Here is a 461,373-nt window from a genome sequence, read left to right on the forward strand (position 1 = left end):
GAGCATGAGGAGGAAAAATGGCTCGAACTGTCCGGGCAGATCGAGGCGCTGGAGGCGGAAAACCCCTGACCGGGGCGGGCGCCTTGGCCCGGGCTTGGGTTTTATGCGCTTCTCGCCTATGTTGAACTGTTCCCGCGAACCTGGCTGAGGCCTCCATGCCGCCACACGATACCGCTGCAGGGGTTCAGACCATCTGGTACCGGCGGCACGCCTGGCCGGTTCGCCTCATGCACTGGGTCAACGTGCTCGCCTTTGTCGTGCTGCTGATGAGCGGGCTGCAGATATTCAACGCACACCCGGCGCTGAACTGGGGAAAGTCTTCCTATAACGGCCGTCCGCCGATTCTGCACGTGTTTGCACGCATGGATGCGCAGGGCAATCCGAAAGGCGTCACACGCATTCTTGGCCATGAATACGACACGACCGGCGTGTTGGGTGTGTCGGCCGGGATGGGCGGCCTGCCGGTCCAGCGCGGTTTTCCCGCGTGGATCACGCTTCCGGGCGGGCAATGGTTGGCAATGGCGCGGCGCTGGCACTTCTTNTTTGCCTGGGTATTGGTCATCAATGGCCTGGCCTACCTGGCCTATACGCTGGCCAGCCGTCACCTGGTGCGCGACCTCACGCCAACCCGAACCGACTGGCGTTCGATCGGGCGGTCCATCAAGGATCATCTGTTGCTGCGGCATGCGCGGGGCGAGGCCGCCCGACGCTACAACATCCTGCAGAAACTCGCGTACCTCGGCGTGATATTCGTGCTGTTTCCNCTGTTGATCCTGATGGGATGGGCCATGTCGCCGGGCTTGGATTCGCTGGTTCCGGGCTGGATCGACGTATTCGGCGGCCGCCAGTCGGCACGCACGCTCCATTTCCTGGTGGCCTGGGCGCTGGTGGCATTCGTGTTCATCCATGTGTTCGAAGTGATCGTCAGCGGTTTCTGGAACAACCTGCGCTCGATGCTGACCGGCCGCTACCGGATCGCGGCCGACGAGGACAAGCATGCCTAGTCAGGGGAACGGCCGCCGGCGATTCTTGCTGCGCACGTTGGCCGCCGGCGGTACGCTGCTGCTGTCAGGGTGCGATCGGTTGTCGCATAGCGCGTGGTTTACACGGATATTGGACAGCGCAGAGAAACTGACGTTTGGCGCACAACGCCTGTTGCTGCCGCGCAAGGCCATGGCGCAGGAGTTCACCGAGGCCGACCTGTCTCCGGATTTCCGCAGCAATGGCACGGACAACCCGGCCAACCCGATTTATCAGGCGCTTGCGGCCAATCAGTTTGTCGATTACCGGCTGAAGGTCGGCGGCCTGGTGGCACAGCCGCGCGCCTATTCGCTCGACGATTTGAAGGCCTTGCCCAGCCGGACCCAGATCACCCGCCACGATTGCGTGGAAGGCTGGAGCGCGATCGGGAAATGGAAAGGCGTGCCGTTGAGCCGGGTACTGGAACAGGTCCAGCCGCATCCATCGGCACGCTACGTGGTGTTCTATTGCGCGGATCCGATGGACGACCAGGGAACACGCTACTACGAGAGCATCGACATGGAAGACGCCTGGCATGCCCAGACTCTGCTTGCCTATGAACTGAACGATGTGCCGTTGCCCATCAAGAATGGCGCGCCGATCCGCGTGCGCGTCGAGCGCCAGCTGGGCTACAAGATGGCCAAGTACATCATGCGGATCAAACTCGTCGAACGCCTGGACGACATCGGCGGCGGCAAGGGCGGGTATTGGGAGGACCAGGGCTACGAGTGGTACGCCGGCATCTGAGCCGCGCGGCATGCAATTAGCCGGATTTTCGGTCTTCAGCCTGGAAACGCCGGTCAGGCACGGTAAAATGCCGCTTTTCCGAAAAGCCGCTGATCCCTCGTGAAACCCACCTTTCAGGACATCATCCTTACCCTGCAACGCTACTGGGGCGAGCGCGGATGCGCGCTCTGCAGCCCTACGACATGGAAGTCGGCGCCGGCACCTCGCACACCGCGACCTTCCTGCGCGCGCTCGGTCCCGAGCCCTGGAAGGCCGCCTACGTGCAGCCCTCGCGCCGGCCCAAGGACGGCCGCTATGGCGACAATCCCAACCGGCTGCAGCATTACTACCAGTTCCAGGTCGTGCTGAAGCCCGCGCCGGCCGACATCCTCGAGCTCTACCTCGGCTCGCTCGAGGCGCTCGGCTTCGACCTGAAAAAGAACGACGTCCGCTTCGTCGAGGACGACTGGGAGAACCCTACCCTTGGTGCCTGGGGTCTGGGATGGGAGGTGTGGTTGAACGGCATGGAAGTGACCCAGTTCACCTACTTCCAGCAGGTCGGCGGCATCGACTGCAAGCCGATCACCGGCGAAATCACCTACGGTCTTGAGCGCCTCGCCATGTATCTGCAGGGCGTCGAGAGCGTGTACGACCTCGTCTGGACCGAGGGGCTGACCTACCGCGACGTCTATCACCAGAACGAGGTCGAGCAGTCGACCTATAACTTCGAGCACAGCGACGTCGATTTCCTGCTCACCGCCTTCGGTGCGCACGAGAAGACGGCGCAGGAACTGATGGCGGCGCAGCTCGCGCTGCCGGCGTATGAACAGGTGCTGAAGGCCGCACACACCTTCAACCTGCTCGACGCGCGCGGTGCGATCTCGGTGACCGAGCGCGCCGCCTACATCGGCCGCATCCGCAACCTCGCGCGCAGCGTGGCGAAGAGCTATCTCGACAGCCGGGCGCGGCTCGGTTTTCCGATGGCGCCACGTGCGTGGGCTGATGAAGTTACTGCGGAAATTGCAAAGAAGGCGGCAGCATGAGCGCACAAAATTTACTGGTTGAATTATTCGTCGAGGAACTGCCGCCCAAGGCGCTGAAGAAGCTGGGCGAGGCTTTTGCTCAAACGCTCACTAAAAATTTAGAGCGGGATAATTTGCTCGATACAGGCTTCTCAGTTACTGCATACGCTACTCCCAGACGGTTGGCAGCTGTTATTACTAATGTCCGCGACAAAGCTTCGAATCGGAAGGAACATAANAAGTTAATGCCAGTCTCTGTAGGCTATGACTCTTCCGGTCAGCCTTCACCTGCCCTGACAAAACGCTTAGAAAAGGAAGGTGGTCTACAACGTGCCCTTGGCGATTCTCTGGTAAATGTCGCAGAGAATGGCACCGATTACATCTACCTTAACCGCGAGATAAGTGGCGATTCACTTCAATTGCATCTTTCCTTCTCCCTGCGTGAGGTGATTCAAAGTCTCCCAATACCTAAGGTGATGACCTATCCCGACCCGTCGGGCGAAGGCTGGGAAACGGTCAATTTCGTGCGTCCGGCACATGGCTTGATTGCGCTGCACGGCGCTGACGTTGTCCCCGTCTCGGTGCTTGGCCTTGAAGCCGGTCGCATGACGCAGGGGCATCGTTTCGAGGCGCGCGTGGACCCGGTGGCGATCACCCATGCTGACTGTTATGCCCTGCAGATGGCGGACGAGGGCGCCGTGATCGCGAGCTTTGCCGAGCGCCGTGCCGAGATCGTTCGCCAATTGCAGGCCGCCGCCACGCCGCTGGGTCTGAAGCCGATTGAGGACGATGCCCTGCTGGACGAGGTCACCGCACTGGTCGAGCGTCCCAACGTGCTGGTCGGCAAGTTCGAGGAAGCCTTCCTCGAGGTGCCGCAGGAATGTTTGATCCTCACGATGAAGGCCAACCAGAAATACTTCCCGTTGCTGGACACGGCGGGCAAGCTGACCAACCGGTTCCTCATCGTCTCCAACATCTCGCCCGCCGATGCGTCGGCCGTGATCCAGGGCAACGAGCGCGTGGTGCGCCCACGCCTTGCCGATGCCAAGTTCTTCTTTGACCAGGACCGCAAGAAAGCGCTCGATTCGCGTGTGCTTGGGCTGGCCAAGGTTGTGTATCACAACAAGCTCGGAACCCAGGGGGAGCGTGTGACGCGAGTGCAGGCTGTAGCTCGCGCCATTGGCCAGAGAATTGGTGGGGATGCGCTAGCGTTGAAGGCAGATCAGGCTGCGCTTCTGGCCAAGGCTGACCTGCTCACCGATATGGTCGGTGAGTTTCCCGAATTGCAGGGCATCATGGGGCGTTATTACGCGCAGCACGATGGCCTTTCGGACGATATCGCTTTTGCCATCGAGGACCACTACAAGCCGCGTTTTGCTGGTGATGAACTGCCGCGTAACGATGTTGGTGTGTGCGTGGCGCTAGCCGACAAGTTGGAAACCTTGGTCGGATTGTTCGGGATTGGCGANAAACCGACCGGCGACAAAGATCCCTTTGCATTGCGTCGCCATGCGTTAGGTGTCATCCGCATTCTAATTGAGCGTGATCTGCCATCGGAAATAGATAATCTNCTGGTGCTTGCGGCCACCATGTGTGGGCTCCACGAGGATGTCGCGGACCAAGTCGCAACCTTCATGTTCGATCGCCTTTCGGGAATGCTGCGTGAGCAGGGTTACTCGGCACAGGAAGTCGATGCAGTCGTCGCCCTCAAACCTCAACGCCTGGGTGATATTCCCAAGCGACTCGCTGCGGTACGGGCCTTTGCAGATTTGCCGGAAGCCCCAGCGCTCGCCGCCGCCAACAAGCGTGTCGGTAACATCCTGAAGAAAGCCGAGGGCGAAGTGGGCGACGAGCCCGATCCTGTACGCTGCGTCGAGGACGCTGAAAAAGACTTGGTGGCCAAAGTTGCAGCCATTGGACGCGATGCAGACAAGGCCTTTGCTGTGGGCGATTACACAGCCTCGCTGCAGGCGCTCGCTGCCCTCAAATCCCCGGTCGACGCCTTCTTCGACAATGTGATGGTCAACACCGACGATCCCGCCCTCAAGGCCAACCGTCTGGCGCTGCTGAACCAACTGCACCGGACCATGAACCGGGTTGCGGACTTGTCGCGTCTGGCGGCGTAATATTTCGTCCATGAAGCTCATCATTCTCGACCGCGACGGCGTCATCAATTTCGACTCCGACCAGTTCATCAAGTCTCCGGACGAATGGAAACCCATTCCCGGCAGTCTGGAGGCGATCGCGCGATTGACACGCGAGGGTTGGCGCGTGGTGGTGGCGACCAATCAGTCCGGGCTGGCGCGCGGGCTGTTCGAGATGGCGACGTTGAACGCCATCCACGCCAAGATGCACAAGGCGGTGTCGCAGGCGGGCGGGCGTATCGAGGCGGTGTTCTACTGCCCGCATGCGGCCGACATGAACTGCGGCTGCCGCAAGCCCAAGCCAGGCTTGTTCGACGAGATCGCGGCACGTTACGGGCGTGACCTGCGGGACGTTCCGGCGATAGGCGATTCGCTGCGTGATCTGCTGGCGGCCGCCAGCGTGGGGGCAAGCCCGTTGCTGGTGCGCACCGGGAAAGGCGAGCGGACCCTGGCGGCCGGCGGGCTGCCCGAGAACACGCCGGTCTACGCCGACCTGGGCGAGGCTGTCGATCACCTGCTCAAGACTGCGGCATGAGCCTGATCCGGTCGGTGATTTTCGCGGTCCTGCAGACTGCGCTGACGATTTTCTTCAGTATGGTGGCGTTCTTCAGCTTCCCTTTTCGGCGCACACGCGCTACCGCTTGATTACCGGCTACAACCATACCGTGATCTGGCTGGCAAGCTGGGTCGTGGGGATCCGCTATGTGGTGGAGGGGCGTGAGAACCTGCCCGCGCAACCCGCCGTCATCCTCGCCAAGCATCAGTCGGCCTGGGAGACCGTGGCCTTCCTGTGTCTGTTTCCGCCGGTCTCGCCGGTGATCAAGCAGGAACTGCTGAAGCTGCCGTTCTTCGGCTGGGCATTCCGCATGCTTTCGCCCATCGCCATCGACCGCAGCGCCGGGCGCGAGGCGCTGAAGCAGATCGTCAGCCAGGGCAGGGAGAAGCTGGCACAGGGGTTCTGGGTGCTGGTGTTCCCCGAAGGCACGCGCGTGGCGCCGGGTGAAAGGGCAAGTACGGCATCGGCGGCAGCTGGCTGGCGGCCGAAACCGGGGCGCCCATCGTGCCGGTGGCGCACAATGCCGGCGAAGTGTGGCCGAAGAATGCCTTCATCAAGCATCCCGGCACGGTGACCGTGCGCATCGGGCCGGCGATTCCTACCCAAGGCAAGAGCGCCGCCGAACTCACGCGCATGGTCGAGGCCTGGATCGAAACCGAAATGGGGAGGCTGCCTCCTGCTGCCGCACGCCAATAGCGGCGTCCTGCAGATCGGCGACGCCGCCGTTCCCTATCTGTTGCGACGTTCGCGCCGCCGCCGCACGCTGGGCTTGACCGTTACCGCGCACGAAGTGCGCATCCATGCCCCGAGCTGGACCCCGCGTGCCGAAATCGAAACTTATGTGCTGCAACAGCATGACTGGTTGCATCGGACCTGGGCGCGCATGCATGCACACGTTCGGCAAGCGGAATCGGCGCCTGCGAACGAACTGCGCTATCTGGGACGCAGGTTGAGGCTCGATGTCCGGTCCTCGCTGTTTCACGAGATACGCCGGCACGGCAACACCCTGCGGGTCTATGCGCCGCTGGACGCGGATGCCGGAGAACTCGTACGCGACTGGTTGATTGCCCGTGCCGAACGTTTGCTGGCCTGGCGGCTTGCGCGCATCGCACGCAGGCTGGGGCGCGGACCCAGCCGTTTCGCCTTGTCCGACGCGCGGACGCAATGGGGCAGCTGCACCCGGCGCGGCCATATCCGCCTCAACTGGCGGCTGGTGCAGGCGCCGCTCACGCTCATCGACTACGTCGCCGCGCACGAGCTGGCCCATCTCGTCCATCTCGACCATTCGCCGCGTTTCTGGGCAGTGGTTGCCGAGCTGTGCCCCGATGCATTGGCAAGGCGCGCCGAGTTGCGCACAATGGGTAACTCCCTGTTTCTTGTATAACACCAGCCAGGTGTAACCATCATGCGAATCCTTCATACCATGCTGCGAGTGGGCGATCTCGACCGCTCGATCGATTTCTACACCAACGTCCTCGGCATGCAGCTGCTGCGCCGCAAGGATTATCCCGGCGGCAAGTTCACCCTGGCCTTCGTCGGCTACGATAGCGAAGACAAGGCCGCCGTGCTTGAACTGACCTACAACTGGGGCGTCGAGAAATATGAGGTCGGCAGCGGCTACGGCCATATCGCCATTGAGGTGGACGATGCCTACGCCGCATGCGACGCCGCTGCGGCCAAGGGCGGCAAGGTGCTGCGCCCGGCCGGGCCGATGTCGCACGGCACGACGGTCATTGCCTTCATCGAGGATCCGGACGGCTACCCGATCGAGTTCATCCAGAAGGGCACGGCGGGATGGAGCGAGGGGTCAGTAGCAAGTAGCAAGTAGCAAGTAGAATTTTCTACTCACCACTCACGCCCCGCCAATCGCCTTCGTAATCAGCGGCACCAACGGCTCCGGCAATCGGAGTTGGCCGGACAACGCGAAGGCCTGCGCGTGCTTCGACATCTTGCCCCAGGTGCGGCGGATGATCTCCAGCCATTTCGCCTCGTCGTAATCGGGTTTGCTCTGGGCAAACGCCAGCATGTAGTGTTCGATGAACACGAGGTTGGCGACGTCTTCCAGCAATTGCGAGTCCGGATTGACTTTGATGCCGCGCTTGCCCACCGCTTTCTTGACGCGTTCGATCATGGCCTCGTCGTAACCGGCCTGACGCATCAGGTCGCCGGCGGTATTGGCGTGGAAGGTATAGAGGCCGGTGCGCCACGCATGGTAGCCCTCCTTGGTCATTGGGTAACTGTTGCGCGGCACCGTCCAGCGACGGATGTGCTGGGCACGTACCGCCAGCTGCGCCGCCTCTGATGCGTCCGGCGCAAAGCGGCCGATCATCTCCGACATGCGGCGGCCGTACAGCAGCTCTTTCGGCTGGCCTTCGTCCAGGTTGGGATCTTCCGCATTGGCGGCGTCGAACAAGGCCATGGCCTGATTGAAGTGTGTGGGGTGGTCGATCATAGCGGGCGCCTGGACAGGGTGCGGATTCAATTGGCGACCACCGGGAGGATCCATAATTCGACCCTGCGATTCAACTGGCGGCCGGCTTCGGTGGCGTTATCCGCGCGCGGTTCCGTTTCGCCTTTGCCGTAGGACTCCAGGCGCAGCGGATTGACGTTCTGGGTGGCGAAGTAATCCAGCACCGACTGCGCGCGCCGTTCGGACAAGGCCTGGTTGTAGGTGTGCGTGCCCACGCTGTCGGTGTGGCCGATCACGGTCACCGTCGTCTTGCCATATTGATTCAGCACATGGGCGATCTTGTTCAGCGTCGGGAGATAGCCCGGTTTCAGGACGGCGGAGTTGGTGTCGAAGCCGGTGTTGGACGTCATGCTGACCAGTAGGGCGTTGTCCCCGGNGCGTTTCTCCACGCTGATGTCGCCGCGCTGGATTTCCGGCTGCAACTGCTTCTGTAGATCCTTGGCCTGCTGGTCCATGTAGTAGCCGACGCCAGCGCCCGTGAGGCCGCCGCCGACCGCGCCGATCAACGCACCCTTGCCGCGGTTCCTGTGGTTGATGATCGCGCCGAGCGCGGCGCCGCTGACCGTGCCGATGATTGCTCCCGTCTGAGTCTTGTTCAGATCGCGCGGCTCGCCCAGGTCGTTGGTCGCGCAGGCGGAAAGCAGCAAGGCGGCCAGCAGGGGAAAGACGACGTATGGCTTGTGCATGGGGATTCCTTTCAGGCAGGTTGAAACAGGCGGTGCAATATGGCGTTTTCGTTAGGAGCGCGATGTGCAAGTTGGTTCCGGCACCAATAAGCATGGGGTCTCTGCCGGAACGCGCAAGTCTACGGGATTCGGGCCGTCATGGACCGGGGCGCTTAATCGGGCCGCTTGGCCAGGTGCAAGGCGAGGGCTTCAAAGTCGGCCACGGCCAGGGCTTCAGCGCGCAACCCCGCATCGATGCCGAGCCTAGTAAAGTCTTCCGGCTTCACCAGGCTGCCGAGGGTGTTCCTGAGCGTTTTCCGGCGTTGCGAGAACGCGGCGGCGACGACACGCGAAAACAGCGCCTCGTCGAGCGGGACGATTTCGGCCGGCGTCTTGGGGATCAGCCGGACCACGGCGGAGTCGACCTTGGGCGGCGGGTCGAAGGCGGTGGGCGGGACGTCGAGCAGCCATTCGAGGTGGAAACGGCGCTGCAGCATGATCGACAGCCGTCCGAAGTCGGGGTGGACGGCGCGGCGACCATGCGTTCGACGACTTCCTTCTGCAGCATGAAAGTCATGTCGCGGATGCGCGCGGAGAAATCCATCAGGTGGAACAGCAACGGCGTGGAAATGTTGTACGGCAGGTTGCCGACGATGCGCAGGTCGTGGCCAAGCTGCGCAAAATCGAATTTCAGCGCGTCGCAACTGTGTACGGTGAGGCGCTCGGCCGGCCATCGCTTTTGCAGGCGCGCGACGATGTCACGGTCGAGTTCGACGGCATGCAGGTGCGGCAGGCGTTCGAGCAGCGGCTGGGTGAGCGCGCCGAGGCCGGGACCGATCTCGACGACGATGTCGGTCGGTTGCGGATGGATGGCGTTGACGATGGCGTGGATGATGCCGTCGTCGATGAGGAAATTCTGGCCGAAGCGTTTGCGGGGTGTGCATTGGGTAAGCGGAGAGCGGTAAGCAGTGAGTGGTAGTTCGTGTCCGCTCACGGCTTACCGCTCGCTGTTCACCATCTCCAGTGCCATGTCGATTGCCGCAAGCAGGCTGCCCACCTCTGCGCGCCCGCTGCCGGCGAGGTCGAGCGCGGTGCCGTGGTCGACCGAGGTGCGAATGAACGGCAGCCCGAGCGTTACGTTCACGCCGGCGCCGAAGCTGGCGTACTTGAGCACCGGCAGGCCCTGGTCGTGATACATCGCCAGCACGGCGTCGCAGGGCTCGTGGCGAATGCGCGAGAAAAGCGTGTCGGCGGGCTGGGGGCCGACGAGGTCCAGGCCTTCGCTGCGGAGGTGGTCGAGCACGGGTTCGATGACGTCGATCTCCTCGCGTCCCAAGTGGCCGGATTCGCCGGCGTGGGGATTGAGGCCGGCGACGGCGATCCGCGGCCGGGCGATGCCGAATCTGCGTTGCAGATCGGCATGCAGGATGCGGATCACCTCGACGAGCAGGTCGGGCGTGATGGCGTCGGCGACGGCGCGCAAGGGCAGATGGGTAGTGGCGAGTGCGACGCGCAGGCCGCCGCCGGCGAGCATCATGACGACCCGGTGTGTGCCGCTGCGGTCGGCCAGGTATTCGGTATGGCCCGTGAAGGCGAAACCGGCATCGTTGATAATGCCCTTGTGCACCGGCGCCGTGACGACGGCGTGAAATGATCCATCGAGGCAGCCTGCGAGGGCAGCGTCGAGCAGGGCCAGCACATGGGCGCTATTGCGGGTGTCGAGCGTGCCCGCCGTAACGGGGACGGCGGCGGGAATGTGGCGCACNNGCAGCCAGCCGGGCTGGTGCGCCGGCGCAGTGTCGCCGCAGCTGAAGTCGACCGCGATGCCGAGCCGGGCCGCACGGTCGCGCAGCACGTCGACGTCGCCGAGGACCGACAGCCGGCATGGCAGGGGATGCTGCGACAGGGCGATGCACAGGTCGGGCCCGATTCCCGCGGGGTCGCCTGCCGTCAGGGCGAGGTGGGGCAAATCCACGGCTTCTTCGCGTAATCCGGGCCGGTCAGTCGATCGGGCGGATTTCGACATAGGCCGCGTCGCGGATCTGGCGCACCCAGTCCTGGAAGGCCTCATCGCCCTTGCGTTCGCGGATGGCCTGGCGCGCCAGCAGCTTCTGGCGTTCCTGCGTGACGTCCTGATTGCGTCGCTCAAGGACCTGGATCAGGTGCCAGCCGAAAGGGGTCTGGATGGGGTCGCTGATCTGGCCGGGCTTCAGCGCGTTCATGGCTTTCTCGAATTCGGGGACGGTGTCGCCCGGATTGATCCAGCCGAGGTCGCCGCCTTTGGAGGCGCTGGCATCCTCGGATTGCAGACGCGCCATGTCCTCGAATTTCGCGCCGTTTTCGATGCGTTCCTTGAGTTGCAGCAGGCGGTTGCGGGCGTCGGCTTCCGAGGTGAGTTCGTTGGTCTTGATGAGGATGTGGCGCGCGTGCGTCTGCGTCACGGTGAGCGTGGCATCGAGTCCGCGTTTGTCGATGAGCTTGAGGATGTGGAAACCATTACTGCTTCGCAGGATCGGGCTGATCTGGCCCGGCTGCATCGATTTCAGCGCATCGGCGAACAGGGTCGGAATCTTGCCGCTGGCGCGCCAGCCGAATTCACCGCCCTGCAGCGCGTTGGAGGCGTCGGAATAGCTGGCCGACATCTGGGCGAAATCGGCGCCCTTGGCAAGCTGGGCGACGATGTCCTCGGCACGCGCGTGGCGTGCCTGGATCTGCTCGGGTGAGGCGTTTTCCGGTACGGTGACCAGAATGTGGGCGAAGTTGTATTCGGTTTCCACGCCTTGCTGGGCCTGCGTCTGCAGATAGCCTTCGATTTCGGCGTCGCTGACGGAGATGCGGTTGTCGACGTCGCGTTCGCGCGCGCGGGCAATCAGGAGTTCGTTGCGGATGGTGTTGCGCATGCTGTCGAGGCTCTGGCCGTCCTTCTCAAGGGCGGCCTGCAACCCGGCCATGTCGAGCTTGTTCTGGGCGGCGATGCGCTGCAGGGCATGCTCGACCTGCGTCGGGTCGACCCGAATGCCGGTGGCGCGCGCATGCTGCTGCAGCGCAAGTTCGGTCACCATGCGCTCGAGCAGCTGTTTCTCCAGTACCTCGCGCGGCGGCAGCGGGGTGTTCTGCCGTGACAGGTTGTGCACGACCTCGTCGTAGCGCCGGGCCAGTTCCTGGCGCGTGATGACTTCGTCGTTGACGACGGCGACGATGTGATCGAGTTCCTGCACGGCGGCATGGGCCGGCGACAGGACCGACACGGCAATCAGCAGCGCCAGGACCCAGTGCGGGCGGCGCCATTCAGGGCGTTTGAATAATTTCATTGCTAGGCCTGTATCCGGGAACACTATGTTTCAAAACGTCGAGCGGATTGGAGCCGATGCGCCCCATTCCGTTCAACTCCAGCTGGAAGAACAACGCATCGGTGGACTGGTTTTCCTTGGTTGCCAGTCGTTGCAGCACCGCGCGCAACGCCCAGCATCCGCCATTGTATTCAAACCCGGCCAGGCCTTCGACCAGCTTGTTGTCCTTGAAGGAATAGTTGTAGCGGAACATGCCGTACCAGCGCTGGGCGAGCGGCCACTGCGCGGACAGGTCGACCTGTTCCGTGGTCTGATCGATGAAGCGGTAACCCAGGTTTATCACGCGGCCGGGGCTGGGCCGATAGGACGCGCCGAGGTTCTGGCGGATGGTGGCGCCGTTCTGGGTGTCGAACTGCCATGCCGTGTCGATGCGCCAGCTACGCGTGACCTGTCCGCTGATGGCGGCCAGCAGGTCGGTGGCATTGCTGGTGCGCGGCGCGATGCCGGGCAGGGTGACCTGCTGCGTGCCGAAATAATAGCGCTGGCCGAGGGTGACCTGCAGCCGTTCCAACCCGCTGGCCGCCTCGGTGAACCGGCTGGTGACGGCAACCGTCAGCTGGTTGGCGTCGTTGACGCGGTCGCCGCCGATGAACTGGTTCTCGGTGAACATCTGTGCGTAGCTGAAATCCAGCAGCGCAGTATCGAACACCGGAATATTCGATTGGTCGCGGTAGGGTGCGTAGACATAGTAGGCGCGCGGTTCCAGCGTCTGCGTGTAATCCTGGCTGGCAAAGTGGAACGGACGCTCGAAGGTCACGCCGCTGTCCAGGCTGAAGATGGGCAGGCTGCGGCTGATGTGTTGCACCGGTGCACGATTGTCCAGCGCATAGTAGGTGCTGTGCCAGCCGATCTGCGGCGTGAGGAATCCGAACGAGTTGGTGAGCGGCAGGCGTAGCGTCGGATAGGCCAGCACCCGCGTACCTTCGACCAGGGTGGGATGGGCGAAATGGGTGGCTTCGCTATCCATCTTGAATTCCAGTCCGTTCTCGAACGTTTTCGAGATGCCCAGGCNGGCCTGCGGCAGCCGTGCGTAAGGTTCGAGAATGGGTGTGGCGGAGGTGGAGTCCTGCAGGGTCTGGTAGCTTTGCGCGCGAATATCCGCGGTCCAGTTGGTGTGCTGGGTACTCAGCCAGAATTCGCGGTTGAGCTGGGTGAGCGATGTGACGGCCAGCAGGTTGGACAGGTCGCGGAAATAATCGTTGTCGGACACGCGATTGAACAGCATGCCGGCCTCGGTCGTGTCGTTCAGGCGATAGATGTTGTTCAACGCGGCGCTCCAGCGCGAACGACCTGCGACGTTGTCGTTGGGCAGGTATTCCAGCCGGTTCACGCCATGGACGTCGTTCAGCAAGTAGCGGAATTCACCGCCCAGTTGTACGCCGCGCTTGGACAGCAGGCGCGGATACAGCGTGGCGTCATAGTTGGGTGCGAGGTTGAGGTAGTAGGGCACCAGAAAGTCGACACCGCTGCGCTGGGTAGTGCCGAAGGTGGGCGCCAGCACGCCACTCTTGCGTACGTCGTTGAGCGGGAAATCCATCCAGGGCGTATACAGGATCGGCACGCCGAGGAAATGGAGCGAGGCGTTGCGTGCCGTTCCCACGTTGCGGCTCTTGTCGATGTCGAGGTCGTCCACCTCGAGAAACCAGTCGTCGTTGTCCACCGGGCAGGTCGTGTAGGTGGCCTCCTGCAGCTTGTAGTGCTCCTTGTCGATGAAGTCGATGTGACTGGCGTCGCCTCGGCCATTCTGCGCGACCAAATGGTAGACCGGCTGGTCGAGTTCGCCGCTGTAGTCGTCCAGGTCGAGTTCGAGCGCATCGCCATCCACCAACAGCGCGGGCTGTTCCAGGCGAACCCGACCGCGGGCTTCCACCCGATTCTGCGTGGTGTCGTAGCGCAGCCAGTCGGCGAAGAAATTCTGTCCGGCCTGGCGGGCCGCCACCTTGCCGCTGGCTTCGATGACATCGGGAGCGGTCGATTCGATCTTGTCCGCAGTGAGGAAGAGCGGCCCCGCCTTGCCCGCCGCCGTCGAGCCTTTCAGTTCGACGTCCTTCTTCAGAACGAGCCCGTCCGCCGCCGCGGAACCGGCAGTCAGCAACAGGACAACGAGCGTAAAGCCGGGCAAGGTGGACAAGCGATGTAAAATCCGGGCCAGGGTTATCAGAAACAGCGTTATTCGGAGCAGTGTGGCAGTGGAACGTTTGCAAGCTTTACAGGACTGGGCCACCCGACAACTGGGAGGCGGGTCGCTGGACATCGCCCCGGCGTCGGCGGACGCCAGCTTTCGCCGCTATTTTCGCGTTACTGCCAAAGGCCGCGATTATATCGTGATGGACGCCCCGCCGGCGCACGAGGATTGCCGGCCATTCATTGCCGTCGCCCGGCTGTTTGCCGATGCCGGCGTCAATGTGCCGCAGGTATTGGCACAAGACCTCGACCGGGGCTTTCTGCTGCTGACCGATCTGGGCAACACCACCTACCTGTCGGCCTTGAACGAAAGCACTGCGCGCGAGCTGTACCTGGCGTCTAACGGCGCGCTAATCCGCATCCAGCAGGCGAGCCGTCCCGGTGTGCTGCCGGACTATGATCGCGCGCTGCTGACCCGCGAACTGATGCTGTTTCCCGAGTGGTACGTGGCGAAACACCTGGGCGTCGCCATGAAGGACGAGCAGAAAGCCATCCTCGAGACCGTGTTCGGGCGCCTCCTCGCCAACAATCTGGCGCAGCCACAGGTCTACGTGCATCGCGACTGGCATTCGCGCAACCTGATGGTGAGCGAGCCCAACCCCGGTATTCTCGACTTCCAGGATGCGGTCTACGGCCCCATTACCTACGACCTCGCCTCGATCTACCGCGACGCCTACATCCAGTGGGACGAGGAGATGCAGCTCGACTGGGTGATCCGCTACTGGGAGAAGGCCCGTGCCGCCCGCCTGCCGGTGCGCGAGGACTTCGGCGACTTCTGGCGCGACTTCGAATGGATGGGTGCGCAGCGCCAGATCAAGGTGCTCGGCATCTTTGCGCGGCTCTATCACCGGGATGGCAAGGATGGTTACCTGAAGGACATGCCGCGGGTGATGCATTACCTGCGCAAGGTGTGCGAGCGGTATGACGAACTGAAGCCGCTGCTGTTCTTGCTGGATGGACTGGAGAACCGGGAAGTGAAGGTGGGGTATACGTTCTAGCGATCGAGTGCTGCCCTCAGCGCCGTTCGCCCTGAGCTCGTCGAAGGGCCTTCACAAGCCAACTGGTCGTTGGCCGGGGTTGCCCGGTGGCAAGTCACTTTTCTTGCTTGCCCAAGAAAAGTAACCAAAGAAGGGCACCCCGACATCCCCGATTTTCGGCGGGGCTGTAAGGGGAGAAAGTCGAGACCAGGGCGGCGATGACTGGGGATTTGCGATTACTATTTGGGCTTCCATTCCTGTGTGTCAAATCAGATTGGCAACTCTAACGGGCCATTCGTGTTGAATGCTGTTCACGTAAAAACCGCCATGATCCTCGCCGCCGGCCGCGGCGAGCGCATGCGCCCGCTCACCGACCACACGCCCAAGCCGTTGCTGACGGTCGGCGGCAAGCCGCTGCTCGTCTGGCATATCGAGCGCCTGCGTGCGGCTGGGTTCAACCATATCGTCATCAACCATGCCCATCTCGGCCAGCAGATCGAGGATGCGCTGGGGAACGGCGCCGCGTTCGGCGTGTCGATCGAGTATTCGCGCGAAGTCAGTGCGCTGGAAACCGCGGGCGGAATCGCCACCGCGCTTCCCTTGATCGAGAGCGAGGTATTCCCCGTGGTCAATGGCGACATTTACTGCGAATTTGATTTCAGCCGGCTTGCCGAACCGCTGGCGCGGCTCGCCGCGGGCCACGACCAGGCCCATCTGGTGCTGGTCGACAATCCGCCGCATCATCCGAACGGGGATTTCGTACTCGACGGCAGCCGGGTGAGAAACGCCGATACGCCGCTGACCCCAAACCCGGCCCGGCTCACTTTTTCCGGCATCGGCGTCTACCATCGTGCGCTGTTCGCCCACACGATGGCGGGCGAGAAAGCGCCGCTGTCACCGCTGCTGCGGCTGGCGATCGATGCCGGGCGGGCGAGTGGCGAGCATTATTCCGGGCAGTGGGTCGACGTCGGTACGCCGGCCCGCCTGACGGCCCTGGACGAGGAACTGAGACAACACCATGCAGCCTGATTCCGCCATTTATCGTGCCCGCCGCGAGCGGGTCCTGGAACAGCTGGGCGACGGCGTGATGGTCATCGCGACTGCGCCGGAGGTGGCACGCAACCGCGATACCCACTATCCCTACCGACACGACAGCTATTTCTACTGGCTGACCGGTTTCAACGAACCGGAGGCGGTGGTGGTGCTGGTCGGNGGTGCCGCATCGCGCCACATCCTGTTCTGTCGCGAGAAGAACGAGGAGCGTGAAATCTGGGACGGTTTCCGTTATGGGCCCGCGGCGGCCCGCGAGGTCTTCGCCTTCGACGACACCTTTGCGTATGACACACTGGATGCGGAACTGCCCAGGCTGCTGGAGAATCAGCCGACGCTGGCCTACCTCATCGGCCGCGACATGGCCTGGGACACGCAGGTGATGGGCTGGCTCAATACGGTGCGCAGCAAGGCGCGCAGTGGCGTGCATGCGCCCAACCGCATGGTCGACGCACGCATCTGGCTGGACGAGATGCGTCTCGTCAAGGATGGCCACGAACTGGCTCTGATGCGCCGTGCCGCCGAGATCTCCACCGGCGCGCACCGTGCTGCCATGCGCGCGACCCGGCCGGGCGGCCATGAATACGAGATCGAGGCGGAACTGCTCTCGGCCTTCCGCCGCGGCGGCGCCGAAGCGCCGGCCTACACGTCCATCGTCGCCAGCGGCGCCAACGCTTGCGTGCTGCATTACGTCTTCAACAACAAGCCGCTGCGCGACGGCGATCTGCTGCTGATCGACGCCGCCGCCGAGTTCGGCAGCTATGCGGCCGACATCACCCGCACCTTTCCGGTGAACGGCCGCTTCTCGGCGGCGCAGAAAGATGCTTACGAGCTGGTTCTGGCCGCGCAGGCAGCGGCGATCGATACGGTGCGCCCCGGCAATCACTGGAACAGCCCGCACGAGGCGGCGGTGCGCGTGCTGACGCAAGGCATGGTCGACCTCGGCCTGCTCCAGGGCGAGGTCGACGGCCTGATCGAATCGGGCAGCTACAGCCGTTTCTACATGCACCGCACTGGCCACTGGCTGGGCATGGACGTGCACGATGCCGGCGAATACAAGCTGCAGGGCGAATGGCGACCGCTGGTGCCCGGCATGACGCTGACGGTCGAGCCCGGCCTCTATATCCGTCCGGCGGACGACGTGCCCGAGGCATTCTGGAATATTGGCATCCGCATCGAGGACGACGTGGTGGTGACCGAGTCGGGCTGCGAGGTGCTGACCACACCGCCGAAAACGGTCGCGGAGATCGAGGCATGGATGAACCCGTGAGCCGTGTCCTGGTCGTCGGCGCCGGCCCGGTCGGGGCAGTGTGCGCACTGGCGCTGCGGCAGCAGGGAATCGCCGCACGTTTGCTCGAGGCGCAGCCGGCCGACGCGCGCGCCGATACCCGCACCCTGGCGCTCTCGCATGGCTCGCGACTGATCCTCGAACGCCTGGGCGTATGGGAGAAACTCGGCGGCGTCACGCCGATCACCCGCATCCATATTTCCCAGCGCGGTGCGCTCGGCGTGGCGCGGCTTGCGGCGGAAGAAATCGGCGTGCCGGCATTGGGCTACGTGCTGCCCTACACCGAACTCACCGCCGTCTTGAAGCAGATGCTGGGCGATGGGGGTATCGCGGTCGAGTATGGCGTGGCGGTGGACCGTATCGAGTCCGGCACCGAGGTTGCGATCCTGCATGCCGCAGATGGACGTACGCTGACGGCGCCGCTGGTGGTGGTCGCCGACGGCGGGCGCGGCGACCAGGCGCCTCCGCCCAGATTCGAACGCGACTACGATCAGATGGCCGTGGTGTGCGACGTCAAGACCGAATTGCCGCACGCCAACCAGGCTTTCGAGCGTTTTACCCCGAAGGACCGGCGGCCCTGCTGCCGAAGGACGATCGGTACGCATTGGTGTGGACTGCGCGCAGCGACGAGGCCCAGCGCATCGCCGCCCTGTCGGACGCGGAGTTTCTCGCCACCTTGCAGCGCCACTTCGGCGGCCGCCAGGGGCTGTTCCTCCAGGCCAGCCCGCGCAAGACCTTTCCGCTCAGGCTGGCGTATACCGGCAGCGAAGTGGCCGGGCACGTGGTGCGCATCGGCAATGCCGCGCAGACGCTGCATCCGGTTGCCGGTCAGGGTTCAACATCGGCCTGCGCGACGCCTGGGAACTGGCAAACCTGTGCGGTGACACGGCCGAGGTGGAGGCAGGCGGCACGGCTATGTTGGCGGCCTATGCCCGTGGACGCCGGACCGACGTGATGGGCGGCCTCGGTTTTACCGATTTCCTGGTGCGGGTGTTCTCCAACGACGTCGCGCCGCTGCGCCATGCGCGCGGCTTGGCCTGCTGGCGCTGGAAGCCTTGCCGCCGCTGAAAACTTTCGTCGCGCGGCGCATGATGTTCGGTGCGCGCGGATGAGCGGCGAACGCTATCAGGTCGTCATCGTCGGGGCCGGGCTGGTGGGCACGGCGGCCGCCCTGGCGCTCGGGCGACAGGGCGTGCGGGTTGCGCTGGTCGAGCGCCAGCTGCCCCAGGTCCCGACCGATACCTGGGATACGCGCATCTACGCCATCAGTCCGGCCCCGCAGCGCTTTCTCGAACGCATCGGCGCCTGGCGGCGGCTGGACGCCGATCGTATCCAGCCGGTGTATCGCATGGACGTGACGGGCGATGCCCACGGCACGATCCGTCTCGATGCCTACGAGTCGGGCGTGTCGCATCTGGCGACCATACTCGAAAGCGGACGGCTGCAGCATGCCTTGTGGCAGGCGATCGAGGCCGACGGCAACGTGGCGCTGCATTGCCCCGCCGCGATCGAATCCCTCGACAGGGATGGTGCATCCACCCGGCTGACGCTGGCCGACGGCACGACGCTGGAGGCCGATCTTGTGGTCGGCGCCGACGGCGCCGCCTCGCGTATCCGCGAATGGGCCGGCCTGACTTCGACGTTGACGCCCTATGGCCAGAGCGGGGTGGTCGCTAATTTCGAATGCGAGCGTCCGCATCGCGGCACCGCGTTCCAGTGGTTTTTCGACAGCGATATCCTGGCCTGGCTGCCGCTGGGAGGGAACCGTATGTCGATGGTCTGGTCAACCCTGACAGCGCATGCGGACGAACTGCTTGCCCTGGACGGGGTGGCCCTGGCCGATAAGGTGCGTGCGGCGGGACACGATCGGCTGGGCGACCTGCGTCTGCTCGCGCCCGCTGCGGCATTCCCGCTGCGGCTGATCCGGGTGGACGCCGTCGTCGCGCCCGGCGTGGCGCTGATCGGCGACGCGGCCCATGGCGTGCACCCGTTGGCGGGTCAGGGTGTCAATCTGGGTTTCGGCGATGCCGAAATCCTGGTCGACGTGCTGGCCCGGCGTCCAGCCCGTTCTTATTGCGGTGATATCCGTGTGTTACAACGCTATGCCCGCGAGCGCGCCGAACCGGTGCGGCGGATGCAGGCGCTCACCCATGGCCTGCATCATCTGTTTGCTGATACGCGCGCCGGCTGGCTGCGCAATGCCGGGATGCGGATCGTGGATCACCTGCCGCCGATGAAGGCGGCCCTGGTTCGCGAGGCGATGTCCTAAGGTTTTATGATGTTTTTTGGAGTCTCGAATGAAATTCACNCCCCTGGCGCTGGCCGCAACCCTGCTGTTCGCCGCGACCGCGCAGGCCAACGAAACGGTCATCCGCAAGGCGCTGCTGCAGCAGTTCCCGGGCGCCACCATCAGCTCGGTTCAGAAGACGCCCTACAGCGGGCTGTTCGAGGTCTATCTCGACGGTCAGCTGGTTTATGTGGATGCCAAGGCGCAATACGTGTTCGCCGGCGACGTGATCGACCTGAAGAACCGTACCAATCTGACCCAGGCGCGTTTGAACCAGCTGCAGGCCGTGAAATGGGACAGTTTTCCGTTCGGCAATGCGCTGAAAACCGTCAAGGGCAATGGCGCACGCAAGCTGGTCCTGTTTTCCGACGTCGATTGCCCCTATTGCCGCAAGTTCGAGGCCGAGCTCGCCAAGGTCGACAACATCACGGTGTATACCTTCCTGTATCCGATCGAGGGCCTGCATCCCCAGGCCACCCAGACCTCAAAACAGATCTGGTGCGCACCCGACCGCAACAAGGCGTGGGAAAACTACATCACGAGCGGTGCTGTGCCCAAGAATGACGGCAAGTGCAGCAACCCGGTGGAGGAGACCATCGCGCTGGGCAACAAGCTGAAGGTGTCCGGTACGCCGACCCTGTTCTTTGCCAACGGCCAGCGCGTGCCCGGCATGGTGCCGGCTGCGCAGCTCGANAAACTGCTCGCCGCCAACGCCAAGTGAGGATGGCGGGATGAGTTCGAGTTTCTGGGACGCGCGCTACGCCACCGACGACTACATCTTCGGCACCGCACCCAACCGATTCCTCGAAAGCCAGATTGCATACATCCAGCCCGGAATGCGGGCCTTGTCCATCGCGGACGGCGAAGGCCGCAACGGCGTGTGGCTGGCCGAGCAGGGCGCCAGGGTGCATGCGGTCGACGTGTCGCCGGTGGCACTTGAAAAGGCCCGCAAGCTGGCGGCCGTCCGTGGCGTGTCGCTGGATTTCGAGCAGGTCGACATTCTCGGCTGGAACTGGCCGGAAGCGGCCTACGATCTGGTGGCCGCCATCTTCATCCAGTTCGCGCCGCCTCCCGAGCGCGATCGCGTCATCGCCGGCATCCGCCGCTGCCTCAAACCGGGCGGGCTGCTGATCCTGCAGGGCTACACGCCGAAGCAGATCGAATTCGGCACCGGCGGTCCGCCCAACGCGGCCAATATGTATACCGCCGGGCTGTTGCGCGACTGGTTCGGAGACTGGGACATCCTGCATCTGGCCGAGCATGAGTCCGTCATCAGCGAGGGCAGCCATCATCATGGCATGTCGGCCCTGATCGACCTGGTGGCGCGGAAGCCGGGCGGTTGAGTCTCGCCCTGCCGAGGGGATTAGTGCATGTCGGCCACGACCACGCGGCCTGCGCGGCGTTCCAGATCGATCATCAGGATTGAACCGGCCGGCTTGTCCAAAATGTAGGTTGTCGGCGTATCGATGAAGCGCGCGTGATATGACGTGCTGCCGCTTGCGACGACCTTTCCGGCCGCATCCTTGCACCACACGATCAAGGCTCCGACCTTGTCAAGCTGCACGGTGTCAGGGCCTGCGCATTCGCTAGATTCCGCGGGCGCGTGCCGGATGCTGTGGCGCGTTTCGTTCTGCCGGTTCATGCGGTTCATGCCGGACTCGATGTCATAGGCCAGCCGGGTCGCGGCGTCGGTGAAGCAGCCTGTCAGAANAAGCACGGTGGCCGGCAGGCCCAAGCCGCGCACAAGGCGCCGCTTCATGCGGCCTACCCCGTCCGTATCACGACTGTTCCGCCTGAGCCAATTCCCGCAGGCCATCGAGCGCCCGCTTCAAGGTGGCGCTGTCGCTCTCGCTGTCGCGCGGGAACACCATATAGGCGGGCAGCTTGAACTGCGGGCTGTCCGGCACAGGCCACAGCAGGCCGTCTTCAATATAGTGGCGCACCAGGCGCTGCGGAAAATACCCGCTGCCGCCATAGGTCAGGAGCTGCTGCACGCCCAGCCAGCCGATGTTGGCGACTAGAGTAGGCGGGGGCGCATCGGGATAGTGGTCGCTGAATTGGGCATGAAATTCCGGGCCCCAGTCGATGTGGATGTAGCCTTCGTCCGGCCAGCCGCGCGCCAAGTCGTTGGTCACCAGCAGCAGGGTTTCGTCGAACAGCGGTTCCACCACCAGACCGGGGCGCGAGGTTGGGGTATACATCACGCCGATGTCCACCGTGCCTTCGATCAGGCTTTGCATGATGTCGGATTCGAATCCGATTTCCAGTCGCAATGAGACGTCCGGCGCGGCCTTGCGCATCCAGTCCACCCAGTGCGGCAGGAAGCCTTCCCACAGCGCGATGCGCCCGGACAGGGTCAGCACATCGCGAAACCCCTGCGGCAGGCCGACGTCGTGCAGCGCCTGCTCCAGCGTGCGGACCAGATGCTTGGCGTGGCGCAGGAAGCGTTTTCCCGAAGGCGTCAGTTCGGCGCCATTGCGTCCGCGATGGAAGAGACGTGCACCCAGCGTGGTTTCCAGCGTATGAATGCGCGCGCTGACGGTTGACTGCGTGATGTGGAGACGGCTTGCTGCGGCGACGAAGTTGCCGGTGGCGGCCACGGCCAGGAAAGTACGAGCGAGTTCGGTGTCCATATTTCAAGTATCGGTTTTACCGATATTAAACACCAAAATTTATCGTTGGATGGATATATAAGAGTTCTCTAAACTGGGCTCGTCTCAAGAACAAGGAGCCTGCCATGAACCGCCGAGCCGAACTGGCCAGTCTGATACCCGAGCGCGACAACGAGGGTTATTTGCTCGATCCCGCCAACTGGAGCCGGGCTGTTGCCCAATTGCTGGCGGCCGAGGACGGTCTGGCGCTGACGCCCGCTCATTGGCAGGTGATCGATTTCATCCGTGCCTGGTACGACGATACCGAAAGCGTGCCGGAAGCGCGCCGGGTGATCCAGCACCTGGCCGAAGGCGGACGGGATAAGCGTGCCGCCAAGCAGGCCCTGTACGACCTGTTTACGCATGGCTATGGCCAGCAGGCATGCCGTATCGCAGGCATGCGCAAGCCGCTGAAACTGATGCTCGACGTGTGAGCAGGAGATCCCGAACGATGAAAGCGGACTACACGTTCACGCAGCGGGTCGCTCGGAAATGGGCCGGTCTCGTACTGGGCTGGAACGCCCTGAAGATCGGTTATACGGTTTCGGAGCGCGAGCATTGGATATCGGGTGTTGGCGGACTGTTCGGTATTCTGTTGGTATGGTGGGTCAGCAGTCTCCTGGTGGGCGATCACGTTGCCGTTCTGGTCGCAAGCTCGATGGGATCCTCCGCGGTACTGCTGTTTGCCGCNCCCCACGGCGGGATGTCGCAGCCCTGGTCGGTATTCGGCGGCCATATTGTGTCGGCACTGGCCGGCGTCGCCAGCCAGCAGTGGCTGGGCCACGACCCGATGCTGGCCGCGTCGATGGCTGTCGGATTGGCCATTGCCTTGATGTACCCCTTGCGCTGCCTCCATCCGCCCGGTGGGGCCACCGCCATCACAGCCGTCGTGGGAGGCGGGTCGGTTCATGCGCTGGGTTACGGATTCGTCGTGATGCCCATCATGATCAATACCGTGATCATTCTGCTCGCGGCAGCGGCCTACAATTTCCCGTTTTCCTGGCGGCGTTATCCGCAGGCGTGGTGGCGCATGGCAGTGGTATCCGAGCCTACGGCGGACGCTGCCGGTGCAGACGAAAAATGCATGATCCCGCATAGCGACCTGGTTTACGCATTGAGCCAGATCGATACCTTCATCGACGTCAGCGAAGAGGATCTGCAGAAAATTTACGCGCTGGCGCTGGGACATCACCAGCATGCTGCCGAAGCGGCAGGGCTGACGCCCGAGCCGGTCGCCGAAGCGGCGAGATAGCGCGCAGGGCCTGACCTGATTAGCGGCCGAGGTCTTCCAGCAGGCTCGACAGATCGTCGGCGTGTTCCTCCTCCATCGCCAGGATGTCTTCCAGCATGCGGCGCGTGGTGACGTCCTTGTCGCCCAGGTAGCGGATCATCTCGCCGTAGCTCTCGATCGCGATACGCTCGGCCACCAGGTCTTCCTTGATCATGTCGACGAGCGAGTCGCCCTCGACGTATTCGGCATGCGAGCGCATCGCCAGCCCGTCCGGATTGAAGTTGGGCTCGCCTTTCAATTGCACGATGCGTGCGGCGATCAGGTCGGCATGGCCCTGTTCTTCGGTGGCATGCTGCAGGAATTCCTGTGCCACCGCGTCGGCGTTGATGCCGCTGGCCATGAAGAAATGCCGCTTGTAGCGCAGGATGCACACCAATTCGGTGGCCAGTGCCTCGTTCAGCAGCTTGACGACCGTGGCGCGGTCGGCCCGGTAGCCGTCGGTGACGGCGCCGTTCTCGATGTGCTTGCGGGCGCGGGCGCGTAAGGTCTTGATGTCGGTGAGAAAGGGATGTTGTTTGGTTGTCGATGCAGCTTTGGCTTTAGCCATGGTCGTCTCCTTGAGAATGGATTGAAAAATTGTCCCGGTGCAGCGTCCCGATGTCCGTCGCGGCACTGCACGGCGCGGGCACCCTGCTCGCTGGCCTGGCCGAGTTTCACCAGGCAGCCGCGTTCTTCCAGCGCATCAGCCGAGATCGAAGCGATCCAGATTCATCACCTTGGTCCAGGCCGCCACGAAGTCGCGGACGAACTTCTCCTGCGCGTCCGAACTTCCATAGGCCTCGGCCAATGCCCGCAGTTGGGAATTCGAGCCGAACACCAGATCGACGCGGGTGCCGGTCCATTTCTTTTCGCCGGTCTTGCGATCGCGCCCTTCGAACGTGTCCTCGGCCTCCGAGACCGCCCTCCATTCCGTGCCCATGTCGAGCAGGTTGACGAAGAAGTCGTTGGTGAGCGTCCCTGGCCGTGTGGTGAAGACGCCATGCGGGGATTGTCCGACGTTGGCATTCATGACGCGCATGCCGCCCACCAGCACCGTCATCTCGGGCGCCGAGAGCGTCAGCAATTGCGCCTTGTCGAGCAGCAGTTCCTCGGCCGAGACGGTGTACCGGGCCTTCTGGTAGTTGCGGAAGCCATCCGCGATCGGCTCGAGCACGGCGAAGGCTTCGATATCGGTCTGTTCCTGCGTGGCGTCCGTGCGGCCCGGCGTGAACGGTACCGTCACCGTGTGTCCCGCATTCCTGGCGGCTTGTTCGATGCCGGCGCAACCTGCCAACACGATCAGATCCGCCATCGAGACTTNTTTGCCACCGCTCTGGAATGCACGCTGGATCCCTTCGAGCTTTCCAAGCACCTTTGCCAGCTGTGCCGGCTGGTTGGCTTCCCAGTCCTTCTGCGGCGCGAGGCGAATGCGCGCGCCATTCGCGCCGCCGCGCTTGTCCGAACCACGGAACGTCGACGCCGACGCCCAGGCAGTTGAGACCAGTTCAGGGACAGACAGCCCGGACGCCAGCACCTGGATCTTGAGCGTGGTGGCGTCCGGGTCATCGATCAGGGGATGATCGACAGCTGGGATGGGGTCTTGCCAGAGCAGTTCTTCGTTGGGCACCTCGGGGCCGAGATAGCGCGAACGCGGACCCATGTCGCGATGCGTCAGCTTGAACCAGGCGCGCGCGAAGGCGTCGGCGAAGGCTTCCGGGTCCTGGTGGAAGCGTCGTGCGATCGGCTCGTAGATCGGGTCCATCCGCATCGCCATGTCGGCTGCGGTCATGATGATCGGCACTTTCTTTGACGCATCGGCGGCGGCCGGCGCCATATTGCTGTCGGTCGACTGTTTCGGTGTCCATTGATGCGCGCCGGCCGGGCTCTTGGTCAGTTCCCATTCGTTGCCGAACAACATGTCGAGATAGCTCATGTCCCATTGGGTCGGAGTCGGCGTCCACGAGCCTTCCAGGCCGCTGCCGATCTGGTCGCCCCNCTTGCCGCTGCGGTAAGCACTCTTCCACCCCAGTCCCTGTTCGGCGAGTCCGGCGGCCTCGGGTTCGGGCCCGACCAGCGCCGCATCGCCGGCACCGTGGCATTTGCCGAAGGTGTGCCNCCCGCAGGTGAGGGCGACCGTTTCTTCGTCGTTCATCGCCATGCGTGCGAAGGTTTNCCGCACGTCGCGGCCCGAGGCAACCGGATCCGGGTTGCCGCCCGGGCCTTCCGGGTTGACGTAGATCAGACCCATCTGCACGGCCGCCAGTGGATTCTCCAGATCCCGCTCGCCGGAATAGCGCTGCTTGTCGTCCAGCCACTTCTCTTCATTGCCCCAGTAGACGTCGATCTCCGGCGCCCAGATGTCCTCGCGCCCGCCGGCGAAACCGAAGGTCTTGAACCCCATCGATTCCATGGCGACGTTGCCCGCGAGGATGATGAGGTCGGCCCAGGAAATTTTCCTGCCGTACTTCTGCTTGATCGGCCAGAGCAACCTGCGCGCCTTGTCGAGATTGACGTTGTCGGGCCAGCTGTTGAGGGGCGCAAAACGCTGGTTGCCATGCCCTGCGCCGCCACGGCCATCGCCGGTGCGGTAGGTGCCGGCGCTATGCCAGGCCATACGGATGAAGAAAGGCCCGTAGTGTCCGTAGTCCGCTGGCCACCAGTCCTGCGAGTCGGTCATCAGGGCATGGAGATCCTTCTTCACTGCCGCCAGGTCGAGGCTCTTGAATGCCTCAGCATAGTTGAATTCCTCGCCCATGGGATTGGATCGGGNGGAATGCTGGTGAAGGATTTCGAGGCGCAGCTGATTCGGCCACCAGTCCCGGTTCGACGTGCCGCTCCCGGCCTTGTGGTGGAACGGACATTTGCTCTCAGACATGACTTTCTCCTATCGACGATACGACCCCACAACGGATTAAGTGCATTTAAGACCACGAATGAGAATTTGTCTTATGAATAATATGATAATGTTTCATTGATAAAAACGAACGTCTTGGCGGACTGTGGTCATCGGTCCGAAAGGGCTCAGACCACGGGTTCCGGGAGACTGGATGAGGCCCGCACTTCGCCGGCCGTGCGTAATTAGCCCATCCATGTTCGATGGCCGGCCGCGCGACCGCCCCTGGCGACCGGAAGATATATCGTATTGTGATATATTCTGTCTGGAAATTGCCGTCCCGTCCCGGCTCAGCATCGCTGCGGTGGCTTGCTGACGAGGAGCTGCATCCACGCGAATCAATCGACGTCTTCAGGACAGAGGACAATGAAGTCCAGGAAAAGATGTGATACCCGCCAAGCGGGATTATTCGGTCGATCGCCGGCTCGTGATGGTATCCGGCGTTGCCTTGTTGATAGGCGTTGCCAGTACATTTGCGGCCGCTGCACTGCTCGCGCTGATCCACTTCTTTACCAATCTGTTNTTNTACCAGCGTCTATCGTGGGCCGACGTCTCGCCGGCCCGGCATACGCTGGGAATGGGCGTCATCCTGGTGCCGGCGATAGGCGGTCTGCTGGTGGGATTCCTGGCGCGTTACGGCAGTGAAAAGATCCGGGGTCATGGCATACCCGAAGCCATGGAGACCATCCTGTTCGGCAAGAGCCGTATGTCGGCGAGAGTGGCGGTGCTCAAACCCCTCTCGTCAGGCATTGCCATCGGCAGCGGTGGCCCGTTTGGCGCCGAAGGGCCCATCATCATGACAGGCGGATCGTTGGGTTCGCTGGTTGCGCAGTACCTGCACCTGACCGCCGCCGAGCGCAAAACCTTGCTGGTCGCAGGCGCATGTGCCGGCATGACGGCAATCTTCGCCACGCCTGTCGCAGCGCTGCTTCTGGCCGTCGAGTTGTTGCTGTTCGAGTTGCGCCCGCGCAGCTTGTTGCCGGTGGCGCTTGCCTGTGCCGTGGCCGGCTTTCTGCGTAACCTCGTGTTCGGGCCGGGGCCGCTTTTCCCCTTGCATACCGACCCGGTTTCCACGATTGCGTTTGCCTCATGCGTTGCCGCAGGATTGATGTGTGGCGTATTGGCTGCGTTGCTTACGTTGGCGCTTTACAGGGTCGAAGACGGCTTCCATAAGCTGCCACTGCACTGGATGTGGTGGCCGGCCATCGGCGGCGTGCTTGTGGGCATCGGNGGCTACCTCGAACCGCGTGCATTGGGCATGGGCTACGATGTCATCGGCGACCTGCTCAATGGCCATCTACTTGTCGCTGCCGCGATCGCGCTGTTGACGGTGAAGGCGATCATCTGGGTCGTCGCACTCGGTTCGGGGACGTCGGGAGGCGTGCTCGCACCGCTGCTGATGCTGGGGGCTGGCCTGGGCACCCTTCTGGCGCCTTATCTGCCGGGCGGTTCTCCCAGCCTGTGGGCGCTCGTGTGCATGGCGGGCGTGCTGGGCAGCACGCTTGGCGCGCCGCTCACGGCGATTGTCTTTGCCTTCGGCCTGACGCACGACAGCGAGGCATTGCTGCCGTTGATGCTGACGACTGCCGTGGCCTATGGCCTGACCACGCTGACGCTGAAGCGCTCCATCATGACCGAGAAGATCGCGCGCCGAGGCCTGCACATCTTCCGCGAATATGGCGTCGATCCGCTGGAACGCCAGCACGTGAGCGATCTGATGAACTCAGACGTCATCGCGATCGACGGTGCCATGAAGGTGGCGGATGCCTTGGCGCACTATTGCGACGAACATGACCCGCATCGGACCTATCCCGTGATCGGCGAAGGACGTGTACTGGGAATGCTCGATTATCCGACGCTACGCAAACATGCATGCTCAGCAGCCCGCTGCGTGGATGTGCTCATTCCGTTGCAGCCCGAACATGTGTTGCTGCCCGGGGCGACCGCGCGCACAGCCGCAGGGCGCATGGCCCAGCTCGAAATGGGATGCTTGCCTGTGGTCAAGGATCTGGGCAGCATGCACCTCATCGGTACCTTGTCGCTGCGCGACCTGCTCGGGCCTAACCGCCGCTTGATCGAAGAGGAAACCTTGCGCGAGAGAATGCGCTGAACGGTCGCCGCTGGATGGCACATCGGGGATCGGCGTGTTCGCGGGCAAGGCACAACGGGATCTGCCGGTTTCATGCGCGCGCGCTTCCGTTGTCTAATACGGCTTTCGCGATAGCCGAGGAAGCGCGCAACCTCCATGACCCTTCAAGAGCTGAAATACCTGGTAGCCCTTGCCGATCACGGCCACTTCGGCCGCGCCGCCGAGGCCTGCTTCATCACGCAGTCGACGCTGTCGACGCAGATCAAGCTGGAGGATTTCCTGGGCGTGACGTTGTTCGACCGCAGTCTGAAGCGCGTCACGCCCACTCCCATCGGCCGGGAAATCCTTGCGGCTGCGCGCAATATCGTCGAAGAATCCGAACGTATCCGCGAACTCGCCAAGCACGCGCAGGATCCGATGTCGCGCACGCTTCACCTGGGTGTCATTCCCACCCTGGGACCGTATTACCTGCCGCACGCGCTGACCCTGGTCCACAGGAAACATCCGGGTCTACGTCTCCTGCTGCGTGAGGAGATGACGCCGCAGATCCTGGAGCATCTCGTTGACGGCAGGCTGGATGCTGGTCTGCTGGCCCTGCCTGTGACCGACGACAGCCTGCGTGTCGAGCCGCTGTTCTACGAACCGTTTTTCGCCGCGCTGCCTGCCGGTCACGCGCTCGCCAAGCAGAATGTCCTCAAGGTGTCGGACATCATGAACGAGAAGCTCCTGTTGCTCGACGAGGGTCATTGCCTGCGCGACCAGGCACTCGACGTCTGCGGCACCGGCTCGCGCGGGCGCGAGGAAGTGCGCGCGACCAGCCTGGAAACCCTGCGCCAGATGGTGGCCATGGGATTGGGGTTGACGCTGATGCCGGCGCTGTCGGTGGACGCCGCGCCGCGTGCCAATAANAAGGCGGTCGAAATACGTCCGTTCAAGAAGCCCACACCTGGCCGAACCATCGGCCTAGTGTGGCGCAAACGTGCGCCGTTTCCCGAGACATTCGAACGCCTCGCTGCGACACTGAAAGCGACTTTGCCAACTGAAGTGGAGCCTGTCTGAGCATGTCCGATCTCAACGACCCGCGCGTCTTTTTCGCCGCCGAACGCACGCTGATGGCGTGGAACCGTACCGGCCTGACCCTGATGGCCTTCGGCTTCGTGCTCGAACGTTTCGGCCTGTTTCTGCATGTGTTGCGTCAGACCGGCCATGTGGGACGGGACCTGTCGTTCTGGATCGGCATTGCCTTCATCTGTTTGGCGTTGGTCGTGATCGGNTTTTCCATCGTGCAGTTCAAGCGTGTGCTGCGCACCCTGAAGCCGATCGAGATTCCCGAGCGCTATTGCACCTGGGGCGGGATCGCGATGAACCTGTCGGTCGTGGTGCTCGGTTTCGCGCTGCTGGCGTACCTGTTTTCCGAACTGTAAGGACGCTGCCTTCCTCAGGCCACGGCCACGCTTTTCACCTGGGCCACCACCGGCGTACCAGGCCGGAGTCCCAGCAGCAGTGCCGATTTCCGGGTGATGCGCGCGAGCAGCACCGTGTCGTCCAGCGCCAGCCGCACCAGGACCTGTCCCGGCGCATCGTCGGCCAGCTCGATGACCCGGGCTGGCAGCAGGTTCAGGATGCTGGTCTGCTGCGGCATGGCCAGCGTCAGGCTGACGTCGCGTGCTGCGACGCGCACTCTGAGCGGCGCGCCGGGCGAACCGTGCAGGCCAGGCAATTCCAGCACGACGGGGCCGCGGGCGACGTGGGTGAGCTGGAGCGCCCGGTCATGTGCAATCACGATGGCATCGACGATGGTGGCGGCGATGTCGCGATGCGCCAACGGCAGGTCGAGCCGGGTCAGGCCCTCTGTCAGGGGGCCTTGGTAGACGAGTCGGCCGGCCTCGATCAGCAGCAGGTGATCGGCCAGGCGCGTCACTTCGTCGAGCGCGTGACTGACGTAGAGCAGGGGCAGTTCGAGTGCATGGTGCAGCCGTTCCAGGTAGGGCAGGATGTCGGCGCGTGCACCCGTGTCGAGCGCGGCCATCGGTTCGTCCATCAGCAGCAACCGCGGGCACGACAGCAGTGCGCGGCCAATCGCCACGCGCTGGCGCTGGCCGCCCGATAGCTGATGCGGCTGCAACGCGATCAGCGGCGCCAGTTCCAGCCAGTCGATCACTTCATCCCACTGGATGGTGCGTTCTCCGGACGGCACGCGCTTCCAGCCATATTCCAGATTGGCGCGTACCGACAGGTGCGGAAACAGGCTGGCTTCCTGGAAGACATAGCCGAGTGCACGACGATGGGTGGGAACGAAGACCGAGTCGTCCTGCCAGACGTCGCCGTCGACGACGAGCCGTCCGGACGCACGCGCGAGTCCGGCGATCAGCCGCAGCAGCGTCGTCTTGCCCGAACCGGACTGGCCGAACAGGGCGGTGACGCCGTGCGACGGTACGCTGAAATCCGCATCGAGCGAAAATTCGCCGAGCGTGACGCGGAACCGCCCCTCGATCCGGCTCATGTCGGGGTCCGCTGCCAATGCCCGCTGTAGCGGCCCAGCATCAGCAGCACGAGGAAGGAAAACGCGACCAGTCCGGCCGACAGCAGGTGCGCGTCGGCGTACTCGAGCGCCTCGACATGGTCGTAGATCGCCACCGACAGGACCCGCGTCTGGCCCGGGATATTGCCGCCCAGCATCAGTACCACGCCGAACTCGCCCACGGTGTGAGCGAATGCGAGCACGGCGGCGGTGATGAAGCCGGGCCGGGCGAGCGGAATGGCCACGCTGGCGAAACGATCCCATGGCGAGGCGCGCAAGGTGGCGGCCACTTCGAGCGGGCGCGTTCCGATGGCGGCAAACGCATTGGCGATCGGCTGTACCGCGAAGGGCAGCGAGAACACCACCGATCCAACCACCAGCCCGGCAAACGTGAACGGCAGGGTCGAAAAACCGAGTTGCTGCATCCAGTGTCCGACTGCGCCTTTCGGCCCCAGCAGTACCAGTAGATAAAACCCCAGCACGGTCGGTGGCAATACCAGCGGCAGCGACACCAGCGCAGTGACGACCGCGCGCAGGCGCGCGTGGGTATGGGTCAGCCACCAGGCCAGCGGCGTGGCGATCAGCATCAGCAGCGCGGTCGTGATCGCGGCCAGCCTCAGCGTCAGCAGGATGGCCGACGTGTCGGCCTCGGTCAGGGACATGGATTACAGGTCGTAGCCATAACTGCGGATGATAGCCTGCACGCCCGGCGTTCCCAGGAAATCAAGCAGCGCACGCGCAGCCGCATTGTCGGCGCCATGCTTCAGCAGGGCGGCATCCTGGCGGATCGGCGTATACAACTGGCTGGGAACGAGCCACATCGAGCCCTGGGTCAGCTTGCCGTCCTGCATGATCTGGGACAGGGCCACAAAGCCGAGGTCGGCATTGCCGCTGGCGGCAAACTGATAGGTTTGGCCGATGTTCTCGCCCACCACGAGTTTGCCTGCGACAGCATCGAAGAGTCCGAGTTTGCCCAGGACTTCCTTTGCGGCGGCGCCGTAAGGCGCGAGCTTTGGGTTGGCGACGGCAAGCCTGCCGAAACGGTTCTGCTTCAGCACGGCATCGGTGCCATCGATCAGGTTGGCGTTGGCGCTCCACAGGGCGAGCTTGCCAATGGCGTAGTTGCGGGTGGCGACGGCATCGCCTTCGCGTTGCAGCCGCGCCGGCGTGTCGTCGTCGGCGGCCAGCAATACGTCGAACGGGGCGCCATTCTTGATTTGTGCGTAGAACTTGCCGGTCGAACCGGACGACAGGGTGAGCGTGTGGCCGGTCGCCTGTTCGAACCGGGCGGCCAGCACCTTCATCGGCATGGCGAAATTGGCGGCAACGGCAATATGCGCCGTGTCTGCTGCGGCGGGCAGGCTGGCGAATGCGGACAACACAAGGACGGATGCCAGTTTCTTGAATACGCGTGTCATGAAGGTCTCCTGAATAAGATGCACGTTTCGATATATCCAGTATGTCATATCGAATGTGAAGTGAACAAGCGATGTGTTTCCGGGGAGGGGTTACCGCAACGCGCGCAGTGCCTGTCGCGTGGCTTCGTCTGCTGTCGCGTCGCGGAGGCGCGATTCGAACGAGGTCGTGAACGCCTGCGATGCCTGACCCGCGGCGATCAGGGTAAGCCCTTGCCGCAATTCTTCGATCAGATGCCAGTCGTCGTCCGTGATGCCCGAGGCGTCGTGGCCGTTCGCGATTCGTGCCCAGCCGTCCAGGTTGCCATCGAAGCGTCGATAGATATTGAGCTTGTCGAGCGTCAGCATGGGCGTGCCACAGGTTCAGCCGTCCGTCCGCAGATGTAGGGCCAGTTTGGCCATGTCCGCTGCGGTGGCTTTGCGGGCGCGGGTTTCAAGATGGCGATACAGGGCGATCACTTCATCAGCCAGCGGCGTGAGTTGCGCCCCGCCGCCATGCGCGCCGCCCTTGCTGGCTTCGACGAGCGGATGGGCGAAACAACGGTTCATGGTGTCGACCAGATGCCAGGCGCGTTTATAGCTCATTCCCATGACGCGGCCAGCCGCGGCGATGGAACCGGTTTCGCGAATGGCTTCGAGCAGCTGGACTTTGCCGGGGCCGAGTGCGATGTCGTCGCCGAGGATGAGACGGAAGGTGAGGCGTGGCGTCATGGTGCGATGATAGCCGGCCGGATGCCCGGCAGGCGGGAGAAGCTGTCGCGCTTCACGGTTTCGATGAAGTCGGTCACATAGGCGCGCGTCGCATCGGCCTCGCGCACCGCGACATGCAGTTCGGCCCACAGGCCGTGCTTGCCGATGCGGCGTGCGGCGACGTAGCCGCGTTCGAGATAGGGCACGACCGCCCATGCCGGCAATGCGGCGAGTCCGCGGCGGCTGGCGACGAGCTGCAGGATGGCCACCGTCAATTGCGCTTCGCGCCGCGCCGGTTTGATTCCAGCCGGCGCGAGCACACGGCGGATAAGGTCGAGGCGGTCTTCCGGTACTGGGTAGGTGATCAGGGTGTGGCCGGCAAAGTCGGCCGGCATCAGCCATTTCTTTGCGGTGAGCGGATGATCCGGCGGCAGTAGCGCCAGCATCTCGAAGCCGAACAGCGGCGCATATGCGACGCCTGCGCGCGGCACGGTGTCCGACGTGATGACAAGATCGGCGCGCCCGTCCAGCAGCAGGCCCACCGGGTCGGCCTGGAAACCGCCCAACAGGTCGAGCTCCACCCCGGGCCAGACGTCGCGGTAACTATCCATGGCAGGCATCAGCCAGTCGTAGCAGGTGTGGCACTCCACGGCGATGCGCAATTCGCCGGCGTCGCCGTCTTTCAGCTTGGCCAGGTCGCGCAGCGCCGCCTCCACCTGGGGCAGTGCGGCATGCGCCAGCGTCAATAGCCGGCGGCCGGCGGCGGTGAGGCCAAGCGGGCGCGTGGCGCGTTCGACCAGCGGCAACCCCAGCGCATCCTCCAGCGCCTTCAACTGGTGCGACACCGCAGATTGCGTCAGGTGCAGGCGTTCGGCGGCGGCAGTCAGTCCGCCTGCTTCCGTCACGGCCTGCAGCAGCCGCAAGTGTCGCAGTTCGATATGAGTTATGTTCATCTAATCAATGAAAAATATTCGTTTGTTTCATGGTATTCGCATCGGCATCATGGCGTCCATCATTTCTTGGGAGCATGCACATGGCACGGGCACACGTATTGGGCGTTCCGCGGATCGGTCCGAACCGCGAACTGAAATTTGCGCAGGAAGCCTGCTGGCGCGGCGAAATCGACGAAGCTGCATTAAGGGCCGTGGCCAGCGGCATCCGTCAGGCGAACTGGCGGCGGCAGCATGCGGCCGGACTGGATTTCGTGACAGTGGGCGACTTCGCGTTCTACGACCAGATGCTGAACCAGGTCGCGCTGCTCGGGTGCGCGCCGGAACGCTTCGGCTTCGGCAATCGGATCGCGCTGTCGGAGTATTTCCAGCTGGCGCGCGGCAATGCCGCGTGCCATGCGATGGAGATGACCAAGTGGTTCGATACCAACTATCACTATCTGGTCCCCGAGTTCAAACCGGACACGCATTTCACGCTCGATCCCGGATGGCTGTTCGACGAGGTGACCGAGGCGCAGACGGCCGGGTTCGAGGCCAAGCCGGTGCTGATCGGTCCCCTGACTTTCCTGTGGCTAGGCAAGGAAAAGGCGGCGGGCTTCAATCGCCTCGACCTGCTCGACCGGCTGCTGCCGGTCTATGCACAGATTCTGGCGCGCTTGAAGGCACANGGGGTCGAATGGGTGCAGATCGACGAGCCCGTCCTCGCGCTCGACCTGCCCGCCGATTGGCGGTCGGCTTTCGAGCGTGCCTATCATGCCCTCAACGGCGCAGGCGTCAAGCTCCTGCTCGCCAGCTATTTCGGACCGTTGCGCGAGAACCTGCTGGTGGCGCTGAAGTTGCCGGTGGCGGGCGTGCATGTGGACTGCGTGCGCGGCGGCGGCGAGCTTGCCCAGGTGATCGACTGGCTGCCTGCCACCAAGGTGCTGTCGGTCGGCGTGATCGATGGGCGCAATATCTGGAAGACCGACCTGAACGCCGTGCTCGATCGCTTCGAGGGACTGCATGCGCGCCTGGGCGACCGGCTGTGGTTGGCGCCCTCGTGTTCGCTGTTGCATGTGCCGGCGAGCCTGGCGGGCGAAACCGCAATGGATGCGGCACTCCGTAACTGGCTGGCGTTCGCCGACGACAAGATCGCGGCCTTGTCCACGCTCAAGATCGCGTTCAACGAGGGGCGTCAGGCGGCGACTGCGGAACTGTCCGCCCATGCCCGGGCGCTGGCGTCCCGCAGGGCATCGTCGCGCGTGCATGACGCGGCGGTCGCTGCGCGGCTATCCGCCCTGACGCCCGTCCACGACGTGCGCAACAGCCCGTTCGCGGTTCGCCAGTCCGTGCAGCGTGCGCGTTTCAAGCTGCCGGATTTTCCTACCACGACCATCGGCTCGTTCCCGCAGACGCCGCAGATCCGTCATGCGCGCGCGCGCTTCAAGGCGGGCGTGCTCGGCGAGGCCGATTACACCGCTGCCATGCAGGACGAGATCGGGCATGCCATCGAGAAACAGGAAGCGTTGGGGCTCGACGTCCTGGTGCACGGCGAAGCCGAACGCAACGACATGGTCGAATATTTCGGCGAGCAACTGGCCGGCTTTGCGTTCTCGCAGAACGGTTGGGTGCAGTCCTACGGTAGCCGCTGCGTCAAGCCGCCGATCATTTATGGCGATGTGTCACGTCCACGGCCGATGACGGTGGCCTGGACGCGCCATGCGCAATCGCTGACCGTGAAACCGGTGAAAGGCATGCTGACCGGCCCGGTGACGATGCTGCAGTGGTCGTTCGTGCGCGACGACCAGCCGCGCGCAATCACCGCCCTGCAGATCGCCTTGGCGATCCGCGACGAAGTGGCCGACCTTGAAACGGCCGGCATCGGCATCATCCAGATCGACGAACCGGCCTACCGGGAAGGCCTGCCATTGAGGAAAGCGGATTGGGCCGCGTATCTCGAGTGGGCGAGCCGGGCATTCCGCATCAGCGCGTCGGGAGTGAGCGATGCGACGCAAATCCACACCCACATGTGCTATTCGGAGTTCAACGACATCCTGCCTGCGATTGCGGCCATGGATGCCGACGTCATCACCATCGAGACCAGCCGTTCGGACATGGAGCTGCTGCGCGGCTTCGGCGAGTTTAGCTACCCCAACGAAATCGGACCCGGCGTGTACGACATCCACAGCCCGCGCATTCCCGATGCGGCCGACATGACGCGCCTGCTGGAGAAGGCAGCCCAGGTGATTGCGCCCGACAGGCTCTGGGTCAATCCCGACTGCGGACTGAAAACGCGCGGCTGGGCGGAAACCGAGGCGGCACTCGCCAACATGGTGGCAGCGGCCCGCACCATGCGGGAGNNTCGGTGCAATCCGCAATCCAATAGCCGGTGCGGTGGTTTACTTGCGCAAAGACTGCCCTGCCGGCTTGCACCGGCAGGGCACTTGATGCCGTCACGCTGCTGACGGCGGGTTGAAGGTCGGCTCAGGGCCGATTCATTCAATCCCGGTCGTGATCGCGGTCGCGACCATGATGGTCGTCGTCGTGGTCAAACTTCGCCTGCGGGCAGGGCGTGCTGATCATGATGGTGCGATCCACGCCGCTGTCGGGGTGCTGCACGTTGATGTAGGCGACATTCGGCTTGAACTTGTCGAAGTACAGGCCGGTGCTTTCCGCGCCCTTGGTCGACAGGCTGGCCCACTTGCCGATGGCTTCGGCGATGCCGTCGTCGTTCTCGTCCTTGGCAAACCAGATGTCCTCGATGCCACCCGGCTGGTCTTCGACAATGTAGATGTTGCCGTCGGCGTCGATCGCCAGGTTGTCGGGGTTGGTGAAGGCGCTGCCGGCCGGCTGCTTGGTGGCCATGTCCAGCGTGTCGCGGCTGGCGAACAGCTTGACCGTGTTGCTGTGCAGGTCGATCGAGAACACCTTGTGGTTGGTGGTGGTTGCCACATACAGCTGCTGCTTGCCGTTCTTCAGCGTCTTGATCTCCAGGTCTTCCGGGCGGTCGAACTTGGTACCCAGGAAGGCCGGCAGCTTCGGCGTGGCGCGGCCGTCGATCGCGGTCAGGCCGTTGGGGTCGGTGACGACCACGGCACCGGGCAGGGCGACGCCGTTGTTGTCGGTCAGCGGAATCCAGGTGGCGGCACCGGTGGCTTCTTTGACCGTGCCGTCGCCCACGCGCAGCACGAAGGTCTGGCCGGCGGCGAAGAAGTCGTCGCCGTTGTCGGCCTGCGGGTTGGCCGACGTGAACTTGAAGATGTGGCTATTGTTGCGTTCGTCGATGAAGTACAGGTTGTTCTTCTGGTCGAACGCCAGGCCTTCGTGCGATACGCGTGGCAGGATGTCGCGGTGCTTGATCACGATATCGGCGGGCGCGGCCAGCGGATTGACCACTTCGAACAGGCGGCCGTACTTGCTGGTCGGGCCGGCCGGATCGCTCCACGACTCTTCGGCGGTGATGAAGGTCCNCCAGGNGGTCCAGCGGGAGGCGTCGAAGGACACGTGGCTGTCCAGTGCGGGCGCTGCGGAGGGGCTGTGCCAGATGGTTTCGGTCAGCATGGTGCGCAGATCGGTGCGCTGGATACCGGCCTGTCCGGTTTCGAACACGGTGAACAGGAAACGGCCGGCTTCGGGACCGCTCTCGTTCACGGTGTGCATGTCGTAGTTGCCGCTGTCGAAGCGGGTGGCCTGGGCGGGGTCGCGGGCCACGATGGTCATCTGGCTGAAGCGCGGCGAAGACAGCTTGTAGGGGGCCGACTCGGGCAGCGTGCCGGCGCCGACGTCGCCGGTCATGGGCACGAAGCGGTCGAACGACGTGCTGCCGGCGAAGGCCGATGAACCGGCCAGAACCAGGCCGATGGCGAGCGAAAGTTTCTTGAGTGTCATATGGCGTTCCCTTGATCGTAAATGGAGTGTGTACTGATGACGGGTACGGATCGACTACGGAAGCAGGCTGATGAGGTGCCGCATGCCGAGAGCCGATCGAATCAGTACGCAAGGCATCCTAACGAGGCGATATGTCGTGCGTATTGCATTCGCATCATGCTGCAGGTGGAATCCGGATTTTCTACCGGGCGCATGGCGGAACTCGCTTATGCGCCCCCTGTCGTTTGGTGGAGTCGTTTAGAATCCCCTCACTTTGAACACCATCCTGCATCGCTTCCTGTTATGCGTGCCGCTCGCGCTGTGCCCGGCATGGGCAGGTGCGGCAGCGTTCGATCTGCCCGGGCGCCCCGGAACCTTCTGGCAGCAGCCGGATGGCTTGCCCGTTCCGGCTGTGACGCCGACGGGTGTCGTGCGCTTTGCCAGCCTGGCCGCCCTGACCGACCATGCGCTGCGCGAACGGGCGGAGACACGTGCGGCTTGGCTCGGCATCCAGGCCGAGGCGGCGCGGCTGGATGCCGCCACCGCAGCCAATTGGCCCACGCTCACAGGGCAATTGAGTTTCACCCAGAGCCGGGCGTTGTCCAGTTCGGGCGCGACCGTCCCCACGCTCAATCGCTATGGCCCCAGCCTCAGCCTGGCCTATGTGCTGGTCGACTTCGGCGCACGCGCCGCCAGCATCGATGCCCAGCGCTATCAGCTCATGGCCAGTCTGCTGACCGGCAACCGCACCCTGCAGGATACCGTCGCCGAAGTGGAGGCCGCTTATTTTGCCTTGCTGGCCGCGCGTGCGCAGGTCACCGCCCAGATCCAGCAGGAAACCGCCCTGCGCGCCAGCCTCGACGCGGTCGACGCCAGGCTGCGGGGCGGGCTGGCGTCGCGTGCTGACCAGCTGCGTGCGCGGGCTGCGCTGGTCGAGGCCGAGCTGGCACGCCAGGCGGCGGAGCGTGACCGGGCCAAGGCGGAAGCCGCGTTGAAACAGGCCGTGGGCATCGCCCAGACGCAAACGCTGGAACTGGATTGGCAGGCCGTGCCGCCGGATCCCCTGGCTGCCACGACCCTGCTGGCCGACCTGTTGCAGGAGGCCCAGCGCAATCGCCCCGACCTGCGAGCCCTGCAGGCTGCCGCGATCAGCGCACGCTTCGAGGCCGAGCGTGCACGCGCGGCCCGCTGGCCGAGCCTGTCGCTGGCAGCCAACACCGGGCGCACGCTGTTTCTGGACAGCGATCGCTCGCCGTCGACGACCTACAGCGTCGGCGTGAATGTGACGATGCCGCTGTTCGACGGCGGGCGGCTGGCCGCGCAGGCGCGCGCTGCCGCGCGCGATGCCGAGCGCCTGCAGGCCGATGCCGAGGCGCAGCGCAGCCAGGTTGCGCTGGCGGTGGCCGATGCCTATTACGATGTCCGTCAGGCCCAAGCCCAGCGCGAAGGCGTGGGGGCGCAGTTCGACAGTGCCAGCGAATCGGCCCAGGCGGCCGAGGCGCGCTACAAGACCGGCGTCGGCAGCCTGCTCGAATGGCTGACCGCCCAGGCTGACCTGGCGCGCGCGCGCCAGGCGCAGGCGCAGGCCGATAGCGATTGGCTGGCGGCCTTTTCCCGTTTGAATCATGCCTTGGGCCGCTTGCCCGCCACCTCTCCTGCGAGCCTGCCATGAAAATGCGCATCCTGTTGGTCGTTGTCGTACTCGGATTGATGGCCGGTGTGGCCTATCGCATTCAGCATTCCGCATCCGGCGACAAGAAGGGCGGCGGCGATCGCGCGCTCAGCGTCAGGACGGTCCCGGTGGCGGTGCGCGACTTCCCGCGGGTGATCGATCTACCCGGCACGCTGGAGGCGGCGCAGCAGGTCGCCATCGTCGCCCAGACCGGCGGCACGGTGCTGCGCCAGCATGTGCAGGAAGGCGACGCCGTGCGGGCGGGGCAGGTCCTGTTCAGCCTGGATAGCCGTCCCGCGCAGGCACGCATCGCGCAAAGCCAGGCGACGCTGGCCGGCGCCCGCGCTGAAACGGCCGATGCCGTCCAGAAACTCGATCGTCTCAGTCCACTGATGAAATCGGGCTATATCAGCCGCCAGGAGTTCGCCGACGCGCAACTGGCACTGGAATCCGCGCGTGCGCGCGCAGGCACCGCGCGCGCCGAGCTGGAGGCGGCGCAGCTGGATGTGGCGTATGGACAGATTCGCGCGCCGATCGATGGGCGCGTCGGGCGCATTGCCGTACGTCCCGGCACGCTGGTGCAGGCGGGCGGGACGCCACTCACGACGATCCTGGCGCCGGGCACGCTCGACGTGCGGGCCAGCGTGTCGCAGCAGGACTGGCCCGAGCTTGCGGCCGCACGTGCGCATGGCAAGGTGACGGCCGAGGTGTTCCGGGATACGGATCGTACTGTCCGGGCCGAGGGCGAGCTCGTGTTCGTCGATTCGCAGATCGATGCCACCACGGGCGCGGTCCCGATCAAGGTGCGGCTGGCCGGGGCGCCGACCGCGCTGCTGTCGGGGCAGGGCGTACGGGTGCGCCTGCTGCTGGGCGTTGAACCGAACGCCAAGGTGGTGCCGGAGGCCGCATTGCAGCATGCGCAGGTTGGCTCGTATGTGTATGTGGTCCGCGGTGGCAAGGCCGTCGTGCAGACCGTGAACGTGACACGCAGCCTCGACGGTGAGGAAGTGGTCGAAGGCGAACTGCATGCCGGCGAGCCGGTGTTGATCGAGATTCCGCAACGCCTCAAGGCGGGCAGCAAGGTCAAGCTCGAAGGCACACATCGATGAATCTGTCGCGGCTCTTCATCGAGCGCCCGGTCGCCACGCTGATGCTGGTGCTGGCGATGGCGCTGTTCGGCGCGCTTGCCTACAAGCAGCTGCCGGTGAACGACCTGCCGCAGGTAGATTTCCCGACGCTGCGCATCACCGCGTCGCTGCCCGGCGCCAATCCCGAGACCATGGCCAACACCGTGGCGACGCCGCTGGAACGGCAATTGGCGACCGTGGCGGGGATCGAGTCGATGAGCTCGCAATCGGGCCAGGGCTCGACCAGCATCACGCTGCAGTTCGAACTCGGGCGCGACATCGATGCCGCCGCGCAGGATGTGCAGACCGCGATCGCGCAGGCGGCGCGCAACCTGCCGCAGGGTATGGACCCGCCCCAGCTGAGGAAGATCAACCCGGCTGATTCGCCCATCATGTATCTAGCCCTGTCGGCCGAACGCCTGCCTTTGACCGAACTCGACGCCATCGCCGATTCGCGCGTGGCGCAAAAGCTGTCCAGCCTGTCCGGCGTGGCACAGGTGTTGGTGTTCGGCTCGCAGAAATATGCGCTGCGCCTCTATCTCGACCCCGCCAAGCTGCAGCAGCGTGGACTGACTTTTGCCGACGTGATCCAGGCGGTACAGAATGCCAACGCCAACCTGCCGTCCGGCACGCTCGACGGCGCCAGTCGCGCCTATACGGTGAAGGCACCGGTGGCACTGGCCAATGCCGCGGACTTCGGCGACATCATCGTCGCCTATCACGACGGTACAGCGCTGCGGGTGAAAGACCTTGGCCGGGCCGAGGATGGCGTCGAGGACGACAAGCGCAAGACCTGGTACAACGGCACTCGCGCCATCGTGCTGGCAGTGCAGCGCCAGCCGGGGGCGAACACGGTCGCGGTCGCCGACCGCATTCGCGCGATGCTGCCGCAGATCGAGACGGAGCTGCCCGACGGCGTTCGCCTGCAGGTGCATTTCGATCGCTCGCGCTTCGTCAAGGATTCCCTGCACGAGGTGAATTTCACGCTGCTGCTCGCATTGGGACTGGTGATCCTCGTCATCTTCGCCTTCCTGCACAATGTCCGCGCCACGCTGATCGCCGCGCTGGTGCTGCCCAGTTCGCTGCTGGGCACCTTCGCCTTCATGCACCTGCTGGGCTACAGCCTCAACAACCTGAGCCTGATGGCGATCACGCTGGCAATCGGTTTCGTGGTCGACGACGCGGTGGTGGTCATCGAGAACATCGCGCGCCACCTGGAAATGGGCAAGTCGCGCATGCAGGCCGCGCTCGACGGGGCGCAGGAGATCGGCTTCACCGTGCTGTCTATGACCATCTCGCTCGCAGCCGTCTTTCTGCCCATTCTCTTCATGGGCGGCATGATCGGGCGGCTGTTCCAGGAGTTCGCGGTGAGCATCGGCATCGCCGTGCTGCTCTCCGGCGTGGTGGCGCTGACGCTCACACCGATGCTGTGCGCGCGCGGGCTGGTCAACGAACCGCTCGACAATCGCCTGTCGCGCCTGTTCGACACGGGTTTCAATCGCTTCCGCGATTTTTACGGCGACACCCTGCGCGCGTCGATGCGCCACCGNGGGAGCATGCTGCTGTTCTCGGTGATCGTGCTGGCCGCAATGCTGTGGCTGGCTGGTCACGTCAAGCAGGGATTCATTCCGCGCGTCGATTCCGGGATGATCTTCGCCAGCGTGCAGTATCCGGAAGGCATTCCGTTCGACGAACTGAGCAAGCGCCAGCAGGCACTCGCCGCCCTCGTGCAGAAGCACCCGGCGGTCGAAGGCCTGATGTCGAGCGCCGGCCAGGGCGGCGGCGGGGTGACCGGCGGCAACATCGGGCGCCTGGTGATACGCCTGACCCCGCGCGGGACGCGCAAAAGCGCCGACGAGGTGATCGACGAACTGCGCGCGGTCACGCGCAAGGTCAGCGGGGTCAACGTCACCCTGCAGAATCCGGCATCGATCAACGTGGGCGCGCTGGCCTCCAGCAGTGATTACCAGCTGACGCTCATCTCGGGCGATTTCGAGGCACTGAAAACGGCGTCGGCCGAGGTCGAGAAGCGGCTTGAAGCGCTGCCCCAGATCGAGGACGTCGACAGCAATCTCGAACTGCGCAATCCCGAATTGCGCGTCACGCTCGATCCGCTGGAAGCCGCCCGGCTCGGCATCACTTCCCAGCAGATCCAGCAAACGCTGTACGACGCACTGGGCGGGCGCCGCATCAGCGAAATCTACGGCACGAGCGACCAGTACGTGGTGAGCGTCAAGGCACTGCCCGAAGCGCAGCTGGACCCGGCGGTCATCGGCCAGCTGCCCCTGAGAACGGCGGCGGGCGGGATCACGCGACTGGATGCCGTGGCACGGGTCGATCCGGGCGTGGGCCCGATCGCGGTCTATCACTACGGTCAGCAGCCGGCCGTCACGCTGTCTTTCAACCTCGCGCCGGGCGCCTCGCTCGATGCCGCGCTGGCCGCGGCATACGATGCCGCCAGCGAAGTCGTGCCGCCCGAGGTGGCGCTGGAATTCACCGGCGCCGCGCAGAAGTTCCAGGAATCGACGGTCCAGCTGCCCTTGCTGCTGCTGTTCACCGTCGTGATCATCTACATGGTGCTGGCAGTACTGTACGAGCATCTCGGCCATCCGCTGACCATCCTCACTGCGCTGCCGCTGGCGGGATTCGGCGCCTTGCTGGTGCTGCTGCTGGCCAACGACGAACTCAATATCTTCAGTTTCGTCGGCATCATCCTGCTGGTGGGACTGGTGAAGAAGAACGGCATCATGATGATCGACTTCGCCCTGGCCCGACAGCGCGCGGGAATGAGCGCCGAGGATGCCATCGTCGAGGCCTGCCTGGTGCGCCTGCGGCCGATCATGATGACCACCTTCGCCGCCATCTTCGCCACCCTGCCGATCGCCATCGGCTTCGGCACGGGCGGCGAGGCGCGTCGCCCGCTCGGCATCGCCGTGGTCGGCGGCCTGTTCTTCTCGCAGTTCCTGACGCTCTACATCACCCCCACCTTCTACGTCAGCATGGCGCGGATGGAGGCGGCCCTGCGGCGCTGGCGCGCCCGTTTCGCCTGAGCGGTTCAGACAGGTCGATCGATATCATCAATCGTTGTCATCCAAGGTTTCCGTTGGATCGATTGATTTGTAATCTCTAACATTGCTCCTGTCTTGATTGACATCGTAAATCAACCGAACAGGAGCGAATCATGCAGAACACGACGTCCCCGACCATCCAGAACCTCGAAGCGGCCTTTGCCGGCGAGTCCATGGCCCACATCAAGTACCTGTGGTTCGCACGCCAGTGCCGCAAGGTGGGCGACGAAGCGACCGCCAAGGTGTTCGAAGACACCGCCGCGCAGGAAATGCTGCACGCCTTCGGCCATGCCGAACTGCTGTTTTCCGACGAAACGATGACGCCGGCCAAGTGCCTGCAGTATGCGATCGACGGCGAAACCCACGAGTACACAGAGATGTACCCCAAGTTCCGCCACGAGGCGATGATCGAGGGCAACACGGCTGCGGTGGCCGAGATCGACGAGCAGATCGCCGAATCGAAGGGGCACGCCGAGAGGTTCAAGACGGTGCTGGACAAGGCCGCCAAGCGTTTTGCCGCGCTGGCCAAGGTGGAAGAGAAGCACGCGAAACACTACCAGGCGCANAAAGACGCGATTGCCGCCTGAAGTTGAAGACGATTTGATCGATTGAAAGGAAATATCATGAAAGCTTGGCAATGTATCGTTTGCGGTTACATCTATGACGAATCCAAAGGCGACCCGGAGCATGGCATCGCCCCCGGCACCCGTTGGGAGGACGTGCCGGAAGGCTGGGAATGCCCCGATTGCGGCGTGGCCAAGGCGGATTTCGAGATGGTTGAAATCACGGCTGCCTGAGCGCCATTAACGTATACGAGGCCGCGCCGATGCGGCCTCCATTCTCCAGGAGCTTTTTATGCCCCCATCGTCATTGTCGGCTCGGGTCTTGCCGGCTACACCTTGCTGAAGGAAATCCGCAAGTGCGACGCGAGCACGCCTGTCACACTCGTTACTGCGGATGACGGCACCTTCTATTCCAAGCCCAATCTGTCGAACGCCCTGGCGGCGGGCAGGTCTGCGGCTGCACTGGCGGGTGCCACTGCGGAGAAAATGGCGACCGACCAGCAGGCAACGGTGCTCACACATACCCGTGTGACTGCGATCGATACACAGAATCAACGCGTGCAAACCGGCAATGGCGCGCTCGACTACGGCAAGCTGGTGCTTGCGCTGGGGGCCGATCCGATCTCGCACGGCCTTTCCGGCAGCGGCGCGGCGACGGTGCTGGCGGTGAATGACCTGGCCGATTACGCGGTCTTTCGCGATGCTCTCGACGGCAAAAAGCGCGTCACGGTGCTCGGCGGCGGACTGATCGGATGCGAGTTCGCCAACGATCTGATGCATGCCGGCTTCACGGTCGACGTGGTCCATCTGGGCGCGTGGCCGCTGGAGCGGTTGTTGCCGGTCGAGGCCGGCCGGCGTCTGGCCGATGGCCTTGCTGCGCTGGGCGTGACGTGGCATTTCGGACGAACGGGAAGAAGCGTGGAACCAACCGCCGCAGGGTATCGGGTGACGCTGGACAACGGCGACACGCTCGCCGCGGATGTTGTGCTTTCCGCGATCGGCCTGCGACCGCGTACCCAACTGGCGCAGGCGGCGGGCATTCCGGTCGGGCGCGGAATCCAGACCGGCCGCCTGCTGGAAACGGGTGCACCGAATGTGTATGCGCTGGGCGACTGTGCCGAGGTGGAAGGCCAGAACCTGCCCTATGTGCAGCCGCTGATGGTCCAGGCGCGCGCGCTCGCGGCCACGCTCACCGGTACGCCGACACCGGTGGTGTATCCGGCCATGCCGGTGATGGTCAAAACGCCGGCGCACCCGGTGGCCGTGTTGCCGCCCAGGCTCGGCGCGTCGGGTGGCTGGAAAGTGGAATGCGGTGACACCGGCATTTGCGCGTTGCATGTGGACGACAACGGCTGTCTGCAGGGCTTCGCGCTCACCGGCAGCGAAACCGGTCGCCGCAATACGCTGGTGAAGGAACTGGCTGCCTGAGTCTGGCGCGGCGCTACGCGCCGTCATGAGCAAGCGGCGGTTGCAGCGCGTCGATCAAAGGGCAGCGGACTTTGCCCCGCCTGCGGGCGCAGCGCCCGACGAGTTGCGTCAACACGCCCTCGATGCGCTGCAGGTCGGCCAGACGCTTGCGCACATCGGCGAGCTTGCGCTCGGCGATGGCGCGGGCATCCGAACACTGGGTACCGTCATCCAATTGCAATAGCTGCGCAACCTCGTCCAGCGTAAACCCGATGCGCTGCGCCGCCTTGATGAACAGCAGGCGCGCCACGTCCGCCTGGCCGTAGCGACGGATGCCGCGCAGTGGCTTGTCCGGTTCCGCAAGCAGGCCGCGGCGTTGATAGAAGCGGATCGTCTCGACGTTGACCCCTGCCTCCTGTGCCAGCTTTGAAATAGTCAGTCCTTGCATCTTGACTCCGTACGTAGGTACGGAACTTATGCTACGGCCATCGAAGCAATCGGCAAAGCCTCAATGGACGCGAAATACACCCTGGAGTCCGCGCTGACCTGCCCAGTCTGCGGCCATGTCAAGACCGAGACCATGCCTACCGACGCCTGCCAGTGGTATTACGAGTGCGAAGGGTGTCACACAGTACTGATGCCGCTACCGGGAGACTGCTGCGTCTTCTGTTCATACGGTACCGTGCCCTGTCCGCCCGTGCAGGCAGGGACAGGCTGCCGGGGATGAGGTGGCACGTCAGCAGCGCGGACAGGGCTCGACCGGTAGCTTGCGTGCGATCCAGCCTGGCCCGGCGCTGCTCCCCAACATGCCTTCCTTGATGGTATAGACATGGGTGAAACCCGACGCTCGGAGTACTTCCTGAGCATGGGTGGCGCGGCTGCCGGCGAGGCCGATCAGGCCGATTGATGCATTCCTGTCGCCGCCCAGTGCCGCGTCCACCTGTCGTACGAATCCGGCCTCTCCCTGGGTGTTCGCCATGTTGATCCGCAGTGCGCCTTGGGCCACGCCGGTTTGCCGCCATTCGTCGGAGGTGCGCACATCGATCAGCGTGAGCGTGCCGGCCTGGACCTGGGCATAGGCATCGGGCGCGGACAAGGTGAGTCCATTGTCGCGGGAGCATGCACCGAGCGACAACAGCGCGAATGCGGCAAGCGCGGCAACCGACAGGCGAGACACCGACATGATCGCTCCACAGCAAGACTGGACGGCGCATAGTGTAGCCGGGGCGACCGGTGTCCGATAGGCGCCGCATAGCCAGCGCGGGCGACATGCGCGAAAATGCCATATGGACATCTTCCGCATCTTCCACCTGCAATGTGCGCGCCGACTGCCTGCCTTGCCGGAATCCCATCCCTGCTCGCGCCTGCACGGCCATTCGTTCAAGGTCGAACTGACCGTTAGCGGCGACATCGATCCCGTGCTGGGCTGGGTGCTCGACTTCGCCGACATCGAGGCAGCCTGGCGCCCCATCCATGCCGCGCTCGACCATCGCTGCCTCAATGACATCGACGGCCTGGACAACCCGACCAGCGAAAATCTGGCCGTGTGGCTATGGCGGCAACTCAGGCCGGCGCTGCCCGGCTTGAGCGCCGTCTCGGTGATGGAAGCCCACGACGCGGGTTGCATCTACCGCGGCTGACGGCTGCGCAGACCCGGTGCAATAAAAACCGGCCCCCTGACACATGGCATCAGGAGACCGGCGTGGTTGTCGAAGATGGGCCGCTTCAAGTGCCCCGGGGATTAGAGACCCATGCTGGAAAAATCCAGATCGGCATGCGGCGTGTCGGCCACATTTTCATCGATCATCGCCCAGGTTTCTTCGTCGACGATGTCTTCGGCAGGATGGTGGGCAAAGGCCGAAAACGAGGCGAGCAGGGAGGTGAGTACTGCAGCTTGAAGCATGCTTTTCATAACCGGATTCCTTTAAAGAATTGAAAGTGAAACGTCACTCGGCATGCAGCGATCGCGTATCGCGCTGTTCGCGCCGGCCGATGGAAAGCATCTTAGGCAGCAGGGGTGTCGTGCGTGTGTCCTGCCGGCATCAGTGTGTGGCAGTGTGTGTCAGGGGGCGGGACAAAAGGGCACACGAACCGTGTGCCCTTTGTCCTGCAACGAATCAACGATCAATGCGTGTGCTCGGTGCCGCTGCTCTCATGGCCGGCTTCGGTGCTGGCCTCGTCGTGGCCGCCGGACTTGCCGTGGAAGATCTTGCTTTCCGTCGACTTGCTGCCGCCTTCCGAACTGTCATGGTGCGAGCTGCCGCCTTTGTGGGCACTGCTGCTGTGGCTGCCCCCTTGTTGCCGCCGCCNCATGTACTTCGGACCCTTCTTGCCGTCAGAATGGCCGCTATCGGAATGGCCGTCGGTATGGCTTTCGGCTGCATACGTGACTACGCTTCCCGTTGTCAGAGCTGCAGCCAGCAACACCATCGTTGTCCATCTGCTGTAAGCATTCATGAATCAAAACTCCTGTTGCGTGTGCAAACGCCGGGCGGCGAACCGCCCGGTCAAGCGATCAACGAACGCCGTTGTCGTGAACGAACTCGATCACCTTCAGATAATCGTCCGCAGCGGTCGCGAAGTCGTCCGCGCCACCGACTGGCGTCGGATCGGTCCAGTTGGTGCTGTTGAACACCGCGTCGTACAGATTCACCGTTTCCGCTTTGTACGTCACGCCATCCGGCTGCAGCACCAGCACGGTTGCGGTTGCATTCTTCCAGGTGGTGTAGCGGTCGTAGTTGACGGAGGAGAAGTCATAGTACGTAGTGCCGCTATTGATCCCCAGGATGGAGTCCATGTAGACCACGGTATCCACACTGATGCTGCCGGTCTTGTCCGCAGCCGCGGCCAGCAGCGCAGCCGGATTGAAGTTGGCCGGCAACGTTACACCCGGCAACGTACCCGTCTTCATGTAGGTGTCATACAGCGCCAGATTTTCCAGTGGCGAATCGATGGCCGTGCCGTTTACCGTCAGGCGGCCGGCGGCGTCCAGCGCAATCACCGCGCCAGATGTCGTGAGTTTGGCAAGTGCTTCATCCAGCGAATGCTGCAGCACCTTGTCCGGCGCGCGCGCCACGCTCAGTCGGCCCAGATCGACCTCGGCCGAATAGACCGGCACACCATTGATAGTGGTGGCCAGTTCGCCGTCCACATAGGGAATCACCACCGGATTGCCGGAGGCGTCCTTCAGCGGAACCAGGTTGCCGGATGCATCGTAGACGTAGGCGATGACCTGCACCAGGCCGTCGGAGGTCAGGATGGGCACGCCGTTGGCGTCGCGCAGCACAACAACCATGTCGCCGAACAGATCGCCCTTCTTGGTACCCGCACCGACCGGCTTGCCGCCGCCACCGGACTTGCCGCCCTTCACGCCCGCCCACACCGGACGGTCGCTGTCTTCTTCTGCAGCTGGAATGCGGAAAATCTTCTTGCTCGCTTCGCCACCCTTGCCCTGGGCGCCCTTCTGGCTGCCTGCCTTGCCCTTGTGGCCGCCGCCCTTCTTGGAGGAACCGCCATCATCTGCAGCATGGGCGGCCGAAATCACACCCAGATCCAGACCGGTGACCGAATTGACAGCCAGTGGTACAGCCAGCATGGCAAACATGGTACCGCCTGCCAGAATCAGTTTTTTGAAATTGTATGTGGGGTATGTCATGTATCTCTCCATATTTGATGACCTTGATCTTTTGCGCCCGGTTTTTCGACCGGGCCAAAATTGCGTTCACTACAATTGCAGACTAGCAGGTCTCTTTAAAACGGCCATTGATTTTTCGCAATGGCTATTCATTAAATTTTCCTAGGATTCAGTAAGTTAGAAGCGATAGCCGAGGCCCAGGCGGGCCAGGGTTTCTGTGTTGTCGAAGCGCATGATGTCCGCCGTCGGTTGCGAAGGGCTGACTGTCAATGCGTCGTTGTAGCGGGTATAGCTGTAGTCCATGCGAACGAAGGTGTTGCGCGAGGCCGGAATCTCGGCGCCGAGGCCGACGCGTGTACCGTCGAGGTTGTCGCTCTGATTGACGGGCGTACCTGCGCCCCGGCTGTAGAACGTATTGAAGCGGGTCTGCACCTGGCCGATGCGGCCGTAGAGCAGGCTGCCGTTGGGCAGCACATAACCGATCCGTACGCTGCCGCCGTAGCCGCCGCGTTTCTCCGAGGCAAAGTCACGGCCGCCCGCGCCTGCGGTATCCCGTTCGTGCTCCCAGCCGAAATTGGCTGCCTCCGCCTCCAGTTCCAGACCGACATAGATCTGGTTGAAGGTATAGCCGTAGCCGGCGAAGAAGCCGCCGGTGAAGCCGGAGCGGGCGAAGTCGCCGGTGAAGTCATAGGGTCCGACACCGCTATCGTATTGTGTGCCGGTCAGCCGTGTACCCAGGGTGCCGTGGCCGAGGTTGGCGCCCATATAGAGGCCGCGCAGTTCGGTGGCCGGCCGTGTGGCGACGAGGGGACGTTGACCGCCGAAACGCCAGCCGAGGCCGAGACTGAAGACGGCGTCGCCGGTCTTGAAGGTTTCCGTCGTGGTCGCGCCGCCGCCGGAAGACTGATAGGGCACGTCATAGCTGCCATAGCGGGTGACGCTGTAATCGGTGCGCACGAACAGGTTGCGCGAAGCCGGGATTTCCAGCCCCAGACCGACACGGTTGCCGGTCAGGGTTTGATCCCGGTCGTAGGCACCCGTGCTGAACTGGTTCTCGGTGTAGTAGGTATGGAAATCGGTCCGCACTTTGCCGAACTTGCCGTACAGCATGCCGCCGTCGAGCAGATAGCCTGCGCGCAGGCTCAGGCCATAGTTGCTGTCCTTGTCCAGAAATACGGTGGGGGCGTCATTCTTGATCTTGCGGTGTTTCCAGTTGGCGTTGCTGTCGCCGCCGTCGAGTTCGACGCCGAGGTACCAGTTGTCGGCGAGCTCGGTGCCCCAGCCGCCGAACAGCGCGTAGCTGGCGCCAAAGCCGCCCATGCCGGCGGTGTCGCTGCCACCGCCGCCACGCGGACCCCAGGTTGCCGTTGTCAACCCGCCATGACCGAGCTGGGCGCCCAGATAGAAGCCGGAATACACGCCTTGCGCACGCGGCGCTTCGGGCGCGCCGGCCTCGCGTTCGGGAATGATGGCGTAGTCGCGGTTGCGTGCCGGCGTGTAGCCGACGCTGACCAGCATCTGGTTGCGGCTGTATTGCGCGGCAATGTCGCTGGAAGCCCGGTCGATGATGCGCAGGTCGGCACCCAGATAGACATTGGGCATCACGTAGTAGCGCAGACCGGCGCCCGCGTCGACGATCTTGTCGACGCGGGCGAAGTCGTTGAAGTCGCTATGCGTGTAGGCGGCGCGGCCGTTGACCGACAGCTTGCTGGTCAAGTGGCGTTCGACCTCGAAGCCGTAGGTCGTGTCGGTCGAGCTGGAGGCATAGCTGGGGCCGCTGAATACGGTGGTTTCTTCGAGCGAGCGGTCGATGAAGAGGGTCGCGGTTGTCAGCGAGGTCGGCTTCCAGACGGTCAGCAAGCCGAAATACGGCTTGGTGATGTCGGAGAACCCGCTGTAGTCGAAATTCTGGCCCATCACGCCGGCGAAGGCTTCGCCCGTCAGGCGCTGGGGCTGCAAGGTGTATTTCACGCCGGCCGCGGCACGGTAACCGTCCGAATCGCGATTGAAGGTCTGGCCAGGGATCAGATTGTCGTAACGGCGGTTGTCGGTCGCGACCTGGCCAAAGATTTCGTAGCGGGNGGACAGAACATAGCCCAGGCTTACGCCCAGCGAATTCAGGTTGTGGTCCCGATAATCGTTGTTGGTCGGCAGGCCGGAGATGAGCGCACCATTCTTGTAGTCGTAACGGTCGTAGGTGCCGCCAAGACGCAGACGGAAGGCACCGAACGCGTGGGCCACGCCGAGATGGGCTTCGTCGTGGTCGTACAGGGTGGGCTTGATCTGGCCGATATTGCTGCCCGGCGTGGAGCGGTCTTCGTGATCGCGCGAATGGCGGGCGCCGCCAAACACGTTGGTCGTCGGACTGAGGTCATAGCGGCCGTCGAAACCGAGCCAGTAGTCGTTGACGTTTTCCGAGTCGTGGTTGCGGTAACGGTCCAAATCGCCGCCCGCATCGAAGTTCAGCGCGTGTTGCTGCCATTTGGATTTGAGCGCGATCGACGGCGACAGCGTGTAGACCACGTCATCGGTCACGTAGGTGCGCGGGGCGGTGTAGGGGCGCTCGGCGTAGATATTGTCGTCGTAGGTGGCGGCCAGCGACACTTCGGGGAACACCAGGAACGAGCCCCAGGGTATGCCGGGAAACTCGTTCGGCTGGGTCGGGAAGACCGACGTCATCGGGCGGGTCGCCGGCACGGTCGGGACCGTGGCGACGGGCGCGCCGATCTGGGCGCCGCCAGGGGTCTGGTTCTGGGTTTGGACCGGGGGCGTGGTCGGCGGTGCACCCCACACGTTGAACGATGCGGCGCCAAACAGGGTGGCCATGCATGCGGCTAACGGCTTCAAAGCATATTTCATACGTATTCTCCGGGCAGACTGCCTGCTGGCGCCTCCCTTTCGTTATTGGGGTTTCAGCGGATCAGGCAAAATCGGGTCCAATTCTAAGAGATTAATTTGCGTAACCCGATCGAATTGAGAATTGTCAATGCGACAAATGTATCAATTAGGCAACAGGCCATTCAGCTCTGCGCCAGTTGCGTCAATCGGTTGTAGTCGTAGTCGATGCAGCCGCCTTTTTCGATATGGATCAGACCGCGTCGTCTGAACTCGGCCATGATGCGGCTGGCGGTTTCGGTCGTGATGCCGAGCAGGGCGCCCATGTCCTCGCGGCTGGGCAACAGCGTCTCGGAGAGTGTGCCGTCGCAGCCGAGGGTGATCAGGAGGCGCGCCATGCGGGCTTCCGCCGGGCCGGTGGAGAGTGCCACGATGAAATGGTCGGCCTGGTCGATCGAGCGCTGCCAGCGCTGCTGCAAGGCCTGGTGCACGCTCGGGTTGGTCTTGTCGAGCTGGATGACGACCTCGCGCGGGATGCGGCAGACATCGGCATCCTGCAGGGCGATGGCGGTGTGGTGATAACGCTCGCCCACCAGGGTTTCCATGCCGGCTACGTCGCCCGGCCGCAACAGCCGCACGATGCGCTGTCCGCCGTTGGGCAGATCGACCTTGAGCTTGATGAGTCCGTGGCGCAAGGTAAAGACGCTGGGTGCTGTCGCTCCCTGCTCGTACAGCACGGCATGCTGGGGCACATGCAGATTGTCGATGGGCTGGAGGATCGTATCCAACTCGTTCATGGACAGGCCCGAGAACAGGACGAAGTTGCGTACGTCGCACATGGCGCATTTCGCGCGGCCAACCCATTCGGGATTGGTGCAATTTGGTTTCATTGGGCGACTCCTCCGCCCAAGGGGCCATCATGCAATCGACTACCTGAATACATCAAATTCCATTCTTTAGTTTTGTGAACATCGTTCCGGGCGCTGTTTCTATGTGGTTTGCGGCCGGGCGGGCCGTGTATATCACACCAAAGATGCAATTCTTATTGCGATAAATCAATTTGGGATGGGCGGGCGTGTCCTGCCTTGTTTTTCACACCTGAGCGGTACCGCTTGCAATATTCTAATAGTCGTGAGAATGTTCGTTTTATGACTTCACGACAAACCAAAGATCTGCTCTACGAGCAAGTTGCCCGCATCGGCAAGGCGGTTTCCAGCCCCAAGCGACTTGAGCTGCTGGAAATCCTGGCGCAGGGCGANAAAACCGTCGACATGCTTGCTGCCGAAGCCGGCATCGACATCAAGCTGGTAAGCGCACATCTAAAGGTACTGAAGGCTGCGCGGCTGGTCGAGGCGCAGCGCGACGGCCGCTTCATCGCGTATCGGCTGTCCGGCGAGGACGTCAGCGCGCTGTGGGTCAACCTGCGTACAGTGGCGGAAGAGCATCTGGTCGAACTCAAGGTGGAAATGGAGCGGATTTTTGCCGCGCCGGAAAAGCTCGATGCCGAAACGCGACGTTCCTTGATGGAAAAAGCGCGGCGCGGTGACGTGGTGGTGATCGACGTGCGCCCCTCTGCCGAATATGCCAGCGGTCACCTGCCGTTCGCACGCTCGCTGCCGCTGTCCGAACTCAAGCAGCGCTTGGCCGAACTGCCTGCCGACCGCGACATCGTCGCCTACTGCCGCGGACCGTTCTGCATGATGTCCGCGGAGGCGGTGTCCTTGTTGAAGGCGCACGGCTATCGCGCGCAGAAGATCGCCGACGGCATCCCCGAATGGCAGGCGGCCGGATTGCCGCTGGCCGAGTCGTAAACCGCCTTTCGCTTACACAATACTCCAGGAGACTTCCATGTTTTTCCGTCAATTGCTGGCCAAGGACGCTACCCTGTCCTACTTTTTCGGCTGCGGCTCATGCCATGTCGGTGTCGTCGTCGATCCCGTTCTGGGCGATGAGCTGTGGTTCCTCGAGGAGGCAGCGAAACAGGACGTGAAGATCACCCACGTCATCGACACGCATGTCCACGCCGACCACTTTTCCGGCGCGCGTACCCTGGCCGAGAGAACCGGGGCAGTCTACTGCCTGCACGAGTCCAACGCCGGGCGCGTGAATTACCCGTTCGAGCCCCTGAAGGACGGTCAGCGCATCGAGCTTGGCAACGTCTTTGTCGACGTGCTGCATACCCCGGGTCATACCCCGGATTCGATCTGCCTGTTGGTGACAGACAAGCGTCGTACCGAGACGCCATGGTTCGTCCTGACCGGCGACACCCTGTTCGTCGGCAGCGCCGGACGGCCCGATCTCGCTGGCAAGGAAATCGAGATGGCAGGACAGCTCTACGGCACGCTGCACCAGCGCCTGCTGACGCTGCCAGCCGAGGTCGAACTCTATCCCGGCCACACCTCGGGCAGCGCCTGCGGCGCCGGCATGTCGGGCAAGCCGATGTCGACGATCGGCTTCGAGAAGCGCTGGAACCTCATGCTCGCGATGAGCCGGGACGCGTTCGTTACCGCATTGACCGAAGCCATTCCGCCGCGCCCTGCGGAAATGGATCGTATGGTCGCCTTCAACCTGGGCAACTGACCATGCTGCTGACCCAGGACGTGGCGGAGTACCGCTACGGCATCCGCCATAATTTCGCCCAGTTCTCGCACCAGCTGGTGCAGGTGTTCTTGGTCGGCCTCACCATCGGTATGTTCCGTACCGTGGTGCCGGCGCTGGCCGAAACCGAATTCGGCGTGGCCAAGGGCTCGTTCATGATGCTGATGGCCTTCGTCACCGCCTTCGGCTTCGTCAAGGGCACGCTCAACTTCGTCGCCGGACGCCTGTCCGAGCGCATGGGCCGCAAGAAAGTGCTGTTCATCGGCTGGCTCGTCGCGGTGCCGATGCCTTTCATGATCCTGTATGCGCCGAACTGGAACTGGATCGTGGCGGCGACGGTGCTGTTGGGCGTCAACCAGGGCCTCACCTGGTCGATGACGCAGACCTCGAAGCTCGACCTCACCAGCGCCAACCAGCGCGGGCTCACCATCGGTCTCAACGAATTCTCCGGCTACTTCGGCGTGGCAGTCGCGGGCATCGTCACTGGCTACATGGCCACCGCCTTTGGGCCGCGCGAGGGGCTGATGCTGTTTGGCCTCAGCGTGATCCTGCTGGCCGGCCTGCTGACGTTGCTATGGGTGAAGGACACGCTGCCGTGGGCGCAGGCTGAGGGCAAGAAGCACGCCGCCGGGCAGATGACCGGCCCGAAGCCGCGCTATCCGGCCAACATCGCGGACCAGCCCGGCACCTGGGACGTGTTCACCCTGATGTCCTGGCGCGATGCACGCATGGCGTCGATCAGCCAGGCCGGCCTGGTCGAGAAGTTCGTCGACGCGCTGGTATGGGTGTTCTTCCCGGTCTACCTGCACCAGCGCGGGCTGTCGCTGCCGGGCATCGGCTGGGTGGTCGGCGTCTACGGCTTCGTCTGGGGCATGTCGCAGTTCTTCACCGGCCACCTGTCCGATCGCGTCGGCCGCAGGCAGCCCATTGTCTGGGGCATGTGGCTATGCGGCGCCGGCGTCGCCCTGGTGATGCTGGGCGAGGGCAAGCTGTGGTGGTCGTTCGCTGCCGCAGTCATGGGCTTCGGCATGGCGCTGCTGTACCCGACGCTGTCTGCCGCCGTCTCCGACATCGCGCATCCCAACTGGCGCGGCTCGGCCATCGGCATCTACCGCTTCTGGCGCGACCTCGGCTACGGCATCGGCGCGCTGCTGCTGGGCGCGGTGGCCGCGCTGTTCGGCGGCATCGAATCAGGCTTCTGGTTCACCGCCGCCGCCATGTTCATATCGGGCCTCATCGTCCTGATGGCGTGTGAAGAGACCCATCCTCGCCTCAACCCTGCCGACGCTTGAGCCTGCCCGCAAGAAAGCTGCCATGAACAAAGTCCTTATCGCCCTGTTTGCCGGCTTCGTCGTGCAGCCGCGCCCGCTCGCAGCCGCCCGGTGTTGAGTTGGGTGGCAGGCGATGCGTGCGACTGCCGTTCGCCGACGCCAGCTTGGACCATGTACTGTCCTGCCGCTTTGCCATTGGCTGGCTCAACCGGCCCAGTCTGCTATACAGGGAGAAGGGTAAAAGGCGGAAGCGGCGCCTATCAAGGCGCGCGCTGGCAGATAGGCCAGGGGTGCGGATGCTGTTTGCGGGATTGCCGATGCGTAACCTAACTGTGCGCGTGGCTAATTTCCTGCTCTCCGGAACATCTTGGACAAGGCTGCTTGAACAAGGCGTGCCGCGTGCTGCCGTAGGGCGAGTTGCTCCTGGCGCTGGACGGAAGGGCCTGATCGGACCCACGACGCAAACGGCGATCGAAATCGCCGGCCATAACCAGGAGATAAAGTCATGCGCATATTTCTCCAGCAATCCATGTGGGCCTTGGGCTTATTCATTTGCGTGGCCGGGGCCGAAGCAGCGGAACCCACCTACAAGGAAGGCGAAACGATCTTTGTCGAAACCGGCGTCGAAGCCCCCGACCGCAATCCGACCTGGTATGCGTCGATGGTCGCCAAACCCTATGCACCTGTTTTCGAGATGCTGGCCACGCAAGGCACACAGGGCCGTTACTACCCGTATACCTATCCGGTCACGCTCAAGGATCTGGTTCGCTTCCACGGCCACGACTGCGAAGGAACGACGACCGCGGCGAACGCGGCCTGGGTGGCGTTCAAGATCCTCTTCCCGGACGGCATCATCGACCGTAGCGTGCTCTGGGGCATCAGCGGCGAGTCGCCTTGCTGGTCGGATGCCGTGGCCTTCCTCACCGGNGCGCGGCTGCAATACGGCAACCTGGGGTTTTTCAGGGACAAGCGCTACAGCCATGCCATTGTCCTGTACCGCGAAGACACCAAGGTGGCGGTGCTCGCGACGTGGAAGGAGGGCATCAACAACATTCCCGGCGAGCCGGTCATGCTGCCCGGCAAGGTGACCTGGCAGCCCAAGGTGACGATGAAGGACGTGGAGGCGCTGAAAGCCGTGGTGAANAAAGCCGGTGGCAACCCGACGCCTTACCAGGTCGATCTCATGCGCTATCAGCAATGGGCGCATATCAACGACATCCTCGAGCATCCGCTTGAAGAAAGCTACCAGGCCAAGGTCATCGAGAACTTCAAGTGGCAAGACTGGATCGACCCGGCCAAGACCCTCGCCCAGCCCCACGTGCGCACGGACACGCGTCTGAAGAATTATCCCTACCGTGACAGGCCGGTCGTGGTGCCCGCCCAGTAGCCGGAATCAGGTTGGCCCGCCAGGCGTGTCGGGCGGCGGCGATTCGATGGACGCGATCGGCGTGGCCAGCACTTTGTCGATACGCTTGCCGTCGAGGTCGACCACTTCCAGCCGCCAGTTCTCCCAGGTCAGCACGTCGCCCGTCTGCGGCAGCCGCCCGGACAGCCACATCACCATTCCGCTCAGCGTGTGGTAGCGGCCGCGTTCCTCTTCCGGCACGCTTCTCAGGCCCAGCCGGTCCTTGAGCTCCGGAATGGGGATGAGACCGTCGAGCAGCCAGGAGCCGTCCCCGCGCTGCACCGCCCACGCTTCGTCCGCACTGCGCGGCTTGAATTCGCCGGTAACCACCTCCAGCACATCCTGCAGCGTGACCAGGCCGTTGATCTCGCCGTATTCGTCGATGACCAGCATCAGGTGGGTGTCGGACGCGCGGAACTGTTCCAGCAGGTCCAGGCCGCTGAGACGTTCCGGCACGAATACGGCGGGCTGCAGTGGACCCTCCAGGCCGGGTGACGAACCGGCCAGCATCGCGTCCAGCAATTGCTTGGCACTGAGGATGCCCAGCACCTCGTCGAGCCCGTCACGGCAGACCGGGAAACGGGTGTGCTCCGAATCGGCCATGCGGCGAAGGTTGTCTGCCAGCGGAAGCGTGGTGTCGAGGTAGATGATGTCGGCGCGTGGTGTCATCAGCGACTCGATCGGGCGATCGTCGAGACGGAATACATTGCGCACCATCTCATGCTCCTGCCGTTCGATTTCGCCGGTATCCGACCCCTCCTGCAGCAAGGCATGGATTTCCTCCTCGATGATGTCCTCGCGCGCGAACGATCGTCGGGCGAACAGGCGCAGCAGCGCATCGGTGGAGGCCGACAGCAGGCGAACGAACGGTCGAGCCAGTTGCGCCAGCAATTGCATGGGTCGGGCGAGGCGGCAGGCCATGCGCTCGGGGTCGATCTGGCCGATGCGCTTGGGCACCAGTTCGCCGATCACGATCGTGACATAGGTGATGAGGATCACGAGCAGCGCAGTGGCCGCGATCTCACTCGCTTCGTTTTTCATGCCCAGCGTCTGCAGCCAGGTCGACAATGGGCCGGCCAGCGCAGCCTGGCCGATGATGCCGTTGAGAATGCCGATCGAGGTGATGCCGACCTGGACCGTCGATAGAAAACGCGTCGGGTCGTCGTGCAGCTGGATGGCGACGGACGCCGCCCGATTGCCTTCGTCGGCCAGCCGCGCGAGTCGAGCCCGGCGCGACGTCACCAATGCGATTTCCGACATGGCAAACACGCCATTCAATACGATCAGGACGGTCAGAAGCAGGATTTCCATGAATGATCCGGTTGCGGGATAGGAAAGGGGCGGGAGGCAAAAAAGCGGCGCCTCAAGAAGGGCGCCGCGCTGGGCTTCCGTGGCGGAGCTTACTGGACTGCCAGCTTCCTGGCCGAACTGACGGCCTTCTTCGGCAGGGTCAGTTCCAGTACGCCATCGTTGTATTTGGCCTGGGCCTTGGCTTCGTCGACGTCATGGGCAAGGGTGAAGCTACGCGACACCTTGCCGCTGTAACGTTCCGAACGCAGCACTTTCTCGCCCTCTTTTTCTTCTTTCTCCATCTTGGTTTCGGCGCTGATCGAAACCTGGTTGCCTTCGATGCTGACATGGATGTCGTCCTTCTTCACGCCCGGAATGTCGGCATGCACGGTATAGGCATTGTCGTTTTCCTTCACATCCATCTTGATCTGCATCGGCTGCTGGCCTTCGAAGAGCGCAGGACGCACGAAAAAGCCCTTGAGCAGGTCGTCGATGTCGCCAAAGGGATCGATGCGGGCGAGATTCAACGGATCGTAACGTGAGAGATTGGCCATGATGGTCTCCTTTCAAACGGATTGTCTGATAACGAACTCGGCCGCAACTGCGGCTACATTTCCAATCTAGATCCATATTTCGCCAAATCAAGACCCATGCATCTCCTTATTGCGTCCAGGCTTGTGAAGAGAGGGGACGGGCTGTCGGCGGGCACTCAAGCCTCGATGCGCACTGAAAAAGCGCGATCAACTGCCCCTGACGATGCAGTTCCGGCCGTGTTGCTTCGCCTGGTAAAGGCGCTTGTCCACCGTTTCGACGAACGCCAGCGGGTCGTCCTGGTGCGAGGGGATGATCGTGCCGACCCCGAGGCTGACGGTGAGGATCTGGCTGACCGGGGATTGCGCGTGCGGGATCTGTTCCTTGAAGATCAGGCTGCGGCAGCGCTCGGCGATCTTTGCCGCCGACCCTTCGTCGGTTCCGGGCAGCACCAGCACGAATTCCTCCCCGCCGAAGCGGGCAAAGAGGTCGCGCGCGCGGGTCGCGGCCGAACTCAGGGTCTGGGCGACCCGCCTCAGGCAGGCATCCCCTTCGATGTGGCCATAGCAGTCGTTGTACTGCTTGAAGTAGTCGATATCGAGCATGATGACCGACAGCGGCTGGTTGTTGCGCCGTGCATGGGCCCATTCCACTTCCAGGATGGAGTCGAACATGCGCCGGTTGGCGACGCCGGTCAGGCCGTCCTTGAAGGACAGCGCTTCCAGTTCCTTCTGCAAGATGACCAGTTGTTCCTCGGTCTTTTCCGCTCGCTGATGTCGAACATGAATCCGACCAGGGCATCGACCTCGCCGGCATCGTTGCGGACCACGTGCACCACGTCGCGGATCCAGACGTGATCGCCGTCCTGCGTCAGGGCGCGGTAGTCGGCTTCGTGGTCGGTTCCTGCCTTGGACTGCGCGACGCAGAAATTCACCACCCGCTCCCGGTCATCGGGATGGATCCGGGTCGCCCAGTCTTCCACGGTCACCCAGCTTGCCGGCGACCAGCCGAGCAGGCTTTCGATCTGCGGCCCGATGTAGGCGAAACGCATGGTTTGCCAGTCGATTTTCCAGGGGATGGCCTTGGTCGATTCCAGCAGGGTCTTGTAGACCGCGCTGTCGATTTCCGTGTCTTGTGAACTGTCAGTCATTGTGGAGGTACCCGATCTGCAGGGGAATATGTTCGCGCCGTTCAGCATACTACGACGCATCGAGGCGAGGGATTCTGCGCGCCCGGGAGGCGACCATACACCTCAGAGTCGCGAAGCGCGAGCAAAAAGCTGCAACAACTGCACCGGCTCGTCGTAGGCGATCCGTTTCCCGGCGCGCAGGTCGCGGCGCATCAGGCGGATCATGCGGTTCAGCACGTCTTCCGGGAAGCTTTCTGCTGCCTGGCCCGTGACCTCCGCCAGCCGCCCGGCGATCACGGCTGCATCGCTGACGACCGGGCAGATGCGATACCGGTAGGCGCCGCCGATGGCTTCCGGCGGCAAATCCATGAAGCGCCCCGCCTGCTGGCGGAAGAAGCTCAACGGCAGGCGGTAGGCGTTGTTGCCCAGTATCGGAAGGTCGTCGGGGACCGGCTCCTCCTCGTCCAGCACCTGAAGCCGCGTGGCCAGCTGCAGCAGCTGGTCCAGGCGGTAGCTGGCTTGCATGTGGGGATTGCCCACGCGTACCAGATTGGCGATCAATTCGCCCAGCGAGGCATGGCCAATGATCGCCGCCCGCTTGGGCAGCCCGCCCCAGGCGCCATCCGCACCGTTGAGCAGCGCCTCGATCACGGACGCATTCTCGAAGCCGCCGCCGGCATGCATGTGGACCAGTATTTTCAGCGGCGGCGGCAGGAAACTGCGGGCCACCGCGACGAACGCGCCCACCTGGAAGGGCAGGTAGGTGCCGCGGTTATCTTCGATGCTGATGCCTTCGATGGCCTGCTCGGCCAGCAGGCTCAGGATCGAACAGGCCGTATCGGGGTCTTCCGCGAAGGCATCGCAGCCGTCCACGATATTGATCAGGATGCGCGGCCGGCCGCCGTCGTCGCCGCGGATGTTGGCGTTGAGCCACGCGATGCTGGCCGGCAGGCTGCGGCGCAGTGTCTCCAGGTCATATTGCCCGGCCATGCCCGCCTTGCTCAGGTAGATTTCATGCAGGGTGTTGGGTACGCCATAGGCCTGCAGCTTGCGCTGCGAAGGCGAGGGCGTGAACGTGCCGTCGGCCGCCGCAATGCCGATGTCGGTGAACGCGAAGCAGCCGTTCATGTCGGCCTGGTGGTCGCGCAGATACATCATGAAATCGTCGTCGACCTCCAATTCATCCGGCATGGCGTAATCCAGCGTACCCAGCAGGATGTTGCGGAAGCCGAACTCGCGCAGCCTGGGGAGAATGGCCAGCTTGTCTGCGAGCGTCTGGCCTATGCGTGCGCCAACGGGGTTCTCCCGCAGGGACAGGTCGATCAGATACGGCTGCATGCTGCGGAGCCTGTCGATTTNTTCCTGTGCCCCGGCCAGAATGGCGCGGGCCTGGGCGACCGTATCGTGTGAACAAGGCATGGTTATTCCGGACTAAATGAATGGGTTGAAACGAATAGTCGGGGACAATACGAATACGGCTATCTTCCATTGTGGAATGACTTTTGTCATTCGCGTTACCCGGCCGCTGGCAGCGTGTCTGCGTTCGCGGCCACACAGGCTAGAATAGGGGCAGCCTGAAGGCTGCTCCAGGGAGCGATCCGTGACTCGACAGGATATGCAGCGAGAAATCCTATGCAGCAACAATGAAGCCCTTATGACCGATCCGGATCGGCTGCCCATCCCATGATGCGATTGCATGAAGCCGAATAGCCCCGTTTCCCTCAACAACGTCATGGACCTGCTGCTCGACGCCATCTGCGTCGTGGATATGCAGGGACACTTTGTGTTTGTCAGCGCCGCGTGCGAGCGTATTTTCGGCTACACCCCTGAAGAGATGATCGGCAAGCCGATGATCGATTTCGTGTTTCATGAAGACCGGCCGCGGACGCTGCAGGCCGCCGCCGAGATCGTCGCCGGTCATCCCCAGCCCCATTTCGAGAACCGCTATGTGCGCAAGGACGGCCAGATCGTCCATGTCATGTGGTCGGCCCGATGGTCCGAGACGGATCAGGTGCGGGTCGCCGTGGCGCGCGACGTGACTCAACGCAAGCGCGCCGACTCCATGCAGGCGGCCCTGTATGACATTTCCGAGGCTGCGCACTGGGCTGAGGATCTCGTCACCCTGTTTCAGCAAATCCACCAGATCATCGGTGGCTTGCTGCCCGCCGCCAATTTCTTCGTGTCGCTTTACGATGAAGACAAGGCTGCGTTGAGCTTTCCGTATCTGGTCGATGAGCACGACTCGTCGCACATGGAACCGGCTACAACCGCCTTGATCGAAGAGATCATCCGGGGCGGCCAAATCCTGCTGCTGACGCCCGATGCTAAAGGAAATTCATTGAACTGGCTGGGCGTTCCGCTCAATGCGAAAAAGGGCGTCATCGGGGCCCTCGTGGTGAAGAACTATCACGCCGAGGCCCGCTATACCTTGGAGGATGTCGAACTGCTGCAGTTTGTCGCCAACCAGGTTGCGCCCGTGATCGAGCGCAAGCAGATGGAAGCCTGGCTGCAGCACATCGCACGCCACGACCCGCTGACCGGCCTACCCAACCGCGAACTGTTCCACGATCGCCTGCAGACCGCGCTGCGCTGTGCAGAGCGGCTCCGGACCCCGCTCGCCCTGCTCTATCTCGACCTCGACAAATTCAAGCAGGTGAACGACGTATTTGGACATCAGGTCGGCGACCTCCTCCTGCAGGAAGTCGCCCATCGCCTCCGACAGTGCGTGCGCGAATCGGACACCATCGGCCGCGTCGGTGGCGACGAATTCCTGGTGCTGCTCAATGGCGTTTCNCCTCCGGAGTGCGCCGAAGTGGTTGCCGAGAAAATCCGGGCGGCCCTCGACCGGCCTTTCGACTTGGCCGGGCATATGGTACACGCCCCGCCGAGCATCGGCATCGCGCTGTATCCCGAACACTCCAACGATTACACGCAACTGATCCGCCATGCCGACGAGGCGATGTATGAAGCCAAGCGGAATGGCGGCAACCGCGTCCAGGTATCAACCCTGCCCAGTAGTCAGAAGTAATCGGCCATTTCGGGTAGCCGGTTCTGATCAACCTTCATCCGCAGGCCTTGGGCAGTCACAGGTCAGAGCACACACTTAACGGCAGCATTTCCAATGCAGCGAACGCGAACTTTCGACCCGAAGCGGGGTCATGGCGTGCCCATCGACCCTCCGTTGATGTAATAACCGGCCATCTGAGAATCAGTGCCACTTAACCCCACTTCTGGCAACTGCTAAAAATGGGGATTACCGCTTGACCTACGGCTTCTGGAAGAACGACATCGCCCCATTGGGCCACAGACGTGCGTTCAGGCTGTCTTAAGTTTTGAAGTTCAGAGTGCATGGACAGTCAGCGTCGACTGGACTCGATCGAAGGGAAGAATCATGAAGCCATGCAATATTGCCGGGGTGTTGAGCGTCGTAGCAACCATGATGAGCATGCCTTCATATGCAGACAATCCTCGCGAGGAAGCAGGAGACAGTCATCGGATCGACTCAGACATGCAAGCCGTCTCCACTGACGCAACGATCGGGCAGCCAGGCTATGGCTGGCGATACTTTGTCGATGCACGCAAAGGCACAGCAGTCGTGATCAGCCCTAAAGGAGACTATTTCTACAGTCACGGGAAAGGCCTCACGCTAGTATTCAAGGCAACCGACGTCGCCTGACCCTCCCATGTCAAACGTTGACCGCCAAGGGACGCAGGGCGGATCCGACCGGCCGCTCCTGGCCGATTGTGTGAGTTCCGACGTGATGCCGTAAGCCGACATAAACGCTGACGTAGTGAAAAGGAGTTTTCCATGAAACACCCGCACCGCAACTCGTTTGTCATGCAATCCTCCCTGCGCCGTGGCTTGCTGGCGCTGTCACTTGGCCTGGCCGTCCTGCCCGCATTGGCCGATGACGATTGCGATGCGCCGGTGGATCGCTGGCAATCGCGCGAGGCCGTGCGGCAGATGGCAGCCCGGCAGGGCTGGCAGATCCAGCGGATGAAGATCGACGACGGCTGTTACGAAATTCGCGGCACGGACGCCCAGGGCCGCATCTTCAAGGCCAAAATCGATCCGGAAACCCTGAAGGTATTGACGATGAAGCAAGGGAACCGCCAGCGTTCCCGGGAGCGCGAACGTGAGCACGCCGCGTCGCAACCAGACGCCGCCGCCGCGCCATCGCCCCCATTCACCCCTGGCACCGTACCGCGCGGCCAGACCGAGTAACCCCACAATTGGAGAATCCTCATGTCCAAACCTCTCTTGACCACGTTGGCCGCCGCCTGCGCGCTGGCCATTCCCGCCCTGGCGCACAGCCGCCAGCTCACGCTGACCGCCCAGCTCAAGAACTACGGCGGCGACGGCGCCTACCTGGCCGCGTACCTGACCGACGTCAAGGGCGCCTATGTGCGCACGCTGTGGGTGGCCGGCGGCAAGGCCAAGTACTACAAACACCTGTCGAATTGGAATCGGCTGTCCGCCGGTGACGCCAAGCGTTTGAATGGCGTGACCGGCGCCAGTGTGGGCGCGGGGCGCACGCTCAAGGTCACGGCCGACCTGGCCGATGCACTGATTGACGCAGGCTACGAAATCCGCCTCGACGCGGCCGTGGAAGACATGCGCGACAGCCCGTCGGAGGTTCGCGTGCCGCTGTCCACCGGCAACGCCGGCAAGCCGCAGGCCGGCAAACAGTACATCCAGACGCTGACTTTCCAACTGCGGTAAAGGGCGCGCGCATGGACTGGAAGTCAATCCACCGTTGGCTGGGTCTGACGATAGGCACCCTGGCCGTGGTGCTGGGCATCACCGGCGCCATCCTGGCGTACGATCCGGTGCAGCAGGCCTGGCAGGCGCCCGCCGCGCGGGACGACCTGTCCGTGGCCACGCTGGTGGAGCGCGTGACACGTAACGTCCCGGGTGCGGAGGAAATTCGACACCTGCCCTCGGGCGCCATCGTGGTGTTCGGCTTTGTCGGCGACCAGGCGCAGGCGCACTACGTGGACCCGACCGATGGTCGGGTGCTGGGCGCCTGGCAGCCTTCGGCGCTGCCGCGCTGGGTGAAGAACCTGCACCGCTCGCTGCTCCTGGGCGACGCCGGGCGTTGGGGTGCAGCGGGCATTGCGCTGGCGATNGGGGGGCTGTGCGTCTCGGCCCTCGTACTGCTGCTGCGCCGCATGGGCGGCTGGCGGCGGCTGGCAGCACGGGTGCGTGGCTCGCTGGCGCAGCGCATCCACGTGGTCACGGGCCGGGTGGTGCTGGCGGTGCTGTGCCTGACGTCGCTCACGGCGCTGAGCATGAGCGCCTCGACCCTGGGACTGGTGGCGCTGGACGCCGGGGCCGAGCCCGACGTGATCTCCGTGGCCACTGGCCAGACGGCCCTGCCCGTGGGGCAGCTTGCCGCGCTGCAAAACCTCTCCGTGCGGGATTTGCGCAAGCTGAANTTTCCCGACGCTGCCGATCCTGAAGACACCTGGAAGGTGGCCACCGGCCAAGGCGAAGGCTGGATCGACCGCTACTCAGGGAAGACGCTGGCCTGGCAGGACGTCACCCTGGCGCAGCGCATCTACGACTGGGCGCTGGTGCTGCACACGGGTGAAGGGGCTTGGCCCTGGGCGGTGGTGCTCGCGCTCGTGGGCGCCAGCGTGCTGTTGTTCTGGCTGTCGGGCGTCTTCATCTGGTGGCAGGCACGCCGCCAGGCGCCGCACATCACGGGCAACAGCCCTCTGGCACAGGCCGACGTGCTCATCTTCGTTGCCAGCGAAGGCGGTAGCACGTGGGGCTTTGCCCAGACGTTGCACGATGCGCTGAGCCACAACGGTCACCGCGTGTACACCGGCGCACTGGAGCTTTTCCAGACCACGGCCGCCACGCGGCAGGTGTTTGTGCTCGCCGCAACCTATGGCGAGGGCCAAGCTCCGGCCCACGCCAGCCATGCCCTGGAGCGCATAGGNAAGCTCAGCGCCAGCGCCGTGCCGGTGACGGTGTTGGGCTTTGGCGACCGGCAATACCCGGCCTTCTGCGCCTTTGCCGAGGCGCTGGAGAAAACGCTGCGTGCACAGGGCTGGCCCGCGCTGCTGCCGCTGGAGTGCATCCACCAGCAATCGAGCCAGCAGTTCGCGCGCTGGGGCCAGGCTCTGGCGCAGGCGCTCGGCGAACCCCTGATGCTGGAGCATGTGCCGCGCATGCCGCCCACCACGGCGCTCACGCTCGTGACGCGCCAGGACTACCCGGGGCTCGTCGACCAGCCCACGGCGATCCTGCGCTTTGCGTGGCCCGCGCAGAGCGGTGGGGAGCGCCTGCACGGGCACGGTCTGGCGCACTTTGCAGCAGGCGACCTCGTGGGCATCGTGCCGCCGGGCTCGGCTGTGCCCCGCTACTACTCGCTGGCGTCGGGCTGGGAGGACGGGTTTCTGGAAATCTGCGTGCGCCAGATGCCCGGCGGCCTGTGCTCTACGCACCTGCTGGGCCTGCAGCCGGGCGACCACATCGCCGCGTTCATCCGATCCAACCCCGGCTTTGCGCTGCCGCGTACGCGGCGACCCGTGCTGCTGATCGGGGCGGGCACNGGGGTGGCGCCCTTGGCAGGCTTCATCCGCCGCAACGACCGGCACACNCCCATGCACCTGTACTTTGGCGGGCGCGATCCTGAGCGGGATTTTTACTTCGGCCCCGAGATCCGGCACTGGCTCGGCGAAGGACGCCTGGCCAGTGTGGAGACGGTGTTCTCCCGCATACCGGAGGGTGGCGGCTATGTGCAGGACGCCCTGCGCCGCGACGCCGAGCGCCTGCGCGACCTGGTGGCCCAGGGCGCCATCGTGCGTGTCTGCGGCAGCCGAGCCATGGCGCGCGACGTGGCCGAGACGTTGGACGCCGTGCTGGCGCCGCTGCAGTTGAGCATATCGCAGCTCAAAGCGAAGGAACGCTATGCCGAAGATGTCTTCTGAACCTGCTGTGCTCTGCAAGCGGACCACCCTGCACGGCCCGACCATGGGCACGCGCTGGTCCGCCAGTGTGGACGCCGACGCCAGCCTGGACTTGGCGGCCCTGCACCGGGACCTCGCCGCCGCAGTGCAGCAGGTGGACGAGCAGATGTCTCCCTGGAAGCCTGATAGCGACCTCCTGCGCCTGAACCATGCGCCCGTGGACGCCTGGGTCGAACTGCCCGCCGAGATGCTGGAGGTGCTGGCCTGCGCGCTCGATATCCACCGCCTCAGTGACGGCGCGTTTGATCCGGGCGTCGGCGCGCTGGTCGATGCCTGGGGCTTTGGCGCGGTGCGCGATGCGCCCGACGCTGAGGCGATCCGCACCGCACGCCAGCTCGCGCCGCGCCCGACGCACGCGTGCCTGGAGCTCGACCGGCCCGCAGGCCGCGCCTGCAAGCGCGCCCCCATGCAGCTCGACCTGTGCGGCATTGCCAAGGGCTACGCGGTAGACCGCATGGTCGCCATGCTGCAGCAGCATGGGGTGCAGCATGCACTGGTGGCGCTTGATGGTGAACTGCGCGCAGTGGGCGGCCAGGCCAGCGGTGCGCCCTGGGCCGTGGCGCTGGAGCAGCCCGAGACTGGGCATCGCGCGGTGCACGGAGTCATCGAACTGCAGGACCTGGCCGTGGCCACATCAGGCGACTACCGGCGCTATCTACAGGTGGGCGATGCGCGCCTCGCACACACATGGACGCGCGCCGCGCAGCGCCGGTGAACAACGCCGTCGCATCGGTCACCGTGCTGGCGCGCACCTGCATGCACGCGGACGCCTGGGCCACCGCACTGCTGGTGGCCGGCCCTGGAGAAGGCCTGGGCCTGGCACAGCGCATGGGGCTGGAAGCCCTGTTTCTGCTGCGCCGTCCCGAAGGGCTGGTGGAAATGGGGCTGGGGCGGTTCGGTGCCTCCACAGTGCCGGGAGGCGTTGGGGGCTTCTCTGAATAAGTATCCTCGAAACACCAAAGCTAAAGCATGCCAGCGCGATTCAGGGCAATGCTGAACCGCCTCCGGGCCTCGCGAAGGTTCGCCGTCAGTATCCGTCGCCTCGGGGGGCCAAGGCAGGCTCCATGGCAAAGTTCTGGCCCTGAATGGCCGCCTTGTGGGGGCATCACTCGACACATCGTGTGGCTGCTTCGGGTCGGGCTCTGACGTCTGAACCGGGTAAAGCAGTCGTTCAGGAACGCGAGGCGCATCAACGGCCGGTTTTGCGGATACTGCGGACGCAGTCGGTTAAGAGGCCGGCGGCGCCTGGGGCCGACAATCGGCCATCTCCGCGGGCCTGCTTGCCAACAGTTCACGCCCGCACCAAATTGCGGCACAGCATCTTTCCTGTGCACTGCCGTTGAGCGAGGCGTGTTGGCCGCACTTGGCCTAATCCATTCAAGCCATTGAATTCATTGCACTGAGGCCTCCTGGCACAGACCCTGCTGACAGACAGGGCGAGGAGTCATCATGTCTGTCGTTTCATCTGTCTGCTGTTATTGCGGAACCGGCTGCGGGGTGCTGATCGAGACCGACGCCGGGAAGATCGTAGGTGTACGCGGTGATCCCGCGCACCCGGCGAACCGGGGCAAACTCTGCACCAAGGGCGCGACGCTTGCCCTGTCGGCGGTGGCGAGCGGGCGCGTCCTGTATCCCGCACTGCGTACCGAGAAAGGCGCGCCGCGCCAGCGCGTGAACTGGAGCGTCGCGCTCGATCATGTCGCCGACAAATTCCGCTCGGTCATCCGCGATCACGGCTCCGACGCGGTGGCGTTCTATATTTCCGGCCAGCTCACCACCGAGGCGTACTACGTCTTCAACAAGCTTGCCAAGGGGCTGATCGGCACCAACAACGTCGACACCAATTCGCGTCTGTGCATGTCGTCCGCGGTGGCGGGCTACAAGACCACACTGGGCGCCGATTCGCCCCCAGGCTGCTACGACGACATCGATCACGCCGGCACGATTTTCATCGCCGGATCGAACACGGCCTATGCGCACCCGATCCTGTTCCGCCGCATCGAGGCGGCGCGCAAGGCCAACCCTGAGCTGAAGCTGGTCGTGGTCGATCCGCGCCGCACCGACACCGCGGCCGAGGCCGATCTGCATCTCGCGATCCTACCCGGCACCGACGTCGCGCTGTATCACGCCATGCTCAACGTGATGCTGTGGGAGGAACTGATCGACCGCGAGGCCATCGCCGCGCATACCGAAGGCTGGGAGGCGTTGCGCGACGTGGTGCGCGACTACACGCCGGAAAAGGCCGCGTCGATCTGCGGCGTGGCGGCGGCCGACATCGTGCAGGCGGCGCGCTGGTTCGCCGCCGGGCCGACCCTGTCGCTGTACTGCCAGGGCCTCAACCAGTCCAGCTGCGGCGTAGACAAGAACGCCGCGCTGATCAACCTGCACCTGGCCGCCGGGCAGATCGGCAAGCCGGGCGCGGCGCCGCTGTCGCTGACCGGCCAGCCCAACGCGATGGGCGGGCGCGAGGTCGGCGGCATGGCGACCCTGCTGTCGGCGCATCGCGATCTGGCCGACCCCGAACACCGCGCCGAGATCGCGCGGTTGTGGGGCGTGGACAGCGTGCCGGCGACGCCGGGCAAGAGCGCGGTGGAAATGTTCGATGCGCTCGGGCGCGGCGAGATCAAGGCGATCTGGATCGCCTGTACCAATCCCGCGCAATCGCTACCTGACCAGCGTCTGGTCCATGACGCCCTGCAGACGGCCGAATGCGTAGTGGTGCAGGAGGCGTTTGCCGATACCGAGACCGTGGCGTTCGCCGACGTGCTGTTGCCGGCCGCCAGTTGGGGCGAGCAGGACGGGACCATGACCAATTCCGAGCGCTGCATTTCGCGCGTGCATGCGGCGGTGCCGCCGCCGGGCGAGGCGCATGCCGACTGGGCCATCGTGACCGCGTTCGCGCGCCGGCTGATACCGGGCGAGGGCGCGCGGCTNGTTTCCTACGACAGCGCCGAAGCCGTATTCAACGAGCATCGCGAGACCACGCGCGGGCGCGATCTCGACATCACGGGCCTGTCCTATGCGCGGCTGGATCAGGCGCCGCAGCAATGGCCGTTCCCCGAGGGCGCGTCTGCCGGCCAGATGCGTTTGTACGCCGACGGCATCTATCCCACCGCCAGCGGACGCGCGCATTTCCACGCCGTGCCGTATCGCCCGGTGGCCGAGGCGATCGACGCGCGCTATCCCTTGCACCTCAATACCGGGCGCCTGCGCGACCAGTGGCACGCGATGAGCCGCACCGGCCGCGTCGCGCGTCTGTTCGCCCACGTCGACACGCCGCTGTTGTCGATGGCGCCGCGCGACATGGAGTTGCGCCGCTTGAACCCAGGCGACCTGGTGCGCGTAAAAAGCCGGCGCGGCGACGTGGTGGTGGCGGTCGAGCCCAGCGACAGCCTGCGTCCCGGGCAATGTTTCCTGCCGATGCATTGGGGCGCACGCTTCATGGGCGGGCTGGGGATCAATGCGCTGACCCTGCCGACTTTCGATGCGATGTCCAAGCAGCCCGAACTCAAGCATGCCGCCGTGCAGGTGGCGAAGGCCAAGCTGCCCTGGCGCATGGCCGCGCTGGCGGTGGGCGATGGCGCGAAGCTGCTCGATGCCGTGCAGCCGCTGCTGCGTGCCTGCGATTACGCGGCCGCCGGGCTGGCGGGGCGCGAGCGCGACGTGCTGACCTTGCGCCTGGCGCATACGCAGCCGCTGCCGGATGGACTGCTGGCGGCGCTCGATACCGCGCTGGGGCTGGACGATCCGCTCGCGGTGATGCATTACCAGGACAGCCCGCGCGGCATTTCCAAACGTGTGCGCGTCGAGTCGGGCAAGGTCGTCGCTGCGCGTCTCACCGGTGAAACGGCTGCCTTCGACTGGCTGCGGGATGTCATCGTCGAAGGCGTGGACGCCGCCGCGCTGCGCAGCTGGATGCTGGCGCCGGTGGCGCGGCCGCCGGCCGGCGGGGCCGGCCGTGGCCGCATCGTATGCAACTGCCTGAACGTGGCCGAGCCTGACATCGTCGCCGCGATCACGGCTGGCGCCGACCTGGCCGCGCTGCAGGCCACGCTGAAATGCGGTACCGAGTGCGGCTCGTGCGTGCCGGAATTGAAACGGCTGCTCGCCGGGAATCGGGCGGCGGCATGAGCTACGTTACTTCAATGGGCTCCGTCATTTCATGAGCTACGCCACCCTGATCCGCCAGATCGAAGCCGGCGAAGGACTGGGCTTTGTCGATGCGCGTGCGCTGGGCGCGGCCCTGCTCGATGGCGGCGTGCCGGAGCTGGAGACGGCCGCATTCCTGGTCGCCTTCAACCAGCACGATCCTGGGCTGGACGCCTGGCTCGGCATGCATGCCGCACTGGCCGAACGCCTGCCGGATTTCGTTGCGCCGGCCGGTCCGTTCCGCACCGTGGTGCTGCCTACCTATCACGGCGTGCGTACGCAGCCACATCTCACGCCGCTGCTGGCGCTGCTGCTGAAGAGCTTCGGCATTCCGGTGCTGGTCCATGGCGTGCTCGAAGGGGGCGGTGGGACGGCCGCGGCTTACGTCCTGCGCGAGCTTGGCATCATGCCCTGCAGTACGGCGGCCCAGGTCAATGCGGCGCTGCAGGAGGAGGGCATCGCCTTCGCGCCGGTAGCTTTGCTGAGTCCCGGACTGGCCGCGCTGCTGGCCTTGCGGGCGCGGCTGGGTATCGACGGCTGGGTGACGCGGCTGGCGGCGCTGGCCGACGTACTGGGCGAGCGCTCGGTGCGGGTGACACCCGTGATCTCGGATGGGGACGTTGCGCCGACACGTGCCGTGCTGGAAGCCCTGGGCGGGCACGCCTTGCTGCTGCAGGGCTGCGAGGGCGAGGCATTTGCCGATCCGCAGCAGCGGCCGGACATGGTGCTGGTGCAGGACGGGCAGGGGCAGCGCGTGTACGAAGCACAATCCGCTTCCGCCGTGCTGGCGAACCTGCCCGGGATGGATGCGCGGGCAACCGGCACATGGATCGACCAGGTCATGCACGAGCATTTGCCGCTGCCGTTGCCGATCCGCAATCAGCTGGCGGTCTGCCTGTTTGCGGCAGGGTATACCGAAGACCTTAACCAGGCGCGCGCCATCACCGCGATCAATGGGTTCGGACGGGTGGCGGCATGATTGCGGTGCATCGCGCGCGGTTTGGCACCGTGATGGTGCGCGGTAGAGGCGTGGTTTGCTGACAGGCGCTTCTGCAACCCCGTAAAACAAGGTGCTTGCCGGGTACCTGCACCATGGCACAACGATTGCTGGGTGTGTAGCAAGCAGACCGAATGCAACGGCGTATCTCGGTCATCACTTTTGGTTTTCCGTTTGGAGTGGTGATATGGATATGAGTACGCCCATGGGACGCGGTCCCAGAATGAAACTGGTCATGGTCGGCAATGGCATGGCGGGGGTGCGCACCCTCGAGGAACTGCTGAAGCTGGCTCCCGACCTCTACGACATCACCGTGTTCGGCGCCGAGCCGCATCCCAACTACAATCGCATCCTGCTGTCGCCGGTGCTCGCCGGCGAGCAGACGGTCGACGACATCATCCTCAACCCGACCGACTGGTACGCGGAAAACAACATTCACTTGCACATGGGCAAGAAGGTCGTGAAGATCGACCGCAGCGCCCGTTATGTCGAGGCCGACGACGGCACTCGCGCCGAGTACGACCGCCTGCTGCTGGCCACCGGCTCCAATCCCTTCATCCTGCCGGTACCCGGCGCCGACCTGCCCGGCGTGATCAGCTTCCGCGACATCGCCGACGTCGACGCGATGATCCGTGCGTCCAGCCAGTACAAGCACGCGGTCGTCATCGGCGGCGGCCTGCTGGGGCTGGAAGCCGCCAACGGCCTGATGAAGCGCGGCATGGATGTGACCGTGGTGCATATCGGCCCGTGGCTGATGGAACGCCAGCTCGACGAACCCGCCGCGCGCCTGCTGCAGCAGAGCCTGGAAGAGAAGGGCATGAAGTTCCTGCTGCAGAAGCATACCGCGGAACTGGTGCGGGGCGGCTGTTCTGATTCGTCGCCTTCCGGCGANGGNGGGCGTGTGGCCGCGATCAAGTTCAAGGATGGCGATTCCGTACCAGCCGATCTGGTGGTGATGGCGGTCGGCATTCGCCCGAATACCGAACTTGCCGAGTCCGCTGGACTGCATTGCAACCGCGGCATCGTGGTGAACGACACCATGCAGACCTTCGATCCGCGCATCTATTCCATCGGCGAATGCGCCGCCCACCGCGGCGTCGCCTATGGCCTGGTCGCGCCGCTGTTCGAGCAGGCCAAGGTCGCCGCCAACCATCTGGCGCACTACGGCATCGGCCGCTACCAGGGTTCGGTGACCTCGACCAAGCTCAAGGTCACCGGCATCGACTTGTTTTCCGCCGGCGACTTCATGGGCGGCGAGGGCACCGAGTCCATTCTCTATTCCGATCCCATCGGCGGCGTCTACAAGAAGCTCGTTCTCAGNGACGACAAGCTGGTTGGCGGCGTGATGTACGGCGATACCGTCGACGGCGCCTGGTATTTCGCGCTGCTGCGCGACGGCAAGAACGTGTCCGAACTGCGCGACCACCTGATGTTCGGCCAGGACCACTGCGGCAACCTCGGCCACCAGGGCATCAACAAGGCGGCGACGATGACCGACGACATGGAGGTGTGCGGCTGCAACGGCGTGTGCAAGGGCGACATCGTCAAGGCGATCCGCGAGAAGGGGCTGTTCACGCTCGAAGACGTGAGGAAGCATACCAAGGCGTCGAGTTCGTGCGGTTCGTGCACCGGGCTGGTCGAGCAGATCCTGGCGGTGACCGCGGGCGGCGACTATTCGGCCACGCCGAAAACGAAATCGATATGCGGTTGCACCGACCATCCCCACGAGGCCGTGCGCGAGGCGATCCGGCAGAACAAGCTCCTGACGATCCCGCAGGTGATGACCTTCATGGAATGGCGCACGCCCAATGGCTGCGCGAGCTGCCGCCCGGCGCTCAACTATTATCTGATCTCGACCTGGCCGGGCGAGGCCGAGGACGATCCGCAGTCGCGCTTCATCAACGAGCGGGCGCATGCCAACATCCAGCGCGACGGCAGCTACTCGGTGATCCCGCGCATGTGGGGCGGGCAGACCACGCCGTCCGAGCTGCGCCGCATCGCCGAGGTAGCCGAGAAGTACGCCATTCCCACGGTCAAGGTCACCGGTGGCCAGCGCATCGATCTGCTCGGCGTGAAGAAGGAAGACCTGCCCAAGGTGTGGGCCGATCTCAATATGCCGTCCGGCCACGCGTACGGCAAGGCGCTGCGCACGGTGAAGACCTGCGTCGGTTCCGAGTGGTGCCGCTTCGGCACGCAGGACTCGACCCAGATGGGCATCGACCTCGAAAAGGTGTTCTTCAAGATGTGGGCGCCGCACAAGGTCAAGCTCGCGGTGTCCGGTTGTCCGCGCAATTGCGCGGAGGTCGCGATCAAGGATGTCGGCATCATCGGCGTCGATTCCGGCTGGGAGATCTACGTCGGCGGAAACGGCGGCATCAAGACCGAGGTCGCGCAGTTCCTCGTCAAGGTGAAGACCGCCGACGAGGTGCTGGAATATTCCGGCGCCTTCCTGCAGCTGTACCGCGAAGAGGCGCGCTATCTCGATCGCACCGTGCACTACGTCGAGCGCGTCGGCCTCGATTATGTGAAGAAGAAGATCCTCGACGACGCCGACAACCGTCGTGCGCTATACGAGCGCCTGCTGTTCGCGCTGTCGGTCGAGCGCGATCCCTGGGTCGAGCGTGCCAGNGAAGGCAAGCTCAAGCATGAATTCGAAACCGTCGCCGCATGAAGAAAGCACACGATGAATAACTGGACTGACATCCTGGATGTGAACGACATCCCCAAGCTCGGCGCACGCGTGGTTCGCCATGGCAGTTTGGATATTGCCGTGTTTCGCACCGCCGACGATGAAATCTTCGCGCTGGAGGACCGCTGCCCGCACAAGGGGGCCGCTGTCGCAGGGCATCGTGCACGGCAGGAAGGTGACCTGCCCGATGCACAGCTGGAATATCGAGCTCGACTCCGGCTGCGCCGTGGCACCTGATCACGGTTGCGCACGCGAGTTCGCAGTCAAGGTCGAGGGCGGTCGGGTGTGGCTGGATTTCACTGAAGCGGCCAGCGTCACTGCGTGAAGTCCAGTGCCCCCTCCCCGATCCCAGGGGGCTCAGCGTCCCTCTGGCAGCACGATGTTGACTTCGAGCACTTCATGGTTGCCCTGCTTCTCGAGCCCGACCTTGATATCGTCGGGGTTGACCGGGAAGTATTTGGAAATCACCGCAACCAGATCCTTTTGCAGCTCAGGCAGGAAATCCGGGCCGGACGCGCAGGCGCGTTCGTGCGCGATGATGAGTTGCAGGCGCTCTTTGGCGACCGAGGCAGTGGCTTTCTTTTCGCCGAAAATGANGGAGAGCCAGGACATGTCACTTGCCTCCGAACAAACGCTTGATCAGGCCCGGCTTCTCGTACTCGACGAAGCGCAGCGGGTGTTCTTCGCCGAGGAAGCGGGCGATTGCATCCTGGTAGGCGTCGGCCACCGGCGTGCCTTTCTGGTGGATCGCGGGGATGCCCTGGTTGGAGGCTTGCAGTACGGCCTCGGATTCGGGAATGACGCCCAAGAGCGGAATCCGCAGCAGTTCCTGGATGTCGGTGTAGGTCAGCATCTCGCCCTCATGCGCGCGCTTCGGCGAATAGCGGGTGACCAGCAGATGCTCCTTCACCGGATCGCGGCCTTCGATGGCGCGCCGGCTCTTCGACTGGATGATGCCGAGGATGCGGTCGGAGTCGCGTACCGACGAGACCTCGGGGTTGGTGACGACGATCGCCTCGTCGGCGAAGGTCAGCGCCATGACCGCACCGTGTTCGATGCCGGCGGGCGAATCGCAGACGATGTAGTCGAAGCCCTGGTGTTCCAGCTCCTTCAGCACCTTCTCCACGCCTTCCTCGGTGAGCGCGTCCTTGTCGCGCGTCTGCGAGGCGGGCAGCACGAACAGGTTGTCGCAGTGCTTGTCCTTGATCAGCGCCTGGTGCAGGTTGGCGTCGCCCTGGATAACGTTGACGAAGTCGTACACCACGCGGCGCTCGCAACCCATGATGAGGTCGAGGTTGCGCAAGCCCACGTCGAAGTCGATCACGGCTGTCTTGAAGCCGCGCAGCGCGAGGCCGCTGGCGATCGAGGCGCTGGTGGTGGTCTTTCCGACGCCGCCCTTGCCGGAGGTGACAGTGATGATGGTGGTCACGGAGCTTCCTTTTTACGTGAGGTTAGAGAGGTTCGATGACGAGCTGGCTGGTGTCGGCCAGGCGGATCTGCGCTGGTTTCTTCGCCACGGTAGCGTCCGGCGCGGTTTCAAAGGTGCGGTACACGCCGGCGATCGACACCAGTTCGGCCTCGAGATGCGTGGTGAAAATCCGCGCCGAGGTGTCGCCGCGCGCGCCCGCGAGGGCTTTTCCCTTGAGCGGCGCGTAGACGTGGATGCTGCCGTCGGCGATCACTTCCGCGCCGGGATTGACCGCGGCCAGCACGACGATGTCGCCGCCCGCCGCATAGACGCGCTGGCCAGAGCGCAGCGGTTTGTCGATGATGCGGGTGGCGGAAGCTACGGCCGGCTCCGGTTTGGGCTCGGCCGCCGATGCCGGTTCGGCGACCGGTTCAGGTTCCGGCGCGGGTGCCGCTTCGGCAGCGACGATGGCCGGCGCAGGCGCCACATCGTTCAGCACCAGCAGTCCTGCCTGCCTAGCGCTGGCGGCCAGTTCGGCCGACGCGTTCTGCACCGCGAACGGGTTCAGTCCCCGGCTCTTCAGTTCCTGCGCCAGCCAGCTCCAGTCGGGCGAAGGCGCGTCGGCCGGCAGGCGTCCGCATTCGAATACCGCGGCCTCGCCGCCGAAGAAGTCCGGCGTCGCGGCGAACAGCGTGGAAATATGGGTGTCCAGCGCGGCGTGCTCGGCGCTGTTGAGGATGACCTGGATCCCGGCGAGCCGTGTGGTCTTCAGTTCCAGCGCGGGCGCGGGGCGGGGCTCACGTCGGCGCGGCATGGCGGGCAGGGGTCTGGAAATTCACAAAACGGACGGTTCGAAAGCAACCCCGAGAGTCTAGCCGCACCCGCCACCCGGGGCAACCGCAGCTTGCCCCGGACGCGCGTTCAGGCCGCTTCCTTGGGCCGCATCTGGCGGCTGTAGAGGAATTCCAGTACGTTGCTTCGCAGCGCGTGATAGTGCGGGTCGTGCGCCAGTGCGAGACGGTCGCGCGGGCGCGGCAGGTCGACGCTGAGGATGTCGCCGATGGTGGCGGCCGGGCCGTTGGTCATCATCACGATGCGGTCGGACAGCAGCACCGCCTCGTCGGCGTCGTGGGTGACCATGATGACCGTGCTCTGCGTCGCCGCGACGATTTTCATCAGTTCGTCCTGCAGGTGGGCGCGGGTCAGCGCGTCGAGCGCGCCGAAGGGCTCGTCCATCAGCAGCACCTTGGGTTCCATCGCCAGCGCACGGGCAATGCCGACGCGTTGCTTCATGCCGCCGGAAATCTCGCCCGGCAGCTTGGCCGCCGCATGGCATAGGCCGACGAGTTCGAGCGCGGCCGTGGTGCGCGCCTTCAGTTGCGCTTTCGATTCGCTGGCGCCGAACACCTTTTCCACCGCGAGATGGATGTTCTCGAATGCGGTGAGCCAGGGCAACAGCGAGTGGTTCTGGAACACCACCGAACGCTCCGGCCCCGGCCCCTTGATTTCCTTGTTGGCGAGTAGCAGCACGCCGTCGGTAGCGTCGAGCAGACCCGCCACCAGATTCAGCAGCGTGGACTTGCCGCAGCCAGAATGGCCGATCAGAGCGATGAACTCACCCTGCTCGATGTTGAGGTTGATATCGGTGAGCGCGGTGAACTTGCCTTTCTTGGTGCTGAATACCATGCCGGCGTTTTCGATCTGGACGTAGGATTGCATGTTCTTCTCCGTAAGCGGTGAGCAGTGAGCGGTGAGCAGTAGGTGGCAAGTGGTGAACGGTGGGGGTGAGCGGACCGTTTTCCGCTCACCGCTTCCTGCTCACCGCTCACTCATACGAGAACCGCTTTGCCAGCAGCATCAGTCCCTGCTCGAGCAAGAGCCCGACGATGCCGACGATGAAGATGGCGATGATGATGTGGGCGACGTTGAGGTTGTTCCATTCGTCCCATACCCAGAAGCCGATGCCGACGCCACCGGTGAGCATCTCGGCGGCGACGATCACCAGCCAGGCGACGCCGATCGACAGCCGCACGCCGGTGAGCACGTAGGGCAGCACGGCCGGGAACAGGATCCTGGTGAACACCTTGAGCTCCGACAGGTTGAGCACGCGCGCGACGTTCATGTAATCCTGCGGGATGCGCTGCACCCCGGCGGCGGTGTTCAGCACCATCGGCCAGATGCTGGAGATGAAGATCACCCAGATCGACGCCGGCTCGGCCTTCTGCAGCACCAGCAGGCCGATCGGCAGCCAGGCCAGCGGTGATACCGGGCGCAGGATGCTGATGATGGGCGACAGCATGCGGTTGAGGAAGTCGAAGCGGCCGACCATGAAGCCGAGCGGAATCCCCACCGCCGCGGCGGCGCCGAAGCCCATGCCGACGCGGTACAGCGAATTGAGGATGTTCCAGCCGATGCCCTGGTCGTTGGGACCGTTGTCGTAGAACGGGTCGGAAAACAGTTCCACTGCCGAATGCCAGGTTTCGATGGGCCCCGGAATGTTCTTGACGCTATGGGAGATCAGCCCCCACACGCCGACGAACAGCAGCATGCCGAGCAGGGGCGGGATGGTGTTCCTGAACAGGGTCAGCGTGTTCTCGACGAGGTGTTTGCCCGATTCGGTTTCGAAATAGGGGACGCGGCGGGCGGGGACGGTCGCCGTCGGCATCGNGGGTGGTGGGGCGATGTCCTCGCCCGAGAGGATGCCGTTCAGATTTTCGGNGGTGGCATTGACTGCGCTCATATCGCACTCCTGTGTGTTTACGCGGCGGCGGTGGCCGCCTGCTTCATGGCGGAGGCCAGCGTGTCATAGGCTTGTGCCCACGCCGCCTGGACGGCCGGGGTGAACTGTTCGCCCAGGCCTTTGCCCAGGGTCCAGAGCAGCGCGCTGCCCACGGTGTCGTAGTGCGCTTCGGTCACGCCGTAGGCGACGTGCCGGCGCCCCAGGTCCTCGATCGCGCCCAGCATGGGGCCGAGCCGGTCGAGGCTCATGACGACCGTGTTGATCATGATCATCAGCTTGCGGCCCTGCTCGGCCATGTCGCCCCTGAACAGCGGACGCAACGACGGATCCAGCTCGAACAGGCGTCCATAGAAGAGTTCGGCAGCAGCCTTCTGGATGGGCAGCACCTGCTGCCAGCTGGTTTTCACCAGGGCGATGTTTTCGGGTGTCATGATGGTTTCCTTCCGCTTTCAGGCCTTGATCTTGAAGCTGTCGGCGTATTGGGCAGGATCCTTGCCATTCCATACCGTTCCATCGATCAGCTTGGAGGTGCGCATCTCTGACTTCGGCAGCGGCACTTTCACCTGGGTCGCGGCTTCCTTGTACAAGGCAATCTTGTTGACCTNTTTCGCGACGGCAAGATAGTCCGGGTGCTCCTTCAACAGTCCCCAGCGCTTGTGCTGGGTGAGGAACCACATGCCGTCCGACAGGTAGGNGAAGTTGACTGCGCCACCGTTGTAGAACTTCATGTAGTTGGGGTCCTGCCATTTCTTGCCGAGGCCGTTTTCGTACTGCCCGAGCATGCGATCCTCGATCACATCGAACGGTGCGTTGACGTAGGACTTTTCCGAAATGATCTTCGCGACTTCGGAGCGATTGCTCATGGTGTCGATGTATTTGGAGGCTTCCAGGATTGCCATCGTCATCGCACGCGCCGTGTTCGGGTATTTCTGCACGAAGTCGTCGGTGGTGCCGACCACCTTTTCCGGGTGATTGACCCACACGTCCTGGCTGGTGGCGGCGGAGAAGCCGATCTTGTCGAAGATGGCGCGCTGGTTCCACGGCTCGCCCACGCAGAAGCCGTCCATGTTGCCGACGCGCATGTTGGCGACCATCTGCGGCGGCGGTACCACGATGTTCTTCACGTCCTTGAACGGGTTGATGCCATAGGTTGCCAGCCAGTAGTACAGCCACATCGCGTGGGTGCCGGTGGGGAAGGTCTGGGCGAAGGTGTATTCGCGCGGCTCGGCCTTTACCAGCCTGGCCAGCCCCGCGCCGTCGGTCACGCCCTTGTCCTTGAGCTGGTTCGACAGCGTGATGCCCTGGCCATTGTTGTTGATCGCCATCAGCACCGCCATGTCCTTCTTCGGCCCGCCGATGCCGAGCTGCACGCCGTAGATCAGGCCGTACAGCACGTGCGCCGCGTCGAGCTCGCCATTCACCAGCTTGTCGCGTACCGCCGCCCACGAGGCCTCCTTCGAGGGGGTGATGGTGATGCCGTACTTCTTGTCGAAGCCTTTCACCGAGGCCATCACGACCGACGCACAGTCGGTCAGCGGAATGAAGCCAATTTTCAAGTTGGGTTTCTCGGGTGCGTCGGAGCCGGCGGCCCAGGCACCCTGGCGCACACCGGGCGGCACCATGGCCATGAGGGCGGCGGCGACGGAAAGTCCGGTGGTCTNTTTCATGAAATCACGCTTGCTCTGGTCTTGTACGAGGGGTTTGTTCGGGGTGTCGCTCACGGTGTGTTCTCCAAATGCCCAGAGGGCATAAATAAAAGGCGTCGCCTTCAGGGCGGACGCCTTTGTCCAGTGATGAATGATTTGACGGTCACGCTGAAAGCCACAACGTTGCGACTGTTCAGTCCAGGTTTAGCAACCGCTGTGCCAGCTTGCCCAGCGCCTTGTATTGCATGGGTTTTCAGGAAACCCGGCGGATCATGGGCCCTCGCAGGCCGTCCATTCGTGCACCCGTGCAGTGCATGTTTTCAGTGCCGTGCACCAATCGGGGGTGCATCACGCCAGGGGTTTCTGCAGGATCTGCCGCGCAATGTCCGCCAGCTTCAGGCCGCGATCCATCGCCGCGCGCCGCATCTCGCGATAGACCTCGGGCTCCGATGCACCGGTCTGCTTGATCAGCAGCGCCTTGGCCTGGTCGATCAGCTTGCGCTCCGACAGTTCGAGGCGGGTCTGTTCGAGCTGGTCGTGCAGCGCCTGGAACGCTTCGAAGCGCGACACCGCGACGTCGAGGATGGGGCGGATGCGCGCCGGGTCGAGGCCGTCGACCACATACGAGGTCACCCCCGCCTGCGTCGCCGCGCGGATCGAATCCGGACTGCCGTCGCCGGTGAACATCACAATCGGGCGCGGGCAGTCCTGGTTCACCACGCAGATGTGTTCCAGCGTATCGCGGTCGGGCGAGTCCTGCGCGATGATCACCACGTCCGGCCGCAACGCCTGGATCTGAACATCCAGGCTGCGCGCCGAATTCAGCGTGGCCGTCACCACGCAGCCTGCCGCCTCCAGTGCGGGCACCAGCATCGCCAGCCGTTCCGGCTGGTTCTCAACAATCAGGACGCGCATGCTTGTTTCATGTTCTGGGTTGCCTCCAAAACGCGGCCTCCTGAGAGGCCGCTAAGTCGGAGGAGACTGCCTGAGCAACCTGGCCTTGCGGTTTGGATACTCAATCAGGATTTAGCAGGGGGCGTGCCAGCTCGCGGTTTGGTTAATAATCAAATACTTATTGATAATCGAGGGGCTGGGCAAGCTGGCCGGGATGTACGCTTGTGGTGCATGAAGCGGGCTAACGGAATCAAAACGGGGCGCATGCGAGGCGGCCGGTCATCGCAACCGTGTCAGCGTGAACGGTCGTGGGGTGACCTGTCGCGGGGCCGGTCGGGCGGGTGCCGTCGCGGCGGATGCCGGACAGGCGGGTAATAGATCGGCTGGGGTACGTAAACCGGCTTCTCGATCACAATGGGGGCCGGAGGCTGCAGGGCCCGGCGCCGGGCATCTTCGGCCTCCTGCGCGCGACGGGCGGCTTCCATTTCGCGGGCCAGTTCCTGGGCTTNTTTCGCCCGCACCTCGGCCTGGCGGATGGCTTCCGCGTCGGGTTGCGACGCGCCCTGCAATTGTTCCGCCTTGAAACCGGGCGGCGGCGGCAGAGAGGAATAGGTGATACGCCCCGCGCTGTCCCGCCATTTATAGAGGGGTGCGGCCTGCGCCGCCTGCCAGGCAAACCCGACAAGCAGCAAACAAAGAAACTTGAGTGGAATCATCGTGGCTCCGGCGGTCGGGATTCCCGTGTGTCGGGAACCGCCATCTTGTTTCCATTCTAGAAGGCAGGGACGGAATGTCCGCCCGCCGGTTCCGGCTTATGCGCAGCGCATCGCCGGCGTCAGCTTCATCCACTTCATCAGCCAGGCTTGTGCCCGCGCCCGGGCATGACGCGTGGCGATTTTCTCCTCGGGCGTCTGGTCGGGACGGAAGTCGAACGCGCGCCGCGCCATCGGATATTCCTGCCATTCCACCGGTACGCCGCGCTCCCACAACGCATAGAAGGCCCGCCCGCCGTTCATGCGGCGCAGTTCGTAGTCGGCGTCGCCGATGAGATACAGGACCGGCGTCGTGATCTGCATGATTTCCGGCGCGACGCGGAACAGCTGATCCGGCTCAGGCGCGTTGGGGTTCTGCATGTGGCCGTAGTAGCTGACGATGGCGGCGATATCGGAGCCGCGTTTGGCGGCCAGGCGGATCGCGTAATAGGGGCCGCGCGACAGGCCGACGATGCCGACCGGCTGCTTGCAGGCATTGGGCAAGGATTTCAGATAGTCGAGCCCGGCTTCCACGTCCATTTCGGTGTCGGGGTTGTGTGCCGACGGCCAGCGTTCGATGAAGCGCCCGCTCTGCCAGTCGGGGGCGACCACGAGGAAGCCCTGCTCGGCGAGCTCGCGTACATGGGCGCGTTCGTCGCCCTCGTAGCCGCGCTTGGCGTGGATGAACAGCACGGGCGGGAACGGGCCCTTGCCGGCAGGCGTGGCGATTTCCACAGGCACCTCGGTGCCGTCGGCGGACTGGATCGTGGTTTTGCTCAGATCGACGGCCTGGGCGAGGGCCGGGGCCGCCAGCGCCGATGCTAAGATGGCGCCCGCGATGACGAGTCTTCTCATGGTCTTCTCCTGTCGTTTTTCTGGCCCTTATTCTAGGCCCGTGCCTCCGATTTCCCGTGCAGTCAAACGTACCCCGGATGGCAATGCCATCCGGGGTACGAATACCCGGCAGTGGCCGGGCGTCGGTCTCTTGAAGGGGACGGTTCTCAGTGAGCGCGTCCTTCGACGAACCGTCGATCCCGCCGCGGCTGCGGCGGCCGCTGGCGGCTCTGTGGATTTCGCTGGGGCTGCATGCAGCCGTGATCGCGCTGGTGCAGGTGGTGCCGCCTGCGGGCGTCAGCGTGGAGGCGCCGGTGATCGAGGTGCGCCTGGTGGCGCCGCCGGCGCCCGCGGCCAATGTGCCGTCGCCGCCATCGCCAGTCGCGCCGGTGCCGGAAGTCGCCCCCATAGCGCGGCTGGACCCGAGCCCTGCGCCGAAGGCCCTGCCCGTGACGCCGCCTCCGCCGGCCGTTGTCCCGCCGCCAGCTGCCACGCCGCCGCATGACGTGCCGTTGCCCATGGCGCCGGCCGCGCCTGCGGTGGCAAAGACAGAGCAGGCCCCCTCGCCGGCAGCAGCTCCGGAGCCTGCCGCCGCGCTTACCAGTTCGGTCGATCTCACCTATTACAATGCGCGCGATCTCGATGTGCAGCCGCACGCGCTGCGCGTCATCCGGCCGGACTATCCGGCCGAGGCCGACCGCCAGCGCGTGTCCGGCACGCTGCGTCTGCAATTGAAGCTGGAAGCCGATGGGCGCGTCAGCGACATCGAGATCGTGAGCGCGACGCCGCCCGGCGTATTCGAGAACTCCGCGATCAAGGCGTTTCGCGATGCGCGTTTTGCGCCGGCACAGAAGAATGGCCGCCCGGTACGCGCGCTGGTGGTGATCGAAGTGGTGTACGACTGGGCGGGCCAGCCTCGCTAGCGCGGCGACAGGGCGCGCGCTTCAGGAATCGGGCGGCGCGGCAAGTCCTTGCAGGATGGGACAGTCGGGACGGTGATCGCCGTGGCAGGCCTGTGCCAGTGCGACCAGGGTGGCGCGCATCTCGCTCAGCGCGGCGATGCGAGCGTCGAGGCCGGCGATATGGGCCTCGGCCAGATGTTTGACGTCGGCGCTGGCACGGCCGGGATCGTCCCACAGCGACAGCAGCTGCCGGATCTGTTCGAGCGAGAACCCGAGGTCGCGGGCGCGACGGATGAAGCGCAGCAGGTGCACATCGCGTTCGTTGTATTGCCGGTAGCCCGAGAACGTGCGGCTGCTTTCGCGGATGAGGCCGATATGTTCGTAATGACGGATCATTTTGGCCGACACCCGCTGGCGCGGGCGGTTTCGCCGATGTTCATGTGTGGGGCCGCCAGCGCTTGAGCGTGAGCGCGTTCGTCACCACGCTGACGCTGGAGAAGGCCATCGCCGCGCCGGCGATCACCGGGTTCAGGAAACCGAATGCCGCGAGCGGAATGCCGACCACGTTGTAGACGAAGGCCCAGAACAGGTTCTGCCGGATCTTGGCGTAGGTGCGTTTGGAAATGTCGATGGCGTCGGCCACCAGCGCCGGGTCGCCGCGCATCAGCGTGATGCCGGCCGTATGCATGGCGACGTCGCTGCCGGAGGACATGGCGATGCCGACGTCGGCCGCGGCGAGCGCCGGGGCGTCGTTGATGCCGTCGCCGACCATCGCCACGGTGTTTCCCGCTGACTTGAGCTGGCCGACATGCGCGGCCTTGTCGGCCGGCAGCACCTCGGCCAGCACGCTGTCGAGGCCCAGCTCATGAGCGACCGCCTGGGCCGCGCCGCGGTTGTCGCCGGTGAGCATGACCGTGGCGATGCCGAGCGCTTTGAGACGGGCCACAGCTTCGACTGCGCTGGGTTTGATGGCATCGCCGAATGCCAGCAGTCCGAGCGCGCGGCGATCGCTGGCGCGCGCGAGCCAGGACACGCTGCGGCCGGCCGCCTCCAGTTCGGTGGCCCTGGCATCGAGTTCTGCGGTGTCGACGCCGTTCTCGTTCATCAGGCGACGGTTGCCCAACCACCAGGTTTCGCCTGCCACCTCGCCGGCGATGCCGCGGCCGGGCAGCGCCTGCTGCGCACGCGCGGGCTGCGGCGGGACTGAGCGGGCCGCGCTTTCCTCCAGTACCGCGCGCGCCAGCGGATGCTCGCTACCGGCCTGCAGCCCGGCGGCGATGGCGAGCACCCTGTTTTTATCGCGATCGTCGGCCGCCAGATAGGCCGCCACATGCGGCGTGCCGTCGGTGAGCGTGCCGGTCTTGTCGAACACCACCGTGCCGATCTTGTGCGCCAGTTCCAGCGCTTCGGCGTCCTTGATCAGGATGCCATGGCGGGCGGCGACGCCGGTTCCCGCCATGATCGCGGTGGNGGTGGCAAGGCCCAGCGCGCACGGGCAGGCGATCACCAGCACCGCCACCGCGTTGAGGATGGCCTGTTCGGCGTTGCCGCCCCACGCCCACCACGCGGCGAACGTGACTAGCGCGATGCCCATCACCACCGGCACGAACACCGCGCTGACCTTGTCCACCAGTCGCTGGATCGGCGCCTTGGCGGCCTGTGCGTTCTCCACCAGGCGGATGATGCGCGCCAGCGTGGTTTCCGTTCCCACGGCCGTGGTGCGTGCCACCAGTACGCCCTGCGCGTTGATCGCCCCACCGGTCACCGTGTCGCCCGGTTGCTTGTCGACCGGCAGCGATTCGCCGGTGAGCAGGGATTCGTCGACCTGGCTCTCGCCTTCGATGACCTCGCCGTCCACCGGCACCCGCTCGCCGGGGCGGATCACCACCATGTCACCGACGCGGATCGCGTCGATCGGCATGTCGCGGTCGACGCCGTCGAGGCGTACGCGTGCGGTCGTCGGACGCAGGGCCTGCAGGGCGCGGATGGCTTCGGTGGTCTGGCGCTTGGCCCGCGCCTCCAGCCATTTGCCGAGCAGCACCAGGCTGATCACCACGGCCGAGGCTTCGAAGTACAGGTGCATCGCGCCGGCATGCGTCAGCAGCAGGTACAGGCTCAGGCCATAGGCCGCGCTGGTGCCGACCGCAACCAAGAGATCCATGTTGCCGCTGCCGGCGCGCAGAGCTTTCCAGCCGGCGCGATAAAAGCGCGCGCCAAGCCAGAACTGCACCGGCGTGGCCAGCGCCAGCTGCAGCCAGCCCGGCAGCATCCAGTGCGCCCCCAACAGGCTGGCGAACATGGGGGTGATCAGCGGCAGCGACAGCCCGATCGCCAGCGCAACCGGCCACCAGTCGGGCAGCGTGCGTGCGGNGGAGGGCCGGGGTTTCTGCGGGGTTTGCGGCAGTCTCGCCTCATAACCGGCGCGCTCCACCGCGGCAATCAGCGCGGCCGTCGAGGTGCCCTGCGCCAGTGTTACCGTCGCCTGTTCGGTGGCCAGGTTGACGCTGGCATCGAGCACGCCGGGTACCTTGTTCAAGGCTTTTTCCACCCGTGCCGAACAGCTTGCGCAGGTCATGCCGATGATGTCGAGTTTCAGCGATTCGGTCGGCACGCTGAAGCCGGCCTTCTCAATGGCACGCTGCACAGACGCCATATCGGTGTCGCCCACAACCGTCGCGATCTCGGTCGCCAGATTGACGGTGGCTTCGGTCACGCCCGGCAGTTGCTTGAGCACTTTTTCCACCCGCGCGGCGCAGCTCGCGCAGGTCATGCCCTGGATGCCGACAGATAATGGGTTGGTCATGTGCAAACTCCTGTGGATACGGTTGAGTGCAACATAAACCTTGCCATCATGGCAAGGTCAAGCCCATCGGCCGCGGGTCAGATCAAGGGACGTGCACGCAGCGGCATGGCGTAGTAATCGGCTAGGCGAGCCATGGCGGCCGGATGGGTCAGTTTGAGCCGGCCATTGCCAAGGGTATAGAGTCCCATGGCTTGCAGACGTTTCAGGGTTTTGTTGGTGTGCACCAGCGACAGGCCGAGCGCATCGGCGATGTGTTGCTGGATCAAGGGAAAGGGCACGCCGTCGGGGCCGCCCAGGCCGACGCTCTCCGCCCGTTTGTACAGGTGGATCAGCAGCATGGCGATGCGTTCCGTCGCCGACCGCCGGCCTACCGACAGCAGGTTCTCGTCGACGATCAATTCCTCGTGCGCGCACAGCCAGGTGATGTCGAATCCCAGTCCAGGGTGGCTGCGGTAAATGTCCCAGAGGCGCTCATTCGGAAAGGCGCACAGGGTCGCGTCGGTCAGCGCTTCGACGCCGTGCGGCGAGGCCTGCCCCAGTTGATGCTGCAGGCCGATGAAGTCGCCTGGCAGGAGAAAATTGAATATCTGACGCCGTCCGTCGTTCAAGGTGCGATAGCGGAAGGCCCAGCCCGACAGCAGCGTATAAAGCGTGCTGCTGGCATCGCCTTCGCGCATGATTCCGTGGCCGGCCCGTACCTGCATCTGGCGTTGCCTGATGGATTGAATAAATTCGATTTCCTCCGCGCTAGTGGCGGAAAAGGCGCCGCTCTTGCGCAAGGGACAGTCGGTGCAGGAGATTTGCTGATTCATCGATCGGTAACGGCAAACACGCTGCTTGGTATCGTAGCCGATTACGCCTGACGGCCGGTATGTCTTTTCACATTGCCATTATTTCTACATGGGCTAAGGTCATACATCCCCTCACGAGAGCCCATCCCATGTCCAATGCCTATCAGTTTATTTATCTCAGCCATCTGACCGAGACGACCTCCCCGCCTGTGTGGCCGACATCGTGCGAGCGTCGCGCCAACGCAATCAAGTTACCCGGATCAACAGCCTGCTCGTATTCGACGGCTGGCGCTTCTGCCAGACGCTCGAAGGGGAAGGCGCAGCCGTATGCGACCTGGCCGATCGCATTCGTGAGGACGAACGGCATACCGGCTTCCGTGTGTTGTATCAGGATCAATCGTCAGCCGAGCGACAGTTTGCCCGCAGCAGTCTCGACTACGCCCTCAGCTATGACGATAGTCTCGACTGCCTGGCTGCGGCACAGAGCTCGGATGCGCGCGAGCTTCTCTCCGGGCTGTTTCCTGGCTTTGACTGCGAGCCGGCCTGCCCCGCGCTGTAAATCTCCGCCGACACGTTTTCGGCTGATTCCTACGCGGGTCGGCATCCGACTCCGACTGCACTCGCCCCGCCGCTCATCCACACTTCTCCTACAGGCTCCGACCGACTCCATCTCGCTGCAAAAGCGGATGACGAGCCGTGGTCTGTCATGCCGGGCATCCGCCGGGCATGTATCCCGAACAGGAGAAACATGTCATGAAACCCAATACGAGCAAACCCGGAATACAGGGCGAGGGCGATTACGACTCCGCCAAGAAATACGACGAGCAAGCGCGTGCCTTTGCCGAGTCCGGCAAGGTCGAGCAGGCGGCGAAGGCGGCCGCCCCGCGCAATGCAAAGGAGCAGGAGGACATGCAGCGGGCCGAGCGCGAAGGACGATCGCATGCCAAGGGCGACCCCAAAGGTGAGCGGGGCGGCGAGGAGCCCGGCCGTCCCAAGCCGACGAAAGAAGCGCCGGGCAAGCATCCCGATGGCCGCAACCCCATTCCGGAAAAAGTGCCCGGACGCTGAGTCCGCCCACCTGTCACGCCAATTCAACCAATCGAATCAGGAGATACCCATGAATATGTTTGCATCAAGCCCCATCCTCTCATCCAGCACCATCTCGGGCGACAAGGTCGTCAACCGCCAAGGCGAAGATCTGGGCGACATCAAGGATCTGATGATCGATGTCGAGACCGGTCGCGTCGCGTATGCGGTTCTGGAATTCGGCGGTTTCCTCGGTTTGGGCAGCAAGTTGTTTGCCGTTCCCCTTTCCGCGATGGAAGTCGACCCGGGAAACCATCGCTTCATCTTCGATCAGAGCAAGGAAACGCTGAAAAACGCGCCCGGGTTCGACAAGGACGACTGGCCGAATTTTTCCGATCGCGATTGGGGTACGAATGTCCATGCGCATTATGGCGTCCGCCCCTATTGGGAGTAATGGGCTTCCGTCCTCGCCTGTATGGAGCGGGACGGTGTCTTTACTATCCACCCGGCGGGATTGCCCGCAGGATTTTCGGCTTATTCAAGGAGTTCCCGTGAACAGTTCAACACACTGGGGCGTCTGCATGTCCTGCAAATGGTGGCAGATCGAACCGAGCGCCCATGTGGAGAATGCAACCCATGGCCTATGTATCGACGCAACACTCCAGCCTTATACGTTGCGCGTATCGGGCCGCAGCGGATGCACCCGATATGCGCAGGGCGAGCCGGCCCGAGCCCAAGGATCCGGTGCGTGTCCGCCCACCGCCGAGCCGGTTCGTTGACGTACGCGCGGGCCATCGTCCCTTCCGGTCACCCGGAGATGGGGACGTTACAGCGTGATCACGCAGAGGAAGGAAACCTCATGCCAAGAGGAAGCAAATCGAAGTACACCGACAAGCAGAAACGACAGGCTGAGCACATCGAAGACAGCTATCGCGAACGCGGTGTCCCGCAGGACGAAGCCGAAGCGCGTGCCTGGGCCACCGTCAACAAAATGACGGGAGGGGGCAAGAAAAGCGGTTCGGGGCGAGGCAAGGAGGTCGATCCGTCGCCGGCCAGAACGGGCGGCAAAAGGGCGGCGCCGCCACGGCCGGGCGCAGCGCGGCGGAACGTAGCACATCGGCGAAGAAGGCTGCAGAAACACGCGCCCGCCATGCCGCCGCCCGCAAGACAGCGATCTGAAGCCGGTTGAAGGGGCGGCGTGACGCTGCCCTCGCTTGCAACGCCTCCACCCGTTGGAAAAGGCATTCAGCCCCGGTCAGTACGGACCTACTTCGTCGCGCAAGGGCGCTTACAGTTTTCTCGGCCGTGTCGGATACCGCCTTCCCCGCGCAGCGCCTAACGTTGACATACCGAATCGTGCGTGACGCCGACGGCGCAAGTTTCTGCCCGGGGTGTGCCCGTTCGATTGGGTCATGTTCAAGCCCATTTATTATTGAAGGAGATTTCCATGAAGCTCAGTCCCGCAATTTTCCTGGCGCTCGGTTTTGCCGTTTCTGGGGCCGCCCCTTTGTACGCCGCCGATTCGAGCGGCCACCCACAGAGTCCGTCCAGCACCTCCCCGGCATGACCGACGGGGCACAAAAACTACCAGGATGCCTTGGATAACTGCAACAAAAAGACTGGTGCGTCCAAGTCCAACTGCATGAAAAAGGCAGCGGAGGAAAAATGCAAGGACATGACCGGCAAGGCCAAGTCGACGTGCATGAAGAATGCGACGAGCTCACATCCCGGTCGTCCGGCAATGCCTCAGGCATGAAACGCCATCAGGACGGCCGTGCGACCGACATGCCGGGCGGTGCGCCCATGGAAGGCCCCACCGGCGGTTCATCCGGACAGCCTGGCTCGCAAATGAGTACGCCTGGTGGTTCGCCATACGGTTCTCCCGGCGGTTCTCCCAGCGGTTCGCCGAGCGGTTCCTCCAGCGGCTCCCCGAGCGGTTCCCCGAGCGGTTCCCCGAGTGGTTCCCCGAGTGGTTCCCCCAGCGGTTCCGGTTCGTATTAACGAAAAACTAGTTAGCCAGGGTATGCAGGTCGTGGCGCCGTATATCGCATGCGCCACGGCCTTGCCCTGCCTGTGCCCACCTCTGCAGGGCGTGGGCAAGGGCGTCAGTATCGGCCTACATCGTCGAGAACGAAAACTGACAATTTTCTCGGCGAATGCGGATGGTGAGCATTCAGCGTGAACCCTAGAGTGCTGCTTATGCCGAGCCAGCCGACAGGCTGTCTGCCACCGAATGGCCCGGCCTGTTCACCAACCGATCCAATGAAGGAGTCTGAAATGAAATTACGTAACGCGATGTTCATTGCCCTGGGGCTCTCCCTCATGGCCCCGCTGTATGCCGCCGACATGAAGGATGTCATGGAGGATCGGGCCGAGGCCCGCCACGATGCCGCCAAGGATCAGGCCGAAAGGAATTACGACGTGGCCAAGGACAATTGCAAAAAATGTCCGGCAATGCGAAGGACGTCTGCATGAAGGATGCGAAGGCCGCCTACGTCGGCGCGAAGGCCCAGGCCAAGGCGAATGAGAAAGCGACCAAGAGTCAGGCCGAGGCCAACGAAGACAAGATGAAAGCCGATTACAAGGCTGCCAAGGAGCGTTGCGACAGCCTGTCTGGCAGCGCCAAGGATGCCTGCGTCAGCGAGGCGAAAATGAAATACATGCAGTAGCAGGTGGACTCCCGATGCACCGTTCCCGCGGTGCATGCCAATGGATTGGGCGCCGTACCCTGCCGGACGGCTTCCCGATCCTCGCCCGCTGTCTCGTGCGGACGAATCCAGATTGCCTAGAGGAGAGAGTCCATGGCCAAGCCGAAGCATACATCCCAAACACCTGTGAAAAGCAACATCTCCAGCCGTTCCTTTGAGCACACGGGCAACGGNGGTGAACTGCATCAGATGACCGACCAGCGCGATCATACGCTCACGACCAACCAGGGCGTGGCAATTGCGGACGATCAGAATTCGCTTACTGCCGGCGAACGTGGGCCTACGCTGCTCGAGGATTTTGTCCTTCGCGAGAAGATCACGCACTTCGACCATGAGCGCATCCCCGAGCGGATCGTGCATGCGCGCGGCTCGGGTGCGCACGGCTATTTCCAGGCCTATCGCGATCTCGGCGATCTCACCTGCGCGGCATTCCTGTGCGACCCGGATGTGCAGACCCCTGTGTTTGCCCGTTTCTCCACGGTTGCCGGCGGGGCGGGGTCGGTCGACCTGCCGCGCGACGTGCGTGGGTTTGCTGTCAAGTTCTATACGCAGGAAGGCAATTTCGATCTGGTGGGCAACAACATCCCGGTGTTCTTCATCCAGGATGCGATGAAATTTCCCGATCTGATTCACGCCGCCAAAATGGAACCGGACCGGGGCTATCCCCAGGCCGCGACTGCCCACGACACCTTCTGGGACTTCGTTTCGCTCATGCCCGAGAGCATGCACATGATTCTATGGGCCATGTCCGATCGGGCGATCCCGCGTTCGCTGCGCATGATGGAGGGGTTCGGGATCCATACCTTTCGCTTTGTCAATGCGAANGGGAAGTCGACTTTCGTCAAGTTCCACTGGCGTCCCCGCATTGGTTCGGCTTCTGTCCTGTGGGACGAAGCCGTGAAAATTGCGGCNGCGGACCCGGATTTCCACCGGCGCGACCTGTACGAGGCGATCGAGCGTGGCGATTTCCCGGAATGGGAGCTGTCCGTACAGGCATTCGACGAGGCCACCGCCGAGTCCTTGCCCTTCGACGTGCTGGATCCGACCAAGCTGATACCGGAAGAAAGCATTCCGCTGCAGCCGATCGGAAAGATGGTTCTGAACCGCAACCCCGACAANTTTTTCGCCGAGACCGAGCAGGTCGCCTTCCATCCGGGGCATATTGTTCCGGGTATCGATTTCAGCGACGATCCACTGCTGCAGGGTCGGCTGTTTTCCTATCTCGACACCCAGCTGTCGCGGCTTGGCGGTCCCAATTTCCATCAGCTGCCGATCAATCGGCCGCGCTGTCCGATGCACAATTTTCAGCGCGATGCCGTCATGCAGACGGATGTTCCCCACGGACGGGTGAACTACGAGCCGAACAGTCTGGCGCCCGAATCGCCGAAAGAAAATCCAGCGGCCGGATTCGACACGCATCCTGCCACGCAAGGCGGCGACAAGCTGCGTGTGCGTCCGGAGACCTTCAAGGACCATTACAGCCAGGCGCGCCTGTTCTATCGGTCGATGACAGCGCCGGAACAGGACCATATCGTCTGCGCCTTCACCTTCGAACTCGGTAAGGTGGAAACCGTCGCAGTACGGTGCCGGATACTCGGCCATCTCCGCCATGTCGATCCGGAACTGTGCGACAGGGTGGCGCGTGCGCTGGGCATGGAAGGCCAGGCCGACACGATTGCTCCGGCTGCAACNCCCATCGATCTGAGCCTTTCCCCGACGCTCAGCCTGTTGGCGAAAGCGAAGCCCACACTGGAGGGCCGGAAGATCGGCGTTCTGGTCAGCGAGGGCTACGACCCCGCCATTCTGGATGCCCTGCTGACCGCGGCCGAGACCGAAGGTGCGGTGCTGGAAGTGATCGGCCTGCATGTGGGTCCAATCCCATCCAGCGCCGGCGAGACGCTCACCCCGCACCATGCCGTGGCAGCCGCTCCNTCGGTCCTGTTCGACACGGTCGTGCTGGCGATTTCAGGGACGGCCGTCGATGCCATGAAGCAGAAGGCAGCAGTGATGAATTTCATCCTCGATGCCTATGCGCATCTGAAAATCATCGGGTACACACCCGATGCGATGCCGCTTCTGGATCGGGCAGAGGTCGCGATCGACGACGGCGTCGTGAAAATGGATGCGCGCGAAGGCGTGGCTTCCTATATCGACGCCGCCAAATACGGACGCGTCTGGTCGCGCGCCGTGCTTATCCAGGCATAACGCCGGAACGGCCCATTTAACTCAATCCTTGAACGGAGCCCTTGTATGAATCTACCGCAACACGACTTTCCTTCCACGGCCTCGGTGACAGCCGGCGGCATCAGTACGGCCATGCTCGAGAACATGAGNTTTCCCTACGAACTGCCAGCCTTGCCTTATGCCATGGATGCGTTGAGCCCGGTCATTTCCGAGAACACGCTCAGGTTCCATCATGGCAAGCATCATCAAACCTATATCGATGCCCTCAACAAGGCGATCGACGACACCGAGTTCCAGGCCATGCCGATCAAGGCCATGATTCTGGCGGCTGGCGCAGGCGGAAAAACCGAGATTTTCAATAATGCGGCCCAGGCATGGAACCATGCGTTCTACTGGGATAGCCTCTGTCAAAACGGCGGNGGCGATCCGCCGCCCATCCTCAAGCAGATGATCGACGTGTCCTTCGGTTCGGTCGAGGCGTGCCGGCAGGAACTCGTGCATGCCGCCGTGACCCAGTTCGGAACCGGATGGGCCTGGCTGGTGCTGGACGGCAAGAAAATCAGCGTGATGAAGACCGAGGATGCGGATACGCCGCTGACATCAGGCATGAGGCCCCTGCTCGCCATCGACGTATGGGAACACGCGTATTACCTCGACTACCAGAACCGGCGCAAGGACCATGTGGCCGGCGTCGTCGACAAACTCATCAACTGGAAGTTCGCCGCCGACAATCTCGCGTGAACACGAACCCATTACACAAGAAAGAAATCCCATGAACAACAGCGAAAGCATCACCCACGACGGAGAAATCCCGATCTACGACGCCGTCCGACACCTCACACGGGATGAGGTCGAGAAAACCGTCCGGAAAAACGCCGCCGCCCGCCAGTTCGACGTTACCGACGAACACCTGGACGTGATTAATTCCCTGATCGAACACTACAAACAGGATTGCAGGTCTCGCGACTGTCTCGCCGCGCACGAACACATGCGTTTTCTTGAAGAAGCATACGAATTCAAGGGGGTGGCAAATATCTATACCAGCTGTTCGATGCCGTACCGGACACGCGCGGTGTCCTCATGCCGATTCATGAGCTCGCAGGGTTGCCGACTCTTAGGCTGGAACAAGACAAGGGATTCGGAACGGCGTTCTGAACGGATACGCACCCATTGCCAGGTGCGCCGCTCAATGGAGCCGATCCGCTTGTCCGATGACGCCGCGCACGAAGATGGCGGTCGCCCTGCCGCTCGTGACCGTGGCAATCCTGCTCGTGGTGGTGGCGAATGTGACAAACTGGAACGCGCTGCGCGAGCCGATTGCCCATGCGGTTCATGCCAAGACCCACCGCACCCTGCGAATCGGCGGCGATCTCGACATCGGCTTGCAATGGCCGGTCGTGCGGGTTCACGCGTCCGATGTGACGTTTTCCAATCCATCCTGGGCCAGTCGGCCGAACATGATCGACGTGCGCCATGCGACGGTCGATATCGCCATTTTTCCACTCTTTCGCGGCCAGATCGTGTTTCCGCAGGTGCAGCTCGATCAGGCCGCGCTCGCTTTCGAAAAGAGCCGGGACGGGCGCAGGAATTGGCTGCTCGATCGCCGTCAGCGTGACAGCCAGGCGCGCGTCGCCATCCGGCATCTTGCGGTCGGCGACGGGCGCGTCGAGTATGACGATCCTGCGCAGGGCACGCGCCTGAGCGCGCGGATCACGACATCGCATGGGTCGGACAAGACATCCGCGCCATTGAGGTTCACCGTGCAGGGGCGCTACAAGGGCGAGCCTCTTGCCGCCCAGGGCGCCGGTGACGCCATCCTGGCGTTGCGCGACGAAACGCGGCCGTACCATCTGAATGTGTCCGGGAAGATCGGCCAGACTGCGGTCGGCGCAGACGGCCGCATCACCAATCTGCTCAAACTGTCCGCGGTCGATCTCCAGATCGTGCTCAGGGGCGCCAACCTGGCGCAACTCTATCCCTTGGTCGGCGTGGTATTTCCGAATACGCCGCCTTATCGGACGCGCGGTCGCCTGGTGCATGGTCCCCGCCAGTGGCGTTACGAAAAATTCACCGGCGAGATGGGCAGGAGCGACATCGCCGGCAGTCTCAGCATCGATACGGGAGGCCGGCGCCCCCTGCTGGTTGCCCGTCTCGATTCGACGCGCCTCGACATTTCCGATCTGGGTCCCCTCGTCGGAGCGGGCCAGGCAGGCGAGAAGCCTGCGAGGGCTGAGTCTGCGCCAACCGGCATCCTGCCGGGCAAGGCATTTCGCACCCAGCGTTGGAACCGTATGGACGCGGATGTGACCCTCGAGGCCGGCTCGATCGATCGTCCCGCAGCCTTGCCGCTCCATCGATTGTCGACACGTTTGCGGTTGCAGGACGGGCGCCTGAGGCTGGACCCCTTGCGGTTCGACGTGGCAGGCGGAACGCTGGCGGGTGCCGTGACGCTGGATGGACGTGCATCGCCCATCCAGGCTGCGGCGAAACTCCAGGCGCGCACACTCCAGTTGGCCCAGCTGTTTCCAACCCTCGATCGTTCGATGGCGAGCATCGGCGAGTTCAATGGAAACATCGATCTGAAAGGACAGGGCGATACTGTCGCATCGATGCTCGGCAGCGCGAACGGACAGGCCTCGTTGGTGATTGACGGCGGTGAAGTCAGCAAGCTCCTGATGGAAACGATGAGCCTTCATCTGCTGGAAATGCTGCAACTGAAAGTCACCGGCGACGAGCCCGTCCGGATCCGGTGCGGAATCGCCGATTTCGCGGTGAAGCAGGGCGTCATGCAGCCCGACATCCTGGTCCTCGATACGGACGTCAGCCGCATCGACGGAAGCGGTCGGATCGATCTCGGACAGGAACGCCTCGACCTGACCGTGGTGCCGAAAAGCCGAAAACCCAGTCTGGTCGCATTGCGTACGCCCATCCACGTGCAAGGCAGCTTTGCCCATCCGCAGGCCAGCCTGGACAAGGGCAAGCTGGCCATGCGCGGCCTCGGAGCGCTTGCGCTGGGAGCGGTCAACCCCGCGCTGGCGCTCCTCCCTCTGATCGATGCCGGACGCAACGCCGACAGCGAGTGCCGACGCCTGATCGGGGAAGTACGGGCGGCCGATCGCTAAGCGCCCCGAATCTTCCATCACGCCGTATAAATTCATTCATCGATTCCTGTCGGAGGCAAGATGGACAATGCGCATGAAACACCCGTCGATGTTGCACGAGGTTCGGGAGAAAACGGTTCCGTCGAAACGCCGGGGCCCGCCCGGATTTCAGCCGACATCCACAGCCTTCCGCTTATCCTGCTGACCGTATTCGCGAGTGTGTTCATTCTCGACTGGGCCCAGGATTTCTTCATTCCGCTGGTCCTGGGCATCATCCTCAGCTATGCGCTTTCNCCCCTGGTCAACCGGTTGCAGACATGGCATGTGCCGCGCGCGGTCGGGGCCGCGGTGTTGCTGCTCATGATCATGGGCGGCAGCGGTTTCATGGCGTATTCGCTGCAGGATGAAACGGCGAGCATGATCGAAACCCTGCCCGAGGCGGCGCAGAAATTTCGCCATACCCTGAATCGGGAATGGCGCGGCTCCAANGGGGCGATTGAAAATGTACAAAAAGCGGCGGATCAGATCGAACACGCTGCGAGCGAGACGGCTGTGGCGGTGTCGCCGGCGCCGCGCGGCGTGACCCGCGTCCAGATCGAGCAGCCCAAGTTCAATATTCGGGACTATCTGTGGAATGGCACCCGCGGCGTGCTGTCCTTCCTGAGTCTCGCCGTGATGGTGTTGTTTCTGGCCTACTTCCTGATGCTTTCGGGCGACACGTTCCGGCGCAAGCTCGTCAAGCTCTCGGGCCCGACCCTCAGCAGGAAGAAGATCACCGTCCAGATGCTGGACGAGATCAGCGCCCAAATTCAGCGTTATCTGCTGGTCCAGGTCTTCACCAGTGTTCTTGTCGGGATCACGAGCTGGCTCGCCTTTCTCTGGATCGGCCTGGAACATGCCGCCGTGTGGGGCATTGCAGCGGCCATTCTCAACCTCGTTCCCTACCTGGGCGCGATCGTCATCATCGGCGGGACGGCGCTGGTGGGGTTTCTGCAATTCGAGAGCCTGGGCATGGCGCTGGCCATCGCTGCGATCTCGCTCACCATCCACGGTCTGGAAGGAAATTTGCTCACACCCTGGCTCACCGGCCGGGCCAGCCGCATGAATGCGGTGGTGGTCTTCGTCGGTGTGTTGTTCTGGGGATGGTTGTGGGGCGCGTGGGGGCTCCTGCTCGGCATGCCGATCATGATGGTCATCAAGTCGGTGTGCGATCGCGTCGAGGAATTCAAATCCGTCGGCGAATTCATGGCGAGCTAAGGCGCCCGTCCGCTCGGCATACCTTCTTTCCTGCACCGTGATCCACAAGCGACCCAGGTCATCCGACACGCGCTTCCTTCATTCCTACATGCGGAAGCGCTTCCTTCTTATACCTGTAGCCACGGACCCTGCCTAGAGTGGACGTGTAGCTATCTGCTGTCGTCAACCGCATCTCCGGGTCGGTCTTGGCGAAAGGCTCCTGCCATCCAGTACGGGTCTCCACGGCCGTGGCGAGGATTTCCCTGAGCGGACAGATAGCTACACCACGGCGGAGGGCATACACGGCCATCCGGATTTTCTTGAACTTGAAAGCACAAGAGGGAAGTGGTCTTCCTATTTCGATTCCATGGCAACCGGGAAGGAGCAACACATGAAGCGAATGAATCAGATGGCGGCAGGTNNGTTTTTGCTGGTCCAGGCATTCTCCGGAGTGGCTTTCGCCGCGTCGTTCACCCTCAATGGCGATAGCGTCGATTTCACGTTCGACGATACGCTGATGGGGCTGTTTGGCCAGCCCGTACTGAGCGGCGACACCCTGTCTTTCACGCCGGTGGATTTCCAGGCGGCGTCGACCAACGGCGCGGGTTATACGCTTGCCGCCAACACCGCCAATATCCAGATGACGGCCCACAACGGTTATTCGTTCTCGAGCATCGATCTTGCCGAACGGGGCGATTACCTGTTGCTCGGCGGCGGCAGTACGGCTGACGTCGCAGGCCAGGTACGGGTCTACGACGTGCTCGACCCTGCGAAGGACACGATGACCAGCATTGCGCCCGATGCGGCCATGGATCAGACGGGAGACAACACACACCCATGGACCGCGTCCGCATCCACGGATCTGTCCGGGTGGACCGGTACCCGGACGGTGAATGTGTCGTTCCAGAATCTTCTCGTGGCATCGACGAACGGGTCGTCTTCACTGGCCTACGTGGACAAGAAATATGGAGGCTTGACGGCGGCCACGGCCGCGGTGACGCCCGTTCCCGAGGCGCAGGTCAGCGCCATGATGCTGGCCGGACTGGGTTTGATCGGCTGGAGGATCAGGCGTCGCCGCATTTGATATCACGGGATGCAAGTCGGAAGCCGGTTGATTGGCTGAGGATCGGCCGAAACAGTGGTCGACCCGATCGGCCCCGCATCCATTAACCAGCAAAAGGAAACCATCATGAATGCCAGCAAATTATTTGCAGCCATGCTCGCCGTCAGCACCTTGACGATGGGAGGGTGCGCGGTGACGCGTGAGCAGTCGACCGTCGGACAGTATGTGGACGATTCGACGATCACGACCCAGGTCAAGGCCCGGTTTGCGGAAAGCCCCGTGGTCAGCGCCATGGCGATCAAGGTTGAAACGCTGAACGGGACCGTCCAGCTCTCCGGCTTTGCCAAGAATGCGACGGAACGGGATACGGCCGAATCGATTGCCCGCAAGGTGCCGAACGTGAAGGCGGTCAAGAACGACATCGTCGTCAAACCGTAAGCAGTGGGTGCGCGCCAGATCCCTGGCGCGTGATTGTGTAGTACGTGTTGAAAAGGAGAGAACCATGAATTGGGACATTATCGAAGGCAACTGGAAGCAGGTGAAAGGCAAGTTCAAGGAACAGTGGGGCAAGCTCACCGACGACGATTTCGATGCCATCGAGGGCCGTCGCGAGCAGCTGACCGGAAAGATCCAGGAACGCTATGGCGTGACCCGCGATGACGCCGAGAAGCAGGTCAAGGAATGGCAAAACCAGGCCAAGGACGACTGGTTCCATTGATCGTCCATCGACGGTTTCGCTAGCAACGGCAGGCAGACGGGATCGACTCGATGCCGGTGTCCTCCCGTTGCGCTGCCGCACCGTGACGCCCCATGATCACGATCCGCACAGGCCAGGCGCCAGCGATGCTGGATCGCCAGACCTTCGGCCAGCGATTCCGTATGGCCTATGCCGATCCCTTGTACGAGACAGTTGCCGACGCACTCGAACGCCTCGAGGAAGTCGCCTGGCAAGCGTATATCACCGGCAGGAAATCGCCCCGCACCGAGCGTGCCGGTGCGGATTTCGAGAACCCCGATTTCGAACTGTCGAGCGAATGGCTGGCTACCCGGCGCCGCGTGCTGCAGGCACAGGAGAAATGGAGCTGCCCGGAGACGCCCACACGCGTCCTGCTGGTGTGCGGTGCGGCCCGGAACGACGGGACCTGCCCCGGCGAGATGTCGAAGACGTTTCGCCTGCTCGGCCGCATTCGGGAAACCGTCATGCAGGACGGGGTGGAGGCCGGCGTGCTCGACCTCAGTCTCCTGGCGTCCGAATATGGCCGCCACATCCACCCGTGCAAAGGCTGCGTGTCGACCGCCATGCCCTTGTGCCACTGGCCTTGTTCCTGCTATCCGAACCATGGACTGAACCAGACGAACGACTGGATGGCCGAGATCTACGAGCGCTGGACGGCTGCCCATGCCGTCGTCATCGTCACNCCGGTTTACTGGTACCAGAGTCCAAGCCCGCTCAAATTGATGATCGACCGGCTGGTGTGCGCGGACGGNGGAAATCCCGATCCCACGCGCACGGCCGGCAAGGATCCGGCACGGGCCAAGGACCTGGAAATGGCTGGATGGGACTATCCCAAGCATCTGGCGGGACGGGTTTATGGACTGCTGGTGCATGGCGACGTGGCCGGGATTGAAAGCTCGCGCCGCGCGCTGTCCGACTGGCTCGACTGGATGGGGCTGATCGATGCCGGTCCCCAGGCGCGCCTCGATCGCTATATCGGCTATTACGAACCCTATGCCGACAGCCATGACACGCTGAACCGGGACGCAGCCGTGCAGGAAGAAGCCGGCAACGTCGGCCGCGCGGTCGTGCATGCGGTGACTGCATTGCGTGCAGGGCAATTGGTGTCGCACCGGCCGGTCGGGCGCAACCCTCGCCCCAAATAGGGGCAGCGGATTTCTGTATCGGCGAGTGCAGCCTCGCAGGTTTCGCCGCACCGTCGGATCGGTATTCGGGAAAGGAGCGATATGAAAATCAAGCGTGTGATATTCGGCGAACGATCGCTGACCAAGGTGGCGGGTCTCTTCATGAATCGGAGCGGAGCGGAAGATGCCGCCCAGCAGGTGAAACGCACGGCGGGTCTCGACGATGCCCAGGTGAATCTGGTGGGCCCGCCCGATGGAGATGCCACGGGCAGTCCCGCATTTTCCAGCAAGCTGGAACCCGAGCAGGCGGGCATCTGGCGCACGCTCGTGAGAGCGCACCTGGTGTCGGGCGCCGCGGGCGTGGCAGCCGGCATCCTGCTTTATCTGGGTTTCATCGTGGCCGGCAATGCCGCCGTCGTGAGTACGGCTGGCATGAGCTTCGCGGTCTTTGTTTTCTTCGGTGGGGTGTTGGGGCTTCTGGTGGGCGGCTTGTTGACGGCGCGCCCCGATCATGTCCTCGTGATCGCGTCCGTGCGGCGGGCCATTCGCAAGGGCCGCTGGGCCGTCGTCATCCATCCCGTGACGCAAGCCCAGATCGACCGGGCCGTGAGCGAACTCCGCGGACGCAGCTATCGGGTCGTGCGCAGCCTGTGAAGGCAATCCCCACGGCCCACGTTTAAGTCAGGCACGGTCATGGCGAAGGTGAGGGAACAACGGCATGGATTGGCGTTCGGTTTTCGTTCCCACTGTTCCGCTTCTGGAGATCATTCTTCGTGGGACGGTGATTTATCTTTTCCTCTTTTTCATGCTGCGGGTCTCGCGGCGCGAAACNGGGGGAATGGGGATTTCCGATCTGCTGGTCGTGGTGCTTGTCGCCGATGCTTCACAAAACGCCATGGCCAGCGAGTACAAGTCGATCACCGAGGGACTGGTACTGGTGGCGACGATCGCGTTCTGGGATTTCTTTCTGGACTGGCTCGGTTACCGGTTTGCCTCCATCGAGCGCTTGCTTCGTCCTGCTCCGCTGCTCTTGATCAAGAACGGTCGCCTGCTCAGGCAAAACATGAAACGCGAACTGATTCGGGAAGAAGAACTGATGGCGAAGCTGCGTGAGCACGGTATCCGAGAACGGGAGCTGCCGGAGGTCAGTCAATGCTATCTGGAAGGGGATGGACGAATAAGCGTCATCAAACGTGCCTCCGTCTGAGTAGAGACGGCTTACGTCTCGTCGTGGTGGGAACCAGGGTAGGGCTTGCTGCGCAATTCATGCCGGGCCTGCTTCGCCAGATCCGTGTAACGAGCCCGGATGCGTTCCAGATCCTCCGGCTCGAGCTCTTCCAGATCGAGCAGAGAATTTTGCGCTTCGTGCGCCGCGCGAATCAGCTCATCGAGCTTGATCTGCATCGCTTCGGCGTCACGGTTCTGCGTGTTCTGGATGAGGAACACCATCAGGAACGTAATGATGGTGGTGCCGGTATTGATGACGAGTTGCCAGGTGTCGTTGAAGTCGAAGAGGGGCCCGCTCAGACCCCAGACAACGACCACGCACAGGGCAAGCATGAAAGCACGGGNGCCTCCCATGACACGGGCTGCCGTCTGGGCGAACCGCGAGAACCGGCTGCCGTTGTTGAGCGCGCTCATCCAGCTTTCCGCGACCGAAGCACAACACACCCGTATCCAAGATTTTCCTTGTCGCCATGTTGCTTGTCAGGCTTACGCCCCGGGTTATTTCTCATCGCGGTCCTTTTGCGCGGATTCGCACACCGTGCCGGTATGTTAGGGAGAAATCCGCGCCCTCATCACCAGCCGCCGCCGAGCCCGTTGTAGGAGGCTTCTCATGTGCTTGTGGGCGCATCCTGATAAAGCCTGGCTGCAGCTTCATGTACGTTCGCGGGATGAAAACTCACATAGCGCTTCACTAAAATCAAGGCATGGAAAATGGACGTCTACGCATGACCGGAAAAACACTCGGAGTCGTCGGTGGCGGATCCGTTATCTACTGGTTCCCATCCGCGCCGGCCGGAGTTGGGTGGCTCACCACCTGACGACACATGGCGCAGCCCTGGCCTATTACGCCGTCTTCGCGCTGTCGCCGATCCTCGTCATCGCCGTGTCGATCTCAGGCCTGTTNTTTGGCCGTGACGCTGTCGCGGGACGGATCGTCGCCCAGATGGAAGGCTTACTGGGCCACGCCGGCGCCAGTCTGGTGCAGAGATTGCTGGAAGCGAGCTATCTGTCCGGCCAGGGCGGTATCGCTGTCCTGCTGGGTCTTGCCGGCATGCTGATGGGCGCCACGGGGCTGTTCGTTGAAATGAGCGCCGCCTTCGAACGGATCTTCGACGCGAAACGGCAGTACCGTCACGTGATGGCGGTGCTGCTGATGGATCGCCTACGCGGACTGGCCATCATCATTGGCGTCGGTTTTCTGCTTATCGTCTCGCTGCTGGCGAGTACCGCGACCATTGCATTGGGCAGTTACCTGACGCGGGGCTTCGGCACCTGGCTAAAGCTTGCCGGCGTGTTACAGGCCATGGTGTCGCTGGCCGCCATGACCGCGCTGGTACTGTTGCTCTACCGCCTGCTCATACCGGTTCGGCTGCCACGCCGGATTCTGCTGACCGGCGCCGCGATATCCGCGGCGCTGTTCGAGGTGGGCAAGTGGGGAATCGGGCTCTATCTGGGGCGGGGCGCGATCATGAGCACGTTCGGGGCGGCCGGTTCGCTGGCGGTGATCCTGCTGTGGGTCTATTACGTGTCGCTGATCATGCTTTACGGGGCGGAGATCACCCACCAGTTGTATCGCCTGCATCGGATCCGCCAGTGNGGGGCTGGAAGTGCGGTTCGCGTCAGCCGTTGAAGCAGCGCCAGTAAGGAAAGCCATGGCGAAAATCGGCTCAGCGACGCGCCGGATGAGGCGCCTTTCAGGCCGCCCCGGATCGCTTTCGCGATGATCCGGTTTTCGCTGAGCAGGGCCGACCGGCCTTAGCCCGCCAGCGCCTCCGCATCCGCCATCAATTCTTCCTTGCGGGCTTGCAGGACATCACGCATTTTCACCAGGTCGACTTTTGACGCACGTGCCTTCGGAAACATTTCATTGCGCTCTTCCTTGACGTGGTGGTCGATGTACTCGCCCAGTACCGTCACCTTGGCGTCATAGAGCGTGTCGCCCGGTGTCATTGCCTGAATCTGGGCGATCAGTTCCTTGGCGCTGGCGTGCTCGACGCCGGCTTCGTCCATCATGAGATCTTCCTTGATCGCCTTGCGCACAGCGGGGTAGAAAATTTCGTCCTCCAGCTGGGTGTGCACGGTCAGTTCCCGGCAGATTTGTTCCGCCAGCTGACGTTTCTTTTCCCTGGAACTGCCGCGCGCCTCCGCCAATTCCCTGTATTCGGTAAACATTTTCTTGACGGCCTTGTGGTCGGCGTCAAGAANATCGCACGCGTCTTTCTGCTTGGTGGTAGCCATATTTTCCTCCGGAAAAGAGATGAACAAACGAACCTCCAGACAGTTGTCCGACAAGGTACTTTGCATTAAACGAGGTGCTCCGCCTGTACACAATCGCCTTCCCCCAACTGCGTGTCAGACAATCCCGAATAAGAAGCGGTACGGTGAAAAAGAAACACGTCGGAGCGCGAGTGGCGGGCTTTAAGCCCCGGGGATTCATGATTTATTCCCAGCGTAGGGTGGTATCCGGGGCTTGCCGAATCCCGATAGGTCACGCCGCAACAGGTCTGAAGTGGCAGGCGGATGTATACGTTCAGGCGCGCTGTTTTGGCAAAGCAGGGCAGACGATCCCTTATGCTCTAGGAGGATTTGCCTTTTCTCGGGTCAGGCGGGCGCGGCTTGCTATCCAGGTATTGGGCCACATCCCAGGCTTCCTGCTCGCTCAGCGAGTTGCCTTTTCCCAGCGGCATGTTCGCGTGGACGAATGCGGCGGCATTCTTGACCTTGGACATGCCGGCGCCGCCGTTGAATGAATTCTTCCNCCACAGCGGCGGGAATACGGTGCGGCCGCTCATTTCCGTTCCCTGTCCGTCGGCGCCATGACAGAGGGCGCAGTTGGCCTCGAACACCTGCTTCCCGCGTGCCGCATCCGGCTTCTGCTGCGGTTTTGGAAGCTGGGGATAGCCGCGTCCCTTGAGTTCGACCCCGAGCGGCGCGCCCTTGGCCAGCCAGTAGCTGTAGCTGACCAGTGCCACCATTTCCTTGCTGTCGGGGGCCGGCGCTTTCCCGTTCATGCTGAAGCGGAAGCATCCGGCGAGACGCTCTTCATAGGTGTTGACGTGCTTGTTCTTGTCGCGATAGGCCGGAAACATGCCATACGCGGCCCACAAGGGCGCCGAATCCGCCTTGCGGCCCGCACCCAGATGACAGTTCACGCAATTGAGCTTGTTGCCGACATATTGGCGCGCATAGGTCTGGGTGTCGGTGAAGATGGCCTTGCCCAAACGGACGGCTTGGCCGAATTCTCCGGTGGGCATGGCCTCGTCGGGCGGAGGCGAAAAATCGACCTGGATGGTCTTGGCGTTGCGCAGTCTGGCAGGGTCGGGCGTTTGCTCGATCACTTTGGGCATGTCCGTGCCGGGCGCCTTGCCATGGTCCGAGGTACCTGCTGGTGGCGCGGCCGCCGCAGGCGGCGGAGCGGTCTCGGCAACGAGGGTAGCCGGGATCGCGATGATGCCAGCCACCACGAGCACTCCGCTGACGGCCATCACGATCCAGCCGGGATGGAATTTTCGCGTCTGCTTCTGGCTTTCGTACCAGGTTCTGAATGACATCATTTCTCCTTCCCTGGGCGCGACGGGTTCTCGAGATACCGGCTGACGGCGGCGATTTCCGCGTCGCTCATTTTCTCGGCGACGGCCTGCATCAGGCCCAGCGGATCATTGGTTCGCTGGGCCGCTCTCCAGGCGTTCAGCTGGGTCTGGGTGTAGGCCATGGGCTGGCCGGCGAGGGCGGGGAAATGCGGTGGAACGCCTTCGCCCGCGATGCCGTGGCAGGCGAAACAGGCGGGCATTTCCTTGGTCCAGTCGCCTTCCGTGGCAATTCTCAGCCCCTGCGCGTATTGAGCCGACGGGGTGTGCGGCGCGCCCCNCTGCTTCCAGCCGGGGAGGCCGGCATAGTAGTCGGCGGCATCGCGCATCTGCGCGGCGCTGAGGGAACGGGCGATCGGCGCCATGACAGGATTTTTACGCTCGCCACTGGCAAACGCCTGGAGCTGCTTCAGCAGATAGGCCTGGCTCTGTCCTGCGAGCCGCGGAAACCCTGAAGTGTCCTGACCTTCTCCCTGGGCGCCATGGCAGGTCATGCAGGCGGNGGTGCCGCCGTTGCCTTTCTGCGCGAGCGTGGCGCCGGCAAGACGATCGGCGTGCGCCAGTGACGCGCCTGTCGCCATCCACGCAATCGACACGACGCCTGCGAGCCGGGACGTGATTCGGGCGGGCGGGCGGGCATGGCGAGGCAGAACGCGAATCCTTGATCCCGGTATCCAGGCAACGATGAACGACAGTGGCATGGAGGGGCTCCCATTGGTTGGCCGAGTAGACAGAATAGAGGAACCCCGAGGTGCCTGCAGTCAGTCTGGCGTCAGGCATGCGGTAGGACATGTCTGACAGCAGCGCACCCACGCGATGCCGGAATACGGTTGCGTGAGCGTTGCGGGCCTTACCCGATGGTTTTGCCCGGCTGGAGCGGGTCGAAATCCACCCAGTCGCCGTCGCGCAAGGTGCCCTCGATTTCTTCTACCTCGTCTGCATATTCGCTCAGGATCTCGATCGCGCTGTCCCGCCGGGCTGGGGCATCGGCCGCAACCGCCAGCAGCATGCCAGGTTCGCGAGGCGGCGGACTGTCCGNGCTCCTGCGACTCGTTTTCGTCCATGTTTTTCAGCGCGCCCACCAGGGCGCCGGCATAGGCGCCGACTGCGGCCCCGAGCAAGGGACCCACGGGTCCGAGCGCGGGAAGCGTCGCCACGCCGACCAGCGTACCGGCCCCCAGCCCGCCGGCGGCCCCGTCATCGCGCCGGAACCGGCCTCGTGCGTACCCGGCGATTCATCCACATCGCCGCCCACCGGGTGGATGGCGTGCTGGCCGTGAGGGTTGACGTATACCAGACACATCTCGGGCTTACGGAATCCGACCCGCCCCAAATCGCGTACAGCGGAATCTGCGCTGGTCAGCTGCTGGAAACGGCCGACGATCAATGTACTCATCACAAGCTCCTTTCTAGGGTGGCGGAAATGAACTGGCGGAAGCGGGCTACAGCCAGTATTCGAACCGCCGGGCGACCCATTCCTCCATATGCTGCAGGGGAGAACGGCGTTGCCAGCGGGCGGGCTCGATCAGGGTGGAAGCCGCCCGATCCCGGTCGAACATGGCTTCCATCTGACGTGAGAAATGGGTGCCCAGAATCACGGCATTGATTTCGTCGTTGTGCAAATAGCTTCGCCAGTCGAGATTGGTCGAACCGATCGTCGCCCATACACCGTCGATCGACGCCGTCTTGGCATGCAGGACGGTATCGCGGCGTTCATAGATCCGGACGCCGGCGCGCAGCAGTTCGGTGTAATGCGACCGTCCGGCCTGGAAGACCAGCCAGGAATCGCTTTTTCCGGGCAGGATGAGTTGCACGTCCACTCCGCGGCGTGCCGCGCCGGTCAAGGCGCGAACCAGATGGGGATTCGGTACGAAATAGGCATTGGTCAGATGGACGAAACGCTCCGCGTGGTCGATGGCGGACAGCAGGGTGAGATAGATCGGGCTGGCCGGTTCGTCCGATTCGCTGGCGATGGCCCGCACGATTTCATCGCCCTCGGTGACGAGTTTCGGGAAATAGTGTTTCTCGGGCAGCGGCGGGCCTTTTTGCCGTGCCCAGGTGTCCATGAAATCTTTCTGGAGCTCGGCGACGACCGGACCTTCGATCTGCAGTTGCGTGTCGCGCCAACCGACCTGGGATTTGCCATGCTTCTTTTTGGAAGATCGGGAGAACGAGCCGCTCGAATACGATTCGCTGATATTGATTCCGCCCAGAAAGGCGATCCGGCCATCCACCACGAGCAGCTTGCGATGGTCCCGGTTGTTGAGCCGCCATTTCCGCTTGTGTGCGTTGGCCGGGTTGATCGGGTTGAACTCGAGAACCCGGATCCCGCCATCGCGCAGACGATCGAAGAATTCCGCCGGGGTATCCAGGCAGCCGACGCTGTCGTAGATCACGTTGACCTGAACACCCGACGCCTGTTTGGCCAGCAGCAGGTTGGCAAATTGGGTACCGATCCTGCCGTCATCGAAGATGTAGGTTTCCAGGTTGATGGAATGCCTGGCGGCACGGATGGCCGCAAACATGGCGGCATAGGTGGCAGGTCCGTCCTGCAGCAGGCTGAGCTTGTTGCCCAGAACCAGCGGACTGTCCTGGTTCAGCGCCTCCTCGACAGCGAGATGCCTTTTCAGGATGGCATCATCGCCTGAGGCGTCTTCCAGGGTCTCGATGATCTGCTTGCTTTTCTGTGCTGAAACCTGGCCGTGCGCGTTTTCAAACACCACGGGCCCCGACTCGGGTATCGGATGCATCGTCTCAGGCAGAGACTGGTGCAGCGTGGCACAGGCGGAAAGCGAGGCCATGGCGAATAGGGCCAACCATTGAAGCAGGCCCGGAAAGAGCAGGATTCGGGCATGGCCGACCGCGGATGAATTCAATCTCCGCATGTTTCATTTTCCGGATCCGCTCGCGCGAGCGGGATGGATCGGCTTACGCCCGGCGCGGGCTGCCGCCATCAACCAGTTGAAAGCATGCGCGCCGGGCGATGGCACAAGGGCAAGTGCTTGCCGCGCAAGCAGGCCGACCAGTACCGATCCACTCAAACTGCGCCAGGGTTTCCAGTACATCAGTATCATGCCTGCCAGCATCCNCCCGCCGAGACTGGCATACGGGTTTTCTGCCACTATCCGGCGCGCCAGCGGGAGAGCGGTTCGGGCAAGTTGATCGAGCGCGCCCAGCGCGCCGGGAGCGCGATGCGCCTGCATACGGGCGAGCCGTTGTCGCAGGATGACGCGGTTGAGCGCCAGCCGATCCTCGGGGTCGGTGGGATGATCCGTTTGGATTCCGGGTACAGGCGTCGTCATTGCGGTTTCTTCCAGCCAGCCAATTGCATGTCGTCCGCGACCTGGGCGCGCACGCGCGAAAACGCCGGGTAGTCTGGCGTGGCACCCTGCAGGCGCCACGCTCCGAACGCGGCCACGGCCAGGGGCATGAGGGGTACTGTCCACAGCAGCCAGTACCTGCCTTCGTCAGCCGCATGCAGCATCAGGGCGATGCCTGCAAACATCACGGCGAGCAGGACACCCCCACCCAGCAATAACAAATAACCCAGGCGCCGGAGCAGGCGCGCCTGCAAGTGCATCGCTTCCTGCCGAATGAGCGCGGAATAGGCGGCAGCATGCTCGGCCAGGAGGGCCGGCTCGTCCAGCAAGATCCTGAGCAGAGGCGGCCACATCCTTCAGCGCCCCTTCCCATGGCGCAGGCCCATCACGAATGCCCGTGACGTTTGCCGACCGTCCCTGCGAGCATGGCGATCGCTGCGCCCGCCGCGGCCGCCATCAACAGGGACTTCAATGGCTGGGCCTGCACATATTGGGCGGCCTGGTCGGTCGTGTGGCTGAGGGCTTCGCGGACTTGCGCAGCGCTGTTGCGGAAAATTTCCTTGCCTTGGGCGGCAGCTTCGGCGGCACCCGCCTTTGCCTCGTCGAGCGAGCGGTTAACGTGCTCTTTGGCTGCATTGCTGCCGGTGTCGTTCTGCGAATTCGGGGTCTTGGGATTGAGGGTTGTCGGTTCCATGGAAGCGTTCCTTTAATTAATAAACGTGAAAAGAAAAAGGCGAGCCAGCATCTGATTGCAGGCCTGGAGTGATCGTAAGCCTGGACCGGAGCGATTCGAATGGGCGTATGCCGCGGCCCCTTGTCCGTCAATGCTTTGATCGCGTGTAGGCGACATCCGACGGCATGCCTGAGGCTGGATGGTGTCGGACGAGGCTTACAGGGGGAGGAACCGTTTGCCGGGATGCGTCGTGGTGTTCTCCGACAGACGCTTTCTATTCCCCGATTCAGGATGAAGCCATTGCCGTAACGACATCACCTGGAAAACGCATGTCGATGCTGCCGAGTTTCACTCTGTCGCGATCACGCTCCCTCTCCGCCTCCGTGGAGCGGGGATACGGCGGATCGGTGCGGAATCACTGTTCTTGCGCTTTTCCCGTTCCCTGCGGAAGGCGCTTGTCGTGCGCTGGTGCTGTGCCTGCGCTTTTACCGCAATACCCTGTGAGGAGAGATCATCATGCTTAAATGGGCGCTGTTATTTTTCATCGTGTCGCTGATTGCCGGCCTGTTCGGGTTCACTGGCATTGCCGCGGGTGCTGCCGCTGCGGCCAAGATCCTGTTCTACATCGCGGTCGTTCTTTTCGTCGTGTTTCTGCTACTGGGGGTGTTCGCGGCACGGGCAATCAAGTAAGCATGCCTGTCGGTTACGCCGGTGTGTCAGCGTTATCTGACAGGCCTTTCAGTGGGGGCCGATGGTACAGCCTGGCACCCGGCTTAAGCTGGCAAGTAACCACTTCGGGAACCCCGTCCTGCTACACCCTTTCCATTTCACGTTCTGGAAAAATCAGGAGAACGCTCATGTTGTATTACGCACTGGTATTTTTATTATCGCCATCATCGCCGCCGTGTTCGGATTTTCAGGGCTGGCGGCCGGTGCGGCCGGCATCGCCAAGATTCTGTTTATCGTGTTTCTGGTGATGGCGCTCGCCACCTTCGTGGTCAATCTCATGCGGGTCGTTGACATGGCTGGGCCCAGATCGGCGGAAGTCCTGCAGAACGGGAGCATGGCATGATCCAGGTCGCCATCGTGGACGATCACCAAATTGTTCGAACCGGATTTCGCGAACTGCTGAATGAAGATTCCGCGATCAGCATCAGTTTCGAGGCGGCGAACGGCGACGATGCGCTTGCTCACTTGCGCACCACGCCATGCGACGTGCTGCTGCTTGATATTTCATTGCCAGGCAAGAGCGGGGTGGATGTGTTGCGTACCGTACGACAGCGCCACCCCGACCTCAAGGTGCTGATTCTGAGCGGCTTCCCTGAGGAAAGCTATGCGTTGGCCATGATCAAGAATGGCGCCAACGGTTATTTGTGCAAGGACTGCGAACAGGCCGAATTGTTGAAGGCGATTCGTACGGTATCGCTTGGGCGCCGCTATGTGTCGCCGCGCACTGCGGAATTGCTTGCAGATGAAATGAGCGGCGGGCGCAGTGGTGAACCGCATGAAATTCTCTCGGATCGCGAGCTTCAGGTNTTTTTGCGGCTGGTGCGCGGCGAATCCGTGTCCGAGATTGCCGAACAGCTGCATCTCAGCGTCAAGACCATCAGTACCTATCGTTCGCGGCTGACCGAGAAGCTCAATGTCACCAGCAACGCGGAACTGGCAACCTATGCAATACGACACGGACTCATTACGCAATAACGCGGCGTCTTATCGGGTGAGTGCCCATCACATGCTTTCCGATACTTCCATGTTGAAAGTTTTTCTGATCGAGGATTCGCTTTTATTGCAGGAGCTGCTCGGCGGCATACTGGGTGAACTCGACGGAGTCGAATTCTGCGGTTGCGCGGAGGGTGAAACCGAGGCGCTGGGCCGCCTGGCCGAGACACCGGTCGACCTGGTGATTATCGATATCGAACTCAAACAAGGCAGCGGTATCGGCGTGCTGGATGCGCTGCAGACGGATTCCGGCTTGTACGGATCCCCGGACAAGGTGGTGCTGACCAACTACGCGCACGCCACCATGCGCCAGCGCTGCGACCGTTTCGGGATGGATGCCTTCTTCGACAAGTCCATGCAGATCAACCAGTTGATCGATTACGTCAACGAAGCCGCAGCACGGAAGCAATCCTTGCCCTGAACCGGACCGGCGCCTGCGCCTCAGGCTGGAAGTGTCACCCGGATCGTGACGCCTGCATCCGGAGCGGAGCGGATGTCGAGTTGCCCTCCATGCGTGAAAACGCGGTGCTTGATGCCAGCCAGTCCATGCCGGGCGAGCTTGGGCGAAGCGGGGTCGAACCCGACGCCGTCGTCCTCGACTTCCAGTTCGATGGTTTCCGCGGTCACGTGCAGCGACACCCTGACATGGCGGGCTTGGGCATATTTTCGGATATTGGTGAACGCCTCCTGGACGATGCGGAACAGGCTCAGCGAGACGTCCTCGGAGAGTTCGGGCTCGGACTCCGGCAAAGCCACGACGACGTCGATCTTCTCCTCGCCCTGCCGAAATTCCTCGATAAGCGCCTTCAGCGCCTCGATGAGTCCAAGGTCGTATAGCAGGGCGGGCCGCAGATTGTTGGTGATGCGGCGCTTGAGCGTGATCCCGCTGGCCAGGCTCTGGCGAAGACGTACCAGACGTTGTGCTACCAGCGCCTGTGCGTCGGCTGGAAGTTTGCGTTCGATCCAGTCTGCGTCGAGCTTGGCTGCGGTCAGTAGCGCGCCGAGCTCGTCGTGCATCTCGCGCGCCAGATCCAGTTTTTCCGTCTCCCGTACCGTGGTCAGGTAGGTGGCAAGATTGGTCAGTTCTTCGGTGCGGCTACGCACTTCGTATTCAAGCCGCTCGTTTTCCTGTGCCAACATGCGATGGATTTTTTCCCGTAGATCCTGTTTCTTCTGCTGCTGCGAGACGACCAGCATCAGCAACAGGAGCGAAGCGCCGGCAAGGACTATCGCGCTGAGGCGGGCATTTTCGAAGCCGTTGGTGGATTGTTTGACGTTCTGCAGATTTCTCGTGAGCAGGGCGACTTTCATCGTGGCTTGTTGTTGCCGGTAGGCATCCATCGCCAGCGAATCCTGGGCAAACCAGTTGGTGTCCAGCGCAATCCCGCCTTCCACATGACGGGCGGTGAGTTCCATGCGAGCCGCCAGGTTCTCTGCCCGTTTGATGAGTTGTTCGACGCTGCCTGCCTGCGCACCGTCCTGCTCGTCCCGCTTGATGATTTCCAACGTGTCGTGGATTTTTGGACGGACGCTCTTGTAGGCGTTGAAATAGGCCGGTTCGCGCGTGAGCGCATAGCCGCGAACCGAGGATTGCGCCTCGACCAGAAGCTGGCTCAAACGGTCCAGGTGGTCGGCTCGCTGATTCATCAAGCCGAACTCTTTGAGGGCGTCGAGCCCTGCCGAGGCTTGCATGTAGCTCGCCACCAACAGGCCGATCAGAAGCGCCATGCCGACTGCGAGATAGAGGTGGGTGCTGCGTCGCAATCCATCGTCGGATCGCGGCTCTTCATTCAACTGTGCGGGGAGAGGCGTATTCGACATGATTGGGCTTCGCTCGCGGTCTGGATGAGCTTTTGTTTATTGCAGGAATCATCCGACAGGTCAATCCGTTCCATCCGACAGAATCGCCCCGTCATCGGAGCATATGATGTTTTCACAATCCGGCGAAAAGACAGACCGGCACGGATTGCAAGGGCCACAGCCTATTTCTTGACTTCGGGAGCACACCATGAAAACACTTTTGCATTCTTAATGTCTTCGGTATTTGTCGTCCTGGCAGGCTGCAATACCGTGGCGGGGGCTGGCAAGGATATGGAACGGGGCGGCGAAAAAGTCCAGGATACGGCGAAGGACGTTCAAAACAAGATGTAAGGGTCGACGGTCCTTATCGCTTTCCACAGGAGTTCATCCATGCGCAGCGCATCCACTCAGACGGGCCGGCAGAACCGCTCCGGCGAAACGTCCGATCCGGCAGGTTTCCTGTCGGATGTNAAAACACTCAGGGCCAGGGCCCGCAAGCATATCGAGGAAGGCGCCGTGACCGACGACTACGGCATGAACGCGAAGGCCGCGGTCAAAATACTGAATGATGCGCTGGCCACCGAGCTCGTTTGCACCCTGCGGTATCGCCAGCACGCCTTCGTTGCGAAGGGGATCAATTCCGAGCCGATTGCACAGGAATTCCTGGTGCACTCAAACGAGGAATTGGCCCATGCCGACCTGATCGCCAAGCGAATCGTGCAACTGGGCGGTACGCCAGAATTCAACCCCGACAGGCTTGCGACGCTATCGCATGCCGAATACAAGACTTGCGATACGCTTGAAGTGATGATCCGCGAGAATCTCGTGGCTGAAAGAATTGCGATCGAGAGCTATCGGGAGATGGTGCGGTATTTTGCCCAGCATGATCCGACGACACGTACCATGCTGGAAGGTATCTTGGCGATTGAAGAGACACATGCCGATGAGTTGTCGGATTTGTTGCACTAAAGTCGCTCGGCGGATTGCTTGAGGGGTTCGGCGCTACCGCGGGACGATGCCGGATAAGGCCTTGGGCAGCAGCACCCACATGCGGCCGCGCTGTTTCATGCGGCCAGCGAGTTCGCCGGCTTCGTCGCCGAAGCCCCAGAAGAAATCGGCACGCACGCCGCCCTTGATCGCGCCGCCGCTGTCCTGCGCCATCACCAGCCGGTTCATCGGCTGGGTCGAATTGGGCCGGGTGGTGGCCAGGAAGACCGGCGCACCAAGCGGAATGAACTTCGGATCGACGGCAATCGAGCGGCCGCCGGTCAGGGGAACGCCGAGCGAACCGAGCGGCCCGGGCAGGCCGTCGGGCAGTTCGCGGAAAAAGACGAAGCTCGGGTTGCTGGCAAGCAGTTCGGGCAGCTTGTCCGGGTGTTTCGCGCCCCAATCCTTGATGCCTTGCATCGAAGCCTGTTCGAGCTTGAGTTCGCCGCGTTCGACCAGCAGTTTGCCGATCGACAGATAGGGATAGCCGTTCTGGTCCGCATAGCCGACCCGCATGTGCGAACCGTCGGGAAGTTCGATGCGCCCCGATCCCTGGATCTGCAGGAAGAACAGGTCGACCGGATCCTCGGCCCAGGCGATGGGCTTGCCCTTGAAGCCGTCGCCGTTGGCAGAAGACTGCTCGATTTCCTTGCGGGTGAGATAGGGCACGATCTTGTTGCCGACCAGGCGGCCGCGCAGGCGCAGGCTCTTCAGTTCGGGATAGATGCTCGCCAGATCGACCGTGATGAGATCGTCCGGCGCGGCATAGAGCGGATAGCGCGCACGTTCGGTGCGCACGCGGTCGCCTTTCAGCAGGGGCTCGTAGTAGCCGGTGATCATGCCGTCGGTGCTGCCGTCTTCCTGCGTGGCCTGGTAGGGCTGGAACCGCTGCTCGAAAAAGGCGCGCGCTGCCTTGTCATCCGGCGGCGGCATGGACATCGCTTCGCTGCACACCGCCTGCCAGCCGCTTTGTTTGACGAGCGTGGCGCAACTGCGCAGGAAGGCGACCCAGGCTTCGCCGATCTGCTCGTCCTTTCCCAGACCGACCGACGACCAGCTCGCCGGTTTGAGCGTGGGGTAGGTTGCGGACGGCGTAGGGATGGGTGCTGCAGGCGGTACCGGTACCGGCGCCGGCTCCGGTGCCGGACGGGGAATGGGGCTGGGCACCGGCGGTGCCGTGGGAGGGGACACCGCACAGGCTGACAGCAACAGAACGAACAGCCACGGACTTGCGCGTAACGGCATCACGGGTGAAGATGGCTCACATCGAAAACACCTGTCGAGTATATCAAGGGAGCATCGCGCTTAATGGAAACCCAAGGACTGGGCTGGTTGATACTGGAAGCTGCCATTGCGGCGGGATTGCTGGCATTCATCGTGTGGTGGACGATGAAGAAGTGAGAATGGGTAAGCAGGAAACGGTGAGCAGTGAGCGGTGAGTGGGATAGACCGCTTGCTGCTCCCCGCTTACCGCTCACTCTAATGCAATACCCGTGGCATCGACAGGGTGAACGGGGNGATTTCCGCTTCGAACTTGTTGCCGTCTTCCGCCACCATCTGATAGGTGCCGCGCATCGTACCGACCGGCGTCGCCATCGCGGTGCCACTGGTGTACTCGAAACTCTCGCCCGGCCGCAGCAGCGGCTGTTCGCCCACCACGCCGAGCCCCTTCACTTCCTGGGTGACGTTTTCCGCGTCGGTGATGATCCAGTGGCGCGAGATCAGTTGCGCCGCTACCGTCCCGCTGTTGGCGATGGTGATGGTATAGGCGAACACGTAGCGATCCGCCGACGGGTCGCTCTGGTCGGCCAGATAGGTTGTGTTGACGTTGATGCTGATCTGGTATTTCTTGCCTTCTGCCACGGGATTGCTCGACGGAATGGAATGCACCGAGTGTAACGCAATGACGTGACGGGCTGGTAAAATGGCCGGGTTTCCCGAAAATCCGCAGAAATCCCAGGAGCCCTTCCCATGACGTACCGCATCGCCCCGTCCATTCTGTCCGCCAATTTTGCCAAGCTGGGCGAGGAGGTCGACAACGTACTTGCCTCCGGCGCCGACATCGTCCATTTCGACGTGATGGACAACCACTATGTCCCCAATCTCACCATCGGGCCGCTGGTGTGCGAGGCCCTGCGCAAGCATGGCGTCACCGCCCCGATCGACGTCCACCTGATGGTGAAGCCGGTCGACCGCATCATTCCCGACTTCGCCAAGGCTGGCGCCACCTACATCACCTTCCATCCGGAAGCCTCCGAGCACATCGACCGTACCATCGGTCTGATCAAGGAAAACGGCTGCAAGGCCGGCCTGGTGTTCAATCCGGCCACCCCGCTCGACGTGCTGGAATACACCCTGGACAAGCTCGACATGGTGCTGCTGATGTCGGTGAACCCCGGTTTCGGCGGCCAGAAGTTCATTCCCTACGTGCTCGACAAGGCGCGCGCCGTGCGCAAGATGATCGATGACCGCGGCCTCAAGGTGAACATCGAGATCGACGGCGGCGTCGGTCCAGCCAACATCGCCGAAGTCGCCCGCGCGGGCGTCGACACCTTCGTCGCCGGCTCCGCCGTGTTCGGCGCCGCCAAGGACAGCGACCCGCAGCGCTACAACAGCATCATCGCCGCGATGCGCGCCGAACTCGCAAAAGTCTGAAACCCGGTGAGGGGTGAGCGGTAAGCGGTGAGCGGAACAATCCGCGGACCGCACCGCTCACCGCTTCCCGCTCACTGCTCACCAAAAATGAATTTCCCACTCAAAATCAAAGCCGTCGTCATCGATCTCGACGGTACCCTTCTCGATACCGCGCCCGATCTGGCCTACGCAGCCGAACTGATGATGGCCGAACTCGGCCTGCCGTGCCCGTCGCAGGACACGATCGTCACCTATATCGGCAACGGCGTGTCGCGCCTGGTCAAGCGCGTGCTGACCGGCGACATGGACGCCGAGCCGGATACGGCGCTGTTCGAGAAAGCCATCGCTTCGTACAACAAGCATTACAGCGCCCACGTGTCCCGGCACACGCGCCCTTTCCCCGGCGTGGTCGAAGGCCTGCAGGCGCTCAAAGCGATGGGGCTGCGCGTGGCCTGTATCACCAACAAGGCCGAAGCGTTTACCCATCCACTGCTGAAAGACACCGGCTTGTTCGATTATTTCGAACTGATCCTGTCCGGCGACTCGCTGCCGAAGCGCAAGCCCGACCCACTGCCCTTGCTGCATGCCTGCGAGGTGTTCAAGATCAAACCGACCGATCTGCTGCTGATCGGCGACTCGCTCAACGACACCCAGGCCGCGCGTGCCGCCGGCAGCGCAGTGTTCTGCGTGCCCTACGGCTACAATCGCGGCCGTCCGGTGACCGAACTCGACCTGGATGCCGTGGTGCCGAGTCTGGCCGAGGCAGCCAAGATGGTGGTCAAGGGGTGAATCGGTGAGGCGTGAGGCGATAGGCGTGAGGTGCAGTGCCGGCGCGAGTGCGCGATGGCGGCGTCGTGTTGTACTCCATTCCTCACCCCTTACCCTTTACGCCTCACTGACAAATGACTGAACAAGACTTTTTCGACCTCGCCCGTCAGGGCTACAACCGCATTCCGCTGGTGCGCGAACTGCCCGGCGACCTGGAAACGCCGCTGTCGGTGTATCTCAAGCTGGCCAACGCGCCGTACACCTATCTGCTCGAATCGGTGGTGGGCGGCGAGCGCTTCGGGCGCTATTCCTTCATCGGCCTGCCGGCGCGCACCGTGATTCGTGTGCGCGCCCATCTGCTGACGGTGGAAACCGACGGCAAGGTGATCGAGGAACACAACCTGCCCGATCCGCTGGCGTTCGTCGCCGAGTTCCAGGCGCGCTTCAAGGCCGCGCCGGTGGCGGGACTGCCGCGCTTTACCGGCGGACTGGCCGGCTATTTCGGCTACGACACCATCCGCTACATCGAGAAACGCCTGGCGCCGGAATTTAATCAGAACCGGCCGCGCAAGGACGATGTGCTGCACACGCCGGACATTCTCCTGATGCTGACCGAGGAACTGGCGGTGTTCGACAACCTCGCCGGCAAACTCTATCTCGTCACGCATGCCGACCCGATGCAGCCGGATGCGTATGCGCAGGGGCATCTGCGCCTGGCCGAGCTGACCGACAAACTGAGCGCACCGGTGACGCTGCCGGCCGAGCCTGCTGCGGATACGGCAGAGCCGAGTTCGGAATTCGGCGAGGCCGAATTCAAGGCCGCGGTGCAGAAGGCCAAGGACTACATCGCCGCGGGCGACGTCATGCAGGTGGTGCTCTCGCAGCGCATGGCGCGCCCGTTCGCCGCATCGCCGCTTTCGCTGTATCGCGCGCTGCGCAGCCTGAATCCCTCGCCCTACATGTTCTTCTACGATCTCGGCGGGTTCCACGTCGTCGGTTCGTCGCCGGAAATCCTGGTGCGGCTCGAGAGCGACCTCGTGACGTTGCGTCCCATCGCCGGCACCCGGCCGCGCGGCTTGACGCGCGAGGACGACCAGCGCCTGTCCGAAGAGCTGCTGGCCGACCCCAAGGAATGCGCCGAGCATCTGCAGCTGCTCGACCTGGGGCGTAACGATACCGGGCGCGTCGCCGTCACCGGCAGCGTCAAGGTCACGGAGAACATGCAGATCGAGCGCTACTCGCACGTCATGCACATCGTTTCCAACGTCGAAGGCAAGCTGAAACCCGGCCTCACTGCGCTCGACGTGCTGCGCGCGAGCTTCCCGGCCGGCACGGTATCGGGTGCGCCCAAGGTGCGGGCGATGGAAATCATCGACGAACTCGAACCGAGCAAGCGCGGCATCTACGCCGGGGCGGTGGGCTACCTCGGCTTCAACGGCGACATGGATCTGGCGATCGCCATCCGCACGGCTGTGGTCAAGGACGGCATGCTCTACGCCCAGGCTGGCGCCGGCATCGTCGCCGATTCGGTGCCCGACAACGAATGGATGGAAACCCTCAACAAGGCCCGTGCCGTCGTGCGTGCCGCCGAGCTTGCCCAGGCGCGCTTCGGCGGCGAAGCGGTCGAGTAGTGCGACCCGGCCCGGCCGGACCCGTATCTGAGCCGACGCGATGAAAACGTATATCGCTCTCTTTCGCGGCATCAACGTGGGCGGGAACAACACATTGCCGATGAAAGAACTGGCGGTGGTGCTGGAAGGCCTCGGCTTGCAAGGTGTCGCGACCTACATTCAGAGCGGCAACGTGGTGTTCCAGGGCGAGGCAGCCGATCCCGCACGGCTGGCGAAAACGATCGGCACCGCCATCGGCAAAAGCCACGGCTTCGAACCCTGGGTGCGGCTGCTCGAGCAGCCGACGCTGGAACAGGTGATCCGGGGCAACCCCTATCCCGAAGCGGAAGACGCGCCCGGCACCCTGTACGTGAATTTCCTCGCTAGCGTTCCGCCCCGGCCCGATCTCGACGGCCTGGANAAACGCCGGACCGCGAGCGAACGTTTTCATCTGACAGGCGACGTGCTCTACCTGCATGCGCCGGACGGCATCGGCCGATCCAAGCTCGCTGCCGCCCTGGAACGTCTGCTGGGCGTACCGATGACCAGCCGCAACTGGAACACCGTGCGCAAACTTGGCGAGATGGCGCGCGCTGCCTAGGGAAGCGAACATGTTGATTCCGCAAGTTGCCGTTCGTCCTGAGCTTGTCGAAGGACGTGTTCAGCGCTCCCCCAGAGCCGGCCAGGACCGTCAGTCGTACCGGGTTTTTCCGGGATGAGCGAAGACCCGGCCTGCGTCATTTGACCGGAATCGTGGCCGACGGCATGCGAGTCGCCCGCACGGCACCGGCCTGACTGCGCAGGTCCGGCAGCAACACCGCCAGCAGGCCAATCAGCGGCAGGAACGAACACAGCACGTAGACCGTTTCGATGCCCCAATGGTCGGCCAGGCCGCCCAGCACGGCGGCGCCGATGCCGGCCAGGCCGAAGGCCAGTCCGAAGAACAGCCCCGACACGGTGCCGACCTTGCCCGGCATCAGCTCCTGCGCGTAGACCACCATGGCTGGAAAGGCCGAGGCCAGCATGAAGCCGATGATCAGCGTCAGTCCCGCCGACGCGGCAAGTCCCACGTAGGGCAGGGCCAGCGTGAACGGCGCCACGCCCAGGATGGACAGCCAGATCACCCGCTTGCGGCCGATGCGGTCGCCGATCGGCCCGCCCAGCAGCGTGCCCGCCGCCACCGCGAACAGGAAGTAAAACAGGTGGTACTGCGCTTCCTGCGCGCCGATGCCGTAGTGCTGCATCAGGTAGAAGATCAGATAGCTGCTGATGCTGGCCAGGTAGAAGAACTTGGAGAACATCAGTGCCATCAGCACCGCCAGGGTGCGCAGCACGCGGCCGCGCGGCAGGTCGTGACCGCCAGCGGATGCGGCCTNTTTCGGCTTGCGGTGCTGGTCGCGGTACCAGATGCCGACCCCCGCCAGCACGATCATGGCCAGCAACGCGAAGAGCGAAAACACGGCCAGGCTTTTCTGGCCGTGTGGCAGCACGACCCAGGCCGCGAGCAAGGGACCGAAGGCCGCCCCCGCGTTGCCGCCGACCTGGAAGATCGACTGCGCCAGGCCGTGCCGCCCGCCCGAAGCCATGCGCGCCACCCGTGACGCTTCCGGGTGGAAGATCGACGAGCCGCTGCCGACCAGCGCGGCCGCGGCCAGCAGCAGCGGGAACGTGGTCGCCTGCGACAGCAACAGCAGCCCAGCCAGGGTGAAGCCCATGCCCAGCGACAGCGAGAACGGCTTCGGATGACGGTCGGTATACGCGCCCACCAGCGGCTGCAGCAGCGAGGCGGTGAACTGGAAGGCCAGCGTGATCAGGCCGATCTGCGCGAAACTGAGATGGAGACTGCTCTTGAACAGCGGATAGCTCGCGATCAGCAGCGACTGCATAGTGTCGTTGAGAAAATGCGAGAAGCTGATTGCGCCCAGCACCTTGAAGGTGGTGCGGTCGGCGGCGGAATGCGCGGTCGTCATGGCGGCAGGCTCGAAAGGATACGAAGCACCAATTTAGGGCTAAGATGCTTGTCCGTCTCGCTGAATTAGGGCATTGACCTTTTCAAAATGGACATTTCTCCGCACGACGGCCTGAATCTGGACCAGGGCTACATGCCCGTGACCGGCAAGGCCATCGACTATCCCACCGGCCACGTGGTGCCCAGCCACAGCCACCCCACCGCCCAGCTCATCCATGCCGTCCAGGGCGTCATGGTGGTTGCTGCCCGGGGCGACCAATGGGTGGTGCCGCCCACGCGCGGCCTCTGGGTGCCGGCCCGCGAGCCGCACGGCATCCGCATGGTCGGCGACGTGAAGATCCGCACCGTCTACATCCGCCCCGACGCCAGCCCGAACCTGCCGGCCGACTGCCAGGTGGTCGGCATCTCGCCGCTGCTGCGCGAACTGATCCTGGCGGCCATCGAGGTGGCGCAGCCCTACGATCCGGATATGCGCGACGGCCGCCTGATGCAGTTGCTGCTCGACGAAGTGGCGGTGCTGCCCAGCCTGCCGCTGCATCTGCCGCAGCCCAGCGATCCGGATTTGCTGACGATTTGTCGTGTCCTGGCCGATGCGCCCGACGATGCCTCCACGCTGGGCGACTGGGCAGGCCGCCTGGGTGTCGACGCCAAGACCATCCAGCGTCGCTTCGCCCGCCAGACCGGCATGACCTTCGGCCAATGGCGCCAGCAGGCGCGCCTGATCACCGCACTGGAGCAACTGGCCGCGGGCGTGAAGGTCGTCGACGCCGCGCTCAATCTGGGCTACAACAGCCCGAGCGCCTTCGCCACCATGTTCAAGCGCCAGTTCGGCGCGTCGCCCAGCAGCTATTTCCGCTGAGCCGCGCCAGCCACCTCGCGATGACGGAAGCAATCGACCGTATGGTCGTTGACCATGCCCGTGGCCTGCATGTGCGCGTATACGATGGTCGAGCCGACGAACTTGAAGCCACGCTTTTTCAGGTCCTTGCTGATCGCGTCGGACAGCGGCGTGCTGGCCGGCACCTGCCCGATGTTTTCCCACGCGTTGGAGAGGGGGCGGCCGTCCACGAAATTCCAGAAGTAGGCGTCCAGCCCGCCCAGCGTTTCGCGCAGCGCCAGCGTCGCACGCGCGTTGGTAATCGTCGATTCGATCTTCAGCCGGTTGCGCACGATGCCCGCGTCCGCCATCAGCCGCGCCACGTCCGCCTCGCCGTAACGCGCGATGCGCTCGACGTCGAAATGGTCGAATGCGCGCCGGTAGCCTTCACGCTTTTTCAGGATGGTGAGCCACGACAGCCCCGCCTGCGCGCCTTCCAGAGTCAGGAATTCGAACAGCGCGCGTTCGTCGTGCAGCGGCACGCCCCATTCCTCGTCGTGGTAGGCGCAGTAGAGCGGATCGGTGCCGCACCAGGTGCAGCGGGAGCGAGGATCGGTCATGGGGATGGCTTGTCGGGCGTTGGACGATAGTTTGGCACAACAGGCAAGTGGCGAAGCCTTATTTCACGTGTTTCAGTTATATGGGCCAGCTTGCGGTGGGTCTGGTTTTCAGCCGAAGCGGGTCGTGAATGCTCGAGCCCGCACCCGACGCGACGATACCTCTCCACTCGGCCAAAGCAAAATAACCTTGCGATAAGCATACTGAGGCAGTCGGGTTCAATGCGTTGCTGGCCGGCAGGACTGGAAGGATTGTCCGTCAGCTTTCTCGGTTATTCGAGAACAACTCCCGTGCCGCCGCCCTGTTGGTCCATGCAATTCTTGAAGGCCCATGCGTTCGAGAGCACCCCAAGAAGAATCAGTATGGTGATGGCACATGAAAACTGTCCGGCCTGCACCATATAAGCAACCGCCACTTGAATCGACACGCCAAGCCATGCCAGGAACCAGCTGTAAAGAAAGGCCAACGCCGCGACCTCCATGACGGCCGCAGCGGCAAACGAAATGAGCGAGAGCACGGCGGCAGCCTGGCCCAGCGTGTTGAGGCTGAGCGAGATGGCGCATTTGCCGGACGTTCCCCTGCATTGAGCGTAGGCGATCAGTGCGTTCTTGATGGCAGGAATGAAACCGAACGACACGCTGGCCACCAAGCCGGCAGCGATGAACAGAGGAACGGCGGCAACCCAGAAATAGGAGATCGCGATGGCTGCAAGCAGAAGCGCAATGGCGGTGGTAATCAGTGCGGCAATGGTGTTCAGGCTGCAATTCATGTCACCCCAGAAGCACGCTAGAGATTCAAAACCACGACAAACTGACACGCTCGGGATCCCGGGCATCTGGAAAATTTGCGCGGCGGTTCTACGCCTGACCCTTATTCCAGCGATGGCGTGATGGCATTCATACGACTTTCGACAGTCAATGGGGCAGGGTGGCTTAGTCCTTCTTGCAGCCCCCTCCGAGCGTCCAGCCGATCAGCCCGCCAATCAGCGCACCCCCGGACCGCCTGTGAGAAGCCCTCCCACCAGCATGCCCATCAGCCCGGCAGCCGCTGCAGTCTGTTTGTTCCGCGCCGAATACATGACCCCGACCATCGTGGTGCCCATCGTGCTCGACTCGGGGTCTCTTACCGCATCCAGATAGAGCGCATCCAACTCTGCCACTGCGTCGTGTTGAGATTTCTTGCCCGCATCCACTGAGAAGATGATGAGGCACGCCTTTTCCAGACGCCGAAGATCAGCGTTCGTGATCAGCCCGTTCACATGCATTCGCTGAAGGCCCAGATTGACGGCTTTCCGCCGATTTCCCTTCGCCTCCTTCAGCGTGCGATCGACCTCGGCCTGGATCGCGTCAATCAAGTCTCCGGGTGAAACGCCCAGTGTTTTGTAGGCAGGCAGGAGTTCAACAAACGACGGGTGTTCTGCCTTCGCATAAGTCATGATGGCACTCTCCTTATGAAGTGGGCGGCCCCAAATCCTGGCATTGCGCCAGTCCAGAATGGTTGACGTTCGGAATGGCTGAGAACAACTTAGGACAAATACACCAGGATGTATATACGACTTTAGTTGTAGGTGATGCCACCTCTGCTGGGTCGAAGTCCGGATCTGACTCAAAGTCGAAACGGACAACATCGAATGTCCGATCTCAGTTGGATGTGACGATCCAGTCGCGGCTGACAATCAGCCGGTTGGGTTTACTCGGTCCGATGTCGGTTCTTCGGCCTTTGCTGCCGGTGGCGTCGCCCCAAGCGAATGGCCGGTGTCGTGCAGGTTGCCGACGTTTAGGAAATACGCCGTCGAATGGCCGCTTTCGTCAGCAGCGAAGGACGGCACCCGACCCTTACCGGATGGCCAAGCAGAACACATCGCGTGTCGGGTTGTCGGCCGAAGCGGTCGGTGGCGTTCTGAACAAATCAGGTCTGCTATGTGCTGAACACGGGTCGTTTGATTAGAACTTCAAGATGAATGGCCGATTTCCAAAACAGCGATTTACACTCCCGACGCTGAACAATTAGCCAAACTGATACGTGCGAAGGCCAGGAACGAGGCAAGGAACAGGCATTCTGGAATAAGCCAAAGCATTTGCGTATTCTGAGGCTGCATCCGCCTTTTTGCAGGATATTTGGACCCAGAGAGGAGAAGATCTTGATAAACCTAACTGATATAGCTTCTCAGACAGCGTCGGTTTTATTCAAAAACGTCCGGACCGGTGGGTCCGTTAATAACTGTTAGCCCCCATTTGAAGCCACGAACGATGCACGTCCATCCCCACGAGGCAGCAGCGATCTTGCCAAGCGTCCAGTGCTTCTTTGGCCTGCTGGTCGCTCGATACGATGAAGGCCGATATCCGCAGGATACCTATGGTGGCCTGCTACAGCAGTTCGCGAATCCGCAGAACATCGGATTGGCGCAAATTGAGAGCGCGCTTCGCTGGAAATATGCACGGCCACATCCTCAGCCACTTACAGGCGCCCATCAGCAAACGATCAATCGACTTGCTGGAAGGTGGCATCATCTTCTTGAGACTCAAGAGCACGAATATCAAATTGAGGCTTTGGTAGACCCGGATCAACCAGCAACTGATTTCGTGAGCCGTGCTTTCTTAGTCCACCTTATCTCCCCAAACGACGTTCCGATCATTGACCGTTTCAACCACCGTGCCGTACGTTGGTTCATCGGCATGGTTCGTCCAAGTTTCCCGCTTGGCGGCCTTCCTCAGCGCTATGAAGACATTGTTCTGGTAGATTGCTTCATGCACCAGTTGCTCCGTGTATGGGGCCAGGACGCACCGCCGCTGACCAGCTTGGACAGGTACCTCATGATGTTTGGAAAACATGTCGCGCCACCGTATGGGGGCTAACAAATTGCTCCAGCCGACCCGCTACAGCGGGTTTCACCCGCTTCCACGGTCGGCTGAGCTTGAACGTTGGGCATCATATCCTCACAATCCGCCATAAGCCATGCTCAGTACCCGAACGATTGGTTCTCTCGTGCAGTTTCTTGAATTATTCGAAACTGACTTTGTGCTCATCCTTTGTGGAAAGCATGGCCTACGCATGTCGGTTGAAGGTGATAAGTTGCTGACAACCCTAAATCGAAACTTCACCTTCGCCGACAAACCCGAAAAGCTTTTGGCCATCATTGAAGAAATTGCCCGAACTGATGGTGACCTTCGATCACGTGTAAGTCCAAAATACCGCTTTACAGAACGATTTAAAGACCTCACGCGCTGCCTTCAATTGGATGGATATCTCGTCACCGAAAGCGGCCTAGTCCGCCTTGATCCATCTATTGATGATTTGCCGCCGATTGAAGACGACCTGACAAAAGAACTCAATGACTCCGGGCTCACGGGTGTCGGCCGCGTAATCGATAAGATCAACGACTCCGCAGAATCCTTCCGCAAAGGCCCCGCAAACCACAATTCATGTCTAAACGACATTCGGGTTGCGCTGGAATCCTTGGCTGCAGCCATAGCTGAATCCATTTCGACTTGCGATGCACCCTCTTACGATCCGAAGAAATGGGGCTCTGTGGTTACGTACTTAAAGTCACTAGAATTTATTACTCCGGAAGAAGAGCGCGGCCTCGTCGGCGTATATGGTTTTGTCAGCCCTGGCTCACATCGTCCGGTCGGGTTGTCCGAAGAAGAAATGGCTCGCCTTGGCCGGCACTTGGCACTAAGCATGTGTTGGTTCTTGGTCAAACAGTTCAAAGGTTTCACCCAGTGACGCCCAACCCTGCAATCAACCGGACCTGCGCAAAAGCCGCGCAGGCCGGTTGTTTTGAGCATACAAGGCATCAGAACACCCGCCATGGCGAAGAAGACTCCTTGCTCCATTCCGAAGCCTGCCTCCATCGCGGCAATTCAGAAGGTGGCGTTGAAAGAACCAGATCATCAGCGAGATGAGATAACTTCCTACGTCGAATGGCAGTTGAACAAGGGCGCGGATACTCAGTACAAGGTTGTGCATCTCGAGCGAATGAAGTCCGAGGTCGTCTTCGGAACCGAGCATGTAGCGTGGGATGTTCATACCGACGAACCGGGTCGCTGGTGGGTGATCACGGGCCCCACCAACCTCTACTCGCAGCACGAGTTCCCGTCGCTCGACTACACGCTCTCCTTTCATGTCGGCCTTATGGCAAGAGTCGGCGCACGAGATGCCAAACGAGCGCCGCCCTCACGCAAAGATCGACTCCGCTCCACTTGGCGGCGATGGGAAACTGCAACTGATGCACTCGACTTGGCTCGGGAGGCAGAGGACTTCCAGGCCGTAGGCATGCGGTGCCGAGAGACGCTTGTTAGTCTAGCTAAGGCCTTGCAGAAGGATGTCAAGCTTCAGGATGGTGCAGAGATACCAAAGGCAGCGGACTTCGTAGGTTGGTTCTCCCATATCGCACAGCACTTTACGAGCGGGCCCCGAAATGAGCATATACGAAGCTACCTCAAGACGACCTCTAAGGAAACGTGGCAACTCGTCAATTGGCTGACTCATACTACAAAGGCAAGCCTGCACGAAGCTCATCTCGCGCTAGACGCCACTTCCAACTTGCTCGGAATGACGAGCCTAGTAGTCATCCAAGCTGAGTCTGAAGCACCTCAAACCTGCCCGGCCTGCAACTCGTATCGGATCGTGGCGGTCTACGAACCCGACCTTGACCTTGATCCCCCTTATGTCAGCCTATGCGAGTCATGCGGGTGGAGTAACCATGAAGAACCTGCCGCCTAAACTGACGCTCAATCGGACGGACCGGTACGCGGTCCGTTTCTCACGTGCATCGGCGCGGGCCGCCAGTTAGCTAATACTTAGGTCTCTCAGAGCGATGATACAAATACGCGAAGAACATTCCTCATTTGACTCGGCCCTCCCAAAAGCAGCTCGTGTCTTGCAGGATTTGCGGGGCGTCCCTACTTATGAGTCCGAATATGGGGCAAGGCATCCATTCGCTTCCTACAACATATCTCTCGCAGCGATAGGACAGCGATTCACTGCTGTCGTTGGCAGTCTCAAACAACTCGAACATCAGTTTCGCGTGGAACCAACGGCTAAGGAAGAGTCAGACTTTGCTCTTCTGGAAGCCACTGACCATCTCCTAGATTCTCTGATGGAGCACATGGATGTCTGTGGAGGCATACTTCGGAGTTTTTTTCGCAAGTCGATGAGAAGAATTTCAAGAAGCAGCTTGCCNTCATTTAAATCCTCGGTTGAGCCTTACCGCAAGCATATTGGCTGCATTGACAACTACATTAAGCACAGCCAAGGCAAACTAAGATCAATTAGATTCTCTTGGGCAACCGGCATGTGTTTTGGCTACTTTGTCGAAGGCCCAGTCGCGAGTGGCGTTCTTGGTCCCGTGGATTGTGTACACCCAGGCTCAAACTCGGCCTTCTCTTTCAACCGAGATCTGAAGCTCCACATATGCAATATCTTTGCAGTGGGAGCCCAACTCGCTCGGTCTTTACACATTGTCGATAGAAGACTGGTTCCGGTGCCTACCTCAAAGACAATCGTCGGCCGCGATTCCGCATGGGGAAAGGCTGTACAGGCAGTGTCGGAACTACCAGATGTCTTCTTCCCGGACGAAGTGGTTAAGCCCATTCCGTTGGTCAGTTCGTCAGGCAATCGCTTATTAATCGAATATGCTACGCAGCGGCACAAGATTACGCAGCCTCCTTCTCCCTGTCGGGTCAACCTCACCTTCGGTGGAGATGGAGTAACGCGTTCTTTTCAAATGCCCTACTTCAAGGAGGAGGTATAACTCAAACGTTGCACGTCCGCTGGCATTGAATGAACAAACATTCAGTGAACAAGCCTCGACCATTTCTTCCGGGTCGGGAGTGTGAATTCGCTGTTTTGTACAACGGCCATTCAGCTTGAATTTCTAATCAACGACCGGTGTACAGCACATAGCAGGCCTGGTTTGCCTAGAACGCTACGGCCGCTTTGGCCGAGTAGCAGCCACGCAGAGATGGTGTCCTAGTGGCTTTTCCCACTACAGTCGTCATCCACCTTCCGTACCCCTCGTCGCGCCAGATCGCCGATTCCACTTTGCTCCGCCGCCGTCAATGCGACTCCGCGTTTTGCGTCGTGTCTTGAAGGCAGTCGGTAACGGGTTCAGTTCTTTCCCAGACCATGCTGTTTGAGCTTGCGGTACAGCGTGCGCTCGGTGACGCCGAGTGCCGCGGCGACGCGGGCGCGATGGCCCTGGTGCGCGTCGAGCAGGGATAGCAGGTGCGCACGTTCCATGTCGCGCAGCGAGGCGCTGGCGGCGTCGGGGCGTACGTGCGCGACGCGCGGAGGCAGTCGCAGGTCGGCTGCGCGGATGGTGCCGTCGCGGCAGCTGAGCACGGCATGCTGCAGGAGGTTGCGCAGCTCACGCACGTTGCCGGNGAAGTCGTAGGCCTGCAATGCCGCGACGGCGTCCGGCGCGAGCCNGGCAGGGCTTTGTCCGCCGGTCAGCCGCTTCAGCAGGAAGTTCGCCAGGTCGGGCAGGTCGGCGGCGCGCTCGCGTAGCGGCGGCAGGGTGACGTCGATGCCTGCCAGGCGGTAATACAGGTCGAGCCGGAAGCGCTTGGCGTCGACCTCGTCGAGCAGCCGGCGGTTGGTGGCCGACACCACGCGCACGTCGGCAGTCAGCGTCTGCGTACCCCCGACGCGGCGGAATTCGCCGGTTTCCAGTACGCGCAGCAGCTTGGCCTGCATGGCCAGCGGGATCTCGCCCACTTCGTCGAGAAAGAGGGTGCCGCTGTCGGCGAGCTCGAACAGGCCTTTCTTCAGGCCGCTGCTGCCGGAAAACGCGCCGCGCTCGTGGCCGAAGAGTTCGCTCTCGAACAGGCTTTCCGGCACGGCCGCGCAATTGATGACGATGAATGCCGCGCCAGCGCGGCTGGAACGCGCATGGATGAAGCGTGCGGCGAGTTCCTTGCCGACGCCGCTCTCGCCGTATAGCAGGATCGAAGCCTCGCTCTCGGCCACGCGTGCAAGGTTGTCGACGCAGGCGAGAAAGGCGGGCGATTGCCCGATCATCTGCATGGCGTCGCATTCGCTGCCCGCCTCGGCTTCCAACGGGAACAGCTGCTCGCCCAGGTAGAGTGCGCCATCCGCGCCGCGCAGGCGGTGTCCGCGGATGCGGGTGCGTTCGGGCTGGTTGTCGGCGTGGTAATGGGTGTGTAGGACTTCGACCGTCTCGCCTTGCGCGAACAGCGCTTGGTGCGGGCAATGTTCGCCGTTTTCATGGCAGGGCCGCTGCGAGTGGTGGGATACCGCGTGGCAGTGCTGGCCGACGATGGCGGCGGGCGTCATCCCGTAGGCGTCGCAGTAGCGCTGATTGGCGGCGACGATGCGGTAGCTGCGGTCGATCACCACGAACGGCTGTTCGTGCGTGTCGATCAGGCTTTGAAGTTCGATGTCCATATCTGACACTCTCGTCATGACGAGACTGGAAAATGGCATGACGCAATGGCCATGTCAAATCCGTTTTCTCTGGCAACCCGCATGTAGGACACTTTTTCGGGGTGGCATGCCTGTTGCAATGATATTGGCCGCAACACTAGCCAACATCAAACAAGGAGGACTGCATGGCACACATCGTTATTCTGGGTGCAGGCGTGGGCGGCATGACCATGGCCTATGAAATGCGCGAATCGGCGCGGGCGGAAGACAAGATCACGGTGATTTCGAACCTTTCGTATTTTCAGTTCACGCCGTCCAACCCCTGGGTGGCGGTGAACTGGCGCAAGCGCGACGACGTCACGATTCCCGCCGCGCCGTACCTGAACAAGAAGAACATCGATTTCATCGGGATCGGCGCGGCGCGCGTACACCCCGAGAAGAATCAGCTCGAGCTCACCGACGGACAGATCGTCGACTACGACTTCCTCGTCATCGCGACCGGCCCCAAGCTGGCTTTCGATGAGGTGCCTGGACTGGGGCCGGAAGGCCACACCCAGTCGATCTGCCAGGTCGAGCATGCCGTGGCGGCAGGCAAGGTGTGGGAGGATTTCGTGCAGGCTCCGGGGCCCGTCGTGGTGGGCGCAGTGCAGGGCGCCTCGTGCTACGGTCCGGCGTACGAGTTCGCGATGATCATGGACACCGATCTGCGCAAGCGCAAGATCCGCGACAAGGTGCCGATGACCTACGTCACCGCCGAACCCTACATCGGCCACCTGGGCCTGGGCGGCGTCGGCGACTCCAAGGGCATGATGGAGTCCGTGATGCGCGACCGCCACATCAAGTGGATCTGCAATGCCAAGGTCACCAAGGTCGAAGCCGGCAAGATGTTCGTCTCCGAGCACAACGAAAAAGGCGAGGTGATCAAAGAGCATGAATTGCCGTTCGCCTATTCCATGATGCTGCCGGCGTTCAAGGGCATCGACGCCGTGTTCGGCATCGAGGGACTCACCAACCCGCGCGGTTTCATCGTCATCGACCCCTACCAGCGCAATCCCAAGTTCCCGAACATCTATTCGGTCGGCGTGTGCGTCGCCATTCCGCCGGTCGAGCCCACGCCGGTGCCGACCGGCACGCCCAAGACCGGCTACATGATCGAGTCCATGGTCACGGCCACGGCACACAACATCCGTGCGGTGCTCGATGGCCGCGAGCCCACCGAGAAAGCCTCCTGGAACGCCATCTGCCTGGCCGATTTCGGCGACACCGGCGCGGCCTTCGTCGCGCTGCCGCAGATTCCGCCGCGCAACGTCAACTGGTTCAAGGAGGGCAAGTGGGTGCACCTGGCCAAGGTGGCGTTCGAGAAATACTTCATGCGCAAAATGAANAAAGGCTCGACCGAGCCGCTGTATGAAAAGTATGTGCTGGGCCTGATGGGGATCAAGAAGCTCAAATAATCCTCTCGACGCCTGACGTCAAAGCGCCTTCGGGCGCTTTTTTATGGGTGCGCGCCATGCATGGCGCACGTGGCGACGAGGAGGGTTGTTTAATTTTACGGAAGGTCCTTGAACAACAGACAACCATGTCCTATTAATTAAACCGTTCCTTTATGCAACACATTTTGTTTTTATTTTTGCATATTACAACGATGATGTTTTTTGCAACAGAATAGGCGCCGACTCATTGCTGGAATAAGCAAGCTGTTTTCAATGTCATGTCGATTTTTTTGGGGAGAACGCACTTGATTACCAAATCAGTTTGGCGCCATGTTTTGAAGATACAGGACGTTCTCCCGACCTTGCTTGGCCTTGTCTTGTTGGGAATGTGGTCCTTCCCCAGTTATGCGCTTCCGGCTTTTGCCCGGCAGACAGGGCAAAACTGCCTGGCCTGTCATGCCGGCGGCCAGTTTCCGGAACTGACGCCATATGGGCGGCTGTTCAAGCTCACCGGCTATACGATGGGCGCCCGTTCCATGCCCCTTTCGGTGATGGCGGTCCTCGACTACACCCGGGTCCGCAACCCCAAGGACTCCACCGGGGTGAAGGACACCGTGGATTTCCACAAGCAGGGCACGCCGATATTCGACGTCGGCAGCGTTTTCCTTGCGGGCAAGATTACCGACAACCTCGGTCTGTTCGCGCAGGCGACCTACGCGAACTATGACCACCAGCAGGACAACGGCGACTGGGTTGGCCATCTGAGTCCGGACAACACGGAGTTTCGCTATGCCGACCGTTTCATCTCGCCGGGCAGCGACCTCATTGTCGGCGCGTTCGCCAACAATAACCCGAGCATGCAGGATGTGTGGAACAGTGCGCCGGCCTGGAGCTATCCCTATGTCGGGCCGACGTTCGCGCTTGGCGCACCCGCATCGCCGCTGCTCGACGGTGGACTTGGGCAAGACGCGGTCGGTGCCGGCGTCTATGCCTATTGGAACAGGAGCCTCTATGGCGAACTCGCCCTCTACAAGACGGCCAACGGCCCGTTCGGATTCCTGCATCCNGGGGACAACTCCGGCATCGCGAGGATCAAGGATGGCGCGCCCTACTGGCGATTTGCCTACACCAAGGCGTTCGGGCCGCATGACCTGATGATCGGCACCTCGGGCCTGGTCGCAGAGATCCACGAGAACAACGACGTCAACCAGCCGACCGACCGGTACCGGGATTACGGGCTGGATGCGCAATATCAATACATCCTTGACCCGCACACGGTCACGGCCCACCTCAGCTACATCCACGAAAACGTGAAGTGGGGCGATCCGCTGGCACTGGGCTATGACAATGCGAGCGATACCCTGAAGGAACTCAAGATCAAGGGGGCGTACGTTTACAACGCCACGTATGGCGCCAGTCTGGCCTACCAGCAGACCACCGGCTCGACCGATGCCGGATTNTTTGGCGGGCCGGCAGACATCACGGGTAATTTAAGTGGAAGCCCGGATACGACCGCCTGGATTCCCGAGGTGTTCTGGACGCCCGTCCAGTACCTGCGCATCGGCGCGCAATACTGGCATTACACGAAATTCAGCGGCAACAGCAGCAACTACGACGGCTTTGGCCGCAGCGCCAGCGACAACGACACGCTGTTCGTTTATGTCTGGGGCGCCTACTGACGGCAAGCAGGCCTGGCAACGCACTTTACTGACCTGAGGGGATTCCAATATGAAGACAGCCGTGTACACGATGTTGGCGCTGGCTATCGCGAGCCTGGGAAGCGGATGCGTCAATCTGGAACGCTCGCGCGATATCGGCAACCCGAATGTGTCGGGCCGGACGCTTGCGTTGCAGGTCTGCTCGAGCTGCCACGGTGTGGACGGCAACTCGACTTCGCCCGCTTTTCCCAAATTGGCCGGGCAACAGGAGGCGTATTTGATCGCCCAGCTCAAATTCTTCCGCGGGCACAATCGTATCGATCCTGCGGGTTCGGAATATATGTGGGGCATTACCCGGAAATTGACCGACGAGCAGATCGAGGGACTGGCCCGCTATTTCTCGCAGCAGAAAGACGCACCCAATGTCGCNGGGGATCCCGCAACGGTTGCGGCCGGAAAGGCGATTTTCGAGAACGGCATCCCTGACAANGGGGTGGCCGCCTGCGCGGGCTGCCATGGTGCGATGGGCATGGGCAAGGACACCTTCCCGCGCCTGGCGGGTCAGCATGCCAACTACATGATGAAGCAGCTGCATATCCTGTCGGAGACCAACCAGCGTCCCGCAGGCGCGATGATGAAGCCCCTGGTCCATGGCCTGACGTCCACGGATTTGGTGGCGGTGACGACCTATCTTCAAAGCATACTCCCGCAGTAGACCGATACCGCAAATGCAAGGGCTGCTAACTCGGCGAGCCCGGCAGTTCCCAGACAATAAGGCCAACCCATGGGTTGGCCTTATTGTCTGTCTGTCACTCTGTAGATCAGCCTGGCGAGTAGGAACAGCGGCGTGGGACGTCTCACTACCAGATCATCCGGCCGGCTATGACCAACGGAGTTGCGATGGCCAACACAAAGGGGAGAACGTGGTCTGTTACCTTCGGAGTGTGCAGCGCAATGTGGAGGTAGGCGTGCAACGTCCACCACCAGCCATACATCAATGGGATTGCGGATTTTTCAATCTTTTGGGGATTCCCGTCTTCATCGTATGGCGTTTCCCCGTTCTCTCTAATCGAGTACGACCACCTGCGCCCTTCCTTCGTGATGTCTACAGCGCCGAGAATAGTTCGTCTCTTAGTTACTTTGTGGACGTATGCTAGGGCTTTGGATCGGAAGAATCCATAAACTGCCATTTTAATTCCAGAATCCCCGAGGTCTTCAGGTACTGGTAATAGCGGAGCAGGAAATATGCCCACATCCCCCAGGCGAAGACCTTCAGAATGATTGGGTCGCCAACGAGCAGTTCGGTGCCAAGTATGCTGACCTTCGCCACAGACATATGGGCGAAGTCGAACAGCAGTAACCCTATGCTCGTGATTAGCAGATTGCGCCGCTGGCGCAACAGGTCGTTTGTCATTGTGTTCCCAGATAGCCGGCAATATGGCAGCTGTTGCTAGTTGTGGCAACAGGCTGGCCTTGGCTAGCTTGTCGCCCAGTGCACAGGCAAGGGATAATGAACATTGTTTTCATGCAATTCAGGCTCCAGATGTCAACGAAGCATTTATACACCGCCGGATACGAGGGCCTTGATATTGAGGCTTTCATCGCGCGCCTTAAGGTTGAAGGTGTGTCATCAATCATTGATGTGCGAGAGTTGCCGCTGTCCAGAAAGAAGGGATTTTCAAAAACGGCGTTGAGCGCGCGACTGAAAGCGGCGGGTATAGGCTACTTTCATGCGCCTCAACTCGGATGCCCGAAGGAGATTCGTAATCGTTATCGGGCAGACAACGACTGGGCAGCTTATACACGAGATTTTCTCGCCTACCTTGATACCCAAGGGAAGGTGGTTCGCGAGTTGGCGAATTTTGCTCGTTCAACTTCAGCCTGTCTTTTGTGCTTTGAGGCGGACTACGATATGTGCCATCGAACCTATGTGGCCCGTGCGGCGCAGCGAGCAGGGGCGCCCACTGTTCGACATATCACGGCTAAAGCAACGATAGCTGACCGACCTGTTCGCCTTGTGGCTTAGGTGGGTAAAGAACGCTGACGATTAGCCATTGGTTAGGGAACCGGTGGATTGTCCCCATCAAAANAAGCACGTCTTTCTCAGCGAACTCGACTAGGAATCGCTGTCGAAATGCATCTTTCCAGTCGCTTCGCCGGTGAATGTTCCAATACAATGCCCCGGCTTCCCAGTCGACGAGCTTGTGTTTATAGCGTTTAAGCACTCCACCAGCATTACATTCATAGTGATAGTGGAAATCGTAAGGCAGTTTTCTTAGTAGCTTCAGTGACTGCTGCTCGCGGTCGGCGTCAAACAGGGAGCCTTGGGCCTGTGCCTGCATAAGCTTTGCAACCTCCTCCTCGGTCCAGTCTGGCGAGTCTGACTTGGTGATCATGACGTCCATGAGGCGTGCTGGACGCAATAAGCCAAGCGACACTCCGCGGTCGATACGCGCTTGGTCAAGGGCGCCAAAATCGTCAAAAACCTCGACGGGAGCGATCGCACGCCTTCGCTCTCGCCACCCGTGTTTAGTTGAAANGGGCTCCCCGAGCATATCGATCGTATCGACTGATATGCGGAAGCTCTCCGGCCTATGATCGTCGGAGGCTTTTCGAATTCGGGCGTCAATCCATTGCCATTNTTTGAACTGCTGCTCGTTTGCCACCAATCGAAACGGGACTGGAAATAGGCGGACTAGTTTTCCTGATTCGTCCATGCCGGCAACGCAAGACGTTTCAACATATTTTGAGCTTGGCGACGGGTATGTCTTGCACAAGATCAAAATTCTGTTTTTCTGCATCTATTGTTCCTCCCCGGCAAATTATGCACATGGATCACTATGCGGTATTAACTATGACGATAGAAATGCGCAACCTGTAGTTTCGACCACATTCTGTTCAGCATCTGTGCGATTGAGGTAGATGGGAATTTATAGTGGCGCGCAAACGGTGGGAAATGACCATGAACTTGTCGCTTGGCGCGCTACCGGTGGATAATGCACCATTCACATATACATCCCCCAGTAGCGATCGAATAACCGGATAAACAGCCGGATAAGAATTCCAGACTCGAGTAGCAGGGGCTATGCAAATCAATAGGATGGCCGCGACATGCTGCTGATGATCGACAACTACGACAGCTTCACCTACAACCTCGTGCAGTATTTCGGCGAACTGGGCGAAGACGTCAAGGTGATCCGCAACGATGAAATCGACCTCGCCGGCATCGCGGCGCTGAAACCCGACCATATCGTCGTCTCGCCCGGCCCCTGCACGCCCAACGAGGCGGGCGTATCGGTGCCGCTGATCAAGGAGTTCGCCGGCAAGGTGCCCATCCTCGGCGTCTGCCTCGGCCACCAGAGCATCGGCCAGGCCTTCGGTGGCCGGATCGTGCGCGCCAAGGAGCTGATGCACGGCAAGACCTCGATGATCCACCACCTGGATGTGGGCGTGTTCAAGGGCCTGCCCAATCCTTTCCGCGCCACCCGTTACCATTCGCTGGTGATCGAGCGCGAGTCGCTGCCGGACTGCCTGGATATCACCGCCTGGACCGACGACGGCGAGATCATGGGCGTGCGCCACAAGACGCTGGCGGTCGAGGGGTGCAGTTCCATCCCGAGTCCATCCTCACCGAACACGGGCACACCATGCTGGCGAATTTCCTGAAAGGCACGCGATGATCACGCCGCAGCAGGCGCTCGCCCGGCTGGTCGAGCAGCGCGAAATCTTCCACGACGAGATGCTCTCGCTGATGCGCCAGATCATGCGCGGCGAACTCACGCCGGTGCAGATCGCCGGCATCATCACGGGCCTCAGGGTGAAGAAGGAAACCGTCGGCGAGATCGCCGCCGCCGCACAGGTGATGCGCGAATTTGCCGCCCAGGTGCCGGCGCAGAACAGCGCACATCTGGTCGACACCTGCGGCACCGGCGGTGATGCCGCACACACCTTCAACATTTCCACGACGGCCGCTTTCGTCGCCGCTGCCGCTGGCGCGCGGGTCGCCAAGCATGGCGGGCGATCGGTGTCGTCCACCAGCGGCAGTGCAGACGTGCTCGAGGCGCTGGGCGTGAACCTCAACCTCACGCCCGAGCAGGTGGCCGAGAGCATCGACGCGATCGGCATCGGCTTCATGTTCGCGCCGAAATTCCACGGCGCGATGAAGCACGCCGCGCCGGTGCGCCGCGAACTCGGCGTGCGCACGATCTTCAACATCCTCGGCCCGCTCACCAACCCCGCCGGCGCGCCGCACCAGTTGCTGGGCGTGTTCCATCCCGACCTGGTCGGCATCCTGGTGCGCGTGCTGCAGCGCTTGGGCAGCCGCCATGTCATGGTCGTGCACGGTTCTGACGGCATGGACGAGATCACCCTGAGTGGCGAGACCCTGATCGGCGAACTGAAGAACGGAGAAGTCAGCGAATACACGATCCGTCCGGGCGAGTTCGGGCTGGAGACCAGTAGCAGCGAGGTGCTGAAGGTGTGGGACGCGACACAGGCAAAGGATATGCTGCTGTCCGTGCTCGACGGGCTGCCGGGGCCGGCGTGCGACATCGTGCTGCTCAATGCCGGTGCTGCCATCTATGTGGCCGATCGTGCCGCCACGCTGGGCGAAGGCATTGAAGTGGCGCGCGAGGTTATCCGCAACGGCGCCGCGCGTGAAAAACTGCGGCAGTTGGTGGCATTCTCCAACCGCGCCACTGGGATCTAGACGCAATGTCCGACATCCTCGAAAAGATACTCGCCACTAAACGTACTGAAATCGCCGCCGGACTTGCCGACGTTCCGCTCGCCGAGATGCGCGCGCGTGCCGAGGCCGCCGTGCCACCACGCGATTTCGTCGGCGCCCTGCGCGCGAAACTGGCCGCCGGGCAGCCGGCTGTGATCGCCGAAATCAAGAAGGCCAGTCCGTCCAAGGGCGTGATCCGCCCCGATTTCCATCCCGCCGAGATTGCGATCAGTTACGAGAAAGGTGGAGCCGCGTGCCTGTCGGTGCTGACCGACCGCGACTATTTCCAGGGTAGCCCCGAGTATCTGATGACCGCGCGCGGCGCATGCCAACTGCCGGTGCTGCGCAAGGATTTCATCGTCGACCCCTACCAGGTCTACGAGGCGCGGGCGATGGGGGCGGACTGCATCCTGCTGATCGTTGCCGCGCTGGAACTGCCGGCGATGCAGGCGCTGGAAGCGCTGGCGTTCGAGCTGGGGATGGCCGTGCTGGTGGAGTCGCACAACGCCGTGGAACTCGACGCCGCGCTGCAATTGAAAACGCCGCTACAGGGCATCAACAACCGCAACCTGCGCACCTTCGAGGTCAGCCTCGACACTACGCTGGGTTTGCTGCCGAAGATTGGCAACGACCGCATCGTCATCACCGAGTCCGGCATCCTCGCGCCGGCCGACGTCGCGGCCATGCGCAGCCACGCAGTCAACGGTTTCCTGGTCGGCGAGGCCTTCATGCGCGCGACCGACCCGGGCGCCGAACTGGCCCGTCTCTTTGCCTGATTAGAACCGGTCAGCGCTTGCTGCCGAACAGGCTGCCGAGCACGCCGCGTATGAGGCTGCGGCCGACCTGGCTGCCGATGGCGCGTGCGGCCGATTTGGCGAGCGCCTCAGCCGCACCTTGGCGGCGACCATTCCCGGTCAGGATCTCACCCAATACCCCGCCGAGTCCGCCTCCCGTTGCGGGTTGCGCCGCGGTCTTGGCCTGTTGAGCCGCCTGTGCCGATTGTTCGGCGCGTGCCTTCAGCGTTTCGTAGGCGGATTCGCGGTCGACGGTCTTGTCGTAGACGCCGGCGACCAGCGAGGACTGGATCAGCTGTGCGCGTTGGGCGTCGGTGATCGGGCCGATCTGGCCCTGCGGCGGGACGATGAAGGCGCGCTCGACCACGCCGGGCCGGCCCTTGGCGTCGAGTAGCGACACCAGCGCTTCGCCTACGCCAAGCTCGGTGATGGCGGCGGCTTCGTCCAGCGCCGGGTTGTCGCGCATGGTCTCGGCGGCGGCCTTCACGGCCTTCTGGTCGCGCGGCGAGAAGGCGCGCAGCGCATGCTGCACGCGGTTGCCGAGTTGCGACAACACCTTGTCGGGCACGTCCGCCGGGTTCTGCGTGACGAAGTACACGCCGACACCCTTGGAGCGGATCAGCCGCACCACCTGCTCGATTTTTTCCACCAGCGCCTCGGGGGCGTCGTTGAACAACAGGTGGGCTTCGTCGAAGAAGAACACCAGCTTCGGCTTGTCGAGGTCGCCGGCCTCGGGCAGGTGTTCGAACAGTTCGGACAGCAGCCACAACAGCAGCGTGGCGTACAGCTTGGGGGACTGCATCAGCTTGTCGGCCGACAGGATGTTGATGACGCCGCGCCCGCGGTCGGTCTGGATCAGGTCGGCGATGTTGAGCATCGGCTCGCCGAAGATCTGCTCGCCGCCCTGCGATTCCAGCGTCAGCAATCCGCGCTGGATGGCGCCGATCGAGGCGGAGGAGACGTTGCCGTATTCGGTGGTGAATTGCTTGGCGTTCTCGCCGACGAAGGCGAGCATCGCACGCAGGTCCTTCAGGTCGAGCAGGAGCAGGCCGTTGTCGTCGGCAACCTTGAATACCAGGTTGAGTACGCCGCTCTGCGTGTCGTTGAGGTCCAGCATGCGCCCCAGCAGCAGCGGGCCCATGTCCGATACGGTGGCGCGTACCGGATGCCCACTGGTGCCGAAGGGGTCCCACAGGGTGACCGGATAGCCCTGGTAGGCGAAGCCTTCGAGCTTGAGCGATTCGACCCGCTCGGCCACCTTGGCGTTGCCGCCACCGGCCTGCGACACGCCGGACAGGTCGCCTTTCACGTCGGACATGAAGCACGGCACGCCTATGCTGGAGAAATGTTCGGCCAGCGTCTGCAGGGTGACGGTCTTGCCGGTGCCGGTGGCGCCGGTGATGAGGCCGTGGCGGTTGGCCATCTGCGGCAGCAGGACGAGGTCGGCGGTGGCGTTGCGGGCGACGAGCAGCGGTTCGATCATGGTGCATCCTGGGGTGTCGATATGCGGATTCTATCGAGTTCGACGGCAACGCGTACCCGACAAAGAATAGAAGTAAATGCTAATACTCCGGGTATCATCTCGCTAATACGAAAACAGGAGGAAAATTTGTGGCTATGGAACAGCAGATGCATGAAATCGTTATCGTCGGCGGCGGAGCAGGAGGACTGGAACTGGCGACGCGCCTGGGCGACAAGCTGGGAAACAAGAAGCGCGCGAATATCACGCTGATCGACGCCTCGCCGTCGCATCTGTGGAAGCCGCTGCTGTACGAAGTCGCGGCGGGCAGCCTCGATTCCTACGCCGAGCGCCTCGAATACCTGGCGCAGGGGCACTGGCACGGCTTCACCTTCCGCCTCGGCCGCATGGACGGCCTCGACCGCACACGCCAGGAGGTCAGCGTCGCGCCGACCTTCGACGAAAACGGCGTGGAGATCATTCCGCGCCGGGCGTTTCGCTACGACACGCTGATTATCGCAGTCGGTTCGGTCGGCAACGACTTCGGCGTACCNGGGGTGAAGGAGCACTGCATCATGCTCGACACCCCTGAGCAGGCACGCGAATTCCATCGCCGCCACATCAACGCCTGCCTGCGCGCCAACACGCAGAACGAGGCGGTCGCGCCCGGTCAGCTCACCGTCGGCATCGTCGGCGCCGGTGCCACCGGCGTCGAACTCGCCGCCGAACTGCACGACACCACGCGCGAACTGTCGTCCTACGGCATGGACAACATCGAGCCCGACAAAAGCCTGAAACTCCTGATCGTCGAAGCGTCCGACCGCATCCTGCCGGGTCTGCCGCCGCGCCTGTCCGCCGCCGCCGCCGATCGCCTCGCCGAGCTGGGCGTCGAGATGCATGTGCGCGAGCGCATCGTCGAGGTGCGCAAGGACGGCATGCTCACCGCCGACGGCAAGTTCATTCCCGCGAGCATGATGGTGTGGTCGGCCGGCATCAAGGCGCCCGATTTCCTCAGGGACATCGACGGTCTCGAGACCAACCGCATCAACCAGCTGGTGGTGCGGCCGACCCTGCAGACCACGCGCGACGACAACATCTTCGCGTTCGGCGACTGCGCCGCCTGCGCCATGCCGGACGGCAAGGGCTTCGTTCCGCCGCGCGCGCAAGCTGCGCACCAGCAGGCGTCGATGCTGGTGAAGTCGATCTGCCGCCGCTTCCGCGGCAAGTCCCTGCCGGAGTATGTCTACCGCGACTACGGTTCGCTGGTCGCGCTCGGCCGCTTCTCCACCGTCGGCAACCTGATGGGCGGCCTCACCGGCGGCAGCATCATGATCGAGGGCGTGATGGCGCGGCTGGTGTACTGGTCGCTGCACAAGATGCATGAGATCGCGCTGCACGGCTGGTTCAAAGTCTCGCTCACCACCTACGCGCACTTCATCAGCACGCCGACGCGGGCGCGGATCAAGTTGCACTAGCCCTGAGCTAATCGTTCCATAGCCACGCCGCGCCGCGCACGCCGCTGGAGTCGCCGTATTTCGGGGGCACCAGTTTGGTGTACACGCGATCGGAAAACACGTAGCGCGGCCACAGCCGCGGCACGGTGTCGTACAGGCGTTCGATGTTGGAAAGCCCGCCGCCGAGCACGATCACGTCCGGATCGAGCAGGTTGATGACGCCGGCCAGCGCGCGTGCCAGCCGTTCTTCGTAGCGCGCCAGCGTCGCGCTGCAGGGGCCGTAGCCGGCATTCGCCAGTTGCACGATTTCCTGTGCGGGCAGTTCCTCGCCGCCGTAGCGCACGTGGTCGGCGGCGAAGGCTGGCCCCGACAGCCAGGTCTCGATGCAGCCTTTCTTGCCGCAGTAGCAGGCGGGTGCGGCGTCGAGCTCGCGCGGGCTTGGCCACGGGTGCAGGATCGCCTCGCCGGTGGCGGAGTGCTGGCCGGTGCCGGCGCGGTCGGCCTGGGTGTGGGCGAATTGGAAGTAGGGCAGGGGCGAGTGTCCCCATTCGCCGGCGATCGCGTTCGCGCCCTTGAGCAGGTGCCCGCGCACCACCACGCCGCCGCCGACGCCGGTGCCGAGGATCACGCCGAACACGCTGCCGGCGCCTGCGGCGGAACCGTCGGTCGCTTCCGACAGCGCGAAGCAGTCGGCGTCGTTGGCGATTCTTATTTCCCGGTTCAGCGCGCGCTCGAGGTCTTCCTGCAGCGGCTGGCCGTTGAGGCAGGTCGAGTTGCAGTTCTTCATGCGCCCGCTGGCAGGCGAGATTGCGCCGGGCGTGCCGACGCCGACGCTGCCGTCTTTCCCCAGTTCGTATTCGACCTCGTGGACCAGTGCGGCCACTGCGGCCACGGTTGCAAGGTAATCGTTCCGCGGGGTCGGCACGCGGCGGCGCAGAATTTCTCGGCCCTCGCCATCGAGCGCGATGAGTTCGATCTTGGTGCCGCCGAGGTCGATGCCGAGACGGAGCGAAGGGGCCGAAATGCTAGAATTGCGCATTATTTTGCGTTGGAATCGACATGGCAGGACATTCGAAATGGGCCAACATCCAGCACCGCAAGGGGCGCCAGGATGCCAAGCGCGGCAAGATCTTCACCAAGCTTATCAAGGAAATCACCGTGGCTGCCAAAATGGGCGGCGGCGACCCCGCGATGAACCCGCGCCTGCGGCTGGCGATCGACAAGGGCAAGGCCGAATCGATGCCGAAGGACAACATCGAGAACGCGATCAAGCGCGGCACCGGCCAGCTCGAGGGTGTGAACTACGAAGAGGTACGCTACGAAGGTTACGGCATCGGCGGCGTCGCGGTGATGGTCGACTGTCTGACCGACAACAAGACGCGCACTGTCGCCGACGTGCGCCATGCCTTCACCAAGCACGGCGGAAACATGGGCACCGACGGCTGCGTGGCATTCCAGTTCAAGCACTGCGGCCAGATCATCCTGGAGCCGGGCGCGAGCGAAGAGGCCGTGATGGAAGCTGCACTCGACGCCGGCGCGGACGATATCATCCCCAACGACGACGGCTCGATCGAGGTGCTGACCTCGCCCGATCCCAAGGCCTTCGAAGCGGTGAAGGAGGCGCTGGAAAAGGCCGGTTTCAAGCCGGCGGTCGCCGAGATCACCATGCGCCCCGAAGCCGAGACTGAACTCACGGGTGACGACGCGGTGAAAATGCAGAAAATCCTGGATGCGCTCGAAAGCCTCGACGACGTACAGGAGGTTTACACCAACGCGGTCTTGCCGGAGTAATCCCCCATTGCGCATTCTTGGCATTGATCCCGGCCTGCGCCTCACCGGCTTCGGCGTGATCGAGCAGACCGGCCAGAAGCTGGCCTACGTCGCCAGCGGCGTCATCAAGAGCGGCGAGGGTAGCCTGCCGCAGCGGCTGGGCGTGCTGTTTGCCGGCTTGAACGAGGTGATCGGCACCTACCAGCCTGATACCTGTGCGGTGGAAATCGTCTTCGTCAACGTCAACCCGCAATCCACGCTGCTGCTCGGGCAGGCGCGCGGTACCGCCATTTGCGCGGCCGTATCGCGCGATCTGAGCGTGGCGGAATACACTGCATTGCAGATCAAGCAGGCGGTGGTCGGCCACGGCAAGGCCGCCAAGGAACAGGTGCAGGAGATGGTGAAACGCCTGCTGAGCCTGCCTGTCGCGCCCACGGCCGACGCGGCCGACGCACTGGCCTGTGCCATCACCCATGCGCACGGCAGCCGATTGGGCACACACTCCACCGCAGGCTACCGCGTCAAGGGCGGGCGACTGGTATGAGCAAGGACTCCACATGATAGGCAGAATTACCGGTACCCTCGCCGCCAAACAGCCGCCGCAGGTGCTGGTGGATGTCAACGGTGTTGGCTACGAAATCGACGTGCCGATGAGCACGTTCTACAACCTGCCGGCGATCGGTGAGAAGATCAGCCTGCTCACCCATCTGGCCATCCGCGAGGACGCGCACCTGTTGTATGGGTTCGGCAGCGAAGTCGAACGTGCGGCGTTTCGCGAGCTGTTGAAAGTCTCGGGGATCGGTGCCAAGACGGCGTTGTCGGTGTTGTCCGGCCTGTCGGTCAACGATCTGTCGGCGGCGATCGCGGCGCAGGAAATCGGCCGCATCGTCAAAGTCCCGGGCATCGGCAAGAAAACCGCCGAGCGTCTGCTGCTCGAACTCAAGGGCAAGCCGGTGTTCGCGGGTGCGATCGCGAGTCCGGAAACGCCCGGCGTATCGGACGATGTGCGCCAGGCCCTGCTGGCGCTCGGCTACAACGAACGCGAGACCACCGAGGCCGTACGCCAGTTGCCGCCCGACCTGCCGGTGGGCGAGGCGATCCGACAGGCACTGCGGGCCTTGTCCAAGACCTGAATTCCTTCATGACGCAGCCCGCTCTACGACATCGGCCGTCGGCATCGCTGCAACACCAGCTGGTATGGCTGCTGCTGAGTGTGGTGGGCATGTTTGGCGCGGGGATCGGCCTCAGCCTGTGGTTCAGCCTGGAATCCAGCCGGGAAGACCAGCAGCGCTTCATCCAGCATGAGGCCGAACAGACGCGAACCGGCGTAATGCGGCAACTGGAGTACTACCGCAAGCTGCTCGACAATTCGGCGCACGCCCCTGGCCTGGTCGACCTGATGCGCAACGGCACGATCGAACCGAAGCAACAGTGGGCACGTTCGCGCCAGCTGCTGCTGCCCGAGATATTGGGCGTGGCATTGGTCGATTCACGCGGCAATGTGCTGGGCGACGCGGGAGCCTTGCGCATCGGCCTCGCGTGCCGTCAGGACATGAAGCGGACGGACGCGTTGACGGATGGCCGCCCGCGGGTCCATCGCGAGATCACCGGCGCAGAGCATGTCGACCTGCTCGCGCCCGTGCGCGACGCCCGGGGTGATCTGCTGGGCGGCGTGTTCCTGAGCGTGCGCCTGACACAATTCCAGCGCGTGCTCGATGATTCGATCCAGCCGGGCCATGCCGCCGTGCTCGTCGATGCACGCGAGAAAACGATCGTCAGCCGTGGCGAAATCAGCGGCCATGTACGCGAAATCCGTTTGCCTGTGGCAGACACGGACTGGACGCTGATCGTACAGACCCCGGTGCAATGGCTGACGCGCAGCGGCTGGCGCCAGGTGATGGCGGGCTTGCTGACTCTGGGCGCCGTGTTGGGCGTGCTGATCGTCGCCATGGTCCGGCTACGCCACACCATGCTGCGCGATATCGTGTCCACGGTCGACGCCCTGACGGCCCTGGCGCATGACGAGCCGGTCCCCACGATCGTGCCGCACTACGTCGAGTTCGAGGCCGTGGCGGCCGACATCAACATGATTGCCCTGCACTTGCAGGAACAGCGTGCGCGGCTGGCGCATCTGAGCCTGACCGATCCGCTTACGGGGCTACCCAACCGGCGTGCATTCGAGACCCGCTTCCCTCTGGCACAAGGGCTCGCGGAGCGGCAGCACGCCGTTGCCCTGGTCATGCTCGACATCGATCATTTCAAAGGGGTCAATGATCGCTATGGGCATGGGGTGGGCGACCAGGTCCTGCTTGCCCTGGCACAGTCGCTGAAAGCCTTGACCCGCCGCGCCGATCTGGCCGCACGTCTGGCTGGCGACGAGTTTGCGGTACTNTTGTCGGGGCTCGACGCCGCCGGCGTGAACGCGTGGTACCAGCGCCTGAGCGACCATTTCAGAAGCGAGCTGAATGCTTTCGGCCTCGAACTGGATACGGGTCTCAGCGCAGGACAGACCTGGCTGGGCAGTGCCGCCAGCGACACGCTCAATGCCGCGCTTGCACGCGCCGACCGGGCGCTTTATCGCGCNGAAAGCGCGCGGGCGGGCCAATTGGCGCAGGACACTGCGCCNGGGGAAGACGTCACGGAGTAGAATCCGGCTGTATCCCGTCACGCCGCCTCCGGCTCCATGATCGAAACCGACCGTCTCATCGCACCCGCCGCCGTCAGCCCGCAGGAAGAGCAGATCGAACGCGCCCTGCGGCCGCGCACGCTGGCCGAATACGTGGGCCAGGCGAAGGCGCGCGAGCAGCTCGAAATCTTCATCCACGCCGCGCGGAAGCGCAGCGAGGCGCTCGACCATGTGCTGTTGTTCGGCCCGCCGGGGCTGGGCAAGACCACGCTGGCGCACATCATTGCGCGCGAGATGGGCGTCAACCTGCGCCAGACCTCGGGCCCGGTACTCGAGCGCGCAGGCGACCTGGCGGCGCTGCTGACCAATCTGGAGCCGCACGACGTGCTCTTCATCGATGAAATCCACCGCCTCTCGCCGGTGGTCGAGGAAGTACTGTATCCGGCGCTGGAGGATTTCCAGATCGATATCATGATCGGCGAAGGGCCGGCGGCACGCTCGGTCAAGCTCGACCTGCCGCCGTTCACCCTGGTCGGCGCCACCACGCGCGCGGGCATGCTGACCAANCCGCTGCGCGACCGTTTCGGCATCGTTGCCCGCCTGGAGTTCTACTCGGCGGAAGAACTCGGTTTCATCGTCCACCGCTCGGCAGGCCTGCTGCAGATGAATCTGGATGAGGCCGGCGCGCTGGAAATCGCCCGCCGCTCGCGCGGGACGCCGCGCATCGCCAACCGCCTGCTGCGGCGGGTGCGCGATTATGCCGACGTCAAGGCGGAGGGGCAGGCCACCGGCGCGGTGGCCGATGCGGCGCTGGTCATGCTGGATGTCGACCGGGCCGGACTCGACGTGATGGACAGAAAACTGCTGTCGGCCGTAGTCGAGAAATTCATGGGCGGCCCGGTGGGGCTGGACAACCTCGCTGCCGCCATCGGCGAGGAGCGCGACACCATCGAGGACGTGCTCGAACCCTTCCTGATCCAGCAGGGCTATCTGCAGCGTACCCCGCGCGGCCGTATCGCCACGCCGCTGGCGTATCGCCATCTTGGGTTTGCTGCACCCACCGAGCCGAGCGCGGATCTGTTCTGATGGCGTTTGTCTGGCCGGTCCGGGTGTATTGGGAAGACACCGACGCAGGCGGCGTCGTGTATTACGCGAACTATCTCAAATTCATGGAACGCGCACGCAGCGAATGGTTGCGTGCATTCGGCTTCGAGCAGGATGCCCTGCGCGACGAGCCCGGCATCGTGTTCGTGGTGCGGCGGGTAGAGATCGATTACCTGTCGCCGGCACGCTTCAACGAGCAGCTCGAGGTATCGGTCGCGTTGCACGAGGCCGGGCGTGCCAGCCTCAGTGTGCGCCAGGAACTTATACGCGGCTCCGACCGTCTGGCAGAGGCCGTCGTGACGCTCGCATGCGTCGATGTGATACGTTTCAAACCCGTTAAAATACCTGAGCCCATTCTTCAAGCATTGGCCCCTGCAACGTGAACCCTGAACTCGGTCAAGACCTCTCGCTGTTCCATCTCGTCCTCCATGCGTCGCTGCCGGTACAAGTCGTCATGGCACTGCTGCTGGGCGCCTCGCTGATGTCGTGGTGGTTCATCTTCATCAAGATGTTCGCCCTCAAGCGAGCCCTGCGCGTGACCGACCGTTTCGAGCGCGAATTCTGGGGCGGCGGCGACATCAACGCCATCTATCAGCGGGTGGCCGGCGAACGCGAAGGTGCNGGGGAAATGGAGCGCATCTTCGAAGCCGGGTTTCGCGAATTCTCGAAATTGCGGCACCAGGCCGGGCTGTCGCTCAATGTCATCATCGACGGCACCCGCCGCGCGATGCGTGCGACCTACCAGCGCGAACTCGACGGCCTCGAATCGCACCTGGCCTTCCTCGCCACCGTTGGATCGGTGTCGCCCTACGTCGGCCTGTTCGGCACGGTGTGGGGCATCATGATCGCCTTCATGGGGCTGTCGAGCGTGGCGCAGGCCACGCTGGCGCAGGTCGCGCCCGGCATCGCCGAAGCGCTGATCGCCACCGCCATGGGCCTGTTCGCTGCGATTCCCGCAGTGGTCGGCTACAACCGCTACACCCACGACATCGACCGCCTGGCCAACCGCATGGAAAGCTTCATGGAGGAGTTCTCCAACATCCTGCAGCGGCAGCAGGTGACGGCCAAATCGGTATAGCCTGTGGCACGGACCCGCAAACAGGTCGCCCAGATCAACGTCGTGCCGATGATCGACGTGATGCTGGTGCTGCTGGTGATCTTCATGGTGACCGCACCATTCATCAACCCGGCCCAGGTCGAATTGCCGAGCGTCGGCAAGACCTCGCAGACGCCGCAGAAACCGCTCGAAATCATCATCAAGGAATCCGGTGAATATCTGCTGCGCGACCGTGCGTCCGGCGGCGGCGAACGGGTGGTGGCGAAATCGGCGCTGCCGGATGAAATTGCCGCGTTTCATCGCGCCCAGCCGGACCAGCCGGTGGTGATCGCGGCGGACAAGAAAGTCCGCTACGAGGAGGTGATGCATACGATGACGCTCCTGCAACAGGCCCAGATCACGCGTATCGGCCTGCTTGCCCGCCCGGCCCCATGAATTTCACGGCAGACGCCCCGCCTGGCTCGCGTCCCGTTCCCAACCTCCTTGCGGCTGCGCTGGCGCTGGGGGTGCATGTACTGTTCGTTCTGATGCTGGTGTTCGGCGTGTCATGGCAGACCCACCATCCCGAGGCAGTCATGGTCGATTTGTGGGAAACCCTGCCGGACACACCGNNCCCCCCGGCCAGGCCCCGCCCGCCGCCGCCCGTGAAAGCGCCCAAACCGGCGCCTGTCGCACCCACCCCAGACCGGTGGAAAAGGAACCGCCCCCCGAAGACGCCCGACATAGCCCTGGAAAAGAAAAAGGCCGAGGCCGTACGCCTGAANAAACTACAGGCCATGCAAGCGGCCGAAGAAAAGGCCCGTGCCGAAGCGGCCAAGGCCTTGCGTGAGAAACAACAGGCCGAACAGAAGCGGCAGGCGTTGCTGCGTCAGATGGAAGAAGAGGACCTGAAACAGCGCGTGGCGGCCGAGGCTGCGGCGAACGAGGCCCGTCTGGCGCGGCTGACCCAGGCGCAGGCGGCAGCCAACAAGCGCCAGGCTGAAGTGGCGAGCGTCGTGGGACAGTACCGCGACCAGATCAGCGCCAAGGTGCGCGGCAATACCCGGCTGCCCGACAATCTGAAGGGCAATCCCGAAGTCCGTTGCCTGGTCAAGCTGCTGCCCACCGGCGAAGTCGTGAGCGTGCGGGTGACGAAATCCAGCGGGAATCCTGCGTATGACGACGCAGTGGTGCGCGCCATCGAGAAGTCTTCGCCATTGCCCTTGCCGACCGACCGCGATGCGCGCGCCGCCTTTGTCCCGGAACTTTCCTTCGTCCACCGCCCCAAAGAGTAGGCCCTGAACGGGTCGAAACGAGGCGGTATGCGGCCGGACCGCGTGCAGCCTATGCTAGACTGCCCAATCAAGAAAGTGTTTGTGAGCCCGATGTCCGTATCCATGCTGCGTGCCGTTCTGCTGTTTCCNCTGTTCTGTCTGGCCTTGCTGAGCGCGCCGTTTTCCGCGCGCGCTGCGATGGAAATCCAGGTCATTGGCGGCGCAGCCAACAAGATTGCCGTGGCCATGGTGCCGTTTCAGGGCGCGCCCGGCCAGCCCAGCCCTGCACTGACCCAGATTGCCGGAGACGACCTCAACCGCAGCGGCCAGTTCAGGCTGGTGGACGTGGGCGGGGCGCAGCAGCCTGTCATGCCCGCGCAGGTCGACTATGGTGTCTGGCGCGGCAAGGGGGCGGACGCGCTGGTGGTCGGCCAGGTCACCGCGCAGCCGGGCGGCCGTCTCGAAGTCCGCTTCTACTTGCTGGACGTGCTCAAGCAGACCCAGCTTGCGGCCTACAGCTACACCATCACGGCCGGCCAGTGGCGTGCCACAGCGCACCAGATTGCGGACCTTATATACGCGAAGCTGACGGGCATCCCCGGCGCGTTCAGCACCCGTATCGCCTACGTACAGAAGCAGGGTCGCCGTTATGAATTGCGGGTGGCCGATGCGGATGGGCAAAACCCGCGCACGGTGGTGCGCTCAAACGAATCGGTGATTTCGCCGATGTTCTCGCCGGACGGCAGCCAGATTGTGTATGTGTCGTTCGAGGACAGGAAGCCTGTCGTATATGTGCAGTCGCTCAAGGATGGCCAACGCCGCAAGATCGCAGCATTCAAGGGGTCCAACTCGGCTCCGGCATGGACGCCGGACGGCCGGCGGCTGGCTGTCGTGCTGACGCGCGATGGCGCTTCGCAGATTTATATGATCAATGCCGACGGCGGCGGATTGACGCGCCTGNNACGCGGGGCAGCAATATCGATACCGAACCGGTATTCTCCCCGACGGACAAACCCTCTATTTCACTTCGGATCGGGGAGGCAGCCCGCAAATCTATCGCATGGCGGCCAGCGGCGGCGAAGCCAAACGGGTGACCTTCAATGGCAGCTATAATGTCTCCCCGCGATCAGCCCGGATGGGCGATATCTGGCCTACATCAGCCGCGACGGCGGGCGGTTCAGCGTGACCTTGCAGGAATTGGCCTCGGGACAGACCCGTGTGCTGACCGATACTGCGCGCGACGAGTCGCCCAGTTTCGCGCCGAATGGCCAGGCCGTGTTGTATGCCACGGTACAGGGTGAACAAGGAATACTCGGCACGGTGAGCCTGGACGGTAAAACGCACGCGCGCCTGTCGGAATCGGGTGTGGATGCGCGCGAGCCGGTCTGGGGTCCGTGAAAGCGTGCATTTAAAGTGTTGGATGTCGGTTGGGCGGTTGCAGGGAGTAGACAAGAGCCGCCCATGATCAAATTGTATTCATTCATAAGGAGAGATAAATGAACAAGATTTTATGGCCCATTCTGGTTGCGTTGACCTTGTCTGCATGTGGCACGACCGGTGGCACGCAAGCGACGGTCGAAGACCGCACCGGCGGCACGGCCGGCACGGCAAGTACCGGCCAAGGCACTGAAACCACGGGCGTGGGCGGCAGCGGTGTCGCAGGCAATGCGATGGGCGACCAATATGCCGGCGATCCGCGCAAGAACCCGGCCAGCCCCTTGTCCAAGCGTAGCGTCTTCTTCGATTACGACAGTTTCGTGGTGAAGGACGAGTACCGTCCGATGCTCGAAGCGCACGCCGGCTACCTGATGTCGAAGCGCGATGCGCACGTGATCCTGCAGGGCAATGCCGACGAGCGCGGTAGCCGCGAATACAACCTGGCACTGGGGCAGAAGCGCGCAGAGGCCGTGCGCAAGGCACTGGCCGTGCTGGGTGTGAGCGACGCGCAGATGGAAGCGATCAGTTTTGGCGAGGAAAAGCCGCGCAACCAGGGCCATGACGAAGCCGCGTACGCCGAAAACCGCCGTACCGACGTGGTGTACAGCGACGAGAAATGACCTCGCTTCGACGTAATGGCCTGATCCTCGTTTCGATGCTCATGCTGGCCCAGCCGGCGTGGGCGGCGCTGTTCGGCAATGACGAGGAAGTGACCCGTCAGATGCAGGCATTGCAGCAGCGTGTGGATGCGCTCGATTCGCGGCTGGCCAAGCTGGAGCAGTCGATTCAGCAAAACCAGCCGATGCTGGATATGCTGAAGGAAGTGGAATCGCTCAAGGCCGAGGTGGCCAGACTGCGCGGCCAGTCCGAGGTCCAGGCGAATCAGCTGGATACGCTGGGCAAACGGCAGAACGACTTGTATGCCGATCTCGATCAGCGCATTGTCGAGCTCGCCAAGGCAGCCAAGCCGGCGCCGGCCGCTGATGCGACGCAACCGGCTGCACCCGACTCGCAGGCCGCTGCCGGAGGAACGGTAGCCAAGCCGGCGGCGGACGGATCTGCGCAAGCCGACCCGCTGGTTGAATCGCGCAGCTACGAAGGGGCGCTCGCCCTGTTCCGCGACGCCAAGTACACCGACGCCATCGCCGGTTTCAAGAACTTTCTCAAGACCTATCCGGCGAGCACGCTGGCAGCCAACGCGCAGTACTGGATCGGCTATTCGTATTACGCGCTGAAGGATTACAAGACCTCGCTGGCGCATCAGCAAAAGCTCGTGGCGACTTATCCCGACAGCCCCAAAGTGCCCGACGCGCTGCTCAATGTCGCCACCAACCAGATCGAACTGGATGACATGACCGCTGCGCGCAAGACGCTCAAGGACCTGGTGGCCAAGCATCCCGGCACCCCGGCCGCCAAACTTGCCGCGCGTCGGCTGGCTGCGATCAAGTAACGCCGTGTCCGAGTCCTTGACGCGCCAGCCGCTGGAGGGCGGCCTTGACTGTCATGACGTGCAAGCGTCAACTGTTACGCTTCGCTTGACCGAGATATTCCTGTCGCTGCAAGGCGAAACCAGCCGAGCCGGCCTGCCGACCGTGTTCGTCCGCCTAACGGGCTGTCCGTTGCGTTGCCGCTGGTGCGACACGCCCTACAGTTTCCAGGGCGGCGAAACTGTCATGCTGACGTCGCTGTTGGCACGGGTGGCGGACTATGGCGTGCCGACAGTCTGCGTCACGGGTGGGGAACCGCTGGCGCAAAAGAACAGCTTGCCGTTGCTGGCAGCGCTGTGCGACGCGGGCTATTCGGTGTCACTGGAAACCAGTGGCGCGCTCGACGTCAGCAAAGTGGACCCGCGGGTATCGCGCATCGTCGACATCAAGCCGCCCGAATCGGGCGAGGCGGTACGCAACCGGTGGGAGAATATCGCCCACCTGACGCCGCATGACGAAATCAAGTTCGTACTGGCCAACCGTGCCGATTATGAATGGGCACGCGAGGTCATCCAGGCACAGAAGCTTGCGCAGGTGTGCCCCATCCTGTTTTCCCCGGTGCAGGGCGAACTGCCGCCCGCCCAACTGGCGGAGTGGATTCTGGCCGACCGTCTGCCGGTACGTATGCAAGTGCAGTTGCACAAGATCCTGTGGGGCAACACGCCAGGCACATGAAACCTGCAGTCATCCTGCTCTCCGGCGGCCTGGATTCCGCCACCGTGCTGGCGATTGCCCGTGAAGCGGGCTACGCCTGCCATGCGCTGAGCCTGGATTACGGCCAGCGCCATACGGCCGAGCTTGCCGCTGCCGCGCGCGTGGCCAGGAGTTTGGGCGCCGTCGAACATCGGGTGATGCGCCTCGGATTGGGCGACATCGGCGGTTCGGCGCTGACCGACGCCTCCATTGCCGTGCCGGAAAGCCCGACCGACGGCATTCCGGTCACCTACGTGCCCGCACGCAATACCGTGATGCTGGCGCTGGCGCTCGCCTGGGCCGAAGTGCTCGGTGCGCGCGACCTCTTCATCGGCGTCAATGCCGTCGATTATTCCGGCTATCCCGATTGCCGCCCCGCGTTCATCGAAGCCTTCGAGCGCATGGCCAACCTGGCGACCAAGTCCGGGGTCGAGGGTGCGAGATTGCGCATTCATGCGCCGCTGCAAACCCTGTCGAAGGCCGACATCATCCGGCGCGGTGCCGCGCTCGGGGTTGATTACGCGCAGACGGTGAGCTGCTATCAGGCCGACACTGAAGGCCTGGCCTGCGGCCGTTGCGATGCATGCCGGCTGCGGCGCGAGGGCTTCCACGCCGCAGGCATTCCCGATCCGACGCGCTACGTACAGGAAGCCGGGTAGCTGGCGAACGGATTCTCGATGGTTCTCTACTTGGGTGGAGGCGCCACGCTTCGTGCGGATGTGAGTCCGCTCTATTGCGAGGCAATCTTGCACTGAGCGTCTACATGGTATTTATTATCCAGCTTCGGTTTCGCTCGTACGCATTAAAATCCACCTATTTTTCCGGGTGAGGCGGCAATCCGCACTTCCCTTTCCTGAGGAGGAATAGACTTATGACCTACGCAGATTTCGCCAGCGCGCAATCGATTTTTCTATGGTCGACCTTCGCGATCGCCCTGATCATGGGCGCCGTGGTCAACAAGACCAACTTCTGCACCATGGGTGCCGTGTCCGACTGGGTCAACATGAGCGACACTGGCCGCATGCGTGCCTGGATACTGGCCATTGCTGTCGGCGTACTGGGCGTGACGGCCTTGGAAGCTGCTGGCCTAGTGAACGTAACCGGCACTTTCCCTCCCTATCGACAGACCAACTTCGTCTGGCTCGAAAACGTGCTGGGCGGCGCCTTGTTCGGAATCGGCATGACGCTTGCCTCCGGCTGCGGCAACAAGACGCTGATCCGTATCGGCGGCGGAAATCTCAAGTCGGTCATGGTGCTGCTGGTCATCGCGCTGATCGCCTATTTCATGATCAATCCCTTCCCGGGCAGCGACAAGACACTCTATTCCACCCTGTTCTANCCCTGGACCAATCCGACCGCCGTTGCGTTGACGACCAACCAGGATCTTGGCGCGATGCTCTTTGGCGACAAGGCCGCCACCGGTCGCATGGTCATGGGGGCCATCATCGGCGGCCTGCTGCTGATCTGGGCCTTCAAGTCGGCCGATTTCCGCGGCAGTTTCGACAACATCCTCGGCGGCCTCGTAGTCGGCCTCGCAGTACTGGCCGCCTGGTATGTCACCAGCAACATCCGGGTGGATGCCAGTGGCGACATTCTCACGCTGCAATCCTTCGTCCAGGACTGGGATCTGTATGCGCCGGCCGACGCGGTCAGGCCCGCCGCAGCCGGCCCGCTCGCCGCGCAGTCCTTCACCTTCATCAACCCCATGGGGCAAACCCTCGGCTACGTGGCGAGCGGCTTCGACCGTACGCTGCTCACCTTCGGCATCATGGCGCTGGCAGGCGTGATCGCCGGTTCCTTGCTGTGGTCGGTGATTTCCCGCAATTTCCGGATCGAGTGGTTCGCCTCCGTCCGCGATTTCTTCAACCACCTGGTGGGCGCGATCCTGATGGGGTTTGGCGGCGTGCTGGCGATGGGTTGCACCATCGGGCAGGGCGTCACCGGCTTCTCCACCCTGGCGCTGGGTTCCATCCTCACCTTCGTCGCCATCGTGCTCGGCAGCGCCATCACGATGAAAGTGCAGTACTACAAGATGGTGTACGAGAGCGAGGCGACTTTTCTCAAGGCATTCATCACGGCGCTGGCCGACCTCAGGCTGCTGCCTGCCGGAATGCGCAAGCTGGAAGCGGTTTAAAGCACATTTGGCTTTGACGCGAATCCAAAATCCAGTATAATTTCGCGCTTTGCCGGACACGACACTTGTCAGGTAAAAGGGTCGGTAGCTCAGCCGGTAGAGCAGCGGACTTTTAATCCGTTGGTCGCGAGTTCGAATCTCGCCCGACCCACCAAAATCAAAAAGCCACGCGGAAGCGTGGCTTTTATTGTCGATTTATTGCGCTGATTGGGTTGAGAGGTGACGAATAATGTCACCTCATGCCGCGGCTGGTCATGCATGGCGCCCATGGATCGCGGAAAAGGGCACCGCAACGGCCTGCGAGAAAATCACTACACTGCTACAAGCAAGAACCGGCGGGCTTTTCAAGGCCAATTCCAGTAAAACGAGTCCTCGCCCCTAAAGTTGGCATGGCAACTGCTCGTTATTGCACCAGACACGGCGATCTCGTGTTCATCTTGCCCAACCAAAGGAGATTTTAAATGCGTAAACTTCAGCAAGGTTTCACCCTTATCGAACTGATGATCGTTGTGGCGATCATCGGTATTCTGGCCGCGATCGCGATTCCAGCCTATCAAGATTACATTACCAAAGCACGTTACACAGAAGTCACCGGACAAGCTGCCCCGTTTAAGCTTGGTGTGGAGGATTGCTGGCAATCCGAAGGTGACATCACCCTGTGTGACGCTGGGTCCCATGGTGTTCCGGGAGCCTATTCTAGTGCTAACGGCGCCGTGGCAACCGTCGGTGTGACTGATGGTGTAATTACCGTTACGCCCAATGCTTACAAAAACATCGCAGCAACTGATACTCTTGTGTTGACCCCTAGCTCCACCCCTGGTGCCGTCGCCGCTCCGGTAGTGGGTCAAAAGATCTTCTTCGTGATGAGTGGTGGTGCTGTGACCAAAGGCTGGGTCAAGAACTAACGACCTCGCCTGACTAAGCTGCCCACGCGCAGCTTGGCTAAAAGGCTCCCTCAGAAATGAGGGGGCTTTTTTATCAAACGGATGTAATGATCAATTGTGAGCGCTGTTGAATCGCTGGTAATTTGCCCAGTGCCCTGATTGCAAACCCAGTCACAATGAAAATTCGCATGCCCAAAGTTTTCAGTCATGTTGACAGGGGCCGAGACAAATCAACTCCAACATCTGGCGGTTTTCTCGTTACAACATCACTCGGCGAGTATTATCAGTCAGGCATTGATTCCGCCCCTTTTCATCTTCTAACCATCGCAGATATTTTTCAGTGTTCTCGGCATGATTTATTTGGCTCTTGTCCCAGCTGTAATTTGCTCCGGGTTTGTCTTTACGGGCACTGCGCTAACGGCCCTGCTTCTGCTTGTCTGGACTGTGCTGGCAATACGCCAAACATTTATGGCGGGACATTGGACACGTTACCCACTCAGTGGATGGATGTTTGTCTATGCTGTCTGGCTGGTCATTGTGGCATGGTGGAGTGACATTCCTCGGATAAGCTGGTTGGCAGCGTGGGTGCTTGCGTGTCTTCCCCTNTCCTATTTGGCGTGGGGAATGACGCCCAACTCAGACAAGATCTGGTCTGCCATGCGGACGGTCTTGTTGCTTGCTGGCCCGGTATTGGCGCTATGGGGTTTGTGGCAGGTCGTTACAGGCTATGGATTCGGATATCCCGTGGGACCTTTGCTCGACAAGAATGCCTTCGCGGCGCTGATGAACGTGTTCTGGTTCGTTTCCTGTGTTTACTTCATGGGCAAGTTCGGTGATCGAGCCTTGCGCTGGCGCCTGATTTTGATGGCACTGGGGCTACTTATGATCGCCACGACCCTGTTTGCGAGCGAGTCGCGTGGAGCGATTCTGACTTGGCTGCTGCTTATGCCATTCGCTCTATGGGCGGGCTATCAAAGAACGCGTAGCAAAAGTGTCCCTGTCCTTGTCCTCGCGATCGCTCTGACGGGATACTTGGGCGCGGCCAACCTGCTGGGTTTGAGTGTTGGAAATCGCGCGCTCAGTCCGGCGCACGATGCCTCCACCAGCGCTCGGGTTCTGCTGTGGAAATCCACTGTGCAGATCGCGCGCGATCACCCTATCACCGGCACGGGTTGNGGGACGTTCGCTGCCGAGTATCCCGCATATCGCGACCCGAGTGAATATTCAACTGGCGGCTTGTATGCGCACAATGATTACCTGCAGCTTGCAGCGGAGGGGGCAGCGCTGCTTCTCTTGCTTGGGATCCTTGTGGGCCTGCTGCTGCACTTGAAACGCAGCTTGGCATTGCAACAAAGTTTCCATGGGTTAGAGGCTACTGGGCTATTGCTCGCTGTTCTGGCCTTATTTTTTCATGCTGGTTTAAATTTTATTTTTACNTTCGCCTTTATGAATATTTTGGCAGGCTTGTTGGCTGCGCGAGCCGTCCAGCTCCTTCATCCCGCTGGCGTCAGATACGTGAGTCTAGGAAATGGCTTGGCTAAGCTTGGGCGAGGCACAAAAGTCATAATGACTGGNTTTTTACTCTTGCTGCTTGCCGGCCCGTTAGTGATCGAGCTTATGGCGCAAACCATGCTGACCGGGTCGCAATCGGGGCTCATGCTGTTACGGACTGTGTGGCCAACAGCCACTTCATACCAAATGGCAAAACTAATTACTGCGATCCAGCCTCATTCAACTATTGCCCAGCAGGTCATGTTGAGAGTCAGCGAAGATGCGTTAAAAGAAAGTGATGGCATCAGCATGACCGGCGTAAATTTGCAGAAGGAACTACTTCAGGAAACGCTTGATCGCTATGAGATTGCACGAACCCAAACTCTCAATAGACCAGATTACGGTGTGCTTGAGGCACGCTTGCTTGCCCAATATCGGAATTTTCTTGAATCCGGTGTCGCACTGAAGCGTGCGCGCGAGATTTTGACGCAGAATCTGCGCCTAGACCCGTTTCATGCCGATAGCATGATTACGCTGTCACGTCTTGATGTGCTTGAAGGCCACCCGCTACGAGCGCAACAACTGCTCGCTGCATCCATGCGGCATGTGCTTGTTCGTTGGGACCAACAACTTCTCGCAGTTGAAATTCTGCGTCAGCGAGCCGAACCACGGCAAGTTGTTGAACTGAATACGATTGAAAGACAATTAAGAAAAGTGCGGTCAGATTCTAGAGCCGGTAAGGCATTTATCTTGCCGGCTAATTTCAACGAGAACATTGATATTCGTTTGACGCAGATAGCAAGAAAGATAGGCCAATGATTAGTGTAAAACATCACACTGATGTGAAGAGACGGACTACCTTTCAGGTAGGCTTTTCGTGTAACTGCCCGGAGACGAGCAAAACCAGCCAGCGCTTAGTCAGAGTTGCATAGACGTTGTTCTTTGCTCAGTCAATGTGCGTTAGGGTTTGTCGTATAACCTCAAGGCTAAATCCGCGGTTTAGCAGAAAACGCATCTGCTTGGCTTTCTCAGCTGCATCGGCGGGCGCTGTGCCGAATTTCTTTTGCCACACTTCCTGCGCCCGTTCGAGTTCACTGTCGCAGTTCTCGCTTAGCACCTTCCCGATGACGGTCTCGCTCACGCCCCGCTGCCGCAGGTCGTAAGCGAGCTTTATGCTGCCTGTCTTGGCCCTATGGTCGGCCACGTAGCTTTCGGCGAACCGCCGGTCGGACAGCCAGTTCTTTTCCTCGAATTCGTCCAGCAGCACGTCGATGTCGCGAAGCGTAAAGCCTGCCTGCGCGAGCTTGCGGACAAGTTCGGCGCGGCTGTGCTCGCGCCGCGCCAGCAGGCGCAGGGCACGCTCACGCAGGTCGCCGGATTCAGGCTTCGACTTCATCCTCGTCCTCGATCATCGCGCCCGGGTTGTTGACGCCGACGGCGGCGCGGATCTTGGCCTCGATTTCGTGGGCGATCTCGGGGTGCTCCTTGAGGAACTCGCGCGCGTTGTCCTTGCCCTGGCCGATCTTCTCGCCGTTGTAAGCGTACCAGGCACCGGACTTGTCGACCAGCTTGTGGGCGACGCCGAGTTCGATGATCTCGCCCTCGCGCGAGATGCCCTGGCCGTAGAGGATGTCGAAGTAGGCTTCCTTGAACGGCGGCGACACCTTGTTCTTGACGACCTTGACCTTGGTCTCGTTGCCGATGATTTCGTCGCCCTTCTTGATCGCGCCGGTGCGGCGGATGTCGAGGCGTACGCTGGCGTAGAACTTCAGCGCGTTGCCGCCGGTGGTGGTCTCGGGGTTGCCGAACATGACGCCGATCTTCATTCGGATCTGGTTGATGAAGATGACGAGCGTGTTGGTGCGCTTGATGTTGGCGGTAAGCTTCCTGAGCGCCTGGCTCATCAGGCGGGCCTGCAGGCCCATGTGCGAGTCGCCCATTTCGCCTTCGATTTCGGCCTTGGGCGTCAGCGCGGCGACCGAGTCGACCACGACCACGTCGACCGAGCCGGAGCGCACCAGCATGTCGGCGATTTCCAGCGCCTGTTCGCCGGTGTCGGGCTGCGAGACCAGCAGGTTGTCGACGTCGACGCCGAGCTNTTGCGCGTAGACCGGGTCGAGCGCGTGTTCGGCGTCGATGAAGGCGGCGGTGCCGCCCATTTTCTGCATTTCGGCAATGACCTGCAGCGTGAGCGTGGTCTTGCCGGATGATTCCGGGCCGTAGATCTCGATGACGCGGCCGCGCGGCAGGCCGCCGACGCCGAGCGCGATGTCGAGGCCAAGCGAACCGGTGGAGACGGCCTGGATGTCGCGCGAGACGTCATGGTCGCCCAGGCGCATGACCGAACCCTTGCCGAACTGCTTTTCGATCTGGCCGAGCGCGGCGGCGAGCGCCTTCGATTTGTCTTCTGCCAATGCGGNGGATGCCATGGTTCTCTCTCTCCTGGTGGTCGGGTTGCGTGAAAGGCAGGCAGCAAAGCCGTCTGCATGGAGAGCAATGTAGGATATATATTTGATAGTGTCAATAAAAATATCACCTATGTATTAAATACAACTTGATAGATTGTATTTGGTGTCCACCGCCCTATAATTTCGAACACTATGGCTCGAGCGGAGCGAGCACGATGATTCCAAAAGANAAAATGCGTTTGGACGTGAAGTGGGCGACACGCCAGCGGCTGCAGTACATCGAGATCATGGCCTGGTACGCCGGGCTCGTGACGCGCAGCGACGTTGCCCGGGCATTCGGCCTGTCCGATCCGGCGGCGACCAAGGACCTCAAGCTCTACGGTGACCTGGCGCCCGGCAACCTTGTCTACAACCACAGCGTGTTCGGCTTCGTGCCGGGCGCGGGGTTTACCGCGGTGTTCGCCGACCTGTCGCCCGTTGCCGTGCTACCGGTCATCGCCGCCAACCTAGCGGTGGCGAACGGGCCGTATGGGGACGCGCTGGTCTATGGCCTGCCGACCGCATCGCTGCCCTTGCCTGCCCGCTTGCCCGGCCCGCAGACCCTGGCGCAGATCACCCGTGCCATCTATGGCCGTCGCAAGCTGCGCGTTGCCTACCGCTCCCTGTCCCGGCGCGAGAGCCGTGCGGAGCGGGTGCTTGAGCCGCATACCCTAGTCAATACCGGACTGCGCTGGCATGTGCGGGCGTATAGCGAAGACACCTGCGATTTCCGGGATTTCGTGCTGTCGCGCGTGATGGCCGCTGAGTGCCTGGAGGCGGCTGCCGAATCCGGCGAGCAGTATGACGACGACTGGGTGGAGCGGGTGACGCTTCAACTCGCACCGCACCGCGGGCTCGATGTACCGAGGCGCGAGAGCCTGCTGCTGGATTATGGCGCGAGCGGCGACGTCGTCGAGGTGAAGGTGCGGCGTGCCCTGTTGGGTTACGTGCTGCAGCGGCTNGGGGTCGACACCACGCCGGACCACACGATGAACCCGAACGCCTACCAGTTGATGCTGTTGAACCGAGACGAGATCGAGCCGTTCGCGGCGTGGGCTTTCAGCGAGCGGTAAGCATGAACAGGAAGTGGCAAAATCCTCACCACTCACCACTCACCCAACCAATTCGATCAATCCGCGTAGCGCTGCCGCCACCGCGCGCGAGCGGATCTCCTCGCGGTCACCGTCGAGGCGACAGGTGGAGGACATGACGGTACCGTCCGCCAGCGCCCAGCCATAGCAGACCAGGCCGACGGGTTTTTGCGGGGTGCCGCCGCCGGGACCGGCGATGCCGGAGATGGCGAGGGCCGCCTGAGCGTGGCTGTGCCTCAGGGCGCCGGCGGCCATGGCACCGGCGGTTTGCTCGGAAACCGCGCCGTGGGCGGCGAGGATTTCTTCGGATACGCCCAGCATTTCGACCTTGGCGGCGTTGGCATAGGTGATGAAGCCGCGTTCGTACCACTGTGAACTGCCGGGGAGGGCGGTGACCAACTGGCCGACCCAGCCGCCGGTGCACGACTCGGCGGTAGCCAGCATCCAGCCGCGTGCGCGCAGCCTGTCGCCGAGTTCGGTGGCGAGTTGATGGAGTTCTTCGTCGCTTACACGAGCCATTGCAATCCCTTGATCACGGCGATGGCATAGCCTGCCGCCAGAAGATCGTCGAACATCACGCCGAAGCCGTTTTTCAGATGCGTGTCGGCAAATCGGATCGGCCAAGGCTTCAGGATATCGAACAGCCGGAAGAGTGCAAAGGCCAATCCGATCCACAGCCAGCCAGGCGGCGCAAACAGCAGCACCAGCGCGAAGGCGACGATTTCGTCCCACACCATGCCGCCGTGATCGGGCACGCCGAGCGCGCGGCCGGTGCGGCCACAGGCCCAGATTCCCAGGAGGAATGCGGCGACCAGCAGAATGATCCGATTCGGCAGGTCCGGTGCAGTGGCGGCAATCAACCAGAACAGCGGCAGGCCGAGTACGGTGCCGACGGTGCCCGGCGCCTTTGGCGCGAGTCCGCTGCCGAAACCGAGGGCGATCAGGTGTGCCGGATGGGCAAGCAGGAATCGGAAATCAGGTTGCAAAGTGGTCGTATCCCGTTTTATCGACATGTAGCGGCTGACCGTTGGCATCGTTGACGGTGAGGCCAGGCTCGGCATGGATGTGGCCGATGCGCGTGACCGTCACGCCCGCGGATGCGGCGGCTGCCAGCACCGCATTCCGCTTGCTGGCAGGGGCGGTGAAGCAGAGCTCGTAGTCGTCGCCGCCCGCCAGCACGCAGTCGCGCGCAACCGCTTCATGCAGGTAGGCCTGCGTCACCGGCAGCGTCGGCAAGGCGGAAAACTCAAGTGTGGCGCCGACGTGCGAGCGTTCCAGGATGTGACCGAGGTCGCCCAGCAATCCATCCGAAATGTCGATCGCGCTGGATGCGAGTCCGCGCAACGCCAAACCAAGCTCGATACGCGGCGTCGGCAGGTAAAGCGCGGGCAGCACCTTGGCGGCATCGATCTGTTCCATGAAGAGACGTCCCTGGCGATAGGCCAGCGCCAGGGCGGCCGAGCCGATCACGCCGGACACCCACACGTCGTCGCCGACCTGGGCGCCGTCACGGCGCAGCGCCTGCCCTGGCGGTACTTCACCCATCACCGTGATGCTGATCGTCAGCGTGCCGCGCGTGGTGTCGCCGCCGACGAGTTCGATACTGTGCTGATCGGCCATGCGGAAAAAGCCGCGCGCGAACGCGGTGAGCCAGGCATCGTTCTCTTCCGGCAGCGCGATGGCCAGCGTCGCCCAGCGCGGCGTCGCACCCATCGCGGCGAGGTCGGACAGGTTCACCGCCAGCGACTTGTGGCCGAGCCCGGCGGGGCTGTCCTGCGGCGAGAAATGGCGGCCTTCGAGTAGCATGTCGGACGACACCGCCAGCTGCATGCCCGGGGTCGGCGCCAGCAGCGCACAATCGTCGCCGACCCNCAATACCGCGCCGGGAGTGGCGCGGGTGAAGTGTCTGGCGATGAGGTCGAATTCCATGTTGGTGAGCGGGAAGGGGAAAGCGGGAGCGGATTCCGCTCACTGCTTACTGTTCACCGCTCACGCCTTTCTTCTTCGCGTGCGCGATTTCGACGGCACGCACGTCCTGCGCCAGCTTGTCGAGCACGCCGTTGATGTATTTATGGCCATCAGTGCCGCCGAATTTCTTGGCGAGCTCGACGCCTTCGTTGATGGCGACGCGCCAGGGCACGTCGGGACAGTGCAGCAGTTCATACGTGCCGATGAGCAGGATGCCGCGTTCGATCGGCGAAAGCTCGGCGAGCGGACGGTCGAGCAGGGGCGCGATCCGCGAACTCAGCATGTCCTCCTCTTTGAGCACACCGTAGAGCAGCGTGCGGAAATAATCCTCGTCGGCGCGCTTGAACTGCTCGTCCTCCTTGAGATTGGTGGCGATCAGAGTGACGTCTGCACCGCCTACCAACCAGGCGTAGACGCCTTGCAGCGTGAATTCGCGTGCAGTCTTGCGGGAACCGGCCATCTCAGAGACGTTTCAGCAGGTTGGCCATTTCGATCGCTGCGCGTGCGGCATCGCGGCCCTTTTCGGCCATGCGGGCGTGGCCCTGTTCTTCGGTATCGAGGGTGAGGATGGCATTGGCAATCGGCACGCCGGTGTTCAGTTGGACGTCCATGATGCCGCGCGCGGATTCGTTCGAGACGACTTCAAAATGATAGGTGTCGCCGCGAACCACCGCGCCCAGTGCGATGAGTGCATCGTATTTCTCGGACAGCGCCAGTTCCTGCAGCGCCAGCGGATGTTCGAGCGCGCCGGGCACGTTGACCAGCAGCACGTCGTTCCGGGATACGCCCAGCCGCAGCAGCTCCGCTTCGCAGGCTGACAGCAGGCCCTCGCAGATATCGCGGTTGAAGCGGCTCATGACGATGCCGAATTTCAGGCCCTTGCCCTGATAGGCGGGGTCGAGTTCGGAGAAGGTGTCCTTGTTGGTTCCCATGGTGCGTCCTTTTATCAGTGGCTCATGCTTTTTCGGAATAGCCGGTGACTTCCAGCCCGAAGCCGTCCATCGCCGGCATCTTGCGCGGGCTCGCCAGCAGCTTCATCTTGCCGACGCCGAGATCGCGCAGGATCTGCGCGCCGATGCCGTAGTCGCGCAGGTCGTATTTGCGGCTGTCGGCCGGCGGCGGGTTGATGCGGTGCAGCAGCGCCTCGGCGGTTTCCGGGCGGTGCAGCAACACGATGACGCCGGACTGCGATTCGGCGATGCGTTCCATCGCACCGAGGATCGGCCAGGAGTGGCCGCCGCCGGTGACGTCGAGAAAGTCCATCACGGAGAGCGGCTCGTGCACGCGCACCAGGGTTTCGCGGTCCGCGTGGATCTCGCCCTTGATCAGCGCCAGATGGGTTTCGCGGGCGCTGGTGTCGCGGTAGGCGACCAGGCGAAAGGCTCCGTACACCGTCTGGATCAGGCGGTCGGCGGCGCGTTCGACCAGGCTTTCGGTCTGGTTGCGGTAATGGATGAGGTCGGCGATGGCGCCGATCTTNNCGCCGTGTTCCTGCGCGAACGGGATCAGGTCGGGCAGGCGTGCCATGGTGCCGTCGTCCTTGAGGATTTCGCAGATCACCGAGGCAGGTTCGAGTCCGGCCAGGCCGGCGAGGTCGCAGCCGGCTTCGGTGTGGCCCGCGCGCACCAGCACCCCGCCGGGTTGCGCGCGTAGCGGGAAGATGTGGCCGGGCTGGATGATGTCGGTCGGCTTGGCGCCCTTCTTGACCGCGGCCTGGATGGTGACCGCGCGGTCGGCAGCGGAGATGCCGGTGGTCACGCCTTCGGCCGCCTCGATCGACACGGTGAAGGCGGTGCCGTGCGGTGTTTGGTTGTCGTTCACCATCTGCTTCAGACCGAGCTGGCGGCAGCGGTCGTCGGTCAAGGTGAGACAGACCAGGCCGCGCCCGTATTTGGCCATGAAGTTGATTGCGTCCGGCGTGACGTGCTCGGCCGCCATCACCAGGTCGCCCTCGTTCTCGCGGTCCTCCTCGTCGACCAGCACGACCATGCGGCCGGCCTTGAGTTCTTCAATGATTTCAAGCGTGGAGGCGAGGCTCATCAGTCTTTGTCCGTGGTGTGGGTGAATTGCATCATGCGCTCGACGTAGCGCGCGATCATGTCGACTTCGAGGTTGACGCGGCTGCCCGCCTGCAGATGCTTGAGCGTGGTCATTTCCAGCGTATGCGGAATCAGGTTCAGCGCAAAGCGCGTGTTGTCCATCTTGTTGACCGTCAGCGACACGCCGTTCACCGTGATCGACCCCTTGCGGATGATGTAGCGGACGAGCGCGGGCGGCGCTTCGATTTCCAGCAGATGCGATTCGCCGACCGGCGCGAAGCGGTGCACTGTGCCGACGCCGTCGACATGTCCGGATACCAGATGGCCGCCCAGTCGGTCGGCCAGCCGCAGCGCCTTCTCCAGATTGACCTCGGCGCCCGGCACGAAACCCGCGGTGACGCGCAGGGTTTCGGCGGAGACGTCGACGGTAAAGCTGTCCGGCGTCAGCGCCACGGCGGTCAGGCAGACACCGTTGACTGCGATGCTGTCGCCCAGGCCGACGTCGGAAANATCCAGCCCGCCGCCGAGAATGACCATGCGCGCGTCGGCGCCGCGTGCTTCGTATTCGTGGATGCGGCCTATGGATTGAATGATGCCGGTGAACATGCGGGATTCCGTTTCCAAATCAACTGTGACTTTGTCGTCTTCGCCTTACCCGCAGGGTAGGCCGTGGTTGTATAGACGCTGAAGCGTCAACAACCACGCTCTGCCGTGCTAGTTGCACTGTCTGCGGCTCGTCTTCGCGTCACACCTGATTTGGAAACGGAATAGAGGGCCAGCCAGTAGACCCGGCATTGTAGGCGTTTAGGCGGGGCGGGTGAACCCCGGCCGCCCTGAAGAGCGGGAAAGTCCGCGATTACAGATGGGTTATTGAGATAAGAAGGTCTTCAAGTTGTTATAATGCCTGCTTTGCAGGAATCGAAGGCTCGGCATGACGGCGTCTCCCACTCTGGCCCTACGCGGCCACACCNNCTTGCCCATCGTGCAGGGTGGCATGGGAGTGGGCGTGTCGGCCCATAGGCTGGCGGGTTCGGTAGCGTGCGCGGGCGCGATGGGCACGATCGCGAGCATCGACCTGCGGCACCATCACGCCGACCTGATGGAGCAGGCGAAGCATTGCCGCGACAAGGACGAACTCAACCGCCTGAACCTGATCGCGCTCGACCGCGAGATCAGGGCTGCGCTGGCGATCGCGGCGGGCAAGGGTCTGGTGGCGGTCAATGTGATGAAGGCGGTGGACGCGCATCCGGCCTATGTCCGCCAGGCCTGCGCCTCGGGTGCGCAGGCGATCGTGATGGGGGCAGGGCTGCCGCTCGATCTGCCTGAGCTGACCGCGGGCTATCCCGACGTCGCGCTGGTCCCGATTCTGTCCGATGCGCGCGGCGTCGCCATCCTGCTCAGGAAATGGGCACGCCTGAAAAATTCNGGGAGCGGCGGACGGTTGCCGGATGCCATCGTGATCGAGCATCCCCGTTACGCAGGTGGCCATCTCGGCGCGCCCAACCCGGCCGACCTCGCCCATGCGCGCTTCGACTTCAGCGAAGTGCTGCCCGGCATCTTCAAGGTGTTCGACGAGATGGGCATCGCGCGCGGGCAGATTCCGGTCATCGTCGGCGGCGGCATCAACAGCCATGAAAAACTGCTGGCCGCACTGGCTCTGGGCGCCAGCGCCGTGCAGGTCGGCACGCCGTTCGCCGTCACCGCCGAGGGCGACGCCCATCCCAACTTCAAGCGCGTGCTGGTGGAGGCGAAACCCGACGACATCGTCACCTTCATGAGCGTGGCCGGCCTGCCTGCACGCGCGGTGAAAACNCCCTGGCTCGCCAATTACCTCAAGCGCGAGTCCAAGCTTCAGGCGTGTGCCAAGGCCGACCCCAAGCGCTGTGCCATCGGTCTGCACTGCCTGACGCAATGCGGCCTGCGCGACGGTCTCGAGAAAGCCGGGCAGTTCTGCATCGATTCGCAACTGGTCGCGGCGCTCAAGGGCGACGTCAGCAAGGGACTGTTCTTCCGCGGTTCGGAGACGCTACCATTCGGCCGCGAAATCCGCACGGTGCAGGAGCTGATCGACTACCTGCTCACCGGCGTGAAGCCTGTTCCGGCGGCATCCCGTCTGGAGACCCTGGCAGCGTGAGCGTCCTCGCCGATCTTGTCCATACCTTTGGCCGCGCCATGCTGGAGCGGCACGGCGAACGGTGCACAAGGTCGCGCTCGATGCCGGCTTTACCTGCCCCAATCGCGACGGCAGCAAGGGCATCGGCGGCTGCACCTTCTGCAACAACAAATCCTTCGCGCCGGGTGCGCGCGATCCGGCACCGCTCGCCGCGCAGTTCGACCGCGCGCGCGGACGCATCGCACGCCGTACCGGGGCACGCCGCTTCATCGCCTACTTCCAAGCCTATACCAATACCTACGCGCATGTGGACGAACTGCGTGCGCTCTATGATGCGGCGCTGGCCGCCCCGACGTGATGGGGCTGGCGATCGGTACGCGGCCCGATTGCGTGCCTGCGCCGGTGCTGGATCTGCTGGCGGAATACCGTGCGCTTGGCCACGAGGTATGGCTGGAGCTCGGCCTGCAATCGTCCTTCGACGACACGCTGGCGCGCGTGAATCGCGGCCACGGCTTCGCCGAATACGAGACGGCGACGCGGGCGGCCCGGTCGCGCGGTATCCCGGTGTGCTGCCATCTCATCGTCGGCTTGCCGGGCGAGGATGCATCGCATAGCCACGTCAGCCTCGATCGCGTGCTCGAGGTCGGCGTCGACGGCCTCAAGCTGCACCCGCTGCATGTGGTGAAGCACACCCGGCTGGCCATCGAATGGAGACGCGGTGAGTACGAGCCGCTCGACGAGGTGTCCTATACGCGCATCGCTGCCGACCTGATCGAGCGCACGCCGTGGGAGGTCGTGTACCACCGCGTCACCGGGACCGCTGCGCCGGACATCCTGCTTGCGCCTGCGTGGTGCGCCAAGAAGTGGGACGTGCTCAACGGCATCGCCGACGAACTGACACGGCGCGGCAGCCGGCAGGGCGCGCGTGCGGGCCGGATGTGGAGGGAGAATATCCATGCCGCTTGATCTGATCTGTCCGGCAGGCAGCCTGGTTTCACTCAAGGCTGCCATCGACCACGGCGCCGATGCCGTCTACATGGGGTTTCGCGACAACACCAACNNGCGCGCCTTCCCGGGACTCAATTTCGACGAGGCACAGGCGGCGGAAGGACTACGCTATGCGCATGATCGCGGCCGCAAGGTCCTGCTTGCGCTCAATACCTACCCGCAACCCGATACCTGGACCCGCTGGACCGACGCGGTCGATCGCGCGGCGAAGCTGGGCATGGATGCGGTGATCCTCGCCGATGCCGGTTTGATGCGCTACGCGGTCAGGCACCATCCGCAACTCAGATTGCATCTGTCGGTACAAGGCTCGGCCACCAGCTACGAGGCGGTGAATTTCTACCGCGAGCATTTCGGCATCCAGCGCGCCGTGCTGCCGCGCGTGTTGTCGCTGCCGCAGGTGGAAAACGTGGTGAAGCACACCGACGCCGAGATCGAACTGTTCGGTTTCGGCGGCCTGTGCGTGATGGTCGANGGGCGCTGCCTGCTCTCCTCCTACTGCACCGGCGAATCGCCCAACTCGGCCGGCGTGTGTTCGCCGGCCAAAGCGGTGCAGTGGACGGACACGCCAACCGGGCTGGAATCGCGCCTCAATGGCGTGCTGCTCGACCGCTACGGCAAGAACGAGAAGGCAGGCTATCCGACCCTGTGCAAGGGCCGCTTTGAGGTCGGCGGCGACACCTATTACGCGATCGAGGAGCCGACCAGCCTCAACACCCTCGACCTGTTGCCCGAGATGCTGAAGATGGGCATCGCAGCGATCAAGATCGAAGGCCGCCAGCGCAGCCCGGCCTATGTCGCGCAGGTGACGAAAGTGTGGCGTGCCGCCATCGACGCAGTGAAGAAAAATGCCGACGGCTTCAAGCCTGCACCCGCCTGGCAGGCCGAACTCAACAAACTGTCGGAAGGGCAGAGCCATACGCTCGGCGCCTACCACCGGCCCTGGAAGTGAGACAGACATGAATCTGAGCTTGGGCCCCTTGCTGTATTACTGGTCGCGTGACGACGTGCTCGCCTTCTATGACGAGGCAACACGCTGGCCGGTGGCGCGCGTCTATCTGGGCGAGAGCGTGTGCTCGCGTCGCCACCTGCTGCGTCTGCCCGACTGGCTGGCACTGGCCGAACAACTCGCCGCTGCCGGCAAGGAAGTGGTGCTCTCCACCCAGACGCTGATCGAGTCGGAATCCGACCTGAAGACGCTGCGCCGCATCGTTTCCGATGGCCGNTTTTTGGTCGAGGCCAACGAATGGGGCGCGGTGCGTCTGCTGTCCGAGGCGGGAACGCCATTCGTCGCCGGATCCACGCTCAATGTCTACAATCCCGAGACGCTGGGCATGCTCGCCGAACTGGGTGCGCGGCGCTGGCTGCCGCCGGTGGAGATGTCATGCGCCACGCTGGCGTCCCTGCTCGAACAGGCTCCAGGCGGGATGGAAACCGAGGTGTTCGCCTACGGTCGCCTGCCGCTGGCATATTCCGCGCGCTGCTTTACCGCGCGCCATTACAACCTGCCCAAGGACGACTGCCAGTTCCGCTGTCTCGACCATCCGGACGGGCTGGCGCTGTCCACTCGCGAAGGGGCGCCCTTCCTCACGCTCAATGGCATCCAGACGCAGTCGGCCGGGGTCTACACCCTGATCGGCGAACTGCCCGCCCTGCGCGACCTCGGCGTCGCCAGCCTGCGCCTGTCGCCGCAGTCGCGCCACATGGAACGTGTGATCGATGCCTTCCAGTCGGCGCTGGCAGGCGAGGCCGGTGCCGCGGAAAGGCTGGCGCGCGTCATGCCCGGGCTGGCGGTCGACGGATATTGGCATGGCCGGGCCGGCCTGGAACACAGCGCGGTGCGGCAGGCCTGATATGTTGATCACGCGCAGACTGGAGTTCGATGCCGGCCATCGCATTCCCAATCACACCAGCCAGTGCCGCCATCTGCATGGCCATCGCTATGCCATCGAGATCACGCTTGCTGGCGAGATCATCCGCACCGAAGGCGCAGCGGACCAGGGTATGGTGATGGATTTCTCCGACGTGAAGCGCATCGCCAGTCGTGTGCTGGTCGACCAGTGGGATCACGCCTTTCTGGTGTATCAGGGCGATCGTGCCGTGGTCGAGTTCTTGGCGTCGCTGCCCGGCCACAAGACGGTCGTGCTGCCGGTGGTGCCCACCGCAGAAAACCTCGCCGACGAAGCCTTCCGCATCCTCGATGCGGCCTATGTCGACACCTTCGGCAACCAGCTCAGGCTGCAGCGGGTGCGGCTGTACGAAACCCCCAACAACTGGGTCGACGCCATGCGTTGATGCCTGTCTTCAGGATTGGAGCGATCATGCTGAATCTTGCCGTGCCTGCACCCCTGGGCAGCCTCATTGCCCGGCTTCCCGCCACGCCGCCCAGCCGCGCGTTTTCAGTCGCGGTCAACCGCCTGCTGTGGCCCGCGCTACAGACGCTCGACTGGCAGCCGCTGGTCGGCCGGCGCTACGCCATCCGGGTGAAGGACCTGGGGTTGAGCCTGCGCTTTACCGTCACCGCGCGCGGATTTGCGCCGGACAGCGGCATACCCGATCTCACCATCAGCGCGACCGCCCGCGACTTCCTGCTGCTGCTCATCCGCCGCGAAGACCCGGACACCCTGTTCTTCAGCCGCCGCCTGGTGAGCGAAGGCGACACCGAACTCGGTCTCATCGTCAAGAATCTGCTCGACGCCCTGGATCCCGATGCAGTACTGAACCGCCTGCCAGCGCCGCTGGCGCGCGCGGCCCGGCGCCTGATGGCGACATAGTGGGATAAATCCGCCCGGGTGCTCAGGCCTCGGGCTTCTCGGCAGCGTCAGGCGGCAGCGCGATCTTCTGATCGATGCTGAATTGGTAGTCGCGGAAGACATGTTCCGCGCTGAGCACCTGGTAACTGCCGTCCGGTGCGCGCCGTGTGGTGTCCTTCAACCGCCAGGCGGTCTGGCCGCAGGTCCAGATGTCGAAGTTGCGCATGTGGGTGCACAGACAGGTCTTGTCCATGACCTTCACTTNTTTGGCCGTCGGGTGCAATTCCACTTCGCGGTTGTAGGCGTCGATGTAGGCGCAGCGGCTATTGGCGTCGAGCAGGTAGCCATAGGCCTCGCAGTTGGGGCGGATGCCGGAACCGATCCCTGGGCTGCCCTTGAGCATGCGCATGGGGTAACCGGTCGGTGAAATCGTGTTGACCTCGATGTCGTCCTCGCTGGCCTTGAAGTATTCCTGCTTGACCTTGTCGGGCAGGCCGCATTCCGTGGTGACGGTGAAGCGCGTGGCCACCTGGACGGCGGCCGCGCCCTGTTCGAGGAAGGCCGCGGCGTCGCTGCCGGTGAAAATGCCGCCGGCGGCGATCACCGGAATATCGAGATGTTCGGCTTTCAGGTACGCCAGCACTTCGGCGACGATCGTGGCAAGGTCATATTTCGCCCAGTCCATGCCGAAGCCGAGATGGCCGCCAGCGAGCGGCCCTTCCACCACGACGAAGTCCGGCAGGCGGTTGAGGCGGGCGTTCTTGCGCAGGAACATCGCCAGCGCGCGCGGCGAGGAGACGATGATGCCGAGCTTGGCGTCGCGGAAGCGCGGATGGTCCTCGATCAGCGCGAACGAGCCGAGGTGCAGGCCGGCGGACAGCGTGATACCGTCAATGCCGGCGTCGAGCGCGGCGGACAGGCGCATGCGCAGCGTCTCGCGCGGTGCATTCATGGTCAGCTTCTCCATGCAGTTGATGAAGATCATGCCGTCGCCGCGCTTGGCGTCCATGGTCCGGCCCACGTGGTAGCGCGTGGCTTCTTCGAGCACCGCGAGGTTGAAGTGCACATTGGATTTGTCGCTGTTGGCGGCATTGGTCTTGTACTTCTTCAGCTTCTCGCTGACGAATTTGGTGTCGAAACGCCGGTCGGACACGGTCTGCACCATGGCATCGGAGATGTGGCCGATGCCGCCGAGACGCGCGACTTCGAGCGCCAGTTCAGCGGTGGAGATATCCACGCCCATGCCGCCGATGACGATCGGCACCAGTTCCTGCCTGCCGAAGCGCAGGCGGAAATCATCCACACGTTTCATTTTGTTCCTTATTGAGTACTGTTGGCAGTCGGACCGTTCCCTCGGTGAACAGACGCTGGAACGCCTGTCTGTCTGAGGTGGCGCAACTATCCCTTGTCTTCCCAGGTTGACGCGGGCCCTGGAACAAGCGTGTCGAGGGCCGCGTTCACAGGGTCGGACATTCCCCGCAAATCGGATTGTATCCATACGCCATGCTTAAGGCACCGGTAAGTTCGTCGCCGCGTCCATTTCGGTGCGTGTGTTGGCGACACAACCCACCCACGCCATAAGCTGGCCGGAGGGAGACTTTCAGGATGAGCGTCTGTCCAGTGGTATGGCTCGCACCTGCATCAGGGCCGCGCTAGTTTGCAGCATGATCCACAGCAGCGTAGCCGCACTCAGAAACAGCCCCCATTCCTGGTCCATGCCGCCCGCAATACCACCGAGGCAGAACAGTGCGGCGCGGGTGCCGCCGTAGCGTCCCAGGCGGCTGCGCAGTGCGGCATGCCACTCGCCTTGCATGCCCGGGTGCAGCCATACCGGCAACAGCTGACTGGCCGCGCCGGATACCANGGNGGGCAGGAAACCGGCGACGAATGCCGATGTAGGCGTCGACACTGGAAAAGCGGCTGCGGCGGCACCGAACACCATACTGACGGCGAATCCGGCCAGTGCGGCGGCGAGTAGTGGCGCGGCGCCGTGCCACGCAAAAATTTCAGCACGATAAAGCCGTAACCAGCGGGTTCCGAGCCGCCCCAGCGGAACTGCCCATAACATTGCGCCGAGCCCGGCAAGCGGACCGAACCATGCCGCACCGACAGCGACCAGCACCGTGCCGGCCACGGCCCACGGCAGGTTGCGGCGCAACCACGGGGCGACTTGTGGGTCGGGCCTGCCGGCCACGGTCGGCAACAGCACCGCAAGCGTGCTCACGGCCGTCAATCCGATGAATCCGAGCGTGTTGAGATGAAGATGGAGGCGCCGCAACCCCGCCCATTGCTGCGGCCAAAATATGCCCGCGAGGATGGCGAGCAGGGCGCATGCGAGACAGGCCAGGGCGGCTACGTACCAAGCCAGGCCCGGATGGGGGCGTCCGAGCATTCCGGCCTGACGGCGCCGGCTCCAGGCGAGCAGCAAACCGGCGGCCATCAGTGCGAGGAATGCGCCCGCGTAGCGCCNCCATGCCATGTCGGGGAAGCCGAATGCAGCCACGGCAAGGACGCCGCCCGCCAGTGCCAGGATCGGCAGGCCGGCGAATCCTGTGCCGGGCGCGCGTGTCCGGGTAAGCACCGGGATGAAATGGCCCATGGCGCCGAAGATCAGCGGCATCGCGCCCACCGCCAAGATCAGGTGCAGGGTGACGACGCGTCCGGCATGGAGCGAACCCAGCAGGGCTGCGACGAAGGCAGCCAGGGCCAGGCACACCAGCGCCGGCAACACCGTTCGTGCTCAGTTGCGGATGAAGTCGATCACGATCTCGCCTGGATTGCGCTGCAGATACTGGATGTCGACCGTTTCACCATAGCGGTTACGGAGCTGGTCGAGCAGGGGCAAGGNGTCGTGATCGTTGACGAAGCGCATGCGTTCGCCAGCGTTCAGTGCATCCAGCGCGCCAAAAATGGCGGCATGGCGGAAACGCTTGGCGATTCCGCGCGCGTCGAAGGGATAGACCTGATCCTGACGAAGATGGAGATGGGCATTCATAGCAGCCGTCCTTAAAGATGTAAATGGAATGAATATTATAGACGCAGGATGCGATTTCCGTGTGCGACTTTTTCCTGTCTGGCGGATAGCCGATTCCCGGCCCTTGCCTGTTGAAGGCGGACGGCTCGCGAGTCCTTTGCCCGCGCTACGGACCGGTGTCCAGCTCATCTGCCCCGGGTACGTGGAAAATGCCTTGCAGCCGGAGCAACTCCTCACGGTGTTGTGTCACCAAGTCGTTCAGTATCGTGTGGCCTGCGCGCGTCAGATGCACCTCAACCGAGCGCCTGTCGGCGCGCCCGGTCTGGCGTTTCACCAGCCCCAGTTTCTCGCACCGCGAGATCAGCGAAACCACGCCGTGATGATGGGCCTGCAGGCGTTCGGCCAGTTCGCCGACCGTGGCCCATTCGCGGCCCGGAAAGCCGCGTATGTGCAATAGCAACTGGTATTGAAGGTGGGTGATGCCGCGCTGGTGAGTCGCCTCTTCGCTGAAACGCAGGAAACGCCGGAGCTGATAGCGGAAATGGGAAAGCGTTTCGAAGTCTTGTTTGCTGAGGCGGGATGACGTCATGTTCAGGCTCTGAAAAGATGGACTGGATTTTATATCATGCTGTGATATAAATAAGTCGTGGCCGTATTCGCTGGGGTGGGTCTTGATGCCGCGGTCGGGAATGGCTGTCGTGGTGGCATGTCCAGAGAGGAGATTTCCATGGGTATCCTGCATATCCACAAGCTTTTCACGTCCCCACATGGCTGGAGTACCTTGTCGCAGACCCAGCCGTCCGCACTCAAGCTGTTCATCCTGCTTGTCCTGCCGTTTTCGCTGGTTCCGCCCCTGATGCTCGAATACGCCGGCCATCATGTCGGCACCCTCCTGTTTCCTGACACGCCCGGCATGGCATGGAGCTTGGCAGCCCTGTTCTTCCTCATGGCCGAAATGCTGACGGTTCCGCTCATGGCATGGACAATCAAGTCGGTCGCGCGCAGCAAGGGAATCGAAAGCAGCGACCGGGCGGCCTTCACGCTGGCGGCGATCGCGCCGGTTCCTCTCTGGCTGTCGTCGCTGGTGCTCTTCTACGATCAGGTCCTGCTGATCATGGTCGGCGTCACCTTGGGACTGGTCGGATCCGTCGTCCTGATTTTCCGAGGTGTGCAGAGCATCCTGAAAATCGACGAAGGCCTCATCGCCATCGATATCGCTTACACCGTCACTGCGTTGGGTCTCATCGCGTGGGTGATACTGGTCATGTTAGGACTCATACCCGCCCTGGCCTGATGCAAGGATGCACGCGTTTTTGGCCGCCTGGTGCCGTGGTGCCGGGCATTTCTAAGGAGGTTGAACGATGGATGCAACCGTAAGCTTACCTGCCCTCGATGAAGAGGGCTATCTGGTCGAACCCGGCGAGTGGAACGAAGCCGTGGCCGAACAACTCGCGCTCACAGAAGACGTCAGGTTGACTGACGAACACTGGGATGTCATACGCTTCATGCGTGAATATTACGAAGAACATCAGATCGCGCCAGATGCGCGCTATGTGATCAAGCATTTGTCGAATCGACTGGGCGCCGATGCGCGCAATGCGCTCTTCAAGTTGTTCGCCTATGGCTATGTCAAGCAGGCATGCAAGATCGCCGGGATGAAACGGCCACGCGCCTGGAGCACGGGCTGATCCCTTCGGGGCGTGTACACGTCCGTCAAGTGAAACGCCCACCATGCTGGTAGAACCGGCGGACTGCCGACAGCAGGTTGATCTGCAGCAACAGCGCCGACAACGCCAGCATGAGGCCGCCCGTGCGCGCCAGCAATGGCCAGAAAAGGCCCGCAGTAAGCAATCCGCAGGCAACCAGATGAAAGCGGAATTGCCAACGCGTGTGGCTTTCCGCAATCATGTCCTTCATCGTGGGAATGCTGCCTGCGCGAGCCTGCAGCTGCGCCTGTAGATGAAACCACGCCAGGAACGGCACGATCTTGTAGAGCATGCCGTTTACCACACTCACCGCGAACCCGCCAATGAACAGCACGGCCAGTAATAGTGGATAGACATCGCTGTCCGCCCAGGCAGGACTGGACTGGGCCACGGTCCAGACGGTCACGCTGGCGATCAGGCTGGCCATGCCCAGACGCCAGAAATCGAGCGTGACGTCAGGCAGTTTCCGACGCCGACGTGTTTGCAGCCTCAGGGTGGTGACGGCAAACAGCAGTATGCCGGCGGAGAGACCGGCCTCGACGAGCACACCGGCGCGCGGCGGCAGGCCCGGCGCGGCGGCGTGGATTAGCAGCAGGACGAACAGCCCGGGCGTCAGCCAGCGACCAAGCAGGGTCGGATAAGGCGGCGTGATCTGGAACATCGGGACGACCTGGAAAGCGACGCCGACGACCAGCAGCAGAACCCAGCCAAGCAGGCCGAAGGCGAGATGGGCAGCGAGTGCGGCTGCGCGGGCTGGCGGGATCCATACGCCGGCCCGCATCAGAGCCAGTGTCAGGCCGAGTATGAACGTCAGGCCCAGACTCAACACCGCCAGTCGCATGCCCCAGACCGTGACATTGCTGGTTGCGCGTACGAGGCTGACGGCCGCGGCGGCGAGAAAGACGGCGAAACCGACACCCAGCAGGACGACAGCGATACCGAATGCGATCGGTTCGGCGGCCAGGAAGCCCGCCATCAGCGAGAGCGTTCCCAGAGCCAGCGGCACCTGAGCAAGCCAGGCCACTGCGCGCGGCCTGGGCAAGGGCGACCCGGCCACCACCGGCAGCATCTGCATCAGGGCGCCCAGCATGGCCATGGCGAGGAAACCCAGCGTGAGCGCGTGAGTGAGGGCGAGCGCCTGCGGCGTCCAGCGTGAGGCCAACGACGCCGGGTCCATGACGACCAGCAGGGCAGCGGCCAGAAGAAACAACGGAGCCGACAGGAAAAACTGCAACGGCAGTGAGAACGGGGGTGCCTGCTCGAAGGACAGGCCGGCTTGCGTGCTCATGGGGCGGCGAGCCTGTCAGCGTGCATCCGCTGCGCCGGCCGGGTGGATCAGGATGACGTAGCTGCCATCGGCTTCCATCCGCGTGGCGTGGCGGTAGCCGCGCTCGGCAAGCAGGGGTAGAGCGGAAACGGCTCGCGGTGAAGTAGCAAGCGGATTGACTGGCCGGGGCGCAGCAGCGCCAGCGTCCGCAAGACTTTTTCCATCGGCTCGGGCGGCTCCAGCTCGCGTGCGTCGACGAGGATCTCGTCTGCCGGCTCGATCATGCGACGGCCTGCATGGAACGGATGAGGTCGTCGCGGTTGCCGCTCAAGACCTGATCTGACATGGGATAGAGCATGTTTTCTTCCTTCAGGTTGTGCTGCTGCATCAGCATGTTGAGCGTCTCGGAGAGGCCGAGATAGGCATTCCGGTCGCCTGCCGCGACCGCTCCCGCCATATCCTGCATCAGACCGCGCATCTGCTCGTGTTCCATGCGCATGACGTGCGTCGGCCCCATGCTGTTGCCGGTGCGGGTTTCGAACGCCGGGAACAGCACGGTTTCCTCCATCGCCAGATGGTGTGCCATGGCCGCCTGAAAACGGTCGAACAGGCTGCGCGCGCTGCCCCAGTCTTTTGCGCCGCCGCGGCTTCGGCGGATGCGAACAGATCGTCGCAGGCGCGGTGATCGCCGCCAAGAAAATCCAGAATCGTGCTCATGTCATGCCTCCATAAGATGTTGAAAAATACATGTTTAAGTATATCAGGACTTCCTAACCTGAAATTCTTCTTGACTGTTCCACAAGATGTCGTATGGTTGATTCAGTTGGCACACAAGATGTTGTTTTCGAGGAGGGTGAGATGAATTCTGTAATAGCAGGTGTTCCCCGCGAAGTCATCAAACGTGACGGGCGTCGAACGATGTTCGATGCCGCGAAGATACGTTCGGCCATCTTGCGAGCCGGGCAGGCCACCAAAGAATTGGGCGCACCAGAATTCGGCGAGGCCGAGGCGGATCAGGTGACGGCCCAGGTGATGAAGGTGCTGACCCACAGCTTCCGCACCGCCCCGCCGGACATCGAACGCATCCAGGACGTGGTCGAGCAGAGCCTGATCGCCGCCAATCATCTGCATACCGCGCGCGCCTACATCGTCTACCGCGACAGCCACAGGAAGCTGCGCGAGGACCGCAAGACGGTGGTCGACGTCGAAGCCTCGATCAACGAATACCTGTCGCGCCAGGACTGGCGCGTCAACGCCAACGCCAACCAGGGCTACTCGCTGGGCGGACTGATCCTCAACGTCTCCGGCAAAGTGGTGGCTAACTACTGGCTCAACCACGTCTACCCGCCCGAGCTCGGCGAGGCGCACCGCGACGGCTCGCTGCACATCCACGACCTCGACATGCTTGCCGGCTACTGCGCCGGCTGGTCGCTGCGCACGCTGCTGCATGAGGGCCTGAACGGCGTGCCGGGCAAGGTCGAGGCGGGGCCGCCCAAGCACATGTCCTCCGCGGTCGGCCAGATCGTCAATTTCCTCGGCACGCTGCAGAACGAATGGGCCGGTGCGCAGGCCTTCTCCTCGTTCGACACCTACATGGCGCCCTTCATCCGCAAGGACGGCATGAGCTACGACCAGGTGCGCCAGTGCATCCAGGAACTGATCTACAACCTCAACGTGCCGTCGCGCTGGGGTACGCAGACGCCATTCACCAATCTCACCTTCGACTGGACCTGCCCCGAGGACCTGCGCGAACAGGTGCCCGTCATCGCCGGCGAGGAAATGCCGTTCAGCTACGGCGAACTGCAGGCCGAGATGGACATCATCAACCGCGCCTACATCGAGGTGATGACCACTGGCGACGCCAAGGGCCGCGTGTTCACCTTCCCCATCCCCACTTACAACATGACGCCCGANTTTCCCTGGGAGTCGGAAAACGCCGAGCGCCTGTTCGCCATGACCGCGCGCTACGGCCTGCCGTACTTCCAGAACTTCATCAATTCGGAGATGAAGCCGAACCACATCCGCTCGATGTGCTGCCGCCTGCAGCTCGATCTGCGCGAACTCCTGAAGCGCGGCAACGGCCTGTTCGGCTCGGCCGAGCAGACCGGCAGCGTGGGCGTGGTGACGGTCAACTGCGCGCGTCTCGGCTACGAATACCAAGGTGACGAAGCCGCGCTGCTGCGCCGCCTCGACGCGCTGCTCGACATGGCGCGCAACGGCCTCGAGATCAAGCGCAAGGAAATCCAGCGCCTGATGGATAACGGCCTCTTTCCCTATACCAAGCGTTATCTCGGCACGCTGCGCAACCACTTCTCGACCATCGGCGTCAACGGCGTCAACGAGATGATCCGCAACTTCACCGCCGACGAACACGACATCACGACCGAATGGGGCCATGATTTTGCGGTGCGCCTGCTCGACCACATCCGTGGCCGCATTGCCGCGTTTCAGGAAGAGACCGGCCATATGTACAACCTGGAAGCCACCCCGGCCGAGGGCACCACCTACCGCTTCGCCAAGGAGGACGCCAAGCGCTACCCGGACATCCTGCAGGCGGGCACGGTCGACGCGCCGTATTACACCAACTCGTCGCAGCTGCCGGTGGGTTTCACCGACGATGCCTTCGAGGCGCTGGAGCGGCAGGACGATCTGCAGCGCAAGTACACCGGNGGAACCGTGCTGCATCTCTACATGTCGGAGCACATCTCGTCTGCCGAGGCCTGCAAGAAACTGGTGCGTCGTTCGCTGGAACGCTTCCGCCTGCCCTACATCACCATCACGCCGACCTTTTCGATTTGTCCCAAGCATGGCTACCTCGCCGGCGAACACGAGTTCTGTCCGGCATGCGACGAGGAAGCCCTGTCCCGCAAACGTGCCGTCGCTGTTTAACCCAAGGAGACCGAGATGAACGACATGACTGTATTGCCCCAAGCCTTGAACGCCGCTGCCCTGACGGACGCGGAACGCACCCGCTGCGAAGTGTGGACCCGGGTGATGGGCTATCACCGTCCGGTGACGAGCTTCAACACGGGCAAGAAGAGCGAGCATCGCGAGCGGCGCTTCTTCGTCGAAGGCCGGTGCACCCTCGGCTGAGTGTTGTGCTACGCCAATTATGAATATAACGCTTCGCGTGGGCGGGTTGACGCCGCTCTCCACCACCGACTGGCCTAGCATGCTGGCTGCAGTGGTGTTCTGCCAGGGCTGTCCCTGGCGTTGCGGCTATTGCCACAACCCCGGTCTGATTCCCGCCCGCGGCGAGAGCGAAATCCCCTGGACGGATGTGCTGTCCTTTCTGCGCCGCCGCCGGGGTCTGCTCGACGCCGTTGTGTTTTCCGGCGGCGAGCCGACTGCGCAGGCAGGACTGGTCGACGCTGTGCGTGAGGTGCGCGCGCTCGGATTCAAAATCGGCCTGCATACNGGGGGCATGTATGCGCAGAGACTGGCGGAGGTATTGCCGCTGGTCGACTGGGTCGGACTGGATGTGAAGGCGCCGTTTGCGGATTACGCGCGCATCACCGGCGCGGCAGGCAGCGGCGAACGTGCGCTGGCCGGTTTACGGCAGGTGCTGGCGTCTGGCGTCGATCATGAAATCCGCACCACGGTGCATCCGGCATTGCTGGGCGACGCGGCCGTGATCGGCCTTGCGCACGGTCTGGCCGATCTCGGGGTGAAGCGTTACGTCATCCAGGCGTTCCGCAGCCAAGGGTGCCAGGACGACAACCTGCGGCTGAGCGGCACGCGCGAACGGCCCTTGCAGACGGTGGGCGAGCAGATGGCCAGGCTGTTCGAGGATGTCCTGGTGCGCTGACAGCCTGCTAAGGCCGACCGGCGCGCAGGAAAATCGGCCACTGCAATTTTTNTGCAGTGTCGGCATCACCCCACAAAGGCATCAGTTCTGCCATCAGCGCCGGCAGCGGATCGTGGCTCCGCGCAGTCTGGTAGCGCTTCACCGCCGACCAGGTCGACAGATAGTCCGTCAGCCGGCGCAGGCTCCACTCGACCTCGATGANAAAGGTCGGTGCCTCGATTTCCGCGAACGGGAAATCGAGGCTGCGATAGGCATCGTCGATCAGTGCGCGCTCGGGCGGCCAGTAGGGACCGATCGTCTCCGAATAGAAGCGCAGGAAGGGGGCATCCATTTCCCNCGGCAGCACCATGCGGCCGTAGCCCCACAGGGCGAGCACACCGCCGGGCCTGAGGACGCGCGAGACCTCGCGGTAAAAGCGCGGCAGATCGAACCAGTGCGCCGCCTGCGCGACCGTGACGAGATCGATGCTGCGGTCTGCCAGGCCGCTGGCTTCGGCGGGCGCTACCCGGTAGTCGATGTCGGGATGGGCTTCGGCGTGCTGGATCTGTTCGGCGGAGGCGTCGATGGCGACGACCCGCCGGAAGTGCGGCGCCAGACCCAGCGCCGCCTGCCCGCTGCCGGTGGCGCAGTCCCAGGCGGTGCCGCGCTCCGTGCACCGGCTTGCGAGCCAGGCGAACAGCGCGGCGGGATAGTCGGGGCGATAGGCGGCGTAGCGGTCGGATGCCGACGAGAAATGATCCTTGAAGCCGCTCACGTAGGCAGCAGCGTCAGGCGCAGGTCGCCGCCGACCTGCCGCACGTCGCCCAATCTGAAGCGTGCCGCGTCGTCCAGCGTGGTGAGCGCGGGGTGGGCGAACAGGCCGCGCGCGACGTCGCCCACCGCCATCGGCGCGACGTAGGCCACCCATTCGTCGATCAGCCGGGCTTCGATCAGCGCGCCATTGAGCGCGGCCCCTGCCTCCACGTGCAGCTCATTGATGCCGCGCTGCGCCAGCAGCGTGAGCAGCGCGGCCAGGTCGACACGGCCCCCGTCTCCCGGAAGTTCGAGCACTTCGGCGCCGGCATGTTCGAGTGCGGCGCGCGCGTCTGGTGCGGCATGATGGCAGGCGATCAGCGCGGGCAGGGTCGCCGCATCCGGTGGCGTGCGCAGGGTGGAATCGACGATGACCCGCAGCGGCTGGTGGCCGATGACCAGATCGCGCACGTTCATGCGCGGATTGTCGGCCAGCACGGTGCCGCTGCCGGTGAGGAGGGCGCAGGCACGCGCGCGCAGGCGCTGCACGTCGGCGCGCGCGGCTTCGCCGGTGATCCATTGCGATGTGCCGTTGGCGAGTGCGGTCTTGCCGTCCAGCGTGGAGGCGGTCTTGAGGCGCACCCACGGACGCTGACGCGTCATGCGCGAGATGAAACCGGGATTGAGCGCGCGNNCCTCTGCCTCCATCAGGCCGACCTCGGCCTGAATCCCGGCCAGCGTCAGCATCGATATGCCGCCGCCCGCGACCAGCGGATTGGGGTCGCTCATCGCCGCTACCACGCGCGCCACGCCTGCGCTGATCAGCGCCTCGGCGCAGGGCGGCGTGCGGCCGTGGTGCGAGCAGGGTTCCAGCGTGACGTACACCGTCGCGCCGCGCGCCGCTTCGCCCGCAGCGTTCAACGCGTGGATTTCAGCGTGCGGGGTGCCGGCACGTTCATGCCAGCCTTCGCCGACGACGAGCCCGTCCTTGACGATGACGCAGCCGACACGTGGGTTGGGACTGGTGGTGTAAAGCCCGTGCGCGGCAAGTTGCAGCGCGCGGGCCATGTGCAGATGATCGGCGGCGGAGTGGCGGTCGGCACGCACGGCAGACTATTCGAAGAGGTCGTCCACGCCTTGGGGCGGCGTGCGTTCCAGGTCCTGCAGCATCTCGCGGAAATCGTCCGGGTCCTGGAAGCTTTTGTACACCGAGGCGAAGCGGATGTAGGCGATCTTGTCGAGCTTCTTCAGTTCGCTCATCACAAGTTCGCCGACTTCGCGCGCGGGCACTTCGCGCTCGCCCAGCGTCAGCAGGCGCTGGCGAATGCGGTCGACCGCGGCGTCGGCCAGTTCGGTGGACACTGGGCGCTTGTGCAGCGCGCGGCGGAAACCTTCGCGCAGCTTGGTCTCGGAAAAGTCCTCGCGCGTGCCATTGGACTTGACGATCTGCGGCGGCCGCAGCTCGGCGGTCTCCCAGGTGGTGAAGCGCTTGTCGCACGCGGCGCAGCGGCGGCGGCGGCGAATCGCATCCCNCGCCTCATTGACGCGGGAGTCGATGACCTGGGTGTCGAGAGAGCCGCAGAAGGGACACTTCATTTTTGGTGAGCGGTGAGCGGTGAGCGGTAAGCGGTAAGTGGCGAGCGGTGACGGGTTTTCCGCTCACCGCTTCCTGCTCACCGTTCACCCATACACCGGATACTTCGCCGTCAGCTTCGCCACTTCACCCTTCACCCGCTCGATCACCGCTTCATCATTCGGCGCTTCCAGCACGTCGGCGATCAGGTTCGCCAGTTGCTCGGCTTCGAGTTCCTTGAAGCCGCGTGTCGTCATCGCCGGGGTGCCGATTCGGATGCCGCTGGTGACGAAGGGCTTCTGCGGATCGTTGGGGATGGAGTTCTTGTTGACCGTGATGTGGGCGCGGCCCAGCAGCGCCTCGGCTTCCTTGCCGGTGAGGTTCTTGCTGCGCAGATCGACCAGAAAAACGTGGCTCTCGGTGCGGCCGGAGATGATGCGCAGGCCGCGCTCGACCAGCACCTTGCACATGACCAGCGCGTTGTCGATGACTTGCTCCTGGTAGTGCTTGAATTCCTTGGTCGACGCTTCCTTGAAGGCGGTGGCCTTGCCGGCGATGACGTGCATCAGCGGGCCGCCCTGCAGACCGGGGAAGATCGCAGAGTTGATTGCCTTCTCGTGCTCGGCCTTCATCAGGATGATGCCGCCGCGCGGGCCGCGCAGGGTCTTGTGGGTGGTCGAGGTCACGACGTCGGCATGCGGCACCGGGTTCGGGTACACGCCCGCGGCGATCAGGCCGGCGTAGTGCGCCATATCAACCATAAATACCGCGCCGATCTCCTTGGCGATCTTGGCGAAGCGCTCGAAGTCGATGCGCAGCGCGTAGGCCGAGGCGCCGGCGATGATCAGCTTCGGCTTGTGTTCGCGCGCCAGCGCTTCCATCTTCTCGTAGTCGATCTCTTCCTTCTCATTCAAGCCATAGGCGACCACGTTGAACCACTTGCCCGACATGTTGAGCGCCATGCCGTGGGTGAGGTGGCCGCCTTCTGCGAGGCTCATGCCCATGATGGTGTCGCCGGGCTTGAGGAAGGCCATGAACACCGCCTGGTTGGCCTGCGAGCCGGAGTTGGGCTGCACGTTGGCAGCCTCGGCGCCGAACAGCGCCTTGACGCGGTCGATCGCCAGCTGCTCCACGATGTCGACGTATTCGCAGCCGCCGTAGTAGCGCTTGCCGGGGTAACCCTCGGCGTACTTGTTGGTGAGCTGCGAGCCTTGCGCTTCCATCACCGCCGGGCTGGTGTAGTTTTCCGACGCGATCAGTTCGATGTGGTCATGCTGGCGCTGGTCTTCTTTCTGGATCGCGGCCCACAGGTCGGGATCGGTCTTGGCGAGGGTATCTTGGCGGTTGAACATGGATGGCAGTCGGGCAGGGCTTGAAAGACCGCGATTTTAACACGCAGCGGTTTCGCGGCGGCTCGTATAATCGGCCAAAACCGGAGAGGATTCATGCAAAGACGAGACTTTCTGGCGGGCGCCGGCGTAGCCGCCGTGCTGCCGCTGTCTGCCGCACAGGCAGCGCCTGCCGAAGGGACGCAGCTACCTTCGATTCGCTGGCGGCTGGCGTCGAGCTTCCCCAGNAGCCTGAACATCCTGTATGACACGGCGGAAACCCTGAGCAAACGCGTGGCCGCGCTCACCGGCGGCAAATTCCAGATCCGCGCGTTCGCTGGCGGCGAACTGGTGCCTGGCCTGCAGGTACTCGACGCGGTCGGCAATGGCACGGTCGAGTGCGGGCACTCGGCCGGCTATTACTACGTCGGCAAGAACATGGCGCTGGCCTTCGATTGCGCGGTGCCGTTCGGCCTCACCGCACGCCAGCAGAATGCCTGGATGTATGCCGGCGGCGGCATCGAGGCGATGCGCGCGCTTTACGCCAAGTACAACGTGGTGCAGTTCCCCGGCGGCAACACCGGCACCCAGATGGGCGGCTGGTTCCGCAAGGAGATCAAGTCGCTGGCCGATCTCAAGGGCCTGAAAATGCGCATCCCCGGCATCGGCGGCCAGATCATGGCGCGGCTCGGTGTGGTTCCGCAAACCCTGCCCGGCAGCGACATCTACCCCGCGCTCGAACGCGGCGCGATCGACGCCGCCGAATGGGTCGGCCCCTACGACGACGANAAGCTCGGCTTCCACCGGATCGCCAAGCACTATTACTACCCTGGCTGGTGGGAAGGNGAGGCGCAGCTCTCCTTNTACGTCAACCAGGCTGCGTGGCACGCCTTGCCCGAATCGTATCGCCAGGCCTTCGAAGTGGCCGCCGCCGAGGCCAACCAGCTGATGCTTGCGCGATACGATACCCAGAACCCGCCCGCGCTGCTGCGCCTGGTGGGGCAGGGCGTCAAGCTGCACGCCTATCCCAAGGACGTGATGCTCGCCGCCCGCCGTGCCAGCTTCCAGATGTATGAGGAAGAGGCCCGGACCAACCCTGACTTTGCCGCGATCTACCGTGCATGGAAGCAGTTCCGCGACACCGAGTTCCAGTGGTTCAAGGTTGCGGAAGCGGCGTATGCCAACTTCAATTACTTTGTAAAATGACGCCGGTGCTCACCCCAGGCACCGTTCGCCCTGATCGTGAGCCCTTCGACTTTGCTCAGGAGGGCCTTGTCGAACGATCGAAGGGCATGCCCGTCAGAGAGAAAACCGAGGTACCATGAACAAACTCGACCAACTCATCACCACCTTCGACCTCGGCCTGCGCACCGTCTTCGCCAGCCCTCATGCCGGCCGTCCCTATCCCGGCGCCGGACCGGAAGCCGAACTGAGCGAAGCGGAAAAAGCCCAGGCCGCCGCGCTCATGCGGGTCAACCATGTCGGCGAAGTCTGCGCCCAGGCACTGTATGCCGGCCAGGCGCTCACCGCCAAGAATGAAAAAGTACGCGCCGAACTCGAACAGGCCGCGCGCGAGGAGACCGACCACCTCGCCTGGTGCGAGACGCGCATCAACGAACTCGGCGGCCGCAAGAGCCTGCTGAATCCGCTGTGGTTCGGCGGCGCCTTTGGAATGGGCGTCGTCGCCGGCCTGCTCGGCGACAAATGGAACCTCGGCTTCCTCGCCGAAACCGAGCGCCAGGTCGAGGCGCATCTCGACGGCCACCTGCAGAAGCTGCCGGAAGCCGACGCGAAGAGCCGCGCGGTGGTCGAGCAGATGAAGGTCGACGAAGCCCAGCATGCGCAGACCGCGGTCGACCATGGCGGCGCGCCCTTGCCGTTGCCGGTGAAGCAGGCAATGCGCTTCGCCGCCAACGTGATGCGGCAGACGGCGAGCCGGGTTTAGTGTCGCGGGAATAACGGCCACTTGGTGTGCTTAACGCCTGCGATAAACTGGTTGGCCGGAGGCAAAGTTAGGTTTACTTTGTATGCGCCCACGCGCAGATTGAATGTTGTGCAATGCCTAAGAGCAGCTCGTAATTTGGAAGCAGCCTCTCAATCACATTTTTTCCATCGAAGTCGTGGATCTCTTGAAAGAACCGATTGAATGAGGTTGGCTCCCGATGAGGTGGCTGCTCCCCTCTGTGTATAAAGCATGATCGGTGCGTGTACGAATCTGCAAGAATTTCCCGTATATGCTCCGCAGGTAGGTCAGTTGGATACTTTTCAAACCAATGCCGTCCTACAACATGCTCCATGTCGTGAGATGGGGTGAGTTCCTTGACGTAGTCGGCCATGTCTTGATATGGGTGGGCAACTATTTCCTCCCAACTTTCAACCGGAGCGAACGTTTTGATGAACTCAATGTATCGCTCTTGGAGATATTGATTCTGACCTCTTAGCTCGCGGTACGCCGCGAGTAACTCTTCGAATGCGTGATCCCCACTCGCTTTCTGTTTCCATGTTTGTTCAGAGGGGTGCGTCTTTCTTACGTAATCTCTTTTTACTGCCAGCTGGGCAATGGACTCGATGGCTGACACGAGCAACAGATATGCAAGGCCAAAGTCATCTCTCTTGTTCAGTAACGAGAGATGCACGAGCCGAATCGCTTGCATCAGGACTACATATGTCTTGTAAGGAACGGAGTGCAATCGGGTGATTAGTGAAGAAATTGTTGTCTCGTATTTATTTCGTCTCGCGGTTGAGAGCGTCGAGTGAACGCAACCTGGGCCGGCAACAAGAACGGGGTATAGCAGTGCGAGTTGGAGAAGATCGTTTTCCCGGAGCTCTTGACGTCTACAGAGGTAGTCGTCTCTCGTTGATTTGCAGAGCTTCCCCGTTGCGAAGGAGACAATGGAGGCAAGCGCAATTCCGTACAGATGTGAGTTGTGACGCCCAACCCAGTCGGGGTTGTCTACGTGACAGATGAACGCTGAAAAAGCACCCGGCAAGTGAACCCGCACTGATGGATGGATTGTGCAGTGAGGTAATTGCCATGGTTCGGGAAGCTCGAAGCTGGTAAGAAGGTAAGAGCAGGCCTTTCCCTCAATAAATGGAATCTGCCCAGTCTCATATCGCCGGAACGCATCAATGCACTCATCAAACAAGACGTGGTCTGCTGTTACGGCTCGAGACATTTTGGCTCCATGCATAACTAAATCGGGTAGCTTCGACTCGTTCTAACAGGCACAAGGCTGGGCTAAAAGGGGCAGCTTCGATTTGTATTTATCGCGCTCCGCATAATGGTCTCCCGCGAAGCTGCCCTTGGCTTTGGAATTAGCCATTGTCTTGTTTTAGTCAGCTTCGTCTCAAGCACGCGCACGAGGCCGAAGTGCAACGGCATTATGCCGGGAGTGTGCAGTTTTTCAGTGTCGATCACGCCGCCAGCGCGTGCGACCGGGGCAGCGAAAATCCTGCGTGCTAGGATGGCATCAGCTTGCCGTTGTCGCAAAAAGCGCCGGACCGATCCCGCTAACCTGAAGCGCGGCTAGCACGCCACGAACGGGCGCCTGATTGCAATGGGGGCCTACAACCGGAGATGAACATGCAATACGTGCTCGCGCTCGACCAGGGCACCACGAGTTCCCGTGCGATCGTGTTCGATCACGCAGGCCAGATCCAGTCCATCGCGCAAAAGGAGTTCCGGCAGATCTTTCCGCAGCCGGGCTGGGTCGAGCACGACCCCAGCGAGATCTGGTCGACGCAGCTCGGCGTCGCCGCCGAAGCCGTCACGCAGGCCGGCCTGTCGGGGCGCGACATCGCGGCCATCGGCATCACCAACCAGCGCGAGACCACGGTGGTGTGGGACCGGCGCACCGGGCAACCGGTGTACAACGCCATCGTGTGGCAGGACCGGCGCACCGCGGGCCTGTGCGACGAGCTGCGCGCGGCGGGGCACGAAGCGCTGTTCCAGCGCAAGACGGGGCTGGTGCTCGACGCCTACCTGGCGGGCACCAAGCTGCGCTGGATCCTCGACAACGTGCCCGACGCGCGGCGCCGGGCCGAGGCGGGCGAACTGGCGTTCGGCACCATCGACAGCTGGCTGCTGTGGAAGCTCAGCGACGGCGCGCTGCACGTCACCGACGCGACCAACGCCTCGCGCACGTTGCTGTTCGACATCGCACAGCAGCAATGGGACGACGAACTGCTGGACCACATGCGGGTGCCGCGCGCCGTCCTGCCGGAGGTGCGCGACTCCAGCACCGTGTACGGCCACACGACCTGCCTGCCGGGCGGGCAGCGCATCCCCGTCGCGGGCGTGGCCGGCGACCAGCACGCCGCCCTGTTCGGCCAGGCCTGCACGCAGCGCGGCATGGTGAAGAATACCTACGGCACGGGCTGCTTCATGCTGATGAACACCGGCGACACGCCCGTCCCGTCGACCCATCGCCTGCTCACCACCACGGCGTGGCGCCTCGCTGGGCGGGCGAGCTACGCGCTCGAAGGCAGCGTCTTCATCGCCGGCGCGGTGGTGCAATGGCTGCGCGACGGGCTCGGCATCATCCGCAGCGCATCCGAGGTGGAAAAACTCGCCGCGAGCGTGCCGGACAACGGCGGGGTGTATCTGGTGCCCGCCTTCGTCGGCCTCGGCGCGCCGCACTGGGATCCGTACGCGCGCGGTTCCATCCACGGCATCACGCGCGGCACCACGGCGGGCCACCTGGCGCGCGCGGCGCTGGAATCGATCGCCTATCAGGTGAGCGACCTCATCACGGCGATGCAAGCTGATTCCGGTCTCGCTCTTGGCGAACTGCGGGTGGATGGCGGCGCCACCGCCAACAACGCGCTCATGCAGTTCCAGGCCGACCTGCTGGGGGTGCCGGTGCTGCGCCCGAAGGTGACCGAAACGACGGCGCTGGGGGCGGCCTATCTGGCCGGCCTGGCGGTGGGCTACTGGAGCAGCCTCGACGAGATCGCCGCGCAGTGGCAGGTCGAGCGCGTGTTCGAGCCGGCCCTGTCGCGTGACCAGGTCGCCGGACTGCGCGCCGGCTGGGCGCGCGCGGTGGAGCGTTCCAAGGGATGGGTCGAGCCAGAGACAGGACCGGGCCATGAACCGGGATGAAGCGATCGCGCGCCTCACGGACCGGCGCACNCCCTGGGACATGGTCGTGATCGGCGGCGGCGCCACCGGACTCGGCATCGCGCTCGACGCCGCCACGCGCGGCTATGACACGCTGCTGCTGGAGCGCGACGACTTCGCCCAGGCCACATCGAGCCGCAGCACCAAGCTGTTGCACGGCGGCGTACGCTACCTGCGCCAGGGCAACCTCAAGCTGGTCATGGGCGCGCTGCGCGAACGCACCCGCGTGCTGGCCAATGCCCCGCATCTGTCGAGCGAGCAGTCCTTCGTCATCCCCACCTACAAGCGCGGCGAAAGCCTCTACTACGGCTTCGGCCTGGGGCTCTACGAGCGGCTGGCCGGGCGTGCCAGCCTGGGACGCTCGCAGCGGCTCAGCGCAGCCGAGACCCGGCGCGAACTGCCCACGCTGCGCGCGGAGCATCTGCGCGGCGGCGTGCGGTACCACGACGGCCAGTTCGACGACGCGCGCCTCGCGGTCTGTCTCGCGCAAAGCGCCTGGGACCATGGCGCCACGCTCGCGAACTACTGCGAGGTGGTGGCGCTGCTGCGGTCGGACGGAGTGGGCACGGCCGTCAGGGGCGTGGTGGTGCGCGACCGCGAAACCGGAACCGAGCATGAGGTCCCGGCGCGCGTGGTGGTCAACGCCACCGGCGTGTTCTGCGATTCGATCCGCCGCATGGCCGACCCAGGCGCCGCCGCCTGGGTGGCGCCCAGCCAGGGCGCGCACATCGTGTTGGACCGGCGCTTTCTGCCCGGCCGCAATGCGCTCATGGTTCCGAAGACCGACGACGGCCGCGTGCTGTTCATCATTCCCTGGCAGAACCGCTTGCTGGTCGGCACCACCGACGTGCCGGTCGAGGACGCCGCGGCCGAACCGCGTGCGCAGCCCGCAGAGATCGATTTTCTGCTTGAACACGCCGGGCGCTACCTGCAGGACGCACCGCGCCGGGAGGATGTGCTGAGCGTGTTCGCCGGATTGCGCCCGCTGGTACGCGCCGGCAGCGGGCGCAGCACCTCTACGCTGGCGCGCGACCATCTGCTGCGCGAGGAATCGGGCCTCGTCAGCATCACCGGCGGCAAGTGGACGACCTATCGCGAGATGGCCGAGCAGGCCACCGATGCCGCTGCGCGTGTGGCGCAGCTGCCCGGCCGTCCCTGCCGCACCGCGGATCTGCCCCTGCACGGCGCTACCGCCGACTTCGCGCCGATGCCGCTACGCGCCTACGGCTCGGACGCCGGCGCCGTGCAGGCACTGGCGCAGNNGCGCGCGGAGTGGGCAGCGCCGCTGCATCCGCGGCTGCCCTACATCGGCGTCGAAGTGGAATGGGCGGCCCGTCACGACATGGCGCGCAGCGTGCAGGATGTGCTGGCACGGCGCACGCGCGCCCTGCTGCTCGACGCGCGCGCCAGTATCGAGGCTGCGCCCACCGTGGCGGCATTGATGGCCGGTGCCCTGGGACGCGACACGGCCTGGCAGGCGCGGGAAGTGGCGGCGTTTACGGCGTTCGCCCAGACTTATCTGGCAGGCGAGTCCGGGCTTGCAAGATAAGGCTAGGTTTTCTGCGCAAGCGCCTATGATCGGTCTGTGCCGTGCTGCCGTTGAGGCGGCACGGTTTTCTGAAGACCTTGCAAGGAGCATCATCATGGCAAAAGGCCAGTTACGCGGAAACAAGGAAGCCAAGAAACCCAAGAAGCCGAAACAGGTTGTGGTTCCGGTCGGATCGTTCATTACCGCACCCTCAAAAACAGGCAAGCCCATCAAAGTCCCGCACTGATCATCGATGGAACCGAAAAACGCCACCGCCAAGGTGGCGTTTTTGCATGGGGACGTCGCTCGAAGCGAGCGGGTTTTACGGGCAGCCGCAAAGGATGAAAATAGCGGCTTATGGTGAATGCCACCTTCCGCTTCCATGAGGAACTGAACGATTTCCTGGCGCCGGCCCGGCGCAGGCAAGCGTTCACCGTGCCGTGCGCGGAGGCGGCCACGACCAAACACATGATCGAGGCACTGGGCGTGCCGCACACCGAAGTGGAGCTGATTCTGGTGAACGGCGAATCGGTCGGCTTCGGCCGCCTGCTGCAGGACGGCGATTACGTGGCGGTGTATCCTCGCTTCGAGGCGATGGATGTGGCACCGCTTGTGCGGGTGCGCGAGCATCCCTTGCGTCATCCNCGTTTCGTCGCCGATGCGCATCTCGGCGGACTGGCCCGCATGCTGCGCATGCTGGGATTCGACACCTTGTACGACAACCACATCCACGACGACACCATCGTGGCGATATGCGAACAGGACGGCCGCATCGTGCTGACGCGCGATCGCGAGTTGTTGAAGCGCCGTGCGGTGACGCACGGATGCTACGTCCATGCGCTGAAACCAGAGGCGCAGTTGAAGGAAATCGTTGAACGACTCGACCTGGCGCGCAGCGCCCGGCCGTTCACCCTGTGCCTGCATTGCAACGTGCCGCTGCGTCCGGTCGACAAGGCCAGCGTGGTGGACCGGTTGCCGCCCAGGGTGCGGATGCATTACGACTGTTTCAGCATCTGTGACATGTGCGGCCGCGTGTACTGGGAAGGATCACACTGGCTGCATATGCGGCAGATGCTGGATGGCGTGCTGTCGCCATGAAACTTGAGCGATGCCGTTCGGTCCATCGTGAAATTGGAGGAGGGTCGATGAGTAATTTGAAGCTGCAAATCCTTGCATCCCTGCTGGCCGGGCTGGCGCTGACCGGCTGCGACGACGCACCCTCCAGTTCGCCCGGTGCGGCGGATGCGGAGGCCGCACCGCTCGATCGCAAGCTGGATGGCCCCCAGGTGGCGCGCGGCAAGGCGGTCTATGAAAAGCACTGCATGGAATGCCACGGTGTCGAGGGTAAGGGGCAGCCGGGCGACTGGCGCGTGCGCGATGCCGACGGCATGTTCCCGCCGCCGCCGCTGGATGACAGCGCGCACGCCTGGCACCACCCTACTGCAGCCCTGCTGGACGTGATCCGCGACGGCAGCCCGCAGGGGCAGGGCAAGATGCCGGCCTGGAAAGGCAAGCTCTCGGAGCAGGAGATGCAGGACGTGGTTGTCTACATCAAATCGCTGTGGTCCGATCCGGTGTACCGCTTATGGTGGAAGATGGAACAGCAATCGATGGAGCCGTGAAACTTGTTGGCGTTTCTGCCGTCAGGGGAGGACGGCAGGTAAAATACCAGCTATTCAAACCCTACCCATCTGGAGCAGCCCCATGAGCGAATACGGATTCGAAACCACCATCAGCGGTCCCTTCAACGCAGCCGTCGACAAGGTTACCGCCGCCCTCAAGACCGAAGGCTTCGGCGTGCTGACCGACATCGACGTACAGGCCACCATGAAGGCCAAGCTCAACGTCGATGGCCGTCCCTACCGCATCCTCGGCGCCTGCAACCCGCCGCTGGCGCACCAGGCCATCACCGCCGAACCCGACGTCGGCATGCTGCTGCCCTGCAACGTCGTCGTGCGCGAGGAAGCCGACGGCAAGGTGACGGTGTCTTTCCTCGACCCCGGCATCATGGTCAAGCTGGTGAGCAACACCGCAGTGCATGGCGTGGCGACCGAGGCCCGTGCGCGGCTGATGCGGGTGAAGGACAGCCTGGCGGCGTAAGCGCGCCCGGTGCAGGAATAAGCCCGCTTCGGCGGGCTTTTTCGTTTGTGCGTCGTGCCGCCACATTGTTGCATGAGCTAACTGTCGCCTAATTCTCGATCGCTATCTTGACCCTCACGCGAATGTTCGCGTGTTCCAAGGAGCGATCATCATGAAACGCAAAGCCTATCTGGCGGCGCTTGCCGCCTTCTCCACCGCAGCCGTGGTCGGCACCGCCGTCGCGGCCAAGTCCCCGGAAAACGACGCGCTGACGATTTCGAGCGCGGGAATCAGCCTCGTCCAGGCGGTCGGCGCCGCCGAACAGCATGTCGGCGGCAAGGCCTCGCGCGCCGAGTACGAGCGCCACAAGGGGCAGGGCGTGTTCGATGTCGAGGTCGTGAAGGGGGCCACGGTGATGGACGTGAAGGTGGACGCCGGAAACGGCAAGGTCATCGAGGCGACCGCCGATACTGCCGACCATGACGACGGCGGCGACCACGAAGACTGAACCTGGCCGGAGCCTGGCTCCGGCTTTTTGCATTTCCGGGAGCGTACACATGAACGACATGCCGGCGGCCGCAGGGCGGGACCTGCTCAACAAGGTGCCCGAGGCCATCCTGTTCTTCTGGATCATCAAGATCCTGGCCACGACGGTGGGCGAGACCGCCGCCGATTTCCTGAACTTCGATCTCAATTTCGGCCTGACCGGGACTTCCATCGTGATGGCCGGCCTGCTGGCGGTTTCGCTCGCTGCCCAGTTGCGTGCGAAGCGTTATGTGCCTTGGCTCTATTGGCTGACGGTCGTCCTGATCAGCGTCGTCGGCACCCTGATCACGGACAATCTGACCGACCACTTCGGCGTGCCGCTGGGGGTGACGACGGCTGCTTTCAGCCTGGCCCTGCTTGCTACGTTCGCGATCTGGTACGCGAGGGAGCGGACGCTGTCGATCCACAGCATCCGTACGCGCAGCCGGGAACTTTACTATTGGGCTGCCATACTGTTCACCTTTGCGCTGGGCACGGCAGCCGGGGACCTGTTCGCAGAGCGTCTGAATCTCGGCTATGCGCATTCGGCGCTGCTGTTCGGCGGGCTGATCGCGGTGGTGACGTTGGGCTACTACGCGTTCAGGGCCAACGCGGTGCTGGCGTTCTGGCTCGCCTACATCCTGACCCGGCCGCTGGGGGCCGCGTGCGGCGACTACCTGTCGCAGCCGGCGGCGAATGGAGGGCTGGGCCTGGGTACGGTGCAGACCAGCCTGCTGTTCCTGGCCGCCATTTCCGGCCTGGTGTTCTACCTTACCCTGACCCGCAGGGATTCGACCGAACAAAGGAGTGCGCAATGAACCTCACAACCGAAGAAGCCCTGAGCAAGGTTCCTGAAGTCACGCTCGTCTTCTGGATCATCAAGATCCTCGCGACCACGCTCGGCGAGACCGGAGGCGATGCGCTGTCCATGTCGATGAACCTCGGCTATCTGCTGAGCACCGGGATCTTCGCGGCCGTCTTCCTCGCCGCGGTGATCGTCCAGATTCGCGCCAGGCGGTTCCACCCTGCGATCTACTGGACCACGATCATCGCAACGACCACGGTCGGCACGACGCTTGCCGATTTCGCCGACCGCTCGCTCGGCATCGGCTACGCCGGCGGTACGACGCTGCTGTTCGGCCTGCTGATGGCGTCGCTGGCCCTCTGGTACCGCACGCTGGGATCCGTTTCGATCGACACCGTCGGATCGCCCAGGTCCGAATTGTTCTACTGGATGACGATCATGTTCTCGCAGACGCTCGGAACGGCTCTCGGCGACTGGACGGCCGACAGCGCCGGTCTCGGCTACGAAGGCGGCGCGCTCGTGTTCGGCGTGCTGCTGGCGCTGATCGCCGCGGCATACTACAGGACGAAGATTTCCCGCACCGTGCTGTTCTGGGCCGCGTTCATCCTGACGCGGCCGCTGGGCGCTGTGGTGGGCGATCTGCTGGACAAACCCTTGCACGCCGGCGGACTGGACCTGAGCCGCTTCGGCGCCTCGGCCGTGTTGCTGTCGGCGATCGTGGTGTTCATCGCGGCCTTCCGGCAACGGCCGGCCCGGCTGAGCCACTGAACGATGCGGGCAGACACGAAAGGCGAGCATGCGCATCCTGCTGGTTGAAGACGACCCGATGATCGGCGAGGCAGTTGCCACGGCCTTGAAGGATGCCGCCTACGCCGTCGACTGGGTACGCGACGGCAGGACGGCCTCGCATGTCCTCGAATCAGCCGAGCACCAAGCTGTCCTGCTCGACCTCGGTCTGCCGGGGCGCGACGGTCTGGAGGTCCTGCGCCGCCTGCGCGAGGCGGACCGCAGGCTGCCGGTCATCATCGTCACTGCACGCGACGGCGTCGACGACCGCATCCAGGGGCTCGATCTGGGCGCGGACGATTATCTGGTCAAGCCCTTCGACGTCAACGAACTGCTCGCGCGCATGCGTGCCGTGATCCGCCGCCAGGGCGGCCAGGCGGCGCCGGTGCTTGGCAACGGCCGCGTCAGTCTCGATCCGGCCACCCGCGAGGCGGCCTGCGGCGACCGCACGGCGACGCTCAGCGCGCGAGTTTGCGCTCCTGCAGGCCCTGCTGCTGCGGCCCGGTGCGATCCTGGCGCGGTCCGAACTGGAAGAACGAATCTACGGCTGGAACGAGGAAGTCGAGAGCAACGCCGTGGATTTTCTGATCCACGGCGTGCGCCGCAAGCTCGGCCAGGACGTGATCAAGAATGTGCGCGGCGCCGGCTGGTGCGTGGACAAGGCGTCGTGAGCCGTTCGCTGCAGCGCCACCTGTCGAAGATGCTGGCCGGGGCCGTCCTGGCCAGCGGCGTGATCGCGACCGCGGTCGCCTTCTATTTCGCCTATGCCGAGGCGCAGGAATTCCAGGACGATGCCTTGCGGCAGATTGCCGCGCTGAGCGCCGGCGGCGCATCGGACATCCGGCAGCTCGATGCAGCGAGCAAGAGTGTCGAAGACCCCGAGTCGAGAATCCGCGTGGTCCGTCTTCCCGCCGGGCCGCGTCCGGCGTGGTTGCCGCCGGACATCGCGCCGGGTCTTCACACGCTCGCCGGAAGCGGCGGGCAGGAGGCGATGCGGGTGTTTGTTCGCGATACTGGGCATGGCGGCCGTCTCGCCGTCGCGCAGTCCACCGACAGCCGCAACGAGATCGCGCTCAACAGTGCGCTGCGTACGCTGATCCCGCTGTTGCTGTTGCTGCCGCTGCTGATCGGGCTGATCGCATTCATCGTGCGCGGCGAATTCGCGCCCATCCAGCGGCTTGCAGAGGAACTCGACAGGCAGTCGGCCGAACGCCCGGCGTTGCTGCCCCGGCATGACCTGCCGGACGAAATCGCGCCTTTCGTCGACGCCATCAACCGGCTCCTTGCACGCGTCGACACGATGATCGCCGAGCAGCGCCGGTTCGTCGCCGATGCCGCGCATGAGCTGCGCACGCCGCTCACGGCGCTTGCGCTCCAGGCGCAGAACCTCGCCCAGGCAACGTCTCCAGCCGACATGCGCGAGCGCCTGGTCCCTCTCCAGGCGGGAATCGAGCGGGCGCGCAGGCTGACCGTGCAGCTGCTCGACCTGGCGCGGCTCCAGGCCAGCGAAGCGGCATGGACCGACGTCGACGTGCAGGCATTTGCACGCGAACTGATCGCCGAATTCCATCCCTTGGCCGAGGCCAGGGGAATCGACCTGGGCATGGAGGACGCCGGATTGAAATCGATGCGGTCCGACCCGCGGGCGCTTGGCCTGATCGTCCGCAATGCGCTGGAAAACGCGCTCAAGTACACACCGCGTGGCGGCGAAGTGACGCTGCGTTTGCGGCGCGATGGCAACCAGGCCCTGGTCGAGGTGGTCGATACCGGCCCGGGCATTCCGGAGGCGGAGTTGCGGCACGCCTTCGACGCCTTCCATCGTCTGTCGAANCGAGGGGAAGGCAGCGGCCTGGGGCTGGCGATCGCGCGCGAAGCCGCAGTCCGGTTGGGTNNGGGGGTGACGCTCAAGAATACGCCGAACCATGCCGGACTCGTGTTTGGCTACGTGCAACCAGTCGAGCAGAACGGTCGGAGCGGCCCGCCTGTGCGCGAATCCTAGAGTGATTGTATCCCTGCGCGTGCAGCAGTTCGGCGTCCCGACTGGCTTAGTCCGAGTCCAGTTCCTTTACCACTTCCTGCACCAACACCCAGGGCGCGACGACCACCGCCCAGAACATCGGTTGGCGCGCATGCCAGTCCTCGGCGTCACTCAGTTCGGCGCGGGCGATGCGGCCATCGGCCAGCCATGCCTGCACGGTCGCGGCGTTGTTCTCGGCAACGTGCAGGGCGGTGTCGACGAGGTCCATGCCGGTGGCGACCTTGATGATGTCGCCGCGCGCGAAGTGGCGTTCGAGTTCGGGCCAGGTGAGCTGGGCGGTTTCTAGGTTGAGCTTGGCGCGGAGGATGTCGCTGGGGGTCATGGCGCGATGCGAGCTACACGTTACAAGTGAAACGCTAGCGGGATTTGCCGCCGCCACGGCGCTGGCTGAGGGNGTGCTTGGGCACCTGCGGCGGACGGCCGCGGCTGGCGGGAGGGGGCTTGCCCGATGTCGGTTTGATGGCGCCGGATTTATCCGCGCCCGCTTTGGCTGGCATGGGTTTGGCCGCATGGGGCTTGGACGAGCTGGGTTTGCCGGACGCCGGCTTGGCGCGGCCGCCTTCGGCGCGCGGGGTGCGCATGCCTTCCGGTTGCTTGCCGGTGCCGGCAGGCTGATACGACGGGATGAGGTGCTTCTTGCTGTTGCCGATGAGGTCTTCGCGGCCCATGTCCTTCAGCGCCTCGCGCAGCAGCGGCCAGTTGTCCGNGTCGTGGTAGCGCAGGAAGGCCTTGTGCAGGCGCCGCACGCGGCCCTGCTTCACCACCGGCACGGTCTCGGCCTTGCCGCCGAGCACCTTCTTCAGCGGGTTTTTCTCGGTGTGGTACATCGCCGTCGCCAGCGCCATCGGCGTCGGCAGGAAGGTCTGCACCTGGTCGAGGCGGAAGTCGTGCTTTTTCAGCCATAGCGCAAGGTTGAGCATGTCCTCGTCGGTGGTGCCGGGATGGGCGGCGATGAAGTAGGGGATCAGGTACTGCTTCTTGCCGACCGCCTTGGAGGCCGCTTCGAACATCTCCTTGAAGCGGTCGTAGGCGCCCATGCCGGGCTTCATCATCTTCGACAGCGGCCCGGCCTCGGTGTGCTCGGGCGCGATCTTCAGGTAGCCGCCGACGTGGTGCTGCACCAGTTCCTTCACGTATTCGGGCGAGCGCACCGCGAGGTCGTAGCGCAGGCCCGAGCTGATCTGGATCTTCTTGATGCCCCGAATCTGGCGCGCGCGGCGGTACATGTGGATCAGCGGCGTGTGGTCGGTGTTGAGGTTCTCGCAGATGTCGGGGAACACACATGACAGCTTGCGGCAGGCGTGTTCGATCTTTTTCGACTTGCACGCCATGCGGTACATGTTGGCGGTCGGTCCGCCGAGGTCGGAGATGACGCCCGTAAATCCTGGCGTCTTGTCGCGGATGGCCTCGATTTCCCGGATCACCGAATCCTCGGAGCGACTCTGGATGATGCGGCCCTCGTGCTCGGTGATCGAGCAGAAGGTGCAGCCGCCGAAACAGCCGCGCATGATGTTGATCGAGAAGCGGATCATCTCCCACGCGGGAATCCTGGCGTCGCCGTAGCTCGGATGCGGCGCGCGNNCGTAGGGCAGGTCGTAGACGGCGTCCATCTCGGCCGTGGAGAGCGGGATCGGCGGCGGGTTGAGCCAGACGTCGCGCTCGCCGTGTGCCTGGCGCAGGGCGCGGGCGTTGCCGGGGTTGGACTCGAGGTGGAACACGCGCGAGGCATGGGCGTATAGCACGGGATTGTTCTTCACCTGGTCATAGTCGGGCAGGCGGACCACGGTGCGCGCGCGCAATTCCTGCCTGGCGGCGAGCCGTTCGGCCTTGGGCACGATGCGCACCGGAGCCGTACCTTCGGGTGTCTGCGCGGTAGCGCCCGTGGGCGTCATCGCGTAGGGGTCGACGTGGGCGTCGACGGCGCCGGNGGTGTCGAGCTCGGTCGACAGCACCTCGATCCAGTTTTCGGCAGGCTTCCAGTCATGCGCCACCATGAAGCCGGTGCCGCGCAGGTCGCGGATGTCGCCGATCTTCTCGCNCCTGGCGAGGCGGTGCGTGACGTCGAGCAGCGCGCGCTCGGCGTTGCCGAAGATCAGCAGGTCGGCCTTCGAGTCCGGCAGTACCGAGCGCCGCACGGTGTCGGACCAGTAGTCGTAGTGCGCGATGCGGCGCAGGCTCGCCTCGATCGACCCGATGATGACCGGCGTGCCGGGGTAGGCCTCGCGGCAGCGCTGTGCGTACACGGTGACCGCGCGGTCGGGGCGCTTGTTGGGTTCGGCGTTGGCCGTGTAGGCGTCGTCGGAGCGGATCTTGCGGTCGGAGGTGTAGCGGTTGACCATCGAGTCCATGTTGCCCGCGGTGACGCCGAAATACAGCGTCGGCTGGCCCAGCGCGCGGAAGGCGTCGGCCGAATGCCAGTCGGGCTGGCTGATGATGCCGACACGGTAGCCCTGCGCTTCCAGCAGCCGCCCGACCAGCGCCATGCCGAAGCTGGGGTGGTCGATGTAGGCGTCGCCGGTGACGAGAATCACGTCGCACGCATCCCAGCCGAGCGCGGCCATCTCGGCGCGCGACATCGGCAGGAAGGNGGCGGTGCCGAAGCGCGCCGCCCAGTGCTTGCGGTGGGAAAACAGGGCGTGGGTCATGGCATGTTTATCCGCGAAATGCGCGGATAAAAAGACTCAGTTGACGCCCAGCAGTTCCACTTCGAACACCAGGGTGGCGTTCGGCGGGATCACGCCGCCGGCACCGCGCGACCCGTAGGCCAGTTCCGGCGGGATGGTGAGCTTGCGCTTGCCGCCGACCTGCATGCCGGCCACACCCTGGTCCCAGCCAGGGATGACCTGGCCCATGCCGAGCTTGAATTCGAAGGGGTCGTTGCGGTCGACGCTGGAGTCGAATTTCTGGCCGTTGGTGAGCCAGCCGGTGTAGTGCACCGACACGTACTGGCCGGCGCTGGCGGTGTCGCCGCTGCCGGCGACGAGGTCTTCGATGATGAGTTCGCTCATGATTCAGTCCTGGAATGTGAGATTGCGATGGGCGCGCAGGCGACAGTGCTGCGCGAAGCCGCTCATTTTCTCACGTTTCCGGGTCAGCGCCACTCGGCCGGTAGATAACCGGTGTCGGGATCGACGTCGAGGGGGATGTCGATGACGCTACTGGCGTCCGGCGGCGTATTGCGCAGCACGACCTGCGGAATGCCCAGTACCACGGCGACCATGATCAGCTGGATGACGAGGAAGGGAATCGCGCCGCGGTAGATGTCGCCGGTACGGATGGATTTGGGGGCGACGCTCTTGAGATAGAACAGTGCGAAGCCGAAGGGCGGGTGCATGAAGGCGGTCTGCATGTTGACCGCCAGCATCACGCCGAACCAGATCGGGTCGATGCCGAGCTTGGTGGCGATCGGGCCCACCAGCGGCACCACGATGAAGGCGATCTCGAAAAAGTCGAGGAAGAACGCCAGCACGAACACCAGCAGGTTGACCGCGACAAGGAAGCCGAGCACGCCACCGGGCAGTTGGTTGAACAAATGCTCCACCCAGACGTCGCCGTCGAGTCCGCGGAACACCAGGGTGAAGAGGGTCGAACCGATGAGGATGAAGATGACGAAGGTGGTCAGCCGCGTCGTGCTGTCCATCGCCTGGGTGAGCTGCAGGCGCGACAGCCGTCCGCGCGCCAGCGCCAGCAGCAGGGCCCCGGCCGCGCCCATCGCGCCGCCCTCGGTGGGCGTGGCGATGCCGATGAAGATGGTGCCGAGCACGAGGAAGATCAGCGCCAGCGGCGGTAACAGCGTGGTCAGCACGCGTAGCAACAGGGCGGTGCCATGCAGGGTGCGCGCGCTGGCCGGCAAGGCGGGCGCGGCCAGTGGCCGGAACAGCGTCACGGCGAATACATAGGCCAGATACAAACCGACGAGCAGTGCGCCGGGCAGCAGCGCGCCCTTGTACATGTCGCCGACCGACGCGCCGAGCTGATCCGCCAGGACGATCAGGACCAGCGACGGCGGCACGATCTGCGCCAGCGTACCCGAGGCGGCAATGACGCCGGCGGCCAGGCGCTTGTCGTAGCCGTGGCGTAGCATCACCGGCATCGAGATCAAGCCCATGGCGATGACGGTCGCCGCGACCACGCCGGTGGTGGCGGCCAGCAGGCCGCCGACCAGGATGACCGCATAGGCGAGGCCGCCGCGCACCGAGCCGAACAGCTGGCCGATTGTGTCGAGCAGGTCCTCGGCCATGCCCGAACGTTCGAGGATCAGGCCCATGAAGGCGAAGAAGGGGATCGCCAGCAGCGTGGGGTTGGCGACAATGCCGTAGACGCGCTCGGGCAGCGCCTGCAGCAGCGAGAGGTCGAAATGGCCGGCGGCGATGCCGATGCCGGCGAACAGCAGACCATTGGCGGCGAGCGCGAATGCCACCGGGTAACCCAACAGCAGGAAGGCCACCAGACCGAGGAACATCAGCGGTGCCATATCGCCCATAACCGCACCATCCATCAGGCTTCTTCCTCAGGAGCCTCGTGGGGCAACACGAGATGGCCCGAGAGCACGCCGATGCGCTTGATGATTTCGGCGATGCCCTGCAGTGCAAGCAGGGCGAAGCCGACGGGCAGCAGCAGCTTCACCGGCCAGCGCACCAGACCGCCGGCATCGGGCGACATTTCATGAGTCACCCAGGCCTCATGGAACATCGGCCACGCCAACCACATGAGCAGCCCTGCCATCGGCAGCAGGAACAGTAGGCCGCCGGCGAGGTCGATCCAGGCCTGGCCACGCAGGCTCAGGCGGTTGTAGAGAATGTCGATGCGCACGTGGCCGTTGTGCTTCAGCGTGTAGCCCGCCGCCAGCAGGAACATCGCGCCGAACAGGTACCACTGGATTTCCAGCCAGGCGTTGGAGCTTTCGCCGAGCAGATAACGGGCGAGCGCATTGCCGGCCGAGATCAGGGTGGCGACGAGCACCAGCCAGATGACGAGGCGGCCGATGCGCTCGGTCAGCGCGTCGATCGCGCGTGCCAGGGCGAGCAGGACATTCACAGCGCGCCGGCCTCCTTGAGGAAGGCGTCCAGCCGCTCGGCGACCACGCGGTAACCGGCGGCGTTGGCGTGGACGGGATCGGACTTGAGGCGGGCGTCCTTCAGCACGTCGTTGAACGCCTGCTCTTCCAGCGGCAACTTCATGTCCTTGGCGACGCGGGCGTAGAAGTCCGGTGCACCGCCGAACAGCTTCGGCTCGGGCACGGCGATCAGCACGACGCTGGCGCCGCTGGAACGAATCGTCTGCACCAGCAGGCGCAGATTGTTCTCGGTCGTGGCCTCGGGCTGCTTCCGCAGCATGTCGTTGCCGCCCAGACACAGCAGCACCAGGCGCGGCTTGTATTCGTCCAGCACGGCGGGCAGGCGTTGCAGCCCGGTGGCCGTGGTGTCGCCGGGCACGCCGGCATTGATGACCGTGTGGCCGCTGAGCGTGGCCAGCACGGCTGGATAGGCCGTCTCCTCGCTGGCACCGGTGCCGTGGGTGAGGCTATCGCCGAAAGCGAGGATGACGTCGTGCGGGCTGAGTTTGGGCAGCGTGGGCGCGCGGCCGCAGGCGACAAGCAGGACGGCGACGCAAACCGCGATGAAAAAGCGGCTTGCTGCCAGCATTTAGTTGCCGGCCACCGTCATGTGGTCGATCAGGATGGAGCCGACCCGCTTGGAGCCGCGCCGCTCGATGTCCTTGCCGATGGCGATGATGCCCTTGAACATCTCGGCCAGGTTGCCGGCGATGGTGATTTCCTCGACCGGATACTGGATCTCGCCGTTCTCCATCCAGAAGCCGGCGGCGCCGCGGGAGTAGTCGCCGGTGACCATGTTGGCGCCGTGGCCGAGCAGCTCGGTGACCAGGAGCCCCGTGCCCATCTCCTTCAGCAGGCCGTCGAGGTCGTGCTCGCCGGGCGCGACGATGAGGTTGTGGCTGCCGCCGGCGTTGCCGGTGGTTTTCATGCCGAGTTTCTTCGCCGAGTAGGTCGACAGGAAATAGCCTTGCAGCACGCCGTCCTTGACGATGTCGCGGTCGAGGCAGGCAACGCCTTCGCTGTCGAACGGGGCGCTACCGAGGCCACCTGGCATGAACGGCTGCTCGCGGATGTTGACCAGCGGGGCGAACACCTGCTGGCCCAGGCTGTCGAGCAGGAACGAGGACTTGCGGTAGAGGCTGCCGCCGGAGACCGCTGCGACGAAGTTGCCGATCAGGCCGGTGGCGATCGGCGCCTCGAACAGCACCGGACAGGTGCGCGTATCGAGCTTGCGGCCGTTGAGCCGACGCACGGTGCGGGTGCCGGCGATGCGGCCGACGGTTTCGGGCGATTCCAGATCGTTTGCATTGCGCGCGCTGGTGTACCAGTAGTCGCGCTGCATCGCGCCCTTGTCCTCGCCGATCACGGCGACCGACATGCCGTGGCGCGAGCCGGCGTAGCCGTTGCAGAAGCCGAGGCTGTTGGCGTAGATGAAGTGCGAGGTGTGCAGGCTGACGCCGGCGCCTTCGGAGTTGGTCAGCCGCTTGTCCACCGCCAGTGCCGCCGCTTCGCAGGCCTGGGCACGCTCGGCGGCTTCTTCCACGGTGAGCGCCCACGGGTGGTAGAGATCGAGCTCGGGCACGTCCTTCGCCAGCCGGTCGGCGTCGGGCAGGCCGGCCGCTTCGTCCTCGGCGGTGTAGCGGGCGATGGTCAGCGCCTTGTCGACCGCGCTTTTCAGTGCGGCTTCCGACAGGTCCGAAGTCGACGCGTGGCCGCGCCGCTGGCCGAGGTAGACCGTGACGCCGGCGCCCTTGTCCTTGTTGTACTCGATGGTCTCGATCTCGCCCTGGCGCACGCTGACGCTCTGGCCGACACCCTCGGAAATCTCGGTGTCGGCGGCGGTGGCGCCCTGTTTGGCTGCATGCTCGATGACGATCCGGGACAGGGCCATGAGCTGGTCGCGGGTATAGCTGAATTGGGAGCGGGACATGTCGGCTTATCGAAGGAAAAGGGGGCGTAAAGGGTTTTGGTTCGGCACGTTTGGGCGACAGAAACTACAATGACGATAATAACAGTAACCGAAAGTCCCACCGTGCGCCTGATCGACCCTGATGCCGAACTGGAATTCGACCCCGACGAGGTCTACGACGGTCCCAGCAAAAGCCACAAGAAACGCGAAGTCGAGGCCCTGCAGGCCCTGGGTGAAATCCTGGTCAAGCTGCCGGATGCCCAGTTCAAACGCATCGAGCTACCAGAAGAACTGCGTGCCGCCGTGGCCGACTGCCGCAAGATCACCCAGAATGGTGCACTGCGTCGGCAGAAGCAATATATCGGCAAGCTGATGCGCTCGGTCGATCCGGCGCCGATCCAGGCGCAGATCGACGTCTTCAATGGTGTGTCTGCGGCGGAAAACGCCAAGCTACACCAAGCCGAGAAGTGGCGCGAGAAGCTCATCGCCGACAACGAGGCGCTGACGCTGTTCCTCAATAATTATCCCGATACCGACGCCACGCATCTGCGGCAGCTGATCCGCAATGCGCGCGACGAAGCCGCGCGTAACAAGCCGCCCAAGGCTTTCCGGGAAATCTTCCGGGTGATCCGCGAGGCCATGCAAACGAAATAAGCCAGGGAGGCAGCATGTGGGGACGCATCGTCAAAATCGCCTTGAGCCTGCCGTTCCTGATCGCGGCCGGGCTGTTCGGACTGTATCTGGTCTTCGGGTTCTTTCTGGTCGACCCGCTGGCGCAGAAGCTGCTGCCCTGGATCGGCGAGAACAAGCTCGCCAGCCAGCTGAGCGTGCGGCAGGTCAAATTCAATCCCCTCACGCTGGAAGCCACCGTGGACGGCCTCAAGCTGGCCGAGCAGAACGGCGCGCCGCTGGCGAGTTTCGAGCGGCTGTATGTCAACCTCGATACCACCGGGCTGTTCCGCTGGGCCTGGCGCATCCGGGATATCGAGCTCGATCAGCCTCACGCCACAATCGAGGTGCGTCCCGGCGGCACGCTGAACTGGGCGGCACTGATTGCCAAACTCAATGAAGACAAGACACCGCCGTCCGACACGATCGCGCGGGTGCTGATCGATCACATCCGGATCGGCGACGGCCACATCGTCTATACCGACGCGAATCGCGCGGGCAAGCCGTTCAACGCCGTGCTGGAGCCGCTTGGCATCGAACTGGACGGGCTCTCGACCCTGCCCGAGGATCGCGGCGATTACCAGATCGCGGCCAAGCTGCCGGCGCAGGGCGGCACGCTCAAATGGAAAGGCGACGTGGGCTTGAACCCCGTCGCGTCGAGCGGCGAACTGGGCCTGGAAGGTGTGCAGCTGGCCAAGCTGTTGCGGGTGATCAAGGGCCCGCGCAATTTCGACCTGCCGTCCGGCACGCTGGCGGCCGGCTTGCGCTACCGCTTTGCCATGGTGCGCGACAAAGCGGGCGAGGATGTGCCCTGGGTACGGATCAACGGCGCCAACCTGATCGTGCAGAATCTGGCACTGGCGCCGCGCGACGGCGGCGCGCCCGTACTGCAACTTACCGAGGCACGGGTCGGCAACGCGAATTTCGATCTCGCCACGCGTACGCTCGATGTCGCGAGCGTCCGTCTTGCCGGCGGCAAGCTGGCGGCCACGCGCGACGTGAAAGGCACGCTGGATTGGCAAACCCTGTTCGCGGCNAGAGGAAGGTGCGGCCGCCCCCCGCCGGCTGCATCCAAGGCCGCCGCGCCGATGGCGCCATGGAAAATCGGCGTCCATGAAATCAAGCTGGCCGACTGGTCGGCACGGTTCACCGACCAGGGGTTCGCCAGGCCGCTGGGCGTCACGGCCGAAGGCTTCGGCCTGACGGCGGCGCTGACAGGCGAAGTAGGCGCCGCGGCCGCCATCGACGTGGGCCCGGTCAACGCCGCGTTGGGCCCGGTCCGTGTGCTGTCGGGCGCGCAACCGGTGGCGGAATTGCAGCGCGCCGCACTGGTCAACGCCCAGTTGAAGCTGGCGGAAAAACAGCTGGCCATCGAAGCAATTGAATTGAGCGGTGCGAAAACCACTGTCTCGCTGGACAAGCAGAAGACGCTCAACTGGGCCGATATCCTGAAGAAAGCGCCCGGCGCGCCGGCCGCTGCGCCAGCCAAGGCGGACACGGCAGCTGCGTCGCCGATGAGTGTGCGGCTCGCACGCCTCGGTCTCGATGGAGTCGAGGTCGGCATCGTCGACCAGTCGCCCGGCGTGCCGGTCAAGCTCGATGTCGCCAAGGGCTTTGTCACCCTGAAAGATCTCAGCCTGGATATGGATAAGGCCATTCCTTTGGAAGCTGGTTTCGTGCTCAAGCANGGGGGCCGTTTCGAGACCAGCGGCACGGCCATCCCGGGCAAGGCATCAGGCAAGCTGGACCTCAAGCTCGCAGGGCTGTCTCTGAAGCCGTTCGCGCCCTACGTCAACCAGTTCGCCAAGCTCAACCTGCGTTCGGGCGCCGCGTCGACGCGCGGCAAGCTGTCCTTTGCACAGGCGAAATCGGGCATGAAGCTGGATTTTCGCGGCGGCTTCGCTGTGGACGATCTGGCCATCACGGAAGAGGAAACCGAGGAAGCTTTCCTCGGCTGGAGAAAACTGTCGTCGGACAGCCTCGACTTCAGGCTGGGGCCGAATCGGCTGAACATGAAGGAACTGGTGGCACTGAATCCGTTCGGCAAGGTGATCATTTTCGAGGACAAGACGATCAACCTGCAGCGCATACTGCGATCATCGGACAAACCGCCTGTCGCCGCAGCCGGCAAGCCAGCGCCGTCTGCGCAGCCGGAGGCGATATTCCCGCTGGCCATCGAACGCCTACGCATCGTCGGCGCCAATGCGGAGTTCGCCGATCTCTCGCTGACGCCGCAGTTCGGCACCCGCATGCACGATCTCGGCGGCGTCGTGACCGGTCTCTCGACCGATGCGGCGACCACTGCGCAGGTCGAACTCGACGGCAAGGTGGACGACTACGGCTCGGCCCGCGTGCGCGGCTCGATCCAGCCGTTCCGGGCGACCGACTTCACCGATCTCACGCTGGCGTTCCGCAATCTGGAAATGACGCGGCTGACGCCATACTCGGGCAAGTTCGCCGGCCGCAAAATCGATTCCGGCAAGCTCTCGGTCGATCTCGAATACAAGATCAAGGATCGCCAGCTGGCCGGCGAGAACAAATTCGTCGTCAACAAACTCAAGCTCGGCGAACGCGTCGACAGCCCCGATGCGCTGCATCTGCCGCTCGATCTCGCCATCGCCCTGCTGGAAGACAGCAACGGCGTCATCGATCTCGATCTGCCGGTGTCGGGCAGCCTCGACGATCCGCAATTCAGCTACGGCAAGATCATCTGGAAGGCGCTGGTCAATGTGTTGACCAAGCTGGTCACGGCGCCCTTCCGCGCGCTCGGCAAGCTCATGGGCATCAGCGCCGAGAAGATGGAGGCCGTCAACTTCGATCCCGGCAGCAGCGTCCTGCTGCCNCCCGAACAGGAGAAGCTCAAGGCCGTCGCCGAGGCGCTGGCCAAGCGCCCCGCGCTGACGCTCAGCCTGGCGCCAGGCTACGACCCCGAGGCCGACCGGCGCGCCCTGCAGGAACAGGCGATGCGCACGGAAGCCGCCACCGTAGCCGGCATCAAGCTTGCCCCGGGCGAGGCGCCGGGCCCGGTCGATGTCAACAACTACAAGATCCAGACCTGGCTGGAAGATCGCTACGCGGCGAGCGCCGGCAAGGCCGACTACCAGAAACTGCGTGCCAGCTTCCAGGACAAGAACGCGGGGGCCGCCGCGCGCGTGATGGAAAGCGAAATGGTCGAGCGCCTCGCGCGCCGCTTCAAGACCCGCGACACGGGCCCCATTTCTGCTTTCCACGCCGAACTGCTGGAACGGCTGACCCGGCAGACGAAGATCCCCGACGAGGCCCTGCTCAAACTTGCGCAGGCGCGCGGCCAGGTCATGCGCGACGCGCTGGTCAAGCTGGGGCTCGACGCCAGCCGCGTGGGCGTGTCCGCACCCATCGAGCAAGCCGCCAAGGAGAAACTGGTGGGGAGCAAGCTGAATCTGGGCGCCGACGCAAAGCCCAAGGCCGAAGTCGCGCCTGTCGCCGCCCCCGCTGCCGCCTCGCCCTGATTCCGATTCAAGCGGACCGGCGTTTCGTCGTTAAGGGTAGGCCTTCCTGCCTGTCGACCCTGCCATGACGTTTCGCCGAATTCGCATTCTCATCCTGCTGGGGATTCTTGCTGCCGCAGTCGGCCTGACCTGGCTGGAGCAGACCATGGTGCGCGCTTGGAACGGGCCGTTGGATGTGGCTGTCATCCCGATCAATGGCGACGGCTCGACGCAGGCGGAGGACATGATCCGCGCGCTCAAGGCGAGCGATTTCGACGACATCGGCGCTTTTCTGGAACGCGAGACCGCGCGCTATGGTGTGAAACAGTCGCCGGCTGTGCAGATCAGCCTGCTGCCGGAACTGCATGAGCAACCACCGGCGCCGCCGCACGACCACAATGCGCTGAAAACGGTGTGGTGGAGCCTGAAACTGCGGTGGTGGGTGTATCGGCACTCGGGCGAATGGTTGCCGCAATTGGGCAGAATCAAGTTGTTCGTGCTCTATCACACGCCGCAGGACGGCGTCGCGCTGGCGCATTCGCTGGGACTGCAGAAAGGCCTGATCGGCGTGGTGCATGCCTTTGCCGATCCCCGACAGACGCAGCAGAACAACATCGTCATCGCGCACGAGCTGTTGCATACGCTGGGGGCGACCGACAAGTACGACGCCGAGGGCCGGCCGATTTACCCGCAGGGCTATGCCGAACCGGAGCGGCCGCCGCAGATGCCGCGCCACGAGGCGGAGATCATGGCGGGCCGGCTGGTGGATGCCGCGGGCCGGCTGGTGATGCCGCCCAGTCTCGACCACTGCGTGATCGGCGCCATGACGGCACATGAAATCAACCTCGACGAAGGCTTCAAACGGCGCTTCGCGTCACCTTAGGCCTGGCGCTGCCGTGCCAGCCGTGCCAGGCCATAGTGGATGAACGCCAGCGCGGCGAATACCGGGCCCAGCAAGTTGAGCAGGGGAACGAATTGCACCAGCCCGGTCAGCACCCCCAATCCCCACCAGCCGCTGCGCGCGTCTTTGAACAGCGTCGCCATTTCGGCGGCGCTCGCGTGCTCGGCGATCGCGTCGTAGCGGAACAAGCGCTGGTTCAGGTAGGCCGCCGCCGCGAAGGGCACGATGACGCCGACGCCGATCAGCCAGAGCGGCAGCGTCACGACCCACAGGACGACGAACACGATCATCGCAATCAGCGCATTCCACAGGCTGCCGACGAAGCTGCCGCCGTTTTCGCGCTTGAGTTCCGGGTAATGGCGTTCGGCCACGATGCGGATCAGTGCGGTCATGCCGAACAAGGCGGTGATGACGAGGGCGGTGAGATAGACCAGGGGGACGTAGAACAGCACATGCAGCAGGGCCTGGATGCCGTTGGCGATCCATACCGGTTCGAGCCCGGTCAACCAGGCCTGGATGCCGAGCTTGTCGAGCCCCAGCGCGATCCAGCCGGAAAATGTGGTCCAGAACGTCACGGCCAGCACCAGCCAGAGCAGGCCGGCCGCCAGCATCGGCCAGATCACCACCCACAGCACGCGCGGCTGGAACAGGTCACGCAGGGCGCGTGCCAATGCTTCGAGTACGGCCGTCATACCGATATCCGCAAGGCCGACTTGGGGCGGAAGACGTCGATCGTGCCCGCCCGGGTGTCGAGATACGGCCCGCCGATGAGATCGATGCAATAGGGCACGGCAGCGAAGATGCCGTCGAGCGTTTCCTTGATCGCCTTCGGTTGCCCCGGCAGGTTGAGGATCAGGCTGCCGCCGCGCGTGACGCCGACCTGGCGCGACAGGATCGCGGTGGGGACGTATTTCAGCGACACCGCGCGCATCGCCTCGCCGAAGCCGGGCAGAACCTTGTGCGCCACGGCGAGCGTGGCTTCGGGCGTGACGTCGCGCAGCGCGGGTCCGGTGCCGCCGGTGGTGAGGATGAGCGGGCACGTTTCGGCATCGGCCAGTTCGATCAGCGTCGCCTCGATCAGCGACTGTTCGTCGGGAATCAGCCGGGTGACGAATTCGACGGAATTGAGCAGCACGTCGCCGAACCAGGTCTCGAGTGCGGGCAGGCCCTTGTCTTCGTAGACGCCGCTGCTGGCGCGGTCGCTGATGGAAACCAGGCCGATGCGGACGGGATCGTGGGTCATGTGGTCATAAAAGAGGGTTGCACGAGTTTCCGAATTTATCAGAATGCAGGAGATGAAGATAAAGGAGACCAGGATGAACCTGATCAGGATGGTGGTGGCGGCAGGTTGTTTGTGGGCGACTGCGGTGCTGGCCGACCCGCCCCCGGGTTACCCGTTTGTCGATTTCGATGCCGGTCTGAAGGCGGCGCATGCCAGCGGCAAGCCGATATTCCTCTATTTCGGGCGCTATGGTTGCGCCTGGTGCGAACATACCAACAAGACGACCTTTTCCGACGCGGCGCTGAAAAAGTTGTACAGCGACAACTATGAGCTGGTGTATGTCGATGCCGAATCGGGCAAGCGACTGACGCTGCCCTCCGGCGAGCGCATCACCGAGGCCGAGCTGGGTGCGCGTCTGCAGGCATTCGCCACCCCTTGTTCGTATACATGACGCCGCAAGGCGACAAGATCATGCAGGTTCCCGGTTTCAAGACCGTGCAGGATTTCCGCGACTTCGACCGCTACGTGCGCGGCGGCTATTACAAGCAGAAGACCCTGCTGCAGTTCCTGGACGGCAAGTCGTGAGGTCGGTGCTCCTGCTGCTGGCCGTCCTGGCGGGCAGCGCACATGCGGCCTGGCAATGGAGCGAGCCGCTGACCGCCAACTCGGTGCGCGGCGCGAAAATCTACCCCCATATGGAATCGGCGAATCGCCACAACGTGGCGGTATCGGGCACGACCGTCGGCGTGGTGTGGGAAGACAACCGCAGCGGCAATCCGCAATGCTATCTGGCGATGAAGCCGGCGACCGCAGCAGGTTTCCAGCCGGAAATCCGGCTGAGTCAAACCGAATGCTACGAACCGGTCGTGGCCGCATTGGACGGCGGGCGTTTCGTGGCGGCCTGGGAAGAGGCGGGCAAGGTCCATGCGCGGCTGTTGCCCGGCGGCGCGGCCTTGAAGTTGTCGGATGCCGAAGCGGGCCAGGTGACGCTGGCGGTGGGAGACGGCGCGCTGTACGCGGCCTGGGCCGAACAGGCCGGGCGGTTCCGGCGCATCGTCGTGTCACGGCTGGACGTGACGGCTGGCACGCTGCGGGCGGGATCTATACAACCGGTCGAGGCAGCCATGCCGACCGACGAACAGGGCTGGCCCGCGCTGGCCGTGGCGGGCAACGGCAGCGTGACCGTGGCGTGGGAGGATCGCCGCGATCACCATACCGTACCGCTGACCAGCCACAGCAGCGATGGCCGCAGCTTTTCGCCGCCGGTTCGCCTGAGCGATCTGCCGAAGGGCGGCGGACTGGGCCGCTCGCTGGGACTGGGTGCGGGCACGGGCGCGATGCGGCCGACGCTGACGGCCTGGGGCAAACAGGGTGTCGTCGCTGTCTGGCTCGACAAACGCGACTTCCTGTCCGGCTACGATGTCTATGCGGCGTTCGATCCGGGCACGCGCAAATTCGGCGCCAACATCAAGGTGCAAGACAGTTTCGGCGACAACATGGCGCAGTGGCACGCGCAGATTGTCGGCAGCGCCGACGGGCGCCTGCTGGCGTTGTGGGACGATGCGCGCGACGGCACGCAGGACGTGTGGCTGGCAGACTGGGACGGCGAGGCATTCGGCGACAACGTGGCGGTNCCGGGTGCAGCCGGCCCTGGCGTGCAGTCTGATCCGGCCGCCGCGCTGGATGCTGCTGGCGGGTTGCACGTGGTCTGGCTGGAACAGGATGAACAGGCCGGTACGCGCGTTCGTTATGCGCATGCCGAGTGGAAGTAAGACGCCGGTGTGGTGCCCTAGATCCAGCCGCGTCGCTTGAGTCGTCGATACAGCACCAGGACCGCCGTGCCGGTCAGCGCCAGCAGCGCCGGGTAGGCCCACGGCCATTTCAGCTCGGGCATGTTGACGAAGTTCATGCCATAGAGACTGAACACCACCGTGGGCAAGGCGAGCAGCGCGCCCCAACCGGCCAGTTTCTGCACCGATTCGTTCTGCTTCACTGACAACGAGGCGAGATGGAACTGCATGGCGTCGGACGTCGAGGCGCGCAGGCGGTCGATGGCCGCCGACACCCGCACCGAATGGTCGTGGATGTCGCGGTAGTAGGCCTTGAGTTCCTTGGTGGACAGCTCCGGATGCAGGCGGACGAGGTTCAGCGAGATTTCCTGCATCGGCTCGGTGGCGTCGCGCAGCGCGGTCAGGTCGCGCTTCATCTCGTAGAGCTGCTCCAGCATGTCGCGCCCCGACTCGACGCCGCCCATCAACTGGCTTTCCAGCGAATGGAAGCGTTCCTGCATGCCCTCGATGACCGGCCTGAACTGGTCGACGATGAGGTCGAGCACCAGATACAGCGCGTAAGGCGTGGACGCCCTGAGACCATTGGGAAGACGCTGCAGCCGGTCGCTCACGCGCTGGTAGCCGCCGCCGCTGTCGTGGCGGATGGCAACGACATAATTCCTGCCCACGAACACATGCGTTTCGCCGAGTTCCAGACGCGCTTCCCATAGCTGGGCCGTGCGCACCGCGATGAATATATGCCCGTCGTACTCTTCCAGCTTGGGGCGCTGGTGCGTGGAAATCGCATCTTCCAGCGCCAGCGCATGCAGGCCGAGTTCCTGGCCCAGGCGGGTGATGGTCTGGCTGTCCGGCGATTTCAGTTCGACCCAGATGAATCGGTCCAGCTGTCCGACATGGTCGCTGATGTCGTCGAATGCGATGGGCTGGGCTTTGGAATCGGCGAAGAGGAGGCAGTTGATGGTGAACTCCAGCAGTGGGGGACAGTCGTGATTCTAGGGCGTGTCCATGTGGTTGGCACGCGGATTCAAGATCGGCAGGCTTTGTCCGTCATTGTGGGGGCCATGCATCTCGCCCCGTTTTGTTATTGCCCGGCTCGAAGCTGCGCTCGCCACACAATAACAATTGCCGTTCGAATAATAAATCATGGGAGACAACATGAGGAGAACAGGGATGTGCCTGGCCTTGCTGCTGGGCACGGCATGCCAGGCTGCGCCGCCCGCACCGTATGCGTTCGGCGTGCTCAATCACCGGAGCCTGCAGGCGACCGCGGCGTACTGGAACCCCATCCTGACCTACGTGTCGGCCCGCTCGGGGTACCGCTGGAACTGCACATCGGGCGCACCGCGAATGAAACCACCGACCGCGTGGTCGCGGGAAGCTGGATTTTGCTTATACCAACCACTTGTTCACGCCGAAGCGGCACAAGCTTGGTTGGCGTGTGCTGGCCCGGCAGGACACGCAGGGTATCCGTGGGCAGGTGGTCGTGCTCGACAACTCGCCGGTCGCAACGCTGCACGAACTGGCCGGCAAGCCGGTGGCGTTTGCCAATCCTTATGGCTTCACCGGCTACTACCTGCCTATGGACGCGCTGCTGCGTGCGGAGATCAATGTCGCGCCGCTGTTTTCCGGCAATCAGGAAGCGGCAATGGGGCAGCTGGAATCGGGCCAGGTCGCGGCCGCCGGGGTCAGCGACCAGGTCATGGCGGATTTCGCCCGGCGTCGCCAGTTGAAATATCGGGTGCTGGCCGAATCGAAACCCTATTTCGACCTTGCCGTGATGGCGTCGCCGCGGATCAGCACGGCGGACGGCGAAAAGGTCAGGCAGGCTTTCATCAACATGGCGGACGACCCGGCGGGACTGCGCGCGCTGCAACAGTCGGCCCAGTCGCTCGGGCTGTCCCATGTGCGGGGATTCGTCGCGGCGGACGATCGTGATTATGCCGACTACCGTGCGTTCTTCCAGCATACGCGGGTACCGCTGAATGAGTGAACCGCAGTCGGTGCACAACACGCATGACAGCCTGCATGCGCGCATCCTGGGCACGGTGTTTGTGTTGGTGCTCGTCATGTATCTGGTGGCGTTGGCGGTGCTGGGCCTGCCGCTGACCGAGCGTGCCCGGCAGCATCTCGAGGCAGGTGCGGAGCGCGAACTGGGCGCGATCATGATGGCGATCCAGGATCAGGCCTTGTTGCGCGATTACCCTGCGATCGAGCAGGCGATCCATGCGCGAGTGGACCGTTTCCATGCCCTGAATGTGCGCTTCGCCGCCCGCCAGGTCGCGTTCGAGGCGGGCACGCCGTCCGAGCTGCACCCTTATCCGGCCTGGTTCGCCACGCTGGTGGATATCCGTGCGCCTCGCGCGCAATCCGAGCTCGTCGTCGGCGGCGCATCCTACGGTACGGTTTCGGTTGCCCTGGATGGCGCGCCGACCATTCAGGGCTTGTGGGTCCTGGCGGTGCGCTTCACCGTGCTGGCAGTCGGCAGTCTGGTCGGCGTCATGTTGCTGCTGCGCTGGATGCTTCAGGTCAACCTGCGCGGCCTGTATGCCCTGCGTACGGCGGCACGGGCGATCGAGTCCGGCGATTTCAACGCGCGCGCCAGCCTGGTATACGGTTCGCCGCCCGAGGTGCGCGATACCCAGTTGATGTTCAATCGCATGGCCGATCATGTCAGCCGGCTGATCGCTGCGCTGGGACGCGAGCATAACGACCTGCTGGTCGAGAAGGAACGCCTGCGCGTGACGATCGAATCCATTGCGGATGCCGTGGTCGTCACCGATGCGGAAGGGCGGATCGAATTCCTCAACCCCAGGGCGGAAGAGCTGACCGGTTTCAGCAGTATCGATGCACGGGGACGGCAGGTATCCGAGGTGCTGCCGCTGGCAAATGAACAGAGTGGCGCACCCGTGGCGAATCCGCTCGAACAGGCGCTGCGGCGCAATAGGGTGGTCGGGTTGGGCAACCATACGGTCATTCGCCGCCAGGATGGCGCAAGGATTGCGATCAGCGATACTGCCGCGCCGATCCGTTCCAGCGACGGCAAGGTGCAGGGTGGCGTGCTGGTGTTCCAGGACGAGAGTGAACGTCGCAGTCTGATGCAGCGGCTTGCCTGGCAGGCCGAACGCGACCCGCTCACCGGTCTGTGGAATCGCCGCATGATGGAAGACAAGCTGACGGAGGCCTTGCAGAGTGTGCAGCAGGAGGCGCGGCATGGCATTTTCTGCTACATCGACCTGGATCGATTCAAGCTGGTCAACGACACCTGCGGACACCGTGCGGGCGACGCCTTGCTGCAACGCCTGACGGCCATCATGGCACAGCGTGCGGAAGGCAAGAATCATTATCTGGCGCGGCTGGGAGGCGATGAATTCGGCCTGCTGTTCGTCGACACCGCATTGCCCGCAGCGATGGATCACATACAGGGGTTGCGCGACGAGATCGGCCGTTTCCGTTTCGAATGGGACGACAAAGTGTTCCGCCTCGGGGTGAGCTTCGGCGTGACCGAGTTGCATGGCGGCATGGTCGACATCGGCGAGATCCTGGCGCAGGCCGACACGGCCTGCTATCACGCCAAGTCGCTGGGCGGCAATGCGATCCAGGTCTATGAGAAAACCCACCCTGCCCTGCAGAAGATCAACGACGAGATGCAGTGGGTAGGCGCCATCACCAAGGCATTCGAGGCGCACCGGTTCGTCCTCTATCGCCAGCAGAAGGTCGCCCTGTCGTCGGACGTCGAGACGCAGCATTATGAAATCCTGCTGCGCCTGCGCGGGGAGGACGGTACGATCATCTCGCCGGGCGAATTCCTGCCAGCAGCCGAACGGTATGGGCTGGCGCCCAGCTTTGATCGCTGGGTGATCCGTAATTTCTTCGCCTATCTCGATACGCATCCCGAAGACGAGGCCAGTTATGCGATCAACCTGTCAGGGCGCAGCCTCAGCGATCCGGGTACGGCCGAATTCATACTCGACGAAATCGGCCAGTACCACTTCGACCCTGCGCGGATCAGTTTCGAGGTGACCGAAACCGCCGCCATCGACAGCCTCGATTCATGCGAGAAGCTGATCCTGGCGCTGAAGTCGCGCGGCATCCAGTTCGCGCTGGACGACTTCGGCAAGGGGCAGTCGTCGTTCGGCTACTTGAAGCGCCTGCCGGTGGCCTATCTCAAGATCGATGGGGATTTCGTGCGCGGCATGGACCACGATCGCGAAAAGCTTGCCATCGTCAAGGCCATGCATACGCTGGGGCATGAGCTGGGCAAGCAGACCATTGCCGAGCAGGTCGAGACCGAAGCCGAACTGGCCAGTTTGAAAAAGATGGGGGTGGATTTCGTGCAGGGCTATCTGCTGCACCGGCCGGCACCGCTCCCGGTCGACTGATCCATCAGGCTTGCATAGAGCGCGGTGTAGTCCGACAGGATCGCCGCTTCGGAATAATGGCGCGTCACTTCGGCATGACCCGCCTCGATCAGTCGGGCCTTGTGATCGGCATCGAGCGCCAGTGCGACGCGCAATACGTCAGCCAGTCCTGCCGCATCGGCCAGCGGGGCCAGCAAGCCGTTGACGCCATCCTGCATCAGTTCCAGCGGGCCTTGCGCGCGCGTGGCGACGATCAGGGCATGGTTCGCCCAGGCCTCCAGGATGACGTTGCCGAGCGGTTCGTGCACCGACGCGCAGACGAATACATCGGCCAGCTGGTAATACGGCGCCGGGTCGTTCTTCCAGCCGATCCAGTGGACGCGCGCAGCGATTTCGAGTTGCCCCGACAAGGCTTCCAGTTCCTTGCGCAAGGGTCCGTCGCCCACCATCAGCAGATGCAGCGGCCTGCCGTCATCGGCCTCGGCCGGCAGTCTGGCGAAGGCATGCAGCAGATCGCTCCAGCCCTTGTTGGGATGCAACCGGCCGAGGCCGAGCAGGATGCGGCAGCCATCGAGGCCGAGCTGGTGACGCAGCGCATCAAGCGCGGCGATCGACAGGCGTTCCGGTGTGTCGACGAAATTGCCGATGCAATGCACGTGGTCGGCAGGCAGGCTATGCGCAGTCAAGTAGTCGTGAATGCCGTGCGTGTTGCCGACCCAGGCGTGGGCATGGCGATAGCCCTTGAGGTTGTAGAAACCGCCCAGCCTGGCCAGGTGCACCGGTGGCCGGTTGGCAGGCAGATGCACGATGCGCGTGGCACGTCCCATATAAGTCTGCACCACGTCGGGCTGGAACTCCGTGATGGCGCGGTTGATCTTCCAGCGCGAGTACACATCCCACACCCCAGCATCGGCGCGTGATAATGGCGCACCGCCGGGTCGATGGCACGTGCGATTTCGCCGCCGGCCACGGTGACCGCGGCAACGGGCTGGCCATGGCGCGCCAGCGCGTTCACCAGCCGGATGAAGAAACGTTCCGCGCCACCCAGGTGCTTGCCGCCGATGACATGCAAGCTGCGCGGCGGATCGCCTGGACGGATCAGGTCGTGCGCTCAAAACGGCAGTATGAGGTTGGGCGCGGATTGATGGATCACGCGGCGGAAGTCGGCCTGGATTTNTTCCAGCGCGGCAGCATTGTCGGCCTCGAAACGCAGCACGATCACCGGCGTGGTGTTCGACGGGCGCGCGAGGCCGAAGCCGTCGGCGTACTCGACGCGCAGACCGTCGAGCGTGATGATTTCCTTGGCATCGGGGAAGCGCGCGGTTTTCTGCAGCGTATCCATCAGCGTGTAATGCTCGCCTTCGGCCATCTTGATATTGAGTTCGGGCGTGTTCACCGTGTCGGGCAGACTGTGCAGAGTGGCATTGATGTCGGGCTGCTTGCTCAGGTATTCGAGCAGACGCGCACCGGCATAGAGCCCGTCGTCGAAGCCGAACCAGCGCTCCTTGAAGAATACGTGGCCGGACATTTCGCCGGCCAGCAGCGCGCCGGTTTCCTTCATCTTCGCCTTGATGAAGCTGTGGCCGGTCTTCCACAAGAGGGNGCGGCCGCCACGTTCGCGGATCCAGCCGAACAGATTGCGGGTGGATTTCACGTCGAAAATGATCTCGGCACCCGGGTTGCGGCTGAGCACATCGTCGGCGAACAGCATCAACTGGCGGTCGGGGAAGATGATGCTGCCGTCCTTGGTGACCACGCCGAGGCGGTCGCCGTCGCCATCGAAGGCGAGACCGATTTCGGCGTCGCTGGTTTTCAGCGCGGCGATCAGGTCCTGCAGGTTCTTGGGCTGCGAGGGATCGGGATGATGGTTGGGAAAGTTGCCGTCGACCTCGCAGAACAGTTCCTCCACCTGGCAGCCCATGTCGCGATAGAGCTTGGGCGCGAAGGCGCCGGGTACGCCGTTGCCGCAGTCGACGATGATCTTCATCGGCCGCGCGAGTTTTACATCCGACACGATGCGCGCGAGATATTCGCCGGCGATGTCGTGCTGGCGGTAGCCGCCGTCGCCGTGTGCGAGATCGTTGTTCACCAGCCGCTCGCGCAGCTTCTGGATGGCCTCGCCCGATAACGTCTCGCCACCGAGCACCATTTTCAGGCCGTTATAGTCGGGCGGGTTGTGGCTGCCGGTGACCATCACTGCGCTGTTCGTTCCAAGTTGATAGGCAGCGAAATAGGTCATCGGCGTGGCGACCATGCCGAGGTCGACGACGCCGACGCCGGCCTTGCGGATGCCGCGCCCAAGCGCTGCGGCGAGATCGGGGCCGGACAGGCGGCCGTCGCGGCCGATGCAGATTTCGGCCTGGCTGCGTGCGGCTGCTTCGGAACCGATGGCGTGGCCGATGGCCTCGACGATTTCCGGCGTGAAAGTCGTGCCGACGATGCCGCGGATGTCATAGGCTTTGAAGATTTCCTTGGGGTATTCCACAACACGCTCCCTGTTTTCAGATGGATCGATTCTACCCGGGCTGTGTGTCGAAATGCTGCATCAATCGGCGTGGCAGCCAGTCGAGGTTGCCCGGAAACGGACCGGAAGGGAAGGCGACATGCCCGCCGGTGGCAGGTTGTTCGAGCGTGACGGCAGGCGAGACCTCGTCCGGCGTCGGCAATGCCCACACGGGCAGGAACGGATCGTTTCGCGCGTTGATGACAAGCGTGGGAACGGCGATGGCGTGCAACAGGGGTTTGGCGGAGACCTTCAGCCAGTAGTCGTCGGCATCGCGAAAGCCATGCAGCCGGGCCGTGACCAGCGTGTCGAATTCGCGGAAGGTGGTGGCGGCCGCAATCGCTTTCGCATCCAGGACGCCGGGAAAGCCTACGGCCTTGCGCAGCGCCTTCTGCTTCAGGGTGACGAGGAAACGCGCGGTATAGACGCGGCGATTGAAACCGCGATCGAGCGTGTGGCCGGCTGCGGTGAGATCGAGTGGTGCAGACACGCCGGCGGCACGTTCGACCAGCGTACGTGCCGCTTCGCCCTGTTCGCCCAGCCATTTCAGCAGCGCGTTGCCGCCAAGCGAGACGCCAACGGCGTAAACCGGGGCACGGATGTGCAAGGATTTGACATGACGCAGCATGCGTTCGATATCCTCACTGTCGCCGGCAAAATAAGCGCGCGGCAGGCGGTTGTCCTCGCCCGAGCAGCCACGGAAATGCGCCACCACGCCATGCCAGCCGTGTGTTCGAGCATGGGCCATGAGGTCGCGCGCATAGTGGCTGTCGGCGCTGCCTTCCAGGCCGTGGAACAGTACCACGACGGGGGCACCGGTCTGGCCGTCCGCCCAGTCGAAATCGAGAAAGTCGCCGTCCGGCAGTTCCAGTCGCTCACGCCGGTAGGCTACGGGCGGAGCGTGGATGAACAGGCTGCTGTATATCGTTTGCAGGTGGCCGCCGGGCAGCCAGACAGGGGCGCGATAAGCCATGTTTTCCGAAAAGACATGGCGCGGGATGGAGCCAAATCGCTGCCGATCCTTCTTAATGTAAGACCACGGGCGGCGTGCGCGAGGGCGGCGTGCCGCCCACCTGGAGCGGCGAGGCGTGGTGCAGCACCATGCGCCAGCCGCCGTCGGCTTCCTTGCGGTAGACATTGGTCGCGAGTATGGGCGGGCGCGGTTCCGTCTCCTGACCAATGACGAGGTATTCGCGAACGATACGGACGACCTGCGAGGTTTCGCGTAGCTGGTGGGCGATTTCCACCCGCACACTGAACTGACCCGCGGCCTCGAACATGCTGCGCCAGCCGGCCGCTACGGCGGCACGCCCATTCAGCGGCGCGGCCAAGGGATGGATGCAGGCGATGCTGTCGTCGCTGGCCCAGACCGCCATCATGGCGTCAAGCGAGCGGGTCTCGAAAGCCGCGTAGAACGCGGCTTCGGCGGCTTCGGGAGTGGGAAACGTGGATTCTGACATGGTCCTCGAATCAGGACCTGCCGCCCCGGGCCGGGGACGACAGGCCTAGTGATGGCTGCCGCTGGGCTTGCCTTTCAGGCGATAGAGCGTGCCGCAATAGGGGCACAGCGCATCGCCACGCGCCTCGATAGGCAGATAGACGCGCGGGTGGGCACTCCAGTCGCTCTGCTGAGGCATCGGGCAATGCAGTGGCAGGTCGCTTTCGGTGATTTCGATGACGCGCTGGGTATTGTCGTGCCGCTCGCTCATGTCGCGCCCGCTTCAGACCGGGCTGAGCCAGTCGGTGTGGGCTGCGGCACGGCCATGCACGCAGTCGAAATACATTGCCTGTAGCCTGGCGGTGATGGGGCCGCGTGTACCTTCGCCGATGGTGCGGTTGTCGAGTTCGCGGATTGGTGTGACCTCGGCGGCGGTACCGGTGAAGAAGGCCTCGTCGGCGCAGTAGACCTCGTCGCGCGTAATGCGTTTTTCGACCACCTGCAGACCGATCTCGCCGGCGAGCTGCACGATGGTGTCACGCGTGATGCCTTCCAGCGCGGCGGTGAGGTCGGGCGTGTAGAGCTTGCCGTTGCGGACCATGAAGAAGTTCTNCCCGGAGCCTTCGGCGACGAAACCGTCGACGTCCAGCAGCAGGGCTTCCTGGTAGCCGTCCATCTCGGCTTCCTTGTGGGCGAGGATCGAGTTCATGTAGTTGCCGTTGGCCTTCGCCTTGCACATCGTGATGTTGACGTGGTGGCGCGAGAACGAGCTGGTCTTCACGCGGATGCCGTTGGTGATCGCCTCGTCGCCCATGTACGCACCCCAGGGCCAGGCGGCGACGATGACGTGCACCGACAGGTTTTTGGCCGAGATGCCCATCGCTTCGGCGCCGAAAAACGCCATCGGGCGTAGATAGCCGGATTCGAGCTTGTTCTCGCGCACTACCGTCCGCTGTGCCTCGGAGATCGTGGCCTTGTCGAACGGCAGCTTCATGCCGAGGATATGGGCCGAGCGGAACAGGCGGTCGGTGTGCTCCTGCAGGCGGAAGATCGCCGTGCCCTGTTCGGCCTTGTAGGCGCGCACGCCCTCGAAGACACCCATGCCGTAGTGCAGGGTGTGGGTCAGGACGTGGGTGGTGGCGTCGCGCCAGGGGACGAGCTTGCCGTCGTACCAGATGACGCCGTCGCGGTCGGCCATGGACATGGTGAAAATTCTCTAACGAATGGAAAACGCCAATCTTACCGGATTCCGGGCGGGGAGAAGCACCCGGCACGCAGCGGATGTTGCCGGCCGGGCTGCCTGGCCAGGCAGCGTCAAAGATAGGTTTTGGCTTCCTCGCCCGGATTGGGAAGCCCTGCCAGGCGCCAGGCCTCGCGCGGATTGGGGAACAGGTGTTGCATGCAGTCGGCTTCTTGCCCAATGAGGTGGCAGACATGGCTGAGCGCGGTGACGGTGTTGAACTTGGAGAACTCGCTCCGCAAGGCCTGCAGCAGGGCAAACTGCGCCTCGCTGAGGGGGCCGATGCCGTCGGTTTGGGCGATGCGGTCGGCCAGGCTTTCATTCCACATGGCGGGGTCGATCAGGAAACCGTCGAGATCGAAGACGGCGGTGCTGGATGAATCGAGCCGTGTATTCATGGCAACCTCCTGGTGTGGCGCGTGAGAATGTTAGGTATAGCACCCTGTCCGCAATCAGCCAGGCTTGAGCGGAAGTACCGATTCGGCCGGCTGCGGCCGGCCGAAGTGATAGCCCTGGGCATAGTCCACGCCAAGTTCCGTCACCCACCGAAGAATGGCCTCGGTCTCGACGTATTCCGCAATCGCCAGCTTGCCATAGCCGTGTATGGCCTCGACCAGGGCTCTTACGAACAGGCGATCATCCTCGCTGTGATCCAGCGTACGAATGAATGAGCCGTCGATTTTGACGAAATCCACCGGCAGATGTTTCAGGTACTGGAAGGTGGAAAAACCCACGCCGAAATCATCCAGCGCCAGCTTGCAGCCGAGCGTGCGAATTCCGGTGAGCAGGATCTCGGCATGCGTCATCTGGTTGAGGGTCGCTGTTTCGGTGATTTCCAGGATCAGCTGATGCGGCTGGACGCCATGCTGCTCCAGCATGGCTTGCAACAGGGCAGGCAACTCGGGGTTGTCGAGGCTGCGGGCGGACAGGTTGACCGCGAGGTGCAGACCAGGCTGGCTTGCGATCAGAGAGATGGCATGCTGCAACACCCACTGATCGATCTCCCGGATCAGCCCCGAGGCTTCGGCTGCAGCGATCAGCGGCGCGGGCGGCAGAATCTGCCCGTCCGGCGCCCGGACCCGCAGCAGCGCCTCATAGTGCACGGCCCGTCCGGCCTGAATCGACATGATGGGCTGGAGGAATAACGCCAGCCGGTTGTCGTGCAGCGCGTCGGTGATCAATGCAAGCTGCGACGTGCGGTCCAGCAGGCTTTCGCGGGTGCCGTCCCCAGGGTTGTAGAGATGCCAGTTGGAACGGCCTTTGGCACGCGCCTGGGATAGCGCCAGATCGGCATGGCCCAGCAGGCTTTCCGTGGTGCAGTCGGACTGGACTACGGCGATGCCGACGCAGGCGGTGGCGATGTGCTGGTCGCGGTCGCCCTTGCACAGAAAACGCGCAGTCTGCAGCAACTGGGCGTCCGGCAAGGGTTCGAAATACAGGGCAAACTCGTCGCCGCCCAGCCGTGCAGCCAGCTTGGGTGCCGGCTGGAGTTCGCGCAGGCGTTCGGCCATGTTCTGGATCACGGCATCGCCGGCGCTGTGGCCGGCCAGATCGTTGATCGCCTTGAAATCATCCAGGTCGATCAGCAGGAGGGCGCCGCTTTTCAGTTCGGTCAGGGCGTGAGCCAGCCGCCGCTGGAAGCCCTGACGGTTGTAGAGCCCGGTCAGCGTGTCGTAGTCGGACAGATAGCTGGCACGCGCCTGCGCGCTCTTGAGTTCGGTCAGGTCCAGTCCCACCGAAAGGATCAGGGGTTCGCTGTCGCCTTTGGNGCCGATCAGCGAATGCACCCAGGTGATATTGCGCAGGCCGTCGGGGGTGGCGAGCAGCGCCTCGAATCGCAGCGGCGCGGNGTCGTTGAGGAAATGGACGAGGAGACGCGAACGCCAGTCGCGGCTTTCCTGTGGCGCGATCATCTGCTTGAAGTAATCCTGCCCGATCAGCTGCTGCTCGGTGAGGCCGGTCAGGGTTTCCACATAATAGTTGGCCATGCGGATCACGCCCTGGCGATCCTGGGTCAGGATCAGCGCCTGCGCCGTGTCCAGCAGGCCGGAGATGAAGTCGCGTTCGTGCGACAGGGTGTCGACCAGCCTGGCGAGATCGTTCTGTTGGTTGCGTGCGGCCGTGTCGAGCGATTCGAGCTGGCTGGCGAGCGTGAGTGCCGCTTTTTCCAGGGTGGAAAGTTCGTCGCCCGGTGCGCTGTCGCGGAACTGCAGATGCTGGCGGGCGTCGCGCCAGCGGCCGTCGCCCAGCAATGGCAGGCCGGTGCTGACCCGGTTCATCCGCCGCATCAGCCAGGCGAGCGAAACCAGCAGCACACCTTCGGCGAGGATGAAAACAGTCAGCCCTGTGACCAGATTGGTCAGGAAGGATTGACTGATGGCGCGCTCGGCATCGGTTACGTCCTTGCGCGCGATGAAATACGGGGTATCGGGCGTGCTCGCAAGCGGCTTCAGCTTTTGCCACACATAGGCCTTGCCTTTACTGTGAGTCAGCGCCGATTCGAGCTGCGGCCGTTGGGGATAGGGAATGAAATCCGCCTGGCCCACCATTGCCCCGATGTCCGGGGTGGTGGCGGCGATCAGCGCGGTTTTCTGTTGGCGGTCGACTGCGACCGCCAGGTCGTGCCCGCTGCTTTGGCCAAACGTGCTCAGCAGATTGGATAGGTCCATCGAGACTACCACCACGCCAGCGGTACGGCCCTGGCGCAGCACCGGCGCCATACCGTAGAACAAGCAGCGTTCGGCACAGTACAGGCCGCTGGCAGGATGTTCGTTCGAGAGCACCTCCCCGAGCCGGGACGCGATCAATGCGTCGGGCGCCGGCATGCTGCCGAAACCGGTCAGCAACCGTTGACCGGCATCGTACAGGCGCAGGCTTTCGAATCCCTGGTTGAGGCTGAGCTGCTCCCAGTAAGGCTGCAGGGCGAAGCCGGCATCCAGATCGGGCGGGCCGCCATGACTGGCCACCAGAAAATCGGCCAGTGCCGATCCGGCATCCACCAGCTGGCGTTCGTTTTGTTGGATCAGGAAGCGCAGCAGCGCCTCGTTCCGGGTTGCGCTATCGAGGCGTGTCTGCTGGACTTCGCGGCGCAGGTTGGCGTCGTTGATCCAGGTAAGCGCCATCGTGCCGATCGCCATGGCCAACGTGAGCGGCAACAGCAGCTTCCATTTCAAGCTGAGAAAAGCGGGCAATCGCATGGCCTAGAACCGATAGGCTGCCTGCAGGAGCCACATGTTCCAGCGTTGTTCGCGGCTGAGAAAGACAGGGTTGTCCGGGCCCGGCAGCCAGCCGGTCCCATCGACATGGTGGAACTCCGCACGCAGCATCAGGTTGGGCGTGGTGTCCCAGCGCAGCCCCAGCGTCGTGTCGCGGGCAAACATGCTGTGGGCAGGCAGACCGGTGGCGGCAGCAAACAGATGGCCGTCTTTGTCGTGCTTGTCCCGGTAGAAGATGTCATGGCGCAGCATCAGTTCCCAGGCGGGGAGGAAACGCCATTCGCCCTGGAGATACCCTGCCTGGATGACCCGGTGGCTGTTGGGCAGGAACGGGCCGAAGCCTGCGGTATCGAAGCGGGGCTCGCCATACTCGGCCGTCAATGTGACGGTATCGAGGCGTTGCTGGGCCGTGAAAAGGATATTGCGGAACTGCACCTTGCCTGCCGCCAGCGTGTCGCTGCTGCCGGGCGCATACTCGGCCCTGGCATTGGCATAGGTCAGCATCAACGTGGTATCGGTCGGCAGATCCCAGCGCAGGCGGGCACCGAGTGCGCCCTTGCCTTCCAGCTTGCCTGGCCGCGTGTTGCCAAGAAAACTGTAATCGACGGAGGGGCTGTCGAAATTGGGACGCACCCAGCCCAGCAGGAAGTCAAACGCGCCGTATGCCTGCACGCTGGCACCGTGCAGGAAGGCCCCGGGTGCGGCGAGCAGCAAATCGCGGCTGTTGTCGACGTAGACCGACTGCGGCAACAGGATGCCGGAACGCGTGAACGGTACGTCGCGCGTTTCGTTATACAGGCCGTAGGGGAGTTTGACCTTGCCGAACTTGAGCCCGAGCTGGCTGACATCGGTCTGGTAAAACTGCCAGTCCGCCTGGGCATAATCCACGCGCAGGCCATCCCGATCACTTTCGCCTGCACGCCGATACAGGATCTGGCCGGACAGCCGCACCGCGTCGAGCGCCTGCCAGGTCCCATGGAGGCCGGCTTCGGTGAATTCGGTGCTGACGCCGTTCCGGCTGTCGCCGAAGAAACGGTTGTTGGTGCTGCCGATCAGGCCCTGGGCGGCGAACCCCTGGATCTGGTAGCGAGGGCCGGCCAGTTCGTCAGCCCGGACGGGCGACACTGCCAGCAGGCTGCCCAACAGCAGGCTATTCCAGCCTAAGCGTCTTGATGCCGTCATAAACCATATCCTTGCTTGTATAACCGATGGCGCCCGGTGTGGCTCGAACGCGTGCCCGCATTTCGTTCTCGTCCTTTACCTGAATCGGCGCACTGGCCATTCCGCTGAAGCTCATCCGGTCCCAGGTCTGGCGCAGACGATAGGGGTAAAGGCCGAGTTTCTCCTTGGCGAAGGCCACGTGTGCCGGATGGTCATCCGGTAGGACGAAAACCACGATGGGTTGGTGGTTGGGCCACAACGTCTGGCGCAGGGTGTAAATGTTGCGCAAGGAGGTGATGCTGATGCTGTGGCCTTCAACGTCGGGATTGACGATGATTCCGGCTGATGCGGTAAGCGGGCTGAACAGACATGTCAGCAACACCAGCCGCCAGAAAAGAAATACGCTTGAGCCACTGGGCGTCGAAAATTTGTTTTATCAGGTTGCCGCTTTATAGCATGGCAAATGCAGCACGGGCAGTAATCAGAGGATTCGTTTGTGGTCGAGTTGCCTGACCAGCGTACGTACGGGGGCGGGTAGCGCCGCATCGAGTGCATCGGCCAGGGGGAGCCAGATTTGGCCGGGTGGCGTATCGGGGCGTGGTGCCAGCTGAAGCCGAACCGGCTGGATGTGCAGCTTGAAGTGAGTGAAGCTGTGCGTGAACTGCGGGAGAGCCTGCTGGGCCAGCGCGGTGAAGCCGAAGCGCTCGCGGCAGTGGCCGGCGGCGTCGACGTCGGGGGCCAGTTCGGGCAGGCTCCACAAACCGCCCCAAATACCCTGTGAAGGGCGCTTTTCAAGCATGAGTTCGCCGCGGTCGAGCAGCAGCAGCATCTGCACCTGCTTTTCCGGCAGTGCTTTTTGGGGCGNTGGTGCTGGCAATTCGTGGGCACGGCCTTGCGCATGGGCGACGCAGTCGGCATTGACCGGGCAGGCAGCACAGTCTGGCTGGCTGCGGGTACAGACGAGTGCACCGAGATCCATCATGCCCTGGGTGTAGGCCTCGATGGCTGTGTCGGGCAGCAGCGACTCGGCCCGCGTCCACAGTGCCGACTCGACTTTCTTGTCGCCGGGCCAGCCTGCGATACCGCCATGGCGTGCCAGGACGCGCTTGACGTTGCCATCGAGAATGGCGCCGCGCTGGCTGAATGCCAGCGCTGCAATGGCCGCAGCGGTCGAACGCCCCACGCCCGGCAGTTGCGCGATGGCGTCGGGCCGGGCCGGAAATATTCCGCCATGTTGGGTCACGACGGCGCGTGCCGCCGCGTGCAGATTGCGCGCGCGACTGTAGTAGCCAAGCCCGCTCCACAACGCGAGCACGTCGTCTTCCGGGGCGGCGGCCAGGGCCGGCAGATCGGGGAAATGGGCGACAAAGCGCTCGAAATAGGGGATGACCGTGGCAACCTGGGTCTGTTGCAGCATGATTTCCGACAGCCAGATACGGTAGGGGTCGCGTGTGCCCTGCCATGGCAGGGTATGGCGGCCGTGGTGCAACTGCCAGTGGATGATGCGGGACGCAANTGATTTTCTCACCCCGGCAGGGTAGCACCGTTTAGGGTGCAAGCCGTGGCGAAGGGATGGCGCATGGATTCATGTACAAAACCCGCGAGAGCCCTGCCTCGCGGTGCACAAGCGACGGCAATCCGCCGGCTCAGGCGTGACCGAGTTTCTGGCGGAACAGGTTCATCAGCTTGCCGAACGCCGATTCGGTGATCGACTTGCGTTCGACCAGCACAGCTTCGCCGCGGCGTAGCTTGTCGGCCAGGCGATGCAGGCCGATGGAAAAGCTGTTCATGCCATCCTGATCCGAGAACAGGTAGGTGTTCTTGATGCTGCTGACCCAACCCAACCGGGCCCAGCGGAACGTGCCGTCGTCGTAGTGGAATTCCACCCAGTCGCCCTTGTTCAGGGCGAGGGCGCGCTGGGTGAATTCGTCTTCCACTTCAGGCGTGGCCGTCTCGGCTTCGGCTGCCACGATCGNGGNGGCTTCCGGTACAGCAGGCGCGAGCGCTTCGATTTCTTCGGGCGTGATGTCGGGCAACGGAACTGGCTGGGCATTGGGCCGTACCGCGTTGGCGTGCAGGATGACCAGGGTGGCGAAGAAACGATCGGAGAGTTTCTGCGGCAGGTCGATTTCTGCCGTACCTTCACGCAGGCGCTTCAGCAGCCCGGGCAGAATGCGCACCAGCATCAGGCGTGCATCCATATCCGCCTTGGGTTGCACGCTCCAGACCAGTTCGCGCATGGTCTCGACATGACTGTTGAAATGCGCGCCCTGCTCGCCTTCGCTGATGTAATCCTGAGTGAGCAACTGCGCCCAGTCGCGGCGCAGGAATTCGCGCACCGCATCGCCTGCCTGTTGGTCCTTGAGCGCGCGATTGATGAAATCATGCACGATGACCGGCGCGAGTTCGGCGCGTTCGCTTTGCTTGATCTGGGCGATATCCGGTTGCAGGCTGACGTCCACCGTTTCCTCGAGCGTTTCTTCCAGGGTGGAGGCCATGGCCTCCAGCTCGATGGCAGCGGATTCGAATACGGCAATGTCCTGCTCGAAACTGTCCAGCACCCGGCTGACAACTTGCGAGATGGCATCGAGACGGGTATTGCCCGTCTCGTTGTCGGGTAGGTGCACTGAAAGCGTGGCGATCGCATCCAGCATGCGGCGCACCGGATGATTCGACTGCGAGAAGAAATTACGGTCCAGCATCGCAGCCTTCAGCACCGGAATCTGCAGGCGCGCAATTTGGGCCTTGAGGCGATCGGGGATGGAAGCTTCGTCGAACACCACGTCGAACAGCATGGCCACGGCGTCCACCAGCACCGCATCGAGCGGGCTGGCTGCCTGCATGACCGGGCTTTGCTGCAAGCTGCGCAGCACGTTGCTGACATTGGTGGCTTCCAGTAGGGGCAGCTCGAAGCGTCCGCCTCCGGGCAGCATGAGGGCGCCGGATTGAAGCTGGCTGAGCGAATCAAGCAGGCTGAAGCCGGCAAGTCCGGCCGACGCACTGCCACCGCCGGCACCGGTACCGGCGGCATATGCGCCTGCGGCCGGTGCGCCGCCATGCGCGAGCTGCTCGAACAGCCTGAACATGTCGCCGCCGGTTTGTCCCTGCATGGCAGGGCCCGTACCGGCAGAGGGTGCGCCATGCTGGGCGGGGCCCGAGCTTTGTGCCCGGTTCTTCGCGCCGACTTTCAGGTCAGGCAGGATGCCGCGGTCGATCAGGTGGCGGTTGATGGCCTGGTAGATGTGGGCGAGTTCGGTGGTGAGCACCAGATCGAACTGGTTCAGCAGAACGATTCGCACATCCTGTTCCAGCTGCATGCGGGTGATGCCGTCGAGCATCGCTTCGCACAGCGCACGCGGGCCGAGCGGGTTGTCGTTCTCGGCCAGATCGCTGCGGCCCAGCAGATGGGCAATACGAGCATCCAGGGCAACCAGTTCTTCGGCGCAGTTGAAACGCAGGCGTGAGGTGGCCTTGTCGACTGCCAGCGTGATTTCGAAATCCTGGTCGTCCACCAGGGACAGTTCGAGTAATTCGCTGCCGGTCGTTTTCTCGCGATTGAGCGCAAAATCACTGAAGTTCTGGCAGTAGGCGTCCTTGCAGGCACTCAGTAATTCGTTGGCCTGCTTGTTGAGGATGCCCTGGGCGCCGTAATACGTATTGCGCGTGTCCAGCAAAGGCGAACGGTCGGCCATTGCCAGCAGGGTGTTTTCCATGGCCTCGGTCTGCCGGGTCAGCACACGGGTCGCCCCTTCGATCAGCAGGTCGCGGCAGCCGTGCAGGACGGACAAGGTCTCGGCGGAGACCTGCGCACGGCGCGCTCGCTCGAATTGATTGAGGTTAACTACGACTGAATTGTCTGGCATCTCGCGCTCCATGGGGATCACCTCGCGGTATCGGCGGCTGGCCGGCCAACGGAGGGTGTACGCGTGACAGGAGTACTGCCGGCGGCCCCGCTATCTCGTCAGCCGGATGTGGCGGGCGAGACCGGTAACTTTGCGTCCCTGCCTCGCGGCGGGTTTGCCCTGTTCGGTGGTCGGCGATTGCGCCGAAAAATCGACACACAACCGCATAACTGACCTATCGGCCAAGCTGAACGAAACTTGAGTGTAGTCGAAGCCGAAATATTAAGCGCGACCGTTTACCAAGCTGTCCTTGAGGCGCAGCATGGCATTTCGGGTTAGTGACTGCTCCGGAATCCGGGCCCGGCCGGTCCGGATTTCCACCGCGAGCCCCTCGCAGTCCAGTGAAAAGCGCTGCTCGCCTTCGCTGTCACAAAACAGCAGGTAACCACGTACGCCGACCCAGGCCACGCGGGCAGTCGCAAGACCCTCGTAGGGCGGGTCGAAATCCACCCAGTCGCCTTCGATCAATTGCTGCGCCTGCAGCAGGGCGGGATCGTTTTCCTGTGGGGCCGGCACCTGGTCGGCCAATGATTCGATTTGCGCTTGCGAGATGCGCTTCGGGATAAATGTGCTGACCCGCGCCTCGCGATGTCCCAGGGCAGGGCGGATCCAGCATTCCTGGGTGGCCGTGATGGCGCTGAAAANATCTTTCAATTGCGCCGGTTCGGCCCCCTGGGCCAGGAGGCCCTGCCGCAATGCGGCATTGATGGCGGGGATCGATTGCAGTCGGGTTTCGCGCGTGGTATCGCTGTCGGGCGTCTGCAGGCTGAGGAAAAGATTCTGCAGGGTCTGGCAAGCCGCCCGCCAGTCGGGGCCTTCGCCGGATTCGGCCATGTACANGGAGGCCATATGCGGAACCCAGGCGGTTTCCAGCCGCCGCAGGACGGATTCCGGGGCAGGATAGCGTTCGGTCAGGTCATTCAGGTTTTCCAGCGCCAGCAGCGTGCCCAGTTCCTGCCGCTCGATCTGCTCCAGATGCGCGACTTCAGCATTCAGTGCGATTTCCGTGCGCGCATCCTCGCCCGCCAGCCAGACGGCGAGTGCGCTGTGTGCCCGGGCAAAAGCCTCGTTCGGGTGATCGGCGTCGTCGAGAACGGTGGCGCAGGCGGTATGGATTTGCTCGAGCGCGCTGTGGTGCGTCGCGTCGCCTTCGGGAAAGCGTCGGGAGAACTGGCCCATCAGGTCGATCAGTTGGCGTGCCGGGTGCTGGTCATCGCTGAAAAACTCGGGCGAAATGAGCGCCACCCTGAGGGCCGGGATCTGCAGGTGCGCGATCTCGACCTTGTAGTTCGGCGAGACGGCAGGATCGTCGAGGATGAATTCGAACAGGCCCGCCAAGGCATCCAGTATGGCGAGATCGAATGCACCGGTGCCGGCTTGGCGTGCATCCTGTTGCAGTTGTCGCAGGACCAAGGCCGGTGTTTCGCCGCCGGCGCTTGTGGGTCCGGNGGNGACGGCATGCCAGTCGGCCAGGCTGTCGACCAGGCTGCGCGGCGGGGCACCCTGGAGCAGCCCGGTTGAAGACCCTCCGCTTGCCGGGCCTGTTCCTCCGGCGGCGGAGGCGGACTGGATATGCGCCAGCACAGTGTGTCCTACGTCAGGCTCGCTTCGTCGAGACGGGGATGGGCGGGNGGCATCCGGCACCGGAAGGTCGGGAAGATCGACCATGCTGAGAAATTGATTGAGCGCCGTGTAAGTGTGTTTCAGCGTATCGAGCAGCGGCGCGCGTACGCATTCGAGCANAAAGGTACCGCATGCCGAACTCATGCCTTGCGAATCAAGTGCGCGTGAAAGGGCGCGAACGACCGGAAGCGGGCCGTAGGCATCGGGATGGTTCGTGTTTTNTTCCTGCTTGGCCCGTTGCACAGCCTGGATGCGGCGGAACAGTGGCAGCATGTCGGCGCGCAGCGTTTCGGTCATGTCGGCAGCAAGCTTCTCTTCGGCCAGTTGACGCTTGAGCGTGTCGTCGTCCACCAGCTGCAGTTCGGGTGCAGGATCACCGTGGTGACGGGGAAACGTCTCGGGCCGGGCGAGGTGGCGGCGAAACTGGTCGGCAAACGCGGCGGACAAGGCTTCCGGACTGGTGTTGAGCAGGTCGAGACAGGTTTGTCCGGTGGTGACGTGCGGGGTGTCCATCCGGTCGGCCAGCACCCGGAAGATGGTGTCCTGGATCGCGGTGCGGCTGCGCTGGAAAANATTGTCCAGCGCCTGTGTCATGCGCGCATCGACCTCGTGCAGCAAGGCGTCGGGGGAGGACGGGACGGGCTTGGTATTCACGGCCTTAACACTATCAGGAGTAACCCCAATCAATCGGCGGCAAGCCATATCTGGAGCGGGCGAAGGGAATCGAACCTCCTCATGAGCTTGGGAAGCTCAGGTAATGCCACTATACGACGCCCGCGCGGTATCGGTACCCTTCAGGGTAGAATTCGGCATGATACTGAAACTTGCATGCCTCCGATAGAAGAAGCGCTTTGTGATTGAACTGTTCATCAACGGCGAGTCCCGCAGCTTTCCAGCTCCGCTTTCACTTGCCCGGCTCGTCGAGACCCTCGACCTGACTGGCAAGCGCATCGCGATCGAGCGCAACGGCGCGATCGTGCCAAAGAGCCAGCACGTGGATACGCAGCTTGTATCTGGCGACCGGCTCGAAATCGTGGTCGCGGTCGGCGGCGGTTGAGCCAGCTGGCACGCCACCACTTCCCCTCACCTCTCACCCCTCACCCCCATGGAACCTCTCGTCATCGCCGGACAACCCTATGCCTCCCGTCTGCTGGTCGGCACCGGAAAATACAAGGATTTCGAACAGACGCGTCTCGCGGTCGAGGCCTCGGGCGCGCAGATCGTCACCGTCGCGATCCGCCGTACCAACATCGGCCAGGACGCCAGCCAGCCCAGCCTGCTGGATGCGCTGCCGCCGTCGAAATACACCTATCTGCCCAACACGGCCGGCTGCTATACCGCGGACGATGCGATCCGCACCCTGCGCCTGGCGCGCGAGCTGCTGGACGGCCATTCCTTGGTCAAGCTCGAAGTGCTGGGTGACGCCGAGTCACTGTATCCCAACGTGTCCGAAACGATCCGGGCCGCCGAGGTGCTGGTCAAGGATGGCTTCCAAGTCATGGTCTACACGTCCGACGACCCCATCGCCGCCAAACAGCTGGAGGACATCGGCTGCGTCGCGGTTATGCCGCTGGCAAGCCTGATCGGCTCCGGCATGGGCATTCTCAATCCGTGGAATTTGCAGATCATCATCGACCGGCTGTCGGTGCCGGTGATCGTCGATGCCGGTGTGGGGACTGCGAGCGACGCCACCATCGCGATGGAACTGGGCTGCGATGCCGTATTGATGAACACTGCGATTGCAGGCGCGGGCAATCCCGTGCTGATGGCCTCGGCGATGAAGAAGNNGCGGTCGAGGCCGGCCGCGAGGCCTTCCTCGCCGGTCGCATGCCGAAGAAGGTCTACCAGGCGAGCCCGAGCTCGCCGACCAGTGGCCTCATTACAGGCGGCAAATGACAGCATGACGAGCGAAACCGGCGCGCATCCGCGCATCCGTTCCTATGTGCTGCGCGCCGGACGCGTCGGCTCCGGCCAGGCGCGCGCGCTGGCCGAGATCGGACCACGGTTCATGCTGCCCTACCAGCCCGGCGTGCTCGATCTCGACGCCGTGTTCGGGCGGTCGGCCCCCGCNATTCTGGAAATCGGTTTCGGCATGGGCGAGGGGCTGGCCGAGATTGCCGCCGCCCACCCCGAAAACGATTACCTTGGTGTGGAAGTCCACACGCCGGGCGTCGGTGCGCTGCTGAAGCAGGTCGGCGAACGCGGTCTCGCCAACGTGCGCGTCATCCAGCACGATGCCGTCGAGGTGCTGACCCACATGCTGGCGCCCGACGGTCTGACCGGCGTCCATATNTTNTTCCCCGATCCCTGGCACAAGAAGCGTCACCACAAGCGGCGCCTGATCCAGCCGCCATTGGTACGACTGCTTGCCAGCCGCCTCCGCCCTGGCGGTTATATTCACCTGGCGACCGACTGGCAGGATTACGCCGAACAGATGCTCGCGGTGCTCTCCAACGAACCGTTGCTCGCCAACACCGTGGCTGACTACGCGCCGCGGCCCGACACCCGTCCACTGACCAAGTTCGAGCAGCGCGGCATCCGCCTGGGACATGGCGTGTGGGATCTGCTATTCCGTCGATCTTAGAAATCTGCCATGGCATGCGGCTATGATGCAGGCCATGGACATCCTCGAACTTGCCAAGGCCGCACTCGCGCTGTTTGCCATCGTCGATCCGGTCGGCGTGATTCCGATGTTTCTTCTGGCCACCCAGGGTTACACGCTTGCGCAGAGCCATGCAGCAGCGCGGATCGCCGCATTGACCGTGCTNGGGGTGCTGACGCTGTTCGCCTTTCTGGGTGAGCCGCTGCTCACATTCTTCGGCATTCGCTTGGCTGCGTTTGCGGTGGCGGGCGGTTTGCTGCTGTTGTTGCTGGCCTTGTCGATGGTGCAGGCCCGCGTCAGCCCACAACGGCAAACCCAGGATGAAGCGGTCGAGGCCGAGGAGCGGGATGCAGTAGGTGTGGTGCCGCTGGGTATTCCCCTGCTGGCCGGACCGGGTGCGATCACCCACGTGATCGTGGCGGCTTCCGCTGCCAAGGGCGAAGTGCTGCATCAGACAGCCCTGCTGATCCCGATCGGACTGGTTGCGCTGTCGGTCTGGCTGTCATTTCGCGCCGCCCCCGTGATTTCACGGCGGCTNGGGAAAACCGGGATTCATGTCGTCACCCGCTTGATGGGGCTGATCATCGCGGCGATTTCAGTCGAGATGATCGCGGACGGACTCGGCAAGCTGTTCCCCGGCCTGCTGACCTGATTGGGTGCGTGGTGCACCGGCAAGGTGCGCAGTCAGGCAACTTGTCCGTCATTCAGGCGTCCTATCATGCGATTGCGCGGGCATTCATGCCCTTCAGGGTACGATTGATGCGCCATGCAAACCATCCACTCAAATGAGGAGTCAAGTATGGAATTCGGAATCGTCGGACTCGGCCGCATGGGCGGCAACATGGCGCGGCGCCTTGCCCGCAAAGGGATCAAGATAGCCGTCACCAATCGCAGCCATGACGTGAGCGTATCCATCGCGGCCGAAACTGGGCATCTCGCCTGCGTTTCCCTCCAGGACATGGTGGCGGCCATGCAGACGCCGCGCATCGTCTGGCTGATGCTGCCGGCGGGCGAGGCCACCGAGACGGCACTGGATACCCTGGTACCNCTGCTGTCGCCAGGCGATCTCGTGGTCGACGGTGCCAATGCCTATTACAAGGACGACCAGCGCCGCGCCGGACAACTGGCGAAACAGGCGATCGAGTTTGCCGATGCCGGCGTATCCGGCGGCGTGTGGGGATTGGAGAACGGCTACTGCATCATGTTCGGCGGCAGCGATGCGGCCGCCGCGCGGCTCAAGCCCTACATGGAGGCGCTCGCACCCACCCCGACGGAGGGCTGGCTGCATACCGGGCCGGTCGGGTCCGGTCATTTCGTCAAGATGGTACACAACGGCATCGAGTACGGCATGATGCAGGCCTTCGCCGAAGGCTTCGCGCTGATGAAGAACAAGCCGGGCTTCGATCTCGACATCGGTGAAATCGCCGAGCTGTGGCGGCATGGCAGCGTGGTGCGTTCCTGGCTGCTGGATCTGTCGGCCGATTTCCTGGCGAAGGATCAATCGTTGGAATCCATCGAACCCTTCGTCGCCGATTCGGGCGAAGGGCGCTGGACGGCGCTGGAATCGGTGGAGCAGGGCATCCCCACGCCGGTGATGTCGCTGGCCCTGATGATGCGTTTTGCCAGCCAGGGCAAGAACGATTACGCAGCGAAAATGCTGGCGAAAATGCGCCAGGGGTTTGGCGGCCACGCGGTGAAGGAGGGCTGAGATGAACCTGGCCAAGAATGCAAGTTCCGACGACCTGCCTTGTTCGTTCGTCATTTTCGGCGCGACCGGCAACCTCGCGTCGAACAAGCTGCTGCCTGCGCTGTATCACCTCGAGGCGGCGGCACGGCTGGCCGAATCGCTGACCATCATCGCGTTCTCGCGCCGCGACTGGACGACCGACAGCTGGCGCGAACACATGCGCGAAGTCCTCAAGGACAAGATCAAGGGCTCGCTCGATACGCCGGTGTTCGAGCGCTTCATCGCGCGCTTCGCCTACCATAAGGGCGATCTCAACGATGTCGAGTCCTTCCGTGCGCTGGCCAATCGACTGCCGCCGGAGTCGGCCTGTTCCAGCACGGTGTTCTACCTGGCGATCAAGCCGGCCGAATTCGGTGCGGTGATCCAGAACCTGGAAGCCGTCGGCCTCAACAAGCCGCGCGGGCTGAACCGGGTGGTGATCGAAAAGCCCTTCGGCGAGGACCTCGAATCGGCGCAGATGCTGAACCGCCTGCTCCACCAGCACTTCGACGAGGAGCAGGTCTACCGCATCGACCATTTCCTTGGCAAGGAAACGGTGCAGAACCTGCTGGTTTTCCGCTTCGCCAACACGCTGATCGAACCACTGTGGAACCGTAACTTCATCGACCACGTGCAGATCACGGTGGCCGAGTCGATCGGCATCGAGCAGCGTGCCGACTATTACGATCGCGCGGGTGCGTTGCGCGACATGCTGCAGAACCACCTGATGCAATTGCTCACGGTCGTTGCGATGGAACCGCCGCCGGCGCTCGAGGCCGATGCGCTGCGCGACGAGAAGGTCAAGGTGCTGCGCTCGATCCGGCCGATCGCCAAGCGCGCGGTCCATGCCCACGCGGTGCGGGCGCAATATGCGCGCGGCAACATCGACGGCCAGTCGGTCATGGGCTACCAGCAGGAAGACGGCGTCGAGTCCAACTCGATTACCGAAACCTTCGTCGCGGCCAAGTTCTACATCGACAACTGGCGCTGGCGTGGCGTGCCGTTCTATCTGCGCACCGGAAAACGACTGGAGAAGCAGACGTCGATTATCGCAATCCGTTTTCGCCACCCGCCGCAACAGCTGTTCCGTGAAACGCCCGTTGAAACTTTGGCGCCGAACTGGGTGCTGCTGTCGATCCAGCCCGAGGAATCGATGCGCATGGAAATCCATGTGAAGCAGCCTGGCCTCGACATGGACACCCGCGTGATGCAGATGAACGCAAGCTTTCTGAAAACCGACGAGCAGACGCTCGATGCCTACGAGACCCTGCTGCTCGACGTGATCGAGGGTGATCGGTCGCTGTTCATCCGCTTCGATGAGGTCGAGTGGGCTTGGCGGGTAGTCGATCCCATTCTCCGGAACTGGACCGTCGAGCGCGAGTTCATCCCGACCTATCCTGCCGGGTCCTGGGGGCCGGCCGAGGCGAACCGGCTGTTCGACAGCGACGACCAGACCTGGCGCGACGAACTGTGATGACGACCCAGTGGCGGGTGTTCGCCGATGTCGATTCGCTGGTGCGGGCGCTGGCCGACGCCCTGTGCGCCGAGGCCGCTGCGGCGATTGCCGCGCGTGGCGCGTTCCACCTGGTCCTGGCCGGCGGTACCACGCCGCGCACCTTATATGCCGAGCTCGCGCGGCGTGGTGCCGGCGATGCGTGCTGGCATATCTGGTATGGCGACGAGCGCTGCCTTCCAGCCAATGATGCCGAGCGCAACAGCGCCATGGCCGAGGCCGCCTGGCTAGCGGCGTCGAACATTCCCGAGGAACAACGCTGGCCGATCCCTGCCGAGTTTGGTGCCGACGAAGCGGCAGCGGTATATGCGGATTGGCTGGAACGCGTGGGCGATTTCGATGTCGTGCTGCTCGGCATGGGCGAGGACGGCCATACGGCGAGTCTTTTCCCCGGCCACCACTGGGGAACAGCGGCGGACAGTCCGGATGCGCTGGCCGTATCCGATGCGCCGAAGCCACCACCCCAGCGCGTGAGCCTGTCGGCGGCGCGGTTGAATCGCAGTATGAAGCTGTGGGTCGTGGTCACGGGCGCCGGCAAGCATGCGGCGTTGCAGCGCTGGCGCCGTGGCGAGACGCTGCCAATCTCGGCCGTCAAGGGCAGGCAGGAGACGGTCGCCTGGCTCGATGCCGCCGCATCGGCGCAGAGCGGCTGATCAGTCGCCGCTCGCGTCGGGTTCGGGCGTGGCTGTCTTTTTGGGCTTTTCCGCCGCGGCCAGCATCGCCTGCCGTGTCGCCGGCGTCTCCAGGCTGATGCGGCCGAGTGTGCCGCTGCGGTAGTCAGTCAGCAAAATCATCGCGGCCTTTTCCAGATCGAGTTCGCCGCCGCGTCCCTTGAGGATGCAGCCCCTTTTCTTCGCCACCGCCTCCAGCACGCCGGTGGCGTCCAGCCCTTCAAGGTTGAAGCCGTAGCGCGCCTTCAGCAGGCCCGGATAGCGCTCGAGGAGGATGCCGGCGAGGAAGATCGCCACCTCCTCGTCGATCACCGCGTTGCGGCCGATCGCGTGGCTCGCCGCCAGCATGAAGCCGTCGGCGTCGTGCTCGATCTTCGGCCAGGTCATGCCGGGCGTATCGACCAGGATCAGACGCGGCGACAGGTTGATGCGCTGCTGCGACTTGGTTACCGCCGGCTCGTCGCCGACCGCCGCCACCTTGCGCTTGACCCAGGTGTTCATCAGCGTCGATTTGCCGACGTTGGGGATGCCCATGATCATCAGCCGCAAGGGCTTGAAGGCGTCGTCGCGGTGGGNGGCAAGCTTCTGCGCCAGGCCCGGCAGCTTCGCCACGTCACCGGGTTTCTTGGCGGAGATCGCCACTGCCATCACGCCGGGCTGACTGTTGAAATAGTCGATCCAGGCGCGCGTTGCCTCGGGGTCGGCCAGATCGACTTTGTTCAGCACCTTGAGGCAGGGGCGTTGCCTGAAGTGGCGCAGCTCGTGGATCATGGGGTTGCTGCCGGCCTCGGGCAGGCGCGCGTCGAGCACCTCGACCACCACGTCGATTTGCGCCATCGTCTCCGCGGCCTTCTTGCGCGCGGTGGTCATGTGACCGGGGAACCACTGGATCGCCATGGGGTGGGGGCTCGGCTAAAGGGCCGTGATTATCGCATCAGTGCGGCATCAGCCTGCGCCGCCGCCGCTTCCCACGCCATGCGCGGCCTGCAGCACCAATGCGTCGAAATCAGCTGCGCTCATCAACCCGCGTTCGGCGACGATGTCGCGCACCGGCCGGCCGGACTTCTCCGATTCCTTGGCGACTTCGGCGGCCTGGTTGTAGCCGATCTGCGTGTTGAGCAGGGTGGCGAGCGCGACGCTCTGGTGGATGAAGAAGGCACACCTTTCCCGATTCACGACGATGCCCTTGAGGTTCTTTTCGGTGGCGGCGTTCATTGCGTTGGTCAGCCAGTCCATGGCGTCGAACAGCGCGCTGCCCAGGGCCGGCATCATCACGTTGAGTTCCATCTGCCCGGCCTGCACCATGTACGACACGGCGGCGTCCTGCCCCAGCACCTGGAAGCAGACCTGGTTGAGCATCTCGAACATCACCGGGTTGACCTTGCCCGGCATGATGCTGGAGCCGGGCTGCACCGGCGGCAGCTGGATCTCGCCGAGGCCGGTGCGGGGGCCGGAAGCCAAGAGGCGCAGGTCGTTGGAGATGCGGGTGAGTTCCAGCGCGAGGTTGCGGATCTCGCCCGACAGGCGCGCGAGGTCGTTCATCGACTGCATCTGCGCGACCAGTTGGCCGACGCGGATCGGCTCACCGGTGAGCCTGGCGAGTTCGGCCGCCACGCGGGCCGGGTAGTCGGGCGAGGTGTTCAGGCCGGTGCCGGCGGCGGAACCGCCCAAGCCGATTTCGCACAATGCCGGGCGCACGGCTTCGAGCGCGGCGGCGCAGCGGGACAGCGTCCAGGCGTACCCGGCGAATTCCTGCCCCAGCGTGGTCGGCACCGCGTCCTGCAGGTGGGTGCGGCCCGATTTGACCGTGTCCTTCTCGCGTTCGGCCAGCCGGCCGAATTCGGCGGCCATGCTGTGCACGGCGGCGACCAGGCGCGGCAGCTTGGCCAGCACGGCGAGGCGGATGGCCGTCGGGATGGTGTCGTTGGTCGACTGGCCCATGTTGACGTCGTCGTTGGGGTTGACCGGCTTGTAGGCACCCTTTTCGCCGCCCAGCGCCACGTTGGCGAGGTTGGCGATGACCTCGTTGCTGTTCATGTTGTGGCTGGTGCCAGCGCCGGCCTGGAAACGGTCGACCACGAACTGGTCGATATATTCGCCGGCCAGGATTTTCTCGCAGGCGGCGACGATGGCGTCACGTTTCTGTTCGCTCAGCCAGTTCGGCTGGCAGTTGGCGCGNNCGGCGGCGAGCTTGATCTGCACGTGCGCTAGTACGAAATCCTTATCCGCGCGGCGGCCCGAAATGGGAAAATTGGCGACGGCGCGGGCTGTTTGCGCGCCATACCAGGCGTCCACGGGAACCTGGACTTCGCCCAGCGAGTCCTTCTCGGTACGAAATTGATTCGTGGCGAATTCATTCATGATGGCAAAACCAATGCAGACATTACAAGGTGGTCGATTTTATCCGATATGGCTGGCCGGGCTATTACTGGCACTGCTCGCCTCCTGGGCCCATGCGGGCGGATTCACGCTGACCGATACCAACGGCAAGACCCATACGCTGGACGGCTACAAGGGCAAGTGGGTGCTGGTGAATTTCTGGGCAACCTGGTGTCCGCCCTGCCAGGAGGAGATTCCAGATCTGATCGCGCTGCACGGCGAGAAGAAGAACAACCTCGTCGTCATCGGTATCGCCATGGATTATCGCAATGCCAAGCAGGTGACCGATTTCGCGGACGGACTGCTGGTCGATTACCCGATCGTGCTGGGAAATGCCCAGGTAGCCAGCCAGATCGGGCCGGTACAAGGATTACCGACTACCTATCTATACAACCCGGACGGTAAAATGGTTGCCCAGCAAGTGGGCGCGATTACCCGTGAATCGGTGGAAAGCTTCATTGCCAAGAAAAGTGCACGTACCAATAAATAAGCCACAGCATAACGAGGAGACACCATGCGCCAACTGTTCATCGCGTTCCTGATGGTATTCGCCGTATCCGCACAGGCGGAGACGCGTGACCCCCTCAGCTATTTCTTCCAGCCCAAGTTCGGCGATTTCCACGCCGAACTCCAGACCGCCCGTGAGCAGGGCAAGAAAGGCATATTCCTGTTCTTTGAAATGGACGACTGTCCGTTTTGCGAACGTATGAGAAGCACCATCCTCAACCAGTCCGACGTCCAGGATGCCTATCGTGCGAAGTTCCTGCTGTATCCGATCGACGTCAATGGTGATACGCAGATGACCGATTTCCAGGGCAAGCAAACCACTGAAAAGGCATTCGCACTCGCCAACCGCGTGCGTGCCACGCCGACGATGTTGTTTATCGATCTCGACGGCAAACTGGTTACGCGCTATGTCGGTCCCACCAAGGACAAGGCCGAATTCTTGCTGCTCGGCAAGTATGTGGCCGAGGGCAGCTACGCGAGCGAACCCTTCACCAAATACAAGCAAGGTAAATGAGGCGCGCGGCGTGGGGCGCGTTGCTGGCGTGCGCGCTGTCCGCCACGGCGGCTGCTGCAGAAAAACTGACGCTGGATGAGGCGCTGGCGAGTGTGGCCGCGCCTCACCCCGATCGACGGGTTGCAGAAAGTGAACTGGCCTTGGCGCGCGCCAACCGTGAGGAGGCGGACAGCCGCCAGGATTTCAGCCTCTTCCTGGACGGCAGCCTGCGCACGGGACGGCGGCCCGATGGCGACTGGAAACCCGACAACATCGGCCGTATCGTTGCGCGCAAGCCGCTGTTCGATTTCGGCCGCAGCAGCCAGGCAATCGCCGCAGCGGACCAGGAAGTCACCGCCCGGCAGGAGGCGCTCTACAACGTCGAGAGCCTGCGCCGTATCGACATCATGGCGCGCTATTTCGACGTCCTCATGGCCGACAGGCAGTATGCCGCCGACAACGAATTCATGGCGGTCGCGTATGTGGCCTGGGACAACGCGAAGGATCGTTTCAAAGTGGGACAAATCAGCCAGCCCGCTCTGTTGAAGCTGGAAACCGAGTACCAGGATGTTCGCGAGCGCCGCAACGCCAGCGAGCAGCGCATGCGCAGTGCACGACAGCGGCTTGCCCAAGCCATCTATCGCCCCGGCACGCTCCCCGACGAACTGGTCGAGCCCGAGCTCAAGGGTAATGCCCGACCCGTGCCGGAATACGAGACCCTGTTGCCCTGGGTCATGGCGAAAAATCCTCGCATTCTTGCCCTGCAGGCCCAGTTGTCGGCATCGGATGCGCGGTTGGCCGCGATACGTGCGGAACGCAATCCGACGCTTGATGCCGAGATCATCGGCGGCGGCTACAGCCGGGAATCGACCACGCGCGACGAGGCCAGTGCCGGCCTGGTGTTCACGATCCCGCTGTATCAGGGCGGACGCGTGGATGCCCGGATTGCGCGTGAACTGGCGCAGAAGGAGCGCACAGCCGCCGAGCTGGAAAAACTCAAGTTCGACCTGTCCGACACGCTGCTCGCGACCCTGCAGGAGATCGAATGGCTGCGCGGCAGCAGTCGCACGGCGGCCGACAAGCAGATCGAGTATCGCGACTGGGCGCTAGAACGCGCGCGAGCCGAATACGAACTGGAATTGAAAACCAATCTGGGCACCAGCATGGCGGAAACCCAGATGGCGCAGATCCGCCGCAAGCAGGTGGAATACCGGCTGGCGCTGGCGCTGGCGCGGCTGCAGGCACTGTCCGGCGGCAATCTGCCGCCTGTTGAGGGAGCACGAAAATGAATCAGCGCATGGTGGCCATCGCACTGGCCGGATTGAGCCTGCTGGGTACCAACCCGCTATGGGCCGCAGACAAGGTTGAACTCACCACCCGCGTGTCCGGCGTGGTGGAGTCGGTGCTGGTCAAGCCCGGCCAGCGCGTGAAGAAAGGCGCCGTCCTGCTGCGTCTGGACAGGACCATCCTGCAGGCGCGCCTTGAGGAAGCCACGGCGGACCATGCGCGCGCGCAGGCTGATGAGGCCGATGCCAAGCGCGAGCAGGGACGGGCGCAGGAACTGTACGACCGGACGGTGTCGTCGACCAGCGAACTGGAAGCCGCCGAATTGCGCTACGCGCGTGCCCAGGCCGCACTGTCGGCTGCTCAGGCACGCCGGGTGATCGCACAGAAAAACCTGGCGGATGCCGAACTGAAGGCGCCGTTCGATGGCGTGGTGAGCGCGATCCCGGGCGGATCCGGTACCGTCGTGGTCGCGGATTGCCAGCCGAAGCCGCTGATCGTGCTGTCGCGCTAAGTATCGAACCCGATCGAGCCGACCTGGCGTGTCCGTGGCCTGCCAGTCGCGTCAGGCCATGCGCCGGGCGATTTCAGTTTCCATTTCAGCCGCCTGATGCGGCGACGCGACTGCAGCGATCACCTTGTAGCACATCGGCAGGATGGCGTTGAAACCAGCCAGATCCTGTACTTCGCTCATTTTCCGGTAGGCTGGGGACTTGGTTCCCACCAGGGCGGACAGGAATTCCAGCGCATAGGTGCGGGTGCTTTCCAGGTTGGCGGCGGAGTGCGCAGGGGTAGCCGCTGCGTGAGCCGGGCTGGNGGAAGCAGCCGGCGCGGGCTGCGAAGGCGATGCCATGTTGCGCAAGGCCTGAATGAACCCGCTTTGCAGCAAGTCGTTCACCATCGCTTCCAGTTCGGCGCAGTGGGGCATCTTCTTGCAGAGTTCGCCAAACGAAATGCCATTTCCCACGCTGAACAGGATTTGTCGGTGTCGGGGCCGCAAGGTATGGCCGAGGTTGAAGATTTCTTCCTGTCCCTTAACCGTGCGGGACAATTGCATTGTCATGTCCATGGTCGCCTCCGTTGTTGTGATTGCAGGCATGTAGCCTGTGGCGGACATACTGCATGGCTTGTGCCAGGTGACGAAATGCCCCAGACACCTTGTTTGACAAGGCACGCGGCGCAGGAGGCCGGGGAGGAAACGGCTGAAAAGTGTCGGTGGCGTGACGGCCGGTTGAGATTTCGTCAGCGGGCAAGGCATGCCTGAAACGGGTGTTCAGGCTAGGTGTTTTTGACGTGTGGCATGTCCCTGCAAGAGGACGTCAACTGCGCGGCTCGGAGTCGGCGCGATTGTCGGCCGACTGGGTGCGAGNGGTGTAATCCCAGTAACGTTTCCAGGCGTTGACGACGAGCGTCGGATATTCCGGCTGGCCAAGGCTGCCATTGTAGCGGCCCAGCGCACGGAATAAGTCACCGTGCTCGATGTCGATGTAATAGCGCAGGATCAGCGCGCCGTACCTCAAATTGGTGCGGAGCTGAAACAGGTTGTGGCTGGGGTTGCCGATGGTTTTGACCCAGAAGGGCATGACTTGTGTGTAGCCGCGCGCACCGACCGGCGACACGGCATATTTGCGGAAGCCGCTTTCCACCTGGATCAATCCCAGCATCAATTGCGGGTCGACGCCGGCGCGCGAAGCCTCCCAGTGCAGCGTGGTCAGGAACTCGAGCCGTTCGTCCTCGTCGGGCATGCGCTTGGCCAGCCGGCGTGACATTTCCTTCAGCCAGGCGGCGCCATCGGCCGGGTTGCGGAATGCCGTACGGGTGACCGGCGTATCCGCCAGGGCGCGCTGCAGGGACGAACGCACGTTGGCCGACATCGCTTCTTCGAGCTGCCNCCNCGCGTGCGCAGGCTGGGCAAGCAGCAAAGCGGCGATCAGCAGCCCGATGTGCGTCCGTTTGTTCATGTCAGCGTTTCAGCAATCCCGTCAAAAATTCCCTTGCATCGGCGAGCGCGATTTNTTGCGCTTCGCCGCTTTGCCCCGGCGCGGCGCGGCGAGCCTGGTATTCGATCACACCCTCTTTCAATCCGCGCTCGCCCACGGTGATGCGGTGGGNGATGCCGATCAGCTCGGCATCAGCAAACATTACGCCGGGACGTTCGTCGCGGTCGTCCAGCAACACGTCGAAACCGGCGGCAGTGAGTTCAGCATACAACGACTCGGCGGCGGTTTTAACCATCTCGCTCTTGCCATAGCCGATCCCCACAATCACCAGCAAGAACGGTGCCATCGCCTTCGGCCAAATGATGCCGCGCTCGTCGTGATGTTGCTCGATGGCCGAGGCCACGATGCGCGATACGCCGATGCCGTAGCAACCCATTTCCATGACCTGTGCCTTGCCGGACTCGTCGAGGTAGGTCGCATTCATCGCCTGCGAGTACTTGCTGCCGAGCTGGAACACATGGCCGACCTCGATGCCGCGGCACAGCGCAAGCGATCCCTTGCCGTCCGGGCTGGGGTCGCCGGAGGCGACATTCCGTATATCGGCCACAACCTCCGGTTCCTGCAGGTCGCGCCCGAAATTGACGCCAGCCAGGTGGAATTTCGGTTTGTTGGCGCCACACACGAAATCGCTCATCGCCGCGACCGTGCGGTCGGCAATGACCCTGGTTTTGGCACGGTCAAGCCCGACCGGCCCGAGGAAGCCCGGTGGACAGTCGAAGGCAGCGCGAATCTCGGCTTCGTTCGCCAGCCGGAAGTCTGCCATGCCTTCGAGCTTGCCGAGCTTGACTTCGTTCAGCATGTGATCGCCGCGCAGCAGCAGCACGACCATCTGCTCGCCGGCCATGACGGCGATGAGTTTCACGGTACGGGCGAGCGGAATATTGAGCAGGGCGGCGACGTCCTCGCAGGTGGTCTGCTTCGGCGTATCCACCTCACGTAGCGTTTCCTGCGGCGCGGCGCGCGGCGTCGCTGGAGCAAGCGCTTCTGCGAGTTCGACATTGGCGGCATAGTCGGAATCGGGGCAGTAGGCGATCAGGTCTTCGCCGGAGTCGGCCAGCACGTGGAATTCGTGCGATGCGGAGCCGCCGATGGCGCCGGTGTCGGCGGCCACGGGGCGGAAGCTCAGTCCCAGCCGGGTGAAGATGCGCGTGTAGGCGTCGTACATCGTCTGGTAGGTGGCGGCGAGGCTCTCCTTGCTGGCATGGAAGGAATAGGCGTCCTTCATCAGGAATTCGCGCGCGCGCATGACGCCGAAACGCGGGCGGATCTCGTCACGGAACTTCATCTGGATCTGGTAGAAGTTGACCGGCAGCTGGCGGTAGCTCTTGATCTCGCGGCGCGCGACGTCGGTGATGACTTCCTCGTGGGTGGGACCGAAGCAGAAGTCGCGCTGGTGGCGGTCCTTGATCTTCAGCATCTGCGGGCCGAACACGGCCCAGCGCCCGGTTTCCTCCCACAGTTCGGCCGGCTGCACCGCCGGCATCAGCAGTTCAATCGCGCCGGCGCGGTTCATTTCCTCGCGCACCACTGCCTCGACCCGGCGCAGCACGCGCAGCCCCAGCGGCATCCAGGTGTACAGGCCCGAGCCCAGGCGCTTGATGAGGCCGGCGCGCAGCATCAGCTTGTGGCTGACGAGTTCGGCCTCGGACGGGGCTTCCTTGGTGGTGGAAATGAAGAACTGGGTGGCGCGCATGGTGGAATAATCGGGACGAAAATACGCATTTTAGCGTGCGGACGGGTAGTCATCCCAGAAACTACAGTTGACCGCCTAACTTCCTCGACGATTTTTACATGAGTATCATCTGTTCTTCGGCTGAAATCATCCGCTGACTGAAGTCCGCTATGCACCTGCTGCTACGCCTGGACAAGCGCCTGCCTTTGTCGCTCGTCGTTGCAGACAATAAGCCTGCGGCCTCCTTGCTTCGCGGCAGTCACCTGCCCAGACGCACCATCAGATGCATCCAACTGCGATTTCTAGGATGATTCGCCCTCGATTTTTGGATGGGATGGCCATGCGCTTGAAGTTTGGTAAACGCCGGGCAGGCGACGAGGGACTGGAAGTGACCGAGGAACGCGGCATGCGCGTGCTGCACCTGGGCAGCCGAGCCATCCAGAGCGCGATGCGGGTGAACCGGCCGTGGGACCTGGAACTCGCGTACACGCGCGCAATGATGGGGTTTCTGATGTTCAACCCGATGCCGCAGGACGTGCTGATGATCGGTCTGGGCGGCGGTTCACTTGCCAAGTTCATCCGCAAGCAGCGGCCGCAGACACATGTCACCGCAGTGGAAATCGATCCGCGGGTGATCGCCGCCGCGCGGGCTCACTTCGAACTGCCGCCGGACGATGCGACGCTCCGTGTGGTCGAGGCCGATGGCGCCCTGTATGTGCGCCAGCACCCCGGCAGCGCGGACGTCATCCTGCTCGACGGTTTCGATGCAGGCAATCAGGTCGAGGCGCTGGCGACCCAGACGTTTTATGCCGCCTGCCGCCGCGTGCTGAAGCCAGGCGGCATTCTGGTGGTGAATCTGTGGGGACGCGACAGCGAGTTCGCCGAGTACTTCGCGCGGCTGACGCGTGCATTCGACGGTGAGGTCGGCTGGATTTCGGTACAGAACAAGACCAACGTCATCGTGTTTGCCTTTGCCGAGCCAGACGCTGCGGCCCGGCTCGAGGCGGCACGGCCGCAGCTGGCCGATCTGTCCAAACGCTACGGCCTTGATCTGCGCGGTTTTGCACGTGATTTTCAGTGGGCCGAAGGGATTGCGCCGTTGCTTGAATAGGCGGGGCGATGGAAGCGATACAACCGAACGCTTTCGTCGTCCGAGCCGGAAGCCAGGGTCTGACCGTCGGGGCTGAAGCGGATGACGGCGCCGCATAGTTCATGGGCCTGGTAACGCTGCACGACCCTGAAATCCGTGGTGTCGACGATGCGGATGGCGGAGTCGGTATGGCGCCCCAGGGTGGCTAGATAGCGGCCATCGGGGCTGAAGGCGATCGAGGTCAGCAAACCGTTGTGTTCGGTCGGGATAGTGTGCGCTTCTCCGCTGGCGACGTCCCATTCGAGCAGGCGAAACCAGGTACCTGCCGCCAGGATGCGGCCATCCGGGCTGAATTGCAGATCGTGCGGGGTAGATGGAGTGCGGATCATCCGTCGTATCTTGAAATCCGCATCGAGAAGCAGGATGGCGTGATCGAGGCCAACGGCCAGCCGGGTTCCATGCGTCGTCAGCGCAACGACATCGCCGGATAACTGAATTTCCCGCACAGGCTGTAGCGTGTCCGCAGACCAGACCCGCAAGCGCCCATCGCGCTGACCGCTCACCACCTGGCCTTGGAATAAGGCCAGCGCAGTCACCTTCGCCCCCTGGACACGCCGCTTGATGTGTCTGTCATGCCACAGGATCAGGCGGCCATCGTNCCNCCCGCTGACAAAGTCGCCCGAGGCCAGCGGCAGAATCGCGCGCACCGCCCGCCGATGTCCGTGGTACTCGCCGAGCGGGCGCAGGGTGGTCGCATCCCACACCCGCAACTCGCCACGGAAGCCACCACTGATGAATTGCCGGCCATCCGGTGTATAGGCGAGTGCCGTGGTGCCGAATTCATGGATTCCCGCCAACACCCGGTCGGGCGGGGCGGCTGACATCAAATTGGAACATCCGCTCAAAATGCCAATTAAAACAATGCTTAACAGCAGGCTTCGAATCATGGAAGGTTTGCAATTTTCGGCGGGTATGAAAGAATGCAGCTAATCGAACTTTATTGATGGTGGCGGCCATGATCGACCGAGAAGGGTACCGCCCGAACGTAGGCATTATATTGTGCAACGCGAGCAACCAGGTCTTCTGGGGCAAGCGCGTCAATCAGCACGCCTGGCAGTTTCCCCAGGGCGGCATCAACGCAGGGAAACGCCGGAACGCCATGTTCCGGGAACTGGAAGAGGAAGTGGGCTTGCTGCCCGCGCATGTACGCATCCTGGGCCGCACACGCGAATGGTTGCGCTACGACGTGCCTCCCCACTGGACGCGGCGCGACAGCCGGGGACTGTATCGCGGCCAGAAGCAGATCTGGTTTTTGCTGCGATTGACCGGGCGCGACTGCGATGTCTCGCTGCGCGCCAGCAGCCATCCGGAATTCGACGCCTGGCGCTGGAACGAGTATTGGGTGCCGATGGATGCGGTGGTCGACTTCAAGCGCGAGGTCTACCGTCTGGCGCTCGAGGAACTCGAACGTTACCTGCACCGGGATGCACGTCATGTGCGGCAACGCGCNCCCCGCCTGTGCAGTCGGCGGGACGCGGCAGCGGATTTCCTGTTGAAGTCCTGATCCGGAATGACGGAGGCGTGATGAAGATACGAATCCATGCTTCAACCACGCTGACGACAGGTGCCGGACCCGGGCCGGGCCAGCCTTTGTGGCAGATCGCGCCCACGCGCGATCTTGCCGGCAAGCGACTGACTGATTTCATGATGCTGATTCCGCGTTTGCGCAGTCGCCCGCGCGTCGAGATCGAACGGGCGTCACGCGAAATTCAGGCGGTGTTGTCGCTGCATCAGGATGTGGTGTTCGCTGATCTCAACCTGAAACTCAACCTGCTGTGGGTATCCCTGCGCCCGCGNCCCGGGGCGATCAGCGAGCTGGTCGCAGCGATTCGTCTGCGGGTGCCCGAAGCCGTGCTGGTGGCGCATTACGCCGAGCCTCGCTAGGCTGATTCCAGAGGCGGCTAGAAGGCGCGGACTGTAATGTCGCAAGGCCTTCTGAGGGCGTCGGATTACTGGCAATAGCCCTGCGAATGGCAGGGAATCCCGCGTCCTTTCTGCGTTTCCGTTCACCCAAAGCGACAGAATTCGTTAAAATGAGCGATTGCTAATTTAACCTGCTGGAGCACACATGGCCGTTTCTGAACTTCAGGTGCAGACCGCTCTGAAAGAGTTGGTCGACCCCAATACCCACAAGGACTACGTCTCGACCAAATCCGCCCGCAACATCAAGATCGACGGCGGCGCCGTGTCGGTCGACATCCTGCTGAGCTACCCGGCGCAGAGCCAGTTGCCGGTCATCAAGCAGCAGGTCGAAGACAAGCTCAAATCCATCGAGGGCGTCACCACCGCCACCGCCAACGTCAGCTTCAAGATCGTGTCGCACAGCGTGCAGCGCGGCGTCAAACTGATCCCCAACGTCAAGAACATCATCGCCGTGGCTTCCGGCAAGGGCGGCGTCGGCAAATCCACCACCGCCGTCAATCTGGCGTTGGCGCTGTCGGCCGANAGCGCGCGCGTCGGCATGCTGGACGCCGACATCTACGGTCCGTCGCAGCCGACCATGCTCGGCATCACCGACAAGCCTGAATCGACCGACGGCAAGAACCTCGAGCCGCTGATCGGCCACGGCATCCAGGCGATGTCGATCGGCTTCCTGATCGACGTCGAAACGCCGATGGTGTGGCGCGGCCCGATGGTCACGCAGGCGCTGGAACAGCTACTCAACAACACCAACTGGAGCGAGCTGGACTATCTGGTGGTCGACCTGCCTCCCGGTACCGGCGACATCCAGCTGACGCTGGCGCAGCGCGTGCCGGTGACCGGCGCGGTGATCGTCACCACNCCCCAGGACATCGCGTTGATCGATGCGCGCAAGGGTCTGAAGATGTTCGAGAAGGTCGGCATTCCCATCATCGGCGTGGTCGAAAACATGAGCCTGCACATCTGTTCGAACTGCGGCCACGAAGAGCGTATCTTCGGCGAAGGCGGCGGCGAACGCATGTGCAAGGATTACAGCGTCGAGTTCCTCGGCGCGCTGCCGCTCGATGGCGCGATCCGTGCCGACACCGATTCCGGCAAGCCGTCGGTGGTGTCCGACCCGAACGGCCGCGTGACCGAGATCTACAAGCAGATCGCGCGCCGCGTTGCTGTTAAGATTGGCGAAACCGCGGTGGATCATTCCGCCAAGTTCCCCAACATCGTCATTTCCAATACCTGATGAGCATCAAGTCCGACCGATGGATCCGCCGCATGGCGGCTGAGCATGGCATGATCGAACCGTTCGAGCCGGGACAGATCAAACAGGCCGGAGGCCGATCCATCGTGTCGTACGGCACGTCGAGTTATGGCTACGACGTGCGATGCGCCAGCGAATTCAAGCTGTTCACTGACATCAACACCACGATCGTCGACCCCAAGGCGTTCGACCCGAACTCGTTCGTCGAGGTCAAGGGCGATTCGTGCATCATNCCCCCGAACTCGTTCGCGCTGGCGCGCACGGTGGAGTACTTCCGCATNCCGCGCAGCGTGCTGACGATCTGTTTGGGCAAAAGCACTTACGCGCGCTGCGGCATCATCGTCAACGTGACGCCGCTGGAACCCGAATGGGAAGGCCATGTGACGCTGGAGTTTTCCAACACCACGCCGCTGCCCGCGCGAATCTACGCCAACGAAGGCGTGGCCCAGATGCTGTTCCTCGAGTCCGACGAGGTGTGCGAAACCTCATACAAGGACCGCGGCGGCAAATACCAGGGTCAGGTCGGGGTCACGCTCCCAAGATCTGACCGGCGCCGCGATTTCAGCCTGCGCGCAAAAATTCATCCTGCGCCCGCGCACGCGACGTACAATCCGCGTTTTTCTCCCGCCCCTCCCTGAGGAGTCGCCATGCGTTTTCGCTTTCCCATTGTCATCATCGACGAAGATTTCCGTTCCGAAAACGCATCCGGGCTGGGGATCCGCACCCTGGCCGAAGCGATCGAAAAAGAGGGCATGGAAGTACTCGGCGTCACCAACTATGGGGATCTGACATCGTTTGCCCAGCAGCAGGCCCGCGCGTCGGCCTTTGTACTGTCGATCGATGACGAGGAACTTGCCGGTAGCGACGAGGATACGAGCAAGGCACTGCAAAAGCTCCGCGGATTCGTCGAGGAAGTGCGCTTCCGCAATGCCGAGATCCCGATTTTCCTGCACGGCGAAACCCGCACCGCGCGCCATATTCCGAACGACATCCTGCGCGAGCTCAACGGCTTCATCCACATGCTGGAAGACACGCCGGAATTCCTCGCCCGCTATATCGGCCGCGAGGCGCGCGCCTACCTCGATTCCCTGGTGCCGCCGTTTTTCCGCGCGCTGACCCATTACGCGGCGGATGGCTCATATTCCTGGCACTGCCCGGGGCACTCGGGTGGCGTGGCTTTCCTGAAATCGCCGATCGGCCAGATGTTCCACCAGTTTTTCGGCGAGAACCTGCTGCGGGCCGACGTCTGCAATGCCGTGGACGAACTCGGCCAACTGCTCGACCATACCGGCCCGGTGGGGGCGTCGGAGCGCAATGCTGCGCGCATCTTTAACTGCGACCACCTGTTCTTCGTCACCAACGGCACCTCCTCGTCGAACAAGATGGTGTGGCATGCCACCGTGGCGCCGGGCGACATCGTCGTGGTCGACCGCAACTGCCACAAATCCATTCTGCACGCCATCATGATGTGCGGGGCGATCCCGATTTTTCTGACGCCGACGCGCAACCACTACGGCATCATCGGACCGATCCCGCTGGACGAGTTTCGCCCGGAGAACATCGAGAAGAAGATCGCCGCGCACCCGTTCGCCAAGGACGTGAAGCGCAAGCCGCGCATCCTCACCATCACCCAGTCGACCTACGACGGCATCCTCTACAACGTCGACATGATCAAGGAACTGCTCGGCGACTATATCGACACCCTGCATTTCGACGAAGCCTGGCTGCCGCACGCGACTTTCCACGACTTTTATCGCGGCATGCACGCCATCGGCAAGAACCGGCCGCGAGCGAAGGATGCGCTGGTGTTTGCCACCCAGTCCACGCACAAGCTGTTGGCGGGCCTCTCCCAGGCTTCGCAGATCCTGGTGCAGGACTCGGAGACGCGCAAGCTCGACTTCCATCGTTTCAACGAGGCCTATCTGATGCACACCTCGACGTCGCCGCAGTACGCCATCATCGCCTCGTGCGACGTGGCAGCGGCGATGATGGAGCCGCCCGGCGGCCCCGCCCTGGTCGAGGAGTCGATCAAGGAAGCGCTCGATTTCCGTCGCGCCATGCGCAAGGTCGACGATGAGTTCGGTGATTCCTGGTGGTTCAAGGTGTGGGGGCCGCAAAAACTCGCCGACGAAGGCGTGGGCGACCGCGAGGACTGGATGCTTGAAACCGGCGCACGCTGGCACGAGTTCGGCAAGATCGCGCCCGGCTTCAACATGCTCGATCCGATCAAGGCCACCGTCATCACGCCCGGCCTGGATGTGGACGGCGCATTCGCCGACTGGGGCATCCCGGCGGCGATCGTCACCAAATACCTGGCCGAGCACGGCGTCATCGTGGAAAAGACCGGGCTGTATTCGTTCTTCATCATGTTTACCATCGGCATCACCAAGGGCCGCTGGAATACGCTGGTGACCGCGCTGCAGCAGTTCAAGGCCGACTACGACGAAAACCAGCCATTGTGGCGCGTGCTGCCGGAATTCATCGAGAAGCACCCGCGTTACGAGAAAACCGGCCTCAAGGACTTGTGCGACCAGATCCACACCATCTACAAGGCCAACGATGTGGCGCGCCTGACGACCGAGATGTATCTGTCCGAAATGGCGCCGGCGATGAAACCGGCTGACGCATTCGCCAAAATGGCGCACCGCGAGATCGAGCGGGTCGAGATCGACCAACTCGAAGGCCGCATCACCGCCATGCTGGTGACGCCGTATCCGCCGGGCATTCCCTTGCTGATCCCGGGCGAGCGCTTCAATGCCACCATCGTGCGTTATCTGCAGTTCACCCGCGAATTCAATGACAAATTCCCCGGCTTCGAGACCGATGTGCACGGCCTGGTGGAAGACGTGGTTGATGGCAAGGCGCGCTATTATGTCGATTGCGTGATCTGACCCGGCCGCTGCGTGCGGCCGCGGCTTGATTTGCCAGGCAAAAGCGTATGATTTGCAGTCCCCGGTTTGCCGGGGATTGTTTTTTGACTTTACCACCTTGCTCCACCGCACCGCAGCGGGGGCTGAACCGAAAGGAAACTTGATGCGGCATTACGAAATCGTATTTATCGTCCATCCCGATCAGAGCGAGCAGGTGCCCGCCATGATCGAGCGCTACAAGAGCAACATCACCACGCGCGGCGGCAACGTCCATCGCCTGGAAGACTGGGGTCGGCGCCAGATGGCCTACCCGATCCAGAAAGTCCACAAGGCTCACTACGTGCTGATGAACATCGAGTGCGACCAGGAAACCCTGGAAGAGCTCGAGCATGGCTTCAAGTTCAACGATGCCGTGCTGCGCCATCTGACCATCAAGCGTGACGATGCCGTGACCACGGCTTCGCCCATGATGAAGGAAGAAAAGTCGCGCGACATGCTGGACAGCGCCAAGGCTGAAGGCGCCAAGCCGGAAGCTGCAGCCGAGCAGCCCGCTGCAGCAGCCTGAGTGAGTGCCGGGTTGAATGAGTGAACAGGCTGCTCATCAGCGGAGCCCTCATCCAGGTTGATCCTGTGCGTTACAGCCCGGCTGGCGTGCCCATTGCGGAAGCGGTGATTCTGCACCGCAGCAGTCAGATGGTAGCAGCCCAGGCCCGGCAGGTGGAATGCGAGTTGACGGTGCAGGCGAGCGGATCGCTTGCCTGCCAGCTGGCACAACTGGCCACCGGGACGCAGGTGAAACTGGAAGGCGCGTTGAACCGACGCAGCGTGAACAGCCGACAACTGATCTTGATATTGAATCGAATCGAAAAGGAATAAATCATGGCACGTCCCATGGGTGGAAAATCCGGCGGCAAGTTCGCCAACAAGCGCCGCGACAGTGGCAATCGCGGTCTCTTCAAGCGCCGCAAGTTCTGCCGCTTCACCGCTGAAAAAGTGGTCGAAGTCGATTACAAGGACATCGAAGTGCTGAAGGAATTCATCGCGGAGAACGGCCGCATCATCCCGGCCCGCATCACCGGTACCAAGGCGCACTACCAGCGTCAGCTGGGCACCGCGATCAAGCGTGCGCGCTTCCTGGCGCTCATGCCTTACACCGATCTGCATTGAGGAGACGACCATGCAAGTGATTCTGATGGACAAAGTCGTCAACCTGGGCAATCTGGGTGACGTGGTCAAGGTGAAAGACGGCTATGCCCGCAACTTTCTGATCCCCACCGGCCGTGCACGCCGTGCCACGCAGGCCAACATGGACGCATTTGCCGCCCAGAAGGCCGAGCTGGAACGCGTCGCTGCCGAGAAGCTGGCGGAAGCCCAGAGCCGCGCTGCGAAGCTGGAAGGTTTCAGCGTCACGGTCAGTCAGAAGGCCGGTGTCGATGGCCGCCTGTTCGGCTCCATTACCAATGCCGACATCGCTGATGCGCTGAAAGCGCAGGGCCACGACGTGGTCAAGGCGGAAATCCGTCTGCCCGAAGGCCCGTTCAAGGCCATCGGCGAATACCCGGTGGTGCTGGGTCTGCACCATGACGTCACCGCCAACATCACGGTGGTGGTGGTCGGCGAGCAGTAATCCGCCGGCCTCGCCTGGAAAGGGAGCCATCGGCTCCCTTTTTATTTGTCCTCAAGGCATACCCGGATGCCCACGGCTTATCCACAGTTTTTCCCTTGGTGGGCCCGAGGCTGAAGACTAGAATCCTGCCATGGCCGCCATCCACTCCCTGACTGCAAATTCCGATCCCCAACTGGCGCAGATGCGTCTGCCGCCGCACTCGCTCGAAGCCGAGCAGGCGGTGTTGGGCGGTCTGCTGCTCGACAACAGCGCATGGGACCGCATCGGGGATGTGGTATCGGAAAGCGATTTCTACCGCCAGGATCATCGCCAGATCCTGCGCGCGATCGTGCGGCAGATCGCCGAGAATCGCCCGGCCGATGCCGTGACGGTGTCCGAGGCGCTGCAGTCCATGGGGCAGCTCGAAAACGTCGGTGGACTTGCCTACATCGTTGCGCTGGCAAGCAACACGCCGTCGGCTGCCAACATCCGCCGCTATGCCGAAATCGTGCGCGAGCGTTCGGTGATGCGGCGGCTCGCCGAAGTGGCGACCGGAATCGCCGACACCGCCTATTCGCCTGCCGGGCGCAGCGCCTCGCAACTGCTCGACGAAGCCGAAGCCAAGGTGTTCGAGATCGCCGAGTCCGGCAGCCGCGGGCAGGCGGGATTCATCGAAATCAAACCNCTGCTGAAGGAAGTGGTCGAGCGTATCGACGAGCTCTATCACCGCGACAACGATTCCGGTGTAACGGGCGTGCCCACCGGTTTTCACGACCTCGACCAGAAGACCTCCGGCCTGCAGCCGGGCGACCTCGTCATCGTCGCCGGGCGCCCATCCATGGGCAAGACCGCCTTCTCGATCAACATCGCGGAGAACGTCGCGCTCGACACCGGCCTGCCGGTAGCGGTGTTCTCGATGGAAATGGGCGGCGCCCAGCTGGTGATGCGGATGATCGGTTCGGTCGGCAAGCTCGACCAGCACCGGCTGCGTACCGGCAAGCTGGGCGAGGACGACTGGCAGCGCCTCACCTACGCGCTCGGCAAGCTCAACGAGGCGCCGGTCTTCATCGACGAGTCGCCCGGACTCAACGTGCTGGAACTGCGCGCACGCGCACGCCGGCTGATGCGTCAGTGCGGCAAGCTCGGCCTGATCGTGATCGACTATTTGCAACTGATGGCGGGCAGCGGTACCGGCGAGAACCGCGCCACCGAAATATCCGAAATCTCGCGCGCGCTGAAGGGGCTGGCGAAGGAGTTGCATGTGCCGGTGATCGCGCTGTCGCAGTTGAACCGGAGCCTGGAGCAACGTCCCAACAAGCGCCCGGTGATGTCCGATCTGCGCGAATCGGGCGCCATCGAACAGGATGCCGACGTCATCCTGTTCATCTACCGCGACGAGGTCTACAACCCGGACACGCAGGACAAAGGCACGGCGGAAATCATCATCAGCAAGCAGCGTAACGGCCCCATCGGTACGGTGCGACTGGCCTTCCTCGGTGAATACACGCGCTTCGAAACACTGGCGCAGCCGGGCTCTTACTAAGCCGATGCGGCCCATCCAGGCGCGAATCTCCATCGGCGCGATGGCACACAACCTGCGTGTGGCACGCAGTCACGCCGGTGCAGCGCGGGTGTTTGCAGTGGTCAAGGCCAATGCCTACGGTCACGGGCTGTCGCGTGCACGGCGCGCATTGGCGGCGGCCGACGGCTTTGCCGTGCTGACGCTGGAAGAGGCCGCCAACCTGAGATTGATGGGGGTCGACCAGCCCATCCTGCTGCTGGAAGGGTTCTTCGGGGCGGACGAAATCGCCACCTGCGCCGAACTGGACCTGTGGCCGGTGTTGCATCATCCCGCCCATCTCGACTGGCTGCAGCAGCAACCACCCGCGCGGCCCCTTCAGGTCTTCCTCAAATTCGACAGCGGCATGCACCGGTTGGGCTTTCCCCTGGCCGATCATGCCGCCATCGTCGCACGGACGAGAAGCCTGAGCGCAGTGGCCGGCATTACCCTGATGACGCACTTTGCCCAAGCGGATGAAACGGTCGGTGTGGACTGGCAGCTGCACCCTTTCCTGGGCGAACTGTCGGCCTACGGCCTGCCGTGGAGCAGCGCCAATTCGGCTGCGCTGTTGCGTTATCCGCAAACCGTTGGCGCCTGGGCGCGGCCGGGACTGATGCTCTATGGTGCGTCGCCGTTTGCCGACGTGTCGGCCGAGCAATTGGGCTTGAGGCCGGCCGTGACCCTGCAGTCGGAAATCATCAGCGTGCAGACCCTGCAAGCGGGCGAGGGCGTGGGATATGGGCAGTTGTTTCGTGCCGACCGTCCCATGCGGGTGGGCGTGGTCGCCTGTGGCTATGCGGATGGTTACCCGCGTCATGCACTGACCGGTACGCCGACTCTTGTCGATGGACGCCTCAGCCGGACCCTGGGCCGGGTGTCGATGGACATGCTGTGCGTCGATCTGGGCGAATGCCCCGAAGCCGGCGTGGGGAGCCCGGTCGTGCTGTGGGGCGAAGGTTTGCCCGTGGATACGGTAGCCGCAGCCGCAGGCACCAGCAGTTATGAACTGCTGTGCGCGCTGGCTGCGCGGGTTCCCGTGGAAGAAACCGACTAGGGCTTAGTGCGTCGTGCCAAATGAGGGATCGCGGGTGCCAGGCGGCATCGGCAGGCCGGCATAGTGGCTGGCCTGGGCGATCGGCCCCAGCGGAAACAGGTTGTAGAGGAACTTGTGTCCGCCCTGGCCTGCAAATTCCTCTTCCAGCGAATGCACCAGCATGCGCGCATTGACGGTGCCGCCATGATCGGCGTAACAGTCGCGCAGATAACGAATGATGGCCAAATGGCCGTCGGTCAACTCCAGCCCATCCCGGTGTGCCCGCTCGATCGCCTGTTCTTCCGTCCAGGGTTCCAGATCGATGAGATGGCCGCGGACCGTCGGGCCTGAATGTTCCTGTTCCACCATTTTGTTGATGTCCAGCATGATGACCTCCTTGTGGCATGCGAGCCTTGTTTATAGAACGTGCACGGCGGAAACCAAGGCGTTATGTACGCGTCTGGATGACGCTTGAAATAGATATAATCGTTTTAAATCAATCAAGGGAGACAACAATGACAGCCATGGCACGCGCACTCGTTACCGGCTTGTTTCTGACGCAGGCGATCAATCCGGTCTATGCCGGCCTGTTCGACTTCAAACTGGGGAGCGGCGACAAGAAAGAGGCCGGTCAACCGTCCGGTTCTGCGGGGCCGGACGGGGCACAAGGAGAAGCCAAGGAACTTGAAAAGTGCGACAAGCCCTACGGCACGCTGGCCGTGGTCGAGCCGCAGGATGCCGTGATTTCCCATCTGCTCCAATACGGCCTGCAATCGCCAACCGGCCTGATTCGCATGATGGTGCAGCAATCCAACTGCTTTGTTCTGGTGGAGCGGGGTCGCGCCATGCAGAACCTGATGCAGGAGCGTCAACTGGCCGAGTCCGGCGAACTGCGCAAGGGTTCCAACATGGGCAAGGGCCAGATGGTCACGGCCGACTACGTGCTGACCCCTGACGCGGTATTCTCCAGCAAGGATTCGGGCGGCGTGGGTGGTGCACTGGGCGGTCTGGGCGTGTTTGGCGCCGTGGCGGGCCTGGTCGCGGCCGGCCTCAAGTTCAAGTCGGCGCAAACCACTATGATCCTCTCGGATTCGCGTACTTCGCTGCAGCTTGCTTCGGCCACCGGCAATGCCGAGAAAACGGACTGGAGCGTGGGCGGGCTGCTGGTCGGCGGCGGCGCGGCCGGCGGGCTCGGCGCCTACACCAATACGCCGGAAGGGAAGGTCATCGCGGCCAGCTACCTGGACAACTGGAACAACATCGTGCGCTCCATCCGCAACAATCCGGAGATGGCCCGCCAGGAGATCAACCTCAAGGGCAAATCCGGCCAGCCGACCAAGGCTGGCATCGTGTTCGAGGAAGGCGACACGGTGACGGGAAAGATCGCCGGGCTGAGGGTCTACGCCCAGCCCAAGAAGACCTCCAAAGTGGTCTCGACCCTCGCGCGCGGTGAGGAAGTCATTTATACCGGCCATGACCAGGGCGGATTTATTTCCGTTCAGGGCCAGGATGGCGAAGGCTGGGTGGAAAAGGTGATGGTGAAGAAGTAGGCGTTTGTTTCGTCTATTGTCAGAAAAGCCGGGCTTGCCCGGCTTTTCTATGAGACCGGATCGGATGCCGAGAAGCATTCCAGGTGGCGTTCGCCCACAGTGGCCCCGGCACAGTCCAGGTCAAGCACGGCCCGGTCCAGCGCGGCGGAAAACGCCGCAAAATCCGCAATGCCTTCGTAGATCTCCATCCACGCCGACGGATCGTCGCAGCGTCTCAACCGGCGTGGCGGCTGGCTGCAATACCGGGCCAGCGCGTCCAGCAGCGCATCGATCCGGCGCGCGGCCAAGCCGGCCTGGACAGGATCGATTCGGTAGTAGACATAGGCGTGCTTCACCTATTCGGGCAGTGCGTAGGGCAAGGGTTTCAGCGTCAGGGCGGCGCCGTTGCCCGCTTTGAGGTGCAGGGTCTGCGTAGCCGCGCTTTCGACCTGGGCCACGGCCAGCACATCGAAGCCGCCAGCCGGTGCGGGTGCTGCATTGACCACCGTGCCGGTGGCCTGACCCTCGATGTCAGCGCTGTACAGGTTGTCGCCGGGTGCGGCTTCGGCATCCACGTGTGCAAGGAACATGCGGCGCTTGAGTTTGCCCAGGTATTGGCTGCGGGCGACGATTTCCTGGCCGGGGTAGCAGCCTTTCTGGAAGCTGACGCCGCCGATGACCTCGAAATTGACCATTTGCGGGACGAACTGTTCCTGGGTGGCGGCAACGATCATCGGAATGCCGGCGTTGAGCCGCAGCCAGTCCCATACCGGCGCGCCGACCGGGGTGGCCGCTTCGCGCAATCCCTGCCAGACCGTGGCGGCGCGTTCGGGGAGGACCGACAGGACGAATTTGTCGTCGCCGACGCGGATGACCTGGCCGGCTTCTCCGCTGACGGTATGCATGGTGGTATTCGGAAGGACGCCCATCGTGGCGCTCACCATGGCCGCCGCCTGCTTGCCGGCGACGACCAGCCGGACGTGTTCATCGCTGGCGTCACGCCCTTGCACCTTGGCGCGCATGATGAACATGGACAGCCGCTTCAACACGCTGGGCAGGATGTCGCCCGATAGTTGCAGGCAGTAATCCTCGCCCTGCCGCCATACCAGAAAATTTCCGAGCAGGCGTCCCTTGGGGCTGCAATAGCCGTTCCACTGGGCGGCGTCGGCCTGCAGGCCGCGAACGTCGTTGGTGAGTTGGTTTTGCAGGAAGCTGGCAGCTTCGTCGCCGCGGAAAGCGATGACGCCGAGTTGCGACAAATCCGCGACAATGGTGCCGCCAGCGGCGGCGGCGCGTTCGGCCGCCGGGTCGCCATAATGCAGAACCGTGCTGTTTGCGATTCGCGCGCCTTGGGATTGCAGAAAGTTTTTCCAGGAATCGATCACGATGCGTTCCAGTCAAAGAGGGATGTCATGAAGGCCAAAAGTGTACACGCTGATGCACGAGATTGAACTCAAACCCTCGCGCCGACTGGGGCTGTTACTGCTGGGCATGGCCACGCTGGCAGGGCTTGCCCTGCTGCTGACGGACATCCCCGCAGGCGTTGCGTTTGCGCTGGGGAGCGCCGTGACTGGCCTGAGCGTATGGGGTTGGCGGCGAGCCTCGCCGATGACGAGTCTGCGTATTGCGGCAGACGGCCGTCTGCAATGCCTGGATGGTCGGGCCGAGTGGCGCGACGTTGAGGTGCTGGACGACAGTTTTGTCTCGAGCGGGTTGATCGTGTTGCGCTACCGTACCGCCGACCGTCGCGTGCATGCCCTGACGCTGCTGTCCGACAGCGCGGACGCCGACAGCTTGCGCCGCCTCAGGATGTCGCTTCGCTGGGCACGCCGCACACGCTCGGGCACAGGGTTCCCGGACGCGGGTTGAGCACGGTGTTGCCCGCGATCGGCAGGATTTCCGGATAGTCGCGGCTGAAATGCAGGCCGCGGCTTTCCTGCCGCAACTGGGCCGAACGGATGATGAGGTCGGCGCTCTGCACCAGATTGCGCAGTTCGATCAGGTCGTTGGAAACCCGGAAGTTCCGGTAAAACTCGTCGATTTCGGCGCGCAGCAGGCGGATCCGGTGCGACGCGCGCGCCAGCCGCTTGTTGGTACGCACGATGCCCACGTAGTCCCACATGAAGCGCCGCAGTTCGTCCCAGTTGTGCGAGATCACGACCTCTTCGTCGGGGTCTGTGACGCGCGATGCGTCCCACGGCGGGAGGCTGAGCGAGGGCGCGGGCGGCGTGGCCAGGATGTCGGCGGCGGCGGCATGGCCGAATACCAGGCACTCCAGCAGCGAATTGGACGCCAGGCGATTGGCGCCGTGCAGTCCGGTGAAGGTGACTTCACCGACGGCATGCAGGTTGCACAGGTCGGTGCGCGCATTCATGTCGGTGATGACGCCGCCGCAGGTGTAGTGCGCGGCCGGCACCACCGGGATCGGCTGGCGCGTGATGTCGATGCCAAGTTCCAGGCAGCGGCCGTAGATCGTCGGAAAATGCTCGCGCACGAAGTCGGCTGGCTTGTGGCTGATGTCGAGGTAGACGCAGTCGATGCCGCGTTTTTTCATCTCGAAGTCGATCGCGCGGGCGACCACGTCGCGCGGTGCGAGTTCGGCGCGCTCGTCGTGGAATTGCATGAAGCGGCTGCCGTCGGGCAGCAGCAGGCGGCCGCCTTCGCCGCGCACGGCCTCGGAAATGAGAAAGGACTTGGCGTGCGGGTGGTACAGGCAGGTCGGGTGGAACTGCACGAATTCGAGGTTGGCGACCCGGCAGCCGGCGCGCCACGCCATGGCGATGCCGTCACCGGTCGAGGTATCGGGGTTGGTCGTGTAAAGGTAGACCTTGCCGGCACCGCCGGTGGCGAGTACGGTGTGGCCGGCGGCGAAGGTCTCGACCTCGCCGGTGCCCTTGTTCAGGGCATAGGCGCCGTGGATCTGCCGTTCCTGGCCGCCGGCGCGCTTGCCGGTGATGAGGTCGATGGCGACGTGCTGCTCGAAGGTCTCGATATTGGGGTGGGCACGCACACGGTCGAGCAGGCTGGTCTGTACCGCATGCCCGGTGGCGTCCGCCGCGTGCACGACCCGGCGTTTGGAATGTCCGCCCTCGCGGGCGAGGTGCAGGCCGCCCGGCGCTTGCGGGTCGGGGGTGAAGGCGACGCCGTTGGCGGTCAGCCAGGCGATCATCTCGCGCGCCTGGCTGGCTACCAGCCGGGTGACCGCCTCGTCGCACAGGCCGGCCCCGGCGACCAGGGTGTCATGGACATGCGCCTCGACCGAATCGCCGCTGTCGACCGCCGCGGCAATACCGCCCTGAGCCCAGTCGCTGGCCCCGTCGGTCATCTGGCGCTTGGTCACAATGGCGACGCGGCGCTGGTGGGCAAGCTTGAGCGCGGTGGTCAGCGCGGCGAGGCCGCTGCCGAGGATGAGGACGTCGTGTCTGTGCATGGTGGTCGGCGGATGATAGCAGGCTTGGCCCGTGTCCGAATAACCCTGTTTGGGGTGAACTTTTTGCCCTGAACCGCTCACACGTTCCGGAAGGTGCGGTCACGTATACTTTCAACACTAACAAGAAGTAGCAGGGAGATATGTCGGACCGCGAATTGGATCAGGTGTTGGTCGAACGCGCCCAGCAGGGCGACAAGCACGCTTTCGAGCTGTTGGTGAGCAAGTATCACCGCAAGCTCGGGCGGCTGTTGTCGCGCATGGTGCGGGATGCGGCGGAGGTGGAAGATATTACGCAGGAAGCTTTTATCAAGGCCTATCGCGCGCTGCCGGGATTCCGTGGCGAGAGTGCCTTCTACACCTGGCTGTACCGCATTGCCGTGAATACCGCCAAGAATTACCTGGTCGCGCACAAGCGCATGCCGGTATCGAGTGACGTGCAGGCGGAAGATGCGGAGAATTACGAGGATGGCGACCTGTTGCGCGATATTGCGACGCCGGATGCGGAACTCCAGACCAAACAGATCGCCAAAGCGGTCAATGAGGCAGTCGATGCGCTGCCCGAGGAATTGAGGACGGCCATCACGTTGCGCGAAATCGAAGGCATGAGCTACGAGGAAATCGCGCAGATGATGGATTGCCCGATCGGTACCGTTCGTTCGCGGATCTTCCGCGCGCGCGAGGCCATAGCCGAAAAGATCCGCCCGATGCTGGGCACCAGTCAGGACAAAAGGTGGTAACCATGTCAGCACTTCTTAAAACCCACGCCCATCCCCAGAGTGAATCGGCCGACGACGACTGGCGTCTGTTGCTTTCTGCCGCCCTTGATGGCGAGACGGAGCGTACCGAGACGGAGGCTTGTCTCACGGCTCTGAAGCGCGACGGCGAGTTGCGGCAAAGCTGGTCGGATTACCACCTGATCGGCGACCTGATGCGAGGCGAAGCCCCGGCGCAGGAGGGCTTCATGGCACGTTTCTCGGCGCAATTGTCCACCGAGCCGACCGTGCTTGCGCCGCGTCGAAGCGTGTGGCCGCAGCGTGTGGCCGTGGCCTCGTTTGCCTCGCTCGCGGTGTGGGGCGCGATTTCACTCACGCGGATGATGTCGGAAGAGCCGGCCGCGCTACCCATGGCAACAGCCCCGGGATTTCAGCAAGCCTCGCTGTCGTCGGAGTCGTCAAGCGAAGACGCCCGGTTTGCGCCTTATCTGGTGGCGCATCAGGAATTCGCCCCGATGACGGTGGTTTCCCCTTACCAGCCGGCGGTGGCCGTAGCGGTGGAGCCGCGCTGATGCGGTCGCTGGCCGGATGGCGGCAGGGCTGGCTGGTTGCAGGGTTCACAGGACTGGTTTTGCTGTCCGGCGGGGCGCGTGCCGATGCTGCGGCAGATTGGCTCAATCGGGCGGCCACAGCCGCCAAACAGCAAAATTACAGCGGTATCTATGTCTATCACCACGGCGAGCACGTCGAGGTCTTGCGTGTACAGCACCGTGCCGATGCGAATGGCGAGCAGGAAAAAGTCGAAGTCATGGATGGCACCTCGCGCCAGTTCATGCGCATCAATAACGACGTGTACTGCCATTTGCCGGATGGCAAGCACGTTCGGCTGGAGCGCAATGCACTGCGCCGTTTCTTCCCGGCCTTGCTGCCTGCGCAGCCGGCCAGCCTGCTCGATTTCTACGAGGCGAAGCTGGGCGGGATCGAGCGTGTAGCCGGGCGCACCTGCCAGGTGGTGACGCTGGCGCCGCGCGACGGATACCGATATACCTACAACTTCTGGCTGGACACCCGGACAGGCTTGCCGCTCAAGGCGCGCATCGTCAACGATAGCGGCAACGTGATCTCGATCCTCGTGTTCTCGGAAATCCAGATTGGCAAGGCCCCGGACATCCGCAATGACATGGCAGGAAAGATCATCCAGAAAACACAGCCGGGCAAACCTGTCTTGAACGACTGGAACGTGACCCCGCCACCGGGATACGAACAGGTACAGGAAGCGGTACGTGTGCTGCCCGGCAAGCGGGCGCCGGTCACGCATCTGGTNTTTTCGGACGGATTGAGCGTGTTGTCGATGTTTGTCGAGCCGGCGGATCCGCAGGTGCAAAGCCTGCATGGCCTGTCGGCTGAAGGCGCGATCGGCATCTATGCCCGCGAGGTGGATGGCTACATCGTGACGACGCTGGGCGAGGTGCCGAACATGGCACTCATCGAAACCGGCAATTCGGCAACCCGGAAGTAAGGCCGGTCATGCTGGAGCAAACCGCCGAAGTCATCCACACCGCATCCGACGGCGTCTGGGTGCAGGCCGTCGAGCCGTCGGGGTGCGGTACCTGCGGCGGACAGGGATGTTCGTCGCGCCGCATCGCCGAGTTGTTCCAACGCAAGCCCCGGAATTTCCTGGTTGATTGCGATCTGGCCCTTGCACCCGGAGACCGCGTGGTGATCGGGATTGCCCATGGCAGCGTACTCAAGAGCGCAATGCGCGCCTATGGCCTGCCGTTGGGGCTGATGCTGGCGGGCGCGCTGCTGGCGCAGGCCATCCAGCCCGGCGACGGTGCGGCGCTTGCCGGCATGCTGATCGGCGGGGCGGTGGGCTGGCTACTGGCGCGTTGTGGCCGGACGGCCCGTCCGGTGGTGCTCAGACGCGAAATCCGAATTCCGTTTCAAGTAATGAAAGGACAGTCATGATGAAAAATGCTTTGGCGGCAATCGCGCTGGTGTTTGCCGTGTCGGTACCTGCATTGGCGAAGGACGTGATGGATGTGGCCGATCTGGTCGAGAAAGAGGGGCCGGCCGTGGTCAATATCAGCACCACCAAGATGGTGAAGCGTGGCCAGGAGTTTGACGACGAAGGCATGCAGGAATTCTTCCGCCGCTTCTTNCCCGGGCATGCCCGGCATGCCCGGAGGGCAGGAGGCGGACAAGGCCCCGGCCCCATGCAGGAAATTCCGGCGCGCGGCGAAGGCTCGGGTTTCATCGTCAGCAACGATGGCTACATCCTGACCAATGCGCATGTGGTCAAAGGCGCGGATGAAGTGGTGGTCAAGCTCATCGACAAACGAACTTTCACGGCCAAGGTGGTGGGGGCGGACGCGCGTACCGATGTGGCCGTCATCAAGATCACCGCCAACAATCTGCCGGTCGTCAAACTGGGCGATCCCACCAAACTGCGGGTGGGCGAGGCGGTTGCTGCCATCGGTTCGCCCTTCGGTTTCGAGAACTCGGTCACCGCAGGCATCGTTTCCGCCAAGGGGCGCTCGCTGCCGTCTGAGACCTACGTCCCGTTCATCCAGACCGATGTGCCGATCAACCCCGGTAATTCAGGCGGGCCCCTGTTCAATATGAAAGGGGAAGTGGTCGGCATCAATTCGCAGATTTACAGCCGCAGCGGCGGCTATCAGGGCGTATCGTTCGCGATCCCGATCGATGTGGCGATGGAGGCGGCGAAGCAGCTCGAGAGCGGCGGCAAGGTGTCGCGCGGCTGGCTGGGCGTGGTGATCCAGGAAGTGACCGCCGATCTGGCCGACTCCTTCGGCCTGGATCGTCCGCGTGGGGCGCTGGTGTCGCAGGTTCAGGAAGACAGTCCGGCGCAGAAAGCGGGACTGCAGGCGGCCGACGTCATTCTGGAGTTCAATGGCAAAGCCGTGGAAAACTCCAGCGACCTGCCGCGCATCGTCGGCATGGCCAAGCCGGGCACCAGGATACCGCTGCAAGTCTGGCGTAAGGGGAAAGTCCAGCAATTGAATGTGGTGCTGGGCGAATTGCCCACTGAGAGCCAGCAGGCGAGCAATGACGGCAAGGCTATTTTGCGCGGCGGGCTGGCCCTGACTGAACTGGGGGCGGACCAGCGGCGGGCGCTCGACCTCGATTATGGCGTGCTGGTCGCGGATGCAACGGGCGATGCGGCACGTGCCGGCATCCAGACGGGCGACGTCATCCTGGCGGTCAACAATACCAAGATCACCAGCGTGGCGGTTTATCGCAAGGCCATCGCCGCGATTCCCGCCGGCAAGAGCGCGGCGATCCTGGTGCGTCGCGGCGACGGCTCGCTCTACATCCCATTGAAAATTTCAGGTGGGTAAAACGCTCACGCTCTATACGCGGAAAGGCTGTCCGCTCTGCGACGAACTGGCAGCCGAGGTCCGCGCCCTGCTTGCAGGGACGGGGCATGCCCTGGCCCCTGTGGATGTGGATGCCGATCCGGCACTCAAGGCCGAATACGGCTGGGAGGTTCCGCTGTTGTTTGACGGCGACACCGAGATTTGCCGCCATCAGCTCAATCTGCCCGCGTTTCAGGAATGGCTGCGCTTCAACCCTTGAAATCCGTTAAAATCCGGGGTCTTATCGAATCCCTGATCGGGCACGGAAGCGTGCCCGTTTTGTTGTGTCCCAGAATCTGATCCGCAATTTTTCCATCATTGCTCATATCGACCACGGCAAGTCCACGCTGGCGGACCGCCTGATCCAGTTTTGCGGCGGCCTGTCCGAGCGCGAGATGGAGGCGCAGGTGCTCGATTCCATGGATCTGGAAAAGGAACGCGGCATTACCATCAAGGCGCAGACGGCTGCGCTGACCTACAAGGCGCAGGATGGCCAGGTTTACCGCCTGAACCTGATCGACACCCCGGGCCACGTCGATTTTTCCTACGAAGTCAGCCGCTCGCTGTCCGCCTGCGAGGGCGCATTGCTGGTGGTAGACGCCTCGCAGGGCGTCGAGGCGCAGACCGTGGCCAACTGCTACACCGCGATCGACCTTGGCGTCGAGGTGATCCCGGTGCTGAACAAGATCGACCTGCCGGCCGCCGATCCCGACCGGGTGGCGGAAGAGATCGAGGATATCGTCGGCCTCGACGCCACCGACGCTGTGCGTGCCTCGGCCAAGACCGGCATCGGCATTTCCGAAATCCTCGAGGTGGTGGTGAAGCAGGTGCCACCGCCGCGCGGAGACGAGTCTGCGCCGCTGAAGGCGCTGATCATCGATTCGTGGTTCGACAACTACGTCGGCGTGGTGATGCTGGTGCGCGTGGTCGACGGCGTGCTACGCCCGAAGGACAAGATCCGCTTCATGGCGAGCGGTGCGCAACATCTGACCGAACACGTCGGCGTGTTCACGCCCAAGTCGGTCGACAAGCCCCAGCTTTCGGCGGGTGAAGTCGGTTTCGTGATCGCCGGCATCAAGGAACTCAAGTCGGCGCAGGTGGGCGACACCATCACGCTGATCGATCGGCCCGCCAGCGAACCACTGCCGGGTTTCAAGAAAGTGCAGTCGCAGGTGTTCGCCGGCTTGTATCCGGTTGAATCCCACGACTTCGAGGCGCTGCGCGACGCATTGACCAAGCTGCAACTGAACGATGCCGCGCTGCAGTTCGAGCCCGAGGTGTCGCAGGCGCTGGGATTCGGCTTCCGCTGTGGCTTCCTCGGCCTGTTGCACATGGATATCGTGCAGGAACGGCTCGAGCGTGAGTACGACATGGATCTCATCACCACCGCGCCGACGGTGGTGTATGAAGTGGTGCTGAAGGATGGCACCACGATCAACGTCGAGAACCCGTCCAAGCTGCCCGAACCGTCCAAGATCGAGGAAATCCGCGAACCCATCATCACCGCGACGATCTTCGTGCCGGAGGAATTCGTCGGCAACGTCATCACCCTGTGCAACCAGAAGCGCGGCATGCAGCTCGACATGCAGTACCACGGCAAGCAGGTCATGCTGCGCTACGACCTGCCCATGAACGAAGTGGTGATGGATTTCTTCGACAAGCTGAAATCGACCAGCCGCGGCTATGCTTCGCTCGACTACGAGTTCAAGGAATTCCGCGCCGGCGATCTGGTCAAGCTCGACATCCTGGTCAACAACGAGAAAGTCGATGCGCTGTCCCTCATCGTGCACCGTGCCACCAGCGTGTACCGCGGGCGCGAGCTTGCCGCCAAGATGCGCGAACTGATCCCGCGCCAGATGTTCGACGTCGCCGTGCAGGCGGCGATCGGCGCCAATATCATTGCGCGTGAGAACGTGAAAGCCATGCGCAAGAACGTGCTCGCCAAGTGTTACGGCGGCGACATCACGCGCAAGAAGAAGCTCCTGGAAAAGCAGAAGGCCGGCAAACGCCGCATGAAGCAGGTCGGCAACGTGGAAATCCCGCAGGAAGCCTTCCTCGCCATCCTCCAGGTCTCCGATAAATAAGAAACGGATCCCCGACATGAACTTCGCCCTCATACTCTTCGTCGCCTTGGTGGTCACCGGCGCCATCTGGCTGCTCGACGTGCTGTTCCTCAAGCGTGGCCGCGACAGGGACGCCAAGGAGCCGATGCTGGTCGAGTACGCCAAGAGCTTCTTCCCTGTGATCCTTGTCGTGTTCGCGCTGCGCTCCTTCCTGGTCGAGCCGTTCAAGATTCCATCCGGTTCGATGATGCCCACGCTCCTGGTCGGCGATTTCATCCTGGTCAACAAATTCACCTACGGCATCCGCCTGCCGGTCATCAATACGAAGGTGGTCGAACTGAACAATCCCAAGCGNGGGGACGTGATGGTATTCCGCTATCCGGGCGACCCCAGTCTCGATTACATCAAACGGGTGATCGGCGTCCCGGGCGACGTGGTCGAATATCGCGATAAGAAGCTCACCATCAACGGCAAGCCCGTGCCATCAACCAACACGGGCACCTACAGCTACGTGGGTAATGGCCTGAATTACATTACCGCGATGGTGTACAAGGAGCGCCTCAACGGCATCGACCACACCATGATGACGGAGCCGGACAAACCCTCGGTCTATCCGACCCAGGTGGTGGACTTCCCTTACCGCGAGAACTGCTCCTACAATGCCGAGGGCGAAGGTTTCGTCTGCAAGGTGCCGCAGGGACAGTATTTCATGATGGGCGACAATCGCGATGCCAGCAACGACAGCCGCTACTGGGGGTTCGTCCCGGACAGGAACATCGTCGGCAAGGCCTTTTTCATCTGGATGAACTTCGACGAATTCGGCCGCATCGGCACCACCATTCGATAAGGAGACAGCATGTATCGCACGCGCGCCATGAAATCCAAACAACGCGGACTGACCATGTTCGGCTTCCTGTTCGTCGCNCGTCGTGCTGGTCATGCTGGCCATACTGGCGATGAAACTGGTGCCGGCTTATATCGAGTATTTCTCGGTGAAGAAGATTCTCGCCACGATGGGGCAGGAATCCGACCTCAAATCCAAGAGCAATGCCGATATCCGCAGTGATTTTGAGCGGCGTGCCAGCGTCGGTTATGTGACCGTGGTCAAGCCCGAGGACATCGCCATCGATCGTCACGGCGCCGTTCCGGTCATTTCCACCGACTACACCTTCCGTACCAAGCTTATCGGCAATGTCAGCCTGGTGGTCGACTTCAGTGCGAGTTCCGACCCCAACGCGGCCCCGGTCGAGGTTGAATAACACCNCTGTTGAACCAGCGCCTGCAACAGGCGCTGGGCTACACNTTTGTCCGCTCCGATCTTCTGACTCAGGCGCTGACGCACCGCAGCTACGGTGCAGTCAACAACGAACGGCTCGAATTCCTCGGCGACTCGGTATTGAACTGCTCGGTCGCCCGCGCCTTGTACGATGCGTTTCCCGAGTTGCCGGAAGGTAGTCTGTCGCGCCTGCGCGCCAACCTGGTTCGGCAGGAAACGCTGGCCGACATTGCCGTCACCCTGAAACTGGGCGAAAGCCTGCGCCTGGGCGAAGGTGAACTCAAAAGCGGCGGTTTTCGCCGCCCCTCGATCCTGGCCGATGCGCTGGAATCGCTGTTCGGCGCCATTTTTCTCGATGCCGGGTTCGAGGCCGCACAATGCGTGGTGCGTGGATTGTTCGATCCGTTGGTGGCAAAAATCGATCCGCGGGCCTCGGGCAAGGATCCCAAGACCGAACTGCAGGAAATGCTGCAGTCACGACGGCTTCCGCTACCGGATTATCGCCTGGTCGGTACCCAGGGCGAAGCGCATGACCAGAGTTTCATTGTCGAGTGCGTGCTGGCCAAGCCCGTGCTCAGCACGCGTGGTATCGGCAAGAGCCGACGCGCTGCCGAACAGGAGGCTGCACGCCTGGCGTGTGCCGCATTACAGAAATGAAAAGGCTGCAGACATGAGTGAATTCAAGTGCGGTCTCATCGCCATTGTCGGGCGTCCCAACGTCGGCAAGTCGACGCTGCTCAACCGTATCGTCGGTCAGAAAATCAGCATCACTTCACGCAAGGCGCAGACTACGCGCCACCGCGTGATGGGTATCCACACTACCGATGAAGCACAATTCGTGTTCGTCGACACGCCGGGGTTCCAGACCCGCCATGCCAGCACCATGAACCGCGCGATGAACAAGCGGGTGCGCGAAACGCTGTCGGACACCGACGTGGTGATGATGCTGGTGGAGGCGGGACGGCTGAGGAAAGAGGATCGCCAGGTGATGGACCTGCTACCCAAGGATCGCCCGCTGATCCTGGTCGTGAACAAGATCGATCACGTCAAGGATCGGGCCGAGCTGATGGCGTCTCTGCAGGAAGCAGCCGCCGCGCATGCATTCACCGAGATCGTGCCGGTGTCGGCCAAGCAGGGCAGCAATCTGGACGAACTGCTGAAGACCCTGCAATCCCATCTGCCGGAGAACCCGCCGCTGTTCGACGAGGATGACGTCACCGACCAGACCGAGCGCCAGCTCGCCGCCGAGCTGATTCGCGAGAAAGTGTTCCGCCTGTGCGGNGAGGAAATTCCCTATGCCGTGGCGGTGACCATCGACAAATTCGAGGAGGAGGGCAATCTGCGCCGCATTTTCGCCACCATCCTGGTCGACCGCGACAGCCACAAGGCCATCGTCATCGGTAAGGGCGGCGAAAAGCTCAAGACCATCTCCACCCAGGCGCGCCTCGACATGGAGCGTGCTTTCGACGGCAAGGTATATCTGGAGGTCTGGGTCAAGGTCAAGGGCGGCTGGGCCGACGATGTGCGGATGCTGAAATCGCTCGGACTGGATTGAGTGGGCGATGTCCGCAGACGCGCGTCAACAACGAACCCGGTTTCGTCCTCCACACGTATCCTTTCAAGGAAACCAGCGTGGTGGCGGAAGTGTTCACGCGCGACCATGGGCGCGTGGCACTGATTGCGCGCGGCGCGCGGCGCCCGACGTCGACCCTGCGCGGACTGATGCAGCCGTTCACCCCGCTTCTGCTGTCGTGGTTCGGCAAGTCCGAACTGAAAACCCTGCACGCCGCTGAATGGCAGGGCGGTTTGAAGGCCCCGAGGGCCGGGCGCTGATGTGCGGGTTTTATCTCAATGAGTTGCTGCTGCGCCTGTTGGCGCGCGGCGATGCGCACGAGACGTTGTATGACCGTTACCTCGCGACCCTTGAGCAGCTGGCCGGCGAGCATGACTGCTCTTCCGACCAGGAACGTACCGCTTACTTTGAGCGGATCCTGCGGCGCTTCGAGAAAAATCTGCTGGGTGAGATCGGCTATGGCGCCACCTTCGATATCGAGGCGGACAGCGGCGCGACAATCCAGGCACAGGCCCGTTATGTGTTCCAGCCAGAGCGTGGCGCACTGCGCACCCTGGATGGCCCGGAAGCGGGGCCGCCGGGCTGTCCGGTGTCCGGCCAGACGCTGATCGACCTGGCCGGCGACCGCTTCGAACGGCCGACGACGCTGGTCGAAGCCAAGACACTGATGCGCACCCTGATCAATCACACGCTGGGCGCCAAGCCGCTTTATACTCGCCAGCTGTTACGCGACCTCACCGAACTCACACAATGAGCATCTTTCTCGGCGTCAACATCGACCATATCGCCACCTTGCGCCAGGCGCGCAAGACCCGCTATCCCAGCCCGGTCGAGGCGGCGCTTGCCGCGGAAACCGCCGGCGCCGATTCGATCACCTTGCACTTGCGCGAAGACCGCCGCCACATCCAGGATGCCGACGTGGCGATCCTGCGCCAGGTGCTGAAAACCAAGATGAATCTGGAGATGGCGGTGACCGAGGAGATGCTCGCGATCGCTGTCGCTACCCGGCCGCAGGACGTCTGCCTGGTGCCGGAAAAGCGCGAGGAACTCACGACCGAAGGCGGACTTGACGTCGCCGGGCAGCTGCCCAGGCTGAAGGCCGCCTGCGCACGGCTCGCCAATGCGGGTATCCGTGTCTCGCTGTTCATCGACGCCGATTTCGCCCAGCTTGACGCGGCCCATGCGGCCGGCGCGCCGGTGGTCGAAATTCATACCGGGCATTATGCCGACGCGGAGACGGACGAAGCGCGCATCGCCGAATTCGAGCGCATTCGCATGGCCGTTGCCTATGGCCGCAGCATCGGGCTGACGGTGAACGCCGGCCATGGCCTCACCTACCATAATGTCCAGCCTGTTGCCGCACTGCCCGGCATCCACGAACTCAACATCGGCCACGCGATCGTGGCGCAGGCGCTGTTCGTCGGTTGGAAGGAAGCGGTGGCCGAGATGAAGCGATTGATGGTGGAGGCCGCAGGCTGATGGTTTCGTCGGCCCCGCATGATCGTGGGCACAGAGGGTGACGGGCGAACAGGCTACAGGATCGTTTGATTGATGAGCGAACTGGAACAACGCATAGGCATCGAACAGGTAAGAGTGGGGCTATACATCCGGCTGGACTCCTGGACGGATCATCCCTTTCTTTTCAGCAGCTTCAAGATTCGCAGCGAAAAACAAGTGCAGCAGTTGCGTTCCCTCGGGATTTCGCATGTGCTCTACGACCGTAGCAAGNNAGTGATTCGATCCCCTGCCGCCGCCCAAGGCGAGCGCGCCCCACCGCCTCCCTCGCCGCCCGATCCGGAAATGGAGGCGATGTGGGCAGAAAAACGGAAACGGCGGGAACAGCTTTCGCGCCAGCGCGAGGCACTGGGGCGCTGCGAACGGCAATTTGCTGCCGGAGCTTCAACCGTCAAGTCGTTGTTGCGCAACCTNTTTTCCCGCCCGGATGAATCGGTGCAGCAGGCGCAGGCGCTGGTGTCGGATATGGTGGACTCGATGCTGGCAGACAAGGACGTTGCGCTGCATCTGGTGAATACCAAGGCGGGGGACGAAAACGCGTACTACCATGCCCTCAATGTCACGATGCTGTCGCTGGTGCTGGCCAAGGAAGCGCAACTGGGCGCCGAAGAAATGCGCGCGCTGGGACTCGGTACGCTGCTGCACGATATCGGCAGGGANAAAATCCCCAGCCAGATTCTCCTGAATAAAGCCCCCTGGACGAAAGCCGAACTCAGTTTCTACCAGCAGCACGTGGCGTATGGCGTCGGCATGGCGCAACGTCTGCCGGGCATGCCTGCCGCTGCGCTGGACGTCATCGCCATGCATCATGAACTGCTCGACGGCAGCGGCTATCCGGGCAGGCTCGCAGGCGAGCAGATCGGACGGTTGGCCCGCATTGCCTGCATTGCCAATGCCTTCGACCATTACTGCAACCGCATCAATCCGACGGAGTCCATGACGCCTGCCGAAGCCATTGCCTTCATGTTCAAGAAGGAACCGGGTAAATACGATCCGGTCTTGCTGCAGCTGTTCGTTCGCTGCATGGGGATCTATCCGCCCGGTAGCGTCGTGCAGTTGAACAACGGTCAGATCGGCCTGATCATGAGCGTCAACCCGGGCCGGCTCTTGCATCCTTCGTTATTGATCTACGATCCCGATGTGCCCAAGGAAGAAGCCTTGTGGCTGGACATGCGCGAAGCGCCCGAACTTTCCGTGGTCAAAACCCTGCGGCCTGCGGAACTGGATATGGCGGTGATCGCCTACCTCGACCCACGCACCCGCATCAGCTATTTCACCGAAAACAGCCTGTCGAACAATCGGCCGGTTTAAGGTGCCCGCTCTTCGGGTCTGCCTCGCGTTGCCTTTCAGACAACGGATATTCCTCAGCGCAGCAGTTTTTCTTCAGCTTGAGGCGCATGTACAGCAGCACGATGACCGCGACGGCACCCAGCAGGATGAGGGTGATGATATGGAGATTGCCGCGGATCGCCTGTTCGTTGTGTCCCAGGGTATACCCCAGTACGGCCAGGATGGTGACCCAGATTCCGGCACCGAGGCTGGTGTAGAAACTGAACACGGCGAGATTCATGCGCGCCAGCCCCGCCGGCAACGAGATGTACTGACGCACTGCGGGGATCAGGCGGCCGGTGAAGGTGGAAATATGGCCATGCCGGGCGAAGAAATCTTCCATCCGCTGCAAGGTGTGTTCCTTGATCAGTACGTATTTTCCGTAGCGCTGCAGAAAGGGCCGTCCCAGTTTCAACGCGAGCCAGTAATTGAATAGCGCGCCAGTAAGACTCCCGGCAATGCCGGTCAGGATGGCCAGCGCGAGGTTCATCTCGCCTTTGTAGGCGAGGTAGCCGGCAGGAATCATCACCACTTCGCTGGGGAACGGGAAGAAACTCGATTCCAGCGCCATCATGAGGAAGATGCCGGGATAGCCCCAGGCACCGACGGTGTTGACGATGGTCTGAATGATTTCGTTGAGCATGTCTGGTGAGCGGGAAGCGGGAAGCGGGAAGCGGGAAGCGGGAAGCGGGAAGCGGGAAGCGGGAAGCGGGGAGCGGTTTACGTCTCACAGCTCCCCGCTCACTGCTCACACTACCGCTTCTTCCTTCTTTCCACCGGCTTGATGAAGTGCTCGCGCTTGACGCCGAACATCAGCAGCAGCGGCGAGGCGACCAGCACCGAGGAATAGATGCCGAACATGATGCCGATGGTGAGCGCCAGCGCGAAGTTGTGCAGCGCCTCGCCACCGAAGAACAGCATCGACAGCACCATGATCTGGGTCGAGCCATGGGTAATGATGGTGCGGCTCATGGTGCGGGTGATGGCGTCGTCGATGATCTCCGGGATGGTCGCGCCGCGCATCTTGCGGATGTTCTCGCGGATCCGGTCGAACACCACCACCGACTCGTTGACCGAGTAGCCCAGGATCGCCAGCACGCCGGCCAGCACGGTGAGGGTGAATTCCCACTGGAAGAACGCGAACACGCCGAGGATGATGACGATGTCGTGCATGTTGGCGAGCATCCCCGCCACCGCAAAGCGCCATTCGAAGCGGATCGCCAGATAGGCCATGATGCCGAAGGCGACCACCAGCAGCGCCAGGGCGCCGTTGTCGTAGAGTTCCTTGCCAACCTGCGGGCCGACGAAGTCGACGCGCTTCAATTCGAGCCCGGGATTGGTGGCCGTCAGTGCGGCCATCACGCGGTTGCTGGTTTCCGCGGCATTGCTGTCACCTTTGTTGGGCAGGCGGATCAGGACGTCATGGCTGGTTCCGAAAGTCTGCACCGATACTTCGATCAGGCCGGTTTTTCCAGTACCGTCCGGATGGCCGGCAAATCAGCGGGCTGGCTGGTACGCACTTCCATGACGGTGCCGCCCGTGAAGTCCACGCCCAGATTCAGGCCCTTGTCCCACAGCGCCCAGATCGCAAAGAGAAAGGTGAGAAGCGAAATCGCCGTCGTCACCTTCCCCAGCTCATGAAGGGGATGTTCTTCTTGAAGGGGAAAAATTCCAGCATGGCGTTGCCCTTAGATGGAGACCTTGGCCAGCCGCGCCTGGCGGCCATAGGTGAGATTGACCATGGCGCGCGACACGGTGACGGCGCTGAACATGGAGGTCAGGATGCCCAGACACAGGACGACCGCAAAGCCGCGCACCGGGCCGGAACCCAGCCAGAACAGGGCGACGCCGGCGATCAGTGTGGTGAGGTTGGAGTCGAGAATGGTGCCCCAGGCGCGGTCGTAGCCGGCGTGGATCGCAGCCTGTGGCGTGGCGCCGTTGCGCAGTTCCTCGCGGATGCGCTCGTTGATCAGTACGTTGGCGTCGATCGCCATGCCGAGCGTAAGCGCGATACCGGCCAGGCCGGGCAGGGTCAGTGTGGCTTGCAACATCGACAGCAGGGCGACCAGGAAAAAGCCGTTGACCGCGAGCGCGATCGAGGAGAACAACCCGAAGATGCGGTAGTAGACCACCATGAACACCGTGACGGCGAGGAAGCCCCACAGGTTGGAGTGGAAGCCCTTGCTGATGTTTTCCGCGCCCATGCTCGGGCCGACGGTGCGTTCCTCCACGATCTGCATCGGTGCGGCCAGCGCGCCGGCGCGCAGCAGCAGGGCGACGTCGGAGGCTTCCTGGGCGGATTCCATGCCGGTGATCTGCACGCGCCCGCCGCCGATTTCCTCGCGAATGACCGGCGACGTGATGGCCTCGGCCACACCTTTCTCGATCAGCAGGATGGCCATGCGCTTGCCGACGTTTTCGCGCGTCACATCCTTGAAGATGCGTGCGCCCTTGCCATCCAGGTTGATGTGGACGGCCGCCTGGCCGCTGGTGCTTTCAAAGCCGGGCGAAGCATCGGTGATCGAGTCGCCGGTCAGCACCACGTCCTTCTTCACGGCGATTTTCCCGCCGTCGCGGCTGGATACGATGTCGTCGCCAAACGGGGTTTGCCCCTGCTGGATGGCGGTCGGGTCGGCCTGTTCGTCGACCATGCGGATTTCCAGCGTGGCCGTGCGGCCCAGAATGTCTTTGGCCTTGGCGGTGTCCTGCACGCCTGGAAGCTGTACCACGACGCGGCTGGCGCCCTGCTGCTGGATGACGGGCTCGGCCACGCCGAGTTCGTTGACGCGGTTTCTGAGCGTGGTGATGTTCTGCTGCAGGGCAAATTCCTGCACCTGGGTTTCGGCCTGCGGTTTCAGGCGCGCGGTCAGGGTGAAGCCCTCGGCCTGGTCATCGGTGGTGAAGGCGAGGTCGGTGAATGTGGTTCCCAGCTTGCTGATGGCCGCATCGCGCTGGTCACGGGTGGCAAAGTGTACGGTCACGGCGTTGCCTTCGCGGCTGATGCGACCGTAGCGGATCTTGTCACCGCGCAGCTCGGTGCGGAAATCGTTCTGGTAGCGGATGGCCGCTTTTTCCAGCGCGGCTTTCATGTCGACCTCGAGCAGGAAATGCACGCCGCCGCGCAAATCCAGGCCCAGATACATCGGCAGCGCGTGTATCGTCGACAGCCATGCAGGCGAAGCCGATACCAGGTTGAGCGCGACGGTATAGCGTTCCCCCAGGCTGTTCTGCAGCACGTCCTTGGCCTTGATCTGCTGGTCGGTACTGGCCAGGCGGACCTTGATGCTGTTTCCCGCCAGTTCCACTCCCTGATAGCCCAGATTGGCGGCCTTCAGCGAGGATTCCACCTGGCCCAGCAATGCCGTGTCGACCTTTTCGGTCGTGCGGACGGGGGAAATCTGCACCGCGGGTACTTCGCCGAAGAAATTGGGCAGGGTATAGAGGAAGGCGATCACCAGCGTAATGCCGATGAGTACATATTTCCAGAGCGGGAAGCGGTTCATTTTGCTTACGGGTTAGGCGTTAGGGGAGGGGGTGAGGTGGGGAGCGACGGTGGGCACAAGATGCCTGACGCCTCACCCCTTTCGCTTCACAGACCCTTGATCGTGCCCTTGGGCAGCAGCGTCTGCACCGATTGCTTCTGTACGTGAGTGACGACACCGTCGGCGATTTCCAGGGATACATATTGATCGCCGAGTTTGACGATCTTGCCGACCTGGCCGCTGGCGGTGACGACTTCGTCGCCCTTGGCCAGTTCCGTCAGCATTTTCTTCTGCTCCTTGGCGCGCTTCATCTGCGGACGGATCAACATGAACCAGAACAGGATGAAGATGATGATGAGCGGGAGGAACTGCTCAAACCCCGGGTTGGCTGCGGCGGCGGCTTGTGCGTGGGCGAGTGAAATCATGGGTAAAAGCTCCGAATCAAGGCAGTTCAGTTAAAACCATGGGATTCTACCATCCACGCGTTTGCATCTCATGAAACCGTGCCGTGAAGTCGGCAAAGCGCTTGGCCTCGATCGCGGCGCGCATCCCGGCCATCAGCCGGTGGTAGTAATGCAGATTGTGGATCGTCGCCAGACGCGCGCCGAGGATTTCGCCGGCACGGATCAGATGGTGCACATAGGCGCGGCTGAAGTGGCGGCAGGTATGACAGTCGCATTCGTCATCGATCGGCGCAGTGTCGGTCTTCCAGCGCGCGTTGCGGATGCGCATCTCGCCGCGCCGGGTGAACAGGATGCCGTGGCGCGCATTGCGCGTCGGCAGCACGCAGTCGAACTGGTCGATGCCCTGCGCCACTGCGGCAACCAGATCGGACGGCGTGCCGACGCCCATCAGATAACGCGGCTTGTCGGCTGGAAGCTGCGGTGCGGTGTGGGCGAGGATGCGTGTCATGTCGTCCTTGGGTTCGCCCACCGACAGCCCACCAATGGCGTAGCCGTCGAAATCCATATCAATGAGTTCGCGCGCCGATTCGTCGCGCAGGCTCTCGTACATGCCGCCCTGGACGATGCCATAGAGCGCGTTGGGGTTGCCGGCGTGCGCCGTCTTCGAACGTGCCGCCCAGCGCAGCGAGAGCCGCATCGAATCGGCGGCTTCGCGTTCGGTGGCCGGGTAGGGCGTACATTCGTCGAAGATCATCACGATGTCGGAATTCAGCGTGCGCTGGATCTGCATCGAGATTTCCGGCGTCAGGAACAGCTTGTCGCCGTTGATCGGCGAAGCGAACTTCACGCCGTCCTCGGTGATCTTGCGCAGTTTGCCCAGGCTGAACACCTGGAAGCCGCCCGAATCGGTGAGGATGGGTCTGTCCCAGCCCATGAAGCGGTGCAGCCCGCCGAAGCGTTCGATCACGTCCAGTCCGGGCCGCAACCACAGGTGGAAGGTGTTGGACAACACCATCTGAAAACCGATGTCGGTGAGTTCAGACGGCGACATCGCCTTGACCGTGCCGTAAGTGCCCACCGGCATGAACACGGGCGTCTGCACGGTGCCGTGCGCGAGTTGGAGCTGGCCGCGGCGCGCGCCGCCGTCGGTGGTGAGGAGGTCAAATTTCATGCNGGGAGCGGACTTCTCTAGAAACATCGCGTCGCCATAGCTGAAGAAGCGGTAGCGCTCGGCAATGGCGTGGGCGTAGGCGGCGCGGATGGTGTCCACGCCGGCAAACGCCGAGACCAGCATCAGCAGCGTGGATTTGGGCAAATGGAAATTGGTGATGAGCGTGTCGACCACCTTGAATCGATAGCCCGGCGTGATGAAGATGTCGGTCTCGCCGGAGCCCGCGTGCAATTTTCCGGACTGCGCGGCCGCCTCCAGCGCGCGCAGGCTGGTGGTGCCCACCGCCACCACGCGGCCGCCGCGTGCGTGCGTCTCGCGGATCGCATCGACCGTGGCCTGCGGGATCGTGTAGCGCTCGCTGTGCATCCTGTGGTCGGCGACGTCGTCCACGCGCACCGGCTGGAAGGTCCCGGCGCCCACGTGCAGCGTCACCCGCGCCGTGCGGATGCCTTGTTGCTTGAGCGTATCCAGCATCGCGTCGTCGAAATGCAGTCCGGCCGTCGGCGCGGCCACCGCACCCGGCTCGTCGGCGTACACGGTCTGATAGCGCGCCTCGTCGTCCGCTGTCGGCGTATGTTCGATGTAGGGCGGCAGCGGCAACCGGCCGAACTGGTCCAGTACCTCCAGCACCGGGCGCGGAAAGCGCAGCTGCGTCAGGTCGTCCTGCCGTGCCAGCACCTCAAGGACGGTGTCTTCGGAAAGTTGGATGTGCGAACCCGGCTTCGGCGCGTGGCTGGCGCGGATGAAGGCCAGCGCCTCGAATTCGCCCACGACCCGTTCCACCAGCAGTTCGACCTTGCCGCCGGAGTCCTTCTGGCCGAACAGCCGCGCCTTGATCACGCGCGTATCGTTCATCACCAGCAGGTCGTCCGGCCGCAGCAACGTTGGCAGCTCGCTGAACCAGCGGTCATGCAGCGTGCCGGATGTCTCGACGTGCAGCAGCCGGCTGCCGCCGCGTACCGCGGGCGGAAACTGGGCAATCAGGTCGGCAGGGAGATCGAAATCGAAATCGGCAACACGCATGGGGCGCGATTATAACGGTCGCCTTGCGGCAGGCTGCCCGATTCGGCGATAATGCGCGGCTTCTGTCGCCGGACGCGTTCGCGCCCGGCCCCTTTGCCGGGATGGCGGAATCGGTAGACGCAGCGGATTCAAAATCCGCCGCTGGAAACAGTGTGGGGTTCGAGTCCCCCTCCCGGCACCAATGACTTCTACCATTATTTCCGTCTTGGCGCCTGTAGATGCAGCGGGGACATTGGCAGGAATCTGTTGCTAGTGGAATGGTTTCTCAAGCGCATCCAAGACGGGTGCGCAAACGTAAAAACGCCCCCACTGGCGCCCGCTGACCTCCTTGAGGATCTTCTTTTCCTCCAGCACGCTGATGGCGGCTTTCGCTGTGGGATGGGTCTTGTTGAGCACCTTGGCTCCGCGGCCTATGGTCATGTACGGATTGACGAAAAGTTCGTCGATCAGGCCAAGGGCATTCGGCTTGTCTCGCAATTGGCTTCGGTATTGCTCCCGCAGGCGGTGTAGTTCCTTTGACTGCTGTCCGGCCTCGGTGGCGATTTCTGTCACGCCTTGGAGAANAAATCGTATCCAAGGTACCCAGTCGCCGTGTGTACGTACGCGCTGCAACAGATCGTAATAGTCCCCCTTGTGGGCGTCGATGAACGCGGAGAGGTAAAGCAAGGGCTCTGACAATCGCCCTCTCTGCATGAGGAAGAAGGTAATCAGCAGACGCCCGACACGTCCATTCCCATCGAGAAAAGGGTGGATGGTTTCAAACTGGACGTGCATCATCGCGCACTGGATTAGGTCGGGTATCACGTCTTGTGAATGCAGAAAATTTTCCCAGTTCCCCAGGCAGTCCATCAACACTTCAACCGGCGGCGGGACAAATGCCGCAGTCATCGGTGTGCTCCCGGCTGGCCCAATCCAGTTCTGTGATCGCCGAAATTCGCCTGGGGTCGCTTTTTCTCCCCGAACGCCGTCCATGAGCTCGGCGTGAATTTCCCGGATGAGTCTGAGCGAGAGCGGTAGTGTTTCCAGTCGCTGGACGCCAAACTCCAACGCTCGGACGTAGTTGCGAACTTCCTTGACGTCGTCGCTGGGCGCTCTTGCTTGGCCGTCTTCAATCTCATCGAGCAGGAGGTCAGAAAGGCTGGCCTTTGTGCCTTCGATGCGGGACGATAGAACCGCCTCCCGCTTGATGTAGGGCGAAATTAACAGGTGAGGGTTCGGTAACTGGCCGCCAAGGCCTGATAGTTCTGAGAGTGCCGCGTCGGCTTTTGAGAGCGCCAGGGCGAGCGGCATATCGAAGTTGATAGGCGGTGGCAACGGGTTCGGCACAAAAGCCAGGTAGCCCTGAGNGGTATCTACCACTCGGCCGCTTGCCGTGTCAGCAAAGTCTTTTCGATTCATTGGATTAGAGACGAGAGCCCAGAATATTTTCAAACCATTGTAGGCTTTGAAAGAAATTGGTCAATTTCTTTCAAAGCCCTTTGGAGTTTGAAAATTCTTTGTTCCGACAACTTCTACAATTTGTGAGGAGCCAACGTAAAGATGCGGTTTTCCGCAGGCTGAAAAAATGCCCTTTGTAGAAGGGCATTTTGCTAGTGACTTGTTTTAATTAGCTTCCCGCCCAGCTTCAAAATCCGCCGGTGGTAACACTGTGGGGTTCGAGTCCCCCTCCCGGCACCAATATAAAATACGCGTGGTTTGGTTGTGTAGCGTTCCTGGACTCCAGGGCTTTTCCGTATTGGCGCTTTCAATACCTCGCCTTCCGTACAGCACAGGACACGGTCGAGTACCCCAATCGCGGGTCGCCGTGAAAATCGTACGGCCTGCTGCTGCCCCCAAAAAATTTCGCCGCTTCGGGAATAAATCCCGCCCCATTTCTGTTTACCCACATGACAAGCGTATCCACGTGTGATGGCACGGGATCAATCCGTCTTGATCGTTGCGCCTTTAGGGCGCGATGCGTGCTCACGCCCAGGGCCTAGCCACTTTGGGCGATTCTCGCTGCAAGGCAGCGCCGCCGACTTCCACACGAGGACGACCCGGACATGGCAAAGAGAATTTTAGGCTGGATGCCGTTGGCAGCGGCTTTGATCACCTCGCAGGGGCTTGGAAGCGGAGAGGGCGTGGCGGCGCATGCGGTGGACATTGCCGACGAGGTCACCGTGAATATCGCACGCGTTGCCGACGGCAAGGCTCTCCAGGTAGGCGTGGCGCTGGTGCTGCCGATAAAGCATGAGGTGGTCTGGGACGTGTTGAACGATTACGAGAACATGCCCCGCTTCGTTCCAGACATTCTTGCCACCCGTCTGATCAGTGCCGGAGCCGGGAGAAAACGCGTGGAGATCGACGGTGTGGCACGACTCCTGTTCCTCGAATACCCCACTCGCACGACCCTGGATGTGATGTATCCNCCCGATGGATCCATTACCATCGACTCGGTGGCAGGCAACCTGGCTATCCACGGTGTCGTGCGGGTGCGTGGCAACGAAACATACACCCGGGTCGATTATCAGGTCCGGATGACACCGGATTTCTGGCTGCCGCCGCTGATCGGCGATTTCTTGATCAGCCGCCAGATCAAGCGTCAGTTCGAGGGAATGGTGTCGGAGATGCATCGGCGGGCGGACAACCGTCCAATGGAGGGTCGCGCCCCTGGTGAAGTAAGGCTCGGCAGTATCCAGTCGGCTTGGGGCAATTTATGGTTCGCCGATTCAAAATCGGAAACGCGGAATTTAGCGAAGGGCCAACGAACCGCCGGACCTTGAAGGAGGCGCCATGCATCTGAAGAAGATCCTGACTTTGCTTTCCAGCACAGCTGCCGCGATAACGCTGCTGAGCTGCACCGTCATATCGCCCACTACTTCGCCAACGAGTGGAGCGTCGCTCACCCAGAGCGACCGCCAAACGGAATTGAAAGCCGAATATTCCGCGTTGAATGGCGCGAGTGGGAAAGTCTTCACCCTCGATCCGGGCCAGTCGACGGTTCGAATCTATGTGTTCCGTGGCGGCCGGGCTGCCGCAGCGGGACACAATCATGTCCTTTCCGCACCCCGGTTCGTCGGGTTCTTTTACCTGTCGGCCACCGGAGCGGCAAACGGACGATTTGACCTGGCATTCCGTCTCGACCAACTGGAGATCGACAACCCGAAGTACCGGTCGGCCCTCGGCATCGCCTTCCCGTCCATTCTGTCNCCCGAGGCCATAAGAGGGGCGCGTGAGCACATGCTGGGTGTGAACAACCTGCAAGCCGACAAATTCCCCTTTGTCCGCGTGCATTCGCTTCAGATCACCGGGGAATCCCCCAAATTTGCCGCCAAGGTGCAGATCGAGATGCACGGCCAGCAGCGCGCGATGTGGATTCCTCTTACTGTTGAAGGCTTGCCGGAGCACCTCGTGGTCGCGGGATCATTCGTACTGCGTCAAACCGATTTTGGGGTGCAACCCTACTCGGTATTGGGTGGGTTTCTCGCCGTGCAGGATGAGGTCGTGGTCGAATTCAAATTGCTGGGCGACCGAGGGCCACCGTGAATCGCCTAGAACGCTGTAAAGACCTTTGAGTCGAGCTTGTGCGTTAGGTTTGGCCGAGTCAGGGACAGTGGGGTGACTGGTGATCGGCCATTACTGACTTTTGGGCTAACCGGATTCGACGTCAGCAATGTGTCGGACTGCTGACCGTGGGGATTAGAGCAGCCGAACGTTCGCTTCCGAGCCGACGAACTCAAACTATCGACCCGTTGCTACTCTTGGCGAACTGCATCTATCCGGCAAGCAATTTACGAGACGAATTACTTCAAATATCTCGTCACGGATATTCAGCGTTCCACCTACACGTTCGGTGGGTGCCTAGCGCGGTTTCTTGGCGTTTATTTTTTGTACTTCCTGTTGAAAATGCGCACTCAACTTTTTCAACTCCATGGTGATAGCTTCCGCACGAACCGGGTCAGCCGGTTCTGGCTTATTGCTCCCGTTCTTGTACATGGACGGCATTTCCAATGATTCCGCAATTAGTTCACTCATGCGTCTGGCATCCTGCAATAAAGGAAGGCGTGGATCATTGGGCTGAAGGGATACCCGGGATAAATCCATTAGCACTTTTCTATACATTGGCGCATAGACCATCCTGCTTTTATCGTCGCTCTCGCGTTCAGTCTCCTTGCCGGCCTTTACATCCAGTTGATCTTGCTGGAGAGCCTTGGCGGCAGCTAAAAATCCATCCATGCCCCGCACGAATGCGGCTTGGCCATCAGCGGCTTTCCTCTGATCAAAGGTGGCTCGCGGTGCGATTGCAGTCAAGCCGGTAGTTGCCACAAATACGACGGTGATACCTGCAATTGCCTTGCGCTGAAAGTGTCGGACAAAGTGTTCCATGTCGAAACGCTCTGGCAAAAGGTAAGCGAGCAGGCATCCGCCTATTAGCCCTCCCACGTGGGCCGCATTATCAATGCCCTGTTTCGCAAAGCCGTTCAGCAGGTTAAAAGCAATAAATATGGCGATACCGCCGATGGATTGCTTTCCAATTGTTTTAGGCAGTTTGTCCTTGTGCTGGTGCATACCGACCATCATTGCACCCGCGATACCGAATATCGCCCCAGAAGCGCCGACAGATACGACATGCTGGGCACCGTAATTCAGGCTCAAGGCGCTGCCTATCAGGCCTGATCCAAAATAGATCAGGGTAAACAGGCGATGACCATATATCCGTTCTACGGTAATGCCTATGCTAACCAGGCCAATCATGTTCATGAGCAGGTGGTTAAACCCGCTATGCAGAAACATTGCCGTGAGCAGGCGCCACCATTCGCCTTTTTGAACCTCGGAAGCTGCGTTACCTCCCCATCCTATTAATTTGTCCGGAGGCGAATTATTGAAACCCGCTCCGTTCAGGAACGTAAAAATCCACACCGTGACATTGACGGCAACAAGCAGGTAGGTAAGCCAAGGAATGGGCGCAAACGCCTTGAGACGTTCCTGAAATTCTTGTTCTTCAGCCAATGGGTTTTGAACTTCGGTGTGCGATAGCCCTCTTGCAGCACGAGAATGCTGTAAACATTCGTTGATTGCATCCACCATATTCTTCTGATCTTCCGACGCAAAGGAACTGAGAGGAATAGTGGGGCGACTGTCATTTCTTCCCGTCCAAAAATTACGTTTGTCAGATCGGCCGGGATTTGTGCATAACTGAAGTTCCAGAAGCCTGGAATTCTGGATCGATTTGACCGATAAGTTGGCAACTTCTGCCCAGGGAAATTTCTTGATTTTCCCGCCGAAGAGTGGCGACTCGATCTCATCGAGGGTCAATACGACGTGGGGCTGATCAGTCTTCAGCTTGCGGCGCATCATGAAATCAATCGGAACGAAAATGATTGACCAAATAGCCAGCGAAATGAGCAGGTTAGTTGTGTTTCCTTTGGCACTAATAGCCACGATCACTACCCCCAGTAGCGCCCCGAGCCATAGGCTCACTCGTGCCTTGCCCAAATGGCTATTTTTGGAGGAGTAGTATTTTTGGGGAAGCTCTCCGAGGTTTGATCGAAATTCACCAGCACTTCCTCATGGGTTTAATACATCAATAATGTCAACTTCAACAGCAAGCTAGGCGATGTCCTCAAGTTGAGTCCCCTTTGCGTCGGGCTGCAAGTCCGACACATCAGGATCAAATGGAGATCAGCTTTGGATTTGGGCCGTAATCGTTCGAGCCTTCCTTGCTATCGAGGAGCATGAAGACAAGCAGCACGATGGCTCCGATGAAGGGAACAAGAAGGATAAAGAACCACCANNGCGCGCTGCGCCCAATGTCATGAAGCCGCCGCACCGTTATCGAGAGGTTGGGGATCAGCGTTGCCAGGGAATTAAAGTCCCCCAGCAACCCCATCCCGGCCGATTTACCGTATGACCTTGTGAGTAGATCCGCACCCAGGAGCGCTATGCCGATGCCTAGGTTGAACAGAANAAACTTCCAGTATTTCTTGCGCCGCGAGCGGCCGCTGAAATCGAAATACTTCTGCCATGCCATCAAATACCAATCCATGGATTCCTGCCTCCCTTCCCCGCTTTGTTGTCTTGGACAGTCCGCTGCGCAGGGTCCGGCAGACTGTCATCACGAATTACCTTAGGATTGTTCCGTACGGGAAGATTTAGTTTGTTGGCGATTCGCCTCTAGTGGGCCTTTTTCTTCCCTTCACTGACGGAAAACTGAAGCGACAGCAATTTTAGTGTGATCCGCTTAGAGATTCATATACAACTTTAGTTGTATATAGGGTGATCAGATCAACCGTGACGACCTAGGAAGAGAGACAAAATCCGCAGCGTCAGGAATCTGCGCGAAACCGGTCGTTTAAGTGGGTCAACGCCATCGGCAGCTAAGGCCGAGAACCAGACAGCATGGAAGAAAGCTTGAATACTGAAACCTCGGGTTTCGTACTCCCGGATTTACCCGCCTGCGGTTTTTAACGCTTGTGAGATGCCTTAGTTAGCAGCGCGCGCTTGATGCTCCAGTATGCGGGTTTCGCATGACCGGATGCATCGAATAGCAGCGCCGCACCCTGGCCGGGAAAGAATTCCGGTATCCACGAATAACGATCGGTCGTCCCCCAGGTGGAGAAGCTGCGGCACTGCGGTACGGCCAGGCAGGCCTGCAGCATGGCGCCATCCAGCACAGCCTGTTTCCTGAGAGCCGCGCGCCTCGCTGGCAGAGGCAGCATGACGTCCATTTCGGTGATGTCGGTCTGCAGCCCGAGCGCGGCCAGGCGCTTCATGTTGATGCGCACGTCCTCGGGGCGTGGCGCGTCGTTCAGGCTCACGTGCATCTGCAGGCCCACGGAATCGATCGGCACGCGGTGCGTGCGCAGGTCGGCCATCAGCGTGTAGATGCCGTCCGATTTGGCGCCGGCGCCTTCGCCGCCATAGTCGTTGTAGCGCAGACGCGCCTGCGGGTCGGCCGCGTGCGCCCAGCGGAATGCCAGCGCCAGATAGTCCGGGCCGATGCCGCGCGACCAGAAGGTCTCGCGCGGCTTGCCGTCTTCGTCGACCGCTTCGGCCGCCACGTCCCATGTGGCCACGCGTCCGCGATAGCGGGCGACGACGGTCTGGATGTGCTCGCGCAGGATGGCCTTCAGTTCGTCGGAGCTGAAATGGCCCTGCGTCAGCCAGTCCGGCAGTTGCTGGTCCCACACCAGCACATGGCCGTTCACCTGCATGGCGTGCGCTTCGGCGAATGCGACGAGGGCATCCGCCTGTGTGAAGTCGAAGCGGCCGCGTTCGGGCTGGATGACGGAGAATTTCATCGCGTTCTCCGGCGTGACGAGGTCGAACTCGCGCGCCAGCAGTTTGGAATAGGCGGCGTCCGTGCCCAGGGCCTCGACGTTCACGGCGGTGCCGAAGCGGATTCCGGCCGTGTGCGCCAGGTTGCGCATGCCGTCGGCGGCAAAGGCGAAGGTGGCCGTGGTGTACGCGACGGCGGCCGTGATCGCCATGAGGGTGATGCGCCAGGGCATGTCAGTAGCCGCGCAAGGCGGCGGCTCCGGCCCATTGCGTGACGAAGCCCGGGACGGGCGGCGGCAGGNACGGCCGCAGGCCGGCCTGACGGGCCCAGCCTTCGAGCCAGGATTCGCCTTGTGCGCCGTTGGTCCCCAGGGGGNAGGTGTAGGCGGGATCTTTGAGCGCGTCGTCCAGCGTGACGAAGCGGTAGCCCCGCTGCCTGAGCATGTCGGCGAGCGCGTCGAAGTGATCCGCGTTGAGCGAATTGGCGTGCAGCACCAGCACGTGGGCGATCGGGCGGCCGAACAGGTCGAGCGCCAGCTGCTCGGCCTGCGCGAACACCGTCTGCATGTAGGGCACGTAGGCGGCGCCGATGCGGCGTGCCGCGTCCTCGTCGCCTTGCGCCTGCGCCCGGGCATACGCAGCGGCGAACACCCATTCCGGGCTGTTCACGGTCACGGGGGCCACGACATAGCCGTGCGCCGCCAGGAAATCCCCGAAGGCCGCGCGTACTTCGGGAGTTGTCCCCTGATGCAGGAACGGATGGCGGAACCAGCGCAGGGTCTTGCCTTCGCGCTGCATGAGGGGCCGGGCCACGGTTTCGCCCTGCAGCAGATCGGCCTCGAACGTGTCGAGCGGTACCTGGTTGAGCGAGAGGTGCGAAAACGTGTGGTTGCCGAGTTCGAAGCCAGCCCGGAGCCATGCGCGCAGCAGGCCGATCCGAACCGCATCCGGGGCGCCGTCGCGGGCCAGCTTCGACTCGTTGACGAAACCGACCGCGGGTACGTGATCGGCCTGCAGGCTGTGCAGCAGGCGGGTGGTCATGTCTTCGAGATAGCCGTCGTCCTCGGTCGGAACCGAGGCAAAGGGCAGATCGTCGAAGGTGACCGCCACCGTGCGGTCCGGCGGCAGCGGCGCGGCCGACGCGGCGAAGGGGAGCAGGCAGAGAAGGAGAAGCAGCCAGCGTGTCATGTTGCCCAGGAACGACGCATGCCGGAGAGGATCGCCTTGCCTGACGCGACTTAGAAACGGCGCGTCAGGCCGAGTTCGAACGTGCGCGAGCGGTAGCCCGCCGTGGGGCCGCCGCCATAGCTGGAAAAGCCGGCCTTCACGTCGAGGAACCAGTCGCGGTACAGGCCGAAGAAGCCTTCCGCCACGATGTCGCCGCCGCTACGGAAGCCGGATTGGGTGTTGTCCTTGTAGGGGCCGTAGCTGATGGCCACGCTCACGCCGTCGTCGTCGCTGATCTTCCAGTAGGTGAAGGCGGTCAGTGCGTAGCGTTGATAGAGGGAAGGGGCGTAGTAGCCGTTGCCCGGGTCCTGGTCGAAACCGAACCAGCGGCCACTTACGCCGAGGTCCAGGTTCAGGCGCTGCGTGCGCAGGATGGCTCGGCGCGGTGCAAGCTCGGCCTCCCAGCGGTCGTTGCCGTCGGAAAAGGTGTCGTAGGCGAGGCGACTGGCGACGGTATAGCGAAGGTCGGNGGTCCAGGTCGCGTCGAGGGTGTTGGCGTGGCGTTCGATGCCGAGCGCCGCGGCGCGGGGCGACACGGCAAACAAGTCCTGGCGGCGCGACAGCCGCAGGGCCAGCTCGTCCGTCGGCTGCAGGTCGGCGCCGAGTTCGTAGATGAAGCGGCTGTCGCCCGTGGCCGTGCCGCCGCCGACCTGCGCGTCGAGCGTCAGCCTGGGCGAAATGCGGTGCTGGACGCCCAGCCAGGCACGGTTGTAGCCGACGGTGGTGCCGCCGTCCGGCCTGGCATAGGGGCTGCCGGTTTTCGTATTGATCGATTGGCGGTCGGTTCCGCCGAACAGGCGGGTTTCGGGGTTGATCACGTATTCGCCCGCCAGTCCGGCGTGGCGGAGCGTGATGTTGTCGGAGGCCGACTCGTAGCCCAGATTGAGAGTGGCGTTGGACCGCTGCGGCGTGTAGATGAAGCGGGTCAGGTCGGCGGTTTCCTTGCTGTCCAGGCGCAGACGTGCGACGTCGGCAAGGCTCGCCAGCGCTTCGCGCGGGCGATGGGCGTAATGCAAGGCGATGGTGCGGGTGTAGCCCAGTTCGTAGTCGTCGCGCAGTTCCGGCTCGAGCGCCGCGATGAGGCCGAGGGTGGGCGTCGGCCGTTCCGCCCAGGCCAACACGCGCGCCTTCTGCTTGCGGTAGGCGAGGTTGTCGCCGAAGCGTGTCTTGTAATCTTCCAGCAGTTCCATCGCACGCGCGTAGTCGCCCAGTTCGGTGATGACGACGATGTATTCCATCGATGCGGCTGCCACGCCAGGCTGCCGGGAGAGATAGTCGCGATAGGCGCGTGCCGAGTCGTCAAGCTGGTTGCGCCAGTACTGCACGCGGGCGATGCCGAGGCGCGCGCCGGGATCGTCCGGCGCGATCGCGAGGATGCGCCGGTAGCTGTCCAGCGCCGTGCCGTAGTCGCTGCGCCAGGCGGCGATGTCGGCGCGGCTGCGCAGGTACTCGAGGTTGGTCGGGTCGAGCGCCACCGCGTGCTCGATGGCGTCCGCTGCCTCGCCGGCTTCCTGGTCAGTGGAGTAGCTCTGTGCCAGGCGGTAGAACAGGGCATGATCCTGCGGGGCGAGGCGGCTCGCCTCCTTGAGTGCGGACGACGCGGCCGCGGGATGGTTGCCCAACGCATAGAGATCGGCCATGCGCAGCCAGTATTCCTTGCTCGTGCCGAAGCGCTGGCGGTAGAGCGTGTCGTATTCCTGGACGGCCTGGGTGTCGCCGCGCTCGGCTTCCAGTTCCATGTACTCCAGCATCACGTCCTTGTCCTGCGGGCGCTGCGTCAGGTAGGCGCGATAGCGCGGCACGGCGGCGTCCTTCTTGCCGCTGCGCGCGTTGGCCCGGGCGAGACCGAGCAGGGCATCGGCATCCTGGGGCGTCGCGGCAAGGATGCGTTCGAAGCTGTCGGTCGCCACGGCGTAATAGCCGGTCCACAGGGCGATTTCGCCACGCGCGCGCAAGTAGGTCGGATTGCCCGGGTCGAGCTCGACGGCTTGCGCGATGGCGGCCAGTGCGCTCGGACCTTTCTGGATGACGGCATAGGCCTGCGAAAGCTTGTAGTGGAGGCGGGCGTCCATGGGCGCGTATTGCGTTGCCTCACGCAGGGCTTCGGCGGCTCCGGCGGGATCCTTGAGCTGAGTGGCGCGAATGTCGGCGATGCGTTCCCACAAATTCGCCTGCGCCGGGTTGGCTGCCAGCGCCCGTTGATAGATGCCTACTGCGTCGGTCCATTGACCCTGCATCTCGGCACGCAGGCCGGCGTCGGGGACGGGCTGCGCAGCCACGGGCAGCGATGCCGCCGCGAGACAGGCCAGAGCGAGGATCGGAAGCCATTTCATTTGCGCCACCGCCGGTTACGGAAGATCCACAGATCGGCGGCGAAGCGGCCGACCGTGATGAGATCGAACAGTAGCACGGCATAACGCAACGGCATCACCAGCAGGCTCTTGAAGAAATATTCCAGTCGATGTCCCTTGGCCACCGTGACCAGGATGCTGGTGCCGACGGCGGTTTCCGCAATGAGTGTGATCGCCAGCGGCTCCCACAGCTGCAGCAGAATCATGATCAGGAGCGCGGTCGGAAACGCCACTTTCTCGAACGCCGACATGAACAGCACCCAGCCGATCGGGCGGCCGTATTTGCGCGTGTAGTCGGCGCCAAAGGGCTGGCGGTACTGTTCGAAATGCACGCGTTTGTCGGCGTGGTTTCCTGTCACTTTGGCGGCTTCCTTCTTCTTGCGGCAGTAGCGCTTGAAGGCCTTGAACGGGCTGCGCATCAGGTCGTCGAAATAGTAGCAGCTCTGCAGGAAGGACGAGGACCACAGATAGATCTGCCCCGGCACCCGGCCGACTTCCGGTTCCTGCGAGCGGGCGTAGACGTCGGTCACCTGGATGTTGCGGTAGCCGTTGTCGTTCATGGCGAAGCCGATGAAGATGTCTTCCGAATTGGTGAGGTCATCGCCCAGGATCGGCTCATACCGGTCGAACACGATGGTCTTCAGCACGCTGCGGCGGTAGGCCACGGCGCATCCCACCGGATTGAGGATGCTGCCGAAGAAGGTTATCTGGCCCAGGTACACGAATTTCTGCAGGAAGTAATACAGCACGTCGCGGTACATGTTGGTGATGCCGCGCTGCAGGTGGTGGAACCAGCCCACCTTGGGATAGACGGTGGCTTCGGGATGGGATTTGAGAAAGGTTTGCAGTGCCTCGGTCTTCAGCATGGCGTGGCGGTCGCGGTCGCGCAGCGGCAACACGGTGCCGCAGGCACTGGCGATGCCGGCACCCTTGTAGAGCTCCTCGACCACGCGGTCGATGTAGTTGTCCGACTCCAGCACGGTGTCGCCGTCGAGAATGAATTCGACGTCGGAATCGAATTCGCGTGACTGGCGCTTCAGGGTCGGCGTCTTGCCGATCGAGTGCGCGCGCCGGATCGTGATCAGGTCCATGCCGTTGAGGGCACAGAAGGTCTGGGCATATTCGACCGTGCGATCGCGGCTGCCGTCGTCGATCAGGATGATGCGCGTGGGCTTGCGGGTCTGGCGCGCCAGCGCGGCCAGGCACAGGGGGATGTTGCTTTCCTCGTTGAAGGCGGGGATCACGACATCGACCGTGGCCTCGCGCCAATCCTCGGCCGGGTTGGGAAGGGTCTTGTCCGGTCCGTGGGCCAGGCCGATGAGGCTCAGTACCGTGTTCGGGCTGAGAATGAAATAAGGAGTCGTGGCCATGGGCGTCTATATTTAGGCGACGCGCCGGATCTTCTCGGATTCGCGCGCGATCAGGTCGTCAAGGGTGTCGTTCAGCTTCCATTCCGGTTCGAATCCGGTGAGCGCCCGCAGTTTGTTGAGCACCGGACGCCGGTGCGTGACGTCCTCGAACTCCTCGCCGTAGGCATCCTTGTAGGAGATGTAGTGCAGCGGCGAGCTGCTGTGCGCGCGTTGCACGATCAGCGAGGCCAGGTCGTGGATGGAGATCTCCTGGTCGTTGCCGACGTTCACCACCTCGCCCCAGGCCGCCGGGCAGCCGGCGAGGCGATCCAGCGCCACCACGGTGTCGCGTACGTCGCAGAACGATCGTGTCTGGTTGCCTTCGCCGTAGATGGTGAGCGGCTCGTTGTTGACTGCCTGTCTGACGAAACTGGGCACCACCATCCCGTAATGACCGACCTGGTTGGGACCGATGGTGTTGAACAGCCGCGCGACCACGATATTCAGGCCGTATTTGCGGGCGTAGGAGAAGGCGAGGAACTCGTCCGCCAGCTTGGTCACGGCATAGGCCCAGCGCAGGCGACCGGCGGAGGGCAGTACGATGTAGTCGATCTCGGAGAAACTGCTGCTGGTGTTGAAGCCATACACCTCCGAGGTCGAGGCGATGATGACCTGCGGGTTCCAGCTGCCCTGCTGGATGACGTGCAGGATCCGTTCGGTGCCGGTCATGTTGGTCGCCATCACGGCCACCGGGTCCTCCAGTACCTNTTNTACGCCGACGACCGCGGCCATGTGGTAGATGCGGTCGGCCCAGGCGACGGCTTTGTCGAGGCCGTTCCAATGCAGGATGTCGGCCTCGGCAAAGCGGAAGGCAGGGTTGCCGCGGAAGGGGTCGATGTTCGTAAGCGAGCCCGTACTCAAATTGTCGACGACATAGACCTGGTCGCCCAGCGACAAATGGTGCTCTGCCAGATGCGATCCGATGAATCCTGCGCCGCCCGTGATCAAAACATGCATGTTCCACCTCTCCGAGTTTTCGGCATCCACTGCCGAACGATTAACAGGACGGCTGTGCGGTCCACGATCAAGGCCCAGTAAAAACAATGAGTTGTCTTTTTTATTGGAAGGCCAGACCGCCAGCATCGTGCCTATTGAGGGTGCAGCAAGGAGCGTACCAATCCGTGCGCATATAGATAGATCGCTTCAAGGGCACCTTTTGGGTGCATGCTCGTCCCTGTCTTATGGCGACATCTAGGATTCGGGGCGTATTTTTGGGGCGGCATGTTGGCCTGTCATGTGCCCATCACCAATTTTTCCTATGGTTAATCAAGTGATGACATTTTTCTTGTCGTCAGTGGCACAGCCGTTGCTTGATGACGATCGGGCGGCATCGAATGCCATAGCCAAATGGCGTGGCCCATTCCGGTAGGGAGAAACACTGCATGGCATCATCAGTATTCGCGAAAGAGAAACAGGATGAGGTGACGGGACCGCTGCATCGCCCGGTCTGTCTTCAGTTGAAAGCGCATCAGGCCATCATGGCGGCGGCCCATATGCGCGACATGTTCGCAATCGATCCGGCGCGCTTCGAGCGGTTCTCGTTGCAGGTCGGCGAGTTGTTGCTGGATTATTCGAAGAACCGCATCACCGACGAGACCATGGGTCTGCTGGTTCGGCTGGCCGAAGAGGCGGACGTGGCCGGCTGGCGCGACCGCATGTTCAGCGGCGACAAGATCAACAACACCGAGAATCGCGCGGTCCTGCATGTGGCCCTGCGCAACCGCAGCAATCATCCGGTCGTCGTCGACGGCGAAGACGTGATGCCCAGAGTGAACGCGGTGATCGAGCGCATGGGTGCCTTCGCCGAGCGGGTGCGCAGCGGCGAGTGGCGCGGCTACACCGGCGAGCGCATCACCGATGTCGTCAACATCGGCATCGGTGGCTCTGATCTTGGGCCGCAAATGGTCTACCAGGCGCTGAAGCCGTACCGCCATCCGCGTCTGAAGGTGCATTTCATCTCCAACATCGACGGCGCGCATGTGAAGGAGGCGCTGGAGACGTTGAATCCGGAAACGACGCTGTTCATCGTGTCGTCCAAGACCTTCACCACGCAGGAGACGATGACCAACGCACACTATGCGCGTGCGTGGTTCCTGGCGCAGTCGCAGGCAGAGAAGCACATCGCACGGCATTTCGTGGCGGTGTCGACCAACCGCGACGGGGTCGTCGCTTTCGGCATCGATCCCGCCAACATGTTCGAATTCTGGGACTGGGTGGGCGGACGCTATTCGCTGTGGTCGGCGATCGGGCTGTCGATCGTGCTGGCGGTGGGCGCAGAGCGCTTCGTCGAGTTACTGGAGGGCGCCCACGCCATGGACGAGCATTTTCGCCATGCGCCTCTGGCTGCCAACATGCCGGTCATCCTGGCGCTGCTGGGCGTGTGGTACAACAACTTCTTCGGTGCCGAGTCGCACGCGATCCTGCCGTATGACCATTACCTGCGCAGCCTGCCGGCCTACCTGGAGCAGGCCGACATGGAAAGCAACGGCAAATCGGTCGACCGCGACGGCAACATCGTCGACTACCCCACCGGCGCGATCGTCTGGGGCGCCACCGGCATCAATGGCCAGCACGCGTTCTACCAGCTGCTGCATCAGGGGACCAAGATCATTCCGGCCGATTTCATCGTGTCGGTCGAATCGCACACCGAATTGCAGGAACATCACGACATCCTGATCGCCAACTTCCTCGCGCAGACCGAGGCGCTGATGCGCGGCCGCACGCGTGAGGAGACGCAGGCGCAGACCGGGCAGTTCGTGTCGCACAAGGTGTTTGACGGCAACCACCCCAGCAACGCGATCCTGTTGCAGAAGCTGACGCCGCATGCGCTCGGTATGCTGATCGCACTGTACGAGCACAAGATCTTCGTGGAGGGCGTGATCTGGAATCTCAACTCCTATGACCAGTGGGGCGTGGAACTCGGCAAGCAGCTGGCCAGTCGCATCCTGCCCGAGTTGCATGCCGACGCACCGGTGGCGGGGCATGATGCCTCGACCAACGCGCTGATCAATTACTATCGCCGCATGAGTCATCCGCGCACTGGCCTATAGTTCGAAGATGGAGTTGATTGCAGGCGATATTGGCGGAACCAAAAGCTGGCTGGCCTGGACGACCGGCGAGGCGGACGGTGCGATGCGCCTGCGCTTCGAACGGGTGTATGCCAGTGCCGATTTTGCGTCTGCGGAAGCCTTGTTGCGGCAGTTCATCGCCGATTCACAGGATATGTCCCGGCCGGATCGGCTGGTCCTGGCGCTGCCAGGGCCGCTGCATGCGCAGCAGGTGCGCCTGACCAACCTTGGCTGGACGGTCGCTGCAGGCTCGCTGCAGGCTGTGCTGGGTATCGCCGAGGTTCAACTCATCAATGATTTTCAAGCGGCTGCCACGGGAGTGGCCGCCCTGTCGACGGCCGACCGGGTCGCGCTCAATTCGCAGCCGGCCGAGCCAGGCGGCGTGCGCGTCGTCACGGGCGCGGGGACGGGGCTCGGCCTCGCTTTCATGCTGGCGGACGACAGCGGGCACTACCGGACGTTTGCGACCGAGGGCGGACATATCGACTTTGCGCCGGCCAGCCCGATTCAGGTGCGGCTTCTGGAACGCTTGCGTGAAGAATACGGTCATGTGTCCTGGGAGCGCGTGGCATCGGGTTCGGCCATGAACGATCTATACCGCTTTTGCTGCATCGAGCATGAACGGCCGTTGCCCGATGGCGTGGTGGACGGTGCCGAGCTTGCCGTGCGCGCCGAATCGGGCGATGCCGCCGCCGAAGCCGCACTGGATCTNTTTGTCGACTTGTACGGTGCGTGGGTGGGCAACGTGGCATTGCTGTATCGGCCGCATGGCGGCCTGTATATTGCGGGCGGGGTGAGTGCGCATTTGCGCATGCGGATGCAGTCCGCCCGCTTCATGGAAGCCGCCGTTGCCAAGGGACGCATGCGCAGTGTGGTTGAGCGTACACCGATTTTTCTGGTTACCAGCAGCAGGCTGGGCGTGGCGGGGGCGCTTGCAGTGGGGCAGGCCATGTCTCGTGGACAGCATCCCCGTCCCGTCCAGCAATCAATAACGAGATAGACGAGGAGCAGTTCATGACTCTTTCCAAGGCCGAACAGGAACGCCTTTACCGCTATTACACCGAACCGAAAATGGTGACCGATCTCACCCGCAAGACGCTGGCGCTCGTGCTGGCGGGCGGGGAGGGTTCGCGGCTGAAGGACCTGACCGCCTGGCGCGCCAAGCCGGCCGTCCCGATCGGCGGCAAATACCGCATCATCGACTTCCCGTTGTCCAACTGCGTCAACTCCGGGATTCTCCGCATCGGCGTGCTCACGCAGTACAAGTCCCACTCGCTGATCCGGCATCTGCAGCGTGCCTGGGGCTTCATGCGTGCCGAGATCGGGGAGTTCGTCGAGATCCTGCCCGCGCAGCAGCGTACCCACAAGAAGGAGTGGTACCAGGGGACGGCCGACGCGCTGTTCCAGAACATCGACATCATGCAGCGCCATCACCCGGAATACGTGCTGGTGCTTGGCGGCGATCATGTCTACACCATGGATTATTCGGAGATGCTGCTGTATCACGTGCAGACCGGCGCGGATTTCACCGTCGGCAGCATCGAGGTGCCGGCTGCCGAAGCCAGCGGATTCGGCGTGATGTCGGTCGACGAAGAGATGCGCATCACCCGCTTCACCGAAAAACCCAAGGATCCCGACTGTATTCCCGGAAAACCCGGGACAGCCCTGGTATCGATGGGCATCTATATCTTTTCCAAGGATTTCCTCTACAAGACGCTGATCGAGGATGCGGGCAAAACCAGCTCCAGCCACGATTTCGGCAAGGACATCATTCCCGCCAACATCGGCGAAGCCCGCGCCATGGCCTTTCCTTTCCGCGACAGGAATGGCGAGCCTGCCTACTGGCGCGATGTGGGGACGCTGTTTTCCTACTGGCAGACCAACATGGAATTGTGCTCGATCGAGCCGGAACTCAACCTGTACAACCGCGACTGGCCGATCTGGACCTACCAGCCGCAATATCCNCCCGCGAAATTCATTTTCGACGATGAAGGGCGGCGTGGCGAAGCGATCGATTCGCTGATCGCCGGCGGCTGCATCCTGTCGGGCGCGCGGGTCAAGCGTTCGGTGCTGTTTTTCGCCACCACGGTGGAAAGCTACAGCCTCATCAAGGACAGCGTGATCCTGCCCAAGGTCTCGATCGGCAGCAATTGCCGCATCACCCGCGCCATCATCGACAAGGGGACGGTCATTCCCGACGGAATGGTCATCGGCGAGGACCTGGTGGAAGACGCCAAGCGCTTCCACGTCACGCCCGAGGGCATCGTGCTGGTGACGCCCGCGATGCTCGGCCAGAACCTTTACGCGAGACTGCAGAATGACTACGACGGCTAAATCGCTCAATGTGGTGCTGTGCTGGCACATGCACCAGCCGTATTACCGGGAGGGCCTCAAGGGCGCCTACCATCTGCCCTGGGTGTACCTGCACGGCATCAAGGATTACAGCGACATGGCCGCGCATCTGGAGCGCTACCCGGCGATGCGTACGGTAGTCAACTTTGCGCCGGTGCTGCTGGAGCAGCTTGACGATTATGCCCAGCAGCTCGACGTGCTGCTGAAGCACGGCAAACCCACCCAGGACCACATGCTCAACCTGCTGTCCGGGGTCGAACGCATTCCGTCCGATGCCACCAGCCGTTTGCGCATCGTGCGGGATTGCCAGCGCTGCAACGCGACGCGCATGATCCACCCATACCCTGCCTTCCATCGTCTGTTGAGCATGATCGGCGTGGCTGACGAGACGAGCGGCGACAGCGCCGGACTTCCCTGGCTGATGGGCTATTTATCCGAGCAGTATTTCCTCGATCTGCTGACCTGGTACCACCTCGTCTGGCTGGGGCATTCGCTCAGACAGCTGCCGCTGGTACGGCGCTTGATGGCGCAGGAAAAGCATTATTCGGCAGCGGATCGCCACGAACTGTTGCACCTGATGCAGCACTGCATCGCCGGACTGATTCCGCGCTATCGCGCGCTTGCCCAACGCGGCCAGATCGAGTTGTCGATGACGCCATACGGCCACCCCATCGTGCCCCTGCTGAACGATTTCTCCAACCTGCGCGATGCGATGCCCGACGCCCCTGTTCCCGATGCGCCCGGTTATCCGGGCGGGGCGGAGCGTTCGCGCTGGCATTTGCAGCATGGTGTCGAGGTGTTCGAGCGCTATTTCGGCATGAAGCCAGCCGGCGTGTGGCTGTCGGAAGGCGGCGTTAGCGAGGATGCGCTGGCCCAGCTCGACAAGATGAATTTTGCCTGGACGGCGTCGGGCGAGGGCGTATGGCGCAGCAGCTGCGACAAGTCGGGCTGCCCGCCCGAGCAGACGCAAACCAAGCGTGCGCTGTTCTCNCCCGCCCAGGTCGATGGCTTCAAGACGCGGGTTTTCTTTCGCGACGACGGCCTGTCGGATCTGATCGGCTTCAAGTACAGCGACTGGCACGCCGACGACGCGGTGGGCGACTTCGTTCAGCACCTGGAGAATATCGCCACCTTTTTCGGCAAGGATGCGAACCGGCATGTCGTCTCGGTCATTCTCGACGGCGAGAATGCCTGGGAGTATTACCCCGACAATGGCCACCATTTCCTCAATTCCCTTTATGCGGCGCTGTCGAATCATCCCACGCTCAAGGTCGGAACCTTTGCCGAACAGGTCGCGCATATCCCGCCGAAGCCAATGAAGCGGCTGGCGGCCGGCAGCTGGGTATATGGCAGCTTTTCGACCTGGATCGGATCGGACGACAAGAACCGCGGCTGGGATTATCTGGTTGCCGCCAAGCAGGCCTACGACAGCGTGGTGGCAACCGGGAAACTGAATGCCGATCAATTGGCGCTGGCGACCCGCCAGCTCGCCGTCTGCGAAGGTTCGGACTGGTTCTGGTGGTTCGGCGATTACAACCCGGCCAGCAGCGTCAGCGATTTCGAGCAGCTGTATCGAACCCAGCTGCGCGAGTTGTATCGGCTGCTGGGCGTCGCGCCGCCGGCCCTGCTGGATGTGCCGCTGTCGAGCGGCGGCGGCTGGGCGGAAAACGCCGGCACCATGCGCAGGAATGCCGGATGAATTTCAATACGCGCCGCGCCGGCATTCTGTTGCACCCGACGTCTCTGCCATCCTGCACGCTGGAAGACGTCGAGCGCTGGCTGGATTTCCTGCAGGCAGCCGGCATCACGGTATGGCAGATGCTGCCGCTCGGCATTCCGCTGTCCGGATTGTCTCCCTACCAGTGCGCCTCGGCGTTTGCGGTCAATCCTGCGCTGTTTCCCGGAGCGCGCGCCGACATGCGCGGTTTCTCCAGTTGGCGCAAGAAACAGCACCACTGGCTGGACGATTATGCGCGCTTCATGGTGATCAAACAGGAGCAGGGCGGCGCTCCCTGGACCGATTGGCCGCGTGAACTGCGCGATCGCGATGCGCAGACGCTGTCCGCGTTCGACATCAGTCATGCCGATGCATTGAAGGCCGTCATGGCTGAGCAGTATCGGTCCGCCGTGCGGGGCAGACCATCCGTGCGGCGGCAGCGGAGCGCGGTATCCGGATGTTCGGTGACATGCCGATCTTCGTTGCGCACGACAGTGCCGACGTGTGGGCCCAGCGGCATCTGTTTCTGCTGGATGAAACGGGACATCCCACCGTGGTGACCGGGGTGCCGCCGGATTATTTTTCCGAAACGGGGCAGCGCTGGGGCAATCCGCATTACAACTGGGACGTGATGCAGGCCGACGATTTCGCCTGGTGGCGGGCTCGGCTGCGTGCCCATTTCGAGTGGTTCGATCTGGTTCGTATCGACCATTTCCGCGGGCTGTGCGCGGCCTGGACGATTCCGGCCAGCGAACCGACCGCCATTCATGGCGAGTGGCGTGCGACTCCTGGCGCGGCGCTGCTGCAGGCAATCAGTGCTGAAATGCGGGACTTGCCGCTGGTGGCCGAGGATCTCGGCATCATCACGCCGGACGTGACCGCGTTGAGACACCAGTTCGGGCTGCCCGGCATGTCCGTGCTGCAGTTCGCATTCGACGCCCATGCCGACAACCCGCACAAGCCCGAGAATGTACAGCCCGATACGGTTTATTACACCGGTACGCACGACAACGACACCACGCTGGGCTGGTGGCGCACGCTGCCCGATCATGTCCGGTCCGAGGTCATGCAGCGGCTGGGCGTTTCGGATCCCGATACAGTCCTGGACGCGATGATGGCCACGGTGCTGGAAAGTCGTGCCGCCCTGGCGATGCTGCCACTCCAGGATGTACTGCACCTCGGCAGCGAGGCGCGCATGAATACGCCCGGCACGGACAGCGGCAACTGGGCCTGGCGGTTTGAATGGAATGCGCTGGCGCCGGACCTGGCGCCCCGTTTGCGACAACAATTACAGAAAGCCAATCGATGCGAGAGTCAGTCCACGCCATGAATGCATCACTTCAACCGTTGGCGGGCGCGTCCCTGCCCGTCGTCAGCACACCGATCATGCGGGTTCAGGCCGGTACGCACCACGACCCGTTCGAAGTGCTGGGGCTGCATCCGCAGCCTGACGGGCGTATCCTGATCCGAGCCTTCCTTCCGGCAGCCGAGGCCGTCGAACTCGCGGCGACCGGCGCTCGGATGACGCGCGTGGCGGGTACAGACTGCTTCGAACTGCTCCTGCCGCACGACAGCACAAGCGAGAGGCATCCGCTGCTGCGCTGGCAGGACAAAGGGCGGGGCGACTGGCATACCACGCAATGCCCGTATACCTTCGACGCGCAACTGGGCGAAATGGATCTGCATCTGTTCGGCGAAGGACGGCACCTGGAAATCTGGAAGGTGCTGGGCGCGCGGATGAAGACCATCGACGGCGTCGACGGTTGCCTGTTTGCGGTATGGGCGCCGGCCGTGCAGCGCGTCAGCGTGGTTGGCGATTTCAATGCGTGGGACGGCCGCCGCCATCCGATGCGCTGCCGCGGCGTGTCCGGCGTATGGGAGCTGTTCATCCCCGGCCTGGATGCCGGTCACGCCTACAAGTTCGAAATTCTCGGCAGCCACGGCCAGCTGGTGACCAAGACCGATCCCTATGCGCGGCGCATGTTCCTGCGTCCCGAGACCACCAGCCGCGTGCCCGACGACACGCCATACGCATGGGGCGACGGCGGCTGGATGGAGGCCCGGGCCCGATTCGACTGGCAGCACAGCCCGGTCAGCATCTACGAACTGCACCCCGGCTCCTGGCGGCGGCATGCCGACGGCAACTTTTATACCTGGGGCGAGCTCGTGACCGAGCTGATCCCCTACGTGCTGGACCTCGGCTACACGCACATCGAGCTTCTGCCGGTGGCCGAGCATCCGCTCGATGCCTCGTGGGGCTACCAGGTGTCGGGTTATTACGCGCCGACTGCACGCTTCGGCTCGCCCGACGACTTCCGTGCCTTCGTCGATGCCTGCCACCAGGCCGGCATCGGTGTGCTGCTCGACTGGGTGCCCGCACACTTTCCGAAGGATGATTTCGCGCTGGCGCGTTTCACCGGCGAGCCGGTCTATGAGCACGCCGATCCGCGCCGCGGCGAGCATCAGGAGTGGGGGACGCTGGTGTTCGACTTCGGCCGCAACGAAGTGCGCAATTTTCTGGTGGCCAATGCGCTCTACTGGCTGGACGAATTCCACATCGACGGCCTGCGCGTCGATGCGGTCGCCTCGATGCTGTATCTGGACTATTCGCGGCAGCCGGGCGAATGGCTGCCGAACCAGTATGGCGGGCGCGAGAACATCGAGGCGGTGCACTTCCTGCGCGAGATGAATACCGAAGTGCACGCCCGCTTCCCCGGCGTGCTGACCATCGCCGAGGAGTCGACCGCGTGGCCGGCGGTATCGCGTCCGGTCGAACTTGGCGGACTGGGCTTCTCGATGAAATGGAATATGGGCTGGATGAACGACAGCCTCGACTACATCGAGAAGGAGCCGATCTACCGCAAGTACCAGCACAACCAGCTGACCTTCAGCCAGATGTATGCGTGGACCGAGAACTTCGTGCTGCCGCTGTCGCATGACGAAGTGGTGCACATGAAGAAAAGCATGCTCGACAAGATGCCGGGCGACACCTGGCAGCGCTTTGCCAACCTGCGGCTGTTCTACGCCTGGCACTACGCGCATCCGGGCAAGAAGCTGCTGTTCATGGGCAGCGAGTTCGGCCAATGGAACGAATGGAAGGAAGCCGGCCAGCTCGACTGGGTGCTGCTCGAGTTTCCCGCGCACGACAGCATCCGCGCGCTGCTGCGCGATCTGAACCGGCTCTATCGCAGCGAGGCGGCATTGCATGAATTCGACTTCGATCCGCGTGGATTCCGCTGGATCGATTGCCACGACGCCGACCAGTCGGTGTTGAGCCTTGTGCGGCAGGGGCGGGATGCGTCCGCACAGATGGTGGTGCTGCTCAATTTCACGCCGGTACCGCGTCGGGGCTATCGCATCGGCGTGCCGTCGGGCACCGCATGGTGCGAGGTGCTGAACACCGACTCGATGTATTACGGCGGCAGCAACCTCGGCAACGGCCAGCCGCTGCACCCGCAGAATCTGCCCTGGATGGGGTTCGACCATTCCGTCGAAGTGACGCTGCCGCCGCTGGGGGCGATCTTTCTCAAACCCTGCAGTTGATTCGACCCAATAAAATTAGGGACAAAAACCAATAATGAAACGCGGAGCAATGAAAATCCTGTTTGTCGCCAGCGAGGCCTACCCGCTGGTGAAAACCGGCGGGCTGGGCGATGTGGTCTACAGCCTGCCGCATGCCTTGCAGGCGCGCGGCGCCGATATCCGCCTGGTTCTGCCGGGCTACCGGGCGCTGTTGCGCCAGCTCGACCAGGTGCGCATTCTCGGCTGGCTCGGCGTGCGCGGTGCCGAAGGCATCGTCAGTGCGCGCATCCTGGAAACGCGCCACCCCGATTTTGCGTTTCCGCTCTGGGTGATCGACTGTCCGCCCTTGTTCGACCGCCCGGGCAATCCCTATGTCAACGCCAACGGCCAGGACTGGCCGGACAACGCCGAGCGCTTCGCGGTGTTCGCGCGGGTGGCCGCACTGCTGGCGCAGGATGCGCTCGATATCGGGTGGCAGCCCGCGGTGGTGCACACGCACGACTGGCAGACCGGGCTGGTGGCGGCGTTTCTGGCCGACCAGCCGGGACGTCCGAAGACCGTGTTCACCATCCACAATCTGGCCTATGGCGGCTANTTTTCACATACCGATTTTGTCCGCCTGCAGCTCCCCGGCCCATGGTGGTCGTCCGAGGGCGTGGAATTCCACGGTGGCCTGTCCATGCTGAAGGCGGGCATCGTCTACGCCGATGCCGTCACCACCGTGAGTCCCACCTATGCCGCAGAAATCTGCACGCCGGCATTCGGCTACGGACTCGACGGACTGCTGCTTTCCCGGCAATACAAGCTGCATGGGATTCTCAACGGAATCGATACCCGGATATGGAACCCGTCCACCGATCCGCACCTGCCCGCGCATTATTCGATGAGCCGCATTCTGCCCGGCAAGCGGCGCAACAAGCAGGCACTGATCGAGCGTTTCCTGCCGCGCGCCGGTGACGACGCGATGCAGGCGCCGCTGCTTGGACTGGTGGGGCGGCTGGTCGAGCAGAAGGGGATCGATTGGGTGCTGGCGGCGATCCCGGTGCTGTTGGCCGAGACCGATGTGCGCTTCGTGCTGCTCGGCAGTGGCCAGGCTGCATACGAGCATAAGCTTACGCGCCTGGCCAAGCAGCATCCCGAGCGTGTATTCGTCGAGATCGGCTACGATGAGGCACTGGCTCATCACATCGAAGCGGGCGCCGACCTGTTCCTGATGCCGTCCCGCTTCGAACCGTGCGGACTCAACCAGATGTACAGCCTGCGATATGGCACGCCGCCCATCGTCTTCAAGACCGGCGGCCTGGCCGACACGGTGGTCGACGCCGATGCGGAGAATCTGGCAGTCGGCAGTGCCACCGGCTTCGTGTTCGACGTGCCGGAACTGGCGGCNTTTCTGCAGGCCATTCGGCGTGCGCTCGACCTGTATCGCCAGCCCACGCAATGGCGCCGCCTGCAGCAGAATGGCATGCGCCAGTCGTTCGACTGGGCGGATAGCGCCGGCCATTACCTCGCACTCTATTCCACTTGAACTCAGCGGGAACCACCATGCCAGACGAGAAACCTGTCTCTCCCAGCCGCGTCGCCCTCAAGCAATTGCCCGACAGCAGCGAGGCGCTGACCGAGGATTTCCAGCGTTACCAGTTTTATCATCTGGGGCGGTTCCATGGCTGTCCCACCGTCTATACCTATCATGCGCTGGCCTGGACGCTGCGTGACCGTCTCATGTCGGACTGGATGAACACCTATGCCGAGCGCGACCAGCCCGGCAAGCGCCGCGCGTATTATCTTTCGCTTGAATTCCTGATCGGCCGCGCGCTGTCCAACCACGTGCTCAATCTGGGCCTGGACACAGCCTCGCGCGAAGCGCTGCAGAGCTTCGGCCAGACGCTCGAGGCCGTGGCGGAGGAAGAAACCGACGCCGGGCTGGGGAATGGCGGCCTGGGCCGGCTGGCTGCCTGCTTCATGGACAGCTGCGCCACCCTGAACCTGCCAGTGATGGGCTATGGCATTCATTACGAATACGGCATGTTCCGCCAGGATATCGAAAACGGCTATCAGGTCGAGGAACCCGACCACTGGCTGCGCGACGGCAATCCGTGGGAGGTCGAGCGCTCCGAATTCACCTGCCGCGTGCCGTTCGGCGGGCACACCGAGCATTTCCACGACAAGGCAGGGATTCCCCGCACGCGCTGGGCGGATACCAGCGACGTGCTGGCGATTCCNTACGACATGCCGATCTCGGGCTACCGCAATCATGCGGTGAACACGCTGCGTTTGTGGAAATCCGCCGCCACCGACGTGTTCGACCTCAACGAATTCAACGCCGGAAGCTACTCCGAGGCGGTGCAGGCGAAGAATCACGCCGAGCACATCTCTATGGTGCTGTATCCGAACGACAGCAGCGAAAACGGCAAGGAACTGCGCCTGCGCCAGCAGTATTTTCTGGCGTCGGCCAGCCTGCAGGATGCGCTGCGCCAGTGGCGCGCGGCCGGCAACAACGATCTGATGAAATTCGCCGAGCACAATGTCTTCCAGATGAATGACACGCACCCCACTATCGCGGTGGCTGAACTCATGCGTCTGCTGCTCGACGACGAACGGCTGCAATGGGATGAAGCTTGGGCGATCACCTCGCGGTGCATGGCCTATACTAACCACACGCTGCTGCCCGAGGCGCTGGAGCGTTGGCCGGTGGCGTTGTTCGAGCGCCTGCTGCCGCGCCCGCTGGAAATCATCTACGAAATCAACGCCCGCTTTCTGCGCCAGGTGGCGATCAAATGGCCAGGCGACATCGACCGCCAGCGCCGCATGTCGATCATCGAGGAAGAACCGGTACGCCAGATACGCATGGCGTGGCTGGCCATCGTCGGCAGCTTCTCGATCAACGGCGTGGCGGCGCTGCATTCGCGCCTGCTGAAGGAAGGGCTGTTCCGCGATTTCGTCGAACTCTGGCCGAACAAGTTCAACAACAAGACCAATGGCGTCACGCCGCGCCGCTGGGTAGCGCATGCGAACCCCGACATGACGGCGCTGATCAGTTCGAAAATCGGCGAAGACTGGATTGCCGAACTGTCGCACCTGGCCAGGCTGAAGCCCCTGGCGGCGAGCGGAAACGAGGCGTTCCATGCCGAATGGCGTGCCGCGAAACGTGCCAACAAGGTGCGGCTTGCGGCGCTGGTCGAGGCCGAATGCGGCGTGACGTTCGACCCGTCCGCCCTATTCGACGTACAGGTCAAGCGCATCCATGAATACAAGCGCCAACTGCTCAACGTGTTGCATGTGATCCATCTCTACAACCGCATCAAGAACGGGCACCTGGAGGGCTCGGTCAACCGTTGCGTCCTGATCGGCGGCAAGGCCGCACCGGGTTATGTGATGGCCAAGCGCATCATCAAGCTGATCAATAGTGTGGCCGGCGTGGTCAACAACGATCCCGACGTCAATGACCGACTCAAGGTGGCCTTCCTGCCCAACTACCGGGTGAGCAGCATGGAAATCATCGCGCCGGCCACCGACCTATCGGAGCAGATTTCCACTGCGGGCAAGGAAGCCTCCGGTACCGGCAACATGAAATTCATGATGAACGGCGCCGTCACCATCGGCACCTACGACGGGGCGAATATCGAGATTCTCGATGCCGTGGGCGAGGACAACTTCTTCCTGTTCGGCCTGCGCGCCGACGAAGTCGAAGCGCTGCGAGGCCGCTACCAGCCGTTGTCCTACATGGAGCGCGACCCGGCCTTGCGCCAGGTGATCGACCTGCTCATCTCCGGCCATTTCAATCCCTGCGAACCAGGCATCTTCGACATGATCATCGGGGCCATGATGAGTCCGAACGATCCCTGGATGGTGCTGGCGGATTTCCGGACGTATGTCGACGCGCAGGAACGGGTGGACCAGGCTTGGCGGGACGAAGCGCGCTGGACGCGCATGAGTATCCTCAACACGGCGTCGAGCGGATTCTTCTCGACCGACCGCACCATGCAGGAGTACAACGCGGATATCTGGAAGCTGACGTAGGATCGGCAGCCGCGCAATGGGCGGGGCGGGACTGTACGGGGCAGGGAGGGTTGGTGTGTGCTGAGTGACGTCTACCGACCCGTTGCTGTCTTTCGTTCTGTGTTGGCCAGAGGGACCGGTGACAAATTACAGCTGCCGTTCAAGAGCACTGACCTGTGCTCGGCCGAAGCGGCCATTCATGGGGGCCGAATTTGTGGTCGGCTCCAGGCCGTGAGCGGCGGAGTGCTGTGCTATCCTCATCGCTGCTGCAAAGATTTGAGGACGACCTCATTTCATCGCTTCGTTTGGGGACGGCCCCTCGTTACCTGAGGAGCTTTCCATGAACTGGTGGATTCTTGTAGTTGCGGGGATACTTGAAGTGGGTTGGGCGATCGGGCTCAAATACACCGAAGGCTTTTCGCGGTTGTGGCCCTCTGTCTGGACGGTTCTATCCATGGTGATCAGCATCGGCTTGCTCGGCGTTGCGATGAAATCACTCCCGGTCGGCACTGCTTATGCGGTCTGGGTTGGCATTGGTGCAATCGGTACCGCCATCATGGGCATCGTTCTGTTCAGCGAGTCTGCTAGCACCATTAGATTACTGAGCCTATTGCTTATTTTGGCCGGCATTGTTGGCCTCAAGATATCGACATCATGACCATGCACTAAGGTCCGACAGTGGATGGCGTGTCCACGTACACGAACGTCTGCTCCCGCAGAACTGTACGCATAGGCTCTCCGGCAGGGCTCGGATCGAAGCAATCACTCGAACGACCGGCCTGCCGAAACGAGCAGTTGGCCAGTTGCTGACATCAGGTCAGCAGTCCTCGAAGCCCCGGAAACAAATCAGTCGCGATGCCATAGAAAAGGCCGGGTTTCCCCGGCCTTTTTATTCGCCATCGGGCTTGCCTTACGCGGCCTGAACCGGGATCGCCTGGCGCGTGTCCATGATGCGGTTGTCCGCGTCCACATACACCAGTTCTGGCGCGTAGCGCGCCAGTTCCAGTTCGTTGTAGGACGCAAAGGTGGCGATGATGATGAGGTCGCCCGGGTTCGCCTTGTGCGCGGCGGCGCCGTTCACCGAGATAATCCCCGAATCGCGCGCGGCACGGATGGCGTAGGTGGTGAAGCGCTCGCCGTTGGTGACGTTGTAGATCTGGATCTGCTCGTACTCGTGGATGTTGGCCGCGTCCAGCAGGGTTTCGTCGATCGCGCAGGAGCCTTCGTAATGCAGCTCGGAATGCGTGACGGTCGCCCGGTGCAGCTTGGACTTGAGCATCGTTCTTTGCATGACGGTGCCCTCAATAAGAAAGGGCTCATATTATACAGCGGTGAGCAGTGAGTGGTGAATGGTTGCAGCTGCTCACCGCTCACCGCTCACCGCTTCCCATTCAATATTATCGATCAGCCGGGTCGACCCCAGCCAGGCCGCGCCCAGCACCACAAGACGGGTGCTGCCGGGCGTGGGCGATTGTAGGGTCGCGGCGTCGCGCAGCGCCACGTAGTCGACCCGCCAGCCTGCCATTTTCAGGTGGCGGCCGGCGGCGGCGCACAGGGCTTCGAAATCCCGTTCGCCTGCCCGGACGGCGGCCACGACGGCAGCGAGTTCACGCTGCAGCTGGGGTGCCTGGATGCGTTCCGCCGTGCCGAGATAGGCGTTGCGCGAACTCATCGCCAGCCCGTCGGATTCGCGCAGGGTGTCGCCCGCCACGATCTCGATCGGTAGGTTGAACTGCCGGACCAGCTCCTGGATGACCCGCAACTGCTGGAAATCCTTTTNTCCGAACACGGCCACGTGCGGCTGCACCAGATTGAACAGCTTCAGCACGACCGTCGCCACGCCGGCGAAATGGCCGGGACGGAAGGCGCCGCACAAGTCCCGGGTCAGCACGTCGGACGGCTGCACGGTGAAATCCTGCGGGACCGGATAGAGCGCGTCGGCGTCGGGCGCGAACACCAGGTCGCAGCCGGCGGCTGCGAGTTTCTCGCAGTCGGCGGCGAGGGTGCGCGGGTAACGCTCGAAATCCTCGCCAGCACCGAACTGCAGGGNGTTGACGAAGATGCTCGCGACAACCGGATGACCGTGCCGCTTGGCCAGTTCGATCAGAGATACATGGCCGGCGTGCAGGTTGCCCATGGTGGGCACGAAGGCGGCACCGGTCTGTCCGGCGAGCGCGGTGCGCAGTTCGGCGACGGTATGCAGGACCTGCATCAGAAGGCGTGGTCGGGACCAGGAAAACTGCCGTCCTTCACAGCGGCGACGTAGGCGCGCGCGGCGGCTTCGATGCCGTCGGCGCCGGCAAGAAAGTCCTTCGAGAATTTCGGTGCGCGCGGATACAGGCCCAGCATGTCGTACAGCACCAGGACCTGGCCGGAACAGCCGGCCCCGGCGCCGATGCCGATGGCCGGAATCGTGAGTGCTTCGGTGATGGCCTGGCCGAGCGCAGCGGGCACCATTTCCAGCACGATCAGTCCGGCGCCGGCGGCTTCCAGCGCACGGGCGTCGGCGACCAGCTGCGCGGCGGCCACATCCTCGCGTCCCTGTACCCGGTAGCCACCGAGCTGGTTGACCGACTGCGGCAGCAGGCCGAGATGCGCGCATACCGGGATGCCGCGTTGCGTCAGGAAGGCGACGGTGTCGACCATCACCGCGCCGCCCTCCAGCTTGACCATGTGCGCTCCCGCAGCCATCAGCCGTGCCGCGGCGGAAAACGCACGTTCCGGCGAAGGCTGGTAGCTGCCGAAAGGCAGGTCGGCGACGATGAAGGCCCGCTCGGTCCCGGCGGCGACGCAGCGCGTGTGGTACGTCATCTCGGCAAGCTTAACCGGCAGCGTAGAGGTGTGTCCCTGCACCACCATGCCGAGCGAATCGCCGACCAGCAGCACCTCGACGCCGGCGGCATCGAGTACGCGCGCGAAGCTTGCGTCGTAGCAGGTGAGCACGGCGATCTTCTCGCTGCGTTCGCGCATTGCCTTGAGGGTGGACAGGGTGACGGCCATGGTGTGATTTAAGGGTAGCTCAGGCCGCCCGGCTGAAGAACTCGCGCGGACCGCGCATCTTGTCCATGCGTTCCAGCAGCAGTTCGAAGTGGGCTTCATTCTCAGCGAAGTTGAGGTTGCTGGTGTTGACTATGAGCAGGGGCGCGGCCTCGTAGCGATGGAAGAACTCGCTGTAGCTGTTGGCCAGGCGCTGCAGGTAGCTCGCATCCATGCCGCGCTCGAATTCCACGCCGCGGCGCCTGACGCGCTCCTGCAGCACGTCGACTGGCGCCTGCAGGTAGATCACCAGGTCGGGCGTCGGCGCCTGCAGCGCGAGGTCGGCATAGACCTTCTGGTAGAGCTCGAACTCGTCGTCGTCGAGGTTGAGGCGTGCAAACAGCATGTCCTTGTCGATCAGAAAATCCGACACGGTACCGGCGCGGAACAGATCGCCTTGGGCGAGATCGCGCAACTGGCGTGAGCGGTCGAACAGGAAATGCAACTGTGTCGGCAGCGCATAGCGCCTGGGCTCCTGGTAGAAACGCGGCAGGAAGGGGTTGTCGCTGGCATTTTCCAGCAGCGTGTCGGCATTTATGCGCTCGGCCAGCTTGTAGGTGAGGCTGGTTTTGCCGGCGCCGATCGGGCCCTCGACAACGATGTAACGGTAACGGGAGAGACTCATGCGTTGACGGCAGCGGCGGAAGGGATAGGAGGCGTCACACTCTCCCCGTAAGGGGAGGCCGTGGTTGTAAAGTCGCTGAAGCGACAACAACCACGCTCTGGTCGGCACAGGCGGCAAGCCAGCCAGCAGCACGCCCGTGGCCGGGGATCACGGCATCAGGCGCGATCTCCAGCAGCGGCAGCAGCACGAAGCCGCGTTCCTGCATGCGCGGATGCGGCAGCGTCAGGCCGTCTTCGTGGAAATGTGCGTCGCCGTAGAGCAGCAGGTCGAGATCGAGCGTGCGCGGCGCGTTGCGGAAGCTGCGCTCGCGGCCGTGGCGGTGTTCAATATCCAGCAGGGCGGCGAGCAGCGCGCGCGGCGCCAATTCCGTTTCCACCTGCGCCACCGCGTTGATGAAGTCGGGCTGATCGACATGGCCGACCGGCGCCGAGGCGTACAGCGAGGAACGTTCCAGCAGCCGCGTGCCGGGCAGGCGGCCGAGCTCGGAGAGCGCGTACTCTACCTGCGCCGTCGGGTCGTTGAGGTTGGCGCCGAGGCCGATGGTGGCGGTGATCTTCATGCGGGCTGCGTCTCGCCGGCGGCTTCGCCCGGCTTCTTGCGTTTGCGCTTGCGGCGCGGCTTGGGCGCGTTGTCGGCCAGCAGCATGCTGGCGCGCTCGTCTTCGCCGACTTCCTGGAAACGCGTCCACCATTCGCCGAGTTCGGCGGCGACCTCGCNCGATTCGGCGCGCAACAGCAGGAAATCGTAGGCGGCACGAAAGCGGGGATGCTCCAGCAGGCGATACGGGCGTTGTCCGCCGCGCTGCTCGAAGCGCGGCTGCAGCGCCCAGATCTCCTTCATCATGCCGTCGTAGCGGCGCGGGATGGCGAGCTGGCTGCGCTGGGCATCGAGCACCTCGTCCATCGCGGCAAACAGGGCGGGTTGCGGCTTTTCGCCGGCGGCCTCGAGCGCGCGCCAGCGCAGCAGCACCTGCGGCCACAGCAGCGTGCCGAACAGGAAGGCGGGCGACGAAGGCCGGTCCGACTGAATGCGCTCGTCGGTGCTCTTCAGTGCGGCATTGATGAAACGTTCGCCGGTGGGATCGTCGAGGATGGTGTCCAGCAGCGGCAGCATGCCGTGATGCAGGCCTTCGGCGCGCAGCTGGTGGACGCCGCGCAGGGCGTGGCCGGAGAGCAGCAGCTTGAGCGCCTCGTCGAAGATGCGCGCGCGCGGAATGTTGGCGAGCAGTGGCGCCAGCGCGGCCACCGGCTTGCGCGTGTCGGGATCGATGTGAAAGTCGAGCTTGGCGGCAAAGCGCGCGGCGCGCAGCATGCGCACCGGATCTTCGCGGTAGCGCGTGTCAGGGTCGCCGATCATGCGCAGCACACGTTTCTTGCAGTCGGCCACGCCGCCGAAATAGTCGTGCACTTCCTCGCGCGCCGGATCGTAATACAGCGCGTTGATGGTGAAGTCGCGGCGCGCGGCGTCGTCCGCCATGCTGCCGAACACGTTGTCGGACAGCAGGCGGCCGTGTTCGTCGGTCAGGCGCTTGTGCGCCGCCGGGGACTTGTCGCCGGCAGCGTGTTCGTCGTCCTCTTCGGTCTCCTTCTGGCCATTGGCACGGAAGGTCGTGACCTCGATGGTCTCGCGTCCGCACATCACGTGCACGATCTGGAAGCGCCGCCCGATGATGCGCGAGCGGCGGAACAGCCTGCGCACCTCTTCCGGGGTGGCGTCGGTGGCGACGTCGAAATCCTTGGGCGTCATGTTCAGCAGCAGGTCGCGCACCGCGCCGCCGACGAGATAACCCTTGTACCCGGCCTGCGCCAGGGTTTCGCAGGTTTTCAGCGCGCAGTCGTCGAGCTGGTCACGGCGGATGCCGTGTGCGGACAGCGGCAGGATCTGCGCCCGNNGGCCGTCGGCGCGCGCTTTACGGCCAAATACTTTGTTGATGATGCGACGAATCATGAGGTGCGCGAAGGCGGTGGAATGCTGACCAAGTGGCGATTATACAGGCTGGACCCGATCGCTCTTCCGCCAGAGTGCCGCCGTGCCGGTGCCGTACAGTGCTTCGAGCGATGCCGGGGTGAGCAGCGCGGCCGGCGTACCCAGCTGCCAGCGTCCGTCGCCGTACAGGAACAGCAGACGATCGCAGTGGCCGGCGGCCCAGTTGGGGTCGTGCAGGGTCAGCGCCACACTGTGGCCTGCATCGGCTTCGTTACGCGCCCAAGCCAGCAGCCGGGCCTGATGCGCGGGATCGAGATGGGTCAGCGGTTCGTCGAGCAGGGCGATGCGTGGCTGTTGCGCCGCCAGCTGCGCCAGCCGCGCACGCTGGCGTTCGCCGCCCGACAGACTGTCGAGCGGACGGTGGGCGAGATCGGCGAGCTCCCAGGCGGCGAACAGGGGCGCCAGGTCGAGGGCGGCCACGCCGAACGGGTAATGGCCCAATGCGACGAAGTCGGCCACGCTGCCGAAGAATCCGCCTTCGTCGCCCTGCGGCAGCACGCCGATGTGCTGCGCTCGCGTGAGCGGCGGCAACGCGGCAAGGGGCTGGTTGTCGAGCATGATCTGCCCGCACGCGGGCACGGCGAGCCCGGCCAGCATCGAGATCAGCGTCGACTTGCCGGCGCCGTTGGGGCCGAGGATGCCGAGCACCTCGCCGGGTTCGAGTGCGAGGTCGAGCGTGTCCACCAGCGTGCGGGGACCGGCCTGCAGGGTCACTCGGTGGACGACGAGGCTCATGGTTTGCGCAGCAGCCACAGCATCATCGGTACGCCGAGCAGCGCGGTCAGCACGCCGGCCGGCAATTCCCGCGGCGCGATCACGGTGCGCGCGAGCGCGTCGGCCAGCACCAGCAGGCTGCCGCCCGCCAGGGCGCACGCCGGCAGCAGGACACGGTGGCCGGAAAAGCCCGTTTTCCGCAACGCATGCGGCACCATCAGGCCGACGAAACCGATGCTGCCGGCCTGCGCCACCACCAGGGCGGTGCAGGCGCCGGCGAGCGTAAACAGCATCCAGCGCGTGGGCGCGACCGCCACGCCGAGCGAGGCGGCTTTCAGCGGTGACAATTGCAGTACGTCGAGCCGCCTCGCCAGGCCGAGCGCGGTCCCTGTGGCCAGCAGCAGCGCCGCCCACAGCATGAACGGGTTGCTGGTCCATGCGAGGTCGCCCATCAGGAAGAACAGCATGCCGGGCAGGCGCTCGATCGGCGCCACGCTCAATACCAGCGCGATCAGGGCGCCGAAGCCGGCGGCCAGCATCACCCCGGCGAGCAGCAGCGGCGTATGGTCGCGCGCCAGCAGACGGCCGCCGAGCGCGGCGGCCAGCGCCAGCGCCAGCAGACTGCCGGCGAAGGCCAGCACCGACACCCACGGCCACGCCAGGCCGGCGGCCATACCCAAGAGCGCCAGCAGGCCGGCGCCGCCGGACACGCCGAGCAGATAGGGTTCGGCCAGGGGATTGCGGAACAGCGTCTGCATCAGCGCGCCAGCCAGCGCCAGCAGGCCGCCGCAGGCGAACGCCGCGGCCACGCGCGGGCCGCGCAATTCGGTGAGGATCTGCATGGCGAGTTCATGGTCGGCGGGCAGGGCGCCGGCCATCAGGCCCAGCGCCAGCGCCAGCAGGGCGGTCAGCCCAAGCAGCAGCAGTTTGATGGCGGAAGACAGAACAGGCCTTAGTGCTTTTGGCCTTCGACGGGCTCAGGCCGAACGGTGGCGGGCAGCAGGGTGACGCGCTTCATCACGACCGGCTCGATGGGGACATCCTGGTAGGGGCCGCGGTCGCCGCGTGGCATCGCGACGATGGCGTCGACCACCTTCATGCCGTCGACCACCTGGCCGAACACGGCATAGCCCCAGGTGTCGTAGCTGGTGCCGTGGTGATCGAGGAAGGCGTTGTCCGCCACGTTGATGAAGAACTGCGACGAGGCCGAATCGGGGTCGGCCATGCGCGCCATCGCCAGCGTGCCGCGCAGGTTTTTGAGACCGTTGTCGGCTTCGTTCTTGATCGGTGCGTTCTTGGGCTTTTCCGTCATGTCGGGTGTCATGCCGCCACCCTGGATCATGAAGCCGGGAATCACGCGGTGGAAGATCAGGCCGTCATAAAAGCCGGTCTGCACGTAGTTGATGAAATTTCCCACTGACTGCGGCGCGTTCCTGGGAAAGAGTTCGAGCGTGATGTTGCCCTTGCTGGTTTCGATCAGTACGCGCGGATTGGGCGGCTGGCCGGGCGCCGGGGCAGTGGCGACAGTCTGCTTGCCGGGTTCGCTGGCGCCGCAGCCCGACATGCCGAGCAGGATCGCGCCGAGAAACAGCGTGGTGGACAACAGGGGAAAACGGGCCATCGGAACGCGCTCCGGAAAGAGAGAGATTCTAGCGGCGGGAGGCATGGTTACGCATCCGCTCGCAGGCAACGGTCGATTTCCGTGCGCACGGTGTCCAGCGGCAGGCACCCGCTGCAGACCGGATGCAGCTGCGTGTCCTGCTGCACGATCAAGGTGGGGAAGCCGCGCACGCCGGCCTGACGCGTCTGCCTGAAATGCGCCTGGATGCGGGCGCGTGCGGTGTCGCTGTCGAAGTCGCGCAGGAAGGTTTCGCCATCCACGCCAAGGCCTGCCGCCAGGTCGGCCAGCACGCCGGCTTGCGTCACGTCGCGTCCCTCGGCATAAAACGCCGCCTGGATCGCCTTGAACATCGCGAATATCTGCGTGGAATCGATTCCGCCGACCGTCACCACCGCACGGCAGGCGGGTTCGGTGTCGTACACGAAACCTTCCGGCAGCGCGCCGTCGAAGCGGAAGGGCTGGCCGGTACGGGCCTGCACCGCATGCCAGTGATGCAGGATGTCCTCGCGCCCCGATGCGGTCATCGGCGCGGTTTCGCCCGGCCGCAGGCCGCCCAGCATCAGTGCGATTTTCATGCGTTCGCGGTATTCGTCGCGCAAGGTCCCGATCACCGGAGAAAATCCCCAGCACCAGGAGCACATCGGATCGGCGAAATACCACAGGATGGGCGGGTTCATATGCAGTGGCCGTTGAAATAGGACAGCTCACAGCATAGGCGATCCCTGAACTAGGTCTGTTTCGGTGTGTCGTCGGGCTTGGGCGGGGTGTCGTCGTCCATGATCACGCTGTGCGCCGGGCCTTCGAGGTCGTCGAACTGTCCGCTTTTGGCCGCCCACAGCATGAACCAGGCAATGGCGCCGACGAGCACGAGGCTGAGTGGAATGAGCAGGAGGAGGATGTCCATGTGCAGGGTCGGTCAGGTGACGGGCCTGGGCAGGGGAGGTCTGCCGCAGCGGGCGCGGTTCTGGACTTGAAGTCGGTGAGCCGCAGCGCATTCAGCACGACTAGCAGCGAACTGGCCGACATGCCGATGCCGGCGATCCAGGGCGTGACGTGGCCCAGCGCGGCAGCGGGGATGGCGACGAGATTGTAGGCCAGCGCCCAGCCGAGGTTCTCGCGGATGATGCGCTGCGTCTTGCGGGCGAGTGCGACGCCGTCGGCCAGAGTGCCGAGGCGGCTGCCGAGCATGACCATGTCGGCAGCGGCCTGCGCGACGTCGGCGCCTTCGCCCATGGCGATGGACACCTGCGCGCCGGCGAGCACCGGCGCATCGTTGATGCCGTCGCCCACCATGGCGACGATGCGGCCTTCGTTCTGCAGCGTCTTGACATAGGCGAGCTTGTCTTCCGGCAGCGCACCGGCATGCCAGTCGGCGATGCCGAGCTGCTGCGCCGTGCGCCTGACCGCCGTTTCGGCATCGCCGGACAGCAGGTGCAGACGCAGCCCTTGTTTTTGCAGGGCAGCGAGGGCGGCTGGCGCGTCCGTCCGCGGCGTATCGGCCAGCGCAAACCAGGCGATCAGTCCGGATTCATCGGCCAGCGCCACCCAGCTTTCATGCCCTTCAGGGTGCTCGTGCCCGTCCGGGTAGGCGCCACCGTCCGATTCCGGCGGGGCGGGTGGCGTTTCGCTGGCGGCAGCGAAACGCGGCGAGCCCAGTCGATAGATGTGGCCATCGATATGGCCTTCGACACCGCGTCCGGGCGTGTTGCGGAGCAGGCTGGCGGTCGCAATGGATAGGGCCGACTCGCGCAGCGCTTTGGCGATGGGATGTTCCGAGCCGGTTTCGAGTGCCGCGGCGATCGCCCCGACTTCGGCCTCGCTGCGGCCGCCCAGCGGGACCACCCGGCGTACGGAGAGGCGGCCGTGGGTGAGCGTGCCGGTCTTGTCGAACACCAGGTCGGTGGCGTGCGCCAGTGTTTCCAGGGCATGGCCGCGCGTGGTCAGGAGACCCAGGCGCGTGAGCCGGCCGGTGGCGGTGGTGAGGGCGGCGGGGGTGGCGAGGCCGAGCGCGCAGGGGCAGGTCACGACCAGGACCGATACCACGATCCACAAGGCTTTCGACGGGTCGATCACATACCAGGCGAGGCCGACCGCAAGGGTGATCAGCAGCAGCAGGCCGACGAACCAGGCGGCGGCGCGGTCGGCCAGCTGGCCGATGCGCGGCTTCTCGCTCTGCGCGCGGTCGAGCAGACGCACGATGGACGCCAGTCGCGTATCGGCGCCGAGCCTGTCGACGCGCACGACCAGCGGACTTGCCTGGTTGAGGCTGCCGCCGACCACATGGGCGCGCACGCCTTTCGATACCGGCAGCGATTCGCCGGTGAGCAGGGCTTCGCTGACCGCGCTGTCGCCCTCGACCACCACGCCGTCGGCGGGCAGGGTTTCGCCGGGGCGTACCAGCACATGGTCGCCTACCGCCAGCCGCGCCACCGGCACCTGCTCCTCGTCGCGCGCCGGCCAGTTCGGCAGCCGCGTGGTGGCGGCGGGAATGAGTTTCACCAGTTCCTCCACTGCGGCACCGGCGCGGCGGCGCGCGTTCATCTCGAGGAAACGCCCGGTCAGCAGCAGGAAGATGAACATGGTGACCGAGTCGTAATACACCTCGCCGTGGCCGCTGAAGGTGCTGTAGACGCTGGCGATGAAGGCCGTGCCCACGCCCAGCGCGACCGGCACGTCCATGCCCAGCGTGCGGCGCCTGAGATCGCGCCAGGCGCCGATGAAGAAGGGCCACGCCGAGTACACCACCACCGGTATGGTCAGGATCAGGCTTGCCCAACTCATCAGCAGCCGTATATCGGCGCTCATGTCGGTGGCGGTGTACGACGGCAGTGCGTACATCATGACCTGCATCATGCCAAGGCCGGCGATGGCGAGCCGCTTGATCGCAGTGTTGCGTTCGCGCTTGTAGATGTCGTCGGAGCGGCCGGGATCGAAAGGGTGGGCAATGTAGCCGATGTCGGAGACCGCCTTGAGGATCGCCGACAGTTGGATGCGGGTGTTGTCCCAGCGCACCCGCGCGCGGCGGGTGGCGTAGTTGATCTCGACCGACAGCACGCCCGGCAGCCCCGCGATGTGGCGTTCGTTCAGCCAGATGCATGCGGCGCAGACGATGTTTTCCAGGATCAGCGCAGCTTCGCGGATGTTCTCCGTTTCAGTCCGCACGAAGCTTTCCTGTATCTCCGGCAGATCATACAGACCCAGTTGGGCGAGCTCGGCCTCCACCTGCTGGGGCGTGGCGGGCAGCACGGTGCGGTGGGTGTAGTAGGCGCCCTGGCCGCTGTCGATGATGGTCTGTGCCACGGCCTGGCAACCGCGGCAGCAGGCCTGGCGGGTATCGTCTTCGAACTGGATGGGATAGTAGGCGCCGTCCGGCACTGGCAGGCCGCAGTGAAAGCAACCTGAAANAGACGGGGCGTCCGTGAGCGCAGGAGAATCGCTCATGAATCGCCCCACAGGAGAACGCCCGGGGCAAGCCCGGGAGAGAGGCCGGGCCGGCAGGCGTCAGAGGGTACTTCTTGTCAGAAACGGAACCCGTAGCCGATACCCCACACCACCGGATTGATTTCCAGGTTGGTGAGCTTGACGCCACCTGATTTGACGTCGGTGTCGATCCAGATTTTCTTAACGTCCAGGTTGATATAGCCATTCTTGGTTACCGCGATGTCCACGCCCGCCTGCAGAGCGCCGCCGAAGCTGTTCTTCCCGACACTCAGGCCGGGGGCAAGATCGACATTATAGAAGCGGGTGTAGTTCACGCCGGCACCGACGTAGGGCTTGATCGTCGGGGTGGGGTTGAAGTGGTACTGCACCGTCAGCGTGGGCGGCAGGTGATTCAGTTTTCCGAGGCTGGCGCCGTTTAGCGTCACTTCGTGGCGCGCTGTGCCGAGAATGAGTTCCATGCCGATGTTGGGCGTCACGAAATAAGTGAAGTCGACTTCCGGCACCACTTCGTCGGACACGTCGAGTCCGGCCAGGCCGGAGGATTTGACGTCCGGGACGATGTCGATCGCGCGAACGCGCATCATCCAGTTTTCAGCCAGGGCGGAGGTGGGCAGGGCGGCGACCAGGGCCAGGACAAGCAGGGATTTTTTCATGTTCGCGACTCCTCTTAAAAAGACAAAGATATAAATAAGACATTCATATCGTAATTAAGAAAAAATGCGGACGCAAGCCAAAAATGAATCCGTTACCATGGCGCCATGAGCGAACGTCTCCAAAATGCCACACATTTCCCGCCGGTCGAGACCGCGCTGCGCGAGCCCAATGGCCTCCTGGCGATGGGTGGTGATCTGTCGGTAGAACGCCTGCTGGATGCCTACTGCCACGGCATCTTCCCCTGGTTCAACCCCGGTGAGCCGATCCTGTGGTGGAGTCCCGATCCGCGCATGGTGCTCGTGCCATCGGGGATTCGCGTGACCCGCTCCCTCGCCAAACGCATCCGAAATGGCGGCTTCGAGGTGCGCGTCGACACCGCGTTTGCGGATGTGATGCGGGCGTGCGCCGAACCCCGCGAAGGGGCCGGCGGCACCTGGATCTCGCCGGCGATGATCGCGGCCTATACCCGCCTGTTCGATGCCGGCTATGCGCATGCGGTGGAAACCTGGCGTGACGGCCGTCTGGTCGGCGGCCTCTACGGTGTGGCGATCGGCCGGATGTTCTACGGCGAATCGATGTTCAGCCGCGAACCCGATGCCTCCAAGATCGCGCTGGTCCGTCTTGCGCGTCAGTTGCAGCAATGGGATTTCGGTCTGATCGACTGCCAGATGGAAACCGCGCATCTCGCCAGCCTCGGTGCGCGCACGGTGCCGCGAACGGCGTTCACGGCAAGGCTGGCGGAATTGGTAAACTTGCCACACCACCCCGGGCCCTGGCGTTTCGATGCATCCGACTGAACCNCCTTTCCAGCGCATCCAGTTTTACCTGACCGCGCAATACGACTGCAGCTACCTGCCGGATCGGCGTGCGCGCTCGCAGGTGGCGACGCCCACCCACCTGATCGATCACCAGGCCTACAGTGCCTTGATCCGCGCCGGCTTTCGTCGTAGCGGCCAGTTCACCTACCGTCCGCACTGCGAGCAGNNGTGCCATGCTTGCGTGCCGGTGCGCGTCGACGTGGCCGGCTTCGTGCCCAACCGCACCCAGCGCCGCTGCCTCAAACGCAACCGGCACCTGGCCGCGCGCTTCCTGCCGCTCGACTTCAAGGAAGAACACTACGCGCTTTACCGCACCTATCTCGGCAGCCGCCATGCCGGTGGCGGCATGGATCGCGACGGCCCCGACCAGTACACGCAGTTCCTGCTGTCGTCCAATGTCGATACCGTGATGGTCGAATTCCGCGACGGCGACGAACTGGTGATGATCTCGGTGATCGACCAGATCGACGATGGCATTTCCGCCGTCTACACTTTCTTCGATCCCGCACGCGAGCAGCAAAGTCTCGGCGTCTACGGCGTGCTGTGGCAGATCGAACTGGCCAAACGACTGGAACTGCCTTACCTCTATCTGGGCTACTGGATCGACCAGAGCCGCAAGATGGCCTACAAGAAACAGTACCCGCCGCTGGAGGGGTTGATCGACGGCCGCTGGCAGGTTCTCGACGCATGAAATGGCTCCTGGTCGCCATGCTGCTGGCGACCATGCAGGGCTGTGCGCTCACCGCGAGTAATCCACGCGCCCTGCAGCCGATCGACGGCTTCTACTCGTTGGCGGACGATGCTCGCGTCTGGGTCGAGCCGGGCTACGAGGCCTACGGTGAACGCGTGTCGGCGGCGCTGCCGGCTGCCATTGCCAAAGTCGAAGCGGCGCATTACCTGCCGTTTCTCCATCCGCCGCGCGTGTATGTCTGCGGCAGCGAGGATTGCTTCAACCGCTATGTGTATACCCCGCGGCTGTCCGCCGCGGTCATCCCGGACAACCGCCTGATCCTGTCGCCGAATTTGAACGGCCGCGAAAGCGCCCGCCTGCCCGGGCTCCTGACACACGAACTGGCACACCTTCACCTGGGCCAGCGCATCGGTCACTACAACAGTACCCTGCCGGTGTGGTTCCACGAGGGTTGGGCTTCGCTGACGGCGGATGGCGGCGGCGCCGAATATGCCACCGACGCACAGGCGTATGCCGCGATCCGCGCCGGCCGGCGGGTCGATCTTATCGCGCGCGATACNCCCGACCTGCGCCATCGGGCAGGCGCGTTCGGTCTCAATATTTTCGAGTTCTATCGCGAGTCCATGCTGCTGGTCGGCTGGCTGAAGGCGCAGGACGAGACGCGTTTTCGGCAACTGGCGCTGGCCGTGCAGGCCAATACCGATTTCGAGATCGCCTTCTGGGACATCTATGGCCAGTCGCCCGCCGCCCGGCTGGCCGGCTTTTACGACGGCGTTCAGGGCAACACCGTATTCAACGATAATGGGCAAATCCAGGCTGCACCTGCACAACCTTAAATTCACTTCACGATGAAACCCTATCTCGACCTGATGCGCCACGTGCTCGAGCACGGCACGAANAAAGACGACCGCACCGGCACCGGCACCCTCTCGGTATTCGGCTGGCAGATGCGCTACGACCTCGCCGTAGGCTTNCCGCTCGTCACCACCAAGAAGTGTCACCTGCGTTCCATCATCCACGAATTGCTGTGGTTCCTGCAGGGCGACACCAACATCAAGTACCTCAAGGAAAACGGCGTCTCGATTTGGGACGAATGGGCCGACGAACACGGCAACCTCGGTCCGGTCTACGGCCATCAGTGGCGTTCGTGGCCGAAGCCGGACGGCGGCACGATCGATCAGATCAGCGAAGTGGTGAAGACGCTCAAAAGCAACCCCGACTCGCGCCGCATCATTGTCTCGGCATGGAACGTGGCTGACCTCGACAGGATGGCACTGGCGCCATGCCACGCTTTCTTCCAGTTCTACGTCGCCGACGGTAAGCTCTCGTGCCAGCTGTATCAGCGCAGCGCCGACATCTTCCTCGGCGTGCCGTTCAACATCGCCAGCTATGCGCTGCTGACCCTGATGATGGCACAGGTGACGGGGCTGAAACCCGGCGACTTCGTCCACACGCTCGGCGACGCACACCTCTATCTCAATCACCTCGACCAGGCGCGCGAGCAGCTCTCCCGCGATCCGCGCCCGCTGCCGACGATGACGCTGAATCCGGAGGTGAAGGACATTTTCGCGTTCCGCTTCGAGGATTTCACCCTCAGCGGTTACGACCCGCATCCGGCGATCAAGGCGCCGGTGGCGGTGTGAAGCGGTGAGGCGTGAGGGGCCGCCGGTGGGAGAATTGGCACAATATCTTTACCACCGTTCGCCCTGAGCCTGTCGAAGGGCTGCCTGGCGCAGTTCTTTTGATCAGGCGGGCTTGTCTGGGCAAAGCGCTCCGCATGAATATCGAGAAAACATGAATCAACAAGAACCCCGCGTCAGCGTCATCGCCGCGCTCGCCCGCAACCGCGTCATTGGCATCGAGAACCGCCTGCCCTGGCGGCTGCCGGAAGACCTCGCCCACTTCAAGGCGCTCACGCTCAACCATCCCATCCTCATGGGGCGCAAGACCTTCGAATCGCTCGGCCGTCCGCTGCCCGGGCGGACCAACATCGTCATCACCCGCAATCCCGACTATCGCAGGGATGGCTGCCTCGTTGCCGATTCCATTCCTGCAGCCATTGCTCTTTGCAAGGGTGTCGACGAGATCTTCTTCATTGGCGGTGCCGAGCTCTATGCCCAGGCCATCCCGCTGGCCGACCGGCTGTATCTGACCGAAGTGGACATCGAGGCCGAGGGCGACGCGTGGTTCCCCGACTATGACCGCAGCGCATTCAGNGAAGTCGCGCGCGAGTCGAACACGGGCGAGAAGGGCGACGCTCTGCGATTTGATTTCGTGGTGTACGAGCGGGGCTGAGCGGAAGCGGCGTGCTCTCCTGACTGCCGTCGCCCAGCCTCACCCGATGATTGTTTGCGTCAACGGAAAGGGAGAAAAAGCATGTCCGATTTGAGTCCGCTCGAAGAACATTTTCCGCGCCTGGTCCACGAGATTGTGGCGTGCTGGGGATCGCCCGCCAGCTTTGACCAGCTGCAGGGCCTGCTGGTAGACAGCCGGGGCGGCCGCCAGGGGTTTCCGGCGGACGTTTATTCCGACCTGTCCCTGCTGCTGACGTTGGTCCCACGGCCCAAAGGTCCGTACGACATCTGGAGTGAGGCAGCGGATGCGGACAAGAACGTGTGAATGTTGAACAATTATGATGGTCGTTGAAAAGTGTTCTAAATGAGGACCTGATGAATGTCAGGTCGGCTTTCCTGATCGGGTATCGAATTGAAGTACGCTTCTGAAACCTTATTTGAAACGGACCATGTACTTGTGCGCAGAATGACCCTTGCACCTTTGGAGGTTGCGCCGTTGCATTTTCACACCCTGGTGGATGAGCAAATTGTGTGTCTGGATGGCCAGGTTGCTGTTGCCGTACGTGGCGCTGAAACCGAGACGGTTCTATCCGAAGGGCAAAGTCTTGTTATCCGGGCAGGTACGCCACACCGGATTTGGAACAGGTGTAATGCGCCAACCCAATACCTGCTTACCCAGAGCGGGGGAAGTACGACTTTTGTCTGACGGACACCTGAGCAGTGCAGACCTGTTTTACGTGAGTTCTATTTGAGTCGTTAAAGGAAAAAAATGAAGGTGAAAGACATCAGCCCAACTACTCGGCGAGGCATGGCATGAGCGGTTTGCCCAAGTGCCTGCAGTGCGGTTCCGAGTTCACCTATGAAGACGGTGCGATGTACGTGTGCCCGGAATGTGCGCACGAATGGTCGAAGGATGCAGCTGCTGCCACGGATGAGGTACGCGTCATCCGCGATTCCAACGGCAATGTGCTGGCGGATGGCGACACGGTGACGGTGATCAAGGACCTGAAGGTCAAGGGCTCGTCGCTGGTCGTCAAGGTGGGGACCAAGGTGAAGAACATCCGCCTGGTCGAGGGCGATCACGACATCGACTGCAGGATCGATGGCATCGGCCAGATGGGCTTGAAGTCGGAATTCGTGAAAAGGTGTAGGACACCGGATTCCGTCCGGCATCAACGATTGAACGGGGCCGCGGCCCCGTTTTTCCTGGCCTTACACGTGCGCCGACATTTCATCCAGCATGCCTGCAATCCGGTCCTGCATGCGTCGTGGTCTAGCGCTCCATGCGCTCGACCAGCCTTTCGAGTTGCTGTGCGATCGTGTCCCATATCACCATGGGGCCGGTCTTTTCGAATTCGGCCTCGGACCATTGATCGGNGGGCTTCACCTTGTATTCATCGATGCGCCCTGCCAGTTTGTCGCGTTCCGCCTTTGCGCTTGCCAGTTGTTCCGCGGCATCGCTGCTGCCTGATTTGGCAATGCCACTTTGGGCGCGTTCGAGCAGGGTATCCACATGTTTCAGGCGCATTTCGTGTTCGAGGATATGCTGCTGGATCAGATGATTCATTTTGGNGGTTTCAGTCATGCCCATTCTCCTGCATTAGAAGTATCTGTCTCGATGATCTAAACGTAGTCATCAAATCGCCCGGCGACAATCTGAGTCACTGGATTTCGGACAATGTGGGCAGGGAAAAGCAGGTGAGCGGGCCGAAATGAAAAACGGAGCCTCGGCTCCGTTCTCGATTGTGCGGCAGGGCAGGACTTCAACTGTGTGCGCCCATGGCCAGTGCGCGGTTCTTGCTGGCGAGGCGGGCTTGCTCGTCGGTATCGCGGTCGAAGCCGTCGCCGACCCAGCCCCCAAGGTTTTCCAGCGCGATGCGGCCGAGCGCATCGATCCATTGCGGATGTTCGTTGAGCGCGGGGATGTAGTGGAATTCCTTGCCTCCCGCCGCGAGGAAGGTGGCGCGGCCTTCCATTGCCAGTTCTTCCAGCGTTTCCAGGCAGTCGGCGGTGAAGCCCGGTGCGACCACGTCGACGCGGCCGGTGCCGGCGCGGCCGAGTTCGTCCAGCGTCCTGTCGGTGTAGGGCTGGATCCATTCGGCGCGGCCGAAGCGCGACTGGAAGGTGAGGCGATATTGCTTCGGTTCGAGTCCGAGCGCTTCGGCCAGCAGGCGGCCGGTCTTCTGGCATTCGCAGTGGTAGGGATCGCCCTTGTCGAGCGTGTAGCGCGGCACGCCGTGGAAGCTCATCAGCAGCAGGTCGGGACGGCCATGCATCTGCCAGTAGTCGCGGATGTTGGTCGCAAGGGCGTGGATGTAGCCAGGGTGGTCGTGATAGTGCTTGAGCGTGCGCAGGGCCGGCTGGGTACGCGTCTTCTGCAGCCAGGCGAACGCGGCGTCGAAGGCGGTGGCGGTGCTGGAGGCGGCATACTGCGGATAGGCCGGCAGGATCAGGATGCGGTCGCAGCCGGCCGCTTTCATTTTCGCCAGCGTGCCGGGAATCGACGGCCGGCCGTAGCGCATCGCGTAGTCGACCGTGAAGGNGGTGGCGATCCGTTCGCCCAGCCAGCCCTTCAGCAGCTTGGCCTGCTTCTCGGTGTGGACCTTCAGCGGCGAGCCGTCGGAGGTCCAGATCGCGGCGTATTTCGCGGCGGATTTTTTCGGCCGAGTGTTGAGGATGATGCCGTTGAGGATCAGCCACCACACGGCGCGCGGGATTTCCACCACGCGCGGGTCGGACAGGAATTCCTTGAGGTAGGGGCGCAGCGCCTGGGGCGTCGGCGCCTCGGGGGTGCCGAGATTGACCAGTAGGATGCCGGTGCGGGTTTGCTGGCCGTGGGTGTGCTCAGGCTCTTTCAGGTAATTCATCAATGATGCGACAGCGCGCTGGACAGGAGTTTGGCAGTGACGTCGACGATCGGCACCACGCGCTCGTAGGCCATGCGGGTGGGGCCGACGACGCCGAGCGTTCCGACCACTTGGCCGTCGACCGAGTAGGGCGCCGTGACCAGGCTGCATTCGTCGAGCGGCAGCATCTCGGATTCGCCGCCGATGAAAATCTGCACGCCGGCGGCAGTGCGCGACTGGTCGAGCAGTTGCAGCAAGCCGGTTTTCTTCTCGAAGGCGTCGAACAGGCGGCGCAGGCTTCCCATGTTGCTGGAAAGATCCTGCACGTCGAGCAGCTTGCGGCTGCCGGACACCACCACGTTGTCCTGGCTGGCGTCGAGTGCCTGGCTGCCGGCATCCACGGCCGCCGCCATCAGGCGGGTGATGTCGTCGCGCATGCGGCCGAGCTCGTCGCGCAGCTTATTACGCACTTGTTCGAAGCTGTGGCCGGCGAAATTCTGGTTGAAGTAGTTGGCCGCCTCGGTTAGTGCGGCGGCGCTGTAGGGCTGCTCGGTGACGATGACGCGGTTTTCGACCTCGCCTTCCATGGTGACGATGATGAGCAGGATGCGCTTGTCCGACAGGCTGAGAAATTCGATCTGACGGAAGGCCGGGCTGCGGCGCGGCGTCATCACCAGCCCGGCAAACCGGCTGAGATCGGACAGCAGGGTGGATGCCGCGGTCATCAGCCGCTGCGGGTCGGACGCCGTCAGGCTGTGCTCGAGCTGGCTGACCTCGACCTGCGCCAGGGNGCGGACGGTCAGCAGGGTGTCGACGAAGAAGCGGTAGCCGCGCGGCGTTGGCACACGCCCGGCCGAGGTGTGCGGGCTGGTGACGAAGCCCATCTCTTCGAGGTCGGCCATGATGTTGCGGATGCTGGCGGGCGACAGGTCCAGTCCGGCATGTTTCGACAGGGTGCGCGAGCCGACGGGTTCCCCTTCGCTGATATAGCGTTCCACCAGGGTTTTCAGCAGGATGCGGGCGCGGTCGTTGAGCATGGGTTTGATTATATAGGGGTGAGTGGGGAGTGGCGCTTTTGATCCTCCGCTCACTGCGTACTGCTTGCCGCTCACCATCCCCTATATAATCGCCCCTCATGCAAATCCCTTTCCACACTGTCGGCCTGGTCGGCAAATACGACAATCAGGGCATGGAGGCCTCGGTTCGAGCGCTGGCGGAATTCCTTCAGGCTCGTGGGCACAAGGCCCTGCTGGCCTGCCAGACGGCCGAACATTTCGGGATCGCGGACTTCCCCACGCGCAATCTGCACGACCTAGCGACCGAAAGCGACGTCGTGGTGGTGCTGGGCGGCGACGGCACCATGCTGTCGATTGCGCGCGAACTGGCGCCGAACGGCGCGCCGCTGATCGGCGTCAACCAGGGGCGGCTGGGCTTTCTCACCGACATCACGGTCGACCACATGTTCGATGCCATCGCCGAGATTCTCAGCGGCCAGTACGTGGCGGAAGAACGCATCTTGCTCAACGGGCAGGTTCGCCGNGGNGGCGAACTTGTGTTCGAGGCCACGGCGTTCAACGACGTCGTGGTGGGCAAAGGCGGCTCGGGTCGCCTGATCGATCTGGAAATCGCCATCAACAGCGAGTTCGTCTACAGCCAGCGGGCCGACGGCCTGGTGGTCACCAGCCCGACCGGCACCACTGCGTATGCGCTGTCGGCTGGCGGTCCCATCGTGCATCCGACGCTCGAAGCCGTGGCGTTGGTACCGATCTGCCCGCATACCCTGTCGGCGCGTCCGATCGTGGTCAGCAGCCATTCGCGCATCGAACTGACTCTGACCTATGCCGACGACGCGCGCGTCCACTTCGACGGCCAGCATCATTTCGACCTCAGAAGCGGCGATCACGTGTGGATCACCCGCGCCAGCCGCCCGGTCACCCTGCTGCATCCGCATTCCTACAGCTACTACGACACCCTGCGGCAGAAGCTGCACTGGGGCAAGAAACTCTAGACTTGTGAATAAACCTACTGCGCTTGCCATCTCGGGGTTGGGCGGTGCTCGCAATCCTCATGTACTTTGAGTACATTCCGGTTGCTGCGCGCCGGTCGCCCCCGACCTGGCTGCGCTCGCGACGGTTTCTTCACAAGTCCTGACCGCACATTTCTATGCTGTCACATCTGTCCATCCGCAATTATCTGCTGGTCGAATCGGTCGAGCTCGACTTCGCGCCGGGGCTGACCGTGCTGACCGGCGAGACCGGCGCCGGCAAGTCCATCCTCGTCGACGCGCTGGCACTGGCGCTGGGCGACCGCGCCGAAGGCGGTGTGGTGCGCAGCGGTGCGCCGCGTGCCGAAATTTCCGCCGAATTCGCGATCGACGGTCTGCCCGCACTGGCAGCCTGGCTCGACGAAGCCGGCTTCACATCGGATGATGGCACGCTGATCCTGCGCCGCGTCATCGAGGCCGGCGGGCGTTCGCGCGCGTTCATCAACGGCAGCGCGGCGCCGCTGTCGCAGTTGAAGGACGCGGCCGAATATTTACTCGACATCCACGGTCAGCATGCGCACCATGCCCTGCTGCGCCCACAGGCCCAGCGCGAGGTGCTCGACGCCTATGCCGGTGCGCAGTCGCTGGCAGCCGCGGTGAACGCGGCCTGGCACGCCTGGCAGGCCGCACGCCAGCGGCGCCAGGATGCCGAAACCCACAGCCAGGCGCGGCAGATCGAGCGTGAAGGCCTGACGTTGGCAGTAGAGGAACTGCGTGCGCTGGGCGACGATCTGGCGCGTTGGGACGAAATCCAGGCCGAGCATGCGCGGCTTGCCCACGTCACCACGCTGATCGAAGGCGGCCATGCGCTGATCCAGGGACTTGACGAGGGCGAGGCGGCGCTGTCGAGCCGTCTCGGTGAGATGTGCGCGCAGCTCGAAGCGATGCAGGCGGTGGACGGCAGTCTGGGCGAGGTCGCCACGCTGCTGAATTCGGCCAGCGCCAACCTGGCCGAGGCCGTGCATGCGCTGCGCCGCTATGCCGATCACCTGAATCTCGATCCCGATCGGCTCGCCGAACTCGACCGCGTGCTCGGCGACATGCATCGCCTGGCGCGCAAGCATCGCGTGCAGCCGGAGGCACTGGCTGGTCTGCTCGATCGGTTTCAGGCCCGGCTGGACGAACTGGCTGCCAGCGACGACCTCGATGCGTTGCAGGCCACCGAGAATGCCGTCCGGACGCATTATGAAAGCGAAGCGAAACGCCTCGGCGCGCAGCGCCGCAAGGCGGCCACTGCATTGTCCAAGCAGGTCACGGCGGCGATGCACGAACTCGCGCTCGTCGGTGGGCATCTCGACATCGCGCTGCAAGCTGTGAGCGAACCGCGTGCACATGGGCTGGAGGACGTGAGTTTTCTCGTCGCCAGCCATCCCGGCTTGCCGTCGGGGCCACTCGGCAAGGTGGCCTCGGGCGGCGAATTGTCGCGCGTCAGTCTGGCGATCCAGACCGCGTTGTCGGGCGTGGCAGGCGTGCCGACGCTGATCTTCGACGAGGTCGATGTCGGCATCGGCGGCAGCGTGGCCGAAGCCGTGGGCCGACGGCTGGCGAAGCTGGGCGAGACCCGCCAGGTGCTGGTCATCACCCACTTGCCGCAGGTGGCGGCGCGTGGCACGCAGCATCTGCGAGTGGCCAAGCAGGCAAACGGCCGTTTCGTCTCGTCCAATATCGCCGTCCTCGATGCGGATGCACGGGTGGAGGAGATCGCGCGCATGCTGGGCGGACTCAAGATCACCGCCACCACCCGGCAGCATGCCGCGGAGATGCTCGCCGGGTGAGACGCGGGTTGGCGTTGTTCCTGCTGTGTCTGGCCTGGGTGAGTGCCCCACCTGTGCAAGCCGAGACGATGCACGGTGTCATCATCGTGGTCGTCGACGGCGATACCGTCCTGTTCAAACCCGATCACGCCCATACGTCCGGGCGCACCTTCCTGAAAGTCCGCCTGGCCGGCATCGATGCGCCCGAAACGGATCAACCCTACGGCGGTGCAGCCACGCGCGAACTGGCGGCGCGCGTGCTGAATCGGCGGGTGGCAGTGACCTCGGTCGCGACCGATGTCTATGGCCGCACGATCGCTCACATTCAGGTGGCGGGACACGAGGTCGGAACGGAACTGGTGCAATCCGGTTTCGCCTGGGCCGCCGCGCGTTCCCGGCACACTTCGAAACTGGCGGTGGCGCAGCGCCAGGCGCGCCTGGACCAACGCGGACTCTGGCAGGGTGCGGCGCCCGTGCCGCCGTGGGAGTGGCGGCGAACGCATCCCAAAGGGGAGCGCAACCGCTTCTAGACGGGGTGCGCCATGCCGGCTGTCGCGGAAACTACAGGCGAATTTCCACGTGGATTTTGTCCCGATCGAACATACAGTTTAGAAGCATATTAGAGAATAACGTTATAACTGCTTGTCATAAAAGGATTTTAGAACCCAATCGGTCATCAGGCCACCTGTACGGTTTTATAATCGAGCGCAAGCCCTGCGTCAGACGGGGACCACAACGACAACTCAACCAGAGAGAGCGAGGAAGATGAAACTCATCACGAAGACGCTGTTCGCGTCCGTGCTGCTGGTGTTGGCCGTGCCGGTTCAGGCAGCAGGCGACCCCAAGGCCGGGCAACTCAAGACCTCAATGTGTGCCGGTTGTCATGGCATTCCCGGGTGGCGTACCGCTTATCCTTATGTATACAGCGTCCCCATGCTCGGCGGGCAGCACGCGGAATACATCGTGGCGGCGCTCAAAGCCTACAAGGATGGCGAACGCAACCATCCTGGCATGAAGAGCATCGCCAGCAGCCTGTCCGAGCAGGACATGGAAGATCTCGCGGCCTATTACGAATCGTCGTACACCGGTCCGGCCAACTGAGGAGAGATACATGAAAACAACGCTGCTCATCCTCGCAACGGCCGCACTGGCCGCCTCGTTCCCGGCGCATGCCGCCGGTGACTACGAGGCCGGCAAGGCCAAATCCACCACCTGCGCAGCCTGCCACGGCCCGGACGGCAACAGCACCGTGACGAGCTTCCCCAGGCTGGCCGGCCAGCACCGCGATTATCTCCTCCAGGCCCTGCACGAATACAAGATCGGCGTGCGCAAGAACCCCATCATGGGCGGTCAGGCGCAAGCCCTGTCCGACAACGACATGCAGGATCTGGCTACGTACTTTTCCGAGCAGAAAGGGCTGACCCTGAAATATTGATTCCAGCCATACGGAAAGGAAAAGGGCTCTGCCACTGGCAGAGCCCTTTTACTGGAAATCCGGAATTCGTCGATGGCTCGCCCCGATTCGCTAGCACCCGAAACTGCCCTCCGGCTGGTATTCGAATGAAACGCAAAGACCTGGTGCGTTCCACTGGAAAACCATGGTTTCCGAAAAGCGGCTGTCCATATGCTATACCTCGTTTACCCGTGCAAACAGTGGAGTCGCTCCCTGAATACGGTCGGCGACCAGGGCAGCTCATCTCTCAACATACGACAGGTCACGTTCCGCAGGCCTTGTAGAAAGAACGGGTTGCATCATTCGAAAAGCGGATTACCCGAAAACAGCCAAGGAGTGACATCATGGAGACACAATGGAAGGTGGCAGGCACGTACTTTGAAGCATGCAATTGTGAGGCCGCCTGTCCGTGCGTGTTCACGAGCCCACCGACCGAAGGCGATTGCAAGGCGCTGATCGGCTGGCACATCGATCAAGGTACGTTCTCGGACACTACACTCGACGGGCTCAATGCCGCACTGTTTGCCTACGCGCCTGGACACATGCTGCAAACCAAATGGAAGGTCGCCCTGTATGTCGATGAACGGGCCGATGCGCAGCAGATGGACGCCCTCACCAAGATATTCTCCGGGCGGCCGGCGGCCATCTTTCAGCACTAACGCCGTTGATCGGCGAAGTCCTCGGGGTCAGGAGCGCCGCTATCGATTACCGCCTCGAAGGCAAGCAACGCAGCCTGACCATTCCGCAAGTGGCACAAATGGAAATCGAGGCGATGCCCGGCCAGGGCGGAGAGGATGTCACGCTCACTCGTATTCCGTTCACACCGGTGCCGGGTTACCCCACGGTGGTGTGTCGATCGAAGCGTCTGAGCTTCCACGATCATGGCTTCGATGTGGAAATTTCCAAGAAAAATGGGTTTTATTCCCCCTTCAGTTACCAGTCCTGACGGACGACACGGAGCCCGTGCCGCAAGTGTCGTAGCAGCCGCCAGCGTTGTCGGGATCACGGCGCTGGCGTGGGCTTATCTCGCCTATCAATCCTGGGCCATGCGCCACATGGACGTGGTGGACATGGCAATGCCCGGTGCACAGGAATGGGGACCGCTTGACCTCGCATTGGTCTTCACGATGTGGGCCGTCATGATGATCGGCATGATGGCGCCATCTGCCAGTCCGGTGCTCCTGTTGTTTACGCGCATCCAGCATGAACGCCACTCCCGAGTCTCAACAGGAGTGGCCAGCGGCCTGTTTCTGCTCGGCTATCTCCTCGCATGGACGGGTTTCAGCGTGGCCGCGACGCTGATTCAATGGGGATTGCACAGTGCCATGCTGATCTCGCCTGCAATGACCGGTACCAATCCCCTGCTGGGCGGAGTGGTGCTGATCGCCGCCGGCATCTACCAGTGGACGCCGGCGAAACACGCCTGTCTCAACCATTGTCGCTCCCCTCTCGGGTACCTCCTGAACGAGTGGCGAGATGGTACGGGAGGCGCGCTAGTCATGGGATGGCGACATGGCCTCTATTGCACCGGCTGCTGCTGGTTGCTGATGCTCGTCCTATTTGTCGTNGGGGTCATGAATCTGCTGTGGATCGCACTCCTGGCCGCTTTCGTGCTGCTGGANAAAAATCTGCCATGGGGGCGATGGGTCAGTCATGCCACGGGTCTGGCCCTGATCGCATGGGGAAGCTGGATGGCGTTTGGAGCATGGGCTGACATCTGAGCGGATGGTTTGAACGACAGTCATGGCCGAGGAGGTCCGGTTACGGCAGTCCCATGGATTCGCTACTGCGCTGTTTCGCTGTCACGATTCCAGAATCATTGCACGGCCAGGACTTGACTGATCCACATACGCCCGAGCTGCGAAGCGCGGCTCATAACGCTGCCAGCGTCTTGATGTGCGCAGCCACGCTGCGTCCCAGGGCACTGAGGTCGTAGCCGCCTTCGAGCACGGACACGATGCGCCGCTCGGCATGGCGCGCGGCCACGCCCATGACCTGCTCGGTGATCCAGACGTAATCCGCTTCCACCAGGCCGAACTGTGCCATGTCGTCCTCGCGATGGCCGTCGAAGCCAGCGGAGAAAAACAGCATCTGCGGGCGGAAGGCTTCCAGTCGCGGCAGGATTCGGGCAGTGAAGGCTTCGCGGTAGGCCGTTCCGGTGGTGCCTGCGGGCAGCGGCACGTTGACGATGTGGTCACTGACGGTGTCGGCGCCGCGGAAGGGATAGTAGGGATGCTGGAAGGTGGAGCAGAGCATCACGCGCGGATCGTCGTGGAAGATATCCTCGGTGCCGTTGCCGTGATGGACGTCGAAATCGACGATGGCGACGCGTTCCAGGCCGTGCTGTTTGAGCGCGTGCGCGGCGGCCACGGCGACGTTGTTGAAGATGCAGAATCCCATGGCCTGGTTGCGGGTGGCGTGGTGGCCGGGCGGACGGGTGGCGACGAAGGCGTTGGCTTCCGCGCCCTGGATCACCCGGTCGACTGCCATCACGGCGCCACCCGCCGCATGGCGCGCGGCCTCCAGGCTGTGCGGGTTCATGCCGGTGTCGGGGTCGAGCATGTGCACGCCTTCGCTGGGCGCGGCGGCTTCGACGGCATCGAGGTAGGCGGCGTCATGCACCCGCAGCAGCTGGCTGCGGTGCACGCACGGGGCTTCGTGATGGGCCAGGAAGTCGAACAGGTGGGCGGCGTGCAGCCGGTCGTCGATGGCGCGCAGGCGTGCGGGACTCTCCGGATGCCAGTCGCCCATGTTGTGCTGTAGGCATGACGGATGGGTGATGTAGGCGGTGTGCATGGCGCAGGCAAGGGAAGAAATAAATCAACTATACGCCCGGCATGATGGCGCGGCAGCAGGGGATGGCCTAGCATAGGCTGATTCCCGATCCGCTCGACAGGCCGCAGCAATCCAGTCTGCCCCAACCATGCCCCGACATTATCTGCANCCCCTGTTCAATGCCCGTTCGGTCGCGGTCTTTGGCGCCAGCGAACGCGAGGATTCGGTTGCCGGCACTCTATTCCGCAACCTGCGCCAAGCCGGCTACAAGGGCGAGGTCTATCCGGTCAACCCGAAGTATGCAACGGTGTTCGGCGAACGCTGCTACGCGTCGGCCGGCGAATTGCCGGCGGTGCCGGAGCTGGCCCTGATCGCCACGCCCGCGTCGACGGTGGTGTCGATCATGCAGGCATGCGGGCAGCATGGGATCCGCCATGCCATCGTCCTGTCCGCCGGATTCCGCGAAGTGGGCGCGCAGGGGATGGCGCTGGAGGACGCCCTGGTGGCGATTGCCCGGCAATACGGTATCCGTTTCATCGGTCCCAACTGCCTGGGGATCCAGCGGCCGTCCATCGGCCTGAATGCCACCTTCAGCCAGGGCGTCACCCAGGCTGGCGACCTTGCGCTGGTGTCGCAGTCCGGCGCGCTGTGCACGGCCATGCTGGACTGGGCGGAGACCAACGGCATCGGCTTTTCCAGCGTGATCTCCACTGGCGCGTCGGCCGATCTGGATTTCGGCGAGATTCTCGACTACCTCGCCGTCGATACGCAGACCAAGGGCATCCTGCTGTATATCGAGGGCATCCGCGATGCGCGCCGTTTCATGAGCGCGCTGCGCGCAACCGCCCGCTTCAAGCCCATCGTCATGGTCAAGGTGGGGCGCCATGCGACGGGCGCCAAGGCGGTGATGTCGCATACCGGCGCCCTGGTGGGATCGGACGCGGTGTTCGATGCCCTGGTGCGGCGTGCCGGTGTGGTGCGGGTCAATACCATCCTGCAGCTGTTCGCCTCCGCGCGGGCATTGTCCACGCATATCCAGCCCACCGGCAACCGGCTTGCCATCGTCACCAACGGCGGCGGGCCCGGCGTCATGGCGACCGATCTTGCGGTGGACATGGGCGTGCGCATGGCCGAGCTGTCGCCGGCGACGATCATGGCCCTCGATGCGGTGTTGCCGTCCAACTGGTCGCAGGCCAACCCGCTCGACATCATCGGCGACGCTACTGCAGCACGCTATCGCGCCGCGGTGGACGCCTGCCTGCGCGATGACAACGTCGATGGCGTGCTGGCGATGCTGACGCCGCAGGCGATGACGCGGCCGACCGAGGCGGCCCAGGCGGTGGTGGACGTGGCGAAGATCTCGAGCAAGCCGGTGCTGACCTGCTGGATGGGTGAGGCGCAGGTGATCGAAGGGCGGCGGCTGTTCAAGCAGGCGGGGATTCCCTATTTCACCACGCCGGAGCCTGCGGTCGAGGTGTTCTCCTTCCTCTCGGCTTTCTACGAGAACCAGCGGCTGTTGATGCAGACGCCGGGGCCGCTGTCGCATCAGGCCGAGCCGGACGTGGAGGGCGCGCGCCTGATCATCGAAAGCGCACTGGCGCATGGCCGCCATCTGCTGAACGAAGTGGAATCGAAAGCGTTGTTGTCGGCGTTCCACATCCCGATCGCGCAGACCCTGATTGCGCGCGATCCCATGGAAGCGATGCTGCTGGCGCAACAGCTGGGCTTTCCGGTGGCGATGAAGATCAACTCGCCGGACATCACCCATAAATCCGATGTCAACGGCGTACGGCTGGGCCTGTCCAGCGGCCAGGCGGTGCGCGCCGCCTTTGGCGAGATGCTGGCCGATGTGCAGCGATTGCGGCCCGACGCCACGCTGGAGGGCATCGTCATCGAACCCATGGTGGCCCGTCCGCATGCGCGCGAAGTCCTGCTGGGCATGACCTCGGACCCGGTGTTGGGTCCGGTGATCGTGTTCGGTGCCGGCGGGGTCGATGTCGAGGCCTTCCAGGACCGCGCCGTGACCTTGCCACCGCTCAACCGCTACCTGGCGCGCGATCTGATCCAACGCACCCGCGTCGCGATGCTGCTGGGCCCGTTCCGCAACCGTCCTCCGATCGACATGGATGCGCTGGAGAACGTGCTGCTGCGCCTGTCCGAAATGGTCTGTGAGCTCCCCTGGCTGGCGGAAATGGACATCAATCCCTTGCTGGTGGACGAGCACGGTGCGCTGGCGCTGGATGCGCGCATCGTCATCGCGCCGCGCGTGCCGACCGCCGACCGCTATGGCCACATGGCGATCCATCCGTATCCGACGCATCTGGTGACGCGCTGGCAATTGCCCAGCGGAAACGACGTGCTGATCCGCCCGATCCGCCCGGAAGATGCCGAACTGACCCANGGGTTCGTGCGCAGCCTGTCCGAGGAGTCCAAGTATTTCCGTTTCATGGATGCGGTACGCGAACTGTCNCCCACCATGCTGGCGCGTCTGACCCAGATCGACTACACGCGCGAAATGGCGCTGCTGGCGTTGACGGAGATCGATGGCAAGGAGGTCGAGCTGGGCGTGGCGCGCTATGCCATCAATCCGGATGCCGAATCCTGCGAATTCGCCCTGGTGGTCGATGACCGCTGGCAGAAACAGGGGATCGGCCACAAGCTCATGGATGTATTGATGGACGTGGCGCGCAGTAAGGGCCTGAAAATGATGGAGGGCGAGGTACTGAAGACCAACCGCCCCATGCTGAAGCTGGTGGAAGCGCTGGGCTTCCATATCGAGGTACACCCCGAGGATGACACGGTGCGGAAGGTCTCACGCGCGCTCTAGCGCGGGCAGACCGGTTCGAGGCAGATGCCTGTCCATAGATGCGGACGGGCAGGGTCAATGGAATACGCTGTGCTGCCGGGTGCAGACCTTGTTGCGTCCCGCTTCCTTGGCGGCATAGAGCGCCTGGTCGGCGATGCTGACCAGTGCGTCGATGTCGCCGGTGACGGATTCGCGTGTGGCTACCCCGATGCTGACGGTGAGCGTTTTTTCCGTATTTCCGATGGTGATCCGCTTGGCGTTCAGATTTGCGCGCAGGCGTTCGGCCGACTGCATCGCGGCGTTGAGATCGGTGTTGGGACAAATGACCAGGAATTCCTCGCCGCCGATGCGGCAGACACTGTCCTCGCGGCGCGCCGAGGCGCGCAGGATGGCTGCGGCTTCGCGCAACACCCGGTCCCCGGCGGCATGGCCGTAGGTGTCGTTGATATGCTTGAAATGATCGATATCGACCACCATCACGGCGATCGGCTGGCCTGAGCGCGAGGCGGCACTCCAGGCCTGTTCGAGCTGGTCCATGGCCGAGCGGCGGTTCGGCAGCCCGGTCAGCAGGTCGGTGAGCGCCGCGTTGGCCAGCCGACGGTTGGCCACTGCCAGTTCGGCCGCGATCTGGCGCAGTTGCGCACGATCCTTTTCCCAGGCGGTTTGCAGATGGATCATGCGCTGTGCGGCACGCAGGCGGGTGTGCAGGCCCTTGGAACTGAGGTTGCTGGGCAGATAGCCGTCGGCATCGGCTTCGTAGGCGCGGTTCAGTTGTTCTTCGCCGTGTTCGTCGGACGTCATCAGAATATGCATGCGTCGGCCTTCGTCGGTGGCCCGCAGCGCCTGGCACAATTCCAGGCCATCGAGCAGGGGTAGCTCGTAATGCGCGATGATGACATGGGGCAGCACTTCCATCGCCAGGGCCAGTGCGGCGTTCCCGTTCTCGGCCGGGTAGACCGTATGCTCGCTGTCCTCGACCAGCAAGGCCATGATGTTGCGCCGGCGGGTGGCATCGCTGTCCGCCACCACGATGCGCAAGGGCATTTCGACATCCGCCGTTTCGCCGTCGTGGGTCTGGCCTTCGGTTTCGTGGTGGCCATGGCAGATCTCGGCAAACGACGGCAGCGCGACAGCCGGTATCTTCAGCAACTCACTCCATTCCCGCCAGTGGTGTATGACTTCGTCGACAAAGCTGCCGGCCGTGTNCGNGGAAATGTCGAGCGCAACGGCCTTCGCCATCCAGTCCTTCAGCAGATCGGGACGTGCGCTGGCATTGATCTGGCCAAGGTCCGCCAGCTGGTGGGACAGGCGCAGCATCAGCACCAGGCTGTTGGCGCGCGAATCATGGGGAAAACCTGGATGATCCGATTCTTCGTAGTGGGTCAGTGGCTCGGTGAAGGTTCTGGGCATGCCCCAGTCGGCCATCATGACGGTACCCATTTCGACATGGTCGGTTTCCAGGCGGGACCGTTCCAGGGCGATGAGCGCTTGCGCGGGGTCGGCCTGCTGTGCCAGCAGGACCGCGTTGTATTCGTCGGGATAGGCTGTCGCGAGCGCCAGCTTCCCTACCTGCGCCAGCAGGCCGCAGACGAACAGTTCATCCGCAGCGGCCACATGCACTCGCGTCCCGAGGGCTTGCATGCACAGCGCCATCAGCAGGGAATGCGACCAGTATCCCTTGTAGTCGAATGCTTCGCAGGCGCCGTCGCGGTACTGGTCGACCAGCGAAAAACCCAAGGCCAGATGGCGCACCGTTGCCATGCCCTGGCGGACGACGGCTTCCTGAATCGAGACCACCGGGCGTGCGACGTGCGAAGCGGTATTGGCCAGTTTGATCAGGCGCCCGGACAAGGCGGGATCGGTTTGCACGACCCGTGCAATTTCACCCAGTGTCGCATTCTCGCGCCTGGATAACTCGAGTATCGCCAGCGCGACCCCGCGAGNGGAGGGCAGCTGGCCGCTGAGTTTCAGTTGTTCAGCCTGTGTCATCATTTATTAGTGGCGAAGCAAACGTAAGTGCCGGCCCGTTGGAGGGCGGCCCCGAATCAAAACGGTCGAGTCAGAACCGGTGCAAGCAGTGGGCTTTTTCCCGGTGGTGTCAGACTGTCAACAGTGATAACGACAGGATTTCGACAAAATGAAGGCCGCTTTCGCGGATTTGATATCGGTGGCTGGCGCCTGCTACACGTTGCCGAGCTTGCGATCCAGGCAGTGCAGGTAGGCCGCCGAATCGAACGCCGTCTGGTGGCGTTGCACCTGCCAGATCATTTCCCNCAGGCAGTCCATGACGTCATGCTGCGCGTCCATGGCGTTGCCATAGCGCTTGAGTAGACGTTGGTAGCGTTCGAGGATGCCGGGCGGCTGGTCGACCGACACCTGCTCGGCGATTGCCAGATGCATGGACAGATGTAGAAAAGGGTTGATCTCGCCGGATTCCGGCAGGTAATCCCGCTCCCGGTAACGATCGGGCTGGTCGAGCAGGGCGTGATATTCGGGATGCGCCAGCACGGCATCGAGCGCCGGCTGCTCCGCGCCCGCCAGCGGCTGGCCGGCCCGGTACTTCGCCCATACATCGAAGAAGAACTGGCGGACCTGATCGCGGCTGGGATTGAACATTACCCAGCCGTGGCGAGCAGTTTGCCCTTGAATTCGCACAGGTCCGCGATGATGCACTCGCCGCATCTCGGCTTGCGGGCCTGGCACACGTAGCGCCCGTGCAGGATCAGCCAGTGGTGGGCGTCGATGCGGAATTCCGCGGGAATCGTCTTGAGAAGCTTCTTTTCCACTTCCAGCACCGTCTTGCCGGGCGCCAGGCCGGTGCGGTTGGCGACGCGGAAGATGTGGGTGTCGACCGCCATTGTGGGCTGGCCGAACGCGGTGTTCAGGATGACGTTGGCGGTCTTGCGTCCCACCCCGGGCAGCGCCTCGAGCGCCGCGCGTTCGGCCGGCACCTGGCTGTCGTGCAGTTCGACCAGCATCCGGCAGGCGGCGATGAGGTGCTTGGCCTTGCTCTTGTAGAGCCCGATGGTCTTGATGTATTCGGTGAGGCCGGCTTCTCCCAGCGCATAGATCGCCTCGGGGGTGTTGGCCACCGGAAACAGCCTGCGCGTCGCCAGGTTCACGCCCTTGTCGGTCGCCTGCGCCGACAGCACCACGGCCACCAGCAGCTCGAACGGCGTCCTGTATTCGAGCTCGGTGGTGGGATNGGGATTGGCCGCGCGCAGGCGGCTGAAGATTTCGTGGCGCTTGCCTGGATTCATCGGTTCGGGATCACTGTTCGTCCAGGCGCTTTTTCAGCGCCCGCTTCTCGGCCTGCCGTTTGGCGCGCGCCGTTTTCATGTTCGCCGGCCTTGCGGGCAATGGCCAGCGCAACAAACGGGTTGCGCGGCTTGGGACACGCCTTTTCAGCGGCGGCTTCATGCCGCCATCGGCACGGCGGCACGGACGCGCTGGACGGCACGTGCCTTGTTCCAGTTGTTGGCCGCGATCAGCAGTCCCAGCGCGATGAAGGCGCCGGNGGGCAGGATCGCCAGCAGAAAACCCTGATAGTGGGGCAGAATATGCAGCACCCATCCCTTGGCAGCCTGACCGAACACCATGTCGATGCCGGAGAGCAGCGTACCCTTGCCGGCGAGCTCGCGAATCGCACCCAGCACGATCAGCACCAGCGTGAGGCCCAGGCCCATGGAAATGGCGTCGACCACGCTGTGCAGCGGGTGATTCTTGGCGGCAAACGCGTCAGCACGTGCCAGCACAATGCAGTTGGTGGTGATGAGCGGAATGAAAATCCCCAGCACCAGATAAAGCGGATGCACGAAGGCGTTCATCGCCAGGTCGATCACCGTGACCAGCGCCGCGATGATGAGGACGAACACCGGGATGCGGATTTCATTCGGTACGAAATGGCGGACGCTCGACACCGCGCCGCTGGATGCCGCCATCACCATCGTCGTAGCCAGTCCCAGCGACAGTGCATTGACCACGTTGTTGCTGATCGCCAGCAGCGGGCACAGCCCGAGCAGTTGCACCAGCCCGGTGTTCTGTTTGATAAGCCCGTTGTGGAACAGGCTGCGGAATTCGCTCATCGTCATCATGCCTTCTTCTCCTTGGCAGGGGGCGCCGCGACGAATGCGGCGCGGTGCCGCGCAAAATAATCGAGCGCGCTCTTGACGGCCTTGACCACCGCGCGCGGGGTGATGGTGGCGCCGACGCGCGCATCAAACGCGCCGCCGTCCTTGGCGACTTTCCAGCGCTTGGACTCGGGATCGGTCAGCGACTTACCTGAAAACTGGTCGATCCAGGCGCTTTTGGCGCGGTCGATGTAGTCGCCGAGGCCGGGCGTCTCATGGTGAGCCGTGACCCGTACGCCAGTCACCTTGCCGTCGATGTCGATGCCGATCAGCAGGGCGATATCGCCAGCATAGCCGTCCGGCGCGATGGCTTCCAGTACCACGGCGGTGACCTGGCTGCCGCGGCGGGCGATCCATAGGGCGGAAGGCTGGCGCGTGCCCANGAGATCGTCCGGCTGCAGATCCTGGCGGCTGGCCAGCAGGTCGTTGTCGTAGGACGAAGCGGGCAGCACCTGGTTGATGAGTGCGAGTTTCTCGGCCTGCTGGCTGCGGGTGATGACGGGTTCGGTCTGGTCGTGGGTGAATGCCAGCATGGCCGTCCCGACGAGCGCGAACAGAAACAGGACCGTCCCGGTCCGCAACGCATTGCGCGTGGCGACCGTCATGCTCACGTGCGCGGCTCCTTGTCGGCACCGCCATAGATGCGCGGTTGGGTGTACTGGTCGATCAGGGGCACGCACAGGTTCATCAGCAGGATGGCGAAGGCCACGCCGTCCGGGAAACCGCCCCAGGTACGGATGGCCATGGTGAAACCNNCGGCGCCCAGGCCGAAGACCAGCTTGCCGCGCGGCGTGGTCGCGCCCGACACCGGGTCGGTGGCGATGAAGAAGGCGCCCAGCATGACCGACGGCGCAAACAGGTGAAACCAGGGTGGGCCGAAGCGGCCGGCGTCGAAGAAGTTCAGGAAGCCGGCCGTGAGCCAGATGCCGGCCAGAAAGGCCAGCGGTACTTGCCAGCTGATGATGCGCAGAGCCCACAACAGCAGCCCGCCCAGCAGGAATGCACCCGCCAGCCATTCGAAGCCGACGCCGCCATAATGGCCGAAAATCGGATGCGTCATCACTTCGTCGACCGTCAGTTGCTGCAGCAGCCCGGTCCGCAGCGCGTCCAGCGGCGTGGCCATGGTGACGGCGTCCAGCGTGGTCCNGGGTACGTCGCCGCCGAAAATGACCGTTGCGCTTTGCGCCAGCGTGAGGTGCACCGACGTCAACTCGTTCGGTCCGGCCCAATGCGTCATCTGCACCGGGAAGGACACGATCAGCACGGCGTAGCCGACCATGGCCGGGTTGAAGATGTTCTGGCCCAGCCCGCCATACAGGTGCTTGGCCACCACGATGGCGAACAAGGTGCCGGTGATGATCAGCCACCATGGCGCCAGCGAAGGCAGCGACAGCGCCAGCAGCCAGGCGGTGACGATGGCGCTCAAATCGGCGAGGAAGGGTTTGACTGCATAGCCGCGCGCCTTCAGCATCGCTGCTTCGGCAGCCAGCGCCGTGAGGGTGGCGAGCGACAGCGTGACGAGGATGCCCGGCCCGAACAGCCAGACGTAGGTTGCGATGCCGGGCAGCAGGGCCGCCAGCACCCAGGCCATGACCTGGGTGACGCTGGTGCGGTCAAGAATGAATGGAGAGGCCATCAGGGTTTCTTCTCTTCGGATTCCAGCGGCTTGCGCGCCAGTTCGCGGATTTTAGTCCGACGGGCCTCGATCTCCTCGATCTGATGCAGCTGCTCGGGAGTCAGTTGATCGACGTTCTTTGGCGCGGCGTCGGATTNTTTCGCCTGCGCGCGCGCCAGCGCAGCGGCAATCAAGGCTTTCTTGGCGTCGGCATCGCTGACCGCGGCGCCTTCGGCAGCAGGGGCGGCTGCGAGTTCGGCGCGCTGTGCCTGATCCAGCGCGGCTTGCGCGCGCGCGGCCTGGGCCTTGGCAGCGAGCTTCTCGGCCTTTTCCTTTTTCTCGCGTTCCTGCCGGAATTGCCGGAATTCGTGGCGCTCGCGTGCCAGGTCGGCAGCGCGCTTATCCTTCTCGCGCGCCCAGATCTCGCCCTTGGCGTAACGATAGAAATCGACCAGCGGAATATGGCTGGGGCAGACGTAGCTGCAGCAGCCGCATTCGATGCAGTCGAACAGGTGGTATTCCTGCGCACGGCCGAAGTCGCCCGCTTTGGCGAAGCGGAACAGTTCCTGGGGCTGCAACTCGGCCGGGCAGGCATCGGCGCAGCGGGTGCAGCGGATGCATGGCAGGGCTTTGGGCAGGGGCGGGAACAGTTCCTTTGATTTCACCAGGATGCAGTTGGTGGCCTTGACCACCGGCACGTCGAGGTTCGGTACTGGCACGCCCATCATCGGCCCGCCCATCAGTACGCCAGTGGTGCCGTCGCGGTCGCCTGCCAGGGTGATCAGCGTGTGCATCGGGGTGCCGATCAGGACCTCGAAGTTCTGCGGGCGCAGCACGTGGCCGGTGACGGTGACCAGGCGCGAGATCAGCGGTTCGCCATGGTGTATCGCACGCGCCAGCGCATAGCTGGTGCCGACGTTGAAGACCTGGATGCCGATGTCGGTGGAGAGCTTGCCGGACGGGACCTGCTTACCGGTCAGTGTCTCGATCATTTGCTTGGCGCCGCCGCCCGNGTAGCGCGCCGGCACCTTCACCACTTCCACCGCGAAATCCAGCTTCGCGGCAGCGGAGCGCATTGAATCCAGCGCCTCGGGCTTGTTGTCCTCGATACCGACGAGGATTTCGGTGCTGCCCAGCAGATGGCGCATGATCGCCACGCCCTGCAGGATCTCGTCGGCGTGGTGGCGCATCAGCATGTCGTCGCAGGTGATCCACGGCTCGCATTCGCCACCGTTGATGATGAGCGTCGGGCAGGCATGGGACGCGCCGGGGTCGAGCTTGACCGCGCTGGGGAAGACCGCGCCGCCGAGACCGGCCAATCCCAGGTCGCGCAGTTGCATGCGCAGTTGGGAGGGTTCCATCGCCTGGTAGTCGAGCGGAGCATGCGCCACCCATTCGTCGCGGCCGTCGGTTTCGATCGTGATACACAGGTCGGGCAGGCCGGAGATGTGCGGGACCGGTTGCAGGTCGATGGCCACGACCGTGCCCGAACTGGAAGCATGGACGGCCGTCGAGATATAGCCGTCGGCGGTTGCGATCATCTGGCCCTTCAGGACCCGCTCGCCGACCTCGACCACCGGCTTGGCCGGATTGCCGATGTGCTGGCGCAAGGGGATGACCAGTTTCTTCGGCAGCGGCGCGGCATGGATCGGGCGCGACGTGGATTCCGCCTTGTGTTCGGGAGGATGTACGCCGCCCTTGAACTTGAACAGTTCGCGGCTCATACGCCCTCCGTTTCGGCAATCTTCTTCATCATCACCACCGGATGCTTCCATTTCCAGTGGGGCAGGTCTTCGGCGATCGGCACCATCGAGATGCAGTCGACCGGGCAGGGCGGCAGGCACAGTTCGCAGCCGGTGCATTCGGCCGCGATGATGGTGTGCATCTGTTTGGCCGCACCGGAAATGGCGTCGACCGGGCAGGCCTGGATGCACAGGGTGCAGCCGATACAGGTCTGTTCGTCGATGAAGGCGACCGACTTCGGCTTGGGCGTGCCATGGGCCTCGTCGAGCGGCTTGGGTTCCACGCCCAGCAGTTCGGCGAGCTTCTTGACGCCTTCCTCGCCGCCTGGCGGGCATTGGTTGATGTCGGCCTCGCCCTTGGCGATCGCCTCGGCATAGGGGCGGCAGCCAGGGAACCCGCACTGGCCGCACTGCGTCTGCGGCAGGATGGCGTCGATCTTTTCCGCCAGCGGGTTGCCTTCCACCTTGAAGCGGATGGCCGACCAGCCGAGCACCAAGCCGATCGCCACGGCCAGGAGGGCCATCACCCCGATTGCGGCCAGCATTATTTGACCAGGCCCGAGAAACCCATGAAAGCAAGCGACATCAGCCCCGCGGTGATCATCGCGATACTGGTGCCCTTGAACGGGGAAGGAACGTCGCAGGTCTCGAGCCGCTCGCGGATGCCGGCAAACAGGATCAGCACCAGGGTGAAGCCGATCGCGCCGCCGGCGCCGAAGAACAGCGATTCGACGAAATTGTGCTGTGCCTGCACGTTGAGCAGGGGAATGCCCAGCACGGCGCAGTTGGTGGTGATCAGCGGCAGGTAGATGCCCAGCACCTGGTACAGCACCGGGCTGCTCTTGTGGATGAACATCTCGGTAAATTGAACGATGCCGGCGATCACGACGATGAACGAGAGCGTGCGCAGATAGAACAACTCGGGGCCGAGCAGGTATTCGTTGACCAGGTAGCTGGCACCGGAGGCCAGCGTCAGCACGAAGGTCGTCGCCAGTCCCATGCCGATCGCCGTTTCCAGTTTCTTCGAGACGCCCATGAAGGGGCACAGGCCGAGAATCTTGGCCATCACGATGTTGTTCACGAACACCGTGGAAATGAGAATGAGGATGTAGGTTTCCAAAGCAGGCAGCCCGACGCAATGCCGCATTATCCGCCGCGGAAGGCGGGGATTCAAGCCTGGGATGGCAGATTGTGCGGGAGGGGTACAAACCGTTGGCCGTCCATGCGACGCAGTCGCCGGGCGCGACCCGACCCGCCCGGGCGTTTCGTGCCCCAGACGGGTCGGGCCGTGCCTGTCGCGGACAGGCTTTCGCATCGGCCGGGTCAGGGTTTGGACGCCTGTGCCACGCCGGTGCTGCGCGGCGCAAGCTGGACGCGTTTGCCGCCCCTCAGCAACCGCACCGCAAACAGGGTCAGGAAGAGCACGCCAATCGAGAACACGACGTCACCCGGTACGCGCAGCCAGACGAAGGCTTCCATCAGCGTCGAATGCACCACTTCCGGGGAGCGGGCAAACCAGACACCGTGGCTGACGCTGGCCCATGCCTGGTAGAGGCCGGCCGGTACCAGCGACATGAACACCATCATGGCGAGGCCGATGTTCAGCGACCAGAACATGGGTTTCAGCAGGGCGTCCGACCAGGCGTGGCGATCGCTCAGACCGCGCAGGCAGAACAGCAGCAGGCCGATCCCCAGCATGCCATACACGCCGAACAGGGCGGCGTGGCCGTGGGCGGCCGTCATGTTCATGCCCTGCATGTAGTACAGCGCGATGGGCGTGTTGATGGAAAACCCCAGCAAGCCGGCGCCGACCACGTTCCAGAAACCCACCGCAATGAAGCTGAGGATCGCCCATTTGTACGACTGGACCCAGGGGGCGGATTGCGAACGCTGGTAGTTACGGTAGGCCTCCGTCCCGATCATGGCGAGTGGGACCACTTCCAGCGCCGAGAACATGGCGCCGATGGCGATCACGTGGGTCGGCGTGCCGGTGAAATACAAGTGGTGCAGCGTGCCGAGGATGCCGCCGAACAGGAACACGATGGTCTCCAGCACGATCGCGCTGTTGGCGGTCGCGGCGCGGATCAGGCCAAGGCGCGTGAACAGCAGGGCGATGACGGCGGTGGCGAAGACCTCGAAGAAGCCCTCGACCCACAGGTGGACCAGCCACCAGCGCCAGTACTCGATCATCGAATAATGGGTGTGCGGGCCCCAGGTCAGCGAAGTGGCATAGAAACCGCCGATGCACAGCGCGGCCAGGAACACCATCGCGATCAGGCCGCGGCTTTCGGACGGTTTCCTCAGGGCGGGCCAGAGACCGCGACCGAGCAGGGTCGCCCAGAACAGCAGGCCGATGAACAGCAGGATCTGCCACACCCGGCCCATGCTGGTGAATTCCAGTCCCTGGTTGCCGATCCAGAAACTGAAGCTGGTGCCGAGGTGTTGCAGCGATCCGAGCCAGCCCGTGACGGTGGAGCCGACCACGATGAACAGGAGGGCATAGAAGAGCACGTCCACGCCCAGTTTCTGGAACCGTGGTTCATGCCCGGAGATGGCGGGGGCGATATACAGACCGGTGGCCAGCCAGGCAGTGGCGATCCACAGGACCGCAAACTGGGTATGGATGGTGCGGCTGACCGTGAAAGGCAGGATCTCGCCCAGCGGGATGCCGAAGAAGCTGTTGCCTTCCACCGCGTAGTGCGCGGTGAGGATGCCCATGCCCACCTGCGCCAGGATGAGGCCGATCACCACGAAGAAATACTTCTTGGTGGCTTTCATCGAGGGCGTGGGCTTGAGGTCGAACAGCGGGTCGGACTTGGGCGGGACCGGGTCGTCTTCTTCCTTGTGGCGGCCATGGAAGAAAATCATGCCGGCGATGGCCGCAATCATGAGGATCACGCTGGCGATCGACCAGATGCCGATGGTCGCGGTGGGCGTATTGCCGACCAGCGGCTCGTGCGGCCAGTTGCTGGTATAGCTCAGGTCGGTTTCGCCGGGCCGGTCGGTGGTGGCGGCCCAGGCGGTCCAGAAGAAGAAGGCGGTCAATGCCTGGCGGTCGGCCTGGTCGGGTATCGAGTCGGTCGCCATGGCGTATTGGGTACGCAGGGTGTCGAGCGTGCTCTCATGGCCGAACAGGCCGCGATAGTGCGATACCACCTGGCGTATTGCGGCAGCCCGGTCGTCGGACACCGTGAGCGTGGCGTTGGCACTGCTGTATGCGTTGTGCCGCATTTCAACTTTCAGCAGGCTGTTCACCTGGCCCTGCTGCCCCACGTTCAATTGCGCGAAGGGCAACCCGTAATCCCGCTGCGCCCATATTTCGCGCAGCGCCAGCGCTTCGCGATGCAGCCAGTCGGCCGACCAGTCGGGGGCGAGGTAACTGCCGTGGCCCCAGACGGTGCCCATCTGCTGGCCTCCGGCCGATAGCCAGGCCTGCTGGCCCTGCTGAATCTGGTCGGCGGTGAAGATCAGGTTGCCGCTGGCGCTGACGACCTNTTGAGGGATGGGTGGGGCCTTGAGGTAGATTTCCGTGCCGACCCAGCCGAGGGCGGCGAAGGACGCGACACAGATGATGGCCAGCCAGGTCCAGAGCTTGCGTGTGGCATTCATGGCGAATTTCCTTTCTGAGCGAAGGGGCTACAAGAAAACGGGTTATTAAGATGTATATTACATACATGATTAAAGTATGCAAATAAAAATATCTTCAGATCGATTTGTTATGATGTATTCATGCAACACTGGGCGCGTGGCCGGCCGCCAGGTTGCAAACACATGTAATTAAGTACGTGTTTACTGCGGATGAGCTGGTCGATAGCGGGTTGACCTATTACAGGATGCTGCTGCCATGAGACTGACTGTCTACACCGACTATGCGCTGCGTACGCTGATGTATCTCGCCAGTCACCGCGACAGGCTGGTGACGATTTCCGAGATTGCGGACGTACACGGGATTTCGAAAAACCATCTGATGAAGGTGGTGTACCAACTGGGACTGACCGGCATGGTCGAGACGGTGCGCGGCCGTAATGGAGGCTTGCGTTTGAATCGCGAACCGGCCGATATCAACATCGGGGAGGTGGTGCGCAATACCGAAACCGATTTCAACATGGCCGAGTGCTTCGACCCATCCGGCAACCAATGCCTGTATTCACCCGCGTGCGCGCTCAAAGACGTGTTGCAATCGGCGACGGCAGCCTATCTGTCCAAGCTGGACAAGGTGACGCTGGCGACATTGACCAAGCGCCGGCCTGCCGATAAGAAAACGCGGGCTACGATACGTGTGTATCCGCGGATAAAAAAGAAAAAAGATCGACTGACAGGCCCGCTATTCTCGTGCGGTCCCTGCACGAAAATAGCGGGCCGGGTTTCATTGGTACGTAGATGGATTCTGCCGGCATGGGCAGGTGCCATGTCCTGGGTGATCGCCTTGGTTCCCAGGGTGTTGCACGCCACCGGTTTAAAACGACGGCCCCTGGTGGTTGGAATTAACCATGGCCAATCGGGTTTTAAAAATTCAAGAATCCGGGCTCAATAAATTAACTTGATTGTAATAACAACAACAATAAACAAAAAAATGCCAAGAAGGAGTGAGGACCGGCCTGGCGTCACGCTGCAATTTCCACGGCACTCGATACGTCTTCTTCTTCCCTCTCGCCCCATCGGGGCTGCCCCGCGTGTCTGCCGACGACCGGCAATCGGCACAGGGATTTGCCTTTGCAATGCTGGATCGGCGTCATGCCAAAAACGAAGGAGGAGATAAATGGAGAGAAGAGGATTCCTGAAGGCCGGGACGGCCGGGTTTGCCAGTCTGGTGTCGGGGGCGGGTTTGTTGACGTGGGCGCCACGTTCCGAGGCGGCAACCATCAGCAAGACGCTGTATATCACCGCCGGCACGCATACCATGCCGGATGGCGTCTCGGTCTACATCAAGGGATTCAGCGATTCGTCCGCCGACCTCAATGTGCCGGCCACGCCGATCGTCTGCCAGGAAGGCGATACGCTGGAAATCACCATCATCAACCGCCTCGCCGTCACGCACAACTTCGTCATAGGCGGCCTCAAGGCGGGCGACCCTCCTCTGGTCAGCAGCGGCGACATTGCCGGCGGCGGCAGCAAGACCATCACCTACACCATCCCGACCGGCAAGGCGGGTTCCTATCTGTTCTACGACAACAAGACCAGTTACAACGTGTTCCTCGGCCTTCATGGCGGACTGGCGATCATGCCGGCAGGGAGCAGCAACCAGCTTTATTCAGGCAGTCCGACATTCGTGAAACAGCTGTTCTGGGTTTTCAACGATATCGATCCGGCCCTCAACAGCGCGGTGCAACACGGCACCACGGTTCCCACCAGTTTCACCCCGCGCTATTTCACCATCAATGGCCAGACTTCCCTGCCTCCCGGGGCCGTCGGATTCGATGATCCAAGCCGGGATGCGATGGCCAATCCCGAGACTCAACTCGCCGGCAGTGTGGGAGATCGCACCTTGATCCGCATGTTGAATGCGGGGATGTGCTCCCACGCCGTCCATACCCATGCCAACCATATGGAATGGCTGACCGACCGTGGAACGGTACGCGGTTCGGTCTGGAAGAAGGACGTGCTGTATCTGCGCAATCAGCTCGGCAAGATCGACGCCATCTATCCATTCGAAGCACCGCCTGATGCCTATCCTCCCGTGACGACCGGTCACTTCCCCATGCACCTGCATGACGAGATGTCGCAGACGGCGGGCGGGGGCATGTACCTGTTCGGCGCAATGACCGACATCGTATTCAAATAAAAACTCAGGAGATCGACATGGGAATGAACGGCGGTGGTGGCGGTGGAATGGGCAACGCGTGCTATGTGTATCCGGGTGCACCGGCGACGCCGGGATTCGTGACACCCGATGTGCTGTTCCAGCGCGGTATCTACATGAATGGTTCGATGCGTTTCGACGACGGCAACTCGGTAACGATCTGGGGCTTCACCGATCTGGCCNNGCCGGCGGCGGCGGGGCGCCGGCGGCGATCAGATGGGGGCGGTTCCTTTCCTTCGCCGGCCATACGCGTCACCGAAGGGCAGATCGTGCATACGGCGTTGTCCGTAAACATGATGTGGATGCACACCATCCATCATCACGGCATCGAACCCAGCACCGAGAACGACGGCGTAGGCCATCTGTCCTGGGACGTGACGGGCGGCACCTATACCTATCAATGGCGGCCGCAGCATGCAGGCACCTACTTTTATCACTGCCACGTGAATACACCCCTGCATGCGGAGATGGGCATGTATGGCGCGCTGATCGTCGACCCCAAACCGACGCCCGGCGACCCCGCGGGCACCAAACGGGCNTTTTACAACGGACCCAAATACGATGTCGAGGCCATCTGGGCGTGTGACGAGATCGATCCCAACTGGCATACCCTGCCCTGGTATGCGGGCACCTGTGGCGGCGATGTCGGATTGAACAACCTCAACCCGAGGTATTTCATCATCACCGGCGTGGACGGTGCGAGTTCGGCGCTGACCAATCCGGCCGTGGCGGTGAACATGACCCTGGGGCAGACCCTGCTGGTGCGCTACATCTGCGCAGGCTTCTATCCGCAGAAGATCAGCTTCGGCGGCTTGACTGCCAGCGTGGTCGCTTCGGACGGCCGTCCGTTGCCCGCAGCGTGGAACACCGGCGCCATCGAGGCGCACTCGGCGGAGCGCTACGACTGCATCATCAAGCCGACCAGCCGAGGCACCTGGACGGTGACCGTCCAGTTCTTCCACTGGCGTACCGGTGCGGTGCTGGGGACGGCGAAGACGCGTATCACGGTCGCCTGACCGATCTGTAACGAGGGCTTCGCGCCCCCTTATTTTCTGCTGCCCGAGGCGGCATGCCGGTAATCACAGTCCTGCCCTACATGAAGAAGGCGGCTTTTCTCTTGCTGATCGCCCTGGTGGCCGGGGGAACAGGGTTCTGGCTCGGACGGGGACACCTGGCATCTTCCCCTGCTATCGAGGAAATAGCGTCACCGATAGACCGGGCGATTGCCGCGCAACCCGTCTACGTCTGCCCGATGCATTCGCATATCGTCCAGGACCACCCCGGCACCTGTCCGATCTGCGGCATGGATCTGGTTGCGGTGAAAAATGCGGACGGCAGCAGCGCGAGCCAGATTCACGTCGATACGGCCACGCAGCAGAAACTCGGTGTGCAACTCGCCGCCGCCGCACCGGCAGTCCTTGCGCACGATATCTCCACCTATGGAATCCTGGTTCCCGACGAAGACGCGGTCTTGCGCATTACACCCAATGTGGGCGGGTTGTTGACTAGGCTGAACGTGAGCCGCATCGGGCAGCGCATCGCCCGTGGCGAGATCCTGTACGAGGTCAGTTCGCCGGATGCCCTCAATCTGCAGTACGAATATGTCGACATCCTGCGCCGTGGCGAGCCCACTCTCAAAATGGCGAGGGAACGTCGCGCGCAGAACCGGCTCAAGTTGGAGCAGGCGCATGCACTCGAGCCGTCCGCTCGCGAGCGGGTCGAACGCGAAGTCAGTCAGAGCGAGGAACAGCTCTGGTCGCTCCTGCAGCCTTGGGAGCGCGATCGCGAACGTCTGAAGCTGCGCCTGCAGCAGATCGGACTGACCGACGGGATGCTGGCGCAGCTCACGCGCACGGAGAAAGCCTTTCTAGCCGTGCCGGTGCGTGCGCCGCGCGCCTGCGTGGTGCAGAACATACTGGGACGGCCGGGCATGACGGTGGCGCCCATGACCGAAATTCTGGATTGCGTCGACGCGTCGCACGCCCAGATCGAGATCGTGCTCTATCCCGACCAGCTTTCGTGGGTGAAGACGGGTGACGGCGTGAGCATGGTATTCGACGACGGCGACACGGTCACGGCGCGATTGAGCGGACTCAATCCGCTGGTGGACGACGCCACGCGTACGCTGCGGGTGCGCATGCCGGTAGACCTGAAACGCGCGCCGAATCTGGGCGAATACGCGAAGGTGACCATCCATGCCCTGCCGCGCCACGTCCTGGCCGTTCCGAAAACTGCCGTGATGCGGACCGGGCACGGCGATTTCGTGATGCGTGCGATGGGCAGNGGGCACTTCATGCCGACCCGGGTGGTGATCGGCATCGAGGACACGGACCGCATCGCCATCCGCGACGGACTTGCGGACGGTGACCAGGTGGCGGTCAACGGCCAGTTCCTGATGGACGCTGCCGCGTCGATCGCCGACTCCGTGCAGCGCATGCATGCCCCCGCGGCACCGGCACGCTGAGCGGCCGAAGCGGGATGGTCGTCCGTCTGATCGAATGGTCGCTGCGCAATCGCATGCTGGTGCTGCTGACCGCGTGTCTGGTCGCCGTTTGGGGCGTATACAGCGCGCGCCACATGGCGCTCGATGCCATTCCCGACCTGTCGGACGTCCAGGTCATCATCCAGACGCCCTATGCCGGGCAGTCGCCGCAAACGGTGGAAGATCAGGTGACCTATCCGCTCGCGAGCGCCTTGCTCTCGGTACCGAAATCCACCGCCGTGCGCGGTTTCTCCCTGTTCGGCCAATCCTTTCTCTATGTCCTTTTCAAGGAAGGAACCGATCCCTACTGGGCGCGAAGCCGGGTACTGGAATATCTGGCCCAGGCCCAGCCGCAACTGCCTGCCGGGGTGAGGCCGTCGCTGGGCCCCGACGCGTCGGGCGTGGGCTGGATATTCGAATATGCGCTGGTGGATCGGGGGCACCGGTACGATCCCGATCGGTTGCGCGCAGTCCAGGANTTTTTCCTGAAGTACGAGTTGCAGAGCGTACCGGGCGTGGCCGAGGTGGCGAGCGTTGGCGGCATGGTGCGGCAGTTCCAGATTGAAGTCGATCCCAACCGCCTGGCGCACTACGGATTGAGCCTGCAGCAAATCGGGGATGCGGTGCGCGCCAACAACGCCGAGACCGGTGGCTCCGTGCTCGAAATGGGCCATGCCGAGTACATGGTGCGCATGCGTGGCTACCTGAGGTCGGAGCAGGATTTCGCGTCCATTCCGCTCAGCGTCGATGCGCGGGGCGTGCCCGTGACCCTCGGCGACGTGGCGCATATCCAGACCGGCCCGCAAGCGCGGCGTGGCGTGGCGGATCTCGATGGCGAAGGCGAAGTGACCGGCGGCATCGTGATCATGCGCTACGGCGAGAATGCGCTGGACACCCTGCAACGCGTCAAGCAGCGTTTGCAGGAATTGCGGAAAGGGCTGCCCGCCGGCGTGGAACTGGTCACGACCTACGATCGTTCCGGGCTGATCGAACGCGCCGTCCGGACCTTGAGGACCAAGCTGGTGGAAGAGTCGCTTGTGGTCGCCCTCGTCTGCCTGCTCTTCCTGCTTCGTCTTCGGTCGTCCCTGGTGGCCGTGGTGACGCTGCCGCTTGGCGTCCTCGCGGCCTTCATTGTCATGCAGGCGCAAGGCGTCACCGCCAACATCATGTCGCTGGGCGGCATCGCCATCGCCATCGGTGCCATGGTCGACGCCGCTATCGTCATGGTCGAGAACTTGCACAAGCACCTGGAGCATGCGGACGAAGCTTGTGACCGTTGGGAAGTGGTGCGCAGGAGCGCCGTGGAAGTTGGTCCCGCGCTGTTTTTCTCGTTGCTAGTCATCACCGTTTCCTTTCTTCCCGTACTGACCCTCACCGGCCAGGAAGGCAAGCTGTTCGCACCGCTTGCCTACACCAAGACCTATGCCATGGCGGCCAGCGCGGCGCTGGCGGTTACCCTGATGCCGGTGCTGATGGGTTATCTGATCCGCGGGCGCATCGCCCCGGAGCGTGGCAATCCGGTCAACCGTGTCCTGCATCGGCTTTACCGGCCGCTCCTGCTGTTCGCGCTACGGCGACCCATCGCCACGCTGCTGATCTCCGCACTGGCGCTCGCCAGCATCGCGTGGCCGGTGAGCAGGACCGGCAGCGAATTCATGCCGCCGCTGTACGAAGGCGACCTGCTGTATATGCCCACCACCCTGCCGGGCCTGTCCATCGACGAGGCAGCCAACGTTCTGCAGATCACGGACCGCCTGATCCGCACCCTGCCGGAGGTCGATCGCGTGTTCGGCAAGGCCGGCCGCGCCGAGTCCGCCACCGACCCGGCGCCGCTGTCCATGCTGGAGACGACCATACTCCTGAAGCCGCGCGAGCAGTGGCCGCCCGGCGAAACGGTCGAGGACGTCATCCACAAGCTCGACCGGACCGTCAACCTGCCCGGTCTCACCAACGCCTGGGGTTATCCCATTCGTACCCGCATCGACATGCTGTCCACCGGCATCCGCACCGCCGTCGGCGTCAAGATCACCGGCCCCGAGCTTGATGGCATCGTCGATCTCGCGCAGAAGATCGAAGCCGTCGTCCGCGAGGTGCCCGGTACCCGCACGGTGTTCGCCGAACGCGTGACGCGCGGGCGCTACATCGACATCCAGGTGGATCGTGCCCAGGCCGCGCGCTACGGTGTGAGCATCGCGAACGTACAGAATCTGGTTCAGGGCGCGATCGGGGGCGAGGATGTCGGTACGGTCGTCGACGGACGCGAGCGTTTCTCCATCAATTTGCGCTACCCGCGCGGCTACCGCGATTCGCTCGACGCCCTGGCGGCAAGCCGGGTCACCACGCCTGCCGGCATGCAGGTGCCGCTGGGCGAGATTGCGAAGCTGAGCATTGCCGATGGTCCCGACGAGATCAAGAGCGAAAACGGGCGACTGGTCGGCTATGTCTATGTCGATATCGCAAGCGGCGACCTCGGCGGTTACGTCGCGGCGGCCCGCGATGCAGTGGAACGGTCCGTCCCGTTGCCGCCGGGCTATGCCATCCAATGGGACGGCCAATACATTCATCTTCAGCATGCGAAGGAGCGGCTGCAATGGGTGGTGCCGCTTACATTCATTCTGGTGCTTCTGTTGCTGTACCTGCATTTCCGCCATTTCGGCAAGGTCGTGCTGGTGATGGCGTGCCTGCCGCTTGCGCTGGTGGGCGGTTTCTGGCTCGTCTACGCCCTGGGCTACCAGTTTTCGGTGGCGGTGGCCGTGGGGTTCATCGCGCTCGCCGGCGTGGCCGCCGAGTTCGGCGTGGTCATGCTGCTGTATCTCGACAATGCGATAGACCGGTCGCAACGCGCGGGAGTGCTTCAGGACCGCGCGTCCCTGCATCAGGCCATCGTGGAAGGGGCCTTGTTACGCATCCGGCCCAAGGCCATGACCGTGTCCGTCATCATTGCGGGTCTGCTGCCGATTCTTCTGGGCCAGGGCGCAGGGACGGACGTGATGAAGCGCATCGCCGCTCCGCTGGTCGGCGGCATGGTATCGGCCGCCCTTCTGTCGCTGATCCTGATTCCGGTCGCCTATGCGTATTGGCATGAAAAATGCTGCCATCCAGCCGCTGAGCCGGAAGCCCGTTTTCTCAGACCGGACAGCTCGGCCCTGTCGGATTGCTCGCCACCCAGAAATCGTGGCCTTTGCTCAGGAACTCGTCCCACGGCAGGTAATGCGAGCCGTCGCACGAGAAGGTGAGGCCGACCATGCCGTTGAAGATATTGAGCGAACCCGCACGCAGGTAGAAGGTTTCGTCCATGAAGCGCAGCGCGCGCAGGGTGTCCAGGACCGGGCGTATCTTGTCCTTGGGCACCACCGCATCGTCCGGGTAGGGACGGCGCGGATAACTGAGACAGGTGTCGGGGTCGGTCAACGCGTCGATATCCAGCAGACGGTAGCGATAAGGGTCGTCGACCAGCCAGATTGTGGCGCGGCTGCTGGAGAAGTGCAGCTTGCCGTGGAACACGCCGCGGTCGGTCATCAGTTCCTCCATCACGCCCAGCACGGTATCGAGGCTTAGATCCATCTGGCTGTCGCTGCGGGTCTGATGGAATACCGCGCCGCGGATGGCCGGGTCGCCCTTGATCTGCCGCCAGTCGGTGGGCTCGTTGTAGAGCTTGGCGGTGATCGGCAGGTCGCGCAGGTCGAAATCGGCACCGACGAAACCGAGCACCTGGTCGTCATCGTCGCGCACGATCTGGATCGCGGTCAGCGATGGCCGCCTGGCCCGCAGGCTGATGTAGGCCTGCGACAGGAGGAAACCCTGGTTCGGTACCGCTTCGTTCATGTAGGGGCGATCGGAGCGGTCGCGCCCGTAGTCCGTCTCGATCAGGCCGGCATGGCTGATGTTGTCACTGAGCTGCAGGGCGTGAGTATCCAGCGCATACATATATTTGCAGGCAGGCAGCCCGTTCAGGGCGTGCGTCAGCGCGGCGTTGAGGCCGGCCCGGCTGGGCCAGGCCCGGCTGCATGCCTGTGCCGCCAGCGCCAGCGGTTCGCGCAGAAGGTTGGCGAGGGCGTTGCGCTGCTGGGCGACGCTTTCGGCCAGCGTGGACGGAGCAGACAGGGGAGATCGGTCCGGGATGATGATGTGCATGCGTGTGTAGCCTATGGGTGCATGTGTTCTTGCAGGGACGGAGGGCGTAGCGAGATCACCGGCCAGTTCCTGGCTTCGGCGTGCGCGCGCAGCGTGGCATCGGGGTCGACGGCAACGGGATGCCGGACTTTCTCCAGCAGCGGCAGGTCGTTGAGCGAATCGCTGTAGAACCAGCTGGTGGTGAGGCAGTCCAGCCGCGTGCCGCGGGCTTCGAGGAACTGCTCGAGACGGACGACCTTGCCTTCGCGGAAACACGGCGTGCCGGCGACTTCGCCGGTGAAGCGGCCGTCGATTTCCTCGGGGTCGGTGGCGATCAGGTGCGGAATCCCGAATTCCTTCGCGATCGGCCCGGTGACGAAGCTGTTGGTAGCAGTGATGACGGCGACCAGGTCCGCGCTATCCAGATGCTTGTTGACCAGGTCGCGCGCGGCCTGGGTGATCATCGGCCGGATGCGCGTCTCCATGTATTCGGCATGCCAGGCGTCGAGTTGCGCGCGCGTATGGGTGGCAAGCGGCCGCAGGGCGAAGGCGAGGAAGGCATAGATGTCGAGCTGCCCGGCCTTGTAGTCTTCGTAGAAGGCGCGGTTCTTGGCTTCGTAGTGCGCGCCGTCGACCACGCCCTTGGCGATGAGGAACTGCCCCCATTCGTAGTCGGAGTCGCCGGCGAGCAGGGTGTTGTCGAGATCGAATAGGACGAGATTCATCGGATAGACGTTAGCAGGTTCAAATGACAGGAATTCAGGCGCGCGGGGCTTGACCGCGGTCGAGCCAGAATTCGCGCAGTTCGTAGGCGCCCCAGACGGCGAGGGCAACATGGTCCTCGCGGCGGATGGCCCGCTCTTCAGGGCTGAGTTCGTCGAGCGGTGCGGCCAGCACGTAGAACGGGTCGAGCACCTCGTCGACGAAGGCTTCGTCCTTGCTGTCCACCGGTAAGTTCCAATCGGCTTCCCAGTGCTCCACGACAAGCAGAAAACCGGCAGCCCACAACTGGGCATAGGGGATGCCGGCCGCCTTCAAGCGTCCGGCTTCGGCGGGCGGCAGTTCGGCCAGCAGCCCGTTCCAGTCCATGATCAGCGGCGACAGCGCCCTGGGGTCGGTGAGGTCTTCGATCGGGGCGGCGAGCGCACGGGCGATCTCGTTGCGGCGGCGCTCGAACAGCGCCAGGAACCGCGCCATGTCGGCCTCGTCCTCGAATATCGCATCCAGGCCGTCGTCGCGATCGAACAGTACCGGGAAATACTCTTCGGGCGGAATGGCGCGCGGGCTGCAGGTCAGCGCCGTGACGAAGCCGTCCAGGCCTTCGAGCGAGACCGGGACGTCGGTACGCTCGTCGATGAGGTCGACCAGATCGGCCAGGGCAGCGATCTCATCGTCGCTCAGCCGAGCGTAGGGGGATTGGGGTGCGGACATGTTCTGGGCTCGAAGTAAGGGTTCGGATCCGCGCATCGCGTAAAATCCGCCCATGAATTTTAACGCGCTGGGCCAGTCCGCATCACTGTTGCCCGAATCCTTTTATCTGGTCGGCTGGCTGGGTTTGGCTTTTCTGGCCTGGCGCTGGATGATGTCGGGCGACTGGCGCAGGCTGGTCGAGCCATCAAAACTGAACCTGTTCCTCGGCGCCACGGTGGCCGTGCTGGCCTTGTGGCAGATCCGCACAGGCGTCAAACCCGGGCTGGCATTCCATCTGTACGGACTGGCGGCGTTGACGCTGATGTTCGGCTTCTGGCGCGCCACGTTCTCCGGTGTGCTGGTCCTGCTGTCGAACGCGGCATTCGGGCATGGCAGCTGGGAGGCATTGGGTGCGGATGCGCTGCTGATGGTGGCATTGCCAGCGGGCGTGAGCTGGAACGTCTATCGATTTGTCGAGCGCCGTTTGCCGAATCACTTTTTCATCTACGTGCTGGGCAATGGTTTCTTCGGCGCCGCGCTGTCGGTGGCGGCGATCGGCGTGGTCACTACCGCGCTGATGGCGCTGGCCGGGGTGTACCCGCTCGATTATCTGCTTGCCCAGTACACGCCATATGCCACCGTGTTGATCGGCTGGGCGGAGGCATTCTCGACCGGCATGGCGGTGACGATGATGGCGGTCTATCGCCCTGCCTGGCTGGAAACCTTCGATGACGCCAAATATATCCAGAACAAGTAGTCCCTTGCATATCAGCTATCCCGACCTGCCGGTCAGCCAGCGCCGCGACGACATACTCGCGGCGCTGCAGAAACACCGCGTGCTGATCCTGTGCGGCGAGACTGGCTCGGGCAAGACCACGCAGATCCCCAAGATGTGCCTGGAGGCCCGGCTTGGATTAGAGGCGGCGAGGCCGGGCAGGCTGATCGGCTGCACCCAGCCGCGCCGCATCGCCGCGCGCTCGGTGGCGGCGCGCATCGCACAGGAGCTGGGCAGCGAACTCGGCGGCCGGGTCGGCTACAAGGTGCGCTTCACCGACACCGTGCGCCACGACACCGCGATCAAAGTGATGACCGACGGCATCCTGCTGGCCGAGAGCCAGGGCGACCCGCTCTTGAGCCGCTACGACACGATCATCATCGACGAGGCGCACGAGCGCAGCCTCAACATCGATTTCCTGCTGGGCTACCTGAAGACGCTGGTGGAAAAGCGCAGTGACTTGCGCGTGGTGATCACCTCGGCCACCATCGACGCCGAGCGTTTCTCAAAGCATTTCGACGACGCGCCGGTGATCGAGGTATCGGGGCGCACCTACCCGGTGGAAATCCGCTGGCGGCCGATCGAACGCGAGGAGCCGGCGACGCCGGCCAGGGGCGAACGCGAGAAGAAGGACAAGGATGCGCCCGACCAGATCGCCGCTATCCTCGATGCCACCGACGAGTTGGCGCGGTTGGGTCCTGGTGACATCCTGGTCTTTCTGCCGGGCGAGCGCGAGATCCGCGACACTGCCGAGGCCCTCAGGAAGCACCATCCNCCGGGCACCGAAATCCTGCCGCTGTTCTCGCGCCTGTCGGTGGCCGAGCAGGACGCGATCTTCAAGCCGACGCCGGCGCTCAGGCGCATCGTGCTCGCCACCAACGTCGCCGAAACTTCGCTCACCGTGCCGGGCATCCGCTACGTGATCGACCCCGGCACCGCACGGGTGAAGCGCTATTCGGCGCGCAACAAGGTCGAGCAGCTGCTGATCGAGAAGGTGTCGCAGGCCTCGGCCAACCAGCGCGCCGGGCGCTGCGGCCGCGTGGCCGACGGCGTCTGCATCCGCCTCTACGACGAGGTCGACTTCGGCAACCGCCCAAGATTCACCGACCCCGAGCTGCTGCGCTCGTCGCTGGCGGGCGTCATCCTGCGCATGAAGTCGCTGGGCCTCGGCGAGGTGGTCGGCTTCCCTTTCATCGACCCGCCGAGTTCCCGACTCGTCACCGACGGCTACCAGTTGCTGGCCGAATTGCATGCGCTCGACGAGCAGGGGCAGCTGACCAAGATCGGCGCCCAACTCGCCAGGCTGCCGCTCGATCCGCGTATTGCACGCATGCTGCTGGCGGCGGAGCAGCAGCGCTGTGTACGTGAGGTACTGATCATCGCCAGCGCGTTGTCGGTACAGGATCCGCGCGACCGCCCGATGGAGCGCGCGCAGGCCGCCGACGAGAAGCACAAGCTGTTTGCCGACGAGCGTTCCGACTTCATGGGTTGGCTCAAGCTGTGGCGCTGGTACGAGGAGCAGGTGCAGCACAAGAAAACCAACCGCCAACTGCAGACGCTGCTGCAGGACCATTTCCTGTCCCCGCGGCGGATGCGCGAATGGCGCGATATCCACGGCCAGCTGCATGCACAGGTTGCAGAACTCGGCTTGCGCGAGAACGACAAGGACGCCGGCTACGACACGATCCATCAGGCGTTGCTGACCGGCCTGCTCGGCAATATCGGCTTCAAGTCGGACGACGCCAAGGCGCGCGCCAAGCCCGGCGAGGGCAACTACCAGGGCGCGCGCGGCATCAAGCTGTCGATCCATCCCGGCTCGGCGCTGGCGAAGAAGGGACCGAAGTGGATCATGGCCGCCGAACTCACCGATACGGGCAGGCTGCTTGCGCGCACCGTGGCCGAGGTGCGGCCGGAATGGATCGAGGCGGCGGGGCGTCATCTGCTGACGCGCATGTACATCGAGCCGCACTGGGAGAAGGACGGCGCCCGCGTGGTGGCGTTCGAGCGCGTGAGCCTGTACGGCATCACCCTGGTGGCGCGGCGCAAGATCCACTACGGCCCCATCGACCCGGACTTATCGCGCGAGCTGTTCATCCGCGGCGCGCTGGTGGCGGGCGAATACGACACGCGCGCGCCCTGGTTCGCGCACAACCGCGCGCTGATCAAGGAAATCGAGGACCTCGAGCACAAGGCGCGAAAGTCCGGCGTGTGGCTCGACGAGGAACGCATCTTCCGCGTGTTCGATGCACGCGTGCCGCAAGGTCTCCACAATGGCGCGGCGTTCGAGTCTTGGCGTGCCGAGGCCGAGACCGCCAACCCCAAAATCCTGTTCCTGCAGCGCGAGGACATCCTCGGCGAGGGACTCGGTGCCGACCACACGTTGTTTCCCGAGACGATGGCGGTCGACGGCGTGACATGCCAGCTGAAATACCGCTTTGAACCTGGCCATGTGCTTGACGGCGTGACGCTGCGCCTGCCGCTGTACCTGCTCAATCGTATCGAAGCCGCGCAGATCGACTGGCTGGTGCCGGGCCTGATCCGGGAGAAGCTCACCGCACTACTGAAGTTTCTGCCCAAGGACAAGCGCCGCCCGCTGATCCCGCTGCCCGACACTGTGACAGCCTTCCTCTCGACAGCGAAACCGGGCGAGCAGGTACTGACCGAGGCGCTGGCAGCCTATATCCGCAAGAAAACCGGCGCCGATATTCACCCCGAGGAATGGAAGGGCGAACTGCCGGCGCATCTGAAGATGAACGTGAGCGTGATCGACGACAGCGGACAGGAACTCGCCAGCGGGCGCGATCTGGCCGTGCTGCGCCAGCAGCTGGGCGGCGCGGCGCGCATCACCTATGGCGGCGGTGCCGAGAACAGCGAATTCGAGCGCACCGGGCTGACCGAGTGGAATTTCGGCGACCTGCCCGCGCAGGTGAAATTCAGGCGCGGCGGGCGCGAGTTGATGGGCTATCCGGCGCTGGTCGACAACGGCGAGAGTGTCGACCTGCGGCTTCTCGATGCGGCAGACGTGGCCGAAAGCGAAACGCGACGGGGTGTCGTGCGGCTGTTGCGCATCGCGCTGGCGGCGCAGTTCAAGCAGCTCGACAAGGACCTGGCGCGCGAAACCGCGCTGGCGCTGAAATTCCGCAGCTTCGGCAGCCCCGAGCAGTTGCGCGCCGCGCTCATCGATGCGATCGCCATCCGCGCACTGCTGGGCGACGACGACACGCCGCGCGACGGGAGAACCTTTGGCAAGCAGAAGGAGCGCGCCAAGCCCAGAATCGCTGTGGTGAAGCAGGCGCTGCTGCGCGACAGTGCGGAAATTCTCGACCTGCATGCACAGGTGGCGGCACGCTTGAATGCCAAGCCGCAGTTCACCGCGGTGATGCGCGACGAAACCGCGCATCTCGCTGCGCTGGTGCCGGCGGACTTCATCACAGCCACGCCGTGGGCGCATTTGAAGGACTTGCCGCGTTATCTGCGCGGCATTCTCAAGCGGCTGGAGAAACTGCCTGCAGCCGAGCAGCGCGACGCGCGCAGCATGGCTGGCGTGCTGACGCTGCAGAACAAATACCTGGCGCGGCGAGGCCAGGTGATAGGCACGGCATCCGCCGCGCTGGACGATTTCCGCTGGCAGCTGGAGGAACTGCGGATATCGCTCTTTGCCCAGGAACTGAAAACCCCGTATCCAGTTTCGGCGAAGCGGCTCGACAAACTGTGGAACGAACTTGCCAGACAGCCCTTGAATTGAGTAGCGTGCGCCTATGAGCGAACGCGTATTCAATCTGCCGAACGTCATTACCCTGCTGCGCCTGGCCGCCGTTCCAGGCGTGGCATGGCTGATCCTGCAGCAGCGTTGGGACGCCGCATGCTGGCTGTTCCTCGCCGCTGCGATATCGGACGGCATCGATGGTCTGCTGGCGCGCTGGCTCAAACAGATGACCCAGCTCGGCGCCGCGCTCGATACCGTTGCTGACAAGGCATTGGGCGTGGTGACGCTGGTCATGCTGACCCAGGTGGGTGCAATCCCGCTGTGGGTGACGCTGGCGATCCTCTTGCGCGACAGCATCATCGTGCTGGGTGCGTTGAGCTATCGCGGCCTGGCGGGGCACCTGGATATTCACCCGACCTGGCTCGGCAAGACGCACATGTTTGCGGAACTGTCGTTGCTGTCGCTGGTGTTGGGCGGACTGGCCGGGCTGCTGTCGCTGGACGACTGGCTGCATGCTCTGTTCATCGCCGTCTTCATCATCGCCGTGGCTTCCGGCGTGCAGTATGTGTGGATATGGGGCGCCAAGGCGCGGCGCGAACGCGAGGCGATTCGTCTGAAACCGCGCTGATTCTTTTACTGGAATGGCAGGCGACTCTGACGCTCTGATTCGCTGCCGGATTTGACCTGGTACATGGCCGCGTCGGCCGCGCGGATCAAGGCATCTTCGTCGCTGCCGTCGTCAGGATAGAGCGCCTGGCCGATGCTGGCGTCGATCTCCAGGTGCAGATCGTCGAAGCGGGTGGTATGCGCCAGACTCTGTTCGATCTTGAGGGCGGCGGCAATGCAGTCCTGGCGTCCCTGGACACCTTCCAGCAACACCACGAACTCATCTCCACCCAGGCGCGCGACCGAATCGGATTCGCGTACGCAATCCTTCAATCTTTGCGCCACTGCTACCAGCACGGCATCGCCGACGTGGTGGCCGTGGCGGTCGTTGATGTCCTTGAAACGGTCCATGTCCAGGTACAGGATCCCGACCTTGCCGCCATAGCGCAGGGCATGGCGGATCGCCTGCTGCAACCGGTCATAGAACAGACGCCTGTTGGCCAGGCCGGTCAGGGGATCGTGGGTGGCCTCTTCGCGCAGTGCAGCACGTGACCGTTCCAGTTCTTCCATCTGGTCGTGTATTCGTTGCGACTTCAGTTTGATCTTGCGCGTCGTCTGCCAGGCGATCAGCAGCGCCAGCGTGATGGCCGCGAGACCGAAGGCCAGCGTGAGATACAGCGCATGCCGGTAGGTCTGCTGCGCCTGTTTCTGGGCAGCCAGGTTGGCCCTCTGGTAGGCCGTGCGCATCGTGGCCAGCTGCTGGTTGAACTGTTCCTGAAGGGGAATGGCTTCGTGTATCAGGACCTGGCGTGCCATAAGACTCTGATTGGCATGAAGCAGGTCGATCAGGTGTTCCTGTACCGCCCGGATTCGCATGATCAGCTGCGTCTGGGCATCGAAGTTGCGCTGCTCAGTGGNGGTGAGTCCCAGCTCACGCAGTGCGTTGCGTCCTTGCATGACAAGAAAGCCCGCATGGTTGAATCGCAGGAAATGATCATCGCGTTCGAAAGGGTCGTCGGCCAGCACCATGCGGAACAGGCTGTCAGTGCGGATGTGCGCCGCCACCTGGGTTTGCGTGATGAGGTCGATCTTGCGATTGTGAAGCTCGACCACGATGTTCAATTGCCTGCCCAGCGCCTTGAGCTGGAACAGACCGTTGAACAAAAGACCGCAGATCAACGCGATCAGGGCGATAAAGGCGGTTCCGATAAGAGNGGAAAACCCTCTCTGTATAGGGCTGGGCTTCGTGGGCGGAGAAGGGTTAGCCACGACCCGTCGCCGCGAAAATGCGGGGCGCGCCGGAATCCTGCAAACTTCGCAGGGCATCCCTGACTTCTTCGGCATGTCGCGCGGGGTCTACGTGGTCGAACCGGGCCGCGATGCGTCCATCCGGGGCAATGATGAACGTGTGGCGGCGGGCGAACCGGATGATTCCGAGATTGAGCAGGCTGTCATAGGCGCGTGCGGTACGCCCGTCAGGGTCGGACAGCAACGGAAACGGCAGGCCGTATTTGCGGGAAAAGTCGGCATGCGAACGCGTGCTGTCGACACTGACGCCGACTACGGCCGCATCGAGTTTTCCCAGGGTGCCGATGTCGTCGCGGAAACGGCAGGCTTCGCGGGTGCAGACCGGCGTGTCGTCGCGCGGATAGAAATACAGGACCAGCCAGCGTCCAGCGTAGTCGCTCAGACGATGTGTCTGTCCGTTCTGGTCCTGCAGGGCGAAGTCCGGCGCGGCACTGCCTTCCGTCCGTTGCGTACCTGGTCTCAGCATCCAGAACGCCACGCTCGCAGCCAGCAGCAGCACCGCCAGTCCGCCCATTATCATTTTGAACATAGGTTCTCCTGAAACGCATCATAGACTGCCGCATGGAAGATGCGGGGTGCCCTTGTACAGTTCGTGTATCCAGCGGTATTCGGTAGAATGCGCGCCACGCCCCGGTAGCTCAGTGGATAGAGCAACCCCCTCCTAAGGGGTAGGTCGGACGTTCGATTCGTCTTCGGGGCGCCAGATCCACTCCACGTGTACCTCTGAAACCTGAATCCGTACTTGAGCATGATCGCTTCAGGCCGGGATTAGTGGGCATGCGGTGTCATGTCGTAATGCTTGTGCGGCGTTTTGTGATTGGCGTCGAACCATTCCTGGGCCAGTTCGTGGGCATGGTCCCGTTCCGCAGCGGAAAGTTGGGCGGCAACTGCGGAGCGGAAGAAATGGGCGTCCTCATGGCCGCTCGATGCGGCAAGGTCGAACCATTTATAGGCTTCGATCAGATCATCTTTTGAAGCCTCGCCATCCTTGTACATAATCCTTCCCAGATGGAACTGGGCATTCCTGTCCCACCCTTTGGCTGCCCGCTCGAACCATTTGCGTGCCTCGACCAGGTTTTTCGGCTCGCCCAGGCCGGCATATGCCAGAAACCCGAGGCTATATTGCGCTTCGACGCTTCCCTTGTCGGAGGCCCTCAGAAACCAGGATTTGGCTTGAGCCAGATCCTGAGGCGTACCCTGACCGTCCATGAACATTCTGGCGACGTTGTACTGTGCAGCCGGAAGACCTTGGTCTGCGGCTTTCATGAACCACTGGAATGCGGTCGCAGGATTTTTTCGACGCCTTTTCCGCTCGCATAGAAAATACCCATGTTGAACTGGGCCAATGCATGTCCCTGGTCGGCTGCTTTGCGAAACCATCCGGCTGCCGCAGGCAGGTCCTGCTTGGTGCCCTGGCCGTTCATCAGCATGATGCCCACGTTGTATTGGGACGCGGCATGTCCTTTCTTGGCGGCTGCTTCGAATGCCGTGTAGGCGCGTTTCAGATCCTGTTTGACGTCCTGCGAGCCGGTGTAAAAATCATCCCTAATGCATATGCGGCTTCCACATGCCCTTTTGCCGCGGCTTTCTCGATCCATTTGACAGCGTCCTTGGCATCGGGTTGACCGGTCTTGCCGGAGAGCAGCAATGCCCCCAGATTGTATTGGGCATCGGCGTTGCCTGCGGCGGCCAAAGGCGTCCATTCTTGCACGGCGGTATTGAAATCTCCGCGGTTGGCGGCGTCGAGTCCAGTCTTGAAATCCGCCATGGTCGGGGAGGCTATCCCTGCGAGTAGTAAATAAACTACAACGTATCGCTTTGCGTGACTGATCAACATATTCATTGTCCGGGATCGAAGTGCCTTGCAACCCATGCTGGGTGAGGCGCCAGTTTATGGGCTTTTGGGTTTCCAAGGTTAAAGGTTGGCATAGACATGTACGATAAATGCTCTATATACAGTTCTAAAGAAGAATTTCATGTTGGTTGCGTCTGAATATCCCGAGGGGGCCGGGTTTGGGTGGGGCTTGCTCCGGCTGAACCATGAAAAGAGGAAGCCAGTGGCGATCAATCGAAACAGTGGGTGGTGCCTTGCAGCATTCTTCCTGATTTGTCTGTTGTTGCCGTTGTCGGCGCGGGCAGGGCATTTGTTTACGCAGGCAAGCGCAAACACCCCGATCAACCTGACGGCAGGACAAGGCATCCAGATTACCCAGCTGACGTATGAAGGCGTCGGCACTGCCGGCAATGTCTCCATCAACTTCTCGGGTGGTACTGCCAATACCGCATGGTCAGCCGGCGATGCCATCAAGCTCACCATTGGGTCGTGGACCGCTACGTATGCTTATGACACCTTGACGACGGCGTATCCCGGGGCGGTCCAGACTGGCTCGGCCCTGGTTCTGCAGGATCCCACGCTGGCGGCGACGAACATCGATCCAAATGGTCAGCAAACTCAATGGATCGTCATCGCGAGTGCAGGCGATTTTACTTTCGAGGGATATCGAATCTATACCAACGCCGTCACGTTCAACGGAACGGGTGCAGCGCCGATCAACCAGGCTCAAGTCGTGAACGCCTCGCAACTCGGCGGGACGTTCGTTCCTGTGGCGGGTCCNGGGGAAGTCAACATTGCCGGCGTGCTGGATGGCCTGGTCGGCAATGCCACCGGGCAGATGGGGAACGTTCTGACGCTGATGTCGGCCATGACGCCGGAAAGCAAGCAGTTGGCGATGAAGCTGATCTCGCCGGAGCGGAGCCAGGTGCTGGGTCAGTCCGCCATGGGGACAGTGACTTCCGCGCTGGATACCGTGCAGGTCCGCCTGGATTCCTTGCGGACCGGCGTGGGTGTAGAAAGCGGCTTCAGAACGTCTTTCAATGGATACGATGCTGGCCACGCTTCGGCCACTGGCAGCTCAGCAGGGGATGAAACGCTCGACCGCAATTTCTGGATAAAAGCGTTCGGCGGCAGGGCCGATCAGGATGCGAAGGATGGCTTCGCCGGTTCGTCCAGTGACATCGCGGGACTGATGGCGGGCGTCGATACGAATATCGAAGGCGGCTGGCTGGTCGGTGCATCGCTGGCCTATGCGAAATCCAATGTGAACATGACGGATTTTCGCAACGGGGACGGCGCCGATATCGATACCTATCAGCTGACCGGCTACTTCGGCCGGACGCTCGATCGCTGGTACCTGGAAGGCATGGCGACTTACGCCTACCAGAATTACCTGACGACGCGTAACACGCATCTGACCGGCGTAGCCGAAGGCGATTTCAATGGCTACCTGTACGGAATGCGTTTGCTGGTGGGCATGCCGATTGCGGTGCGCGAAGGCGTAACGTTGACACCCTACGCAGGCATCGAAGCGCACCATATCAAACAGTTTTCCTATGCCGAAACCGGCGCGGGCGTACTCTCNCTGAATGTGTCTTCCAACAATGCGGATCGCTTGCGCTCGCTCATTGGCGCTGAGTTGGGAACCTTGAGGAAGTTGAACGACGGCAGTGTGCTGCGCCCGGCATTGAAGTTCAACTGGCGTCACGAATTCCTGGCGGATGGCGTCAATACCACGGCCTCGCTGCTGGGCGGCGGAGGACAGTTCGAAAGCACCGGCCAGGCCGTGAACCGGAATATTTACGGTTTGACGGGGCGGCTGAACTGGGANAAAACCGAACGTCTTGATCTTGCCATCGAACTGGGTGTGGAAGCAGGGCAAGGCTACCGCAGCCTGAATGGCCAGATATTCGGGAGCTGGCGCTTCTGACGGATGACTTGAACACGGGCACCTTCGGGTGCCCGTGTTTTGGCGCTGCCTTCATTTTTACAGGATGATGTGAGACCGGCTTAGATAGCCACTCTTCGGCTTCCGGTATTACGATACGGGCGTGTTTGGAGCGATTCAATGAAACGACGAACGTATCTCAAGCGGGGCCTGCAATCGATGGCCTTGCTCGCCTGTGAAGTGAAACTGCCTGCGGCGCATGCGGCTGCACAGTCCGCCCTGCCGAATCTGGAAGCACTCCCCGCGTTTCTCGACATTCTGATACCCGAAGATACGACTCCCTCGGCATCGCAACTCGGTTTGCACGGAAAATTGATTCAGCATGCCAAGGGAATCGAGAATTACACGCGACTCCTGGAACTTGGCTGCCAATTATTGGATGGTCTTTCGCAGGCGCGATATCGGGTGAATTTCAATGCGCTGGACCCGGCGCAAGGGGAGTCCTTGGTGATGATGGTGGAGGCGAGTCCCAAGGGCAGCATTCCCGAGATGTTCTTTACGAGGGTCTTGTCGGATCTGTTTGGTTTCTATTATTCGCATCCCGCCAGCTGGCCCGGGCTGGGCCTCGATTCCCCGCCCCAGCCGAACGGATATCCGGACTACGCGAAACCCATGCAGAGGCGAACACTTGGCTAATCAACATTACGATGCGGTGATCGTCGGAGCCGGTGCTGGCGGCGGTAGTGCGGCTTGGGCGCTGACCAGGAAAGGTTTCAGGGTGCTGGTGCTTGAAGCCGGCCCGCGTTATGACCCGTTCGTCGACTACAAGGTGAATACGCCGGCCTGGGAGGAGGGATTCCCCTACAAACCGGGCAGCCAGGGTAAGTATACCTTTGGTGACATGCAGCCGCTTTCCGAACAATGGTCGCATTTGCGATCCTGGAACCGCGTCAGCGGGCAACTGAATCCGGGCCACACCCGCATCTCATACGGCTATCAGCATGTCAGGGCGGTGGGCGGGAGTTCGCTGCATTTCACCGGTGAGGCCCACCGCATGAATCCGGATTCGATGAAGATGCGGAGTCGGTTTGGCGTGGCGGCCGATTGGCCGCTGTCGTACCAGGACCTAGAACCCTATTACCTTGAAGCCGAGACATGCGTCGGTGTGGCCGGACCGAAAAACGANCCCTTTCGCCCAAGATCGGCACCTTATCCGTATGCCGCGCATCCGCCGAGCTACTGCAGTGCATTGTTGCGAAAGGGATTTGAGGGGAAAGGCCTGCGTCTGATGGAGAACGCGCTGGCTGTGTTGCCCCAGCCGAGGGCAGACCGCCTTGCCTGCAATTATTGCGGGTGCTGCCTCAAAGGGTGCCCGCGCACGGACAAAGGAACGATCGATGTGACGTACCTGCGTAAAGCGACGGCAACGGGACGTTGCGACATCTTTCCGGGATGCTTTGCGACCCGGATTGAGACAGGCGAGGGTGACCGGGTACGGGGCGTGCATTATAGGGATCAACAGGGCGTGGGCTTCGTGGAAACGCCGATCCTGATCCTGGCAGCGGGCGCCATCGAGACCCCGAGATTGTTATTGGCTTCCCGGGATGCTCGATCGCCTGATGGCCTGGCCAACGAGTCAGGCCAGGTGGGACGCAATTTCATGGAAACATTGTTGTGGACGAGCAATGCCCTCCATCCCGACCCGATCGGCAGTTACCGCGGGCTGCCCGTCGACAGCATTTGCTGGGATTACAACGCCCCGGATGCCATCCCGGGCGTGGTNGGNGGATGCCGGTTCTCCCCTTCGGTCGCCGAGTCGGATCTGCTTGGGCCGGTCAGCTACGCTCGCCGAGTGGTCAAGGGTTGGGGGCGCGAACACAAGCAGGCGATGCGGCAGACTTTCGGGCGGGCGCTGTCGCTGTCGGGACTATGCGAAAGCCTGCCGCATCCCGGTTCTTATGTCGACCTGGATCCGACGGTCAGGGATTTTACCGGTACGCCGGTGGCCCGGATCCATAGCTTCGTCGATGACATGGCGATCAAGCGTATCGCATTCATGGCCCGGATGTGTCGCGAAATCCTGGCCGAATCCGGGGCGAAAGAAATCTTCGAAGAGTTCAGTTCCTACGATATTTTCAGTTCGACCCATGTGTTCGGGACGTGTCGCATGGGGGACGACGAGCATGCTTCTGTCGTCGATGCGTGGTGTCGTAGCCACCGCTGGAAGAATCTGTACATTGCGGATGCGAGCGTTTTCCCGAGTTCGGGCGGNGGAGAATCGCCTGGACTCACCATCCAGGCGCTGGCCTTGCGGGCAATGAGCCATATAGGGCGCGCATGAACGTACCGGGTCGTGGATCAAATTGCTGGAGCACCCGGACATGAAGAAAAACACAAAGAACAGTAGAAGTGTGCCGATTCAGACCACGCCGTCGATCGGCTATATCCTGTCGCCCCGGATCGATTTCTGGATGACAGGCGGCATATCGATCATCGTGATGTGTCTGCTGCTGGTATATGCCGTGGCACAGGGCGGTGCTGCGACAACGGATAAAAGCGCGCTCATTGGCAGCGCGCTGATCTTCCAGGCGTTGATCAACTGGCCCCATTTCATGGGGTCCTACAGCCTGCTGTACCGGCCCATTGAGAACCTCAGGAAATATCCGCTTGCCACGATCTATGTGCCGATGGCGCTGCTGCTCGGCATCGCGGTTGCGGTGGCGGCAGGCGAGCAAGGCGCGGGGCAGGGCGTGGCGGTCAATCAGGACGTTGCCACCTTTCTCTGGTTGGGCGCGGCCTTTTATCTAGCCTGGCATTACACCGGACAGGCCTGGGGCATGATCGCCACATTCTCACGCCTGTCTCATGTCGAACTGACGGCATCTGAACGGTCGACCGTCCGGATCGGGCTCCGCACGCTATTGGTCTGGCATGTAGTCTGNGGGGCGCAGGATCTGCCGGAGCGCTGGCTGGGCGGACTGCATGCATACGTCCCCGACCTGCTGAGCGTGATGAATGTCGTCTGCATTTTTGCATTCGCAGCGGGTCTGGTGGTCTGGTACAACGTGAGAACCCGGATCGCACGGATGCCGGATGCGCGCATCCTGGCCTCGTGGCTATCGATTTATCTATGGTATCTGGTGCTGTTCTTCATGCCGGGTGCCTACTTGTTCGTGCAGTTTTCCCATGCGCTGCAATATCTGGCCTTCCCGTTTCGCGTGGAACTGAACCGCAACGTGCATCAGAGCCATGGAGGGGAGAAACGCAGGTTTTCCAGNTGGGGCGCGCGTTACTACGCAATGCTCCTGGTTTCCGGCTTGGTGGTGTTTTACTTGCCGGAATATGCTTCGGACCATTCCACGCCCTTTACCCTGGCACTCGTGGTCGCCTCTGCCGTCAGTATTCACCATTATTTCGTGGACAGCTGCATCTGGAGGATCAGCAATCCCGATGTCAGGCGGAACCTGTTCGCACATCTGGTGCCAGCCAGGCAGTAGACATGCGTCTTGGATTGATTGGAATCGGATTGTGCGGTGCAATAGCCTTGGCGGGATGCGCGACCACGGACGTGCCGCAGCGCGTGGCGCTTGCCGAGCATATTGCCGCGCAACACCGGTTCTCAAAGATCGACATTCAAACCGAACATTTCAGATTGGCGGCCTTTATCGGGCCTCAGGAAAAAAACAGGGTGCTGCATGTCTACATTGAAGGCGATGGTTTCGCCTGGGTGACGCGCTACAAACCTTCTCGAGATCCGACGCCACGAGAACCCGTCGCGCTCGATCTCGCCGTTCTGGACAGCCGCAATGCGGCGTATCTTGCGAGGCCATGCCAGTATGTGATGGCCAGCGAAGTGGAGTGTCCGGTGCGTTACTGGACCTCGGACCGGTTTTCNCCCGAGGTGATCGACTCGATGAATGAGGCTGTCACGCAGTTGAAGGGCAAGACCGGCGCAGACCGGCTGGTACTGGTTGGATATTCTGGCGGTGGCGCGGTTGCGGCACTGGTGGCGGCACGGCGAACGGACGTGATCCAGCTCGTGACCGTGGCTGGGAATCTCGACCACAGGGCGTGGACCCGTTTGCACAAGACCTCCGAACTGACGGGTTCATTGAATCCTCCCGATAGCTGGCGGGCGCTTGTTGGAATTCCTCAGACGCATTTCATCGGCAAGGACGACCAAGCCGTGCCTGCTCAGGTGTACCGTGCCTATCGCAAGGCGTTCCCTGAATCTGCCGATATCCATGCCGTAATACTGCCGAATGTCGATCATCGTTGTTGTTGGTCGGATGTATGGCTTAACCTTCTGAGGCAGCTTCGCTGATGCATTTGCGCGTCACAGCAAGTAAGCGGAGGACTCATGATCGATTTAAACCATGGGGACGTCGCGGAATGTCCAACGCTTTCTGGACCACCGTTGTGATCTGATTTGCGCCTGAGAGAATGAAGCCTGCACGCGTGCAGAACAGAGCCGGCCAAAGAAGGGCCGGTATCGTTTCATTTGACGGGTCTGCTTGTGCAGCAAACCTGGAAGGGCTGGATTTTGATCACCTTACGGATGTAAGGTGGCGTCCCCACAGGGTTGCGCAGTTGATTCCGGCGAGGTCGTGATTCCGATCGCGACGGCCAGAAGGCTACCGCTGCGCGCCCCAAGTCCCCACGCTGCTAGAAAAGCCCAAGCGGCGACGAGCGCCTCGCATCACCCCGGAACGTCAAGTCGTCGAAGGTCAAGCCCCGAAGCCGCATCACTTGGCGAAGCTTGCGCATTGCCTTCGCCTCGATCCGCCGGATCTCCCTGACTGTCACCTCCCGGCCCTCCTCGGCGGTCAACACGGCCGCGACCTCCTCTGCGGACATGTCGTCGAGGAGGTATGGCGTCTTCGGTGGGCGGCTGCTGACATCGTTCCCCATGCGCGCATTCTGCGTACCCGCCGGCCGGATAAGGGTACGACGAAGGCTGCCTAATTCTTAAGCAACGCCCCGCAAACCCGCATGTTTGCAGCCCGTACCCGTGAAGACAGCGACGTGCTAAACAATCCGTGTCGTTCCATTTACGTTCAAAAGGAGAACGACATATGCCACCAGTGAACCGCACCATCCGCCGCCCCGAAGTTCAGAGAAAACGGGTCTCTCGCGCACCACTATCCACAACTTGGAACGTGCCGGAGATTTCCCTCAGCACTTCATGCTTACGCCACGTTGCGCAGCGTGGGATGAGGCCGACATCGATGCCTGGCTGGCGAAGCGAAAAGCGAAACCAGTACAAGGCACCCCGGCGCCCAATCCCAGGGGCACGCTCAGCCACAGTCCGCGGCGGGTGCGGGTATGAGACCCGCGCTGCCTGAAGAAACGCACTCAAGCGATGCAGACGACGACCAGTTCGACGATGACGATGGTTGGTGCGATGCAGACGACTGGAACGAGGAGGGCGGGTATGAGCTGGCCTAAGAATGACGAAGCCCCAGCGCTGGCGGGCGGCGGGGCTTCAGGAGCAACAGTAGAGGACGGCAACCTCAAGGGGGATTTTACCCAGAACCGCGAGGTAAAGGGTACGGTGCAAGACGAGGCGCGACGCCTTCTCGCCAAGGGGTTCAAGCTGTGCGAGATGCGGCCCTTCGAGAAACGGCCCAAGGGCGACGGCTGGAACCTTCGACCGATCAAGACGATCGACGACAATGCGACAGGCTACGGGGTGGTGCTGGCAGCCAATAGCCTCGGTAGCCTTGACCCGGACGACGTCGAGCCGGCCCGCGAGGGCTGCGCCGCTGCGGTTTCGACCTGGAGGAGATCATGGAGGCCGGCGTGCGGACCAGCTCCACGCGCCCCGCAGTGGCGGCCGCTCTGCCTTCAAGGTGCCGCCAGATTTGCAATGGATACGCTTCGCTGAAAAGCGTGGCGGCTCCACTCACGTGCTCCTAGAACTACGGGCGGGAAGCGCGAACCTGCAGGACTGCCTGCCCGGTACCGTCTATAGAACCAAGGACGGCGGGGGCCATACCGGCAGGACTACGCCAACGGCAAAACACTGGACGAGGCACCCGAACTCCCGCCGGCACTCCTCGACTGGTGGCGCCGACTGGGCAGTGACATCACGTTCAAGCGAGAACAACAGGCCCTTTTCTGCGGGGGTGAAGACCGCGCGGTCCTTGATATCTCCGGTGGAGAAGGCGGCAATGTGGTGCTCGCATTCTCTTCGACGCATCGCGCCGAATTCAACAGGTACCACCCCGACGCTTCGGAAATCCTCGCGCGGCACGGCTACACGACGGGCGACGGCGAGCGCTGGGCGCCTGCCAGTGCGACGGGTGCGGCTTGCGTGCGTCTGATCCCTGGGCATGATGACCTGTGGCAGTCCGATCACGCCAGCGATCCTCTGAAAGGGACGTTCGATCCCTGGGCGGCGTTCGTTGTGCTCGACCATGGCGGCGATTTGCGGGCGGCCGAAGCCGAAGCCGAAGCGGAGAGCCACCGGCGGGAGGCCGAGGGGTTCGACCCCTCGACGAGCAGGACATGGTCGAGGCCCGCCGCGCCATTGCGGACATCACCGAGTGCATGTCCCTGGTCGAAAGCGGTGACGTGGTGCTCGCCGCGGTCAAGGTGCACCTGCCTGCGGCTGGGTACAGCGGCGATGAATACGCGGCGCTGATGGAGCGGCTGGCCGTTGCGGTGGACATGGACCCGGCCCGCGTCGCCAAAGCGGTGCCACCCCGCCGCGGTCGCGGTTCGCCTCCATCCCCTTCGACGAAATTCTCAACCCGAAGCCGATGTCTTGGCTCATCAAGCACGTGGCACCTTTCGCGAATGTGGCGATGCTGTTCGGTGCATCGGGATCGGGAAATCGTTCCTCGCCCTCGACATAGCCGCCGCCGTTGTGCGCGGCGTACCGTGGCGCGGGTTCAAGACCCTGCAGGGTGAGGTCGCGTACTTCGTCGCCGAAGGTGCTGGGGGCTTCCGCCAGCGGATCCGGGCCTATATCGAGCACAACGGCCCAGAGGCTGCTCAAGCCCTGCGCGCCGGACTGCGCATCCACGAAGACGGCCCGAACCTGCTGGTGGAATCTGACGTGAAGGCGTTTATCGAGGTATTGCGCGCCGAGGGTAGCCCGAGGCTCGTCATCATCGATACGCTGGCGCAAGCCACCCCGGCGCGAATGAGAACTCATCCGAGGACATGGGCCTGGCGGCGAACCGCTGCAAGATCATCTCCCAGAAAACAGGCGCGATGGTCGTCATGGTTCACCACTCCGGCAAGGATGTTGCCAAAGGAGCGCGGGGCTGGTCGGGCCTCAAGGGTGCGGTGGACGTGGAACTTGAAGTGAGTCGCGACGGTGACGACCGGACGCTGACGGTTTCCAAGCTGAAGGAGGGAGTGGACGGCGCGCAGTACGGCTTCAAGTTGCTTGAGGTGCCGCTCGGCATGGACGAAGACGGCGAGGTCTACGGCTCCTGCGTGGTCGAGCACGGACCCGTCGCTGCGAAAGTCTGGAAGCCGAAGGGGCGCTACAAAAAGCGGTGCTCGACGCCGTGGACGATCTCCAGGGGCTGGCCGTTGACGGCGCACAGGTATCACGGGCGGAGGTGCTCGATCGCGCGTTCGAGTTGTCGCTGGCGGTGGAGCCGCTGAAATCTGACACCTATAAAGCGCAGGGCAACCGGCGGCAATCCATAAGGGGGCTTTCGAGGCGCTGGTCTTCAATGGCCTACTTTCTGACGACGACCACACGGTCGCGCGCAAGGTGGACGCATGAACGCGCATCTTGCGTTTTTCAACGACATGGACGGGCAACTCGCATTTTTCGACAAGTGCGAGAGCTGCTTGGCTGGAATTGGCCAATTCCAGCCGTGGCAATCGAGAGGTGCGGCGGGGCAAGGGCGCCAGGGCGTGGCTGGAATTGGGGTTATTCGGCGCAAAGCCAATGACGGCGGGGTTTCGGCCATGTCTGGAAATGCTGGAATTGGCTGGAATTGGCTAATTCCAGCTTCCGGCCAGTCCGTGCTACGGCTGGATGGGTTCCCTCTCTCTACAAGAGGGAACCAATTCCAGCCACGAAGACAGCGTTCAAATCCAGACACAACCCAGGGGCGCCGCTGGTGGAAACCAAGTCCCCGCCGGCAACGGAATAAAACCCTATATCGCCGCGCATTTTTCAACGCGCACCGACAGTTTTCCCGCAGTACGCACGCGCCCACGCGTATACAAACGGGGAATTTCAGGAGCAGTACGTGCGCGCGGTACGCACGCGTATACAAAACGGGGAGTTTCCCCACGCATCGCCCGCGCGTCGCGCCTGCGCCTGCGCGAATACGTCAGCACGTCGTTCTGTCAGCAGTATCGCGCGCCTGCGCCTGCGCGAATACGTCAGCACGTCCCCTCTGCAACAAAACGCAACATCCCAACGCGCCCGCGCGCCTGAATTAGAACGGAGTCAATCATGCCTAGAATCATCGAATTCGGAATGTACAAAAATCGCCCGCTGGACTCGGTGCCCACGCCGTACCTGTGCCGCATCCTCACCTTCCCGAATATCCGTCGTCACCCGGATTTCATCGCCGACGTTTTGGGCGCGCTCACCGGCCGCCTTCTCGCTGACACCGATGCCGTGGCGGCGGAATTTCTGGAACCGCCCCCGCTGACGCGATAGCCAAGGCCAAAGCGAAACGCGCCGAGGCCAAACGGGCGATGCTGGCGAAGCTGCTCGCCCAACGTGAGCGGGACGAGAAGGCGCTGCAGTCGACGCGCAACAGCGCCATCGAACACTTGCGCCGCACGCCTGGCGGCGTTGCCATTCTCAAGAAGCGGGGACTGCTATGACACCCGAGCAGGCAAACCTCGCGGCAACCTTCCTCTTGATACACGCCCCCTCGGACCCTGACGGCTATGCTGCCAACCTCGCGGCCCGCGAGCACCTGCTCCAGTTCGGCCACGCGGCGCTGTGGCTTTACGACCCGGCCACGCGAACCCTGGTTGCTGCCGACCCCGCAGGCAGGGAGCGTTCGATCCTCAACGTGTCGGACTTCGCCCAGGACGTGGCGCTTGCCTGGCGGTCCTACCCGGAGCATGTGCGTCTGGACGGGGCGGTCATGTTCAATGACGCGACGTATGACCGCCTAAAGTCTCGCCGGAACGGCCTCGCCAAACGGCTCGACGCGCGCCACATGCACGCACTCGCGCGGGCCGTGCGGGATGTGCGCCTCGCACCGCGGGACGACACTGTGATCGCGCAGTACGCTCCGGAAGGCGTGCCACTGCGCTTCGATTTCAAATAAGTCCTTCGGCAAACCTTCTTTTCGTCCTGCCCTCGGAGGGTGAAAGGCACCATGGGCTCCATCGTCAACCCGGAGTCCACCATGCCCACGAACCTCGAAGAACTTGAGCGCGATCTAGCCGATCGCGACGACAAGCTAGCCAAGCTGCGCACCGACTTGGACCTCGCCGCCGACGCGGGGAACGAAGAAGAGGTCGGCCGGCTGCACCCGGAAATCAGCAAGGAAACCACGCTGCGGGAAAGCGCCGAGCGTCGCGTCAAGAAAGCCAGGGCCGACCGTGAAGAAGAGGAAAAAGTCGCCCGTCGCCAAGCCAATATCGAGGCGGAAGCCTACCTCAAGAAGCACCACGAAGAAGCCGTGAAGCACGCGGCGAACGTCGACAAGGCCATCGGCACCCTGGTCGCCCGCATCAAAGACATGCACGCCCACGGGGAAGAAGCCAAAGGGGCTATCCAGAGTCTGATCCGCCAGCAGTCCAAGCGCGACCAGGAACAGCTATGGTCCCTCGCGCAGGAAATCCGTCACAGCAGTTCCACGCTTGGGATTTTTATCGAGGATGCGCTCCAGCGCGCCGGGCTATTCCGCGAACTCGCGCCGCATCCCTCTCTGCGCTTGATCCGCCACGGCTTGCCACCCATGGGCGAGCACTACACCAACCGCGTCGAACGAATGACCCGCGCAGTGCGGCGCCTCGTTGAACGTGCGAATGAGGCCATCCAGTGAACACCGACGCCCTATATCCAAGCATGGCAGCCCCGGCTGCACCCGAGCCGGTAGTCGAGACGCTAATCACTTCGGCGGCCGTGCAGCCCGCCACGCCGGCAGCCGAGCCGGTTCATGATTCGCCTGCCGCTAATCTGAGTGAAGAGGCTCAGATGGAAGCTTCCGGCATGCGCCTGTTCAACAAGGACCCCGAGGCCTTCGTCGATAGCAACGCCCCGGAAGAGGTGCGGGCTCTGCGAGAGGCTGACCCCAGCCGGCGGATGTATTCGGCGCAAACGGTATACGCGACCGACTTGCCGGATGCTGATTTCGAAGCTGTCGTCGGCCAGAAGGGCCCGGACGGGGTGCCGTTCACCCAGGAGCAGGCCGTGCAGGCCGCCGCCACGTTTCGAGAAATTGCCGCGGATTTAACTCTGTCAGCGACCGGCGTGCGCGAGCTGGCGCCGATCTTCAAAGCACCCCGCCGACACCCGAAGTGCAGGAAGCCAATCGCGCCGCCGCCTTTAAGTGGTTGAACGAAGCACACGGCGACCAAGCTGGTTTTGCCTTGGCCGCCGCCCAGGCTTTGGTGGCGCGCGACCCGAGGGTGGCCGCGCTTCTGGACCGTTCCGGAGCCGGTGACGACGTGCGCGTCGTGAAAAAGGTCGTTGCCGCTGCGCTGAAAGCGGTAGCCAGCGGCAAGCTGAAAGTCCCCAGATGAGCACGATTCTCCAACCGCCCGCTGGCCTTCGCCTCATCGAGGCACTTCGCGTAGAAGCGGACGAAGAAGGGCCGCGGGAGTGGATTGTCAACAGCGACAGCCCTGTCCTTGCGGTATCGATCGACCCGGCCGCACCGGAAGAAACACGGTACATCACCCCGAACAGTTTGGGCACCTTGCACGAAGACACCAAAGCCGGCGAGGCGCAGGCGCTGCAGGAGGCCGACGGACGGGTCCTCACCACTACGGGCTTGTACCCAGATGTCGAAGCCTGGCTCTCGGCGCTCAACCGCCACGATGCGCACATGGCTGAAATTGCCGCAAAGCTTGCCGCGAAACGCGCAGGCGCAGACCTGGCAGGCATTGACGCATAACCACAACCACAAGGAGCAGCACCATGATTACCGATGAAAATCTCAAATTCGCCTCGAACTTCGCCCTCCCAACCGGTTTTACCGGGACCTTCTTCTCATCTGACGCAGCGGAAGTCGACCCCGCCATCCAGTCCACCGGCGGTGAAGGCCTGAGCCTCGTTATCCAGATCAGCGAAACCGTGACGTCAGGCGGCGGGGCCTTCGTTGAATTCATTTTGGCGAGTGACAGCACGGGCAACATCGCCACCGACGGCAGCGCCACCCGACATTTCGGCACGGGCCCGATCCCGATTGCGTCGCTCGTCAGAGGGCTGAATTCGGTGTCGCCCTTTCCTCTGCGCCCGATTACGAGCAGTACCTCGGCATCCTGGTCAAGGTGACTGGCGCCGCGTTGACGGGCGGCCTCTTTAACGCCTTTCTGACTGAAACCCCGCTCGTTGGCACGCCTGATAGGAACCCCACATGCCGAACCTCGATCCCCTTGATGCAGCGATTGACGGACTAGACCAGGCCGCCCCGCAGCCACGCGACGCCACCCCCGACCCGCTTGACGCTGCTATCGACGGCGTGACCCAGGACAACGCCCGCCTGCGCACCTCGCTCTACGGTGCGGTCAAGCAGAACCCCGACGAGGTCGCCCGTGCGACCCAGCTCGCACGTCAGACCGGCCTGCCCACGCCGATCGTGCAGCGCAACTTGCAGACCGTACAGCAGCGGGCCACGCTCGACCGCGCTGAGCAGATGCGCATCGACACCCCCGCGCTGGCTCGCCAGATGGAAAATCCCGACTTCGCCGCGATTGCGCACGACGACGGCACGCTGTCGAGGATCGAAACGGTTCTGAAGAACAGCGGCCGCGCCCTGGCGTCCGGCATCCCTGGCTTTAACGAAGGCATGTGGGGCGTCGCGCAGTCCGGCGCCGATGTCGTGTCGAAGTACATCACCGGCCCGCTGACCGGGACGGTTCTGCCGGAAGACCCAGCAGCACGTGCAGCCGATTATTTCAACCGCCAGCGGCTTGCATCCAAGGCCACCCGCGACGCGTGGATGCCCAAGGCCGAAGGCAATCTGGCCAGCGGCTGGTATTCCGGCCTGCAGTCGCTGTCGCAGAACATGATTACGTTGCCGGTAGCCGCGCTATCGGGCAACCCCTCGCTGGCGCTTGCACCGATGACCGCCACCACCGGCGGCCAGGCCTACGGCCAGGCACGCGACAAGGGCGTCGACGTGCCGAACTCGCTGACCTTCGCAGCATCGCAGGCCGCCATCGAATATGCGACCGAGAAACTCCCCGTCTCATGGCTGTTGCGCGACCTGAAGGCGGGCGCCAGCTTCGGCAAAACCCTCGCGCACCAAGCAGTATCCGAAGTGCCGGGCGAGCAGGTTGCGACCGTCCTGCAGGACTTAAACGAGTGGGCCGTCCTTAACCCGGACAAGCCCTTTTCTGAATATGTGAAGGAGCGGCCCGACGCCGCCATTCAGACGCTGGTCGCCACCCTGGTAGGCACCGGCGGCCAGGTCGGCACGGTGAAGCTGGTTGACCGGGTTGCGCAGCACGTGATGGGCCGGCAGGATGCCGCCACCGCCACGGCTGACGCCGGTAACGCACTGCGCGAACTGGCGACCTTGGCCAAGGACAGCAAGCTTCGCCGACGCGATACGGAGGCCTTTGCCCAGCACGTGCAGGCGTCAGCCGATGCCGGCGGGCGTGTGCCTTCGTCGGTGTTCATCGACGCCGCCACGCTGGCCAATTCGCTCGCGCAGTCGGGCGCTGACGTGGACGCGCTCAAGGCCAACATGCCGAGCCTCGCGCAGCTTGATACGGCGGTCGCAACGCAGGGGCAAGTAGAGATCCCGGTCGGGGAATTCGCCGCCCACCTGACAGGCCGGGAATACAGCGACACCCTGCTCCAGAATCTGCGTATGGACCCCGAGGCGCCGACGATTGCGGAGGCGAACGCCTACCTGCAGGGCGAGGATGCCCCGCGCCTGAACGAAGAGATCAACCGTCTGGTCAGCGAGCATCTCGCCGAGACGCCGGCAGCGCTGGAAGAGTCCGCCATCAGGGCCAGCATCGCCGAGCAGCTTAATCAGGTGGGCCGGTTCTCGCCCGAGGTGAACGCCAGCTATGCGGACCTGCATGCGGCATTCTTCACCACCATGGCCGAACGCCTCGGCACGACNCCTGCGCAGCTTTTCGAGCAGTACCGGGCGAACATCGCGGGCGAAGCGCTTCCCGGCGCGCCGGGCTTCGATCAAGCGCCGGCCGGTATCGTCGACCGCGTGCTGCAATGGCTCAAGCCCGACGCACCGGCCNNGCCTACGCCCAGGGCAATGGCAATCGCNAATCGCGGCGCGTTTGTGCCCAAGGAGCACACGGTCGACGGGCGGCCCTTGATCGCCTTGCTCAAAAACGCCGACATGAGCACTTTCCTTCACGAGTCGGGCCACTACTTTCTGGAAAATTACGCCGACATGGCGAAGGCCGCACCGGCGCTGCAGAAGGACATGCAAACGCTCTACGATTGGTTCGGCGTCGACGCGCAGACATGGGCGGGCATGAACCTAGACCAGCGCCGCCAGTACCACGAAAAGTTCGCCAAGGGCTTCGAGCAGTATCTGCACGAGGGTNNGGCGCCCAGCGTCGAAATGCAAGGCCTGTTCGCCCGGTTCCGCTCCTGGCTTCTTCGCGTTTATTCGTCGCTCAAGGGAGAACTGACGCCCGAGGTGCGCGGCGTGATGGACCGGATGCTCGCGACCGATTCACAGATCAAGACCGCCGAGCAGGCGCGGTCNCTGCGGCCGTTGTTCCGCACTGCCGAAGAGGCCCAGCAGTTCGGTGTCGACTTCGCCGAATACCAGGGCATGGCCGATCAGGCGAAGGCTGACGCGTTGAGCGCGTTGGAAGCGCGCAGCCTGCGCAACATGCGATGGCTGGCAAACGCCAAGGCCAAGGCCGCCGCCGGCATCAAGACCGAGGCCACCCAGATCCGCGACCGGATCGAGGCCGAAGTGCGCGCCGAGGTCGAGGCAATGCCGGTCTATGCCGCGCAGCGGTTCATCCGCCACGGCGAACTGACCGAAGCCGACCGCACCAGCGCGCAACGTCGCATCATCGTGGACGCCGGCACCGGCAGTACCAAGCTCGACCTCGCCGCGCTGAAGCAGATGTACGGAGAGGCGGCAAACGCACCCTGGCGCTACCTGTCCACCGGCAAAGCTGGACTGGCAGGCCTGGACGGGATGCACCCCGACCTCGTGGCCGAACTGTTCGGCTTCGACTCGGGCGACCAGATGGTGCGCGCGATCCTCGCCGCCGAACCCGAGGCCCAGCTCATCGAGGGCCGCACCGACCAGCGCATGCTGGAAGAACATAGCAACATGGTCGACGGCGGCTCGATCGAGCGCAGCGCCGAGGCCTCGATCCATAACGAAGCAAGGCAGCGCATGGTCGCGGCAGAACTGGCGGCGCTGCAGAATGCCAACCGGGGGCAGGCGCTCCTCCTTGCGCAGGCCGCGAAGGACATGGCCCGCCGCGTAGTCGGGCAGGCCAAGGTCGGCAAGCTGCGNCCCCGCATGTTTACCGTCGCAGCGGCAAAGGCCGCACGCGCCGCCGAGGATGCGCTGCGCCAGGGTGACATCCAGCAGTCGATCGCGCAGAAGCGTACGCAGCTGTTCAACAACGCGCTCACCCATCAGACCTACGCGGCCCGCGAGGAGATCGGCAAGGCCGAGGCGCTGTTCCGCGACATCGCCAGCGCGGGCGATGAGCGCATCGGCAAGACGCACAACCTGGACCTGGTCAATGCTGCCCGCGCCATCCTCGCCGAATACGGCGCAGTCCCGGCCGGCAAGGTCGACAAGGTCGCGCGCTACATGGACGCGCTCAAGGCGTACGACCCCGAGCTGTACGCCGTGCTTGAGCCGCAGCTGTCGGCGGCCGTTGCCGATGCCCGCCCGCTGGGCGAGTTGAGTGTTGACCAGTTCCGCGCCCTGGCTGACCAGGTCGAAAGTCTGTGGTACATGTCCAGGCGCTCTCGGGAGGTCGAGATTGACGGCCAGCTCATGGACCGGGACGAGATCGCCGCCACGCTCACCGCACGATTGAACGAGTTGGGCGTGCCCGACACGGCGCCCGGCGACGGCCGCGCCATCACCGAAAATGAAAAGCGCATCCGTTACGTGCAAGGCGCCCGTGCTGCGATGCGCCGCGTCGAGCACTGGGTCGATCGCATGGATAGCGGCAAGATCACGGGCGCGTTCCGCACCTACCTGTGGAACCCGGTCAGCGAATCAGCCGACCGCTACCGCGCCGACTCGGCGAAGTACCTCGCGCGCTATCGCGACCTCCTCAAGGCCGTCGAGCCTTCGCTCACGCCGGGCAAGATCGATGCGCCGGAACTCGGCTACACCTTCGGCCATGCCCAGGGCGGAATGGGCAAGGTCGAGCTGTTGCATGCCCTCCTGCACACCGGCAACGAGAGCAACATGCGGAAGCTGTTGCTTGGCCGTAACTGGGGCACCGAGCGCGCCGACGGCTCGGTCGATACGTCGCGCTGGGAGGCGCTCATCCGGCGGCTGGCCAACGAGGGCAAGCTCACGAAAGCCGACTTCGACTTCGCTCAAGGCGTATGGGATCTATTGGAAGAGATCAAGCCTCTCGCCCAAAAGACGCACAGGGAAGTGTTCGGGCGCTACTTCGACGAGGTGACGGCCTCCCCGGTAGCGACGCCGTTCGGCACCTACCTACGCGGCGGCTACGTGCCCGCGCTGGTCGACACGTTCACTACCCAGGACGCGGCGGTCTATGCCGAGCTGGACGCGGTCAACCAAAGCAACAGCTACATGTTCCCGGCGACNTCAGCGGGGTTCACGAAGGGCCGCGTCGAGTACAACCGGCCTTTGTTGCTCGACCTGCGCACGGTCGGCTCGCATATCGACAAAGTGCTGCTGTTCGCCCACCTGGAGGGCCGCGTGAGGGATACGGTCCGCACCCTCAAGGCCAAGGGCTTCGCCGGCACGTTGAGCCGGTATGATCCGGTCGCCTACACCGACATGCTATTGCCGTGGCTCAACCGCGCCGCGCGGCAGACGGTCGAAACGCCGACGACCGGCTGGGCGGGCAAGCTCGGCGACCGGTTCTTCCGCACCATGCGCACCCGCGCCGGCATGGCCGCGATGTTTGCCAACATGACGAACGCGCTGCAGCAGATCACCGGGCTTTCCATAACTGCACTCAAGGTCAAGCCGTCGCACCTCGCCGCCGCCACGGTGCGCTACATGCGCAGCCCCGCGCAAATGGCGGAGGAGATCGCCACGCTGTCGCCGTTCATGGCGCAGCGTCAGCACAACGAGACGATGGCCATGCGGCTGGATATCGAGCAGCTGCTCGTCAACCCCAGCGCGTATGAGAAGGCCCAGGCCTGGACGGCGAAGCATGGGTACTTCCTGCAGTCGGCGATGCAGAACGTCGTTGATACGATCACCTGGTCGGCGGCCTATGACCAGGCGCTCACCGCGGGAGAGAGCGAAGTCGACGCGATCCGCGCGGCGAACTCGGCAGTTCGCGAGACACAAGGCAGCCTGTCACCCGAAGACGTGAGCCGCTGGGAGACCGGCCCGGCCTTCGTGCGGCTGTTCACGCAGTTTCAAGGCTACTTCAACATGCAGGCCAACATCCTCGGCACCGAATTCGCCAAGGTCGCCCAGGACATGGGGCTGCGCAAGGGCGCCGGGCGCCTGTTCTACATCTACGCGCTCGGCTTCATGATCCCGGCCGTGATGTCCGAGGCGATCGTGCAGGGCATGCGGGGCGGGCCGGGCGACGATGACGACGACGGCTATCTCGATGCCTGGCTGGCCGCGTTCTTCGGGTCGCAGTTCCGCACCGCGGCCGCGATGGTCCCCGTCATTGGTCAGGTCTCGGTCGTCACGGCCAACGCGTTCAACCGCAAGCCCTACGACGACCGTATGTCCACCGCACCCGCTGTCAGCATGATCGAGAGCGCGGCCAGCGCGCCGCACTCGGTCTATCAGGCCATCGTCGAAGACGGCAGCGCCAAGCGCGCCGTGCGCGACACCCTGACGCTGGTGAGCATTGCGACGGGTATCCCGGTCTCGGCGCTGGGCAAGCCGCTCGGCTACGCGGCCGACGTGATGCAAGGCAAGGTTGAGCCGTCAGGGCCGATCGATGCCACCCGTGGCGCACTCAGCGGCGCGGCGAGCCCAGGCACCCGCAACTAGTTTTCCTTCCTTCGTCGGGAGGCCTTGCCCTGCACACGTTGCAGGGCATTTTTTATTTACCTTTTGCTAAACGGATTTACTGAATAGTAAACATAAGTTATTGAATTTACAGTAGATTTATTTAAATTCGAGTGCTAGAGTGGGGTCTTCATCAACCGACGAAGGAGTCAGAAAATGAACATCGAACTTGAGACGAAGCTTGACCTACTGCATGCGCAACTGTCCGCGATCACCGGCTCGCGCGGCGTGGAAGTGTTGGAGGAAATGGGCGCCGCAGCCGCGAACAGTTTCCTTGGCGGATGCCTGAATCTCTCGCGCGAATGCCTTGAGATGGTGGCCCCCTCGTCGACGGAGAGACTGTGATGCCGAAGCCGACTCAGAAAATTACGGTGCTGCCGCCGGTCGGTAAGCCCGACATCAAGCTGGCCGCCGAGTTGCTCCTGCCGCTGCTCGAATCGATCAGGCGGAACAAACCGGCGGAGGAGGGCAAGCCCTCCCGGCGTCAGCAGCCCTCGTCGTCGTCGTAGAAGCCTTCGTCGTCGTCGAGGTCTTCCGAGTCTGGCAGCGCGAGCTCGTCGAGGAGGTCGAGCGCACGCATGGCCACGGGCGCGGCCGTCATTAGGACAGCCCTCGGCGCCGGGCGCGTTCCAGTCGCTCCATAGATTCCGCGCGCTCGATTCCTCGATTGATCGCATTCAGCGCGTCGAGTCCGGCGAGGGCGCCCGTAATGTCAACGGGGTACTTCTTAGAGAGTTCATCTCTAAGAGATTGCCTAGACCAGCGCGGGCCGCCAAAGCGGACGGCGTCGGGAGGGACAATCTCGCCGCGCCGGTACGCCTCGCGAAAATCTTCCTCCCGCATGCTCAGCGCCGTAGCCATCGCGGCCGCGCCAAAGTCGAAGGGATCGGGCTCGCAATCGTTGCTGTCCGACCCCACCCCGCCGTCGAGCCGAGTGCCGGCAACACGGTCGAATACTTTGCCCGTCGAGGTGACGACGGCAAGCAAGCCGTTGGCGTTGCGTAGGTAGGTCGTGCCGTTCGGCGTCGTGCTGGAAAGCGAAGCGCTCGGCTGCAGGGCCGCGGCGCCAACGGCTTTGAAGTAGTGCGCGGTGGCGATGCTGAAAGGGGTGGGCTTGTTCATGCTGCACTCCCGATCCGGCGCGACTGCAGCCAGGCGTCGAGGTCGGCGCGGGCGTAGCGCACGCGGCTGCCAATCTTGTAGTAGGGGATGCCGTGAGTCTTGCGCGAGCGCCAGACCTCAAGCGTGCTTTTGGGATATTGAGATACTCGGCGGCTTGGGCGGTGTCCAGGTGTGCGGCCGGTGAGTCCGCGTCGTTCGTTTCCGGGGCATGGCTTTCCTTTCGGTTTGCGAGGTCATGGTTTTTCCTTTCGGATTGCCACGCCTGAAACAAAAGGGGAAGGCGTGGCGATTGCCACATGCCTGCCCTGTCCACCAGGGTGCCCGCAACGTGTTGACCCGAAGCTCCAGCGGGCTGTGATTCGCTGGCGTACTTCGGCACGGCCGCAGTTCTTTACGCCCCTGCGGCTGGGCTTGTCACTTGTCGGCAGTATAACGGCCTTTGCATCTGTTGTACAATACCGACGCGATAACGTTCCGGGAAAAACATGAAAGCCAAAATCGAGCGCGCTGCGATCTATATGCGATCGTCGAAGGACAAGGCGGAAGTCGGGCTCGACATCCAGCGGCGGGAGCTCAAGGCGTTCGCAAAGGAGAAGGGCTACGCCGTCGCAGTGGAGTTCTCCGACATGGAAATCAGCGGCAGCTTGGACGAAGCCGCCCGCCCCGGGCTGCGCCAGATGCTTGCCGCGCTGCGCGACCCCGCGCGNGGGTGGACAACGATCCTGGCGCTCGATACCAGCCGCATCGCACGCGACCCGATGATCGGCATCTACGTCAAGCGCGAGGCGGAGAAAGCCGGCGTCGACATCCGGTTCTCGAAAATGGACATCGACGGCGACTCAGCCTTCGGCGAGATGATGCTCAACGTCGCGCGCTCGTTCGACCGGCTGCATGCGCGCCTGTCTTCGGAGAAGGGCCGCAGCGGACTAGAGGCGAACGTCGGCAAGGGTTTTCGCGCTGGCGGCCGCGCACCTCTCGGATACACGCTGCAGCACCATGAGACGGGCGCAATGCGCGCAGGCGTGGCCGTGCGCAAGTCCACCTTGATCCTCGACAAACGCGAGGCGGTGAAGGTCAAGGCGTTTCTTGAGGCGCGCGCCGCTGGCATTCCCCGCACCGTGGCTGCTACCGACGCCGGCCTGCGGGGCAAGGCGGTGGCGTCCCTCGTCGGCATTGAGCGTAACGCGCTCACCTATGCCGGCTATACGGTCTGGAATCAGCGGCGCAAGATCAAGCCGACGAAGGAGGATCCCCGTCGATCGATGGAATGGCGCCCGCGGGCGGAGTGGGTCATTTCCGAGGAGCCCACGCACGAGGCGCTTATCACAAAGGATGAAGCCGAGCGCCTGCTCGCGCTGCATGAGGATCGCGCACCGAAGCGCGTGCGCGTCTACAACGCCGACGACTTCCTGCTCGCCGGCCTGCTCTTCACGCCTGACGGCCGGCAGTGGACAGGCGACGCGCATGACAAGGCCTATCGCATCCGCAAGGGGCAGCGCATCAATGCGCCTTGGGTCGAGTCGGAGGTACTCCTCCAGGTCAGCGCCGACTTGAAGGACAAGAAGTTCCTTGCCCGTATCGTGCAGCAGGCGCGCAGCATGGCCGACGCGATCCAGATCGACCCGGTGGCGATCGAGGGGGACATCCGGAAGGCAGAGAAGAAGCTCGCGAATATCGTCGACCTGGTTGCCGAGACGGGCGACCGCACGCTGTTGGCGAAAATGAAGGAGCTGGAAGCCGAGGTCGCGAAGCTGCGCGAGTCAAAGGCCACCTGGGCCGAACAGACAGTGCTCAAGAAACGGTTGAACACCCTTACCGAGAAGGACATCAACTTCGCCTTGGCTGTGTCGGGAATGGAGATTCGCGACGGTGCGGGCAGTTGGGAGGGGGAGTTTGGATTTTCAGACGAGCACAGGATACCGGCCGGAGAACTGCGCCGTGTGCTGAATACCTTGGTGTCGAGAATTACGCTCGATCCCGAGACCAGAGTGATCTCGTTGCATTACCGACTCAGCGTTCCGCTTGGCAAACCTACCGGAACGAAGGTGGCGTCCCCACGGGGATTCGAACCCCGGTTACCGCCGTGAAAGGGCGATGTCCTAGGCCTCTAGACGATGGGGACCCGGACGACGGTGTGAACCGCCAACTTTTACTACTCAGGCTTGCGCCTTTCCTGCTTGTTGTACAGCTGGGTCAAGGTGACGCCGACAAACAATCCGACGAAGCCCAATGGTATCAGCGAGAGCCAGAACTGTGCATTCCCGTTGCCATGAAGCATTTCCCAAAACCCGACAGCCAAGCCCGCTACACTCAGGATCAACCCCAGCAGCGTGGTGATGACGCCAAGCTTGTGCATCGTACATCCTGTCAGTTGGTGGAGGTAAGCGGGATCGAACCGCTGACCTCTTGCATGCCATGCAAGCGCTCTCCCAGCTGAGCTATACCCCCAACGAAGCCGCGCATTCTATAGATGCATTTCGTGCTTGTAAAGCCTTCGCGGCGATCTCAGTCAGGAAAAAGTTTGCCGGGATTGAGCAGACCGTGCGGATCGAATTGCCGTTTGATCGCGCGCATCAGCTCGAGCGTGGTGGGATCGATTTCCTGAGGCACGAAGCGGCGTTTTTCAGTGCCGATGCCGTGCTCGCCCGAAAGCGTGCCGCCCAGTGCCAATACGCGCAGCATGATGGCATCGAGCGCCAGGCGCGCACGCGCCATTTCGTCGTCGTCGTCGGGGTGCGCCATCAGATTGACGTGCAGATTGCCGTTGCCGGCATGGCCGAACGAGACGATCGGCAGCTGCTGGATCTGCGCGGTGTGGTCGAGGAAATCGACGAGATCGGCAAGCTGCGATACAGGCACTACGACGTCTTCGTTGATCTTGAGCGGCGCGATCTGCTTGACTGCGTGCGATAGCGATTTGCGCGCTGCCCACAGCCGGGTGATGTCGGCGCGCGCGAATCCGCTCTTCATTTCGAGCAGACCGTCGCCGGCGAGTGCCTGTTCCAGTGCGGCAATCTGGCGCGGAAGGTCCTGTGCGGCACCGTCGGCCTCGACCATCAGCAGGGCCTGCGTGCCAGGCGGCAGATCGTCCGCCGCGCCGGTCGGGCGGATGGCATCGATGGCGTGCCGGTCCATGAACTCGAGCGCACTGGGCACCACGGCCTGGCGCATGACGCGGCCGACCGCATCGAGCGCGGCCCGGTTGCTGGCAAAACACAGGCGCAACGTGGCGACTGCTTCCGGCGCGGGCAGCAGTTTCAGGGTGGCCTCGGTGATGAGGGCGAGGGTGCCGCCGGAACCGACCAGCAGACGGGTGAGATCGTAGCCGGTGACGCCCTTGGTGGTGCGGCATCCGGTACGGATTTCGCGGCCATCGCCGGTGACGGCGCGTAGCCCCAGCACGTAGTCGCGGGTGACACCGTATTTCACGGCACGCGGACCGGCGGCGTTCATCGCGAGGTTGCCGCCGATGCGGCAATAGGCGCTGCTGCCGGGGTCGGGCGGGTAAAACAGGCCGGCGCCGCGCGCGATGCGGTCGATTTCCTCGGTGACTACGCCGGGCTCGACGACGATGAGCCGGTTGGCCGGGTCGAACTCGAGCACGCGGTGCATGCATTCGAAGCTGACGACGACGCTGCCGGGCGAGGGCAGCGCGCCGCCGACGTTGCCGGAGCCGGCGCCGCGCGGGGTCAGCGCAATCCGGTGTTCGAAGGCGACGCGCGCGAGCGCAAGCACCTCATCGTGCGAAGACGGGAACAGCACGGCGTCGGGTTCGACCCGGCGCGGCGTTTCATCGCAGGCATAGAGCGCGCGGGCGGCGGCATCGTCGAAGACGCGATCGGCGCCGAGGGCGGAACGGAAATCGGCAAGCGCGCGGTCGGACAACATGGCGAAGCGATGAGGCAGGGGGTGCGTGTCAGACCGGTTGTTCGGGCGGGAGTTGCGCGGCCAGTTGCGCAATCATGTCGGCATCGAAATCCATGCCGATGTCCCAGCCCGGATTCAACGCAATCGGTATGCCGCCGCCGATGCGGCGCAGCAGCCAGGAAAACTCGGTCAGCAGGCCGCCCGAAAAGTCGGGGAAATGTTCGACAAACGGCTTGGCGCGTTCGGGACTGGTGAACATTACCAGTACGCGCTCGCCGTCCTCGTCTTCGATGATCAGCGGCTCGGCCTGGGTCGAGCGCTGGAAACCCTGAATGGCGTCTTTTCGTCGCGCACCGGCATGAACAGCTGCTGGTCGAGCAGGTGCAGCACGAAGGTTTCGGGATCAAGCGTGCCGGCATGGACGGCGGCAAGCTGTTCTTCAAGCGTGTTGTGGGGGTAAAGTTCATGGCAGTCGGACAGGGCGGAGCGAGGCAGAGGCCAGTGTAACGTATGCGGAGGTGCTTGCGCGCGGAAGCGCGCCGCGCAGCCGCGCCATCCAGGCTGGCCGGGGCGTGGCTGCGAAGTGGGTAGGCGTCCTTTTCAGGGTTCCCAGCGCTCGGGATGTGCCCAGAAGCGGGAATTGAGCCAGTCCGGCACCGTCTTGTAGGTCTCGATGTCGTAGTGGTAGATGCGCGGACCTTCCGCCGGTCCCGTAGTCGACAGCGTAAAGCCGAGGGCGCGAAAGGCCGCATCGTCCAGTGCGCAGCCGGGCAGCGCGGCAAGCAGGAGGCGCGGCGCGACGTAGAGGCGCACCCGGCTGATCAGGTGCCGGGCCTGCTGCGCGTCCAGTCCGTTCAGTACGTCGACGCCCAGGGCCAGCGCGCAGGGCTGGGCGGGCGGGCTGTTGTCGGCGATATGCAACGGGGTGTCATGCAGCACCTCGCGGGCCAGTTCATGGGCGGCGGCATCGAGTGCGCACACACTGTCCGGCTGGATCTCCAGCAGGCGGGCCTGCAGGTGGTCGCGCCAGTTCACGCCTCAGGCCTTGCGCGGCACGCGAACCAGGCGGGTGCGTGCCAGGCGGTCGTGGAGGAACTGACGGTCGCGATCGAACAGGGCCCACCAGAAACCGGCCCCCGCCAGCGCGAGGCCGAGCAGTGCAAAGACGAAGCGCAGCGCGGACTGCCGGAGGGTGGGGCGGCCGCCGTTCAGATCGACCAGCCGGATACGCCAGGTTTTCATGGCCAGGGTTTGCCCGCTGCGCATCCAGAACGCGCTGAAGTAGGCGAACAGCACGCCGATCAGATACAACTGAAAGACATAATGCCGCCAGCCGGTCTCGGCATTGCCGACCAGATAGAGAAAGGGAAGCGAGGCGACGAACAGGACTGCGGTCACCAGCAGCAGCTCGTAGATCATCGCGGCGACGCGCGCCAGAAAAGTGGCAGAAACGGGGGCTATTGCGTTGTCTTGCATGGAGGCTCTATATTGCGACTTAGGTGCGACACTTTGCCACAGCGCGCCGCATACAAATCAAAACCAAGGAGGGGCTCGATGCACATCGTAAAGCAACTCATGGCAATCCCCGGCGTCATCGCTGCCGGCGAATATGCATATCGTGGCGACCGTTTCTCTTATCAAGGCGCACTGACCGACGAATTCGCGCGCATGGCGTCGATCCTGTGCCGTGCCAATACCCTGTCGGTCAACATGCAGGCCGAAATCCTCGATTCCTTCTCCGAGAGTTGCGGGTGCCGTCCGGTACAAGGCTGGATCGTGCGCGGCGCGCAGGTGACGGTATGCGCGGTCGGCAACTATTTTTCCTTCATCGAAAACCGTGACGAGTTGCTCAACGACGTCATGACCATCATGCGCGCCAAAGTCGGTGACGTGCAGGATGACCTGCTGGTCAATCTGTACGCCAGGCTNGGGGGCGATACCAAGGAAGCGCTGTACTGAAGTCTGATATCGATTTGAAGGGGAGACAAGATGGATCTGCAGAAAATGATGGATTTGCCGGGTGCACTCGCGGCGTTTACCTACACGGACAAGGGGATTTGCAATCGCATGTGTTGCGCGAAGGTACCGAGCTGACGCCGCAGGTGCTGGATTTGCTGGCGCGTTCGTGCGTGGCCAATCAGGCGATTGCCGGCATGGAAGCGCGCGGCTGGGAAGCGCTCACCGGTCAGAGTGGATTCCAGCCGATCAAGGGTTTCTCGGTGGTGGGTCTGGAATGGTCGGTGGTAGTGAACGGCAACCGAGTTATTGTCAAATCTGGTGTATGGGCATCAAGCCGCGTTCCTGTCTGATTGATCCTGTACTTGCTCGCCGTCCTTGAACTTCACGTTGTTGACCACGAGGGCCAGCAGATCAAATCCCTTGATCCGTTTCCAGCGCTTCTGCGCGGTTTCCAGTAGCTTGTAGACCATCGCCAGCGTGGTCTCTCGGGAGCCGCAGTTCCGCGCTCTCTTGCTTCTCAGGCGCACCGTCGAAAACGTCGATTCGATCGGATTGGTCGTCCGGATATGGATCCAGTGTTCTGCCGGGAAGTCGTAGAAGGCCAGCAGCTCCTCACGATCCTTGCGCAGCCGTTCCATGGCGCCGGGATACTTCGACTCGAAGCGAACCAGAGTCCGGTCAAAGGCCTTGTGTGCGTCAGCCCGCGTCTCGGCCATCCAGATCTCATGCAGCGCCGCCTTGACTTTCGGTTGCACCGACTTTGGCAGCGCGGACAGGATGTTCGCCGTCTTGTGCACCCAGCAGCGCTGATGGCGGGTGTCCGGATAGCACTTGGCCAGTGCTTTCCAGAAGCCCAAAGCGCCGTCGCCGATGGCCAGCTTCGGGCTGGTCGTCAGGCCCCGGGCCCGCAGTCCCGACAGCAGTTCTGACCAGCTGGCCTCCGACTCTCGGTAGCCGTCCTCAACCGCAACCAGCTCCTTGCGCCCATGCTCCGTCACGCCGATGATCACCAGCAGGCAGAGGCGGTCATCCATGCGCACGTTGCTGTATACGCCGTCGGCCCACCAGTACACGTAGCGGCTTTGGCTCAAATCTCGCTGACACCACTCCCGGTGCTCATCGATCCAGTGCTGCTTCAAGCGACTGATGGTGTTGGCCGACAAGCCCCTGGCCTGATCACCCAGCAACGCGGCCAGTGCCTCTTGGTAATCGCCGGTGCTCACACCCTTCAGGTACAGCCAGGGAAGCACTTCCTCCACACTCCGGGCTCGCTTCAGGTACGGCGGCAGCAAGGTGCTGTTGAAGCGAACCCCGGAACCACTCCGATCCCGTACTTTCGGCACCTTGATGTCGACATTGCCGATGCCGGTCTGGACAGTACGCTCAGGCAAATAGCCATTGCGCACGACGGCCTGACGGCCATCCGGGAGCCGGTGCTCGGCATGCTGATCCAGAAGCGCCTGAAGCTCGGCCTCGACGGCCTGTGCGATCAGCTCCCGTGCCCCAGTCCGCAGCAGCTCGGTCAGCGGATCAATAACGTCTTTTTCTGGTTGTGGAAGAGTCTTCAGGGTAGACTTGGCCATGGCGTATCACCTTCTGTTGGTTGTTGATCTGGCGTGATCAATCAACAGGATACGCCATCCTTTCTACCTTCCCGTACACCAGAAATGACCATAACTCACGGCAACCGCGGTGTGGTGGTCAGGAATCGCGACGCCGACTACGAAGCCACGTTCAATGCCCTGCAGGTCTGAGGAGCGCGTATGTCGCTGAGAAAATTCTGGTGCTCGATGGCGTGACGGCCGTGTGCCGTTTTCGTGACGACGGCGTGATCATGGAGGCCGAAGGCATGCTGTCGCCCGAGTTGATGGAGCGTTTGGCGAAATTCGCCCATTGGTATCGCCGCATGGTGTCGGGCAATACCGATTTGCTGTCCCTGTTTTCGCAAATGCGCGGCTGGTCCCCGTCGCAAGGCTGGGTCGTTCAGGGGCCGCGACGACAGTGTGCAGCGTCGGCAACATGGTCTGCCTGTTCGAGAATGCTGAAGGTGCGTTGAACGAAGTCATGCTGGCGCTGCGCGAAGCCGCACACGAGTAATACCCTCAGGCCACGCCTGCGGCGAAGTTTGTATTGAGCGGTTCGCCGCTCCGCCCCTCCGTGCTGGAGGGGTTTTTCATGGGGTGCCGGAATGTTTGCGGGTCCGGCGTGAAAATCGTGAAAACCAAGGCGTGGAAGTCTGCCGGATGATCGCTCTGGCATGATTTCTTGACCGTTACGGGGCAAAACGATTACCCTCACAGGTTCACCAACGAATTGATTTTTACCAGTTTATGGAAGCCACGGGCGCCGAGATCGTCGTACGTTGTCTGGCCGAAGANGGGGTCGAGTTCGTGTTCGGCTATCCCGGCGGGGCCGTGCTCAACATCTACGACGAAATCTTCAAGCAGAACAAATTCAAACATGTGCTGGTGCGCCACGAGCAGGCCGCGGTGCATGCCGCCGATGCCTATGCGCGTGCCACCGGCCGTGTCGGCGTGGCGTTGGTCACCTCCGGCCCGGGTGTCACCAATGCGGTGACCGGTATTGCCACCGCTTACATGGATTCCATTCCCATCGTCGTGGTCACCGGCCAGGTGCCGACGCCAGCGATCGGCCTCGATGCCTTCCAGGAAGTCGACACTGTCGGCATCACGCGTCCCTGCGTCAAGCACAACTTCCTCGTCAAGGACGTGAAAGACCTCGCCGCGACGATGAAGAAAGCCTTCATCATCGCGGCCACCGGCCGGCCCGGTCCGGTCGTGGTCGACGTGCCCAAGGATGTGACCTACCACACCACGGATTTCGAATACCCGGCGACGGTCGAGATGCGTTCGTACAGCCCGGTGGTGAAAGGCCATAGCGGCCAGATGAAGCGTGCCGTGCAGATGCTGCTGGAGGCCAAGCGTCCGATGATCTACTCCGGCGGCGGCGTGGTGCTCGGCGACGCCTCGGAACAGTTGGCCGAATTGACGCGCCTGCTGGGCTTTCCCGTCACCAATACCCTGATGGGGCTGGGCGGCTACCCCGCGACCGACCGGCAGAACCTCGGCATGCTGGGCATGCATGGCACCTACGAAGCCAACATGGCGATGCAGCACAGTGATGTGTTGCTGGCCGTCGGTGCGCGCTTTGATGACCGCGTGATCGGCAACCCCGCGCATTTCGCGCGCGAGCAGCGCCGCATCATCCATATCGACGTCGATCCTTCGTCGATCTCCAAGCGCGTCAAGGTCGACGTGCCGATCGTCGGCGACGTCAAGAACGTGCTGACCGACATGTTGGCTCTGCTGAAACAGGCCAAGGAAAAACCGGATGCCGCCGCGTTGAATGCCTGGTGGACGCAGATCGAATTGTGGCGCTCGAAGAACTGCCTCAAGTACAACCGCAGCAGCCCGATCATCAAGCCGCAGTACGTGGTCGAGAAACTGTGGGAAGTGACCAAGGGCGACGCCTTCGTGACGTCCGACGTGGGTCAGCACCAGATGTGGGCGGCGCAGTACTACAAATTCGACAAACCGCGCCGCTGGATCAACTCCGGCGGCCTCGGCACCATGGGTGTCGGCCTGCCGTATGCCATGGGTGTGCAGCTCGCGTTCCCCGACGCGCAGGTCGCCTGTATCACCGGCGAATCGAGCATCCAGATGAACATCCAGGAACTCTCGACCTGCAAACAGTACCGCATTCCGGTCAAGGTCATCACGCTCAACAACCGCTATATGGGCATGGTGCGGCAGTGGCAGGAGTTCTTCTACGGCAGCCGCTATGCCGAGTCCTACATGGAGTCGTTGCCTGATTTCGTCAAGCTGGCCGAGTCCTATGGCCACGTCGGCATGCGCATCGACAAGCCCGAAGACGTCGAGGCCGCACTGAAGGAGGCGTTCTCGCCTGCACTGAAGGAACGAATGGTGTTCATGGACTTCCAGACCGACCAGACCGAAAACGTCTTCCCCATGGTGGAGGGCGGCAAGGGGCTGTCGGAAATGATCCTGGCGGAGGAGTTGTGATGAGCCGCCGCCATATCATTTCGCTGCTGATGGAAAACGAAGCGGGCGCGCTGTCGCGTGTGGCCGGGCTGTTTTCCGCGCGTGCCTACAACATCGAGTCGCTCACCGTGGCCCCGACCGAGGACGCCACCCTGTCGCGCATGACCATCGTCACCGTTGGCTCCGAGGACATCATCGAGCAGATCACCAAGCAGCTGAACAAGCTGGTCGACGTGATCAAGGTGATGGACCTGACCGAGGGCAGCCACATCGAGCGCGAACTGATGCTGGTCAAGCTCCGCGCGGTGGGAGCGGATCGCGAAGAGATCAAGCGCACCGCCGATATTTTCCGCGGCAACATCATCGACGTGACCGAATCGACCTACACCATCGAACTGACCGGCGCCGGCTCCAAGCTCGACGCCTTCCTGGAGGCGATCGATTCCGCCTTCATCATCGAAACCGTGCGCACCGGCGCGTCTGGCATCGGACGCGGCGAGCGCAGTCTCAAAGTCTGATTTTTTATTTCTTCAGGAATTCACATGAAAGTTTTCTACGACAAGGACGCTGACCTTTCCCTCATCAAGAAGCGCAAGGTCGCCATCATCGGCTATGGCTCGCAGGGTCATGCCCACGCCAACAACCTGAAGGATTCCGGCGTCAAGGTCACGGTCGGCTTGCGCAAGGGCGGCGCATCGTGGGACAAGGCCAAGAAGGCCGGTCTCGACGTCAAGGAAATCAGCGACGCCGTGAAGGCAGCCGATTTCGTCATGATCCTGATTCCCGACGAATTGATGGCCGCGACCTACTACAACGACATCGAGCCCAGCCTGAAGAAAGGCGCCACGCTCGCCTTCGCCCACGGCTTCAACGTCCACTACAACCAGATCACCCCGCGTGCCGACCTCGATGTCGTGATGATCGCGCCCAAGGGCCCTGGCCATCTGGTGCGCTCCACCTACACCCAGGGCGGCGGCGTGCCGTCGCTGATCGCGGTCTACCAGGACAAGTCCGGCAAGGCGCGTGACCTCGCCCTGTCATATTCCTGCGCCAACGGCGGCACCAAGGGCGGTGTGATCGAGACCACCTTCCGCGAAGAAACCGAGACCGACCTGTTCGGCGAACAGGCCGTGCTGTGCGGCGGCTGCGTCGACCTGGTGAAGGCCGGCTTCGAGACGCTGACCGAAGCGGGCTACGCGCCGGAGATGGCCTACTTCGAGTGCCTGCACGAACTGAAGCTGATCGTCGACCTGATGTACGAAGGCGGCATCGCCAACATGAACTACTCGATCTCCAACAACGCGGAATACGGCGAATACGTGACCGGCCCCAAGGTCATCAACGCGCAGTCCAAGGCCGCGATGAAGGAGTGCCTGGACAACATCCAGAACGGCAACTACGCCAAGCAGTTCATCCTCGAAGGCCGCACCAACTACCCCGAGATGACCGCCCGTCGCCGCCTGAACGCCGAGCACCCGATCGAGGTCGTCGGCGCCAAGCTGCGCGCGATGATGCCGTGGATCAGCAAGAACAAGCTGGTCGATCAATCCAAGAACTAAATGCGTGCGGGGTGAGGGGTGAGGCGTGAGGGTGATTGAACCCGCGCGCCTCACCCCTTTCTCCTCGCTCTTCAGCCTTACCCCTCACTCACATGCCCCATCCCCTTATCGCCCGCGAGGGCTGGCTGGTCCTCCTGGCCGCGTTTGCGGCCGCTCTCATCGCAACCTGGCTCATCGGCTGGTGGTCGATTCCGTTCTGGATCTGGGCGGTGTTCGCGCTGCAGTTCTTCCGTGATCCGACGCGCGTGCCGCCGGCCGACGCCGACGCGGTGATCTCGCCCGCAGATGGACGTATCGTCTCGGTGGAAAAGGTGCGCGATTCCTACCTGGAACGTGATGCGTTGAAAATCAGCGTGTTCATGAACGTGTTCAACGTGCATTCCAACAAGAGTCCGGTCGACGGCGAGATCAAGGGGCTCTGGTACATGCCCGGCAGCTTCGTCAACGCCGACCTCGACAAGGCGTCCACCGAAAACGAACGCAACGCGATCTGGATCCAGACTTCACGTGGCGACGTCACCTCGGTGCAGATTGCCGGCCTGATCGCGCGGCGCATCCTGTGCTACGTACGCACCGGCGACAAGCTGGTGCGCGGCCAGCGCTACGGTTTCATCCGCTTCGGCTCGCGGGTCGACGTCTATCTGCCGACGACGGCGCGTGCCGAAGTCTCGATCGGGCAAAAAGTCACGGGCGGGCGTACCATACTGGCTCGCTGGTAACGCGGGCGAATGCGCCTCAGTCCTTTCCATGCTCGACTTCCATCACCGAAAAACCGAATCGAAGCGCTCCCGGATGCGTGACCGCGGCATCTATCTGCTGCCCAACCTGTTCACCACCGGCGCACTGTTCGCCGGCTTCTTCGCGATCGTGCAGGCGATGAACGGCCGCTTCGAACTCGCGGCGGTAGCGATTTTCATCGCCATGGTGCTCGACGGCCTCGATGGCCGCGTCGCCCGTATGACGCATACCCAGAGCGCCTTCGGTGCCGAGTACGACAGCCTGTCCGACATGGTGTCGTTCGGTGTGGCGCCGGCGCTGGTGATCTACGAATTCGCCCTGCAGGGCATGGGCAAGTTCGGCTGGATCGCCGCCTTCGTCTATTGCTCGGGCGCGGCGCTGCGGCTGGCGCGTTTCAACACGCAGATCGACACGGTCACCGACAAGCGCTTCTTCCAGGGGCTGCCCAGCCCCGCAGCCGCGGCTCTGGTCGCCGGCTTCGTCTGGGTGATGGTCGAGTATGGAATCGCAGGCCACGACATACGCTGGCTGGCTGCCGTGATTGCGTTATTCGGCGGCCTCACCATGGTCAGCAACTTCCGCTATTACAGCGGCAAGGAGATCAACCTCAGGAAGAGCGTGCCGTTCTTCGTCATCCTCCTGATCGTACTGGCTTTCATCCTGGTGTCGACCAGCCCGCCCGAAGTGCTGTTCGTCGTGTTCCTGCTGTATGGACTGTCTGGATATGTCGACGCGCTGCTGCAGCGGATTCGCCGCAAAAAAATGGCCGAGACGGCTGCCCCCTTGCAGGGCGGCGAAAAATAGATAGAATCTGGGCCATGTCTAACCAGTCGCACCCGTCCTATCTCCTCTGCCTGTCGAACGTCCTGTTCGGCAGCCTGCTGCTGCGCGTCGCGCGCACATACTGAACCTCCTCCCCTGCAGTACCCCGCGCCGCCTGCTTCTCGCGGCAACCCGATATAATGCGTCGGCTTGACGCCGACCCTCCATGGAGCCTGCCATGAACGACCGTTTGTTTATTTTCGATACCACCTTGCGCGACGGCGAGCAAAGCCCCGGCGCGTCGATGACCCGCGACGAGAAAGTCCGCATCGCGCGCCAGCTGGAAAAGCTCGGCGTCGACGTGATCGAGGCGGGGTTTGCTGCCGCCAGCCCGGGCGATGCCGAGGCGATCCGCACGATCGCCGAAACGATCCACAACTCGACCGTGTGTTCGCTGGCGCGCGCCAACGAACGCGACATCCACGCGGCGGGCGGCGCGATCAAGCCAGCCAAGTCGGGCCGCATCCACACCTTCATCGCCACCAGTCCGATCCACATGGAGAAGAAGCTGCGCATGCAGCCGGACCAGGTGGTCGAGGCGGCGGTCAAGGCCGTGAAGCTCGCGCTCGAATACACCGACGACGTCGAATTCTCGGCCGAGGACGCGGTGCGTTCCGACATGGATTTCCTGGTCCGCATCTTCGACGAGGTGATCAAGGCCGGCGCCAAAACGATCAATGTGCCCGACACCGTCGGCTACAGCATCCCGGCCTTGTGGGGCGAGCGCATGAAGCAGCTGATCGAGCGCGTACCCGGCTCGGACAAGGTCATCTGGTCGACCCATTGCCACAACGACCTCGGCATGGCGGTCGCCAACTCGCTCGCCGCCGTGATGAACGGCGCGCGCCAGGTCGAGTGCACCATCAACGGCCTCGGCGAGCGCGCGGGCAACGCCTCGCTGGAGGAAATCGTGATGGCGGTGCGCACCCGCAAGGACGTGTTCCACTGCGACACGCGCATCGATGCCACGCAGATCGTGCCGGCGTCCAAGCTCGTCTCCACCATCACCGGCTATCCGGTACAGCCCAACAAGGCCATCGTCGGCGCCAACGCCTTCGCCCACGAATCCGGCATCCACCAGGACGGCGTCCTCAAGCACCGCGAGACCTACGAAATCATGCGGGCCGAGGACGTGGGCTGGAACGCCAACCGGTTGACGCTCGGCAAGCTCTCCGGCCGTGCCGCGTTCAAGAGCAAGCTTGCCGAATTGGGCATTGTTCTGGAGACCGAGGAGGCGCTCAACGCAGCCTTTGCCCGCTTCAAGGACCTGGCCGACAAGAAGCGCGAAATCTTCGATGAGGACCTGCAGGCGCTGGTGTCCGACGAAGGCTATGCCACCGAGCACGAACGCTTCAAGCTGGTGTCGATGAAGGTGTGTTCGGAGACCGGCGAGATTCCGCGGGCGCAGCTCGTCTTCACTGACGACGGCGCCGAATGGCAGGCCGACGGCCAGGGCTCCGGCCCGGTCGACGCCGCCTTCAAGGCGCTGGAGTCGGTGGTCCACAGCGGAGCGGACCTGCTGCTCTATTCGGTCAACAACATCACCAGCGGCACCGATGCGCAGGGCGAGGTGACGGTTCGGCTGGCGCAGGATGGACGCGTGGTGAACGGGCAGGGCGCCGACACCGACATCGTGGTGGCCTCGGCCAAGGCCTATCTGCATGCGCTCAACAAGCTGCACAGCAAGCGTGAGCGCGCGCATCCCCAGGTGTGAAACCGGTCCGATGGAAACGCCCCGTCGGGATGTTTCCATTGACCCGGCCGATTCGCCCCGGTAGGCTCTCTGCCCATGAACGCGCAAGACGTCATTTCCGAAACATACTTCACCAAGCGACTGTGGCTAGGGCTCTCCCTGTGTCGCAGTCCGCTCCACGCTTAACTTAATTTCATTACGGGGCACTGCGGGTCCGACCGCATTGCCCTCCGTTTGCCGACGACCCGCCATAGCCCCCTCAGGGTCTCTGATCATGGCAAACACTTCACAAGCTGGATTACTCAATCAGGATGCGCTGGTCGGCGTGGTCTTCGCGCTGCTCGCAGCGGTCGGCTTNTCGGCCAAGGCCATCCTCGTCAAGCTCGCCTACCTCGACCGCGTCGATGCGGTGACGCTGCTGGCCTTGCGCATGGCGTTCTCGGTGCCGTTCTTCATCGGCGTGGCGCTGTGGGTCCAGCGCCAACATACCGAGCCGCTCAGCCGGCATGACCGGTTCCTCGTGCTGGTGCTGGGCCTGGTCGGCTATTACTTGTCCAGCCTGCTGGATTTTCTCGGACTGCAAACGCTCTCCGCCGGCCTCGAGCGGCTGATCCTGTTCCTGTATCCGACGATGACGGTGATCCTGTCGGCACTGCTGTACCGGCGCGCCATCGGCGGGCGGGTCATGGCTGCGATGGCCGTGTGCTATGCGGGGATTGCATTGGTGTTTGTCCACGACGTGGGCACGATGCAGGGCGGGATCGTGTTGGGCGCCTCGCTGGTGTTCGCCAGCACCCTGTCCTATTCCGTCTACCTGGTGGGGGCGGGCCATGCCATCGCACGGATCGGCGCGGCACGCTTCACGGCCTACGCGATGATCGTGGCGACCACGGCCAGCCTGCTGCAGTTTGCGTTCACGCATCCGCTCCAGGCGCTCGACGTGCCCGCCAGGGTGGCCGGTCTCGCCCTGGCCATGGCGATCTTCTCCACGCTGCTGCCGGTGTTCCTGCTGTCGCACGCCATCCGTCGTATCGGTTCCGGCAACACGTCGCTGATCGGCTCCATCGGGCCGGTCAGCACTCTCCTCATGGCCTACGTGTTCCTGCAGGAGAGCCTGTCGCTCTTGCAGGTCGCCGGTTCCGCGCTGGTGCTGGCGGGCGTGCTCATCGTCAGCCTCGACAGCCGGCGCGCCGGCACGTAGCAGGCAGGCGGGACTACAGCAGCTGCTGCGCGGGATAGGTCATGTCCCAGTACAGCCACAGCCACCCTCCCAGGCTGGCGATGACGAAGGCCAGGCACCAGAACGTGTCGAGCCAGTCGGCCGTTTTGTTCATCGCGGCGCACCGTGTCATCTGCCGGCGAGCTGGTCGCCATGCTTCTGTCGCAGACTGTCCAGCAGTTGCTGGACTTCCTGACGGCGGCCGGCATCGGCGTCCTCGCGGCCGGGGCGGGCGGGCGCGGCCAGGGCGCGCTTCAGGTGATCGGCTGCGTGCACATAGTCGCCCTGGTCGGCGAGCAGGTCCGCGTAGAAGTAATTGGGGTCGATGCCGTCGGGATTGATGGCGAGCGCCTTTTCAAGATAGGCCTTCGCTTTCTGTTTGTCGCCGAATCCGATCGGCCATCCCGGGACCTTGGCATAGAGGCTGCCCAGCGAGTTGTAGACGGAGCCATTCAGCGCCGTCGGATTGATCTTCTCGGCCGCCAACAGCAGGGTGCGCGCCTGCTTGACCTTGCTCAGCGCACCCAGGCCGCCGTCGGCCTTGGCCGCGCTGGCAAGGACGATGGCTTCCCAGATCATCGGCTCGGCCCGGCCGGGGTAAGCCTGCGCCACCTGCTGGGCATGTGCGATCAGGGTGTCGAAGGCGGCTTCCTTGCCGTCTTTGGGTGTCTGGTAGGACACCTTCGCCCAGCGATGGCCGAGGTCGGCGATGGCGTCGTCCAGCGTGGGCGTGGCGGCGAAGCTGGCTGCGTTCAAGCTGGCGAACAGGACGAGTGTGGCGAGGGACGTGCGGAACATGGTCGTTCTCCGGGTGGCTGGCATTAACGGGTGGATTCGGTGGCGAAGGGACGCATCAGGGCAGCCTGCTTGATCAGGCTCGGGTCGACCAGACGCGGGAGGATCGAATTGATGCGTACGAACAGTTTCTCGGGCCAGCCGAGGTAGCGCTCGCGATCGTCGCGTTCGATGGTGGCGATGACGCTGGCGGCCACGCTTTCCGGCTCGTCCTGGTTCATCTTCAGGGCGTTTGCCATGCGCGCGACCACGTTGCGGTTGAAGGCGGTCTTGGTGAAACGCGGGGCGACGTAGGTGACGCCGACGCCGCTGCCCGCCAGCTCGCGCCGCAACGCTTCGGAAAAGCCGCGCAGCGCGAACTTGCTGGCCGAATAGGACGCGAAGCAGGGAAAGCCGATGGACCCGAAGATCGATCCGACGTTGACGATCTTTCCCGTGCCGCGCGCCAGCATGTGGGGCAGAACGGCATTGACCAGGGCGATCGGCGCAATGGTGTTGACCTGGAACAGCATGGCCGTGTCGGCGGCGCGCTCCTGGGCGAAGAATCCGAAGTTCTGCACGCCTGCGCAATTGATCAGAATGTCGATGCTTCCCGCCTGCTCGAGTGCCTGCTCGATCAGGCAGGCGGGCATGCCGGGCTGCGCGATGTCGCCGGTCAGCGCCAGGACCTTGCCGCCCGACCCGCGGAGTTCCGTGGCGAGGCGCTCCAGCCGGTCGCCGTCGCGATTGACGAGGATCAACGACGCGCCGCGCCAGGCGAGTTCGCGCGCAATGGCGCCGCCGATGCCGCCGCTGGCACCTGTGATCAGAACCGTGCTGCCGGATATGTTCATGTGTTCTCCTGAAGATCGATGCTGCGAAAAACGTTGCCGTAGAGACGGAAGAACGCGCGGGCATTGCACACGACGCTGTCGCGCTCGTCCTCTGTGCCGAGCCGGTTGACCAGCCGTTCGAAATCGCCGATGTGCTCGACGTCGAGTGCGCCGTGGCTGCTCAGGTACGTAAACGCGGTGGCGGGAAGGTCGAGCGCCGTCTGCAGCGCACGCGCCGCATTCGACGCGAGACTGACGCTGGTGCCTTCGAGCACGTACACCATGCCGAACAGGCCGACCGGATTGCGTCGCATCACCGTGTCGTAGGCATAGGCGACCATCACGCCGGTATCGAAATCGGGCTGGCTGTCGCGGACGGCGTCCGCATCGCCGCCGGCCGCGGCGATGTCGTTGAGGATCCATTCGTGATGGCCGAGCTCTTCCTCGATGTAGTGGGCCACCGCGCTGCGCAGCCATTCCTGGCGGTCGGTCAGGCGCGCGCCGCAGGCCATGAGCAGCGGAACGGTGTGCTTGACGTGGTGGAAGGCGCGGGTGAGGAAGGCGAGGTAGTGCGGCCGCTTCACCTGGCCAGACAGGGCGGCTGTGATCAGGGGCGTCGAAAGCAGGGCCGTGCGTTCGGCGGCGGTGGCGTGCTGAAGTTGCGGGTAGAAATCCATAGGGGTCCGGTTCGGGTTCAGGCGGGATACAAGGCGTCGATCTGCGCGGCATAGCGCCCGAAGATGGCGTTGCGGCGCAGGCGGCCGTTCGGCGTCGACAGCCCGTTGTCTGCGGTGAAGGGTTCCGCGGCGGGGATCCAGGCGCGTATCCGGGCATAGTCGGGCAGCCTGCGATTGGCCTGCTCCAGCGCCGCTTCGATGGCTGCTTGCGGAATATCCGGACGGTGCACGATGACGGCGCAGTTGAATGGCCGTGCCTCGCCGAAGCAGGCGGCCTGGGCGATCGCCGGGTCGGCCGCCAGCTCGCCTTCCACCCACTCGGGCGCGACGTTGCGTCCGAAGGCGGTGACGAACAGGTTCTTCTTGCGTCCGGTGATGAACAGGAAACCGTCTGCGTCCCGGTAGCCGAGGTCACCCGTGGCGATGACGTCCGGCTCGGCCCCTGCGTCGTCCTCGCCCAGATAGCCGCGCCAGCGGAGGCCGCGAACCAGGATCTCGCCGTCGTCGGCGAAGGCGAGTTCGAGATGCGACAGCGGCTTGCCGACACTGCCGATCCGGCTGTCGTCGGGGCGGTTGACGGCCACGACGGAGGCGCATTCCGACAAGCCATAGCCTTCGTGTACGGGCAGGCCCAGCGTACGGGCCGTCTCCATCAGTCGCACCGCGACCGGTGCGCCGCCGACCGCCAGGTAGCGCAGGCCATGCGGCAGGGCGGTTCCCGTCCGGGTTGCCGCGACGATCTCCCGCAGCATCTGCGGGACCATGATCGCGGTGCTCGCGTGCCAGTCGCCCAGCGCGGCCAGCAGGCGCCCGGCATCCAGCCCCGAGCTGCCGGAAAGCCCCACCGAGGCCAGCCCCGGCAGGCAGATCGTCGCGCCCGCCAGCAGCGGCGTATAGAGCCCGCCGATGTTTTCCAGCAGCGTGCTCAACGGAAGCAGGCCAAGATGGCGGTCGTCGCGACGGGCCGCGCTGGCGATGCGCAGCGACTCGGCGACGGTCTCCATCGTGTCCCATCCCAGGCAGACGCCTTTCGGCTCGCCTGTCGTCCCCGACGTGAACGTGACCTTGTGCGTGCCGGCGGGCAGGGCAGTAGCAGGTTCGACGGGCTGCAGTCGTACCTGCATCACTGCGCCGCAAAAGCTTGCGACGGACAGACTGGGTGTTGGCAAGGCCGCCAGCAGCCGCTGGGGCTGGTCGGTCAGCACCAGGTCGATCGCCGCAGTCCGGAGTATGTGGGCCAGCTGGGTCGGCGAGAAAAACAATGGCAAGGGAATGCTCGGGATGCCTGCCACGTGCGCGGCCAGGTCGGCCAGCGCCCAGGCCTTGCCGTTGTCGGCGAGGATCGCGACTGCGCGCGGGGCCGTGGCGCGCAGCCGATCGGCCAGCCTGGCGATTTCAGCCGGCAGTTCGCCATAGGTGAGCGCACCGTGTTCGTCCTGCAGGGCCACCTTGCAGGGATGGCTTGCCGCATGGCGGTGCAGGGCGGCGAGAATCAGGCTCATGCCGGCTCTCCGGCCAGACAGCAGCGCGGCGGCGCGGGCAGCCGCATGGCCCGGTAGCCGGACTGGACGTTGCCGACCAGCACGCGCGGCGCATGGTCGTAATAACGTCCCCAGGCGGCACGCTCGTCCGCCGGGATACGGTCGGCTGTGGCCGCCTGGATGTCGATGGGGAACAGGCCCAGCCGGCAAAAGGCGTTGCGCAGTCCCGTCGTGCCGGTGAACACCACCCACTCGTAGCCCTCCTGGTGGAGGCGTGCCGTCAGCAGGCCGATCATGGCGCGGGCCGCGCCCGGAAACGCTCCGGAGAAATGGCCGACCTCGACGATGACATGGCGCTCGATGCGTTTGCCGGCGCGTGCCGCAATGATTTTTCTATCGGCGCGTCGAGGTACTGTTCGAGAAACAGGTTGCGGCTGGCCGAGCGCAGGCCGAATGCGCCGCAGAGATCGCCTGCCTCGTTGCGCACGCTGAACAGGCGCGGCATGAAGGCCTCGATGCGGGAGCCGAAGCTTTCCGCAAAACACTGGCTGATGAAGGCTTCGACCGTGGCCCGGTTGCCGCCGAGATGTTCGAACAGTTCAAAGCGCGGCTGGGTGGCCGCTTCGTCCGCAGCGGGAACGGCGTGCTCTACGCTGCGCAACGTGGGCGGCAGGGCCGGGATCGCCGGCAGGGTGTCGATCGTCGGCAGGCGCGCGGCAGGGTGGGAGGGCATCGGGTTCCTTGGCATGATGTGCGGCAGATGCCACACGACAGGCAGGGAATTGCAATACCGGTGCCAGCTGGCGAACCCGACTGGAAAAATCGCTCAAACGATTGATATGAAAGGTGTTAAGGGATCAAGCCGGGGCGTTCAGGAACCGTGCGGCCCGCTTGTCCACCGCGCATCCTGCAAGTCTTGTCGACCAATCTTGCAGTGGCCGGCTACTTGGGACAGGTGGGTACGTCGCCGACGGTGAGGACGATCGATACCCCGTGTTCCGGGACGCAGGTCGAGACATAGCCGATCGCGCCCGGCGTGGCCCGCACGAACAGGATGACCGCCTCCTCCGAGGCCAGCACGTGCGGCGGCAGCACGCCGTGGAAATACATCTCGCGCCAGTAGTCTTCCAGCGCTTCCGGCGCGTGGCCGAGGATGACGCGCGAGAAGGCGCGGCGCAGCGGGTGGGCCGGCGGCAGGTTGACCGGCTGGATGCGGGTGCCGCTTTCCCAGTAGTTCTGCTTGCGCTTGAAGATCAGCGCGACGGATTCGCGCGTCAGGTGCTGGTCGGTGGCGCCCGGCGCAGCGATGACCGCGAACGGCAGGTCGGCCGCCGCGGCGGGCAGGGCGAGGGCGAGCCAGAGCGCCAGCAGGGACAGGATCGTCGGCATGCGGCGTGTCAGAACAGGAGGCTGAGCGAGGACATGAAGCCTTCGGGCGCGTCGATGGTGTTGTGCGTGGCACCGTTCCATTCCGCCTTCAGTACGATCGCCGGCGTGACCCGGTAATTCAGGCCGGCGACCCACAGCCGGGTGGCTTGCGCTTCCTGCGCCTTGCGGTAGAGCTCATAGCGGCCGACCGCATAGAGCTTGGCGGTCAACGGGACCACCAGCTGGCCGAAGGCGCCTTTCTCGTCCCAGTCGCTGCCGTTGTCCGAGAACCGGTAGATGCCTTCGCCGCTGATCTCGTAGCGGTTGCGCGTCCAGACGAAATCGACGCCGAGCAGGTGTTTTTTCTCGTCGCGGGTTTTGCGTTGCTCGAAGGCGGCGTAGGAAAACCGATCTGCCCGTCCGTGAGCAGGGGAAGGCCACATGGGCGCCGATGGCCTCGTAGAACGGATCCAGAACCGGATTGGGGCGCAACTCCCCGCCTTTCGATGCGTAGAGGGAATACTCGGTGCCGTTCGCCACGTTCGGCAGCGTCCCGTTGAGCATCAGTCCCGTCGCGTTGGTGGGAAACGTCGCGGTGGTGACGAGCGGACGCGACGTCGTCCAGACCAGCGGCGTCGCATGGATGAGATTCCAGCGGCCGATGGGGGTGAGGAACTTGCCGGCGCGGATCGTGGTGGTGTCGGTGATCGCATAGTCGAGGTAGAGCCGTTCCAGCGCCAGGTAGCGGGTTTCCCTTCGCGGTCGGACACGGGCGTCGCCAGGACGTTCTCGTAATCGAGCTCGGAGAAGAACTTCCAGCGGCTCTCGCCCTGCCACCAGACGAACAGGCTCAGGTTGTCGAGCGCGGCGCGGGCGGGCGCATGGTGCAGGTGCTCGAAGCTGGCCGTGGCATAACCGCCCAGCGAGAAGCCGGTATCCGCCAGCTGGAGGCCTTCGCCCAGGCGGTAGTTGACGTCGGACAATGCGCCGTCCCCGGCGGCGGCCTGGGTGCACGCGAACGCCAGGGCGAACGCAGCGAGCCGTCGCACGACAGCGCGCAAGGACAGGCACGGAGTCGGCGGGGGCGGACCGGATTTTTCGTGTTCTTGTCGCGTTCCGGCCTCATTCCAGACTTTCATTCGGCTACCATCCTCAGTGTGACCATACGCAAGACGCTACTCATCGCCTTCCTCAGCGTCGGCCTTTTGCCCGCCATACTTCTGGCCAGCCTGGCTTTTGTCAAGGCGCGCGAGGCCGTGCAGGCGGAGATCGAACGCAACCTCGCCATCCAGGCGACCGGGGTCGCCGCGGACATCGACAAGATGATGTTCGAACGCCTGCAGAACGCCGCCACCTGGAGCCATCTCGACATCATGCAGGACCTGCAGGTGCGCGACGCCGACAAGCGCCTCTCGCATTTCCTGTCCGATCTGCATGCCGGCTACAAGGATGTGTATCTCGCGCTTGCGTGTGTCGACCGTGACGGGCGGATCATCAGCAGCAGCGATGCGGCCGAAGTCGGCCGCCAGGTGGCGGACCGGCCGGTCTGGCTCGGCGCCGCGCTGTCGGGCGCGGACGTGGCGCTCGAATCGCCGACCGGACAGGAAGACGGCGGGCTGGTGATGCGGGTGCCGGTGGCTTCGGCGTTCGCCGGCGGCACGCTCGGCCAGCTGCGCCTGAAGCTCGACTGGACCGAGATCGACGACGTGCTGGACCAGGCCACCAGCGGCGGCGGCCGCATGCTGGCCGTGCTCGACCGCGACGGCCGGCTGATCGCGGCATCGAAGGAACTCCGCATGCGCGGCATGCTGCTGGGCAAGGCGCTCGCCGCGTGGCGCACGGCGGCGGCCGGCCCGACCGTGTCGGTGCGGCCGGGCGCGCCGGTGGCGGATTCCGACGTCATCGTCGGCGCCGCGCGTGCGCATGGCTATGCCAATTTCGCCGGCTTCGGCTGGACCACGCTGATCATCCAGCCCGTCGACCAGGCCCTCGCGCCGGTCCATCGCATGGCGCTCATCTTCCTCGGCCTGCTGGGCCTCATCATGCTGCTGACCTTTTCCATGGCCAGCTGGGTCAGCCGCGAGATCGCCCGGCCCGTCGCCGCGCTGACCGGCTTTGCCCGCGGCTACATGCGCAACAAGATCCTGCAGGCGCCGCCGGTCGCGCGCGGGGGCGAAGTCGGCGAACTGACCGACGCCTTCGTGCAGATGATGCGCGACATCGACCAGTCGCAGCAGAACCTGGTGCGCGCCTCGAAATTGGCGGTGGTCGGCGAGATGTCCTCGGTGATCGCGCACGAGGTGCGCACGCCGCTCGGTATCCTGCGTTCCTCGGCGCAGATGCTGCAACGCGAATCCGGCATCAGCGACGAAGGGCGCGAGCTGGTCGGGTTCATCGAAAGCGAGACCGAGCGGCTCAATCGCCTGGTGTCGGCCATGCTCGACACCGCCCGGCCGCGCGCACCGTCGTATGCCGCAGTGGACATGCACGCGCTGATCGAGAAGAGCATCGCCATGCTGGGTGCGCAGGCCGGCAAGAAACAGGTCAGCGTGACCGCCCGCTTGCGGGCGACGCGGCCGGTGATCGAGTGCGACGCGGAACAGATCACCCAGGTCCTGCTCAATCTGTTGATGAATGGCCTGCAGATCCTCGATCATGGCGGGCAGATCGAACTGGCGACCCATGACGACGACGCGTTCCTGACCATCGAAATGGCCGACGACGGGCCAGGCATCGATCCGGCCGAACGGACCCGCGTGTTCGAAGCCTTCTTCTTCAAGCGCGAAGGCGGCATCGGACTGGGACTGGCCATCGTGCAGCAGATTGTGGGTGCCCACGGNGGCGACATCGAAGCGGCGGAAAGCAAACTGGGCGGCGCGTTGTTCCGTATCCGCCTGCCGCGCAGGCAATCGGGAGAGACATGAAAGGCAGACAGATCCTCGTCGTGGACGACGAACCCAAGATGCGGCGCGTCCTCGAAATCATGTTGCAGAAGATGGGCCACCGCGTACTCGCGGCCGGCAACGGCGTCGAAGCGCTCGCGCTGTTTCAGGCGAACAGCGTCGACCTCGTCATCACCGACCTGCGCATGCCCGAGATGGACGGCATCGAACTGCTGGCCGCGCTGCGGGCTCAGGCGTCTGACGTGCCGGTGATGGTGATCACCGCACACGGCACCATCGAGACCGCGGTGGCCGCGATGAAGCACGGCGCCTGCGACTACATCCTGCGGCCGTTCGACATCGACGTGGTGGAACTTGCTGTCGAGCGCGTGCTGAACGGTGCCGCGGTGGCGCAGCAGAACGCCTTCCTGCGGCAGGAGATCGAGCGCGGCTGGGATGCCTTCGTCGGCACCAGCGAGCCGATGCGGGCGGTGTACGAACTGATCCAGCGCGTCGGGCCGAGCAAGGCCTCGGTGCTGATCACCGGCGAAACCGGCACCGGCAAGGAACTCGCCGCGCGCGCGCATCATGCCTCGCCGCGCCGCGACAAGCTGTTCGTGCCGATCAATTGCGCGGCGATCCCGGCCGACATCCTCGAGAGCGAGCTGTTCGGTTACGAGAAGGGCGCCTTCACCGGCGCGGTCAAGGAACGCGTCGGCAAGTTCGAACTGGCGGACGGCGGCACGATCTTCCTCGACGAACTGACCGAAATGCCGCTGCCGCTGCAGGCTGCTGCTGCGCGTGCTGCAGGAAAACACCATCGAGCGCCTCGGCGGCAACCGCATCATCGAACTCGACTTGCGCGTCATCGCCGCCACCAACCGCGATCCGCTGGAAAGCGTGCGGGAAGGCAAGCTGCGCGAAGACCTCTACTACCGGGTCAACGTGTTCTCGATCGAACTGCCGCCCCTGCGCGCGCGGACCGAAGACATCGCCGGCCTGGTCGAGCACTTCATCGTCAAGCACGGCCATTCGACGGCAGCGACCCGCCTCGCCCCGCGGGCGCTCGAGCGCCTGCGCGACTATGACTGGCCGGGCAACGTGCGCGAACTGGAAAACATGGTCGAGCGGGCCTTGATCCTGAGCGGCGGCGGCACGCTGGACGAACAGCATTTCCTGCTCAACCCGCGCGCCGCCGACAACAAACCCAGGCCGGCCACCGCGTCGGCCGAAAGCCAGAAAGCGCCGCCCCGCTGAGCCAGGCGGTCGAGGATCTCGAGGCGCGGCTGATCGACGAGGCCCTGGCGCAGGCCGAGGGCAACAAGGCCAAGGCTGCCGCGCTGCTCGACATCAGCGAGCGCACCCTCTGGTACAAGCTGAAGAAATACCGTCCCGACCAGTCCTGAGCGCCGCGCTGTCCTGCAAGTTTTGTCGACGATTCTTGCATGCGCCCCGTGCCGTCCTGCGGTGCGCGCGGCGGCGGGTGCGCCACGTATTCCATGAAATCAATGTCTTGAAGCGAGGCCGTGCAACTGGCATTGCGCTTGCAGATTGGAGGTGTCGCCGGCAGATCCGGCGGCCACTCCCTTCACTTCAGGAAGACTCCATGAAACTTCAGCATCTGGCATCGTTCACCCTGCTTGCTCTATCCACCACGGCATTCGCCGACGGTTTCTACGGCGTGGGCGAGATCACCCGTTCGAATCTGTCGCTCGACCGCAATCACTTCGACGGTGCGCTGCTCGCCAATGGCGCCATCGGACTGTCCAGCAGCGATTCCGGCAACAGCACCAAGTGGCGCCTGCAGGGCGGCTATCGCTTCAATCCGAACCTGGCGGTGGAAGCCGGCTACATCGATTTCGGCAAGGCCAAGTACACGGCTAGCTACAGCGGCGGCGGCGCCCAGGGCTCGCTGAAGGCCGGCGGCGTGGACGTGGCGGCGCTGCTTTCGCTGCCGCTGAGCGACAGCTTGTCCGTGTTCGGCAAGGCGGGCGTGGTCGCAGCGAAAGTCGATTCCCGCCTCGCTGCCAGCGGTGCGGCCATTGCAGCCAGTGGCGACGCATCGACCCATGTCGTCCGTCCCCTGCTGGGCGTGGGCGCCCTCTACAAGCTCAGCGACCACGTCGACCTGCGCGCCGACTACGACCATGTGAGCGGGCTCGGCAAATCCGACAAGACCGGCAAGATGACCGCCAACATGGTTTCGCTGGGCGTCGCCTACAATTTCTGACGGCGTGTCCGCCCCCTCGCCGACGGGTCTGCGTCCCCTTGCTTCGGGATGTCCGACACGGAAGCGAGGGCGAGCGAGGCGATACATCGGGCGCGGAGAGAGGCCTATCAGGCCGGTTGGTATCCCAACCCGGGACGCATGAATGTACCAGCCTGTATTGTTTTCGTTTCTACTGCTGATGGTATTAAGTAACCAGAATAAAAATTAATATCAAAAAATGACGAACCAATATCGGTCTATAAGCCAATAATCAGGCATTAAATGCTCTGTAGTTTTACGACAATCCAACATAAAATTAAAAATAGCTGTTTAAATACAATGAACTAAATTTTTCATGTCTGTTTGAATGAAATAATGAGCCAGTTTTCTTTGATTCCTATTTTTGTCGGAATTTTTACATATTATAAATCCTTTTCCCGTGCATTTTGAGTAACAATCTGTTTTTATTGAAAATAAACAATAGGAACGGGAATTGCTTGGTTAGCCGGGTTTGCGGAGGGTGTCCCGGAGTTGATGGGCGATCAGGCAAAGGAGCGTGCGATGACGATGGTGTAGCGGTACCGCCCCTCGTGGAATCCGAGAGGCCCGAGGATTGAACCCCAACCAGAGAGCGCTTGCATAATTAGGAGGAAGACAAAAATGAATTTTCGTGGAACCAGGCTGAGGACAAACAAGACGATAAGGGGCCTTCTGGCCCTGGCCATCCTGGCGTCCGTATCGAGCGCGGCGTATGCCGACAAGGATAGGGATGCCGACAGGGGCAAGACGGCTTTTCAACGCGTCGACGGCGACCTCTCGGTGATGGTGCTGGGGTCAGGCGGCCCCATGGCCACGCTTGAAGGCCGGGCCAGTGCGGGTTACCTGGTCTTTACCGACGGCAAGCCAAGGATCCTGATGGACGTNGGGGGCGGTACCTATCAGCGTCTGGCGCAGAGCGGCACGGATGTCCGGGATCTGGATATCGTGCTGCTGAGCCACTTGCACGCCGACCACACNGGGGATTTGACCTCGGTGATCAAGACCATCTACTTCCACAGCAACCAGGCGCGCGCGGCGGCTGCCGCGCAAGGCATTGCGCTGCCCGGTCGGACCGCGCCCATCAATATCTACGGCCCGGGCGCGTCCACGCTTCCCGCAGCCACGCCNGGGGTGTATTACCCGAATGGTCTGCTGGTCTACCCGGCCACCGCGGATTATGTGGATGAACANTTTTCCGTCCAGAAAGGGGGCGTCGAACGCTATCTGCAGGCATTTGTGGCCGGCATCAGCGATGACAATGGTCCNCCCACCCTGCCGGGTGAAAGTGCGAGCACCTTTGCCTATACCGCTCACGACCTGCCGTCGACCGTGCCCGGCGCCACGGTCCAAACCGTGCTGACCGCACCGGACGGCCTCGTGATCAAGTCCATCGCCGTGGATCACGGTCCGGTTCCTGCGGTGGCCTATCGCATTGAATACAAGGGCCACACCGTGGTGTATTCAGGCGACACGGGAACCAAAGGTATCGGTCCGAAACAGTTGGGTCAGGGCAACATGGCGACCATTTCGCAGGATGCGGACCTGCTGATCTATGACACGGCGGTCATGGAAGCGGGCGATGCGCCNCCCAATCCCCTGTTCCATATTCTGCACAGCGAGCCATCCCTGATTGCGGGCGTGGCGATCGACGCCAATGTGAGGAAACTGGTGCTGTCCCACCTTACGCCTGTCACGAGTCCGCGCGTGGGCGAAATCAAGGACATCATCAAGGGCTTGGGGTTCAGNGGGAAAATCAGGGAGGCAAAAGACCTGGATGTATATAACCTGGACCAGGGCGACCGTGACGATTGAGTTTTTCCCGGTACGACGCCCTGATTTGGTAGCCGTCCCGATGGACGGCTTTTTCATCATGGGGGCGGCGGGGGTTAGTGCGTTCCGGCCAAGCGTGAAGGGGCGCTGAACTTGGCGTAAAAGATCGCCGCGAAGAAGAAGACTCCCGACAGCATCACCTCGCCCCCGGCCAGCCACGCCGACAGGCCGGTGTCCGACCACGCGCGCACCACGCCTTCGGTGAAATAGGCCAGCATCAGCATCGGCGCCCATTGGTAGGTGTAGCGGCGGCCTTTCAGGATGCCCATCAGCGGCAGCAGCAGCGGCAGGGCTTTCATCACCAGCCCGGAGCCGCCGGGGCGCAGCGGCGCGAGCCACAACTCCCATGCGACACAGAGAANAATCAGCGCGATCAGGCTGATGCTGGATGCGATTTGCAGGATTTTCATGCGCCTGGCCTCACGACGGTCGCGCCAGCTTCACCGCCGCTTCGGCCAGGCGCTTGCCCAGCGCGATGCACAGCGTGCGTTCCGCGTCGGTCAGCGGCTTGTCGTCGGCGGCGCCGGCCCAGTGGCTGGCGCCGTAGGGCGTGCCGCCGCTGGTAGTGTGGTTCACTTCCGCCAGGGTATAGGGCAGGCCGACGATCAGCATGCCGTGGTGCAGCAGCGGCAGCATCATGCTGGTCAGCGTCGTTTCCTGGCCGCCGTGCAGGCTGGCGGTGGAGGTGAACACGGCAGCGGGTTTGCCGACTAGTGTGCCCTTGGCCCACAGCGTACCGGTGGTATCGAGGAAATACTTCAGCGGCGCGGCCATGTTGCCGAAGCGGGTGGGCGAACCGAGCGCGAGGCCGGCGCACTGCTCGAGGTCGGCGAGTTCCACATAGGGCGCGCCTTCGTCGGGCACCGGCGGCTCGGCCACCTGGGTGCGCGGCGCCACCGGCGGCACCGTGCGCAGCCGGGCGGATGCCCCCGCCACCTGGTTGATGCCGCGTGCGATCAGATGCGCCATGTCGCGCACGCTGCCGCCGGCACTGTAGTAGAGGACAAGAATCTCGGTCATAGGGGGTTGTCGGCAATCAGGGTGAAATCGGCCAGGTCGAAGCCCGGCGTGTACTCCAGCAGCCGCCCGAAAGTGAGGACGGTCTGGCGCGAGGCATCCAGCACCTCGGCATCCATGCCGGGCTGATACAGGTGGCGCGGCAGCAGCAGGCGGTCGGTCTGCTTCAGCGCGGCCAGGCCGGGCAGGAACAGCGCCGGCTCGGCATTCGACTGGCGGGNGCCGCGCAGCGGCCGGACCCAGATCGGCTTGACCTGCGGCGACAGGCGCTCGACGCCCAGATCGATCTGGCGCACGCCGCGCATGCGGATCCAGCGGATGACGCCCACCGACCAGCCCGTGTCATGGCCGGCATGCAGCGCCAGCGGGTCGCCCGCCTTCAGATTCAGCGGCGCGTCCGGGGCGGCCGAGAGGGCGAAGCCGGAGGCGCTTTCGTTCGTCACCGTCCACACGGTGGCGTTGACCGTGACTGGCGCGGCGGACATCCCGCGGACGTCATGGATGGCCAGGCTGTCCGNGTCGTCCTGCGTGCCCTGATCCGCATGCGGAAGCTGCTCCAGCAACCGGTGGATGGCGCTCACGCCGGCGACGACCTGCACCGTGCTGCCGGGCGCCGGCGCGTAGCGTTTGTAGGTGCGCTGCGCCTGGGTGCCCCACTCCTTGAGCAGCTTCTTGAACAGCGACAGGGTGAGCGAACGGTCCATGCCGGGCGGCAGGTCGACCTGCTCGGGCGTTTCGCCCTTGCGCAGCCGGACCCCGGTTTCGTGCACGTGGCGGCACAGCGCGTCGGTGTCCAGCCACTGGCTGCCCGGGCTGGCGCCGGCCGTGGCATGGGCCGGCGCAACGTCGCCCTCGCGCGGCACCGGGAAACCGAGATGGCCAGGGACGGCGCCGTAGGTCAGCGCGGCGAGGGCCGCGTAGCGGTCCAGGTAAAGCCGGGTGTGAGCGAGCTCGGCCGGACTCATGCGTGGCGGATCGGCCAGCGCGAGCAACAGGGCCTGGCGATAGGCGAGGCTGGTCGTCGGCACCCCGTCGGTCGGCAGTTCCGCCACGTTCGAGACCTGCGCGTACGCGTGGAGCTGGTGCAGGTCCTGCCACAGGCCGGTCGGCGGCGGCGTGTAGGTCAGGAAGCTGGCCACCTGCACGTCGCGCAGCGCCGCGGCCAGACGGGCGGTGAATTCGGCCAGGCGCCGGGCGTTGGGGCGGCCGAAGCGCTGGTCGTCGAGGGCCCGCAGCAGATGCTTGTAGCCGATGCTGTGCTCCAAGCGCAGGTCGCGCAGCAGGGCGCCGACCTGGCGTTGCTGCGTGTTGGGCGGCACGCTGAAATCGGCGAGCTGCGCCTCCAGGCTGGCCGCGGCGCGAGCCACGGCGGGCCGGTACTGCGCCAGCAGCGCGTGGCGGTCGTCGGCGCTCAGCGGATGGCGGTTGAGCGCATGCAGGGCGGCGAACAGCTGGCGGGCCGTGGTGACCGGGTCGGCGTAGGGCAGGCGGTCCAGCCATGCCGCCACGGCTTTCGGCCGGGTCTCGACCGTGTGTCCGGCTGTCGTGTCGGTGTCGGGAACGCTGAAATCGAGCATGCCGGCTCAGTCGAACACGACGGTCTTGTTGGCATACACCAGCACGCGGTTGTCGAGGTGCCACTTCACCGCGCGCGACAGCACCACCTTCTCGAGGTCGGCCCCCTTGTTGATCAGGTCGTCGAGGCTGTCGCGGTGCGAGATGCGCGCCACGTCCTGCTCGATGATGGGGCCATCGTCGAGTGTCTCGGTGACGTAGTGCGCGGTCGCGCCGATCAGCTTGACCCCGCGCTCGAACGCCCGGTGGTAGGGCTTGGCGCCGTGGAAGGCCGGCAGGAAGGAATGGTGGATGTTGATGATGTGGTTGGGATAGTGGCGGATGAAATCGGCCGACAGCACCTGCATGTAGCGCGCCAGCACGATGAAGTCGATCTTCTGGTCGCGCAGGATCGCCAGCTGGATCTGCTCGGCCTCGTGCTTGGCGTCCTTGTGCACGGCCAAGTGCTGGAAGGGTATGCGGTAGGCCTCGGCCAGCCAGCGCGTGTCCTCGTGGTTGCTGAGGATGATCGGCAGCTCGCAATGCAGTTCGCCGCTCTGGTAGCGGTAGAGCAGGTCGGCCAGGCAGTGGTCGAACTTCGACACGAACACCGCCAGGCGCGGCTTGCGGCTCGACTCGGCGAGCCGCCAGGTCATCCCGAAGCGCTCCGCGANGGNGCCGAAGGCGGCGGCGAATTCGGCCAGGTCGAGGTTGAAGTCCGCCAGATCCCATTCCACCCGCATCAGGAACAGCTTCAGTTCGGCGTCCTGGTGCTGGTCGGCATGCAGGATGTTGGCGTTGTGCGACAGCAGGAAATCGGCAATGGCGGCGACCAGTCCCTTCTGGTCGGGGCAGGAAATCAGCAGGACGGCGGTATGACGCATGGGCGGACCGGGAAGGTGTGGTTTTTCGCCATCATAACCAAAATTCCCCTGATTCTCTTAAGGGAAGCGGCTGCCGGGCCTCGCCCGGGCCGCGCCGCGCAAAGATTCAGCAGTCTTTGCGCGGCGCGGGCGGCCTGCAGGCGGACTGGACAAACCGGACTTCACCGCATTCCACGGCCCGGCCGGGCGTTTCGTGGCGCCAGGCCCTGTCCTGCCGCAGGGCTGGTCAAACTTTAGGCATGCCGTCCGGCAAAAACTTTGATTTGCCTTGGGATTTTCGGGGCCATGAAAAACTTGTCCGGACACGCCGGTTCCGGGTTGACATGCCGGGCAAGACACCTAGAATTTGTATCCAGCCTCTGCCAGCACCACAATATGTTGTGAATAAAACTGTTGGCGAGGGTCGGGCAAGCTGTGTATAAGGTGTGGATGTTTCGCGCCCCGGCATGGCCAGCCCGGATTTTCGTTACACCACCACCAAGGAGCCCCCTCGATGCTGAACGTCGCCACCGAATCCGCCGCATCTGCGCCCATTCCNCCCATTGAGCCTGCCGACGTGGCCGTGATCGACACGCGCTACGCCGACTACAAGATCATCCGCCGCAACGGCGCGGTGGTCGGCTTTGCGCCGAACAAGATCGCCATCGCCGTGACCAAGGCCTTCATTGCGGTGCAGGGCGGGCAGGCGGCGGCGTCGGCGCGCATCCGCGAGCTGGTCGAGTCGATCACCGGCCAGGTGACCGCGGCCCTGATGCGGCGCAATCCCAACGGCGGCACCTTCCACATCGAGGACATCCAGGACCAGGTCGAGCTGGCGCTGATGCGCTCGGGCGAACACGAAGTCGCCCGCGCCTACGTGCTCTACCGCGAGAAGCGCGCGCAGGAACGCGCCGCGCANAAGGCCGCCGGCGTGCCCGAAGCCACCCTGCACGTGCTGGAAGACGGCCAGAAGAAGCCGCTCGACACCGCGCGCCTCGCCGCGTTGCTGGCCGACGCCTGTACCGGCCTCGGCGACAACGTCAAGGCCGAGCCGATCATGCACACCGTGCTGCGCGACCTCTACGACGGCGTGCCGATGGCCGAAGTCGAAAAGGCGCTGGTGTTGGCCGCCCGCTCGATGATCGAGCAGGACCCGGCGTATTCCTACGTCACCGCGCGCCTGCTGCTCAACTCCATCCGCCACGAAGTGCTGGGCGAGGCCGTCACCCAGGCGCAGATGGGCACCCGCTACGCCGAGTATTTCCCGGCCTTCATCAAGAAAGGCATCGCCGCCGAACTGCTCGACGAGAAGCTCGGCCAGTTCGATCTCGCGCGCCTGGCTGCCGTGCTCGACGCCGGCCGCGACTACCAGTTCGGCTACCTCGGCCTGCAGACCCTGTATGACCGCTATTTCCTGCACATCGAAGAATCGCGCATCGAGCTGCCGCAGGCCTTCTTCATGCGCGTCGCCATGGGCCTCGCCATCAACGAGATCGACCGCGAAGCGCGTGCCATCGAGTTCTACCAGGTGCTGTCCTCGTTCGACTTCATGTCGTCGACGCCGACCCTCTTCAACGCCGGCACCCGCCACAGCCAGCTGTCGTCCTGCTACCTGACCACCGTCACCGACGACCTCGACGGCATCTACCAGGCGATCAAGGAAAACGCCATGCTGCAGAAGTATGCCGGCGGCCTGGGCAACGACTGGACCCCGATCCGCGCCATGGGCTCGCGCATCAAGGGCACCAACGGCAAGTCGCAGGGCGTGGTGCCGTTCCTGAAAGTGGTCAACGACACCGCCGTCGCGGTCAACCAGGGCGGCAAGCGCAAGGGCGCGGTGTGCGCCTATCTCGAAACCTGGCACATGGACATCGAGGAATTCCTCGACCTGCGCAAGAACACCGGCGACGACCGCCGCCGCACCCACGACATGAACACCGCGAACTGGATTCCGGATCTCTTCATGCAGCGCGTGATGGAAGGCGGCGACTGGACCCTGTTCTCGCCCAACGACGTGCCCGACCTGCATGATTTGTATGGCCGCAAGTTCGCCGAGGCCTACACCGAATACGAGCGCAAGGCCGACCGCGGCGAGATCAAGCTGTTCAAGCGCATCCCCGCCGTGCAGATGTGGCGCAAGATGCTGTCGATGCTGTTCGAGACCGGCCATCCCTGGATCACGTTCAAGGACCCGTGCAACATCCGCAGCCCGCAGCAGCACGTCGGCGTCGTGCACTCGTCCAACCTGTGCACCGAGATCACGCTCAACACCAACGACCACGAAGTCGCCGTGTGCAACCTCGGCTCGGTCAACCTCGTCAATCATCTGAAAGACGGCAAGCTCGACCTCGACAAGCTCAAGACCACGATCCACACCGCGATGCGCATGCTCGACAACGTGGTCGACGTCAACTACTACGCCGTCGGCAAGGCGCGCAATTCCAACCTCAAGCACCGTCCGGTCGGCCTCGGCATCATGGGCTTCCAGGACGCGCTGCAGGAACTGCGCGTGGCCTACGCCTCGAACGAAGCGGTCGAATTCGCCGACCGCTCGATGGAAGCCGTCGCCTACTGGGCCTACTGGGCGTCCACGGAACTGGCTGAAGAGCGCGGCCGCTATTCCAGCTACGAAGGCAGCCTGTGGAGTAAAGGCATCCTGCCGCAGGATTCGCTCAAGCTGCTGGCCGAGGAACGCGGCGGCTATCTCGAAGTCGATTCGTCGACGACTCTGGACTGGGACAGCCTGCGTGCGCGCATCGGCCAGTACGGCATGCGCAACTCCAACTGCCTGGCGATCGCGCCGACCGCGACCATCGCCAACATCGTCGGCGTCTCCGCCTCGATCGAGCCGACCTACCAAAACATCTACGTCAAATCTAACCTGTCGGGCGAATTCACCGTCGCCAACAAGTATCTCGTCGCCGACCTGAAGAAGCTCGGGTTGTGGGACGAGGTCATGGTCGCCGACATCAAGTATTTCGATGGCAGCCTGGCCAAGATCGACCGCATCCCGGCCGACATCCGCACCCTCTACGCCACCGCGTTCGAGATGGAGACCCACTGGCTCGTCGAGTGCGCCAGCCGCCGCCAGAAGTGGATCGACCAGGCGCAGAGCCTCAACATCTACATGGCCGGCGCCAGCGGCAAGAAGCTCGACGAGACCTACAAGCTGGCGTGGATCCGCGGCCTCAAGACCACGTATTACCTGCGCACCATGGGCGCCACCTCGGCGGAGAAATCCACCGGCAAGGGCGGCGAGCTCAATGCCGTGTCGGCGAGCGGCGGCGCGGGGGCGATGAGCAGCGGCGGCAGCGCGATGAACCGGGCTGCGGCCAACCTGCCGGAGCCGGAGATCGAGGGCAAGGCCTGCACCATGCGCCCGGGCGATCCCGGGTTCGAGGAATGCGAGGCGTGCCAGTAAAGGGGTAACAGGAGGCGGAGCGCAGAAGAGGCAGACCCGGCCAATGGATGATGTCGCAATGTGCGGCGGTTCGTTGGCCGGGAGCGGCCCGGCAGCCCGGTCACTTTTCTTGCTTGCCCAAGAAAAGTAACCANAAGAAGGGCACNCCGCTGCGCCACCCCTTCGGGGCAGGNCCTCGACTGAACCGAGCCATCGGGGCGGCTGCGCAACTCGCCCTGCGGGCTCAGACAGTGCTCGCCGAATTNCCCCGCCGGCTCGATCCAGTCGAGGTGGCGCAGAAGGGGGANAACCGGGGTGCTGAGGTGACGAAGCTGGTTTTAGGTTGACCATTCGTCTTGGGCAGAGCGTGGTGCGGCTAGTTATTCGTTAGCCGTTCGCCCTGAGCTCGTCGAAGGGAGCCTGCGGAAGGGTCGCTGCGAAGCAGCGGGGACCCACCGGCGTACCCTTAGCGGGTGCTGTCGAAGACAGGTAGAAACTAAACCGTACGGGCTGAGCCTGACGAAGCCTCGCCCTGTTAAGGAGCTCGTCGAAGGGAGCCGGCCAAAGGCCGGTTAGATACAAGGGCGGGAATTACCCGCCACCAGATTAAAGAGCAGTGTGGGCCCAGCCCACTTTGGGACAACCAAAGGAGAGTAAAAACGATGCTGAATTTTGAAGAAGACTTCACCCCCGCCGCCCGTACCGTCGACGTGCCGTCCTTCCTGCGCAAGGAATCCGCCGCGCCGGCCGCTGCCGCCGAGGCCGCACCCCGCTCGGCTGAATCCAGCACGCGCCGCGTGCAGGCCGCCGACAAGCGCGTGATCAACGGCGCGACGGATGTGAACCAGCTCGTCCCCTTCAAGTACAAATGGGCGTGGGAGAAATACCTCGCCGGCTGCGCCAACCACTGGATGCCGCAGGAAGTGAACATGAGCCGCGACATCGCGCAGTGGAAGGACCCGGGCGCGCTGTCCGAAGACGAGCGCCGCCTCGTCAAGCGCAACCTCGGTTTCTTCGTCACCGCCGATTCGCTGGCCGCCAACAACATCGTGCTCGGCACCTATCGCCACATCACCGCGCCCGAGTGCCGCCAGTACCTGCTGCGCCAGGCGTTCGAAGAGGCCATCCACACCCATGCCTACCAGTACATCGTGGAAAGCCTGGGCCTCGACGAAGGCGAGATCTTCAACGCCTATCACGAAGTCGCCAGCATCCGCGACAAGGACGATTTCCTCATCCCCTTCATCGACACGCTGACCAACCCCGAATTCAAGACCGGCACCCCCGAGGCCGACCAGAAGCTCTTGAAGTCGCTGATCGTCTTCGCCTGCATCATGGAAGGCATCTTCTTCTACGTCGGCTTCGTGCAGATCCTCGCGCTGGGCCGCCAGAACAAGATGACCGGCGCCGCCGAGCAGTACCAGTACATCCTGCGCGACGAGTCCATGCACTGCAACTTCGGCATCGACCTCATCAACACCATCAAGCTGGAAAANCCCCACCTGTGGACNCCCTCGTTCAAGGCCGAAATCCGCGACCTGATCCAGAAGGGCGTCGAACTCGAATACCGCTACGCCGAAGACACCATGCCGCGCGGCGTGCTGGGCCTCAACGCCAGCCAGTTCAAGGAATACCTGCGCTTCATCGCCAACCGCCGCTGCCAGCAGATTGGCCTCGACGAAATGTTCCCCGGCGTCACCAANCCCTTNCCCTGGATGGCCGAGATGATCGACCTGAAGAAGGAGAAGAACTTCTTCGAGACGCGCGTCACGGAGTATCAGACGGGCGGGGCGTTGAGCTGGGATTGACCGGCTGAATGAAAAAGGCGCAGGGGACTGCGCCTTTTTGTTGAAGCGAAGTGTCAGGTCTCGCAAGATTACTTGTGTACCCGCTGGTGACTAGGAGAGGGGAGACGAAATTGGTGGAAAACAAGCACAGAGTTTCCGATGTTTATGGAATCGGGCGGGATTTACCGCTTAACTACGTGTCTCGCAAAGCTGTAGACGAATACTTTGTTTCCAATCTGACACGCGACAAACATGTAATTATCTATGGCAGTTCGAAGCAGGGAAAAACGTCGCTTCGAAAGCACTGCTTACGTGACGACGACTACATCGTCGTCCATTGCTCAAACAAGTGGGGAATTGCTGAGCTGCATGCCGCTATTCTGAAGCGCGTGGGATACGAAGTTACTCAGTCTTCTACAAAGACGACCACAGGGAGAAATAAAATCCTGGCGGCCTTTAAAGCATCAGTTCTNGGGGTTGGAGTTGAGGCCGGTGGTGAGAAAGAAGAGAGCAAGTCAATAGCAGTAACGGCGGCGCCGCTTGAACTAGACCCCGAAGATGTCAATGACATCATTTCGGCGCTAGCTAATTTCAAGAAGTACATTGTTCTTGAGGATTTCCACTATCTCCCGATTGATGCTCAGAAGGACTTCTCGGTCGCGCTGAAGGCCTTTCACGAGCAGTCGCCTATATGCTTCATCATTGTTGGAGTGTGGTTGGAAGAAGGTCGCCTTACCGTATACAACGGCGACCTGACTGGCCGCATCATTGGTGTGAACGCCGATCTTTGGACCAAAGAAGAACTCTGCGAGGTCATCTCATCCGGCGAGGCATTGATGAACATTCGCTTTGCTGAATCTTTCAAAGAGGCTGTAATTGCCGGCAGTCTCGATAGTGTTTATATCGTTCAAGAATCCTGCTATCGAGCATGCCTCTCCAAGAATATCAACTTCACACAAGAAAGCACCCTCGTAGAGGTTGGCGCGGATATTGACGTTCCTGCGCTTATTCGAGAGGTGGTTAACCAGCAGACAGGTCGTTACAACGCCTTTATAACTCTGTTTTCTAGTGGCTTCCAGGAGACCACGCTGCAAATGTATAAGTGGCTTCTTTATCCAGTTTTGACCGCGTCGTCCAAAGAGCTAGAGCGTGGCCTGACCTATCGTCATATGCGCGATGTTCTTCGTCAACATCATCCGGAGAGGACAGACCTAAACATAGGCAATCTCACGCAGGCACTGCAGTCGACAGCATCTCTTCAGGTCAAGAAGGATATAAAACCAATCGTTCTGGACTACGACCAGACGAACCTTAAGCTCAACGTCGTGGACAGGGGCTTTCTCATCTGGTTGGAAAGTCAAGATCGAAAGGATCTACTCGAACTCGCTGACCTTCCGATGCTTGCATAAAAATCAAAAAGGAGTCGAGGTCAAGTCTTTAGCCAATATATGATATTGAAAGATCTGCCCCTGATCTGTTGGCTGCATGGCTATTTGCCCTAGTCTGTTTTGTCGCTTGCGTCCTCTACTGGCGATTTCACCTCAACCCCGCAGACTGGCTGGCACAGACAGAGCGTAAGGCAAAAAGGTGGAGCCAACGGATGCCTAATTACGTTAGGTTTTGTACGCCATGAAATGGTTTCTCGTTATCTGCGCCATACTTGCATTCGCTAGCGGAATGGGGTTTGGATATTTAGGTCACAACAGTCTTCTGCTCGCCGGTCTGGCCGGCTTCCTGGCGTTGTTGGTAACGGCAAACCTTGACCGTATCTCACAGTTCAAAGCATCCCGCAGTGGAATTGAGGCGCATACGCGAGAAATAGTGGCTCGTGCAGAGATTGCGGTTTCTGAACTACAGCTGTTGGCCGTTCAAGTTGCAGAGCTCTCACTTTCACTGGTGAAACGGCAAGGACGTTGGGGTGGCTATAGTGACGACGAACAAGAGCGTATTCGCTCCTCTGTCCTTGGTGTGCTTACTAAGTTAGGCATTCCAAGTGACCAAACACAGGCCGTCCTGAACGAGTGGCACCAAATCGTTGAATTCGACTATACCCACCATATTCTGGGTGGTAGCCGTATTCCGGACAACACCTCATCAGAGGTGCTAGCCGAATGGAAAGTCATGCGTGAAGGTGGCTTCACTAACTATCCATCGCCCGAGACATTACGAACGTTTCTGAGTAAGAACGGCTATCTCATTGCGGAATTAGAAGAGCTCGTTAGAGACTATGAACATTACAAAACCCATCGCATGCATCGGCGCCCCTTGGTTTGGCAAAACCGTCAGCAGTGGGGTCACCTACATAATTAGGGTAGCGTATCAACGGGGCCAGGTCTTGAGGGACAAATGAGGGCGGGGTCAGGTCTTTCGTCATCATGTGATATTGAAAGATCTGACCCCGATCTGGCTTACGATTAGGCGTGCCGATAAATAGAGCGAATGAAGAGGCCGGGCTGAACTGGCCCGAAGCGGACCACTGTGGATACATGAGACATTAAGCTGGGTTGAGTTTATGAGCACAAAACTCGGTTTATTACGGAGCTGCACTACCGGATTGCGAAAAGTGAGTTTCACGTTTACGACAATGCCCAGCCACTAATCCATCAGACGCCGGAATTTTGCGTCAAGGTTGATGCGAGGTGGGTGGTTTTTTATTTGAAGGCTCTGTTGAATTTCAAGTGGGTTGTTCTGCATGAGGGTTAATGGCGTGGAAATCGAGACGGCCGGCGATCAGGAAGATGACGGTTTTGATTGTGTCGATGCGGGTGAAGCCACGGGCACGCCGCTTGGCGGCCTGGAACAAGCCGTTGATCGCCTCCAGAAATCCATTGGTCTGCCGTGTCTGAGCCCAGGCCACGATTCCTTCCAGATGGGATCGGATCATCCGGGCAACCTCCTTCATCGGCTCGACCTTGGAGCGCATGACGCAAGTGCACCAGTGTTCCAGCATGGCGCGCACGACGTTGATTTGTTTGCGATCAAGGATTTCGCGCAGTTGCTCCTTGTAGACCCAGGCGCGCGCCGTGCGCTTGACAGTCATCCTGGCAATCAGTGCGTCAAGATCGGCAGCAGCCTCGGGCTTGAGCCGGGAGGCATCCTTGAGCAGCGTCCAGCGCATGCCCTTGAGGGACTTGTCGGTGCGCTGCTCGATGCGGCGCATCTTGTCCACCGCCGTGCTGGCGTGGCCGATGACGTGGAACTTGTCGAAGGTGATGCGGGCATTGGGCAGATGCTGGCTGACTCCGGCGATGAAGGCTGGCGACATGTCGATGCTCGCCGAGGCGATGTTCCCGGCCGGGCAGCCATGGTCGCCCAGATACTCGGCCAGTTGCGCAATGGTCTGGGCGTCGCGCCCTTCCGTGACGAACAGCACGCGCCTGGCCTCGGCGTCTGCGGCCAGGGTGACATAACTGTGGCCTCGGGCGCGCGAGGTCTCGTCAATGGCCAGCGCCGTGACACCGGAGTGATCCGCCAGGCCGCAGGCCATCTCCACGTACTTCTGGCACACCGCCAGCACCCGGTGGGACGATTCGCCCACGATGCGCGCCACGGCGGCAAACGGCATCTGGCGCGCCAGCATCAGGATGAAGGCTTCGAACAGCAGCGTGAAGCCATTCAGCCGCCCGGCAAAGTCAGGCTCGACCAGTCGCACCGAACCATTGGGCAGCTTCACTCGCGGCGTGCGCACCTGCAGATGGCACTCATGCTGGAAGAAGTTCAGGTGCCGGTAGGTCTTGGTCACGGTGTCGTGCACCGGATGCACGCCTTCATGGCCCGAGACCTTGAAGCGGCTGCCAGCCTTGAAGTCAATCAGCACGGTCAAGGTCCTGGCCGACTCGTCGAAGTCGACCGACGCCACCGTCCACGGCGGGGCAATTCCAAGGGCAGTTTCAAACAGCTTGGCAGTCATGAATTCACTCATCCAGGTTGGTCAATATGACGTCAGCTTACCCACTCGGATTTCAAGAGAGGCTATTTGAATAATCACTACACCTTGTTGGAAGATGCAAGGGAAGTGTCGATCCATTTATCAAGTCATGGCAAATTCACGCGTGTCTCGAGAATGGCATTGATGCCTTCAATCTTGTGTTTGAACATGGGGTAGCTGAATACGACGATCCCGTAACAGGGAATAAAACTACGGCGACCCTCGGCTCAGTATCTTGCCCAACACACCTCGTTGTCCGAGCAACCCATCCAACTTATCCGGCTCCACCACAGAATTTCACAACCTCACAACTGGTTGAGGTGCTATTCCATCGTTACAAGCAATTCGAAATGGGGCAAGAAACTCTCCCCGCGATGGCCTACTTCTGTTTAACGGCCGTAGAGTCTCATTTTTGGATGACGCGACTAAAAATAAACGCAAAAAGTTGCATCTGAGTTGGGTATTTCAGAGAAGGTCTTGCGTGAGCTTGGTAACTTGACCGAGCGTAAAGGGAGGGCCAGTGAGGCAAGGAAATCACCACTGCCAGGTGCGGCTTTTACCAGCTATTTGAGGTGTGAGCGTGAATGGATAATAACCGTAATCAAACTTATTATTCATCGTGTGGGCGAACGAGAGTTAACGGGGCTGCCGCTTGTAAACGCTATAGGCATGACTGATCTGCCCGACCTTGGCTCGTAAGGAACCAGGCTCGATTTTGTTCACAGGAATCGCGGGCTCGATTTGATTACGAACTAACGAGGTGAATCATGACCTACACATACTGCATGACGTCGAACTGCGCGCTGGCCGATGCGTGCGCGCGCTACGAGGACGATGCCGGCAAGCATCTGCTTTCCCGCACCTATGCGGACTTCAGCGAGGAGCTGATCCGCAAGCCGGACAACATGACGGCCTGCCCGTTTTTCATCGACAAGGACAACGTGGAACGGAGTGTGCACTAGGCAACGACAGGGCACGGGGTCAGGCCTTGCCTTTTGCCAACTAGCTCGGATTTACCCACCATGAAACGCATCCCAACCCCTTTTCTCTGGCTCGCCATTACACTGATCGGCCAGGCCTCGTCGCCGGCAGCTTCATCATGGTGGCGTGGCTGAAGCTGCAACCCTGCCCGCTGTGCATCGCCCAGCAGCACGCTGCCGGACCGGGTGGATCATGACCCCGGATCAGGTGAACCGATTTTTTGGTATCCAAGGAGACGATATGAAAGTTGCCTACGTGTTCGCCACCAACATGGCATCCACTTTTAAACTGAACACCATGATCCTGCCCCAGCTCGAAGCGGGCAATCATGGCGCGGAGGTGGTGGGGATGATGTTTTTCGATGACAACATCTACACCTTGCGTAGCGGCGACCCCTTTGGCGAAAGGCTGGCGAAGGTGGCCCGCGANAAAGGCATTCTCTTGATGGCCTGCGATCAGTGTGCGGTGCGCCGTGGATTGGCGGAGGGCGCGTTCGAGCAATGCGGTAGCGGCGAGGTNCACCCCCAGGGCTTGGTCGAAGGCGTGCGTGTGGGATGTTTCCCTCAGCTCTACGCCGCCTTGTCGGGTGTCGCCGACGTTCAGGTCATTTCGCTTTGATTTCCGGGTAAATCGAAGGTCAGGCACAGGCCGGGCCGCCGGCGCAGATGACCGGGGCGAGAGCCAACTAATTCCTGGAACGTAAATTAAAGGGGCCAGGCCCACATTGTTCTCGACATTCGAAATTGCCAAACTGGTTCGAACCGGACGCCTAATTGGCCCCTTTGATTCACGGCACCAGGGCAGATACGTTCACCCGCATTGACAAAGGCGACAGCATGACTATCGAACTCAGTAAGGAAGACCGGGCGCAAGCCGTTGCATCAATCGAGCGCTACTTCCAGGAGAACATGGAGGAGCGGATTGGCAACATTGCAGCCACCGGCTTACTCGGCTACTTCCTCGAAGAAATCGGACCGTGTATCTACAACAAGGCCGTAGCCGATGTTCAGGGCCGGCTACAGGCAAGGGTGTCCGAGATCGACTTCGAAATTCACGAGGAAGAATTCTCCTATTGGCGCAGGGTCGCGAAGCAGCGCAAGGCAAAGCCGTGAAGCCTGAGAATCAAAGGGCCAGGCTCGAATTGATTACGAACTAATGAGATGAATCATGACTTATACCTACTGCATGACGTCGAACTGCGCGCTGGCTGATATCTGTGCGCGTTATGAAGACGATGCGAGCAAGCACAGGCTGAATCGGCCCCCTTTGATTTTTACAATCGTCAGATCTACTTTCCTATGAGAACAACCAAACTCCACATCCGCGAATGGATTGCTTTAAGTCTATTGCTCTCCTCCATTCCTGCACTTGCCGCACAACCGCCCAACGGCGCGGATTGGAGCGGCCTGTATGCCGGTGTGAGGCTTGCCGAGGGATGGGGCGAGGCACATCTGGGGACCGGGCATTACGACCCGGCGTTTCCCTTCGCGCCCACGTCGATCCATCTGCGCGGCGCGGGCGCGGGGGTGTCGCTAGGGTATGACTGGCAGCGCGGGAACCTGATTTACGGGCTGGGCGTGGACGTGCTGGGCACGCACATCGAAGGCACCAANAGCCTGTACACCAACCCGCTTCCCGGGCTGGTGGACGGTTGCGACAGCGCCCGCGCGAACTGCCCGATGCATGTCAGGCAGCGGGTGGAAAACCTGGCGACCCTGCGGCTGAAGGTCGGGCGGGCCTATGACCGCGTTGCCGTGTATGGCACGGCCGGTGTCGCCGCAGGCGAGGTCCGGCGCGACATGGATGAAGCCATCCAGTACTGGGGACCGACCGGAAACTGGGGATTGGATCAGCACATCGCCACGGGCTGGACCGCGGGCGCGGGCATGCTTTACGCGCTGACGGATAAGGTGCAACTGCAGGCCGACTATCTGTACGTGGACCTTGGGAAGACCGACTATCGGTTCACAGATACCCCGTCCTTTGTCTACGAGCAGGATGCGGCCATCCGGTTTTCGTTGCTGAGTCTCGGACTCAATTACAGGTTTTGAAATCAAAGAGGCCGTAAGCCAGGCCGGGGGCAGGTCTTGCCTTTTGCGGCCAAAGGCAGGACCTGACTTCATGTTTATCCTGGTCTGTGTGGGTACCGTGCGCGGATCGAATCAGACCGCTTCAAAGCAGCGGATTTGCCTGATGTTCGCCCCGCTCGTACACCACGTGTGCGCGGCCGACCAGCAGCAGATCCAGCGAACCGATGCGGGAGACGTCCTTGTTGGTGTAGGGCAGGCGATGCAGGATGTAGCGCATGGCATTGAGCCGTGCGCGCTTCTTGTCGTCCGATTTGATCACCGTCCACGGTGAGTCGGCGGTGTCGGTATAGAAGAACATTGCTTCCTTGGCCTTGGTGTAGTCGTCCCATTTGTCGAGCGACGCCAGGTCGATCGGCGACAGCTTCCATTGCTTGAGCGGATGCACCTTGCGCTCCTTGAAACGGCGACGCTGCTCTTCGCGGCTGACCGAGAACCAGAACTTGATCAGATGCACGCCGCTGCGCACCAGGTTGCGTTCGAACTCGGGTGCCTGGCGCATGAATTCCAGGTATTCCTCTTCATTGCAGAAACCCATCACCCGTTCTACCCCTGCGCGGTTGTACCAGGAACGGTCGAACAGGGCGATTTCGCCCGTCGTGGGCAGATGCTGGACGTAGCGCTGGAAATACCACTGGCCGCGTTCCGTTTCGCTTGGCTTTTCCAGCGCGATCACATGCGCGCCGCGCGGATTGAGGTGCTCCATGAAGCGCTTGATGGTGCCACCCTTGCCTGCCGCGTCGCGGCCTTCGAACAGGATCACCACCTTCTGCCCGGTTTCCTTCACCCAGGCCTGCAGTTTGAGCAATTCCACCTGGAGCTGATATTTCTGTCGCTCGTAACTCTTGCGCGACATCAGGTTCTTGTAGGGATAGCCACCCTCGCGCCAGTCTTCGGCCAGCTCGCCATCCGGATCGAACGACGCGCCAGGCCGGCCGAGCGGCGGTTTGGCGAGCAGCGCATGGCGCAACACCTCGGCATCTTCCGGCGACGCCCCGGCGAGAATGGCCTTCAGCGACTCGATCATTTCGGGACTGCCGTTGCCGGCCCGGCTGAGGATGTCCTTCACCGCCGCGACCTTGGACTCCTGCGCGGCACTCACTGCCTCGTCCACGGTAAAGGTCTCCACACCCTTGCGGGTGTGGATGGGCGAAATGTCGCCTTCTGCGGCGATACGGGGCTTCGCATTGCTGCTGCGAGCCGGGGAACGTTTGGCGGGAGTAGGGGTGGAGGGCTTGGTAGTCAAAACGAGGTCCTGTCGAAGTAAAAAGAGCCTGGTGGGGCAACGTCTTGCGCTCGCCCCGTCGTGCAGGTCTGCGGGAACCCGCACCGCCATAAAAAGATAACTTAGTCCTATTAATGACCAATTTCAACCCCTGTGTCAAAGGGCCGTGCTCGAATGGATTCCACACGCTGGACGGGTCCTGGCCTCAGTTGCCAGGATCGCCCCGCACGCGGATCGGCTGATCGGCGGGGCGCCCGCGCTCAGTCTGGCGTGGGCGTTCGCTCCCAACGGCATCCCTGGCTTCATCACCCATAAAAACGGCCCGGATGGGCCGTTCACGTGAATTCGTACGCGCCTATTTCTTTCCGGCAGGTTGATCGCCCATGCGCCAGATGTCCACGTCCTGGCCCTGCTCGCGCAGGCGGTCCGCCTTGGCGGACAGGTAGCGCTGGAAGCTCGGTTCCTTTTCATACGCGCCGCTCGACACGTAGGTCAGAATGCCCTGGGTGTGGAACAGCTTGAAATAGGCCTCGGAGCGGATGATCTCCTTGCCCTTGGCGTCGAACAGCACGATGGCGGGCGCGTATTGGATGTCCAGCGCCCGGGCCCAGGCGCGCGCCGTGGTGGCCTTGCCCTGCGGGGTGACCAGCGGCGTGTCCGACCACATGTTGAGCTGGATCGCGTCGAACCCGGCAAGGATGGCGCGCGTCTGCTTGTCCGACAGGATCCTCTTGTGCAGTTCGGCGCAGGCGGGGCAATCGCGTTGCTCGAAGAACACTGCGATCGGTCTGGCCTTGCTGCCCTTGCGCACGAGATTGTAGGNGGGCTTCCGGANAAAGGATTCGTTGATCAAGTCGCCGCCGGTGGCAGGCGGCTGGTGCGCCGCGACGTAATCCAGGTAGCTGGCTCCACTGTTCTGGCCTGGTGCGGCATATTCCAGCGCAGTCATGAATCGGTTCGGCGGGATGTAGCCATTGAGCCGCAAGACGGTTTGCCCGGCTTCGTCGAGAAACAGGATGGTGGGCGTGAACTGCACCTTGAGGCTGGCGGCAAACTGTTTCTCGGTCATGGACCGGTTGTCGAGTCCCTCGACCTCACGGTCGCCCCACATGTTGATGGCGATCACGTCGAAGTGTTTCCGCAGGGTGGTTTCGATATCCTTTTGCGAAAGATTGCGTTCGACCAGGGCATGGCAGTAGGGGCAGCCGTCCTGCGTGAACAGGAGCATCACGCGCTTGTTCCTGGATTGGGCCTCTGCGATATCGTCCTGCAGGTTGAGGAAGCTCGCCTTGAACCAGCTCGGGTACTCGGTCTGGACCGCGCCATGGAACGCGCCCTCTTTCTTGTCCGCTGCGCCGGCAAGGCTGGAAAACAGCAGCAGGATGCATGCGAACCACTTGAGGGAACGAGGCCAGTGCATCGAATGTGAAATCATGTGTTCTCCCACTTGCCGCTCAACGACGGTCTCGAATCAACTCAATCGACGCCCTGTCCAAACAGGTCGCCACAGCGTCAGGGTCTTGGCGCATTCTGCAGTTTCGATCATAGGCGAATCGGGGTCTGGAGAACATTCGGGTCATGGCTTTGGGATCAGGTCTTGCCATGGGCACGCGGATCAATTGCGTCTCTCCTCGAACGATTTCAGGGTCTGCGTACCCGGGATGTATTTGGTCCCCCAGTTCACGAGAGCCAGTAGTATCTCGCCCAGCGCCTCACCCTTGGTGCTCAGCGAATAGGCATAGCGCGTTGGGCGTTCCTGGTAGGCGGATTTGACGAGGATGCCCGCATTTTCGAGGCGTTTGAGGCGGTCGGCGAGTGTGCTGGTCGGGATTTNTTCGGGCGAATCCAGCAGTTCGCCATAGGTGTGCTTGCCGTGCAAGATGTCCCGAATCACCAGCAGCGACCATTGATCGCCGACCAGGTCGAGCGTATTTGCAACCGGGCAGGGGGACCGTCGAAAAGTGTCTGGTTTGGTTTTGCCCGTTTTCATGGCTTCGGCTCCAAAACGTTTTGTCACTTGTATTATACAAGTTACCCTGTTAGCCTGATAGTCGCTTGCATATTGCAAGTGACTATCAGGAGAAAATCATGCTACAGACAGTTCCCTCATCACCCGACAATCTGCAATTGCGCGTTCCGGCACAGGTGAAGCTGATCATCGGGGTGATACTTGCAATGTGGTTCTCGCTTATCGTTGTATTGGGCACNGGNGGCGCATTCGCCGGACCGCCAGGGAGACCGCCGCTGCCCATCCTCGTCGCAGTGGTGACACCGCTTGCCCTGTTTTTTATTGCGTCGCGGCTGTCGTCCTGGTTCCACGGTCTTGTCATGGCGGCCGACCTGCGTGTTCTGGTCTCGATGCAGGCGTGGCGCGCCGGCGGTCTGGGATTTCTGGCCTTGTATGCGCACGGCGTACTGCCGGGCTTTTTCGCGTTTCCGGCAGGGCTGGGCGATATCGCGATAGGCGTCACTGCACCCTTGGTGCTGCTGACCTTGCTGCGTCGGCCCGATTTCGTCGCCAGCCGGCGTTTCCGGCGCTGGAACTGGCTGGGAATTCTCGATCTGGTTGTCGCCCTCTCGCTCGGGGCGTTTGGATCGATGCTTGCCAGGGGTGTGCCGGGTGAAATCACCACCGGGGTGATGGCGTTCATGCCGGAGGTGATCATTCCGGCGTATCTGGTGCCGATTTTCCTGATGCTGCACATGACGTCGCTCATGCAGTCGCGGCGCTTGCGGGCGTCGGCGTGAAGGCAGAAGGGGCGGGTGCCTGGAGGACGGCGGGGGCAGGTCTGGCTCGAACACAGGGCCGCAGATAGCCAGACAGCTTCTTTGCTCACGCGACCCGAACCGATGTCGTTTTCCGGGCGGCCACGATCTGGTTGCGTCCGCAGCGTTTGGCTTCGTATAGCGCGATGTCGGATGTGCGGATCAGCTCGGCGGGCGACGACACGGAAGCAAGATCGCACGAAGATACGCCGAAACTCAGGGTGACCTGGCTGGCCACGGGCGAGGCGTCGTGGGGCAGATTCAAGGCCAGGATACGCTCGCGTAACTGCTCGGCCACGGCGATCGCGCCGTCCAGATCCGTCTGCGGCAACAGGATCACAAACTCTTCGCCGCCGATTCGGGCCGCCACGTCGCCCGGGCGGGACAGCGCGTGGTGCATGGCCTGCGCAACCTCCACCAGGCACAGATCGCCGGCCGGGTGCCCGTAGTGGTCGTTGTATTCCTTGAAGTGATCGATATCGGCCATGATGAGCGACAACGCTACGTTGTCGCGCTTCGCCCNTGCCCATTCCTTGCCGAGTTCTTCCTCGAACAGCCGCCGGTTCGGAATGCCGGTGAGGCTGTCCAGACGGACCAGGTATTCCAGCGCCTGCGCCACTTCGCTTGATGAGAACAGCTCGCGGCGCAGCTNTTCCGCGTCGCGGAACAGGCGGTGGACCTGGGCGGAGGTAGCGAGCATGGTGAGGCCGAAGATGATCATCAGCAGGCCCATGACGAGATGGATGCGGTCGCCCACCCACATCAGTCGTAGGCCGATGGGTAACACGACCGGAATGGCGAAGCACCCATAGGCGTGGCGCACGGACGACAGCAGCGGAACGGCGCCGGCCACCATTCCCCNCAGTACGAATGCGAGCACGACCTGATGCGGGAAGGAACTGGGATGAAACAGAAGAATGCCGGACAGCCCCCACACCACGCTGGCCGCGCAGGCCCCTGCCACGAAATACGTCGTCCAGACGGCAAGATCCGGTTCGCTTCTGGNGGAGGCGTTTATGAAGGCCCGCAAGCTGAGGAATCGCGCTCCGGTGACGACGACAAGCAAGCCTGACCAGGCTAGCAGGACGGGCGCGGACACGGTGCCCCACAGAACGGCGGCCAGGATGAGTCCGTTTGCCAGGTTGACGATCAGCGATATGGGGAGCTGACGAAAGCTCTGCACGATCTGCGGCACCAGGATGCCCGGATCCCGGGAATCTGAAGAGGGCGGCACGGGGTTATCCAACGGCGAGCTCCCTTGACGAGGTTTCTGGACGCATCTCGTCTGCGCACGAACGTCTATCCAATATAGGCCACGCTGCACGGATCATGGTTCGGGCATACGCATATTGCAACGCCCGGGCGCCGTTAACGGGGCCAGACCCCACGCCCGATACACGCTTCAATCGTATTTCCGGTTGGCTATATGGGGTGCCGCCATGATGTCCTGCGTGTTGCTCAGCATGAACCAGGCCTTCATTGTGCGTGTGTACAGTGCAGAGCCCACCAGCTGAAGTTTGCCCGACGATTTGGCATGGCCGAGCGTGGTGTCGCCCATCCACACCTCGATCAGGGTGCGTGGGTCACTCACCACGTGCAGGTCGATATCCTTGCCGGGATTGCTGGTGCACAAATCCGCCCCGGTTTCGTCGACGACCACCCATCAGTCACGATAATGTTTGAGCTCGGGAAAGCTGAAGCGAATCACTGCCTGGCCGCCCGGCAGGGCATCGCGGTCGATGCGACGCTGGACATCCCACATCAGCAGTTCGACGTCCAGCTCCGAATCTTCCATGTGCTTGCGCGCCCAGCGCATGCCCCATACGGCCAGCTCTTCGATGACCGGGTAGAGTTCGCGGCCAGCCGGGGTGAGGTGATACTCGGTCGAGCGCCCACCGGTCACCGCCTTCCGAAACACCAGGCCGTGCTCCTCCAGCGTCTTCAGCCGTTTGGCGAGCACCGTCGNGGAGATCTGTGACAACGCGCGCTGAAAGTCGTTGAAGCGCTTCGTGCCCAGCAGCAGCTCGCGCACGATCAATACCGTCCATTTTTCACCGAGCACCTCGCTGGCCTTGGCGATGGGGCAAAACTGGCCGTATTTCAACATGACGTCTCCAAGTCGCTACGCAATGCGTAGCTGTTTACTACAGTTTACGCACTAGAGGGTCAAGGCCGCGCAGCCTAAATTGAGCACTCCTTCCACACCGAACAGGAGACCCATCATGAAGACACTATTGAACTGGATCTATGGGCTGGGCGCGTATCTGACGGGATTCGTCGCCTTGCTCTATTTCGTCGGTTTCAGCGTGGGCGTGCTGACGCCGATCAACGTTGACAGTGCCGGCACGCTATCGCCTGGATGGGCCGGGTTCGTCGACCTTGCCCTCATCGCCGGCTTCGGCCTGCAGCACAGCGTCATGGCACGCCCAGGATTCAAGGCCTGGCTGACGCGGCATGTTCCCGCCCATCTGGAGCGCAGCAGCTATCTCGTCGCCACCACGGTGGCCTTGTGCATGCTCATCGCTTTCTGGCAGCCCGTGCCCGGGTCCCTCTGGACGGTCGAGGGCAAGCTGCTTGCAGGCACGCTGACCGGCATCGCGCTCGGCGGGTGGGGGCTCGTGCTGCTGACCACGTTCCTCATCAGCCACGCCGATCTGTTCGGGCTGCGCCAGATCTATCTGCACGCCAGGGGCCTGCCTTACACACCGGTTGCATTCAAGGCGCCGTTGCTCTACCGGTGGGTCCGCCATCCCATGCAGCTCGGCGTGCTGATCGGAATCTGGTCCACTCCCTCCATGACCGTCAGCCACCTGCTGCTCGCCGGCGGGATGACTGCCTACGTGCTCATCGGACTCCTGTACGAAGAGCGGGATCTGGTACGGCAGTTCGGCGAGCGCTATCGCGCGTACCAGCGCAGCACGCCGAAACTGATCCCGTTTGGCCGGGCCCGGGCGCGTCGCACCATGGCGCTTCTCGACGATTGACCCCATCGACAACCAACCCTGAGGAAAACATCATGATTACGATCACCGAACAGACCCTGAACGTGATGAACCGCCACCTCCATGCATTCATGGCCAAACAGGGCGTGGCAGCCATCGTTGATGACTACGACGAGCACGCCGTTCTGCATGCGCCGGATTGCGTCTACCGCGGTGTCGATGAAATCCGGCGCTTCTTCGAAGCCTTCCTGGGCAATCTGCCCGAGCAGGCGCTTGCACTCTTTCGCATGCGCACCCTGGAGGCGCATGGCGAGGTGGGCTATATCGTATGGAGTGTCGGCGAGCTGATCCCGCTGGGCACAGACACGTTTGTGATCAAGGACGGCAAGATCGCCCAGCAGACTTACGCGGCCCATATCGGCAATCGGTAATCGCAGCAGGCACGCCGGTCGCGGCGACTCTCCGGAGGGTGCCGGCCCCGCAGGGCCGACGATCCGGGGAGCCGGGCAATTTCGCCAGCCGACAGCAAAAGGTGACAATATGCTTGAACTCAGACCCACCTGCGAGAACTGCAACCAAGCGTTGCCGCCTGATTCACTCGAAGCCCGCATCTGCACTTATGAGTGCACGTTCTGCGCAACGTGCGTCGAGACCCTCCTGGATAACGTCTGCCCGAATTGCGGCGGCGGCTTTGTGCCCAGGCCAATCCGGCCATCGAGGAACTGGAAAGGCGACAATTATCTTGGCAAGGACCCGGCGAGCACGGCTATCAGGCACCGGCCTGTCGATCCTGAAGCGCATGCACGATTCGCGGCCGTACTCAAAAATACCGCCGCAGAAACGCTGAATAGCCAGAAGGTCGGCGATTTAAAAGGGCCAGGCTCAACACCGCAGCAGCCAGGATAGATGGCGCTACTTGGCATTGGATTACTGGGTATTGGTGCTGCACGAAGAAAATAAGCATCGAGACCGGCCCCCGGTTTTCAGGCGCTAAAGATTTCTCGCCCAAACAGAGGATGCGCAAGCGCGCAACTCGAGGGGCAGATCTTGTAAAGCCACAGTGAAGGGCCCAGCCCGGAATGAGGATGATCGAATCCTGTTCTCCGTGACCTGCACCGGGGTACACTTTATCCCCAGCGGCCTTGTGGCCAGTCTGGGGAGAAAAACAATCATGTCCCGACAGCATCCCATCGTCGCCGTGACCGGTTCGTCCGGTGCCGGCCTGTCCACGATACGCCACGCGTTCAAGTTCATTTTCGAGCGCCTGAACATCAAGCCCGCGATCGTTCATGGCGACGGTTTCCGGCGCTATACCGATCGGCAGTTCGCCGCCTTGCTCGACGAGGCGCGGCGTAGCGGCCGCAATATTTCCTGGTTCGGACCCGAGTGCAATCATTTCCAGGAGCTGGAATCGTTTTTCCGGACCTATGGCGAATGCGGCAGCGGGGTGGTTCGCCAGTATGCCCACACGGCCGAGCACGGCGAGGAACTGGGGGTGCAGGCGGGCGAGTTCACGCCCTGGGCGCCCCTGCCGCCGGGCAGCGATCTCCTGTTCTACGAGGGGCAGCATGGCGGCCTGATGGCCAACACCTGGACCCGCCGCAAGATCGAATCGTGCCACTTTCCGCCGGAAATAGACCGTCGCGTGGGACGCCCGGGCGTCGACGTGGCCCAGCATGTGGACCTGCTGATCGGCGTGGCGCCGGCCATCAATCTGGAGTGGATCCAGAAGATCCACCGCGACTGCAAAAAGGGCACGTGCACGCCCGAGGAATCGGTGGAAACCATCCTGCGCCGCATGGACGACTACATCCATTACATCGTGCCCCAGTTCGGCCTGACCGACATCAACATCCAGCGCATGCCGCTGGTGGACACCTCCGACCCGTTCATTGCGCGCGACGTGCCGCTGGCCGACGAATCGCTCTGCGTGATCCACTTCCGCGACCGCGAGCGCCATGATTTTCCCGAGTTGCTCCGGCGCATTCCCGGCGCCTACATGTCGCGCCCGACCACCATGGTGGTTCCCAACAACGACCTGCGGCTGGCGCTCGGCATGATTTGCGGTCCGATTCTGGCCCGGTTCATGGAGGCACGCGGCGAAGCGACGGGCTTGGGTCAGGCGACGGTTTCCCGTGAATTGAACCGTCAAATCGAGGGGGCGACCCGGACACGATCAAGTGTTGGCGCACCGGGTCATGCTCAGGCCGTTATCCACTCGACCGCCTCGGCAAACTGCGCGTTGGAAAAGACCTTGAGCGGACACGGGATGGCAAATCGAAAGAGGCCGATTGCGCCCCGCATGCCGTCGCTGTCGGTGACGAAGGCGATCCTTTCCCACGCCTTGAGATGGGTGAATCCCAGTTTCGCGTCATCCCACATCGCGCCTGCGCTGAACCCGGTAAATGCCGGCCCCAATTGGTACAGGACGCGAACGGCGCCGTGCGCCTGCAGCTTCGATTCGATGGCGGGAATCACGACGGACTCATAGTCCTGCGCGGTCACCTGTCCCGAGGCAAGCAATCCGACGATGGGGTCTGGCAGACCCGGTAAAAGCTCGATCATCACGCTCTCCTTCGCGATTCGTACAACCGGCGTTCAGCCCAGGAATGGCGGCACGGCCGGTTCGCGGGTTTGACGGCCTGCACTGCCGATAGCCTGCAATCTACGCCTCTTCAGGATCCGTGGGCGCGCAGGGTTTTCCGAATACCCGTGCGACCAGCGGTATCGTGGTGGCGATACCCACCGCAAGAAGCGTCCAGCCGACAGCGCGTCGCCGGTCCGGATCCAATCGGTTGCAAAGCAGCAGGGCGAGGCCCGCGCCTGCTGCTGCTCGCGTGCCGGCGATCAATCCGATTTCCGGAACGGTCAGGTTCACGTGTCTCATCGTATGCCTTTCCATCCGTATGTCAGGCCAGGTACGCTTTGGCTTCTTCGCCCGGATTGGGCAGACCCGCGATACGCCAGGCCTGGCGCGGAGAGCGGAACCGCTGATGCAGGCAATCTGCGTCCAGGCCGTTGAGGTGGCAAATATGGCTCAAGGCCGTGACCGCCCCGAATTTGTGGAATTCATCGCGCAAGGTCAGCAGCAACTGCTGCTGCAACGCGTCCATTTCTCCCAGGCCCTCGGAATTCGCGATGCGCTGCGCCAGCGCGATATCCCATTGTTCGGGATTGATGACGAAACCATCCTTGTCAAAAAGGACACTCGGATCTTTCGCGGTGGTTGGGTTCATGCGCTTGTCCTGTGTGCGGGGTTGCCGATGCCTGCGCCACCCCGACTATCAATGCCGATTACGCGGCACGATGGCTAATCGGAAACGATGGCCAAATGATGCCGACAAGGGCGATGATTGGCAGCGAGGGAGCGTCCGAATTCCGTGTAAGCCATGTCTGAAAATGGGAGCGGAGGCTGCCGCTTACCTGCCTGCCAGGTAGGAGCATGAGACGTTCCGGGCTATCTGGCATAAGGTATGTATGTTGACGCGACCGAAACATCGGTTCATGCGGACGATCCACTCTCAATCTGGACACAGGAAGGGCCTGCTGCGATGAGCGAACTGACCATCTGGACCTACGACTGGGTGCCTGAAGGCCCGCGCGGTTTTGTGCGTGATCTGAGACTGAGATGGGCGTGTGAGGAAGCCGGCCTCGGCTACGCCGTCCGCACGGTTCCATTCGACGGCCCCGATACCCATCATCTCGCACGCCAGCCTTTTGGCCAGGTTCCCTTCCTGAGCGACGGCGAACTGGAGTTGTTCGAGAGCGGTGCCGGGCTGCTGCATCTGGCCCGGAAAAGCGACACGCTGATGCCGCGCGATCCGGTTGGCGAAGCGGAAACGCTGCAATGGACGATCGCCGCGCTCAACTCGATCGAGATGGTCTCCGTGCCGTGGTGGTTTTTGAAGATCTCCGGCGATGAGAACAATGGTCTTGAGGGATGGATGGGCACGCGTCTCGACCAGCTCGAAAAAGTGCTGGGCGGGCGGACATGGCTCGCGGCGGACCGCTTCACGGTCGCAGACCTGCTGATGGCGGACGTGCTGCGCATTCCGGATGTCCGTGCTTTCGGCCATCGGCCGGCGACCGAGGCCTATGTGGCGCGTGTCACGGATCGTCCCGCTTTCAGAAAGGCCCGGGCCGACCAGATGGATCATTTCGAGGCCACCGACGGGATGCGGGCGAAATGAATCAAACGGACCGGGCTCGGGTGATTTGCCTTTGATGAACCCGGACGAGGCGTTTCACGCCATGCGCCTTATTTCGCGAAATCCTCGGGTCCGAAGATCTGCCGGATCTCGATGGTGTCGCCTTCGTCCGCCGGGCAGCGCTGCGCCCACTTCACCACGTCTTCCTTGGACGGGGCGTCCACCAGCCAGTAACCGCCCAGCACTTCCTTCGCGTCGATCAACGGCCCGTCGGTGACGGAGGGCTTGCCCTGGGCGAACGACACGCGCGCCCCCTTGGCCAGCGGATGCAGGCCGTTGAGCGATTCGATTTTCAAGGCTTTTCCCATCTCCTCGTTGAAGCGTCCCATCGCTTCCATTTTCTTGGGGTCAGGCGTGAAGTCCGGCGCCGGTTTGCCGCCCTGGTACACGGCGGGAATCATCAGCATCATGAATTGCATGGTCATCTCCTTTTGGGGTGTCGATAACCAGGACGACGTTTGTGACGAGCCCGAATCGACACCCGATAGCCGTGTCTTTCGAGAAAGACAGGGCCGGGCTCGAATGGATTTCGCTGTCCGAAACCCGGCGTCAGGGATGCGTATACCCCAGCACCAACAGCAGCAGCGCCGTGATGGCCATGGCCGCGTGGAAGCTGACGCCCATCATCGGCGGTGGCGAGCGGTGTTCATGGGTGCCCATGCGCAGGGCCAGCAGAACCAGCCCGCCGGCCAGCGCCAGCACGAACAGCAGCGCCGCATCGTTGTACAGCATGTGAACGGGGCTGCTGAAGATATGTTTTCCCAACAGGGCCAGGCCCAGCAGGGCGAGGCCGGCGTGCACCGCCGCCAGGGCCCGCGAGCCGCGTCGGTAGCGCACGCCCAGCACCACGAGCCCCAGGCCCAGCGCCACCGCCAGGCAAAACAGAACGATTGCGGCAAGGATCATGCGTTCTCCATTAAAGTATTCGATTCAAGCTTGAATACGACCGGGTCTCGGACTGAGCGCTCGACGCGCGCCTTCGAACCTTGGGCGCGATCGCGAAGGGAGCGAGCAGCCTGAAGACCCGTCAAACGGGGTGTCGTTCCATGTGTCTGAAAAACACTCAATCAGTCGGCGCAAAAGGGTTGCCCGATCGCTGCCGGAGCGGCGTGAGAATGTCCGCCAGGCCGTTGTGATCGATTTCCTGCATCAGGGCCAGCAGACGGCCAATTTCACCCGGAGGGAATCCGTTGCGCGCGAACCAGTTGAGGTAATTGCCCGGCAGGTCCGCAATGATCCGGCCCTTGTGCATGCCAAAAGGCATCTCCCGGGTGACAAGTAATTCCAGGTCCTTGGGATTCATGTTACCCACTGCCTCGGCATCGAATAAAGGAGGCAGGCTGCACGGACTTCGTCATCCCTGTTTTGCCAATCGATGTGTCGCGCCCAGAACCGCGCCGATCGTCACCAGCACGACGCCGGAAATGGTCACGGCATCGAGAGATTCCTTCAACAATGGCACGGCGGCCACCGCCGAGATGCCGGGAACCATGGCCAGCATGAGCGTTGCCTTTTGCGGTCCGATGTTGTGGATGGCGTAGGTGAAGAGCAGGCCGGCAATCGAGGCGGCCAGGATGCCTTGATACACGCCTTGCAACAGAATGAAGGACAGGGAAACAGTGGTGATGGCCTTGGGCAGGAACAGGAGATAAACCGGCGTGTAGAAAACCATGGAAATCACGGAGACCCCGACCGTTGCTTCGATGGGTGGGACATGCCAATGCTTGAGCAACAAGACGAAGCTTGCGAAGCTGATTGCGGCAAGGAGAAAGAACATATCCCCTACCCATTGATGGGCGGGGGCGCCGGAAATCTGGCCCAGGCTGTGGAAGCCGATCAGCACGATCCCCAGCCCCGCGACCAGCAGGGCGAACTCGGTCCGGATGCCAGGGCGGTGCCCGAGTATGAGCCAGGTGATCAATGCGCTCGCAAAGGGAATGCCGCCATTGACCAGAATGCNCGCGTGCGCGGCCGGTGCAAGGGCAAAGCCTGAGTAGATGAACAAGGTGTACCCTGTGCCGCCAATCGCGGCAAGCACGGCAAGCCGCGGCCACTTGAGGTGGTTCCATCGGGTCAACATAAAGGGAAGAAACGCCATTCCCGAGACGACAAAACGGATGGCGACCATGTCATAAGGCGTAAGCGGGCTGCGTCCGCCCAGCCGGGAGACGATGTTGAACCCGGACCAGATCATGACGACCACCGCTGCTGCCGAAAAGCCTTTGAGCAGGTTGAGACGATGGGCCGGAATAGTTGGATCGGCATCTGTCATGCGATGGGTTCCGGGATGTCGGGAGTGCTCACATTACCACTGACCACGTAATCGATCGCGTCGTGCACCCAGGCGGCAGCCGCACGATAAAAAAGCAGGTTCCGCGATCTTTTGTGCACTGGATGCGCCGGCGCGACATGATCGCTGCGGACGGCGTGCCGGTTCAATATGGCGTACCGTCCTGGTGGAAGAAGCGCCACTGGCCGTCGACGAAGGTGGCGAACAGATCGTCGTCGGGGTAGGTGACTTCGTCGCCCGACGAACGGTCGCCGATTTCCAGAACCAGCACGTCTTCGCCGGTTTCGTTCAGCAGCTGGCTGGCATTGCCGGTGCCGGCCTTGAAGCCGGCGCACATGCCGGGCGCCAGGCGCATGCTGCCTTCGTTGGTGCGCAGGGTGGGCGATCCAGCGAGGATGTAGACCAGTTCGTCCTGCCGGGAATGCGCATGGCGCAAGGCCGAGACCGCACCGGGCGCCAGGCGCGTGAGGTTGACGCCGAAGTTGGCCAGGCCGAAGGCGTCGCCCAGGGCGCGCTTCTCGCGTCCGGCCAGGCGTTCGCCCAGCAAGGTCTGGATCGCTTGCGGATAGGTGGAGGGTCGGTCGCGCGGCGGAATGTCGAGGGCGACGCGGGCGACGGAGGTGGAGGGTGTCATGCGGTTTTCTCCCGTGATGGCGTGAGTGTGATGCGGGTCAGGCGCGCCGGGCGAGTTTGCCCAGCGCTTCCAGCGCCTGTTCCACCCGTGTGTCCCAGGGCAGGGCAGCGGCCAGCCGCAGGCAGTTGCGATAGCGGCCCTGCGGCGAGAAGAGATTGCCCGGGGTGAAACTGATGCCTTGTTGTAGCGCCTTGTCGTGGAGGGCGAGCGTATCGATGTGCTCCGGCAGTTCGACCCAGAGCACGAAGCCGCCGTCGGGGCGCGAGGTCCGGGTGCCGGCCGGAAAATGCCGGGCGATGTGCGCCTGCATGCGCGCCAGGTTGTCGGCGTAGGAGCGGCGTACCTTGTTGAGGTGGCGTTCGTAGCGGCCGTCCGCCAGGTAGCGGGCCACGGCCAGCTGCGGCAGGGTGGCACTGGACAGGGTGCTGACGTACTTGAGGTGTTCGACGGCCTGGCGCCAGCGGCCCGGCACGATCCAGCCGACCCGGTAGCCGGGCGCGATGGTCTTGGAGAACGAGGCGCACAGCAGCACGTTGTCCGTGCGGTCGTACGCCTTGGCCGGGCGCGGCCGCGTGCGGCCGTGGGCGAGGTCGCCGTAGATATCGTCCTCGATGAGCGGAATGCCGCGCGCGGCGAGCATTTTCACCAGCCGGGTCTTGTGGGCGTCGGGCATGAGGCTGCCGGTGGGGTTGCTGAAATTGCTCACCACCGCCACGGCCTTGACCGGCCAGCGTTCCAGCGCCAAGGCCAGGGCGTCGAGGCTGATGCCTGTGACCGGGTCGCTGGGGATTTCCAGCGCTTGCATGCCCAGCGACTCGATCGTCTGCAGGGTGCCGAAGAAGGCGGGGCTCTCGATGGCGATGATGTCGCCGGCCTTGGCCACGGCGCGCAGGGCGAGGTTCAGGGCTTCCTGGCAGCCGTCGGTGATGACCACGTCGTCCGGACCGAAGGCACAGCCGCGTTCGGCGGCGCGCTGCGCGATGCGGATGCGCANGGGTTCTTCGCCCGNGGGAAAGCTGTAGCGGCTGGCGACATCGTTGCTGTCGCGCAGGCTGCGGTTGAAGGCGGCGCGCAGGTCGCCCAGCGGCAGATAGCCGGGGTGGGGCGTGGCCGCGCCCAGCGAAACCAGGTCGGGTTGAAGCGCGTTGCGGCACAGGCGCAGGGCGACCTCGGTGACGCTGACCGTGCAGGGACCTTCGGCATTGTCGTTGCCTTTCGCGGNGGGCAGCGAGGATTCGGGGTGGCGCGCAAAGAATCCGGATTGCGGCCGCGCTTCCAGCCAGCCATGGCTTTCCAGCAGCCGGTAGGCCGATACCGCCGTGTTCTGGCTGACCCGGTGCTGTTCGGACAGCCGTCTGACGGAGGGCAGGCGGTCGCCGGGCTGGTACACGCCCTGGCGGATGGCGTTCTTCACGTGCGTCGCGAGGTTTTCGTACAAGTTCATGGCAGCCTCCTGTCTCGCCAGTGTAGGGCCAGCGCCGTGCCCCGATGCAGTACACGCGAAGCCGATCCCGATGGTTACAGTTGGCCTCCGGATGCAACTGTAACCTAATGAAATCGGTTTTTCTGCATCTGTATCGAGGCGCCGCGCCTGCCTAGTATTCCGGGCATGGATGGCAACATACGACAGGAAGGCAGCGCGGATGTCCGGCAGCTTGTGCGCCGGGCGGCTGCCTTGCGCAGGCGCTATATCCGGAGGGTTGCAGGCAGAATCCTGCGGCGCCTGACCGTTGCCATGGCCTGCCGGCGGGCCGAATCCGAACTCGGTGCGTTGAGCGACCGGGCACTGCATGACCTGGGCGTGGATCGGGGCGGCATCATGTACGCGGTCCGCTATGGCCGAAGGGAACGCCGGGCGGGCGCATTGCGTCGGCTGCTGATTTCGGCACGACGATTGGGAACGCTCATCTGGAACAGGAGGACACGTGATCACGAAAGCGCAAGCCGACAGATTCGGCAAGGAATGGATCGAAGCTTGGAACAGCCATGACCTGGACCGGATACTGTCGCACTACAGCGAGGACTTCGTGATGTCTTCCCCACATATCGCCGTGATCGCGGGCGAACCGAGCGGCGTGCTCAAGGGAAAACGCGCGGTGGGGGACTACTGGAGGCAGGCCCTGTCGCGTTTCCCTGACCTGCGCTTCGAACTGCTGGCGACGTTTGCCGGGGTGGACAGCGTGGCGATTCACTACAACGGCGTGCGTGGTCCCGTGATCGAAGTGCTGTTCTTCGATGCCGGCGGCCTGGTCGAGCGGGCGGCGGCACACTATCTGCCGTAGCGCGGGCAGTGTCCGTTCTACCGCGCGAATTCCCGGGCCGAACGGCGTGGGTTCAGTTCGGGTTCGCTTCAATTCACGAGGCCGCAGAGACCACGGGCCAGGACCTGGGGCAGTGACTGTTCTGATTCAAATGCCGCGACCGGCTTGAAGGATGGTGTCGGGTAGCCTGCGCGTAGGACGGGAACGCTCCGAGGGCTTGCTCGACACATGGCCGATGGCGGCCAAGCCGCTCCGCAGTCGCCGGCATTCCCCGTGCTACCATCCGCCCCGCCATGCGACTCCCCAACTCCGACAACGTCTTCGCGCTCTCGGCGCTGCGCCCTGCCATGANGGGCGCGTGCTGCGGGCGTGGGTTCAGGTACGCCCGCTCGATAACAAGCGCCGGCGTGCAGAGGATTTTCTGCCGCTGTCGGTGCGTCACGCGCTTCCCGGTTTGTTCGATGAGCTGAATGCGCTCGCACGGGTGCATTCCGAGCATGCCGGCGAGGATGGCTCGGCGCGTTTGCTGGTGGAACTGGCGGATGGCCAGACGGTGGAAAGCGTGCTGCTGCCGCGCGACGGCGTGTGCGTGTCGACCCAGGTCGGCTGTGCGGTGGGCTGCGTGTTCTGCATGACCGGCCGTGCTGGTTTGCTGCGCCAGCTCTCCAGCGCGGAGATCGTCGCGCAGGTGGTGCTGGCGCGCAGCCGCCGCCCGGTGAAGAAGGTCGTGTTCATGGGCATGGGCGAGCCGGCCCACAATCTGGACAACGTACTGGAGGCCATCGAGCTGCTCGGCGTGGAAGGTGGCATCGGCCACAAGAACCTGGTTTTCTCGACCGTCGGCGACCGGCGCGTGTTCGAGCGCCTGCCGCTGTCCAGAGTGAAGCCAGCGCTGGCGCTTTCCCTGCACACTACGGACCAGGAATTGCGCCGCCGACTGCTGCCGAAGGCGCCCGACATCGCGCCGGTCGAACTGGTCGAGTTGGGCGAGGCCTATGCCCGCCGTACCGGCTACCCGATCCAGTACCAGTGGACGCTGCTCGAAGGCATCAACGACGGCGATGCCGAATTGGACGGGATCGCACGATTGCTGGCCGGTAAGTATGCGGTGATGAATTTGATTCCCTACAACCCGACCGACGGCGATGGCTTTCGTCGCCCGAGTTGGGAACGCGCCGCCAAGATGGCGCGCCATCTGCATATGCGCGGCGTGCTCACCAAGCTGCGCCACTCTGCGGGGCAGGATGTCGAGGGCGGTTGCGGACAGCTGCGAGCCCGCGCGCTGGACATAGCTGGTGCCTGACGTGGCACGGCTACATCAGGCTAGTACGATAATACTGACCTTGGTGTGACTAGGAATACGGGACATCGTAAGAGTCGACACTTTAGGAATCGACGGGTTTCGCCGTAGAGGCGAGGTGCAGGTACCTCGAACAATGCGACGAGAAAAATGATGAACGAGATCCACCAGGGCGGGACGGCGGGTGAAGGGCAGAGTACAGTCAATCCTCATTATCTAGAACGTGCGATCGACCTGGGCGAGCGCTACGACGTGTGCGCGAGTGAGGACATCTACGACGTCCAGGGCATGAAGCTGATCGCNAAAGGCGCCAAGCTAGCGCCCGGCATGCAGGAACGTCTGATTCGCCGCAAGCTGCGCAAGCCGCTGGAAATGACGCTGAGCATAACGGACGGCGTCGATATCGCGCTAGTGCGGGAAATGGCCGAGCAGTTGCTCGACGAACTGCCGCCGCTGCAAGCCTGCGCAGCGGAGACAGCCACGCGGCGGATGCTGCTCGATGCGCTCGGCGGCATCCGCCTTAACAGCAGCATGACGACCCTGCTGACCATGGCCTACAAGAGCGAGGGGCAGCGGCATTTCAGGCACACGGTTCTGGTCGGGCTGATCGCGATGGTCCTCGCGGACCGCGCGCAACTGCCGCGAGACGACGTGCTGACGATCGCGCATGCCGGGCTGCTGCACGACATCGGCGAGATGTATCTCGACCCGGCCTACCTTAGATCCGACGCGCACCTGAAGCCGGAGGAATGGAAACATGTGATCGTGCATCCCAAGGTGGGGCAGATGGTGCTGACGGAGCAGACTTCGTACCCGCCGAGAGTGGCGCGGGCGGTCGGAGAGCATCACGAGCGTCTCGACGGCAGCGGCTATCCGCATCGTCATGCCGGTCGGCAGATCAGCCGCGAGGGCAGCTTCGTCGCCACTGCCGAGATGCTGGGTGGCATCTTCATGCGGCCGGACAACGCACTGCAGCGCGCCTGCCTGGCGCTGAGAATCATCCCGCGCGAGTTCGAGGCAGAGGTCGTGTCGATCGTCAGCCGCATTGTGCAGGCGACGCCGCAGGCATCAAGGCCTGGTAGCGTGCGATCGCTGGCGGAACAGCAGCCCCGCCTGAACACCTTGCATCGGACGCTGGAGGATGCGCTCGCCAAGTGCGCGGCGATCGCATCGTCGCCGCAGGCNACAGAAGAAGGAGTCCTCGATGCCCAGCAGCGGGTCGCCGACCGCATCGACGTGATCTGGCGCTCGCTTGCCTCAAGCGGCGTGGGCGCCTGTCTGGTGGAGCCGCAACAGGTAATCGATGATAGTCGTCCGGAAATCCTGTTCGAGCTTGAGGTCGTCTCGCGCGAGTTGAGCTGGCGCCTGCGCGACATCGCGCGCGACCTGGTGGTGCAACTGACGCAGCAGGACACCGCAACCCAGGCTCTTTTCGCGGAACTGGTCGACACGCTCGATCACGCCGGATAGGCCCTCCCTGCCGCTCTCGCGGCAGGGAGGGCCTGCGGCTGTCGCGTGCGCCATGCGCGCAAGAAACAAGTCGATGGCGATGGCCGATGCGGACCCGATGCGCGAGGACATCGCATTCGAATTCGGGACGGATCGTACGGTGGATCCCTGAAGTCTCCCGCGCGCAGACAGAATCCGCCGGGCGAGTTTTCGGGGTTTTTGCGCCGCCAGATGCGGCAGGACGACCGCCCGACTACGACTAAAGTTGTATATCCCTTCCCGAGCATTTGACCTACAGTATCCTCGACGACCTGGCGCACCGGCCGCTGCAACCGCCGTGTATTCAATCCGTGCTGACTACCTACAAGAAAACGGGATCGGACACCTTTTCCCCCAGCCCGGGTTGCCCCTACCCAGACCATACAAGCATCGATGAACGGCCTGGTTTCGCACCCGCTTTGCCTGGTATGAGAGGGGTGGCGCGACACAATCCGAAAAACCAGACAAGGAGTAAGCCCATGGTTCTGACGACTTTCCACAGTACCGGCATCCAATATGCCGCGGATTTTTTTGCCGAAGACACCATCGCGCTGATGCTGCAGCCGCCGCAGGCGTTGACCTTGGAGGAAATGGTCATGGGCATGGCGGCGCCGCCCGATACGCCGGAAGCTGCGGTAGCCGCGGCTTGGGCCGAGTTCGCTGACGATGCGGACTTCCAGAAGGCCGTCAGTGAAAAGAATCTCACCAAAGCCCAGGCGACGGCGACGCTCGTCAGCGGCATCGCGGCGCCGATCGGCGCCACGCTCGACACGACGCTGGCCGATACGCTCAAGGTGAATTACGAAACTCGGGTCGAGAACGGCAATTACGTCTACCTGCTCGATGGCGAACGCATCCTGACCATATCGGGGAGCATGGACTCGGCCCCCATGGTGGCGGCCAACGCCGATGCCATCCTGTACGGCTGTTTTCTCGTCATCGACGTACTGGGCATCGTCGCTGCCGCGGCCAGCGTGAGCGTCGCGGTGCAGAAAAGCAAGATGGCCAAGAGCCTGCAAGGACCGCTGGGCGGATTCTTCAAGAAGGTGATGAACCCCACTGCCGTGCGGGAGCTGAAACGGCTGGAGCAGCTGGGAGAAAAACTGGAGCTGATCAAGAAGGTGCTGTTCTGGCTGCGCGGCACCACCAACCTGAAGACCGTCGTCGGAACCTTCCTGCAATCCCTGTCATGGATCGACTATGCGGTTGCGATCATCCAGCTTGTCGCGTCGGTCCTGCTGTTGATCGGAACGGGCGGCGCGACGATGGCCGCCAAGATCATGCAGCTGGGGGCGGCCATCGCCATGTTCCTTGCCGACCTGGTCGGCTTTATCCGGGCATTGACCAAACAGGCGCAGCCCGGGTAGCGGGACTCGAATCCGGGCTCAGCTTTTCAGCTTGGCGAACGCCGCGGCCATCGCGCNCCCTGCGGGCGCCGAAGCAGGTACACGGTTGGGTTTGCCGCCCGTCGGTTTGCCCTGGCTGCGATTGTCGCGCGGCGCCGCTGGTGGCTTCCTGTCCACCGGCGCTGCCGCATCGCTCAGCCGCATCGTCAACGCGATGCGTTTGCGCTTCTCGTCGATCTCCAGCACCTTCACCTTCACGATCTGCCCGGCCTTGACCACGCTGTGCGGGTCCTTGACGAAAGTGTTGGACAGGGCGGAGATGTGGACCAGGCCGTCCTGGTGCACGCCGATGTCGACGAACGCGCCGAACGCGGCGACGTTGGTGACGACGCCTTCCAGGATCATGTCGGGCTTGAGGTCGGCCAGTGTTTCCACGCCGTCCCTGAACGCCGCTGTGGTGAATTCGGGGCGTGGGTCGCGGCCGGGTTNTTCGAGCTCCCTGAGGATGTCGCTGATGGTGGGTATACCGAATTGCTCATTGGCGTACTTGGAGGGATTGAGCGACTTCAGCAGGCTGCCGTTACCGATCACGCCCTTGATGTCCTGCTGGATGTCGGCGAGGATCGCTTGCACCAGCGGATACGATTCGGGGTGGACGGCGGAGGCGTCGAGCGGGTCGTCGCCACCCATGATGCGCAGGAAGCCCGCCGCCTGTTCGAAGGTCTTCTCGCCCAGGCGCGGCACGTCTCGCAGCTGCGCGCGACTGGCAAATTTTCCGGTGGCGTCGCGGTGCGCGACGATAGCCTGCGCCACGCTGTTGCCGAGGCCGGAGACACGCGCGAGCAGAGGCGCGGAGGCGGTGTTGACGTCCACGCCCACGGCGTTGACGCAGTCCTCCACCACGGTGTCGAGCGAGCGCGCCAGCTCGAACTGGCTGACGTCGTGCTGGTACTGGCCGACACCGATCGACTTCGGATCGATTTTTACCAGTTCGGCCAGCGGGTCCTGCAGCCGCCGAGCGATGGACACCGCGCCGCGTAGCGAGACGTCCATATCGGGCAGTTCGCGCGAGGCGAATTCGGATGCCGAATAGACCGACGCGCCGGCCTCGGAGACGACGATGCTGGTCAACTTCAGTTCAGGACGCAGCTTGATCAGGTCGCGCGCCAGTTTATCGGTTTCGCGCGAGGCCGTGCCGTTGCCGATGGCGATCAGCGCGACGCGGTGTTGCTCGGCGAGCCTGGCCAGCGTATGCAGCGAGCCGTCCCAGTCATTCCGCGGCTGATGCGGATAGATCACGGCGGTGTCGACCACCTTGCCGGTCTCGTCGACCACTGCCACTTTCACGCCGGTACGCACGCCGGGATCGAGCCCCATGGTGGCGCGCGGCCCGGCGGGGGCGGCGAGCAGCAGGTCCTTGAGGTTGCGTGCGAATACCTGGATGGCTTCGGTTTCGGCGCGGGCGCGCAGCGCACCCATCAGTTCGAGTTCCAGGTGCATGAAGCTCTTCACGCGCCAGGTGAAGCGCACCGTGTCCATCAGCCAGCGATCGGCGGGGCGGTTCTGGTCCTGGATGCCGAAGCGGCTGGCGATGCGCGTCTCGCACGGATTGAGCGGCGCGCTCCAGGCCGGGCGTTCCTCCTCGCTGTCGAGGCGCAGCCGCACGTCTAGCATCTCCTCGCGCCGTCCACGGAACAGTGCCAGCGCACGGTGCGACGGGATGGTGGTCAGGGATTCTGAATAATCGAAGTAGTCGGCATATTTTTCCGCCGTCGCGTCCTTGCCTTCGCGCACTTTGGATTCGACGACGCTGTGTGCCTGCACGTATTCGCGTAGGGCTTGCAACAGGCTGGCGTCTTCGGCGAAACGCTCCATCAGGATCTGCCGCGCGCCGTCGAGCGCAGCCTTGACGTCCGGCACGCCCGGATTGTCGCCCTGCTCGGTCGTGAAGGGCTCGCGCAGGTAGTTTGCCGCGTGCTCCTCCGGATTCAGCATCGGATTGGCCAGCAGGGCGTCGGCCAGCGGTTCCAGTCCGGCTTCCTGCGCGATCTGCACCTTGGTGCGCCGCTTCGGCTTGTAAGGCAGATAGAGATCTTCCAGCTGCGTCTTGTCGGGCGCCAGCGAGATGGCCTTCAACAACTCCGGCGTCATCTTGCCTTGTTCGGTGATCGACTCGACGATGGCCGCGCGACGCGCTTCCAGCTCGCGCAGATAGCGCAGCCGGTCTTCCAGCAGGCGAAGTTGCATATCGTCCAGTCCGCCGGTCGCCTCCTTGCGATAGCGCGCGATGAAGGGCACCGTCGCCCCCTCGTCAAGCAGGGCAATGGCCGCGGCCACTTGTGCAGGTTTGGCCGCGATCTCGGTGGCGAGTCGATGTTCGATGGAAGGGAGCATGGTTCGGGTGACTGAATGAGCCAGCCTCTACGTCGCGAGGCTGATGGACGAAACATATAGGTTGCGCATTATGCCGAATATCTTCAAATCATTGCGAGGTGTGAGATACCCGTGGCGCACGTTCCCATCAATGCGGCCTTTGCATGAACTCATGTATCGACCATGCCAAGCGCCAAGACGCATGGCCATTCATGGACGCTTGCCAATCCCGCCTGCTCAGGCCGGCATTGAACGACGCTTGTTGCGTCGCCAGAAACGGCCCATGAGCGGCTTGACGCTGATGCCATGCATCACGATGGACAGCGTAACCACGATCAGCGTCAATTGCATCAGCGCCAGCGCCAGGGGTTCGGGTAGCCCGTGCTGGATGGCGTACATCAGGTAATAAAGCGAACCGATGCCGCGCACCCCGAACCAGCCTGTCATGCCGTACATGCGCCAGGATGTGCGGGTGCCGAGCAGGCCGATGAGAACACTGACCGGACGTGCCACCATGAACAGGAACAGCGCCAATCCCACCGCGCGCCAGCTCCATGAATCGGGATAAAGCGTCCCGCCCAGCAGCAGGACCAACATGAGCTCCGACAGGCGTTCCAGGTGTTCCTTGAATATGAGCGCCCCTTGGCTGACGGTGGGTGACACGTCAGGGTCGGGACTGGTCGAATCGGTATGCCTGATTTCCAGGGCAGAGTGCGAATCTGGGGAACGCTTGGGCGTGTTGGCGAGTTTCAGTTCGGTCTGGCGCAATGCAACGGCAGCGANAANAACCGCCAGAAATCCCCACGCATGGACCTGGACGCTCAAGCCGTATACCAGGCCGATCAGGCCAAGCCCGAGAAAATCATCCAGCAGCTCGTGCCTGTGATGCTCGCCGCGCAGCGTCCATCCCAGATAGGCCAGCGCGATCCCCGCGGCCACGCCGATGGCAATGCCGCCCAGCGTTGCCCACAGTCCATCGACTACGGCCCATCGCAGGCCGAAATCGCCGATTTCATGCAGCCCCAACAAGCCCATACCCAGCATCACGAACGGAAAGGCGGTGCCGTCATTCATGCCGGCTTCGGAGGTCAGCGTGAAACGCAATTGATCGCGGTCGCCTGGATGGCGGCTCTGGACGTCCGTTGCCAGCACCGGATCGGTTGGCGCCAGGATCGCACCCAGCAGCACACCCGCACCCAATGGCAGGCCGAGCAGGTAATACGCGAAAAGCGTGATCAAGCCGACGCTGACCGCCATCGATACCGTTGCCAGCAAAACGGGCGCGCGCCATCGCGCAAACCCGAACGGCACCGGCATTTTGACCCCCGCGGAAAACAGGGAAATCAGCACCGCGACTTCGGTCAGCACTTCCAGCAGTGCCGATTCCTTGAGCGGATTGAAATGAAACAGGTCGAGGACCGTGGGCCCCATGATCAGCCCCACCGCCAGATAGATGATGGCCGATGTGACCGGCAGGCGTTTGAGGACGGTAAACGTCACGCCCATGAAAAGCAGCAGGCTGCCCACGAAGATGAACCACTGTGCGTCAGTCATTGTTTGCCTTGCTCTGGGTGGGGCCTGTTTGAGACACGCTCCGCGGCTGCGGGTTTGTAAACAGGATGTGGCGATCAAGAAAAAGCAAAGGGGCGGAGTGAATTGCCCCTGGTTTTCGGAAGGTTTTGTGGATAGTGGCGCAGGCGGGATCGACTCCGTCAGTCCGTCTGGACTCCTCGGCCAGGGCGACTGAGGATCTCTTCGTACTTGACGGGCGAGTTTACGCCATCACGGGCTTCAAGCATTGATTCCACTGCAGCGCCAGACTTCCTTGGCGATCCCCATCCCGTCCGTGACGGGATTATTTCTTGTCCAGCTTGGTGAACTTCGAGCCTTCCAGGGTCAGGTTGTACATCAGGCCCTTCTGGCCGAAGATGAAGCCGACGATCGGATCCTTGATATTGTTGGTGTCGACCGCTTTGCCGACGCCGAGATCCACCAGGGCGACGGATCCGTCCACGCCGACTTTCCAGCCCTCGCTTGCGCGGAATTTGTCGAGGGCGGATTCGTTGGTGAAGAGGACGACGATGCTCTTGGCTTGCGCACCCAGCTGGAAGCCGATGGAGGCGGCGGCGGTGCTGTAGTAGGCGACGGATTTTCCGCCTACCCGCAGCGCGCCTTCGCCGTATTCGCCGCCGATTCCGATGCCTGCCTTGTAGACTTTGGGAAACACCAGCGCGCCTTTGGCTATGCCGAGATAGGCCTTGGCGCCTTCGATCTTCTGGAAGGCCTTCAGCGTCGCGTCGACTTCGTGATCGATTTCGGCCGCGCTGGCCGCGTGCGCTCGGGNGGCGGCGAGGAACAAGGCTGCCAGGGTTGTCAGCATGAGGGCGGGAACGAGGTTCCGTCGTGCCGCAATCGTGGGATTCATGGACGTTCTCCTTCGTACAGGATTGATAGCTGCAGTGTAGTGCAGTACGGGGAATCAGTGGACAACTCAATCGCGCGACGGTCCTGTCCGATACAGGGACGCGTTCATCACTTCTGCCCACCCCATGCGACTCGTTCCAGTCCTGCTCATCGTTGCCATCGCTGCCGGTGCGTGGAATCATTTTTCCACGCGGCCTGTCGACCATGCCGCGGGCATCCTTGCGCCGGATGACCCGGTGCAGATCGACCGGTCGGGTCTGCCGGCATTCTCGGTGGCGGACTACCGGATCATGCCGGTTGCGACGTTTTCGCTGCAAGCCCGCGTGCTCGCGACGGAGGCCTATCATGCGGGCCGCGAAGCCGATCTGTCTCCCGTGGATCTCGCACTGGGCTGGGGGCCGATGTCGGATAGTGCAGTGCTGGGTCGCCTGCAGATCAGCCAGGGCAGCCGTTTCTATTTCTATCGCTGGTCGGGCGCGCCGCCGATTCCGCCGGTGGACATCGTCGAGCATAGCGCGAACATGCACATGATTCCCGCAAACGACGACATCAAGCGGCGCCTGGGCGCGGTGCGCACGGGTCAGATCGTCGCGCTGAGCGGTTATCTCGTGCGCGTGCAGGGGCCGGACGGCTGGCACTGGAACAGTTCGATGACGCGCAGCGACTCGGGCAATGGTGCCTGCGAGCTGGTGTGGGTGCAGCATCTCGCAATACGCTGAGCCGGCCGCTCGGCGATTCGACGAGGCCCGCATCCGGGTCACTCCATCAGCACCCTGACCCGGTCCCGGCCATGGGATTTGGATTGATACATGGCTTCGTCGGCACGCGACAGGACTTCTGTCATAGTCTCACCGGGCCGGGCAGCCGTTATGCCGAAGCTGGCCGTCACGCGCAGTTCAAGCTGCTCGAACAGGAGCTGCTTGGTTGTGTCGCGTATCCGCTCTGCCAGGGCGGTCGCATCCTCGATCGTGGTGTTGGGCAGCAGCAGCACGAATTCTTCCCCGCCATACCGTGCGACGAAATCGCTGGCGCGGAGGCTACCCCTGAGATGGTTGGCAAATGCCTTGAGCACAGTGTCACCTACTGCATGTCCATACGTATCGTTTATGCGCTTGAACCAGTCGATGTCGGTCAGGATGACGGACAAGGGCGGGCCATAGCGCATCTGGCGGTTCAGTTCCATGACCATCCTGCCATCCAGGTGCCGCCGGTTCGCCACATCGGTGAGGGGGTCGGTGAGCATCAGTTCGCGGATGTGCGTCTCGCTTTGCTGCAGCTTCGTATAGGCGGATTCACGATCCTTGACGAAGTAATACAGCATGATCGCAATCAGGATGAAACCGCCACCGAGGTTCAGGAGAAAGTAGATGGTGTTGAGCCCGGCCGGCATTGGAAGTGCATGGGCGGCAAAGGTCTGGTCGAGGAGCGCAGAGAAGACGAGCAGGGCGAGAAAGGCCAGCATCCAGTGCGTTGCTGCCTTCAGGTTGATGAAGAACAAGGCCGCCAGTGGCGCGAAGACGGCCCAGATCATTACCACGCTGCCGTTGGCAAAGCCGCCCAGGCTCCACATCAGAAGAAAGGGAACCAGCAGGATGAGCAGTTGCTGGCTGAAGCAGAAGAAGGCGAAGTGGCGGGTCTTGAAAAAGTGCAGAATGCTGCTGAAGGAAATGACGGAATACGCGAGTGGAATGGCGCCGGAGAACGGGTAACCGTTGTACAGATAGAAGACGCCCCAGAACATGGCCGGAAACGCGATACTGGTGGACATGATCGTCATCACCGCTTTCTTCAGGCGGAGATCTTCCGAGTCCTCGGGCGCCACGCCCATCAAGGGCCAGCGTCGAAATAAACTATGCGGCGGGATCTCTGTCATGCAGCAGCTACCTGGGGCTGGGCCGGTAAAATGAATCAATGATGTCCGATAGGTATCGGTATCCCGCCCAATAAAATGAAATGGCAGAATAACAGCTCGATGTGACTTCCCGTGGAACGGGGTCGATGGAGCCGGTACTCAATGCCCATCGTTTTTCCTGATGCCAGCCCTCCAGAAATGGCTTTATCGTGCGCGTATGGCGGTTGGACAATACGTTTTCTCAAGGGCAGCAGATGTGAAAGGGTATAAGGTGATGAACGCCGATTTGAACGCACGCATCGGGTTGGATACGGAAGCGATGGCATGGCTGGCGACGGATGGCGCGCGAGGCGACTGCAAGCAGCTCGATCGCGTCGACGCGTAGAGCGCCCAGACAACCGGCGTGGTACGGTGCGCACCGGGATGTGTACTCGAGCTGGCCAGGCAGGGGCAGGGTCAGGAAATCCTGGTCCTGTCCGGCGTGTTCGAAGACGAATACGGTCGTTACCCGGCAGGCACCTGGATCCGCAGTCAGCACATGAGCCGCCACCAACCCTACAGCCGCACGGGGTGTACGATCTTCGTCAAGACAGGTCATTTGCCGGTGACGGATCGCCGGCCAGCCTGATCGCGTTCCGGATCCGGGGAGCGCTTTTTCATGGCAGGCGGGATCGTAAACGGTCAGCCATAAGCAGATTCGTCCGTAACAGGGCTGGCTTCGCTGGTCAGCTCTTCGGTCCAGGCGAGTGACTGCAATTGGGCAAGATTGACTTCTTCCGGACTGGAGTCGATGTCGCTGGCGTAGCGGGCGATGCGCTCGAAATCGCCGCGTTCCGACGCCTCCGCGAGTTTCAGGAAAGGGGCATAAGGCCCTGTCTGGTGGAGCAGGGCCTGGACGACGGCATCGGGCATCGGGAGCCGTTCGAGCAGCCGGGCAAGCGGGATTTCCATCAGCGGTTCGGCCANGGAGAACAACCCGGTGATGAACAATTCGTCCTGGGCCTGGCGGTCGAGCCGGGACTGGCCGAGCAGCTCGCAGATGCGGCCGCGCGTCACGGCTGTCCGCGCCGCCAGGGCGTTGGTGGGCGTCGGCTTGGCGGTGACCAGCAACAGTGCGAGCCAGCGATACAGCGTCTTCAGCCCGATCAGGGTCAGGGCCTGGCGCACCGTATGGATCTGCTGCTGGAGTCCAGCGGCGGCGGAATTGGCATAGCGCAGCAGACGCAGGGTCAGCGCGGCATTGCGACGTAGCGGCTCTTCGATGTCGCTCAGGTCTTCGCAGCTGCTGACCTTGTTCATCAGGTCGAGTACGGCCAGCTGGCCCGGCTGGATGGATTTGTTGGCCAGATTCTCCGGGCGGGCGAAATAATAGCCCTGGAAATACTGGATGCCGCTGTTGCGGCAGAGTTCGAACATCTCGCGGGTCTCGACCTTCTCGGCGATGAACTGGCCGTTGAAGTCGCGTTGGATGTGCGCGAGGATTTCCACGGTTTNTTCGGGATGCTGTTCGAGCACGCCGAGTTTCACGAAGTCGACCATCGGCAGCAGCGGGCGGTATTCCTCCAGGCAGACGAAATCATCCAGGGCGAAACGGTAGCCGAGTTGCCGGAGTTCCCGGATGCGGGCGATCAGCACCGACGAGACGGGGACGGTCTCGAGGATTTCGTAGACCACGTGCTGGGGTGGCAGCAGGCAGACGAAATCGCTCATCAGGGTGGCTTCGTCCAGATTGATGAAGGCGAGCTTGCCTTGCAGCAGCCAGTCGGGGCCGAGACAGAGGGTATTGCTGATGACGCTGACGCCGGCCTGCAGCTGGCTGCTGATCTGGGCCGAAACGGAGGCCATCGATTGCCTGAACAGAAGTTCGTAGGCGAACAGGCGATGTTCGGCATCCACAATGGGTTGCCGCGCCAGAAAGGTTTCCATGCCCATCCAGTCTCCTCGCAAGACTTGTGTTTGTATCGTTCTCGGCAGAGCATTCAGTTCGTCGACATCGCCCGGAGGCCTGAGTGCTGAATGCGGTGTCGTCCGAACCCATCACCGTGGCGGGAGTCAGAGACGTATCGCTGCATCTTCGTGCGCTTTGCAAGACGAGGTAGCGGCGCGTCCCCGCAGAACTTGAGGCCTATCTTTCCAGATGAACGCAATCCTTCTCGGCAACAGCGACCTGTCCGTCCCATCTGTCTGTCTTGGCACCATGACTTTCGGGCAGCAGAACAGCGAGGCCGATGCGCATGCCCAACTGGACTATGCCCTGGGTCAGGGCGTCAATTTCTTCGATACTGCCGAGATGTATCCGGTACCGGCACGGGCGGAGACGACGGGGCTGACCGAACGCCATGTGGGCACCTGGCTGAAGCGCCAGGCCCGCGACCGCATCGTCCTGGCAACCAAGGCAACCGGCCCGGGCCGGGCATTGGACTGGATCCGGGAAGGTCGGCTCGATTTCAACCGGGCGAACCTGCAGCAGGCGCTCGATGGATCGCTGCAGCGATTGCAGACGGACTACGTCGATCTCTATCAGTTGCATTGGCCCGACCGCAATGTGCCCATGTTCGGCCACTATCATTTCGACCCGACTCAGGAGCGCGAGACCGTTCCACTGCAGGAAACCCTGGCCGCGCTGGCCGATTTCATCCGGGCAGGCAAGATTCGCCACTGGGGACTGTCCAACGAAACGCCGTGGGGGCTGATGACGGTGCTGCGGCTGACCGATGCGTTGGGACTGCCCCGCCCGGTTTCGGTCCAGAACGCCTACAGCCTGCTGAACCGGACCTGGGAAAACGGCCTGGCCGAAATCGGTTTCCGCGAGTGTGTCAGTTTGCTGGCCTACTCGCCGCTCGGCTTCGGCGTGCTGTCCGGCAAATACCTGGATGACCCGAAAACGCCAGGGCGGGTGAATCTGTTCGCCGGATTCGCCGGCCGCTATGGCAAGCCCAACACGGCGCCGGCCGTGGCCGCGTACGCGGCGCTCGCCCGGCGGCATGGCCTGACGCCCACCCAGCTGGCACTGGGTTTCGTCTATAACCGCTGGTGCGTCGGCAGTACGATCGTCGGCGCCACCACGATGGCGCAGTTGCAGGAGAATCTGGCGGCGCGCCAGACCGGGCTGAGCCCTGACATCCTGGCGGATATCGAACGCATCCACCTGCA

Annotated in this window: 449 protein-coding genes, 6 tRNA genes, 26 pseudogenes and 1 riboswitch (2 of these 482 running past the window's edge); of the genes and pseudogenes, 270 read left to right on the forward strand and 211 right to left on the reverse strand. The window is 63.0% G+C overall.

Annotated elements, in window-relative coordinates:
* The 9 genes and pseudogenes from HZY77_RS14480 to gloA all read left to right on the forward strand — a co-directional run.
* Positions 1-69 carry the final stretch of an ATP-binding cassette domain-containing protein gene (locus tag HZY77_RS14480; RefSeq protein WP_296816228.1) on the forward strand. 1,890 nt of this gene lie to the left of the window's left edge, so only the last 69 of its 1,959 coding nucleotides appear in the window; its start codon lies off the left edge, out of view; it ends in the stop codon at positions 67-69.
* 86 nt (positions 70-155) lie between these two features.
* Positions 156-1,004 carry a cytochrome b/b6 domain-containing protein gene (locus HZY77_RS14485; RefSeq protein WP_296816231.1) on the forward strand — a complete coding sequence of 283 codons (849 nt, stop codon included), beginning with the start codon at positions 156-158 and terminating at the stop codon, positions 1,002-1,004.
* A gap of 25 nt (positions 1,005-1,029) precedes the next feature.
* Positions 1,030-1,767, forward strand: a complete 738-nt coding sequence (locus HZY77_RS14490; RefSeq protein WP_296816234.1) for a molybdopterin-binding protein — start codon at positions 1,030-1,032, stop codon at positions 1,765-1,767.
* A 99-nt stretch (positions 1,768-1,866) separates the two neighbouring features.
* Positions 1,867-2,789 (forward strand): annotated as a pseudogene (gene glyQ / locus HZY77_RS14495) (glycine--tRNA ligase subunit alpha).
* Positions 2,786-4,894, forward strand: a complete 2,109-nt coding sequence (gene glyS, locus HZY77_RS14500; RefSeq protein ID WP_296816237.1) for a glycine--tRNA ligase subunit beta — start codon at positions 2,786-2,788, stop codon at positions 4,892-4,894. The pseudogene glyQ and the gene glyS overlap by 4 nt, the downstream one beginning before the upstream one ends.
* 10 nt (positions 4,895-4,904) lie before the next feature.
* Entirely contained in the window at positions 4,905-5,447 is a 543-nt protein-coding gene (gmhB, locus tag HZY77_RS14505; protein ID WP_296629645.1) for a D-glycero-beta-D-manno-heptose 1,7-bisphosphate 7-phosphatase, read from the forward strand.
* Positions 5,444-6,164, forward strand: a pseudogene (locus tag HZY77_RS14510) (lysophospholipid acyltransferase family protein). Before gmhB ends, HZY77_RS14510 begins: the two are co-directional and overlap by 4 nt.
* A 73-nt stretch (positions 6,165-6,237) precedes the next feature.
* Positions 6,238-6,852, forward strand: coding sequence for a SprT family zinc-dependent metalloprotease (locus HZY77_RS14515; protein ID WP_296816240.1), 615 nt, complete (start codon positions 6,238-6,240; stop codon positions 6,850-6,852).
* 21 nt (positions 6,853-6,873) lie between these two features.
* On the forward strand, positions 6,874-7,296 hold the full coding sequence (gene gloA / locus HZY77_RS14520; protein ID WP_296816242.1) for a lactoylglutathione lyase: 423 nt from the start codon (positions 6,874-6,876) through the stop codon (positions 7,294-7,296).
* A 24-nt stretch (positions 7,297-7,320) separates the two neighbouring features.
* Here the strand turns inward: gloA and HZY77_RS14525 are convergent, their stop codons facing one another.
* The 6 genes and pseudogenes from HZY77_RS14525 to HZY77_RS14550 all read right to left on the reverse strand — a co-directional run bounded on the left by HZY77_RS14525 (position 7,321) and on the right by HZY77_RS14550 (position 14,084).
* Positions 7,321-7,920: a DUF4202 domain-containing protein gene (locus HZY77_RS14525; protein WP_296816244.1), complete on the reverse strand. Its 600-nt coding sequence runs from the start codon at positions 7,918-7,920 to the stop codon at positions 7,321-7,323.
* Positions 7,921-7,946: 26 nt separating this feature from the next.
* Positions 7,947-8,624 carry an OmpA family protein gene (locus tag HZY77_RS14530; RefSeq protein ID WP_296816248.1) on the reverse strand — a complete coding sequence of 226 codons (678 nt, stop codon included), beginning with the start codon at positions 8,622-8,624 and terminating at the stop codon, positions 7,947-7,949.
* Positions 8,625-8,776: 152 nt separating this feature from the next.
* A pseudogene (gene rsmA / locus HZY77_RS14535) lies at positions 8,777-9,597 on the reverse strand (16S rRNA (adenine(1518)-N(6)/adenine(1519)-N(6))-dimethyltransferase RsmA).
* Positions 9,598-9,600: 3 nt separating this feature from the next.
* Positions 9,601-10,578: a 4-hydroxythreonine-4-phosphate dehydrogenase PdxA gene (pdxA, locus tag HZY77_RS14540; RefSeq protein ID WP_296816251.1), complete on the reverse strand. Its 978-nt coding sequence runs from the start codon at positions 10,576-10,578 to the stop codon at positions 9,601-9,603.
* Positions 10,579-10,603: 25 nt separating this feature from the next.
* Positions 10,604-11,914: a peptidylprolyl isomerase gene (locus HZY77_RS14545; RefSeq protein ID WP_296629659.1), complete on the reverse strand. Its 1,311-nt coding sequence runs from the start codon at positions 11,912-11,914 to the stop codon at positions 10,604-10,606.
* Positions 11,892-14,084: an LPS-assembly protein LptD gene (locus tag HZY77_RS14550; RefSeq protein ID WP_296816254.1), complete on the reverse strand. Its 2,193-nt coding sequence runs from the start codon at positions 14,082-14,084 to the stop codon at positions 11,892-11,894. Before HZY77_RS14550 ends, HZY77_RS14545 begins: the two co-directional genes overlap by 23 nt.
* A 58-nt stretch (positions 14,085-14,142) precedes the next feature.
* Here HZY77_RS14550 and HZY77_RS14555 point away from each other — a divergent pair, with 58 nt between their 5' ends.
* The 8 genes from HZY77_RS14555 (at position 14,143) to HZY77_RS14585 (ending at position 21,082) form a co-directional block, all read left to right on the forward strand.
* Positions 14,143-15,135, forward strand: coding sequence for a phosphotransferase (locus HZY77_RS14555; protein WP_296816258.1), 993 nt, complete (start codon positions 14,143-14,145; stop codon positions 15,133-15,135).
* A 306-nt stretch (positions 15,136-15,441) separates the two neighbouring features.
* Positions 15,442-16,143: an N-acetylmuramate alpha-1-phosphate uridylyltransferase MurU gene (gene murU, locus HZY77_RS14560; protein WP_296816261.1), complete on the forward strand. Its 702-nt coding sequence runs from the start codon at positions 15,442-15,444 to the stop codon at positions 16,141-16,143.
* The gene (locus HZY77_RS14565) at positions 16,133-17,434 is read left to right on the forward strand and encodes an aminopeptidase P N-terminal domain-containing protein (RefSeq protein WP_296816264.1); all 1,302 of its coding nucleotides are present in this window, start codon (positions 16,133-16,135) and stop codon (positions 17,432-17,434) included. Before murU ends, HZY77_RS14565 begins: the two co-directional genes overlap by 11 nt.
* On the forward strand, positions 17,419-18,336 hold the full coding sequence (locus tag HZY77_RS14570) for an FAD-dependent monooxygenase (protein ID WP_363153867.1): 918 nt from the start codon (positions 17,419-17,421) through the stop codon (positions 18,334-18,336). Before HZY77_RS14565 ends, HZY77_RS14570 begins: the two co-directional genes overlap by 16 nt.
* Before the next feature lie 31 nt (positions 18,337-18,367).
* On the forward strand, positions 18,368-18,520 hold the full coding sequence (locus HZY77_RS17915) for a hypothetical protein (protein ID WP_363153869.1): 153 nt from the start codon (positions 18,368-18,370) through the stop codon (positions 18,518-18,520).
* A gap of 40 nt (positions 18,521-18,560) precedes the next feature.
* Positions 18,561-19,721, forward strand: a complete 1,161-nt coding sequence (locus HZY77_RS14575) for a UbiH/UbiF family hydroxylase (protein ID WP_296816269.1) — start codon at positions 18,561-18,563, stop codon at positions 19,719-19,721.
* Between the two features lie 28 nt (positions 19,722-19,749).
* Entirely contained in the window at positions 19,750-20,460 is a 711-nt protein-coding gene (locus tag HZY77_RS14580) for a DsbC family protein (RefSeq protein WP_296816271.1), read from the forward strand.
* A 10-nt stretch (positions 20,461-20,470) separates the two neighbouring features.
* Positions 20,471-21,082 carry a class I SAM-dependent methyltransferase gene (locus HZY77_RS14585; RefSeq protein WP_296816273.1) on the forward strand — a complete coding sequence of 204 codons (612 nt, stop codon included), beginning with the start codon at positions 20,471-20,473 and terminating at the stop codon, positions 21,080-21,082.
* Between the two features lie 20 nt (positions 21,083-21,102).
* Here HZY77_RS14585 and HZY77_RS14590 read toward each other — a convergent pair whose 3' ends face one another.
* A complete protein-coding gene (locus HZY77_RS14590) occupies positions 21,103-21,498 on the reverse strand; it encodes a hypothetical protein (protein ID WP_296816276.1) in 396 nt (131 codons plus the stop codon).
* A 19-nt stretch (positions 21,499-21,517) separates the two neighbouring features.
* Entirely contained in the window at positions 21,518-22,372 is an 855-nt protein-coding gene (locus HZY77_RS14595; RefSeq protein WP_296629677.1) for a LysR family transcriptional regulator, read from the reverse strand.
* 104 nt (positions 22,373-22,476) lie between these two features.
* Here HZY77_RS14595 and HZY77_RS14600 point away from each other — a divergent pair, with 104 nt between their 5' ends.
* Both HZY77_RS14600 and HZY77_RS14605 read left to right on the forward strand, forming a co-directional pair.
* The gene (locus HZY77_RS14600; protein WP_296816279.1) at positions 22,477-22,824 is read left to right on the forward strand and encodes a TusE/DsrC/DsvC family sulfur relay protein; all 348 of its coding nucleotides are present in this window, start codon (positions 22,477-22,479) and stop codon (positions 22,822-22,824) included.
* Positions 22,825-22,841: 17 nt separating this feature from the next.
* Complete coding sequence (locus HZY77_RS14605; RefSeq protein WP_296629679.1) at positions 22,842-23,642, forward strand: HPP family protein; 801 nt, start codon at positions 22,842-22,844, stop codon at positions 23,640-23,642.
* 19 nt (positions 23,643-23,661) lie between these two features.
* Here the strand turns inward: HZY77_RS14605 and HZY77_RS14610 are convergent, their stop codons facing one another.
* Positions 23,662-24,228 carry a ferritin-like domain-containing protein gene (locus HZY77_RS14610; RefSeq protein WP_296629681.1) on the reverse strand — a complete coding sequence of 189 codons (567 nt, stop codon included), beginning with the start codon at positions 24,226-24,228 and terminating at the stop codon, positions 23,662-23,664.
* Between the two features lie 135 nt (positions 24,229-24,363).
* Positions 24,364-26,535, reverse strand: coding sequence for a catalase/peroxidase HPI (gene katG / locus HZY77_RS14615; RefSeq protein WP_296816282.1), 2,172 nt, complete (start codon positions 26,533-26,535; stop codon positions 24,364-24,366).
* 403 nt (positions 26,536-26,938) lie between these two features.
* Here katG and HZY77_RS14620 point away from each other — a divergent pair, with 403 nt between their 5' ends.
* From HZY77_RS14620 to HZY77_RS14630, 3 genes are all read left to right on the forward strand, one after another.
* Positions 26,939-28,663 carry a chloride channel protein gene (locus tag HZY77_RS14620; RefSeq protein ID WP_296816285.1) on the forward strand — a complete coding sequence of 575 codons (1,725 nt, stop codon included), beginning with the start codon at positions 26,939-26,941 and terminating at the stop codon, positions 28,661-28,663.
* Positions 28,664-28,798: 135 nt separating this feature from the next.
* The gene (locus HZY77_RS14625) at positions 28,799-29,701 is read left to right on the forward strand and encodes a hydrogen peroxide-inducible genes activator (RefSeq protein WP_296816290.1); all 903 of its coding nucleotides are present in this window, start codon (positions 28,799-28,801) and stop codon (positions 29,699-29,701) included.
* A gap of 2 nt (positions 29,702-29,703) precedes the next feature.
* Complete coding sequence (locus HZY77_RS14630; protein WP_296629687.1) at positions 29,704-30,066, forward strand: DUF202 domain-containing protein; 363 nt, start codon at positions 29,704-29,706, stop codon at positions 30,064-30,066.
* A 14-nt stretch (positions 30,067-30,080) separates the two neighbouring features.
* On the opposite strand, the gene modC is transcribed toward HZY77_RS14630, so the two are convergent.
* From modC to HZY77_RS14660, 6 genes are all read right to left on the reverse strand, one after another.
* Positions 30,081-31,145 carry a molybdenum ABC transporter ATP-binding protein gene (gene modC, locus HZY77_RS14635; protein WP_296816292.1) on the reverse strand — a complete coding sequence of 355 codons (1,065 nt, stop codon included), beginning with the start codon at positions 31,143-31,145 and terminating at the stop codon, positions 30,081-30,083.
* Positions 31,142-31,825 carry a molybdate ABC transporter permease subunit gene (gene modB, locus HZY77_RS14640; RefSeq protein WP_296816295.1) on the reverse strand — a complete coding sequence of 228 codons (684 nt, stop codon included), beginning with the start codon at positions 31,823-31,825 and terminating at the stop codon, positions 31,142-31,144. The genes modC and modB overlap by 4 nt, the downstream gene beginning before the upstream one ends.
* Positions 31,826-31,828: 3 nt before the next feature.
* Positions 31,829-32,581 carry a molybdate ABC transporter substrate-binding protein gene (gene modA, locus HZY77_RS14645; protein ID WP_296816299.1) on the reverse strand — a complete coding sequence of 251 codons (753 nt, stop codon included), beginning with the start codon at positions 32,579-32,581 and terminating at the stop codon, positions 31,829-31,831.
* Between the two features lie 90 nt (positions 32,582-32,671).
* The gene (locus HZY77_RS14650; protein ID WP_296816302.1) at positions 32,672-32,926 is read right to left on the reverse strand and encodes a hypothetical protein; all 255 of its coding nucleotides are present in this window, start codon (positions 32,924-32,926) and stop codon (positions 32,672-32,674) included.
* 15 nt (positions 32,927-32,941) lie between these two features.
* The gene (locus HZY77_RS14655; RefSeq protein ID WP_296816305.1) at positions 32,942-33,289 is read right to left on the reverse strand and encodes a winged helix-turn-helix domain-containing protein; all 348 of its coding nucleotides are present in this window, start codon (positions 33,287-33,289) and stop codon (positions 32,942-32,944) included.
* Positions 33,286-34,221 carry a LysR family transcriptional regulator gene (locus HZY77_RS14660; RefSeq protein ID WP_296816308.1) on the reverse strand — a complete coding sequence of 312 codons (936 nt, stop codon included), beginning with the start codon at positions 34,219-34,221 and terminating at the stop codon, positions 33,286-33,288. The genes HZY77_RS14655 and HZY77_RS14660 overlap by 4 nt, the downstream gene beginning before the upstream one ends.
* An 80-nt stretch (positions 34,222-34,301) precedes the next feature.
* Between HZY77_RS14660 and metE the strand changes: the two genes are divergently transcribed.
* Entirely contained in the window at positions 34,302-36,662 is a 2,361-nt protein-coding gene (gene metE, locus HZY77_RS14665) for a 5-methyltetrahydropteroyltriglutamate--homocysteine S-methyltransferase (protein WP_296816310.1), read from the forward strand.
* A 34-nt stretch (positions 36,663-36,696) separates the two neighbouring features.
* Here the strand turns inward: metE and HZY77_RS14670 are convergent, their stop codons facing one another.
* Positions 36,697-38,085 carry an alkaline phosphatase PhoX gene (locus tag HZY77_RS14670; protein WP_296816314.1) on the reverse strand — a complete coding sequence of 463 codons (1,389 nt, stop codon included), beginning with the start codon at positions 38,083-38,085 and terminating at the stop codon, positions 36,697-36,699.
* Between the two features lie 253 nt (positions 38,086-38,338).
* Between HZY77_RS14670 and HZY77_RS14675 the strand changes: the two genes are divergently transcribed.
* From HZY77_RS14675 to HZY77_RS14700, 6 genes are all read left to right on the forward strand, one after another.
* On the forward strand, positions 38,339-39,736 hold the full coding sequence (locus HZY77_RS14675; RefSeq protein WP_296816317.1) for a TolC family protein: 1,398 nt from the start codon (positions 38,339-38,341) through the stop codon (positions 39,734-39,736).
* Positions 39,733-40,845 (forward strand): efflux RND transporter periplasmic adaptor subunit, encoded by a 1,113-nt coding sequence (locus HZY77_RS14680; RefSeq protein ID WP_296816320.1) that lies wholly within the window; start codon positions 39,733-39,735, stop codon positions 40,843-40,845. The genes HZY77_RS14675 and HZY77_RS14680 overlap by 4 nt, the downstream gene beginning before the upstream one ends.
* Positions 40,842-43,913, forward strand: a complete 3,072-nt coding sequence (locus tag HZY77_RS14685; protein ID WP_296816323.1) for an efflux RND transporter permease subunit — start codon at positions 40,842-40,844, stop codon at positions 43,911-43,913. The genes HZY77_RS14680 and HZY77_RS14685 overlap by 4 nt, the downstream gene beginning before the upstream one ends.
* A gap of 131 nt (positions 43,914-44,044) precedes the next feature.
* A complete protein-coding gene (locus HZY77_RS14690) occupies positions 44,045-44,518 on the forward strand; it encodes a rubrerythrin family protein (RefSeq protein WP_296816326.1) in 474 nt (157 codons plus the stop codon).
* 36 nt (positions 44,519-44,554) lie between these two features.
* Complete coding sequence (locus HZY77_RS14695) at positions 44,555-44,728, forward strand: rubredoxin (protein WP_018506996.1); 174 nt, start codon at positions 44,555-44,557, stop codon at positions 44,726-44,728.
* A 102-nt stretch (positions 44,729-44,830) separates the two neighbouring features.
* Positions 44,831-45,922: an FAD-dependent oxidoreductase gene (locus tag HZY77_RS14700; RefSeq protein WP_296816329.1), complete on the forward strand. Its 1,092-nt coding sequence runs from the start codon at positions 44,831-44,833 to the stop codon at positions 45,920-45,922.
* A gap of 13 nt (positions 45,923-45,935) precedes the next feature.
* Here the strand turns inward: HZY77_RS14700 and merR are convergent, their stop codons facing one another.
* Positions 45,936-46,349 (reverse strand): Hg(II)-responsive transcriptional regulator, encoded by a 414-nt coding sequence (gene merR / locus HZY77_RS14705; protein ID WP_296655811.1) that lies wholly within the window; start codon positions 46,347-46,349, stop codon positions 45,936-45,938.
* A gap of 63 nt (positions 46,350-46,412) precedes the next feature.
* Here merR and HZY77_RS14710 point away from each other — a divergent pair, with 63 nt between their 5' ends.
* Positions 46,413-46,628 (forward strand): GDCCVxC domain-containing (seleno)protein, encoded by a 216-nt coding sequence (locus tag HZY77_RS14710; RefSeq protein ID WP_296816332.1) that lies wholly within the window; start codon positions 46,413-46,415, stop codon positions 46,626-46,628.
* A gap of 9 nt (positions 46,629-46,637) precedes the next feature.
* Here HZY77_RS14710 and HZY77_RS14715 read toward each other — a convergent pair whose 3' ends face one another.
* On the reverse strand, positions 46,638-47,084 hold the full coding sequence (locus HZY77_RS14715) for a rhodanese-like domain-containing protein (RefSeq protein ID WP_296655817.1): 447 nt from the start codon (positions 47,082-47,084) through the stop codon (positions 46,638-46,640).
* Between the two features lie 103 nt (positions 47,085-47,187).
* On the opposite strand from HZY77_RS14715, the gene queD (HZY77_RS14720) reads away from it, so the two are divergent.
* Positions 47,188-47,541 carry a 6-carboxytetrahydropterin synthase QueD gene (gene queD / locus HZY77_RS14720; protein WP_296816335.1) on the forward strand — a complete coding sequence of 118 codons (354 nt, stop codon included), beginning with the start codon at positions 47,188-47,190 and terminating at the stop codon, positions 47,539-47,541.
* Between the two features lie 101 nt (positions 47,542-47,642).
* Here the strand turns inward: queD (HZY77_RS14720) and HZY77_RS14725 are convergent, their stop codons facing one another.
* The 4 genes from HZY77_RS14725 to HZY77_RS14740 form a co-directional block, all read right to left on the reverse strand.
* Positions 47,643-47,813, reverse strand: a complete 171-nt coding sequence (locus HZY77_RS14725; protein WP_018506983.1) for a hypothetical protein — start codon at positions 47,811-47,813, stop codon at positions 47,643-47,645.
* A 603-nt stretch (positions 47,814-48,416) separates the two neighbouring features.
* Complete coding sequence (locus HZY77_RS14730) at positions 48,417-49,556, reverse strand: hypothetical protein (RefSeq protein WP_296816338.1); 1,140 nt, start codon at positions 49,554-49,556, stop codon at positions 48,417-48,419.
* Positions 49,557-49,712: 156 nt separating this feature from the next.
* On the reverse strand, positions 49,713-52,394 hold the full coding sequence (locus HZY77_RS14735; RefSeq protein WP_296816341.1) for an outer membrane beta-barrel protein: 2,682 nt from the start codon (positions 52,392-52,394) through the stop codon (positions 49,713-49,715).
* A 161-nt stretch (positions 52,395-52,555) separates the two neighbouring features.
* Complete coding sequence (locus HZY77_RS14740; RefSeq protein ID WP_296816345.1) at positions 52,556-53,260, reverse strand: Crp/Fnr family transcriptional regulator; 705 nt, start codon at positions 53,258-53,260, stop codon at positions 52,556-52,558.
* Positions 53,261-53,518: 258 nt separating this feature from the next.
* Between HZY77_RS14740 and HZY77_RS14745 the strand changes: the two genes are divergently transcribed.
* From HZY77_RS14745 to HZY77_RS14760, 4 genes are all read left to right on the forward strand, one after another.
* A complete protein-coding gene (locus tag HZY77_RS14745) occupies positions 53,519-54,181 on the forward strand; it encodes a metalloregulator ArsR/SmtB family transcription factor (RefSeq protein WP_296816348.1) in 663 nt (220 codons plus the stop codon).
* A 37-nt stretch (positions 54,182-54,218) separates the two neighbouring features.
* The gene (locus HZY77_RS14750) at positions 54,219-54,950 is read left to right on the forward strand and encodes an MBL fold metallo-hydrolase (protein ID WP_296816351.1); all 732 of its coding nucleotides are present in this window, start codon (positions 54,219-54,221) and stop codon (positions 54,948-54,950) included.
* A gap of 2 nt (positions 54,951-54,952) precedes the next feature.
* The gene (locus HZY77_RS14755) at positions 54,953-56,260 is read left to right on the forward strand and encodes an MFS transporter (RefSeq protein WP_296816354.1); all 1,308 of its coding nucleotides are present in this window, start codon (positions 54,953-54,955) and stop codon (positions 56,258-56,260) included.
* A gap of 484 nt (positions 56,261-56,744) precedes the next feature.
* Positions 56,745-57,626: a formylmethanofuran dehydrogenase subunit E family protein gene (locus HZY77_RS14760; protein ID WP_296816357.1), complete on the forward strand. Its 882-nt coding sequence runs from the start codon at positions 56,745-56,747 to the stop codon at positions 57,624-57,626.
* Between the two features lie 6 nt (positions 57,627-57,632).
* On the opposite strand, the gene HZY77_RS14765 is transcribed toward HZY77_RS14760, so the two are convergent.
* The 4 genes and pseudogenes from HZY77_RS14765 to HZY77_RS14780 all read right to left on the reverse strand — a co-directional run bounded on the left by HZY77_RS14765 (position 57,633) and on the right by HZY77_RS14780 (position 62,013).
* Complete coding sequence (locus tag HZY77_RS14765) at positions 57,633-58,955, reverse strand: hemolysin family protein (protein ID WP_296816360.1); 1,323 nt, start codon at positions 58,953-58,955, stop codon at positions 57,633-57,635.
* 89 nt (positions 58,956-59,044) lie between these two features.
* Positions 59,045-59,488, reverse strand: coding sequence for an Hsp20/alpha crystallin family protein (locus tag HZY77_RS14770; protein WP_296816363.1), 444 nt, complete (start codon positions 59,486-59,488; stop codon positions 59,045-59,047).
* A 186-nt stretch (positions 59,489-59,674) separates the two neighbouring features.
* A pseudogene (locus HZY77_RS14775) lies at positions 59,675-60,615 on the reverse strand (diguanylate cyclase).
* Positions 60,616-60,717: 102 nt separating this feature from the next.
* Positions 60,718-62,013, reverse strand: a complete 1,296-nt coding sequence (locus HZY77_RS14780; RefSeq protein WP_296816366.1) for a homocitrate synthase — start codon at positions 62,011-62,013, stop codon at positions 60,718-60,720.
* A 277-nt stretch (positions 62,014-62,290) separates the two neighbouring features.
* Between HZY77_RS14780 and HZY77_RS14785 the strand changes: the two genes are divergently transcribed.
* The 10 genes and pseudogenes from HZY77_RS14785 (at position 62,291) to nirD (ending at position 75,735) form a co-directional block, all read left to right on the forward strand.
* Positions 62,291-63,622, forward strand: a complete 1,332-nt coding sequence (locus HZY77_RS14785) for a diguanylate cyclase (protein ID WP_296816369.1) — start codon at positions 62,291-62,293, stop codon at positions 63,620-63,622.
* 363 nt (positions 63,623-63,985) lie between these two features.
* The gene (locus HZY77_RS14790; protein WP_296816372.1) at positions 63,986-64,270 is read left to right on the forward strand and encodes a hypothetical protein; all 285 of its coding nucleotides are present in this window, start codon (positions 63,986-63,988) and stop codon (positions 64,268-64,270) included.
* A 132-nt stretch (positions 64,271-64,402) separates the two neighbouring features.
* Positions 64,403-64,819 (forward strand): PepSY domain-containing protein, encoded by a 417-nt coding sequence (locus HZY77_RS14795; protein WP_296816374.1) that lies wholly within the window; start codon positions 64,403-64,405, stop codon positions 64,817-64,819.
* Between the two features lie 21 nt (positions 64,820-64,840).
* Positions 64,841-65,317: a DUF2271 domain-containing protein gene (locus HZY77_RS14800; protein WP_296816376.1), complete on the forward strand. Its 477-nt coding sequence runs from the start codon at positions 64,841-64,843 to the stop codon at positions 65,315-65,317.
* Positions 65,318-65,328: 11 nt separating this feature from the next.
* Positions 65,329-67,536, forward strand: coding sequence for a PepSY domain-containing protein (locus HZY77_RS14805; RefSeq protein WP_296816379.1), 2,208 nt, complete (start codon positions 65,329-65,331; stop codon positions 67,534-67,536).
* A gap of 43 nt (positions 67,537-67,579) precedes the next feature.
* Positions 67,580-68,517: pseudogene (locus HZY77_RS14810) on the forward strand (FAD:protein FMN transferase).
* Between the two features lie 507 nt (positions 68,518-69,024).
* Entirely contained in the window at positions 69,025-71,706 is a 2,682-nt protein-coding gene (locus HZY77_RS14815) for a nitrate reductase (protein ID WP_296816382.1), read from the forward strand.
* Positions 71,707-71,737: 31 nt separating this feature from the next.
* Positions 71,738-72,703 (forward strand): DNA-binding protein YbiB, encoded by a 966-nt coding sequence (gene ybiB, locus HZY77_RS14820; RefSeq protein WP_296816385.1) that lies wholly within the window; start codon positions 71,738-71,740, stop codon positions 72,701-72,703.
* Positions 72,704-72,944: 241 nt separating this feature from the next.
* Positions 72,945-75,392 (forward strand): nitrite reductase large subunit NirB, encoded by a 2,448-nt coding sequence (nirB, locus tag HZY77_RS14825; protein WP_296816388.1) that lies wholly within the window; start codon positions 72,945-72,947, stop codon positions 75,390-75,392.
* Positions 75,393-75,404: 12 nt separating this feature from the next.
* Positions 75,405-75,735: pseudogene (gene nirD, locus HZY77_RS14830) on the forward strand (nitrite reductase small subunit NirD).
* 32 nt (positions 75,736-75,767) lie between these two features.
* Here nirD and minE read toward each other — a convergent pair.
* The 10 genes from minE to HZY77_RS14880 all read right to left on the reverse strand — a co-directional run bounded on the left by minE (position 75,768) and on the right by HZY77_RS14880 (position 83,705).
* Entirely contained in the window at positions 75,768-76,022 is a 255-nt protein-coding gene (gene minE / locus HZY77_RS14835; RefSeq protein ID WP_296816391.1) for a cell division topological specificity factor MinE, read from the reverse strand.
* A gap of 1 nt (position 76,023) precedes the next feature.
* Positions 76,024-76,839, reverse strand: a complete 816-nt coding sequence (minD, locus tag HZY77_RS14840) for a septum site-determining protein MinD (RefSeq protein ID WP_296816395.1) — start codon at positions 76,837-76,839, stop codon at positions 76,024-76,026.
* A 22-nt stretch (positions 76,840-76,861) separates the two neighbouring features.
* The gene (gene minC, locus HZY77_RS14845; protein ID WP_296816398.1) at positions 76,862-77,632 is read right to left on the reverse strand and encodes a septum site-determining protein MinC; all 771 of its coding nucleotides are present in this window, start codon (positions 77,630-77,632) and stop codon (positions 76,862-76,864) included.
* Positions 77,633-77,739: 107 nt separating this feature from the next.
* A complete protein-coding gene (locus tag HZY77_RS14850) occupies positions 77,740-78,537 on the reverse strand; it encodes an ABC transporter ATP-binding protein (protein ID WP_296816401.1) in 798 nt (265 codons plus the stop codon).
* Between the two features lie 106 nt (positions 78,538-78,643).
* Positions 78,644-79,558 (reverse strand): nitrate ABC transporter permease, encoded by a 915-nt coding sequence (gene ntrB, locus HZY77_RS14855; RefSeq protein WP_296816404.1) that lies wholly within the window; start codon positions 79,556-79,558, stop codon positions 78,644-78,646.
* Positions 79,559-79,575: 17 nt separating this feature from the next.
* Entirely contained in the window at positions 79,576-79,989 is a 414-nt protein-coding gene (locus HZY77_RS14860) for a globin family protein (RefSeq protein WP_296816407.1), read from the reverse strand.
* An 18-nt stretch (positions 79,990-80,007) separates the two neighbouring features.
* Complete coding sequence (locus tag HZY77_RS14865) at positions 80,008-81,225, reverse strand: CmpA/NrtA family ABC transporter substrate-binding protein (protein ID WP_296820925.1); 1,218 nt, start codon at positions 81,223-81,225, stop codon at positions 80,008-80,010.
* A gap of 327 nt (positions 81,226-81,552) precedes the next feature.
* Positions 81,553-82,119, reverse strand: a complete 567-nt coding sequence (locus tag HZY77_RS14870; protein ID WP_296634348.1) for an ANTAR domain-containing protein — start codon at positions 82,117-82,119, stop codon at positions 81,553-81,555.
* Positions 82,120-82,391: 272 nt separating this feature from the next.
* Positions 82,392-82,814 carry a DUF4124 domain-containing protein gene (locus tag HZY77_RS14875; protein ID WP_296816411.1) on the reverse strand — a complete coding sequence of 141 codons (423 nt, stop codon included), beginning with the start codon at positions 82,812-82,814 and terminating at the stop codon, positions 82,392-82,394.
* Positions 82,815-82,910: 96 nt separating this feature from the next.
* Positions 82,911-83,705 (reverse strand): dienelactone hydrolase family protein, encoded by a 795-nt coding sequence (locus HZY77_RS14880; protein WP_296816413.1) that lies wholly within the window; start codon positions 83,703-83,705, stop codon positions 82,911-82,913.
* A gap of 149 nt (positions 83,706-83,854) precedes the next feature.
* On the opposite strand from HZY77_RS14880, the gene HZY77_RS14885 reads away from it, so the two are divergent.
* Complete coding sequence (locus HZY77_RS14885; protein ID WP_296816415.1) at positions 83,855-84,607, forward strand: energy transducer TonB; 753 nt, start codon at positions 83,855-83,857, stop codon at positions 84,605-84,607.
* Between the two features lie 21 nt (positions 84,608-84,628).
* On the opposite strand, the pseudogene cueR reads toward HZY77_RS14885, so the two are convergent.
* From cueR to HZY77_RS14900, 3 genes and pseudogenes are all read right to left on the reverse strand, one after another.
* Positions 84,629-85,026, reverse strand: a pseudogene (cueR, locus tag HZY77_RS14890) (Cu(I)-responsive transcriptional regulator).
* Positions 85,023-87,389, reverse strand: a complete 2,367-nt coding sequence (locus tag HZY77_RS14895) for a heavy metal translocating P-type ATPase (protein ID WP_296816418.1) — start codon at positions 87,387-87,389, stop codon at positions 85,023-85,025. The pseudogene cueR and the gene HZY77_RS14895 overlap by 4 nt, the downstream one beginning before the upstream one ends.
* Before the next feature lie 77 nt (positions 87,390-87,466).
* Positions 87,467-88,201 (reverse strand): Crp/Fnr family transcriptional regulator, encoded by a 735-nt coding sequence (locus tag HZY77_RS14900; RefSeq protein ID WP_296816421.1) that lies wholly within the window; start codon positions 88,199-88,201, stop codon positions 87,467-87,469.
* A gap of 190 nt (positions 88,202-88,391) precedes the next feature.
* Here HZY77_RS14900 and HZY77_RS14905 point away from each other — a divergent pair, with 190 nt between their 5' ends.
* The 16 genes from HZY77_RS14905 (at position 88,392) to HZY77_RS14980 (ending at position 102,565) form a co-directional block, all read left to right on the forward strand.
* Positions 88,392-88,739, forward strand: coding sequence for a BLUF domain-containing protein (locus HZY77_RS14905; protein ID WP_296816424.1), 348 nt, complete (start codon positions 88,392-88,394; stop codon positions 88,737-88,739).
* Positions 88,740-88,933: 194 nt separating this feature from the next.
* Positions 88,934-89,248 (forward strand): hypothetical protein, encoded by a 315-nt coding sequence (locus HZY77_RS14910; protein ID WP_296816428.1) that lies wholly within the window; start codon positions 88,934-88,936, stop codon positions 89,246-89,248.
* A gap of 49 nt (positions 89,249-89,297) precedes the next feature.
* Positions 89,298-89,660: a PRC-barrel domain-containing protein gene (locus HZY77_RS14915; protein ID WP_296816431.1), complete on the forward strand. Its 363-nt coding sequence runs from the start codon at positions 89,298-89,300 to the stop codon at positions 89,658-89,660.
* A gap of 405 nt (positions 89,661-90,065) precedes the next feature.
* Positions 90,066-90,395: a plasmid stabilization protein gene (locus HZY77_RS14920; RefSeq protein ID WP_296816434.1), complete on the forward strand. Its 330-nt coding sequence runs from the start codon at positions 90,066-90,068 to the stop codon at positions 90,393-90,395.
* A 1,088-nt stretch (positions 90,396-91,483) separates the two neighbouring features.
* A complete protein-coding gene (locus tag HZY77_RS14925) occupies positions 91,484-91,681 on the forward strand; it encodes a hypothetical protein (protein ID WP_296816437.1) in 198 nt (65 codons plus the stop codon).
* The gene (locus HZY77_RS14930; RefSeq protein WP_296816440.1) at positions 91,678-91,875 is read left to right on the forward strand and encodes a hypothetical protein; all 198 of its coding nucleotides are present in this window, start codon (positions 91,678-91,680) and stop codon (positions 91,873-91,875) included. Before HZY77_RS14925 ends, HZY77_RS14930 begins: the two co-directional genes overlap by 4 nt.
* A 165-nt stretch (positions 91,876-92,040) precedes the next feature.
* On the forward strand, positions 92,041-94,119 hold the full coding sequence (locus HZY77_RS14935) for a catalase (protein WP_296816443.1): 2,079 nt from the start codon (positions 92,041-92,043) through the stop codon (positions 94,117-94,119).
* Between the two features lie 45 nt (positions 94,120-94,164).
* A complete protein-coding gene (locus tag HZY77_RS14940) occupies positions 94,165-94,839 on the forward strand; it encodes a superoxide dismutase (RefSeq protein ID WP_363153895.1) in 675 nt (224 codons plus the stop codon).
* A 470-nt stretch (positions 94,840-95,309) separates the two neighbouring features.
* A complete protein-coding gene (locus HZY77_RS14945) occupies positions 95,310-97,220 on the forward strand; it encodes an AsmA family protein (protein WP_296816446.1) in 1,911 nt (636 codons plus the stop codon).
* Between the two features lie 60 nt (positions 97,221-97,280).
* A complete protein-coding gene (locus tag HZY77_RS14950) occupies positions 97,281-98,456 on the forward strand; it encodes an AI-2E family transporter (RefSeq protein WP_296816449.1) in 1,176 nt (391 codons plus the stop codon).
* 370 nt (positions 98,457-98,826) lie between these two features.
* Positions 98,827-99,519 carry a PEP-CTERM sorting domain-containing protein gene (locus HZY77_RS14955; RefSeq protein WP_296816452.1) on the forward strand — a complete coding sequence of 231 codons (693 nt, stop codon included), beginning with the start codon at positions 98,827-98,829 and terminating at the stop codon, positions 99,517-99,519.
* Positions 99,520-99,624: 105 nt separating this feature from the next.
* Positions 99,625-99,936 carry a BON domain-containing protein gene (locus HZY77_RS14960; RefSeq protein ID WP_296655896.1) on the forward strand — a complete coding sequence of 104 codons (312 nt, stop codon included), beginning with the start codon at positions 99,625-99,627 and terminating at the stop codon, positions 99,934-99,936.
* Between the two features lie 64 nt (positions 99,937-100,000).
* On the forward strand, positions 100,001-100,216 hold the full coding sequence (locus HZY77_RS14965; protein ID WP_296655899.1) for a CsbD family protein: 216 nt from the start codon (positions 100,001-100,003) through the stop codon (positions 100,214-100,216).
* A 92-nt stretch (positions 100,217-100,308) separates the two neighbouring features.
* Positions 100,309-101,379, forward strand: coding sequence for a flavodoxin family protein (locus HZY77_RS14970; protein ID WP_296816458.1), 1,071 nt, complete (start codon positions 100,309-100,311; stop codon positions 101,377-101,379).
* A gap of 81 nt (positions 101,380-101,460) precedes the next feature.
* A complete protein-coding gene (locus tag HZY77_RS14975) occupies positions 101,461-102,012 on the forward strand; it encodes a hypothetical protein (RefSeq protein WP_296816461.1) in 552 nt (183 codons plus the stop codon).
* 64 nt (positions 102,013-102,076) lie between these two features.
* Entirely contained in the window at positions 102,077-102,565 is a 489-nt protein-coding gene (locus HZY77_RS14980) for a YetF domain-containing protein (protein ID WP_296816464.1), read from the forward strand.
* 11 nt (positions 102,566-102,576) lie between these two features.
* Here the strand turns inward: HZY77_RS14980 and HZY77_RS14985 are convergent, their stop codons facing one another.
* On the reverse strand, positions 102,577-102,999 hold the full coding sequence (locus HZY77_RS14985) for a low affinity iron permease family protein (RefSeq protein WP_296816466.1): 423 nt from the start codon (positions 102,997-102,999) through the stop codon (positions 102,577-102,579).
* Between the two features lie 388 nt (positions 103,000-103,387).
* Here HZY77_RS14985 and HZY77_RS14990 point away from each other — a divergent pair, with 388 nt between their 5' ends.
* Positions 103,388-104,215 carry a YihY/virulence factor BrkB family protein gene (locus HZY77_RS14990; protein ID WP_296816469.1) on the forward strand — a complete coding sequence of 276 codons (828 nt, stop codon included), beginning with the start codon at positions 103,388-103,390 and terminating at the stop codon, positions 104,213-104,215.
* 125 nt (positions 104,216-104,340) lie between these two features.
* Here HZY77_RS14990 and HZY77_RS14995 read toward each other — a convergent pair whose 3' ends face one another.
* The 8 genes from HZY77_RS14995 to HZY77_RS15030 form a co-directional block, all read right to left on the reverse strand.
* Positions 104,341-104,823, reverse strand: a complete 483-nt coding sequence (locus HZY77_RS14995) for a hemerythrin domain-containing protein (RefSeq protein WP_296816472.1) — start codon at positions 104,821-104,823, stop codon at positions 104,341-104,343.
* Between the two features lie 338 nt (positions 104,824-105,161).
* Positions 105,162-106,136 carry a c-type cytochrome gene (locus tag HZY77_RS15000; RefSeq protein ID WP_296816475.1) on the reverse strand — a complete coding sequence of 325 codons (975 nt, stop codon included), beginning with the start codon at positions 106,134-106,136 and terminating at the stop codon, positions 105,162-105,164.
* A complete protein-coding gene (locus tag HZY77_RS15005) occupies positions 106,136-106,873 on the reverse strand; it encodes a c-type cytochrome (protein WP_296816479.1) in 738 nt (245 codons plus the stop codon). Before HZY77_RS15005 ends, HZY77_RS15000 begins: the two co-directional genes overlap by 1 nt.
* Before the next feature lie 149 nt (positions 106,874-107,022).
* On the reverse strand, positions 107,023-107,181 hold the full coding sequence (locus tag HZY77_RS15010; RefSeq protein WP_296816482.1) for a hypothetical protein: 159 nt from the start codon (positions 107,179-107,181) through the stop codon (positions 107,023-107,025).
* 60 nt (positions 107,182-107,241) lie between these two features.
* Positions 107,242-107,568, reverse strand: coding sequence for a hypothetical protein (locus HZY77_RS15015; RefSeq protein ID WP_296816486.1), 327 nt, complete (start codon positions 107,566-107,568; stop codon positions 107,242-107,244).
* Positions 107,569-107,614: 46 nt separating this feature from the next.
* Positions 107,615-108,973 (reverse strand): phospholipase D-like domain-containing protein, encoded by a 1,359-nt coding sequence (locus HZY77_RS15020; protein WP_296816488.1) that lies wholly within the window; start codon positions 108,971-108,973, stop codon positions 107,615-107,617.
* 497 nt (positions 108,974-109,470) lie between these two features.
* Complete coding sequence (locus tag HZY77_RS15025) at positions 109,471-109,845, reverse strand: hypothetical protein (protein WP_296816490.1); 375 nt, start codon at positions 109,843-109,845, stop codon at positions 109,471-109,473.
* A 32-nt stretch (positions 109,846-109,877) separates the two neighbouring features.
* Positions 109,878-110,186, reverse strand: coding sequence for a hypothetical protein (locus tag HZY77_RS15030; protein ID WP_296816493.1), 309 nt, complete (start codon positions 110,184-110,186; stop codon positions 109,878-109,880).
* 495 nt (positions 110,187-110,681) lie between these two features.
* On the opposite strand from HZY77_RS15030, the gene HZY77_RS15035 reads away from it, so the two are divergent.
* The 4 genes and pseudogenes from HZY77_RS15035 (at position 110,682) to HZY77_RS15050 (ending at position 112,308) form a co-directional block, all read left to right on the forward strand.
* Positions 110,682-110,855, forward strand: coding sequence for a DUF1328 domain-containing protein (locus tag HZY77_RS15035; RefSeq protein ID WP_296634251.1), 174 nt, complete (start codon positions 110,682-110,684; stop codon positions 110,853-110,855).
* Positions 110,856-111,022: 167 nt separating this feature from the next.
* Positions 111,023-111,177: pseudogene (locus HZY77_RS15040) on the forward strand (DUF1328 family protein); the annotation flags it as partial.
* Between the two features lie 56 nt (positions 111,178-111,233).
* Positions 111,234-111,869, forward strand: a complete 636-nt coding sequence (locus HZY77_RS15045) for a response regulator transcription factor (protein ID WP_296655918.1) — start codon at positions 111,234-111,236, stop codon at positions 111,867-111,869.
* Positions 111,870-111,918: 49 nt separating this feature from the next.
* Complete coding sequence (locus HZY77_RS15050) at positions 111,919-112,308, forward strand: response regulator (RefSeq protein WP_296634244.1); 390 nt, start codon at positions 111,919-111,921, stop codon at positions 112,306-112,308.
* Between the two features lie 20 nt (positions 112,309-112,328).
* Here HZY77_RS15050 and HZY77_RS15055 read toward each other — a convergent pair whose 3' ends face one another.
* Positions 112,329-113,708 (reverse strand): ATP-binding protein, encoded by a 1,380-nt coding sequence (locus tag HZY77_RS15055; protein WP_296816495.1) that lies wholly within the window; start codon positions 113,706-113,708, stop codon positions 112,329-112,331.
* A gap of 210 nt (positions 113,709-113,918) precedes the next feature.
* Between HZY77_RS15055 and HZY77_RS15060 the strand changes: the two genes are divergently transcribed.
* Positions 113,919-114,038 (forward strand): entericidin A/B family lipoprotein, encoded by a 120-nt coding sequence (locus HZY77_RS15060; protein WP_245539255.1) that lies wholly within the window; start codon positions 113,919-113,921, stop codon positions 114,036-114,038.
* A 39-nt stretch (positions 114,039-114,077) separates the two neighbouring features.
* Complete coding sequence (locus HZY77_RS15065; protein WP_296816498.1) at positions 114,078-114,656, forward strand: ferritin-like domain-containing protein; 579 nt, start codon at positions 114,078-114,080, stop codon at positions 114,654-114,656.
* Positions 114,657-114,689: 33 nt separating this feature from the next.
* On the opposite strand, the gene HZY77_RS15070 is transcribed toward HZY77_RS15065, so the two are convergent.
* On the reverse strand, positions 114,690-115,919 hold the full coding sequence (locus tag HZY77_RS15070) for an MltA domain-containing protein (RefSeq protein WP_296816501.1): 1,230 nt from the start codon (positions 115,917-115,919) through the stop codon (positions 114,690-114,692).
* Positions 115,920-116,153: 234 nt separating this feature from the next.
* Positions 116,154-116,537: a Co2+/Mg2+ efflux protein ApaG gene (apaG, locus tag HZY77_RS15075; RefSeq protein ID WP_296816505.1), complete on the reverse strand. Its 384-nt coding sequence runs from the start codon at positions 116,535-116,537 to the stop codon at positions 116,154-116,156.
* Between the two features lie 108 nt (positions 116,538-116,645).
* Here apaG and rpe point away from each other — a divergent pair, with 108 nt between their 5' ends.
* The 4 genes from rpe to HZY77_RS15095 all read left to right on the forward strand — a co-directional run bounded on the left by rpe (position 116,646) and on the right by HZY77_RS15095 (position 120,287).
* Positions 116,646-117,329, forward strand: coding sequence for a ribulose-phosphate 3-epimerase (gene rpe / locus HZY77_RS15080; RefSeq protein ID WP_296655925.1), 684 nt, complete (start codon positions 116,646-116,648; stop codon positions 117,327-117,329).
* A gap of 87 nt (positions 117,330-117,416) precedes the next feature.
* Positions 117,417-118,097 carry a phosphoglycolate phosphatase gene (locus tag HZY77_RS15085; RefSeq protein ID WP_296816508.1) on the forward strand — a complete coding sequence of 227 codons (681 nt, stop codon included), beginning with the start codon at positions 117,417-117,419 and terminating at the stop codon, positions 118,095-118,097.
* A gap of 113 nt (positions 118,098-118,210) precedes the next feature.
* Entirely contained in the window at positions 118,211-119,707 is a 1,497-nt protein-coding gene (gene trpE, locus HZY77_RS15090; RefSeq protein ID WP_296816511.1) for an anthranilate synthase component I, read from the forward strand.
* A 40-nt stretch (positions 119,708-119,747) separates the two neighbouring features.
* On the forward strand, positions 119,748-120,287 hold the full coding sequence (locus tag HZY77_RS15095) for a DUF1697 domain-containing protein (protein WP_296816514.1): 540 nt from the start codon (positions 119,748-119,750) through the stop codon (positions 120,285-120,287).
* A gap of 136 nt (positions 120,288-120,423) precedes the next feature.
* Here HZY77_RS15095 and HZY77_RS15100 read toward each other — a convergent pair whose 3' ends face one another.
* On the reverse strand, positions 120,424-121,656 hold the full coding sequence (locus HZY77_RS15100) for an MFS transporter (protein WP_296816517.1): 1,233 nt from the start codon (positions 121,654-121,656) through the stop codon (positions 120,424-120,426).
* Between the two features lie 87 nt (positions 121,657-121,743).
* Between HZY77_RS15100 and HZY77_RS15105 the strand changes: the two genes are divergently transcribed.
* On the forward strand, positions 121,744-122,514 hold the full coding sequence (locus HZY77_RS15105) for a helix-turn-helix transcriptional regulator (RefSeq protein WP_296816520.1): 771 nt from the start codon (positions 121,744-121,746) through the stop codon (positions 122,512-122,514).
* On the opposite strand, the gene HZY77_RS15110 is transcribed toward HZY77_RS15105, so the two are convergent.
* From HZY77_RS15110 to HZY77_RS15120, 3 genes are all read right to left on the reverse strand, one after another.
* Positions 122,502-123,092 (reverse strand): DNA-3-methyladenine glycosylase I, encoded by a 591-nt coding sequence (locus tag HZY77_RS15110; protein WP_296816524.1) that lies wholly within the window; start codon positions 123,090-123,092, stop codon positions 122,502-122,504. The two genes, HZY77_RS15105 and HZY77_RS15110, sit on opposite strands and share 13 nt — an antisense overlap.
* A gap of 269 nt (positions 123,093-123,361) precedes the next feature.
* Positions 123,362-123,925 carry a hypothetical protein gene (locus HZY77_RS15115; RefSeq protein ID WP_296816527.1) on the reverse strand — a complete coding sequence of 188 codons (564 nt, stop codon included), beginning with the start codon at positions 123,923-123,925 and terminating at the stop codon, positions 123,362-123,364.
* Positions 123,926-124,072: 147 nt separating this feature from the next.
* Positions 124,073-124,525, reverse strand: coding sequence for a hypothetical protein (locus HZY77_RS15120; RefSeq protein ID WP_296816529.1), 453 nt, complete (start codon positions 124,523-124,525; stop codon positions 124,073-124,075).
* 814 nt (positions 124,526-125,339) lie between these two features.
* On the opposite strand from HZY77_RS15120, the gene HZY77_RS15125 reads away from it, so the two are divergent.
* The 3 genes from HZY77_RS15125 (at position 125,340) to HZY77_RS15135 (ending at position 127,815) form a co-directional block, all read left to right on the forward strand.
* On the forward strand, positions 125,340-125,945 hold the full coding sequence (locus HZY77_RS15125) for a hypothetical protein (RefSeq protein ID WP_296816531.1): 606 nt from the start codon (positions 125,340-125,342) through the stop codon (positions 125,943-125,945).
* A 100-nt stretch (positions 125,946-126,045) separates the two neighbouring features.
* A complete protein-coding gene (locus tag HZY77_RS15130) occupies positions 126,046-126,816 on the forward strand; it encodes a hypothetical protein (RefSeq protein ID WP_296816534.1) in 771 nt (256 codons plus the stop codon).
* Positions 126,817-126,900: 84 nt separating this feature from the next.
* Positions 126,901-127,815 carry a hypothetical protein gene (locus HZY77_RS15135; protein WP_296816536.1) on the forward strand — a complete coding sequence of 305 codons (915 nt, stop codon included), beginning with the start codon at positions 126,901-126,903 and terminating at the stop codon, positions 127,813-127,815.
* Positions 127,816-129,201: 1,386 nt separating this feature from the next.
* On the opposite strand, the gene HZY77_RS15140 is transcribed toward HZY77_RS15135, so the two are convergent.
* Positions 129,202-130,500: a sigma 54-interacting transcriptional regulator gene (locus HZY77_RS15140; protein WP_296816539.1), complete on the reverse strand. Its 1,299-nt coding sequence runs from the start codon at positions 130,498-130,500 to the stop codon at positions 129,202-129,204.
* A 164-nt stretch (positions 130,501-130,664) separates the two neighbouring features.
* Here HZY77_RS15140 and HZY77_RS15145 point away from each other — a divergent pair, with 164 nt between their 5' ends.
* The 3 genes from HZY77_RS15145 (at position 130,665) to HZY77_RS15155 (ending at position 134,285) form a co-directional block, all read left to right on the forward strand.
* Positions 130,665-131,933 carry an FAD/NAD(P)-binding oxidoreductase gene (locus HZY77_RS15145; RefSeq protein WP_296816542.1) on the forward strand — a complete coding sequence of 423 codons (1,269 nt, stop codon included), beginning with the start codon at positions 130,665-130,667 and terminating at the stop codon, positions 131,931-131,933.
* A 341-nt stretch (positions 131,934-132,274) separates the two neighbouring features.
* Positions 132,275-133,591 carry a cytochrome C gene (locus HZY77_RS15150; RefSeq protein WP_296816545.1) on the forward strand — a complete coding sequence of 439 codons (1,317 nt, stop codon included), beginning with the start codon at positions 132,275-132,277 and terminating at the stop codon, positions 133,589-133,591.
* Positions 133,592-133,640: 49 nt separating this feature from the next.
* Complete coding sequence (locus HZY77_RS15155; protein WP_296816547.1) at positions 133,641-134,285, forward strand: c-type cytochrome; 645 nt, start codon at positions 133,641-133,643, stop codon at positions 134,283-134,285.
* 438 nt (positions 134,286-134,723) lie between these two features.
* On the opposite strand, the gene HZY77_RS15160 is transcribed toward HZY77_RS15155, so the two are convergent.
* Positions 134,724-134,984 (reverse strand): hypothetical protein, encoded by a 261-nt coding sequence (locus HZY77_RS15160; RefSeq protein ID WP_296816550.1) that lies wholly within the window; start codon positions 134,982-134,984, stop codon positions 134,724-134,726.
* Between the two features lie 96 nt (positions 134,985-135,080).
* On the opposite strand from HZY77_RS15160, the gene HZY77_RS15165 reads away from it, so the two are divergent.
* The 4 genes and pseudogenes from HZY77_RS15165 to trpC all read left to right on the forward strand — a co-directional run bounded on the left by HZY77_RS15165 (position 135,081) and on the right by trpC (position 139,072).
* Positions 135,081-135,596: a DUF488 domain-containing protein gene (locus tag HZY77_RS15165; RefSeq protein WP_296816553.1), complete on the forward strand. Its 516-nt coding sequence runs from the start codon at positions 135,081-135,083 to the stop codon at positions 135,594-135,596.
* A 1,085-nt stretch (positions 135,597-136,681) separates the two neighbouring features.
* A pseudogene (locus tag HZY77_RS15170) lies at positions 136,682-137,250 on the forward strand (aminodeoxychorismate/anthranilate synthase component II).
* The gene (trpD, locus tag HZY77_RS15175; protein ID WP_296816556.1) at positions 137,247-138,278 is read left to right on the forward strand and encodes an anthranilate phosphoribosyltransferase; all 1,032 of its coding nucleotides are present in this window, start codon (positions 137,247-137,249) and stop codon (positions 138,276-138,278) included. Before HZY77_RS15170 ends, trpD begins: the two are co-directional and overlap by 4 nt.
* Before the next feature lie 5 nt (positions 138,279-138,283).
* Positions 138,284-139,072 carry an indole-3-glycerol phosphate synthase TrpC gene (gene trpC, locus HZY77_RS15180; protein ID WP_296816559.1) on the forward strand — a complete coding sequence of 263 codons (789 nt, stop codon included), beginning with the start codon at positions 138,284-138,286 and terminating at the stop codon, positions 139,070-139,072.
* A gap of 10 nt (positions 139,073-139,082) precedes the next feature.
* On the opposite strand, the gene HZY77_RS15185 is transcribed toward trpC, so the two are convergent.
* The gene (locus HZY77_RS15185) at positions 139,083-140,573 is read right to left on the reverse strand and encodes a helicase HerA-like domain-containing protein (RefSeq protein WP_296816563.1); all 1,491 of its coding nucleotides are present in this window, start codon (positions 140,571-140,573) and stop codon (positions 139,083-139,085) included.
* Positions 140,574-140,719: 146 nt separating this feature from the next.
* Here HZY77_RS15185 and HZY77_RS15190 point away from each other — a divergent pair, with 146 nt between their 5' ends.
* On the forward strand, positions 140,720-142,024 hold the full coding sequence (locus HZY77_RS15190) for an NAD(P)/FAD-dependent oxidoreductase (protein ID WP_296816566.1): 1,305 nt from the start codon (positions 140,720-140,722) through the stop codon (positions 142,022-142,024).
* Positions 142,025-142,031: 7 nt separating this feature from the next.
* On the opposite strand, the gene HZY77_RS15195 is transcribed toward HZY77_RS15190, so the two are convergent.
* Positions 142,032-143,042, reverse strand: coding sequence for an ROK family protein (locus tag HZY77_RS15195; RefSeq protein WP_296816569.1), 1,011 nt, complete (start codon positions 143,040-143,042; stop codon positions 142,032-142,034).
* A 20-nt stretch (positions 143,043-143,062) separates the two neighbouring features.
* Between HZY77_RS15195 and HZY77_RS15200 the strand changes: the two genes are divergently transcribed.
* The 13 genes and pseudogenes from HZY77_RS15200 (at position 143,063) to queE (ending at position 153,412) form a co-directional block, all read left to right on the forward strand.
* Entirely contained in the window at positions 143,063-143,794 is a 732-nt protein-coding gene (locus HZY77_RS15200; protein ID WP_296816572.1) for a YebC/PmpR family DNA-binding transcriptional regulator, read from the forward strand.
* Between the two features lie 7 nt (positions 143,795-143,801).
* Complete coding sequence (gene ruvC / locus HZY77_RS15205) at positions 143,802-144,317, forward strand: crossover junction endodeoxyribonuclease RuvC (RefSeq protein WP_296767325.1); 516 nt, start codon at positions 143,802-143,804, stop codon at positions 144,315-144,317.
* A 13-nt stretch (positions 144,318-144,330) separates the two neighbouring features.
* On the forward strand, positions 144,331-144,906 hold the full coding sequence (ruvA, locus tag HZY77_RS15210) for a Holliday junction branch migration protein RuvA (protein WP_296655960.1): 576 nt from the start codon (positions 144,331-144,333) through the stop codon (positions 144,904-144,906).
* Positions 144,907-144,914: 8 nt separating this feature from the next.
* A complete protein-coding gene (locus tag HZY77_RS15215) occupies positions 144,915-146,420 on the forward strand; it encodes a sensor domain-containing diguanylate cyclase (RefSeq protein ID WP_296816575.1) in 1,506 nt (501 codons plus the stop codon).
* Between the two features lie 36 nt (positions 146,421-146,456).
* Entirely contained in the window at positions 146,457-147,485 is a 1,029-nt protein-coding gene (ruvB, locus tag HZY77_RS15220) for a Holliday junction branch migration DNA helicase RuvB (RefSeq protein WP_296816580.1), read from the forward strand.
* Entirely contained in the window at positions 147,485-147,886 is a 402-nt protein-coding gene (gene ybgC / locus HZY77_RS15225) for a tol-pal system-associated acyl-CoA thioesterase (RefSeq protein ID WP_296816584.1), read from the forward strand. Before ruvB ends, ybgC begins: the two co-directional genes overlap by 1 nt.
* Positions 147,883-148,581 (forward strand): protein TolQ, encoded by a 699-nt coding sequence (gene tolQ / locus HZY77_RS15230; RefSeq protein ID WP_296816587.1) that lies wholly within the window; start codon positions 147,883-147,885, stop codon positions 148,579-148,581. The genes ybgC and tolQ overlap by 4 nt, the downstream gene beginning before the upstream one ends.
* Positions 148,582-148,584: 3 nt before the next feature.
* Positions 148,585-148,995, forward strand: a complete 411-nt coding sequence (gene tolR / locus HZY77_RS15235; RefSeq protein ID WP_296655967.1) for a protein TolR — start codon at positions 148,585-148,587, stop codon at positions 148,993-148,995.
* Entirely contained in the window at positions 148,992-149,834 is an 843-nt protein-coding gene (locus tag HZY77_RS15240) for a cell envelope integrity protein TolA (RefSeq protein ID WP_296816591.1), read from the forward strand. The genes tolR and HZY77_RS15240 overlap by 4 nt, the downstream gene beginning before the upstream one ends.
* A 90-nt stretch (positions 149,835-149,924) precedes the next feature.
* Positions 149,925-151,211: pseudogene (tolB, locus tag HZY77_RS15245) on the forward strand (Tol-Pal system beta propeller repeat protein TolB).
* Positions 151,212-151,309: 98 nt separating this feature from the next.
* Positions 151,310-151,870, forward strand: coding sequence for a peptidoglycan-associated lipoprotein Pal (gene pal / locus HZY77_RS15250; RefSeq protein ID WP_296816595.1), 561 nt, complete (start codon positions 151,310-151,312; stop codon positions 151,868-151,870).
* Complete coding sequence (ybgF, locus tag HZY77_RS15255; RefSeq protein ID WP_296816598.1) at positions 151,867-152,700, forward strand: tol-pal system protein YbgF; 834 nt, start codon at positions 151,867-151,869, stop codon at positions 152,698-152,700. The genes pal and ybgF overlap by 4 nt, the downstream gene beginning before the upstream one ends.
* A gap of 58 nt (positions 152,701-152,758) precedes the next feature.
* Entirely contained in the window at positions 152,759-153,412 is a 654-nt protein-coding gene (gene queE / locus HZY77_RS15260; protein WP_296820928.1) for a 7-carboxy-7-deazaguanine synthase QueE, read from the forward strand.
* Here the strand turns inward: queE and HZY77_RS17920 are convergent.
* Positions 153,391-153,447 (reverse strand): annotated as a pseudogene (locus HZY77_RS17920) (hypothetical protein); the annotation flags it as partial. The gene queE and the pseudogene HZY77_RS17920 sit on opposite strands and share 22 nt — an antisense overlap.
* Between HZY77_RS17920 and queC the strand changes: the two are divergent.
* The 5 genes from queC (at position 153,442) to HZY77_RS15285 (ending at position 158,758) form a co-directional block, all read left to right on the forward strand.
* Positions 153,442-154,089, forward strand: coding sequence for a 7-cyano-7-deazaguanine synthase QueC (gene queC, locus HZY77_RS15265; RefSeq protein ID WP_363154651.1), 648 nt, complete (start codon positions 153,442-153,444; stop codon positions 154,087-154,089). The pseudogene HZY77_RS17920 and the gene queC overlap by 6 nt on opposite strands.
* Positions 154,090-154,301: 212 nt before the next feature.
* Positions 154,302-155,564: a YeeE/YedE family protein gene (locus HZY77_RS15270; RefSeq protein WP_296816603.1), complete on the forward strand. Its 1,263-nt coding sequence runs from the start codon at positions 154,302-154,304 to the stop codon at positions 155,562-155,564.
* Between the two features lie 78 nt (positions 155,565-155,642).
* Positions 155,643-155,718, forward strand: a tRNA-Lys gene (locus HZY77_RS15275).
* Between the two features lie 307 nt (positions 155,719-156,025).
* Positions 156,026-156,469, forward strand: a complete 444-nt coding sequence (locus HZY77_RS15280; RefSeq protein ID WP_296816605.1) for a prepilin-type N-terminal cleavage/methylation domain-containing protein — start codon at positions 156,026-156,028, stop codon at positions 156,467-156,469.
* A gap of 603 nt (positions 156,470-157,072) precedes the next feature.
* Entirely contained in the window at positions 157,073-158,758 is a 1,686-nt protein-coding gene (locus HZY77_RS15285) for an O-antigen ligase family protein (protein WP_296816608.1), read from the forward strand.
* A gap of 127 nt (positions 158,759-158,885) precedes the next feature.
* On the opposite strand, the gene recX is transcribed toward HZY77_RS15285, so the two are convergent.
* Together recX and recA are read right to left on the reverse strand one after the other, a co-directional pair.
* Positions 158,886-159,335 carry a recombination regulator RecX gene (gene recX, locus HZY77_RS15290; RefSeq protein WP_296816611.1) on the reverse strand — a complete coding sequence of 150 codons (450 nt, stop codon included), beginning with the start codon at positions 159,333-159,335 and terminating at the stop codon, positions 158,886-158,888.
* Positions 159,319-160,353, reverse strand: coding sequence for a recombinase RecA (recA, locus tag HZY77_RS15295; protein ID WP_296820929.1), 1,035 nt, complete (start codon positions 160,351-160,353; stop codon positions 159,319-159,321). Before recA ends, recX begins: the two co-directional genes overlap by 17 nt.
* 209 nt (positions 160,354-160,562) lie before the next feature.
* Between recA and HZY77_RS15300 the strand changes: the two genes are divergently transcribed.
* Positions 160,563-161,459, forward strand: a complete 897-nt coding sequence (locus HZY77_RS15300) for a WYL domain-containing protein (protein ID WP_296816614.1) — start codon at positions 160,563-160,565, stop codon at positions 161,457-161,459.
* Between the two features lie 39 nt (positions 161,460-161,498).
* On the opposite strand, the gene HZY77_RS15305 is transcribed toward HZY77_RS15300, so the two are convergent.
* The 7 genes from HZY77_RS15305 to HZY77_RS15335 all read right to left on the reverse strand — a co-directional run bounded on the left by HZY77_RS15305 (position 161,499) and on the right by HZY77_RS15335 (position 166,090).
* Entirely contained in the window at positions 161,499-161,996 is a 498-nt protein-coding gene (locus tag HZY77_RS15305) for a CinA family protein (protein WP_296816617.1), read from the reverse strand.
* Positions 161,984-162,463, reverse strand: coding sequence for a phosphatidylglycerophosphatase A (locus HZY77_RS15310; RefSeq protein ID WP_296816620.1), 480 nt, complete (start codon positions 162,461-162,463; stop codon positions 161,984-161,986). Before HZY77_RS15310 ends, HZY77_RS15305 begins: the two co-directional genes overlap by 13 nt.
* On the reverse strand, positions 162,453-163,406 hold the full coding sequence (thiL, locus tag HZY77_RS15315) for a thiamine-phosphate kinase (protein WP_296816623.1): 954 nt from the start codon (positions 163,404-163,406) through the stop codon (positions 162,453-162,455). Before thiL ends, HZY77_RS15310 begins: the two co-directional genes overlap by 11 nt.
* A 46-nt stretch (positions 163,407-163,452) precedes the next feature.
* A complete protein-coding gene (gene nusB / locus HZY77_RS15320) occupies positions 163,453-163,905 on the reverse strand; it encodes a transcription antitermination factor NusB (RefSeq protein ID WP_296816626.1) in 453 nt (150 codons plus the stop codon).
* Position 163,906: 1 nt separating this feature from the next.
* Positions 163,907-164,377 (reverse strand): 6,7-dimethyl-8-ribityllumazine synthase, encoded by a 471-nt coding sequence (gene ribH, locus HZY77_RS15325; RefSeq protein WP_296634652.1) that lies wholly within the window; start codon positions 164,375-164,377, stop codon positions 163,907-163,909.
* A gap of 22 nt (positions 164,378-164,399) precedes the next feature.
* Positions 164,400-165,485: a bifunctional 3,4-dihydroxy-2-butanone-4-phosphate synthase/GTP cyclohydrolase II gene (gene ribBA, locus HZY77_RS15330; protein WP_296816629.1), complete on the reverse strand. Its 1,086-nt coding sequence runs from the start codon at positions 165,483-165,485 to the stop codon at positions 164,400-164,402.
* Complete coding sequence (locus HZY77_RS15335; protein WP_296816632.1) at positions 165,485-166,090, reverse strand: riboflavin synthase; 606 nt, start codon at positions 166,088-166,090, stop codon at positions 165,485-165,487. The genes ribBA and HZY77_RS15335 overlap by 1 nt, the downstream gene beginning before the upstream one ends.
* A gap of 325 nt (positions 166,091-166,415) precedes the next feature.
* On the opposite strand from HZY77_RS15335, the gene HZY77_RS15340 reads away from it, so the two are divergent.
* The 7 genes from HZY77_RS15340 to HZY77_RS15370 all read left to right on the forward strand — a co-directional run bounded on the left by HZY77_RS15340 (position 166,416) and on the right by HZY77_RS15370 (position 171,376).
* A complete protein-coding gene (locus HZY77_RS15340) occupies positions 166,416-167,618 on the forward strand; it encodes a nitronate monooxygenase family protein (RefSeq protein ID WP_296816634.1) in 1,203 nt (400 codons plus the stop codon).
* Between the two features lie 61 nt (positions 167,619-167,679).
* Entirely contained in the window at positions 167,680-167,955 is a 276-nt protein-coding gene (locus HZY77_RS15345; RefSeq protein ID WP_296816637.1) for a hypothetical protein, read from the forward strand.
* A complete protein-coding gene (locus HZY77_RS15350) occupies positions 167,955-168,563 on the forward strand; it encodes a TIGR01212 family radical SAM protein (RefSeq protein WP_296820930.1) in 609 nt (202 codons plus the stop codon). The genes HZY77_RS15345 and HZY77_RS15350 overlap by 1 nt, the downstream gene beginning before the upstream one ends.
* Positions 168,553-169,554 carry a peptidase U32 family protein gene (locus tag HZY77_RS15355; protein WP_296816639.1) on the forward strand — a complete coding sequence of 334 codons (1,002 nt, stop codon included), beginning with the start codon at positions 168,553-168,555 and terminating at the stop codon, positions 169,552-169,554. Before HZY77_RS15350 ends, HZY77_RS15355 begins: the two co-directional genes overlap by 11 nt.
* 7 nt (positions 169,555-169,561) lie before the next feature.
* Complete coding sequence (locus HZY77_RS15360) at positions 169,562-170,455, forward strand: U32 family peptidase (RefSeq protein ID WP_296816641.1); 894 nt, start codon at positions 169,562-169,564, stop codon at positions 170,453-170,455.
* A gap of 1 nt (position 170,456) precedes the next feature.
* Positions 170,457-170,897 (forward strand): 6-carboxytetrahydropterin synthase QueD, encoded by a 441-nt coding sequence (queD, locus tag HZY77_RS15365; RefSeq protein ID WP_296816644.1) that lies wholly within the window; start codon positions 170,457-170,459, stop codon positions 170,895-170,897.
* Positions 170,898-170,923: 26 nt separating this feature from the next.
* Positions 170,924-171,376, forward strand: a complete 453-nt coding sequence (locus HZY77_RS15370) for an SCP2 sterol-binding domain-containing protein (RefSeq protein ID WP_296816646.1) — start codon at positions 170,924-170,926, stop codon at positions 171,374-171,376.
* A 22-nt stretch (positions 171,377-171,398) separates the two neighbouring features.
* Here HZY77_RS15370 and HZY77_RS15375 read toward each other — a convergent pair whose 3' ends face one another.
* The 4 genes from HZY77_RS15375 to HZY77_RS15390 form a co-directional block, all read right to left on the reverse strand.
* Positions 171,399-172,667 (reverse strand): nitronate monooxygenase, encoded by a 1,269-nt coding sequence (locus HZY77_RS15375; RefSeq protein ID WP_296816648.1) that lies wholly within the window; start codon positions 172,665-172,667, stop codon positions 171,399-171,401.
* Between the two features lie 288 nt (positions 172,668-172,955).
* Positions 172,956-174,086, reverse strand: a complete 1,131-nt coding sequence (locus tag HZY77_RS15380) for a hypothetical protein (protein ID WP_296816651.1) — start codon at positions 174,084-174,086, stop codon at positions 172,956-172,958.
* A gap of 9 nt (positions 174,087-174,095) precedes the next feature.
* Positions 174,096-174,350, reverse strand: a complete 255-nt coding sequence (locus tag HZY77_RS15385; protein WP_296816653.1) for a DUF2249 domain-containing protein — start codon at positions 174,348-174,350, stop codon at positions 174,096-174,098.
* A 145-nt stretch (positions 174,351-174,495) separates the two neighbouring features.
* Positions 174,496-174,918, reverse strand: coding sequence for a MarR family winged helix-turn-helix transcriptional regulator (locus HZY77_RS15390; protein WP_296816656.1), 423 nt, complete (start codon positions 174,916-174,918; stop codon positions 174,496-174,498).
* 138 nt (positions 174,919-175,056) lie between these two features.
* On the opposite strand from HZY77_RS15390, the gene HZY77_RS15395 reads away from it, so the two are divergent.
* Both HZY77_RS15395 and HZY77_RS15400 read left to right on the forward strand, forming a co-directional pair.
* A complete protein-coding gene (locus tag HZY77_RS15395) occupies positions 175,057-175,623 on the forward strand; it encodes a YIP1 family protein (RefSeq protein ID WP_296816658.1) in 567 nt (188 codons plus the stop codon).
* A 67-nt stretch (positions 175,624-175,690) separates the two neighbouring features.
* Positions 175,691-176,017 (forward strand): TusE/DsrC/DsvC family sulfur relay protein, encoded by a 327-nt coding sequence (locus tag HZY77_RS15400; RefSeq protein ID WP_296816660.1) that lies wholly within the window; start codon positions 175,691-175,693, stop codon positions 176,015-176,017.
* Between the two features lie 25 nt (positions 176,018-176,042).
* Here HZY77_RS15400 and HZY77_RS15405 read toward each other — a convergent pair whose 3' ends face one another.
* Genes HZY77_RS15405 through HZY77_RS15415 form a run of 3 tightly spaced genes read right to left on the reverse strand, consistent with a single transcriptional unit; the run spans position 176,043 to position 177,888 of the window.
* Positions 176,043-177,323 (reverse strand): hypothetical protein, encoded by a 1,281-nt coding sequence (locus HZY77_RS15405; protein ID WP_296816662.1) that lies wholly within the window; start codon positions 177,321-177,323, stop codon positions 176,043-176,045.
* Positions 177,324-177,370: 47 nt separating this feature from the next.
* Entirely contained in the window at positions 177,371-177,586 is a 216-nt protein-coding gene (locus tag HZY77_RS15410; RefSeq protein WP_296816664.1) for a DUF2249 domain-containing protein, read from the reverse strand.
* Entirely contained in the window at positions 177,583-177,888 is a 306-nt protein-coding gene (locus HZY77_RS15415) for a hemerythrin domain-containing protein (RefSeq protein ID WP_296816667.1), read from the reverse strand. The genes HZY77_RS15410 and HZY77_RS15415 overlap by 4 nt, the downstream gene beginning before the upstream one ends.
* 332 nt (positions 177,889-178,220) lie before the next feature.
* Between HZY77_RS15415 and HZY77_RS15420 the strand changes: the two are divergent.
* Positions 178,221-180,395 (forward strand): annotated as a pseudogene (locus tag HZY77_RS15420) (ribonucleoside triphosphate reductase).
* Positions 180,396-180,414: 19 nt separating this feature from the next.
* Positions 180,415-181,110 carry an anaerobic ribonucleoside-triphosphate reductase activating protein gene (locus tag HZY77_RS15425; protein WP_296816670.1) on the forward strand — a complete coding sequence of 232 codons (696 nt, stop codon included), beginning with the start codon at positions 180,415-180,417 and terminating at the stop codon, positions 181,108-181,110.
* A 7-nt stretch (positions 181,111-181,117) separates the two neighbouring features.
* Here HZY77_RS15425 and HZY77_RS15430 read toward each other — a convergent pair whose 3' ends face one another.
* From HZY77_RS15430 to glyA, 4 genes are all read right to left on the reverse strand, one after another.
* Positions 181,118-181,864 carry a class I SAM-dependent methyltransferase gene (locus HZY77_RS15430; RefSeq protein ID WP_296816673.1) on the reverse strand — a complete coding sequence of 249 codons (747 nt, stop codon included), beginning with the start codon at positions 181,862-181,864 and terminating at the stop codon, positions 181,118-181,120.
* Positions 181,861-182,910 (reverse strand): bifunctional diaminohydroxyphosphoribosylaminopyrimidine deaminase/5-amino-6-(5-phosphoribosylamino)uracil reductase RibD, encoded by a 1,050-nt coding sequence (gene ribD / locus HZY77_RS15435; RefSeq protein ID WP_296820931.1) that lies wholly within the window; start codon positions 182,908-182,910, stop codon positions 181,861-181,863. The genes HZY77_RS15430 and ribD overlap by 4 nt, the downstream gene beginning before the upstream one ends.
* Positions 182,911-182,955: 45 nt before the next feature.
* Positions 182,956-183,438 carry a transcriptional regulator NrdR gene (gene nrdR / locus HZY77_RS15440; protein ID WP_296816675.1) on the reverse strand — a complete coding sequence of 161 codons (483 nt, stop codon included), beginning with the start codon at positions 183,436-183,438 and terminating at the stop codon, positions 182,956-182,958.
* A gap of 84 nt (positions 183,439-183,522) precedes the next feature.
* Positions 183,523-184,767: a serine hydroxymethyltransferase gene (gene glyA, locus HZY77_RS15445; RefSeq protein WP_296816678.1), complete on the reverse strand. Its 1,245-nt coding sequence runs from the start codon at positions 184,765-184,767 to the stop codon at positions 183,523-183,525.
* Between the two features lie 93 nt (positions 184,768-184,860).
* On the opposite strand from glyA, the gene HZY77_RS15450 reads away from it, so the two are divergent.
* Entirely contained in the window at positions 184,861-185,949 is a 1,089-nt protein-coding gene (locus tag HZY77_RS15450; RefSeq protein WP_296816680.1) for an ABC transporter substrate-binding protein, read from the forward strand.
* Positions 185,950-186,064: 115 nt separating this feature from the next.
* Positions 186,065-186,688 (forward strand): 2-polyprenyl-3-methyl-6-methoxy-1,4-benzoquinone monooxygenase, encoded by a 624-nt coding sequence (gene coq7 / locus HZY77_RS15455; RefSeq protein ID WP_296634710.1) that lies wholly within the window; start codon positions 186,065-186,067, stop codon positions 186,686-186,688.
* Positions 186,689-186,761: 73 nt separating this feature from the next.
* Here the strand turns inward: coq7 and HZY77_RS15460 are convergent, their stop codons facing one another.
* Positions 186,762-187,919 carry a hypothetical protein gene (locus tag HZY77_RS15460; RefSeq protein ID WP_296816683.1) on the reverse strand — a complete coding sequence of 386 codons (1,158 nt, stop codon included), beginning with the start codon at positions 187,917-187,919 and terminating at the stop codon, positions 186,762-186,764.
* 407 nt (positions 187,920-188,326) lie between these two features.
* Here HZY77_RS15460 and glpK point away from each other — a divergent pair, with 407 nt between their 5' ends.
* The 12 genes and pseudogenes from glpK to HZY77_RS15515 all read left to right on the forward strand — a co-directional run bounded on the left by glpK (position 188,327) and on the right by HZY77_RS15515 (position 197,584).
* Positions 188,327-189,844, forward strand: a complete 1,518-nt coding sequence (glpK, locus tag HZY77_RS15465) for a glycerol kinase GlpK (protein WP_296816686.1) — start codon at positions 188,327-188,329, stop codon at positions 189,842-189,844.
* On the forward strand, positions 189,831-191,411 hold the full coding sequence (locus HZY77_RS15470; RefSeq protein ID WP_296816690.1) for a glycerol-3-phosphate dehydrogenase/oxidase: 1,581 nt from the start codon (positions 189,831-189,833) through the stop codon (positions 191,409-191,411). Before glpK ends, HZY77_RS15470 begins: the two co-directional genes overlap by 14 nt.
* 25 nt (positions 191,412-191,436) lie before the next feature.
* The gene (locus tag HZY77_RS15475; protein WP_296816693.1) at positions 191,437-191,637 is read left to right on the forward strand and encodes a hypothetical protein; all 201 of its coding nucleotides are present in this window, start codon (positions 191,437-191,439) and stop codon (positions 191,635-191,637) included.
* A 110-nt stretch (positions 191,638-191,747) separates the two neighbouring features.
* Positions 191,748-192,488, forward strand: a complete 741-nt coding sequence (locus tag HZY77_RS15480; RefSeq protein ID WP_296816696.1) for a Mut7-C RNAse domain-containing protein — start codon at positions 191,748-191,750, stop codon at positions 192,486-192,488.
* Between the two features lie 47 nt (positions 192,489-192,535).
* On the forward strand, positions 192,536-193,012 hold the full coding sequence (locus tag HZY77_RS15485; protein ID WP_296816699.1) for a cytochrome c: 477 nt from the start codon (positions 192,536-192,538) through the stop codon (positions 193,010-193,012).
* An 82-nt stretch (positions 193,013-193,094) separates the two neighbouring features.
* On the forward strand, positions 193,095-193,490 hold the full coding sequence (locus HZY77_RS15490; RefSeq protein WP_296656050.1) for a DUF302 domain-containing protein: 396 nt from the start codon (positions 193,095-193,097) through the stop codon (positions 193,488-193,490).
* A gap of 151 nt (positions 193,491-193,641) precedes the next feature.
* Positions 193,642-193,977 carry a PepSY domain-containing protein gene (locus tag HZY77_RS15495; protein WP_296816701.1) on the forward strand — a complete coding sequence of 112 codons (336 nt, stop codon included), beginning with the start codon at positions 193,642-193,644 and terminating at the stop codon, positions 193,975-193,977.
* A gap of 49 nt (positions 193,978-194,026) precedes the next feature.
* Complete coding sequence (locus HZY77_RS15500; RefSeq protein WP_296816703.1) at positions 194,027-194,812, forward strand: hypothetical protein; 786 nt, start codon at positions 194,027-194,029, stop codon at positions 194,810-194,812.
* The gene (locus tag HZY77_RS15505; protein WP_296816706.1) at positions 194,809-195,567 is read left to right on the forward strand and encodes a hypothetical protein; all 759 of its coding nucleotides are present in this window, start codon (positions 194,809-194,811) and stop codon (positions 195,565-195,567) included. The genes HZY77_RS15500 and HZY77_RS15505 overlap by 4 nt, the downstream gene beginning before the upstream one ends.
* A gap of 58 nt (positions 195,568-195,625) precedes the next feature.
* Positions 195,626-195,871: pseudogene (locus tag HZY77_RS17925) on the forward strand (response regulator); the annotation flags it as partial.
* 103 nt (positions 195,872-195,974) lie between these two features.
* A complete protein-coding gene (locus HZY77_RS17930; protein WP_363154654.1) occupies positions 195,975-196,256 on the forward strand; it encodes a winged helix-turn-helix domain-containing protein in 282 nt (93 codons plus the stop codon).
* Positions 196,257-196,885: 629 nt separating this feature from the next.
* Positions 196,886-197,584, forward strand: coding sequence for a HAMP domain-containing sensor histidine kinase (locus HZY77_RS15515; RefSeq protein ID WP_296820932.1), 699 nt, complete (start codon positions 196,886-196,888; stop codon positions 197,582-197,584).
* Positions 197,585-197,630: 46 nt separating this feature from the next.
* On the opposite strand, the gene HZY77_RS15520 is transcribed toward HZY77_RS15515, so the two are convergent.
* From HZY77_RS15520 to pmbA, 7 genes are all read right to left on the reverse strand, one after another.
* Entirely contained in the window at positions 197,631-197,945 is a 315-nt protein-coding gene (locus HZY77_RS15520) for a DUF2288 domain-containing protein (RefSeq protein WP_296816708.1), read from the reverse strand.
* Positions 197,946-197,979: 34 nt separating this feature from the next.
* Positions 197,980-200,268 (reverse strand): YgiQ family radical SAM protein, encoded by a 2,289-nt coding sequence (locus HZY77_RS15525; RefSeq protein WP_296816711.1) that lies wholly within the window; start codon positions 200,266-200,268, stop codon positions 197,980-197,982.
* A gap of 36 nt (positions 200,269-200,304) precedes the next feature.
* A complete protein-coding gene (locus HZY77_RS15530; RefSeq protein WP_296656067.1) occupies positions 200,305-200,631 on the reverse strand; it encodes an FKBP-type peptidyl-prolyl cis-trans isomerase in 327 nt (108 codons plus the stop codon).
* 83 nt (positions 200,632-200,714) lie between these two features.
* Positions 200,715-202,121: a TRAP transporter large permease subunit gene (locus HZY77_RS15535; protein ID WP_296816714.1), complete on the reverse strand. Its 1,407-nt coding sequence runs from the start codon at positions 202,119-202,121 to the stop codon at positions 200,715-200,717.
* Entirely contained in the window at positions 202,121-202,660 is a 540-nt protein-coding gene (locus tag HZY77_RS15540) for a TRAP transporter small permease subunit (protein WP_296816717.1), read from the reverse strand. The genes HZY77_RS15535 and HZY77_RS15540 overlap by 1 nt, the downstream gene beginning before the upstream one ends.
* Positions 202,657-203,268 carry an arylesterase gene (locus tag HZY77_RS15545; protein WP_296816721.1) on the reverse strand — a complete coding sequence of 204 codons (612 nt, stop codon included), beginning with the start codon at positions 203,266-203,268 and terminating at the stop codon, positions 202,657-202,659. Before HZY77_RS15545 ends, HZY77_RS15540 begins: the two co-directional genes overlap by 4 nt.
* Positions 203,269-204,609 (reverse strand): metalloprotease PmbA, encoded by a 1,341-nt coding sequence (pmbA, locus tag HZY77_RS15550; RefSeq protein WP_296816724.1) that lies wholly within the window; start codon positions 204,607-204,609, stop codon positions 203,269-203,271.
* Between the two features lie 102 nt (positions 204,610-204,711).
* On the opposite strand from pmbA, the gene yjgA reads away from it, so the two are divergent.
* The 3 genes from yjgA to HZY77_RS15565 all read left to right on the forward strand — a co-directional run bounded on the left by yjgA (position 204,712) and on the right by HZY77_RS15565 (position 209,607).
* A complete protein-coding gene (gene yjgA, locus HZY77_RS15555) occupies positions 204,712-205,242 on the forward strand; it encodes a ribosome biogenesis factor YjgA (RefSeq protein ID WP_296767229.1) in 531 nt (176 codons plus the stop codon).
* A 14-nt stretch (positions 205,243-205,256) separates the two neighbouring features.
* The gene (locus tag HZY77_RS15560) at positions 205,257-208,745 is read left to right on the forward strand and encodes a DUF748 domain-containing protein (RefSeq protein WP_296816727.1); all 3,489 of its coding nucleotides are present in this window, start codon (positions 205,257-205,259) and stop codon (positions 208,743-208,745) included.
* A gap of 64 nt (positions 208,746-208,809) precedes the next feature.
* Positions 208,810-209,607, forward strand: coding sequence for a hypothetical protein (locus tag HZY77_RS15565; RefSeq protein ID WP_296816730.1), 798 nt, complete (start codon positions 208,810-208,812; stop codon positions 209,605-209,607).
* Here HZY77_RS15565 and HZY77_RS15570 read toward each other — a convergent pair.
* On the reverse strand, positions 209,604-210,317 hold the full coding sequence (locus HZY77_RS15570) for an EI24 domain-containing protein (protein WP_296816733.1): 714 nt from the start codon (positions 210,315-210,317) through the stop codon (positions 209,604-209,606). The genes HZY77_RS15565 and HZY77_RS15570 overlap by 4 nt on opposite strands.
* Complete coding sequence (mog, locus tag HZY77_RS15575) at positions 210,314-210,868, reverse strand: molybdopterin adenylyltransferase (RefSeq protein ID WP_296816736.1); 555 nt, start codon at positions 210,866-210,868, stop codon at positions 210,314-210,316. The genes HZY77_RS15570 and mog overlap by 4 nt, the downstream gene beginning before the upstream one ends.
* Positions 210,869-210,941: 73 nt before the next feature.
* Here mog and HZY77_RS15580 point away from each other — a divergent pair, with 73 nt between their 5' ends.
* Genes HZY77_RS15580 through HZY77_RS15590 form a run of 3 tightly spaced genes read left to right on the forward strand, consistent with a single transcriptional unit; the run spans position 210,942 to position 212,619 of the window.
* Complete coding sequence (locus HZY77_RS15580; RefSeq protein ID WP_296816739.1) at positions 210,942-211,298, forward strand: thioredoxin family protein; 357 nt, start codon at positions 210,942-210,944, stop codon at positions 211,296-211,298.
* Positions 211,295-211,432 (forward strand): hypothetical protein, encoded by a 138-nt coding sequence (locus HZY77_RS15585; RefSeq protein WP_296816742.1) that lies wholly within the window; start codon positions 211,295-211,297, stop codon positions 211,430-211,432. Before HZY77_RS15580 ends, HZY77_RS15585 begins: the two co-directional genes overlap by 4 nt.
* On the forward strand, positions 211,429-212,619 hold the full coding sequence (locus tag HZY77_RS15590; protein ID WP_296816745.1) for a hypothetical protein: 1,191 nt from the start codon (positions 211,429-211,431) through the stop codon (positions 212,617-212,619). Before HZY77_RS15585 ends, HZY77_RS15590 begins: the two co-directional genes overlap by 4 nt.
* 17 nt (positions 212,620-212,636) lie before the next feature.
* On the opposite strand, the gene HZY77_RS15595 is transcribed toward HZY77_RS15590, so the two are convergent.
* On the reverse strand, positions 212,637-213,611 hold the full coding sequence (locus HZY77_RS15595; protein WP_363154656.1) for a magnesium and cobalt transport protein CorA: 975 nt from the start codon (positions 213,609-213,611) through the stop codon (positions 212,637-212,639).
* Between the two features lie 428 nt (positions 213,612-214,039).
* Between HZY77_RS15595 and HZY77_RS15600 the strand changes: the two genes are divergently transcribed.
* Positions 214,040-214,627 (forward strand): PhnD/SsuA/transferrin family substrate-binding protein, encoded by a 588-nt coding sequence (locus tag HZY77_RS15600; protein ID WP_296816749.1) that lies wholly within the window; start codon positions 214,040-214,042, stop codon positions 214,625-214,627.
* The gene (locus HZY77_RS15605) at positions 214,620-217,016 is read left to right on the forward strand and encodes an EAL domain-containing protein (protein ID WP_296816752.1); all 2,397 of its coding nucleotides are present in this window, start codon (positions 214,620-214,622) and stop codon (positions 217,014-217,016) included. Before HZY77_RS15600 ends, HZY77_RS15605 begins: the two co-directional genes overlap by 8 nt.
* Here HZY77_RS15605 and HZY77_RS15610 read toward each other — a convergent pair.
* From HZY77_RS15610 to HZY77_RS15675, 14 genes are all read right to left on the reverse strand, one after another.
* Positions 216,977-217,897 carry a glycosyltransferase gene (locus HZY77_RS15610; RefSeq protein WP_296816756.1) on the reverse strand — a complete coding sequence of 307 codons (921 nt, stop codon included), beginning with the start codon at positions 217,895-217,897 and terminating at the stop codon, positions 216,977-216,979. The genes HZY77_RS15605 and HZY77_RS15610 overlap by 40 nt on opposite strands.
* A 209-nt stretch (positions 217,898-218,106) precedes the next feature.
* Entirely contained in the window at positions 218,107-219,480 is a 1,374-nt protein-coding gene (locus tag HZY77_RS15615) for a phosphomannomutase/phosphoglucomutase (protein WP_296816759.1), read from the reverse strand.
* Positions 219,481-219,511: 31 nt separating this feature from the next.
* Positions 219,512-220,471: an alpha/beta fold hydrolase gene (locus HZY77_RS15620; protein WP_296816761.1), complete on the reverse strand. Its 960-nt coding sequence runs from the start codon at positions 220,469-220,471 to the stop codon at positions 219,512-219,514.
* Between the two features lie 52 nt (positions 220,472-220,523).
* Positions 220,524-220,958 carry a nuclear transport factor 2 family protein gene (locus HZY77_RS15625; protein WP_296816763.1) on the reverse strand — a complete coding sequence of 145 codons (435 nt, stop codon included), beginning with the start codon at positions 220,956-220,958 and terminating at the stop codon, positions 220,524-220,526.
* Between the two features lie 45 nt (positions 220,959-221,003).
* A complete protein-coding gene (locus HZY77_RS15630) occupies positions 221,004-221,207 on the reverse strand; it encodes a zinc-finger domain-containing protein (protein ID WP_018506805.1) in 204 nt (67 codons plus the stop codon).
* Between the two features lie 12 nt (positions 221,208-221,219).
* A complete protein-coding gene (locus tag HZY77_RS15635) occupies positions 221,220-222,140 on the reverse strand; it encodes a branched-chain amino acid transaminase (RefSeq protein WP_296816766.1) in 921 nt (306 codons plus the stop codon).
* A gap of 110 nt (positions 222,141-222,250) precedes the next feature.
* On the reverse strand, positions 222,251-222,574 hold the full coding sequence (locus HZY77_RS15640; RefSeq protein WP_296816769.1) for a TusE/DsrC/DsvC family sulfur relay protein: 324 nt from the start codon (positions 222,572-222,574) through the stop codon (positions 222,251-222,253).
* A gap of 54 nt (positions 222,575-222,628) precedes the next feature.
* Positions 222,629-225,373 (reverse strand): EAL domain-containing protein, encoded by a 2,745-nt coding sequence (locus tag HZY77_RS15645; RefSeq protein WP_296816772.1) that lies wholly within the window; start codon positions 225,371-225,373, stop codon positions 222,629-222,631.
* Positions 225,374-225,376: 3 nt separating this feature from the next.
* Complete coding sequence (locus HZY77_RS15650; protein WP_296816774.1) at positions 225,377-226,573, reverse strand: hypothetical protein; 1,197 nt, start codon at positions 226,571-226,573, stop codon at positions 225,377-225,379.
* Complete coding sequence (locus tag HZY77_RS15655; RefSeq protein ID WP_296816777.1) at positions 226,542-226,934, reverse strand: hypothetical protein; 393 nt, start codon at positions 226,932-226,934, stop codon at positions 226,542-226,544. Before HZY77_RS15655 ends, HZY77_RS15650 begins: the two co-directional genes overlap by 32 nt.
* 99 nt (positions 226,935-227,033) lie before the next feature.
* Entirely contained in the window at positions 227,034-228,080 is a 1,047-nt protein-coding gene (mutY, locus tag HZY77_RS15660) for an A/G-specific adenine glycosylase (RefSeq protein WP_296816780.1), read from the reverse strand.
* A gap of 118 nt (positions 228,081-228,198) precedes the next feature.
* Positions 228,199-230,415 (reverse strand): DUF1631 domain-containing protein, encoded by a 2,217-nt coding sequence (locus HZY77_RS15665; protein WP_296816782.1) that lies wholly within the window; start codon positions 230,413-230,415, stop codon positions 228,199-228,201.
* A 77-nt stretch (positions 230,416-230,492) separates the two neighbouring features.
* Positions 230,493-230,584, reverse strand: a riboswitch (cyclic di-GMP riboswitch).
* Between the two features lie 92 nt (positions 230,585-230,676).
* On the reverse strand, positions 230,677-232,731 hold the full coding sequence (locus HZY77_RS15670) for a DUF1631 family protein (protein WP_296816785.1): 2,055 nt from the start codon (positions 232,729-232,731) through the stop codon (positions 230,677-230,679).
* 51 nt (positions 232,732-232,782) lie between these two features.
* Positions 232,783-232,855 (reverse strand) — tRNA-Gly (locus tag HZY77_RS15675).
* Between the two features lie 75 nt (positions 232,856-232,930).
* Here HZY77_RS15675 and thiS point away from each other — a divergent pair.
* From thiS to pgl, 7 genes and pseudogenes are all read left to right on the forward strand, one after another.
* A complete protein-coding gene (gene thiS, locus HZY77_RS15680) occupies positions 232,931-233,134 on the forward strand; it encodes a sulfur carrier protein ThiS (protein ID WP_296816789.1) in 204 nt (67 codons plus the stop codon).
* A 48-nt stretch (positions 233,135-233,182) separates the two neighbouring features.
* Positions 233,183-233,973: pseudogene (locus tag HZY77_RS15685) on the forward strand (thiazole synthase).
* A 4-nt stretch (positions 233,974-233,977) separates the two neighbouring features.
* Entirely contained in the window at positions 233,978-234,661 is a 684-nt protein-coding gene (gene trmB, locus HZY77_RS15690; protein WP_296816792.1) for a tRNA (guanosine(46)-N7)-methyltransferase TrmB, read from the forward strand.
* A gap of 22 nt (positions 234,662-234,683) precedes the next feature.
* Complete coding sequence (locus HZY77_RS15695) at positions 234,684-235,331, forward strand: NAAT family transporter (protein WP_296816796.1); 648 nt, start codon at positions 234,684-234,686, stop codon at positions 235,329-235,331.
* 147 nt (positions 235,332-235,478) lie between these two features.
* Positions 235,479-236,387: a phosphogluconate dehydrogenase (NAD(+)-dependent, decarboxylating) gene (gene gnd, locus HZY77_RS15700; RefSeq protein WP_296816798.1), complete on the forward strand. Its 909-nt coding sequence runs from the start codon at positions 235,479-235,481 to the stop codon at positions 236,385-236,387.
* Between the two features lies 1 nt (position 236,388).
* Positions 236,389-237,879, forward strand: coding sequence for a glucose-6-phosphate dehydrogenase (gene zwf / locus HZY77_RS15705; RefSeq protein WP_296816800.1), 1,491 nt, complete (start codon positions 236,389-236,391; stop codon positions 237,877-237,879).
* Complete coding sequence (gene pgl, locus HZY77_RS15710; protein ID WP_296816802.1) at positions 237,879-238,571, forward strand: 6-phosphogluconolactonase; 693 nt, start codon at positions 237,879-237,881, stop codon at positions 238,569-238,571. Before zwf ends, pgl begins: the two co-directional genes overlap by 1 nt.
* Here pgl and ylqF read toward each other — a convergent pair whose 3' ends face one another.
* Positions 238,572-239,486, reverse strand: a complete 915-nt coding sequence (gene ylqF, locus HZY77_RS15715) for a ribosome biogenesis GTPase YlqF (protein WP_296816805.1) — start codon at positions 239,484-239,486, stop codon at positions 238,572-238,574.
* 48 nt (positions 239,487-239,534) lie between these two features.
* On the reverse strand, positions 239,535-240,950 hold the full coding sequence (locus tag HZY77_RS15720) for an aspartate ammonia-lyase (protein WP_296816808.1): 1,416 nt from the start codon (positions 240,948-240,950) through the stop codon (positions 239,535-239,537).
* Between HZY77_RS15720 and HZY77_RS15725 the strand changes: the two genes are divergently transcribed.
* Genes HZY77_RS15725 through HZY77_RS15740 form a run of 4 tightly spaced genes read left to right on the forward strand, consistent with a single transcriptional unit; the run spans position 240,934 to position 243,766 of the window.
* Positions 240,934-241,458, forward strand: a complete 525-nt coding sequence (locus tag HZY77_RS15725; protein WP_363153941.1) for a TlpA disulfide reductase family protein — start codon at positions 240,934-240,936, stop codon at positions 241,456-241,458. The two genes, HZY77_RS15720 and HZY77_RS15725, sit on opposite strands and share 17 nt — an antisense overlap.
* Before the next feature lie 24 nt (positions 241,459-241,482).
* A complete protein-coding gene (locus HZY77_RS15730; RefSeq protein ID WP_296634862.1) occupies positions 241,483-241,989 on the forward strand; it encodes a thioredoxin family protein in 507 nt (168 codons plus the stop codon).
* Complete coding sequence (locus tag HZY77_RS15735; protein WP_296816812.1) at positions 241,986-243,257, forward strand: TolC family protein; 1,272 nt, start codon at positions 241,986-241,988, stop codon at positions 243,255-243,257. The genes HZY77_RS15730 and HZY77_RS15735 overlap by 4 nt, the downstream gene beginning before the upstream one ends.
* The gene (locus tag HZY77_RS15740; RefSeq protein ID WP_296816815.1) at positions 243,254-243,766 is read left to right on the forward strand and encodes an efflux RND transporter periplasmic adaptor subunit; all 513 of its coding nucleotides are present in this window, start codon (positions 243,254-243,256) and stop codon (positions 243,764-243,766) included. Before HZY77_RS15735 ends, HZY77_RS15740 begins: the two co-directional genes overlap by 4 nt.
* A gap of 51 nt (positions 243,767-243,817) precedes the next feature.
* Here the strand turns inward: HZY77_RS15740 and HZY77_RS15745 are convergent, their stop codons facing one another.
* From HZY77_RS15745 to HZY77_RS15755, 3 genes are all read right to left on the reverse strand, one after another.
* Positions 243,818-244,321 carry a hypothetical protein gene (locus HZY77_RS15745; protein ID WP_296816818.1) on the reverse strand — a complete coding sequence of 168 codons (504 nt, stop codon included), beginning with the start codon at positions 244,319-244,321 and terminating at the stop codon, positions 243,818-243,820.
* 250 nt (positions 244,322-244,571) lie between these two features.
* Entirely contained in the window at positions 244,572-245,213 is a 642-nt protein-coding gene (locus tag HZY77_RS15750; protein ID WP_296816820.1) for a lytic transglycosylase domain-containing protein, read from the reverse strand.
* 1 nt (position 245,214) lies between these two features.
* Positions 245,215-246,945, reverse strand: a complete 1,731-nt coding sequence (locus HZY77_RS15755) for a proline--tRNA ligase (protein WP_296816822.1) — start codon at positions 246,943-246,945, stop codon at positions 245,215-245,217.
* A 319-nt stretch (positions 246,946-247,264) separates the two neighbouring features.
* Here HZY77_RS15755 and HZY77_RS15760 point away from each other — a divergent pair, with 319 nt between their 5' ends.
* The gene (locus HZY77_RS15760; RefSeq protein WP_296816825.1) at positions 247,265-248,035 is read left to right on the forward strand and encodes a polyamine aminopropyltransferase; all 771 of its coding nucleotides are present in this window, start codon (positions 247,265-247,267) and stop codon (positions 248,033-248,035) included.
* On the opposite strand, the gene HZY77_RS15765 is transcribed toward HZY77_RS15760, so the two are convergent.
* Positions 247,999-248,898: a hypothetical protein gene (locus HZY77_RS15765; protein WP_296816828.1), complete on the reverse strand. Its 900-nt coding sequence runs from the start codon at positions 248,896-248,898 to the stop codon at positions 247,999-248,001. The two genes, HZY77_RS15760 and HZY77_RS15765, sit on opposite strands and share 37 nt — an antisense overlap.
* Positions 248,855-249,031 carry a hypothetical protein gene (locus tag HZY77_RS15770; RefSeq protein WP_296816831.1) on the reverse strand — a complete coding sequence of 59 codons (177 nt, stop codon included), beginning with the start codon at positions 249,029-249,031 and terminating at the stop codon, positions 248,855-248,857. The genes HZY77_RS15765 and HZY77_RS15770 overlap by 44 nt, the downstream gene beginning before the upstream one ends.
* On the opposite strand from HZY77_RS15770, the gene HZY77_RS15775 reads away from it, so the two are divergent.
* From HZY77_RS15775 to alr, 11 genes and pseudogenes are all read left to right on the forward strand, one after another.
* On the forward strand, positions 249,030-249,578 hold the full coding sequence (locus HZY77_RS15775) for an RNA pyrophosphohydrolase (RefSeq protein WP_296816834.1): 549 nt from the start codon (positions 249,030-249,032) through the stop codon (positions 249,576-249,578). The two genes, HZY77_RS15770 and HZY77_RS15775, sit on opposite strands and share 2 nt — an antisense overlap.
* A 20-nt stretch (positions 249,579-249,598) precedes the next feature.
* Positions 249,599-249,958 carry a hypothetical protein gene (locus HZY77_RS15780; protein WP_296816837.1) on the forward strand — a complete coding sequence of 120 codons (360 nt, stop codon included), beginning with the start codon at positions 249,599-249,601 and terminating at the stop codon, positions 249,956-249,958.
* Between the two features lie 184 nt (positions 249,959-250,142).
* Positions 250,143-251,231 carry an iron-sulfur cluster carrier protein ApbC gene (gene apbC / locus HZY77_RS15785; RefSeq protein ID WP_296816840.1) on the forward strand — a complete coding sequence of 363 codons (1,089 nt, stop codon included), beginning with the start codon at positions 250,143-250,145 and terminating at the stop codon, positions 251,229-251,231.
* A pseudogene (gene dcd / locus HZY77_RS15790) lies at positions 251,231-251,791 on the forward strand (dCTP deaminase); the annotation flags it as partial. The gene apbC and the pseudogene dcd, both read left to right, overlap by 1 nt.
* Positions 251,792-251,896: 105 nt before the next feature.
* Positions 251,897-254,140 (forward strand): arginine/lysine/ornithine decarboxylase, encoded by a 2,244-nt coding sequence (locus HZY77_RS15795; protein WP_296816843.1) that lies wholly within the window; start codon positions 251,897-251,899, stop codon positions 254,138-254,140.
* Positions 254,141-254,282: 142 nt separating this feature from the next.
* Complete coding sequence (gene rpsF / locus HZY77_RS15800; protein WP_296816847.1) at positions 254,283-254,684, forward strand: 30S ribosomal protein S6; 402 nt, start codon at positions 254,283-254,285, stop codon at positions 254,682-254,684.
* Positions 254,685-254,704: 20 nt separating this feature from the next.
* A complete protein-coding gene (gene priB / locus HZY77_RS15805; protein ID WP_296816849.1) occupies positions 254,705-254,995 on the forward strand; it encodes a primosomal replication protein N in 291 nt (96 codons plus the stop codon).
* A 3-nt stretch (positions 254,996-254,998) separates the two neighbouring features.
* Complete coding sequence (gene rpsR, locus HZY77_RS15810; RefSeq protein ID WP_018506772.1) at positions 254,999-255,286, forward strand: 30S ribosomal protein S18; 288 nt, start codon at positions 254,999-255,001, stop codon at positions 255,284-255,286.
* 10 nt (positions 255,287-255,296) lie between these two features.
* Positions 255,297-255,746: a 50S ribosomal protein L9 gene (gene rplI, locus HZY77_RS15815; protein WP_296816851.1), complete on the forward strand. Its 450-nt coding sequence runs from the start codon at positions 255,297-255,299 to the stop codon at positions 255,744-255,746.
* 130 nt (positions 255,747-255,876) lie between these two features.
* Positions 255,877-257,268 (forward strand): replicative DNA helicase, encoded by a 1,392-nt coding sequence (gene dnaB / locus HZY77_RS15820; RefSeq protein ID WP_296816853.1) that lies wholly within the window; start codon positions 255,877-255,879, stop codon positions 257,266-257,268.
* Between the two features lie 4 nt (positions 257,269-257,272).
* The gene (alr, locus tag HZY77_RS15825; RefSeq protein WP_296816856.1) at positions 257,273-258,340 is read left to right on the forward strand and encodes an alanine racemase; all 1,068 of its coding nucleotides are present in this window, start codon (positions 257,273-257,275) and stop codon (positions 258,338-258,340) included.
* Between the two features lie 3 nt (positions 258,341-258,343).
* Here alr and HZY77_RS15830 read toward each other — a convergent pair whose 3' ends face one another.
* Positions 258,344-258,706: a TusE/DsrC/DsvC family sulfur relay protein gene (locus tag HZY77_RS15830; RefSeq protein ID WP_296816861.1), complete on the reverse strand. Its 363-nt coding sequence runs from the start codon at positions 258,704-258,706 to the stop codon at positions 258,344-258,346.
* Positions 258,707-258,834: 128 nt separating this feature from the next.
* Here HZY77_RS15830 and HZY77_RS15835 point away from each other — a divergent pair, with 128 nt between their 5' ends.
* On the forward strand, positions 258,835-259,869 hold the full coding sequence (locus HZY77_RS15835; RefSeq protein ID WP_296816864.1) for an SH3 domain-containing protein: 1,035 nt from the start codon (positions 258,835-258,837) through the stop codon (positions 259,867-259,869).
* 47 nt (positions 259,870-259,916) lie between these two features.
* On the opposite strand, the gene HZY77_RS15840 is transcribed toward HZY77_RS15835, so the two are convergent.
* A complete protein-coding gene (locus tag HZY77_RS15840; RefSeq protein ID WP_296816866.1) occupies positions 259,917-260,204 on the reverse strand; it encodes a DUF4936 family protein in 288 nt (95 codons plus the stop codon).
* Positions 260,205-261,233, reverse strand: a complete 1,029-nt coding sequence (locus HZY77_RS15845; protein ID WP_296816869.1) for a folate-binding protein — start codon at positions 261,231-261,233, stop codon at positions 260,205-260,207. It lies immediately after the preceding gene.
* A 52-nt stretch (positions 261,234-261,285) separates the two neighbouring features.
* Between HZY77_RS15845 and HZY77_RS15850 the strand changes: the two genes are divergently transcribed.
* Positions 261,286-261,717 carry a protein YgfX gene (locus HZY77_RS15850; RefSeq protein WP_296816872.1) on the forward strand — a complete coding sequence of 144 codons (432 nt, stop codon included), beginning with the start codon at positions 261,286-261,288 and terminating at the stop codon, positions 261,715-261,717.
* Here HZY77_RS15850 and nadB read toward each other — a convergent pair.
* Entirely contained in the window at positions 261,653-263,278 is a 1,626-nt protein-coding gene (nadB, locus tag HZY77_RS15855) for an L-aspartate oxidase (RefSeq protein WP_296816875.1), read from the reverse strand. The two genes, HZY77_RS15850 and nadB, sit on opposite strands and share 65 nt — an antisense overlap.
* Before the next feature lie 140 nt (positions 263,279-263,418).
* Between nadB and rpoE the strand changes: the two genes are divergently transcribed.
* The 14 genes and pseudogenes from rpoE (at position 263,419) to HZY77_RS15925 (ending at position 275,109) form a co-directional block, all read left to right on the forward strand.
* Positions 263,419-264,015, forward strand: coding sequence for an RNA polymerase sigma factor RpoE (gene rpoE, locus HZY77_RS15860; RefSeq protein ID WP_296649546.1), 597 nt, complete (start codon positions 263,419-263,421; stop codon positions 264,013-264,015).
* Positions 264,016-264,017: 2 nt separating this feature from the next.
* Complete coding sequence (locus HZY77_RS15865; protein WP_296816877.1) at positions 264,018-264,563, forward strand: sigma-E factor negative regulatory protein; 546 nt, start codon at positions 264,018-264,020, stop codon at positions 264,561-264,563.
* Positions 264,563-265,510, forward strand: a complete 948-nt coding sequence (locus HZY77_RS15870) for a MucB/RseB C-terminal domain-containing protein (RefSeq protein ID WP_296816880.1) — start codon at positions 264,563-264,565, stop codon at positions 265,508-265,510. Before HZY77_RS15865 ends, HZY77_RS15870 begins: the two co-directional genes overlap by 1 nt.
* A gap of 8 nt (positions 265,511-265,518) precedes the next feature.
* Positions 265,519-265,959: a SoxR reducing system RseC family protein gene (locus HZY77_RS15875; RefSeq protein ID WP_296816882.1), complete on the forward strand. Its 441-nt coding sequence runs from the start codon at positions 265,519-265,521 to the stop codon at positions 265,957-265,959.
* Positions 265,956-267,353: a DegQ family serine endoprotease gene (locus HZY77_RS15880; protein ID WP_296816886.1), complete on the forward strand. Its 1,398-nt coding sequence runs from the start codon at positions 265,956-265,958 to the stop codon at positions 267,351-267,353. The genes HZY77_RS15875 and HZY77_RS15880 overlap by 4 nt, the downstream gene beginning before the upstream one ends.
* Positions 267,346-267,591 carry a glutaredoxin family protein gene (locus HZY77_RS15885; RefSeq protein WP_296816889.1) on the forward strand — a complete coding sequence of 82 codons (246 nt, stop codon included), beginning with the start codon at positions 267,346-267,348 and terminating at the stop codon, positions 267,589-267,591. Before HZY77_RS15880 ends, HZY77_RS15885 begins: the two co-directional genes overlap by 8 nt.
* A 64-nt stretch (positions 267,592-267,655) precedes the next feature.
* Complete coding sequence (lepA, locus tag HZY77_RS15890; protein ID WP_296634939.1) at positions 267,656-269,455, forward strand: translation elongation factor 4; 1,800 nt, start codon at positions 267,656-267,658, stop codon at positions 269,453-269,455.
* Positions 269,456-269,471: 16 nt separating this feature from the next.
* Positions 269,472-270,281, forward strand: coding sequence for a signal peptidase I (lepB, locus tag HZY77_RS15895; RefSeq protein WP_296816892.1), 810 nt, complete (start codon positions 269,472-269,474; stop codon positions 270,279-270,281).
* A gap of 91 nt (positions 270,282-270,372) precedes the next feature.
* Entirely contained in the window at positions 270,373-270,693 is a 321-nt protein-coding gene (locus HZY77_RS15900; protein WP_296816895.1) for a DUF4845 domain-containing protein, read from the forward strand.
* 5 nt (positions 270,694-270,698) lie between these two features.
* Positions 270,699-271,367, forward strand: coding sequence for a ribonuclease III (gene rnc / locus HZY77_RS15905; protein WP_296820935.1), 669 nt, complete (start codon positions 270,699-270,701; stop codon positions 271,365-271,367).
* Positions 271,368-271,380: 13 nt separating this feature from the next.
* Positions 271,381-272,265 (forward strand): GTPase Era, encoded by an 885-nt coding sequence (gene era / locus HZY77_RS15910; RefSeq protein WP_296816897.1) that lies wholly within the window; start codon positions 271,381-271,383, stop codon positions 272,263-272,265.
* A pseudogene (gene recO / locus HZY77_RS15915) lies at positions 272,262-273,037 on the forward strand (DNA repair protein RecO). The gene era and the pseudogene recO overlap by 4 nt, the downstream one beginning before the upstream one ends.
* Positions 273,034-273,762 carry a pyridoxine 5'-phosphate synthase gene (gene pdxJ, locus HZY77_RS15920; protein WP_296816899.1) on the forward strand — a complete coding sequence of 243 codons (729 nt, stop codon included), beginning with the start codon at positions 273,034-273,036 and terminating at the stop codon, positions 273,760-273,762. The pseudogene recO and the gene pdxJ overlap by 4 nt, the downstream one beginning before the upstream one ends.
* Before the next feature lie 72 nt (positions 273,763-273,834).
* Positions 273,835-275,109: an HD-GYP domain-containing protein gene (locus HZY77_RS15925; RefSeq protein WP_296816902.1), complete on the forward strand. Its 1,275-nt coding sequence runs from the start codon at positions 273,835-273,837 to the stop codon at positions 275,107-275,109.
* On the opposite strand, the gene HZY77_RS15930 is transcribed toward HZY77_RS15925, so the two are convergent.
* From HZY77_RS15930 to queA, 6 genes and pseudogenes are all read right to left on the reverse strand, one after another.
* Positions 275,072-275,770, reverse strand: coding sequence for a DedA family protein (locus tag HZY77_RS15930; protein ID WP_296816903.1), 699 nt, complete (start codon positions 275,768-275,770; stop codon positions 275,072-275,074). The two genes, HZY77_RS15925 and HZY77_RS15930, sit on opposite strands and share 38 nt — an antisense overlap.
* Positions 275,771-275,880: 110 nt before the next feature.
* Positions 275,881-276,805: pseudogene (gene secF / locus HZY77_RS15935) on the reverse strand (protein translocase subunit SecF).
* A 10-nt stretch (positions 276,806-276,815) separates the two neighbouring features.
* On the reverse strand, positions 276,816-278,630 hold the full coding sequence (gene secD, locus HZY77_RS15940) for a protein translocase subunit SecD (RefSeq protein ID WP_296816906.1): 1,815 nt from the start codon (positions 278,628-278,630) through the stop codon (positions 276,816-276,818).
* 86 nt (positions 278,631-278,716) lie between these two features.
* Positions 278,717-279,034, reverse strand: a complete 318-nt coding sequence (yajC, locus tag HZY77_RS15945; protein WP_296633031.1) for a preprotein translocase subunit YajC — start codon at positions 279,032-279,034, stop codon at positions 278,717-278,719.
* Positions 279,035-279,080: 46 nt separating this feature from the next.
* On the reverse strand, positions 279,081-280,184 hold the full coding sequence (gene tgt, locus HZY77_RS15950) for a tRNA guanosine(34) transglycosylase Tgt (protein ID WP_296820937.1): 1,104 nt from the start codon (positions 280,182-280,184) through the stop codon (positions 279,081-279,083).
* 9 nt (positions 280,185-280,193) lie between these two features.
* A pseudogene (gene queA / locus HZY77_RS15955) lies at positions 280,194-281,207 on the reverse strand (tRNA preQ1(34) S-adenosylmethionine ribosyltransferase-isomerase QueA); the annotation flags it as partial.
* A 95-nt stretch (positions 281,208-281,302) separates the two neighbouring features.
* On the opposite strand from queA, the gene HZY77_RS15960 reads away from it, so the two are divergent.
* Positions 281,303-281,388: transfer RNA gene (locus tag HZY77_RS15960), tRNA-Leu, on the forward strand.
* Positions 281,389-281,456: 68 nt separating this feature from the next.
* Here the strand turns inward: HZY77_RS15960 and HZY77_RS15965 are convergent.
* On the reverse strand, positions 281,457-282,605 hold the full coding sequence (locus tag HZY77_RS15965) for a Fic family protein (protein WP_296816909.1): 1,149 nt from the start codon (positions 282,603-282,605) through the stop codon (positions 281,457-281,459).
* Between the two features lie 644 nt (positions 282,606-283,249).
* Between HZY77_RS15965 and HZY77_RS15970 the strand changes: the two genes are divergently transcribed.
* Together HZY77_RS15970 and HZY77_RS15975 are read left to right on the forward strand one after the other, a co-directional pair.
* Positions 283,250-283,969 carry an SRPBCC family protein gene (locus tag HZY77_RS15970; RefSeq protein WP_296816911.1) on the forward strand — a complete coding sequence of 240 codons (720 nt, stop codon included), beginning with the start codon at positions 283,250-283,252 and terminating at the stop codon, positions 283,967-283,969.
* 10 nt (positions 283,970-283,979) lie between these two features.
* Positions 283,980-284,732, forward strand: a complete 753-nt coding sequence (locus HZY77_RS15975) for a YceI family protein (RefSeq protein ID WP_296816914.1) — start codon at positions 283,980-283,982, stop codon at positions 284,730-284,732.
* Positions 284,733-285,047: 315 nt separating this feature from the next.
* Here HZY77_RS15975 and HZY77_RS15980 read toward each other — a convergent pair whose 3' ends face one another.
* The 7 genes from HZY77_RS15980 to HZY77_RS16010 all read right to left on the reverse strand — a co-directional run bounded on the left by HZY77_RS15980 (position 285,048) and on the right by HZY77_RS16010 (position 294,408).
* Positions 285,048-286,667, reverse strand: a complete 1,620-nt coding sequence (locus tag HZY77_RS15980; RefSeq protein WP_296816917.1) for a rhomboid family intramembrane serine protease — start codon at positions 286,665-286,667, stop codon at positions 285,048-285,050.
* 190 nt (positions 286,668-286,857) lie between these two features.
* Positions 286,858-287,232 (reverse strand): DUF805 domain-containing protein, encoded by a 375-nt coding sequence (locus HZY77_RS15985; protein ID WP_296816920.1) that lies wholly within the window; start codon positions 287,230-287,232, stop codon positions 286,858-286,860.
* A gap of 418 nt (positions 287,233-287,650) precedes the next feature.
* A complete protein-coding gene (locus HZY77_RS15990; protein ID WP_296816924.1) occupies positions 287,651-288,697 on the reverse strand; it encodes an endo-1,4-beta-xylanase in 1,047 nt (348 codons plus the stop codon).
* A 1-nt stretch (position 288,698) separates the two neighbouring features.
* Complete coding sequence (locus HZY77_RS15995; RefSeq protein ID WP_296816928.1) at positions 288,699-289,574, reverse strand: polysaccharide deacetylase family protein; 876 nt, start codon at positions 289,572-289,574, stop codon at positions 288,699-288,701.
* A gap of 128 nt (positions 289,575-289,702) precedes the next feature.
* Complete coding sequence (locus tag HZY77_RS16000; RefSeq protein ID WP_296816930.1) at positions 289,703-292,024, reverse strand: tetratricopeptide repeat protein; 2,322 nt, start codon at positions 292,022-292,024, stop codon at positions 289,703-289,705.
* Positions 292,021-293,412 (reverse strand): glycosyltransferase family 2 protein, encoded by a 1,392-nt coding sequence (locus HZY77_RS16005; RefSeq protein WP_296816933.1) that lies wholly within the window; start codon positions 293,410-293,412, stop codon positions 292,021-292,023. The genes HZY77_RS16000 and HZY77_RS16005 overlap by 4 nt, the downstream gene beginning before the upstream one ends.
* Positions 293,413-293,424: 12 nt before the next feature.
* Positions 293,425-294,408 carry an NAD-dependent epimerase/dehydratase family protein gene (locus HZY77_RS16010; protein WP_296816936.1) on the reverse strand — a complete coding sequence of 328 codons (984 nt, stop codon included), beginning with the start codon at positions 294,406-294,408 and terminating at the stop codon, positions 293,425-293,427.
* Positions 294,409-294,833: 425 nt separating this feature from the next.
* On the opposite strand from HZY77_RS16010, the gene pgi reads away from it, so the two are divergent.
* The 10 genes from pgi to sugE all read left to right on the forward strand — a co-directional run bounded on the left by pgi (position 294,834) and on the right by sugE (position 308,767).
* Positions 294,834-296,501, forward strand: coding sequence for a glucose-6-phosphate isomerase (gene pgi / locus HZY77_RS16015; RefSeq protein WP_296816939.1), 1,668 nt, complete (start codon positions 294,834-294,836; stop codon positions 296,499-296,501).
* 7 nt (positions 296,502-296,508) lie between these two features.
* Positions 296,509-297,519, forward strand: coding sequence for an ROK family protein (locus tag HZY77_RS16020; RefSeq protein WP_296816942.1), 1,011 nt, complete (start codon positions 296,509-296,511; stop codon positions 297,517-297,519).
* A 14-nt stretch (positions 297,520-297,533) separates the two neighbouring features.
* On the forward strand, positions 297,534-298,853 hold the full coding sequence (gene glgC, locus HZY77_RS16025) for a glucose-1-phosphate adenylyltransferase (RefSeq protein ID WP_296632996.1): 1,320 nt from the start codon (positions 297,534-297,536) through the stop codon (positions 298,851-298,853).
* The gene (locus tag HZY77_RS16030) at positions 298,837-300,570 is read left to right on the forward strand and encodes a glycoside hydrolase family 57 protein (protein ID WP_296816945.1); all 1,734 of its coding nucleotides are present in this window, start codon (positions 298,837-298,839) and stop codon (positions 300,568-300,570) included. The genes glgC and HZY77_RS16030 overlap by 17 nt, the downstream gene beginning before the upstream one ends.
* A complete protein-coding gene (locus HZY77_RS16035) occupies positions 300,567-301,148 on the forward strand; it encodes a 4-alpha-glucanotransferase (RefSeq protein WP_296816949.1) in 582 nt (193 codons plus the stop codon). The genes HZY77_RS16030 and HZY77_RS16035 overlap by 4 nt, the downstream gene beginning before the upstream one ends.
* Entirely contained in the window at positions 301,058-301,918 is an 861-nt protein-coding gene (gene malQ / locus HZY77_RS16040; RefSeq protein WP_296816952.1) for a 4-alpha-glucanotransferase, read from the forward strand. Before HZY77_RS16035 ends, malQ begins: the two co-directional genes overlap by 91 nt.
* Complete coding sequence (gene glgB, locus HZY77_RS16045; RefSeq protein ID WP_296816956.1) at positions 301,915-304,131, forward strand: 1,4-alpha-glucan branching protein GlgB; 2,217 nt, start codon at positions 301,915-301,917, stop codon at positions 304,129-304,131. The genes malQ and glgB overlap by 4 nt, the downstream gene beginning before the upstream one ends.
* A gap of 49 nt (positions 304,132-304,180) precedes the next feature.
* Complete coding sequence (glgA, locus tag HZY77_RS16050; protein WP_296816959.1) at positions 304,181-305,638, forward strand: glycogen synthase GlgA; 1,458 nt, start codon at positions 304,181-304,183, stop codon at positions 305,636-305,638.
* A 17-nt stretch (positions 305,639-305,655) separates the two neighbouring features.
* Complete coding sequence (locus tag HZY77_RS16055; RefSeq protein WP_296816962.1) at positions 305,656-308,130, forward strand: glycogen/starch/alpha-glucan phosphorylase; 2,475 nt, start codon at positions 305,656-305,658, stop codon at positions 308,128-308,130.
* 319 nt (positions 308,131-308,449) lie between these two features.
* The gene (gene sugE / locus HZY77_RS16060) at positions 308,450-308,767 is read left to right on the forward strand and encodes a quaternary ammonium compound efflux SMR transporter SugE (protein ID WP_296816965.1); all 318 of its coding nucleotides are present in this window, start codon (positions 308,450-308,452) and stop codon (positions 308,765-308,767) included.
* Positions 308,768-309,019: 252 nt separating this feature from the next.
* Here sugE and panD read toward each other — a convergent pair whose 3' ends face one another.
* From panD to HZY77_RS16125, 13 genes and pseudogenes are all read right to left on the reverse strand, one after another.
* The gene (gene panD / locus HZY77_RS16065) at positions 309,020-309,400 is read right to left on the reverse strand and encodes an aspartate 1-decarboxylase (protein WP_296816968.1); all 381 of its coding nucleotides are present in this window, start codon (positions 309,398-309,400) and stop codon (positions 309,020-309,022) included.
* A 72-nt stretch (positions 309,401-309,472) separates the two neighbouring features.
* Positions 309,473-310,321 carry a pantoate--beta-alanine ligase gene (gene panC / locus HZY77_RS16070; RefSeq protein ID WP_296816971.1) on the reverse strand — a complete coding sequence of 283 codons (849 nt, stop codon included), beginning with the start codon at positions 310,319-310,321 and terminating at the stop codon, positions 309,473-309,475.
* Entirely contained in the window at positions 310,321-311,109 is a 789-nt protein-coding gene (gene panB, locus HZY77_RS16075) for a 3-methyl-2-oxobutanoate hydroxymethyltransferase (protein ID WP_296816974.1), read from the reverse strand. Before panB ends, panC begins: the two co-directional genes overlap by 1 nt.
* A gap of 19 nt (positions 311,110-311,128) precedes the next feature.
* Positions 311,129-311,770, reverse strand: coding sequence for a deoxynucleoside kinase (locus HZY77_RS16080; protein WP_296816975.1), 642 nt, complete (start codon positions 311,768-311,770; stop codon positions 311,129-311,131).
* A 34-nt stretch (positions 311,771-311,804) separates the two neighbouring features.
* Positions 311,805-312,329 carry a 2-amino-4-hydroxy-6-hydroxymethyldihydropteridine diphosphokinase gene (gene folK / locus HZY77_RS16085; RefSeq protein WP_296816978.1) on the reverse strand — a complete coding sequence of 175 codons (525 nt, stop codon included), beginning with the start codon at positions 312,327-312,329 and terminating at the stop codon, positions 311,805-311,807.
* Positions 312,326-313,717, reverse strand: coding sequence for a polynucleotide adenylyltransferase PcnB (gene pcnB, locus HZY77_RS16090; protein ID WP_296816980.1), 1,392 nt, complete (start codon positions 313,715-313,717; stop codon positions 312,326-312,328). The genes folK and pcnB overlap by 4 nt, the downstream gene beginning before the upstream one ends.
* 39 nt (positions 313,718-313,756) lie before the next feature.
* On the reverse strand, positions 313,757-314,491 hold the full coding sequence (locus HZY77_RS16095; RefSeq protein ID WP_296816984.1) for an ABC transporter ATP-binding protein: 735 nt from the start codon (positions 314,489-314,491) through the stop codon (positions 313,757-313,759).
* A complete protein-coding gene (locus tag HZY77_RS16100) occupies positions 314,488-315,348 on the reverse strand; it encodes an iron ABC transporter permease (protein ID WP_296816987.1) in 861 nt (286 codons plus the stop codon). Before HZY77_RS16100 ends, HZY77_RS16095 begins: the two co-directional genes overlap by 4 nt.
* A 74-nt stretch (positions 315,349-315,422) precedes the next feature.
* Positions 315,423-316,091: a peptidylprolyl isomerase gene (locus tag HZY77_RS16105; RefSeq protein WP_296816990.1), complete on the reverse strand. Its 669-nt coding sequence runs from the start codon at positions 316,089-316,091 to the stop codon at positions 315,423-315,425.
* A gap of 47 nt (positions 316,092-316,138) precedes the next feature.
* Positions 316,139-316,768 carry a DsbA family protein gene (locus tag HZY77_RS16110; protein ID WP_296816993.1) on the reverse strand — a complete coding sequence of 210 codons (630 nt, stop codon included), beginning with the start codon at positions 316,766-316,768 and terminating at the stop codon, positions 316,139-316,141.
* Between the two features lie 50 nt (positions 316,769-316,818).
* Positions 316,819-316,995 carry a cbb3-type cytochrome oxidase assembly protein CcoS gene (ccoS, locus tag HZY77_RS16115; protein WP_296632943.1) on the reverse strand — a complete coding sequence of 59 codons (177 nt, stop codon included), beginning with the start codon at positions 316,993-316,995 and terminating at the stop codon, positions 316,819-316,821.
* A 137-nt stretch (positions 316,996-317,132) separates the two neighbouring features.
* Positions 317,133-319,532: pseudogene (locus HZY77_RS16120) on the reverse strand (heavy metal translocating P-type ATPase); the annotation flags it as partial.
* Positions 319,533-319,609: 77 nt separating this feature from the next.
* Positions 319,610-320,185: an OmpW family outer membrane protein gene (locus tag HZY77_RS16125; protein WP_296632936.1), complete on the reverse strand. Its 576-nt coding sequence runs from the start codon at positions 320,183-320,185 to the stop codon at positions 319,610-319,612.
* 105 nt (positions 320,186-320,290) lie between these two features.
* On the opposite strand from HZY77_RS16125, the gene aat reads away from it, so the two are divergent.
* The 8 genes and pseudogenes from aat to HZY77_RS16160 all read left to right on the forward strand — a co-directional run.
* Positions 320,291-320,983, forward strand: a complete 693-nt coding sequence (gene aat, locus HZY77_RS16130) for a leucyl/phenylalanyl-tRNA--protein transferase (RefSeq protein WP_296816995.1) — start codon at positions 320,291-320,293, stop codon at positions 320,981-320,983.
* On the forward strand, positions 320,970-321,695 hold the full coding sequence (locus tag HZY77_RS16135; RefSeq protein ID WP_296816998.1) for an arginyltransferase: 726 nt from the start codon (positions 320,970-320,972) through the stop codon (positions 321,693-321,695). Before aat ends, HZY77_RS16135 begins: the two co-directional genes overlap by 14 nt.
* A complete protein-coding gene (locus HZY77_RS16140) occupies positions 321,692-322,531 on the forward strand; it encodes a hypothetical protein (RefSeq protein ID WP_296817001.1) in 840 nt (279 codons plus the stop codon). The genes HZY77_RS16135 and HZY77_RS16140 overlap by 4 nt, the downstream gene beginning before the upstream one ends.
* A 12-nt stretch (positions 322,532-322,543) precedes the next feature.
* Positions 322,544-323,338, forward strand: a complete 795-nt coding sequence (locus tag HZY77_RS16145; protein ID WP_296817004.1) for a thymidylate synthase — start codon at positions 322,544-322,546, stop codon at positions 323,336-323,338.
* 151 nt (positions 323,339-323,489) lie between these two features.
* On the forward strand, positions 323,490-323,990 hold the full coding sequence (locus HZY77_RS16150) for a dihydrofolate reductase (RefSeq protein ID WP_296817007.1): 501 nt from the start codon (positions 323,490-323,492) through the stop codon (positions 323,988-323,990).
* Between the two features lie 81 nt (positions 323,991-324,071).
* Positions 324,072-324,314, forward strand: a complete 243-nt coding sequence (locus tag HZY77_RS16155) for a hypothetical protein (RefSeq protein ID WP_296817009.1) — start codon at positions 324,072-324,074, stop codon at positions 324,312-324,314.
* Positions 324,315-324,455: 141 nt separating this feature from the next.
* The gene (locus HZY77_RS17935; protein WP_363154659.1) at positions 324,456-324,695 is read left to right on the forward strand and encodes a cupin domain-containing protein; all 240 of its coding nucleotides are present in this window, start codon (positions 324,456-324,458) and stop codon (positions 324,693-324,695) included.
* A gap of 107 nt (positions 324,696-324,802) precedes the next feature.
* Positions 324,803-325,135 (forward strand): annotated as a pseudogene (locus HZY77_RS16160) (zinc ribbon domain-containing protein YjdM); the annotation flags it as partial.
* Positions 325,136-325,752: 617 nt separating this feature from the next.
* Here the strand turns inward: HZY77_RS16160 and hemH are convergent.
* Both hemH and hrcA read right to left on the reverse strand, forming a co-directional pair.
* Positions 325,753-326,856, reverse strand: coding sequence for a ferrochelatase (hemH, locus tag HZY77_RS16165; protein ID WP_296817012.1), 1,104 nt, complete (start codon positions 326,854-326,856; stop codon positions 325,753-325,755).
* Positions 326,856-327,872, reverse strand: a complete 1,017-nt coding sequence (gene hrcA, locus HZY77_RS16170) for a heat-inducible transcriptional repressor HrcA (protein WP_296817014.1) — start codon at positions 327,870-327,872, stop codon at positions 326,856-326,858. Before hrcA ends, hemH begins: the two co-directional genes overlap by 1 nt.
* Positions 327,873-327,970: 98 nt before the next feature.
* Between hrcA and HZY77_RS16175 the strand changes: the two genes are divergently transcribed.
* The 7 genes and pseudogenes from HZY77_RS16175 (at position 327,971) to HZY77_RS16205 (ending at position 333,807) form a co-directional block, all read left to right on the forward strand.
* Positions 327,971-328,843 (forward strand): NAD kinase, encoded by an 873-nt coding sequence (locus HZY77_RS16175; protein WP_296656227.1) that lies wholly within the window; start codon positions 327,971-327,973, stop codon positions 328,841-328,843.
* Between the two features lie 155 nt (positions 328,844-328,998).
* Positions 328,999-330,654, forward strand: coding sequence for a DNA repair protein RecN (recN, locus tag HZY77_RS16180; RefSeq protein ID WP_296817016.1), 1,656 nt, complete (start codon positions 328,999-329,001; stop codon positions 330,652-330,654).
* Positions 330,651-331,163, forward strand: a complete 513-nt coding sequence (locus HZY77_RS16185; protein ID WP_296817019.1) for a thermonuclease family protein — start codon at positions 330,651-330,653, stop codon at positions 331,161-331,163. Before recN ends, HZY77_RS16185 begins: the two co-directional genes overlap by 4 nt.
* Before the next feature lie 235 nt (positions 331,164-331,398).
* The gene (locus HZY77_RS16190) at positions 331,399-331,734 is read left to right on the forward strand and encodes a cytochrome c (protein ID WP_296632905.1); all 336 of its coding nucleotides are present in this window, start codon (positions 331,399-331,401) and stop codon (positions 331,732-331,734) included.
* A gap of 10 nt (positions 331,735-331,744) precedes the next feature.
* A complete protein-coding gene (locus HZY77_RS16195) occupies positions 331,745-332,068 on the forward strand; it encodes a cytochrome c (RefSeq protein ID WP_296817021.1) in 324 nt (107 codons plus the stop codon).
* A gap of 362 nt (positions 332,069-332,430) precedes the next feature.
* Positions 332,431-333,032, forward strand: a pseudogene (locus tag HZY77_RS16200) (DUF1326 domain-containing protein).
* A gap of 109 nt (positions 333,033-333,141) precedes the next feature.
* Entirely contained in the window at positions 333,142-333,807 is a 666-nt protein-coding gene (locus HZY77_RS16205) for a DUF2182 domain-containing protein (protein ID WP_296817025.1), read from the forward strand.
* Positions 333,808-333,958: 151 nt separating this feature from the next.
* Here the strand turns inward: HZY77_RS16205 and HZY77_RS16210 are convergent, their stop codons facing one another.
* Complete coding sequence (locus HZY77_RS16210; protein WP_296817028.1) at positions 333,959-334,882, reverse strand: histone deacetylase family protein; 924 nt, start codon at positions 334,880-334,882, stop codon at positions 333,959-333,961.
* 127 nt (positions 334,883-335,009) lie between these two features.
* On the opposite strand from HZY77_RS16210, the gene HZY77_RS16215 reads away from it, so the two are divergent.
* Positions 335,010-337,688, forward strand: a complete 2,679-nt coding sequence (locus tag HZY77_RS16215) for a bifunctional acetate--CoA ligase family protein/GNAT family N-acetyltransferase (protein WP_296817031.1) — start codon at positions 335,010-335,012, stop codon at positions 337,686-337,688.
* 54 nt (positions 337,689-337,742) lie between these two features.
* Here HZY77_RS16215 and HZY77_RS16220 read toward each other — a convergent pair whose 3' ends face one another.
* The 11 genes from HZY77_RS16220 to HZY77_RS16270 form a co-directional block, all read right to left on the reverse strand.
* Complete coding sequence (locus HZY77_RS16220) at positions 337,743-339,659, reverse strand: diguanylate cyclase (RefSeq protein WP_296817035.1); 1,917 nt, start codon at positions 339,657-339,659, stop codon at positions 337,743-337,745.
* 189 nt (positions 339,660-339,848) lie between these two features.
* Positions 339,849-340,283: a DUF1841 family protein gene (locus tag HZY77_RS16225; protein ID WP_296817039.1), complete on the reverse strand. Its 435-nt coding sequence runs from the start codon at positions 340,281-340,283 to the stop codon at positions 339,849-339,851.
* A complete protein-coding gene (gene nth, locus HZY77_RS16230) occupies positions 340,283-340,927 on the reverse strand; it encodes an endonuclease III (protein ID WP_296817042.1) in 645 nt (214 codons plus the stop codon). The genes HZY77_RS16225 and nth overlap by 1 nt, the downstream gene beginning before the upstream one ends.
* Before the next feature lie 10 nt (positions 340,928-340,937).
* Entirely contained in the window at positions 340,938-341,087 is a 150-nt protein-coding gene (locus HZY77_RS16235) for a hypothetical protein (protein ID WP_296817045.1), read from the reverse strand.
* A complete protein-coding gene (locus HZY77_RS16240) occupies positions 341,084-341,761 on the reverse strand; it encodes an electron transport complex subunit E (protein WP_296817048.1) in 678 nt (225 codons plus the stop codon). The genes HZY77_RS16235 and HZY77_RS16240 overlap by 4 nt, the downstream gene beginning before the upstream one ends.
* Positions 341,758-342,402 carry an electron transport complex subunit RsxG gene (gene rsxG / locus HZY77_RS16245; protein WP_363154661.1) on the reverse strand — a complete coding sequence of 215 codons (645 nt, stop codon included), beginning with the start codon at positions 342,400-342,402 and terminating at the stop codon, positions 341,758-341,760. Before rsxG ends, HZY77_RS16240 begins: the two co-directional genes overlap by 4 nt.
* Before the next feature lie 2 nt (positions 342,403-342,404).
* Positions 342,405-343,433, reverse strand: coding sequence for an RnfABCDGE type electron transport complex subunit D (locus tag HZY77_RS16250; protein WP_296817054.1), 1,029 nt, complete (start codon positions 343,431-343,433; stop codon positions 342,405-342,407).
* Positions 343,433-345,136 (reverse strand): electron transport complex subunit RsxC, encoded by a 1,704-nt coding sequence (gene rsxC / locus HZY77_RS16255; RefSeq protein WP_296817058.1) that lies wholly within the window; start codon positions 345,134-345,136, stop codon positions 343,433-343,435. The genes HZY77_RS16250 and rsxC overlap by 1 nt, the downstream gene beginning before the upstream one ends.
* On the reverse strand, positions 345,133-345,699 hold the full coding sequence (gene rsxB, locus HZY77_RS16260; RefSeq protein ID WP_296817061.1) for an electron transport complex subunit RsxB: 567 nt from the start codon (positions 345,697-345,699) through the stop codon (positions 345,133-345,135). Before rsxB ends, rsxC begins: the two co-directional genes overlap by 4 nt.
* Positions 345,699-346,274 carry an electron transport complex subunit RsxA gene (gene rsxA / locus HZY77_RS16265; RefSeq protein WP_296656250.1) on the reverse strand — a complete coding sequence of 192 codons (576 nt, stop codon included), beginning with the start codon at positions 346,272-346,274 and terminating at the stop codon, positions 345,699-345,701. Before rsxA ends, rsxB begins: the two co-directional genes overlap by 1 nt.
* A gap of 203 nt (positions 346,275-346,477) precedes the next feature.
* Entirely contained in the window at positions 346,478-348,763 is a 2,286-nt protein-coding gene (locus tag HZY77_RS16270) for a nitric-oxide reductase large subunit (protein ID WP_296817064.1), read from the reverse strand.
* A gap of 235 nt (positions 348,764-348,998) precedes the next feature.
* On the opposite strand from HZY77_RS16270, the gene HZY77_RS16275 reads away from it, so the two are divergent.
* The 5 genes from HZY77_RS16275 (at position 348,999) to HZY77_RS16295 (ending at position 356,672) form a co-directional block, all read left to right on the forward strand.
* Positions 348,999-349,688, forward strand: a complete 690-nt coding sequence (locus tag HZY77_RS16275) for an Rrf2 family transcriptional regulator (RefSeq protein WP_296817066.1) — start codon at positions 348,999-349,001, stop codon at positions 349,686-349,688.
* Between the two features lie 225 nt (positions 349,689-349,913).
* Positions 349,914-350,936, forward strand: coding sequence for a multicopper oxidase domain-containing protein (locus HZY77_RS16280; RefSeq protein ID WP_296817069.1), 1,023 nt, complete (start codon positions 349,914-349,916; stop codon positions 350,934-350,936).
* Positions 350,937-350,953: 17 nt separating this feature from the next.
* Positions 350,954-351,970 (forward strand): multicopper oxidase domain-containing protein, encoded by a 1,017-nt coding sequence (locus tag HZY77_RS16285; protein ID WP_296817073.1) that lies wholly within the window; start codon positions 350,954-350,956, stop codon positions 351,968-351,970.
* A 53-nt stretch (positions 351,971-352,023) separates the two neighbouring features.
* The gene (locus HZY77_RS16290; RefSeq protein WP_296817076.1) at positions 352,024-353,418 is read left to right on the forward strand and encodes an efflux RND transporter periplasmic adaptor subunit; all 1,395 of its coding nucleotides are present in this window, start codon (positions 352,024-352,026) and stop codon (positions 353,416-353,418) included.
* 14 nt (positions 353,419-353,432) lie between these two features.
* Positions 353,433-356,672: a CusA/CzcA family heavy metal efflux RND transporter gene (locus HZY77_RS16295; RefSeq protein ID WP_296817079.1), complete on the forward strand. Its 3,240-nt coding sequence runs from the start codon at positions 353,433-353,435 to the stop codon at positions 356,670-356,672.
* On the opposite strand, the gene HZY77_RS16300 is transcribed toward HZY77_RS16295, so the two are convergent.
* The 3 genes from HZY77_RS16300 to HZY77_RS16310 are packed head-to-tail and all read right to left on the reverse strand — an operon-like array spanning position 356,563 to position 358,980.
* Positions 356,563-357,570, reverse strand: coding sequence for a PDC sensor domain-containing protein (locus tag HZY77_RS16300; RefSeq protein WP_296817082.1), 1,008 nt, complete (start codon positions 357,568-357,570; stop codon positions 356,563-356,565). The two genes, HZY77_RS16295 and HZY77_RS16300, sit on opposite strands and share 110 nt — an antisense overlap.
* Positions 357,571-357,581: 11 nt before the next feature.
* On the reverse strand, positions 357,582-358,274 hold the full coding sequence (locus tag HZY77_RS16305; protein WP_296817085.1) for an HAD family hydrolase: 693 nt from the start codon (positions 358,272-358,274) through the stop codon (positions 357,582-357,584).
* 34 nt (positions 358,275-358,308) lie between these two features.
* Positions 358,309-358,980 carry a YecA family protein gene (locus HZY77_RS16310; protein ID WP_296817089.1) on the reverse strand — a complete coding sequence of 224 codons (672 nt, stop codon included), beginning with the start codon at positions 358,978-358,980 and terminating at the stop codon, positions 358,309-358,311.
* Between the two features lie 52 nt (positions 358,981-359,032).
* Between HZY77_RS16310 and HZY77_RS16315 the strand changes: the two genes are divergently transcribed.
* The 3 genes from HZY77_RS16315 to HZY77_RS16325 all read left to right on the forward strand — a co-directional run bounded on the left by HZY77_RS16315 (position 359,033) and on the right by HZY77_RS16325 (position 364,068).
* Positions 359,033-359,716, forward strand: coding sequence for an energy-coupling factor ABC transporter permease (locus tag HZY77_RS16315; protein WP_296817092.1), 684 nt, complete (start codon positions 359,033-359,035; stop codon positions 359,714-359,716).
* A 4-nt stretch (positions 359,717-359,720) separates the two neighbouring features.
* Positions 359,721-363,479: an ATP-dependent RNA helicase HrpA gene (hrpA, locus tag HZY77_RS16320; RefSeq protein WP_296817094.1), complete on the forward strand. Its 3,759-nt coding sequence runs from the start codon at positions 359,721-359,723 to the stop codon at positions 363,477-363,479.
* A gap of 13 nt (positions 363,480-363,492) precedes the next feature.
* Positions 363,493-364,068 (forward strand): CDP-alcohol phosphatidyltransferase family protein, encoded by a 576-nt coding sequence (locus tag HZY77_RS16325; protein WP_296817098.1) that lies wholly within the window; start codon positions 363,493-363,495, stop codon positions 364,066-364,068.
* A 5-nt stretch (positions 364,069-364,073) separates the two neighbouring features.
* Here HZY77_RS16325 and HZY77_RS16330 read toward each other — a convergent pair whose 3' ends face one another.
* Together HZY77_RS16330 and HZY77_RS16335 are read right to left on the reverse strand one after the other, a co-directional pair.
* Complete coding sequence (locus HZY77_RS16330; RefSeq protein WP_296817100.1) at positions 364,074-365,225, reverse strand: GGDEF domain-containing protein; 1,152 nt, start codon at positions 365,223-365,225, stop codon at positions 364,074-364,076.
* Positions 365,226-365,307: 82 nt separating this feature from the next.
* Complete coding sequence (locus tag HZY77_RS16335; RefSeq protein ID WP_296817105.1) at positions 365,308-365,883, reverse strand: peroxiredoxin; 576 nt, start codon at positions 365,881-365,883, stop codon at positions 365,308-365,310.
* A gap of 98 nt (positions 365,884-365,981) precedes the next feature.
* On the opposite strand from HZY77_RS16335, the gene HZY77_RS16340 reads away from it, so the two are divergent.
* Positions 365,982-366,057, forward strand: a tRNA-Arg gene (locus HZY77_RS16340).
* Between the two features lie 65 nt (positions 366,058-366,122).
* Here the strand turns inward: HZY77_RS16340 and HZY77_RS16345 are convergent.
* The 3 genes from HZY77_RS16345 to HZY77_RS16355 all read right to left on the reverse strand — a co-directional run bounded on the left by HZY77_RS16345 (position 366,123) and on the right by HZY77_RS16355 (position 367,122).
* Positions 366,123-366,620, reverse strand: coding sequence for a tetratricopeptide repeat protein (locus HZY77_RS16345; protein ID WP_296817109.1), 498 nt, complete (start codon positions 366,618-366,620; stop codon positions 366,123-366,125).
* Complete coding sequence (locus HZY77_RS16350) at positions 366,617-366,784, reverse strand: hypothetical protein (protein ID WP_296820939.1); 168 nt, start codon at positions 366,782-366,784, stop codon at positions 366,617-366,619. Before HZY77_RS16350 ends, HZY77_RS16345 begins: the two co-directional genes overlap by 4 nt.
* 71 nt (positions 366,785-366,855) lie before the next feature.
* Complete coding sequence (locus HZY77_RS16355) at positions 366,856-367,122, reverse strand: hypothetical protein (RefSeq protein ID WP_296817111.1); 267 nt, start codon at positions 367,120-367,122, stop codon at positions 366,856-366,858.
* 208 nt (positions 367,123-367,330) lie between these two features.
* On the opposite strand from HZY77_RS16355, the gene HZY77_RS16360 reads away from it, so the two are divergent.
* From HZY77_RS16360 to HZY77_RS16370, 3 genes are all read left to right on the forward strand, one after another.
* On the forward strand, positions 367,331-369,118 hold the full coding sequence (locus HZY77_RS16360) for an autotransporter outer membrane beta-barrel domain-containing protein (RefSeq protein ID WP_296817113.1): 1,788 nt from the start codon (positions 367,331-367,333) through the stop codon (positions 369,116-369,118).
* A 138-nt stretch (positions 369,119-369,256) separates the two neighbouring features.
* On the forward strand, positions 369,257-369,772 hold the full coding sequence (locus HZY77_RS16365; RefSeq protein WP_296817116.1) for a gluconate 2-dehydrogenase subunit 3 family protein: 516 nt from the start codon (positions 369,257-369,259) through the stop codon (positions 369,770-369,772).
* Positions 369,765-371,417: a GMC family oxidoreductase gene (locus HZY77_RS16370; protein WP_296817118.1), complete on the forward strand. Its 1,653-nt coding sequence runs from the start codon at positions 369,765-369,767 to the stop codon at positions 371,415-371,417. Before HZY77_RS16365 ends, HZY77_RS16370 begins: the two co-directional genes overlap by 8 nt.
* 2,324 nt (positions 371,418-373,741) lie before the next feature.
* Here the strand turns inward: HZY77_RS16370 and HZY77_RS16375 are convergent.
* On the reverse strand, positions 373,742-373,987 hold the full coding sequence (locus tag HZY77_RS16375; protein ID WP_296817121.1) for a hypothetical protein: 246 nt from the start codon (positions 373,985-373,987) through the stop codon (positions 373,742-373,744).
* A gap of 241 nt (positions 373,988-374,228) precedes the next feature.
* Between HZY77_RS16375 and HZY77_RS17940 the strand changes: the two genes are divergently transcribed.
* Positions 374,229-374,405: an AlpA family phage regulatory protein gene (locus HZY77_RS17940; RefSeq protein WP_363153979.1), complete on the forward strand. Its 177-nt coding sequence runs from the start codon at positions 374,229-374,231 to the stop codon at positions 374,403-374,405.
* A 105-nt stretch (positions 374,406-374,510) separates the two neighbouring features.
* The gene (locus HZY77_RS16380) at positions 374,511-374,963 is read left to right on the forward strand and encodes a hypothetical protein (protein WP_296817125.1); all 453 of its coding nucleotides are present in this window, start codon (positions 374,511-374,513) and stop codon (positions 374,961-374,963) included.
* An 81-nt stretch (positions 374,964-375,044) separates the two neighbouring features.
* Here HZY77_RS16380 and HZY77_RS16385 read toward each other — a convergent pair whose 3' ends face one another.
* On the reverse strand, positions 375,045-375,545 hold the full coding sequence (locus tag HZY77_RS16385) for a hypothetical protein (RefSeq protein WP_296820962.1): 501 nt from the start codon (positions 375,543-375,545) through the stop codon (positions 375,045-375,047).
* A gap of 402 nt (positions 375,546-375,947) precedes the next feature.
* Between HZY77_RS16385 and HZY77_RS16390 the strand changes: the two are divergent.
* The 12 genes and pseudogenes from HZY77_RS16390 (at position 375,948) to HZY77_RS16445 (ending at position 386,909) form a co-directional block, all read left to right on the forward strand.
* Positions 375,948-376,699, forward strand: a pseudogene (locus HZY77_RS16390) (AAA family ATPase).
* An 808-nt stretch (positions 376,700-377,507) separates the two neighbouring features.
* Complete coding sequence (locus tag HZY77_RS16395) at positions 377,508-377,717, forward strand: hypothetical protein (RefSeq protein ID WP_296817127.1); 210 nt, start codon at positions 377,508-377,510, stop codon at positions 377,715-377,717.
* A 38-nt stretch (positions 377,718-377,755) separates the two neighbouring features.
* Positions 377,756-377,887 carry a hypothetical protein gene (locus HZY77_RS16400; RefSeq protein WP_296817129.1) on the forward strand — a complete coding sequence of 44 codons (132 nt, stop codon included), beginning with the start codon at positions 377,756-377,758 and terminating at the stop codon, positions 377,885-377,887.
* Positions 377,884-378,342, forward strand: a complete 459-nt coding sequence (locus HZY77_RS16405; RefSeq protein WP_296817130.1) for a hypothetical protein — start codon at positions 377,884-377,886, stop codon at positions 378,340-378,342. Before HZY77_RS16400 ends, HZY77_RS16405 begins: the two co-directional genes overlap by 4 nt.
* A gap of 51 nt (positions 378,343-378,393) precedes the next feature.
* Complete coding sequence (locus tag HZY77_RS16410) at positions 378,394-379,065, forward strand: hypothetical protein (RefSeq protein ID WP_296817133.1); 672 nt, start codon at positions 378,394-378,396, stop codon at positions 379,063-379,065.
* The gene (locus tag HZY77_RS16415) at positions 379,062-379,580 is read left to right on the forward strand and encodes a hypothetical protein (protein ID WP_296817135.1); all 519 of its coding nucleotides are present in this window, start codon (positions 379,062-379,064) and stop codon (positions 379,578-379,580) included. Before HZY77_RS16410 ends, HZY77_RS16415 begins: the two co-directional genes overlap by 4 nt.
* A 32-nt stretch (positions 379,581-379,612) precedes the next feature.
* Positions 379,613-379,765: a hypothetical protein gene (locus HZY77_RS16420; RefSeq protein ID WP_296817138.1), complete on the forward strand. Its 153-nt coding sequence runs from the start codon at positions 379,613-379,615 to the stop codon at positions 379,763-379,765.
* Positions 379,762-380,139, forward strand: coding sequence for a hypothetical protein (locus HZY77_RS16425; RefSeq protein ID WP_296817141.1), 378 nt, complete (start codon positions 379,762-379,764; stop codon positions 380,137-380,139). Before HZY77_RS16420 ends, HZY77_RS16425 begins: the two co-directional genes overlap by 4 nt.
* A 23-nt stretch (positions 380,140-380,162) precedes the next feature.
* The gene (locus HZY77_RS16430; protein ID WP_296817143.1) at positions 380,163-380,519 is read left to right on the forward strand and encodes a hypothetical protein; all 357 of its coding nucleotides are present in this window, start codon (positions 380,163-380,165) and stop codon (positions 380,517-380,519) included.
* Positions 380,520-380,601: 82 nt separating this feature from the next.
* Positions 380,602-386,382, forward strand: a complete 5,781-nt coding sequence (locus tag HZY77_RS16435) for a hypothetical protein (protein ID WP_296817146.1) — start codon at positions 380,602-380,604, stop codon at positions 386,380-386,382.
* Between the two features lie 174 nt (positions 386,383-386,556).
* Positions 386,557-386,745: a hypothetical protein gene (locus HZY77_RS16440; protein WP_296817149.1), complete on the forward strand. Its 189-nt coding sequence runs from the start codon at positions 386,557-386,559 to the stop codon at positions 386,743-386,745.
* On the forward strand, positions 386,745-386,909 hold the full coding sequence (locus HZY77_RS16445) for a hypothetical protein (RefSeq protein ID WP_296817152.1): 165 nt from the start codon (positions 386,745-386,747) through the stop codon (positions 386,907-386,909). The genes HZY77_RS16440 and HZY77_RS16445 overlap by 1 nt, the downstream gene beginning before the upstream one ends.
* Positions 386,910-387,000: 91 nt before the next feature.
* Here the strand turns inward: HZY77_RS16445 and HZY77_RS16450 are convergent, their stop codons facing one another.
* Both HZY77_RS16450 and HZY77_RS17945 read right to left on the reverse strand, forming a co-directional pair.
* Positions 387,001-387,522 carry a hypothetical protein gene (locus HZY77_RS16450; RefSeq protein ID WP_296817155.1) on the reverse strand — a complete coding sequence of 174 codons (522 nt, stop codon included), beginning with the start codon at positions 387,520-387,522 and terminating at the stop codon, positions 387,001-387,003.
* Positions 387,519-387,611, reverse strand: coding sequence for a hypothetical protein (locus tag HZY77_RS17945; RefSeq protein ID WP_363154663.1), 93 nt, complete (start codon positions 387,609-387,611; stop codon positions 387,519-387,521). Before HZY77_RS17945 ends, HZY77_RS16450 begins: the two co-directional genes overlap by 4 nt.
* 429 nt (positions 387,612-388,040) lie before the next feature.
* Here HZY77_RS17945 and HZY77_RS17950 point away from each other — a divergent pair.
* Positions 388,041-388,412 (forward strand): annotated as a pseudogene (locus HZY77_RS17950) (recombinase family protein); the annotation flags it as partial.
* A gap of 36 nt (positions 388,413-388,448) precedes the next feature.
* Here the strand turns inward: HZY77_RS17950 and HZY77_RS16455 are convergent.
* The 9 genes from HZY77_RS16455 to HZY77_RS16495 all read right to left on the reverse strand — a co-directional run bounded on the left by HZY77_RS16455 (position 388,449) and on the right by HZY77_RS16495 (position 392,865).
* Complete coding sequence (locus HZY77_RS16455; protein WP_296817158.1) at positions 388,449-388,988, reverse strand: hypothetical protein; 540 nt, start codon at positions 388,986-388,988, stop codon at positions 388,449-388,451.
* Between the two features lie 8 nt (positions 388,989-388,996).
* Entirely contained in the window at positions 388,997-389,350 is a 354-nt protein-coding gene (locus tag HZY77_RS16460; RefSeq protein WP_296817160.1) for a hypothetical protein, read from the reverse strand.
* Between the two features lie 218 nt (positions 389,351-389,568).
* Positions 389,569-389,644 (reverse strand) — tRNA-Glu (locus HZY77_RS16465).
* Positions 389,645-389,674: 30 nt separating this feature from the next.
* Entirely contained in the window at positions 389,675-389,878 is a 204-nt protein-coding gene (locus tag HZY77_RS16470; protein ID WP_296817163.1) for a hypothetical protein, read from the reverse strand.
* 16 nt (positions 389,879-389,894) lie between these two features.
* Positions 389,895-389,970, reverse strand: a tRNA-Ala gene (locus tag HZY77_RS16475).
* Between the two features lie 57 nt (positions 389,971-390,027).
* The gene (locus HZY77_RS16480) at positions 390,028-391,410 is read right to left on the reverse strand and encodes an FAD-linked oxidase C-terminal domain-containing protein (protein WP_296817167.1); all 1,383 of its coding nucleotides are present in this window, start codon (positions 391,408-391,410) and stop codon (positions 390,028-390,030) included.
* Positions 391,411-391,438: 28 nt separating this feature from the next.
* Positions 391,439-391,723: an SseB family protein gene (locus tag HZY77_RS16485; RefSeq protein WP_363154665.1), complete on the reverse strand. Its 285-nt coding sequence runs from the start codon at positions 391,721-391,723 to the stop codon at positions 391,439-391,441.
* Between the two features lie 266 nt (positions 391,724-391,989).
* On the reverse strand, positions 391,990-392,424 hold the full coding sequence (locus tag HZY77_RS16490) for a DUF6231 family protein (protein ID WP_296632817.1): 435 nt from the start codon (positions 392,422-392,424) through the stop codon (positions 391,990-391,992).
* 3 nt (positions 392,425-392,427) lie between these two features.
* Positions 392,428-392,865, reverse strand: coding sequence for an RDD family protein (locus HZY77_RS16495; protein ID WP_296632814.1), 438 nt, complete (start codon positions 392,863-392,865; stop codon positions 392,428-392,430).
* A gap of 78 nt (positions 392,866-392,943) precedes the next feature.
* On the opposite strand from HZY77_RS16495, the gene HZY77_RS16500 reads away from it, so the two are divergent.
* The gene (locus tag HZY77_RS16500) at positions 392,944-393,348 is read left to right on the forward strand and encodes a DUF2173 family protein (RefSeq protein ID WP_296632812.1); all 405 of its coding nucleotides are present in this window, start codon (positions 392,944-392,946) and stop codon (positions 393,346-393,348) included.
* A gap of 98 nt (positions 393,349-393,446) precedes the next feature.
* Complete coding sequence (locus tag HZY77_RS16505; RefSeq protein WP_296817170.1) at positions 393,447-393,698, forward strand: DUF2173 family protein; 252 nt, start codon at positions 393,447-393,449, stop codon at positions 393,696-393,698.
* Here the strand turns inward: HZY77_RS16505 and HZY77_RS16510 are convergent.
* Entirely contained in the window at positions 393,678-394,931 is a 1,254-nt protein-coding gene (locus tag HZY77_RS16510; protein ID WP_296816209.1) for an IS256-like element ISMaq7 family transposase, read from the reverse strand. The genes HZY77_RS16505 and HZY77_RS16510 overlap by 21 nt on opposite strands.
* A gap of 200 nt (positions 394,932-395,131) precedes the next feature.
* Between HZY77_RS16510 and HZY77_RS16515 the strand changes: the two genes are divergently transcribed.
* The 8 genes from HZY77_RS16515 (at position 395,132) to HZY77_RS16550 (ending at position 403,383) form a co-directional block, all read left to right on the forward strand.
* Positions 395,132-395,404 carry a DUF2173 family protein gene (locus tag HZY77_RS16515; protein WP_296817173.1) on the forward strand — a complete coding sequence of 91 codons (273 nt, stop codon included), beginning with the start codon at positions 395,132-395,134 and terminating at the stop codon, positions 395,402-395,404.
* A gap of 274 nt (positions 395,405-395,678) precedes the next feature.
* Positions 395,679-397,391, forward strand: coding sequence for an acetolactate synthase 3 catalytic subunit (locus HZY77_RS16520; protein WP_296817175.1), 1,713 nt, complete (start codon positions 395,679-395,681; stop codon positions 397,389-397,391).
* Positions 397,391-397,888 (forward strand): acetolactate synthase small subunit, encoded by a 498-nt coding sequence (gene ilvN, locus HZY77_RS16525; RefSeq protein WP_296765612.1) that lies wholly within the window; start codon positions 397,391-397,393, stop codon positions 397,886-397,888. The genes HZY77_RS16520 and ilvN overlap by 1 nt, the downstream gene beginning before the upstream one ends.
* A gap of 24 nt (positions 397,889-397,912) precedes the next feature.
* Positions 397,913-398,929, forward strand: coding sequence for a ketol-acid reductoisomerase (gene ilvC, locus HZY77_RS16530; protein WP_296656283.1), 1,017 nt, complete (start codon positions 397,913-397,915; stop codon positions 398,927-398,929).
* A 92-nt stretch (positions 398,930-399,021) separates the two neighbouring features.
* The gene (locus HZY77_RS16535) at positions 399,022-399,648 is read left to right on the forward strand and encodes a phosphatidylserine decarboxylase (protein ID WP_296817177.1); all 627 of its coding nucleotides are present in this window, start codon (positions 399,022-399,024) and stop codon (positions 399,646-399,648) included.
* A gap of 28 nt (positions 399,649-399,676) precedes the next feature.
* The gene (gene pssA, locus HZY77_RS16540; RefSeq protein WP_296656287.1) at positions 399,677-400,471 is read left to right on the forward strand and encodes a CDP-diacylglycerol--serine O-phosphatidyltransferase; all 795 of its coding nucleotides are present in this window, start codon (positions 399,677-399,679) and stop codon (positions 400,469-400,471) included.
* 196 nt (positions 400,472-400,667) lie between these two features.
* Positions 400,668-402,203: a 2-isopropylmalate synthase gene (locus HZY77_RS16545; protein WP_296656288.1), complete on the forward strand. Its 1,536-nt coding sequence runs from the start codon at positions 400,668-400,670 to the stop codon at positions 402,201-402,203.
* Positions 402,204-402,456: 253 nt separating this feature from the next.
* On the forward strand, positions 402,457-403,383 hold the full coding sequence (locus HZY77_RS16550) for a DMT family transporter (RefSeq protein ID WP_296817179.1): 927 nt from the start codon (positions 402,457-402,459) through the stop codon (positions 403,381-403,383).
* 147 nt (positions 403,384-403,530) lie between these two features.
* On the opposite strand, the gene HZY77_RS16555 is transcribed toward HZY77_RS16550, so the two are convergent.
* The 7 genes and pseudogenes from HZY77_RS16555 to HZY77_RS16590 all read right to left on the reverse strand — a co-directional run bounded on the left by HZY77_RS16555 (position 403,531) and on the right by HZY77_RS16590 (position 408,977).
* Positions 403,531-404,199 carry a tetratricopeptide repeat protein gene (locus HZY77_RS16555; protein ID WP_296817182.1) on the reverse strand — a complete coding sequence of 223 codons (669 nt, stop codon included), beginning with the start codon at positions 404,197-404,199 and terminating at the stop codon, positions 403,531-403,533.
* A gap of 23 nt (positions 404,200-404,222) precedes the next feature.
* Positions 404,223-405,029, reverse strand: a complete 807-nt coding sequence (locus tag HZY77_RS16560; protein WP_296656296.1) for an SDR family oxidoreductase — start codon at positions 405,027-405,029, stop codon at positions 404,223-404,225.
* Positions 405,026-405,685 (reverse strand): iron-containing redox enzyme family protein, encoded by a 660-nt coding sequence (locus HZY77_RS16565; protein ID WP_296817184.1) that lies wholly within the window; start codon positions 405,683-405,685, stop codon positions 405,026-405,028. The genes HZY77_RS16560 and HZY77_RS16565 overlap by 4 nt, the downstream gene beginning before the upstream one ends.
* A 17-nt stretch (positions 405,686-405,702) precedes the next feature.
* Positions 405,703-407,187: an AMP-binding protein gene (locus HZY77_RS16570; protein ID WP_296817187.1), complete on the reverse strand. Its 1,485-nt coding sequence runs from the start codon at positions 407,185-407,187 to the stop codon at positions 405,703-405,705.
* Positions 407,184-407,914 (reverse strand): annotated as a pseudogene (locus HZY77_RS17955) (thermostable hemolysin). Before HZY77_RS17955 ends, HZY77_RS16570 begins: the two are co-directional and overlap by 4 nt.
* Positions 407,915-408,108: 194 nt before the next feature.
* Positions 408,109-408,555: a hypothetical protein gene (locus tag HZY77_RS16585; protein WP_296817189.1), complete on the reverse strand. Its 447-nt coding sequence runs from the start codon at positions 408,553-408,555 to the stop codon at positions 408,109-408,111.
* An 8-nt stretch (positions 408,556-408,563) separates the two neighbouring features.
* Positions 408,564-408,977: a hypothetical protein gene (locus tag HZY77_RS16590; protein ID WP_296817191.1), complete on the reverse strand. Its 414-nt coding sequence runs from the start codon at positions 408,975-408,977 to the stop codon at positions 408,564-408,566.
* 113 nt (positions 408,978-409,090) lie between these two features.
* Here HZY77_RS16590 and HZY77_RS16595 point away from each other — a divergent pair, with 113 nt between their 5' ends.
* From HZY77_RS16595 to HZY77_RS16625, 7 genes and pseudogenes are all read left to right on the forward strand, one after another.
* On the forward strand, positions 409,091-409,249 hold the full coding sequence (locus HZY77_RS16595) for a hypothetical protein (RefSeq protein WP_296817194.1): 159 nt from the start codon (positions 409,091-409,093) through the stop codon (positions 409,247-409,249).
* A gap of 166 nt (positions 409,250-409,415) precedes the next feature.
* On the forward strand, positions 409,416-411,458 hold the full coding sequence (locus HZY77_RS16600; protein ID WP_296817196.1) for an ATP-binding protein: 2,043 nt from the start codon (positions 409,416-409,418) through the stop codon (positions 411,456-411,458).
* 71 nt (positions 411,459-411,529) lie between these two features.
* Positions 411,530-412,316: pseudogene (locus tag HZY77_RS16605) on the forward strand (sigma-54 dependent transcriptional regulator); the annotation flags it as partial.
* Positions 412,317-412,517: 201 nt separating this feature from the next.
* Positions 412,518-412,673 carry a hypothetical protein gene (locus HZY77_RS16610; protein ID WP_296820964.1) on the forward strand — a complete coding sequence of 52 codons (156 nt, stop codon included), beginning with the start codon at positions 412,518-412,520 and terminating at the stop codon, positions 412,671-412,673.
* Between the two features lie 44 nt (positions 412,674-412,717).
* Positions 412,718-412,822 carry a helix-turn-helix domain-containing protein gene (locus HZY77_RS16615; RefSeq protein ID WP_296820945.1) on the forward strand — a complete coding sequence of 35 codons (105 nt, stop codon included), beginning with the start codon at positions 412,718-412,720 and terminating at the stop codon, positions 412,820-412,822.
* Positions 412,823-413,022: 200 nt separating this feature from the next.
* Positions 413,023-413,646 (forward strand): outer membrane beta-barrel protein, encoded by a 624-nt coding sequence (locus HZY77_RS16620; RefSeq protein ID WP_296817199.1) that lies wholly within the window; start codon positions 413,023-413,025, stop codon positions 413,644-413,646.
* A gap of 639 nt (positions 413,647-414,285) precedes the next feature.
* Positions 414,286-415,476, forward strand: coding sequence for an MBL fold metallo-hydrolase (locus tag HZY77_RS16625; RefSeq protein ID WP_296817203.1), 1,191 nt, complete (start codon positions 414,286-414,288; stop codon positions 415,474-415,476).
* 74 nt (positions 415,477-415,550) lie between these two features.
* Here HZY77_RS16625 and HZY77_RS16630 read toward each other — a convergent pair whose 3' ends face one another.
* From HZY77_RS16630 to purU, 3 genes are all read right to left on the reverse strand, one after another.
* Positions 415,551-415,904, reverse strand: coding sequence for a DUF2069 domain-containing protein (locus HZY77_RS16630; protein WP_296817207.1), 354 nt, complete (start codon positions 415,902-415,904; stop codon positions 415,551-415,553).
* Positions 415,905-415,914: 10 nt separating this feature from the next.
* Positions 415,915-416,514, reverse strand: coding sequence for an NAD(P)H:quinone oxidoreductase (gene wrbA, locus HZY77_RS16635; RefSeq protein WP_296817210.1), 600 nt, complete (start codon positions 416,512-416,514; stop codon positions 415,915-415,917).
* A gap of 1,580 nt (positions 416,515-418,094) precedes the next feature.
* Positions 418,095-418,949 carry a formyltetrahydrofolate deformylase gene (gene purU, locus HZY77_RS16640; protein ID WP_296817213.1) on the reverse strand — a complete coding sequence of 285 codons (855 nt, stop codon included), beginning with the start codon at positions 418,947-418,949 and terminating at the stop codon, positions 418,095-418,097.
* Positions 418,950-419,442: 493 nt separating this feature from the next.
* Between purU and HZY77_RS16645 the strand changes: the two genes are divergently transcribed.
* From HZY77_RS16645 to HZY77_RS16660, 4 genes are all read left to right on the forward strand, one after another.
* The gene (locus HZY77_RS16645; protein ID WP_296817215.1) at positions 419,443-422,349 is read left to right on the forward strand and encodes a ribonucleoside-diphosphate reductase subunit alpha; all 2,907 of its coding nucleotides are present in this window, start codon (positions 419,443-419,445) and stop codon (positions 422,347-422,349) included.
* A 641-nt stretch (positions 422,350-422,990) separates the two neighbouring features.
* Positions 422,991-424,136, forward strand: coding sequence for a ribonucleotide-diphosphate reductase subunit beta (locus HZY77_RS16650; protein WP_296817219.1), 1,146 nt, complete (start codon positions 422,991-422,993; stop codon positions 424,134-424,136).
* Between the two features lie 113 nt (positions 424,137-424,249).
* Positions 424,250-425,524, forward strand: a complete 1,275-nt coding sequence (locus HZY77_RS16655) for a hypothetical protein (RefSeq protein WP_296817221.1) — start codon at positions 424,250-424,252, stop codon at positions 425,522-425,524.
* Between the two features lie 220 nt (positions 425,525-425,744).
* Positions 425,745-426,425, forward strand: coding sequence for a hypothetical protein (locus tag HZY77_RS16660; protein WP_296817224.1), 681 nt, complete (start codon positions 425,745-425,747; stop codon positions 426,423-426,425).
* A 364-nt stretch (positions 426,426-426,789) separates the two neighbouring features.
* Here HZY77_RS16660 and HZY77_RS16665 read toward each other — a convergent pair whose 3' ends face one another.
* Entirely contained in the window at positions 426,790-428,025 is a 1,236-nt protein-coding gene (locus HZY77_RS16665; RefSeq protein WP_296820769.1) for an ISL3 family transposase, read from the reverse strand.
* A 785-nt stretch (positions 428,026-428,810) separates the two neighbouring features.
* Here HZY77_RS16665 and HZY77_RS16670 point away from each other — a divergent pair.
* The 4 genes from HZY77_RS16670 to HZY77_RS16685 all read left to right on the forward strand — a co-directional run bounded on the left by HZY77_RS16670 (position 428,811) and on the right by HZY77_RS16685 (position 431,075).
* Positions 428,811-429,005, forward strand: a complete 195-nt coding sequence (locus tag HZY77_RS16670; protein WP_296817226.1) for a hypothetical protein — start codon at positions 428,811-428,813, stop codon at positions 429,003-429,005.
* 259 nt (positions 429,006-429,264) lie between these two features.
* On the forward strand, positions 429,265-429,642 hold the full coding sequence (locus HZY77_RS16675; RefSeq protein ID WP_363154667.1) for a SaoD/DsrE family protein: 378 nt from the start codon (positions 429,265-429,267) through the stop codon (positions 429,640-429,642).
* A 218-nt stretch (positions 429,643-429,860) separates the two neighbouring features.
* Positions 429,861-430,136: a DUF2164 domain-containing protein gene (locus HZY77_RS16680; protein WP_296817232.1), complete on the forward strand. Its 276-nt coding sequence runs from the start codon at positions 429,861-429,863 to the stop codon at positions 430,134-430,136.
* A gap of 234 nt (positions 430,137-430,370) precedes the next feature.
* On the forward strand, positions 430,371-431,075 hold the full coding sequence (locus HZY77_RS16685; RefSeq protein WP_296817235.1) for an outer membrane beta-barrel protein: 705 nt from the start codon (positions 430,371-430,373) through the stop codon (positions 431,073-431,075).
* A 121-nt stretch (positions 431,076-431,196) separates the two neighbouring features.
* Here HZY77_RS16685 and ppk2 read toward each other — a convergent pair whose 3' ends face one another.
* The 3 genes from ppk2 to HZY77_RS16700 form a co-directional block, all read right to left on the reverse strand.
* On the reverse strand, positions 431,197-432,357 hold the full coding sequence (gene ppk2 / locus HZY77_RS16690; protein WP_296817238.1) for a polyphosphate kinase 2: 1,161 nt from the start codon (positions 432,355-432,357) through the stop codon (positions 431,197-431,199).
* A 334-nt stretch (positions 432,358-432,691) separates the two neighbouring features.
* Positions 432,692-433,771, reverse strand: a complete 1,080-nt coding sequence (locus HZY77_RS16695) for a thioredoxin fold domain-containing protein (RefSeq protein ID WP_296817241.1) — start codon at positions 433,769-433,771, stop codon at positions 432,692-432,694.
* Between the two features lie 180 nt (positions 433,772-433,951).
* Positions 433,952-434,326: a helix-turn-helix domain-containing protein gene (locus HZY77_RS16700; protein ID WP_296817244.1), complete on the reverse strand. Its 375-nt coding sequence runs from the start codon at positions 434,324-434,326 to the stop codon at positions 433,952-433,954.
* A 98-nt stretch (positions 434,327-434,424) separates the two neighbouring features.
* On the opposite strand from HZY77_RS16700, the gene HZY77_RS16705 reads away from it, so the two are divergent.
* Complete coding sequence (locus HZY77_RS16705; RefSeq protein WP_296817247.1) at positions 434,425-435,084, forward strand: hypothetical protein; 660 nt, start codon at positions 434,425-434,427, stop codon at positions 435,082-435,084.
* An 85-nt stretch (positions 435,085-435,169) separates the two neighbouring features.
* Here HZY77_RS16705 and HZY77_RS16710 read toward each other — a convergent pair whose 3' ends face one another.
* The 3 genes from HZY77_RS16710 to HZY77_RS16720 form a co-directional block, all read right to left on the reverse strand.
* Positions 435,170-436,336 (reverse strand): diguanylate cyclase, encoded by a 1,167-nt coding sequence (locus tag HZY77_RS16710; RefSeq protein ID WP_296817250.1) that lies wholly within the window; start codon positions 436,334-436,336, stop codon positions 435,170-435,172.
* A gap of 168 nt (positions 436,337-436,504) precedes the next feature.
* On the reverse strand, positions 436,505-436,762 hold the full coding sequence (locus tag HZY77_RS16715) for a hypothetical protein (protein ID WP_296817254.1): 258 nt from the start codon (positions 436,760-436,762) through the stop codon (positions 436,505-436,507).
* Between the two features lie 3 nt (positions 436,763-436,765).
* The gene (locus HZY77_RS16720) at positions 436,766-437,209 is read right to left on the reverse strand and encodes a helix-turn-helix domain-containing protein (RefSeq protein WP_296817257.1); all 444 of its coding nucleotides are present in this window, start codon (positions 437,207-437,209) and stop codon (positions 436,766-436,768) included.
* A 115-nt stretch (positions 437,210-437,324) separates the two neighbouring features.
* On the opposite strand from HZY77_RS16720, the gene HZY77_RS16725 reads away from it, so the two are divergent.
* The 4 genes and pseudogenes from HZY77_RS16725 to HZY77_RS16740 all read left to right on the forward strand — a co-directional run.
* A complete protein-coding gene (locus HZY77_RS16725; RefSeq protein ID WP_296817259.1) occupies positions 437,325-438,086 on the forward strand; it encodes an NnrU family protein in 762 nt (253 codons plus the stop codon).
* Positions 438,087-438,118: 32 nt separating this feature from the next.
* Positions 438,119-438,475: a nuclear transport factor 2 family protein gene (locus HZY77_RS16730; protein WP_296817262.1), complete on the forward strand. Its 357-nt coding sequence runs from the start codon at positions 438,119-438,121 to the stop codon at positions 438,473-438,475.
* Positions 438,476-438,584: 109 nt separating this feature from the next.
* Positions 438,585-438,950: a DUF1272 domain-containing protein gene (locus HZY77_RS16735; RefSeq protein ID WP_296817265.1), complete on the forward strand. Its 366-nt coding sequence runs from the start codon at positions 438,585-438,587 to the stop codon at positions 438,948-438,950.
* Positions 438,951-439,215: 265 nt separating this feature from the next.
* Positions 439,216-440,088, forward strand: a pseudogene (locus HZY77_RS16740) (phosphoribulokinase); the annotation flags it as partial.
* 158 nt (positions 440,089-440,246) lie between these two features.
* On the opposite strand, the gene HZY77_RS16745 reads toward HZY77_RS16740, so the two are convergent.
* The 3 genes from HZY77_RS16745 to HZY77_RS16755 all read right to left on the reverse strand — a co-directional run bounded on the left by HZY77_RS16745 (position 440,247) and on the right by HZY77_RS16755 (position 441,280).
* Entirely contained in the window at positions 440,247-440,609 is a 363-nt protein-coding gene (locus HZY77_RS16745; RefSeq protein ID WP_296817268.1) for an STAS/SEC14 domain-containing protein, read from the reverse strand.
* Between the two features lie 100 nt (positions 440,610-440,709).
* Entirely contained in the window at positions 440,710-440,922 is a 213-nt protein-coding gene (locus HZY77_RS16750; RefSeq protein ID WP_296817272.1) for a hypothetical protein, read from the reverse strand.
* Between the two features lie 31 nt (positions 440,923-440,953).
* Positions 440,954-441,280 carry a TusE/DsrC/DsvC family sulfur relay protein gene (locus HZY77_RS16755; RefSeq protein ID WP_296817274.1) on the reverse strand — a complete coding sequence of 109 codons (327 nt, stop codon included), beginning with the start codon at positions 441,278-441,280 and terminating at the stop codon, positions 440,954-440,956.
* Positions 441,281-441,595: 315 nt separating this feature from the next.
* Here HZY77_RS16755 and HZY77_RS16760 point away from each other — a divergent pair, with 315 nt between their 5' ends.
* Positions 441,596-442,234 carry a glutathione S-transferase family protein gene (locus HZY77_RS16760; RefSeq protein ID WP_296817276.1) on the forward strand — a complete coding sequence of 213 codons (639 nt, stop codon included), beginning with the start codon at positions 441,596-441,598 and terminating at the stop codon, positions 442,232-442,234.
* A gap of 68 nt (positions 442,235-442,302) precedes the next feature.
* Here the strand turns inward: HZY77_RS16760 and HZY77_RS16765 are convergent, their stop codons facing one another.
* From HZY77_RS16765 to HZY77_RS16790, 6 genes are all read right to left on the reverse strand, one after another.
* Positions 442,303-442,671: a YciI family protein gene (locus HZY77_RS16765; protein ID WP_296817278.1), complete on the reverse strand. Its 369-nt coding sequence runs from the start codon at positions 442,669-442,671 to the stop codon at positions 442,303-442,305.
* Positions 442,672-442,801: 130 nt separating this feature from the next.
* Positions 442,802-443,158 (reverse strand): hypothetical protein, encoded by a 357-nt coding sequence (locus HZY77_RS16770; RefSeq protein ID WP_296817280.1) that lies wholly within the window; start codon positions 443,156-443,158, stop codon positions 442,802-442,804.
* Positions 443,159-443,315: 157 nt separating this feature from the next.
* A complete protein-coding gene (locus HZY77_RS16775) occupies positions 443,316-443,555 on the reverse strand; it encodes a DUF3820 family protein (RefSeq protein WP_296817282.1) in 240 nt (79 codons plus the stop codon).
* 51 nt (positions 443,556-443,606) lie between these two features.
* Positions 443,607-444,524 (reverse strand): DMT family transporter, encoded by a 918-nt coding sequence (locus tag HZY77_RS16780; RefSeq protein ID WP_296817285.1) that lies wholly within the window; start codon positions 444,522-444,524, stop codon positions 443,607-443,609.
* Between the two features lie 163 nt (positions 444,525-444,687).
* Positions 444,688-445,176 carry a cupin domain-containing protein gene (locus HZY77_RS16785; RefSeq protein WP_296817287.1) on the reverse strand — a complete coding sequence of 163 codons (489 nt, stop codon included), beginning with the start codon at positions 445,174-445,176 and terminating at the stop codon, positions 444,688-444,690.
* A gap of 37 nt (positions 445,177-445,213) precedes the next feature.
* A complete protein-coding gene (locus tag HZY77_RS16790) occupies positions 445,214-446,620 on the reverse strand; it encodes a PLP-dependent aminotransferase family protein (RefSeq protein WP_296817290.1) in 1,407 nt (468 codons plus the stop codon).
* Between the two features lie 481 nt (positions 446,621-447,101).
* On the opposite strand from HZY77_RS16790, the gene HZY77_RS16795 reads away from it, so the two are divergent.
* The 4 genes from HZY77_RS16795 to HZY77_RS16810 all read left to right on the forward strand — a co-directional run bounded on the left by HZY77_RS16795 (position 447,102) and on the right by HZY77_RS16810 (position 451,592).
* A complete protein-coding gene (locus tag HZY77_RS16795) occupies positions 447,102-447,458 on the forward strand; it encodes a nuclear transport factor 2 family protein (RefSeq protein ID WP_296817293.1) in 357 nt (118 codons plus the stop codon).
* Between the two features lie 337 nt (positions 447,459-447,795).
* Positions 447,796-448,740, forward strand: a complete 945-nt coding sequence (locus HZY77_RS16800; protein ID WP_296817296.1) for an RNA methyltransferase — start codon at positions 447,796-447,798, stop codon at positions 448,738-448,740.
* 150 nt (positions 448,741-448,890) lie between these two features.
* Entirely contained in the window at positions 448,891-450,207 is a 1,317-nt protein-coding gene (locus HZY77_RS16805) for an HD domain-containing phosphohydrolase (RefSeq protein ID WP_296817299.1), read from the forward strand.
* Positions 450,208-450,704: 497 nt separating this feature from the next.
* Positions 450,705-451,592, forward strand: a complete 888-nt coding sequence (locus HZY77_RS16810) for a hypothetical protein (RefSeq protein ID WP_296817302.1) — start codon at positions 450,705-450,707, stop codon at positions 451,590-451,592.
* Positions 451,593-451,610: 18 nt separating this feature from the next.
* Here HZY77_RS16810 and HZY77_RS16815 read toward each other — a convergent pair whose 3' ends face one another.
* The 3 genes from HZY77_RS16815 to HZY77_RS16825 all read right to left on the reverse strand — a co-directional run bounded on the left by HZY77_RS16815 (position 451,611) and on the right by HZY77_RS16825 (position 456,369).
* The gene (locus tag HZY77_RS16815) at positions 451,611-453,965 is read right to left on the reverse strand and encodes a Tex family protein (protein ID WP_296817307.1); all 2,355 of its coding nucleotides are present in this window, start codon (positions 453,963-453,965) and stop codon (positions 451,611-451,613) included.
* A gap of 216 nt (positions 453,966-454,181) precedes the next feature.
* Positions 454,182-455,498, reverse strand: coding sequence for a cation:proton antiporter (locus HZY77_RS16820; protein WP_296817310.1), 1,317 nt, complete (start codon positions 455,496-455,498; stop codon positions 454,182-454,184).
* Between the two features lie 301 nt (positions 455,499-455,799).
* A complete protein-coding gene (locus tag HZY77_RS16825; RefSeq protein ID WP_296817312.1) occupies positions 455,800-456,369 on the reverse strand; it encodes a YSC84-related protein in 570 nt (189 codons plus the stop codon).
* A gap of 124 nt (positions 456,370-456,493) precedes the next feature.
* Between HZY77_RS16825 and HZY77_RS16830 the strand changes: the two genes are divergently transcribed.
* Entirely contained in the window at positions 456,494-457,087 is a 594-nt protein-coding gene (locus HZY77_RS16830; RefSeq protein ID WP_296817315.1) for a hypothetical protein, read from the forward strand.
* A 38-nt stretch (positions 457,088-457,125) separates the two neighbouring features.
* Here HZY77_RS16830 and HZY77_RS16835 read toward each other — a convergent pair whose 3' ends face one another.
* Positions 457,126-458,196 (reverse strand): GGDEF domain-containing protein, encoded by a 1,071-nt coding sequence (locus HZY77_RS16835; protein WP_296817318.1) that lies wholly within the window; start codon positions 458,194-458,196, stop codon positions 457,126-457,128.
* A 427-nt stretch (positions 458,197-458,623) separates the two neighbouring features.
* Between HZY77_RS16835 and HZY77_RS16840 the strand changes: the two genes are divergently transcribed.
* A complete protein-coding gene (locus HZY77_RS16840; RefSeq protein WP_296817320.1) occupies positions 458,624-458,848 on the forward strand; it encodes a cupin domain-containing protein in 225 nt (74 codons plus the stop codon).
* Between the two features lie 53 nt (positions 458,849-458,901).
* On the opposite strand, the gene HZY77_RS16845 is transcribed toward HZY77_RS16840, so the two are convergent.
* Positions 458,902-460,146, reverse strand: coding sequence for an HDOD domain-containing protein (locus HZY77_RS16845; RefSeq protein ID WP_296817323.1), 1,245 nt, complete (start codon positions 460,144-460,146; stop codon positions 458,902-458,904).
* Positions 460,147-460,357: 211 nt separating this feature from the next.
* On the opposite strand from HZY77_RS16845, the gene HZY77_RS16850 reads away from it, so the two are divergent.
* Positions 460,358-461,373 carry the 5' portion of an aldo/keto reductase gene (locus tag HZY77_RS16850; protein WP_296817326.1) on the forward strand. 22 nt of this gene lie beyond the right edge of the window, so the window shows 1,016 of its 1,038 coding nt (coding positions 1-1,016); it begins with the start codon at positions 460,358-460,360; the stop codon falls past the right edge of the window.

The sequence above is a fragment of the Thiobacillus sp. genome (assembly GCF_013693775.1).
In the GTDB taxonomy this organism is placed as follows: domain Bacteria; phylum Pseudomonadota; class Gammaproteobacteria; order Burkholderiales; family Thiobacillaceae; genus Thiobacillus.

Excerpts from the sequence above, each read along its gene's own strand:
- gmhB (WP_296629645.1), top strand. The coding sequence starts at position 4,905 with ATGAAGCTCATCATTCTCGACCGCGACGGCGTCATCAATTTCGACTCC.
- gloA (WP_296816242.1), top strand. The coding sequence starts at position 6,874 with ATGCGAATCCTTCATACCATGCTGCGAGTGGGCGATCTCGACCGCTCG.
- HZY77_RS14525 (WP_296816244.1), bottom strand. The coding sequence starts at position 7,920 with ATGATCGACCACCCCACACACTTCAATCAGGCCATGGCCTTGTTCGAC.
- HZY77_RS14545 (WP_296629659.1), bottom strand. The coding sequence starts at position 11,914 with ATGAAATTATTCAAACGCCCTGAATGGCGCCGCCCGCACTGGGTCCTG.
- murU (WP_296816261.1), top strand. The coding sequence starts at position 15,442 with ATGATCCTCGCCGCCGGCCGCGGCGAGCGCATGCGCCCGCTCACCGAC.
- HZY77_RS14570 (WP_363153867.1), top strand. The coding sequence starts at position 17,419 with ATGGATGAACCCGTGAGCCGTGTCCTGGTCGTCGGCGCCGGCCCGGTC.
- HZY77_RS17915 (WP_363153869.1), top strand. The coding sequence starts at position 18,368 with ATGTTGGCGGCCTATGCCCGTGGACGCCGGACCGACGTGATGGGCGGC.
- HZY77_RS14575 (WP_296816269.1), top strand. The coding sequence starts at position 18,561 with ATGAGCGGCGAACGCTATCAGGTCGTCATCGTCGGGGCCGGGCTGGTG.
- HZY77_RS14585 (WP_296816273.1), top strand. The coding sequence starts at position 20,471 with ATGAGTTCGAGTTTCTGGGACGCGCGCTACGCCACCGACGACTACATC.
- HZY77_RS14595 (WP_296629677.1), bottom strand. The coding sequence starts at position 22,372 with ATGGACACCGAACTCGCTCGTACTTTCCTGGCCGTGGCCGCCACCGGC.
- HZY77_RS14600 (WP_296816279.1), top strand. The coding sequence starts at position 22,477 with ATGAACCGCCGAGCCGAACTGGCCAGTCTGATACCCGAGCGCGACAAC.
- HZY77_RS14610 (WP_296629681.1), bottom strand. The coding sequence starts at position 24,228 with ATGGCTAAAGCCAAAGCTGCATCGACAACCAAACAACATCCCTTTCTC.
- modC (WP_296816292.1), bottom strand. The coding sequence starts at position 31,145 with ATGAGCCGGATCGAGGGGCGGTTCCGCGTCACGCTCGGCGAATTTTCG.
- modB (WP_296816295.1), bottom strand. The coding sequence starts at position 31,825 with ATGTCCCTGACCGAGGCCGACACGTCGGCCATCCTGCTGACGCTGAGG.
- modA (WP_296816299.1), bottom strand. The coding sequence starts at position 32,581 with ATGACACGCGTATTCAAGAAACTGGCATCCGTCCTTGTGTTGTCCGCA.
- HZY77_RS14650 (WP_296816302.1), bottom strand. The coding sequence starts at position 32,926 with ATGCTGACGCTCGACAAGCTCAATATCTATCGACGCTTCGATGGCAAC.
- HZY77_RS14655 (WP_296816305.1), bottom strand. The coding sequence starts at position 33,289 with ATGACGCCACGCCTCACCTTCCGTCTCATCCTCGGCGACGACATCGCA.
- HZY77_RS14660 (WP_296816308.1), bottom strand. The coding sequence starts at position 34,221 with ATGAACATAACTCATATCGAACTGCGACACTTGCGGCTGCTGCAGGCC.
- HZY77_RS14680 (WP_296816320.1), top strand. The coding sequence starts at position 39,733 with ATGAAAATGCGCATCCTGTTGGTCGTTGTCGTACTCGGATTGATGGCC.
- HZY77_RS14695 (WP_018506996.1), top strand. The coding sequence starts at position 44,555 with ATGAAAGCTTGGCAATGTATCGTTTGCGGTTACATCTATGACGAATCC.
- merR (WP_296655811.1), bottom strand. The coding sequence starts at position 46,349 with ATGCAAGGACTGACTATTTCAAAGCTGGCACAGGAGGCAGGGGTCAAC.
- HZY77_RS14710 (WP_296816332.1), top strand. The coding sequence starts at position 46,413 with ATGGACGCGAAATACACCCTGGAGTCCGCGCTGACCTGCCCAGTCTGC.
- HZY77_RS14715 (WP_296655817.1), bottom strand. The coding sequence starts at position 47,084 with ATGTCGGTGTCTCGCCTGTCGGTTGCCGCGCTTGCCGCATTCGCGCTG.
- queD (WP_296816335.1), top strand. The coding sequence starts at position 47,188 with ATGGACATCTTCCGCATCTTCCACCTGCAATGTGCGCGCCGACTGCCT.
- HZY77_RS14725 (WP_018506983.1), bottom strand. The coding sequence starts at position 47,813 with ATGAAAAGCATGCTTCAAGCTGCAGTACTCACCTCCCTGCTCGCCTCG.
- HZY77_RS14730 (WP_296816338.1), bottom strand. The coding sequence starts at position 49,556 with ATGACATACCCCACATACAATTTCAAAAAACTGATTCTGGCAGGCGGT.
- HZY77_RS14740 (WP_296816345.1), bottom strand. The coding sequence starts at position 53,260 with ATGAAACCAAATTGCACCAATCCCGAATGGGTTGGCCGCGCGAAATGC.
- HZY77_RS14750 (WP_296816351.1), top strand. The coding sequence starts at position 54,219 with ATGTTTTTCCGTCAATTGCTGGCCAAGGACGCTACCCTGTCCTACTTT.
- HZY77_RS14755 (WP_296816354.1), top strand. The coding sequence starts at position 54,953 with ATGCTGCTGACCCAGGACGTGGCGGAGTACCGCTACGGCATCCGCCAT.
- HZY77_RS14765 (WP_296816360.1), bottom strand. The coding sequence starts at position 58,955 with ATGGAAATCCTGCTTCTGACCGTCCTGATCGTATTGAATGGCGTGTTT.
- HZY77_RS14770 (WP_296816363.1), bottom strand. The coding sequence starts at position 59,488 with ATGGCCAATCTCTCACGTTACGATCCGTTGAATCTCGCCCGCATCGAT.
- HZY77_RS14790 (WP_296816372.1), top strand. The coding sequence starts at position 63,986 with ATGAAGCCATGCAATATTGCCGGGGTGTTGAGCGTCGTAGCAACCATG.
- HZY77_RS14795 (WP_296816374.1), top strand. The coding sequence starts at position 64,403 with ATGAAACACCCGCACCGCAACTCGTTTGTCATGCAATCCTCCCTGCGC.
- HZY77_RS14800 (WP_296816376.1), top strand. The coding sequence starts at position 64,841 with ATGTCCAAACCTCTCTTGACCACGTTGGCCGCCGCCTGCGCGCTGGCC.
- ybiB (WP_296816385.1), top strand. The coding sequence starts at position 71,738 with ATGAGCTACGCCACCCTGATCCGCCAGATCGAAGCCGGCGAAGGACTG.
- minC (WP_296816398.1), bottom strand. The coding sequence starts at position 77,632 with ATGCCGCGCCGACGTGAGCCCCGCCCCGCGCCCGCGCTGGAACTGAAG.
- HZY77_RS14850 (WP_296816401.1), bottom strand. The coding sequence starts at position 78,537 with ATGCAATCCTACGTCCAGATCGAAAACGCCGGCATGGTATTCAGCACC.
- HZY77_RS14860 (WP_296816407.1), bottom strand. The coding sequence starts at position 79,989 with ATGACACCCGAAAACATCGCCCTGGTGAAAACCAGCTGGCAGCAGGTG.
- HZY77_RS14870 (WP_296634348.1), bottom strand. The coding sequence starts at position 82,119 with ATGCGCGTCCTGATTGTTGAGAACCAGCCGGAACGGCTGGCGATGCTG.
- HZY77_RS14880 (WP_296816413.1), bottom strand. The coding sequence starts at position 83,705 with ATGAGAAGACTCGTCATCGCGGGCGCCATCTTAGCATCGGCGCTGGCG.
- HZY77_RS14900 (WP_296816421.1), bottom strand. The coding sequence starts at position 88,201 with ATGAATCAGCAAATCTCCTGCACCGACTGTCCCTTGCGCAAGAGCGGC.
- HZY77_RS14910 (WP_296816428.1), top strand. The coding sequence starts at position 88,934 with ATGAAACCCAATACGAGCAAACCCGGAATACAGGGCGAGGGCGATTAC.
- HZY77_RS14915 (WP_296816431.1), top strand. The coding sequence starts at position 89,298 with ATGAATATGTTTGCATCAAGCCCCATCCTCTCATCCAGCACCATCTCG.
- HZY77_RS14920 (WP_296816434.1), top strand. The coding sequence starts at position 90,066 with ATGCCAAGAGGAAGCAAATCGAAGTACACCGACAAGCAGAAACGACAG.
- HZY77_RS14925 (WP_296816437.1), top strand. The coding sequence starts at position 91,484 with ATGAAATTACGTAACGCGATGTTCATTGCCCTGGGGCTCTCCCTCATG.
- HZY77_RS14930 (WP_296816440.1), top strand. The coding sequence starts at position 91,678 with ATGAAGGATGCGAAGGCCGCCTACGTCGGCGCGAAGGCCCAGGCCAAG.
- HZY77_RS14945 (WP_296816446.1), top strand. The coding sequence starts at position 95,310 with ATGACGCCGCGCACGAAGATGGCGGTCGCCCTGCCGCTCGTGACCGTG.
- HZY77_RS14960 (WP_296655896.1), top strand. The coding sequence starts at position 99,625 with ATGAATGCCAGCAAATTATTTGCAGCCATGCTCGCCGTCAGCACCTTG.
- HZY77_RS14965 (WP_296655899.1), top strand. The coding sequence starts at position 100,001 with ATGAATTGGGACATTATCGAAGGCAACTGGAAGCAGGTGAAAGGCAAG.
- HZY77_RS14975 (WP_296816461.1), top strand. The coding sequence starts at position 101,461 with ATGAAAATCAAGCGTGTGATATTCGGCGAACGATCGCTGACCAAGGTG.
- HZY77_RS15010 (WP_296816482.1), bottom strand. The coding sequence starts at position 107,181 with ATGCTGCTGGCGGTTGCGGCCGATGCCCCAGCCCGGCGGGACAGCGCG.
- HZY77_RS15015 (WP_296816486.1), bottom strand. The coding sequence starts at position 107,568 with ATGAGTACATTGATCGTCGGCCGTTTCCAGCAGCTGACCAGCGCAGAT.
- HZY77_RS15020 (WP_296816488.1), bottom strand. The coding sequence starts at position 108,973 with ATGGCCTCGCTTTCCGCCTGTGCCACGCTGCACCAGTCTCTGCCTGAG.
- HZY77_RS15025 (WP_296816490.1), bottom strand. The coding sequence starts at position 109,845 with ATGTGGCCGCCTCTGCTCAGGATCTTGCTGGACGAGCCGGCCCTCCTG.
- HZY77_RS15030 (WP_296816493.1), bottom strand. The coding sequence starts at position 110,186 with ATGGAACCGACAACCCTCAATCCCAAGACCCCGAATTCGCAGAACGAC.
- HZY77_RS15035 (WP_296634251.1), top strand. The coding sequence starts at position 110,682 with ATGCTTAAATGGGCGCTGTTATTTTTCATCGTGTCGCTGATTGCCGGC.
- HZY77_RS15050 (WP_296634244.1), top strand. The coding sequence starts at position 111,919 with ATGTTGAAAGTTTTTCTGATCGAGGATTCGCTTTTATTGCAGGAGCTG.
- HZY77_RS15055 (WP_296816495.1), bottom strand. The coding sequence starts at position 113,708 with ATGTCGAATACGCCTCTCCCCGCACAGTTGAATGAAGAGCCGCGATCC.
- HZY77_RS15060 (WP_245539255.1), top strand. The coding sequence starts at position 113,919 with ATGTCTTCGGTATTTGTCGTCCTGGCAGGCTGCAATACCGTGGCGGGG.
- HZY77_RS15070 (WP_296816501.1), bottom strand. The coding sequence starts at position 115,919 with ATGCCGTTACGCGCAAGTCCGTGGCTGTTCGTTCTGTTGCTGTCAGCC.
- rpe (WP_296655925.1), top strand. The coding sequence starts at position 116,646 with ATGACGTACCGCATCGCCCCGTCCATTCTGTCCGCCAATTTTGCCAAG.
- HZY77_RS15085 (WP_296816508.1), top strand. The coding sequence starts at position 117,417 with ATGAATTTCCCACTCAAAATCAAAGCCGTCGTCATCGATCTCGACGGT.
- trpE (WP_296816511.1), top strand. The coding sequence starts at position 118,211 with ATGACTGAACAAGACTTTTTCGACCTCGCCCGTCAGGGCTACAACCGC.
- HZY77_RS15105 (WP_296816520.1), top strand. The coding sequence starts at position 121,744 with ATGGACATTTCTCCGCACGACGGCCTGAATCTGGACCAGGGCTACATG.
- HZY77_RS15110 (WP_296816524.1), bottom strand. The coding sequence starts at position 123,092 with ATGACCGATCCTCGCTCCCGCTGCACCTGGTGCGGCACCGATCCGCTC.
- HZY77_RS15115 (WP_296816527.1), bottom strand. The coding sequence starts at position 123,925 with ATGCCCGGGATCCCGAGCGTGTCAGTTTGTCGTGGTTTTGAATCTCTA.
- HZY77_RS15120 (WP_296816529.1), bottom strand. The coding sequence starts at position 124,525 with ATGACTTATGCGAAGGCAGAACACCCGTCGTTTGTTGAACTCCTGCCT.
- HZY77_RS15125 (WP_296816531.1), top strand. The coding sequence starts at position 125,340 with ATGCACGTCCATCCCCACGAGGCAGCAGCGATCTTGCCAAGCGTCCAG.
- HZY77_RS15130 (WP_296816534.1), top strand. The coding sequence starts at position 126,046 with ATGCTCAGTACCCGAACGATTGGTTCTCTCGTGCAGTTTCTTGAATTA.
- HZY77_RS15135 (WP_296816536.1), top strand. The coding sequence starts at position 126,901 with ATGGCGAAGAAGACTCCTTGCTCCATTCCGAAGCCTGCCTCCATCGCG.
- HZY77_RS15160 (WP_296816550.1), bottom strand. The coding sequence starts at position 134,984 with ATGACAAACGACCTGTTGCGCCAGCGGCGCAATCTGCTAATCACGAGC.
- HZY77_RS15165 (WP_296816553.1), top strand. The coding sequence starts at position 135,081 with ATGAACATTGTTTTCATGCAATTCAGGCTCCAGATGTCAACGAAGCAT.
- trpD (WP_296816556.1), top strand. The coding sequence starts at position 137,247 with ATGATCACGCCGCAGCAGGCGCTCGCCCGGCTGGTCGAGCAGCGCGAA.
- trpC (WP_296816559.1), top strand. The coding sequence starts at position 138,284 with ATGTCCGACATCCTCGAAAAGATACTCGCCACTAAACGTACTGAAATC.
- HZY77_RS15185 (WP_296816563.1), bottom strand. The coding sequence starts at position 140,573 with ATGATCGAACCGCTGCTCGTCGCCCGCAACGCCACCGCCGACCTCGTC.
- HZY77_RS15195 (WP_296816569.1), bottom strand. The coding sequence starts at position 143,042 with ATGCGCAATTCTAGCATTTCGGCCCCTTCGCTCCGTCTCGGCATCGAC.
- HZY77_RS15200 (WP_296816572.1), top strand. The coding sequence starts at position 143,063 with ATGGCAGGACATTCGAAATGGGCCAACATCCAGCACCGCAAGGGGCGC.
- ruvA (WP_296655960.1), top strand. The coding sequence starts at position 144,331 with ATGATAGGCAGAATTACCGGTACCCTCGCCGCCAAACAGCCGCCGCAG.
- ybgC (WP_296816584.1), top strand. The coding sequence starts at position 147,485 with ATGGCGTTTGTCTGGCCGGTCCGGGTGTATTGGGAAGACACCGACGCA.
- pal (WP_296816595.1), top strand. The coding sequence starts at position 151,310 with ATGAACAAGATTTTATGGCCCATTCTGGTTGCGTTGACCTTGTCTGCA.
- ybgF (WP_296816598.1), top strand. The coding sequence starts at position 151,867 with ATGACCTCGCTTCGACGTAATGGCCTGATCCTCGTTTCGATGCTCATG.
- HZY77_RS15280 (WP_296816605.1), top strand. The coding sequence starts at position 156,026 with ATGCGTAAACTTCAGCAAGGTTTCACCCTTATCGAACTGATGATCGTT.
- recX (WP_296816611.1), bottom strand. The coding sequence starts at position 159,335 with ATGAAGTCGAAGCCTGAATCCGGCGACCTGCGTGAGCGTGCCCTGCGC.
- HZY77_RS15305 (WP_296816617.1), bottom strand. The coding sequence starts at position 161,996 with ATGGCTCGTGTAAGCGACGAAGAACTCCATCAACTCGCCACCGAACTC.
- nusB (WP_296816626.1), bottom strand. The coding sequence starts at position 163,905 with ATGGCCGGTTCCCGCAAGACTGCACGCGAATTCACGCTGCAAGGCGTC.
- ribH (WP_296634652.1), bottom strand. The coding sequence starts at position 164,377 with ATGGGAACCAACAAGGACACCTTCTCCGAACTCGACCCCGCCTATCAG.
- HZY77_RS15350 (WP_296820930.1), top strand. The coding sequence starts at position 167,955 with ATGGGGCTGGCGATCGGTACGCGGCCCGATTGCGTGCCTGCGCCGGTG.
- queD (WP_296816644.1), top strand. The coding sequence starts at position 170,457 with ATGTTGATCACGCGCAGACTGGAGTTCGATGCCGGCCATCGCATTCCC.
- HZY77_RS15370 (WP_296816646.1), top strand. The coding sequence starts at position 170,924 with ATGCTGAATCTTGCCGTGCCTGCACCCCTGGGCAGCCTCATTGCCCGG.
- HZY77_RS15390 (WP_296816656.1), bottom strand. The coding sequence starts at position 174,918 with ATGACGTCATCCCGCCTCAGCAAACAAGACTTCGAAACGCTTTCCCAT.
- HZY77_RS15395 (WP_296816658.1), top strand. The coding sequence starts at position 175,057 with ATGGGTATCCTGCATATCCACAAGCTTTTCACGTCCCCACATGGCTGG.
- HZY77_RS15400 (WP_296816660.1), top strand. The coding sequence starts at position 175,691 with ATGGATGCAACCGTAAGCTTACCTGCCCTCGATGAAGAGGGCTATCTG.
- HZY77_RS15405 (WP_296816662.1), bottom strand. The coding sequence starts at position 177,323 with ATGAGCACGCAAGCCGGCCTGTCCTTCGAGCAGGCACCCCCGTTCTCA.
- HZY77_RS15410 (WP_296816664.1), bottom strand. The coding sequence starts at position 177,586 with ATGATCGAGCCGGCAGACGAGATCCTCGTCGACGCACGCGAGCTGGAG.
- HZY77_RS15415 (WP_296816667.1), bottom strand. The coding sequence starts at position 177,888 with ATGGCACACCATCTGGCGATGGAGGAAACCGTGCTGTTCCCGGCGTTC.
- glyA (WP_296816678.1), bottom strand. The coding sequence starts at position 184,767 with ATGTTCAACCGCCAAGATACCCTCGCCAAGACCGATCCCGACCTGTGG.
- coq7 (WP_296634710.1), top strand. The coding sequence starts at position 186,065 with ATGAACAAACTCGACCAACTCATCACCACCTTCGACCTCGGCCTGCGC.
- HZY77_RS15460 (WP_296816683.1), bottom strand. The coding sequence starts at position 187,919 with ATGTCTCGAGCCGTAACAGCAGACCACGTCTTGTTTGATGAGTGCATT.
- glpK (WP_296816686.1), top strand. The coding sequence starts at position 188,327 with ATGCAATACGTGCTCGCGCTCGACCAGGGCACCACGAGTTCCCGTGCG.
- HZY77_RS15475 (WP_296816693.1), top strand. The coding sequence starts at position 191,437 with ATGATCGGTCTGTGCCGTGCTGCCGTTGAGGCGGCACGGTTTTCTGAA.
- HZY77_RS15485 (WP_296816699.1), top strand. The coding sequence starts at position 192,536 with ATGAGTAATTTGAAGCTGCAAATCCTTGCATCCCTGCTGGCCGGGCTG.
- HZY77_RS15490 (WP_296656050.1), top strand. The coding sequence starts at position 193,095 with ATGAGCGAATACGGATTCGAAACCACCATCAGCGGTCCCTTCAACGCA.
- HZY77_RS15495 (WP_296816701.1), top strand. The coding sequence starts at position 193,642 with ATGAAACGCAAAGCCTATCTGGCGGCGCTTGCCGCCTTCTCCACCGCA.
- HZY77_RS15500 (WP_296816703.1), top strand. The coding sequence starts at position 194,027 with ATGAACGACATGCCGGCGGCCGCAGGGCGGGACCTGCTCAACAAGGTG.
- HZY77_RS15505 (WP_296816706.1), top strand. The coding sequence starts at position 194,809 with ATGAACCTCACAACCGAAGAAGCCCTGAGCAAGGTTCCTGAAGTCACG.
- HZY77_RS15520 (WP_296816708.1), bottom strand. The coding sequence starts at position 197,945 with ATGACCCCCAGCGACATCCTCCGCGCCAAGCTCAACCTAGAAACCGCC.
- HZY77_RS15530 (WP_296656067.1), bottom strand. The coding sequence starts at position 200,631 with ATGAGCGAACTCATCATCGAAGACCTCGTCGCCGGCAGCGGCGACACC.
- HZY77_RS15535 (WP_296816714.1), bottom strand. The coding sequence starts at position 202,121 with ATGGATGGTGCGGTTATGGGCGATATGGCACCGCTGATGTTCCTCGGT.
- HZY77_RS15545 (WP_296816721.1), bottom strand. The coding sequence starts at position 203,268 with ATGCTGGCAGCAAGCCGCTTTTTCATCGCGGTTTGCGTCGCCGTCCTG.
- pmbA (WP_296816724.1), bottom strand. The coding sequence starts at position 204,609 with ATGTCCCGCTCCCAATTCAGCTATACCCGCGACCAGCTCATGGCCCTG.
- HZY77_RS15565 (WP_296816730.1), top strand. The coding sequence starts at position 208,810 with ATGACGTTTCGCCGAATTCGCATTCTCATCCTGCTGGGGATTCTTGCT.
- HZY77_RS15570 (WP_296816733.1), bottom strand. The coding sequence starts at position 210,317 with ATGACGGCCGTACTCGAAGCATTGGCACGCGCCCTGCGTGACCTGTTC.
- mog (WP_296816736.1), bottom strand. The coding sequence starts at position 210,868 with ATGACCCACGATCCCGTCCGCATCGGCCTGGTTTCCATCAGCGACCGC.
- HZY77_RS15580 (WP_296816739.1), top strand. The coding sequence starts at position 210,942 with ATGAACCTGATCAGGATGGTGGTGGCGGCAGGTTGTTTGTGGGCGACT.
- HZY77_RS15585 (WP_296816742.1), top strand. The coding sequence starts at position 211,295 with ATGACGCCGCAAGGCGACAAGATCATGCAGGTTCCCGGTTTCAAGACC.
- HZY77_RS15605 (WP_296816752.1), top strand. The coding sequence starts at position 214,620 with ATGAGTGAACCGCAGTCGGTGCACAACACGCATGACAGCCTGCATGCG.
- HZY77_RS15620 (WP_296816761.1), bottom strand. The coding sequence starts at position 220,471 with ATGGCTTATCGCGCCCCTGTCTGGCTGCCCGGCGGCCACCTGCAAACG.
- HZY77_RS15625 (WP_296816763.1), bottom strand. The coding sequence starts at position 220,958 with ATGTCAGAATCCACGTTTCCCACTCCCGAAGCCGCCGAAGCCGCGTTC.
- HZY77_RS15630 (WP_018506805.1), bottom strand. The coding sequence starts at position 221,207 with ATGAGCGAGCGGCACGACAATACCCAGCGCGTCATCGAAATCACCGAA.
- HZY77_RS15640 (WP_296816769.1), bottom strand. The coding sequence starts at position 222,574 with ATGAATACACGGCTCGATTCATCCAGCACCGCCGTCTTCGATCTCGAC.
- HZY77_RS15650 (WP_296816774.1), bottom strand. The coding sequence starts at position 226,573 with ATGACGGCATCAAGACGCTTAGGCTGGAATAGCCTGCTGTTGGGCAGC.
- zwf (WP_296816800.1), top strand. The coding sequence starts at position 236,389 with ATGAACCTGGCCAAGAATGCAAGTTCCGACGACCTGCCTTGTTCGTTC.
- pgl (WP_296816802.1), top strand. The coding sequence starts at position 237,879 with ATGACGACCCAGTGGCGGGTGTTCGCCGATGTCGATTCGCTGGTGCGG.
- HZY77_RS15730 (WP_296634862.1), top strand. The coding sequence starts at position 241,483 with ATGCGCCAACTGTTCATCGCGTTCCTGATGGTATTCGCCGTATCCGCA.
- HZY77_RS15735 (WP_296816812.1), top strand. The coding sequence starts at position 241,986 with ATGAGGCGCGCGGCGTGGGGCGCGTTGCTGGCGTGCGCGCTGTCCGCC.
- HZY77_RS15740 (WP_296816815.1), top strand. The coding sequence starts at position 243,254 with ATGAATCAGCGCATGGTGGCCATCGCACTGGCCGGATTGAGCCTGCTG.
- HZY77_RS15760 (WP_296816825.1), top strand. The coding sequence starts at position 247,265 with ATGCGCTTGAAGTTTGGTAAACGCCGGGCAGGCGACGAGGGACTGGAA.
- HZY77_RS15770 (WP_296816831.1), bottom strand. The coding sequence starts at position 249,031 with ATGGCCGCCACCATCAATAAAGTTCGATTAGCTGCATTCTTTCATACC.
- HZY77_RS15795 (WP_296816843.1), top strand. The coding sequence starts at position 251,897 with ATGCGTTTTCGCTTTCCCATTGTCATCATCGACGAAGATTTCCGTTCC.
- rpsF (WP_296816847.1), top strand. The coding sequence starts at position 254,283 with ATGCGGCATTACGAAATCGTATTTATCGTCCATCCCGATCAGAGCGAG.
- rpsR (WP_018506772.1), top strand. The coding sequence starts at position 254,999 with ATGGCACGTCCCATGGGTGGAAAATCCGGCGGCAAGTTCGCCAACAAG.
- rplI (WP_296816851.1), top strand. The coding sequence starts at position 255,297 with ATGCAAGTGATTCTGATGGACAAAGTCGTCAACCTGGGCAATCTGGGT.
- alr (WP_296816856.1), top strand. The coding sequence starts at position 257,273 with ATGCGGCCCATCCAGGCGCGAATCTCCATCGGCGCGATGGCACACAAC.
- HZY77_RS15830 (WP_296816861.1), bottom strand. The coding sequence starts at position 258,706 with ATGCTGGACATCAACAAAATGGTGGAACAGGAACATTCAGGCCCGACG.
- HZY77_RS15835 (WP_296816864.1), top strand. The coding sequence starts at position 258,835 with ATGACAGCCATGGCACGCGCACTCGTTACCGGCTTGTTTCTGACGCAG.
- HZY77_RS15850 (WP_296816872.1), top strand. The coding sequence starts at position 261,286 with ATGCACGAGATTGAACTCAAACCCTCGCGCCGACTGGGGCTGTTACTG.
- nadB (WP_296816875.1), bottom strand. The coding sequence starts at position 263,278 with ATGCACAGACACGACGTCCTCATCCTCGGCAGCGGCCTCGCCGCGCTG.
- rpoE (WP_296649546.1), top strand. The coding sequence starts at position 263,419 with ATGTCGGACCGCGAATTGGATCAGGTGTTGGTCGAACGCGCCCAGCAG.
- HZY77_RS15865 (WP_296816877.1), top strand. The coding sequence starts at position 264,018 with ATGTCAGCACTTCTTAAAACCCACGCCCATCCCCAGAGTGAATCGGCC.
- HZY77_RS15875 (WP_296816882.1), top strand. The coding sequence starts at position 265,519 with ATGCTGGAGCAAACCGCCGAAGTCATCCACACCGCATCCGACGGCGTC.
- HZY77_RS15900 (WP_296816895.1), top strand. The coding sequence starts at position 270,373 with ATGCTGGCCATACTGGCGATGAAACTGGTGCCGGCTTATATCGAGTAT.
- pdxJ (WP_296816899.1), top strand. The coding sequence starts at position 273,034 with ATGAGCATCTTTCTCGGCGTCAACATCGACCATATCGCCACCTTGCGC.
- HZY77_RS15930 (WP_296816903.1), bottom strand. The coding sequence starts at position 275,770 with ATGCTCAACGAAATCATTCAGACCATCGTCAACACCGTCGGTGCCTGG.
- secD (WP_296816906.1), bottom strand. The coding sequence starts at position 278,630 with ATGAACCGCTTCCCGCTCTGGAAATATGTACTCATCGGCATTACGCTG.
- yajC (WP_296633031.1), bottom strand. The coding sequence starts at position 279,034 with ATGATTTCACTCGCCCACGCACAAGCCGCCGCCGCAGCCAACCCGGGG.
- tgt (WP_296820937.1), bottom strand. The coding sequence starts at position 280,184 with ATGAAATTTGACCTCCTCACCACCGACGGCGGCGCGCGCCGCGGCCAG.
- HZY77_RS15990 (WP_296816924.1), bottom strand. The coding sequence starts at position 288,697 with ATGCCCTGGCGCATCACCCTCATGGCGATCACGGCCGCCGTCGCGTAC.
- HZY77_RS16005 (WP_296816933.1), bottom strand. The coding sequence starts at position 293,412 with ATGGCCACGACTCCTTATTTCATTCTCAGCCCGAACACGGTACTGAGC.
- pgi (WP_296816939.1), top strand. The coding sequence starts at position 294,834 with ATGGCATCATCAGTATTCGCGAAAGAGAAACAGGATGAGGTGACGGGA.
- HZY77_RS16035 (WP_296816949.1), top strand. The coding sequence starts at position 300,567 with ATGAATTTCAATACGCGCCGCGCCGGCATTCTGTTGCACCCGACGTCT.
- malQ (WP_296816952.1), top strand. The coding sequence starts at position 301,058 with ATGCCGATCTTCGTTGCGCACGACAGTGCCGACGTGTGGGCCCAGCGG.
- glgB (WP_296816956.1), top strand. The coding sequence starts at position 301,915 with ATGAATGCATCACTTCAACCGTTGGCGGGCGCGTCCCTGCCCGTCGTC.
- sugE (WP_296816965.1), top strand. The coding sequence starts at position 308,450 with ATGAACTGGTGGATTCTTGTAGTTGCGGGGATACTTGAAGTGGGTTGG.
- panD (WP_296816968.1), bottom strand. The coding sequence starts at position 309,400 with ATGCAAAGAACGATGCTCAAGTCCAAGCTGCACCGGGCGACCGTCACG.
- panB (WP_296816974.1), bottom strand. The coding sequence starts at position 311,109 with ATGGCCGTCACCCTGTCCACCCTCAAGGCAATGCGCGAACGCAGCGAG.
- HZY77_RS16080 (WP_296816975.1), bottom strand. The coding sequence starts at position 311,770 with ATGAGTCTCTCCCGTTACCGTTACATCGTTGTCGAGGGCCCGATCGGC.
- folK (WP_296816978.1), bottom strand. The coding sequence starts at position 312,329 with ATGAAGATCACCGCCACCATCGGCCTCGGCGCCAACCTCAACGACCCG.
- HZY77_RS16095 (WP_296816984.1), bottom strand. The coding sequence starts at position 314,491 with ATGAGCCTCGTCGTCCACCGAGTGACCCTGCAGGCCGGTCCCCGCACG.
- HZY77_RS16100 (WP_296816987.1), bottom strand. The coding sequence starts at position 315,348 with ATGGCCGGCGCCCTGCCCGCCGACCATGAACTCGCCATGCAGATCCTC.
- HZY77_RS16105 (WP_296816990.1), bottom strand. The coding sequence starts at position 316,091 with ATGGCCCGTTTTCCCCTGTTGTCCACCACGCTGTTTCTCGGCGCGATC.
- HZY77_RS16110 (WP_296816993.1), bottom strand. The coding sequence starts at position 316,768 with ATGAACCCGCCCATCCTGTGGTATTTCGCCGATCCGATGTGCTCCTGG.
- ccoS (WP_296632943.1), bottom strand. The coding sequence starts at position 316,995 with ATGGACATCCTCCTCCTGCTCATTCCACTCAGCCTCGTGCTCGTCGGC.
- HZY77_RS16125 (WP_296632936.1), bottom strand. The coding sequence starts at position 320,185 with ATGAAAAAATCCCTGCTTGTCCTGGCCCTGGTCGCCGCCCTGCCCACC.
- aat (WP_296816995.1), top strand. The coding sequence starts at position 320,291 with ATGAGCGAACGTCTCCAAAATGCCACACATTTCCCGCCGGTCGAGACC.
- HZY77_RS16155 (WP_296817009.1), top strand. The coding sequence starts at position 324,072 with ATGTCCGATTTGAGTCCGCTCGAAGAACATTTTCCGCGCCTGGTCCAC.
- HZY77_RS17935 (WP_363154659.1), top strand. The coding sequence starts at position 324,456 with ATGACCCTTGCACCTTTGGAGGTTGCGCCGTTGCATTTTCACACCCTG.
- recN (WP_296817016.1), top strand. The coding sequence starts at position 328,999 with ATGCTGTCACATCTGTCCATCCGCAATTATCTGCTGGTCGAATCGGTC.
- HZY77_RS16190 (WP_296632905.1), top strand. The coding sequence starts at position 331,399 with ATGAAACTCATCACGAAGACGCTGTTCGCGTCCGTGCTGCTGGTGTTG.
- HZY77_RS16195 (WP_296817021.1), top strand. The coding sequence starts at position 331,745 with ATGAAAACAACGCTGCTCATCCTCGCAACGGCCGCACTGGCCGCCTCG.
- HZY77_RS16210 (WP_296817028.1), bottom strand. The coding sequence starts at position 334,882 with ATGCACACCGCCTACATCACCCATCCGTCATGCCTACAGCACAACATG.
- HZY77_RS16235 (WP_296817045.1), bottom strand. The coding sequence starts at position 341,087 with ATGAAGCCGCCGCTGAAAAGGCGTGTCCCAAGCCGCGCAACCCGTTTG.
- rsxB (WP_296817061.1), bottom strand. The coding sequence starts at position 345,699 with ATGCTGGCCGCAATCGGGGTGATGGCCCTCCTGGCCGTGGCGATCGGC.
- HZY77_RS16275 (WP_296817066.1), top strand. The coding sequence starts at position 348,999 with ATGAGACTGACTGTCTACACCGACTATGCGCTGCGTACGCTGATGTAT.
- HZY77_RS16280 (WP_296817069.1), top strand. The coding sequence starts at position 349,914 with ATGGAGAGAAGAGGATTCCTGAAGGCCGGGACGGCCGGGTTTGCCAGT.
- HZY77_RS16300 (WP_296817082.1), bottom strand. The coding sequence starts at position 357,570 with ATGCACATCATCATCCCGGACCGATCTCCCCTGTCTGCTCCGTCCACG.
- HZY77_RS16305 (WP_296817085.1), bottom strand. The coding sequence starts at position 358,274 with ATGAATCTCGTCCTATTCGATCTCGACAACACCCTGCTCGCCGGCGAC.
- HZY77_RS16310 (WP_296817089.1), bottom strand. The coding sequence starts at position 358,980 with ATGTCCGCACCCCAATCCCCCTACGCTCGGCTGAGCGACGATGAGATC.
- HZY77_RS16315 (WP_296817092.1), top strand. The coding sequence starts at position 359,033 with ATGAATTTTAACGCGCTGGGCCAGTCCGCATCACTGTTGCCCGAATCC.
- HZY77_RS16325 (WP_296817098.1), top strand. The coding sequence starts at position 363,493 with ATGAGCGAACGCGTATTCAATCTGCCGAACGTCATTACCCTGCTGCGC.
- HZY77_RS16335 (WP_296817105.1), bottom strand. The coding sequence starts at position 365,883 with ATGTTCAAAATGATAATGGGCGGACTGGCGGTGCTGCTGCTGGCTGCG.
- HZY77_RS16345 (WP_296817109.1), bottom strand. The coding sequence starts at position 366,620 with ATGAAAGCCGCAGACCAAGGTCTTCCGGCTGCACAGTACAACGTCGCC.
- HZY77_RS16350 (WP_296820939.1), bottom strand. The coding sequence starts at position 366,784 with ATGCTGATGAACGGCCAGGGCACCAAGCAGGACCTGCCTGCGGCAGCC.
- HZY77_RS16355 (WP_296817111.1), bottom strand. The coding sequence starts at position 367,122 with ATGGCGGATTTCAAGACTGGACTCGACGCCGCCAACCGCGGAGATTTC.
- HZY77_RS16365 (WP_296817116.1), top strand. The coding sequence starts at position 369,257 with ATGAAACGACGAACGTATCTCAAGCGGGGCCTGCAATCGATGGCCTTG.
- HZY77_RS16375 (WP_296817121.1), bottom strand. The coding sequence starts at position 373,987 with ATGGGGAACGATGTCAGCAGCCGCCCACCGAAGACGCCATACCTCCTC.
- HZY77_RS16380 (WP_296817125.1), top strand. The coding sequence starts at position 374,511 with ATGAGCTGGCCTAAGAATGACGAAGCCCCAGCGCTGGCGGGCGGCGGG.
- HZY77_RS16395 (WP_296817127.1), top strand. The coding sequence starts at position 377,508 with ATGCCTAGAATCATCGAATTCGGAATGTACAAAAATCGCCCGCTGGAC.
- HZY77_RS16400 (WP_296817129.1), top strand. The coding sequence starts at position 377,756 with ATGCTGGCGAAGCTGCTCGCCCAACGTGAGCGGGACGAGAAGGCGCTG.
- HZY77_RS16405 (WP_296817130.1), top strand. The coding sequence starts at position 377,884 with ATGACACCCGAGCAGGCAAACCTCGCGGCAACCTTCCTCTTGATACAC.
- HZY77_RS16410 (WP_296817133.1), top strand. The coding sequence starts at position 378,394 with ATGGGCTCCATCGTCAACCCGGAGTCCACCATGCCCACGAACCTCGAA.
- HZY77_RS16425 (WP_296817141.1), top strand. The coding sequence starts at position 379,762 with ATGAGCACGATTCTCCAACCGCCCGCTGGCCTTCGCCTCATCGAGGCA.
- HZY77_RS16430 (WP_296817143.1), top strand. The coding sequence starts at position 380,163 with ATGATTACCGATGAAAATCTCAAATTCGCCTCGAACTTCGCCCTCCCA.
- HZY77_RS16440 (WP_296817149.1), top strand. The coding sequence starts at position 386,557 with ATGAACATCGAACTTGAGACGAAGCTTGACCTACTGCATGCGCAACTG.
- HZY77_RS16445 (WP_296817152.1), top strand. The coding sequence starts at position 386,745 with ATGCCGAAGCCGACTCAGAAAATTACGGTGCTGCCGCCGGTCGGTAAG.
- HZY77_RS16450 (WP_296817155.1), bottom strand. The coding sequence starts at position 387,522 with ATGAACAAGCCCACCCCTTTCAGCATCGCCACCGCGCACTACTTCAAA.
- HZY77_RS16455 (WP_296817158.1), bottom strand. The coding sequence starts at position 388,988 with ATGCGCGTCGCCTGTCCACTGCCGGCCGTCAGGCGTGAAGAGCAGGCC.
- HZY77_RS16460 (WP_296817160.1), bottom strand. The coding sequence starts at position 389,350 with ATGTCCTTCTCGGTAAGGGTGTTCAACCGTTTCTTGAGCACTGTCTGT.
- HZY77_RS16470 (WP_296817163.1), bottom strand. The coding sequence starts at position 389,878 with ATGCACAAGCTTGGCGTCATCACCACGCTGCTGGGGTTGATCCTGAGT.
- HZY77_RS16480 (WP_296817167.1), bottom strand. The coding sequence starts at position 391,410 with ATGTTGTCCGACCGCGCGCTTGCCGATTTCCGTTCCGCCCTCGGCGCC.
- HZY77_RS16495 (WP_296632814.1), bottom strand. The coding sequence starts at position 392,865 with ATGCAAGACAACGCAATAGCCCCCGTTTCTGCCACTTTTCTGGCGCGC.
- HZY77_RS16510 (WP_296816209.1), bottom strand. The coding sequence starts at position 394,931 with ATGGCCAAGTCTACCCTGAAGACTCTTCCACAACCAGAAAAAGACGTT.
- ilvN (WP_296765612.1), top strand. The coding sequence starts at position 397,391 with ATGAGCCGCCGCCATATCATTTCGCTGCTGATGGAAAACGAAGCGGGC.
- ilvC (WP_296656283.1), top strand. The coding sequence starts at position 397,913 with ATGAAAGTTTTCTACGACAAGGACGCTGACCTTTCCCTCATCAAGAAG.
- HZY77_RS16535 (WP_296817177.1), top strand. The coding sequence starts at position 399,022 with ATGCCCCATCCCCTTATCGCCCGCGAGGGCTGGCTGGTCCTCCTGGCC.
- pssA (WP_296656287.1), top strand. The coding sequence starts at position 399,677 with ATGCTCGACTTCCATCACCGAAAAACCGAATCGAAGCGCTCCCGGATG.
- HZY77_RS16545 (WP_296656288.1), top strand. The coding sequence starts at position 400,668 with ATGAACGACCGTTTGTTTATTTTCGATACCACCTTGCGCGACGGCGAG.
- HZY77_RS16555 (WP_296817182.1), bottom strand. The coding sequence starts at position 404,199 with ATGTTCCGCACGTCCCTCGCCACACTCGTCCTGTTCGCCAGCTTGAAC.
- HZY77_RS16560 (WP_296656296.1), bottom strand. The coding sequence starts at position 405,029 with ATGAACATATCCGGCAGCACGGTTCTGATCACAGGTGCCAGCGGCGGC.
- HZY77_RS16565 (WP_296817184.1), bottom strand. The coding sequence starts at position 405,685 with ATGGATTTCTACCCGCAACTTCAGCACGCCACCGCCGCCGAACGCACG.
- HZY77_RS16570 (WP_296817187.1), bottom strand. The coding sequence starts at position 407,187 with ATGAGCCTGATTCTCGCCGCCCTGCACCGCCATGCGGCAAGCCATCCC.
- HZY77_RS16585 (WP_296817189.1), bottom strand. The coding sequence starts at position 408,555 with ATGCCGACGATCCTGTCCCTGCTGGCGCTCTGGCTCGCCCTCGCCCTG.
- HZY77_RS16590 (WP_296817191.1), bottom strand. The coding sequence starts at position 408,977 with ATGTGGCCTTCCCCTGCTCACGGACGGGCAGATCGGTTTTCCTACGCC.
- HZY77_RS16620 (WP_296817199.1), top strand. The coding sequence starts at position 413,023 with ATGAAACTTCAGCATCTGGCATCGTTCACCCTGCTTGCTCTATCCACC.
- wrbA (WP_296817210.1), bottom strand. The coding sequence starts at position 416,514 with ATGACCGAGATTCTTGTCCTCTACTACAGTGCCGGCGGCAGCGTGCGC.
- HZY77_RS16660 (WP_296817224.1), top strand. The coding sequence starts at position 425,745 with ATGAAATGGTTTCTCGTTATCTGCGCCATACTTGCATTCGCTAGCGGA.
- HZY77_RS16665 (WP_296820769.1), bottom strand. The coding sequence starts at position 428,025 with ATGACTGCCAAGCTGTTTGAAACTGCCCTTGGAATTGCCCCGCCGTGG.
- HZY77_RS16670 (WP_296817226.1), top strand. The coding sequence starts at position 428,811 with ATGACCTACACATACTGCATGACGTCGAACTGCGCGCTGGCCGATGCG.
- HZY77_RS16680 (WP_296817232.1), top strand. The coding sequence starts at position 429,861 with ATGACTATCGAACTCAGTAAGGAAGACCGGGCGCAAGCCGTTGCATCA.
- HZY77_RS16725 (WP_296817259.1), top strand. The coding sequence starts at position 437,325 with ATGAAGACACTATTGAACTGGATCTATGGGCTGGGCGCGTATCTGACG.
- HZY77_RS16730 (WP_296817262.1), top strand. The coding sequence starts at position 438,119 with ATGATTACGATCACCGAACAGACCCTGAACGTGATGAACCGCCACCTC.
- HZY77_RS16735 (WP_296817265.1), top strand. The coding sequence starts at position 438,585 with ATGCTTGAACTCAGACCCACCTGCGAGAACTGCAACCAAGCGTTGCCG.
- HZY77_RS16745 (WP_296817268.1), bottom strand. The coding sequence starts at position 440,609 with ATGATCGAGCTTTTACCGGGTCTGCCAGACCCCATCGTCGGATTGCTT.
- HZY77_RS16755 (WP_296817274.1), bottom strand. The coding sequence starts at position 441,280 with ATGAACCCAACCACCGCGAAAGATCCGAGTGTCCTTTTTGACAAGGAT.
- HZY77_RS16760 (WP_296817276.1), top strand. The coding sequence starts at position 441,596 with ATGAGCGAACTGACCATCTGGACCTACGACTGGGTGCCTGAAGGCCCG.
- HZY77_RS16765 (WP_296817278.1), bottom strand. The coding sequence starts at position 442,671 with ATGCAATTCATGATGCTGATGATTCCCGCCGTGTACCAGGGCGGCAAA.
- HZY77_RS16770 (WP_296817280.1), bottom strand. The coding sequence starts at position 443,158 with ATGATCCTTGCCGCAATCGTTCTGTTTTGCCTGGCGGTGGCGCTGGGC.
- HZY77_RS16775 (WP_296817282.1), bottom strand. The coding sequence starts at position 443,555 with ATGAATCCCAAGGACCTGGAATTACTTGTCACCCGGGAGATGCCTTTT.
- HZY77_RS16785 (WP_296817287.1), bottom strand. The coding sequence starts at position 445,176 with ATGACACCCTCCACCTCCGTCGCCCGCGTCGCCCTCGACATTCCGCCG.
- HZY77_RS16810 (WP_296817302.1), top strand. The coding sequence starts at position 450,705 with ATGGTTCTGACGACTTTCCACAGTACCGGCATCCAATATGCCGCGGAT.
- HZY77_RS16830 (WP_296817315.1), top strand. The coding sequence starts at position 456,494 with ATGCGACTCGTTCCAGTCCTGCTCATCGTTGCCATCGCTGCCGGTGCG.
- HZY77_RS16835 (WP_296817318.1), bottom strand. The coding sequence starts at position 458,196 with ATGGGCGTGGCGCCCGAGGACTCGGAAGATCTCCGCCTGAAGAAAGCG.